We start from the raw sequence: 461,373 nt of genomic DNA, 5'->3' as shown, positions 1-461,373 counted from the left end.
CGCTGGGGCGCGGGCCTGTCCGGGCACCGCTACGGCGAGGTGCGCGGGGTGGCCGCCACCAACCAGAGCGCGGCCAACGTCGCCCGCTTCGGGGAAGGGTCGACCCGCTTCGTCACCCGGCCCACCGAGGCCGGGACCGCCGGCAACTTCGACGTGATCCAGATCCTGGAGCCGAAGTGGGTGGCGGACGTGGACGTGCATTTCGACGTCAGCGACCACCTGCGGCTGGTCCTGGGTGCCAACAACGTCTTCAACACCTATCCGACCCGCAACATCGCCACCACCCCACAGGTGTCCGGCGCCGACACCTTCGGCGTGTTCCCGTACAGCGAACTGTCGCCGTTCGGCTGGAGCGGTGCCTACTACTATGCGCGGATCGAAACGCGGTTCTGAGGAGGCCGGCATGGCGCGCGACTTCGACCCCTCGCGCCGGCAGTGGCTGCGGGCCGGCGTCCTCGGCGCGGCGGGCGCCGCGCTGCTGGGGGCACCGGCGGCGCGCTCGTGGCCGGGCGCGGCCGCCGCCGGCGCGGACGCCGCCGCGCCGCTGCGGCTGAACCTCAACGAGAGCAGCTTCGGCCCCTCGCCGCGCGCGGTGCAGGCCATCCAGCGCGCGCTGGCGGAGGTGCCGCGCTACGTCACCGCCGACCAGGCGCAGGCGCTGCGCGCGCAGATCGGCCGCATCGAAGGCGTGGCGCCGGAGCAGGTGCTGGTCGGCGAGGTGCTGGAGGCGCTGGGGCAGCACCTGGCCATCGGCGGCGGTGGCGGCGAGTTCGTCTACTCGGTGCCCGGCTACGGCGCGCTGGTCGACGCGGCCGCGCCGTTCGGCGGCCGCGCGGTGGAAGTGCCGCTGGACGCGCGCCTGCATAACGACCTGCCGGGACTGGCGGCCGCGGTCGGGCCGCGCACCCGCGCCCTGTTCGTGGTCAATCCGCACAATCCCTCGGGCACGCTCAGCGAGGGCGGCGCGTTCGACGCGTTCCTGCGCGAGGTCTCGCGACGGACCCTGGCGATCGTGGACGAGGCCTACCTCGACTACCGCGACGATGCCGCCCGCCTGACCGCGGCGCGGCTGCTGCGCGAAGGCGCCAACGTCGTGGTGTTCCGCACCTTCGGCAAGATCCACGGGCTGGCCGGGTTGCAGATCGGCTATGCGATCGCGCCCTTGCCGCTGGCGCGGGAGCTGGCGGCGCGCGGCGTGGGATCGGCGCACGGGTTGAACCAGCTGTCGGTCGCCGCCGCGGTGGCCAGCCTGGAGGACACCGCGCACGTGGCCGCGGTGCGGCAGGCGGTGGCGGCCGAGCGCCGGCAGTGGCTGGCGCTGCTCGGACGCCTGCGCCTGCGCCATGCCGAACCGGCGGGCAACTTCGTGTTCTTCGACGGCGGCCGGCCGCATGCCGAACTGGCGGCGAAGCTGCTGGAGCGCGGCGTGCGCGTCGCCCGCGCGTTCCCGCCCTATGCGACCTGGCTGCGGATCACCATCGGCCGGCCGGAGGAGAACGCAGTCGCCCGGCGCGCGCTGGTGGAGGTGCTGGCGCCAGCCGGCTAGCCAGGCGCCGGACCCGCACCGCCTTCACGCCTGTCGTCCGCAAGGGGCAGGCTTATCGCTTGCCGGGAACGACGGCTCCGGTTCGATCTGCGGTACGCAGGAAAATGTACCTGACCCCATTTGAGGGGGCGGCTCTGCACGGTCTTCACGGGCACCTTCTATGGTGCGGTGGACGCGGTGACGGAGGCGGGCGTGGACGATGTGGTGGATGTGATCGTGATCGGCGGTGGCCCGGCCGGGCTGACCGCCGCGATCTACCTGGGCCGGCTGCACCGCGCCTGCCGGGTGCTGGATGCCGGCCGCAGCCGCGCGCGCTGGATACCGGAGAGCAACAACTGCCCAGGTTTCCCGCACGGCATCTCCGGCGAGGAACTGCTGGCGCGGCTGCGCACCCAGGCCGAGTCCTTCGGTGCGCGTTTCGAGCAGGCCAGCGTGGCCGCGCTGGCACGGTCCGCGACCGGCTTCCGGATCGAGGGCGAGGACGGGCGGTGCTGGCAGGCGCGCGCGGTCATCCTCGCCACCGGGTTGGCGGACCGGCTGCCCGACATCCCCTGCGTCGAGGAGGCAGTGGCCTGCGGCGCGCTGCGGCTGTGCCCGGTGTGCGACGCCTACGAGGTCAGCGACCGCGAGATCGGCATCCACGGTCCCTGGGACGCCATCGTCTCGCACGCGCGCTTCCTGCGCGGCTACACCGCGCGCCTGTCGCTGTTGCCGACCGACAGGGACGGCGATGCCGCTGACCTCGACGGCATCGACGTGCGCGTGCTGCCGGCGAAAGGGCAGCTGGTGTTCGACGGCAAACGCTGCGGATACGCGCTGGACGACGGCTGCTACTGGTTCGACACCGTGTATCCGTTCCTGGGCTGCCGCAGCAGTGCGCACCTGGCCGCGCAAGCGGGGGTGGCGCTCACCGGCGCCGGCGAGATCCCGGTCGATGCGCACCAGCGCACGCGGGTTTCTGGTCTGTACGCGATCGGCGACATCGTCAGCGGCCTGAACCAGATATCGGTCGCGGTCGGGCAGGCAGCGGTCGCGGCGCTGCACGTGCACGGCGAGTTGCCGTTCGCGCCGCGTGGGTAGGAGCCGGGCTTGCCCGCGACGCGACGCCGTCGGCACAGGCGACGCCCTCGTTGTCCTGGCGCCCGTGTCGCCGACTGAAGTCAGCTCCTGCAGAAAGGCGGCCGCGCCGTGGCCGTTGTAGGAGCCGGGTTCAGCCGGCGACGCGACGACCTCGGCCCAGGCGACGTCCTCATGGTTCCGGCACCCGGTCGCCAGCAAGCTGGGCTCCTACAATCGGGAGCGTGTCAGCCGGCACCCGAACCTGCCCTTCCATCAGGATGCGCGCGCTGCGGCTCATCACCGCACGGGTCACGGTCCACTGGCCGTCGACCTGCGCCACCGCCGCACCCACCCGCAGCGTGCCGGAGGGATGGCCGAAGCGCACCGCCTCGCGCGCGCCACCGCCGGCGGCGCGGTTGACCAGGGTGCCGGGCACGGCGGCGGCGGCGGCGATGGCCACCGAGGCGGTGCCCATCATCGCGTGGTGCAGCTTGCCCATCGACAGCGCGCGCACGTTGAGGTCGATGGCGTCCACAGGGATGGCCTTGCCGCTGGACGCTTCGTACGCCCTGGGCGGGGCGACGAACGCCACCTTCGGCGTGTGCTGGCGCGTGGCGGCCTCCTCCGGTGTGCGGATCAGGTCCATGCGCAGCGCACCGGCGACGCGGATCGCCTCCAGCCTCGCCAGCGCGGCCGGGTCGCCGTTGATCGCCGGCTGCAGTTCGGTGCCGTCGTAGCCGATGGCGGCGGCGTCCACGAACACCGTCGGGATGCCGGCGGTGATCAGCGTGGCTTCCAGCGCACCGACGCCGGGCACGTCCAGCGTGTCGACCAGGTTGCCGGTGGGGAACATGGCGCCGCCGTCCTCGCCCTCGTCGGCCGGGTCGATGAACTCCAGCACGATCTCGGCGGCGGGAAAGGTCACTCCGTCCAGCTCGAAATCGCCGCTCTCCTGCACCTGACCGCCAGTGACCGGCACGTGGGCGAGGATGGTCTTGCCGATGTTGGCCTGCCAGATGCGAACCGTGCACACGCCGTCGGCGGGAATGCGCGCGGGATCGACGTAGCCGGCATGGATCGCGAACGCGCCGGCGGCGGTGGACAGGTTGCCGCAGTTGCCCGACCAGTCGACGAAGTCGGTGTCGATCGAGACCTGCCCGTACAGGTAGTCCACGTCGTGGCCGGGCCGCGCGCTCGGCGACAGGATCACGCACTTGCTGGTGCTGGAGGTCGCCCCGCCCATGCCGTCGGTCTGCTTGCCGTAGGGATCGGGCGAGCCGATCACTCGCTGGAACAGGCGGTCGCGCGCGCGGCCCGGCACCTGCGCCGCGGCGGGCAGGTCTTCCAGGCGGAAGAACACGCCCTTGGAGGTGCCGCCGCGCATGTAGGTGGCGGGGATTCCCAGTTGAGGCGCATGGGGCTGCGGAAGTGCGGTCATGGGCGATCCGAAGTCGGGAGTTGGACTCAGCCCAGCAGACCGAACTGGATCGGCGCGGGCGTGGGAGAGGGACGCAGCGGCCAGGCTTCGACCACGTCGTAGCGGTAGTCGGCGCCGCGGCCGGCCACTTGTACCAGTTCGACCGCATCCACCGGCCAGTGGACCGGTGGCATGTCCAGCCGGCCGATGCCCTGGTGGGCGTTGTAGCTCACGGTCACGTGGGCGCGATGGCCCTGGGTGTCGGCGATGGCTTGCCCGCGAAGCCGGTCCTTCACGTCGGCGAGCAGCAGCGCCAGGCCATCGGGCTTGCCGCCGGAGGGAACGAACTGCCAGTGGATGCGGCCGGGCTCGGCGCCGGAACTCTCCAGCCGGTCGAGCGGCATGTCGAAGGCGCGGGCGTCCAGGCCTGCGCAGGCGCGGCGCATCGGCTCCAGCGCTTCGGCAGGCTGCAGGGCCGACAGCGTCTGGTGCCAGTTGCGCGGCGGGTACAGGGCCCGGCCCAGCTTCGCCTCCAGCCCGCCGAGCGAGAGCGCATGCAGCAGCGCGTCGCGCACCGGCCCGGGCACCCGCGCCATGACGAACAGTTCGCCCGGCTGCGCCATCTCAGGCCGCCTTCGCCGCCTCGAGGAAATCCTGGGCGAAGCGCTGCAGCACGCCGCCGGCCTCGTAGATCGAGACTTCCTCGGCGGTGTCCAGGCGGCAGGTCACCGGCACCTCCACGGTCTCGCCATTGCGGCGGTGGACCACCAGGACCAGGTCGGCGCGCGGCGCGCGTGCGCCGACCACGTCGAAGGTCTCGCTGCCGTCGATGCCGAAGCTGTGGCGGTCCTGGCCCGGCTTGAACTCCAGCGGCAGCACGCCCATGCCGATCAGGTTGGTGCGGTGGATGCGCTCGAAGCCCTCGGCCACGATCGCCTCCACCCCGGCCAGGCGCACGCCCTTGGCCGCCCAGTCGCGGCTGGAGCCCTGGCCGTAGTCGGCGCCGGCAATGATGATCAGCGGCTGGCGCCGCTCCATGTAGGCCTCGATCACCTCCCACATGCGCATCGTCCGGCCTTCCGGCTCCAGCCGCGCCAGCGAGCCCTGGCGCACGTTGCCGGCCTCGTCGCGCACCATTTCGTTGAGCAGTTTCGGGTTGGCGAAGGTCGCGCGCTGCGCGGTGAGGTGGTCGCCGCGGTGGGTGGCGTAGGAATTGAAGTCCTCCTCCGGCAGGCCCATCTTCGCCAGGTATTCGCCGGCGGCGCTGGAGGCCAGGATCGCGTTGGAGGGGGAGAGGTGGTCTGTGGTGATGTTGTCGCCCAGCACCGCCAGCGGGCGCATGCCGCGCAGGGTGCGTTCACCGGCCAGCGCGCCCTCCCAGTACGGCGGGCGGCGGATGTAGGTGCTCTGCGGGCGCCAGTCGTACAGCGGCGCGACCGCGCCGCCGTGCTCCACCCGCACGTCGAACATCGGCCCGTAGACCTTGCGGAACTGCTCGGGCTTGACGCTGGACTTCACGATCGCGTCGATCTCCTCGTCCGACGGCCACAGGTCCTTCAGCCGCACCTCGTTGCCCTCCGCGTCCACGCCCAGCACGTCCTTCTCGATGTCGAAGCGCACCGTGCCGGCGATGGCGTAGGCGATCACCAGCGGCGGCGAGGCCAGGAACGCCTGCTTGGCATAGGGGTGGATGCGGCCGTCGAAGTTGCGGTTGCCGCTCAGCACCGCGGTCGCGTACAGGTCGCGGTCGACGATCTCCTGCTGGATCGCCGGGTCGAGCGCGCCGCTCATGCCGTTGCAGGTGGTGCAGGCGAAGCCGACGATGCCGAAGCCCAGCCGTTCCAGTTCGGGCAGCAGGCCCGATTCCTCAAGGTACAGCTGCACCGCCTTGGAGCCGGGCGCCAGCGAGGTCTTCACCCACGGCTTGCGCAGCAGGCCGCGCGCGTTGGCGTTGCGCGCCAGCAGGCCGGCAGCGATCACGTTGCGGGGATTGCTGGTGTTGGTGCACGAGGTGATCGCGGCGATGATCACCGCCCCGTCCGGCAGCAGGCCGCGGGCCTCCTCGTCGCGGGCTGCGTCCAGCTTGGCCCCGTCGGCGATGCCGCGCTCGGCCAGCGCCGAGGTCGGCAGCCGCCGGTGCGGGTTGGACGGCCCGGCCATGTTGCGCACCACCGAGGACAGGTCGAACTCCAGCACGCGCTCGTACTGTGCGGCGGCCAGGTCGTCGGCCCACAGCCCGGCGGCCTTGGCATAGGTTTCCACCAGCGCGACCTGCTGTTCCTCGCGGCCGGTCAGGCGCAGGTAGTCCAGGGTCTGGCCGTCGATGTAGAACAGCGCGGCGGTGGCGCCGTACTCGGGGCACATGTTGGAGATGGTGGCGCGGTCGCCGATGGTCAGCGCCGCGGCGCCCTCGCCGAAGAACTCCAGGTAATGGCCGACCACCTTCTCCCTGCGCAGGAATTCGGTCAGCGCCAGGACCACGTCGGTGGCGGTGATGCCCGGCTGCGGGCGGCCGCCCAGCTTGACCCCGGTGATGTCCGGCAGGCGCATCCACGAGGCGCGGCCGAGCATCACGTTCTCAGCCTCCAGCCCGCCGACGCCGACCGCGATCACGCCCAGCGCGTCCACGTGCGGGGTGTGGCTGTCGGTGCCCACGCAGGTGTCGGGGAAGGCGACACCGTCGCGGGTGTAGACCACCGGCGACATCTTCTCCAGGTTGATCTGGTGCATGATCCCGTTGCCCGGCGGGATCACCTCCACGTTGCGGAACGCGTGCCGGGTCCACTCGATGAAGTCGAAGCGGTCGGCGTTGCGGCGGTCCTCGATCGCACGGTTCCTGGCGAACGCGTCCGGCTCGAAACCGCCGCATTCCACCGCCAGCGAGTGGTCGACGATCAGCTGCACCGGCACCACCGGGTTGACCTGGGCCGGGTCGCCGCCCTGGTCGGCGATGGCGTCGCGCAGCCCGGCCAGGTCGACCAGCGCGGTCTGGCCGAGGATGTCGTGGCAGACCACGCGCACCGGGAACCAGGGGAAGTCCAGGTCGCGGCGGCGCTCGATCAGCTGGGCCAGGTAGTCGTGCAGGCGCGCCGGCTCGGCGCAGCGCACCAGGTCCTCGGCGTGCACGCGCGCGGTGTAGGACAGGGTGGCCCAGGCGCCGGGGCGGATCGCGTCGACCGCTTCGCGGGCGTCGAACCAGTCCAGGCGGGTGCCGGGCAGGGGCTTGCGGTACTGGGTGTTCATGGCGGGCGTCCGGCGCTGGCGTGGGGGTGTGCGGGGCCGTCGCTGTCCGGTGCCCGGAGGGCGGCGCGGAGAGACGTGCCGTGCAGGTAAGGAGATGGCGACGATTCTACGGCGGGGCAATGCCGCACCCGGCCGCAATGCCGGTCCATTGGGCGAATACGCCGGGAATTGCGCATGAAGCATTGATGCAGGCGATCAACGCGTAGCGGCCGGAACGGGAATCCGCGGCCGGCGCGGCAGCCGGCTGCCACCACGAGGCCATGGCGTGGGTCGCCGCCTGTTAAGCAAGAGCGTCGCAGCTTCGGCCGGGGTCCGCCGTGCCCAGGGGGTCTGGCGCATCGCTCCGCTGCGGCGTCCTGCCTCCGAGGAGCGAGCGCAGCACATCCCTGTGCTGCTTGCGCCAGACCCCCTGGGCACGACGGCCTCGGGAGCTTTGAGGTCGTGGCTTCGATCGGAGGTGCAACAGCAAAGGCACCCCTCCCCGGCCCTCCCCTTCGCCTGCGGCGAAAGGGAGGGGGGAAACCTGCGGCGGGGCTGCCTTCTGTAGGAGCGGGCATGACCGCGACCCGACGCCGTCGGCACAGGCGACGCTGTCCTGATTCCGACGCCCGTGTCGCGGTCATGCCCGCTCCTACAGGGCAAGCCCGCAGGCGCCAGCCATCCGGCGGCGGACGGAGCCACGACCTGGAAGCTCCCCGAAGCCGACCACGCGCGGCGCTCTTGCCGTTGCCGTTGCGGTGCAGGCCTATCCCCCGGATCGGCGAAGAACCCTCTTTTGCACGTTTGCGCAGTGCAGCAAGCCATTTTCCGGGGTGCTGGTACAGTCGCACCCAGCCGTGGCCGCGATGCCGCCATGGCCAGAACGGGCCAGGGGCCCGTTTTTCCCTCGATCTGATGGTAGCGCTAACACGATGGGCGAAAACAACCCGGTAATCCTCGGCCTGGACGTCGGCACGCAGAGCGTCAAGCTCGTGGCCTACGACCCGCAGACGCGGCAGATCGCCGCCACCGTCGGCGAGGCGCTGGAGCTGGCCGCCGGCGACGACGGCAGCCGCGAGCAGCGCGCCGAGTGGTGGATCGACGCGATCCGCGCCTGCTTCGCGCGCCTGGACCCGGCCCTGCGTGCGCGGGTAACCGCCATCGGCGTGTCCGGCCAGCAGCACGGCTTCGTGCCGCTGGACCGCGCCGGCAACGTGCTGGCCCCGGCCAAGCTGTGGTGCGACACCAGCACCGCGGCCGAGTGCGACCTGATCATGGACGCGGTCGGCGGCGCGCAGCGCGCCATCGAGATCGCCGGCAACCCCATCCTGGTCGGCTACACCGCCTCCAAGCTGCCGTGGACCCGCGAGCACCGCTCGCAGGCCTACGCGCAGCTGGCCACGATCCTGCTGCCGCACGACTACGTGAACTTCTGGCTCACCGGCGAGCGCTGGATGGAGCGCGGCGACGCTTCCGGCACCGGCTGGCTGGACGTGCGCACCCGCCAGTGGTCCGACGAACTGATCGCCGCCACCGACCCGGACCGCGACCTGCGCGCCTGCCTGCCGCCGCTGGTCGAGGCCGACGCGCTGTTCCCGATCGCCGCGGCCATCGCCGACGAACTGGGCCTGCCGCACGGCGTGCGCGTGTCGGCCGGCGGCGGCGACAACATGATGGCCGCGATCGGCACCGGCAACGTCTCCCCGGGCGTGCTGAGCATGAGCCTGGGCACCTCCGGCACCCTGTTCGCCCACACCGACCGGCCCATGGTCGACGACGCCGGCCGCTGGGCCGCGTTCTGCGACTCCACCGGCGGCTGGCTGCCGCTGATCTGCACCATGAACTGCACCGTGGCCACCGAAGCGGTGGCCGGGCTGTGCGGTTTCTCGACCAAGCAGGGCGACGAGCTGCTGGCCGGTACCCGGCCCGGCGCCGGCGGGCTGCTGATGCTGCCGTTCCTCAACGGCGAGCGCACGCCCAACCTGCCCAACGGCCGCGGCAGCCTGTTCGGCATCACCGCCACCAACCTCAATCCGGCCAACCTGTACCGCGCGGCGATGGAAGGCGCGGTCTACAGCCTGAAGAACGGCTACGACGCCTTCGTCGACGCGGGTCTGCGCTTCGAGGCGATCCGCCTGACCGGCGGCGGCAGCCAGAGCGTGGTGTGGCGGCAGATGATCGCCGACGTGTTCGGCCTGCCGGTGGACGTGCCCGAGCAGGCCGAGGGTGCCGCGTTCGGCGCGGCGCTGCAGGCGCTGTGGGCGACCCAGCGCGCCGAGGACCCGGGCGCCGACCTGGCCGCGCTGGCCGCCGCGCACGTGCGCCTGGAGCCGCGCCTGTCGGCGCACCCGCACGCCGAGGCCACCGCCGCCTACGAGGCCCAGTACCGACGTTTCCTTTCCCACCTCGACGCGATCCGGCCGCTGTACGCCTGATCGTTTCCATCCCCCCAAGTCACATCGACGGAAGCACAGACATGAGCAAGGCATTCATCGGCGCCAAGGAATATTTCCCCGGCATCGGCACCATCCGCTACGAGGGCCCGGGCTCGGACAACCCGCTGGCGTTCAAGGTCTACGACGCCGACAAGGTGATCGGCGGCAAGACCATGCGCGAGCACCTGCGCTTCGGCGTGTGCTACTGGCACAGCTTCTGCAACGCCGGCCACGATCCGTTCGGCCCGGGCACCCGCCGCTTCCCGTGGGAGCGCGACAACGCCATGGCCACCGCCGAGGCCAAGGTCGACGCCGCGTTCGAGTTCTTCACCAAGATCGGCGTGCCGTACTACTGCTTCCACGACGTCGACCTGGCGCCCGACGCCGACGACATCGGCCAGTACGAGAAGAACCTCGCGCACCTGGTCGGCCTGGCCAAGGAGCGCCAGCAGGCCACCGGCACCAAGCTGCTGTGGGGCACGGCCAACCTGTTCTCGCACCCGCGCTACATGAACGGCGCCTCGACCAACCCGGACTTCGCCGTGGTCGCCCGCGCCGCGGTGCAGGTCAAGGCCGCGCTGGAGGCCACCGTCGAGCTGGACGGCGAGCACTACGTGTTCTGGGGCGGCCGCGAGGGTTACGCCTCGCTGCACAACACCGACATGAAGCGCGAGCTGGCGCACTTCGCCCGCTTCCTCACCGCTGCGCGCGACTACGCCCGCAGCATCGGCTTCAAGGGCAAGTTCTTCATCGAGCCGAAACCAATGGAGCCGATGAAGCACCAGTACGACTTCGACTCGGCCACCGTGGCCGGCTTCCTCAAGGAGCATGGCCTGGACAAGGACTTCATGCTCAACATCGAGGCCAACCACGCCACCCTGTCGGGCCACACCTTCGAGCACGACCTGCAGGTGGCCTCCGACCACGGCCTGCTGGGCAGCATCGACGCCAACCGCGGCAACGCGCAGAACGGCTGGGACACCGACCAGTTCCCGACCGACCTGTACGACACCGTCGGCGCGATGATGGTGGTGCTGCGCCAGGGCGGCCTGGTCGGCGGCTTGAACTTCGACGCCAAGCCGCGCCGCGAGTCGACCGACCTGGAGGACCTGTTCATCGCCCACATCGGCGGCATGGACGCGTTCGCGCGCGGCCTGGAAGTGGCGTACGCGCTGCTCAACGACTCGCCGTGGGAACAGTGGCGCAAGCAGCGCTACGCCAGCTTCGACAGCGGTTCGGGCGCCGACTTCGCCGGCGGCAAGCTCGGCCTGGCCGACCTGGCGTCGCTGGCCGCCAAGCTGGGCGAGCCGAAGCAGGCCAGCGGCAAGCAGGAGCGCTACGAGAACCTGCTCAACCAGTACCTGCTGCGCTGAGGTTGCGCCGTCCCCGCTGCCCCGTGCCCGAGGGAGGCACGCGCGGCGCGGGGGCGGCGCGTTGTACGCAAGAGAGGAGGGGAACGATGGGCGGCAGCGCCCGCATCGCCAGCACCGCCGTGGCGGCCGGGCCCACGGCCCGGCCCGCGCGCTCAGCCGCGCTTGCCCGGCGCCGCCACCGAGCCGCGCACCACCAGCCGGTGCGGCACCACCTGGTCCACCAGCACGCGGGTGCTGCGGTCCTTGCGGCGGATGGTGCGCAGCAGGATGTCGATGGCAGCGTTGGCCATCGAGGCGATCGGCTGGTGGATGGTGGTCAGCTCCGGCCACACCGTGGTCGCCGCGGAGGTGTCGTCGAACCCCACCACCGCCAGGTCACGCGGCACGTCCAGGCCGCGCCGGTGTGCCACCGAGATGGCTGCGGCGGCCATGTCGTCGTTGGAGGCGATGATCGCGGTCGGCGGGCGCTTGTGCGCCAGGATCTTCTCGGCCGCCTTCAGGCCCGAGCGGTAGGTGTAGTCGCCCTGCTGCACCAGCGCCGTTTCCAGCGGCAGGCCGGCCTCGTGCAGCGCGGCCTGGAAGCCCTCGTAGCGGTTGGAGCTGGCGCTCAGGTCCGGGCGGCCCTTGATGAAGCCGATCCGGCTGTGGCCCTGGGCGATCAGGTATTCGGCCAGCTCCTTGCCGGCGCGCAGGTCGTCGATCCGCACGCAGGAGATCTCGTCGCTGGAGCGGCCGGCGGCAATGGCCACCACCGGCACGTCGGCGCGCACGAACTCGCTGACCGCCGCATGCGATTCGCACAGCGGCGGCGGCAGGATCACCCCGTCGACCTTGCCGGACATGGCGCGCGCGGCCTTGCGCTCGACCTCCGGGTCGAGGTTGTCCCAGTAGTCGATCACCAGCTGGATGGACGTGCGCGAGGCCACGCGCAGCAGGCCGACCAGCATCTCGCGCAGGTAGGCGCCGCTGGGGTTGGTGTAGATCAGCGCGATGCGCGTGTGTTGCGCCGCCGCCAGCGAGGACGCCGCCAGGTTGGGCGTGTAGTCCAGTTCGCGCACGGCCTGCAGCACCCGCTCGCGGGTGGTGTCGCGGACCTTGCCCTGGTTGTTCATGACCCGGGAGACGGTCATCGGCGAGACGCCGGCCAGTGCCGCGACCTCGTCGATGGTCACGCCGCGGCCCTTGCGGCGCACGGATTTCCTTGGCTTCTCCAATTTGGGTCCCTTCGGCAGGTCTGCGGCGGTCGGCGCCGGGGCGCCGTGGCTTGCGCCACGGCTGGGCCGGTGGACCCCGACCCCATACCCGAACTCCGGAGGACTTGATGGTAGCGCTAAGAAATGGAACAGGCGAAGGGGGCCGCGTGCCCGCCGCCTTGCGTCGGATCGGTGGCCTGGCCGCCAGCTGGCTGGCCCTGCTCCTGCTGGGCATCGCCGTGCCCGTGGCCCCGGCCGCGGCCGAGGACGGCTACGACCTGTGGCTGCGCTACGCGCCGGTGCACGAGTCCCGCCTGGCCGGCTACCGCGCCCATGCGACCGAGCTGGTCGTGCCGGCGGACACCGCCACCGCCCGCGCCACCCGCGACGAACTGGCGCGCGGCCTGCGCGGCCTGCTCGGCCAGGCGCCGGCGACCGCCGCCCGCGCCCGACGCGACGGCGCGGTGGTCGTGGGCACGCCGGCGTCCTCGCCGCAGCTGGCGGCGCTGAAGCTGGACCTGTCCGGGCTGGGCGAGGAGGGTTACCTGGTCCGCAGCGTGCGCATCGACGGCCGCCCGGCCACGGTGGTCGTCGCCAACAGCGACGTCGGCGCGCTGTACGGTGCGTTCCATTTCCTGCGCCTGATCCAGACCGCGCAGCCGCTGGCGGCGCTGGACATCCGCGAAGCGCCGCGGACACAGGTGCGCGTGCTCAACCACTGGGACAACCTGGACCGCTACGTCGAGCGCGGCTACGCCGGCGAGTCGATCTGGGACTGGCACCGGCTGCCGGACTGGAAGGACCCGCGCTACACCGACTACGCCCGCGCCAACGCCTCGATCGGCATCAACGGCACGGTGCTCAACAACGTCAACACCAGCGCGCAGGCGCTGACGCCGGCGTACCTGGAGAAGACGGCGGCGCTGGCCGAGGTGTTCCGTCCGTTCGGGATCAAGGTCTACCTCAGCGCCCGCTTCAGCGCGCCGATCGAGATCGGCGGGCTGGAGACCGCCGACCCGCTCGACCCGGCGGTGCGCCGCTGGTGGAAGGCCAAGGCCGAGGAGATCTACCGCACCATCCCGGACTTCGGCGGCTTCCTGGTCAAGGCCAATTCCGAGGGCCAGCCCGGACCGCAGGACTACGGCCGCAGCCACGCCGACGGCGCCAACATGCTGGCCGAGGCGCTGGCGCCGCACGGCGGCATCGTGATGTGGCGCGCCTTCGTCTACTCGCACGAGGAGCCGGACGACCGCGCCAAGCAGGCCTACAACGAGTTCGTTCCGTTCGACGGCCAGTTCCACGACCGCGTGCTGGTGCAGGTCAAGAACGGCGCGATCGACTTCCAGCCGCGCGAGCCGTTCCATCCGCTGTTCGGCGCGATGCCGAAGACGCCGCTGATGATGGAGTTCCAGATCACCAAGGAGTACCTGGGCTTCGCCACCCACCTGGCCTACAAGGGCACGCTGTACGAGGAGGTGCTGCGCGCCGACACCCAGGTGCGCGGGCCGGGTTCGACCGTGGCCCGGGTGATCGACGGCACGCTGGAGGCGGGCGAACCGGGCAGGAGCCCGCTCACCGGCATGGCCGGCGTGGCCAACATCGGCGTGGACCGCAACTGGAGCGGCTCGCACTTCGACCAGGCCAACTGGTTCGCCTTCGGCCGCCTGGCCTGGGACCCGTACCTGGAGGCGCAGGCCATTGCCGAGGAGTGGGTCAAGATGACCTTCACCACCGACCCGGCCTTCGTCGGTCCGGTGGTGGCGATGATGATGGGCTCGCGCGAGGCGGTGGTGGACTACATGACGCCGCTTGGCCTGCACCACCTGATGGGACGCGGCCACCACTACGGCCCGGGCCCCTGGGTCGCCGGCGGCCCGCGCGCGGACTGGACCTCGGTCTACTACCACCGCGCCGACGACAAGGGCATCGGCTTCGACCGCAGCGTCAACGGCAGCGATGCGGTGGCCCAGTACGCGCCGCCGGTGGCCGCGCAGTTCGGCGACATCGATGCGGTGCCGGAGGAGTTCCTGCTCTGGTTCCACCACGTGCCCTGGGACCACCGCATGGCCTCCGGCCGCACCCTGTGGGACGAACTGGTGCTGCGCTACGGCCGCGGCGTGGACTACGTCAAGGGCATGCGCAGCACCTGGGACGGCCTGGCCGGCCACGTCGATCCGGAGCGCCATGCGCAGGTCGCCGCGTTCCTGGCGATCCAGGAGAAGGAAGCGCAGTGGTGGCGCGATGCCAGCATCGCCTACTTCCAGACTTTCTCGAAGCGGCCGCTGCCGGCGGGCCAGGCCGCGCCGCCGCACAGCCTCGAATACTACGAGTCGCTGCAGTTCCCGTTCGCACCGGGAGACGGCAAGTGATGCATCGCGCCGGCATCCGGTCGCTGCGTGCGCGCTGCGCCGCCGCGCTGCTGGCGGCGTTCGTGCCGCTGGCGCACGCAGCCGGCGACGATCCCGCGCCGGAGCAGGCGCCGCTGCTGCACGCCATGTTCCAGGACCACGCGGTCCTGCAGCGCGGCCAGCCGCTGCGGGTCTGGGGCCGGGCGCAGCCGGGGCAGGACGTGCAGGTGGAACTGGCCGGCAAGCGCGCAAAGGCGCGCGCCGGCGCCGACGGGCGCTGGGAGGCGCAGCTGCCGGCACTGAAGGCAGGCGGTCCGCACACGCTGACCGCGCGCGCCGGCGATGCGAAGCAGAGCGTGTCCGACGTGCTGGTCGGCGACGTGTGGCTGTGCTCGGGCCAGTCGAACATGGAACTGCAGGTCTGGCGCACGCTCGACGCGCGCGCCGAGATCGCCGGCGCCGGCAACGACCGCATCCGCCTGCTGACCGTGCCGCAGGCCGGCAGCGCGGTGCCGCAGGCGAGCTTCTCCAGCCCGGTGCAGTGGCGGCCGGTCGATTCCGATTCGGTGCGCGACTTCTCCGCCGCCTGCTACTACTTCGCCCGCGAACTGCAGAAGACGGTCGACGTGCCGATGGGCCTGGTCAACGCCGCCTGGGGCGGCTCGCGGATCCAGGCCTGGACCGGCGCGCCGGCACTGCGCGACACGCGCTGGTACGACGACGAACTGGACGTGCTGGCGCGCTACGCCGACGACCCGGTGGCCGCGGTCGGCGACTGGGGCGCGCTGTGGCAGCGCTGGTGGTCGGGCCGTCCCGGCGTGGCCGCCGGCGATGAGCCGTGGCGCGCGGACCGCAAGCCGGCCGGCAGCTGGCGCAAGGCGCCGCCGCAGCTGGGCGCGTGGGAGCGCTGGGGCGTGCCGGAACTGGCCGACTTCAACGGCATGGTCTGGTACCGCACCACCGTGAACCTGACCGCCGCGCAGGCGGCGCAGGACGCGGTGCTGGTGCTGGGCCCGGCCGACGAGATCGACATGACCTGGGTCAACGGCCGGGCGGTCGGCAGCACCTACGGCGCCGGTCCGGGCCGCGAATACCGGCTGCCGCCGGGCCTGCTGCGCGCCGGCGAGAACGTGGTCGTGGTCAACGTGCTCGACACCTACCGCGACGGCGGCCTGGGCGGGCCGGCCTCGCTGCACGCGCTGCGCTTCGCCGACGGCGGCAGCGCGCCGCTGGACCGCGGCTGGACCTGGCGCATGGTCCCGCCGGAAGCCGGCACGCCGCCGCGCGCGCCCTGGCAGACCGCCGCCGGCCTGTCGACGTTGTACAACGGCATGATCGCGCCGCTGGGACGCTACGGCCTGCGCGGTGCGCTCTGGTACCAGGGCGAGTCCAACACCTTCGAGCACGACCGCTACGCCGAGCTGCTGCGCACCCTGCGCCGCGACTGGCGCGCGCAGTTCGGCGGCGACCTGCCGCTGCTGGTCGTGCAGCTGGCCAACTACGGCATGCCGGGCACGCAGCCGGGCGAGAGCGACTGGGCCGCGCTGCGCGAGGCGCAGCGCCAGGTCGCCGTCGAGGACGCCAGGAGCGGCCTGGCCGTGGCGATCGACATCGGCGACCGCTACGACATCCACCCGACCAACAAGCAGGAGCTCGGCCGGCGCCTGGCGCGACTGGCGCGGCACGTGGTCTACGGCGAGAAGCTGCCGCCGTCCGGGCCGGTGCCGGCGTCGGTCGCACGCGCCGGCGATGCGGTGGTGCTGACCTTCGACAACGTCACCGACGGACTGAGGGGCTACGGCGCCGACGGCCCGATCGGCTTCGAACTGTGCGGCGCAGAGCAGGATTCCTGCCGCTACGCCGCCGCCGAGATCTGGAACAACCGCGTCACCCTGCGCACGCCGGCGGCGCACGAGGCCACGCGCGTCCGTTACTGCTGGGCCGACGGCCCGGTCTGCACGTTGTTCGACGGCGCCGGCCTGCCTGCCGGTCCGTTCGAGCTGCCCATCCCTGCCATCCCCTACGACGACCACGCACGATGAGCACTTCCGTTTCAGAAACCACGAACCATGGCTCCCGCAACGACCGCGAGATCGTCGACGCCCGGGTCATCGTCACCTGCCCGGGGCGCAACTTCGTCACCCTGAAGATCACCACCCGCTCGGGCGTGTACGGCCTGGGCGACGCCACCCTCAACGGCCGCGAGCTGGCCGTGGCCTCCTACCTGCAGGACCACGTGGTGCCCAACCTGATCGGCCGCGACGCCGGCCGGATCGAGGACATGTGGCAGTTCCTGCACCGCGGCGCCTACTGGCGGCGCGGCCCGGTGACCATGAGCGCGATCGCCGCGGTGGACGTGGCGCTGTGGGACATCCTCGGCAAGATGGCCGGGCTGCCGGTGTACCAGCTGCTCGGCGGCCGCTCGCGCGAAGGCGCGCTGGTCTACGGCCACGCCAACGGCCGCGACATCGCCGAGGCGAGCGACGCGGTCGGCAGGTTCATCGAGCAGGGCTTCCTGGCGGTGCGCGCGCAATGCGGCGTGCCGGGGGTGAAGAAGGCCTACGGCATCTCCACCGGCAAGGCCTACGAGCCGGCCGAGAGCGAGCTGCCGGCCGAGACCGTGTGGAACACGCCGCGCTACCTGGAGGTGGTGCCGAAGCTGTTCGAGCAGCTGCGCGCCGACCACGGCGGCAACGTCGAGCTGCTGCACGACGTGCACCACCGCCTGACCCCGATCGAGGCCGCGCGCCTGGCCCGCGACCTGGAGCCGTACCGGCTGTTCTGGCTGGAGGACTCGACGCCCGCGGAAAACCAGAAGTCGTTCGAGCTGATCCGCAAGCACTCGGTGACCGCGCTGGCGGTGGGCGAGGTGTTCAACTCGATCTGGGACTGCAAGTACCTGATCGAGAACCAGCTGATCGACTACATCCGCACCACCATCGTGCACGGCGGCGGCATCACCCACGTGCGCCGGCTGGCCGACTTCGCCGCGCTGTACCAGGTGCGCACCGGCTTCCACGGCGCCACCGACCTGTCGCCGGTGACCATGGGCGCGGCGCTGCACTTCGACACCTGGGTTCCGAACTTCGGCATCCAGGAGTACATGTTCCACAGCGAGGAGACCGACGCGGTGTTCCCGCACGACTACGCGCTGCGCAATGGCCGCCTGTACGTGGGCGACACGCCCGGCATCGGCGTGGACATCGACGAGAAGCTGGCCGCCCGATACCCGTACTCGCCCAAGCAGCTGCCGATCGCGCGGCTGGAGGACGGGTCGATGTGGGACTGGTGATGGCGATGGAACGGCTGCAGGCCATCTCACTACCGTCGTTCCCGCGAAGGCGGGAACCCAGTGACTTCATGCCTGCAAGCCAAAGCCACTGGGTCCCCGCCTACGCGGGGACGACGGGGGAATGGGGCGCGGAGGGGTGAACGCGGTGCGGGGAACCCAATCGATGCGAGGAGCGAGAACGGTGCGAGGAACAGCGGCGGTGCGAGGAGCGAAGGGGTTACTGGTCGGCACGCTTGCGGTGCTGCTGGCCGCCTGCGGCGCCGACAGGTCCGCGGACGGGCGCGCCGGCGCGGACACCGCCGCGCCCGCGTACTTCGACTGGTTCGAATACACCGGCCGCGACGAAGCCTTCGAGGCGCCACTGCCCGACGGCAGCTTCCGCAACCCGATCCTGGCCGGTTTCCATTCCGACCCCAGCATCGTCGCCGCGCGCGGCAAGTTCTACATGGTGCACTCCACCTTCACCTTCTTCCCCGGCATCCCGGTGTTCGAGAGCGAGGACCTGGTGCACTGGACCCAGGTCGGCAACGTCATCCACCGCCCGGAGCAACTGGACTTCGACGGGCTGCGCGTGTCGCGCGGCGTGTTCGCGCCGGCGATCGAGTACCACGACGGCACCTTCTACGTGGTCAACACCGCGGTGGACAGCGGCGGCAACTTCATCGCCACCGCGACCGACCCGGCCGGTCCCTGGTCGGACCCGTTCTGGCTGCCCGGCATCGGCGGCATCGACCCGTCGCTGTTCTTCGACGACGACGGCCGGGTCTACATCCTCAACAACGACGAACCCGAAGTCCCGGTGCGCTACGACGGCCACCGCGCGATCTGGCTGCAGGAGATCGACATCGCCGGCAAGCGGCCGTTCGGCCCGCGCAAGGTGCTGATCGACGGCGGGATCAAGCCGGAGGAGAACCCGATCTGGATCGAGGGGCCGCACATCTACAAGGTCGACGGCTGGTACTACCTGTCCGACGCCGAGGGCGGCACCGGCCCGCAGCACTCGCAGGTGGTGCTGCGCAGCCGCGACGTGTGGGGACCGTACCAGTCCTACGACCACAACCCGATCCTGACCCAGCGCGACCTCGATCCGCAGCGCCCGCTGCCGGTGACCAACGCCGGCCACGCCGACCTGGTGCAGGGGCCGGACGGCAGCTGGTGGGCCGTGTTCCTGGCCAGCCGCAACTACGGCGTGGACCACTACAACACCGGGCGCGAGACCTTCCTGCTGCCGGTGACCTGGAAGGACGGCTGGCCGACGATCCTGCCGCCGGGCGAGGCCATTCCCTACGTCCTGCCCGGGCCGTCGTTCATGCGGCGCCCGGCCGAGCAGGCACCGATGACCGGCAACTTCACCTGGCGCGACGAATTCGACCAGCCGCAGCTGGGACTGGGCTGGATGTCGGTGCGGGTACCCAAGCAGGCATGGTTCGACTTCGCCGCGCGTCCGGGCCAGCTGACGATCCACCCGCTCGCCGAGGGCCTGGACACGCTGAAGAACCCCGCGTTCCTGGCGCGTCGCCAGCAGCACCTGCGTTTCGACGCCAGCCTGGCGCTGGAACTGCCGGAAGCGGGCACCGCCGCCGGACTGGCCGCGTTCCAGAGCGAGCAGTACTGGTACTTCCTCGGCGTGCGCCGCGCGGGCGATGGCGCCGAGCTGTTCCTGGAGAAGCGCGGCGGCGAGGCGTCGCCCGCGGTCGTGGCCACGCAGGCCATCGCGGCCGCCGGCGAGCTGAAGCTGAGGATCAGCGGCGACGAGGGCGCCTATTCCTTCGCCTACGACGCCGACGGGCAGGGCTGGCAGCCGCTGCTGGAAGGCGACGACGGCACCATCCTGAGCACGGACGTGGCCGGCGGTTTCGTCGGCGCCACGCTCGGACCGTTCGCGCGCGACGAGCGCGCAAGAAACTAGGCCATCGAGGGGGAAGGGACACATGCAGTCGATCAGCGCAGCGGTCACCGGAGCGAATGCGTCGTCCATCCCCACGCCGCGCCCGCGCGCGCTGGCCTGCTGGTGCGCCGCCGCGCTGCTGGCCACGCTGCCGGTGCTGCAAGCACATGCCGCTGACGCCAGGCCGTGGCTGGACACCCGGCGCAGCTTCGAGGAGCGCGCCGCGGCGCTGGTCGCGCAGATGACCCTGGAGGAGAAGGCCGCGCAGATGCAGAACGACTCCCCGGCGATCGAGCGCCTGGGGGTGCCGGCCTACGACTGGTGGAACGAGGCGCTGCACGGCGTGGCCCGCGCCGGCGCGGCCACCGTGTTCCCGCAGGCGATCGGCATGGCCGCGACCTTCGACGTGCCGCTGATGGACCAGGTCTCCAGGGTGATCAGCGACGAGGCCCGCGCCAAGCACCACCGCTTCCTCGCCGAGGGCCAGCACGGCCGCTACCAGGGCCTGACCTACTGGTCGCCGAACATCAACATCTTCCGCGACCCGCGCTGGGGCCGCGGCCAGGAGACCTACGGCGAGGATCCGTACCTGACCTCGCGCCTGGGCGTGTCCTTCGTGCGCGGCCTGCAGGGCGACACGCCCGACGGCCGGCCGCTGGATCCGACCCACCGCAAGCTCGACGCCACCGCCAAGCACTTCGCCGTGCACAGCGGCCCGGAGGCCGACCGCCACACCTTCGACGTGCATCCGTCGAAGCGCGACCTCTACGACACCTACCTGCCGGCGTTCGAAGCGCTGGTGAAGGAAGCCGACGTGGCTGCGGTGATGGGCGCCTACAACCGTGTCTACGGCGAGTCGGCCAGCGCCAGCAGGTTCCTGACCGAGCAGATCCTGCGCGGCGACTGGGGCTACCAGGGCTACGTGCTGTCGGACTGCTGGGCGGTGGTCGACATCTGGAAGAACCACAAGATCGTGGCCACGCCCGAGGAGGCCGCGGCGCTGGCGGTGAAGAACGGCACCCAGCTCGACTGCGGCGACACCTACGCCGCCGCGATTCCGGTGGCGGTGCGCAAGGGCCTGCTGCCGGAGGCCGAAGTGGACAAGGCGGCGACCCGGCTGCTCGCCGCGCGCATGCGCCTGGGCATGTTCGATCCGCCGGAAACAGTGAAGTGGGCGCAGATCCCGTACTCGGTGAACCAGTCGCCGCAGCACGACGCGCTGGCGCGCAAGGTCGCGCAGGAGTCGATCGTGCTGCTGAAGAACGACGGCGTGCTGCCGCTGCCGCGCGACCTCAGGCGCATCGCCGTGGTCGGCCCCACCGCCGACGACACCATGGCGCTGCTGGGCAACTACTACGGCACCCCGGCCGACCCGGTCACCGTCCTGCGCGGGATCCGCGAGGCGCTGCCGCAGGCCGAGGTGGTGTACGCGCGCGGCGCGGACCTGGTCGAGGGCCGCGACGATCCGGCGGCCACGCCGCTGATCGAACCGCAGTACCTGCGGCCGTCGCCCGGCTCGACCGAGCGCGGCCTGCGCGGCGAATACTTCCGCAACAAGGACCTGTCCGGCGAGCCGACGCTGGTGCGCGTGGATCCGCAGATCGGCTTCCGCTGGGACCGCGGCTCGCCGACCGACAACCTGCAGGCACGCGGCGAGGCCGGCCCGGGCCAGGTCCTGCCCAACGACGGCTTCGGCATCCGCTGGAGCGGCCAGCTGCTGCCGCCGGTGTCGGGCAGCTACCGGATCGAGGCCGCGGCCAACGACGGCGTCCGCCTGAGCCTGGACGACAAACCGCTGCTCGAACGCTGGGAGAACGCCGACCGCCTGCGCGCCGACAGCGCCAGCGTCGAGCTGGAAGGCGGCCGCGCCTACGACCTGGTGCTGGAGTACTACGAGAACGAGCGCGACGCCGCCGTGCGCCTGGCCTGGGACCTGCCGGGGGCGAAGTCGCCGTTCGAGGAGGCACTGGACGCCGCGCGCGGCGCGGACGCGGTGGTGTTCGTCGGCGGCCTGACCGGCGACGTGGAAGGCGAGGAGATGACGGTCAACTACCCGGGCTTCGCCGGCGGCGACCGCACCGACATCCGCCTGCCGGCGACCCAGCAGACGCTGCTCGAGGCGCTGCACGCGACCGGCAAGCCGGTGGTGGTGGTGCTGACCACCGGGTCGGCGATCGGCGTGGACTGGGCCAAGGAGCACGTCCCCGGGATCGTGGTGGCCTGGTACCCGGGCCAGCGCGGCGGCACTGCGGTGGCCGACGTCCTGTTCGGCGACGCCAATCCCGCCGGCCGCCTGCCGGTGACCTTCTACCAGGCCGACGAGAAGCTGCCGGCGTTCGAGGACTACGCGATGGACGGGCGTACGTACCGCTATTTCGAAGGCGAGCCGCTGTACCCGTTCGGCCACGGCCTGTCCTACACCACGTTCGACTACTCCGGGCTGGCGCTGGACCGCGCCGGCACCACGCGCGGCGAAGCGCTGAAGGCCACGGTCAAGGTGCGCAACAGCGGCCAGCGCGCCGGCGACGAAGTGGTGCAGCTGTACGTGCGCGCGCTCGAACCGCGCGCGGGGCTGCCGCTGAAGGCGCTGCGCGGGTTCCAGCGCGTGCACCTGCAGCCGGGCGAGGAGCGGGAGCTGGCCTTCGAGCTGGTCCCGGACAGGGACCTGCGCCACTACGACGAATCGAAGCAGGCCTACACCGTCGATGCCGGCGGCTACGAGCTGCAGGTCGGCGCCTCCAGCGCCGACATCCGCGCCCGTGCCCGGTTCGAGGTGCAGGCGCAATGACGCGTTCCAGCCGGCCATCCTTCTTCTCTCCAGGGGATGGCCGGTCGAGGCGGGGCGGAGCCGGCGGAACTCCCAGGCCGTCGGCTTCGCCATCGCCTCGTTTTCTATCCGCCGCCGCCTTCCACGCAGGACCCCGATGACCGAACCGGCCGTGCCCACGCTTCCCCGCCTTTCCGACGCGACCCTGGCCGGCCTGCCGGCGCAGGTCGCGCTGCCGGCCTACGACCGCGCCAGGACCCGGATCGGCATCGTCCATTTCGGCCCGGGCGCGTTCCACCGCGCCCACCAGGCGGCCTATGTCGACGACCTGCTCGCCACCGACCCGGACTGGGCGATCAGCGCGGTGTCGCTGCACAGCACCGGCGTGCGCGATGCACTGCGCCCGCAGGACGGGCTGTACACGCTGGTCCTGCTGGGCGAACTCGTACCCGATGGACAGCCGCAGCTGCGGGTGGTCGGCTCGATCCGCGAGGTCCTGTGCGCGCCCGACGAGCGCGAGGCGGTGCTGGCGCGGCTGGTCGACCCGGACGTGCGCCTGGTGACCCTGACCATCACCGAGAAGGGCTACTGCCTGTCCGCCGACGGTATCGACCTGGCCCACCCGGACATCGTCCACGACCTGGCCGCGCCGGAGGCGCCGGTCAGTGCCATCGGCTGGCTGGTCGCCGGCCTGCGCCTGCGCCGCCAGCGCGGCGCCGAGCCCTACACCGTGCTCAGCTGCGACAACCTGGCCGACAACGGCGGCCGCCTGCGCCGCGCGGTGCTGCAGTACGCGCGGCAGCTGGACGCACGGCAACTGGAGGCGGGGCTGGCCGGCTGGATCGAGACCGAGGTCGCCTTCCCGCGTTCGATGGTCGACAGCATCACCCCGGCCAGCGACGACGCGCTGCGCGCCGACGTGGCCGCGCGGCTGGGCCGCGACGACGCCTGGCCGGTGCAGCGCGAGCCGTACACGCAGTGGGTGGTCGAGGACGACTTCCGCAACGGCCGCCCGCCGCTGGAGCGCGCCGGGGTGGTGCTCAGCAACGACATCGCCGGCTATGACCGGGCCAAGCTGCGCCTGCTCAACGCGCCGCATTCGGCGCTGGCCTACCTCGGCTCGCTGATGGCGCTGGAAACGGTGGCCGACGCGATGCGCGCGCCGGCGCTGGCCGGCTTCGTCGAGCGGCTGATGGGCCAGGACATCGTGCCTTCGCTGGAACTGCCGCGCGGTTTCGATGCCGACGCCTACGTCGCCGCGATCCTGGCCCGCTTCCGCAACCCGGCCATCCGCCACCTGCTGGCGCAGATCGCCTGGGACGGCTCGCAGAAGCTGCCGGTGCGCCTGCTCGGCACGATCGCCGATGCGCTCGCCGCCGGACGCGACATCGACCGGCTGTGCCTGCCGGTGGCCGGCTGGATGCGCTTCGTGCGCCGGCAGGCGAACGCGGGCGTGGCCATCGTCGATCCGCTGGCCGACCAGTTGGCCGGCATCGGCCTGCGCACCACCGGCGAGGCCGAGCACGACGTCGCCGCGTTCCTCGCGCTGGACACGGTGTTCGCGCCGCTGTCGGCCGACGCGCGCTTCGTTGCCGCGCTGCGCCGGGCCTATGCCGCGCTGGGCGACGGTACCCCGGCGGCGGTGGCTGCCGCGCTGGCCGCGGACGGGCAGGCCTGAGCATGCAGCGCACCGGCCGCATCTGCGCGTCCGAGTTGCAGTCGGCTCCGGGAGCTTCCAGGTCGCGGCTCCGTTCACAGGCGACGACCGGTGCACGGCTTTTTGCGTAGGAGCGGGCATGACCGCGACAAGGGCGTCGGAATCATGAAGACGTCGCCTGAGCCGACGGCGTCGGGTCGCGGTCATGCCCGCTCCTGCAAGAGACAACCCGCCGCAGGTCTTTTCCCTCCCTTTCGCCGCAGGCGAAGGGGAGGGCCGGGGAGGGGTGCTCTTGCTGTTGCTTCAACCTCAAAGTCGGTGGAGCTTCCGCACCGGATGTAGTGCTTCCCCTCCCAGCCGTTGGAGTCCGCCATGCCCGCGTACCTCACCCGCCATGCCACCGCTGCCGGCCCGCGGTGGGCGCTCGACGGCCGCTACTTGCCGGCGGACTTCATCCTCGGCGAGTGGCTGGCGCTGCCGGCGGATACGGCGCAGGCGCAGTTGGCCGACGCCACCCGTGGCGACACGGCGGACGCGCCGCTGCTGGCGCCGATCGAGGACACGCAGGAAGCCTGGGCCAGCGGCGTGACCTACCTCAGCAGCCGGCTGGCGCGCGAGGCCGAGTCGCAGAGCGCGGACGTCTACCAGAAGGTCTATTCGGCCGAGCGGCCGGAACTGTTCTTCAAGGCCAACGGCTGGCGCGTGCGTGGCGCCGGCGAGGACATCCGCATCCGCGGCGACAGCCGCTGGAACGTGCCCGAGCCGGAGCTGGTGCTGCTGCTGGACGCGGCCGGCGCGATCCGCGGCTACACGGTCGGCAACGACGTCTCCTCGCGCAGCATCGAGGGCGAGAACCCGCTGTACCTGCCGCAGGCCAAGGTCTACGACGGCGCCTGCGCGATCGGCCCCGGCATCCGCCTGTGCGCGGCCGACACCATGCGCGACCTGCCGATCGCGCTGGACATCGTCCGCGACGGCGCCTCGGCCTTCGCCGGCCACACCCGCACCTCGCAGATCAAGCGCGGCCTGGACGAACTGGCCGGCTTCCTGTTCCGCGAACTGGCGTTCCCGCAGGGCGCGTTCCTGTTCACCGGCACCGGGGTCGTGCCCGGCGAGGACTTCAGCCTGCGGCCCGGCGACGTGGTCCGCATCGACATCGACGGCCTACTGCTCGAGAACCCCGTGCAATGAACGCGCGCGACGCCGGCCTCGACGCGATCCTCGGCGATGGCGTGCCGATCGCCGCCACCCGCACTTCCGGCGAAGGACCGCACGGGCACCTGCCGATCGACGCGCGGATGCTGCGCGAGGCGCCCAGCGGCGACCTGTTCGGCCTGACCCAGAACGCCGGCATGGGCTGGCGCGCTAGCGAAGTGGCGCGCGACCCGTACCTGATCGTCAGCACCCAGGGCGGCCTGCGCGCCGCCGACGGCCGCCCGGTCGCGCTGGGCCTGCACACCGGCCACTGGGAGATCGACCGGCTGGTGCAGGCGGCGGCGGAGACCTTCGCCGCGCACGGCGGGCTGCCGTTCTCGGTGATGTGCTCGGACCCGTGCGACGGCCGCACCCAGGGCACCACCGGCATGTTCGACAGCCTGCCGTACCGCAACGACGCGGCCATCGCCATGCGCCGGCTGATCCGTTCGCTGCCCACGCGCCGCGGCGTGCTCGGCGTGGCCACCTGCGACAAGGGCCTGCCGGCGATGATGCTGGCGCTGGCCGGCTGCGGCGACCTGCCCGGCGTGATCGTGCCCGGCGGCGTGACCCTGCCGGCGCGCGGCGCCGAGGACGCGGGCAAGGTGCAGACCATCGGCGCGCGCTTCGCCCATGGCCTAATCGACCTGGAGCACGCCGCGGCGATGGGCTGCCGCGCCTGCGGCTCGCCCGGCGGCGGCTGCCAGTTCCTGGGCACCGCGGCGACCGCGCAGGTGATCGCCGAGGCGCTGGGGATCGCGCTGCCGCACAGCGCGCTGGCGCCCTCGGGCGAGCCGGTGTGGGCCGACATGGCACGACGCTCGGCGCTGGCACTGATGCGGCTGGCGCAGGACGGCACGCCGCTGTCGGCGATCCTGACCCGCCAGGCGGTGGAGAACGCGCTGCTGGTGCACGCGGCCTTCGGCGGTTCCACCAACCTGCTGCTGCACGTGCCGGCGATCGCCCACGCCGCCGGCGTGGCGCGACCGACCGTGCAGGACTGGATCGCCGCCAACCGCGCCACCCCGCGGCTGGTCGACGCGCTGCCCAACGGCCCGCGCCACCATCCCACCGTGCAGGTGTTCATGGCCGGCGGCGTGCCCGAGGTGATGCTGCACCTGCGCGACATGGGCCTGCTGCACCTGGACGTGCCGACCGTCAGCGGCCGGACGCTCGGTGAGAACCTGGCCTGGTGGGAAGGCAGCGCCACCCGCGCCGCCGCCCGCGCGCGCCTGCGCGAGCTCGACGGGATCGACCCGGGTCACGTCATCATGGGCCCGGACGCGGCGCGCGCGGCCGGGATGACCAGCGCGCTGGTGTTCCCGGTCGGCAACCTCGCGCCCGACGGCTCGGTGATCAAGGCCACCGCCATCGATCCATCGGTGGTCGATGCCGACAATGTCTACCGCCACACCGGGCCGGCGCGCGTGTTCGCCTCCGAGCACGAGGCGATCCGCGCGATCAAGAGCAAGGGCGAGGACGCGCTGCGCGCCGGCGACGTGGTCGTGCTCGCCGGCTGCGGGCCGGCCGGCACCGGCATGGAGGAGACCTACCAGCTCACCTCGGCGCTGAAGTACCTGCCCTGGGGCAAGCACGTGCCGGTACTCACCGACGCGCGCTTCTCCGGCGTGTCCACCGGCGCCTGCGTCGGCCACGTCGGCCCGGAGGCGCTGGCCGGCGGGCCGATCGGGCGGCTGCGCGACGGCGACGTGATCCGGATCGAGATCGACCGCAACACCCTGCAGGGCCGCATCGACTTCGTCGGCGCCGACCCGCAACGCCCGCTCGACCCGCAGCAGGCCGCGGCGCTGCTGGCCGCGCGCGAACCGCATCCGGCGATCGCCGCGCACCCGCGGCTGCCGGACGACACCCGGCTGTGGGCCGCGCTGCAGGAAGCCGGCGGCGGTACCTGGGCCGGATGCGTCTACGACGCCGACGCGATCATCGAGACGCTGCGCGCCGGCCGCGAGGCGCTGGCGCGCAAGCGCGGCGGCGGGCCGGGCTGACATGGCGCGCGCCGGGCCGCCGCCTTGCCGTTGCCCGCTGCGGGCGCACCCCTTCCACCGCGACAGGACGTGACCCGATGTCCCCGATCCTCGTCATCATCGCCGCCATCGCCCTGCAGATCTTCCTGACCGCGCGCAAGGTCAGCCCGTTCCTGTCGCTGCTGCTGGTGGCGATCCTCGCCGGCCTGTGCCTGGGCATGTCGCCCGAGCAGCTGCTCAAGACCATCGACGCCGGCGTCGGCAGCACCCTGGGCGGTCTGGCCCTGGTGATCTGCCTGGGCGCGGTGCTGGGCAAGATCCTGGAGGAGAGCGGGGCGGCGGAGAAGATCGCCGCCACCCTGATCGGCTGCTTCGGCGAGCGCAACATCCAGTGGGCGATGCTGCTGACCGGCTTCCTGGTCGGCATCCCGCTGTACTACAACGCCGGCTTCATCATCCTGGTGCCGCTGGTGCTGACCCTGGCGCGCAAGACCGGGCTGCCGCTGCTGTACATCGCCATCCCCACCGTGGCCTCGCTCAGCACCACCCACTGCTTCCTGCCGCCGCATCCCGGGCCGGTGGTGCTGGTCAACGCCTTCGGCGCCGACATGGGCGTGGTCCTGCTCTACGGCATCGTCATCGCGATCCCGGCGGTGATCGTGGCCGGTCCGTTCCTGAGCCGCTGGATGAAGGCGATCAATCCGCCGGTGCCGGACATCTTCGCCTCGGAAAGCGGTGCGCCGAAGCAACTGCCCGGGGCCTGGCCCTCGTTCGTGATCGCCCTGATGCCGGTGATCCTGATCAGCGTCTCGGTGCTGGCCGACAGCCTGCTGGCCGACGGCGTGGCGAAATCGGCGCTGCTGTTCGTCGGCAGCCCCACGATCGCGCTACTGCTGTCGGTGCTGGCGGGGTTCTGGCAGTTCGGCGTGCGCCGCAAGGTCGACTTCGGGACCCAGACGCGCTGGCTCAACGCCGCCATCTCCGGCATCGCCGTGATCCTGCTGATCATCACCGCCGGCGGCGTGTTCAAGCAGGTGCTGGTCGACAGCGGCACCGGCGACTACATCGCCGCCCTGAGCACGGCCTGGAACATGCCGCCGCTGGTGTTCGCCTGGCTGGTGACGGCGATGCTGCGGGTGATGATCGGCTCGGCCACCGTAGCCGGGATCACCGCCGCCGGCGTGGTCGCGCCGCTGCTGGCCACCTCCGGCGTGTCGCCCGAACTGGCGGTGCTGGCGGTGGGCGCCGGCAGCGTGTTCGGCTCGCACGTCAACGACTCGGCGTTCTGGATGTTCAAGGAGTTCTTCAACCTGTCGATGAAGCAGACCTTCCTGTCGTGGACGGTGATGGAGACGGTGATCTCGATCATCGGCCTGGCGGGAGTGCTGGTGCTGGACCTGGTGCTGGGTTGAGGAGACGAGGCCGGAACCGGCCGGGAGCGTAGCCCCGATCGCCCATCGGGCGGCGGGAGGCGCAATGTTGCGGTCGGCGACGGGGCATGCATACTCGGCGCCACGACAGCAGGTATCCGATGGTTGGCCGTCATTCCACCGAGTGGTAACCCCATGAGATCGACGATCGCGGTCCTTGCCTGCCTGCTCTCCGCCGGCATTCCGGCGCACGCCAGCGAGGCCAGGGCGCAACAGGTATTTGCCGAGTACCAGGCCCGTGCACGGGCTTTCGACCCGGCCGTGGCCGACCTGTATTGCGACACGGCAATCATCCGCAATGTGCGCATGTATCCGGATGGCCAGCAGCGGACCCTCGAGCTGCCCGCTCCAAAGTACAAGGAGCTCATCCGGACGGCCATGCCGCTGGCAAAGGCCAGGGGTGACCACAACACCTATTCGGATATCGAGTTCAACGCCGAGGGCAGCAATGTCCGGATCGCCGCCATCCGCTACTCGGTGCTCAAGGGGTACTCCAGCCCGATTTCCATTCTTGTGGGTTCCTGCAACGGCGGGAAATGGGCCGTTCTGGAAGAGTTGAGCCAATCACGGCCATGACCGCGCCCCGTTCGAGGGGGCATTTCCCGACACGGCTTGGTTCAGGTGTCGGGCTGCTCCACGGCAGTATCGTGATTTCACTGGCAGGAGGATTCATGCGCATCCTAGTTGCTACCGCCATCGCGGCAACCGGCATCATCATCGCGGCCGTTTCCACGGCTATTGCGTCCCAGTCTGCTCCGTCAACTTTCGAGCAATGCGCGGTGCTCTTGCCGCAAGGGAAGGTCTACACCTTCGAGATCACTGGCAGCGTCGATGCTACCGGGGCCGCACCGAAGCTGTCTGGCGAGATGTCGGTCTCCGACGGCACCGAAGTGGACCGCACGGATGAGAGCGCGGCGTTTGGCCAGTGCGTAGCCAAGCTTCTCCGGTAAGGGCGGTCCAACAGCTCCTTCAGGTCGGCTGTTTCGCAGGTCGGCTGGGAGCGTGAAGGTTTCGCCCGATCATTCATGCAGGAAGAATCCGCTTGGCGAGCCGGATTGGCTCGGGCGTTGGCACTCAACTGACGGAATGGGAGACCTGATGATGGCCACCAGCAACAAGGTATTCGTGGTTGTATTTGTCCTGTTTGCAGCCGTGAACATTCTGGACTTCGCGTTCTACGGGCAAGGCATTCGTAGTCTGGTCGGGGCTGCCGGTTTCGCTCTCATGGCCTATGGTTCGTTCAGGAATGCAAATCCTGCGCTTGTCGTCGGCGCCGTGCTCGCGCTTGGCTCGCTTGTCATGAAGTACGTGGCCTGAGTGCCGGCAGTTGTTCATTCGAGCCGGCGCGGCATCGCGGCGCATCAAAACCTGGATGCAGGGATCATGCGGGGAGTGCGGCTACTGGCGGCTGTACTGGTGCTTCTGCTCGGCACCAGCTGTCAATCCTGGCGTGATCATCGGATGCAGTCGCAGGCCGAGCACGATCGCGCGGTTGCACTTGCCAGGATCGACCAGCCCGCTTGCCTGGCCAAAGGCGGGCACATTCGCGCCTTCGGCATGTTCGGAACGCCGGTGTGTGCCATTCCGTTCGCCGATGCCGGCGAAGTGTGTTCCGATAGTTCGGATTGCCTGGGGAAATGCCTGGTCCATGAAAGCGACCTTCCATTCGGCTCAATGAGCGCCGGGCAGTGCCAGCGCGACGACCACCTGGATGGTTGCTGGTCGGAGATACGCGAAGGAAGGGTCGGGGATGGATGGTGCGTTGACTAGATCGCTGGCGTGGCAGTAGCACATCCACGTCCAGCTCGGTGATCATCACCTTGATCCGGAGCGTGGCATAGGTGTCGATCGCCGCCTCGATGTCGGCGGTGGCCGGGTAGTCCAGGCCAGTGGCCTTGCATGCCGATTCCATCGATGTGGATACCGGTGTCCTGCAGCGCCTTGTCCATGCATGCGATCCCGTATCATGGGTACCCGCGGTGGTGTTTGTGTCGGAGCGAGGGGCGATTAGATGCTTCTTGTCCAAAGGCCGGTCCATGGTCAGCTCGGGAAGCACAAGGAGTCGAACCCATGTCGCAGCAAGAATTGGACGCCTGGTTCGCGGCTGTTCCGGTGGCCCAGCAGTCGACCTTGTCGGCATTGCGGGAACTGGTGAAGTCCCTGCAGTCCGACGTTGTCGAGGAGTTCAAGTGGAGCCGGCCGTGCTATTCGACCGCCCGTGGTTTGTTCTGCTATCTGCAGAGCACCAGGAGCCATGCGACCTTGGGCTTCTACCATGGCGCTTCGCTGGTCGATCCCGAGGACCTGTTGGAGGGAACCGGCAAGGAGATGCGCCACGTCAAGGTCAGGGATGCCGCGGCCTGCGCCAGCCCGGCGATCAAGGCGCTCCTGCAACAGGCCGCATCGCAATGACACCGACTTGATGCAGGCGTTGGGATGCCAGGGGACGGCATGCTCGCAGTCCGGTTCATGGGAGGGCAGGTGATGGCCGACCATCGCATCTTCAAGGCGAAGTTCTCGAAGATATATCCGCTGTACGTGCAGAAGGTGGAGCGCAAGAACCGCACCCGGGAGGAGGTCGACCAGGTCATCTGCTGGTTGACCGGCTATAGCCAGGCGGGGCTGCAGCGACAGATCGAGGAGGAAAGCGATCTTGCGACCTTCTTCGCCGAGGCGCCTGCACTCCATCCGAACAGGTTGCTCATCAAGGGCGTGGTGTGCGGCGTTCGCGTGGAGGAGGTCGATGACCCGCTGATGCGGCAGATCCGCTACCTCGACAAGCTGGTCGACGAACTTGCAAAGGGAAGGGCGATCGAGAAGATCCTGCGCTGACGAGCCGGGTTGCAGCCGTGCAACCAAGGCCGGGATCGAATCCGCCAATCTGCCAAGGACAACCCTCTGATGAAAACAGCCGCGCGTTTCGTCCTGATCCTGGTCGTGGGCCTGTTCCTCATGCCGCTGGCGCATGCGCGCGATGGCAGGCTCGGCTTCACCGTCAGCGTGACCGCCGGACCGGTCGCTCCTGGATGCCAGGCTCAAGCAGATCGTGGTGACCGACGTGGCGTCGGCTTCGCCGGCCGAACGGGCGGGGATGAGGGTCGGCGACGTGGTGGAGCGGCTCAATGGCGAGCCGGTGGCGGGAAGCTCGGGCCGCAAGTTCTTCGCGGCGATGGGCAAGGTCAAGCCTGGCGACAGGCTCGACCTGGTCGTACTCCGGGGAGAAGAACCCGTGCCGTTGACGCTGGTCGCCGAGTAACGCGATGGATCGTCCCGGCTGACGCTGCCGCGCGAACGCGGCAGCACTATCCCACCTTGGGGCCCTACTCGAACGGAACCGCCAGCACGGCGTCGAAGGCCGGCTTCGGCCGGTACTGCCGGTCGAACAGCAGTGGATAGTTGGTGCGGTTCGGAATCGGGTAGTCGTTCTTCCATGACATGGGATCGTGCACGCCCCAGATGCTGACCCGGTCGATCCGGTCGCGGCGTCCATGGAAGATACGGAACAGTTCGGCGTAGCGGTCGGCCAGTCGCTTCTGCACTTCGGCCGGCAGGCCGTCCGGATACGGGTCGAGGAAGCGCTTGAACTCCGGCAGCTGGAACTGCGGATGGGCCATGCCCTGGCCGATGATCTGGCCTTCCCTGGTCAGCGGCAGCACGTCCACGTCCAGTTCCGTGATCATCACCTTGACCCCGAGCGCGGCGTAGGCGTCGATCGCCGCCTCGATGTCGGCGGTGGCCGGGTAGTTCAGGCCCCAGTGGCCCTGCATGCCGATGCCGTCGATGCGGATGCCGGCATCCTGCAGCATCCTGACCATGCGCACGATGCCGTCGCGCTTCTCCGGGCGCCAGGCGTTGAAGTCGTTGTAGTACAGCTCGGCATCGGGCGCGTACTGGCTGGCGAAGCGGAAGGCCAGCTTCACCAGTTCGTCGCCGTCGCCGATGCCCTCGACCCACTTGGTCGGCCGGTACTGGCCGTCCTCGCCCATGACTTCGTTGACCACGTCCCAAGCGTGGACACGGCCGGTGTAGCGGCCGGCGACCTGCTCGATGTACTGGCGCATGCGCTCGGCCAGCGCCTCGCGTCCCACCGGCGTGCCGTCGGCGCCGAAGAAGAACCAGTCCGGAGTCTGGTTGTGCCAGACCAGGGTGTGGCCGACGATGAACATGCCGTGCTTCTCGCCGAAGGCGACGAAGGCGTCGGCGGCGGCGAAGTCCCAGGTATCCGGCTGCGGGTTGATCACCTCGGCCTTCATCACGTTCTCGGCGGTGATCGAGTTGAAGTGCAGCGGCACCAGGGCCTGGGCGCGGGCGTCGCGGCCGGAAACGATGTCGTCGTTGACCGCGGTGCCGAGCAGGAAAGCGTCGGCGAAGGCGTCCTTGAGCGTGGTGGGGCGGTCGGCGGCCTTGGCGGGGAGCGCCAGGGCGAGGGCGGCGGCCAGGGCGAGGAGGGGAGTGCGCATGGGGAGGGTCCTGTTCATTGCATCAACTGGGGAACTGATGGCTTGCCGGGCGACAGCAGGCGATTATTTTCGACCTGCCCCGCTTTGAAGCCCCTCTCCCTCCGGGAGAGGGGTTGGGGAGAGGGTTCGGTGAGGTTGCGGCGGTCCAGGCATGCGTCGCTCCGCCGTACCCTCATCCGCCCTTCGGGCACCTTCTACCCCGAGGGCACCTAGTCCCGGAGGGGGAAGGGAGGAGCACTTGCCGCTTCCAGATTGTGCCTTTTTTCCGATTGGCTTACTCCGCCGCCGGAACGGCCAGTGTGGTGATGTCGACACTCGCACCCTGCAGCGACCCGGAACCGGCATGCAGCGTCACCGTGCCGGCCTGCCCGGGCACGCCACGCACGATCGCCAGCGCCAGCCCACTGAAGGCATTGCGCTCGTGCGAAGGAAACGGCGTCAGGTCGGTCGGATCGCCATTGTCGGTGGCGACGACCTCGCCGGGGCCATCGACGCGGAAGACGATGCGCTCGGTGGCGGTCGGCACCGGATGGCCGTCGCCGTCGAGGAAGCGCACGGTGGCGAACGCCAGGTCGCGGCCGTCGGCGGCGATGCGGTCGCGGTCGACCGTCAGCTCGAGCTTCGCCGGCGGACCCGCGGTGCGGACGGTGTCGCCGGCCCAGGGCCGGCCGTCGCGGTACGCCTGCACGTGCAGTTCGCCCGGTTGGTACACCACCTCGTCCCAGCGCAGCCGGTACTCGTACGGTCCCTTCCGCTTGCGCCCCTGCGAGACGCCGTTGACGAACAGTTCGGCCTCGTCGCCGGAGGTGAACACGTGCACCGGCGTGACCTGGCCCTCGCGGCCGGGCCAGGTCCAGTGCGGCAGCAGGTGTGCCATCGGCAGGTCCGGGCGCCAGCGCGACTGGTAGAGGAAGTAGCGGTCCTTGGGGAAGCCGGCGAGGTCGACGATGCCGCTGTAGGAACTGCGCGAGTCGTAGTACGGGGTCGGTTCGCCCAGGTAGTCGAAGCCGTTCCAGACGAACTCGCCGGCCACGTACGGATGCCGGTCGAGGGTGGCGAACACCTTGTCGGCGGTGGAGCCGAAGTCCACCGCGTGCAGCTCGTAGCTGCTGACATGGCGGATCCTCGAATCGCCGCCGCGGCCGTCGCGCACCGGCGCGCTGGCCAGCGGCGAGACCGGGAACAGGTAGATGCCGCGGCTGCTGAAGGCCGAGGCGGTCTCGCTGCCGATGATCACCTTGTCCGGGAACGCGGCGCGGAACGCCGGGTACGACGGCGGCGTGCGGATCCGCTCGGTGCCTTCGAACTCGGCCTCCTGGCGGATGCCCTCGCCCTGGTAGTTGAGGTTGACCACGTCGAAGGCGGCGGGGAAGGGCATGTCGGCCTTGGCCCAGTTCATCGACGCGGTGGTGGGGCGGGTCGGATCCTCTTCGCGCGCGATCGCGGCCAGGCGGCGGCCGAGCGCAGCGCCGGCCTCGCCGTCGTACTGCTCGCCGACCTCGTTGCCCACGCTCCACAGGATCACCGACGGGTGGTTGCGGTCGCGGCGGATCATCGAACGCAGGTCGGCCTCGTGCCACTCCGGGAAGATCCGATGGAAGTCCAGCGGCGTCTTCTTCCTTTCCCAGGAGTCGAACACCTCGTCCACGACCAGGAAACCCATGCGGTCGGTGAGTTCGAGCAGTTGCGGGTCGGGTGGGTTGTGCGCCATCCGGATTGCGTTGACGCCCATGCCGCGCAGGATCTCCAGCTGGCGTTCGGCCGCGCGGAGGTTGAACGCGGCGCCCAGCGCGCCGAGGTCGTGGTGCTGGTTCACCCCGCGCAGCGGGATGTGCTCGCCGTTGACGAGGACGCCGCGGTCCGGGTCCCAGTGCACGTCGCGGATGCCGAAACGGGTCTCGTAGCGGTCGATGGTGCGGCCGCCGCGCGCGAGGGTGGTGACGGCGAGGTAGCGGTGCGGCTGCTGGGTCGGCGGCGGGCCCCACAGGCGCGGACGCTCGATCCGGGTGGAGGACTGCAGGCGCGCGCTGGAACCCGCGGCGACCTCGAGCCGCTGCGGCGCGATGCGGGCGACGGGCTTGCCGGACACGGCGCCGGCGTCGTCGAGGGCGAAGATGTCGGTGGCGACCTGCACCCGCGCCTTGCGGTCGCCGGCGTTGTCCACGTCCACGCGCAGGTTCACCGTCGCGGCCTTGGCCGAGACATCGGTAGTGGTGACGTACGTGCCCCACTGGCCGACATGGACCGGGTCGGCGATGGTCAGCCACAGGTCGCGGTACAGGCCGCCGCCGGGATACCAGCGCGCCGATTCGGGCGGGTTGTCCAGGCGGATGGCGAGCTGGTTGGTTCCGCCGAAGTCGAGGTAGGGCGTGAGGTCCACGCGCCAGGAGTTGTAGCCGTAGGGCCAGCCGCCGACCAGGCGGCCATTGAGCCAGACCGTGGCATAGGACATCGCGCCGCCGACGTCCAGGAACACCGAGCGCGCGGCCATGGCGGCGGGAATATCCAGCGTGCGCCGGTACCAGCCCACGCCCCAGCTCGGCAGGCGGCCCATGCCGCCGTAGGGGCCTTCGGCGATGAACGGGCCGGCGATGGCCCAGTCGTGCGGCAGGGTGACCGCCTCCCAGCCGCTGTCGTCGAACGCGGCCTGGACGAAGGCCACGTCGCTGCCCGGATCGCCGGACGGGCGCGCGTGGTGTTGCGCCGGGTCGGCGATGAAGGCGTTGGCGGTGGGCAGGATCCACGGCTCGAGCACCGGGCGCGCAGCGTCGGTCTTCACCGCTTCGTCGGGACGCGCATCGGCGTCCTTGCCGTCGGCGCTCTGCACGATCTCCGGGCGTACGTCATAGTCCAGGCGACCGTCGATGCCCGGCGGGTCGCCGCGGTGGAAGCGCCAGCCGGTATCGAGGCGGATCTGCTCGCGGGCGGAAGCTGGGACGACGAGGAGAGCCGAGGCAAGGAGGGGTAGGGCCAGGAGCAGGGCCATGCGCCGCAGGCCGCGGAAGGCGGTGAGAGCCGGATGACCTTTTGTAGGAGCCGATTCATCGGCGACACGCCACGCCGGCACAGGCGACTCCCTCATGGCTCCGACGCCCGTGTCGCCCATGAACGGGCTCCTACAGGAGAGCGCATGCTCACAGCCGGTAGGCACGCTTGGGCAGGTGGTAGGCCAGGTCGATGGCCACGTCGGTGGCCTCGTCCTCGTCGATCCGGTGCTCGGCCACCAGCTTGGCCAGCACCGCGCAGTCGATGCGCCGGGCCACGTCGTGCCGGGCCGGGATCGACAGGAACGCGCGGGTATCGTCGTTGAAGCCGATGGTGTTGTAGAAGCCGGCCGTCGCCAGGGTCTGCTCGCGGAAGCGCCACATGCCCTCGGGCGCGTCGTGGAACCACCAGGCCGGGCCGAGGAACAGGCACGGGTAGTGCCCGGCCAGCGGGCCCAGCTCGCGCGAATAGGTGCTCTCGTCCAGGGTGAACAGGATCAGGGTGAAGCGCGGCTCGTTGCCGAAGCGGTCCAGCAGCGGCTTGAGCGCGTGCACGTACTCGGTGCGCAGCGGGATGTCGGCGCCCTTGTCGCGGCCGTAGCGCTCGAACAGCCCGCGGTTGTGGTTGCGGTAGCAGCCCGGGTGGATCTGCATCACCAGCCCGTCGTCCAGGCTCATCGCCGCCATCTCGGTCAGCACCTGGGCGCGGAACAGCTCGGCCTCGTCCGGGGTGGAGCGCCCGGACACGACCTTGGCGAACAGCACCCGCGCCTCGGCCGGCGACAGGTCGGCGGTGGCGCAGGTCGGGTGGCCGTGGTCGCTGGAAGTGGCACCCATCGAGGCGAAGAATGCGCGGCGCTGGCGGTGCGCGCGCAGGTAGCCTTCCCAGCTGTGCACGTCCTCGCCGGTGATCTCGCCGAAGCGGCGCAACGCATCGGGGAACTGCTCGTGCTCGGGATCGACCACCGGGTCGGGCCGGTAGGCGGTGATGACCTTGCCCTTCCAGCCGCTGGCGCGGATCACCGCGTGGTGGTCCAGCGGGTCCAGCGGCGATTCGGTGGTGGCGATCACCTCGATGCCGAAGCGCTCGAACAGCGCGCGCGGGCGGAACTGCGGGGTTTGCAGCGCGGCGGTGATGGTGTCGTAGTACTCGTCGGCGGTGCCGGCGTCCAGGCGCACGCGCAGGCCGAACACGTCGTGGAAGACATGGTTGAGCCACATCGACGACGGCGTGCCGCGGAACAGGTGGAAGCGGTCGGCGAAGGTCCGCCAGGCCGCGCGCGGGTCGACCGCGGCGCGCGAACCGTCCGCGCGCGGGATGCCCAGCGCGTCCAGCGGCACGCCCTGGCTGTAGAGCATGCGGAACACGTAGTGGTCCGGCACCAGCAACAGTTCGGTGGCGTTGGCGAAGGCCTCGTCCTGCGCGAACCAGGCCGGGTCGGTGTGGCCGTGCGGACTGACGATCGGCAGCCCGGCCACCTGCAGGTACAGCCGGCGCGCGATCATCCGTTGCGTAGGATCGGACGGGAACAGGCGGTCGGGGTGCAGTGCCAGGGGCTTGGCGTCGTTCATGGCGGCGAGACCGGGTTGGGTGTGCGGGTAAGCGTGGGTGGCGCTCAGCGACGGGTGCTTTCGACCGGGCCGAGGGTGGTGGGCGGCAGCGGGCGGCGCACGACTTCGATGCGCTGGAACACCAGGCCCGGGTCGACCAGCCACAGCTTGAGCGTGTTGGCGCCGGCGCGCACCCGGTGGCGCGAAACGGACGCATGCGAGTTGTCGATCACCGCCGCTTCCCAGGCGCGGAAGTCGCGATCGCCGGGGGTCGGATCCAGGCGCATGCTGCCCGCCTGCGGCGCTTCGTCGCCGATGGAGACGGCGTAGCGCAGGCCGCCGCGGTGGTGGATGTCCAGCGTCGGCGACATCACCACGCGTACCTCGACTTCGCCTTCATCGTCCATCACCAGCGGGTATTCCAGATGCGCGCTCCCGCCGCCGGGCGTTGCCGGTGCGCCGGTGGCCGGCCATGCGGTCACGCCGGACAGGGTGCGGCCCAGGTGCGGGACCACCTGCCACTGGCCACCGGCCGGGGCCACGGCGCGGCTGTAGTGCTGCGCCTCGATGGCGACCACGCCATTGCCTTCGACGAAGCCGCGGGCACCGCGGTGCGCCGGCGGCTTGTGTACCGGCACGGTGACGGTGACCTCGGTCCAGTCCTTGCCGCGTATCTGGATCTGGCCCTCATGCCGGCCCTCGGGCAGCGCGTTCCAGTCGACCGTGATGCCCAGCGGCACCGCGTCGCTGACCTCGGTGGACGCCGGCGAGACCTTCAGCCACGGCGTCCTGCTGCCGGCGGTGAAGCCGATCGGCTGGCGGCCACGGTTGAACACCACCACCTCGCGCGTGGGCGCTGCGACCGGGTCGAGCTCGGGCAGCCGCGGTCCGTGCAGCGGGTAGGGGAAGGCGCGCGCGTCGCCCTCGACCGCCACGCCGAGCACGCCCTTCTCGGGCACGTCGACCCTGGACAGGTACGGAAGGACGTTGCGCTGCGGCGATTGCCAGTGGGTGTAGCCGATCCGCGGCTGCGCCATCATGCTGGTCCACTTGCCGCCGGCGATGTCCTGCTCGTACACCCGCTGCAGTTCGGCGTCACGTGCGAACAACTCCCGCGCCTTGTCCGCCCAGGCGTTGGCCGAGGCCCGACCCTGTGCCGCGTACAGGCGGTTGCGCGCCACCGCCACGTGCAGGTGGTTGAGGTTGGCGCTGGCCAGCACCGGGTACTCGACCAGCTGGTACCAGGCGTCGCGGTGGCCGGCGGGGATCCGCCGGCCGGTCTCCAGCGTGCGCTCGACCAGCGCGTCCCAGCCGGCCAGCACGCGCTCGGCCTCGCGCTCGTGGATCAGGCTCCAGGTGTCGGGCGAGATCAGTTCCGGCTTGCGGCGCGCGTTGTACTGGGTGTAGCGGGTGAGGATCTCGCCGATGGCCTTGGCATGCTGCGGACCGAACTGCTCGGCGGCCCAGGCGACCGGATAGCGGCCGATCCAGTCCAGGTCCGCCGCATCCGGGTCCCAGGCCTGGTCGAGGAACGCGCTGATCGGCAGTTCCATCGGCTTGATGTCGCCGACATTGACCACCCACAGCCGCTCCACGCCGTGCGCCCAGGCCAGCCGCATCTGCTCCCAGGCGCGCTCGACCTGGGTGGAGTTGATCCACTTGTAGTTGCGCGGTCCGCCGACGTAGTCGAAGTGGTAGTACACGCCGTAGCCGCCCGGGCGCCGGCTGGCCGGGTCGGGGAGGCGGCGGATGTTGCCCCAGTTGTCGTCGGCGAACAGCAGGATGACATCGTCGGGCACGCGCATGCCGGCGTCGAAGTAGTCCTGCACTTCCTTGTACAGCGCCCACACCTGCGGGGTCTGCTCGGCCGGCTTGCCGGTGACCTCGGCGATGATCCGCCGCTGGTCGGCGACGATCCGCTCCAGCAGCGCGGTCGCGGTGCCCTCGGCCATCGCCTCGTCGCCGTCGCCGCGCATGCCCAGGGTCACCACCGCCTCGCGCCCCTGCAGGCGCTCGATGCCGCCGCGCCAGAACGCCTGCAGCGTTTCTGCGTTGCGGGTGTAGTCCCATGGGCCCTTGCCGTAGCGGTTCCACTCGTCGTGGGCGCGCATCATCGGCTCGTGGTGGGTGGTGGCGATGACGATGCCGTACTCGTCGGCGGTGGCCGCGTTGAGTGCATCGTCGTCGTAGAACGCGCGCGGAAGCCACATCGCCGGCCACAGGTAGTTGGCCTTGTGGCGCAGCAACAGCTGGAACACGCGCTCGTAGAAGCGGTGGTCGGCGACGCCGCCGTAGTGGGCCTTGAGCCAGCCGCCGAGGGCCGGGTCCTCGTCGTTGATGAAGATGCCGCGGTACTTCACCTTCGGCGCATCGACGAAGCGCCCCGGCGCCACGTACAGGCTGGAATGCCGCGGCGGCGGCACGTCGGCCCACCAGGTCCAGGGCGAGACGCCGGCCCGGCGCGAGATCTCGTACAGGCCGAAGGCGGTGCCGCGGCGGTCGGCACCGACCACCAGCAGGGCGCGGTCGATGCCCGGTTCGGGCTTTTCGACCACCTGCAGCAGATAGGCCTCCCAGGTGCCGGCCACGCCGGTGGTGTCGATCGCCTTTTCGCGCACGATCCGGTCGATGCGCGCGCTGTGGCCCAGGGTGCCGGCGATGACCGCCATGCGCGGTGCCGCCGAGCCGACCGCGGGCTTGCCGGCGACGGCGGCCAGGTCGCCGCGCAATGCCTCGGCGGCGTGCCGCACGGCGGCGAAGTCGTCTTCCTCCACCAGCACCGGCAGCGGTGTGCCGCGCTCGATCAGGGCCAGGCCACCCGCGATGCGGGCCTCGCAGACGGCTGCCGGCGCGCGGCAGTCAGTGCTGGCGTGCGCCGCACCCGGCAGGACGAGGACACACAGCAGCAGGGCAAGGACAGGTCGGGTCATCTATATGGACTCTCGTAACGTTCGGGGCCGCGACGCACGAGTGCGCCGCGGCCAGGATCGCCTGCGTGCCCGCGGGCACGCAGGCCTGGCTCAGGCGGCCGGCCGCTCCTGCGGAATGGTTTCCAGCCGTGCCGGTTCCAGCCGCGGCGCGAGCAGATGCACCACCAGCAGCGCGACCAGGTAGGCCGAACCGGCCATCAGGAACACCGGCACGTAGCTGCCGGTGGTGTGCAGCAGGAAGCCGACGAAGGTGGCGATCATCATGCCGCCCACCGCGCCGGCGAAGCCGCCCATGCCCACCACCGAGCCGACCGCGTGGCGCGGGAACATGTCCGAGGTCAGGGTGAACACGTTGGCCGACCAGCCCTGGTGGCCGGCGGTGGCCAGGCCGATCAGCGCCACCGCGACCCACAGGTTGTCGGCGCGGACGGCGAAGACGATCGGCACCACGCACAGCGCGCACACCAGCATGGCGCCCTTGCGCGCGCGGTTCACGCTCCAGCCGAGCTTGATGAAGCGGCCGGCCAGCCAGCCACCGGCGATACTGCCGACGTCGGCCATCACGAAGATCACGACCAGCGGCAGGCCCAGCCCGGTCAGGGTCAGGCCGTACTCGGAGTGCAGGAACTTCGGCAGCCAGAACAGGAAGAACCACCAGATCGGATCGGTGAGGAACTTGGCGGCGACGAACGCCCAGGCCTGGCGGAAGCGCACGATCCGCGCCCATGGCACGCGCACCGCCGTCTCGGGCGGGTCGCTGCGGATCCACTGCAGTTCGCTCGAAGACAGGCGCGGCTGCTGCTCCGGCGCGCGGTACCACAGCAGCCAGGTCGCCAGCCACGTGGCGCTGAGCACGCCGGTGACCAGGAACGCGGCCTGCCAGCCCCAGGCCACGGCCACGATCGGCACCATCAGCGGGGCCACGATCGCGCCGATGTTGGAGCCGGAGTTGAAGATGCCCGTGGCGAACGCGCGTTCGCGGCGCGGGAACCACTCGGCCACGGTCTTGATCGCCGCCGGGAAGTTGCCGGCCTCGCCCAGGCCGAGGAAGAAGCGGGCGAGGATGAAGCCGACGACGGTGGCCGCCAGCGCATGGCTCATCGCCGCCACGCTCCACACGGCGATGGCGATCGCGTAGCCGATGCGGGTGCCGAGCTTGTCGATGATCGCGCCGGCGCACAGCAGGCCGATCGCGTAGGCGGCCTGGAACGCGGTGACGATGTAGCCGTACTGGATCTCGTTCCAGCCGATCTCGTCCTGCAGGAACGGCGCCAGCACGCCCAGCACCTGCCGGTCGATGTAGTTGATGGTGGTGGCGGCCAGCAGCATCGCGCAGACGCGCCAGCGGTAGCGCCCGCCCGGACGGCTTGCCGGTATGCCGGCGGCGGCTTCCACGCTCATGCCCGTGCCCCGCACGGCCGCCGCTGGTATCGCTGATCACCCATGTCCCGCCCCTCCCAAGGCACGGCGCAAGCCGCAATTTCTGATAGCGCTATCATTATCACAGCCGACCCCTGCGCGCCCACCGCGTCGCAGCACTTGCCCGGATCCGGGGAAAATCCGCTGAAAACCATGATGCGACGCATCATCGGCGGACCCGGCACACCCCCGCAAAAAGGTCATGCTGCTATGCAGCGTGCACGTTCAGAAATGGTAGCGCTACCATCCGCGCCATCGTCCGCAGGGGATGGTTTAGGACGCGTCCAGCCAAACCTGCATCCGCGACGACAACCACCGTCGGCCATGTCGGCAGGCGGTTCATCACCAGAAACGGGAGGGGAGTACGGTGCACAAGCATCTCGCAAGAACCACGCTTTCGCGCGCATTGGGCGTGGCGATCCTCGGCATGGCCGCCTCGGCCACTGCCCAGGAACAGCCGGCGCCGCAGACGCAGGACCAGGCGCAGGCGGCGCCTGCCGAACAGGTCACCGAGCTGGACAGCGTGGTGGTCCGCGGTTTCCGCCGCAGCCTGCAGTATTCGACCGAAGCCAAGCGCGATGCGACCGGCTTCACCGACTCGATCTTCGCCGAGGACATCGGCAAGTTCCCGGACATGAACATCGCCGAGTCGCTGGCGCGCATCCCCGGCATCCAGCTGGCGCGTGACGTCAACGGCGAAGGCCTGAACGTGGCCATCCGCGGCCTGCCCAGCAGCTTCACCAAGACCCTGATCAACGGCGGCCAGGTCGCCACCGCGTCGATCGGCCTGGACGCGACCAACCAGAACCGCCAGGTCGACCTGAACATCTTCCCGACCGAGTTCTTCAACAAGCTGACGGTCTACAAGTCGCCTCAGGCCAGCCTGCCGGAAGGCGGCGCCGCCGGCGTGGTCAACATGCAGAACTCGCGGCCGTTCGACAATCCCGGCACGCACCTGACCTACTCGCTGCAGGGCTCGTACAACGACAACGCGCGCGAGGTCAATCCGACCGGTTCGCTCATCGGCAGCTGGACCAACGACGAGGGCACCCTCGGCGCGCTGGTCGGCCTGAGCTCGGTGCGAGGCAGCATCGGCGTGGTCGGCTACGAGACCATTGGCTGGACCAACCCCAACCTGACCAACGCGCAGTGCGGCAATGGCGGCCCCGCCGGCGGCTTCCCCGCCATGGGCACGCCCTGCAACATGACCGGCGGCAACGGCTGGCGCATCCCGGACAACGTGCCCAACAACCCGTCCACGATCGGCGCGGGCCTGACCCCGGGCACCCCGATCGACGCGGCCTGGCTGCTGGCCAACAACCCGGGCCTGACCACCGCGCAGATCGGCGAGGCGCTGATGCCGCGCCTGGGTCGTCCGGTGCACATGTCCGGCGATCGCAACCGCGACGCCTTCCTCGGCTCGTTCGAGTGGCGGCCCAACGACAGCGTGAACTTCTACCTGGATACGCTGTACACCAAGGCGCACCGCAGCAACGACCGCATCGACATGAACCTGATCGGCCGCAATGGCGGCATGATCCCGATCAACATGCAGCTGGACGCCAACAACGTCGTCACCAGCGCCACCTTCACCAACGCCCAGTTCTTCCTCGAGCACCGTCCGTACTTCGAGGACGTGCAGTACTGGCACGTGTCGCCGGGCGCTACCTTCTGGTTCGGCGACGACGCCGACATCAAGCTGGACCTGCGCGCCAACACCAGCCGCAGCTGGATGTTCCGCGAGTCGCCGACCATCCTGGTCAACTCGCCGTTCACCACGCTGGAGTACACCAACAACGGCAACATCCCGAGCTGGAACACCAGCCTCGACCTCAACGACCCGAACCTGGGCTGGACCTGGGCCGGCGGCGGTCGCGTCAACATCCAGAACGAGAAGCGCGTAACCACGACCAACAGCTTCCTGGCCGACCTGCAGTTCGGCGACGACCGCAGCAACGTCAAGTTCGGCGTGGCTTGGGACGAGAACCAGCGCCGCATCCAGGGCTTCGACAACAGCGGCGCCTGGGAAGACGTGGTCTGCCGCGGCCTGAATCCGGACGGCAGCGTGCCCGATCCGCGCCCGGGCTGCGTGGGCGGCCCGCTGGCGGCGGTGCCGAACTCGGCGCTGGCCGGCTACCTGCGTCCGGGCCCGCACGGCTTCATCGTCGTCGACTCCGATCGCTTCAAGCGTGATACCGACTATGCCCGCCTGCGCGACAACGCGCCGGAGTCCGGTGGCCCGAACACCGGCGGCGCGACCGGCGGCTTCCAGGAGGAAACGATCGCCGCCTACGTTGAGGTCAACGGCGAGTCCGAGATCTGGAACCGCAACCTGCGCTTCAACGCCGGCATGCGCTGGGTCGACACCGACCAGAACATCAGCGGCCCGGTCACCATCGGCGGCGTGCGCCAGTGGCAGACCCTGAGCGGCAACTACAGCGAGTGGCTGCCGTCGTTCAACCTGGCCTGGGACGTGGCCGACTCCGTCGTGCTGCGTCTGTCCGGTTCGCGGACCATGACCCGCCCGAACCCCAGCTCGATGCTGCCGGCCACCACCTTCACCGACCAGTCGGCGCAGGTGGCCAACCAGGGCAACCCGGACCTCACCCCGTACATCTCGACCAACTTCGATCTGGGCGGCGAGTGGTACACCGGCGACGAGGGCTTCGTCGGCCTGACGTTCTTCAACAAGCGCGTGGAGGGCTACACCTTCCAGGGTGTCACCACCCGTCCGTTCCTGAGCCTGGGCATCCCGTTCGAGGACCTGACCGACACCCAGCAGACCGCGATCAACAACCGCGGCGGCCCGAACGTGGCCACGGTGAACGTGAACCAGCAGGTCAACGCCGACGCCGAGCTCGAGGTCCGCGGCTGGGAAGCGATCTGGGTGCAGCCGCTGGACTTCCTGTTCAACGGTCTGGGCTTCATGGCCAACTACACCGACATCGCCATCAAGACGCTGGGCAAGGACAGGTCGGCCCTGGCCGGCAACGTCTACGGCGTCTCGCCGAAGATGTGGAACGCCACCACCTACTGGGAGAACGACTACGCCTCGGTGCGCTTGTCCTACAACTGGGCCCAGGGCGCTGTCGGCACCGGTCCGAACCAGCAGGGCATCCCGTTCGCGCAGATCTACGGCGACGACCGCGGCCAGCTGGACCTGTCGGCCTCGTACACCCTGCGCGCGGTGGCCGGTACGCCGCAGCTGACCTTCAACGTCATCAACATCACCAACGAGGAGCGGCGTTCCTACTTCGCCTTCCCGAACGCGGTCAACGATATGTACGATCCGGGCATCACGTACATGATCGGCATCCGCGGCAGCTTCTGATCCCGGGAGCCGGGTGATAGCAAAGCGTTAAGCAGCGGCCCGTCCCGGCGTCATGCGCCGGCCGGGCCGCTTCCTTGGGGACGGGCCCGCCGCACGTGGGCCCGCCTCCGCACAACCCGATGTCCGAGGGGCCATGAGCACATACCAGGAAAAACTCAGCGTCACCGAAAAGGTCGGCTACAGCCTTGGCGACCTGGCCGCCAACCTGATCTTCCAGACGCTGGTCACCTTCCTGGCGTTCTTCTATACCGACGTGTTCGGCATTCCTGCCGGCACTGCGGCCACGATCATCTTCGTGGTCGGCCTGGTTGGCGCATTCGTGTTCACCCCGCTGGTGGCGGTGCTGGCCGACCGCACCAATACCCGTTGGGGCAAGTTCCGGCCGTGGATCCTGTGGACCGCCGTCCCGTTCGGCGTGCTCACGCTGCTGGCCTTCAGCACCCCGGACCTGGGCCCGCAGGGCAAGGTCTTCTACGCGGCCGCGACCTACACGCTGCTGGTGCTGGTCTACGCCGCCAACAACCTGCCGTATGCGGCGCTCAGCGGCGTGCTGACCGGCAACATGGCCGATCGCAACAGCATGTCGTCCTACCGCTTCGTGGCGGTGATGATCGCGCAGTTCATCATCCAGGTGCTGCTGCTGCCGCTGGTGCTGATCCTCGGCGGCGGCGACAAGGTGCAGGGCTTCCACAACACGATGCTGCTGTTCGCGGCGGTCGGCACGGTGTTCCTGCTGGTCACTTTCTTCACCACGCGCGAGCGCATCGTTCCGGCGCAGGAGCAGAAGTCCAGCATCGCGCAGGACCTGGCCGACCTGGCCCGCAACCGCCCGTGGCTGGTGGTGCTGCTGGTGACCATCCTGGTGTTCATCGCCCTGGCGCTGAAGGGCGGCATGTACGTCTACTACTTCAAGTACTACCTGGACGAGGCGGCACTGGCCGCGTTCCTGCAGAACGTCGGCTTCAATTCCTTCATCGGCGGCCTCAATTCGGCGCTCACCGGCGTGGGGTTGACCGAGTTCCACTGGCCGGAGGATGCCCCGACCTCGGCCTTCAGTCTGTTCAGCGCTGGCGGCATCATCTTCATGATCATCGGCATCGGCTTTTCCAAGAAGCTGGCCGACCGTTTCGGCAAGCGCGACGTGTACGGTGTGGCGCTGGTCCTGGCGACGCTGTTCCTGCTGGCCTTCTACGTGTTTCCGCCGGACGCCATCGGCCTGGTGTTCGGGTCGCAGATCCTGCACGGCTTCTTCTACGGCATCACCGTCCCGCTGCTGTGGGCGATGGTCGCCGATGTGGCCGACTACTCCGAATGGAAGAACCATCGCCGCGCCACCGCGATCATCTTCTCGGCCATCCTGTGCGGCCTGAAGGTCGGCCTGAGCGTCGGCGGGGCCATGGTGGCCGGGATCCTGGCCTACTACGCCTACGTGCCGGGCGGCGCGACCCAGCCGCAGCAGGCCGTGGACGGCATCCGCCTGGCGGTCAGCCTGTACACCTCGCTGCCGTTCCTGGGCGCCGCCGCGCTGCTGTTCTTCTACGAGATCAACAAGCCCATGGAATCGCGGATCGAGCGCGAGCTGGGCGAGCGCCGGGCCCTGGCCGGGGCGGCGTCGTGAACCCAAGAGGAGCCGAGACGGCAATGGCAGCCCACCCCCCTACCGACGAGAAGACGCTGAGCGAGGACCTGCGGGACCTTGCCGAGCGCGCCATCTCCCAGCCGCTGGTCACCCACATCTACACCGCCGACCCGTCGGCGCACGTGTTCGACGGCAAGCTCTACGTCTACTGCTCGCACGACATCGAGGGCGGCGTCGCGTTCAACGACAACGGCGACCACTTCTGCATGGAGGACTACCACGTCCTGTCGATGGACTCGCCGCAGGGCGAGGCCAGCGACCGCGGCGTGGCGCTGCACGTGGACGACGTGCCGTGGGCCGAGCGGCAGATGTGGGCGCCGGACGCGGCCCACCGCAACGGCCACTATTACCTGTACTTCCCGGCCAAGGCCGCCGACGGCCTGTTCCGGATCGGCGTGGCGGTGGGCGAGCATCCGGCCGGGCCGTTCAAGGCGCAGCCGCAGCCGATCGCCGGCACCTATTCGATCGACCCGTCGGTGTTTGCCGACGACGACGGCGAGCAGTACCTGCTGTTCGGCGGCATCTGGGGCGGCCAGCTGCAGAAGTACCGCGACAACGCCTACGCCGCCGCGCACGAGGAGCCGGCCGACGACGAACCGGCGCTGGGGCCGCGCATCGCGCGGCTGCGGGCGGACATGCTGGAACTGGACGAGCCCACCCGCGAGTTGCAGATCCTGGACGAGCACGGCCAGCCGTTGCGCGCGCGCGACCACAACCGGCGCTATTTCGAGGGGCCGTGGCTGCACAAGTACGAGGGCCGCTATTACCTGTCGTACTCGACCGGCAACACCCACCTGCTGTGCTACGCGGTCGGCGACAACCCGTACGGCCCGTTCACCTACCAGGGCCAGGTGCTGCGGCCGGTGGTCGGCTGGACCACGCACCACTCGATCTGCGATTTCGAGGGCCGCTGGTACCTGTTCTATCACGACTCCCTGCTGTCGGGCGGGGTCACCCACCTGCGTTCGATCAAGGTCGCCGAGCTGCACCACGACGCGCAGGGTCGCATCGTTCCGATCGATCCGTATGGCGTCTGACTCCGGCGCCGGAGTCGCGGCGGGCGACCCGCAGGCGCCGTTGGCGCCCGGGCCGCTGCTGCGCATCGGCGACGGCGAGCTCGAGGTCGACCTGGCGCCACACGCCGGCGGCCGCATCGCCCAGATCCGCTACCGCGGCGTCGACCAGCTGGTCGGTCCCGACGATGGTTTCCCGGCCGCCATCGCCTGGGGCAGCTATCCGATGCTGCCGTGGGCCGGGCGCATCCGCCGCGGACGCTTCGCGTTCGAAGGCCGCGAGTGGCAGCTGCCGGCCAACCTCGAGGGCCATGCCATCCACGGCGTGTCGATGTGGCTGCCGTGGCAGGTGGAGGCGCGCAACGCGCGCAGCATCGAGCTGGCGCTGCGGCTCCCGCAGGACCGGCGCTGGCCGTTCGGCGGCAGCGCGCTGCAGTGGATCGAGGCCGGACCGCAGCACCTGGCGATGACCCTGTCGGTGCGGGCCGGGGAGCGGGCGATGCCGGTGGTGCTGGGCTGGCATCCGTGGTTCCGCAAGCCCGAGCGCATCGAGTTCCATCCTTCGGCGATCTACCCGCGCGATGCCGACGGGATCGCCTGCCTGCCGACCGTGGCGCCGACACCGGGGCCATGGGACGACTGCTTCGTCAACACCCGGGACGTGGTCGTGCACCGCGCCGGCCAGCGCCTGCGCCTGTCCTCGGACTGCGACCACTGGGTGGTCTACGACGAGACCGCGCACTCGACCTGCATCGAGCCGCAGACCGGCCCGGCCGATGCGTTCAACCTGGCCCCGCGCGTGCTGGAGCCCGGTGAATCGCTGCAGGCCTGGTTCCGGATGGAGTGGGACTAGGCCGGATCGGCGTCAACTGCGTGCGTATAGCCGCACCTGGCAGTGAATTACTCAACCTGCCCGTCGTCCCGGCGAAAGCCGGGACCCAGCGACTTGACGCTTTGCCGCGCAGATCGGCGTGGCGACAAAGGCACTGGGTCCGGGGTGACCAGACATTCGTCTGTGAGAAGTACGCCGGGACGAGGGTACGGGGATCAGCCGCTGCAACCGCCGCAGCAGACCGAGGGCTGCAGCTCGATGTCGCGCTGCGCGACCGGATGGCCGACGGCGGCCAGCACCCCGGCCAGTTCCGCCGGTTGCGCCAGGGTGGATACGCGCAACACGCCCGAGTCGGCATCCAGGTCGACCAGGCCGGCCGGATCCAGGTCCAGCAGCCGGCGTTTGATCGCCTCGACCTCGACCCGCGGGCCGGCGATGCGGATGTGGAATTCCATGGGTTCTCCTTGGCGGATCCGGCCGACTACGAAGGTCGGCGGGAAATGTTAGCGGCGCCGGCGCGATCCGCGCCGGCGCCCGGTGCACCGCGTTACTTGGTCACGACCAGCTTGCCCTTCATCAGGGTCGAGTGGCCGGGAAAGCTGCAGAAGAAGCTGTAGTCGCCGCCGGCGGTGAGCTTCTTGCCGGGGACGGTGACCTTGGTCTTCTCGCCGCCACCGATCAACGGGGTAGCCGCGATCACCCGGGCGTCATCCTTGGGCACGTAGGCGTTGGCCGCGCCGGCCTTGATCGCGTCGCGGGCGACGCCGGCCAGGTCGGGCGTGGTGGTCACGACCACGTTGTGGCCCATCGCGGCGGCCGGCAGCTTGCCGGTGTGGACCAGCTCGATGGTGATGGTGGTGCAGCTGGCCGAGACCGTGGCTTCCTTCAGGTCGAACTTCATCGCGTCGTCGCCCTTGAGCGAAACGGTGCAGTTGGCGGCGGCGTGGGCCATGCCGGCGGCGCCGAACAGGGCGATGGCGAGCAGGGTGGGGGCGAGTTTCATGGAATGCTCCTTGGGTGTTGCGTGCGTGGATCGGGGTGGATGGGAGTCAGTCCGCGGCCAGCGCCGTGCGGACCTGTTGCAGGAAGGCCGGATCGGGTGCGGCGCCGACCACCTCGGAACGGGCCAGCACGCGCCCGTCGGGGTCGAGCAGCACCAGCATGCTGGTGTGGTTGACGCTGCCGTCCTCGCGGAAGCGGTAGCGCACGTCCAGCACGCTGGCCAGGGCGCGGACGTCGTCCGGCGCCGGGCGCAGGAAGCGCCAGTCGGCCGGCACGCGGTGGCGCTGCGCCACCGCGGCCAGGGACTCGGGCGTGTCGCGGGCCGGGTCCAGGGTGAGGATGGCCACGCCCAGGCGTTCGCGCTCGGCCGCCGGCAGCTGCTTCTGCAGTGCCTTGGCGTTCTCGAGGATCAGCGGGCACATCAGGTGGCAGTTGACGTAGAACATCGACACCAGCTGCGGCCGGCCGCGCAGCGCGGCCCACTGCAGGGCCTGGCCGTGCTGGTCGGTGAGGCCGGCGCGCAGGTGGTACAGCGACTCACCGGGCAGTACCTGCGCCGGGGCGGCGGGCACGCCGGCCGCTTGCGCGTCACCGATGGCAGTGCCCGAGAGACACAGGCCCAGGCCCAAGGCGAGCAGCAGGGGAGTGAGGGAGATATTCATGGCTGGCTCCTTGCGCAGCGGAAACCGAGGTTGCCCAGGGTGGCCCCGGGCTGCAGCGCCGACAGCAGGACGAAGCGCTTGACCACGCCGTAGTCGGCGGGATCGTTGAAGGCCAGCGCGGTGGCGCCGCAGTAGCGCAGGGCCTGGCCGTCGTCCTGGCCGCGGCGGTCGCCGTCGCCCAGCAGCGAGGAGAAGTCCTCGATCCATTCCCAGTGGGCGCCGTGCAGGCCGTGGATGCCATGGACGTTCGCGACGGCGTCGGGACGCGCGTCGGGCGCGCGCGGAGTGCCGTCGTCGACCTGGCGCATGCGCCATTGCCGGTCGTGCCGCGCGTCGCGGCGGGTGGCGTCGGCGGCGGCCGCGTATTCCCATTCGATGAAGCTCGGCAGGCGCGCCTGCTGCTCGCGGCAATAGGCGTCGGCGGCGTACCAGTTCACATGCACCACCGGCGCATCCGGATCCAGGCCCGCGCCCGGCGCATCGGCCGCCGCCCAGTGGCCGATGTAGCCCGGGCTGGCGAACACCGCCGGCACCCGGTCGCGCCGCCACTGCGGCTGGCGCTGCAGGAACGCGGCGAACTGCGCGTTGCTCACCGGCCGGGCCATCAATGCGTAGGAGGCCACCGGCACGGTGCCAGCGGCCTCCTCGAAACGCACCGCGGAACGGAACTCCCCGCCGGGGACCGCCTGCCAGGCGGCCGCGCCGTTTTCCTGGCCGTCCTCGTGGCCGCCGGCGCCGGCCAGCGCCGGTGCCAGGGCCAGGAGCAGGGCGATCGCCGGGAGCGACAGCGGGGGAAGGTTCCGTTCCATGTGCGGGGTCGTGCTGCTGACTTGCTGCCTACTTGTACTGGCTGCCCTGCGGCACGCCTTCCGGGTACTCGACGTCGTGCTGCTGGCCGGTGTAGATGCCGTGGTTCTCCTCGCCGTCGACCTTGAGGATGCCCAGCGCGCCCTTGTGGAAGGCGCGGAAGATGCTGTGGTCGACCAGCACGAAGTTGCCCGGCACGTCGGCCTTGAACTCCACTACGGCCGAGCCACCGGCCGGCACCAGCGTGGTCTGCACGTTCTCCTGGTACTTGGTGCCGCCCTCGACGTAGACCTTGTCGAAGATCTCGCCGATGACGTGGAAGCTGGACACCAGGTTCGGGCCGCCGTTGCCGACGTACATGCGGATCTTCTCGCCGGCCTTGGCTTCCAGCGCGTTGTCGCCGGTCAGCGCGCCGACCGAGCCGTTGAACACCACGTAGGTCGGCTTCTCGTCGATGCCCTTTTCCAGGCTGAAGGGTTGCAGGCCGGGTTCGCCGTGCTCGCCCTCGGTGTAGAAGTCGCCCTGCATGACGTAGAACTCCTTGTCCACCTTCTCCATGCCCTCGGCGGGCTCGACCAGGATCAGGCCGTACATGCCGTTGGCCACGTGCATGGCCACCGGGGCCATGGCGCAGTGGTAGACGTAGAGGCCCGGGTTGAGCGCCTTGAAGGTGAACTGGGTCTCGCGGCCGGGCAGGGTGAAGGTGGCCTCGGCGCCGCCGCCCTGGCCGGTCACGGCGTGCAGGTCGATGTTGTGGGCCATGTGCGAGCTGTGGTGGTTCTTGAGCTTGAACTCCACCGTGTCGCCCTCGCGCACGCGGATGAAGCTGCCCGGCACCGTGCCGCCGAAGGTCCAGAAGTTGTAGGTGACGCCGTCGGCCAGGCGCATGTCCTTCTCGACCATCTCCAGGTCGACGACGACGTGCGCCGGAGTCTTGCGCGTGATCGGGGCCGGCACGTGCGGCGGCGCGGTCAGGACCGCCTGGATCTTCTCCAGCGGCGCGGCGGCCGTGGCCTTGGCGGCGACGGCCTGGCCGGCGAACGCCGCGGCGATCGCGCCGGCCAGGGCGCAGGCGAACAGGGGGTGGTGATGGGTCTTCATGACGCTCTCTCTTGGGGTCGTTGGTCTACGGCGCCAAGGGTGCGGTCCGCGCGGCCCGCGCACATTGATCTGCATCAAGCCGGAGGTGGTTGCATGCATCGGTTTGACATGGGTCAAGCGCCCCCCGGAAAGGACGTTTTGTCCAATTCCCGCGCGCGCGCACCTGCCCACAATGACGGCGACCCAACGACGAAAAGAAGAGAACGCGCCGTGAGAAAGACCCTGCTTGCCTGCGCCCTGGCCGGCGCCCTCGCCGCCCCGCCACCTGCGGTGGCGGCTCCCGAGCACGTGCATGCCGCGGCGGACGCGGCGGTCACCACGCTCGACGGCGTGGTCGTGCTGGGCGTGGCGCCGATTGCCGCCAGCACCTTCATCACCGACCCGAAGCTGCCGCGCCAGCCGGTCCCGGCCAGCGACGGCGCCGACTACCTCAAGACCATCCCTGGCTTCTCCACCGTGCGCAGTGGCGGCACCAACGGCGACCCGGTGCTGCGCGGCATGTTCGGCTCGCGCATCGCGCTGCTGACCAACGACGGCGCGCTCAGCGGCGCCTGCCCCTCGCGCATGGACAACGCCATGTCCTACATCGCCCCGGAGACCTACGACCGGCTGACCGTCATCAAGGGCCCGCAGACGGTGCTGTGGGGCGGCGGCGCCTCGGCCGGCACGGTGCGCTTCGAGCGCGAGATCCCGTATTTCGACCGCCCTGGCGTGCGTGCGCAGGGCAGCGTGCTGGCCGGCAGCCACGGCCGCAACGACCAGGTGCTCGACGCCAGCGCCGGCACGCCGCGCGGCTACGTACGGCTGGCGGCCAACCGTTCCGAGGCCGACGACTACCGCGACGGCAACGGCGAACCGGTGCCCTCGGCCTGGGACAAGTGGAACGCCGACGCGGCGCTGGGCTGGACGCCGGACCCGGACACCGTGCTCGAACTCAGCGCCGGGGCCGGCGACGCCGAAGCGCGCTATGCCGGGCGCGGCATGGACGGCTCGCGCTTCCGCCGCGACAGCCTGGGCCTGCGTTTCGAGAAGAAGCACATCGGCGGCGTGCTCGATGCGGTCACCGGCAACCTGTACCGCAACCAGGTCGACCACGTGATGGACAACTACACGCTGCGCGACCCCGACCCGGCCGGCGGCATGCCGATGCCGATGGCCAGCAATGTAGGCGACACCAGCCAGGGTGGGCGCGTGGCCGCCACCTGGCAGCAGGACCGCCTGGAACTGACCGCCGGCATCGACGGACGCCAGAGCGAGCACCGCAAGCGCAGCGCCAGCGGCCGTGGCAACTACCGCAACATGCCCTGGACCGAGGATGCGCGCTTCCGCAACGTCGGCGCGTTCGCCGAGTCGCACTGGCACCTGAGTGACCTGCACCACGTGATGTCCGGCCTGCGCGTGGACCGCGCCAGCGTCGACGACCTGCGCACCGATACCGGCGGCATGATGCCGATGCCCAATCCCACCGCTGGCCAGCGCCGCGCCGAGACCCTGGCCGGCGGCTTCGTCCGCTACGAGCACGACATGGCCGGCGCGCTGGGCTGGTATGCCGGCCTCGGCCACGCCGAGCGCATGCCCGACTACTGGGAGTTGTTCTCGCCCAGCCGCGGCCCGGCTGGCGCGGCCAACGCCTTCGCCGGCGTGCGGCCCGAGCGCACCACCCAGCTGGACGCGGGCCTGCAGTTCCGCCGCGGCGACCTCGAGGGCTGGGCCTCGGTGTACGCCGGGCGCATCGACGACTACATCCTGTTCGACTACCTGGCCGGTGGGATGATGGGTACCACCACCCGCGCGCGCAACGTCGACGCGGACATCGCCGGCGGCGAGATGGGTGTGGACTGGAAGCCGCGCGACGGACTGAAACTGTCGGGCGTGCTGGCCTACGCCTGGGGCGAGACCGACGAGGGCCCGCTGCCGCAGATGCCGCCGCTGGAGGCACGACTGTCGGCCAGCGGCGAGCGCGCGGCGTGGTCGTGGGGCGCGCTGCTGCACCTGGTCGATTCGCAGCACCGGGTCAGCACCGGGCAGGGCAACGTGGTCGGCCGCGACCTGGGGCCGAGCGCGGGCTTCGCGGTGTTCTCGCTCAACGGCGGCTACCGCTTCGGCGACAGGCTGCAATTGACTGCCGGCATCGACAACCTGTTCGACCGTGCCTACAGCGAGCACCTGAACCTGGGCGGCAACAGCGCCTTCGGCTATCCGGCCGAACCGGAGCGGATCGGCGAGCCCGGGCGCACGGCGTGGATGAAGCTCAACTTCAGCTATTGAACCAGTGCGATGGCTGCCGCACCCATGGCGCCAATGAACCAGCCCCAGAAACCTCCCGTCGTCCCGGCGAACGCCGGGACCCAGTGACCTTGTTGTTCGACGTTATCGGACCGCGAGCGAAAGACGCTGGGTCCCGGCTTGACCAGACATGCGTCTGTGGAAGGCCACCGGGACGACGGTGACTTTGGGGGGCTTGGCGGTTAGCGGGAACGGGCCTGGGCGTCGCACACGCCATCGGCTCCCCGTCAACGCTTGCGCGGCACCGCCACCCCCGCATCCGGATAGTCCTTCTCCGGATCCGGCCGTTGCGGATGCCGCGTGTCCGGCTGGTCGTGGTCCTTCCACAGCGCCTTGTCGTTGCGCAGCTTGTCCGGGCCGATGGCCTTGGCCTCGTCGCTCCTGCGGTTGGCCACGGCCGGCGGTGGCGCTTTCCTGGGCATGGCGGGTCTCCTGGACGGGACACGATCCAATCTACGGATCGGGCGCGAATCGTCCGTGAAGCCGGTGGAAAGCTTTCGCTGGTGCAGTCGATGCTCCCTTTCTCCCGCAAGCGGGAGAAAGGGCCGGGGTGAGCAGGCCCAGCGTCAGCATGTGCACCAGCACCAGCGTGGCCGGTGTCCAGCGCGTGAGCATCGCCGCCTCGCCGTGCACGGCCAGCCAGAGCCCGGCGACGACGCCCCAGCCGGTCGCCGCCAGCAGTAACCGCAGCGGATGCGAGGGCGGCGGCGCCTGCGCGAACGCCAGTCCGCTCACCCGTCGTCCGGCGTATCTAGCAGGTGGCGTTCGTCGCCGTGGCAGATGGTGAGCGCGGCGCCACCCTGGACCAGGTCGCGCAGGCGCCAGGCGAACCCGTCCGCGTCGAGCATCGACAGCAACGGCAGCGGCCGCATCGGCGTCAGCGCGACCAGGTGCCAGCCCTGCGGCAGCATCCGCAGCGCCTCGAGGATGCGTTCCATCGGCTCCGGCGGCGGCCGGTCGCGCAGGTCCAGGTGCAGCGCGGTCATGGCGCACGGCCCTCCGTATCGTCGTCCCACGCCGGGTTGCCGGCGTCGCCGTGAAGCTCCGCGCCGCAGTCCAGTGCCATGCCGGCCGCGTCCATCGATTCGAGCAGGCATCCGGTCTGCGGGCAGGCCGCCTCCGGCAACGCGATGTCGTGCAGTCCACCCATGGCTCATCCTCCCAGCAATACCAACCAGCCCAGCGGATGGTGGAAGCGGGCGATGCCCACCACCTGCAGGAAGCACGCGCCAGCGGCTGCCACCAGCGCCGCGCGCCAGACGCAGCGACGCTGCGCGCGGAACGCGAGGATGCCCAGCACCACGTACGCGACCACGAGCAGCAGCTTCACCCACAGCCAGCCGTTGGCGAACAGGCCGCTCGGCAGGATCGTCAGCAGCATGAACGCGGCGGTCAGCAGCACCGTGTCGACGGTGTAGCTGAGGTAGCGCACCGGCGCGGCACGCGGCCAGCGCATGCCGCCCAGCAGCGCCAGCGCGCGCAGTGCGAAGAACGCGCCGCTGGCCAGCGCCGCGGCGATGTGGACCAGCTTGATGTCGGGATAGAAGGTGATCATGCGCTGCGCGTCTTCGTGCCTGCCTCAGCCAGGGCGCCCGTCGCGCCGTGGAGTCAGGTAGATATGGCCGATCCGCGCCACCCACGGCGACAGCGCCAGCAGCCAGCCGACCGCGGCCAGCGCCTGCCACAGCCCCGGATCGGGCAGCACGTCGGCGAGGATGCGCACGGTCGCCACCACCTGGACCGCGACGAAGGCGAACCAGGCGATGCCGTACATCCGCAGCGGCCGCCCGGAATGGCCCTGGGTCACCCGCGTCACCATCGCCACCAGCAGGCTGCCGAAGAAGCCGACGAACAGCGCGTGCATCGGCGCGCGGCCGAGGATGAACTCGCCGCCGAGCAGGTAGGTGAGGCTCTGCACCAGGTACAGGGCGAAGGTCACCGGCAGCCACAGCGTGCCGACGAACAGCACCGCCAGCAGCCCCGGCATCTTCGTGCCGGTCGGATTGCGGCGCGGCCACCAGCGGACCACCGCCCAGCCGGTCAGTACCAGCAGCGGCGCGTCGGCCAGCCACAGCCAGGCGTAGCCGTGCACCAGTTCCAGACCCAGGTGCGCCAGCGCCAGCGCCCACAGCGCGGCCAGCCAGCCCAGCGGCCGCCACGGCCGGTATCCGGGCACCGCGTTGCCGGCGAAGAACGGGAACATCCGGTGCGCCACGGTCGCGTACACCGGAAGCAGCAGGCCGAAGCCGCCGAGCTTGATGCTGGCGAAGGCCCATTGCGCCGGCGCGCCGAGCACGAAGGCCAGGAACATCGCCACGCCCAGCCAGCCCAGCACCAGCGCGGCGAAGCACGAAAGCGCATGCCAGGTGCGGCCCTGTTCGTCGGCCACCAGCCGCCCCAGGATCGCCAGTCCCGCGCTCCAGCCGGCCAGCGCCATCCACAGGCCCACGGTCAGCCCGGCTTCCCAACCGGCTGCGGCGAGCAGGATCGCCAACTGCCCGCCCATCAGTCCCGCACCGACCGGCAGGTAGTGCCAGCGTTCCAGGTCCGGCAGGCCCATCCAGCGCGGGAACACGGTCAGCAGGAAGCCGAACACGAAGCTGGGCAGCACCAGGTACTGCATCAGGAATGCGTGCAGCCAGCCCGGCGGCACCGCCAGCTGCGGCATCGACCACAGGCCCCAGCGCGCCGACACCAGCCACAGCGCCCACCATCCCATCGCCAGCAGCACGTTGGCCGCGCCGATGAAGAACATCAGCCGGTGCGGCGCGTGCGCCAGCCAGCGCGGCGAGGCGGCAGCGGGGCGGGCAGGTGACGGGGGAACGACCTCGATGTGCATGGGCCGCAGTCTGCGGTGGGCGCCACGGCGGTGCCTTGACCTGGGTCAGGCCGGCGGCGATCGGCCCGATTGCGGCGGCTTGACCGCGGTCAAGACCGCTGCCGGAATGGTTGCCTACAGTCCCTGCGGTCCGGACACCGTGCGAGGGTGCGCCGTTCAGTCCGCCCCAACACCCGAGAAAACGCCATGTTCACCGACCCGATTTCACCACTTGGCGCTTCCGCCGGGCTCTCGCGCCTGTCGGCGATCAATGCCGCCCTGCGCCAGAGCGAACCCGATGCCCAGGTCGCACTGGATCCGGGCAACGGGAAGATGCGGGTGCTGACGGTGCTGTCGCCGGAGGAGGTGTTGCGGTTGCTGCGAACGCTCGGTGAAGCCGTCGAACTGCCGGGCGAAGAAACCGGCGTGATGGCGGGCGGCGGCAGTTGCGGATGCGGGTGCGGCCGGCGCTGAGTCCGGGCCGCCCTTGCCCTGCGCGCAGGCAGGGCAGCGGGGAAATCAGATCGATCAGCGGGGCATGAAGCCGCGCGTGGCCTTCTTCTCGTTCTTCTCCGCGCGCTTTTCCTTCATCGTCCTGGAAGGCTTCTTCTTCTGTTCCTTCTTCTTGTCCAGGCTCTTGGCCATTGCCGTGCCTTCATCGTGGTTGTGGCACCGGAGCATGACACATCCGGACCATCATCCAGTGTTGCCAATATCACGTGAGAATCTGTGCAATATGGGCCAGCTTAATTTCCGGATGTCCGCTTGCGAGCAAAAGCGGACATCTGCACCCGCGATCCAATTGGTAGCATGCGAACTAACCAGCATGGGCCGCTATAAAAAGATGCGGCAGACCTTAACGGGCGAGCGAGGTATTGCGCTGTTCCCTTTAGCTGCCGCCAGAACGTTGGAGTGCCGAGCTACTCCAACTTGTTGTCGGCCGTCGCTCCTTGAATCCAGAGGTTTGTAGTTAACCCCCGGAACACGCGACGGGCGAGCTCTGCGGCGGCGCCCACGCCAGCTGACCGGCCTCGATAGTCAGCGTCTGCCGGCCATCGGAAAAAATGGTCCGCTCGTTTGTAGATTCCTGCTGCGTCAAGTTGACTGGGGCACCGCCGTCGACGGAAACCGAGGCGCTCTCCCCGAGCAGCTGCACGGCAAGTTTCATTTCGCCGCAGCGATACTCGGAGATCGGGTGAGCGGGGCCACTTCCCCCGATGGTCGCGGCCGGCTCAGTGCTCTGTTGCGGCTGACAAGCGGTAGCGCCAAGAAGCAAAGCAGCACTGATTGAGAATTGCCGAAGCATGTGTGGTTCTCCTGGCGGAAGCGTGAACTAGGCAGGGATGGTCCCTGCAGTTGGCCTTTTAAAGCTTAGCCAGCCAGTTGGCAATCCGCACTCGGTTTGCAGGCGTTATTTCGGTTTGGATTTGGAGCCGAGATGATAGGGAGAGCGTCCGCTTCTGGCCGGTGGGCGTCCAACGACCCAAAGCGGACATCGCCCGGCCTACCGGAGACGCCTATTTTGGCCGGCCGCTCGGTCCGGTTATGCGTTGGCTTGTTAGTCGGGTTCGGCAACCCTAAGATCGAGCTGTATCGAGCGGGTGGTCCACTATACGGCGCGCTGTGGATGAATCGTAACCGGACCGACGGATCGGGCTAATAGATTGTTGGCGGTCAAGGAGAGATTTCACTGGACTTGAAGGCGGGAGTTCTTGGCGCTTTGCTGTCTGTGGCAGTCGGCGGCGGCTTGTATGGCCTGTACCTGAACTATGGCACTCGTGCCGCCTTCACCGGGGTAACAGCGTATGAGCTGCTCCAACAGTGCGCAGCACTACAAGCGGAGTCGCATCCCCAAGCGGGGGAGCTTAGGGAGTGGCTGGCTGCTGCGAAGGCCCGTCGGCCCGAGATTTTTGCTGTGAACACAATTGTCGGTGCGACGGCTACTCCCAACGGAACCGGCGCCAAGGTGGCAATGGAGGTTGACGGAGCTTTCGGCCTGTGTGCTCAATCTCTGCAGCAAAAGCTCGCGGAGCTCGAACTAATCCAGAGCAGTTGAGCGCTAACAATTCGTTCAAGCCGAAGCGCTTGTCGGCTCGGCTTAATTCTGGCGTTAGGCATCACAGGGGTGGACATGCAGCATCGTGTCGTGTTCCGAGAGATTACGAATGATGATTTCGATCACCATTGTCATTTCATGCCTGAAGAGCATGAGTTTGAGATGCATCTCAACGCGCTCGCTCATGATGCTGAATGGCTAGAAGGCGTCACCGAGGTTCGTCGAGACGGTTCCCACGCGATCATAGTAAAGACAGACGCAACGCTTGGCCTGCTAAAGGAACGGCTGGTGCCGCTTCTTCAGAATCACTGGGCCCACTTGCGGATCGAGCTATGACCGCCATACCGTAGAATAAGCCTACAACTTTGGGGGGAATTGGATGAACGCAATTTTTACCGGGAAAGGAACTGAAACCCTTGAGGGCTACAGTTTCCAAGTCCGTTTTCTAGGCCGCGAAATTGCGTGTTTGGTGTCTAGCGAAGCTCTTCAAGACATCGATCCAGAGAACCGATTCAATTCTGCAGAGCAACAGTTTCTGGCCAATCAGCGTCACTTCGTAGATCAAGCGGAACGGACAATCATCGCTGCGATCCCGGCGGCTGTAAGGGTCGCGTAGATCCGGCCTACAGTTCGTTCAAGCCAACGCCGCTTCGCGGCGCGGCTTACTCAAGTGTTGATGTCCGCTTCTGGCCGGAAGTGCGCATCAGCAGGGCTGGGGATTAGGGATGTTTATCGAGGGTATGGGTGTCCGCTTTCGCCCGATAGCAGCCTCATGTGATCTGCCGTATCGGATGAACCTCATACGGCATCCCCCTTCAACGGCCTGCGCCCATGCAGGCCCCGGTACAACACCGGCAGCACCACCAGGGTCAGCAGGGTCGAGGAAACGATGCCGCCGATCACCACCGTGGCCAGCGGCCGCTGCACCTCCGAGCCGGCGCCCACGTTCAGCGCCATCGGCAGGAAGCCCAGCGACGCCACCAGCGCGGTCATCAGCACCGGCCGCAGCCGGCCCAGCGCGCCGTCGGTCACCGCCGCATCGAGCGCGGCGCCCTGCTCGCGCAGCCTGCGGATGAAGGTGACCATCACCAGGCCGTTGAGCACCGCCACGCCGGACAGCGCGATGAAGCCCACGCCGGCGGAGATCGACAGCGGGATCCCGCGCAGCGCCAGTGCCACCACGCCGCCGGTCAGCGCCAGCGGCACGCCGGTGAAGACCAGGGCGGCGTCCTTCATCGAGCCGAACGCCCAGAACAGCAGCGCCAGGATCAGCAGCAGCGTGGCCGGCACGACGATGCCCAGGCGGCGGCTGGCGGAGGCCAGCTGCTCGAAGGTGCCGCCGTAGTCGATCCAGTAGCCGGTGGGCAGTTCGACGTCCGCGGCGATGCGCCCGCGCAGTTCGTCGACGAAGCCGCCGAGGTCGCGGCCGCGCACGTTCGCGGTCACCACCACGCGGCGCTTGCCGTTCTCGCGGTTGACCTGGTTGGGGCCGAGCACGGTCTCGATCCGCGCCACCTCGCGCAGCGGCACCGTGCGCGGTTCGCCGGAAGGCCAGGCCGCGCGGCTTACCGATTCGTCCTGGCTGCCGCCGGGACGCAGCGGGATCGGCAGGTCGGCCAGCGCCGCCGGGTCCTGGCGCAGGTGCTCGGGCAGGCGCACGACGATGTCGAAGCGGCGGTCGCCCTCGAACAGCTGGCCGGCCACTTCGCCGCCCACGGCCATGGCCACGGTGTCCTGCACGTCGCCGGGATTGAGCCCGTAGCGGGCCAATGCGGCGCGGTCGGGCGTCACGGTCAGCATAGGCAGGCCGTCGGCCTGTTCCATGCGCACGTCGGCCGCGCCGGCGAGGGTCCTGGCCACCGTCTCGATCCTGTGCCCGGTATCGGCCAGCGTCTCCAGGTCGTCGCCGTACAGTTTGACCGCCACGTCCGCGCGCACGCCGGAGATCAGTTCGTTCATGCGCATCTGGATCGGCTGGGTGAACTCGTAGTTGTTGCCGGGCAGCCGCTGCGCGGCCGCCTCCAGTTCCTCCAGCAGGCGCGCCTTGGGCTTGCGCGGGTCGGGCCATGCCTTGCGCGGCTTGAGCATGATGAAGGTGTCGGTGACCGACGGCGGCATCGGGTCGCTGGCCACCTCACCGGTGCCGATCTTGCTGAACACCCGCTCCACCTCCGGGAAGCCGGCGAAGGTCTTCTCCAGCATTGCCTGCATCGCCACCGCCTGGCCGAGGCTGGTACCGGGGATGCGCATGGCGTGCACGGTGATGTCACCCTCGTCCAGGCTCGGCACGAACTCCGAGCCCAGGCGCATGGCCAGCAGGCCGCAGGCGACCAGCAGGGCCAGCGCGCCGCCGACCACAATCGCGGGCCGGCGCAGCGCCCGGTCCAGCACCGGGCGGTAGCCGCGGCGCGCCCACTGCATCAGCCGGGTGTCCTTTTCCTCGACCTTGCCGCGCAGGAACACCGCGACCGCCGCCGGCACGAACGTCAGCGACAGCAGCATCGCACCGGTCAGGGCCAGCACCACGGTGATCGCCATCGGGTGGAACATTTTTCCTTCCACGCCGCCGAGCGCGAAGATCGGCAGGTACACCGCGGCGATGATGCCCAGGCCGAACAGGCTGGGCCGGATCACCTCGGCGGTGGCCGAAGCGGTGGCGGCCAGCCGTTCGGCATCGGTGAGCAGGCGGCCGAGTCGCCGCTGCAGTTCGCCGAAGCGGCGCAGGCAGTTCTCGATGATGATCACCGCGCCGTCGACGATCAGGCCGAAGTCCAGCGCGCCCAGGCTCATCAGGTTGCCGGAGACGCCGCCGCGGACCATGCCGGTCAGGGTGAACAGCATCGCCAGCGGGATCACCGCCGCGGTGATCAGCGCCGCGCGGAAGTTGCCCAGCAGCAGGAACAGCACCGCGATCACCAGCAGCGCGCCCTCGACCAGGTTGGTGGCGACGGTGCGGATGGTGCGGTCGACCAGCGCGGTGCGGTCGTAGACCGGCAGCGCCGACACGCCGGCGGGCAGGCTGCGGTTGGCTTCCTGCAGCCGCGCGGCGGCGGCCCGCGCGACCTCGCGGCTGTTGGAGCCGACCAGCATGAACACCGTGCCCAGCACCACCTCGCCGCCGTCGAGCGTGGCCGCGCCGGTGCGCAGCTCGCGGCCTTCGCCGACCGCGGCCACGTCGCGCACCCGGATCGGCACGCCGTCGCGGCGGTCGAGCACGATCTCACCGATGCCGTCGGCGTCGGCGACCTGGCCCGGTGCGCGGACCAGCAGCTCCTGGCCGTTGCGCTCGATGTAGCCGGCGCCGACGTTGCGGTTGTTCGCCACCACCGCGCGCACCACGTCGTCGAAGCCGAAGCCCAGCGCCACCATCCGCGCCGGGTCGGGGGTGATGTGGAGCTGGCGCGCGTAGCCGCCGATGGTGTTGACCTCGGTCACCCCGGGCACGTTGCGCAGCTGTGGCCGGATCACCCAGTCCTGCAGCGTGCGCAGGTCGGTGGCGGTGTACCGCGTGCCGTCGTCCTTGCGCGCCTCCGGGTCGGCCTGCACGGTGTACATGAAGATCTCGCCCATGCCTGTTGCAATCGGGCCCATCTCCGGCTCCAGGCCCGCGGGCAGTTGCGAGCGGGCCTGGGCGATGCGTTCGACCACCTGCTGGCGGGCGAAGTACAGGTCGGTGCCGTCGTGGAACACTACGGTCACCTGCGACAGGCCGTAGCGCGACAGCGAGCGGGTGTGGTCCAGCCCGGGCAGGCCGGCCAGCGCGGTCTCCAGCGGGTAGGTCACCCGCTGCTCGGCCTCCAGCGGCGAGTAGCCTGGTGCGGCCGTGTTGACCTGCACCTGCACGTTGGTGATGTCGGGGGTGACGTCGATCGGCAGCTGGCGGAAGCTCCACGCGCCCACCGCGACCAGCGCCAGGGTCAGCGCCAGCATCAGCCAGCGGTGGGCGATGGCGAAGCCGATGATGCGTTCGAGCATGCCGGCGCCACTGTCCTCGGGGCGGTCAGTGTTCATGCGCGGCTCCCGCCTTGCCGATGTCGGCCTTGATCAGGTAGCTCTGCTCGACCACCACCGCGTCGCCGGCCTCAAGGCCGTCCAGCACTTCCACATACCGCGCGTCGCGCTTGCCCAGTGCGACCGGATGCGCGGTGTAGGTGTCGCCGCGGCGCACGAACACCACCTCGCGGCCTTCCAGGGTCTGCAGCGCCGCGACCGGCACCACCAGCGCGGCCGGGGTCTGTTCGACGGCGATGCGCGCCTTGACCGCCGAACCGGGACGCCACAGGCCGTCATCGTTGGCCAGCACCGCGCGCGCGACCGTGCTCTGGCTGGCGGTGGCGGTGCCCGGCAGCACGCGCTCGAGCGTGGTCCGTGCGGTGACGCCGTCGCTCAGGCGGGTGACGGTGACCGGCACGCCCGGCACGATGTGGCCGGCGTCGGCGCCGAAGATGTGCAGGTCCACCCACAGTTCGGACAGGTCGGCGATCTCGAACAGCGGCGCGCCTTCGGCGACCACGCTGCCGAGGCTGGCGTGGCGCGCCAGCACCGTGCCGGCGATCGGCGCGGCGATGGCGTAGGTGGTCAGGCTCAGGTTGCTTTCCACCGTGGCCAGGGTCTGCCCGGCGCGGACCCGGTCGCCGAGGTGGGCGGACAGGCTGCGGACCGGGCCGGGATAGCGCGCGGCCACCTGCGCGGCGCGGCCCTCGATGGGGGTCAGCAGGCCCTGCACTTCGTGCTCGTCGGCGATGGTGCCCGGGCCGGCCGGTGCGACGCGGATACCGGAGGCGTCGGCGATGTCGGCGGCGATGACGGTGCGGTCGGCGTGCTCGTCGCCGTGCCCGTCGTCGTGCGCATGCCCGTCTTCGGCGCGGCCGCCATGATCGTCTTCTCCGTGGGCGTGGCCGGCTTCTTCCTTGCCGTGGTCGTGGTCGGCATCGTCCGCACCGTGGCCGCAGGCGGACAGCAGCAGGACCAGCAGCAGGGTGCCGGAGAGGCAGCGGTTCATGGCACGGTTCCTTGTTCGCTCGCGCCGGGGCCGGCCACGAACGGCTGGCCGGTCAGGCGCTGGATTTCGATGAGGGCGCGTCGCGCTTCGAGCGCTGCGTCGAGCTGCTGGCGCTGGGTCGCGGTCCGTTCGGACTGCAGCTGCGCCCATTCCAGGTAGCTGACCGCGCCGGCCCGGTACGCGCGCTCGGCCGCGCGCTCGGCATGCGCCAACGGCGGCAGCACGTCGCTGGCGGTGCGCCGCACTTCGAGCTGGGCCACGCGGTAGCGGCCGTGCGCGTCGACCAGGGTGGAGTACAGGGCGACGTCCTGCGATTCGCGCTCGATCTCCAGCGCCGCCAGCGCGGCTTCGGCGGCGCGGATTTCCGGCTGCGCGCGGCGGGTGCCACCCAGCGGCAGCGACAGGCTGCCGACCAGCGCGGTGTCGCCGCTTTCCTGCAGCCGGCGCACGCCGAGTTGCCAGTCCAGGTCCGGGGTGGCCGCGCTTCGTGCCAGTCGCACGCGCGCCTCGCCGATGCGCTGCGCGTCGGCGAAGCGGGCCAGTTCGGGCGTACGCTCCAGGTGGCCGGTCAGCGTGTCCAGGCCGGCGATCTCGGGCAGCCGCAACGGATCGGACGGCGCGAGGCGGAAGTCCGGATCACGCTGGCCCCACAGCGCGGCCAGGTGCTGCATGGCTGCCTGTTCCTGCTGGACGGTGCGCTCCAGCGCCAGTTCGGCCTTGGCCAGCGCCGCCTGCGCGGTGAGCAGCACCGATTCGGGCGAGGCGCCGGCCTGCAGCCGCCGGCGCGCGGCGTCCACGGTGCGCCTGCGCTGTTCGATGTCCAGCCGGGTGATGTCGGCCTGCGCCTGCGTGCCGGCGACGGCCAGGTAGCGACGCGCGGTTTCGGCCAGCAGGTCCAGCCGCTGCGCCTCGCGCTGCACCGACAGCGCGTCGATGCGGCCCTGCGCCAGGGCGCGTCGCGCGTCGAGCTTGCCGCCGCGCTCGAGCACCCCGGCCAGGCTGAGGGTGATCTCGGCCTGGTCGAAGCCGCGTGCCGCACCGGTGCCCAGTGCGTTCTCGACCTCCAGGCCGGCGCGCAGGGCCGGCTTCAGCGCGGCCTGGTCGCGTTCGGCGAGCAGGACCTCGGTCTGCGCGCCGAACAGCCGCAGGTCGGGATGCGCCCGGGCGACGCGCGCGAAGGCGTCGTCCAAGGCCAGGGTCTCGGGGGATGTCTCGGGCGATGGCGCCTGCGCCTGCGCGCAGGGCGCGATCGCGAAGGCGGCCACAGCCGCCAGTCGCAACCACATGGGAGTCTCCGGATCGGGTCGTTGACGTTGCAGGCCGGCAGGGCGCCGGCCACGGGCGTCAGGCCGCGATCGGGGGACGCAGCGGGGAATCCGGCCGGACCGCCGGTGGCGGCCGTACCGCCGGCGGCGCCGGCGCGGCCACGGGCAGGAGCGCCAGCGCCAGCGTCGGCCCCGGCACCACCGCGGTGGGATGGCCGCAGCAGTGGCTGGCGTGCATCAGCGCGTGCAGCAGGTCACCGTCCTCATGGCCGCCATGCCGGTCGTGCCCGGCGTCGCCGGTGGCGTGCTCGGCCACCGAATGCAGGTGCCCGCTGCCGCTGCCCAGCTCATGCAGGTCGCCCAGCGCGGCCAGCAGCGGGTTGGCCAGCACCGCCAGTGCCAGCACAGCCAGCGCCGACAGGCGCAAATGGACGAGACGGTGGCGCAGCAGGCGGAGCATCGGCGGCATGGTAGGCGCCAAGCCGGCCGTTATGGAATTGCAGGCGGCGGAACGAGCGAGCATCGAGGCGGCGTCGCATGCCTGCGACGCTCCCTTGCCGGTGTCGCATCGGATCGATGCATGGTGTGGGGCCCGCGGCAGCCACGACGGTGGCGGAGCTGCCGGCACCGGCGCTTCGCCTTCCTTCCGAAAGTCCGCGCCCCGCCACTTCCGTGGAATTGATGGGGCTCTCACGCGACCGCAGGCACCCTGCCTACCATCCCGCAGGAGCACCGCGCCCATGCCTCGCCGTTCTACCCGCACGGCGTCACCCGGAGACGACCGCGGCCTGCACGGTGCCAGCCACCTGCCGCGGGTGAGCATCGACCACTACAACCTGGTCGTGCGCGACCCGGACGGCGACGGCTTCCTTGGCGATCGCGCCAGCCGCGCCGCGTTCGGCGACCTGCTGGACGGCGCGCGCCGGCGCCACCGCACCGCCAGGGATCCGTTCGGCAAGACCCCGGCGGCCGAACTGGGCAAGAAGGCCATCGACCGGGTGCTGCTCGGCGGCGATCCCGACGCCGCGCACCTGGTGCACCTGACGGTGGAGGAATACGCGCGGCAACTGGCGTACGTGATGCAGGTGTTCCTGGCCCAGCCGCAGTGGCGGGGCGTGGAGCGGATCCTGCTGGGCGGCGGCTTCCCCGACCACGAGACCGGTGCCCTGGCGATCCGCCGGGCCACGCGCCTGCTCGACCTGGCCGGCGCAGGCGTGAAGCTGCACACGCTGGACCGCGATGCCGACGAAGCCGGCCTGCTCGGCTGGGCGACGCTGCTGCCGCCGGCGCTGCACCGCCACGGCGCCTTCCTGGCGGTGGACATCGGCGGCACCAACCTGCGCTGCGGCATCGTCGAGCACCGGCTGGACAAGGCCGACGACGGCAGCAAGGCGCGGGTGGTCGAATCGCTGAAATGGCGCCATGCCGACGACGACCCCGGGCGCGGCGACGCGGTCGCCCGCCTGGCGGCGATGCTCAACGGCCTGGCCGCGCAGGCGCGCACGCTGGACATCGACCTGGCGCCGTTCGTCGGCGTGGCCTGCCCCGGCCGGATCGAGCGCGACGGCGCCATCGTTCAGGGCGCGCAGAACCTGCCCGGCGACTGGGAGCGGCCGTTCCACCTGCCCGAAGCGCTGGCGCCGAAGCTCGATCCGGTCGGCGGCTCGGTCCCGCGCACCGTGCTGCACAACGACGCGGTGGTGCAGGGACTGAGCGAGCAGCGGCGCATGCGCAAGGCGCGGCGCTGGGCGGTGCTGACCATCGGCACCGGGCTGGGCAACGCGAGCTACACCAACCATTGAGCGTCGGCGGGCAGCTCGCAGCAGGACAGGGCCTGCAAGCCGGCGCGCAACCACCACCCGCCGGCGCCCCGAAGCGCTCGGCCAGTCAGGCCCGCCGCGCCGGCGCGGTCAGTCGACGAAGGTCGTCACCGGCTGCAGCACCACCTGGAACGGCTTGGCCGGCGCCGGCGCAGGCCGCGCGTTGCGGGTGCCCGGGAACACCTCGAAGTCCGGCGTGAACTGGGTCAGGGTGCCGGCGAGCTGCGCGAGCGGTCGCCGGTCGCCGGCGAAGCGGACCTTGCCCTCGCGTTCCAGCGCCTCGAAGCTGCTGGTGCCCATCATGATCCGGTCCAGTTCGCTGCGGTCCAGGGTGATGGTCAGGTCCGCGTCCGCGGCGGTGAAGCCCTTGATGTTGGTGAGCGTGGCGTTGCTCATCTCGATCAGGAACTTCTCGCCGTTGTCGGGGGTGACCAGGTTGATGGTGAAGCGCATGCCCTCGGCCTTGGCGCTGTCCACGCTGATGCCGAGGAAATCCAGCCACTGGTCGGTGGCCATGGCGCGGATCACGTCCGGACTGCTCGACGATTGCATCACGCCTTCCTGCATGCCGGAACGCAGCTCGTAGGCCATGTTGAGATAGGTGTTGCGCAGGCTGGGCGACTCGCGCTGGTAGCCGAGCTGCTCGAAGGCGTCGGCCAGCAGGTTGCGGGCGGCCTGGTTGGACGGCTCGGCGAACACCAGGCGGTTGAGGATCTCGCCCGCGTGCAGGTACTTGCCCTGGTCGATCAGCTCGCGGCCCTTGGCCAGGATCCTGGCCGAGCCTCCCATCATCTCCACGTACAGCCGCCCGCTCTCGGTCTGCGGCAGCGGCTCCAGGTTGACCGGGTTGCCGTCCCAGAAGCCGATGAAGCGGTTGATGATGGCGCGGCTGTTGATCGCCTCCGAGCCGTGGTAGCTGCGCGCGGCCCATTGCCGTTGCAGGCTGGGCGGCGAGCGGTAGACGTTGTGGACTTCGTTGACGGTCACGCCCATGTTGGCCAGGCGCAGAGCGCCGTTGTTCATGTTGGCGTACAGGTCGCGCTGCGCGCGCAGCACCTCCAGGATGCGGGCATTGCCCCAACGCGGCCAACTGTGGGAAGCGAACAGCACTTCCACGCCCTGGAAGTTGTGTATGGCAGCGTTGATCTGCTTGGACCAGTTGAGCGAGTTGCGCACCGGCGCGCCGCGCAGGGTGTAGATGTTGTGGATGGTGCCGGTCACCACCTCGGCCGCCCAGAACGCCTTCCAGTCCGGGAACCAGGTGTTCATCGAGGCCGGCGCCTCGGTGTCGGGCGTGTTCTGGAACACCATCCTGACGCCGTCGACGGTCAGTTCCTGGAAATCCTCGGTGATGTCCACGGTGGGCGCGATCAGGCCGGTGTTGCCGTTGGCGACGTTCTTGCCGATCGACTGGTCCACGTGCCCGTGCTCGCTGCGTGCCAGCAGCAGGCCGTACTGGACGCGGCCACGCCGGGCCATGGCGGTACCGGCGAACACGTTCTCGGAGATCGCCTCGTGCAGGAAGCCTTCCGGCGCGATGATCTTGACCTTGCCCGAGCGCACGTCGGCCTCGTCGACCACGCCGTGGACGCCGCCGAAGTGGTCCATGTGCGAGTGCGAATAGACCACCGCCACCACCGGGCGCTCGCCGAGCTTCTCGTTGACGAACTTCAAGGCGGCGCGCGCGGTCTCGGCGGCCGTGGCCGGGTCGAAGACGATCCAGCCGGTGTCGCCCTTGATGAAGGTGATGTTGGCCAGGTCGAACCCGCGCACCTGGTAGATCCTGCCGGGCAGCACCTCGTACAGGCCGTAGGCCATGTTGAGGATCGCCTGGCGCTGCAGCGACGGGTTGATGCTGTCGAAGTCCTTGCCCTGCAGCAGGAAGCTGTAGCTTTCCATGTCCCAGGCGACGTGGCCGGCGTCGGCCATGATCTGCTTGAACGGCGGCACGGCGATCAGGCCACGCTCGTTCTCCTCGAAGTCGCGCACGTCCTCGAACGGCAGCGCCTTCTTCACCCCGTTGCGCAGCTCGACGGTGAAGCGCGAGGCCGGCTTGCCCTCGGGGTGGAAATGGCCGTCCGCGGAGGCCTGGCCGGCCGCGATGGCGGACGGGGCCGCCAGCCCGATGGCGCTGGCGACGGCGATTGAGAACGTTTTCGATAGCAGGCTGCGCATGACGGTTTCCCCGGACATGGACGCCGCAAGGCGGCTGGCGGGCGCCTCTGCGGCGCCTGGTTTAGGATTGGCAAACCCCGGGAACGCTGTCCAATGCGTTCTTGTCATGGCGGCGATACCCCAGGCTCATGTCGATAAAACTCCGGCAACTCAGTCACATACTGGCGCTCGAGGAGTACGGCAGCTTCAGCCGGGCGGCCGCGTCCCTGCATATCAGCCAGCCCGCGCTGTCGCGCAGCATCCAGGCGCTGGAAGGTCAGATCGGCGCGCCGCTGTTCCTGCGCGAGGGCCACGGCGTGGTGCCGACGGACCTGGGCCGGGTGCTGATCGAGGATGCGCGGCAGATCACGCGCATGGCCGACGACCTGCACGAGCGGCTGCTCGGCAACCCGGTGGTCACCTGCCATGAGCTTTCGATCGGAGCCGGTCCCTTTCCGGCGGAAGCCCTGGTCGGCCGTGCCGTGGCCGCCTTCATCGGCGCGCACCCGCGCTGCAAGGTGCGGGTGGAGGTGCGCAACTGGGACGAACTGCTGCCGCGGCTGAGGAACCACGAGCTCGACCTGTTCGTCGCCGAGACCAGCACGCTGGAGCACGAGCGCGACCTGCGGGTCGAGCCGCTGTCGCGGCATCCGCTGTACTTCCTGGCGCGTGCCGGGCATCCGCTCGCGGGCCAGCCGTATCCGGGCCTGGGCGGGATCCTGCGCCATCCGCTCGCGGCCCTGGCCCGGATCCCGCCGCGCCTGCTGGAGCCCGCGCTGGCGGCGCTGTCCCGTTCCGTCGCCGAGCCGGTGCAGACCGAGGCGTTTCCCGCGCTGCTGTGCAGCGACCATTCGCTGGTCAAGCGGACCGTGTGCGGCTCCGACGCGATCATGGTCAGCAGCCTGGCCTGCGTCGCCCGGGAGCTGGAGCGAGGGGAGCTGGTCGTCCTCGGGACCGAGCCGTGGCTGCAGCTCAACTACGGCATGGTGACGCTGGGCAGCCGGCTCGCGGCGAACACCGCCGTCCAGGATTTCCGTGCCCGGCTGATCGAGGCGGAGAAGGCGGTCCAGGAGGAGGAGCAGCGCCTGGCCTCGCGCTGGGTGCCGGGAAAGGCGGCGGCCTAGCGCAAGCGCGGCGTCCCGCGTGCCTCGCTGCCTTGCCGCTGCGCTTTGCCGCACAAGGTGCCGCAACGGCATCGGGGCCGCACGCTGGCGGCCCCGATGAGGTACTGCGTCGTGGCAGGACTCAGTGCTTCGGCACGATCGCCGCCGCCGCGGCGACCGCGGTGGCCGACGGCACCGGCGCCTCCCGCTTCGGCGCCACCCACAACCGGAACACGAACCAGGCCAGGGCCAGCGCGCCGACGCTGAACAACGTGTCGGCCGGCACCCGCATCCACACCAGCAGGTCCACGATCGGCTGCTGCATGAACTCGGCCGAGCGCGCGTACCAGTAGCCGTGGTCGATCGCGGCGATGAGCTGGAGGATGCCCAGCGGCAGCAGGGTGAACGCGGCCATGCCGGCCAGGCCGATGTTGAGCGACCAGAACGAGGTTTTCAGCAGCCGCTCGCTCCACACCACGTCCGGCTTCAGCCCGCGCAGGCAGAACAGCATCAGGCCGATGCCGAGCATGCCGTACACGCCGAACAGCGCGGTGTGGCCGTGGGTCGGGGTCAGGTTCAGGCCCTGCATGTAGTACAGCGCCAGCGGCGGGTTGATCAGGAAGCCGAACAGACCCGCGCCGACCAGGTTCCAGAACGAGACCGCCAGGAAGAACATGATCGGCCAGCGGTAGCGCTCCATCCACGGCGTGGCCTTGCCCAGCCTGTAGTTGTGGTAGGCCTCGAAACCGACGTAGGCCAGCGGCACCACTTCCAGCGCCGAGAAGCTGGCGCCCAGCGCGATCACCGCCGTGGGCGTGCCGGTGAAGTACAGGTGGTGCAGGGTGCCGAGCACGCCGCCGGCCATGAACACGATGGTGGCGAACAGCACCGCGATGGTGGCGGTGCGGGTCTGCAACAGGCCCAGGCGGGTGAACAGGAAGGCGATCACCGCCACCGCGAACACCTCGAAGAAGCCTTCCACCCACAGGTGCACGACCCACCAGCGCCAGTACTCGACCATCGACAGGTGGGTGTGCTCGCCCCACATCAGGCCGGCGGCGTAGAACACGCCGATCGCGACCACCGACAGGAACAGCAGGCCCACGATCGAGCGCGATTCGGTGCCGGTGCGCATGGCCGGCCACAGCGCGCGGCCGACCAGGGTCAGCCACAGCAGCAGGCCGATGAACAGGAACCACTGCCAGAAGCGGCCCAGGTCGACGTATTCCCAGCCCTGGTGGCCGAACCAGAAGTTCTTGTCCAGGCCCAGCTTCTGCATCACCGCCAGCCACTGCCCGGTGAAGGCGCCTATCACTATGATCAGCAGGCAGGTCCACAGCACGTTGACGCCGAGCCGCTGGAACCTTGGCTCGTGCCCGGAGATCGCCGGGCCGATGTACAGGCCCATGCCCAGCCAGGCGGTGGCGATCCACAGCACCGACAGCTGCGTGTGCCAGGTGCGGGTGAGCGAGTAGGGCAGGATGTCGGCCAGGGCGAAGCCGTAGGCCTCCTGGCCTTCGACCTGGTAGTGCGCGGTGATCGCGCCCAGCAGGATCTGCACCAGGAACAGCGCCATCACCACCCAGAAGTACTTGGCGGTGGCGCGCATCGACGGGGTGACCTTGATCGCGGCCAGCGGGTCGCTCTTGGGCAGCACCGGCACCATTTCCTCGCCGTGGCTGACCGCGTAGTGCCAGCCGAGCAGGCCGATGCCGGCGATCAGGAACAGCACGCTGAACACCGTCCAGATGAACAGGTTGGACGGCGGGGTGTTGCCGACCAGCTCGTCGTGCGGCCAGTTGGCGGTGTAGGTGATGTCAGAGCCGGGTCGTTCGGTGACCGAGGACCACGCCGCCCACCAGTAGAACGCGGTCAGCTGGCGGCGGTGTTCGGCGTCGGGCACCGTGTTGTTGCGCATGGCGTAGGCCTCGCGCAGCGCCGCGGTGGACGGGTCGTTGCCGAACAGGAGCTGGTAGTGGCCGGCGACGGTGCGGATGGCCATCGCGCGGTCGGGGTCGACGGTGATCGTGCCGGTGGCCGCGTTCCAGGTGTTCGGGCGCAGCAGGGCCTGCACGCGGTGGGTGTAGGCGGCCTGGGTGGCGCCGTCCAGCGCCTTGTAGCCGTCGACGCCGTGCTCGCGCGTGGCCCACAGGTCGAGGATCGCCTCGGCCTCGCGGTGCAGCCAGTCCGCGCCCCAGTCCGGGGCGACGTAGCCGCCGTGGCCCCAGATCGAGCCCAGCTGCTGGCCGCCGATCGACTGCCAGACCTGGCGGCCGGTCTCGATGTCCTGGCGGGTGTAGACCACGGTGCCATCGGTGGCGACTACCCGTTCGGGCATGGGCGGGGCCTGGCGGTGGATCTCGCTGCCGACCCAGAGCAGGGCGGCGAACGAGGCGATGAGCAGGACCGCCAGGCCTGCCCAAAGCTTGCGGGTGGAATTCATGACGCGGCTCTCTCCTGCGGGGAATGGCCGCATGTTCGGCGCGGGCGACCGCGGCCTCCATGACGCAGGTCAAGCCGCATGCATCGGCCGTGCCGGGCTTCCCCCTTTCTGCGGTTCGGCGCTCTTCTGTAGGAGCTGACTTCAGTCGGCGACACGGGCGTCGGAACCACGAGGGCGTCGCCTGTGCCGGCGGCGTCGGGTCGCCGGCTGAACCCGGCTCCTACAACAGCAACCGCGCGGGGCTTTCCCCTCCTGCGGCTCGGCGCTCTTCTGTAGGAGCCGACTTCAGTCGGCGACACGGGCGTCGGAACCATGAGGGCGTCGCCTGTGCCGACGGCGTCGGGTCGCCGGCTGAACCCGGCTCCTACAACAGCAACCGCGCGGGGCTTTCCCCTCCTGCGGCTCGGCGCTCTTCTGTAGGAGCTGACTTCAGTCGGCGACACGGGCGTCGGAACCACGAGGGCGTCGCCTGTGCCGACGGCGTCGCGTCGCCGGCTGAACCCGGCTCCTACAACAGCAACCGCGCGGGGCTTTCCCCTTCTACGGCTTGGCGCTCTTCTGTAGGAGCTGACTTCAGTCGGCGACACGGGCGTCGGGATCACGAGGGCGTCGCCTGTGCCGCCGGCGTCGCGTCGCCGGCTGAACCCGGCTCCTACAAAGGGCAGCTGCGTGGTGGCGGCCTCAGTCCCGCAGCACCGCCAGCGCCAGCGCTTCCAGCCGCGCCATGTCCACGATCTCCACGTCGCGCTGCTTGATGTGCAGCAGGCCTTCCTGCTCGAAGCGGCGCAGCACGCGGCTCACGGTTTCCGGCGCCTGGCGCAGGTAGTTGGCGATGTCGGTGCGCGACATGGTCAGCTGGAACCGGCGCGGCGAGAAACCGCGCGCGGCGAGACGCCGCGACAGCCCGATCAGGAACGCGGCCATGCGCTCGTCGGCGGTGTTGTCGCGCGCGAACAGCGAGGCCACGCCGATGTCGCGGCTCATCAGCCGGAACAGGTGCTGCTGCAGGTTGGGCAGGCGCGTGGCCAGCAGCGCGATCTTGGGGAACGAGAACCGGCACAGCATCACCGTGTCCAGCGCCACCGCATTGCATGGGTAGCGGTCGCCGTGGATCGCGTTCAGGCCGATCACCTCGCCGGGCAGGTGGAAGCCCAGCACCTGTTCGTGCCCGTTGCGGTCGATCTGGTAGGTCTTGACTGTACCGGCGCGGACCGCAGCGATCGCGGTGAACGGGTCGCCCTCGCGGAACACGTGCTCGCCCGGATGCAGCGGGCCGACATGCTCGACCAGCACGTGCAGGTCCATCAGCGCGCTCTTGTCCATGCCCTCGGACAGGCAGGCCTGGGAGAACGCGCAGGTCGAGCAGAAGGTCAGCGCGTCGCCGTCGTCGGCCATCACGGCCGGCCCGCTGCGCGGGAACACGGTCTGCGGACTCATGCGCGGCTCCCCGCCGGGTTCAGACGGTGCGCGAGTACCGGGGCGATGCCGCCTCGTTCTGCCCTTGGGCGGACGATCCGTTGGCGGCTGGCGTGAGGTAGCGGTCGAAGCACATGGCGATGATACGCAGCAGCAGGCGGCCGCGCGAGGTCGCGTGAAGACCGCGTCGATCGAGTTCGACCAGGCCGTCGTCCTGCAGCGGCACCAGCCGCGCCAGCGCATCGCCGAAGTAGGCGCGGAAATCGATCACGTGGCGGCGGCCGAGCGCATCGAAGTCCAGTTCGCCGTGGCACATCAGCGCCTGGATCACGTCGGCGCGGATCACGTCGTCCTCGTCCAGGTGCATGCCGCGCCACACCGGCAGCCGGCCGGCGTCGATCGCCTGCTCCCAGCCGGGCAGGTCGCGCGGGTTCTGGCTGAAGCTGGCGCCGATGTGGCTGATCGCGCTCACGCCCAGGCCGACCAGGTCGCTCTCGGCGTGGGTGGTGTAGCCCATGAAGTTGCGATGCAGGCCGCCCTCGCGCTGGGCGCGGGCCAGCTCGTCATCGGGCAGGGCGAAGTGGTCCATGCCGATGTACTGGTAGCCGGCTGCGCCGAGCCGGTCGATCGCCAGGCGCAGCAGGTCGAGCTTGGCTTCCGGCGAGGGCAGGTCTTCGGCGTGGATGCGCTGCTGCGGGCGGAACAGGTTCGGCAGGTGCGCATAGCCGTAGATCGCCAGCCGGTCCGGCCGCGCCTGCAGGGTGATGTCCAGGGTGCGGGAGAAGCCTTCGAGCGTCTGCTTGGGCAGGCCGTAGATCAGGTCGACGTTGACCGAGCGGAAGCCGTGCTCGCGACAGGCCTCGATGATCCCCAGGGTCTGCTCCACGCCCTGCACGCGGTTGACCGCCTGCTGCACCACCGGGTCGAAATCCTGCACGCCCAGGCTGGCGCGGTTGAAGCCGGCCTGCGCCAGCTGGCCGACCTCGGCCGGGGTGATGAAGCGCGGGTCCAGTTCGATCGAGCAGTCCATGCGCTCGCCCGCGGCGAAGCGGAAATGGCGGCGAAGCACGTCCAGCGCCTCGGCGATCTGCTCCGGGGAGAGGAAGTTGGGCGTGCCGCCGCCGAAATGGACCTGTTCCACGTCGCGGTCGCGGTCGAACATCGCCGCGGCCAGGTCGATCTCGCGGTACAGGCGGGTGAGGTAGGCCGCGCCGCGGGTGGCATCGCGGGTGATGATCCGGTTGCAGCCGCAGTAGAAGCACGGGCTGGTGCAGAACGGGATGTGCAGGTACAGCGAGATCGGGCGCGGGATCGGATCGCCGTTGGTGGCGGCGGCGACCTGGCGCAACTCGGCCTCGCCGAAGCCGGAGCTGAACTGCGGCGCGGTCGGGTAGGAGGTGTAGCGCGGCCCCGGCACGTCGTAGCGCTGGAGCAGCTGCGGGTCGAAAAGGGCGGACAGGGTGGCCATGGCGCACAGGCTAGGCGCGGGCGGCGGCCCTGTCCTTGATGCAGGTCAATCCGGCGGCCGCTGCCGCGGATGCTTCAGCCAGGTGACGATGCGCGCGACCTGATCCCGGTCAAGGCGCCTGGCGACGACCCGCGCCACGCTGCCGGCATGGCCTACCTGCTGCTCCTGCTCGTGCACCTGCTGGCCGCGATGGCGTTCGCCGGCACGGTGCTGTTCGAGGTGCTGTTCCTGCCCGGGGTGCGCCGGCGGTTGCCGGCGGCGGCGGGACTGCGGCTGGAGGCGGCGTTCGCCGAGCGCGCGCGCCGGATCATGCCCTGGGTGCTGCTGGCGCTGTACGCGGCCGGGCTGGGCCTGGCCTGGCACCACCGCGGCGCGCTGGCGCGCCCGCTGGACAGCGCCTTCGCCCTGCTGCTGGTGGTCAAGATCGCGCTGGCGGCCAGCGTGTTCGGCCATTTCCTGTGGGCGATGGTCCAGCAGCGGCGTGGCCGCCTGGACGGGCCACGCTCGCGGCGCCTGCACCGCAGCGTGCTGCTGCACGTGCTGGCCATCGTGGTGCTGGCCAAGGCGATGTTCCACCTGTAGGAGCCGGGTTCAGCCGGCGACACGTGCGTCGGGGCCATGAGGGCGTCGCCTGTGCCGAGGGCGTCGGGTCGCCGGCTGAACCCGGCTCCTACAATGGTTGCGATGCTGTCGCTCTTCTGTAGGAGCTGACTTCAGTCGGCGACACGGGCGTCGGAACCATGAAAGAGTCGCCTGCGCCCACGGCGTCGCGTCGCGGGCAAGCCCGGCTCCTAAAACAGCGAGCAAGACGCACCGGGACTCGCCGCGGCTTCATGTTGCATGGCAACATCGGGCTCGAAGCCACTTCCACGCCACCCGTCGCCCGATGCTTCGCGTCCTGCTGGTCAACGACACCGACAAGCCCATCGCCGAGCTGGAGCAGGCGCTGCGCGCGGCCGGCTACGAGGTGCTGCCGCACGTGGCCGCCGCCGCCGGCCTGCTCAAGGCGGTACAGGACCGGCAACCGGACGTGGTGATCCTCGACGTGGAGTCGCCTTCGCGCGACACCCTGGAGCAGCTGGCGATGCTCCACCGGCACGCGCCGCGCCCGGTGGTGATGTTCTCGGCCGACGGCGACGACGCGCTGATCCGAGACGCACTCGGCGCCGGCGTGGCCGCCTACGTGGTCGACGGCCTGTCGCCGGCGCGGCTGGCGCCGGTGCTCAGCGTTGCCATGGCCCGCTTCGAGCAGCAGTCGCACGCGCGGCAGCGCCTGGACGAACTGGAGCGCAGGCTGGGCGACCGCAAGGACATCGACCGCGCCAAGGGCCTGCTGATGGACCGCCGCGGCATGAGCGAGGCCGAGGCCTACGCCGCGCTGCGCCAGCAGGCGATGAAGCAGGGACTGAAACTGGCGGACGTGGCCCGCCGGATCCTGGCCATGGCCGACCTGTTGGGATGAGCCGATGACGACGAACGCACAAGCCGCAACACGCGCGCTGGACGTGGGTTTCATGCCGCTGCTGGACGCCGCGCCGCTGGTCGCGGCGGTGCGGCTGGGCCTGGACCGCAAGCACGGGCTGGAACTGCGCCTGCACCGGCAGGCGTCGTGGGCCACGCTGCGCGACCGCCTGCTGTCGGGTGAACTGGACGCGGCGCACGTGATGGCGGCGCTGGTGCTGGCGGTGCAGACCGGCATCGGCGGCCCGCAAGCGGACCTGGCCATCCTCATGGGCCTGAACCGCAACGGCCAGGCCATCGCCCTGTCGCCGCCGCTGGCCGAGGCGCTGGCCCAGGGCCGGCCGTTGGCCGAGGCGTTGCGCGCGCTGCCGCGGCGGCCGGTGTTCGCGCAGACCTTCCCCACCGGCACCCACGCATTGTGGCTGTACCACTGGCTGGCCGCGCAGGGCGTGGATCCGATGCGCGACGTCGAGGCGGTGACGCTGCCGCCGCCGCAGATGCCGCGCGCGCTGGCCGACGGCGCGCTCGACGGCTTCTGCGCCGGCGAGCCCTGGGGCGAACAGGCCGAAGCGACCGGCGCCGGCCGCCGGGTGGTCCGCAGCGGGCAGCTGTGGCCCGGTCATCCGGAAAAGGTGCTGGCCTGCCGGCGCGACTTCGCCGCGCTGCAGCCGGAGCTGGCGACCGCGCTGACGGCCGCGGTGCTGGAAGCCTGCCGCTGGCTGGATGCCGACCCCCGCCACCGCGAACAGGCCGCGCAGTGGCTGGCGGCGCCGGATGCGATCGGCCTGCCGCTCGACCGGCTGGCCGCGGGCCTGCTGCCGCGTGCGGGCGACGTGCCGGAACAGTCGCTGCAATTCCATGCCGATGGCGCGGCGAACCTGCCGCGCATCGCCGACGGCCGCTGGTTCCTGGAGCAGTTCCGGCGTTGGCGCTGGCTGCCGCCGGCCGCCGATGGCGGGGACGAGGGTACCGGTGACGCCGATGCGGATGCGTGGCTCGCCGACGTCTACCGCCTGGACGTCTACCACCAGGCTGCGGAGGACGTGGGTGTGCTGCTGCCGGCGCAAGACGCATCATTGGATCGCGGCCGCCCGCAGTAACCGCGCCCAACAAGACACCAACCCCGTCGTTCCGGCGCAAGCCGGAACCCAGTGACTTGGGTCTTTACCCGTGGCCCACAAGACGCCGGGTGATCAGCCATGCGGCTGCTGTGGAGCGTTTCCGGCTTGCGCCGAAACGACGGGACTTTTGCGGCGCTGCACAATACGAGTGCGAGGCTGCACCTATGCGGTGCAAGCCCGGCCAGCGGCGACGACTGCGCCCACCCGCGGAAAAACCGGTCGACGACCCCGCAACTCCCTGATCCAGCAACGTTTCCGGCACCCATGCTGCACTGCGCCAGAAGTTGGCACGTGCATTGCGTAGCCCTGCATCGCAGGCACAACGGCGTGCCCGCCCACAACCCGATCACGTAGCCAGGCCAACGGCGGCCGAGGCCACGCAGACAACGGCGTCTCCCCGGTGCGAACCGGGAGACGCCGTTTTTGTTTCTCCTGCGCAACCGTTGCAACCGTCCAACGCCGCTCCGCACCCGCGGACGGCCCATCCGGAGATGGCGTGGCATGAACCGATCGTTCTGGAAAGCCGGACACGCGCCCACCCTGCTGTCGGCGTTCCTGTACTTCGACCTGAGCTTCATGGTCTGGTACCTGCTCGGCCCGATGCAGGTGCAGATCGCGCAGGCGCTGGCGCTGGACACCCAGCAGCGCGCGCTGATGGTGGCCGTGCCGATCCTGTGCGGCGCGGTGCTGCGCTTGTTCCTGGGCCTGCTCGCCGACCGCATCGGTGCCAAGCGCACCGGCGTGCTCGCCCAGATCGTGGTGATCGCCGCGCTGCTGGCCGCCTGGCGGCTGGGCGTGCACAGCCTGGGCCAGGCGCTGCTGCTGGGCGTGATGCTGGGCGTGGCCGGCGCCTCGTTCGCGGTGGCGCTGCCGCTGGCCTCGCGCTGGTATCCGCCCGAGCACCAGGGCACGGCGATGGGGATCGCCGGTGCCGGCAACTCCGGCACCGTGCTCGCCGCGCTGTTCGCGCCGGCGCTGGCCGCCGCGTTCGGCTTCCAGAACGTGTTCGGCCTGGCCGCGATCCCGCTGCTGCTGGTGCTGGCGATCTTCGTCGCCTGCGCGAAGGACGCGCCGGTGCCGGTGCCGCGCAAGACCCTGGGCGATTACGCGCGGGTGCTGGTCGGCAACCGCGACTCGTGGTGGTTCATGTTCTTCTACGCGATCACCTTCGGCGGCTTCGTCGGCTTCGCCAGCGCGCTGCCGGGCTATTTCCACGACCAGTTCGGTTTCGAGCCGAAGCTCGCCGGCTGGGCCACCGCCGCCTGCGTGCTGGCCGGCTCGGTGATGCGCCCGGTCGGCGGCGTGATCGCCGACCGCATCGGCGGAACGCGCACATTGCAGATGGTCTACGCCGCGGTCACCGTGTTGGTGGCCACCGCCGCGCTGGGCATCGGCGGCGCGGCGGCGACGGTGGCCCTGTTCGTGGCCACGCTGTTGTGCCTGGGCGCCGGCAACGGCGCGGTGTTCCAGCTGGTGCCGCAGCGCTTCGGCGCCGAGATCGGGTTGATGACCGGCCTGATCGGCATGGCCGGCGGCGTCGGCGGCTTCCTGCTCGCCGCCGGGCTGGGCGTGGTCAAGCAGAACCTGGGTTCCTACGCGCTCGGCCTGTGGCTGTTCGCCGGCGTGACCCTCGCCGCCTCGCTGTGCCTGGTGGGGGTCAAGCAGCGTTGGCGCCTGCACTGGGCGGCGGCGGGCGAGGTGCGGGTCTGAGGCCATGGACATGCAGATCGCGATCGATCCGCTGACCGGTCCGGAGATCGCCGCGCTGCTGCGCGAGCACCTGGACGAGATGCATCGCATCTCGCCCCCGGAAAGCGTCCACGCGCTGGAGCTGTCGCGGCTGCGGGTGCCGGACATCACCTTCTGGAGCGCCTGGCACGACGGCACGCTGGTGGGTTGCGCGGCCCTGCGCGAACTGGGCGGCTGGCATGGCGAGATCAAGTCGATGCGCACCATCGCCGCGTACCGCGGCCGCGGCGTGGCCACGGCGCTGATGCGGCGCATCCTGGACGAGGCGCGCCAGCGCGGCTATCGCCGGCTGAGCCTGGAGACCGGAACCCAGCCGGAATTCGCGCCGGCCCGCGTCCTCTACCAACGCTTCGGCTTCGCGCCGTGCGGACCGTTCGCCCACTACGTCGAAGACCCGTGCAGCGCGTTCATGACCCGCGCGCTGCCGGACCAGCACAACGGGAACCCCTGATGAAGAAGCCAAGACTGGTGGTGGTGGGCAACGGCATGGCCGGCATCCGCACGCTCGAGGAGCTGCTGAAGCTCGCGCCGGACATGTACGACATCACCGTGTTCGGCGCCGAGCCGCACCCGAACTACAACCGCATCCTGCTCTCGCCGGTGCTGGCCGGCGAGCAGGACTTCGACGAGATCGTGCTCAATCCTCTGTCCTGGTACGCGGACCACGGCATCACCCTGCACCTGGGCAAGGAAGCCACCACGATCGACCGGGTGCGGCGCAAGATCGTCGCTGCCGACGGCACCGAGGCCGAATACGACCGCCTGCTGCTGGCCACCGGCTCGGTGCCGTTCATCCTGCCGATCCCGGGTAAGGACCTGAAGGGGGTGATCGGCTACCGCGACATCCACGACACCCGGACCATGATCGAGACCGCCAGGGCGAAGCAGCACGCGGTGGTGATCGGCGGCGGCCTGCTCGGGCTGGAGGCGGCCAACGGACTGAAGCTGCGCGGCATGCAGGTGACCGTGGTCCACCTGGCCGGCTGGCTGCTGGAACGGCAGCTGGACCCGGTGGCGGGCGCGCTGCTGGAAAAGTCGCTGGCCGAACGCGGGCTCGACTTCCGCCTCAACACCTCCACCACCGGGATCGTCGGCAACGAGGCCGGCGAAGTCGCCGCGGTGCGCTTCTCCGACGGTGAGCAGATCCCCGCCGACCTGGTGGTGATGGCCGCCGGCATCCGCCCCAACACCACCCTGGCGCAGGCCGCGGGCATCCATTGCAACCGCGGCATCGTGGTCAACGACACCCTGCAGACCTACGACCCGCGCGTGTATGCGGTCGGCGAATGCGCCAGCCACCGCGGCATCGCCTACGGCCTGGTCGCGCCGCTGTTCGAGCAGGCCAAGATCTGCGCCAACCACCTGGCCACCTGGGGCATCGGCATCTACAAGGGCTCGGCGGTGTCGACCAAGCTCAAGGTCACCGGCATCGACCTGTTCTCGGCCGGCGACTTCATGGGCGGGGAAGGCAGCGAGGAGATCGTGCTCTCCGACCCGGCCGGCGGCCTGTACAAGAAGCTGGTGATCCGCGACGACAAGCTCGTCGGTGCCTGCCTGTACGGCGACACCGGTGACGGCGCCTGGTATTTCAAGCTGATCAAGGATGCCAGCGCGATCGGCGAGCGCCGCGACACCCTGGCCTTCGGCGAGACCGCGCTGGGCGACGCCGGCACCGCCGGCCAGGACCGCGCGGCGACCATGGCCGATGGCGACGAGGTCTGCGGCTGCAATGGCGTGTGCAAGGGCACGATCGTCAAGGCGGTGCGCGAGCAGGGGCTGTTCACCGTCGACGAGGTCAAGAAGCAGACCAAGGCCGCCAGCTCCTGCGGCTCGTGCACCGGCCTGGTCGAGCAGATCCTGATGAACTGCCTGGGCTCCAACTTCCAGGAGACGCCCAAGACCAAGGCGGTCTGCGGCTGCACCGGCCTGACCCATGGCGAGGTGCGCCAGGCGATCCGCGAGCACCACCTGGTCAGCCACGCCCAGGCCTACGCCTTCATGGAATGGCGCACGCCCAACGGCTGCGCCACCTGCCGCCCGGCGATCAACTACTACCTGCTCTCGACCTGGCCGCGCGAGGCGGTGGACGACCCGCAGAGCCGCTTCATCAACGAGCGCGCCCACGCCAACATCCAGAAGGACGGCACCTTCTCGGTGGTGCCGCAGATGAAGGGCGGGGTTACCAACCCGTCCGAGCTGCGCCGGATCGCCGACGTGGCCGACAAGTACGCGATCCCGATGGTCAAGGTCACCGGCGGCCAGCGCATCGACCTGCTCGGGGTGAAGAAGGAGGACCTGGTCGGGGTGTGGAAGGACCTGGGGATGAAGTCCGGCCACGCCTACGGCAAGTCGATCCGCACGGTGAAGACCTGCGTGGGCAGCGAGTTCTGCCGCTTCGGCACCCAGAACAGCACGCAGATGGGCATCGACCTGGAGACGATGCTGGCCAACATGTGGAGCCCGCACAAGGTCAAGCTGGCCGTGTCCGGCTGCCCGCGCAACTGCGCCGAATCCGGGATCAAGGACGTGGGCATCATCGCGGTGGACTCGGGCTGGGAGATCCATGTCGGCGGCAACGGCGGGATCAAGACCGAGGTCGCCCGCTTCCTGGCCAAGGTCAGGACCGCCGAGGAAGTGAAGGAATACACCGGCGCGTTCCTGCAGCTGTACCGCGAGGAGGCCTATTACCTGGACCGCACCGTGCACTACCTGGAGCGGGTGGGCCTGGACTACGTCAAGCGCAAGGTGGTCGACGACGCGGCCAACCGGCGCGCGCTGTACGAGCGGCTGCTCTACGCGCTGGAAGGCCTGTCCGACCCGTGGGCGGCGCGCGTGGCCGGCACCCAGGCGCGGGAGTATGCCCCGTTGAAGCTGCAGCCACCGAAGCTGGACCGGCAGATCGCCGTGGCCCTGGAGGACTGAGCATGAGCGGAACCGAAGCCTGGGTGCGCATCTGCCTGCTTGACGATATCCCGCTGCTGGGCGCGCGCGTGCTGCAGCGCGAGGGTGGCGACGACATCGCCCTGTTCCGGCCCGCCGAAGCGCGCGTGTTCGCCTTGGCCGACCGTTGCCCGCACAAGGGCGGGCCGCTGTCGCAGGGGATTGTCAGCGGCGACACCGTGACCTGCCCGCTGCACGGCTGGAACATCGGCCTGGACAGCGGCCAGGCCTGCGCACCGGACGTGGGCTGCGCGCGCCGCTACCCGGTGCAGGTGCGCGACGGCGAGGTGTGGCTGTCGCTGCTGCCGGCAGCGCAAGCCGATGCTGTCGTGGAGGCCGCCGCCTGATGGATGGCACCGGCGCCGCGGACGGGCCGGGCGGGCGCCGCATCACTCGCTCTACCTGCTGCTACTGCGGCGTCGGCTGCGGCGTGCTGATCCACAGCGAGCGCATTGCACAGGGCGAGCGCATCACCGGCGTGGAAGGCGATCCGGAGCATCCGGCCAATTTCGGCCGGCTGTGCAGCAAGGGCCGGACCCTGGCCGACAGCGCGCGCAGCCTGCACGGCCGCGCGCTGTGGCCGGAACTGCGCGGTCGGCGCCAGGATGCGCGGCGGCCGGTGGACTGGGCGCTGGCGCTGGACACGGTGGCCGAGCGCCTGGCCGGGATCGTCGAGCGGCACGGCCCGGACGCGGTCGCGTTCTACATCTCCGGCCAGCTGCTGACCGAGGACTACTACGTCTTCAACAAGCTGGCCAAGGGCCTGCTGGGCACCAACAACATCGACACCAATTCGCGCCTGTGCATGTCCAGCGCGGTCACCGGCTACAAGCTGGCCTTCGGCGCGGACGGCCCGCCGACCTGCTACGAGGACCTGGAGCACGCGAAGACCGTGCTGTTCGCCGGCAGCAATGCCGCCTACGCGCATCCGGTGCTGTTCCGGCGACTGGAGGAGGCCAAGGCGCGCGATCCGGACGTGCGCTGGATCGTGGTCGACCCGCGCCGCACCGACACCGCGGCGATGGCCGACCTGCACCTGGCGATCCAACCGGGCACCGACGTCGCGCTGTTCAACGGCATGCTCCACCACCTGGTGTGGGAGGGGCTGCTGGACGAGGCGTTCATCGCCGCGTACACCACCGGCTTTCCCGAGCTCAAGCAGTTGCTGCGCGACTACACCCCGCGCATGTCGGCCGAGATCTGCGGCGTCCCGGTGCAGGACCTGGTCGCCGCCGCCGAGTGGTTCGGCCGCAGCCCGGCGGCGCTGTCGCTGTACTGCATGGGCCTGAACCAGTCGGCGCACGGCACCGACAAGAACCTGGCGCTGATCCACCTGCACCTGGCCACGCGCCAGCTCGGCCGTTCCGGTGCCGGCCCGTTCTCGCTGACCGGCCAGCCCAACGCGATGGGTGGGCGCGAGGTCGGCGGCATGGCCACGATGCTGGCCGCGCACCGCGAGATCGGCGACGACGCGCACCGCGCGGAGGTCGAGGCGCTGTGGAAGCTGGCCCCGGGCAGCCTGTCGCCGCGGCCGGGGCTGGCGGCGGTGGAACTGTTCGAAGCGCTGCACAGCGGCAAGGTCAAGGCGGTATGGATCGCCTGCACCAACCCCGTGCACTCGATGCCCGACATCGGCCGGGTGCGCGAAGCGTTGCAGCGGGCCGAGTACGTGGTGGTGCAGGAGGCCTTCGCCGACACCGACACCGTGCCCTACGCCGATGCGCTGCTGCCGGCGTCGACTTGGGGCGAGAAGGACGGCACGGTGACCAATTCCGAGCGGCGCATCTCGCGGGTCCGCGCCGCGGTGGCCGCACCCGGGCAGGCGCGGCCGGACTGGTGGATCGCGCGCGAAGTGGCGCGCCGGATCGAGGCGCGGCTGGCCGCGCCGGGCGCCGCGCCGCTGTTCGAGGCCGACGCGCCGGCGACGATCTTCGACGAGCACCGCGCGCTGACCGTCGGCCGCGACCTGGACATCGGCGGCCTGGACTACCTGCGGCTGGAAAGCGACGGGCCGCAGCAGTGGCCATTTCCCGCCGCCGCCGCGCAAGGCCAGGCACGCCGCTACGCCGACGGCGTGTTCGCCACCGCCGACGGGCGTGCCCGCTTCCACGCCACGCCCTACAAGCCGGTGGCCGAACCGACCTCGGCGCGCTACCCGTTGCGCCTGCTCACCGGCCGCCTGCGCGACCAGTGGCACGGCATGTCGCGCACCGGCCGGGTGCCTGAACTGTTCGCGCACAGCCCCGAGCCGGGCCTGCGCATGCACCCGGACGACGCGGCACGGCGCGGGCTGAAGATCGGCGAACTGGTGCGGGTGTCGAGCAAGCGCGGCGAACTGGTGCTGCCGCTGGAACTGTCCGACGAGGTCGGCTCGGGCACCGTGTTCGCGGCGATGCACTGGAGCGGGCAACACCTGTCCAGCGGCGGCATCAACGAGGTCAGCCAGCCGGCAGTGGACGCGCGATCGCGCCAGCCCGAACTCAAGCATGCCGCGGTGCGGGTGGAGAAGGCCGGGTTGGGCTGGCACCTGCTCGCCGCCCGCCGCGGCGATGTGCTGGCGCTGCGTACGGCGGTGCAGCCGCTGCTCAAGGAGTGCGGCTACGCGGGCCTGTCGCTGCATGCCGAGGCCGATGCACCGGAAGGCGTGGCCTGGCTGGTGCTGCGCGCGGCCGCGGCCGAGGCGATGCCGGCGGACTGGCTGGCGGCACTGGACGCGGCGCTTGCGCTGGCGGCCGGCCCGGACACGCCGGACGTTCTCGAATACCGCGACATGCGCCGTGGCCTGCTCAAGCGCGTGGCCTGGCGTAGCGACGCCGGCGACAGCTTCATCGACGGCCTGCTCTGGAGCGGTGCGCAACCCGGCGGCGAATCGCTGCTGCGCAGCGCGCTGGGCGGTGGTGCCTGGCGCGGCCCGCGCCTGGCCGCGTTCTCCGCGACGGCCGAGGTCGCCCGCGACCCGGTGGTGTGCGTCTGCCGCCAGGTCACCGAATCGGCGATCCGCGCCGAGGTGCGCAACGGCGCGGACGTGCCGGCGCTCAAGCAGCGCCTGGGCTGCGGCACGGTCTGCGGCTCCTGCGTGCCGCAGCTCACCCGGCTCGCGCGCGAGGCCGCAAGCGCATGAAACCCACGCGTCCACCGGAGCCGGCGATGGCATCGTTCCCGAATTCCCCGTCCATGCCGCGCCGCATTCCCGCCGAGGTCGTGCTGCTGTCCGCCGGTCCGGGCGACCTCGAGCTGCTGACCCTCAAGGCGGTGCGCGCGCTGGCCACGGCCGAGGTGCTGCTGCTCGACGAACTGGTTGATCCGGACATCGTCGAACTGGCCCCGCATGCGCGCGTCGTGCGCGTGGGCAAGCGCGGCGGCTGCCGCTCCACGCCACAGGCGTTCATCTGCCGGCTGATGCGCCGCTATGCGCTGCAGGGCCTGCGCGTGGTCCGGGTCAAGGGCGGCGAGGCGCTGCTGTTCGGCCGCGCCGGCGAGGAGATCGCGTTCCTGCGCCAGGCCGGCGTGCCGGTGCGGATCGTCAACGGCATCAGCGCCGCGTTCGCCGCCGCGGCCGCGCTGGAGGTGTCGCTGACCCATCGCGGGCACTGCCACGGGGTGACCTTCGTCACCGCGCACACCCACGACCATGGCGAGCCGGACTGGGAAGCGCTGGCGCGCAGCGGCACGACCCTGGCCATCTACATGGGCATGGGCCGGATCGGCCCGGTCGCACGCGGTCTGCTCCGCCATCTGCCGGCGGAGACGCCAGTGGCCATCGTCCAGGCGGCGAGCCAGCCCGGCGAGCGCCGCCTGCTGTCGACGCTGGGTGAGCTGGCCGATGCCGCACCAACGCCGGAAACGGGGTATCCGGGCGTGATCCTGGTCGGCTCCGCGCTGGCGGAAGTGTCGCCATGCGCCGTGAAGGCCGCCGTGCAGGAAACCTCGCTGCGGAAGCGTGCCGGTGATCGGCCGGGCGCGCATTGATCCGCCTTGCTTGGGAAGGACCTGCGACGTTGCCGGAAGCTATCGCTTGAGTCGGGCCGCCGCGAAGCGACGGCGACTCGAATGGACCGTCAGCCCTTCTTGGACCATACCGGGGTCAGCGCAGTGACTTCCGGAGGTCCGGCCAGGAGAGGCTCGACCTCCTTGAGGTATGCCGCATAGCTCTCCTTCTCCAGGAACTCCTGCGAGGCCTCGGTGCTGGCGTACTGTTGGAAAGCACTGATTGAATCGGGGTCCGAATTGTCGAAGCAATAGAAGTACGCCAGATGGCCCGGATTGGCGGATACGGCAGGCGCCATGTGCTTCTCCCAGATCCTGCGCACGTCATCCCGCCTTCCTGGTTGTGTCTTGTGCTTGACGATCAGCGCGAACGAGGTCATCCAATGGACTCCAATGTGTCGTTTGCTTGAGAGGTCTGGTGCCTGAATAGACGTCGCGAAGCGGCGTCGGCTTGAATGGATTGTTGGGTATGCGAGCTACGGCCTGCGCGGGCGCTGCCTGGCCGACACCGACTTGATGACAAGGCCACCCGCACCAGCCGGAGGCAACGGGATCCTGGCGGCGATCAGGGCCTGGGCGATGAGGTCATCGATCTCCGCCTTGTCCAGCGCGGCTGCAGAGGCAAGCGGAACGAACCGGTTGGTGCTTCCGCTGCCCTGCAGCAGGCCGTGCGGATCCTTGAGGGAGGATCGTCCGCCTTGAAGGAAGCAAAGATTGACACGCTTCGGGTAAACAGCGAGTGAGAAGATCGCTTCGGAAGCCCGCTGCGTGGGGCCGAAGCCGACGGCCAAAGCGTTGTAGTTGTCATAGACAAGCTGGATCGCGGAAAGGAGGCGCATGCGCATCTTCACCAGCGCGGCGCGGGCCAGCCCGGCAATCTCAGGCGTGAACCTGGCAATGAAGCCGTCCAGCTGTTCTTCGGGGGTCATGATCATTCTCCCCTGGCGCCCGACAACGAGGGTGGCCTCGTGCCGGTGATCCAGAAGCGCCTCTACCGCTACCGGAGAGGGGTCGGGGTGAGGGTACGTCGGATCCGCCAGTTCGGTAACGAGGTGTCACCAGCCTCCCATCCTCCGATTCGATCCATGCAGGTCCCATTCTCCGGAAGTGCAAGAACAAGCATCCGCCGCTTCCAGGCGACGCATGCCATGACCGATCGTCCATCGTGGCCGCCCCAGCAGCGCTGATGCGGCAGCGCACATTATCCGCATACGGAGCCTGTGGTAGCCTCGGCGCCGAGTACTGCTGCGTTCCCATCCTGAAAAGGCCAGGCACATGGAGCAGAACCCCGGCAAGGAGGTCCAGGCGACCCGCAACCAGGAGCGCATCGCGTTCCTGCTGGTGGTGGCGGTGATCTTCCCGCTGCTGACGATCCTGATCGTGGCCGGCTACGGGTTCCTGGTGTGGATGTGGCAGCTGTTCTACGCCGGGCCGCCGACCGGGTGAGCCGATGGTCGCGTCCGTATCCATGACCCGACGCGCCTTGCTGTTCGGCCGCCAACCGGCCGAAACGCCCGCCCTGCGCCCGCCCTGGGCACTGTCCGAACCCGCCTTCGCCTCGCGCTGCACCCGCTGCGACGCCTGCGTGCGCGCCTGTCCCGAGCAGGTGCTGGCGCGCGGCGCCGACGGCCTGCCGCGCTTCGAGCCGTCGCGCGGCGAATGCACCTTCTGCGGCGACTGCGCGCAGGCCTGCACCAGCGGCGCGCTGGACGCCGCGCTCTCACCGCCCTGGGAGCTGCGCGCGCAGGTGGGGCCGGATTGCCTGCCGGCGCACGGCGTGGTCTGCGCCAGTTGCCGCGAGGTGTGCCTGGAATCGGCGATCCACGTGCCGCCCGGCGCGCGCGGCGCGGCCACGGTCGATCCGGAGCGCTGCACCGGCTGCGGCGCCTGCGTCGGCCTGTGCCCGGCCATGGCGATCGCGCTGGTCCATGCCCCGCTGGAGGTGCCGGCATGAACGCCGTGCCGCGCCAGGACGAAGTGCACATCGCCAGCTTCGTGGTCCAGCACCGCGAGGACGCGGCGGTGGCGCTGGCCGCGGCGGTATCCGTCCATCCCGACCTTGAACTGGCCGTGCCAGGCCCGACCCGCAGCGTCGTGCTGTGCGAGTCGGCCGACCGCCATGCGGTGATGGACCGGGTGGACCAGCTCAAGGACGTGCCCGGCGTGCTGAACGTGCTGCTGGTCTACCACCACGCCGAGCCCGGCCACGCGCTCGACGAGCCCCTGCCCACCGCCAACGCGAGCGGAGCCCCCGCATGAGCACCACACGCCGCGACTTCATCCGGCACAGCGCCGTCGCCACCGCCGCCGCCGCCGCCGGGCTGCCGTTGCCGGGAGGCGGCAGCAACGTCATCACCGAAGGCGACATGACCACGCTGAAGTGGGACAAGGCGCCGTGCCGCTACTGCGGCACCGGCTGCGGGGTCAACGTGGCGGTGCGCGACGGCCGCGTGGTCGCCACCCACGGCGACGTGCATTCGGAGGTCAATCGCGGGATCAACTGCATCAAGGGATATTTCCTGTCCAAGGTGATGTACGGCGAGGACCGCCTGACCAAGCCGCTGCTGCGCAAGAAGAACGGCGCCTACGCCAAGGACGGGGACTTCGTCCCGGTGGAATGGGACGAGGCCTTCGACGTGATGGCCGAGCAGTTCAGGCGCGTGCTCAAGGCCAAGGGCGGCGACGCGATCGGCATGTTCGGCTCGGGCCAGTGGACGATCTGGGAGGGCTACGCGGCCAACAAGCTGATGAAGGCCGGCTTCCGCAGCAACCACATCGACCCCAACGCGCGCCACTGCATGGCCTCGGCGGTGATGGGCTTCATGCGCACCTTCGGCATGGACGAGCCGATGGGCTGCTACGACGACATCGAGGCGGCCGATGCGTTCGTGCTGTGGGGCTCGAACATGGCCGAGATGCACCCGATCCTGTGGACCCGGGTCACCGACCGCCGGTTGTCGCACCCGCACGTCAAGGTCGCGGTGATGTCCACCTTCGAGCACCGCAGCTTCGAACTGGCCGATATCCCGATCGTGTTCAAGCCGCAGAGCGACCTGGTCATCCTCAACTACATCGCCAACCACATCATCCAGACCGGGCGGATCGACAAGGCTTTCGTCGAGCAGAAACTGAACTTCAAGCGCGGCAACCAGGACATCGGCTACGGCCTGCGCCCGGAGCATCCGCTGGAACAGGCCGCCGAGAACGCCGACGATCCGGGCGGCGGCGAGCCGATCACCTTCGAGGAATTCGCCGCCTTCGTCCGGCCCTACACCCTGGAGCGGGCGGTGCAGATGAGCGGGGTGGAGCGCGGCTGGCTGCAGCAGCTGGCCGAACTGTACGCCGACCCGAAGGTGAGGGTCACCTCGTTCTGGACCATGGGCTTCAACCAGCACACCCGCGGGGTGTGGGCCAACAACATGGTCTACAACATCCACCTGCTGACCGGGAAGATATCGACGCCGGGCAACAGCCCGTTCTCGCTGACCGGGCAGCCTTCGGCCTGCGGCACTGCCCGCGAGGTTGGCACCTTCAGCCACCGCCTGCCGGCGGACACGATGGTGGCCAACCCCGAGCACCGCAAGCACGCCGAGGAGATCTGGAAGATCCCGCACGGGACCATCAATCCCAAGCCCGGCTACCACGCGGTGCAGCAGAACCGCATGCTCCGCGACGGCAAGCTCAACGCCTACTGGGTGCAGGTCAACAACAACATGCAGGCCGCGGCCAACCTGATGGAGGAGGGCTGGCCCGGCTACCGCAACCCGGAGAACTTCATCGTCGTCTCCGACGCCTATCCCACGGTCACCTGCCAGGCCGCCGACCTGATCCTGCCGGCGGCGATGTGGGTGGAGAAGGAGGGCGCCTACGGCAACGCGGAACGGCGCACCCAGTTCTGGCACCAGCTGGTCGCCGCGCCCGGCGACGCGAAGTCGGACCTGTGGCAGCTGATGGAATTCTCCAAGCGCTTCACCACCGACGAGTGCTGGCCGGCCGAACTGCTGGCCGCCAACCCGGAGTTCAAGGGCAAGACCCTGTTCCAGGTGCTGTTCGCCAACGGCAATGTGGACCGCTACCCGCTCTCGGACATCGCCGAGGGCTACGCCAACGACGAGTCGCACCATTTCGGCTTCTACGTGCAGAAGGGCCTGTTCGAGGAATACGCCGCCTTCGGCCGCGGCCACGGCCACGACCTGGCGCCGTTCGACATGTACCACCAGGCGCACGGCCTGCGCTGGCCAGTGGTGGACGGCAAGGAGACGCGCCGCCGCTACATCCAGGGCGCCGACCCGTACGTGAAGGACGGCGAGGGCCACAAGTTCTACGGCTTCCCCGACAACCGCGCGGTGGTATGGGCGCTGCCGTACGAGCCGCCGGCGGAGTCGCCCGACGCCGAATACGACATGTGGCTGGTCACCGGCCGGGTGCTGGAACACTGGCATTCCGGCTCGATGACCATGCGCATCCCCGAGCTGTACCGATCGTTCCCGGCGGCGGTGGTGTTCATGCACCCGGACGACGCGCGCGCGCGCGGGCTCAAGCGCGGCGACGAGATCCGGGTAGTGTCGCGACGCGGCGAGATGCGCTCGCGGGTGGAGACGCGCGGGCGCAACCGCATGCCGCGCGGCATGGTCTTCGTGCCCTGGTTCGATGCCGGCCAGCTGATCAACAAGGTCACCCTGGATGCCACCGACCCGATCTCCAAGCAGACCGACTTCAAGAAGTGCGCGGTCAAGGTCGTGGTCGCCTAGGAGGGTTCCCATGCGCAACAAACCCCTGCTCGTCGCGGCCGGACTGACCCTGGTGCTGTCGGTGCTGGTGTTCGCCGCCGGCTGGATGTTCGGCAGCCTGCGCCCGCGCCCGGTGCCGCCGCCGACCGCCGCGTCGGTGCCGGTGGACGCGCGCGCGATCTTCATCCCCGGCGGCAGCGAGATCGATCCGCTGCGCCGCGGCGTGCCGGTGGACAAGGAAGGCCATCCGCCGCCGATGGCGCGGGTGGAGAACACCGACATCAGTCGGGTGCGCAACTACCCGATGCAGCCACCGACCATCCCGCACACCATCGACGGTTACCAGGTCGACCTCAACAGCAACCGCTGCATGCTCTGCCACGCCCGCGCCAATGCCGCCACCTTCCAGGCGCCGCCGGTCAGCGTGACCCACTACATGGACCGCGACGACCAGTTCCTGGCCACGATCTCGCCGCGCCGCTACTTCTGCAACCAGTGCCACGTGGTCCAGACCGACGCGCCGACCCTGGTGGCCAACGGTTTCAAGGACATCGACACGGTGATGGCGCTGCCGGCGCCTCCGGGAGGGCACTGAGCCATGTGGGCGCGGACCAAGCGGCATGCGCTGGGACTGTGGCGCACGCTGCGCTCGCCCAGCCGCTACTACAGCCTCGGCTTCCTGACCGTGGCCGGGTTCATCGCCGGGGTGCTGTTCTGGGGCGGCTTCAACACCGCGCTGGAAGCGACCAACACCGAGAAATTCTGCACCAGCTGCCACGAGATGCGCGACAACGTGTTCGAGGAACTGAAGGGCACGATCCACTACACCAACCGCTCCGGCGTGCGCGCCACCTGCCCGGACTGCCACGTGCCGCACGACTGGACCGACAAGATTGCGCGCAAGATGCAGGCCTCCAAGGAGGTGTGGGGCAAGCTCTTCGGCACCATCAACACCCGCGAGAAGTTCCTCGACGAGCGGCTGGTGCTGGCCACCCACGAGTGGTCGCGGCTGAAGGCCAACGACTCGCTGGAGTGCCGCAACTGCCACGACTTCGATTCCATGGACCTGACCCGGCAGAGCCCGCGCGCCGCGCAGATCCACCGGCTGTGGCTGGGTACCGGTGAGCGCACCTGCATCGACTGCCACAAGGGCATCGCCCACCAGCTGCCGAACATGGCCGGGGTGCCGCAGGGGTAGAGTTCGGCCGGGGGAGGGCGCGGAAGGCGGCCGTTTCCCCGATGCCTGGCGTATCGATCGCCAGGCGGATGCCGATGGCGCGCCTTCGCGGGGAAGTGCCATGAACAAGCCGATGTTGCTGCTGCTGGCGATGCTGCTGCCGCTGCCGGCGGCGGCGCAGGCCGGCGACGACGAGCGCGATGCGAAGATCGCGCGCCTCGAACGGACCGTCGAACTGCTGACCCGGCGCCTCGAGGTGCTGGAAGCCGAGCGGACAGCGGCGGCGGCCGCGACGCCGGGTGTGCCGGATACGCCCGCGGCCTTGGCGCCGCCCGTCGCACCGCCGCCGCCATTACCGGCCTATCGCGACCTGGCGACCTTGCCGGAACCGTCGCCACTGCCAGACCGTCCCAGCATGGACGAGGACGCCGAAGCGGCGGCCCGCGTCGACAACGAGCTGCCCCCGGGCCAGGAAGGCCTGGAGGGTTACTTGCCGCTCGGCGGCACCCGCACCTGGCTGCGGCTGAGCGGCTACGCGAAGCTGGATGCGATGTACGACACCGACGATGCGGGTGTCGCGGACCTGTTCGTCACCTCGGCCATCCCGGCCGGCGCGCAGGACGGGCGCGGCGCGTTCAACATGCATGCGCGGCAGACCCGCTTCACCATCGAGGCGCGCCGGCCGACCAACTACGGCTGGCTGCGCTTCGTGTTGCAGAACGATTTCTTCGGCTCGGGCGGCTCCTATGGGTACAACCTGCGGCATGCCTATGGCCAGCTGGGCAACACCTATGCCGGCTACGGCTTCTCGGCATTCATGGACCTGGATTCGGGACCGGACACGCTGGACTTCGCCGGCGCCGGCGCCATGCCGTTCGGACGCCTGGCCAGCGTGCGCCAGTACTTCCCGCTCAGGAACGGCAACCACCTGTTCGTCGCCGCCGAGCACAACCGGCCGGAGGTCTCCGGTCCCGGCGCGGTGAACGCGCGCACGACCACGCCCAATCTCGTGTTCGGCGTGCGCCACGAGGGCGGTACGGGCCACGTGCAGGCGGCCGTGCTGCTGCGCCACCTGGCCTACAGCGGCGATGCCGGCAGCGACGGCGCCACCGGCAGCGGCGCCACGGTCAGTGGCTCCTTGGGAGGCGCGGACGCCGGCTTCCTGGTCTACGGCGCACTGGCCGGCCGCGGCATCGCCGCCTACACCGGCGACCTGGCCGGCCTGGGCCTGGACGCGACGGTGGATGGCGACGGCTCGCTGGACGTCCTGGACCAGTGGGGCGGCTGGCTGGGCTACACCTATCCGTGGAACCACCGCTGGCGCTCGACGCTGGCGTACGGTCGGCTCCATCTGGAGCGCAACAACCTGCTGGACCCGGGCGATTTCCGCCGCAGCGACTACGCGGCGGCCAACCTGGTCTACTCGCCGATCCCGAGCTGGAGTTGGGGCGTGGAGCTGCTGTACGGCAGGCTGCAGCGGCAGGATGGCATCGATGGCGACGTGTTCCGCCTGCAGACCTCGCTGAAGTACGACTTCATCCGCTGACACGCGCCCGGCGACCGGGCCTTCGCGGGGATTGCCGCGAGGGGCGCGGACGGCTGGCGGAAAGGTGCGCCAATGGCGGGGCGGACGCCGGTCATACATGTGCGAACGGATGTGTGGCATTTTGTCGCGGTCCACCTCTGGAGACCGATATGCGCATTCTCGCCCGCAGCATGCTGCCGACGGCCTGTCTGCTCTTTGCGGCATGCACCGGTGATGTCGTCACCCACGAAACCGCCGCGCCGCAGCCGGGCACTGCACCGGCGCCGGCTCCTGCGCCCACGTCCACGGCAAGCGCCACGCCGCAGGTGGTGTTGTTCCGCAACGTGCGCGTCTTCGATGGCGTGTCCGGCAGCGTCTCCGGCGCGCAGGACGTGCTGGTCCGCGGCAATCGCATCGAGCGCATCGCCACGGGACTGGAGACCGAATCCGGCGCGCACGTGATCGACGGCGGCGGGCGGGTGCTCATGCCCGGCCTGATCGACGCGCACTGGCACAGCATGATGGCGGCCCCGTCGCTGGGCGCGATACTCACTGGCGACCAGCGCTACCTGACCGTGATCGCCGGCGCGGAATCCACCCGCACCCTGATGCGCGGCTTCACCAGCGTGCGCGACGTGGGCGGCAATTCCTTCGGCCTGAAGCAGGCGGTGGACGAGGGCGTGCTGCCCGGGCCGCGCATCTACGGGTCCGGGGCGATGATCAGCGTGACCAGCGGCCACGGCGACTTCCGCCAGGCCGCCAATCTGCCGCGGACGATGGGCGCGCCGGGCCCCACGGACCTGGAAGGCGACACCGCCATCGCCGACAGCCCCGACGAGGTGCGCATGCGCGTGCGCGAGCAGCTGATGCGCGGCGCCGCGCAGATCAAGCTGACCGCCGGCGGCGGCGTGTCTTCGCCGCACAGCCCGCTGGACGCGATCACCTTCACCCCGGCGGAGCTGCGCGCGGCGGTGGAGGCGGCCAATAATTGGGGCACCTATGTCACCGTGCATGCCTACACGTCCCAGGCCGTCCGCGAGGCGATCGATGCGGGGGTCAAGGTCATCGAGCACGGCAGCCTGATGGACGAGGACACCGCCCGGCTGATCGCGCGCCATGGCGTCTGGCTGAGCATCCAGCCGTTCCCGGTCGAGCTGGGCAATGCGTTCCCGCCGGGCTCGGTGGAGCGGGCCAAGTTCGACGAAGTGTTCACCGGCAACAACCACGCCTACGACCTGGCGAAGAAGCACGGACTCAAGACCGCCTGGGGCACCGACGTGCTGTTCTCCGCCGAGCTGGCTGCCCAGCAGGGCGCGATCCTGGCCAGCCTGACCCGCTGGTACACGCCCGCTGAAACTTTGGTCATGGCCACCGGCACCAACGGCGAGCTGCTGCAGCTGAGCGGCAAGCGCAATCCCTATCCCGGCGAGGTCGGCGTGGTGAAGGAAGGCGCGCTGGCCGACCTGCTGCTGGTCGACGGCGACCCGACCGTGGACATCTCGCTGATCACCCGTCCCGAGCAGAGCTTCAAGGTCATCATGAAGGACGGAGTGGTCTACAAGGACACGCTGGGTAATCCTTGAGCCATGGCCGGCGCGGGCCAAAGGCGCAGGCCCGCGTCCGATCCGGGGCCCGCGGTCGCCGATGCCGGCCGCGCGCGGCGCCGGCGCCATGAACACTTGCACCATCACTACGGGAGCGATGCATCCGTGAACCGAGTTGCGAACCCCGACCCATGTCGCACCCGGCATGGGCCGTCGTCGGCGAGCGTGGACAGGCGCACCGGCGGGCGTTCCCCATGACCGCGCCGGCAGCACGCACCGGCAAGCGGCCCGCGGCCGCGCGGGACAAGTCCGGCGGCAGCAGCGCCAAGGCCAAGGCGGGTCCGGCCAAGGCGCATGCCGCGCCACGGTCCCGGGCCGTGAGCGCCGGCGCCAAGCAAGCGGCACCGGAACGGCGCCGGCAGCAGGACCGCAGCGCGGCCACCCGCGCGCGCCTGCTGGAGGCGGCGATCCATTCCCTGTTCACCCGCGGCTACGCCGCCACCACCACCATGGTCGTGGCCGAGGACGCGGGCGTCAGCCGCGGCGCGATGCTGCACCAATTCCCGACCCGGGTGGACCTCATGCTGTACGTGTACCGCGGTGTGTACGAAGCGGACATGCAGGCCTACGCCGAAGAGATGGCCAAGCCCTACGACGCCAGGCAGAGGCTGCGCGCGTTCATCGCCCTGGCCTGGGAGCGGCTGAGCAATCCGGCCGGCATCGCCGTGCTGGAGCTGATGCTGGGCGCGCGCAGCGACCCGGTCTTCGCCGCGCAGCTGGCGCCGTTGAAGGAGCAGATCGAGCAGGAATCGTTCCGGCGCGCCAGCATCTGGGTGCAGTCGGCCAACGTCGGCCGCACCGACCTCCAGCGGCTGGCGGCGTGGGCCATGCGTGGCCTGGCGCTGGCGCGCATGCTCAGCAACGATCCGGCGGAGATCGAGCAGTCCTATGCGCTGCTGGAGCGCATGCTCATCAGCGAAGTGGAGTTCGAGCCACAGGCGACGGCGGAACCGGCCGGACGCGCCCCGCGCAAGCGCGGCGGCAAGCCCGCCGCGTCCTGAGCGGCGCCTCCCGGCGGCGGTATGGCCCGGCGGGCGGCGGGCAGTTGACGGCAGCGCCCGGATCGGCCCAAACTAATTTCCAGTCTATTCTGACTGGAAATTGCATATGCGCGACCGCACCGCCCGGCCAGTGCGATCCGCCCCGGGCAGCGCCCGGACAGGGCGGTACGCAGGCACGTTGCGCGACCTGCTGCTGGTGGCGGCCATCGGCGTGCTCGTGCTGTCGGCACCACGGGTACAGGCCGCCGCGTCCGGGCTGATGCCGCAGCCGGCGTCTCCCGCCATCGCCGGGCAGGGCCGCCTGCAATACGAAGGCGCCTTCGACGTGCGCTGGAAGGGCGACCGCGGTCCCGTGCTGGACGCGGCCGTCGCGCGCTTCGCCCGCGACATGCGCACGCTTTCCGGCATCGACCGCTGGCCGGACACCGGCATCCCGCTGGCGATCGATTGCTGCGCGCCGGGCATGTCGACGGCGGCGCTGCATGCGCAGGACGAGGGCTACACGCTGACGGTGGCGGCCGGCGGCATCGACGTGCGCGCCCGCTCGGAACTGGGCGTGCTGCGCGCGCTGGCCACGCTCCGGCAGATGCTGCAGGGGCACGACGGCGGCTGGTCGCTGCCGGCCGCCACGATCCGCGACCGGCCGCGGTTCCCGTGGCGCGGCGTCATGGTCGACACCGCGCGCCATTTCATGACGCTCGAGACCCTCAAGCGCCAGATCGACGCGATGGAGCAGGTCAAGCTCAACGTGCTGCACCTGCACCTGAGCGACAACGAAGGATTCCGGGTCGAGAGCCTGGCGTTCCCGAAGCTCACCGCAGGCGAGCACGGGCAGTACTACACCCAGGCCCAGGTCCGCGAACTGGTGGCCTATGCGGCCGAGCGCGGGGTGCGCGTCGTACCCGAGTTCGACGTGCCGGGCCATGCGGGCGCGATCGTCCGCGCCTATCCCCAGTACGGATCCGCGGACACGCCCGCCTCGCGGTTCGGTGCGGTGCTCGATCCCTCCAACCCCGACACCTACGCCTTCCTGGAGACACTGTTCGGCGAGATGGCCGCGCTGTTCCCGGATCCGTACTTCCACGCCGGCGGCGACGAGGTCGGCGGAGAGGACTGGGCGTCCAACCCGCGGATCCAGGCCTACATGGCCGCCCATGGGCTGGAGGACAAGGAGGCGCTGCAGGGCCATTTCATGACCCGGGTGCACGGCATCGTCGACGGCCTGGGCAAGGCGATGATCGGCTGGGAGGAGATCGTGCATGGCGACATTCCCCGCTCGACCTACATCCAGGCGTGGACCAGTTCCAACTTCGTCCACACCGCCACCCAGGCCGGCCATCCGGTCGTGGTGTCCGCCGGCTACTACCTCGACTACCTGGAACCCGCGGAGGTCTACTACCTGCGCGATCCCACCGACGCGGCCGCCGCCGGCATCGAGCCGGCCATCCATGCGAAGGTCAAGGCGATCGACAGGCCGGCGCTGTCGGCGGTGTTTCCCGAGAGCCAGGTGATCCAGCCGGGGCTGGCGCTGTCGGACGCGCAGAAGGCACTGGTGCGGGGCGCGGAAGCGCCGCTGTGGTCGGAACTGGTCACCGACGAACTGCTCGACAGCCGCCTGTGGCCGCGGCTGGCCGCGCTGGCCGAACGGTTCTGGTCGCCCGAGTCCGTGCGCGACGTGGACGACATGAACCGCCGCCTGGTCCTGCTCGATGGCCAGCTCGACCGGCTGGGCCTGCAGGCGCGCGGCAACCGCCGACGCATGGCCGAGCGGCTGGCGCCGGGCGATGCCGAGGTGGTCGCCGCACTGGCCGACATCACCGCGCCGGTGCGCAACTTCGCCCACATGCACAGCATGCACGCCTACATCCGCAAGCAGCCGATCCCGGTGCAGCAGTTCACCGCGCCGGCCGACATCGCCACGCCATCCAACCCGGTAGCGCTGGCCTTCAACCTGGAGGCTGCGCGCTTCGCCGCCGGCGAGCGCGGTCTCGGAGCCACGCTGGCCGCACGGATGCAGGGCTGGAAGGCCAACGACGCGCGCTACCGGGTCGTCGCGGCCGGTCGACCGGCACTGGAAGCCGCACTGCCGGCTTCCGCGGCCACCGCCCGGCTCGCGGACATCGGCCTGGCAGCCATCGCCCATTTGGGTGCGGACACACGGCCCGATGCGGCATGGCTCGCCGACGCGCGCGCGCATATCGCCGAGCTGCACGCGCAGGCACAGGCCTCCTCGTCGCTGTTCGCCAGCATCGTCAGTCCGCAGCAGCCGCCGGCCGACCTGATCATCGCGGTCGTGACCGGAGTGGAACGCCTGCTCGATGCCGCGGAGGGGCAGTGATCCTGCGTCGCATACTGCGTCTGCTGGCGTGGCTGCTGCTGGCCCTGGTGCTGCTGGTGGGCGCCGGCCTGGCCTGGATGAAGCTCAGCCCCGTGCCGGCGGTGATGCTGATCCGCCACCACGGCGCCTTCAGCGAGGTGCCCGGTTCGCTGGAAGCGCAGACGCTGCTGGCCAGCGGCGAAGTCACGGTGCTGCGCGACGTCGGCTACGCGCCAGGCGGCGGCAATCCCGACACGCGCATGGATGTCTACCGGCCGGGCGATGCCAGCGCGCCGCTGCCGGCGGTGGTCTGGGTCCATGGCGGCGGCTTCATCGACGGCACCAAGGACGCCCTGGAAGCCTACCTGCCGCAACTGGCGGTGCACGGCTACGTGGGCATCGCGATCGAATACTCCAAGGCGCCCGAGCAGCGCTATCCGGTGCAGGTCCGGCAGGTGATGCAGGCGCTGCACCACCTCCAGGCCCATGCCGAAGAGCTGCATGTGGATCCTTCGCGCATCGTGCTGGGCGGCGACTCGGCCGGCGCACACATCGCCGCCCAGGCGGCCCTGGCCATCGTCGATCCGGACTATGCGCAGGCGACCGGCCTGGCACCGACGATCGCGGCCAACCGGCTGCGCGGCATGCTGCTGTTCTCAGGTACGTACCAGTTCCTGGTCGGTCCGCAGGCGAAGGTGGCGCCGGACATGGAGCGCTTCGGCCGGCTGGTGCGCTGGGCGTACCTGGGCGAGAAGGATCCCGACCCGGACGGGCAGGTGCGCTGGACCACGCTGCACCAGCTGGTCGACGGGCGCTTCCCGCCGACGCTGATCGTGGCCGGCAACGGCGATCCGCTCGCACCGCAGTCGCAGCGCATGGCCGATGCGCTGCAGGCCGCCGGCGTGCCGACGCAGTGGATGTTCTTCGACGGCGGGCAGGACGAAGCGTATCCGCACGAATTCCAGTTCCGGTTCGATACGCCAGGCGCCACGCGGGTGCTGGAGGCGACGCTGGAGTCCCTGGACCGCTGGACCCGCGACGGCACGCCTGCGCCAGTCGCGGCGGGCGACGGGGCGCCGCCCGCGACGTGACCGCCGCGCCTGCGCATCCACCCTTCACCCGAGGAGACACTCCATGATCCGTCGCTCGATCCGACGTGCCGCGTCAGTGGCCACCCTGTTTTCCGTGGCGGCCCTGGCGTCCGCACAGCCGGCGCCGGCGGTGGGTGTGCTGGACCAGCCCTGCGATGCGTTGACGCCGGTGCCGCAGATGGTGGCCGACTACATGGCGAAGGCGGCCCAAGCCAAGGCCGAGGGCAGGACCCTGCCGCCGCCCGCACCGGAAAGGCTCGCCGAAGGCATGGCCCTGTACAGCGGCTGGCAGAAAGCGCGGCTGCTCGAGGACTTCGCCGGGCGCTGCCGCTACGAAAAGGAAAACCAGGCGTTGGCCCCGGCGACGAAGGACCGCGTGGTGCTGTTCGGCGACAGCATCACCGAACTGTGGGTGCGTGAAATGCCCGACCTGTTCGGCGCCCAGTTCCTCGGCCGCGGCATCAGCGGCCAGACCACGTCGCAGATGCTGGTCCGCTTCCGGCAGGACGTGGTCGACCTGGACCCGGCCGTGGTGCAGATCCTGGCCGGCACCAACGACATCGCCGGCAATACCGGCCCGGTGCGGCAGGCCTGGATCCAGCAGAACATCGCCGGCATGGCGGAAACGGCCCGGGCGCACGGCAGCCGGGTGTTTCTGGCCTCGGTGTTGCCGGCGCGCGCGTTCGATTGGCGCCCCGGCATCGACCCGCGCGCGGCCATCGCCGAGCTCAACGCCTGGCTCAGGCAGTACGCCGCCGCGCAGTGCCTGACCTATGTGGACTACCACGCGGTGCTGGCGGATGCCGAGGGCGGCCTGCGCCGCGACTACAGCGAAGACGGCGTGCATCCCGATGCGGCCGGCTACGCGGCGATGCGGCCGGTGCTGGAGCGGGCGCTGGCGGCACCGCCGCCGCAGTGCGCGCGCTGAGCGGACCTTCGCTCGCCCGTCGGAGCGCGGTGTCCTGGGACGCGCATCGCAACCTTGAAACTCGCGCCGGCCGGCGTGGACGGGTGTAGTCACCGCCGGCGTCCGCTTCCGCACCTTTCGCGCATGGACGCTCCGCGACGGCTGCGTCGCGCCCGGCACGCCAATCTCTCCCCGGTTCAGCAAGCGGCTGGCACCAGGCGGTCCCGCATGCGCCGGCACCTGCAAGGCAGAAGCCTCGCTTCGGAAGGGTCCGCCATGCCCTGGGGGTCTGGCCCATCGCTCCGCTGCGGCGTCCTGCCTCCGAGTCGCGACCGCAGCACATCCCTGTGCTGCTTGCGCCAGACCCCCTGGGCACGACGGCCTCGGGAGCTTTGAGGTTGTGGCTCCGATCGGAGGTGCAACAGCAAAGGCACCCCTCCCCGGCCCGGCCCTTCGCCTGCGGCGAAAGGGAGGGGGAAAACCTGCGGCGGGGCTGCCTTCTGTAGGAGCGGGCATGACCGCGACACGGGCGTCGGAATCAGGAGGGCGTCGCCTGTGCCAACGGCGTCGCGTCGCGGTCATGCCCGCTCCTACAAAAGCCCAGGCTTGCGGCTGTCGGCTGTAAACGGAGCCACGACGCCAAAGCTCCCGAAGACGTGGCGGAGTATTGCGGCAGCGGCCAGGGATGTCCGCGTCGGCGAGTCGGCACAGGGATGTGCCGTCGAGACGACCCCAATACTCCCGGCCCGCCGCGGCTCAGACCGAAGTCGACCACGCCCGACGCTCTTGCCGTTGCTGTTGCCGTCGGCGGTCGCGGTCACCTGCGCAGTGCGCTGCCAGCTCATCCCCCGTCGCGAAGAAAAAAAAACCGCCGCAATGCTGCGGCGCACCACTCTGGAAGGGCGCAACTGTCTGACGCACAAGGAAAAACAAAAAACAGTCAGTGTTGACTACAAATAACAATCATGGTTGACTGCAAATCGAGCCGTCGCGGTTCGAGCACGCGGCCGGAACGACGAGCGCGCCAACGGCGCGGCACCACCGGTGCCATGCCGGTCAACCATCCGGAGGGGAAAAATGAAGAATGTTCTGGCCCAGGCCGTGCAGGCAGCCCTGCTGGCATCGGTTTGCCTCGCCACGTCCGCGCAAGCGTCCGGGCAGCAGCAAGAGACGGCAGCGGCCGATGCCGGCGCGAGCGACGACGTGGTGAGGCTGGACACGGTCACCGTGACCGCGACCCGGCGCGAGGCGTCGATGCAGCAGGTGCCGATCTCGGTGAGCGCGGTCTCGGCGCAGAAGCTGGCCGGCGCCAACGTCCGCGAGGCCACCGACCTGCAGTACCTGGTGCCGAACCTGACCTTCTCCAGTACCAATCCGGTAGGCAGCGGCGGCGGCTACCAGATCCGCGGCATCGGTACCCAGACCTACGACTCGGGCGTGGAGCAGAGCGTGGGCATGGTGGTGGACGGCGTGGTCATCGGCCTGACGCGCGACCCCGGCCCGGCCGGCTTCGCCGACATCGACCGGGTCGAAGTGCTGCGCGGCCCGCAGGGCACGCTGTTCGGAAAGAACTCCACCGCCGGCGTGATCCAGATCGTCACCCGCGATCCGAGCATGGGCAAGGTGAGCGGGGAGGGCACCGTCATGCTGGGCGAGCGCAACGAGCGCATCGCCCGCGCGGCGCTGAACCTGCCGGCCGGCGACACGTTCGCCGTGCGCCTGGCCGGGTTCTACACCGAGCAGGACGGCGGCATCCCGTTCGAGCTGCAGGACGGCAAGGCGCTGGGCGACCGGCGCAACAGCGGCCTGCGCGCCAAGGCGCTGTGGTGGGCCAGCGACGATCTCTCGGTGCTGCTCTCCGCCGAGCACCAGGACGGCTTCAGCCGCGACGGTTACACCATCCATACCCTGGGCACGCCGGCCGGCCCGACCGACTGGGCGACGATCTTCTACAACGCCCAGTTCGCCGGCTTCGATCCGCGGCCGGGGACGGGCGTGTTCAAGGCGTTCCACAACGCCGACGTGTCCACCGACATGTCCACGGACGCGGCATCGCTCAAGATCGACTACACGATAGGCGCGAGCACGCTGACCTCGATCACCGCCTGGCGGCAGATGCAGCAGGTCCAGTTCTCGGACCTGGACGCCTCGCCGTCCAGCATGTTCGATCACAGCGAGGGCGGGGTGGACGGCAGCCAGTTCACCCAGGAACTGCGGCTGACCTCGCCCTCCGGCGAGCGGGTGGAATACGTGGCCGGGCTCTACTACTACAAGACCGACGTGACCGGCTGGATCAGCCAGTACGGCGACTACTACAACTGGCTCTACTGCAACCTCGGCCAGCCGCAGTGCGGCCTCATGCCGCAGGTCGTGCTCGGCGGCGGGCGCCGCGACCAGGACTCGGGCACGCGCAGCACCGCCGCGTTCGGCGAGGCGACCTGGGCGGTCTCCGATACGCTCAAGCTGTTCGCCGGCGCGCGCTATACCCGGGACCGGGTCACCGGCCGGATGTGGATAACGCCGTTGCCGTTCCCCGTGGTGTCGCTGGGCACCAACCAGCCGTACGACGGCTCGGTCGAGGCCAGCGACGTGTCCGGCCGCGCCGGCCTGCAGTGGCAGCCGACCGACGCGCTGATGGTGTACGCCTCGTATGCACGCGGCTACAAGGGGCCGGCGATCGACGGCAGCAGCGGCGTGGTGCGCGAAGTCAGGCCCGAGCAGGTGGACAGCTTCGAGTTCGGCCTCAAGTCCACCCTGCTGGACGGGGCGATGCTGCTCAACGTGAGCTTCTACCAGTCCGACTTCTACGACTTCCAGGCGCAGGCGCTCGACCTCGATGCGCCGACGCCGGTCTTCTCGCTGACCAATGCCGGCCACATGCGCGCCCGCGGCGTGGAGCTGGAGAGCGACTGGCGGGTCAGCAAGGGCCTGACCTTGGGTTTCAACGCCGTCTACAACGACGCCACCTACCAGGAGTTCCTGGGCGCCTGCTACACCTACCAGCCGGTCTCGCCGACGCCGGGCCCGGGCCTGTGCTTCCTCGACCCGGACACCGGGCTGCAGACCGCCGACTACGCCGGCGATCGCCTGGCCGATGCGCCGCGCCTGAGCTATGGCGTCAACGGCCGCTACGAGCGCGCCGTGGGCCAGGCCCTGAAGTTCGATGCGAGCGCGAACTGGGCCTGGCGCGACGACACCTATGCGATCACCGGCGACGAGAACTCCATGACCGAATCGTTCGGCCTGCTCAACGCCAACGTCGGCATCGGCCGCCAGGACGGGCGCTGGCGCGTGGGCGTGTACGCGCGCAACCTGCTGGACCAGCGCTTCTATGCGCTGTTCCCGGGCGGCACGCTCAACCCGGGCGGCTATTTCCGGGTGACGCCGCCCGACGCGTTCCGTACCGTCGGCGTGACCCTGAGCGCGAAGTTCTGAGTGGCATTGCCGTCCCGGCGATGCGCCGGGGCGGCAAGCGTGCGCGCGGCCTGGCCCGGCGCGCGAAAACAAGGGAGGAGGAACCCGATGCGATACGAACGCCGCGAGGCATTGAAACGGATCGGCGCCGGCCTGGCCGGTGGCGTCCTGGTGGCCGGCGGCATTGCCGGCGCGCGTGCCGCCGGCAGGCCGCCGTCCGTGCCCGGCCGCGGGCAGGGCTTCCTGTGGGGCGTGGCGGGCGCGGCCTACCAGACCGAGGGCGGCAACGTCGCCAGCGACCTGTGGGTGATGGAGCACACCAAGCCGAGCATCTTCAAGGACCCGTCGGGCGATGCGGTGGACAGCTACCACCGCGTGTTCGACGACATCGCCCTCACCGCTTCGCTGGGTTTCAACACCTACCGGTTCTCGATCGAGTGGTCGCGGATCGAGCCCGAGCGCGGCCAGGTGTCGCGCGCCGCGCTGGCCTACTACCGGCGCGTGCTGGAAGCCATCCGTGCACACGGCATGCTGCCGATGGTCACTTTCGTGCACTTCACCTCGCCGCGCTGGTTCGCCGCCGCCGGCGGCTTCGAGACGCGCGAGGGCATCGCGCCCTACGTGGATTACTGCCGCCTGCTGACCCGCGAGCTGGGCGACCTGATCGGCATGGCCACCACCTTCAACGAGCCCAACCTGGGCGCGTTGCTGGCCTGGTCGCCGGCGATCCGGCCGCTGCGCCCGCTGATTGCCGGCGCGCGCCAGCTGGCGGCCAAGGCGATCGGCGCCGAGCAGTTCGCACCGCCGATGCTGGGCAGCGCCCAGGTCCAGCAGCCGATCATGATCGAGGCGCACGACGAGGCCTGCGCGGCGGTGCGCGCCGAATCCGGCGGACGCATCCCCATCGGCGTGACCCTGGCGCTCAACGAGGAGCGCGGCGATCCGCGCAACATCGCGCGCAAGCACTCCACGGCGATGCTGCCGTGGCTGCAGGCCGACGGGGACTGGGTCGGCGTGCAGAACTACACCTGGACCGAGGTCGGCGAGGACACCGACCTGCCGCTGCCCGCCGACGTGGAGATGACCCAGATGGGTTATCCCTACGCGCCCGAATCGCTGGCCGCGGTGGTGCGCACGGTCGCAGCGCACTGGAACAAGCCGATCTACGTCACCGAGAACGGCGTGTCCAGCGAGGACGACAGCCGCCGGGTGGCGTTCATCGACCGCGCGCTGGAGGGCCTGGCCGGGTGCCTGCGCGACGGCATCGACCTGCGCGGCTACGTGCACTGGTCGCTGCTGGACAACTGGGAATGGGTGCACGGCTTCGGCCCGCGCTTCGGGCTGGTGGCGGTGGACCGTTCCACCTTCGCGCGCACGCCCAAGCCCAGCGCGGCGCACCTGGGGCGCATCGCGCGCGCCGGCTGGGCGGCCCGTGGAATCGCTCGATGAGGCCGTGCCGCCCCGCGCGCAGCGGCGCCGGCGGCAATACCCCTGGACAGATGAAGGAAGGACGCAACACATGAGCAAGACCGTCAAGCAGATCCTGGGTGGCGCCCTGGTGGCCGGGGCCCTGGGCGCCTGCAGCCTCGCCGGCGCCGCGACCGCGGACACCGCGGCCCAGGCGTTCCCCTGGAGCGATCGCCGGCTGCCGGCGGACGAACGCGCACGCCTGCTGGTCGAGGCGATGACGCTGGACGAGCAGATCTCGCTGATGCGCACGCAGCCCGGATTCGGACTGCTCTCGGCCGGCATTCCCCTGCCGCCCACCATCCCCGAGTCGATGCGCAAGGCGACGCCGCCGGGCGCGCTGGGTTCGGCCGGTTTCGTTCCGGCGATCCCGCGGCTGGGCCTGCCCGCGCAGCAGATGTCCGACGCCGGCATGGGCGTGGGCAACCTGGGCGGCATCCTGCGCCGGGGCGACGAAGCCACCGCGCTGCCGGCGACGCTGGCGCTCGCCGCGGCCTTCGATCCGGCGCTGGCGCGTACCGCCGGCGGCATGATCGGCGCCGAGGCACGCGCCAAGGGCTTCAACATCCAGCTCGCCGGCGGCGTGAACCTGACCCGCGAGCCGCGCAACGGACGCAACTTCGAGTATGCCGGCGAGGATCCGCTGCTGGCCGGTCTGGTGACGGGCGAGCAGATCGCCGGCATCCAGAGCCACCACATGGTGTCCACCACCAAGCACTTCGCGCTTAACGCGCAGGAGACCGGCCGCTTCGTGCACGACGCGCAGATCGACGAGGCGGCGCTGCGCGAGTCCGACCTGCTGGCGTTCAAGATCGCCATCGACCTGGGCCAGCCCGGCTCGGTGATGTGCGCCTACAACCGGATCAACGGCGACTACGCCTGCGAGAACGGCTTCCTGCTCGACCAGGTGCTGCGCCAGGAGTGGAAGTACCCGGGCTGGGTGATGTCCGACTGGGGCGCGGTGCACAGCCTCGCGCCGTCGCTGCAGGCCGGGCTGGATCAGGAGGCGCCGCAGGACCACCCGCACTTCGCCGGCCTGAGGGACGCGGTGGAGCAGGGCGAAGTCCCGGCCGCGCGGGTGGCCGAGTCGGCGCACCGCATCGTGCGCAGCCTGTTCGCGACCGGCGCCGTCGACGATCCGGCGGAGCCGGGCGGCGCCATCGACCGCGATGCGCATGCGGCGATCGCCGAGCAGGTCGCGCTTTCCGGCTCGGTCCTGTTGAAGAACAACGGGGTGCTGCCGCTGTCGGACCAGGTGAAGACGGTGGCGGTGATCGGCGGTTTCGCCGATCGGGGCGTGCTGACCGGCGGTGGCGGCGGATCCTCGTCGGTGCGTCCGTACGGCGGCAGCTTTACCGACACGCGCGGCCTGGAAGGGCTGCGGACGCTGCTTGCGCCGGTCTATGGCACCGCCGACGCCCCGCTGGCCGCGCTGCGCAAGCTCTTGCCCGGCGCGCAGGTCCGGTTCGACGACGGCACCGATCCGGCGCGCGCCGCGGAGCTGGCGGCCGGATCGGACGTGGCCATCGTGTTCGCGGTCCGGTCCGAGACCGAGGGCAAGGATGCCGCGGACTTCAGCCTGCCGCACGGGCAGGACGCACTGATCGCCCAGGTTGCCACCGCGCGCCCCGGCACCGTGGTGGTGCTGCAGACCGGCAATCCCATCGCGATGCCGTGGCTCGACCAGGTGGGCGCCGTGCTGCAGGCCTGGTACCCCGGCCAGCGTGGCGGCACCGCGATCGCCCGGCTGCTGTCCGGCGACGCGTCCCCGGAAGGCCGCCTGCCCATGACCTTCCCGGCCGGCGCGGAGCAGCTGCCGCGTCCGGTGATCCCCGGGTCCGACCAGGCCGGGGTGCAGGAGAACTTCCTCCACAACCAGCAGGCGGACGGCTTCCCGGTGGTGTTCAACGAAGGCAGCGACGTCGGCTACCGCTGGTACGAGCGCACCGGCGCCACCCCGCTGTTCGCCTTCGGCCATGGCCTGACCTACACCACCTTCGACTACGGCCGGCTGAAGGCCAGGGGCGGCAAGCAGCTCAGCGCCACCTTCACCCTGCGCAACACCGGCACGCGCGCGGGCGTGGAAGTGGCCCAGCTCTACGTCGCCCCGCCGGGCCGCACCCATCGCCTGGCCGGCTGGGCGCGGGTGGAGCTGCAGCCGGGCGAATCCAGGCAGATCACCCTCCACGCCGACCCGCGCCTGCTGGCGTCATGGAACCAAGAGTCGGGCTGGCATCGGCCCGCGGGCCGCTACGCGCTGTTCGTCGGGCGGTCCGCCGGCCAGCGCGACCTGGTCGGCAGCGTGCGCCTGGATGAAGCGGGGCCATGAGCAGGCTGCCGCCCATGGCGTGCTGCGGAAGCGTCGCGCGCGGCACGTCCCCGGGCCGGGTCTGAGCGTGCCGCCCGGGCCATTGCACACCGGCGTGCCTAAGGCGTGGCCTCTCCGTTTCCGACCCGATCCCGAGCGGATCGAGCAACGTTTTCAGCCGTCTCTCCCGGAAGGCACCGGCCGCGCCAGAGGTTTCGGCGCGGCTTTTTTTTAGGGCCGCGAGTACGGTTTGCCGGGTTTCTGTCCCGATCGCGCAGCAGGGCGCAGGTGCCGCCGTTCCGCACATCGCATCGGATGTGAGCGCAAGGCATTGCGAGGGGGAAAGTGTCCGCGAGGGAGCGGATGGCGATGGTGGCTATGGGTGCTCTCGAAAAGCAGTTGTAAGTGGATGAAATACAATGGCTTTTGCGACTTCTGCTTCCAGTGTTACCGTCAAAGCTACGGCCAGCTCGCGGGTTCTGAAGCAGAGATCGCCCCAATTGTGCACTTGAATCGTTCGACAGGCCACAATGCGTGGCAGCGTTGCTTAGACGGCAACTGAAGTCAGCGAGAAATCCGTCTAACAATTGAAAAGCGCATGATGCAACGCGATCTGAGACGATGATGGGCGGGAATGTTTGCTGATCCAGGTAGGAGCATCGCACGCATCGGCAAGGGCTAGGTGCTCTGTTTTACGCGATGTGCGCGAGAGATATGCGTTGACGCCGGATACCGCTTCATCGGTTGTCCCCGATATGACGTAGCCGGCCATAAATCCGATTGCATGATTGTAGCCGTACTTGCCAGTGCGAAATCTGTCGATCCCCTCCACGACATACTCTCGGCAGAGATGTGTGTCCGATCCCGAGATACGTTTGCATTCGATAATCGCATGCGGATCGTGCTCTTGCGTACGCACGAAAATTTCAATCAGCATAATGGGTATATCGGTCCGACCATCAGGCAACACTGCCGCCGACGAGCGTGATTCCGTTCCGGGCAGAATGACCATGGTCTTAGCCCACGGAAGACTCCCCGATTTCAGCGTGCTACGCATGCCGTCGCGAAGCCGTTCCGTTATCAGCACTTCGCCCGCGTTGGCATGCGCGTCAGTGGAAGCGACAGCGTGCTTCCAACCCGCGACAAGGGTAAGCAAGATAGCGGCCGTCACCTCGGGCGCCAGCTCAATGAACTCCTTGCCCAAAGGGGCTGGCGCGTCGTAGGGGATCCTCAAGCGCGGCTCCCGGAAAAGCTCTCTGCCACGACCGCATCCGCATCCTCCAGGGCAACAATCTTCATCCAATAGCGCTTGGCAGCCGGCTTGATGATGACGACCTCATTGCGCCCGTGAATTCTCAGCTCGCGGGTCGCGCTCAACGCCGTTGCGATCCTGACGTTCATGCGCTTACTGATGCGGGCGAGAACGTCTTCAAGGCCGCCGTCTGCCTGGACAGTTTGGATGGTGGCGGTGCCGGAACCGTCGTCGAGGACAAAGCGTACGACCTTGAGAGCCGAGTGCTGCGACAGGTTGAGAACTTCCGCACGTATATGACGCTTGTTGCGGGCCGACAACCAACCACCGATAACGTCCATGAAGGTGTTTGCATAGTCGAACAGTTCGGCGGGATTCACGTTGGCAACGGAGTCTTCCCGGCCCGCCTGCCATTGCCATCCAGCGCGGTACAGCCCGTCGAGTACGACAACACGATCCGTGTCGTCGATTCCGTACAGATCGAACACCGCGTCATCAAGGTTCTGCCAATCGGCTTCGGCAGGATCGGCCCGCTGGAGCTTACTGCCGATCTTCAAAAGCTTCTTGCCGGCATCCGACTTGACGGCATCCCTTAGCGCAGGCGCGGGCATGAGCGACACGTCGTGTCGCAGTAAACGTCGCTTCCAAATCCCGAACTCCGAGGCGGACATCAGGAAGAACCATGATGCCAGCGAAGACGAAAGGATCGCCGCAAGCAGATGAGCGATGCGCGGGTCGGCCGCTGGCATAGCAGCGCCGAAATAGGCATTGGTATAGACCAGATCACGATCCGCAACAGCGACGATCGGTCTGGGTCCTGCACTCAGGGTCTCCTTGATAATCAGGATCGGAGCGCGGTAGATGTCTCGGGAGCGAGGCCATTGCGCCTTCGTCTGCCGAAACAGGGGCAACACAGCGGGGATCCGGAATGGCTCGATGTCGTCGGCTTCCAAAAGCTCCAGGCCTTTGAGGTGGCGCCCGTCGCGAGTCTGGTTCTTGGGCAATCCACGAATCAGCCCGACGTTAAGTTCCGAATCAATCGACTCGAACTGGACTCCGAGCGTGGAGTAGGCCGATGAGAGCGCGTCGAGCAGCGCGATGTCGCGCCGACGGCCTATGGCCGCGGCTTTCAGCTTGGTTGGCTGCGCTTCGATATCCGCCAGTGACAATCTGATGATATCGCTGGGCGAGACTTCAAAAGTATGGCTCTTTGAGCCACTGGCGGCCCAAGGTATCTGGACCACCGTTACTTGATCCGCACGCTGTGGGCGGTGCCTGGCGAAGAGAACAACTGCCGGCATCGTGGCCGTTGCGAACAACCAGCTGCACAGGTTTGACAAGTTGACGAGCGTAATGGGGGCGAGCGAGCGCATGACATGGAGCGCCGCGGCCATACCGGTGCCGCTTCGGCTGAAGAACGGAAGCGCACTCAGGATCACGCCGAAGCGGGTTTTCTCGTGTGAGAACTCGATGGCCCGCAATACGAAATCCAGCCCTTCTCCACGTGGCTGGGCCGGGATGCCGGCGACGCGTGTCTTGCGTCTAGCCTCGGTACCGGCATGGCCTTTGAAGCTCCAAGGGGGATTCCCAACGATCAGATCGAATCGCTTGAGATCGCCATCTAGGCTGGTAAAGAGGGTGCCGCCGCTCTCGTATTCCACCGTGCGCGCATCCGCAACGAACAGCGTTCTGCCGATGAGCGGCTGGAACTTCAATGCACGTGGCGGCCGCGGATCGGGGTCGAGCTCCAACGCCGCCAAGTAAAGGCTGAATGCTGCCACGCGGACGGCAGCCTCACTGATGTCTACGCCGTAAACCTGCTCGTAGAGTGTCGATCGGACCATCTCCCTGGTAGGCGGCTTGTCGGCCGCGCGCAGATGCACCAGCCTTCGCAGCGCTTCGACCAGGAACACGCCAGAGCCGCAGGTGAGATCGAGCACTGTTTCCTCGCCTGTCAGATCCTGCATCACCTCGTCCAACACCAGTGATACCACCGAGAGGCGTGTGTAGTGAACTCCATTACTGAGAGCGGCATTGGATCGACGCGAGCCACCGTCGGCCCCGGAATGCGCGAACTGTTCGTATATCGAGCTGATGAGTTCAACGGGGATGACATCGAACTGATACGGGAACAGACTTGTCTGTCTGCTATCCGGGTCGACAGCTTCCAGAAACTCGGCAACGCGAACCAGATGCCGCTTCGCAGGGGTGTTCCGGATTGAAGACGGCGGGAACATGTCGCCATTGAATGTTTGACTCAGCCAATTGAATAGCAGGCCGGTTGCATCCCGGTCGCGCAGGATGTCGGGAAACGATGTGTGTCCGCCAAGCTTCTTGAGCTTGCTGGTCGTGACGATGCCGCGATCAATCAGATACTGAGTGAAGACCACACGGCCGATCAGCGCTTGCGCCGCATCGCGCCCGAGATCGGCCTCGACCAGGTCGCGTTCGAGCGCGGCCAGATCCGACAGCAGTTTTTGATCGACGCTGGTCTTGCGATCGACTTTGGAGGCCTGTGTCCAGAATTGCCCGGTTTCGATCGCCAAGCGGCCGGCCAATGCTTCCAACTCGGCCAAGGATGCATCAACGTTCTCAAACGTCCGGATCAGATGCTTCTGGGCATCGCCTTCCCGCTGCGGCACTCCGAATCCGTTGTAGAGATCGATGCGCTCAGGGGAGATGACCCAGAGCAGCGGTGCGAATCCCTCGTTCCAGATTTCTCGGCGCCATTGACTGACGAGTTCGTCCTGCGGCAGTTTCTCTTCAAACTTGAAGTAGACGGTCAGGGACGACGGACTACGCCAGGAAGCATCGGGTGCGAAGTCCTTGCCCCGGCGCTGGGCACGCGCATCTTCGCCCAGATGCAAGCCGGGCGCCGGCTGGCCATCCGGGTAATAGCCAGTCGCTTCCAACACTTGTTCAAGTGTTGTGATGCTCACGACCGACTCCGGATGATCTTGGGCGGAAACGGCAGCGCGGTCTGTGTCGTGTTCGGCAAAGCGGGCAACATGCTCTGCTGGATGCGCGACACTAGCGGCTTTAACGGCACCATCAAGGCGCTGTGTTCGCCGGCGATGATTTTCGTCTCTAGGGCAGCCTTGTCCGCAGTGACGACTGCAACGGTTTCTTGGAAAGCCGAAGCATTGCCGCTCATCAGAAGACGAAAAAGCGCATCGACCCCGCCGCTGACGGTAGCGATGTGGACACCCAGAGTCTTCACCAATTCATTGGTGGCGGCTAAGCCCACCAATTCAGGGAAGGAGTACCGCGCCGCCTTGCCGGTCTTGGCGGACAGGTACGGGACGACCTTGCGCCAGTGCCGGACGGTTTCAGGCGTAACGCCGGTGAGCGTGCGCGCCTGTTCCTGCGTGAATTGGATGGATACGACCCCGGCCATTTCTGTTGTCGACAACAGGAAACGCAGGGATTGTGACGGGTGCAGACGGAGCTGGCAAGCGGGGCCGTCTCTGCCGGTCAAGGAGTCTGCAGGGCGATCCTTTGCCTGTCCCGATGCCGTGTGTGCGGTCGATGCCACGAAGGTTTCACGAGAGGGTAGATCGCTAAGGGGACTCTGCCGTCGTCTCCCCCATTGCGACTGGCTAGGGGCCGGGGCAGTACGAGTGGTAGATGTGGTAGTGGATTGGACGCATCCGGCGTTACCGCCGTCGGGCTCGCGGGCTGTGCCCCGCGCCTCTGGCGAGTCGCGGCCGGGCGGCGCTGATCCCTGATGCCTCCGGCCCGTGTGGGCCTGCGCGCTCCGCTTGCGCATCGGTGGGTGGAGGAGGGCGGTCTTGCGATCCGGCCAGTGTGTCACGCCGTTCTTGCCGTCAAGGGCGGCGCATGCCGTGCATGCTTGCGGCCTGCGGCCGTCTGCGCCCCTTGACCGCTGCGCTGCGGCGTGCGGGGGCCGGAGCCGGGCAATCCCGCCCGGTACCGGAGTAAGCTCATGTCGTCTTCTTCCTTCGATTCCTCGCTGTTCATCCGCGACAAGCGTCGGCGTTATCGTCCGGCGAGCGCGGAGCAGATCATCGAGGCCGCCAGGCTCGTGGTCGACCAGCGCATGCAGCGCGGAATGTCGTTCGTGGATCCGTCGGCCGCATGCGGCTTCTTCCGCGACAAGCTCGCGGGGCTGGAGCGCGAGGTGTTCGCGGCCGTGTTTCTCGACACGCGGCACCGGCTGATCGACTACGCCGAACTGTTTTACGGCACGATCGACGGCGCCGAGGTGCATCCGCGGGTCGTGGTTCGCGAAGCGCTGATGAACAATTCGGCCGCTGTCATCGCGGCGCACAATCATCCCAGCGGCAATCCCGAACCAAGTGCGGCCGACCGCGCCGTGACGGTGCAGCTGAAACAGGCGCTGGCATTGGTCGACGTGCGGCTGCTGGACCACATCGTCGTGGCCGGACACCAGACGGTGTCGTTGGCGGCGCGCGGTTGGGTCTGAACGGATAAGTCCCAAGGGAGAGGCGCGAGCCCTCTCCCTTTTTTGTTGCGTCCTGGCAAGGGAGATTCGAGGCGGTTGGGGACTCTCTTCGGATCGGGCACCCGGCTTCTATGGCATGAATCTAGTCATTGGAGCGGTGCCCTAGCCTAGGGGTCTACTTTGACCATCGGGTAGGCACGTGGCGCTCCTCCTCCCGGGTAGCTGGAGAACATTACTTTGTCTCCCACCTTGGGACGATCTGGCCCGTAAAAGCTCTCAATATGAAAGAAGACATCGCCGCCGTCTGAGCTGATGAATCCATACTTGTTGTACTCCACACGGCGGATGGTCCCAAAGAATCGGGGCGCCAAGTTGTAACAGAGGGTTCCACACTGCTCTACTAATTCGTCAGCCTGAGGACGCTCGTCTGGTTCGCGTTTCATGCATGACAAGGATAGCTCCAGCACCTGTTTCGCGAGTGCAGCGAACTGAGGATTGTCCGTTAGGAATCGTGGCGGTGGAGAGATCTCGCCAGCCGTAATCTTCCTTACGGCGCGAAGTCCGGATCCAAAAGGCGTCTCACCAGTAAGCATGTGGTACATCATCGCGCCCAGAGACCATATATCGGCGGACGTCGTAACTTCCTTCGGCGTTTCTATAGCCTCCGGCGCCATGTATGGAAGCGCACCGACTGCCGTCTGTGACATCGACATTGTGTTCGGGCCGCCCTCCGCCGCCTCTTCAAGTTCCTCTTTGGCGAGTTTGGCGATCCCGAAGTCGGTCACCTTGACTTCATGCATGTCATAACCGCCAGAGACCATCACATTTGACGGCTTGAGGTCGCGATGCACTACATCGACATGATGGGCAGCAGCTACCCCCTTAGCAAGATGATGAAACACTCTGGCCGCGAGATAGGGGTCCAAGAACTTGGTGCGTTTCAGCAATGCGTGCGAGAGGTCTTCCCCTGCGATCAATTCTTCAATGAGATAGCGCGCCTCGCCCTCCCTTACATAGTCGAGCGTTTTTGCCACGTTTGGATGATTGACCTTTGCTGCCACAATCGCACTGCGCCTAAATCGTTTCACAGCAGAGTTGTTCTTCGGGGTTTTCAGTGCTACATGCCGACCAGTAAGCGTGTCCTTGGCTAGATAGACATACTGCATACCGCCTTCGGCCATGTATTGATCGATTTCATATCGACCTCCGATAAGCTCGCGCGGTTTCAGGGGGGCATTCACAAAACAACCTCCGGCGACGCAAGATCGAACGTAACGTAACGGCGACTCGCTCCTTTGTCGGGACCCCCAAGGGCAACAACACAAGAACCAGGAAGTGCCTGTCCCTTTACGGTCTTGCCATAGTTTATGAACACGTCGCCTTGCACATCAGCGACCACAAAGTCCATCCCGTCATAAGCAATCGTGATGCTGCCCATCTCGGAGAGCTTTGCCGAGACCTCTCGATTTGAGGCGTTGAGATACGAAGCTTGCCCTTTGTAAACAACAAGGGCTTGATGTCGATCGAACAAGAGATGTTTCGCAAGGGTTTCTCGAACTTGCTGCATGCTTGGCCGATCAAGCGGTGCAGTGGAAAGGCACGCTTCGATCATGGAAATGATATCGGGTGAGACTCCACCACCAGCAGCATTGAGATAGCCTTCCGGCATTGTCACTGGGGGCTGTTGCCCAAGCTCATTGGGAAGTTTTCGAGCGATCAAGTACGTCGCACAAACCCCGAATGCATACGTGTCGACGGCCGTACTGAATTGCACCTTGGTGCCGTAAAGTTCAGGGGCTGCGAACCACTTTGTGCCGACAAAGCCCATGGTTGATGCTTCGGGGCCATCGTCGCGAGCCAAACCAAAGTCAAAGATCTTGACGATGCCTTCGCTATCAAGCTTCATGTTGTTGAGCTTGATATCCCGATGGATCACACCCGCCTCGTGAATATCGGCGATTCCGGACGCGATTTGCCAAAGTTGCTTGAGAAGAGCCTGCGGCGATGCGGCCTTCGTGCTTTCGTCGAAGAGGTCTGTTCCTTCGATAAACTCTTGAACAATCCCAATGGTGGTGGCGTCAAGTCTCAAAATATCGTAGACCTGCACGACGTGCTTGGATCGGAGCTTCAGAAGTGCTGAGATTTCGTCGACGAGCCGTCTTGCCTCCTCGGAGTCTTGCATCACCTTGACGGCGACCTTTCGCTCCAGGATGTCGTCGGTGCAAGGATAGACAGCGCCCATACCGCCTGACAGCGCCTTGCCTAGAACTGTGTAGCGCCCCCCTAGCTTTGTCATCGTCAACTCTTCTTGTTAGAGAACTCGAGCTGGACTTGGGGGGCTGATCCACTACGAGGTGCTCGCGGTTTACGCTTTTTCGGCTTGCTTTTCCCGCCTTTTTTCTTGGGCGGGACGTCTTCATCCTCGACCACAGGTTGCGTGACGGCGTCGTCCTTTATGGATACTTCGCTCTCGGCCACCTGCGGCCTCTTGGAAACGGCGCCACTCGCCATGACTTGTTGATTGTCGCGGTGTACCAGTGGAATGCGAATTTCGCCGAACGGATCCCAAATATCGAGACAAGCATATGTGGGCGGCGATTCGTAAAGGGCAGAGTCGAGCGAAACGACTGCTGCCGTCGCGTTGTCCGGTCCACCTGCCCAGCGTGCCAGTTCTGTCAGCCTTCGGGCCGCGACCCCAATGTCTGGTGCGTGTCGAACCACCAGCGACATAACGTCCGAATCCGAATCCAAGAAATGGACGCCGTCCGTCGTCAAAATGGCCGTGTCGTCAGTGGAACAAAGCAACTTGGCCACCTCGAACTCAAGCGGGCCTTCCATTCCGATGTATTGGAGGAGCTTTCCTTGTTCGATGTCGGACCCGGCAGGGCGCCCGAGCTGTCCGGCAATTGTGTCATCTGTGGATATCTGAACCAGAGATTCTCCCTTGGATAGGTACAATCGACTATCACCGACGCTTGCCCAATAGGCACCCTCTTTCTCGGTCATAAGCAGGAGCACGAGTGTGGCTCCACCCGCGCCGCCGTAAGCCTTCCGCACGGCTTCATTAGCGCTGTTCATAGCATTGGTCGCCCATTTGGAGGGTGGCTCACCGGAGCTTGCAAGTCGGTGAACAGCATCGAAGACTGCGCTCACAGTTAGAGCGGCGCATTGAGCACCGTCTCTCATTCCACCAATGCCGTCGGACAAAGCCACGACTACGTAGGTATGGCCGAGATCATCACGGCCACGGACCAAGGCAACTCGGTCCTGATTCTCTTTGCGAATTACGCCGACGTCACTGCCAAGTGCTGCGAGCACGGGCAGTACCCTGCGGACGCCGGACGGTGGAACACGCCGTAGCAGCCAGTCTTGCACTTGCAGCAGGAGAGATGCGGGATCGCTGTCCATGTGCGTCATTTGGAATACCTGAAACTCGATAATAGAAGGTCTGTCAATGAATCGGGGAGGCAGAGGTCCAGATTGACCATGTGATTGGCCCTCGTTAGTTCGGCGATTGATGCCAACGTTGGCAGTGTTGGGATGCGGTTCCAGGGTACTTGTCTCGACTATTTCTCATTTTCATCTGTCGAGATGATGATTTCTTGCCGCACTTCTGCAAGAAGGCGATCAACCCGATCTCTCGTACTTCCCGCATATGCCAATGTCAGCAGAGTCAACGGATGGATCCCCATCACCTCACACAGTTCTTCTAGCTTATTCAACGTCGGACTTTTCAGCCCACGCTCCAGCGAACTCATGTAGGTGCGGCTCGACACGTCGGAGAACGCTTCCTGGCTCAGGCCGCGGGCCTTGCGGATAGTCTTAAGCGCCGCCGGCAGGGACGATTTCGCCTTCATTCTGGGAGTCCGCCAAATCCCAGAATCACAACCCCTTGCGTCCTATAGGGCTACAATCTATAGTGTTCAATAGCGGGCAGCCAGAGCAGCCCCGTCCTTGAAGCCGGCCATTGTCCGGTTGTCATGCGCAGCGGCTAACCTGATGCCGAGGTTGTCGCTCGCCCGATCCCGATTAAGACCTTTTGCGCAAGGATCGGCATTGCTGCTGGTCTGATTGAACGGCCGCGCGCAGATTGCATCCGCTCGCGCCGTCTGCTGCGGCACCTTGGCCCTGTCGCATGGCGGCATTCCTGATCCGCAGCCGCGCCTTGCCCCTCGCGGGCCGCCACGTTTCAGAGTCAATCGGCCAGAATCCCGCGCCCTCTACCGGCGGCGGACAGGGGGGATTCGACGCCGTTGCCCGCCCGATCCGGCACCTGCCGGTTCGGCGTGCGGGCGCCAGGCGACCGTCCGCCCATTCGCTTGGAGCCGCGCATGGACGCCGGTGCTGCGTGGCATCCCGTCGCCGCCTACCTCTACGTGCTGCACCTGGACGGCGCGTCGCTGGCATGGGAGTACCTGCGCCGCAATCCAGAGTACCGGCGCGACTGGCACCTGCACCGGCGACGACCGGAGCGGGCGCAGCACTGGGGCCTGCGCCTGCTGGAAGATCCCGACCTCGACGCGCGCGATGCGCTGCCGGACTGGTTCCCCGAACCGCCCGGCACAGTGCATCTCCTGCCCGACGCCGATCCGCCGCCCGGCGCGACGCCGTTCCGGCTCTGGGATTTTCCCGGCGAGAAGCGGCTGCTGCATGACGGCCGACGGCTGCTGCTGACCGTGCGCATGGCCGGCCGCACGCGCAGCTTCGTGCTTTCGCCCGAACTGGAAGACGGCAAGGCGTATGTCTACGCCGTGCGCGCCGGCCCGCAGATGCTGACGCGCTGGCGCAACGCAGAGATGACGCTGGCGGCGCTAGATGCGCTGCACGCGAACGACACGGGTGTCGGCGTGGCTCGTGATCGACCAGGCCGCACGGCGCTGCTGCACCTGCGCACCTTGCAGGCGCTCGACGGCGTGCAGTCCGGCGCATCGCAGCGGAAGGTGGCCGAGGTGCTGTATGGCGCCGAGGTCGTGGCCGAACGCTGGTACAGCGACGGCCAGCTCCGCGCGCATGTGCGGCGCCTGATCGCGCGTGGACGCCGGCTGATGCAGGGCGGCTATCGCCGCCTGCTGCATCCGCGCCGGTAGGGGGACGGCTTCGCTGCCGCTCAGAACGGCCCTGCATCCAACGCCGGCGGCTTCCGAACCTGCATCCACCCCGCGGCGATCGCACTGTCGCCGCCATGAAGCGATGGAGGATACCCATGCGACGCCCTGTTTCACACCCGAGTGGATACGCGCCTGCATGCGCTTCATCGACGGCGCCGCCGATCGAGAAAGTGCCGCGCCGCTACCTCACCAACGACGAAGCCGCCGCGTTCCTGCGGCTGTCGCCGCGCACGCTGGAGAAGCTGCGCGTCATCGGTGGCGGGCCGCGCTTCCGCAAGTTCGGGCGCCGCGTGATGTACGCAGTCGAAGACCTGGTGGCGTGGGCCGATACGCGCACGTTCGAGGCCACGTTCGACCCCGAGTACGCCGCGCGCCGCGCACGCCTTGCGGCGCGTGGGCGCTAGGCAGGCTGCACCGTGAACGCACAGCCGCACGACATTTCCGCACCGCCGCCGCCGCGCGAGAACCGGCCGCAGGCGCTGTCGTCCGACGCGCCGCTGACGCGGGTCGCGCTCGTCCACGTGCCGCGCCTGTTCGTCGTCTCGCTGCGCTTCGGTCGCCCCGTGCGCGAGCTGGCGCTCGACGGCACGCGGCGCATCGCCGCCTTCCTGCCCGGCGCACGCTTCGCGCGACTGCGCTGGGAAGCCGACGACTGGGGGCCGTCGCGCTGGCAGTTGCTGGTGCTGCAGGCCGGCACGCTGCGCGAGCCGCTGCAGCGCATCCACGGCATTGACCCCGGCGTCGGCGTGCTGCTGCGCGCCGAGGGCCCGCGCGAGGTGCGCGCCGTCCTGCCGAAGATCGACGCCATCGCCTCGCTCGGCATCGACCCGGCGGACGCCGCACCCGCGTACTGGCGCCTGCTCGGCGAACGCCTCGCCGCGCGCCATCCGTTGCCCGACTACACCGCCGCGCGGCACGCCGTCTGGCAGTCGGGCAGGACGCTGCAATGACGCCGCGGGCGCGAGCACGGCTCGGCCTCGCGCTGGCATCCGCCTTCGGCGTCGCCGCGCTGGCCGTCGCCGCGTTCGCGACGCCGCGGCTGCGCATCGTCTACAACGCCTCCGACAGCGTGCCGGTCGGCTGGTATCGCGTCGAACCGGCCGCCGCGCTGCGCGCTGGCGACCTGGTGCTGACGCGCCTGCCGGCGGATGTTGCCGAACTCGCCGACCAACGCGGCTACCTGCCGGCGACTGTGCCGCTGCTCAAGCGCATCGGCGCCGTGTCGCCTCAGCAGGTGTGCGTGCGCGGCGGCATCGTCCGCATCGACGGCGTGCCTGCCGCGGTGGCGCTGCGCGCCGACCGCTGGCAGCGCCCGCTGCCGCAGTGGCGGCAGTGCCGGCGCCTCGCGGACGGCGAACTGTTCCTGCTCAGCACCGCGCACCCCGCGTCGTTCGACAGCCGCTACTACGGCCCCGTGCCTGCGGCCGACGTGATCGGCCGGGCGCGGCCGTGGCGACAGTGAACGTGCGGCGGCGCGTGCGTAGCGAACGCGGCGGTCGCGCCGTGCGCAACGTCGCCTGCGGAACGCGCGGCTTGTCGTCGGGAATGCGGTGGTGGTGCGGTCGGGTTGGTCTGGCGAACGGGAGGTTGGCGGTGATGCACAAAAGCGAAAAGCAGGGCAAGGTAAAAGGTCGCGGCACTGTGTTCCGCGAAAAGCGAGTCTGCACACGGGGTCGGCGCGGCACGCGCCTGGAAGCCACCGACGCCGGTTTCGGCACCCCTGCGGCACCGATTGCGGCACGTCGTTACTGTGCAACACGACGGCGAGCGCTGAGTTTGCCTCAGCTCTACCGGAGTCACGGTCATGACCGGCCGCGATGACGATGACTTCCGCCTGCGCCCAAGTCCGCCGCGCGAGCGTCCGAAGACCGAGCCCAAGTTCGTCTCGCAGGTCTTGAAGGAGATCAACAAGGGCGGCAGCGCAGCCGCGCGCAAAGCAGCCATGCGCCCCGGCGCACGCCTCGGCCGCGGCCACGTCGCCGCGCGCTTCACCGGCCGCGGCCTGCCGCCCAACGCACGCCGCGTCATCGTGAAAACGCGGCTCGTGAACCTCGAGAAGGCCGGCGCCCGTTCGACCCCCACCCACTTGCGCTACATCCAGCGCGAGGGCGTCGGCCGCGACGGCGAACCCGGCCGCGCCTACGGCCCGGAGACCGACGACGCCGACCTGACCGCCTTCGAGCAGCGCGGCCGCGGGGATCGCCACCAATTCCGCTTCATCGTCTCCGCCGAGGATGCCGAACAGCTCGGCGACCTGCGCAGCTACACCCGCCAGCTCATGACCCGGATGGAGGCCGATCTCGGCACGCGCCTGGAGTGGGTCGCGGTGGATCACTGGAACACCGACAACCCGCATACTCACATCGTCCTGCGCGGCAAGGACGACACCGGCCGCGACCTCATCATCTCCCGCGACTACATCTCCCACGGCATGCGCGAACGTGCCAGCGAACTGGCGACGCAGTGGCTCGGCCCGCGCAGCGAACGCGAGATCCAGCGGTCGCAGCAGCGGGAGGTGGAGCAGGAGCGCTGGACAGGCCTCGACCGCACCCTGCAACGCGAGGTGGGCCAGGGCGTGATCCGTCTGGAACGGCTCGTCGAACACCCGCAGCGCAGCCCCCTCATCGGCAGGCTGCACCACCTGCAGCGGATGGGCCTCGCGCAGGAAACCACGCCCGGCGAATGGCACCTGCGCGAGGACGCCGAGCCCGTGCTGCGCGCGATGGGCGAGCGCGGAGACATCATTCGCACGATGCAGCACGCCATGCGCGAACTCCCGCGCGAACTGGCGATCCGGACGCCCGACGAGGACGCGCCGCCGATTACTGGCCGGGTCGTTGCCAAGGGGCTGATGAACGAACTTTACGAACGTGGCTACCTCGTCATCGACGGCACCGACGGCAAGGCGCACTACGTCCCGCTGCCGCCGAAGGTCGAGCTGGCGCAGTACCCGGTCGGGGCGGTGGTCGCGACGCACGGCTCAAACCAGCGCGACGTGGACAAGAGCATTGCCGATCTCAGCGTCGACGGCAGGTTCCGCACGGACCATTTCCTGTCCGTCGTGGCGCAGTACCTGGACGGCGAAGACCCGGGCTGGCTCGTCGAGAACCACGTCCGCCGCCTCGAAGCCCTGCGCCGCGCCGGGATCGTCGAGCGCGAGGCCGAAGGCGTCTGGCGCGTCCCGGCGAACCTGCCCGAACTCGGGCGGCAGTACGATCAGAAGCGCGATGGCGGGGTGCCGGTGCGGCTGCACTCACACCTCCCGGTGGAGCGGCAGGTCCGTGCCCTCGGCGCCACCTGGCTGGACAAGCAGCTGGTCGCCGGCGACACCCACTTCGGCGATCACGGATTCTCCGGCGCGGTGCGCACGGCGCTACAGCAGCGCGCCGACTTCCTGGTCGAGCAGGGCTTCGCCGAACGCCGCGGCCAGCGCGTCATCCTCGCGCGCAACCTGCTCGCCACCCTGCGCAACTGTGAACTCGAACGCGCCGCCAACACCGTCGCCACCGAAACCGGCTTGGCGCACCGCCCGGTGGCGAAGGGCGAGCGCGTCATGGGCATCTACGATCGCAGCGTGCAGCTCGCCAGCGGCCGCTACGCCCTGTTGCAGGACGGCCGCCAGTTCAGCCTCGTGCCGTGGCGGCCGGTGATTGAGCAGCGTCTCGGCCAGAGACTCTCGGCAACCATTCGTGGCGGCCGGGTTTCTTGGGAACTGGGCCACAGCCGCGGTCCGTCCCGCTGAAGCATTGCGGATCGCCGCATCCTTCAAGCGACCGAAAGTGTTGCCAGCAGCGAATGCCTGAGTTAGGCCTCGCCGCGAAAATACGCCGTCTAGAATGAATTATTAGCAGACAATTCTAGGCCGCATTGTTGATGTAGCGCAGAACCGGCTCGATCAAAGAACTAGTCCGAGTTGACGGAGACCTTTGCAACGCATCTTGCATGTCTTTGACCTCGTAACGAAGTTTGACAAGTCCGAATGCATCGTCCATGACCGCAAGTTTTTGTGTCTTATCTCCAGAATCGTAAGCGGCACGTTGCTTGGCCTCTGCGGACTCTACGATAGAGGAAATAAGCACTAGCAATTGCTGCTTTTGCTCAAACGTAAGGTTGTCCAGCTCAGTAAAATTTGTGGACATCGTGACCTCGGACGATTGTTAGTTGAATCGCAACACTAGCAGTGCATGCTAACGTGCTATCGACGCCTCAGCACGATCTCGTTTCCGGCCTCGGCCGACTGCACCGGCAGGCTGTGCGACAGCAGCAGCGCCAGCGCCTGCGGGTCGTCGAAGCGGAAGCCCCCGCTGATGCGCAGCTCCGCCACCGCCGGATCGGCGCGCAGCTTCACCGCGGAATAGCGGTTGACCTCGTCGACCAGCCGCGACAGCGGCCAGTCGTCGGCGAACACGTGGCCCTCGGTCCAGGCCCCCGCCACGTCCAGGTTCACGATGGTCGTGGCCCACTCGCCACCGTCGCGCGCGAAACGCAGTTGCTCTCCCGGCTTGAGCCGGGCAGGGGGGCGACGCTCCGCGGCATCCGCTGGCCCCTCCACCACCACGGCCCCTTCCAGCAGCGTGACCGTCGTGGCCGCCGCGTCCAGCCGCACGGTGAAGGCGGTGCCGACCGCGGTGACCTGTCCGCCGTTGGCGGACACCGTGAACGGTCGCTCGGCATCGGGCGTCACTGCGAATCGCGCCTGCCCCGCCGTCAATTCAACGCGCCGCGTGCGCTTGGAGTACCGCACCGCCAGCGTGGTATCCGTGTCCAGCAGCACCGCCGTACCGTCCGGCAGTACCACCTCCCGCTGCTCGCCCACGGCGGTTCCGTACTGCTGCACTTCCGTCGGGCGGTCGTCCAGGAGACGCATCGGCCCCACCAGCACCGCCACGAGTCCGAGCGACGCGGCCATCGCCAGCGGTACCGCCCAGCGCCTCCGCCGCGAGCGCCGCGCCTGCATGCCGTCGCGTTCGGCCTCGCGTAGTGCGGCGGCGATCGCCGGATTGGCCGCGAGCCCCGCCGAGCGCAACCAGGCCCGCTCCATGCCGCGGAACGTCGCCTCGTGCGCCGGGCTCCGCGCCCGCCAGCGCAGGCAGGCCGCGCGCTCCTCCTCGGTGCAGTCGTGCGCGTGCATGCGCACCACCCACTCGCCGGCCTGGCTTGCCATCTCGCTGTCCTCGGCATTCATGCCTGTTCCCTACAACGCATCCGAAGGGTCCTTCGCGAACCTGCGCCAGACGTGTTGGAGCGCATTCGCCAGTTGCTTCTGCACCATGCGCTGGCTGATCCCGCAAAGCCGGGCCACCTCGGCCGTGTCCATGCCGCGCACGCGGGCCAGCAGGTACACCTGCCGGCAGCGCTCGGGCAGCGCCAGCACCGCCTCGGCCAGCATCGCGTCGTACTGCGCGTCGGCCGCCGCCTGCTCCGCGTCCTGCCGCTCGTCCTCGATCTCCACCGCCTCCAGCGGCACGTGCTGGTCGGCCGCGCGCCGGCGCAGCAGGCGCAGCCGGTCGTTGGCCGCGTTGACCGCGATCCGGTACAGCACCGGCTGCCACTCGTCCACCGGTCGCCCGGCGTAGTGGCGGGCAAAGCGGGCCAGCGCCTCCTGCGCCGTATCCTGCGCGTCCTCCTCGCTGTAGCTGCGTGCGCGCAGGAACGCCACCAGCGCCTTCGACTGCGTTCGCAGGAAGGCGTCCAGGCGCCCTTCGTCCGTCGCGGGCGCCGGCGCGGCGACCTCGGGGGCGTAGAGGAAGGTGTCGTGCGCGTTGGCCATGAGCGATGCCGCCCCAGGCGGTGATGTCAACATGATGACACCGCGGGCGCACAGCCGCGACGTTCGCTTTTCACACCGTGGGGCGTTTTAACAAAGATGGCTCCCAAGCACCCTTTGCGCCCTCCGGCCACCTCGTCGGCCTAGACTGGTCCGGCCACGTTCGCCTTTTCCCTCCGGCGTCGTTCAAGGGTAGGACAGGCCCCAGCCGCGGGCCTGCGCCACCACCGAGGGGAACCATGCGCATCGCCACCGCCAAGCACACGCTGTTGTCCGCCGCCGTCGCCTCCTGTTTGTGGATGCTGACATGCCCGTCCACGGCGTTCGCGCAGGCCACCGAGCAAGCCATCACCTGGAATGTTCCGGCTGGGCCGCTGGACCAGGCGCTGCGCCGGGCGATGTCGCAAGGCAGGCTCAGCGTCTCCTACGCACCGGAACTGGTGGCCGGCAAGACCACGCGCGGTGTCAGTGGCGCACACGCGCCGGCTGAGGCACTTCGCCAGCTGCTGGACGGCACAGGCCTGGCGGCCGAAGCGGTCAGTGGCAACGCTTTCGCCTTGCGCCCCGCAGCATCCGGCAACCAAGCGCCAGCGGCGCCTTCTGGCAATACTGAGCAGCGTCGGAGGCCCGAAACAACGCAAACGCTAGAGACGGCGACAGAACTGGAAAGAATGACAGTCACAGGCACGCGCATTCGCGGTGTACAGCCTTCCTCGCCGCTGCTGATGATTTCGCAAGAGGATATGCGGCTTGCTGGTCATCATAACCTCGGCGACGTGATTCGCGCCATTCCACAGAACTTTTCGGGGGGGCAAAATCCCGGCGTGCTGCCAGAAGCGGGCGCGGGACAATCTTCAAACACCAACATTACTGGCGCCTCTAGTCTCAACCTGCGTGGGCTCGGCCCCGACGCGACACTGACGCTCCTCAACGGCGCCCGCCTGCCTTACGACGGGGGGATGCAGGCCACCGACGTTGCGGTGATACCCGTCGCGGCAATCGACCGTTTTGAGGTGCTGCTCGATGGCGCTAGCGCCATTTACGGGTCGGACGCGGTGGGCGGCGTTGCAAATATCATCCTGAAGCGCGACTACGATGGCGCGGAACTGACCGCGCGCTACGGTGAAGCGACGAGTGGCGGATACGAGCAAACGCAAGTGAGCGCCGTTGTCGGAACGGCATGGTCCTCGGGTAGCCTCCTAATCGCTGGAGAGACCTTAAGCAGCAGCGCCGTGCGCGCCGCGCAGCGGGATTACATGAGGCATATTTCCCATCCAGATCAGCACATGATCTATCCCGCAATCTCCCAGGACGGGATTCTGGTTAGTGGATACCAGAATATAGGATCACGAACCGAACTGACGCTGGACGCGTTTTATACGAAAAGGACAATGAGAAACTACTCGATCTGTGCGCCTGCATTTCGGTGCGACACAGATGTGGATCTGAATATTTACGGATTATCCCCCTCGATCCGGATCTCGTTGCCTGCGGACTGGTCGATGCGGATGCATGCGTTTTCCGGAGAAGACGAAGCAAGAACGTTCATGGGCTTGTACTCGCTGTCGACCGGGGCGCTGGTGCAACAAGTCGACGGCGAGTACATAAATCGTACCGATGCGGCAGGCGTCGAGTTCGAGGGGGCGCTATTCAATCTTCTTGGAGGTGAAGCGCGCCTCTCCTTAGGTGGTGGATGGCGAAATTCCGAATACGTGGACCACATGTTGACCGGTGGCTCGATCAAAAGTCGAAACCTGTTCACGGAGATCAACTTGCCCTTGGTCGGCGAGTCAGGAGAAGTTCCATTAGTCCACCGGCTATCCCTCAGTGGTGCGGTTCGCTACGACGACTATGATCGTTTTGGTGGCGCTACTACACCGAAGGTCGGGGCGCTCTGGCAGGTTACGCCGAATGTCGATATCCGGGCTAGCTGGGGAAAAAGCTTTAAAGCGCCAAAATTGCTGGAACAGTTTCAAGAAAGACTAGTGTTTCTCTATGCCGCGGAAACGTTTGGCATCCCTAACGCCGCGAGTTCAGCAACCGTTCTTATGACATCGGGTGGCAATCCTGATCTTGGCCCAGAACGTGCAGAGATAGCTACTGCGGGAATAATGATTCGGCCTGCGTTCTTGCCTGGTGCCTCGGTAGAACTTGGTTGGTTTGATATCGACTACCGCGAGCGCGTAGTAGCACCATTCCCATCATTTGAATCGTTCAGCCAGGCACTAGCCGACCACGCTTACGATAACTTCATCACGCGCGATCCGACAAACGAACAGCAGCAGGTCGCGCTACAGACGGCACGATTTTCTAATCGAACCGGAGGTGTCTACGATCCGGAAAGCGTCATCGCACTATTCGAGAACAACTGGTTCAACGCATCACGGCAGCGAGTGCGAGGCGTGGATCTGGATATGAAGTACGCGACGCCTGCCTACAGCGGGCTTATATCTTTCAATCTTGGTGGAAGTTGGATCACGGATAGCAAGCGTCAGTTGATCGAGGGATTGCCTGAAATTGAAACTGCGGGCGTAGTGTGGTTTCCGCCTCGGTTCAAGGGACGCGCGGGTGGGCATTGGTCGCGAAATGCATTCAGCGCTGGAGTAATCGTGAACTATCTTGGTGGCGTGCGTGATACCCAGATCACGCCCAACTCAAAGGGGAGTTCGATGACCACGCTGGACCTAGTGTTCGACTACGCTGCTGACCCGAATTTCCTAAGCGGCTTCGGCTTGAACCTGTCGATCACAAATGCATTCGACGAATCGCCACCATATATGGTTCCCTTTCAATCTTTTCACGCAAGCTATGACTCAACGAACTACTCCGCGCTTGGCCGTGTCATCAGCCTTGGTATCACGAAACGCTTCTGATCCGAAACAGGCAGGTGTTCACGATGAAGATTGCATTCCGAGCTGGGCTTTCTTGGCGCGATGGCCGAAAAATTTCGTCTGCGCTAATGATAGCCTCGGTGTTCATCTCTGGCGGGTTTAGCGTAGCGGACGCTGTGAACAAGCAATCGCTGACCGTGCGCGATAGCATCGTGACGACACGGTTCATGGTGGCCGACAGGAACGGCACGAGCGTCGCGGTATCGCCGGATGGAAGTCGCTATGTCGCGATGTTGATTCGGGGCGACATTGAACGCGACGGCGTCGAGGTTGAGGTCGTCACTGGTGAGCTGGCTTCGTTGGATGTGGCTACTCCTCAACCTGTGGTCTCGTTGTTCACGCGCGGGCTCGGCCGCGCGGCGTCAGCTCTGTTGATGCCTACCGTGAACTTTCCGGCTTGGGTCGACAATGAACGCATCGCATTCCTATGGGAAGATGAGCGTGGAATTCGCCAAGTGGTTATGGTGAATGTCAAAACTAAGCAATGGAACTACTTGACAAACTCTAGAACCGACGTGACGAACTTCGCCATAGGTGGTCACAATACCGTGGTATATGAGGCAAGGCGGGAGTATTCGCCGGAGATCTCGATGCAGCGGTGGCGAAATGGATTCTCGGTCGATAACACCGACGCGTATTCCTTGGTGACCGGCGTGGTTGATGGTTCTACGATTCAAGACATAGTTTGGGGGTTGGGCGAACGGTTCGTGCAAACAGGGATGCCACCGGACGCCCGCGTTAATAAACTCCAAGTCAAGAATGGTGGCGTTAATACCTACAATTTGCACTGGCCTACGATCAAGCCCGTCGTTTCGCCTGATGGCCGCATGGCCATCGTTTCGGGTACTCCCCAGCAGATACCGGATAGTTGGCGCCGATATAATCTAGGGCTGCTTGGGGAGATTGCGCCTGATTGGGAAACTCGAAGACATACCGGTGCGCGACAGCTTCAGCAGATGTATGTCGTTTCGGTTGACCGGGCTTCGGCGTGGCCCCTTTTTGACGCTCCCCTGAACCCCGCAAATACCATGCAGTCTACCCTTAAGTGGGCGCCAGAAGGTCGCTCGATCCTAGTGTGGGCGGTCTATCTGCCTGCTGATTCCCAAGACGCCGAGGGCCTTGCAGGTGATGCAATTGCCGAAGTCGATGTGGTAACGGGGCGGTACAAGAAGCTGCCGCTGTCGGCCGAGGCCACAAAGCAAATCGAAGATGCATACTGGACAGGTTCGGATGCTGTCGAGATTCACGTTGCGGGTGAGCGCCTGTCTTTCCGCAAACGGAGTGGCGACTGGAAATTGGTCGAAGCAGTGAGCCAGCGCGAACCGACGCCAACCATCAGCATAGAAGTGCGCCAAGATGTGAACACGCCTCCTGCCCTCTACGCCGTTGAAGATGCAACTGGTCGCGCGAAGATGGTTTTTGAACCCAATCCCGGGCTCACCGCTCGTTTCTCGCTCGGCAAGGTAGAAATTATCGATTGGCGTGACGAAGACGATCAGACTTGGCAAGGGCGGCTTTTTTATCCGATTGGCTATCAACGATCCCAGCGCTATCCGTTGGTGATCCAAACTCAGGGTTGGACAAGACCCGAGGACTTTACGTTGTACGGTCGCGGAACTCTCGGTCCGGGGGCATCAGTGCACCTCGGCCAACCGCTCGCGAATCGGGGCATCGCTGTGCTGGTGCTCGGTCCATCTCCACCGGCGAGTGGTCCGGAAGCAACGGTGAGGATGCGTGGATTCAAGTCGGCGATCAATCATCTTGATGCGCAAGGAATGGTTGATAGAAGCCGTATCGGCATCATGGGTCACAGCCGTGGTGGATGGCACGTGGCGTATGCGCTCGCCTTCTCCGATTTTCCTTTCGCGGCGGCGATTGACGACGATGCCATCGACTCCGGGTATGTCGAGGCGACAATGCTGAGCTGGGCGGACACCGAAAGGCGGAATGGTGCGGATCCCTTTGGCGTGGGAATGAAAGACTGGCTCGAACGCGCACCGGCCTTCAACGTCGAACACATCCGAACCCCGCTGTTGATGACGGTTACCGATTCGTTCGCCGGCAAGGCGGCGCCGGTGGTCATGCACTGGGAAATGTTCAGCAGATTGCGGCATCTAAGGAAGCCAGTCGAACTCTACGTCATTCCAAACATTGAGCGCGGCAGTCACGTCCTACAGAACCCCTCGCAGGTGCTGGCACATCAGGAGCGGGCTATGGACTGGTGGCGGTACTGGCTGCTGGACGAACGCGATTCCAGTGAAGAAAAAAGGGAGCAGTACGCCGATTGGGACAAGCTACGCGAACTCAGAGATCAGGATGCGAAGCAGCCCAAGCCGCCGCGCCTGCGTTGGACAGTGGAGCCAGTAGCGTCCGAAGCAGGTCCTTGATTCCAGAAACGGGCACCGGGGAGATACCTTTCTTCCACCACCGCGGAAAACGGGGAGTACCGCGTAACGGATTCACGTTATGGAACTGCGGCATCTCCGGTACTTCATTGCGGTTGGTGAGGAACAGCACTTCGGGCGGGCAGCCGAGCGATTGCATATCGAGCAGTCGCCGCTGTCGCGGGCGATCAAGGACCTGGAGTACGATCTCGGCACCCAGCTCTTGGAGCGCACCACGCGCAATACCCGCCTGACCTGGGCGGGCGAGGTGTTCCTGAAGGAGGCCAAGCGCGTCCTTGCCGCATTGGAGCAGGCCAAGATCAGTGGGCGGGCGGCGGGCGCGGGGTTTCGCGGCTCGCTCAGGATCGCGATGTCCGACGGGACGGCCTCGCCGCAGTTTGCGGCGCTGCTGGCACGCTGCCGCGAACAGGAACCGGACGTGCGCCTGCGGCTGTTCGAGGTCCCGCTGGCGCAGCAGCTGCTGGGCCTGCGTACCGACTTGTACGACGTGGGTTTCGCACATGCGTCGCCCGATGTGGATGGCGTGGCGGCCGTGCCGGCCTGGATCGATCCGTTGGTGCTTGCGATCCCGGCCCGGCATCCGCTGCTGGCGCACAAGCGCGTGCCGCTGGCCGATCTGCTGCACTACCCGCTGGTGCTGTTTCATCCCGAACTGGCCGAAGGCGCGCATCGGCAGGCGCAGCGTCTGCTGCGCGCCGTGGACGCCGAGCCGACGGTGGTGGAGCGCGTAGCCGGATTCGACACGATGATGGCACTGGTCGCCGCTGGCTACGGCGTCGGCTTCGCCAATGCCACGCAACTTAACCAGTACCGGCACCCGGAGGTGATCGCCCGCCCGCTCGCGGGCAGGTCTGCAGTGCTGACCACGTACCTGCTGCGGCCCGACGTGCCCCCATCCGAGCAGCTGGGGCGGTTCATCGAGCGGGCTGTACCAGCGGAGGGGGAAGAAGCAGACAAGAAATCGTGAACTTGTTCGAGAGGAGGTTGCAATGCGACAGCACTACGGACTCTGGCTGGGGCTGTTCCTGGTCGGCTGCCAACCGTCGGCGCCCGCCGACACGGTCGAATCCCTGACGGCTGACCTGGAGCGGTTGAAAGTGGTGCAGCGCCAATGTCGGCTCGACCGCGCCAGCCTGGGCGACGCGGTGTGCGATGCCGCCAGCGAGGCCTATCGGCGACGTTTCATGGGCGATCGTGCCGGAGATGGCAAACAAAAGTGATCGCGGTCACGCGAGTTCGCGAAGCTGAAAGCAGTATCGCTAGCTACGCTGAACACCTCCGCTGTATGCCGAGCGATGATGCGCTGGTAATTACCAAGAAATTATCCAATTGCAGCCCGCTACGCGCTGCAAAAGGTCTTTGACCACACGCTGTTCGTTCACGACGCTGACACCTGCGGCATCGTTGCCGCGCGGTCGGGAAGTCTGTCGTGGCGCGTGCGCGCGGAACCGGAGTGCAGGTCGGCCAAGTGCTGGCGGTGATGGGCATCGTGGTCGCGGGCACGTGGACGGCGACGCAATGGACGGCGGCGCAGCTCGGCTATCAGTCGCGCCTGGGTGCGCCGTGGTTCGAGCTGTCGGGTTATCCGGTGTACGCGCCGTGGCGATTGTTCGCATGGTGGCTGGACTACGAGGCGTCTGCGCCACAGGTCTTCCATCGCGGCGGGCTGATCGTGGTCGGCAGCGTCGCGGTCGCGGTGATGGTGTCCGTCGTGGCCCGCACGGCGCGGGGGCGCACGCCGGCCTCGATGCACGGTTCGGCGTGCTGGGCGACGAAGGCGCAGGCGCGGATGGCCGGGCTGCTCGCCGCGCGCGGCGTGCTACTCGGCCGGCTTGGCGCGGACTACCTGCGCCACGACGGTCCGGAGCACGTGATGCTCTTCGCGCCCACGCGCACCGGCAAGGCGGTGGGCGTGGTGGTGCCGACGCTGCTGAGCTGGCCGCACTCGGTCATCGTCCATGACATCAAGGAGGAACACTGGCAGTTGACCGCCGGCTGGCGGTCGCGGTTCTCGCACTGCCTCTACTTCAACCCCACCGACGCACGGTCGGCGGCGTACAACCCGCTGCTGGAGGTGCGGCGCGGCGTGCACGAGGTGCGCGACGTGCAGAACATCGCCGACCTGCTGGTCGACCCGGAAGGCGCGCTGGAACGGCGCAACCACTGGGAGAAGACCTCGCACGCGCTGCTGGTCGGGGCGATCCTGCACGTGCTCTACGCCGAGCCGGACAAGTCCCTGCGCGGCGTCGCCAATTTCCTGTCCAACCCGGCCCGGTCGATCGAACGCACGCTGGGCGCGATGATGCGCACGCCGCACCTGGGCGACCGACCGCACCCCGTGGTGGCCGCAGCGGCACGGGAAATGCTCAACCGCAGCGATAACGAGCGCTCGGGCGTGTTGTCCACGGCGATGTCGTTTCTCGGCCTGTATCACGATCCGGTGGTGGCCGAGGTGACCTCGCGCTGCGACTGGCGCATTGCCGACCTGGTGTTGGCACAGGCGCCGGTGTCGCTGTATCTGGTGGTGCCGCCGTCCGACATCGAGCGCACCCGTCCGCTGGTCCGGCTGCTGCTGAACCAGATCGGTCGGCGGCTGACCGAGACCCTGCCACAGCGCGAGACGCCGCGGCGGAGGTTCCGTTGGGGACGACGGGCGGAGGTCGCGCCCGAAGGTCACCCCTTGCTGTGGGTGCTGGACGAGTTCCCGGCGCTGGGCAGGTTGGACTTCTTCGAGCAGGCGCTGGCCTTCATGGCCGGCTACCGTATGCGGGCGCTGCTGATCGCGCAGTCGCTCAACCAGATCGAGGCGGCCTATGGCAGCAACAACTCGATCCTGGACAACTGCCACGTGCGTGTGGCGTTCGCGCCCAACGACGAACGCACGGCCCGGCGGCTGTCGGACACGCTCGGCATGGCGACGCAGGAGCACATGCACCGCAGCTACGGCGGTTCTCGCGGTGCGTTGTGGCTGGACCACGTCAACGTGTCCCGGCAGGCGATCGGTCGGCCGTTGCTGACGCCGGGCGAGATCATGCAGCTGCCGCCGGACGAGGAACTGGTCATGGTGGCGGGGCATCCGCCGCTGCGCGCGCGCAAGCTGCGGTACTACGCCGATCCGAACTTCGTCCGGCGGGTGTTGCCGCCGCCGGCGCTGGCGGATGGGCCGTATGCGGATGCGCCGCCTCGCAGCGCCGACGACTGGAGTGCGCTGCCGGTTGCGTCGGCGCCGGTGGTCGAGGAGGGCTTCGACGCCGACGATGTCGGAAACGACGGCGGGTTGCAGCAGGAGGAGATCGCGTGGGCCCTGCGCGCGGCGCCGGCATCCGATCTGGCGGTCCTCGATGACGAGGCGCCCGCGGCGTGGCGCGTTCCGCAGCGGCAGCGCGGCGTGCGGCCGGTGATTGGACCTGACGGAGGCGTCCCGCTATGAGCCGGGTCCGTCGCAACGTGTATTTCGAGCACGCGCACGACAAGCGGCTGTCGGAGCTGGCCGCGATGAAGGGCGTGTCGGTGTCCGGCATCGTCGCCGCGGCGGTGGCCGCGTACCTGTCGCCGGAGGACGACAGCCGGGAGATGGTCGCCAAGCGGCTGGACCGGCTGTCGCGCCAGTTCGAGCGGCTGGAGCGCGACCAGACCATCCTGATCGAATCGCTGGCGCTGTACGTGCGCTATTACCTGACGGTCAGCGCACCTATTCCCGAGTCGCACCAGGCCGCCGCGAAGGCGCAGGGGCAGGCACGGTTCGCGCAGTTCGTCGAACAGTTGGGTCGGCGGATGGGACGCGGGCAGAGCCTCTTGCGCGACCTGGCCGCCACGCGGCCGGAAGACCAGGCAGACCCCGCACCCATTGCACAGGGAGAATCGGCATGAATGCCGCGTACTCCCCGGTGGCGGCCTCCCAAGAGCGGCGCGTGCGCATGCTGCGTTCCGCACTGGGGCCGGCGATCGCCTCCGCGCTGGAAGACCCGGACGTCGTGGAAGTGATGCTCAACCCCGACGGCAAGCTGTGGATCGATCGCCTTTCCACGGGACGCGCGCCGATGGGCGTGTCGCTGACGCCGTCCGATGGCGAACGGATCATCCGGCTGGTGGCCTCGCACGTCCACGCCGAGGTGCACGCGGGCAAGCCGCTGCTGAGCGCGGAACTGCCAGAAACCGGCGAACGCTTCGAGGGCGTGCTGCCGCCGGTGGTAACGGCGCCGGCGTTCGCGCTGCGCAAGCGAGCGATCGGCGTCTGGCGCCTGGCCGACTACGTGAGCGACGGCATCCTGACCGCTGCGCAGGCGGCGTTCCTGCGGCAGGCCGTGCGCGAGGAACAGAACATCCTGATCGCCGGCGGCACCAGCACCGGCAAGACCACGCTCGCCAATGCGTTGCTCGCGGAGATTGCCGAGATCGGCGACCGCGTGTTCCTGGTGGAGGACACGGTGGAGCTGCAGTGCACCGCCGCCGACCATGTGCCGCTGCGCACGCAGCCGGGCGTGGTGACGCTGGCCGACCTGGTGCGCGTGGCAATGCGGTTCCGGCTTGACCGGGTGGCGGTGGGCGAAGTGCGTGGCGGCGAGGCGCTGGATCTCGTCAAGGTCTGGGGCACCGGGCATCCCGGCGGGGTCGCCACGGTGCACGCCGGTTCCGTGCTCGGTGCGCTGCTGCGGCTGGAGCAGTTGATCCTCGAAGTCGCGCTGGCCGCGCCGCGTGCGCTGATCGCCGAGACGGTCAACGTGGTGGTGTTCATCGCCGGGCGCGGCCGCGCGCGGCGGGTACAGGACATCGCGCGCGTGGTCGGCCTCGACGACAGCGGCTACCGGCTGGAGTCGCAGACCCGTCTGGCGCAAGCGCCGCTCATTTTTCCAACGACAGGAGATCCGTCATGAAAACGGAACGGTTGCCCGTGGCTGTCTCGCGGGCGCAGCAGTGGAGGCCCGCAATCAATGCCGCGGTGCTGGGCTGTCTGCTGCTGATGCTCGCCGCGTCGGCGAGCGCGGGCGGGTCGAGCATGCCGTGGGAGGGGCCTTTGCAGGCCATCCTCGATTCGATCCAGGGGCCGGTGGCACGGATCATCGCGGTCATCATCATCATTGTCACCGGCCTGACGCTGGCGTTCGGCGACACGAGCGGCGGGTTCCGGCGGCTCGTCCAGATCGTGTTCGGGCTGTCGATCGCGTTTGCGGCCTCGTCCTTCTTCCTGTCGTTCTTCTCGTTCTCGGGCGGGGCGCTGGTATGAGCGCCGAACCGCTGCCCGGCTTCGAGGTACCCCTGCATCGTGCGCTGACCCAGCCGATCCTGCTGGGCGGTGCTCCGCGCACGGTGGCGATCGCCAACGGCACGCTGGCCGCGGCCGTGGGCCTCGGTTTGCAGCTATGGATTCCGGGGCTGGTGCTGTGGATCGTCGGGCACACGCTGGCCGTGTGGGGCGCGAGGCTCGATCCGCAGTTCATGGCCGTGTTCGCCCGCCACCTCAAGCAGCGTTCGCTGCTGGACGTGTAGCCATGCTGCGCCTGGCCGAGTACCGCAAGCGTCCCGCCTTACTCGCCGACTGGCTGCCGTGGGCCGGCCTCGTCGCGCCCGGTGTCGTGTTGAACAAGGACGGCAGCTTCCAGCGCACCGCGCGCTATCGCGGGCCGGATCTCGACAGCGCGACCGAGGCGGAACTGGTGTCGGTGAGTGCGCGGGTCAACAACGCGCTCAAGCGGCTGGGTTCGGGTTGGGCGCTGTACGTGGAGGCGCAGCGGTTCGAGGCCGCGGGATATCCGGTGTCGGACTTCCCCGAGCCGTTGTCGTGGCTGGTGGACGAGGAGCGGCGCGCGGCCTTCGAGCAGGTCGGTACGCATTTCGAGAGCCGCTACTTCCTGACCCTGCAATACCTGCCGCCGGAGGACGCACGGGCGCGGGCTTCGCGGGTGCTGTACGAACATGCGGCGAGCGGACAGGCCGACTGGCGAGAGCGGTTGGCGGCGTTCGTCGCCGAGTCCGACCGGCTGTTCGACCTGCTCGACGGCGTGATGCCGGCACTGGCATGGCTGGACGACGCGGCAACCCTTTCTTATCTGCACGGCTGCGTCTCGACGCGACGGCATCCGGTCGCAGTACCGGCCGTGCCGTTCCACCTCGATGCGCTGTTGGCCGATTGTCCCCTGTCCGGCGGACTGGCGCCGATGCTCGGGGATCGCCACCTGCGCACGGTAACGGTGCGCGGCTTCCCGACCTCCACCTGGCCGGGCCTGCTGGACGAGCTGAACCGGCTGGGGTTCGGCTATCGCTGGGTGACTCGTTTCATTTGCCTCGACAAAGCCGAGGCGGAGACCGAACTCGTGCGGCTGCGCCGCCAGTGGTTCGCCAAGCGCAAGTCGGTGGTGGCGCTGCTGCGCGAGACCATCTTCCAGCAGGAGAGTCCGCTGGTGGACAACGACGCGGCGAACAACGCCGCCGATGCCGACGCGGCGCTGCAGGAGCTGGGCAGCGATGCGGTTGCCTTCGGCTACGTGACTGCGACGGTGACGGTGCTGGATCGCGATGCCAACGTGGCCGACGAGCACCGGCGGCAGGTGGAGCGCGTCATTCAAGGGCGCGGATTCGTGACCGTGCCGGAAACGCTCAATGCGGTCGAAGCCTGGTTGTCGTCGATCCCCGGCAACGCGTATGCCAACGTGCGTCAGCCGATCGTCTCGACCCTGAACCTCGCGCACCTGATGCCGGTGTCGGCGGTGTGGGCGGGGCCGGAGCGCAACGCGCACCTGGGCGGCCCGCCGCTACTGGTCTGCCGCACCGATGGCGCGACGCCGTTCCGGTTGTCGCTGCACGTGGGCGACGTCGGCCACACGCTGGTCGTCGGGCCGACCGGCGCAGGCAAGTCGGTGCTGCTGGCGACCTTGATGCTGCAGTTCCGGCGCTATGCCGGCTCGCGCATCTTCGTCTTCGACATGGGCCGCTCGCTGCGCGCCACGATCCTGGGGCTGGGCGGCGAGCACTACGATCTCGGCGGCGACGGTGGCATGGCCTTCCAGCCGCTGGCCCGGATCGACCGGGAGGCGTATCGCACCTGGGCCGCCGAATGGGTTGAGGAGCGGCTGCGGCAGGAGGGTGTGGAAGTCGGCCCAGCCGAGAAGGACGCGGTGTGGTCGGCGCTGGGCAACCTTGCCGGCGCCCCTGTCGAACAGCGCACGCTGACCGGATTGTCGGTGCTGCTGCAGTCCAACGCACTACGGCAGGCGCTGGCGCCCTACGTGCTGGGCGGCTCGCATGGCCGGCTGCTGGACGCCGAGGGCGAACGGCTCGGTACCGCCGACGTGCAGGGCTTCGAGATGGAAGAACTGATGGCGAGCCGTGCCGCGACGCTGGCGGTGCTGCGCTACCTGTTCGCCCGTTTCGACGAGCGGTTCGACGGCAGCCCGTCCCTGCTGGTGCTCGACGAAGCCTGGCTGTTCCTTGACGACCCGGTGTTCGCTGCGCGCATCCGGCAATGGCTGAAGGTGCTGCGCAAGAAGAACGTGTCGGTGGTGTTCGCCACCCAGTCGCTTGCAGACGTGAAGGACTCGGCGATCGCGCCGGCGATCATCGAGAGCTGCGCCAGCCGGATCTTCCTGCCGAACCCGCAGGCGATGGAACCGCAGATCCGCACGGTCTACGAGGGCTTCGGGCTCAATGCTCGCCAGATCGAGTTGGTCGCGACCGCGCAGCCGACGCGCGACTACTACTACCGCTCGCGCGTGGGCAATCGGTTGTTTGATTTGGATCTCGGGCCGATCGCCTTGGCGTTCGCCGGCGCCTCGACGCCAGCCGACCAGCGCGACATCGACCGCGTGCTCATGGAGGCCGGCTTGCCGGGCTTTGCCGGCGCGTGGCTGCGCGAACGCGGCCTCGGCTGGGCCGCCGACCTCCTCCCCCAAGCGCCGGCAGCCGGTGCCGGCGTTCCTTCCCCTCACTCGGAGATCGCGTCATGAAGAAGACGTTGCTGTCGCTGTGCGTTGCCGGGGCGCTGTTCGCAGGTTCGGCGCAGGCACAACTGGCCGTGTTCGACCCGGCCAACTTCCAGCAGAACCTGCTGACCGCCGCGCGCACGCTGGAGCAGATCAACAACCAGGTGCGGCAACTGCAGAACGAAGCGCAGATGCTGGCGAACGACGCCCGCAACCTGACGGGGCTAGATTTCAGCGCCTTGCAGGAGCTGCGTGCAGCGCTGGCCGACAGCCAGCGGCTGATCGACGAGGCGCGCGGAATCGCGTTCGAGGTGTCGCGCGTGGACGAGCAGTTCCGGCGTCTGTATCCGGAACGCTACACGGCCGCGGTCAGCGGTAGCGAGATGGCGTCTGATGCGCGCGAGCGCTGGCGCAATTCGCTCGAAGCGCTGCACACCGCGACCCGGCTGCAGGCGCAGGCGGTGGAGAACTTCGTCGTGGATGAGCGGGCGCTTGCCGATCTCGTTGCCCGCAGCCAGGGTGCCGAGGGCCAACTGCAGGCGACGCAGGCCACGAACCAGTTGCTCGCGCTGCAGGCGCGGCAGGCGATCCAGGGCCAGCAGCTCCAGCTTGCGCAGGATCGGGCGGTGGCGCTGGAGCACGCGCGCACCTTGGCGGTGCACGAGCAGGCGCGCGAGGTGCGTCGCCGGTTCCGCGGCGAGGGCGTGCCGTACACGCCGACGCCGGTGCGGTTCTACGGCGACTGACGGAGCGCGGACGTGGACGACATCACGGTCATCGACCGCTTCCTCGATGTGTATTCCAGGTACATCGACTCGGGCTTCGGCCTGCTCGGGGGCGAGGTCGCGTTCCTGACCGCGACGCTGGTCGTCATCGACATGACGCTCGCCGGCCTGTTCTGGGCGATGGGCGGACAGGACGTGATGGGCCGGCTGATCCGCAAGGTGCTGTACGTCGGGGCGTTCGCGTTCGTGCTCGGCAATTTCAACGCGCTGGCCGGCATCCTGTTCCGCTCGTTCGCCGGACTCGGGCTCACGGCCTCGGGTTCGAGGATCAGCGAGGCCGAGTTCCTGCAGCCGGGGCGGCTGGCGAAGGTCGGCGTGGACGCGGGCCAGCCGATCCTCGATCAGATCGGCGACCTGGCGGGATTTCCGCAGGTGTTTGCCAACCTCGACCCTATCGTCGTGCTGTTCCTGGCCTGGCTGGTCGTCATCGTCAGCTTCTTCGTGCTGTCGGTGCAGCTATTCGTCACCTTGATCGAATTCAAGTTGACCACGCTGGCGGGCTTCATCCTGGTTCCGTTTGCGCTCTGGAACAAAACCGCTTTTCTGGCGGAAAAGGTCTTGGGGAACGTCGTGTCCTCCGGCATCAAGGTGCTGGTGCTGGCCGTGATCGTCGGGATCGGCACGGGCCTGTTCGACGAGTTCCGCATCGCCCCGGACGAACCGACGCTCGACTATGCGCTGGCGGTAATGCTCGGGTCTCTGACGCTGCTCGGCCTCGGGATCTTCGGGCCGGGTATCGCGACTGGCTTGGTGTCGGGCGGGCCGCAGCTCAGTGCCGGCGCCGCGGCAGGCACCGCCTTGGGTGTGGCCGGCAGCGTGACGGCCGTTGGCGCGGCGGTCGGTGTTGCGCGCACGGCAATGGCGGCAAAGACGGTCGCTGCGTCCGCCCCGCGCGCTGGCGGCAGCACGCCGCCGCCAATGAAACCCCAAGGCACAGGCGAAACACCTGCATGGGCGCAGCGGCTGCGTGAGCGCGGCAGAAGCGCGATGCACGGCGCCACGATGGCGGCGCACGCGCTGCGCAGCGGCGATGCGGGCGGTGGCGGCGTCTCGCCGACGCTTCGCGATCCCTCGAATCGGTGAAGGAGAGAAACGATGCGTTTCAAGCGACCGCGCGTGCGCTATGCGGAGACACCGGAACCGGCAACGCCGTACCAAGCGGCCGGACAGGTCTGGGACAAGCGCTTGGGCACGGCGACCGCGCAGGCGACGAACTGGCGGTTGATGGCCTTCGGCTGCCTCGGTCTCGCCATCGGCATGGCGGCCGGGCTGGTCTGGCGCTCGGCGCAGTCCATCGTCACGCCCTACGTCGTGGAAGTCGACAGCGGCGGGCAGGTGCGCGCGGTGGGCGAGGCGGCCACGCCATACCGGCCGACCGAGGCGCAGATGGCGCACCACCTTGGGCGCTTCGTGACCTTGGTGCGCTCACTGTCCATCGACCCGGTGGTAGTGCGGCAGAACTGGCTCGACGCCTATGCCTATACGACCGACCGCGGCGCCGCGGCCTTGAACGACTACGCGCGCAGCAACGATCCGTTCGCGCGCATCGGCCGCGAAACGGTCGTGGTGCAGATCAACAGCGTGGTGCGGCTCAGCGACAGCTCGTTCCAGGTGCGCTGGACAGAACGGCGCTACGTGGACGGCGCTGGCGCGGGGATGGAGCGGTGGACCACGGTGATCACCTTCGTGCTGCAGTCACCGCGCACGGAGGAGGCCCTGCGCAGCAATCCGCTGGGGATCTACGTCAACGGGCTCTCGTGGAGCCGCGAACTCGATACCGAAGGAGTGACGCCATGAACGTGTGGTTGCGTATTGCTGTATTGCCGCTGGGGCTGGTGCTGGCAGGCTGCGCGTCGTCGGCGAAGAAGCCGCCGGCAATCGCGCTGGACGAGCCGGTGTCGGAGGTTGCCGAGGCCGAACCGGACACGGCCGCTGCCGAGGCCTTCGCGATATCGGAGGCAATGCGGTGGCCCCGACAGTGGAAGCCGCTGCCGGTGAAGCCAGCGCCGAAGGTCGAACCTGCCAATGTGCAGAACGACGTGGTGCGGGCGCTCAACGAGTCGCGTGTCCCGCCGGTACGGGAGGGGTTCGTCAACGCGACCCAGGTCTGGCCGTTCGTCGAGGGGGCGCTGTATCAGGTCTATGGCAGTCCGGGCCGGGTGACTCTGATTGCGCTGCAACCGGGTGAGCAACTGGTGACAATGGCCGCCGGCGACACGGTGCGCTGGATCGTTGGTGATACGGTCAGCGGCAGTGGCGGGGAGCAACGGGTGAGCGTGCTGGTGAAGCCGACGCGCCCCGACCTGCAGACCAACCTCGTCATCACCACCGACCGCCGCACGTATCTGGTCGAGCTGTCTTCGACCGAGCAGACGTGGATGGCGTCGGTGTCGTGGGACTATCCGCAGGATCGGATGCGGGCATTGCAGCGGCGTGCACAGGAAGCGCAGCCGGCAACGCAGGTCGGATTGCCGCTGCAGGACTTGCGGTTCCGCTACGCGATCACCGGCGCGAATGCGCCGTGGCGACCACGGCATGCGTTCGACGACGGGCGCAAGGTCTATATCCAGTTCCCGGCCGGGATCGCGCAAGGCGAACTACCGCCGCTGTTCGTGGTTGGGCCGCACGGCGAAGGCCAGTTGGTGAACTACCGCTACCTCGCGCCGTACTACGTCGTCGATCGGCTGTTCGGCGCCGCGGAACTGCGTTTGGGCGGCGACCGGGCCGAGGTGGTGCGCATCGAGCGCACCGACCGCGTGGGCAGGCGCTGACATGGAAACGCAGGTCGCCCCGAAGCTGCCGCCGGAATCGGTGGCGCTGCGCGCGCCGCCGCGGCCGGTCACGCGCCTGAACCGGCGGATGCTGATTGGGTTGTCGGGAGTGCTGGTGCTGGCGGTGCTCGGCGCGACCTGGTGGTCGCTGCACTCGTCGCAGCGGCGGGCGATGGATGGGCCGACGGAACTACACAACGTCGAACGTATCGCCCGCAGCGAGGCGCTGGATCGACTGCCGGAGGACTACACTCAACTGCCGCCCCCGCTGGTGACCGTGCCGGAGACCGACGAGGCGTTGCCGCCCGACGTGCCGGAACTCGGCGAACCGCTGCCCGGCGACCTGGGCGCACCGATCCTGCGCGCCGAACGTGAGGCGCAGGGTTATGCCTACGGCGAAGATCCGGCCGAAGCCGAGCGGCTGGCGCAGGTGAAGGAAGCGGAGGAAGCGATGCGCTCGCCGGTGTTCTTCGGCGGTGGCGCGCGCAGATCGTCGCGCGGTGTCGATGGCGCGACACCTGCATCGCCTTCGGCATCGTCAAAGTTTGATTCGCTGCTGGCCGGCCTCTTGCCGTCGCAGGGCGAACAGGCGCAGGCGTCCACCACCGACGACACCCGCAACCGCGGCGAGCTGCAGCCGCCGGCGTCGCCCTACCAGGTGATGGCTGGCACGGTGATCGCAGCGGCGCTGGTAACGGGCATCCGCTCCGACCTGCCGGGCGAAGTGATCGCCACCGTGACCGAGCCGGTGTACGACACTGCGACCGGGCGATACCTGCTGATTCCGCAGGGCTCTCGGCTGCTAGGTCGTTACGAGAGCGACATCGGCTACGGCCAACGCAGGGTGCAGGTGGTCTGGCAGCGCGTGATCCTGCCGGACACGTCCTCGCTGACGCTGGACGGCTTCGTTGGCGCCGATCCTGCCGGCTACGCCGGGCTGGAAGATGGAGTGGACATGCACTGGCGCCGGCTATTCGCTGGTGCCGCACTGACCACCCTGCTCGGCGTCGGCGCCGAGTTGGCCGCGCCAGAGAACCGCGACGGCAACCGCATCGTGTATGCCGGCCGTGACAGCGCGCAAGAGGTCATCAGTCAGGTCGGCCAGGAAGTCACGCGGCGCAACCTGGACGTGCAGCCCACGTTGACCATCCGTGCCGGGATGCCGGTTCGCGTCCTCGTCGGTCGCGACCTGGTGCTGCGGCCGTACCGACCGACGGATTTCCGGATGGGAGCGTTGCGATGACCGAGAACAAGCTGCGCCTCGGCCCACTGCCGAAGACGGAAACGGTGCGTTTCAGCTTCAATTGCAGCAAGGCGCTGCTGGCCGAGCTTGAGGCGTATGCGGCGCTTCATACGCAAATCTACGACGAGCCGACCGACGCCGCCACGCTGGCACCGCACATGCTGGAAGCATTCATGGCCAGGGATCGGGCATTCCGCAAGAGGAGGGCGGCGCATGCACCGCAACGCGATGGGTAACCTGGACAGCACGACGCCGTGTCCCTTGCCGGCAACCGGGTACCTGCGGCTCTACCAGATCATCGGGCGCCCGGCACGCAACGGACAACCGGCCGTCCCCGCGCTGATTCCGGTGTCCCGCTCGACGTGGTGGGCTGGCGTCAAGTCTGGCCGCTACCCGCAGCCTGTACGGTCGTTGGGACCGAACATTACCGTCTGGCGGGTAGAGGACATACGAGCTTTGCTGCACTCCGGCACTAGCGATCCGAGACCGTAGACGACTGATAGAGTCGGCCGGTCGCGTGTCGCAAACAGAGGGATGAGGAATGACTGGCCCAGCGATCCCGCCAACCGAGCGCCTGCCGGCGGTCAATCATTGCATCTACTGCGGTGCCGACGGCGTTCCGTTGACCGATGAGCACATTATCCCGCGTGGCCTAAACGGCACCATTCTGTTGCCGAAGTCCACGTGCAAGGGGCACCAGGAGCTGACCAGCGGCATCGAACTCGCGCTGCAGAAGAAAGGCATGTTCCTGCACCCACGGCTGCTGCTCGGAATGCGCTCATACAACAAGAAACGGCAGCCGACGCACATCAAGATCGAGTTCATCGCTGCCGACAACCGGACTTTCAAAAAGAACGTCCCGGTTCAAGAGGCCGCATCCGTTCTGGTTATGCCAATGTTCCTGCAGTCAAGGGTGATGACCGTCGATCAGCCCTTGCCGCAAACCAATGCGCTGGAGATCCAGGCGATAGATTCTGCTCCAGTAGGCAGGGAGATGCGTTCGTTCTTGCAACGGCATCGCGCAATAGGGCTGCGCGGCCGGCAAACCATCGATATCAACAGCTTCCTGCGCTACCTATGCAAGATCGCCTATGGCTCCCACTTCGTGACGCGCGGCAAGATCGCACGGGAAGAAAGTCCCGCACTGTCATTGCTGTTGGGCGATAGACAGGATTTCGGAAACTGGGTGGGCTGCGTTCCATTGGAGGAACCCATGCAGCTCAGTACGGACTGGCACCAGGTAAGCATCGCCGATATGGAAACGAAAACTGGTGTGCCCTGCGCCGTCGTTCGGGTCAGCCTGTTCAACTTTCTCGTCCCCTGTACCTATACTGTCGTCACCCATTGCCATGACTATCGGGCAATGGTCACCGGATAGGCTCAACAGCGTATTTGCTCGGGGAAAGTGCACTAGGGGCGGCTTTGGGGGGTATGGAAGGTGGCGAGCAAAGAGAAGACCTCCAGTGGACGGTCTGACATGCAGGTGTTGTTCGGACTGCGCCCGGCGCTCCGCCAGAGGGTGCCTGAGAACACCGTGTTGATCGTGCCGTCTGCGGACGACTGGAACGATTTCGGCCTGCGCACACGCATCGATTACTTGATCCGAATCCAGGAGGCTGATCCCGTCGCCACCAGCGGTCACATCGGGTTCCTCGACAAAGAGGGGGTGAGCCGGGGCAGCGAACAGCTGGTCAAGATCGTCGAAGAGAGCGGAAAGCAGATGGTGTCTGCGGGCAGCAAACACCGATTCTTCACCATGCTTCCGGACATGGAGGCCTACCGCATTCTTGTCAGAGATTTCGGGGTTGAGGACGCCTCGACTGCGTTGGGCGGGACGAATGATCTGGTCGCGCTGAACGAGTTCAGCCCAAGATCCGAGTTGCTGGAGAGCGCCACGCGATCCGATGTTTTTACCAGCTCGTTCATGCGCAGCTCCGAAACATTCTTCGCCTTCAAGAACGCTGGTTCCATCCTTCGCGGCTTGTCGGAAGAGCAGGTTGGCGTGCTTTCGCGATCGCTCGCGATTCGCTTCCGGATGGCGGGCCGCGAGAACGACCATGACCTGGCGTTCCACTTCGATCATGACGGTGCTCTGCCAAAGCGCATTGCCGTCGTGATCGGAAAAAATGGCGTCGGCAAGAGTCAAACACTTGGCAGGATCGCCCGCGCAGCACTGAATGGGTCCGGCGATCTCACCGATGGCACTGAGAACGGGCGACCACTGATTAACCGTCTGTTGGCGTTCGCGCCCACAAACGAAGCCGAATCCGTATTCCCGTCAGAGAAGCGGAAGCGGCCGAGAATCTGGTACCAACGGTACTCGCTGAATCGTTCCAGGCGGGCGCGCCGGAATGACTACGTCTCGGATCTTGTCGTGCAGCTCGCACGTTCCCCGGAAACTATCGGGGAGGTCTCAAGATGGCGCATCTTCCTGAAGGCCGTGGGTGCGCTCTCCGAGCCAGGTCAGATTCACTTGGTAACGACCGCATCATCGACGTCATCGCCCACATTCATTTCTTTGACGGAAGTTGCAAAAGGTTCCGAACAGCGGAAGCTGGAGCGGTTTGCATCCATCGATCTCAAGAAAGAGCCGCTGAGGTTAGTAGAGAATAAAGGGTATCCCCTGAGCAGCGGAGAGATTTCCTTTCTGAAGTTCGCCGCCCAAGCGAGCCTGACGATCGAGAATGGATCGTTGCTGCTGCTGGACGAGCCTGAGACGCATCTCCATCCGAACTTCATCAGCCGGTTCGTGTCGCTGCTCAACAGGCTGCTGGAGCTCACTGGGTCCGCAGCTATTATCGCGACGCACTCCGTCTACTTTGTCAAGGAGGTGTTCCGCGAGCAGGTTTCCGTTCTCCGCATTGACGATGAGGGGGCGGTGCAGGTCGATCGGCCGCTGCTGCGGACGTTCGGCGCAGATGTAGGGGCGATTTCGTACTTTGTTTTCGGCGAAGACGAGCCGTCGGGCTTGGCGGAAGAGGTGGGGAAGCGACTGCTAGCAATGCACGGGTCTTGGGAAGAGATCTATCAGCAATACAAGGACGAGCTTTCGCTTGAGTTTCTTAACTCCTTGCGCTCTGCTTCTGAACAAGGGGGGGCGGTATGAAACGACTGTCGGCGCCTCAGCATGACGATGCTGGAGCTTTTGAGTCGCTAGCGAACAATGAGGGGGTCGACAGCTTCCCGCGGCTACGGCCGATAGTTGCAGACGTGCAGGCGAGCTACGTGCAGTACGCCCAAGTTGGCGGGAACCCTGGGGGAGTTGGTGGCTTGGCTCTGAACCAGGAGCTGAGCGATCTGCTCAAGGGGCATTTCAAGTCTCCACCGAAGGACGTTGCCTACATTCGGACAATGCGCACCGAGAGCAGGCACAAGACGTGCCCGATGTGCGGATCATTCCACAGTGGCACCTTGGACCATTATTTGCCTCAGCACGGTTTCCCGGAGTTTTCCCTCTTTTCGAGGAATCTTGTTCCGGCGTGCCTATGCAACAGCCGCCGACGCAACCTGTTGGCGGGTCAAGGCCCCGGCGAGCGAGTGCTCCATCCCTACTACGATGATTGCCTGACCGATCGCTTGGTGCGTGCCAAGTTCGAGGACCCTGGCGAAGTGCCAAGGGTGAGCGTAGTGCTCGCGATCCCCAACACACACGCCAACTATGCGGCGATCGCGTTCCACTTCCGGGAGATCGTGCAGAAGACGGGAGTCTGCGGACACTTGGGCGACGAATGGAGCAAGATGCTTCGTAGGCCGAGTCTGGCGGTTAGAGCGCTCGGCGAGGCCATCAATCATCTTGGCGAGCTTCGGCAGCTGCTGGAGGCGGAGCTAGACAGACAGGATGATTCCTACGAAAGCAGGAACAACTGGCAGTCGATGTTCGTCGCAGGCTTGCTGGATCCGCCGATACTGCAATGGCTGTTCGCGCACCTGACCCGTCCGGGTCGACATCCCGATGAACCGCTTATTGCGTGGAATGCCCCTGGCGAAGTCAACCTCCCAACGTGATCGAGCAGTTCCGAAGCGATCGGCTGCCAGCGTGTTTCAAAGCAGGGCGATGTTGAACTGTACCAATGCGGCCGCCAGCTGCGGATGCTCCGTCAGCGGCACGGACGTACCACGGCGCATCCTCACCTGAGCACGGTCAAACAGGGCGAACGCGAAGCCGATGTTCAGATGCCGGGACACGTAGCGCAGGCCGTCGACGTTGCTCGGATGCGCGTACACCGTCCGTGACCAACGCTGCGGCATGTCATAGGGAACCTCCGAGGAGATGTCGTTGGTGCCGCCCAGCCGCTTGAGCGGGATACCGGTCAAGTCGGCCAGGGCCAGTTCGCTTCCGTCGAAGGCAACGACATGGCGCGCGAGCAACTCCGACTCGGCTACACGGAACCCGCCGGACACCGCGACCGCATCGTGCAGGATGCTCTCAGCGAAGGCGACCAGGAAATCGTCGCCGGCATAGCACACCCCGTATTCACGCAGCGGATCATCGAAGCGGTTGCCGCCGGTCTTGCCGAAGAACGGTTCGGTGTCGGGATAGCGGGTGATGCGCACGCACGCGGCGGGATCGACTTGCACCACATCCAGCGACAGCGTGGCGAGATCGGGCGGAGGCGAGGCAAGCATACGCGAATGGATGCTCAGCGTTCGGTGTAGGCGCGCGCGGCGGTCTGCACCGCACCGCGCCGGCGCTCGCGCAGCGCCTCCAGCGGGGTCATCCCGCCCAGCGCGCCGCTGGGCGTGGTGAAGAACAGCCACTTGCTCCAGCCGGACTCGCCACCAAGGATCGACAGCACGTCCTCTAGCCCGTTGGCGCGCAGTTCCTGCTCGGCGAGGAACGACGGGAAGTAATGCTCCCGACCACCGGCCTCGACCGCGAACAGGCGTCCGGTCTTGGCTCCCTTGTGAACTGCCTGTCGGCTGATGCCGAGTGCCTTCCCCAACTCGTCAGCCGGCACGAGCTCGCCTCGGGCGACCAGGTCGTGCTTGACCGTGGCCGCACGCTGGCGAGCGGTCTCCAGCGCCTCCTGATTGCGGGCGCGCACCTGCGCTGTCTCGAGGCCGTCAAGCAGGACGCGCAGAAGTCGCAGGTCCTGAGCAGTCTCGGGATCGAGATCGAGCGTCGGGGCGTAGCGGCGGGCCAAGTCGTGCAGTTGCTGCTCGGGCATGCCGACCAGCGCCTTCATCTGGCGATGGAGTCCTTGGGTCAGAGATTCGATCACCGTGTCGAACGCTTCGGTCACGGCCGGCGGAGGCGGGGTCACGGTACGGGCAGCGGTGGGCATGGCGGCATCCCTCGGATGAAGGGGCAGCCTAATCCGATTCGTCAACCTTGTCAACTTTGACAACCCTGTCAACTCCACTGACGCAGCGCTCATCGCCCGGTCTCCAACGAACCCAGGACTGCAGTGGCCGTGACCTTGATCGGTAGGCCCGACTGCCAATGCCAAGCAGGCGTAGGTGTAAGGAAGCCCGTCGCCTCGGGCGCGTGCACGGGCGCTGAGGGCATCGGCGGCGGCGTCTTGATGCCGGCCCGGAGTCGGTCGAGGTAGTCCGCCCAGAACTGCATCATCCGGGTGCGCTCGGCCAGGTGCTGGGCCTGGTTGTAGATGCCGCGCACGCCCGGTTCCTTGTGCGAGAGCTGCCGTTCGATCGCGTCGCCATTGAAGCCCAGTTCGTTGAGCAGGGTCGAGGCCATGTGCCGGAACCCATGGCCGGTCAGGGTCTGGCTGTCATAGCCCAGCCGCCGCAGGGCGGCGTTGATCGTCATGTCCGAGATTGGGCGCTTGCGGGCGCGGACGCCCGGGAACAGCAAGGCGCCCCAGCCCGTGACCTGGCGCAGTTCATTGAGGATGGCGACGGCCTGGGTCGGCAGCGGGACGATGTGCGACGGCGTCCGCGGGTCTTCCTTCTGCGCCTTGCGCAGCTTCCGGCGAACGGGTGGGATGTTCCAACGCGGGCCATCGAGATGGTCCAGGTCGAACTCCGCCCACTGTGCGCCACGCAATTCGCCGGGGCGGACGAACAGCATGGGCGCCAGCTTCAGGGCGCAGGCGACGGCGAAGGTGCCATCAAAAGCGTCGATGGCCCGCAGCAGGGCGCCCACCTGCTCAGGGTCGGTGATCGTCGGGAAGTGCTGGCTGCGCCGGGAAGGCAAGGTCGCGCTCAGGTCGGCCGCCGGATCGCGGGTCGCATACTCGCTGGCGATGGCGTACTTGAACACGCGGCTCAACTGGAACCGAAGTCGATGCGCCTGCTCCAGATGGCCGCGCTTGGCGATCCGCTGCAGGAGCGGCCGGATCTCGGCCACCGTGATGTCGGTGATGGGCAGTCGGCCGATCCAAGGGAAGGCATGGAGTTCCAGCCGGCGCTGCTCCTTCTCGTGCTGCTTCAAGGTCCATTCGGGCTTCTTGACCATCAGCCACTCGCGAGCGATGACCTCGAAGCTGTTGGCTGCGGCCAGGCGCCGCGCCGCCTTGGTCGCCTTGCGCTGATCGCCAGGGTCGATGCCGCGAGCGAGCAGCTTGCGCGCCTCGTCGCGCTTCTCGCGCGCGTCGGCCAGGCCGGTGTCGGGATAGGCGCCGAGCCCAAGCGTGTTGCGTTGCCCGGTAAGCGGGCGACGATAGTCCCAACGCCACCAGCGGGCGCCGTTGGGCATGAGTCGAAGGTACAGGCCGCCGGAGTCGATCAGCTTGATCGGCTTGGCGCCGGGGACGGCTTTGCGGATGGCAGTATCGGAAAGTGGCATGACACACCTCTCTGACGGTATCTGCCTTTCGAGAGGTTGGCAGATACCGTCAAAATTACCGACGGCTGCTGCCGGATTGCCACCGACTCAGGCGTACTGCATCGGACGATGAAACGTGCCGAAATGCCTGATTTTGAGGAAGTTTTTGGACTTCTTCGGACTTCCTCGGATCCCCCTGAATTAGGGGGTTGGTGGCTATGGGTGGACTCGAACCACCGACCCCAGCATTATGAGTGCTGTGCTCTAACCGGCTGAGCTACATAGCCACGCGGAGAACCGCGAATTTTTCACCTTCCCGACCGCGCTGTCAATCGGCGCTTGTCGGCCCGCCGGGGCCATGGCACAGTCCCAGACAGTCGAATTGGAGTCCGCATCGTGATCGATCCGGACGGATACAGGCCGAACGTCGGCATCGTGCTGATGCGCGCAGACGGCCAGGTGTTCTGGGCGCGTCGCGTGCGCCGGGACGGCTGGCAGTTTCCCCAGGGGGGAATGCGCAGCGACGAGACCCCGACCGAGGCCATGTACCGGGAACTGCACGAGGAAACCGGGTTGCTGCCCGAGCACGTCGAACTGCTCGGCGCCACTCCCGGCTGGCTGCGCTATCGCTTGCCGGGCCGCGCCGTGCGCCGGGGCGGGGAGGGGCCGGTCTGCATCGGCCAGAAGCAGGTCTGGTTCCTGCTGCGCCTGGTCGGCGACGAGGCGGCGGTGCGCTTCGACGCGACCGAGACCCCCGAGTTCGACCACTGGCGCTGGGTCGACTTCTGGTACCCGGTCGAGCACGTGGTGACCTTCAAGCGCGGCGTATACGCCCGGGCCCTGCGCCATCTGGCGCCGCTGGCCGAGGGCGTGGGCGCGAGCGTGCGGGACATGCCGGCCGCGGCCCAGGAAGCCTGGCTGCCCGGCAGCGCCGCCGCCGGGCAGGAGCGGCCACGCCGGCGCCCGCGCGGGACGCGAGGGCGTCGTTCATCCGGCTGAACGACAAGGGCCGCCGCCGGTCGGCATGCGAGTCCTTCCTAATTGACAACGATTCTCATCCTTGGTGGAATGGCGGCGTCGCTCCAGCCTGTGGTCCCCGCCCGTGTACGTCTGCCTCTGCAATGGTGTCACCGACCGCCACATCCGCGAAGCGGTGGAGAAGGGCTGCGGCAGCGTCGGCGAACTGACCATGCGCACCGGCTGTGGTGCCAGCTGCGGTTCCTGCCTGGACATGGCCGCCGACATGATCGCGCAGATGCAGGCCGAACTGCCGCTGCCGGTGCTGGCCTGCGCGGCCTGAACCCGCCTTCCGGCGGCTGCGCCGGCGAATGATCACGATTCGCGTTACCTCGCCGCCGCGCGCGGCGCGCTAGAGTGCGCCCGTTTCCCGCAACACGGAGCGCGGCCATGAAAGGCGACGCCAAGGTCATCGAGTACCTCAACAAGGTGCTGTACAACGAGCTCACCGCGATCAACCAGTACTTCCTGCACGCCAAGATGCTGAAGAACTGGGGCCTGAAGGAATTGGCCGAGCACGAATACAAGGAATCGATCGACGAGATGAAGCACGCCGACTGGCTGTCGGAGCGCATCCTGTTCCTCGAGGGCCTGCCCAACTTCCAGGCGCTGGGCAAGCTGCGCATCGGCGAGACCCCGCGCGAGCTGCTCGAATGCGACCTGGCGCTGGAGATGGACGGCCTGCCGCTGTTGCGCGAGGCCGTCGCCTATGCCGACTCCATCGGCGACTACGTCAGCCGCCAGCTGTTCGTGAAGATCCTCGACTCGGAGGAGGAGCACGTGGATTGGCTGGAGACCCAGCTCGACCTGATCGGGCGTATCGGCGAGCCCAACTACCTGCTCAGCAAGCTCGAGGACTGAGCGGCCGAGGCCGTCGTCGACAGCCAGCCCTGCAGGGCCACGCGCGCGCGCGCGAACTCGGCGATCAGCAGGGCCACCGCCACCGCCGGCCGTTCCAGCGCGTGGGCGCGCGCGCCCAGTTCGATGCGCTTGGCCGCGGCCGACAGCGCCAGCGCGCCGACGTTCGCGCTGGAAGACTTCAGCGCGTGCGCGGCCTCGCGCATGACTTCCAGGTCCGGGATCGCCGAGGCCTGCTCCATCAGCCGGATCAGGCGCGGCGCATCCTCCAGGAACAGATTGACGATCGACAGCGCCTCGTCGCCGGCGATCTCGCGCAGTTCGTCGAGCATCTCCGGTTCCAGCACCGGCGGCGGAGGCGGCAGTGCGGACGGCGCCTCGTCCGCGCGGGGTTCGACCGGAGCCGGAGCAGCCGGCTCGACCGGGGTGCCGACAGGCGGCGGAACGAAGATCGGCATGTCCGGCGCCATCGCCAGCTCCGGTGCGGGCGGGGGGGCTGCGTTCGCGACCGGGGCTGACGCCGGTTTCGGAGTCGCCTGCGCGGCAGGGGTCGCCGGTACCGGTTCGCGCGGCTGCACCGTGGCGGGAGCCGCCGCTGGTGCGGCGGGGGCCGGGCCGGGAGCGGGCGCAGCAGGAGGGGACGGGGTCGCGGCAGCAGTGGGCGTCGCGGCGACGGGTGCAGCCGGCACGGCCGGAGTGACTGGAGCGACCGGAGCCGCCTGGGCGGGGATCGGGGCCGCCGCACGCGCGCCGCCGCGCGCCGGCGCGGTACGCAGCCAGCGGCGCAGGATGGCGTCGAGCTGGTCGCGCGCCACCGGCTTGGACAGGTAGTCGTCCATGCCGGCGTCCAGGCAGCGCTGGCGGTCGCCGGCCATCGCGTTGGCGGTCATCGCCACGATCGGCAGCCGCTTCTCGGGCGCCTGGCCGGCCTCGTGCTCGCGCCAGCGGCGGGTGGCCGAGTAGCCGTCCAGCACCGGCATCTGGCAATCCATCAGCACCAGGTCGTAGCTGCCGCTGGCCATGTGCGACAGCGCCACCTCGCCGTTGGTCGCGGTGTCGCATTCGTAGCCCAGCACCGACAGCAGCTTCTGCGCCACCAGCAGGTTGACCGGGTTGTCCTCCACCAGCAGCAGGCGCGGCGGCGGGCCGGCATGAGCCGTTTCGGCCTGCGTCGCCGGCGTGGCGGGCGCTTCCTCTTCCGGGAACAGGTTCCTGGCCGGCTCCGGCGCCGGCGCCGGCGTTTCCAGCAGGGCGCCGCGCAGGTCCGCGTCCGGCGCCAGGCGTGGCAGCAGGCTGGCGCCTTCACGCAGTTCCTCCGGCACTTCCTCCTCGCCGTACAGCCACAGCAGCCGCACGTCGGCATAGGCCGGCGTGCGCAGCAGCGCGCGGTGCAGCGCGCGGGCACTGTGGCGCAGGCCGTCGTAGTCGGCGACCACGGCCACGAAGCCGGAGGCCTGCCCCGGCGCGGTCTGCTGGCGCAGGCGCTCGAGCGCTTCCTGGGTGGTCTCGACGATGCTGACGGTCATGCCCCAGTTGGGCAGCAGCAGGGCGATCCGCTGGCGCAGGCGCAGGTTCGGGGTGATCGCCAGCACCCGCCGGGCGTCGCTCGCGGTCTGCCGGATCTGCACGTCGCCGATCACCTTCAGCAACGGGATCTCGAACCAGAAGGTCGAGCCCTGCCCGGGCTCGGACTGCACGCCGATGCGGCCGCCCATCAGGTCGACGATGCGCTTGCAGATCGCCAGGCCCAGGCCGGTGCCGCCGTACAGGCGGGTGGTCGAGGCGTCGGCCTGGGTGAAGGCGCGGAACAGCCGCTGCTGCTGCGCGTGGCCGATGCCGATGCCGGTGTCGCGCACCTCGAAGCGCAGCATGTGCTGCGACGCGGTCTCGCCCAGCCGGCGCACCCCGAGCTGGATGCCACCGCGCTCGGTGAACTTGACCGCGTTGCCGATCAGGTTGGTCAGCACCTGGCGCAGGCGCACCGGGTCGCCGCGCACCGGCAGGCGCACGTTCGGGTCGATCTGCAGTTCCAGGCGCAGGCCCTTGCCTTCGGCCGGGCGCTGCATCAGCTGCAGCACCGCCTCCAGCAGCTCGCGCAGGTTGAAGCTGGTGATCTCCAGCTCCAGCCGGTTGGCTTCCAGCTTGGAGTAGTCGAGGATGTCGTCGACGATCCGCAGCAGCTGCTGCGAGGACTCGTGCGCGGTGCGCAGCATCTCGCGCTGGTCCGGGGCCAGGTTGCCGCGCGCGATCAGGTCCAGCATCGGGATGATGCCGTTGAGCGGGGTGCGGATCTCGTGGCTCATCGTGGCCAGGAACTCGCCCTTGGCCATCGCCGCCGACTCGGCCGCGCGCTTGGCCTGCAGCAGCTGCTGCTCGAGCTGGTCGTGGCGGTTGACGTCGCGCTGCAGCAGGGTGCACTCGTCCTCGGCGGCCGCGGCGCGCGCGTTGGCCTCGTTGAGGTCGCGCGTCAGCGCACCGCTGGACACCAGTGCGGCCAGCGCCGACACCAGGGCCAGCAGCGCCAGCCCGGCCGATACCAGGCCCCACGACGCGTGGGCGTTGCCGCTCAGGCCCAGGCCGATGGCCAGCAGGGTGCAGGCGCCGGCCATCGCGGTGAGCACCGGCCACACGCGACGCTGTGCCGGTGCCGCCGCCATCACAGCACCGCGTTCTGGAAGTCGAAGTCCAGCTCGCTGCCGACCGAGCTGACCAGGTTGCCCTGGATGTAGTCGATCCCGCCCATCCACATCGCCGCGGCCGCCTGCGGGTCCTCGATCTGCTGGCCGATCACCTGCAGGCCGAGGCGGTGGGCCTGGTCGATCACTCCGCGCAGCTGGTCGCGCAGCGCCGGATCGGCATGCGCGCCGGCATAGCGCGCGGCCATGCGCACGTAGCCCAGCGGCAGCTGGTTGAGCAGCGCGTCGGCCTCGGTGCCCGGCTCGAACTGGCTCAGGCAGAACTGCACGCCCGCGGCCATCAGCCGGCGGCAGAATTCGCCCAGGGTCACGCTGTGGATCAGCGCGTCGCCCAGGCGCAGGTCGATCACCACCGAGGTGCCGTCGATGCCGCGGCTGGCGATCGTCTGCAGCAGCCAGTCGGCGAAGGCCTCGCGCGCCAGCGTTCGCGGCGACTGCGACACGAACAGGCGCAGCGGGCTGCCGCTGGCGTTGCGCTGGGTGATCATGTCCAGCGCGTACTCCATCACCTGCTGGTCCAGGTCGGCGATGCGGCCGCTGGCCTCGGCGGCCGGCACCACCTGGCCGGCCGACAGCAGGGTGCCGTCGAGCTGGCGCAGGCGCAGCAGCACCTGGTACTGGGCCTGCTCGTTGCCGGCCACCGACACGATCGGCTGGTAGGCCAGTTCGAGCTGGCCCTCGAGCAGGGCCATGCGTTCCTGCGCCTCGGTGTCGCTGGGCGGCACGTAGGCGGCCACGCCGTCGCTGCGCAGGCGCGCCTGCAGGGCGCTGCGCTCGGTGGCCTCCAGCGCCGAGCCGGCGTCGCCGAAGCCGATCGACAGGGCGGTGTAGCCGACCGCGCTGCGCAGCTGCACCTGCTCTTCGTCGCGGACCGCGAATCCCTGTTCGGCCAGGCCGGCGCGCAGGCGCTGCGCGTGCTGCTCCAGGGTGGACTCGTCCAGGTCGCGGGCCAGGCCCAGGAAGCTGTTGTCGTTCAGCCGCGCCAGCGGCGCCGGCGCGCCGATCCGCGCCAGGCACATGCCGGCCTGGGCCATCAGTCGCTCGAAGGCGGCATAGCCGTAGCGCTCGCGCAGGCCCAGGGCGCTGGCGATCTCGATGAAGAACAGGCCGCCGCTGGCGCCCTCGCGCAGCGCCTCGTCGACCTGCTGCAGCAGCCAGCCGCGGGTGGCCAGGCCGGTCTCCGGATGGCTGCGCAGCATCGCATTGGCCTGTGGCGCCGGCTGGCGCAGCTGGGCGCGGGTGCGCTGGATCCGGTTGGACACGGCCGCGATCAGGTGCCGCGGGCGGATGGGTTTGGTCAGGAAGTCGTCGGCGCCGCTCTCCAGCACCTCGAACTGGCGCTCCGGGTCCGGGTCGCCGGTCAGGAACACGATCGGCAGCAGCTGGAATTCCGGCTGCTGGCGGATCAGGGTGGTCAGGCGCATGCCGTCCAGGCCGGGCATGTGCAGGTCCATCAGGATCAGGTCGGGGTCGAAGCGGTGGATCGCGTCGATCACCCCGTCCGGCTGCATCTGCACTTCGGCCTGCATGCCGGCGCCGTGCAGCACGCTCTGCGCGAACAGCGCCTGGGTGCGGTCGTCCTCGACGATCAGGATGCGGTAGGGGGATTCGGCGCCGGCGTCCCGCACCGGCGACCCGGCGGTCGCTGCCGCCGGGGGCTGCGGGGCGGCCGGCGGCGCCCGCCGCTTGGCGGCCGTCATCGCCGGCGCGGCCTGCCCGGCGTCCGGCAGCGCATCCTGCGCCCACCTGCGCCAATAGTGCGGCGGCGGCGTTTCCGCGCGCAGGCGCTGGCGCGCAGCCGCATCCTCCGGCACCGAAGCGGGTTCTCGTACGGCCATCAGTCTTCCCCCTGCTGGGACCGCATTATGTGACCAACAGCGCTCGCCAGGACAAGTACGCGTGCCATCGCCGCCTCACGCCGGTGGCGGAGCGAACAGCCGGCGCACGCCGCGGCTGAGGGTGCGCCAGACCCACCACACCAGCAGCGCGCCGAGCAGGCTGGCGCCGACCACCACCAGCAACGCGATCCACGGGTGGGCGATCGCCAGCGCCAGCCCGCCGATGACCACCGTGTCCTCGGCGGCGGAGGCGACCCAGTTGCTGGCCGGCTCGGGCGAGGTGTTGAGCAGCGCGCGCGAGCCGGTCTTCAGGCCGTGGCTGACCAGGGCCACGCCAGCGCCGGCGGCCAGGGCGCCGGCGCCGAGCTGGCCATCGGGCGAGAGCGCGGCCGCGGCCAGGAAGGCGCCGGCCGGCACCCGGGCCAGGGTCTGCAGCAGGTCCCAGACCGAATCCACGCCCGGGATCTTGTCGGCGAAGAACTCGGCCAGCGCCAGCGCGCCGGAAGTGCCCAGCACCCACCACGACTGGGTCGGTTCCAGCGCCGGCGGCAGGTCGACCCAGCCCATCAGGCCGGCCAGGCCGACGCCGAACACCGTCAGGTAGGCGCGGATCCCGGCCATCCAGGCCAGCAGGATCCCGATCACGTAGATGTGGGCATCGGTCATGGGGCACTCCTCCCTTGGCCGCCGCGAAGGCGCCGATGTGGTCCCGGAGCGGGCCGGCGCTGGGCTAGACTGGCCCGCCCGTTCCGCAGTATAGGCAGAAACCGCCCGCCGCCGGCCCGTCCGCTCCGACATGACCGATCCCGTTCCCCGCTTCCGTGTGGTGCCGCGCCAGCCCGGTTTTTCGAGCCGCGGCTGGGCCATCGCCGTGGGCGTGGTCTGGCTGCTGTCGCTGGTCGCGGTCTGGGCGCTGGCGACCTGGCGCGCCGCGCCGGGCCTGGGCGACACCCGCGACCAGCTGCGCACGGCCGAACGCAGCGCCGCCCAGCAGAAGCGCCAGCTCGACGAGCTGAACCAGCGCATGGTCACCCTGTCGCGCTCGGACCAGATCAGCCGCGCGGCCAACACCGAACTGCAGTCCTCGCTGGCCGAGCGCGACGAGGAGATCGCCGCGCTGCGCGCCGACGTGGCCTTCTACGAGCGGCTGGTCGGCGCCACCGCCCAGCGCAAGGGCCTGAACGTGCACTCGATCGAGTTCTCGCCGACCGAGGCCGGCAGCTGGAACTACCGCGCGGTGCTGACCCAGAACCTGAACCGCGGCGCGATCAGCCAGGGCCAGCTGCGCTTCTCGGTGGAGGGCGTGCGCGCCGGCAAGCTGGCCACGCTCGCCTGGGACGAGCTGCACCAGCGCCCCGACACCCCCGGGCAGGACTATTCGTTCCGGTATTTCCAGGAGCTGACCGGCAACGTGATGCTGCCCAAGGATTTCACCCCCCAGCGTGTGCGAGTCTCCCTGCGGGGCGGCGCGGGGGGCACCGATCAGACTTTCGACTGGAAAACTCGCGGGTAGCGGGGGAGGCAGGTAAACGTGTTCAAGAACAAATCCACCCAGCGTGACGGTTTCGCCATCGACACCCTGATCGGGCCGGACGTGGTCATCCGCGGCGACCTGGAGTTCAGCGGCGGCCTGTACGTGGAAGGCCGCATCGTCGGCAAGGTCACCGCCGCCGAGGGCAAGCCGGCCAGCCTGGTGCTGGCCGAGCAGGGCGCGGTCGAGGGCGAGATCCACGCCCCGGTGGTGATCATCAACGGCAGCCTGACCGGCGACGTGCACGCCGGCGAGCGCATCGAACTGGCGCAGAAGGCGCGGGTGGAGGGCAACGTCCACTACACCGTGGTGGAAATGGCCGCCGGCGCCCAGCTCACCGGCCGCCTGGTCCACGTCCAGTCGCAGGCGCGCGCGGCGGCGGAGGCGGCCGCGCCCACCCCGATCACCGCGGCCAAGGCCGCCAAGGCTTGATCGGCGGCCGCGCCGCCCCCATCTTGGCGCCATGGAGATCCTGCCCAGCTACCAGCAACTCGAGCAGCCGCTGCGTTTCAGCACCGCCGCTGCCGCCAAGGTCCGCGAACTGATCGCCGAGGAGGGCAATGCCGACCTCAAGCTGCGCGTCTACATCCAGGGTGGCGGCTGCTCCGGTTTCCAGTACGGCTTCGAGTTCGACGAGAACCAGGCCGAGGACGACATGGCGGTGGACACCGACGGGGTCGTGCTGCTGGTCGATCCGCTGAGCCTGCAGTACCTGATGGGCGCGGAAGTGGACTACAGCGAGGGGCTGAGCGGCGCGCAGTTCGTGATCCGCAACCCCAACGCCAAGACCACCTGCGGCTGCGGCAGCAGTTTCGCCGTCTGACCCGGCCGGGCCGGCGCATGCCTTCCCCGGCCGCCCTCGACGGTTTCGCGTTCCAGGCATCCACGCTCGACCGCGCCGACGCGCTGCGCGGCGACGCCGCGGCGTTGCGCGAGTCCTGGCCCGACGCCCGCCTGATCGTGCTCGACGGCGAGGGCCGCGCCGCCGCCGATGCCGGCGGCGGCCTGCTGCCGCTGCGCGGCGCCCGGCTCGGCGGCGGGCCGGGAACGGCGGTGTTCCTCGGCCGCGTCGCGGGCGACGCCTGGTTCGCGCTGGATGCGGCCGCCGCGCCGGTGCCGGAGGCCGCGCAGTGGGTCGACCTGCGCAGCGCCGCGGCGCACTGGCCGGCGGAATCGTCCAGCCTGTTCGCCTATGCGCGCGGGATGCTCTACTGGCACGTGCGCAACCGCTACTGCGGCGTCTGCGGCGGCGCGGTCGGGTTCGACCGCGGCGGCTTCGTCGGCCATTGCGCGCAGTGCGGCAACGACCACTATCCGCGCGTGGATCCGGCGGTGATCGTCGCGGTCAGCGATGGCGAGCGGCTGCTGCTGGGGCGCCAGGCCGGCTGGCCACCGCGGCGCTGGTCGGTGATCGCCGGCTTCGTCGAGCCGGGCGAATCGCCCGAGCAGACCGTGGCGCGCGAGGTCCACGAGGAGACCGGAGTGCGGGTGCGCGCCTGCCGCTACCTGGCCGCGCAGCCCTGGCCGTTCCCCGGGGCGCTGATGCTGGGCTTCGAGGCGCTGGCCGAGCCGGACGAGCCGCGCGTGGACGGCGAACTGGAGCAGGCGCGCTGGTTCACCCATGCCGAGGTCGGCGAGGCACTGCGGCGCGATGGCACCGAGGCCGACGGCCTGCTGCTGGCGCCGCCGATCTCGATCGCACGCTCGCTGATCGCGCACTGGCACGCGAACGGGGCGATGCTCACGCCGGCTTAGCGTCCAAAGCGGCGGCCTGCGGCTAGAATCGGCCGCAGGGAGGGTCCCCACCGATGTTCATTACGCTGGTCGCCGTCATCGCTGCGCTGGTGCTGGGGCATGTCGCACCCGCGCTGGGCGGGTCGCTGCGCCAGTTCCAGTGGTACACCCACTGGCTGGAATGGCTGGGGACGCATTCGCGCGAAGGCGCCTTCTGGCGCGGCCGCCACGGCATCTGGCTGGCGGTGCTGCCGCCGGTACTGCTGGTGGCGCTGCTGCAGTTCGCGCTGGACGGCCGGGTGCTGGGGCTGGCCAGCCTGGTGTTCGGCGTGGTCGTTCTGGTCTGCGCCTGGGGCCCGCGCGACCTGGACATCGACGTGGAGGCCGCGCTCGACGCATCCGATCCGGACACCCGGCGTGCGCGCCTGGCGCAGCTGGCGCCGGAACCGGGAGCGGCGGTCGTCGAGGGGCCGGTGCTGCCGGGCGTGGTGGTGCGCAGCGGGTTGCGGCGCTGGTTCGCGCCGCTGCTGTGGTTCCTGCTGCTCGGCCCGGCCGGGGCGGTGCTGTACCGGCTGGTCGAGCGCGCGGCGCTGGCCGATGCGGCGGTCCTGCCGGCGGACAACGCGGCCGGCGCGCGCGCGGTGCTGCGCTGGCTGGAATGGCCGGTGGCGCAGTTGATGACCCTGGCGCTGGCGCTGGCCGGCAACTTCGACCTGGTGTTCCGCGCCTGGCGCGCGGCCGGCGGCGACCGCTGGCAGGCCGACAGCGGCTTCCTCGAGGCCAGCGGGCGTGCCGCGGTCCGCGGCGAACTGGCCGAGGAGGCCGAGGACTACCTGCGCGAGGGCCAGCCGCTGCCGGTGGCCGGCGACCTGGTCGAACTGCGCGACGCGATGAGCCTGGTCTGGCGCATGCTGCTGCTTTGGCTGGCACTGCTGGCGCTGCTGATCATCGCCGGCTGGGTCAGCTGAACACCTGCGTGATTGCCGGCATGCACCGGTTCTGCATGTACATGTAGGAGCCGGGTTCAGCCGGCGACAGGGGCGTCGGAACCACGGGGCAGTCGCCTGTGCCGACGTGGCGTGTCGCCGGCTAAACCCGGCTCCTACAATGAGGCGGTGCCGCGCGTCCGTAGGGCCGTCGTGGGGTGTACGGATGCCGGAGACGCGCCGCCGCACGCCTGCGGCATTGCCGCCAAGCGATGGTTTCAGCCCGGCGCGAGCAGGGTGAAGGGAAACCAGGGCAGGTTGCGGGCGATCCGCGCCGCGCCAGGCAAGCAATAATGCGCGAAGCCGAGGAACGCGCCGCCGCGCGCTAGCTGACGGACCGCTTGGACGAGGCTTTAATTCAACCCGGCGCGAGCAGGGTGAAAGGAAACCAGGGCAGATTGCGGGCGATCCGCGCCAGGCAGGCCCTCGGGCGCGAGGGCGATGAACGCGCCGCCGCGCGCCAGCGGCAATACCGCCAAGTGACGTTTTTCAGCCGGGCGCGAGCAGCGTGAAGGGGAACCACGGCAGGTTGCGGGCGATCCAGTAAGACGGCAACACCCACAACCACACCTTAGGCTCCATCGCCACCGCCATCAGCGGTCGCAACGCGCGCGGCTGCCAGCCCTGGCTCCAGGCCACCATCAGCGCCATCAGCGGCAGCGCCAGTATCCCCAGCGGATTCATCCCGAAAGCGCCGGCCAGGTCGCCATGCACCAGCGCGTGCAGGGCTCGGGTCAGGCCGCAGCCGATGCAGTACAGCCCGGTGAAGGCGTGGAACATGCACGGCGGGAAGAGACTTCCCGCCGCGTTCGGATCGTAGGTGCGCAGCAGCCACACGCCGGCGCCGGCCGCGACCGCGGCCGACGCCACTCCAGCGATCCGGAGCGCGCGCGAGGCTGCCATAGCCGTTACTGCAGGGCCTGCATCTGCTCGATCATCTGCTGGTACTCGCTCAGGCCGCCGGTCGAGACGAAGTAGATGTTCATCAGCAGGCCGATGATCGCCAGCGCGGTGGCGACCCAGCACCAGGTCTTGGCATTGGCCGAGGCGCGGCGCGCACCGTCGATGTCGCCCTGGCGGAGCAGGCCGTTGACCTTGCTGGAGAACACGATCGCGACGATGCCGACCAGGCCCAGCGGGCAGCACAGGCAGGTGGCCAGCACGGTCGAGATGATCGCCCAGGCCAGGTAGTTGGGGACCGGCTCGTTCACCGGCGCGGCGGTCGGGGTGGGGGGCGGGACGTAGCTCATTGCACTGCCTCCTGGCGGTTCGGGTGATGGATCGTGCGTTACAGCGTGGCCGTCATCGCCCGTGGCCGGGCGCGAAACGCGGGGGACATCAGAGTGGCGGTGCCGGCGCGGCCGGCGCTTCCCCCGCGCGCTCGCCGCAAGACTAACCGACCGGCCGTTGCCGGCAAAGCCGCGTGAGCTACGCGGCGTCGCCGCGCAACCGGCGCACCATCGCCTCCAGTTCCTCCGCAGAGGGTTGGCCTTCCACCGGGGCCGCCGCCACGACCTCCACGTGCGCGCGGAACCGGCGCGGCACCCGCATCCGGCCAAGCCGCCCGCTTTCGGCGCGTTCGCTGCGCCGGCTCCACATGCTGCTCCACATGCCGCGCAGTGCCATCGGCACCACCGGCACCGGCCGTCCGGCCGCCGCGGCGCGCTCGAGGATCTTCTCCACGCCCGACTTGAACGGGGCGATCTCCCCGTCCCTGGTCAGCGCTCCTTCCGGGAAAATGCAGACCAGTTCGCCCTCGACCAGCGCGGTATCGATCTGGTCGAAGGCGCGCTGCATCAGTGCCGGGTCCTCGCGTGCGCCGGCGATCGGGATCGCCTTGGCGGTGCGGAAGATCCAGCGCATCACCGGCACGTTGAAGATCCGGTAGTACATGACGAAGCGCACCGGCCGCGGGATGGTCGCGGCCAGGATCAGCGCGTCCATGTAGCTGACGTGGTTGCACACGATCAGCGCGGCGCCCTCGTCGGGCACGTGCTTCTCGATGCCGTGCAGCTGCAGCCGGTACAGGGTGCGCACCAGCAGCCAGCTGAGGAAGCGCATCAGGAACTCGGGCACGATCGTGAAGATCCAGATCGCGACCAGGGTGTTGGCGATCGCCAGGGCCAGGAACACCTGCGGGATGGTCCAGCCCAGCAGCCGCTGCACGGCGATCCCGATCAGCGCGGCCATCACGATGAACAGCGCGTTCTGGATGTTCATGCCGGCGATCACGCGCGCCATTTCCCGCTTGGGCGTGCGGCTCTGGATCAGCGCGAACAGCGGCACCACGAAGAAGCCGGTGAACAGGCCGATGCCGGTCAGGTCGAGCATGATCCGCGCGCTGCCCGGCGCACGCACGAATTCGGCCACGCTCATGCCCGTCGCCAGCGCCTGTCCCGGGCGGGCGAAGTACAGGTCGAACAGGAACGCGCTGACGCCGAACGCGCCCAGCGGCACCAGGCCGATCTCGACGATGCGGCCGGAGAGCTTCTCGCACAGCAGCGAACCGGTGCCCACGCCGATCGAGAACAGCGCCAGGCCCAGGACGTACAGCGCCTGCGTGCCGCCCAGGTTGGTCTCGGCGTAGACCGGCAACTGCGCGGTCAGCGCGGTGCCGATGAACCAGAACCAGGACACGCCCAGCACCGCGTTGCGCACCGCCAGCTGGCGGCGGGTCAGCTTCCAGATGCGCCACGACTGGCGCGCGATGTTCCAGCTGACCTCCAGCCCGGGTTCGCCGGCGTCCACCCGCGGGATGCGCCGGGCGACAATGTTGCCGGCGACCGCCAGCAGGATGATCGACACGGCCGCCACGTATGGCCCGGCGGCGCCGGCGAGCAGGAAGATCGATCCGCCGAAGATCATGCCGACCAGGATCGACATCGAGGTGCCCATCTCGACCAGGCCGTTGCCGCCGGTCAGTTCCTCCGGCGCCAGCACCGAGGGCAGGATCGAGTACTTCACCGGCCCGAACAGCGTGGACTGCAGGCCGGTGCAGAACAGCGCCACCAGCAGCAGCGGCATGTTCTGCAGCAGGAAGCCGACCGCCGCCAGCGACATGATCGCGATCTCCATGGCGGTGGTGATCACGATCAGCTTCTGCTTCTCCAGCCGCTCGGCGATCTGGCCGGCGGTGGCCGAGAACAGGAAGTAGGGCACGATGAAGATCGCCGGCGCCAGCTGGGTGTAGAGCGCACGGGTCTCGGACGACAGGGTGCCGGCCAGCACCATCGCCCCCAGCAGGCCGATGATCGCCTGGCGGTAGACGTTGTCGTTGAAGGCGCCCAGGGCCTGGACGATGAAGTAGGGCAGGAAGCGGCGCTGGGTCAGCAGCGAGAACTGGCTGTAGCCGGACATGCGGGCCTCCGCGGGACTGCGCGGAGCCTAGCAGATGGGTATGGCAACGTTGCGTTCCACCCGCCCGCGGCGCGCCCACGCCCGGATTGGCATAGGCTGTCCACCGTTGCCCATATACCTTGCCGCCGTGCAGGAGCGGCACCAGCCGCAGCCGCCACGGCCGGTTGCCAGAACCCTTCGCAGGCCACAGCGTTCGCGGCTGATGCCGCTCCTGCAACGGCACATGCTGGAGAGATGAGATGACCACGCCGCTCATGCCTGCCGCCTTCCTCGGCCACGGCAGTCCGATGAACGCACTGGAGCGCAACCGCTACACCGGGGCCTGGCGCGCCTTCGGCGCCGCGGTGCCGCGGCCGCGCGCGATCCTGGCCGTGTCCGCGCACTGGTACGTCAACGCCACCGCGGTCACCGCGATGGCGCGGCCGCGTACGATCCACGACTTCTACGGCTTCCCGCAGGCGCTGTTCGACATCCAGTACCCGGCACCGGGGTTGCCGGCGCTGGTCGAGGAAGTTGCCGATGCGGTCAAGCCGGACAGCGTGGGCGCGGACATCGACGGTTGGGGCATCGACCACGGCACCTGGTCGGTGCTGGTGCACGCCTTTCCCGACGCGGACATCCCGGTGGTGCAGCTGTCGATCGACGCGCGCAAGCCGCCGGAATGGCACCTGGCGCTGGGCGCGAAGCTGGCGGCGCTGCGCGAGCGCGGCGTGCTGGTCGTCGGCAGCGGCAACGTGGTCCACAACCTGCGCGCGATCGACTGGCACCAGCCCGACGGTGCGTTCGACTGGTCGCGCCGGTTCGACGAGCGCGCGCGCGAACTGATGCGCGAGCGGCCGCACGACATCCCCTCGCTGGTTTCGCATCCGGACTACCACCTGGCGGTGCCCACACCGGACCACTTCCTGCCGCTGCTGTACATCGCCGGGCTGGCCGCCGCATCCGGGCGCCCGGCCGATGTGCTGGTGGACGGCTACGCCTACGGTTCGTTGTCGATGACCGCCTACACGCTCGATGCGCGATGCCAGGAAACCGGCGGTGACCGCCACGGCGCCGCGCCGCTGGCCACCGACCTGCCGCCGGAGCAGGCCAACGTCTGATCCTGTGGTGGCTCCGCCGGCGCAGCGCGGGTCACCGATACGGAAACGCGCCGGCCGGCCGATGGCATGTGGTGCTGTGCCACGATGCCGGCTACGGGAGGCGCGTCCGCCACGCCTACCGGACGGCGGTGAACCAGGTTGCCAGCGCCGCGGCCGCGGTCATCGACACCAGCCCGGCACCGACGCGCAGGCCATAGCCGGCGCCGCCGCTGCTGAAGGCGAGCAGGGTCTTGGCCAGCGTGGTCGAGGCCAGCAGGGCGACCAGGCCCCAGCGCGCCTCGGCCGGGGTGATGCCGCCGGTGGCGGCCAGGCGCGCGATGGTGGCGCCGGCGGCCTGCAGTTCGGCCAGCGCGGCGACCGCCGCGCCGACCATCGCCCCGGCCTCGCCGAAAAGGTGGCGCAGCGCTTCGGCCAGCAGCATCACCAGTGCGATCAGCAGCGCGATCAGCAGCGCGTGGCTGAGGTGGAAGGCGCGCGCCTTCGGATCCGCCGGCAGGTTGCCGGTTGCGTCGCGACGCAGCAGGCCGGTGGCGGCCGCTGTCAGCAGCGCCGCGCCGGCAGCGGCCATCGGCCAGGCCGAGGCCCAGACCAGTGCGGGCGATACCGTGCCGATCACCGCCACCAGCAGCAACAGCGAGGCCAGGTTGGCCAGCAGCGCGGCGGCGGTCGCGGCCGCCTGCAGCGCCGGCTGTTCGCGCGACAGCTGGCCGAAGCTGACCACCGCGGCGGTGGACGAGGCGAAGCCGGAGAAGAAGCCGGCCACCGGCAGGCCGCGCCGCACGCCGACCGCGCGCCGGGCGACGTGGCCGAGCATGCCCACCGCCATGATCAGCACCACGATCCGCCACAGCATCGCCGGCTGGACCACGCCCCAGGGATCGACCGGTTCGTCGGGCAGCAGCGGCAGCACCACCAGCGCGGCGGCGGCCAGCACCAGGCCGTCCTGCATCTCGCGTTCGCTGATCAGGTCGCGGCTCAGCCGCCGCAGCGGTCCCTTGGCCCATAGCAGGATCGCCACCACCACGCCGAGCGCGGCGGCCAGCGCGGGCGAGTGGTGGGTGAGCGCGCCGAGCAGCACGGTGACCAGCATCGCCACCTCGCCGGTGAGGCCCGGATCGCGCTGGCGGCTGACCCGGTAGCTGGCCAGCGCCAGCAGCGCGACCGCGGCCAGCACCACCAGCAGCGCGGCGGTACCCAGGCCCATGGCGATGGCGCCGGCCAGCGCGAGCAGCGCATGCGTGCGCACTCCGGCCTTGCCGATGCGGTCGGCGTGCTGGCGCTCGCGCACCGCGCCGATCAGCAGGCCGATGCCCAGCGCGGCGGTGAGCGCGGCGAGGGTGTCGTTCCAGTCCAAGCACACTCCAGGAGCGGGCGACTTCTTCCGCGAAGCGGGCGCAGCCTAGCAGATGCCGGTATTGGCCGGCGTCCGGCAGCGTCGCGCTACCATCGATCACTCCGACAGGAAATTTCCCCGATGCCGTTGCCGCCGCGCCTGCTGTGCCTGCTGCTGGTCGTGTTCCCGTCCTCGCTGCTGGCCGCCGCGCCGGCGCCGGCCGATGCCGCCGCCGCGCAGCGCGAGGCGATGGTGCAGTGGCGCCGTGATTTCCATCGCCATCCGGAACTGGGCGGACATGAAGTGCGCACGGCGGAGGCGATCGCCCGCGAATTGCGCGCGCTGGGCCTGGAGCCGCGCACCGGCATCGCCCGTACCGGCGTGACGGCGGTGCTCAAGGGCGCGCTGCCCGGGCCGCGGATCGCGTTGCGCGCGGACATGGATGCGCTGCCGGTGACGGAAGAGACCGGCCTGCCGTTCGCCTCCACCGCGACCTCGACCTACCGCGGCCAGCCGGTCGGGGTGATGCACGCGTGCGGCCATGACATGCACATGGCGATCCTGCTGGGCGTGGCGCGCGCGCTGGCCGCGCGCCGCGATTCGCTGCCGGGCGAGGTGATGTTCGTGTTCCAGCCTTCGGAGGAGGGGCCGGACGAGCCGGGTGCGCCGTTCGGCGCCCGGCTGATGCTGGACGAGGGCGTGTGGAAGGACTTCACGCCCGAGGCGGTGTTCGGCCTGCACGTGTGGGCCGGCCTGCCGGTGGGCCAGGTCGGCTTCCGCAGCGGCCCGCTGCTGGCCAGCGCCGACGAATGGACCCTGACCGTGCGCGGCCGCCAGACCCACGGCTCGCGGCCGTGGGACGGGGTGGACCCGATCACCATCGGCGCGCAGATCCTGCTCGGCACGCAGAGCCTGATCGCGCGCCAGGTCAACATCGCCAGCACCCCGGTGGTGCTGACCGCCGGCCAGTTCAACAGCGGCGTGCGCTTCAACATCATCCCCGACGAGGCGAAGCTGGTCGGCACGCTGCGCACCTTCGACCCGGCGGTGCGCGAGGACGTGATCGCGCGCTTCGACCGCATCGCGCGGGACTACGCGCACGCGGCCGGCGGCACTGCCGAACTGCAGGTGGCCAGCAACGCGCCGGCCACGGTCAACGACCCGGTGCTGGCGCGGCGGGTATGGCCGTCGCTGCGCGCCGCGGTCGGCGAGGAGCATGCGGTGGAGATGCCGCTGGTGACGGTGGCCGAGGACTTCTCGCAGTTCGCCAACGAAGTGCCCGGCGCCTACTTCTTCGTCGGCACCACGCCGGCCGCGAAGGACCCGGCGGCCGTGCCGATCAACCATTCGCCGCACTACGCGCCGGACGAGGCGGCGCTGGAGGTCGGTGCGCGGGCGATGCTGCAGGTGGCGCTGGACTACCTGGAGGGCCGTGGCGTGGAGGCGGCAGGTCGCTGACACTCCTGTTGCAGGAGCTGGCTTGCCGGTGGCAGGGCGCGGGCAGGGAACGCCATCGTGATTCCAACGCCCGTGTCGCCAGCAAGCTCGGCTCCTACAGAAGGCCGACGCCGCTGCTGTTGTAGGAGCCGGGTTCAGCCGGCGACACCGACGCCGTGGGCCCAGGCGACGCCCCCATGGTCCCGACGCCCGTGTCGCCGACTGAAGTCGGCTCCTACAGAAGGGCGGTGGCATTGCAGCTGATGTAGGAGCCGGGTTCAGCCGGCGACCCGACGCCGTGGGCACAGGCGACGTCCTCGTGATCCCGACGCTCGTGTCGCCGACTGAAGTCAGCTCCTACAAGACAGCGGCCGCGCCCTACGGTGTCTTGCGGCTCAGCCGCGCTCGCGCTCGATCGCGCGCCAGCCGATGTCGCGGCGGTGGAACTCGTTGGCCCAGTGGATCGCGTCGACACCGGCGTAAGCATGGCGCTGCGCGTCGGACACGCTGTCGCCCAGCGCGGCCACGCACAGCACGCGGCCGCCGGCGCTGACCACGTTGCCGTCCGCGTCCAGCGCGGTGCCGGCATGGAACACCTTGGCGCCGGCTGGCACCGCGTCCAGGCCGGCGATGACGTCGCCGGTGACAGGCGTGTCCGGATACGGGCGCGCGGCCATCACCACGCCCAGCGACGGGCGCGGGTCCCACTGCGCCTGTACCTGGTCGAGCCGGCCGTCGATCGCCGCCTCGACCAGCTCGACCAGGTCCGAGCGCAGGCGCAGCATCACCGGCTGGGTCTCCGGGTCGCCGAAGCGCACGTTGAACTCGATCACCTTCGGCGCGCCGGACGCGTCGATCATCAGCCCCGCGTAAAGGAAGCCGGTGAACGGCACGCCGTCGGCGGCCATGCCGGCCACGGTCGGCTCCACCACTTCGCGCATCACCCGCGCATGCACGTCCGGCGTGACCACCGGGGCCGGCGAATACGCGCCCATGCCACCGGTGTTGGGGCCGGTGTCGCCGTCGCCCACGCGCTTGTGGTCCTGGCTGGTGGCCATCGGCAGCGCGGTGCGGCCGTCGACCATGGAGATGAAGCTGGCTTCCTCGCCCTCGAGGAATTCCTCGACCACCACCCGCGCGCCGGCGTCGCCGAAGGCATTGCCGGAGAGCATGTCGCGCACCGCGGCCTCGGCTTCCTCCAGCGTCATCGCCACGATCACGCCCTTGCCGGCGGCCAGGCCGTCGGCCTTGACCACGATCGGCGCGCCCTTCTCCCGGATATACGCCAGTGCGGCGTCCACCTCGGTGTGCACCGCGTGGAACGCAGTCGGGATGCCGTGCCGGGCGAGGAAGTCCTTGGCGTAGGCCTTGCTGCCCTCCAGCTGCGCGGCGGCGGCGGTGGGACCGAAGATGCGCAGGCCGGCGGCGCGGAAGCGGTCGACCACGCCGGCCACCAGCGGCACCTCGGGGCCGACCACGGTCAGCGCCACGCCCTCGCGTTGCGCCAGTTCCAGCAGGCCGTCGATGTCGGTGGCCTTGACCGGCGCGTTGCGGCAGCCGGCCTCGGTCGCGGTACCGGCGTTGCCCGGGGCGACGATCACCTCCGACACGCGCGGGGACTGCGCCAGCTTCCACGCCAGCGCGTGCTCGCGGCCACCGGATCCGATCACCAGGACTTTGGACATTGCGGATAAACCCGAGGAAAGGGGACGGCGATTCTAGCCTGCCGGTGCGGCCGGCCGGGGACGCGCGCAGTGGTGTGCGCGTTCAATGCCGTCGTCCCGGCGCACGCCGGGACCCAGTGACTCCAGTTTCGCGACGATGCAGGACTACAGGCGAAAGACGCTGGGTCCCGGCGTGCGCCGGGACGACGGGGCAGGAGCTTCAGGGACAGCGAGGCGGGTGGTGCAGCATGCCGGCACTCGGTGCCACGAAGGCCGTCAGTGCGGCTCGGGCACCCAGTCGTCCTCGTGGTGGCCGAAGGCCGGATGCAGCACCACCTCGCCGGCCGAACCGGCATCGGTGAAGCGCAACGCCTGGAACGCGCCTTCCGGGGCGCCGGGCAGGGTCAGCAGTGGATCGGGACGGAAGCCGAAGCGGCCGTAGTAGCCGGGGTCGCCCAGCACCACGCAACCGTTGGCCTCGCGCTCCTGGAGGACGCGCAATCCGGTCCGGATCAGGGCGGCGCCGACGCCGTGGCCCTGGTCGGCCGGGTCCACCGCGACCGGGCCGAGCACGTACCAGCGGTCGCCGTCGCGCGAGGGCCGCGCCGGCGAGAACGCGACGTGGCCGGCGATCCGGCCGTCGATGTCGGCCACCAGCGAGACGGCCAGCGCATGGTCGGCGCGCAGGGTGTCGACGGTGCGGCCTTCCAGCTTGCCCTCGCCCGGGAAGCCAGCGAAGGCCTTGCGCACGAGGTCGTGGATCGGGTCGATATCGTCCGGGCCTTCCTCGCGGATCCACATGGCGGCCGCCTCCCTGGATGGACTGCCTGCAAGCCTAGCCGGTCGCGCGTGAGGGTGCGTTATGGCGGCCTTAGGAGGCGATCACTTGGGGGGCATGATTGCCGTCGTCCCCGCGTAGGCGGGGATCCAGCGACTTTGCTTCACCCCCGGCCACCTCGAACCTGTCTGCAACTCACTGGATCCCCGCCTACGCGGGGATGACGGCAGGTGGGTGTGGCGAGAGGACCTCAGTGGCGGAAGTGGCGCACGCCGGTGAAGACCATGGCGATGCCGTGCTCGTCGGCCGCGGCGACCACTTCGGCATCGCGCATCGAGCCGCCAGGCTGGATCACCGCCTTGATCCCGGCCGCGGCGGCGGCGTCGATGCCGTCGCGGAACGGGAAGAACGCATCGGAAGCCATCACCGAGCCTTCCACCACCAGGCCGGCGTCGGCCGCCTTGATCCCGGCGATGCGCGCCGAGTACACCCGGCTCATCTGCCCGGCGCCCACGCCGATCGTGCGGTTGTCCCTGGCGTAGACGATCGCGTTGGACTTGACGAACTTGGCCACCTTCCAGGCAAACAGCAGGTCGGCGAACTGGGCCTCGGTCGGCGCCAGTCGCGTCGCCACCTTCAGCTCGCCGCGGGTCACCACGCGGTCGTCGGCGGTCTGCATCAGCAGGCCGGAACCGACCCGCTTGGTGTCGATGAAACCCGTCGAGGCCGGCGCGCCAGCCTCGAGCGGGATGCGCAGCACGCGCACGTTGGCCTTCTTCGCGGCGTACTCGAGCGCGCCCGGCCCGTAGTCCGGCGCGATCAGCACCTCGACGAACTGGCGGTCGAGGATGGCCTTGGCGGTGGCCGCGTCCAGCGTGCGGTTGAAGGCGATGATCCCGCCGAAGGCGCTGGTCGGGTCGGTGGCGTAGGCCAGCTCGTAGGCGTCGCCGCAGGTTGCGCCGACCGCCACGCCGCAGGGATTGGCGTGCTTGACGATGACGCAGGCCGGCGCGTCGAACTGGCGCACGCACTCCCAGGCCGCGTCGCTGTCGGCGATGTTGTTGTAGCTCAGCTCCTTGCCCTGCAGCTGCTCGAACGTCGCCAGCGAGCCGGGGGCGGGATACAGGTCGCGGTAGAACGCCGCCTGCTGGTGCGGGTTCTCGCCGTAGCGCAGGTCCATCAGCTTGACGAAGCTGCCGTTGGCCTGCGCCGCGAACGGCGTGCGCACGGGCACATCCTGCGAGGTGTCGGTCACCGCCGACAGATAGTTGCTGATCGCCGCGTCGTACTGGGCGACGCGGTTGAACGCGGCCACCGACAGGGCGAAGCGGGTCGCCGCCGACAGGCCGCCGCCGTTGGCTTCCAGTTCGGCGAGCAGGCCGGGGTACTGCTCCGGCGCGGTGGCCACCGCCACGCGGGCGAAGTTCTTGGCCGCCGAGCGCAGCATCGCCGGGCCGCCGATGTCGATGTTCTCCACCGCCTCGGCCAGGGTGCAGCCGGCCTTCGCGGTGACCTCCTCGAACGGATAGAGGTTGAGCACCAGCAGGTCGATCGGGGCGATGCCATGCTGCGCCATCACCGCCTCGTCGACGCCGGCGCGGCCGAGCAGGCCGCCGTGCACCAGCGGGTGCAGGGTCTTGACCCGGCCGTCCATCATTTCCGGGAAACCGGTGACTTCGGACACGTCCTTCACCGCCAGCCCGGCCTCGCGCAGCGCCCTGGCGGTGCCGCCGGTGGACAGCAGTTCGACGTCGCGCGCGGCCAGCGCGCGGGCCAGCTCGAGCAGGCCGGTCTTGTCGGAAACGGACAGCAACGCCCGGCGCACGGGCAGGAAATCGGCGGTCATGGGGAAGTGGCGATGCGGGGAGGGGCGGAATTATAGCCGCCCGGCGCTGTTCGCCCCGCTGCCGGCCGCGGTCCGCGGCTCGACCGGCTCAGGCCAGGCCGTAGTCCTTCAGCTTCTTGCGCAACGTGGCCCGGTGGATGCCCAGCAGCGCCGCCGCGCGGCTCTGGTTGCCCTCGCAGTGGTTGAGCACTTCCACGAACAGCGGGATCTCCATCTCGCGCAGCACGATTTCGTAGACGTCGTTGGCGTCCACGCCGTCCAGGTCGCGCAGGTAGCGCCGCACCGACTGGGCCACGTGCTCGCGCAACGGCGGACGGGAAGCGTTGCGGCCGGTGTCGGCGCGGGAGGTGGCGTTCTGCTGCACGGGAGTTCCGAAGTAATGCGGGCCGCGTCGAAGCGGGCAGGGGAGTCTAGCGCGGGATTTCGACGGCTGCCATTGGCCGACCACCCGGATCGCGCGTTCAGCGGAACTCGAACGAGAACGCGACCGTGCCCGGCGCCGGCTCCTGCACCATAAAGGTGATCTGCGCGCTCTGTCCCGGCGACAACAGCGCCTCCGGCGCCGCGCCGAGGTATTCGGTCGGCTGGAAGACGCGGCTGCCGAGCACGCGGCCATCGGCGTCGGACAACACCAGCTGCAGCGCCGGCCAGGCCTGCGGCCAGCGCGCGTCGTTGCGGAAGGTGGCGTCCACGCGCAGCGCCCCCGGCGCTTGCGATGCCGGTCTCACTTTCCGGTCGAGCATGGTGAACGCGGTCGGCTCGTGCCAGGCGGGCAGGCTGCAGTGCAGCACGCCGCACACGGTTTCCAGCAACGGCCGCCAGCGCGGATCCTCGGCCAGGCGCGCACGGTCGGCCAACAGGATCTGCAGGACCAGCGCGAGCGCCAGCAGCACGATCAGCGGCCAGCGCCAGCGTGACCAGCCGCGGCGGCGTGGCTGCGCGGCGAAGGCGGCGGTCGTGGCCGGTGCGGCGGGTGCCGGTGCGGTGGCGATGGCGGTCCCGGCATCGGCGGCGACTGCGGTGTGGTCGATCGCGGCCTGCTCTATTGTCGTGGACGCGCGTTCGCCGTCGCTTTCGTCGTCGCCGGAACCATCCGTGCCGAGCGGCGTTGCGAGGGCGTCCGACGCCGCGGCCACGGCCTGGATGACGAGGTGCTCGGCCGGTGGCGGCTCCGGCTCGGGCGAAGCGCCTGCGGGATCGGCGGCGCCGGATCCGGGCGATGCGTCGGTGGCGATGTCGCCTGCATCACCGCTGTCCCGCTCCTGTCCGCCAGCTGTCCCATCCGCAACGTCCTGCGACGCGTCGATGTCCTCCTGCAGCGGCCGTCCGCAGCGCGGACAGGCGGCCGGCAGCGGCCGCTGCTGCGGATGGTGGGCGACGAGGAACTGGCAGTGCGGGCAAGGGACGAACATGCGGCCTATTCAAGCACGTTCATGAATGTCGTGGCCGCCGCCGTGCATGCGGCTCAGCGGCGCACACCCTCGATCCGCACCCAGTCCTCGTCGCTGGTGACCTGCAGGTCGTCGAACCAGGCGGCGTAGCGCTGCAGCAGTTCCGGTTCCTGGCCGCGGAGGATGCCCGACAGGGCGATGCGCCCGCCCGGCGCCACGCGCGCGGCCAACACCTCCGCCAGCGCGTCCAGCGCCGACGCCAGGATGTTGGCCACCACCACCGGATAGGCCGCCGCCGGTTCGTCTTCCGGCAGGTACACGGCGAAGCGGTCGTCGACCGCGTTGCGCTGCGCATTGTCCAGGCTGGCTTGCAGCGCCTGCGGGTCGTTGTCCACGCCCAACGCCTGCGCGGCGCCGAGCTTGAGCGCGGCCAGGGCGAGGATGCCCGAGCCGCAGCCGAAGTCGAGCACGCGCGCGCCGCGCAGCGCGCCGGCGGCGGCCAGTGCGTCGAGCCAGCGCAGGCAGAGCGCGGTGGTCGGATGCGTGCCCGAGCCGAAGGCCAGGCCCGGGTCCAGGCGCACCACCGCCGCCTCCGGTACATCCGCCTCGGCCGGCAGGTCGTGGTTCCACGGCACGATCCAGGTGCGCTGGCCGAAACGCATCGGCTGGAACTGGTCCAGCCAGGCGCGCTCCCAGTCCTCGTCCTCGACCTTGCGGAATGCGACGCCAGCCCAGTCCAGCCCCGGATCGAACGCTTCGAGCGCGGCCAGCAGCGCCAGCGCGTCGGTGTCGGCGTCGAACAGCGCGGTCAGCACCAGCGACTTCCACACCGGGGTCTGGCCCACGCCCGGTTCCAGGATCGCGCGCTCGGCGGGCGTGTCGGCGTCGGCGTCGAGCAGGGTGACCGACAGCGCGCCCACGTCCTCCAGCGCGCGCTCGTAGCGCGGCTGCTCGGCCTCGGTGCTGTGCAGGCTCAGTTCCAGGTAGGGCATGTCGGCGTGGGTGCGGAGGCGGGCGCCGATTGTCTCACGCGCCCACGCGCTTCCTGTAGGAGCTGACTTCAGTCGGCGACACGGGCGTCGGGGCCACGAGGACGTCGCCTGTGCCGACGGCGTCGCGTCGCCGGCTGAACCCGGCTCCTGCAACAGCCGCCGCGCGGCCGCCCTTCTGTAGGAGCTGACTTCAGTCGGCGACACGGGCGTCGGGATCACGAGGGCGTCGCCTGAGCCGACGGCGTCGGGTCGCCGGCTGAACCCGGCTCCTACAACAGCCGTGGCGCGGCCGCATTTTCTGTAGGAGCTGACTTCAGTCGGCGACACGGGCGTCGGGATCATGAGGGCGTCGCCTGAGCCGACGGCGTCGTGTCGCCGGCTGAACCCGGCTCCTACAACCGCAAGCCGTCGTGGCGGGAGGCGCGGCTCCCGCCACGACGTTCAGCCCAGCGCGATCGACTGGTTCTTGCGCTCGGCCAGGCGCTTTTCCAGGTAGTGGATGTTCTGGCCGCCGGCCTGGAAGCCCTTGTCGCGCATGATCCGCTGCTGCAGCGGGATGTTGGTCTTGATCCCGTCCACCACCATCTCGCTCAGCGCCACGCGCATGCGCGCGATCGCGGTCTCGCGGTCGGGCCCGTGCACGATCAGCTTGCCGACCATCGAGTCGTAGTTCGGCGGCACCCGGTAGCCTTCGTAGATGTGGGTGTCCACGCGCACGCCCGGGCCACCCGGGGCGTGGAAGTGCTGGATCAGGCCGGGGCTGGGGATGAAGCTCTCCGGGTCCTCGGCGTTGATCCGGCACTCGATCGCATGGCCTTCCAGGACCACGTCCTCCTGGCGGATGCGCAGCGGGTTGCCGGCGGCGATGCGCAGCTGCTCGGCGACCAGATCGATGCCGGTGACCAGCTCGGTGACCGGGTGCTCGACCTGGATGCGGGTGTTCATCTCGATGAAGTAGAAGCGCCCGTCCTCGTACAGGAATTCGAAGGTGCCCGCGCCGCGGTAGCCGATGCGGATGCACGCCTCCACGCAGACCTTGCCGATCTGCGCGCGCTGCTCGGCGCTGATGCCCGGCGCCGGCGCCTCCTCGACCACCTTCTGGTGGCGGCGCTGCATCGAGCAGTCGCGCTCGCCCAGGTGGATGGCGTTGCCCTGGCCGTCGGCCAGCACCTGGATCTCCACATGGCGCGGGTTCTCCAGGAACTTCTCCATGTAGACCTCGGCATTGCCGAACGCGGCCTTGGCCTCGGTCTTGGTGGTGGCGATCGCGTTGCCCAGCGCGGCTTCGGCATGGACCACGCGCATGCCGCGGCCGCCGCCGCCGCCGGCGGCCTTGATGATCACCGGGTAGCCGATCTCGCGCGCGATCTTGGTGTTGGCGACGATGTCCTCGCCCAGCGGGCCGCCGGAACCGGGCACGCAGGGCACGCCGGCGGCCTTCATCGCCCGGATCGCCTCGACCTTGTCGCCCATCAGGCGGATGGTGTCGGCCTTGGGCCCGATGAAGACGAAGCCGGACTGCTCCACCCGCTCGGCGAAGTCGGCGTTCTCCGACAGGAAGCCGTAGCCGGGGTGGATGGCCTGGGCGTCGGTGACCTCGGCCGCGGCGATGATCGAGGCCATGTTGAGATAGCTCTCCGCCGACGGCGCCGGGCCGATGCAGACCGACTCGTCGGCCATGGCCACGTGCTTGAGGTTGCGGTCCACGGTGGAGTGCACGGCGACGGTGCGGATGCCCATCGCGTGGCAGGCGCGCAGGATCCGCAGCGCGATCTCGCCGCGGTTGGCGATGACGACCTTGTCGAGCATGGGACTCTCCGTCAGCCGATCACGAACAGCGGCTGGTCGAACTCGATCGGCTGGCCGCTCTCGCACAGGATCGCGACCACGGTGCCGGCCACGTCGGCCTCGATCGGGTTGAACATCTTCATCGCCTCGATGATGCCGAGCGTCTCGCCGGCCTTGACCGACTGGCCGACGCTGACGAAGGCCGGCTTGTCCGGGCCCGGGGCGGCGTAGTAGGTGCCGACCATCGGCGCGCGGACCACGTGGCCCGGGGGCAGTTCGGCGCCGCCCTTGGCGGTGCCGCCGGTGGCCGACTCGGTCGGCGAACTCATCGGCATCGGCGCCGCGGCCGGCGCGGCGACCGGCGAGCGCACTTCCAGGGCGGCGGCCGGGGCGGCCACCGCCACGCCGGTCGGGATCCGCGACAGGCGCACGCTCTCCTCGCCCTCCTTGATCTCGATCTCGGCGAGGTTGGATTCTTCGAGCAGGTCGATGAGTTTCTTGATCTTGCGCAGGTCCATGGTGGCCTCTGTGATGGGAGCTTCGCGCCGGGGCGCGTGACAGGGGGATCGGGGTTCAGCCCGGCAGCCGCGCCAGCGCGGCGTCCAGGGCGTAGCGGTAGCTGTCGGCGCCGAAGCCGCAGACCACGCCGACCGCCTTGTCGCTGAAGTAGCTGTGCTGGCGGAACGGCTCGCGGGCGTGCGGGTTGGACAGGTGGATCTCGATGAACGGGACGGCCACCGCCGCCAGCGCGTCGCGCAGGGCGACCGAGGTGTGGGTGAAAGCGGCCGGGTTGACCAGGATGAAGGCGGTGCCGTCGCCGCGGGCCGCCTGGACCCGGTCGATCAGGGCGTGCTCGGCGTTGGACTGGAACGACTCCAGCGCGTGCCCGGCGGCGGCGGCGCGGGCGGCCAGGTCGGTGTCGATGTCGGCCAGCGTGGTGCGCCCGTAGACCTCCGGCTCGCGGCTGCCGAGCAGGTTGAGGTTGGGGCCGTGCAGGACCAGCAGTTTGGCCATGGGTGTTGCGGAACCGGAAAGGGCGGCAGTCTGCGCGAAGGCGCCATTACTGTCCAGTTCGGCGAAGATGGCAGCGTTTCAAGTAGGTGATTGAATCTTTCAGCTGGAGAACGGCTGAACAATCGCCATTCCCGCGCAGGCGGGAATCCAGTGACTTCAGCCCTGCAGGCAAAGTCACTGGATCCCCGCCTGCGCGGGGACGACAAGCAAATGGGGCAGGCCTAACGGGGTTTGTGGGGACAAGCCCGCTGTGCCCCGTACACACACCGCGAAGAAGGCGAGCTGGCAGCGCCGCTAGTGCCTGGCCCAGCCGTCGACCTCTCCATGGGCGAACGGCCCCAGCTTCTGCTTCGCCACCCGCCCCTGCGCATCGACAAGCACGCTGTACGGCAGCAGGCCGCGGGTGTTGCCCAGCCAGACGCTGGCGTCGGCCGGGCCGGGCGTCTCGAGCAGGATCGGGTAGTCGACCGGCACCCGGGCCAGGAAGCCGCGCACGCCTTCCGGGGTATCCAGGGCCAGGCCGACCACCTGCACGCCGTCCTCGCCCTGCTCGCGGGCGAAGCGCTGCAGTTCCGGCATCTCCTCGATGCAGGGGCCGCACCAGCTGGCCCAGACGTTTACCAGCAGCGGGCGACCAGGTGCGATCGCGGTCAGTTCGACGACGTTGCCATCCAGGTCGGGCAGGCGGATGTCCGGCAGTGGATCGCCGGGCCGGGCCGCGCGCACTCCCGGCGGAAGCGCAGGCGCGGTCGCGTCGGCGGCCGCCTGCAGGGCGCGCTGGCCGCTGTCCGTGCGCAGCCACGGATTGCCGAACCACCAGCTCGCCGCCAGGCCCAGCCCACCGGCGGCCAGGGCCACGGCCAGGATCCGTCCGCCGGGTCTCATCGCGCCGCCGCGCGCAGCAACGCGTCCTCGACGATGGCCTGGGTCAGCACCGGCGGCAGCACCGTCGGCGGCGCGCCCGGGCCGTAGACCACGTACAGCGGCACGCCGACCGCGTCGTGCTCCTCCAGGAAGGCGCTGACGAGCGGGTCGGCGTTGGTCCAGTCACCGCGCATGTAGGTGCCCCGGGTGCGCTCGAGCACGGCATGGAACGCCTCGCCCGACAGCACGTTGCGTTCGTTGGCCTTGCAGGTCACGCACCAGTCGGCGGTCATGTTGACGAACACCACGCGGTCCTCGGCGCGCAGGCGCGCCAGGGCCTCGGGCGAATACGCCAGGACCCCGTCCTGCTGCGACCGGGCCGCCGCGGGCTCGATCCGGGTCACGCCCCACACCGGCAGCAGCGCCACCAGCCCCAGCGCCAGCGCCAGGCCCTGCGCCGCGCGCGCGCCGCGCCAGCGGCTGCGCTCGAACCACCCCAGCGCCAGCGCCAGCAGCGCCGCGCCGGCCAGCACCAGCGCGATCGCGTCCACGCCGCGCTGGCGGCCGAGGATCCACAGCAGCCAGACCGCGGTCAGGTACATCGGGAAGGCAAGCACCTGCTTGAGCGTCTCCATCCACGCGCCGGGCCTGGGCAGGCGCCGCGCCAGCGCAGGGATGAAGCCGATCAGCAGGAACGGCAGGGCCAGGCCCAGGCCCAGCGCCAGGAACACCAGCATCCCGGCCAGCGCCGGCGCGGCGAAGGCATAGGCCAGCGCCGGGCCCATGAACGGGGCGATGCACGGGCTGGCCACCACGCAGGCCAGCACGCCGGTCATGAAGTCGCCGGCCGGCCCGCTGCGCGGCGCGGCCAGCCCGCCGCCGATGCCGCCGCCCAGGGTGAACACTCCCGACAGGCTCAGGCCGACGGCGAACATCAGGTACGCCAGTGCCGCCACGAACCAGGGCTGCTGCAGCTGGAAGCCCCAGCCGGCGGCGACCCCGGCCGCGCGCAGGCCGACCACCAGCGCGCCGATCGCGGCGAAGGCGACCAGCACCCCGGCGGTGTACCAGAGCGCGTGGCGGCGCGCGCGCTGCCGGCTCTCGCCGCTCTGCGCCAGGCCCAGCGCCTTCAGCGACAGGATCGGCAGGACGCAGGGCATCAGGTTCAGGACCACGCCGCCGAGCAGGGCCAGCAGCAGCACGCCGGCCAGCCCGGCCGGGGCGGCGGGCGGCGGCCCGGGCGTGCGCAGCGCGTTGCCGGCCGAGGCGTCCGCGCCCGATGGCGCATCGACACCCAGAGCCACGGCATCGACCGGCGGGGTGGCGATGGCGGCCGCGGTTGCGGCGAGGGCGTCGGCCACCGTCGCCGGCGAGCCCGCGCCGCTTTCCCCACCGGCGATGGCGGCCGCGTCGACACGCCCGGCCGGCAGGTCCACCGGCAGGCGCCGGGTCATTGGCGGATAGCAGATGCCGTCGGCCTGGCAGCCCTGGAAGGTCGCCACCAGGGTGACCCGGCTCGGGTCTGGATGCGTGCGCGATACCGGCACGGCCACTTCGATGGGGTCGAAGAACACCACCGCCTCGCCGAAGTATTCGTCGTGGTGGGCGGTACCCGGCGGCCAGTGCGGCGCCTGCGCCTGCAGGCCCGGATCGCCCTCCAGCGCGAAGCCGCTGCGGTCGCGGTAGAGGTAGTAGCCCGGTGCCGGCTGCATCCGCACCAGGATCCGGTTGCCGCCATCGGCGATCGCGTCCACCGCGAACGCCTGCGCCTCCGGCAGGGCCTGCTGGCCCGGCAGCTGCAGGCCACGCACCGCGCCGCCGGAGCTGGCGCCGATGGCGGCCAGGCCCGGCAGCCCCGGCCGCGGCGCGGCGGTGCCCGCCGCCGGCAGCGCCACCTGCAGGCGCCGGGTCTGCGGCGGGTAGCAGATGCCGATGTCGGCGCAGCCCTGGTACTTGACCTCCAGCTGGACCGGGCCATCGCCGAGCGCGCGGCCGTCCAGGGTGGCGACCAGTTCGCCGCGGTAGGTCTCGACCGGACCGAAGAACTCGTCGGTGTGGCGGGCGCCGTCGGGCAGGTGCAGTCCGCCGGCGGCGAAGCCGGCGCCGGGCGTGACCGCGGTGCGGTGGCGGTACAGGTAATAGCCGTCGGCGATCTTCCAGCGCACCTCGATGCGGTCGCGGTCCGGGGCGCTGGCGCTGAGCACGAAGGCCTGGTCGACCGGCAGCAGGTCGGATTCGTCGACCGCGGCGGCGGCAGGCAGTGCCGCCAGCAGCAGCGGCAGCAGCAGGAGTGCCCACAGCGGGCGGAGCGGCAGGGCCGGCATCAGGCGGCGGAAACGGGTGGGCATCGGGACGGATTCACTCGCGGGTGGCATCGGCCACCCACTCCAGGTAGGCGGGCAGGCCCGCGGCGGCTTCGACCGCCACGATCTCGGGGAGTTCGTACGGGTGCAGGGCCCGCAACCGCTCGACCAGCGCGGGCAGGCGCTCGGCTGGGGTCTTGGCCAGCAGCAGGACTTCCTCGGCCTGCTCGACAGCGCCCTGCCAGCGGTACACCGAGCGCATCGGCGGCAGCACGCTGACGCAGGCGGCCAGGCGCTCCCCGACCAGGGTCGCGGCCAGGCGCTGGGCGGTATCGGGGTCGGGACAGCTGCAGAACACGAGATGGACCGGCATGGCCGAAGTGTACCGGGCCGGGCTGCCGGGGCTGGGTCGTGTGTGTAGGAGCCGGGTTCAGCCGGCGACACGGGCGTCGGGAACAGGAGGGAGTCGCCTGTGCCGACGTGGCGTGTCGCCGGCTGAACCCGGCTCCTACACAAAATCCTTCCCGGCACCCTTGAAAGTCCCGCGCCCACCCCCCATCTGCCCTGTCATCCCGGTCCCCGACCGGGTTTTGTCCGCCCGCGGCGCTGGCAGTCGTCATCCACGAGTGCTAGTCTAGCCGCCCTTTTTCCAACCCAGTCAATCACTTGAGAGGGATTGAAATGAGCAATATCAAGCCGCTGTACGACCGCGTCGTCATCAAGCGCACCGAGGAAGAGAAGGTCTCCGCCGGTGGCATCGTGATTCCCGATTCGGCCACCGAGAAGCCGATCAAGGGCCAGGTCGTGGCCGTGGGCGAGGGCAAGGTGTTCGACAACGGCAACGTGCGCGCGCCGAAGGTCAAGGTCGGCGACCAGGTGCTGTTCGGCAAGTACGCCGGCACCGAGGTCAAGCTCGACGGCACCGAATACCTGGTGGTGAAGGAAGACGACATCTTCGCCGTGCTGGGCTGAGCGCCCGCCGCTTCCCACACTCCCCATTCGCATCAATTGAACTGAGGTAATTCCACAATGGCTGCCAAGGAAATCCGTTTCGGTGAAGACGCCCGCGCGCGCATGGTGCGCGGCGTCAACATCCTCGCCAACGCCGTCAAGGCGACCCTGGGCCCGAAGGGCCGCAACGTCGTGCTCGAGAAGAGCTACGGCGCGCCGACGATCACCAAGGACGGCGTGTCCGTCGCCAAGGAGATCGAGCTGGCCGACAAGTTCGAGAACATGGGCGCGCAGATGGTCAAGGAAGTCGCTTCCAAGACCTCCGACAACGCCGGCGACGGCACCACCACCGCCACCGTGCTGGCCCAGGCGCTGATCCGCGAAGGTTCCAAGGCGGTTGCCGCCGGCATGAACCCGATGGACCTCAAGCGCGGCATCGACAAGGCCGTCGTGGCCGCCGTGGCCGAGCTGAAGAAGATCAGCAAGCCCACCGCCGACGACAAGGCCATCGCCCAGGTCGGCACCATCTCGGCCAACTCCGACGAGTCGATCGGCAACATCATCGCCGACGCGATGAAGAAGGTCGGCAAGGAAGGCGTGATCACGGTCGAGGAAGGCTCGGGCCTGGACAACGAGCTGGACGTGGTCGAGGGCATGCAGTTCGACCGCGGCTACCTGTCGCCGTACTTCATCAACAACCAGCAGAGCCAGTCGGCCGACCTGGACGACCCGTTCATCCTGCTGCACGACAAGAAGATCTCCAACGTGCGTGACCTGCTGCCCGTCCTCGAGGGCGTGGCCAAGGCCGGCAAGCCGCTGCTGATCGTGGCCGAGGAAGTGGAGGGTGAGGCCCTGGCGACCCTGGTGGTCAACACCATCCGCGGCATCGTCAAGGTCGTCGCCGTGAAGGCCCCGGGCTTCGGCGATCGCCGCAAGGCGATGCTGGAAGACATGGCCACCCTGACCGGCGGCACCGTGATCTCCGAGGAAGTCGGCCTGCAGCTGGAGAAGGCCACGATCAAGGACCTGGGCCGGGCCAAGAAGGTGCAGGTCTCCAAGGAGAACACCACCATCATCGACGGCGCCGGCGACACCGCCGCCATCGAGTCGCGGATCAAGCAGATCAAGGCGCAGATCGAGGAGACCTCCTCGGACTACGACCGCGAGAAGCTGCAGGAGCGCGTGGCCAAGCTGGCCGGCGGCGTGGCGGTGATCAAGGTCGGTGCCTCGACCGAGATCGAGATGAAGGAAAAGAAGGCGCGCGTCGAAGACGCCCTGCACGCGACCCGTGCGGCGGTCGAGGAAGGCGTGGTCCCGGGCGGCGGCGTGGCCCTGGTGCGCGCGCTGACCGCGATCGGCGAGTTGAAGGGCGCCAACGAAGACCAGACCCACGGCATCCAGATCGCCCTGCGCGCGATGGAAGCCCCGCTGCGCGAGATCGTCACCAACGCCGGCGAAGAGCCCTCCGTGATCCTGAACAAGGTCAAGGAAGGCACGGGCAACTTCGGCTACAACGCCGCCAACGGCGAGTTCGGCGACATGGTCGAATTCGGCATCCTGGACCCGACCAAGGTCACCCGTTCGGCGCTGCAGAACGCCGCGTCGATCGCCGGCCTGATGATCACCACCGAGGCGATGGTGGCCGATGCGCCGAAGAAGGACGAGCCGGCGATGCCGCCGGGCGGTGGCATGGGCGGCATGGGCGGCATGGATTTCTGATCCGGCCGTACCGGAGCGACAAGCAGTACCAGGAAACCCCGCCGCGAGGCGGGGTTTCCTTTTGCGGCCTCCGCGCCAGCCATGTCCGCCCGCAGGTTTCTGTATCTGGCTCCCTCCCTTTCGCCGAAAGGGAACTGCTCGTGCCCCTCCCTTTCGCCGCAGGCGAAGGGGAGGGCTGGGGAGGGCTGGGGAGGGGGGCTTTGGCTCTTGATACAGGAGCCGGGCGTGCCAGCGACGCGACGCCGCCGGCACAGGCGACGCCTTCATGCTGCCGGCAGCCATGTCGCCAGCAAGCTGGGCTTCGAAGGGAACGGGGCGGGGAATCGCGCGGCTTTCGCCACCCCGACAGCATCGTGCAACCAGCTTTCCAGCCCGCGCCGGAACATCCAGAATCGGAGCAGCGCAGTCGAACGGGGAACGGGCATGGGCGCATGCTTCGCAAAGCCGTGGCAAACGATGGCTTGCATGACGCGGAATCGCCGCATGGCGGCCGCCCCCGGGGGCCGTCGTTGATCCGCTTCTGGCGCACGAGCCGCCCGGGCCGGACCTTGGCGCTGTACTTGGAGAGCCGCGGCCCGCTGCTGGCGCGCGGCATGTCGTTCTCGGCGGTGTTCTCGGTGTTCGCGGCCATCTATGTCTTCTTCGCCGTCTTCGGGATCGTGTTCGGGTCCTCGCCGGCATTGCGCGATGCCGTGGTGGCAGGTCTGTCGAACACCATCCCCGGCCTGATCGATACCGGGTCCGGCGGCGCGATCGACGTGGATGCGCTGTTCGACGTGCAGGTCCTGGGCATCAGCGGCCTGATCGTGCTGGCGATCCTGACGTTCACGGCCAGCGGCTGGCTGCGCAGTTTCCGCGATGGGGTGCGCACCATTTTCGGGTTGCCGCGCAAGGATCGCGGGTTCGTGCTGATGCGCCTGATCGACGTGGCGCTGGTCTTCGCCCTGGGCGTGCTGATGATCCTGTCGGCCGCGTTCTCGATGATCGGCACCCATGCGCTGGGCCTGGTCAAGGCATGGCTGGATCCGGCCGGCGCCTACGTGCCGGACCCGGCGCTGGTGGTGGCCGGCCTGCTGGTCGCGCTGGTGATCGACGTGCTGGTGTTCTTCATGCTGTTCCGCCTGCAGTCGCGCATACCGGTAAGCAACCGCGCGGTGCTGCGCGGCGCGCTGCTGGGGGCTGTCGGCTTCGGCGCGCTGAAGTACCTGGGCGCGGAACTGGCCAGCGGCGTGGGCAACAACCCGTTGATGGCCGGCTTCGCGGTGATCATCGGCCTGATGCTCTGGTTCAACCTGGTGATGCAGTGGCTGCTGCTGACCACCGCCTGGATCGCCACCGGGCCGCGCACCGGTCCGCCCTGAGCGGCGCGCTCCGCCGTTGCCACTGAAACGGTTGCGCGGTCCGGAACCGGCTGCTATCAATGGCGCCGTGAACACGCCGCGCGCCGCCTTTTATTTCGGGTACTGGTTTCCAACGCCACAGGCGGAGGAAGGGTTGCGCACGTTCTGAAGTTCGACTGGAACACACCCCTGAAAGCCGCCAGCGAACCTGGCGGCTTTTTTGTCGCCGGTTCCCGGGCGGGAGCAAACGACACTAGGAGCACCCCCATGGCCCCCCACACCGACGACCTGCGCATCCGCCGCATCGACGCGCTGGTCCCGCCCGCGCAGTTGATCACGCAGATCCCCTGCACCGACGCCGTGTCAGACACCGTGACCGACGCGCGCCGCGCGCTGCACCGCATCCTGCATGGCCACGAGGACCGCCTGGCGGTGGTGATCGGCCCGTGCTCGATCCACGACCCGGCCGCGGCCATCGAGTACGCGCGCCGGCTGCGTCCGCTGCGCGACGCGCTCGGCGACGCGCTGGAGATCGTGATGCGCGTGTACTTCGAGAAGCCGCGCACCACGGTGGGCTGGAAGGGCCTGATCAACGACCCCGACCTGGACGGCAGCTTCAACATCAACAAGGGCCTGCACACCGCGCGCGCGCTGCTGCGCGACATCAACCTGCTCGGCCTGCCCGCCGGCTGCGAGTACCTGGACACGATCTCGCCGCAGTACATCGCCGACCTGGTGGCCTGGGGCGCGATCGGCGCGCGCACCACCGAGAGCCAGATCCACCGCGAGATGGCCTCGGGCCTGTCGTGCCCGGTCGGCTTCAAGAACGGCACCGACGGCAACGTGCGGATCGCCGCCGACGCGGTGATGGCCGCCTCGCACCCGCACCATTTCCTGGCCGTGACCAAGGACGGGCGCTCGGCGATCGCCGCCACCGCCGGCAATCCGGACGGCCACGTGATCCTGCGCGGCGGCAAGGCGCCCAACCACGACGCCGCCGGTGTGCAGGCGGCCAGCGAGGTGCTGGCCAGGGCCGGGCTGCCGGCGCGGATCATGATCGACGCCAGCCACGCCAACAGCGGCAAGGACCCGGACAACCAGCCGGCGGTGGTCGAGGACATCGCCTGCCAGGTCGAGGGCGGCGATGCGCGGATCATCGGGGTGATGGTCGAGAGCCATCTGGTCGGCGGCCGCCAGGAACTGGTCGACGGCCGCGCCGCCACCTACGGCCAGAGCATCACCGACGGCTGCCTGGACTGGGAGCGCTCGGTGCAGGTGCTGGAGCGGCTGGCGCGCGCGGTGCGCGTGCGCCGCGCGCAGGGCAGGGCTGACGTGGCGGCGTGAGTTTCCGGTCGCCGCGGGGTCCGCGCGGCACGGATGCGCCTGCCGCGCTTTCGCTGTAGCTTGCCTACGTTGCGGCCACAGGCAGGTTGCCGACCATGGACATGCGCGCACGGGCAAGGGAATGGCGGGAGCGGTGGCTGGCGTTCTGGCGCGGCCGGCCGCGCTGGCTGCGGCGCACCGCCTGGACGCTGCTGGTCGCCTACGCGGCCTACCTGCTGCTGGGCAACCTGTTCCTCAACACCCCGCTCGGCACCTGGACGGCCAACCGCAAGCCGGAGAAGTTCCAGGCCCAGTGGGGCCTGGCGGTCACCCTGTTCCCCGGGCATGTCGTCGCCCGCAACGTGCGCCTGCAGGGCCAGGTGCGGCACACCGCATGGGACGTCCAGGCCGAGCGCGTGCGTGGCCGCCTCGCCCTGTGGCCGCTGCTGAAGAAGGAAGTGCGCGTGCCTTCGGTCGTGGCGTCCGGCGTCACCGGCGGCGCGCGGCACGTGCAGACCAGCCGCGAGCCGCCGCCGCCGCGGCCCGGCGGCTGGACCCTGCTGTTCGACCGGATCGCGGCCGACCACGTGCTGCGCGGGCACTTCGACGAACTGGTGCTGGAGGGCAACGGCAGCGCCACGTTCGGATTCTCCAAGCAGCTGCGCGGCGGGCCGATGCAGATCCTGCCCTCGTCGTTCCGCTTCGACCACGCACGGGTGCTGGCCGATGGCGAGCAGTGGCTGGATGGAGTCCGGCTCGACGGCGATTTCTCGATCAAGCGCCACACCCGAGCGCAGGCGCCGGGCGCGCGCAAGCTGCTGCTCACCGATGGCGTGCTGGCGGTCGACGCGGAAGGCGCTTCGCTGCGCGGCTACTTCGATCCGCAGGGGCATTTCCGGATCGCGGCCGCGCCCGGTGGCGGGCAACTCCACGCGCGGCTGGAGATGCGCGACGGCGTGCTGCAGCCCGGCGGCACCGTGCGCTGGACCGCGCCGATGCAGGGTGTCGGCATCACCGGCGCGGCTCTGGACGGCGAAATACGGCTGGAGGCGAGCGTCGACGAGGACATCGCCCTGCGGCTGCAGGTGCCCGAACGCGAGGGCGGCACGCTCGACCTCGACGCCGAACTGAACCTGCAGGGCCGCCAGCTGCCGGTGCAGGGCGACCTGCACGCGGTGCTGCCGCGCGCCTCCGGACACGTGGTCGGGCACTGGCATTTCAAGTCGCTGGACTGGGTGCCGCGGATGTTCAACGCGCCGCCCTGGCTGCAGCTGGACGGCTCGGGCGACCTGGTGGCCGACCTGCGCCTGGAGGAGGGGCGGCCCGCGCCGGGCAGCCATGTCGAACTGCCGGACGTGGCGGTGGTGGCCACGGTCATGGGCAACGACATCAGCGGCCAGGGGCGCGTGCGCGCGGACCTGGGCGTGTCGGACTCCGGCGGACTGCAGACCCGGATCGGCGTGCAGCTGGACCGCTATTCGATCGCGGGCGCGCAGGCATCGTCGACGCCGTACGCGAAGGGCAACGACCTGCGGCTGGACGTGACCGTCGACGGCGTGCCGTCGCGCGACGGCGGCCTCGGCGCCAGCAGCGCGCACCTGCGCTTCACCGGTGCGCAGGTGCCGGACCTGCGGGTGTACAACCGCTTCCTGTCCGAGCAGATGCGGATCGAGGGCGGCAGCGGCACCGCCAGCGCGGACCTGGTCCTGGACGGCGCCGGTGGCATAGGCCATGGCACGGTCAGCGCGCAGGGCCACGGCGCGCGCATGTCGATGGGCGGGCGTGAATTGCGCGGCGATGTCGCACTGGATGCGCGCCTGAACCGGGCCGACCTGGAGCAGCGCCAGTTCGATCTCGATGGCAGCCAGGTGCGGCTGCGCAACGTGAGCTCGCGCGATGCCGACGGCCAGTCGCGACAGGGCTGGTGGACACAGGTCGATCTGCCCAGCGCGCGGATCGACCTGGCCGCGCCCAACTCGGTGTCGGGCAAGGTCCAGGTGCAGGCCAGCGACGTGGGCTTCCTGCTGGACCTGTTCGGCAACGGCCACGGCTACCCACACTGGATGGACCGGCTGGTGGATTCGGGCCAGGTCCAGGCCAGCGCGCGGGTGCACTGGCAGGGCGACACCCTGGTGCTGGACGACGTGCACGCGCGCAACGACCGTTACGAGGTCCAGGCCCGCCTGCGGCTGGCCGGCGACGACCGGCACGGTCAGTTGCTCGCACGCATGGGCGTGCTCTCAGCCGGGGTGGACTTGCGGAACGGCCAGCGCGACATGCACCTGGTCCGCGCCCGCGAATGGTTCGAGGCACAGCCCGCCCTGCTGCGCTGACGCCGTCGTCGGACCCCCTGTCACCGGTTTCAGCCAGCAGGTTCTCCCTATTCAGTTTTCCCGCGGAAAACTGCAGAAATTGAACCTACCGGTGCTGTTTTGCAGTGCAGCGTGCAAAGCCCCTAACGGCTCCTTCACGATGGCCCCGCATCCCGACGTGGGGGAGGGAGCAGGCCCGCTGGCAGTTCGCTGCAAGCGGGCTTTTTTTATGGTTATTGGCCCATTCGAGGGGATGGGTCGCGATGCCGAGGCAACTGCAACCGCAAGAGCGCCGGGGGTGGCCAGCTTCGGGCGGAGCCGCGGCAGTGCGGGTGTGTTGCGGTCGTCTCGGCGGCACATCCGTGTGCCGACTCACCGACGCGGCCATCGCTGGCCGCTGCCGCAACACACCCGCACTGCCACGTCTTCGGGGCGCTTTGGGGTCGTGGCTTCGTCATCGCCAACGGCCTGCCGGCTCCGTTCGTCGCCCGACGACCTGCTCTTGTGTAGGAGCCGGGCTTGCCCGCGACGCGACGCCGTCGGCACAGGCGACGCCCTCATGATTCCGACGCCCGTGTCGCCGACTGAAGTCAGCTCCTACAGGAGAGCGGCCGCGCCGTGGCTGTTGTAGGAGCCGGGTTCAGCCGGCGACCCGACGCCGTCGGCACAGGCGACGCCCTCGTGGTTCCGACGCCCGTGCCGCCAGCAAGCTGGGCTCCTACAGGAAGCCCGAGACCATCGGGCGCGGCGGCTTTGATGGCGACGCATGACGTGGGGAACGGGCGACAGGCGCATGCCACAATCGCCGCGATGAGCATCCGACCTGGCCAGGCGGCCGATTCCCCCTCCGACACTGGCGGCGACAGCGAAGCATTGCGCGTCCGCATCGGCACGCGCGCGCTGGCCAGCCTGCGCGCGGCCGCGCCGCGCCATGCGGCGCTGCTGGAGGATGCGGGCCTGTGCGCGCGTGTCGAGCGCGTGGCCCTGGCCAGCGACTTCGCGGTCGACACCCTGCGCCGGCAGCCGGCGCTGCTGGAGCACCTGGCCGCGGACGATCCGGCCCCGTTGCCCGAACCGCGGCTGGATCCGGCGCAACCGCTGGCCTGGCCGACCCAGCTGCGCCAGTACCGCACCGCCGAATCCACGCGGCTGGTGTGGCGCGACGTGCTCGGCCTGGACGACGTCGACGCCACCCTGGCGGGCAGCACGGGTCTGGCCGAGGCCTGCCTGCGCCTGGCGCTGGAAGCGGTGGAGCGCGAGTTCGCCGAACGCCACGGCGTGGTCCGCGACGCCGCCGGCGCGGCCCAGCGGCTGGTGGTGTTCGGGCTGGGCAAGCTCGGCGGCGGCGAGCTGAACTTCTCCTCCGACATCGACCTGGTCTACGCGTATCCGCACGACGGCGAGTCCGACGGCCGCCGCGCGCTTGCGGCCGAGGACTATTTCGCGCGGCTTGGCCAGCGCCTGGCCAAACTGCTGGACGAGGTCACCGGCGACGGCTTCTGCCACCGCGTCGACCTGCGCCTGCGCCCGTTCGGCAACGCTGGGCGGGTGGCGTGGTCGTTCGCGGCGATGGACCAGTACTTCCAGCGCGAGGGCCGCGACTGGGAGCGCTACGCCTGGCTCAAGGCGCGCGCGGTCGCCGGCGATATCGATGCCGGCGAGGCGTGGCTGGAAACGCTGCGCCCGTTCGTCTACCGGCGCTACCTCGACTACACCGCGCTCGACGGCCTGCGCACGATGAAGGCGGCGATCGTGGCCGAGATGCAGCGCCGGGACATGGCCGACGACCTCAAGCGCGGTCCCGGCGGCATCCGCGAGATCGAGTTCCTGGTGCAGTCGCTGCAGCTGATCCGCGGCGGCCGCGAGCCGGCGCTGCGCGGGCGCCGGCTGCTGCCGGCGCTGGAGGCACTGGTCGCGGCCGGGCAGATCGCGCCGGACCACGGCCAGGCACTGGCCGCGGCCTACCGCTTCCTGCGCCGGCTGGAGAACCGGGTGCAGATGCTGCGCGACGCGCAGACCCATGCGCTGCCGGAGGCCGACGAGGATCGCCTGCGCCTGGCGGCCGCGCTGGGATACGACGGCTGGGAAACACTGCAGCAGGCACTGGCGCAGTACCGGGCGCAGGTATCGGCCGAGTTCGACGCGCTGCTGGTGCCGCGCCGTGGCGAAGCGGCGCCGGACGCGCTGGAAAGCTACTGGCGCGCGCTGCCCGACGGCGGCCAGGCGCAGGCGCTGGCCGATGCCGGTTTCGCCGACGCCGAGGGTGCCGACGCGTCGCTGCGCGACTTCGCCCGCGGCAACGGCGTGCGCGCGCTGTCGGACGCGGCGCGCACGCGACTGGACCGGGTGGTGCCGGCGCTGCTCGGTGCCGCCGCGCGCTCGGCGCAGCCGGAGGCGGCGCTGCGGCGCCTGCTCGGCCTGCTGCAGGCGGTCCTGCGCCGCGCCAGCTACCTGGCCCTGCTCGACGAGCAGCCCAGCGCGCTGGCGCGGCTGGTCGACGTGCTCGCCCGCAGCGCGCTGCTGGCCGAGCGCATCGCCGCCTACCCGTTGCTGCTGGACGAACTGCTCGATGCGCGCGTGGCCGGGTCCATGCCCGACGCGGCGGCGATGCGCGCGGCGTGCGCGGCCGCGGTGCAGGCGCAGGGCGACGATCCGGAAGCCGCCCTGCGCGCGCTCAACGAGGTGCGGCAGGCGCTGAGCTTCCGCATCGCCCTGGCCGCGCTGGACCGGCGCCAGCCGGCGGAGGACAGCGCGCGGCAGCTGGCGGCGCTGGCCGACGCGGTGGTGACCGAGGTACTGGGCATGGCCGACGCCGAGGTGGTGGCCGCGCACGGGCCGCTGCCCGGTGGCCGCTTCGCCGTGGTCGGCTATGGCAGCCTGGGTGGCAGCGAGCTGGGATTCGGCTCGGACCTGGACCTGGTGTTCCTGTACGACGCCGATCCGGCGGCGGTGTCGGACGGCAGGCGTCCGCTGGAGGCGGCGCGCTGGTACGCGCGGCTGGCGCAGAAGGTGGTCGCCCTGCTCGGCGCGGTGACCAGTGCCGGCCGCCTGTACGAGACGGACATGCGCCTGCGCCCGGACGGCGGCAAGAGCCTGTTGGTGTCGTCGCTGGCCAGCTACGAGGACTACCAGCTGCAGCGCGCCTGGACCTGGGAGCACCAGGCGCTGGTGCGGGCGCGGCCGGTCGCCGGCGACGCCTCGCTGTGCGCCGATTTCGAACGGATACGCGCACGTACGCTGGGCCGCACGCGCGACGCGACAGCGCTGGCGGCCGACGTGGACCAGATGCGCCAGCGCATGCGTGCCGAACTGGACCGCAGTGACGCGGCGCGGTTCGACCTCAAGCAGGGCGCCGGCGGTCTGGTCGACCTGGAGTTCCTGTTGCAGTACGGCGTGCTGGCGGGCGCCGCCGCCACGCCCGCGCTGCTGGAGCCACGCGACAGCCCCGGGCTGCTCGGTGCGCTGGCCGCCTGCGCCTGGCTGGAGGCGGAGGAGGCGCAGACACTGCACCACGCGCATGCGGTGCTGCTGGAGGCGGGCCTGGCCTGCACGCTGGACCGTCGTCCGCGGTTGGCCGCGGAGACCGAGGCGATCACCGCCGCGCGAGGGCAGATCACGCACGCAGTGCAGCGGCACGGCTTGCGGTTCGATCCGTAGCGACGGTCTCTGCCCGTCGTCCCCGCGCGGGCGGGGACCCGGCAAGTCGGGCGCAGGGTGACCCGGCGCGCCGCGTGGCATGCATGCCACGCGCACGTCAGGCCATCGGGCGGTGCGGCCCTAGGTGGTCGATCCATGCGGGCGTCGCTTCGCGGCGTTTGGCTGCCATGGCTGCTGCGCGCGAATGCGTCGCTTGACGTCCCTGGTCCCCGCAGCGGTGCGACAGGGTTGCAGCGGCCAACGCGGTCCCGCGCGGTGCCTGGCTGGAGGCTAGAGCGGCTCCCGCGACGGTGCGGCGAGGCCCAGGCGTTCGCGGACCACATCGGCCACCCGCGCGGTCTCGCGCAGCGGCACCACCGGGAAGTGCGCGGGTCCGTCGTCGGCTTCGCGGATGCGGTCGCGCGCCTGCAGCGCGTGCAGGAACGCGCCGATCTTCCCGGTCGCGCATCCCGGCGCGAACACGTGCACCGGCACGGACGTGGCGCAGGCCTCGGACAGCATGTTCACCGAGTCGGGCGTGCAGATGATGCGGTCGGCGCAGGCCAGCATGCCCGGATAGGGATTGGCGCCGCTGCCGTCCCAGAGCAGGCCGGGCAGCCCGCGCACGGCATCGCGCAGGCCATCGATCGCCGCGGCCGGCGTGCGCCGCGACACCGTGGCCAGGAGGCTGCCGCCCTCGGCCCGTACCCGTTGCCGCAGTTGTTCCAGCAGCGCCTGCAGCCCGGCCACGGTCCAGCGCGCATGCCGGGTCGGCCCGCCGACCAGCAGCACCCGGCGCGGCTGCGGCAGCGCCAGCAGGGCGCGGAAGCGGCCGGTGGCGTCGGCCAGCCAGGCGTCGTCGACCGGGTTGAGGCTGCCCAGCACCGGGACCACGTTCGCGCCGCGCAGGCCGTCGTGCTCGGGGGCGACGACGATGTCCCAGTGCCGGCTGTCCAGCCGCGGGTCGAGGATCTGCACCGTACGCGCGCCGCGTTCGCGCAGCAGGCGGGTCGCCAATGCGCCCTGGCGGCCGCAGCCGATCGCCAGCGCCGGAGGCGGCCGGGTCAGGGCGGTGGCGAACGCCGGGCCGAACGCGTGGCGGCTGCCGGGCAGCCGGCGCGGCGCGAGCCAGCGCCATGGCCGGCACGGTTCCAGCGGCGGGATGTGCGCGGCGACCGCCAGTGCGCGGGCCAGCGCTTCGGCCTGGCGCAGGTTGCCGGCATGGCCGTCGGTGAGGAGCCAGGTGGCGGTGCCGGTCGGAGTTCGTTGCGGAAACGACATCAATTCGTTCCGGAGCAAGTTCATAAAAGCGCTGTTGCAACACTCTACACTGGCGCCCTGTCTGGGAGCCGTGCAGCCGAAGCCTGCGGCCCCGCCACGAAACCCGGGGACCGATGATGCCGCACCCGCTGAACGATGCCGCGCTGGACCAGTTGTTCCGCACCGCCCGCAGCTACAACGCCTTCCGCGGCGAGGTCGGCGACGACACCCTGCGCCGGCTCTACGACCTGCTGAAGTTCGGGCCGACCCAGGCCAACACCACCCCGGCGCGGTTCGTATTCGTGAAGTCGGCCGAGGCCAAGGCCAAGCTCGGCCCGGCGCTGGACCCCGGCAACTACCAGAAGACCATGGACGCGCCGGTGACCGTGATCATCGGCCGCGACGAGGATTTCCACGAGAAGCTGCCGTTCCTGTTCCCGCATGCCGACGCCAAGGCCTGGTTCGACGGCCCGCGCGAGCACCGGCAGAAGCCGGCGCTGCGCAACATGGGCCTGCAGGCCGGCTACCTTATCCTGGCCGCGCGCGCGCTGGGCCTGGATGCCGGCCCGATGAGCGGCTTCGACAACGCCCAGGTCGACGCGGCGTTCTTCGCCGGCACCAATATCAAGTCCGACATCCTCGTGAACCTCGGCCAGGGCGACCCGGCCAGCATCTTCCCGCGCTCGCCGCGGCTGCCGTTCGACGAGGCCGCGCGCATCGAATGATGCGTCCGGCCCGGCGTCCCTCCACCTGCATTCCAGAAGGAGTTTTCTCCATGCGCATCCGCCTGTTGTCCGCCGCCGCCCTGCTCGCCTTCGCCGCTGCGCCGGCTTTCGCCGCGCCGGTGACCTACACGCTCGACCCGACCCACACCAACGTGCTGGCGCAGTGGAACCACCTCGGCTTCTCCAACCCGTTCGCCAACTTCGGCGACGTCGAGGGCACCCTGGTCTACGACGCCGCCGACGTCGGCAAGTCCAGCGTCCAGCTGACGCTGCCGATCTCGGGCCTGGAGGCGTTCAGCGCGAAGTTCAACGAGCACTTGCGCAGCCCGGATTTCTTCGACGCCGCCAAGTACCCGAATGCGACTTTCAAGAGCACCCGGGTCGAGGCTGCCGGCGAAGGCAAGCTGAAGGTGACCGGCGACCTGACGATCAAGGACGTCACTCGGCCGGTGGTGCTTGACGTGACCCTGAACAAGGCTGGCGAGCATCCGATGAGGAAGGTGCCGGCGATCGGCTTCGACGCCACCGCCACCATCAGCCGCACCGAGTTCGGCGTCGGCGCCTACGTGCCGAACATTGGCGACGAAGTCACCCTGCGCATCACCACCGAGGCCACTGCGGCCAAGGCCAAGTAAAGCCGGCGGTCTCTCCCTCCCCCCGCCGCGCGCCGGCCCGTGGATCACGGGCCGGCGTTTTTGTTTGGGGTCTTGGTCCATTTGAGGGGACGGGCTGTGACGGCAACCGCAACTGCAACTGCAACCGCAAGAGCGCCTGGGGTGGCCGGCTCCGGGCTGAGCCGCGGCAGTGCGGGTGTGTTGCGGTCGGCTCGACGGCACATCCGTGTGCCGACTCGCCGACGCGGCCATCCCTGGCCGCTGCCGCAACACACCCGCACCGCCGCGTCTTCGGGAGCTTTGGGGTCGTAGCTCCGCTCCGGCGTCCAGAAGCAACGGCCGTCGTTGCGCTGTTCTGTAGGAGCCGGGCTTGCCTGCGACACGACGCCGTCGGCACAGGCGAGGTCCTCGTGATCCCGACGCCCGTGTCGCCGACTGAAGTCAGCTCCTACAGGAGAGCGGTTGCGCCGCGGCTGTTGTAGGAGCCGGGTTCAGCCAGCGACACGACGCCGTCGGCACAGGCGAGGTCCTCGTGATCCCGACGCCCGTGTCGCCGACTGAAGTCAGCTCCTACAGAAGAGCGGTTGCGCCGCGGCTGTTGTAGGAGCCGGGTTCAGCCGGCGACCCGACGCCGTCGGCACAGGCGACGCCTTCGTGATCCAGACGCCCGTGTCGCCGACTGAAGTCAGCTCCTACAGAAGAGCGGCCGCGCCGCGGCTGTTGTAGGAGCCGGGTTCAGCCGGCGACACGACGACCTCGGCACAGGCGGCGCCCTCATGATCCCGACGCCCATATCGCCAGCAAGCTGGGCTCCTACAGAAAGCCTAGGGCCATCGGACGCAGCGGCCTTTCGCCAGGCGATGGAGGCCACGACCGCAACACACCTGGCCTGCCGCGGCTCAGCCCGAAGCCGATCACGCCCAACGCTGTTGCCGTTGCAGTGCGGACCCACCGCCTGGTAATCGGCGAACAACCGTTTTCCTGCCCAGCCACCGCCCGGCGGGCGCGCTGCTAGAATCGGCGCCTGTTTCGCACCGCCTGCCGCACGCCATGACCACGACCGCCACCGCGCCCGCCAACGCCGAGAAGCGCTACACCGTGCACCGGGCCGACCTGCCGCTGAGCTGCCCGACCCCGGAGATGGCGCTGTGGAATTCGCATCCGCGGGTCTACCTGCCGGTCGAGGACGCGCCCGACCACCAGGCCCAGTGCCCGTACTGCGGCGCGATCTACCGGCTGGTCGACTGACCCCGCGACCCGCCCGCAGGCCGGCCCGGTGAGTCGCCGCCTGACCGTGGTCCAGCTGCTGCCGGCCCTGGCGTCCGGGGGCGTCGAACGTTCCACCCTGGAGATCGCCGTCGCGCTGGTCGCGGCCGGGCACCGGGCCATCGTCGTCTCTGCCGGCGGGCGGCTGCTGCCGGCGCTGCAGGCGACCGGCGCGGAACACGTCGAATTGGACATCGGCCGCAAGTCGCCGGCAGTGCTGCGCCACCTGCCGGCGCTGCGCGCGCTGCTGCGGCGCGAGGGCGCCGACATCGTCCACGCACGCTCGCGGCTGCCGGCCTGGCTGGGGCGGATGGCGCTGGCCACGCTGCCTGCCGCGCGGCGGCCGCGCTGGATCACCACCGTGCACGGGCTGAACTCGCCGGGCCGCTACAGCGCGGTGATGGCCAGCGGCGAACGCGTGGTGTGCGTGTCGGAGACGGTGCGCGACTACGTCCTGCAGCACTACCCCGCGACCCCGCCGCAGCGGCTGCGGGTGATCCCGCGCGGGATCGACCCGGCGCAGTTCCCGCGGCGGCCGCATCCGGATCCGCAGGCGCGCGCGCAGGTCGCGCAGGAACATCCTGCGCTGGCCGGCCAGGGCCCGCTGTTGCTGCTGCCCGGCCGCGGCACGCGTCTGAAAGGACATAGAGACGCACTGCAGCTGCTGGCCGCGCTGCGCGCCGGACCGTTCCCGGAGGCGCAGCTGTGGATGCCCGGCGCGCGCGAGGTCGGGCGCGAGGCGTACCTGGACGAACTGCAGGCGCAGGCGGCGCAGCTGGAGGTCGCCGCGGCGGTCCTGTTCACCGCACCGACCTCGCGCATCGCCGAGGCGTACGCGGCCAGCGACCTGGTGCTGCAGCTCTCGCGCAAGCCCGAGGCGTTCGGCCGCACCGTGGCCGAGGCGCTGTCGGTCGGTCGCCCGGTATTGGGCTGGGCGCATGGCGGCGTCGGTGAACTGCTGGCGCAGCTGCAGCCGCAGGGCGCGGTGCCGGCGTTCGACGCCACGGCGCTGGCCACCACCGCGGCCGCGCTGCTGCGCGCGCCGCCGCGTCCGCCCGACGCCATTCCCTACACGCTGCAGGCGATGCAGCAGGCGACCCTGGATCTGTATGCCGAACTGGCCGGCTGAACACGACACCGCGCCTGCGCGCGCCTTCGCCTGGACCCCGTGGTGGGTGCTGGCCTTCGTCGCATTGTGGCCGCTGCCCGGCTTGGCCGAGGGCGTGCTCGCGCTGGGCGCGCTGGCGGTGCTGGCGCAGCTGGCGGTCACCCTGGCCAAGGGCCGGCCGTTGCCGCTGGACCGGCGCGCGGCGTGGCTGGCGACTGCACTGTTCGCGGCCTACTGGCTGCCCGAGCTGCTGTCGGCGCCCGACGCGCTTGACCGCGGCCGGGCATGGAAGGAGGCCGCCGCCGACCTGCGCTACCTGCCGTTCCTGTGGGCGGTGGCGATCGCGCTGCACGCCGCGCGCGGCCGGCGCCTGGTCTTCCCCGGGCTGGCGATGATCGCCGCGATATGGACCCTGGATGCGCTGCTGCAGGCGGCGTCGGGTACCAGCCCGCTGTTCTGGAGCCTGGATACGCTCAAGCGCATGGCCGCGGGCGAGGGCTTCTGCACGGCGGCCGAGGTGCTGGCCGCCGACCGGCTCAGCGGTGTGTTCGGGCCCTGCAACCTCAAGCTGGGCCTGGTGCTGGCGAGCCTGTCGCCGTTCCCGCTGGCCGCGGCGGCGCGGCGCTTCGGCGCGGCCGGCTGGTGCGTGGCGGCGCTGGCCCTGGGCGCGGCGGTGCTGCTCGGCGGCGCGCGCGCGGCCTGGCTGACCTACGCGCTGGTGCTGGCGTTCTCGGGCTGGCAGGTGCTGGGCGCGCGCCGGCTGCTGGGGTTCGCCGCCGCCGGCGTGGCCGGGCTGCTGGTGCTGTACGCGGTCTCGCCGCAGCTGCAGCAGCGGGTGGCGCGCACCGCGCTGGCGTTCGAACAGGCGCAGGACGGGGTCGACGGCGCGCTGTCCGGGCGTGGCCGGATCTGGCAGGGCGCGGCCTGCATGGCCGCCGCGCATCCGTTGAATGGCGTGGGCGTGCGCGGCTTCCGGGTCGCCTGGGAAGCCTGCGACCCGGCGCCGGCACAGGCGCCGGCCTGGGGCGAAGGCGACGCCTACCACGCGCACCAGCTGGTGCTGGAACTGCTCAGCGAGACCGGCGCGCTCGGCCTGCTGCTGTGGCTGGCGGGCGCATGGGTGGTGTGGCGCAGCTGGCGCGCGGCCGACGCGACCGCGCGCGACCGAGCACGGCCGGCGCTGCTGGCGCTGGCGGTGACGGTGTTCCCGTTCAACACCCACCTGGCGTTCTATTCGACCTTCTGGGGCGGGCTGGCGCTGCTGCTGGCCGGGCTGTACGCCGGCGCCCTTTACGGCCGCGACGACCGCTCCTTGTAGGAGCCGGGTTCAGCCGGCGACACGGGCGTCGGAATCATGGGGGCGTCGCCTGTGCCGATGTCGTCGCGTGGTCGGCTGAACCCGGCTCCTACAAAGGCAGTACACGACTGCTTTCCTGTAGGAGCCGGCATGACGGCGACGCGGGCGTCGGGTGTACGAAATGGTCGCCTGTGCCGAGGTCACGAGCGTCAGGTACACGAGGAAAGGGTGGCATGTCGCCGGCTGAACCCGACTCCTGCAAAGGCCAGGCACCCTACCGGTCGTAGTACGTGCCGCGTCCCTGCGGCTGGCGCTTGAAGCGGCGGTGGATCCACAGGTACTGCGCCGGCGCCTCGCGCACCATCGCCTCGATCGCCGCGTTCACCCGCGCGGTGTCGGCGACCGCGTCCTGGCTGGGGAACTCCGCCAGCGGCGGCGCCACCCGCAGCACGTAGCGCCCGCCCTCGCGGCGGTGGAAGAACGGCACCACCGCGCAGCCGGTCAGCCGCGCCAACTGGTGGGTGGCGGTGATGGTCGAGGCCGGCATGCCGAAGAACGGCGCGAACACCGTGTCCTTGCCGCGCATGTCCTGGTCCGGTGCGTACCAGAGGAAACCGCCGCGCTTGAGGTGGCGCACCGCGCCGCGCAGGTCGCTGTTGCCGAACATCGCCGTGGCGTAGCGCAGGCGCCCGCGCTTGACCGCCCATTCCATCACCGGGTCGCGGTGGCGGCGGTACATGCCTGCCAGCGGCATGTGGTCGCACATCAGCCGGCCGCACATCTCCAGGGTCATGAAGTGGCCGGAGACCAGCAGCACGCCGCGGCCCCCGGCCTGCAGCGCGCGCAGGTGCTCCAGGCCCTCGATGCGCACGTCGCGCCGCATCGGCGCCACGCCGCCCCACCAGGCGCGGGCGAACTCGAACAGGCCCACGCCCAGCGCGTCGAAGCTGTCGCGCAGCAGGCGCGCGCGCCAGGCCGGCGGTTCCTCGGGGAAGCACAGGTCGATGTTCACCTGTGCCGCGCGCCGGCGCGTGCCGGCCAGGTGGAACGCCAGCCAGCCCACGCCGCGGCCGATCGCGCGCTGCCACAGCCAGGGCAGGCGCGCGGCCGCGGTCATCGCGCCCAGGCCCAGCCACATCGGCCAATGGCGCGGGGTGAAGGGCGGACGCGGCGGCGGCGTGTCGGGCGTGGTCATCGGGCGATTCTACGGCTTCGTCCACGGCCCGGACCCATGGGCTCGGCTATGCTTCGCGGATGCCGAACGAAGCCAAGCGGAAGGAACCGGGCGAGGGTGCCCTGCGCGCACTGTATTCGTTCGCCCTGTACCTGCTCTCGCCGTTCACGCTCTACCACCTGATCACGCGCGGCTTCCGCGTCCGCGAGTACTTCCGCCGCTGGGACGAGCGCTATGCCTCCTACGGCACCCAGCCCGGGCGCCCGTGCGTGTGGCTGCATGCGGTGTCGGTAGGCGAGGTCAACGCGGCCGCGCCGCTGGTCAACGCGCTGCTCAAGCAGCGGCCGGACATCCGCTGGGTCATCACCACGATCACCCCGACCGGTTCGGACCGGGTGCGCGCGCTGTGGAGCGAGCAGGTCGAGCACGTCTACCTGCCCTATGACCTGCCCGGCAGCACGGCGCGCTTCCTGCAGCATTTCCGGCCCCACCTGGCGCTGATCATGGAAACCGAGCTGTGGCCGAACATCCTGTTCGGTTGCCGCGACCTGGGCATCCCGGTGTACATCCTCAACGCGCGGCTGTCGGCACGTTCGCTGCGCGGCTACCGCCTGCTGCGGCCGCTGATCGGGCGCGCCCTGCGCACGGTCAAGTGCGTGGCCGCGCAGTCGGCCGCCGACGCGCGCCGCTTCCAGAAGCTGGGCGCGCATCCGGAGCAGGTGCAGGTGCTGGGCAACCTCAAGTACGACGTGGCCGTGCCGGACGGGCTGGACGGCTTCCGCGCGGCGTTCTCGGCCGCGCTGGGCGCGACGCGCCCGGTGTGGCTGGCGGCCAGCACCCACGAGGGCGAGGAGGCGGAGGTGGTGGCCATCCACCGGCGCCTGCGCGCGCGCTGGCCGGACCTGCTGCTGTTGTGGGCGCCGCGCCATCCGGAGCGCTTCGCGCGGGTGCAGGCGGTGGCGGCCGACGCCGGCTGGAAAGTGGGGGCGCGCAAGCGCGACACCTGGCCGCAGCCGGGCCAGGACGTGTTCGTGATCGACACGCTGGGCGAGCTGATGGCGTTCTATGCCTGCGCGGACGCGGCCTTCGTCGGCGGCAGCCTGCAGCCGATCGGTGGCCACAACCTGCTGGAGCCGGCGGCGGTCGGCACGGCGGTGGTCACCGGCCCGCACCTGCACAACTTCGCCGAGATCTCCAGCCGCATGGAGGAGGCCGGTGCGCTGCGCATTGGCCACGACGCCGGCGAAGTGGCCGACGCGCTGGAAGCGCTGCTGGCCGATCCGGCGGCGCGCCGGGCGATGGCCGATGCGGGCAGCGACCTGGTCGACCAGGGACGCGGCGCGCTGCAGCGGACGCTGGAGCTGGTCGCCGGCGACCTGCCGGCGCCGGTGGAAACCGCGGCGCCCGCCGCCGCGGCGCCGGCCTGAGAGTGCCGGAACGCACAGGGCCGCCCGGAGGCGGCCCTGTCTGTCGCAACCGTTGGCTGGTATTACTGGCGTGCCGGCGGATTGGCCAGCTGCGCTTCCGCGTCGACGCTCAGCATGGCGTTGACCTGGCGCAGCTGCTCGATGTCCAGGTCGCCCACGGCCTGGGCCAGCAGCAGGCGGTTGAGCAGGAAGTTGTAGCGCGAGCGCGCGTACTCGACCTGCGCGGCGAACAGGGTGCGCTGGTTCTGGACCACGTCCAGCACCGTGCGGGTGCCCACTTCCAGGCCGACCTGCGAGGCGTCGAAGGCGCTCTGCGCCGAGACCACCGCCAGGCGGCGGGCCTCGACCTCGCTGACACCGGCGACCAGCGCCTGGTACAGGTTGCGGGTGTTGCGGTCCAGCGCGCGGCGCTGCTGCTCGTAGCGGTCCTGGGCGATGTCGCGCTGGGCCAGGGCCTGGCGCACGCGCGACTGGGTCGCGCCGCCGGCGAAGATCGGCACGCTCAGGGTCAGGCCGACGCTGCTGCCGGTGCTGTCGCCGGTGACGCCGCCACCGCCGCCCACGCTGTCGCCCCAGGCCGCGTCCTTGCCCCAGCCGCCGCTCAGCGACAGGGTCGGGTAATGGCCGCCGCGCGCGGTCTGCACGCTGGCCTCGGCCGCGTCGGTCTGCAGCTGCGTGGCGCGCAGCGTCGGGTTGTTGTCGATCGCGCGGGCGACCCAGCCGTCGGCGTCGGCGTGCACGGCCGGCAGCTCGGGGCGGAAGTCGATCGGCAGCGCGCGCAGGTTGGCGACCGGCTGGCCGGTCAGTTCGGCCAGCGCCTGGTAGGCGTCGGCCAGCGCGTTGCGGACCAGGATGGTGTTGGCGCGGGCCTCGTCGTACTGGGCACGGGCCTCGTGCACGTCGGTGATCGGGGCCAGGCCCACTTCCAGGCGCTTGTCGGCGTAGTCGAACTGGCGCCTGCCGGCGGACTCGTTGGTCTCGGCTGCGGCCAGCGATTCGATCGCCACCAGCACGTCGAAGTAGGCCGCGGCGGTGCGCACCATCAGGTCGTCGTTGGCCGCGTCCAGGTTGTGGTCGGCGGCCTGGCTCAGCGCGCGCTGGGCGCGCAGGCTGGAGAACTGGCTCCAGTTGAACAGGGTCTGGCTGGCGCTGACGCCGTAGCTGCGGCTGGTACCGGTGAACGAGCCGCTGACGCCGTCGTACTCAGTGCGCGAGCGGCGCAGGGTCGCGTCGCCGCCCAGCTGCGGCAGCAGCGCGGCGCGGGCCTGCACCTGGCCTTCCTTGTCGTACAGCGTGCTGGACTCGGCGATCGCCAGCTGCGGGTCGCCGTTGCGGGCCATCTCGTAGGTCTGCAGCAGGTCGGCGGCCTGCGCGGAACCGGTGGCGAGGGCGGCGGCCAGTGCCAGGGCGAGGGAACGGCGGATCATCAGCGGCTTCCTTTCTTGGTGTGCGGGCCGCGCTGCACTGCGGTCCGTCGAGGGGGATTGTCGGTGCCGGCCGCGCCGCGTGGCGCGACCGTCAGAACAGGAACTGCGGCACCGGCTCGGCACCGTGCAGGTAGTCGAGCTCGGTTTCGAACAACGATTCGGTGGCCGCGGCGTTGACCGTGTCGGCCTTGGCCAGGCGCACGGCCTCCATCACCGGGGCATGGCCGCGGACCACGAACAGGCGGCCGCCCGGGCGCAGCCACTGCAGGAACCGCGCCGGGACCTCGGCCACCGCGCCGGTCACGCAGACCGCGTCGAACTGGCGCGCGCCGGCGTCGTAACGCAGCGCGTCGGCCACCTCGATGCGGACGCTGGTGCCCAGGCCGGTGGCGTCCAGGCGCGCGCGGGCGGCCTCGGCCAGTTCCGGAACCAGCTCCAGGCTGACCACTTCCCGGGCAAGGGCGGCCAGGCAGGCGCTGATGTAGCCGCTGCCGGTGCCCACTTCCAGCACGCTGTCGCCGGGCTGCAGCTGCAGCGCCTGCAGCATGCGGCCCTCGACCACCGGTTTCATCATCGTCGCGCCGTGGCCCAGCGGCAGCTCCAGGTCGGCGTAGGCGAGCGCGCGGTGCGCCTCGGGCACGAACGCCTCGCGCGGCACGCGGCCGACCACGTCGAGCACGGCCATGTCCAGCACGTCCCAGGGACGGACCTGCTGTTCCACCATCAGTTCGCGGGCACGGGCGTAATCGATCGTCATGGGGAAGTCATCAAACGCGGGAGGCCGGGCATTCTACCGGGCCGGAACGCCGCTTGCCGGGAAGGATCGCCGTGGCCGCCGGGGCCGACGCAGTGCCGGAAGTCACCGCGACCTCCGTCGCCGGGCCGATCCTGGCGCGCCCGGTCTGGCCGGCTCAGGCGGCATAGGCGCGGAGGAAGAAGTCGACCGTGGCGTCGATGTGGCGCGCCACCTCGGCCGGGCTGGGGTCCACGCACAGGCCACAGGCCATCATCGGGTGCAGCTCGCCCTTGAGTAGGGAGAAGAACTGCGAGGCGGCGAGGGCGACGTCGTCGATCCGCAGCTGGCCGCGCCCGACCCGGGCCTGCAGGAACTGGCCGAACGCGTCCTGCACCCGGCGCGGGCCGGCGTTCCAGAACAGCTCGCGCAGCGCGTTCTCGGCGGTGCCCGGGGTGTTCATCATGCGGTGCATGCTGATCGCCTCCTCGCTGGTGATCAGCTTGAAGAAGGCAAGGCCGATGGCGCGCAGCTGATCGCGCAGCGGGCCCTCCGGCGGGCTGACGAACAGGTCGTCCGGCAGCACCTCTTCGCACTTGGCGGCGATGGCCGCGGAGAACAGCGTCTCCTTGTCGCCGAAGTGGCTGTAGACGGTCAGCTTCGATACGCCGGCGGCGGCCGCGATCTGGTCCATGCTCACGCCCTGGTAGCCCTGTTCGATGAACAGACGCTTGGCGGCCTCCAGGATCGACGCGCGCTTGCCCAGGTCCTTGGGGCGGCCGGGGCCGGCCGGGCGGGTGGGCGTGGGGGACAGGGATGGGGCGGATTGCTTGCGGGTCATGCGGTAATACTAGACTAATCGGTTTTCTATTTATACCATACCGGCTGGTTCAATATTGAACGACGGGATGGCGGCGGCGATGAAGAAGGGATTCCGGAGCACCGGCGGTGCGCTGATCGTACTGGCCGCGGCGCTGGCGGCGGGCTGCGGCGACGGCGGGCAGGCGGTGGAGTCCCGCCGTCCGGTCTGGGTGGTGCAGCCGCAGGCAGCCGGCGCAGGCCCGGCGCTGGCTTTCCCCGGCGAGGTGCATGCGCGCGAGGAGAGCCCGCTGTCGTTCCGGGTCGGTGGCAAGCTGGTGCGGCGCGCGGTGGATGCCGGCGCGCGGGTCGAGCAGGGCCAGGTGCTGGCCGAGCTCGATCCGGCCGACCAGTCGCTGCAGGCGCAGGCCGCGCGGGCGCAGCTGGCCGCGGCCGAGGCCGAACTGGCGCGGGCCAAGGGCGACCTGGACCGCTACGCCCAACTGGTCGAACAGCAACTGGTGAGCCGTTCCACCTACGAGGCGCAGAAGGCCGCCTACGAGGCCGCCGCCGGCCAGGCCCGCGCCGCCCGCGCGCAGTGGGACGTGACCCGCAACCAGGCCGGTTACACCGAACTGCGCGCGCCGCGTTCCGGCGTGATCGCCTCGCGCCAGGCCGAGGCCGGCCAGGTGGTAGCCGCCGGCCAGACCATCTTCATCATGGCCGCCGACGGTGGCCGCGAGGTCGCCATCGACCTGCCCGAGGACCGTATCCGCCAGTTCAAGGTCGGCGACGCGGCGCAGATCGAACTATGGAACAACCCAGGCCGGCGCCTGCCGGGCACGATCCGCGAGATCGCCGCGGCCGCCGACGCGCAGACCCGCAGCTTCGCCGCGCGCGTGGCGCTGGACGAGGCCGCGCAGGGCGAGGTCGAGCTCGGCCAGAGCGCGCGCGTCTACCTGGACCAGCCCGCCACCGACGGCAGCCTGCAGGTGCCGCTGTCGGCGCTGCAGCGCGGCGACGACGGCGCTGCCGCGGTGTGGGTGGTGCGCGAGGGCAAGGTCCTGCGGGTGCCGGTGACCGCCGGCAAGTTCGGCAGCGAGAGCGTCTCGGTGACGGGAGCGCTGAAGGCTGAAGACTGGGTCGTGGCCGCCGGCGGCCACCTGCTGCGCGAGGACGAACTGGTGGCGCCCGTGGATCGCGACAACGCTCCCGTGGATCAAGCGCTGTCGACACCCGCAACGGAGGAGTCGCGGTGAGGTCCTCGGGTCGACCCGCGCACGCGGCCATCGCCCTTCCCCCGCCGGGGCAAGGGGACGGGATGGGGGCCGGGCTCCATCGCGGGCATCCCATGGCTGCGCGCTGCTTCTTCCCTTATTCCAGGTCCTGACCCATGCGCCGCTTCAACCTCTCCGAATGGGCGCTGCACAACCGCGGCCTGGTCCTGTACTTCATGGTCGCGGTGGCGGTGATCGGCACCTGGTCCTACCTGCGCCTGGGCCAGAGCGAGGACCCGCCGTTCACCTTCAAGGCGATGGTGGTGCGCACGGTGTGGCCGGGCGCCACCGCCGAGGAAGTGTCCAGGCAGGTCACCGAGCGCATCGAGAAGGCGGTGATGAACACCGGCAAGTACGAGTTCGTGCGCAGCTATTCGCGCCCGGGCGAGTCGCAGGTGATCTTCATGGCGCGCGATTCGCTGAGGTCGAAGGACGTGCCCGACCTCTGGTACCAGGTGCGCAAGAAGGTCGGCGACATCCGCCCGACCCTGCCCGAGGGGGTGGTCGGCCCGTTCTTCAACGACGAGTTCGGCGACACCTTCGGCAACATCTACGCGCTGACCGGGCCGGGCTTCGACTACGCCATGCTCAAGGACTACGCCGACCGCATCCAGCTGGAACTGCAGCGGGTGCCCGACGTGGGCAAGGTCGAGCTGCTCGGCCTGCAGGACGAGAAGGTCTGGATCGAGATCGACAACACCAAGCTGGCCACCCTGGGCATCCCGCTGCAGCTGGTGCAGCAGGCGCTGGAAGGGCAGAACGCGGTGGTGCCGGCCGGCTTCTTCGAGACTCCGTCCGAGCGCGTGCAACTGCGCGTGGACGGGCCGTTCCGCAGCGTCGAGGAGATCCGCGCGTTCCCGGTCCGCGCCGGCGGCCGCACCATCCGCCTGGACGACGTGGCCACGGTGCACCGCGGCTTCTCCGATCCGGCCGCGCCGCGCATGCGCTTCATGGGCCAGGACGCGATCGGGATCACGGTCGCGATGAAGGACGGCGGCCACATCCTGCGCCTGGGCGAGGAACTGGAGGCGCAGTTCGCGCGCCTGCAGGACACGCTGCCGGCCGGCATGGAGCTGCGCAAGGTGTCCGACCAGCCCGAGGCGGTCAGCGAGTCGGTCGGCGAGTTCGTGCGGGTGCTGGCCGAGGCGGTGACCATCGTGCTGCTGGTCAGCTTCTTCTCGCTCGGCTTCCGCACCGGCCTGGTGGTGGCGGTGTCGATCCCGCTGGTGCTGGCGATGACCTTCGCCCTGATGCACTACTTCGGCATCGGCCTGCACAAGATCTCGCTGGGCGCGCTGGTGCTGGCGCTGGGCCTGATGGTGGACGACGCGATCATCGCGGTGGAGATGATGGCGATCAAGATGGAGCAGGGTTTCGACCGGCTGCGCGCGGCCAGCTTCGCCTGGGAGTCGACCGCGTTCCCGATGCTTACCGGCACGCTGATCACCGCCGCCGGCTTCCTGCCGATCGCCACCGCGGCCTCGAGCACCGGCGAATACACCCGCTCGCTGTTCCAGGTGGTGACCATCGCACTGCTGGTGTCGTGGGTGGTGGCGGTGCTGTTCATCCCGTGGCTGGGCGACAAGATGCTGCCGGACCTGGCGCACCCGCAGCCGCCCAAACCCGGCAGCCTTGCCTTCCGCCGCCGCGCCTTGCGCGAGCGCCTGGCCGACCGCTGGCCGCAGTTCGCCTTCGCGCTGGCGCCGGCGCCGCTGGACGCGCACCACCACGACCCCTACCAGCGCCCGTTCTACCAGCGATTCCGCCGCCTGCTCGATGCCTGCCTGCGCCGGCGCTGGTGGGTGATCGGCGCGACCGTGGCGCTGTTCGTGCTGTCGCTGCTGCTGTTCCGCTTCGTGCCGCAGCAGTTCTTCCCGGACTCGACCCGGCCCGAGCTGATGGTCGACATGGAACTGGCCGAGGGCGTGTCGCTGCGCGCCACCGAGGCGCAGGCGAAGAAGCTGGAGGCGCTGCTGCAGGAGCGCGGGGACATCCGCAACTACGTGGCCTACGTCGGCACCGGCTCGCCGCGCTTCTACCTGCCGCTGGACCAGCAGCTGCCGGCGACCAACTTCGCCCAGTTCGTGGTCCTGGCGCAGGACATCCGCGCGCGCGAGGAGCTGCGCAACTGGCTGCTGAAGGAGGTCGTGCCGCAGTTCCCCGAGCTGCAGATGCGGGTGACCCGGCTGGAGAACGGCCCGCCGGTGGGCTATCCGGTGCAGTTCCGGGTTTCCGGCGAGCATGTCGAACAGGTGCGGGAGATCGCCCACCGCGTCGCCGGGCAGGTGCGCGCCAATCCGCATACCACCAACGTCAACCTCGACTGGGACGAGCCGAGCAAGATCGTGCGGCTGGAAGTGGACCAGGACCGCGCCCGCGCGCTGGGCATCGGCAGCGCGCAACTGGCGCAGTTCCTCAGCGCGCAGCTGTCCGGCTACAGCGCCAGCACCTACCGCGAGGGCAACGAGCTGGTCGGGATCATGCTGCGCGGCGGCGCCGGCGACCGCGGGCAGCTGGAACTGCTCGGCAGCCTGGCGGTGCCGACCGGCGATGGCGGCAGCGTGCCGCTGTCGCAGGTGGCGCGGCTGCGCCACGCGTTCGAGGACGGGATCATCTGGCACCGCAACCGGCTGCCGACCATCACCGTGCGCGCCGACCTCAGCGACGAGCTGCTGCCGGCGGCGGTGACCGCGCAGATCGACCCGACCCTGGATGCGATCCGCGCGGAGTTGCCGCAGGGCTACCTGCTGGAAGTGGGCGGGTCGGTCGAGGATTCCGCGCGGGGACAGAAGTCGATCGCCGCCGGGATGCCGCTGTTCCTGATCGTGGTGACCACGCTGCTGATGCTGCAGCTGCGCAGCTTCTCGCGCACGGTCATGGTGCTGGTGACCGCGCCGCTGGGGTTGATCGGGGCGACTTGGTTCCTGCTGCTGTTCCGCATGCCGTTCGGCTTCGTGGCCATGCTCGGCACGATCGCCCTGGCCGGCATGGTGATGCGCAACTCGGTGATCCTGGTTGACCAGATCGAGCAGGACATCGCCGCCGGCCACGACCGCTGGCACGCGATCGTGGACGCCACCGTGCGCCGCTTCCGCCCGATCGTGCTGACCGCGCTGACCGCGGTGCTGGCGATGATCCCGCTGTCGCGCAGCGCGTTCTATGGCTCGATGGCGGTGGCGATCATGGGCGGGCTGATCGTGGCCACCGCGCTGACCCTGCTGTTCCTGCCGGCGCTGTACGCGGCCTGGTTCCGGGTGAGGCCGGAAGAGGCGGCGGGCTGATCCGGCGTTCCGCACCGGTGCCCGTGTCCCTGCGACACCGTATCCCTTTGTAGGAGCCGGGTTCAGCCGGCGACCCGACGCCGCCGGCCCAGGCGACGCCCTCGTGGTTCCGACGCTCGTGTCGCCGACTGAAGTCAGCTCCTACAGAAGAGCGGAACCGACGGTGCTGTTGTAGGAGCCGGGTTCAGCCGGCGACCCGACGCCGCCGGCCCAGGCGACGCCCTCGTGGTTCCGACGCCCGTGTCGCCGACTGAAGTCAGCTCCTACAGAAGGGCGGATCCGCCGGTGCTGTTGTAGGAGCCGGGTTTAGCCGGCGACCCGACGCCGCCGGCCCAGGCGACGCCCTCGTGGTTCCGACGCTCGTGTCGCCGACTGAAGTCAGCTCCTACAGAAGAGCGGATCCGCCGGTGCTGTTGTAGGAGCCGGGTTCAGCCGGCGACCCGACGCCGTTGGCCCAGGCGACGCCTTCGTGGTTCCGACGCCCGTGTCGCCGTCATGCAGGCTCCTGCAGGAAGGCGGCGAGACCGCATGCCGCCCTCAGGTGTCGCCACCGCCGGTGGTATCCGCCTCGGTCCGCAGCAGGCCGACGAACGCCTGCGCCGCACGCGACAGCGTGCGCCCGCCATGTACCACGTAGCCCAGCTTGCGCGACAGCTGCACCCCCGGCACGTGCAGCACCTGCACCTGCGCATCCACCATCGTCTGCGGCAGCGCGCTCCAGGCCAGGCCGACGGAGACCATCATCTTGATCGTCTCCAGGTAGTTGGTGGTCATGCGCAGCCGCAGCGAAAGTCCGCGCCGGGCGAAGGTCTCGGCGACGATGCGGTGGGTGAAGGTGCCGGGGTCGGGCAGGACCGCAGGATGGGCGGCGATGTCGGCCAGCGACACCTTCGCCGGCCGCGCCAGCGGATGGTCGGGGGCGACCGCGAAGCGCAGCGGATCGTCCCACACGGCGGTCGCCTGCAACGGCGCCTCGGTCGGCCCGAGCGTGGTCACCGCCAGTTCCACGTCGCCGTGCAGCACCTGCGCATAGGCCCGCTCGGAATCCATGAAGCGGATGTCCAGCGCCGCGCGCGGGTGCAGCGCGGTGAAGCGGCGCAGCAGCGCCGGCAGCCGGTGCAGGCCGACGTGGTGGCTGGTGGCCAGGCTGAGCCGGCCGCCGATGTCCTGGCCCAGGTCCTGCAGTGCACGCCGCGCCGATTCGGCCTCGGCCAGCATCTGCCGCGCGCGCGGCAGCAGCAGGCGCCCGGCCTCGGTCAGCACCACCTGGCGGCCGAGGCGGTCGAACAGCCGCGCCTGCAGCGATTCCTCCAGCAGCGCGATCCGCTTGCTGACCGCCGGCTGGGTCAGGTGCAGCTGCTCGGCCGCCGCGGAGAAACCGCCGTGGTCGGCCACGGCGACGAAGGCGTTGAGCCCGGCCCAGTCCATCCAACGTCTCCATTCGATTCCAGGAAGGAATCCAATGGATGAAAAATATGCATTTGAGTTATCGATGGCAAGGCGGCAGGATGGCCCTCCAGCCGGCGGGTCCGGGCCTATCGCGGCCGCTCCGCCACCGCCAGACGATCCGAGGCAGCGCATGGCCGGCAAGACCCTGTACGACAAGCTGTGGGAGATGCACGAGGTGACCCGTCGCGACGACGGTTCCTCGCTGATCTACATCGATCGCCACATCCTGCACGAGGTCACCTCGCCGCAGGCGTTCGAGGGCCTGCGCCTGGCCGGCCGGCGGCCGTGGCGGGTGGACGCCAACATCGCCACCCCCGATCACAACGTGCCGACCACCCGGGTCGAGCGCGCCGGTGGCCTGCAGGCCATTGTCGACGAGGTCTCGCGCCTGCAGGTGCAGACCCTGGACGAGAACTGCGACGACTTCGGCATCCTCGAGTTCAAGATGGACGACGTGCGCCAGGGCATCGTCCACGTGGTCGGCCCGGAGCAGGGCGCCACGCTGCCGGGCATGACCGTGGTCTGCGGCGACTCGCACACTTCCACGCACGGTGCGTTCGGCGCGCTGGCGCACGGCATCGGCACCTCTGAGGTCGAGCACGTGCTGGCCACCCAGTGCCTGGTGGCCAAGAAGATGAAGAACATGCAGGTGCGGGTGGAGGGCACGCTGCCGCCGGGCGTCACCGCCAAGGACATCGTGCTGGCGGTGATCGGGAAGATCGGCACCGCCGGCGGCAACGGCCGTGCGCTGGAGTTCGCCGGCAGCGCGATCCGCGAGTTGTCGGTCGAGGGCCGGATGACGATCTGCAACATGGCGATCGAGGCCGGTGCGCGGGTGGGCATGGTCGCGGTGGATGGCAAGACCATCGACTACGTGCGTGGCCGCCCGTTCGCACCGAAGGGCGCCGACTGGGACGCGGCGGTGGCGGTGTGGCAGGACCTGGTTTCCGACCCGGACGCGCACTTCGACACCGTGGTGGACCTGCGTGCGGAGGAGATCCGCCCGCAGGTCAGCTGGGGCACCTCGCCGGAGATGGTGCTGGCGGTGGACCAGAACGTGCCCGACCCGGAGCGGGAGCCTGACCCGGTGAGGAAGGACTCGATCGTACGCGCGCTCAAGTACATGGGCCTGCAGGCCAACCAGCCGATCACCAGCATCCGGCTGGACCGGGTGTTCATCGGTTCGTGCACCAACTCGCGGATCGAGGACCTGCGCGCGGCCGCCGAAGTGGCGAAGGGCCGCAAGGTCGCGGCGACGGTGAAGCAGGCGCTGGTGGTGCCCGGCTCGGGCCTGGTCAAGGCCCAGGCCGAGGCCGAGGGCCTGGACCGGGTGTTCATCGAGGCTGGCTTCGAATGGCGCGAGCCGGGCTGCTCGATGTGCCTGGCGATGAACCCGGACAAGCTCGGCGCCGGCGAGCACTGCGCCTCGACCTCCAACCGCAACTTCGAGGGCCGCCAGGGCGCCGGTGGGCGCACCCACCTGGTCAGCCCGGCGATGGCCGCCGCCGCCGCGGTGGCCGGCCACTTCGTCGACGTGCGCGAACTGATGCAGGCCTGAGGAGACGGCGATGAGAGCTTTCACCAACCACACCGGCCTGGTCTGCCCACTGGACCGCGCCAACGTCGATACCGACCAGATCATCCCCAAGCAGTTCCTCAAGTCGATCAAGCGCAGCGGGTTCGGTCCCAACCTGTTCGACGAGTGGCGCTACCTGGACGTGGGCCAGCCGGGGCAGGACAGCTCGAACCGGCCACTCAACCACGGGTTCGTGCTGAACTTCCCGCGCTACCGCGGTGCCAGCGTGCTGCTGGCGCGCGAGAACTTCGGCTGCGGCTCCTCGCGCGAGCACGCGCCGTGGGCGCTGGACGAATACGGCTTCCGCGCGATCGTCGCGCCGAGCTTCGCCGACATCTTCTACAACAACAGCTTCAAGAACGGCCTGCTGCCGATCGTGCTGAAGGACGAGGAAGTCGATGCGCTGTTCGCGCAGTGCGAGGCCACCGAGGGCTACGCGCTGACCGTGGACCTGGCCGCGCAGACCGTGACCCGGCCCGATGGCGTGCAGTACGGCTTCGAGATCGATGCCTTCCGCAAGCACTGCCTGCTGCACGGCCTGGACGACATCGGCCTGACCCTGCAGGAAGCCGATGCGATCCGCGCGTTCGAGGCGCGGCACCGCGGTGCACAGCCATGGCTGTTCCGGACCGGGGGCTGATCCGTTCGAAGGCTTGCGCATCATCGGCCGGCGGTTGCCGGGTGCGGCGCAGGGGTGGGCCCGCTGCTGTTGTAGGAGCCGGGTTCAGCCGGCGACGCGACGCCGTCGACACAGGCGTCGCCCTCGCGATTCCGACGCCCGTGTCGCCAGCAAGCTGTGCTCCTGCGAGAGCCGGCGGTGGGAAGGGCGCTATTTTCTTGACGCGGTCCTGCGTGCGGCGCGCTTGACCGGCTTGGCGGCGAGCCTGGCCGCCGGTGGCTTGAGGCGCTTGGCCTTTTCGTGACGTACCGCGCCCTCGTCGCCGTGCAGGGTCAGCAGCGACTCCATCAGCTGCTCGTCGGCGCTGGAGCAGACCCCGAGCAGCAGCACCTCGTCGCAACCCTCGGCGGCGATGTAGGCGTGGCCCATGTTCGAGTCGATGTAGACCGATTCGCCCTGCTCCAGCACGATCGGGTCGTAGAACTCGGTATGCACTTCCATGCGTCCTTCCAGGACGTGGATGTACTCCTCGCCGGAGTGGTGCACCAGCTCGCCGAACTCCTCGATGCTCTTGGCGCGCACGCGGGTCAGCACCGGGATCATGCGCTTGCGGCGCAGTTCCGGGCACAGGTAGTAGTAGTCGTAGTTGGGAGTGGTGACCCGGATCGCGTCCTCGATCCGGCCGATGCTGCGGCGGGCGGTCACCGCCGGCTCGGGGGCCTCGTCCTGTTCGGCGAACAGTTCGGACATGCGCAGCTGCAGGCGCTGGCTGAGCTGCAGCAGCTTGTCGTAGGTCAGGGTCAGCCGGTCGTGCTCGACCTTGGACAGGGTCGACAGCGGGATGCCGGAATGCTCGCTCATCTGCTTGAGCGTCCAGCCCTTGCGCGCGCGCAGCGAGCGCAGCAGTCCGCCAATCGTGGGGTGCGGCGTGGGGTGCTGGGATGTCATCCGTGCCGGATCTCCTGGGGAACGTCTGCTGTCATGTCCCGTACGGGATCATCATCGCCTCCGCGGGTGACCGATGGAAAGGGCGATCTTGGGCGGCGGGGATGGTCGACGGGGCTTTCAGCATGGGTTGACAATTCTCCGATTGGGATCATTATCGCCAAATCAGGATAACCTGCCTGCTGTCCCCGCGGCGATGCCGGCCCGGGTGCGGCGGTCCCACCAGCTTCAGCCGGGAGACCGTTCGATGCGTGCGATTCCACCGTTCCTGTGCGGAGCCGTGCTCTCCGCCCTGCTGGCCCTTCCTCTGGCGGCGCAGGAGGCCGGGGTGTCGCCCACCTCGGTGCCGCCGCCGGTCACGGTGCCCAGCATACCGGCCACGGCGCCCGCCACCGAGTCCGCCACGCCACCCGTCACAGAGTCCGCCCAGTCTCCCGGGTCGGCCCTGTCGGCGGCCGCGCCGGACCTCACCCGGGACGACCTCGAGGCCTGGCTGGACGGCTTCTTCCCGTATGCGCTGGCTTCCGGCGACATCGCCGGCGCTGTGGTCGTGGTGGTCAAGGACGGCGAAGTGCTGCTGCAGAAGGGCTACGGCTACGCCGACCTGGCCGAGCGCCTGCCGGTTGACCCGGAGGACACGCTTTTCCGCCCCGGATCGGTGTCGAAACTGCTGACCTGGACCGCGGTGATGCAGCAGGTCGAAGCGGGCAGGATCGACCTGGATGCCGACGTCAACCAGTACCTGGATTTCAGCATTCCCGAGCGCGACGGCAAGCCGCTGACGATGCGCCAGATCCTGACCCACACCGGCGGCTTCGAAGAGGCGCTGCGCGGCCTGATCTTCTCCGACGAGGGCGCACTGGCGCCGCTGGGCGAAACCCTCAAGCGCTGGACGCCCGACCGCATCCACGTGCCCGGCACGACCCCGGCCTATTCCAACTACGCCACCGCGCTGGCCGGCTACATCGTCGAGCGCGTCAGCGGACAGGATTTCAACGACTACATCGACCAGCACATCCTCGCCCCGCTGGGCATGCGCAGTTCGAGCTTCCGCCAGCCCTTGCCGGACGATCTCGCCAAGCGCATGTCGAAGGGCTACGCGCGCCTTTCCGACGGCAAGGAAAAGCCCTACGAACTGATCAACCTGTATCCGGCGGGCAGCCTCGCGTCCAGCGGCTCGGACATGGCGAAGTTCATGCTCGCGCATCTGAACAAGGGTGAACACGACGGCGCCCGCATCCTGTCCGCGGAAACCGCCGATGCGATGCACCGCACCGGGCAAGCCACGGTCGGCCCGCTCAACAGGATGATGCTGGGCTTCTACGAGACCAGCCTCAACGGCCACTTCTCCATCGCCCACGGCGGCGACACGCAGTGGTTCCACAGCGACCTGCGACTGTTCCCGGACGACGGCGTGGGCATCTTCGTCTCGATGAACAGCGCCGGGCGCGAAGGCGCGAACCTGCATTTGCGCACGCAGCTGGCCGCGAACTTCGTCCAGCGCTACCTGCCTGGCCCGTTCCCGCAAGGTTCCGGCATCGGCGAGGAGGCGGCCAAGGCGCAGAACGCCCGGATCGCCGGCGCCTACGACAGCAGCCGCCGCCCGCAGAACAACGTGATGGGGATCCTGAGCCTGCTGGGCCAGGCCAAGGTCATCCCGAACGAGGACGGCACCATCAGCGTCTCGATGTGGCCGGCACCATCCGGCACGCCGAAGAAGTGGCAGCCCATCGGCGAATGGCTGTGGCAGGACCCCAGCACCGGCGAGCGGCTCGCCGCCGAGGTCGAGGATGGCGAGGTCAAGCGCTTCAGCATGGAGTTCATCGCCTCGATCATGGTGTTCGAGCGGCTTTCCGCCTGGCGCGCGAGCGCGCCGTTGCTGTTGGCCCTGAGCTTTGCCGCGGTGCTGCTGACCACGCTGGCCTGGCCGGTTTCGGCGCTGGTGCGGCGTCACTACAAGGTGCCGTACGCACTTGCCGGCGCGGATGCGAAGGCGCATCGCGCGGCGCGCTGGGGCAGCCTGCTGGCGACCCTGGGCATCGGTGGTGGCATCGGCCTGGTGCTGTGGATGATGAGCAGCCTGGAGAACCTCACCGGCATGGATGGCGTGGTCACGGCCGTGCGCCTGTTCGTCGGGGTGGCGCTGATCGTGGGTGCGGCGCTGACGCTGTGGAGCGCATGGCAGGTGCTGCGCAGCAGGCGGCGCTGGTTCGCCAAGCTCTGGAGCGTGGTGCTGGCGCTTGCCGGCCTGTACCTGCTCTGGATCGGGTTCGCCTATCACCTGATCGGCTTCGGCGCGAACTTCTGAGCGGGCCGCATCGTCCGTGGAAACCGAGCTCGAGCTGCGCAACGAACCGCTGCGCCTGTCCGCCCCGTTCCGCATCGCCGGCTACGTCTTCGAGGCGATGCCGGCGACCGTGGTCACGCTGCGCCAGGGCGGGTATTCCGGTCGCGGGGAAGCGGCCGGCGTCTACTACAACGACGATCATCCGGAAGGCATGCTGGCGACGCTGGAGTCGTTGCGTCCGCGGATCGAGGCGGGGCTGGACCGCGCCGTGCTCCGTGAGCTGCTGCCACCGGGCGGGGCGCGCAACGCGCTCGATTGCGCGCTGTGGGAACTGGAATCGAAGTTGGCCGGCGAGCCGGTCTGGCGTCTCGCGGGACTCGGCGAAGTGCGGCCGCTGCTGACGACATTCACCGTTGGCGCGGACGCGCCCGCGGCGATGGCGGAAAAGGCCGCCGCCTACGTCGGCGCGCGCGCGCTCAAGCTCAAGCTCACGGGTGAAGCGGAGCTCGATTGCGCGCGTGTGCGCGAAGTGCGCCGGCGCTGCCCCGGCACATGGATCGGGGTCGATGCGAACCAGGGCTACAACGCCGCGACCCTGCCGATACTGCTGCCGGTGCTGGTCGACGAGAACATCTCGCTGCTCGAGCAGCCGTGCGCGCGCGGCCGCGAATCCGACCTCGACGGAATCGACCGGGTGCTGCCGATCGCCGCGGACGAAAGCATCCTCGACCTCGCCGAACTGGAAGCGCGCCACCATCGCTTCGACGTGATCAACATCAAGCTCGACAAGTGCGGCGGCCTTACCGAGGGGCTGCTGATGGCCAAGCGCGCGCGTGAACTGGGCAAGAAGGTGATGGTCGGCAACATGTGCGGCACCAGCCTGGCGGCGGCACCGGCGTTCGTGCTGGGGCAGTTCTGCGACGTGGTCGACCTGGACGGTCCCGTCTTCCTCGCCGCGGACCGCAGCCCATCCGTGCGCTACGAGGACGGCTTCATCTTCTGCGGCGACGAGGTGTGGGGGCCGAAGGCCACTTCGTGAGCGCTGCGGCCGACAAGACCTGGTTCGGCCAGCCGCGCGGGCTGACCATCCTGTTCCTGACCCAGATGTGGGAGCTGTTCTCCTACTACGGGATGCGCACGCTGCTGGTCTACTACATGACCAAGCAGCTGCTGTTCGCCCAGGAGAAGGCCTCCTTCATCTACGGCACCTACACCGCGATGGCGTACTTCACGCCGATCCTCGGCGGCATGGTCGCCGACCGCTGGCTGGGCAAGCGCAACGCGGTGGTCCTGGGCGGCAGCATCATGGCCTTCGGCCACTTCATGATGGCGTTCGAGCCGATGTTCTTCGCCGCGCTGGCGACCATCGCGCTCGGCAACGGCCTGTTCCTGCCGAGCCTGCCCAGCCAGATCAACGACCTCTACGCCGCCGGCGATCCGCGCCGCGGCCGCGCCTACAACGTCTACTACGTCGGCCTGAACATCGGTGGGTTCATGGCGCCGCTGGTGTGCGGCACGCTCGGCGAGCTCTACGGCTGGCATTACGGCTTCGGCGCCGCCGGCATCGGCATGTTCCTCGGCCTGGTGATCTACATCGCCGGACGGCGCTACTTGCCGCCGGAACCGCCGCGGTTCGTGCCGCCCGCCGGCGCGGTGGCGGACGCACCCGGCCACCACCGCCAGGTCTGGTGGCTGCTGCTCGGCGTCGGCATCGCCGCGACCATCTTCCGCGGCGCCTACGAGCAGATCGGCAACACCCTGCCGCTGTGGATCGACACCGGGGTGGACCGGGCATGGGGCGCAGCCACCCTCCCGATGACCTGGTTCCAGTCGCTGAACCCGCTGCTGGTGATCGCGATGACGCCGCTGCTGCTCATGGTCTGGCGCCACGGTGCCGCGGCCGGACGCGAGACCTCGCCGGCCATGCGCATGGCGATCGGCGCGCTGATCGTGGCCGCGGCGTACGCGCTGCTGGCGGTCGTGGCCGCGGTCGCCGGCGAGGCACGGGTGGGCTGGGGCTGGCTGGTGGCGTTCTTCGTGGTCCTGACCCTCGGCGAGCTGTACATCCTGCCGACCGGCCTGGGCCTGTTCGCCAAGCTGGCGCCGCCGCGCCTGGGCGCGACCACCGTCGCGTCGTGGTTCCTGGCCATCTTCAGCGGCAGCCTGCTGGCCGGCGCGGTCGGCATGCTGTGGTCCAGGACCAGCCATTCCGGCTTCTTCCTGCTGCTGTCGGCGCTGGCGGTGCTCGCCGCGCTGCTGCTGTGGCGGCTGGACCGGCCGATCCGCATGCTGCCCAAACCCGGTTGACCCGACTGAGGGAGTTCCCGCCATGTCCCGCTTCCCGTTCGCCCTGCTCGCACTCGCACTGGCCGCCTTCGGCGCGGCGATGGCCGAAGCCGCTCCGCCGCACTTCGACCTGCTGATCCGCAATGGCGTGGTCCACGACGGCAGCGGCGCCGCGCCGCAACGCGTGGACGTGGCCATACGCGGCGACCGCATCGCCGCGCTGCTGCCGGCGGGCAACGATGCGACCGCCGGCCAGGTGCTGGATGCGCACGGCCAGGCGGTGGCGCCGGGCTTCATCAACGTGCTGAGCTGGGCCAACGAGTCGCTGATCGCCGACGGCCGCGGCATGAGCGACACCAAACAAGGGGTGACGCTGCAGATGTTCGGCGAAGGCTGGTCGATGGGGCCGTACAACGAGCGGATGAAGGCCGATGCGCTGAAGCAGCAGGGCGACATCCGCTATCCGATCGAGTGGACCACCCTGGGCGAGTACCTGGAATACCTGGAGCGGCGCGGGGTCACTCCGAACGTGGCCTCGTTCGTCGGCGCGACCACGGTGCGCATCCACGAACTGGGCGAGGACGACGTCAAGCCGGACGCCGCGCAGCTGGCGCGCATGCAGGACCTGGTGCGCGCGGCGATGGCCGAGGGCGCGCTCGGCGTCGGCAGCTCGCTGATCTACCCGCCGGCGGCGTTCGCCGATACCGCGGAGATCGTCGCGCTGGCGCAGGCGGCGGCCGAATCGGGCGGCGGCTACGTCTCGCACATGCGCAGCGAGGCCGACCGCTTCCTGGAGGCGCTGGACGAGACCATCGCGATCGCGCGCGCCACCGGCCAGCGCGCCGAGGCCTACCACCTCAAGGCCGCCGGCGAGCAGAACTGGCCGAAGATGGCGCAGGCAATCGCCAGGATCGAGGCCGCGCGCGCCGAGGGCCTGCCGGTCAGCGCCGACATGTACGCCTACACCGCCGGCGCCACCGGCCTGACCGCCGGCCTGCCGCCGTGGGTGCAGGCCGGCGGCCACGATGCGCTGGTCGCGCGGCTGAAGGATCCGGCGGTCCGCGCGCGGGTGCTGGCCGAGATGCGCGATCCCGGCGCCGGCTGGGAGAACCTGCGCCTGCTCGCCGGTTCCGACGAGCGGGTGCTGCTGATCGACTTCCGCAGCGAGCGGCTCAAGCCGCTGACCGGCCGCTCGCTGGCCGACGTGGCGCGCGAGCGCGGCACCTCGCCGGAGGAGACCGTGCTCGACCTGATCGTCGAGGACGATTCGCGGGTTGGCGCGGCCTACTTCCTGATGAGCGAGGAGAACGTCGAGCTGGGCCTGCGCCAGCCGTGGGTGAGCCTGGGTTCGGATGCGGAGGCGTCCGCGCCGGAGGGCGTGTTCCTGAAGTCGAGCACGCACCCGCGTGCCTACGGCAACTTCGCCCGCTTCCTCGGTCACTACGTGCGCGACCGCGGACTGATGCCGCTGGAGGAGGGCATCCACCGCCTGACCGGCTTGCCGGCCGCGAACTGGAAGCTCCGCGACCGCGGTTGCCTGCAGCCCGGCTGCTTCGCCGACATCGTCGTGTTCGACCCGGCCACGATCGCCGACCACGCCACCTACGCCCGGCCGCAGCAGTACGCCACCGGCGTGGCCCATGTCTTCGTCAACGGCGTGCAGGTGCTGCGCGGCGGCGAGCACACCGGCGCGACCCCGGGCCGGGTGGTGCGCGGCCCGGGTTGGCGCGGCGCGCCTGCCGACCCGGCGGGCGCGGCCCGATGACGCTTCGCGGTGCGGAGAATAATTTTCTGAATGTGTTGACAATTCTCTGATTAGGATCATGATCCTGATCGGGTGATCCGCCGCGCCCGTCCGCCGACGGGCGATCACCGGACACCCCGCCGCCGATTCGACGTCCCTGGGAGACTTCAGATGAACGCGTTCCAGCCCGCCCGCCTGCGCCACCGCTCGCCTCTCTTCATCGCCATCGCCGGCGCCCTGGCCTGGGTCGCCGCCGCGCCCGCGCTGGCCCAGGACAGCCCCGACGCCGCGCCGGCGTCCGCCGAGCAGGCCGACAGCGCGGTCATGCTCGACACCGTGGTGGTCACCGCCAACAAGCGCGTGGAGAACATCCGCGAGGTCGGCGCTTCGATCAGCGTGATCGGCGAACGCCAGCTGGAGAACATCGGCGCCAGCTCGCTTGCCGACTATGCGGCGCTGGTCCCGGGCCTGCAGGTGCAGAGCGACGGCAGCCCGGGGTTGACCTCGATCTCGCTGCGCGGCGTCGCCGCGCTGTCCTCGAGCGCGACGGTTGCGACCTACATCGACGAGGTGCCGCTCGGCTCCAGCGGCATCTACCAGGCCGCCAACGCCTTCATGCTCGATCTGCTGCCCTACGACATCAGCCGGGTCGAGGTGATGCGCGGGCCCCAGGGCACCCTGTACGGCGCGGGCGCGATCGGCGGCCTGCTCAAGTACGTGACCCGCGCGCCGGACCTGCTGGACGACGAACTGCGCGTCGGCGTCGGTCTGCGCTCGGTGCAGAGCGGCGGCAACGACTGGAACGTGCGCGTCGGCGCCAGCGCGCCGCTGCAGGACGACCGCCTCGGCCTGCGCATGAGCTTCGCGCGCAACGGGCTGCCCGGCTATACCGACAACGAGGTCGATGGCGCCAAGGACGTCAACGACGGCGAACAGATCGGCGCGCGCGTGGCCCTGCTGTGGGATGGCGACGCGTTCGACCTGAACCTGGGGGTGATGCACCAGCGCATCCACAGCGATGGACGCGCCGGCATCGCGCTGGATCCGGACACGCTGCAGCCGCTGTTCGGGGAGTTCACCGACCGGACCTGGCAGCCGCAGCCGTTCTCCAGGACATTCACCCTGACGTCGCTGGGCCTGGACTGGGACCTGGGCTGGGGCGACTTCGTGTCCGCGACCGGCTGGTCGCAGAGCGAGACCGTTAGCCAGCTCGATTCGACCATCCAGTTCGGCGAGATCGCCAACCTGCTGTTGGGCCTGCCGGAGCCGGGCAGTTCCTTCCTGCGCTACGGCTTCGACCTGGACAAGCTGACCCAGGAATTCCGCCTGACCTCCAAGAGCGGGGGCACCTTCGAGTGGATGGTCGGCGTGTTCTACACCAAGGAGGACGCAGTGCAGAGCCAGTTCGCCTGGCTCGGCCAGATCGACGGATCGCCGCTGCCGGCGCCGTACGACGACATGTTCGGGACCCTGGCGCTGCTCGAGATGCCCAGCACGTACGAGGAACTGGCGGTCTTCGCCAACGGTTCCTGGCGCATCGGCGAACTGTTCAAGCTCGACGCGGGCCTGCGCCAGGCGCGCAACGACCAGTGGTTCAGCCAGAACACCACCGCCGGCATCCTGGTGCCGATCGGCGACTTCCCGGGCGAATCCAGCGAGGACGTGTTCACCTGGAGCCTGAGTCCGCAGTTCAAGCTGGCCGAGGACGTGCTGCTCTACGCACGGGCGGCGACCGGCTACCAGCCGGGCGGCCCCAACGTGGCCCTGCCGGGCATGCCGCCGAGCGTGGGTTCGTCGATGCTCACCAGCTACGAGATCGGCCTGAAGTCGCAGTTCGCGGACCGCCGCGTGCTGCTGGACATGGCCGTGTACCGGATCGACTGGGAGGACATCCAGGTGGGGGTGTCGTTCAACGGTGTCGGCGGCCTGGTCAACGGCGGCGAGGCGACCAGCGAGGGCGTCGAGCTGTCGACGCAGTTCCGCGCGACCGAGCGCCTGCATTTCGGGGTCAACGGCGTCTACAACAAGGCGACCGTGACCAACGACTTCGAGCCCGCGGTGGTCCCGCAGACCGGTTTCGACGTGGTCCTCAACTCTGGCCTGGCCGGGGACCGCATTCCCTATGTGCCGGAGTGGTCCTGGAGCGCGACCGCCGAGTACGGGTTCTCCGCCGGCGCCGGCCTGGCCGGCCAGGTGGGCGGCGCGCTGCGCTGGGTCGGCGATCGGGTCAACGGCACCACCCAGCGCCAGCGCGTGACCGCCCCGGGAGATCCGTCCACGGTGCTGATGGAGGAGCTGACCCCGCCGGTGCCGCTGGACAGCTACAGCGCGCTCGACCTGTACGCGGGCATCGGCAAGGGCGCCTGGGAAATACGCGCCTACGTCAACAACGTCACCGGCGAGGGCGGCTGGTCCTCGGTCACCCGGATCAGCAATGAGTTGACCGGCGTACCCGTGCAGACCGTGGCCGTGCCGATCCTGCCGCGCACCTTCGGCATCGAACTCGATTTCCGCTTCTGACCGCCGGCGCCGTCCGCGGCCCAGCCGCGGGTGGCGCCTCCCCCGACCGGATCCGAGCGCCCACCGCATGCCCAATGCCGTACCCGTGTTGCGCGAGGCCGAAGCGCTGCCGCAACCCTACCTGCTGTTCCTCGGCGACACGACCGAGCCGGGCTACGCGAAGACCGCGTTCGGCCTGCGCGACTGGGCGGGCGAGCGCTGCGTCGGCGAGTTCGCCTGCGCGGGCGCGACCGTGAGCACGGGACTGCCGTTCCTGTCGCCGGCGCAGGCGCGGCTTGCCGGCGCGCGGGCGATGGTGATCGGCGTCGCCAATCCCGGCGGGCGCATCCCGATGGCATGGCTGCCGCCGCTGCTGGAAGCGCTGCAGGCCGGCCTCGACCTGGTCGGCGGCATGCACGCGCGGCTGGCCGGAATCGAATCGCTGCGCAGCGTCGCGTTCGCGCACGGCCGGCGCCTGATCGACGTGCGCGAGCCGCCGCCGGGAATCCCGGTCGCCAGCGGCCACAGGCGCACGGGACGCCGCCTGCTCACCGTCGGCACCGACTGCGCGCTGGGCAAGAAGTACACCGCGCTGGCGCTGGTGCGCGCGTTCCGCGAGCGCGGTCTCGACGTCGATTTCCGCGCCAGCGGGCAGACCGGGATCCTGATCGCCGGCGAGGGCATCCCGATGGACGCGGTGGTCGCCGACTTCGCCGCGGGTGCCGCCGAGATCCTGTCGCCCGACGCCGACCCCGCGCACTGGGACGTGATCGAAGGGCAGGGTTCGCTCTCGCATCCGGCCTATGCCGGCGTGTCGCTGGCGTTGCTGCACGGCAGCCAGCCGGACGTGATCGTGGTGTGCCACGAGCACGGCCGCGAGAACGTGCTCGGCCATCCCCATTACCTGCTGCCGTCGATCGAGGACACCATCGACCTGGCGCTGCGGCTCGGCGCGCGCACCAACCCGGCGATCCGCTGCGCGGGCGTGAGCCTCAACACCGGCAGCCTGGACGCCGCCGTGGCCGGGCGGGTGATCGAGGAAACCGCCGCGCGCCTGGGCCTGCCGGTTGCCGACCCGATCCGCGGCGGCGATGCGTTCGAACGGCTGGTCGAGGCCTGCCTGGCATGAAACCGGCCTCCACCTGGTTCCAGCGCTACCTGTTGCCTGGCTTCGTGTTCCAGGCGGCGGTGATCGCCGGCGGCTACGCCACCGGGCGCGAGCTGGTGGAGTTCTTCCTGCCGGCCGGTCCCTGGGGTGGCCTGCTGGGCATGGCGGTGAGCATGCTGGTGTGGAGCGCGGTGCTGATGGTCAGCTTCGAGCTGGCCCGGATCGCGCGCGCCTGGGACTACCGCGCGTTCTTCAAGCTGCTGCTCGGCCGTGGCTGGTTCGCGTTCGAGATCGGCTACTTCCTGCTGATGCTGGTCATCATGGCGGTGATGGGCGCGGCGGCCGGGGAGATCGCCTTCAGCCTGTTCGGCTTGCCGAGGCTGGCCGGCTCGATGGCCATGATCGCCGCCACCGGCGCCATGCTGTTCTTCGGCACGGCCGCGATCGAGAAGTTCCTGGTCGCGTCGGTCGGCTACCTGTACCTGGTCTATTTCGTGTTCGTGGCCTGGTGCGTGGTGGCGTTCGGCGACCGCATCGAAGCCAGCTTCGCCTCGGTTGCGGTCGACGGGGATTGGTTCATGGCCGGCGTGACCTACGCCGGCTACAACGTCGCCACCATTCCCGCGGTCCTGTTCTGCGTGCGCCACTTCGGCCGCCGCCGCGAGGCCCTGGCCGCCGGTGCGCTGGCCGGGCCGCTGGGCATGCTGCCGGGCGTGGTGTTCTACATCGCGATGATGGGCTACTACCACGAGATCGCCGACCAGGCCCTGCCCTCGGCCTTCCTGCTGGCGAAGCTGCAGGCGCCGTGGTTCGAGTGGGCCTTCCAGATCGCGGTGATGCTGACCCTGGTGGACACCGGCGTGGCCCTGCTGCACGCGATCAACGAGCGGGTGGCGAATGCCTGGGAAGAAAGGCGGCGGCCGATGCCGCGGTCGCTGCGCCCGGCGCTGGCCGTCGGCGTGATGCTGGTCGCGGTGTACGCGGCCACCGCGATCGGCCTGGTCGACCTGGTCGCCAAGGGATACGGCACGCTCACCTGGTATTTCCTGGCGATCTACGTGCTGCCGCTGATGACCTGGGGTCTGTGGCTGTTGTGGCGCCATTCCGCGCGCGGTGAGGCGCCGCCCGCTTCGCATTACTGAGAGGAGACCGGACATGACCATCGGGTCGTTGGTCCTGCGCGCCGCCGCCGGCGCATTGCTGTTCGCGGCGACGGCCGCGGCCGCCACGATGCCGCCCGGCTTCGACCAGCGGGTCGAGCAGGCCATGCGCTCGCGCGACGTGCCGGGCATGGCCATCGCCGTGGTCAAGGGCGGGGAGATCGTGCACGCGCGGGGCTATGGCGTGCGCAGGCTCGGTTCGCCCGAACCGGTGGATGCCGACACGATCTTCCCCACCGGTTCCACCGGCAAGGCGGTCACCGCGGCGGCGCTGGCGATCCTGGTGGACGACGGCAAGCTCGGCTGGGACGACAAGGTGATCGACCACCTGCCGGATTTCCGCATGTACGACCCATGGGTGACGCACGAGATGACCGTGCGCGACCTGCTGCTCCACCGCAGCGGCCTGGGCCTGGGCGCGGGCGACCTGCTGTTCATCCCGCGCACCTCCCGCAGCCGCGCCGACATCGTCCGCGCATTGCGCCACATCAAGCCGGCGACCAGCTTCCGCAGCGGCTACGCCTACGACAACATCCTCTACATCGTGGCCGGAGAACTGGTGTCGAACGTCAGCGGGCAGCCGTGGGAGCAGTTCGTGCGCGAGCGCATCTTCGCGCCGCTGGGCATGGCGACCGCGGTCAGCGACGAGCGCGACCGCTTCGCCACCGCCAACCGCGTGCAGCCGCACGCGCGCCTCGATCCACGCCTGCGCGGCCTCGGCGAGCAGCAGGTGCTGCCGGAACGCGAAGGCCTCGGCCAGGTCGGCGCGCCGGCCGGCGGGCTGTCGTGGAGCGCCTCCGACTTCGCGCGCTGGATGCAGGTGCAGCTCGCGCACGGTGCGGTCAAGGGCGGCGAGGGCAAGCGCCTGTGGAGCGAGGCGAACGCGCGGGAGATGTGGAATCCGCAGGTGCCGACTCCGATCCGGCCGTTCCCTGCGCCGATCGCCGACATCACTCCGCAGTTCTCCGGCTACGGGCTAGGCTGGAGCGTGCAGGACTACCGCGGCGTCAAGGTGGTGCAGCACGGCGGCGCGGTGTTCGGGGTGCTGGCCTACGTGGTGCTGGTGCCGGAACACGACCTGGGCATCGCGCTGATGATCAATTCCGAGGACGTGGACGTGATGCGCGGCCTGGGCTACGAACTGCTCGACCACCACCTCGGCTTCGAGCCGCGCGACTGGGTGGCGGCGTTCGGGGACTGGAACCGCCAGCGCCTCGCAGGTGGCCTGGCCGCGCTGGAGGTCACCGGCAAGCCGGCGCGCAAGGCGTCGCGGCCGTCGCTGCCCGCGGCGGGCTACGCCGGCGAGTACGCCGATGCGTGGTACGGGCCGATCGCCATCGCCGAGCAGGGCGGCAGGCTGCGGATCGACTTCCGGCAGACGCCGGGCATGGCCGGCACGCTGAGCCACTGGCAGTACGACACTTTCCGCGCCGACTGGGACGACGCCTCGATCGAACCGGCCTACGTCACCTTCGCGCTGGACGCCGAAGGCAAGGTCGCGCGGATCACCATGAAGGCGGTCTCGCCGCTGGCCGACTTCAGCTACGACTACCACGACCTGCTGTTCGAGCCGCTGCCGGGGAAGTAGCGCACCGGTGCCGGGCCGGCGCACGCGGCCCGGAGCATCCGCGGTCCGCCGGGATCGCGGATGGCGTCCGTGCGGAACGGCCGCCCGGGCCGGCCGCTGCCCGGCGCGCTGCCCGATGTCCAGGCTGGGCAGGTGCAAAGAAGTTCCTTCGCCGATCCGGGAATAGGCCCGCATCGCACGACGCGGCACCATAGCGGCAACGGCAACGGCAACGGCAACGGCAACGGCAACGGCAACGGCAACGGCAACGGCAACGGCAACGGCAGGAGCGTTAGCGTGGTCGGCTTCGGACTGAGCCGCGGCAGGCCGGGTGTGTTGCGGTCGTCTCGGCGGCACATCCATGTGCCGACTCGCCGACGCGGCCATCCATGGCCGCTGCCGCAACACACCCGGCCTGCCACGTCTTCGGGGCGCTTGGGGGTTGTGGCTTCGTCATCGCCACGGCCTGGCCGGCTCCGTTCGTCTCCCGAGGACCTGCTCTTGTGTAGGAGCCGGGCTTGCCCGCGACGCGACGCCGTCGGCACAGGCGACGCCCTCATGATTCCGACGCCCGTGTCGCCGACTGAAGTCGGCTCCTACAGAAGAGCGACAGCGGCGCAGCCATTGTAGGAGCCGGGTTCAGCCGGCGACCCGACGCCGTCGGCACAGGCAGCGTCCTCCGCTGTTCGACGTCCGCACGATGGGCGTCTGCGAGAGTCCAGAGGCCTTTCAGGGCCTGATGCTTTTACGTCAGCAAATAGAAGCCGCGACCCAAGGGTTGTCCGAGGACGCCGTCTCCTCGGGGTATGGCGCAAGTGGCACAGGGATGTGCCACGGCCCCGAGTCGAGGGCAGGATGCCCGACCGAGGGGTAAGCCATACCCCGAGGGGGCGGCGGCCCCCGGCCGAAGCGACGCTTTTTTTTCTGCCTCACAGGATGGCGGCCGGCATCCGGTTTCAGGCCGGCCATGCCGCAGGCACAATGGCGTTCCGCAACGGGAGGCACGACATGGACCGGTCCGCCATGAACAACCGAGCCTTCACGGTCGTGCTGATCGCGGTCAGCTTCGCCTTCCTGTTGCTGTTGCGTCCGTTCTACCACGCGATCTTCTGGGCGGCGACGCTGGCGATCCTGTTCTGGCCGGTGCATCGCCGGCTGCTGGCGCGCATGCCGGCGCGTCCCGGCCTCGCCGCGCTGGTCTCGCTGTTGATGTGCCTGGTCATCGTGATCGTCCCGATCACGCTCCTCGTCATCACCCTGGCCAACGAGGTCGTCCACTTCTACGCCCGCGCCGCCGAGAGCGGCGGCATCGGCGGGTACCTGGAGCGGATCGCCGCGGCGATACCGCCGTGGGCGCAGGCATGGTTCGAGCGGCTGGGCGCGGAGGAACTGCGCGCGGTCCAGGAACGGGTCAGCGAAGCGGCGGGCCAGGCGCTGCAGTTCCTGCTCGCCAGGGCGGTGGGCATCGGCCAGAACACCCTGCAGGTCGCCATCGGCTTCCTGCTGATGCTGTACCTGCTGTTCTTCTTCTTCCTGGACGGCGACCGCATCATCCGCGTGGCCCGCTCGGCGATCCCGATGGAGCGCGCCTACGTAGGCGAGTTGGCCGCCAAGTTCGTCACCGTGGTCAAGGCCACGATCAAGGGCAACCTGGTGGTCGCGGCCATCCAGGGCGCGCTGGGCGGTCTCATGTTCTGGGTGCTGGGCATCCCGGGGCCGGTGCTGTGGGGCGTGGTGATGGCGTTCCTGTCGCTGCTGCCGGCGATCGGCGCGTGGCTGGTCTGGGCGCCGGTGGCGATCTACCTGCTGGCCACCGGCTCGGTGGCGAAGGGCCTGGTCGTGATCGCCTTCGGTGCCGGCGTCATCGGGCTGATCGACAATCTCCTGCGCCCGATCCTGGTGGGCAAGGAAACGCGCATGCCGGACTACCTGGTGCTGCTGTCCACGCTCGGAGGCCTGGCGCTGTTCGGCCTGACCGGGTTCGTGGCCGGGCCGGTGATCGCCGCGCTGTTCCTGGTGACCTGGGAGATATTCATCGTGCGGCTCAGGAACGCGCCGGCGGGCGCAGACGACCGTCCCGGAACGGGAGCGGGCTGAGCGGCGGCCGTCGCGCGTCCGCGCCGGGCACCGTCGGCGGGATATCCACCGCGTAGGTCAAGGCCAGCGCCGTGATGCCGGCGCGGCGGTACGCGCCGCAGGTTCAGGACGCGGCGGCCAGGTCCCTGGCCTGGATGCGCTCGATCACTGCGGCCGCCGCCTGGGTGGTCGACACCGCCTGCCCGGGCGCGGCCAGGTCGGCGGTGAACACCCGTGCGTCCAGCGCATCGGACACCGCGGCCTCGATCGCGGCCGCTTCCTGCTCCAGTCCCAGGGAATGGCGCAGCAGCAGCGCCGCGCTGAGGATGGTGGCGTAGGGATTGGCGATGCCCTTGCCGGCGATGTCGGGCGCCGAGCCATGGATCGGCTCGTAGATTCCGACCTTGCCCGCCCCCAGCGAGGCGGAGGGCAGCAGGCCCAGCGAGCCGGCCAGCATCGAGGCCTCGTCGGTGAGGATGTCGCCGAACATGTTCTCGGTGACGACCACGTCGTAGGCGCGCGGCCGCGACAGCAGGTGCATGGCCATCGAGTCGACCAGTTGGTGCTCGAGGGTCACGTCGGGGAATTCCTCGCGCACCACCCGGCTGGCCACGTCGCGCCACAGGCGCGAGGTCTCCAGCACGTTGGCCTTGTCCACGGAGGTGAGATGGCCGCGGCGCGTGCGCGCCAGCTCGGCCGCCCGGCGCACCACGCGCTCGATCTCGGCCACGGTGTAGCGGCACAGGTCGGTGGCGTCGCTGTTGCTGCGGGTCTTGTCGCCGAAGTAGATGCCGCCGGTCAGCTCGCGCACGACCAGGATGTCGACGCCTTCGAGCAGGTGCGACTTGATCGGCGAGGCGCCGAGCGCGGCCGGGTGCGGCCGGGTCGGACGCAGGTTGGCGAACAGCCCCAGTCCCTTGCGGATCGCCAGCAGGCCCTGTTCGGGGCGCACCCGGGCGTTCGGGTCGGACCATTTCGGCCCGCCGACCGCGCCCAGGAGCACGGCGTCGGCCCGCTGCGCGGCCTCCAGGGTCGCGGCCGGCAGCGGTTCGCCGTGGCGGTCGATGGCGATGCCGCCGATGTCGTGTTCCTGGAAGCCGAACGCGTGGCCGAAGCGGGCGGCCACGGCTTCGAGCACCGGCAGGGTGGCGGCGACGATCTCCGGGCCGATGCCGTCACCGGGCAGGACGACGATGTTGGCGTGCATGGATGGTCTCGCGATGTTCGGAAGTGGGGAAGGTCGAGGACGCAGGTTGGGCGCGCACGGCGCCGAGCCGCATGCGCGGCCGTCAGCCGGGCACGGCGGCCGCCTGTGCTTCGGCCGCTTCCCGGGCCGCGTCGCCGGTCGCCGGTGCCGGCGAATGCGTCGCGGGTCCGCCGCTGGGCGGCCACGGCGTGTCGGACAGGCGCCGGGACAGCGCGCGGTGCACGGCGGCATCGAAGGTGAGAGCGGCGGCGGGATTGCTTTCGGCGAGGGGCATTGCTCGATTCCTGACGGCAGTGGGCGCAGGCGCCAGGCCTGCGCAATGCATGGTGGAAGTGTGGGGCGGAGTGCTTGATAGGAGCGGGCGGGACCGGCCATTGGACCACCGGCCATGCGCGGCCGGTGGGATGCGGGTCACGGATCGCTCAGGCGGTGGCCAGCTGTTCCCCGGCCGGCGCGACCCGGCGCTGGCGCAGCAGCCGGTTGGCCACGTCCAGCCAGGCCAGCGCGCTGGCCTCGATGATGTCGCGGCTGGTACCGGTGCCCTCGTACTCGGTCTCGCCGTGGCGCACGCTGAGGCTGGCCTCGCCGCGCGCGTCGGCGCCCAGGCCGACGCTGTGCACGCGGTAGCTCTCCAGCGCCAGCTGCACGCCGGTCGCGGCCGACAGCGCGGCGAACAGCGCGTCGACCGGGCCGTCGCCCTCGGCGCTCTCCAGCACGCGGTTGCCGTCGGGATCGGACAGTTCGACCGTGGCCAGCGCGCGCTGGCCGCGGTCGCTGACCGTCATCGAGGCCAGGCGGTAGCCCTCGGCATCGCCGGTGTCCTGCATCAGCGCCTGCAGGTCGGCATCGGTGACCACCCGCTGCTGCTCGCACAGCGCCTTGAAATCGGTGAACACCAGGTCCAGCTCGCCTTCCTCCAGGTAGTAGCCCAGCGCGCGCAGGCGCTGCTCGACCGCGGCGCGGCCGCTGTGCCGGCCCAGCACCATCTGCGTGTCCGGCCAGCCCACGTCCTGCGGGCGCATGATCTCGTAGGTGCCGCGGTGGCGCAGCATGCCGTGCTGGTGGATGCCCGACTCGTGGGCGAAGGCGTTGGCGCCGACCACCGCTTTGTTGCGCTGCACATGCATGCCGACCAGCCGCTGCAGCAGCTGCGAGGTCGGGACCAGGCGGCGGGTGTCGATGCCGGTGTCGGCCTCGAAGAACGCGCCGCGCACCTTCAGCGCCATCACGATCTCCTCCAGCGCGCAGTTGCCGGCGCGCTCGCCGATGCCGTTGATGGTGCACTCGACCTGGCGCGCGCCGCCCTCGATCGCGGCCAAGGTGTTGGCCACGGCCAGGCCCAGGTCGTTGTGGCAGTGCGCGCTGAAGACCACGTTGCCGGCGCCCGGGACCTGAGTGATCAAGCGCCGGAACAGGCCGCGGATCTCCTCCGGCGTGGTGAAGCCGACCGTGTCGGGGATGTTGATGGTGGTGGCGCCGGCGGCGATCGCCGCGGCGACGACCTCGTGCAGGAAGTCCTCCTCGGTGCGGGTGCCGTCCTCGGTGGAGAACTCGATGTCGTCGATGAACCGCTTCGCGTAGGCGATGCTCTCCACCGCCATGTCCAGCACCTGCTGCCGGCTCATCCGCAGCTTGTGCTCGCGGTGCAGCGGACTGGTCGATAGGAACACGTGCAGGCGCGGGCGCTGCGCGGCCTCCAGCGCCTGCAGCGAGATGTCGACGTCGGCGCGCAGGCAGCGCGAGAGCACGGCCAGGACGGGAGTGCGCAGCTCGCGGCCGATCAGGGCCATGGCCTCGCGGTCGGACTGGGAACTGGCCGGGAAACCGGTCTCGATCACGTCGGCGCCCAGCTCGGCCAGGGCGCGGGCCATCACCAGCTTCTGCGGCGGGGTCATGCTGCAGCCGGGCGACTGCTCGCCGTCGCGCAGGGTGGTGTCGAATACCCGGATGCGGGCCGGGGAGACCTGGGTTTGGGCTGGGGACTGGGGCGCGTTCACCAGGTGAACTCCTCTTCGCTGACTGGCTGCGGCGCGCTCGGCGCCGTTGGGACGGAAATGGTGGGTGAGGGGGACAGGGTAGCGGCTGGGCGGGACTTTGCCACCGCGACCTTCCGTGCAAGGGCGGGGTCGGCCTGCTCCGGCGGCAGTTCGCCGACCCGCCGGCGCGGCTTGCGCGGTGGCCGCGGCCGCACCTCGGAGAGCAGGGTCGCCAGGGTGGCCGCATCGATATTCCCGCCGGAGACCACCGCGCACTTGCGCCGGCCGGCCACGCGGCGGCCGGCGGCCAGGGCCAGGGCGCCGGCGCCCTCGGCGATCAGGTTCTCCTCCAGCGCCAGCCGGACCAGGGTCTCGCGCAGCTCGGCCTCGCGGACGATGACCACGTCGTCGAGCAGGCGCGCACACAGGCGCCGGGTGAGGAAGCCGGGCACCCGGACCCGCACGCCGTCGGCCAGCGAGCGCGCCGGGTCCCGCGGCGTGGTGTCGCCCCGGATCGCGCGGGCCATCGAATCCACGCCCTCGACCTGGGCACCGACCACGCGCACGCCCTGCGCCTTCAGCGCCAGGGCCACGCCGGAGGCCAGGCCGCCGCCGCCGATCGGGACGATGACCACGTCCGGCGCGTGCGCGGCGATCTCGATTCCGACCGTGCCCTGGCCGGCGATCACGTCCGGGTCGTCGAACGCGGACAGGAAGCGGTAGCCGTTCTGCTCGGCCAGCTCGCAGGCGAAGGCATAGGCCTCGTCGTAGCTGTCGCCATGCTGGCGCACGGTCGCGCCCCAGTGGGCCACGCCGGCGATCTTGTTCTCCGGCGCGCCGTGCGGCATCACCGTGATCGCCTGCACGCCCAGGCGATAGGCGGCCCAGGCCAGGCCCTGGGCGTGGTTGCCGGCCGAGGCGCAGATCACCGGGCGGCGATCGCCGCGCTCGCGCGCGGCCAGCAGCGCGTTGAGCGCGCCACGCACCTTGTAGGAACCGGTGCGCTGCAGGTTCTCCAGCTTCAGCATCACCCCGAAGCGCTCGGCGTGGTGCATCGGCGTGACCGGCAGGTAGCGGCGCAGCCGCGACTGCGCGGCCAGCACGTCGGCGACGTCGACCTCGCCCATGCCGGCGTCGCCGCGCCTTGCATTGCCGCCCACGACACCGCCCGCAGCGACGTCGCCGACGTCGGGTTCTCCGCTGCTGGCGCTGGCGCGGCCGGTATCAGGCATCGCCGCCGGTCCGCGGCTGGCCCGCGCAGGGTGGGCGATGGCGAAGAAGGCACCTCCGCACCACGGCCTCCGCAGGGGCGGCCGTGACGAAGCGGGAAGCGGACGCGCGCGCGATCACGGCGCGACCTCCGCGGCAGCGGCTTCCAGCGGGCTGGCTTCGATCGGGCCGGCTTCGATCGGGCTGATCTCCACCGACTCGCAGTCGTACACCTTCTGCAGCTGGCGCTTGAGCGTCTCGGCCGGACGGCCGCCGTCGACCACCAGCTGCAGGTGCCAGCGGCCGTCGCCGTCGTCGGAGCCGCCGCTGATCGCCTGCGGCGCGAAGCCGCGGCGCTCGGTCATCCCGATCACCCGGACCAGCGCGCCTTCGACGGGCTTCAGCACCAGGTCAAGCCGGTAGCGCATGCGCGGACTCCGCCTTCTGCTCGTTGGGGTTGGACTCCAGCATCGTGCTGTTGGCGGTGTTCGGCGGCACCAGCGGCCAGACGTTGGCGCGCGCGTCGATCGCCACGTGCAGCAGGCCCGGGCCGGGCGATGCCAGCAGCGCGGCCAGCGCGTCCTCGACCTCGGCGCGCTTCTCGATCCGGGTGGCGGGGATGCCGCACACCTGGGCCAGCGCGGCGAAGTCCGGGTTGTCGGACAGGTCGATCTCGCTGTAGCGCTTGTCGAAGAACAGCTCCTGCCACTGCCGGACCATGCCCAGCGAGCTGTTGTCCAGCAGGATCATCTTGATCGGCAGCCGGCAGCGCGCCACCGTCACCAGCTCCTGCACGTTCATCATGAAGCTGCCGTCGCCCGAGACCAGCACCACCGGCCGCTCCGGGCAGGCGAATTGCGCGCCCATCGCCGCCGGCAGGCCGAAGCCCATCGTGCCCAGCGCGCCGGAAGTCAGGTGGTTGCGCGGGTGGGTGAAGCGGCAATGCTGCGCGACCCACATCTGGTGCTGGCCGACGTCGCAGGCGACCACCGCGTCCGGCACCAGCTCGCTGACCCGCTTCAGCAGCGCCGGCGCGTAGATGTCCTGGCCGGGGGCGTCGTAGCGGGCGGCGTGGCGCTCGCGGTTCCTGGCGCAGCGCCGGCGCCAGTCACTCTGCGAGTCCTTCGCAAGAGCCGGCACATCCATGTGCCGGGATTCAACGGGAAAGCCCACTCGATACTGAGCCGCCAAGCCGGCCGTGAGCGCACGCAGGCCGACGGCCACGTCGCCGGGCAGGGCGACGTCGGCGGTGCGCAGCTTGGAGATCTCGTAGGCGTCGGCGTCCAGGTGGACCACCCGGGCGAACGGCGCGAACTCGGCCAGCTTGCCGGTGGCGCGGTCGTCGAAACGCGCGCCGACCACCACCAGCAGGTCCGACTCCTGCACCGCGATGTTCGCCGCGCGGGTGCCGTGCATGCCCAGCATGCCCAGGAACTGCGGGTGGTTGCCCGGCAGCGCGCCCAGGCCGCGCAGGGTCAGCACGGTCGGGATGCGGGTGGCCTCGACGAACTGGCGGAACTCGTCCACCGCGTCGGCGATGCCGATGCCGCCGCCGCCGTAGATCACCGGTTTCTCGGCCGAAGCAATCGCGGCGATCGCCTCGGCCAGCGCCGCGTCGGCCGGCGCCGGCTCGCGCTCGACCTGCGCCGGCACGTGCACCGGCAGGTGGGTGGCGCCGCCGACCTGCACGTCCTTGGGCAGGTCGATCAGCACCGGACCGGGCCGGCCCTCGCGGGCCAGGCGGAAGGCTTCGCGCAGCACGTGCGGCAGGTCGTCGACCCGGCGCACCAGGAAGCTGTGCTTGACGATCGGCATGGTCATGCCGAACACGTCCAGTTCCTGGAACGCGTCGGTGCCCAGCAGCGGGGTGGCGACCTGGCCGGTGATGCAGACCATCGGCACCGAGTCCAGCAGCGCGTCCGCTATCCCGGTCACCAGGTTGGAGGCGCCGGGACCGGAGGTGGCCACGCACACGCCGACCTTGCCGCTGGCGCGGGCATAACCATTCGCGGCCAGCGCCGCGCCCTGCTCGTGGCGGACCAGGATGTGGCGCAGGCCCGAGTCCACCAGCGCGTCGTAGAACGGCATGATCGCGCCGCCCGGGTAGCCGAAGATCGTGTCCACCCCTTCGGCTTCCAGCGCGTGCGCGACCCAGGCCGCGCCATTGCGCAGCCCGGCCGCCGCGGTCGGGGCGTCGGCGTTCATGCGGCGGCGGACCTCGGCGCCGTGGTGTCGTCGGTGTCGGGCTGGCTGGCATTGGCCTGCAGCCACACCATCTTGGCGCGCAACTGCTTGCCGACCTGCTCGATCGGGTGGTCCAGGTCGGCCTGCTTGAAGCGCTTGTAGTTCGGCAGGCCGGCTTCGTATTCGGCGACCCAGTTCTTGGTGAAGGTGCCGTTCTGGATGTCGGTCAGCACGTCCTTCATCCGCGCCTTGACGCTGGCGTCGATTACCCGCGGGCCGCTGACGTAGTCGCCGTACTGGGCGGTCTCGGAGACGAACTCGAGCATGCGGGTGATGCCGCCCTCGTAGAACAGGTCGACGATCAGCTTCAGCTCGTGCAGCACCTCGTAGTAGGCGATCTCCGGCTGGTAGCCGGCCTCGACCAGGGTCTCGAAGCCGGCCTGGACTAGCGAGGAGGCGCCGCCGCACAGCACCGCCTGTTCGCCGAACAGGTCGGTCTCGGTCTCTTCCTTGAAGGTGGTCTTGATGATGTTGGCGCGGGCGCCGCCCAGGCCGGCGGCGTATTCCAGCGCCAGCTGCTCGGCCTTGCCGGACTTGTCCTGGTGGACGGCGTAGATGCACGGCACGCCGCGACCGATCTCGTACTCGCGGCGGACCAGCGCGCCCGGGCCTTTGGGCGCGACCAGGACCACGTCCAGGTCCGCGCGCGGGGCGATCATGCCGAAGTGCACGTTGAGGCCGTGCGCAAACAGCAGGCAGGCGCCGGGCTTCAGGTTCGCGGCCAGCACCTCGTCGTAGAGCTTCTTCTGGACCATGTCCGGGGTCAGCACCGCGACCAGGTCGGCGTCCTTCACCGCCTCGGCGGGCGTCTTGACCACGAAGCCGTCGGCCTGGGCCTTGGCCTCGGTCGGACCGCCCGGACGCAGGCCGACGGTCACGTCGAAGCCGGAGTCGCGCAGGTTCAGCGCGTGCGCGCGGCCCTGGCTGCCGTAGCCGACGATCGCGACGCTTTTGATAACGGCCTGGGGAGAGGTGCTGCTGGTCATGGCGGGGTCCTGTGCGGTGGCGTGATGGGTGAGGGGTGGAAGGCGAAGCGGTGGAATGTGCCGTAAACGATTTGTTTCTGCTGATAATTTCCGGCGCCGATCGCGGCCAACAAAAAACCCCGCGCCTTTCGGTGCGGGGTTTTGCGAATCTGGCGTCCTGTTTCTGCTTACGCGCCGGTTCGTCCCGCACCTGGTGGCGAGGTAATAAGGACGAGGACGACAAGCGACGCCGCGTCGTGGGGCGCGTTGCGGTCGGTGGTTGGTGGCGTGTGGCGATGCAGCATGAGACGGAGGAAAGCACGCGGATTCGCGGCTTGTCAAGCGGTCCGGGGGCGTGCGCTACTGTTGCAACTGCAACCGTGGACACGCTGCACAATCGCAGCACAATCCGGGCCAATCCACTGCATTCAGGGTCCGCCGCACGCAGGTGCGCCGGACCATTCCGATCCCACCCCCACGCGCCAGCGTCCGCCAGCGTTCCCGACGATGCCCGACTACCGTTCCCGAACTTCCACCCACGGCCGCAACATGGCCGGCGCGCGCGCGCTGTGGCGCGCCACCGGCATGCAGGACGAGGATTTCCACAAGCCGATCGTCGCCATCGCCAATTCCTTCACCCAGTTCGTGCCCGGCCACGTGCACCTGAAGGACCTGGGCCAGCTGGTGGCGCGCGAGATCGAGCGCGTCGGCGGCGTGGCCAAGGAATTCGACACCATCGCGGTGGACGACGGCATCGCCATGGGCCACGACGGCATGCTGTATTCGCTGCCCAGCCGCGAGCTGATCGCCGACGCGGTCGAGTACATGGTCAACGCGCACTGCGCCGATGCGCTGGTGTGCATCTCCAACTGCGACAAGATCACTCCCGGCATGCTGATGGCCGCGCTGCGGCTCAACATCCCGACGGTGTTCGTCTCCGGCGGGCCGATGGAGGCGGGCAAGACCCGGCTTTCGGATGGCACGGAGGCCGGCCACAAGCTCGACCTGATCGACGCGATGGTGATGGCCGCCGACCCGAACGCATCCGACGAGCAGGTCGCCGCGGTCGAACGCAGCGCCTGCCCGACCTGCGGCTCGTGCTCGGGCATGTTCACCGCCAACTCGATGAACTGCCTGACCGAGGCGCTGGGCCTGTCGCTGCCGGGCAACGGCACGGTGCTGGCCACGCATGCCGACCGCGAACAGCTGTTCCTGCGTGCCGGGCGCACCGCGGTGGAGCTGTGCCACCGCTGGTACGGCGCCGAGGATCCGAGCGCGCTGCCGCGCGGCATCGCCACCTTCGCCGCGTTCGAGAACGCGATGACCCTGGACATCGCGATGGGCGGTTCGACCAACACCATCCTGCACCTGCTGGCCGCCGCGCAGGAGGGCGAGGTGCCGTTCGGCATGCGCGACATCGACCGCCTGTCCAAGCGCGTGCCGCAGCTGTGCAAGGTCGCGCCGAACACGCAGAAGTACCACATCGAGGACGTGCACCGTGCCGGCGGGATCATGGCAATCCTGGCCGAGCTTTCGCGCGGCGGCCTGCTCGACACGTCGGTGCCGACCGTGCACGCGAAGACCCTGGGCGAGGCGATCGCGAAGTGGGACGTGACCGCCACCGCCGACGAGGCGGTGCACACCTTCTACAAGGCCGGTCCGGCCGGGATCCCGACCCAGGTCGCCTTCAGCCAGGCCACGCGCTGGCCGTCGCTGGATGCCGACCGCGCCGAAGGCTGCATCCGTGACGTGGCGCATGCCTATTCCAAGGAGGGCGGCCTGGCCGTGCTCCACGGCAACCTCGCGGTGGACGGCTGCGTGGTGAAGACCGCCGGCGTGGACGAGTCGATCCACGTGTTCGAGGGCAACGCGCGCGTGTACGAGAGCCAGGACGCGGCAGTGAAGGGCATCCTCGGCGACGAGGTACGGGCCGGCGACGTGGTGGTGATCCGCTACGAAGGGCCGAAGGGCGGGCCGGGCATGCAGGAGATGCTGTATCCGACCAGCTACCTGAAGTCGAAGGGTCTGGGCAAGCAGTGCGCGCTGCTGACCGACGGTCGCTTCTCGGGTGGCACCTCGGGCCTGTCGATCGGCCACGCCTCGCCCGAGGCGGCGGCCGGCGGCGCGATCGGCCTGGTCCGCGACGGCGACCGCATCCGCATCGACATTCCGGCGCGGACCATCGACCTGCTGGTGTCCGATGCGGAACTGGCCGCGCGCCGCGCCGAGCAGGATGCGAAGGGCTGGAAGCCGGCGCAGCCGCGCCCGCGCAAGGTCAGCACCGCGCTGAAGGCCTACGCGCTGCTGGCGACCAGCGCCGACAAGGGCGCGGTGCGCGACAAGGCGCTGCTGGACGGCGTCTGAGCGCCGTGCGCTCCAGGCCGCGCGGCAGGACCTCGCTTGCAGGGCTCGCGCTGCTGCTGGCCTCGGTGGCGGCGACGGCCGGCGAGGTCGCTCCGTGGGTGGTCGCGACCTACGCCTATCCGCAGCGCGACCGCGCCGCGGCGGTCCAGCCGCTGGCGGACTACCTGGCCCGGCGCGGGCAGCATCCGGTGCAGGTGCGCGTGCTGCCTTCGCCGACCGCGCTGGTGGAAGCCTTGCGCGACGGACAGGTCGATGTCGCGGTGCCGAACCTGCACGGCTATCTCCAGGCGCGGCGTGGCCCCGGCGGTGTCGCCACGCTGCCGGTACCGGACGTGCCGGCAGCGCAGGCCGACCGTTACCGTGCGGTACTGGTGGCGCGCGACGAGGTCGATTCGATCGAAGCGCTGCAGCACCGGGCCGGACGCTTGCGCCTGGTGCTGGTCGGCAGGGATTCGGCGTCCGGCGGGTTCGTCCCGGCGCAGCGGCTGCATGAGCTGGGCCTGCGTCCGGCCTCGGACTTCGCGTCGTTGCACTATGCCGGTTCGCATGCGGCGGCGTTGCAGGCACTGGTCGACGGCGAGGCCGACGTCGCAGCGCTGGCCGCGGATGTCTACGACGCCTCGCGCCCGCAAGAGGTTCGCGAACTGTGGCGTTCCGCACCGATCCCGCCAGGCCCGTTGCTGTGCCGCGAATCGGCGCAGGTGCCCTGCGCGGCGATCGCCGGCTGGCTGCTCGAGGCCCACCGCCAGGATCCGGCGGTCATGGCGGGCCTGCGCGCGGGCTGGCCCGAGTTCGGCGACGCCTCGGCATTCACGCCGGCCCGGCCCATGCCGTTGCAGCTGCCCGGGGTCGACTGAGGTGCGCAGGCCGGTGGCGGGCCATGGCCGGTGCCGCGTCGGCGTGACCGAGTTGGCGTAGTCTGGCACCGGTTCCGGGACGGGGATCGTGCGATGGCATACCACGACGGAAGGGGACGGCTTGCCGCACTGTCGGCAGGCCTGCTGGTGGCGATGCTGGCCGGTTGCGCCGGGTTGGGGCCGACGCGGGTCGGGATCGACCGCATGGACTACACCGAGCGCCTGCGCGAGAGCGAGAAGGAGCAGCTGCTGAGCAACATCGTCGCGCTGCGCTACGGCGACGCGCCGATGTTCCTGGGCGTGAGTTCGGTCATCAGCCAGTACACGCGCGAGAGTTCGGGCGAGCTGACGGCCGCCCTCTCGCCGGGCACCGGCAACGACGCCGGCTCGGTCGGCGGCGCGGTGGTGCTGCGCGAGACGCCGACGGTGACCTACACGCCGGTGACCGGCGACCGTTTCTCGCGGCACCTGCTGGCGCCGCTGCCGCCGGCCGCGGTGCTGGCGATGATGGAAGCGGGCTGGGCCTCGGACCTGCTGTTCCCGCTGGCGGTGCGCTCGGTCAACGGTGTGGGCAACACCAGCCGCGCGCCGCTGTTCGAGCAGAAGGCCGACGACGACTTCGCGGAAGTCGTGGCCGTGCTGCGGCGGCTGCAGCGCACCCAGGCGCTGGCCGTGCGGGTGCGGCAGAAGGAGGAGACGTTCTCGGCGCTGGCGCGGGTGCGTCCGGCGCTGACCGCGCAGGAGGAGGCCGACCTGCAATACCTGTCCGAGCGGCTGGGGATCCGGCGCGGCGTGGGCGAGCTGCGGGTGGTGTTCGCCACCTATCCGCACGACACGGACGAGCTGGCGATCGCGACGCGTTCGATGTTCGAGATCCTGATGGAGCTGGCGCAGGGCGTCGAAGTGGAGGGGGTGCCTGTTTCGCCGGAGCCGTCGCTGGTGCGGATCCGCAGTGGCATCGCGGCGCCGGCCGACGCGCACGTGGCGGCGCAGTTCCGCGGCCGCTGGTACTGGATCGACGGCCACGACGAGGCTTCCAAGCAGATGTTCCTGATCACCCAGGTGATGCTGTCGATCGCCGACACCGGCGGCGGCGCCGGGTCGCCGCTGGTGACGATCCCGGCCGGCTGAGCGCAACCGGCGACGGGAGTCTGGTCGCCGGCGTGGCGTGATCGGCTATCTTTCCGGAAATCCCGTTCCGGTCCGCGCCCATGTCCATGCTCCGTATCCTGCTGTGCGCCGCACTGCTGCTGCCGGCCGCCGTCCCCGCCGCCGACCGCATCACCGGCGAACTGTTCGCCACCCGCTCGGAGGTGATCGCACCGCACGCGATGGCCGCCACCTCGCACCCGCTGGCCACCCAGATTGCACTGGACGTGATGCGGCAGGGCGGCTCGGCGATGGATGCGGCGATCGCCGCCAACGCCGCGCTGGGACTGATGGAGCCGACCGGGAACGGCATCGGTGGCGACCTGTTCGCGATCGTGTGGGATCCGAGGACGAAGCGGCTTTACGGCTACAACGGTTCGGGCCGCTCGCCGCAGTCGCTGACCCTGGACGAGTTCCGGCGTCGCGGCCTGGCCGAGATCCCGCCCACCGGACCGCTGCCGGTATCGGTGCCCGGAGCGGTCGACGGCTGGTTCGCGCTGCATGACCGCTTCGGCCGCCTGCCGATGGCCGACAACCTGGCACCCACCATCCGCTATGCCCGCGAAGGCCACCCGGTGCACGAGGTGATCGCCTACTACTGGGCACGTTCGGTGCCGCGGCTGTCGCAGTACCCGGGCTTCAAGGAGCAGTTCACCATCGACGGCCGCGCCCCGCGCAAGGGCGAGATGTGGAAGAACCCGACCCTGGCCGACACCCTGCAGAAGATCGCCGAGAGTGGCCGCGACGCGTTCTACAAGGGCGAGGTCGCCCGCACCATGGATGCCTATTTCAAGGCCAATGGCGGCTTCCTGTCCTACGAGGACCTGGCCGCGCACCAGGGCGAGTGGGTCGAGCCGGTGTCGACCAACTACCGCGGTTACGACGTGTGGGAGCTGCCGCCCAACAGCCAGGGCATCGCCGCGCTGCAGATGCTCAACGTGCTGGAGGGCTACGACTTCTCGAAGATCCCGTTCGGCTCGCCCGAGCACGTGCACCTGTTCGTCGAGGCCAAGAAGCTGGCCTTCGCCGACCGTGCCCGCTTCTACGCCGACCCCGCGTTCCAGCCGGCGCCGGTGGCGAGGCTGGTGTCCAAGGAATACGCAGCGCAGCGTCGCCAACTGATCTCGCCGGACCGCGCGCTGCGCGAGGTGCAGCCGGGCACGCCGAGGCAGCTGGAGGAGGGCGACACCATCTACCTGACCACGGCCGATGCCGACGGCATGATGGTCTCGCTGATCCAGTCCAACTACCGCGGCATGGGCAGCGGCATGGCCCCGCCGGGACTGGGCTTCATCCTGCAGGACCGCGCCGAGATGTTCGTTCTGGCCGGTTGCGATGCCGAGCCGCGCCATCCGAACTGCTACGCGCCGGGCAAGCGCCCGTTCCAGACCATCATCCCGGCGTTCATCACCAAGGACGGCAAGCCGTGGGTCAGCTTCGGCGTGATGGGCGGGGCGATGCAGCCGCAGGGCCACGTGCAGATCGTGATGAACCTGGTCGACTTCGGCATGAACCTGCAGGAGGCCGGCGACGCGCCGCGCATCCAGCACGAGGGTTCGACCGAGCCGACCGGGCAGAACACGGCGATGAGCGACGGCGGCGAGGTCAACCTGGAAACCGGGTTCCCGCACGAGACGGTGCGTGCGCTGATGCGCAAGGGCCATCGCATCGTGTCCGCCGACGGACCGTTCGGCGGCTACCAGGCGATCCTGCGCGACCCGGACAGCGGCGTGTATTTCGGCGCCTCGGAGAGTCGCAAGGACGGGCACGCCGCCGGCTATTGAGCCGCGCCGTGGCGCGGAATAGGTGATATGCGCGGTGCGCATGTGCGCCCGCAGCGTGTATGGTCCGCCTGATCCGTGTGGAATCGCGGACCGGCCGTCGACGGGGAGTCTCACGCATGCGCATGTCTGGATGGTTCGTTGCCGGCCGCGTCCGGCTCGCGGTGTCATGCCTGTTGCTGCTGGCGGCGTTCGCCGCCTCGGCGGCCGAACAGTCGGGGTTCGTGAAGGTCGAAGGCGCGCGCTTCGTGCTCGACGGCAAGCCCTACCGCTTCGCCGGCGCCAACTTCTGGTACGGGGCCTACCTCGGCGCCCCCGACGGCATCGGCGACCGCGAGCGCCTGCGTGCCGAGCTCGACCAGCTCAAGGCCGCCGGGATCGACAACCTGCGCGTGCTGGCCATGTCCGAGGCCAGCGGCTTCAAGCGCGGGGTGAGCCCGGCGATCATGTCCGAGCCGGGCAAGTACGACGAGGACCTGCTGCAGGGCCTGGACTACCTGCTGGCGGAGATGGCCCGCCGCGACATGAAGGCGGTGCTGTACCTCAACAACTTCTGGCAGTGGTCCGGCGGCATGTCGCAGTACGTGTCCTGGGCCACGGGCGAGCCGGTGTTCGATCCGGACACCACGGGCGATTGGAACGGCTTCATGCAGAACTCGGCGCGCTTCTATGCCATCGCCGAGGCGCAAGCGTGGTATCGCGATGCGATCCGCACCGTCGTCGGCCGCACCAACGGCATCACCGGCGTGGCCTACGTGGACGATCCGACGGTGATGTCCTGGCAGCTGGCCAACGAGCCGCGTCCGGGCAGCGACAAGGACGGGCACCCCAACTTCCCCGCCTACCGGGAATGGATCCACGACACGGCCGGGCTCATCCGTGGCCTGGCGCCGAAGCAGCTGGTCAGCACCGGCAGCGAGGGCGCGATGGGCTCGCTGCGCGACATCGACCTGTTCGTCCAGGCCCACCGGACCCCGAACGTGGATTACCTCACCTTCCACCTGTGGCCGTCGAACTGGAGCTGGGTCGACCACGACGACCCGGCCGCACGGCTGGAATCGGGGCTGGCAACCTCGCTGGCCTACATCGACGAGCACATCGACGTGGCCGGGAAGATGGGCAAGCCGATCGTCCTGTCGGAGTTCGGCCTGAACCGCGACGGCGGCGCGTTCTCGCCCGAATCCGGGGTGCAGGCGCGCGACCGTTTCTACGCGGCGATCTTCGACCGGCTGCTGCAGCGGATGCAGGCCGGCGACGCCATCGCCGGCTCCAATTTCTGGGCCTGGGGCGGCCGCGGCCGCACCACCAACCCCGACTGGATGTGGAAGGCCGGCGACCCGTTCACCGGCGACCCGCCGCAGGAGGCGCAGGGCCTGTTCTCGCTGTTCGACAGTGATGCCTCGACCCTGGAGATCGTATCCAGCCACGCCCGCGCGGTGCGCGCGCTGGCGCCCTGAACCGGCCGCCAGGGAATATCTGAACACCTGCCGTCATCCCCGCGCAGGCGCGGATCCAGTGCCTTCAAGTCGTTGAAGGCAAAGTCCCTGGATTCCCGCCTGCGCGGGAATGACGGCAAAAGTCGAGTTGTTCGGACCTTCTCCAAGCGGCCGGAATCACGGCGGTGGCCCTGCCCGCCACCCGCCGCCTGTGGTCTAATGCTGGCGGAAGCGGGGGTACCGCCGGCGCCGCAACGGGCCGAAGGTTGAGACAGTCCCTTGGAACCTGATCCGGCTGATACCGGCGTAGGGAAGCTTTCGCAGGACCTTCGGCCCGATCGACACGTGCGATCCCGTCCGTCCTGTGTCCGCCCGCTCCGGGCGACCGGCCGCGTCGCGACCCGCACGCGCGCCGATCGCCGTGGACCGCACTCCGGTGCGGCGATTCCCGACCGAGCGGACACCCCAGCATGAACGCCATTCCTGCCTCGCTGATCCAGCAGACCGAGCAGCTCTCCGAATCCGTGACCCGGCCGATCCCGGGCTCGCGCAAGATCCACGTCGAAGGCTCGCGCCCGGACCTGCGCGTGCCGATGCGCGAGATCGCGCTGACCCGCACCCCGACCATATTCGGCGGCGAGGACAACCCGCCGGTCACCGTGTACGACACCTCCGGCCCGTACAGCGACCCGGAGGCACGGATCGACCTGGCCGCCGGTCTGCCGGCGCTGCGCGCGCAGTGGGTCGCCGAGCGCGGCGATACCGAGCTGCTGCCGGCGCTGTCCTCCGAGTTCGGCCGCGCCCGCGAGCACGACCTGAAGCTGGCGGCGGTGCGCTTCCCCGGCCGGGTGCTGCCGCGTCGTGCCAGGGCCGGGGCGAACGTCACCCAGATGCACTACGCGCGCAAGGGCATCGTCACCCCCGAGATGGAGTTCGTGGCGATCCGCGAGAACCAGCGGCTGGAGGCGGTGCGCGACGCCGGCCTGCTCGCCCAGCACCCGGGCGAGTCCTTCGGCGCCAGCATCCAGAAGCTCATCACCCCCGAGTTCGTGCGCGACGAGATCGCCCGCGGCCGCGCGATCCTGCCCAACAACATCAACCACCCGGAAAGCGAGCCGATGATCATCGGCCGCAATTTCCTGACCAAGATCAACGCCAACATCGGCAACTCCGCGGTGTCTTCCGGCATCGCCGAGGAGGTGGAGAAGCTGGTCTGGGCGATCCGCTGGGGCGGCGACACGGTGATGGACCTGTCCACCGGCAAGCACATCCACGAGACGCGCGAGTGGATCGTGCGCAACTCGCCGGTGCCGATCGGCACGGTGCCGATCTACCAGGCGCTGGAGAAGGTCGACGGCCGCGCCGAGGAACTGACCTGGGAGATCTTCCGCGACACGCTCATCGAACAGGCCGAGCAGGGCGTGGACTACTTCACCATCCACGCCGGCGTGCTGCTGCGCTACGTGCCGCTGACCGCCAAGCGGGTGACCGGCATCGTCAGCCGCGGCGGCTCGATCCTGGCCAAGTGGTGCCTGGCACACCACAAGGAGAATTTCCTCTACACCCACTTCGAGGACATCTGCGAAATCATGAAGGCCTACGACGTGGCCTTCTCGCTGGGCGACGGCCTGCGCCCGGGCTGCATTGCCGACGCCAACGACGCGGCCCAGTTCGGCGAGCTGGAGACGCTGGGCGAGCTCACCAAGATCGCCTGGAAGCACGACGTGCAGACCATGATCGAAGGCCCCGGCCACGTGCCGATGCAGCTGATCAAGGAGAACATGGACAAGCAGCTGCGCGAGTGCGGCGAAGCGCCGTTCTACACGCTCGGGCCGCTGACCACCGACATCGCGCCGGGCTACGACCACATCACCAGCGCGATCGGCGCGGCGATGATCGGCTGGTTCGGCACGGCGATGCTGTGCTACGTCACCCCCAAGGAACACCTGGGCCTGCCCAACCGCCAGGACGTGCGCGACGGGATCATGGCCTACCGGATCGCCGCCCATGCCGCCGACCTGGCCAAGGGCCACCCGGGCGCGCAGGTGCGCGACAACGCGCTGTCCAAGGCGCGCTTCGAGTTCCGCTGGGAGGACCAGTTCCACCTCGGCCTGGATCCGGAGAAGGCCAAGGAGTTCCACGACGAGACCCTGCCCAAGGACGCGCACAAGCTGGCCCACTTCTGCTCGATGTGCGGCCCGCACTTCTGCTCGATGAAGATCACCCAGGACGTGCGCGACTACGCGGCCGAGCACGGGGTCGACGAACAGGCGGCGCTGGCGGCGGGGATGGAGGAGAAGTCGGCGCAGTTCCGCGAGCAGGGCGGGGACATCTACCGGGTGAGTTAGGAATGGTCGGGGCTGCAGCCGTCATCCCGCACAGGCGGGAGGCGCCGCAGCCCGACGGCCGGTCCCCGGCGACCTGCACACGGCTGCACTGGATGATCCGCCATGCGGCGGCTGAGATGCGCCACCTGCCTGCGCGGGGATGACGGCATCCAGGAGCAGGCGCGTCTCCCCGCCTGGCCCGCCGCGGTCGGGAGGGGGTGTCCGCCAGTACAGGACACGCGGCGTAGACAAGGCCGTGCTAGCGTTGATCGACCCTCGAGAGGCTACCGGTCTAGGGAGGCGGCATGCGCACGATCCGAACCCCCGTTCTGGCCTGGCTGGCCGTGCTGGCGCTGCTGCTGGCCGGCTGCGCCAGCGGACCCACCGTCCGCGTCGATACCGATCCGGAAGCGGACTTCAGCCGCTACCGCAGCTGGGCGTTCTACGAGCCCATCGCGATGGAGGCCCACGGTTACTCCAGCTACACCACCGAACGCGTGCGCGCGGCGATCCGCCGCGAGATGGACGCGCGGGGTTATGCCTACGATCCGGCGTCGCCCGGCCTGCGGGTCAATTTCCAGGGCATCGTCGAGGAGAAGACCGACGTCTACACGGTGCCGCGCACCGACTTCCAGTACTACTACAGCTACCGGGCGCGCAGCTATGTCGCCGTGCCGGTGTGGTACGACGAGGCGCAGGTCAGCCGCTACCGGCAGGGCACCCTGACCGTGGATCTGGTCGATGCCGGGCTCAACCGCCTGGTGTGGACCGGCTCGGCGGTCGGCCGCGTCACCAGGAAGACGCCGGAGGAACGCGCGACCGAGATCGACGCGGCGGTGGCGGCGATCTTCGCGCAGTATCCCTACCAGGCAACGGGGCGGACACCATGAGCGGCACCGGCGTAGTCAAGGCGGGCGTGGGCTTCGGCACGGCCCTGGCCATCACCATTTCCTGGACGGCGAACAAGTCGCTGCTGTGGGTGATCATCCACGGCATCCTCGGCTGGATCTACGTCGTCTACTACGCGCTGGTCCACCACTTCGGCTGAGCCATGCGCGTATTCCTGCGCCGGCGCTGGATGGTGCACGCCAGGCGCCATCCCTCGGCGTGGCTGCTGCTGGCGCAGCTGCTCGGGCTGCTGCTCTACCCGGCGCTGGACGGCATCGCCTGGGGATCGGTGCTGCTGAGCGTGTTCGGCATGGGCGTGCTGGCGCTGGCGCTGTGGGTGGTCAACCGCAGCCCGGTGCTCAACTGGATCGCATGGTGCCTGGCGGTGCCCGCCGCGGTGCTCATCCTGCTGGCGGTGGGGTTCTGGGACGGGCGCTTGCTGGCGATCGGCCTGGTGCTGGAGGGCGCGCTGTACCTGTACACCGCGCTGGGCCTGATCGCCTACATGCTGCAGGACCACGAAGTGACCAGCGACGAGCTGTTCGCCGCCGGCGCCACCTTCACCTTGCTGGCCTGGGCGTTCGCTTTCGCCTTCTCGGTCTGCCAGATCTGGTATCCGGGCAGCTTCACCGCCGCGCTGCATCCGGAGACGCAGCGCAGCTGGATGGAACTGCTGTCGCTGAGCTTCAGCATGCTCTCTGGCGTGGGCCTGAGCGACATCATGCCGGTGCGGCCGCAGGCGCGGGCGCTGGTCATGCTCGCGCAGTTCGTCGGGGTGATGTACATCGCCCTGGTGGTGTCGCGGCTGATCGGGCTGAGCATCCTTAGGCAGACCCGCCGACCTTCCTGAACGGGCCGTGCCGACCGGCACTGTGTCGTGACGACGACCTTTGCCACACTGGCGCGCCTGCCGTCCCCGATGCCCGCCCATGAAGCTGCAGGTTCCGTTCCTCCAGTTGCCCATCCTGTTCGACGCCCCCGCGCTGGCCGCGGAGGTGGCTGCGGTGGACACGCGCTGGTGGCGCGGCCGCACGCAGCGCGATGACGGCAACAGCGCACTGACCCTGATTACCACCCACGGCGACCCCGACAGCGACGAGCTCGGCGGCCCGATGCGGCCGACCCCGGTGCTGGCGCAGTGCCCGTACCTGATGCAGGTGCTGGAAGCGCTGGGCGCGATCTGGGGACGGGCGCGGCTGATGCGCCTGTCCGGCCAGGCCGAGGTGCGCGCGCACGTGGACATCAACTACTACTGGCGCGAGCGGATGCGCGTGCACGTGCCGATCGTGACCACGCCCCCGGTGCGTTTCCAGTGCGGCGAGGGCGAGATCAACATGGCCGCGGGCGAATGCTGGATCTTCGATACTTGGCGACGCCACCGCGTGCTCAACGGCGGCGACGACACCCGCATCCACCTGGTCGCCGACACCGTCGGCGGCGAACGCTTCTGGGACCTGCTGGCGCAGGCGCGCCCGCCGGGCGCGCGTGGACCGGACTGGCGGCCGGCGCGGATCGCGCCGCGGCCGGGTCTGGCAGCGCCAGTGCTGGAGTTCGAGAGTTTCAACGCGCCGAAGGTGATGTCGCCGTGGGAACTGCGCGAGCACATCGTGTTCCTGCTCGGCGAGGCCGTGCCCGATCCGCGCCTGGCGGCGATCCAGCAGGCACTGCTGCGCTTCGCCAGGCGTTGGCAGGCGCTGTGGGCCGCATACGCCGACGGTGACGAGGGCCTGCCGCGCTACCGGCGCCTGCTCGACGGCATCCGTGGCGAACTGGAGGCGCTGGGCGCCGGCCAGATCGGCCTCAAGAACGAACTCGGCTTGCTCCAGGCGCTGGCCGCGCACGTGTTCGACATGGCGGTGGCCACGCCGGCCGAGGCGGGCGACGAATCGCGGATGGACCGCCATGGCGACCCGGGCACCGGCGTGCACGCCGGTGCGGCAGCGGTGCCGCTGCGCGCCACGGAGGCCACGGCGGTCGAAGGGGCGCGCGATCCGCTGTTCGAGCGGCCGCTGTTCATCGTCAGTCCGCCGCGCTCGGGTTCGACCCTGCTGTTCGAGACCCTGGCCACCGCGCCGGGTCTGTATTCGCCGGGCGACGAGAGCCACGCGCTGATCGAAGGCATCCTTGGACTGGCGCCTTCCGCCCGCGGCTACGATTCCAACCGGCTGCTCGCCGAAGATGCCACCGCCGCGGTGGCGACGGCCCTGCGCGAGCGTCTGTTCCGCCAGCTGCGCGACCGCGAAGGCCGGGCCGCCGCCGGCGCACCGGTGCGGGTGCTGGAGAAGACGCCGAAGAATTCGCTGCGCATCCCGTTCCTGCGTGCGATCTTCCCTGAGGCCCGGTTCGTGTTCCTGTACCGGGATCCGCGCCAGGTGCTGGGCAGCATGATCGACGGCTGGCGTTCGGGCGATTTCGCCATGTATCCGCGGCTGCCTGGCTGGGAGGGGCCGACCTGGTCGTTCCTGCTCACGCCGGGCTGGCGCGAGGGCAGCGGCCGGCCGCTGGAGGAGGTGGTGGCACGGCAATGGGCCAGCGCCACGCGCGTGCTGCTCGACGACCTGCGGGGGTTGCCGTCCGGCAGCTGGACCACGATCCGGCACGAGGCTTTCGTCGCCGACCCGCAGGCGGGCGCCGAGCGCCTGTGCGGGTGGGCCGGACTCGGCTGGGACCGCCGCCTGGATGCGGCGCTGCCGCTGTCGCGCTACACGCTGACTCCGCCGGATCCGCAGAAATGGCGCCGCCACGAAGCGGCGATCGAGGCGCAGCGGGCGTTGTGGGACCCGGTGGCGCGACGCGCCGAAGCGCTGCTGGACGGCTGATTGCCAGCCGCGGCGCGGCGGCGGTTGGATCGGATCAGGCAGCGACCGGCACGGCGGTCAGCGACTCGGCGTAGTCGCGCCATTCGCCCAGTCGCGCCATTGCGCCGGTGCGGCCCAGGTAGGCCTCGTCCGGTTCCTCGCCGGCGGCCAGCGCCATCGCCACGTGCACCGCGCCGGTGACCCAGAAGCTGCGGGTGCTCGAGCGCGACGGCGTGCGGTGGAAGGCCACCGCCTCGATGATCGGCATCGGCAGGCCCCACAGGCCCAGCAGGTAGGCGCCGGCTTCGGCATGGCCGGGGCGCTCGTCGCCCTCGGCCACCGGCTGGCGTTCGTCGCGCACGCCGGGCAGCAGCAGGCCGATGTCGGCCAGCAGCGCGGCGGTGGCGCCGAGCTCGGCGCTGGATTCGGGCAGCATGCGCTTGGCCAGCCGCGAGGCCAGCAGCGCGCGCTGCTGCAGGGCGGCACGGTCGATGCCGGCCGCGCCCGGCAGCGAGAACACCTCGCTGGCCAGGACCAGGTCGCGCAGGGTGGCGATGCCCAGGCGGGTCACCGCGGCGCGCAGGTCGGTGATGGTGCGGCCGTTGGAGAAGTAGGCCGAGTTGCACAGCTGCAGCACCTTGGCCGCGATCGCCGGGTCGCCGGCGACCAGGCCGGCGATGTCGGCGGCGCTGGTGTGCTCGTCGGTTTCCAGCGCGCTCATCAGGCGCAGGTACAGCTGCGGCGGGGAAGGCAGCTGTTCGACCCGGCCGATGCGCTGGCGCAGGGCCGGGTTGTCGAGCAGCTCGCGCAGTTCCTCCAGGCTGCCGATCGCCTCCAGCAGCAGCTCGGGTGCGAGTGGCGCGGGCAGGAAGCGGTGGGCCAGGCCGATGATCCGCGCCGGCGGGTTCTGGCTGCCGTCGATCACCGCCACGCGCGAGGCTTCGGCGCGCAGGGTGCGGACCTGGCCGAGCAGGGTGGCCGGCGGCATGTCGGGCAGCGACGGCGCGACCAGGATCACGTCGACCGGGACGGCCGCCACGCGCGCCATGGCGCTGCCGGCGTCGTCGGACCGTTCCACCTCCCAGTCCTGTCCCAGTTCGGACACCAGCTCGACCAGGGTGGTCGGGAACACGGCTTCATCGCCGACGAACAGAATGCGCACGTAAACCTCCCTGGGGGACTCGGGAACTGGCGTGCACCGGCGGATGCCGGACGCTCGTGTCCCGGTATCGGTCAGGTTGGCCGGAAGTTGAGTGCGGTGGGAGGACGTGGTGCGGCGGGCATGCGGATCTGTGCGCCAGTTCCGCTTTGCCTGTGCGCGGGACGCCGGAATCCGGGCCCGCTCGCGGCTCCCGGGCGGCTGCCTGGAAAGGGTGCCCGGAAGGGAAGGGCGCCGGCCATGCGGCCGGCGCCGGTCACGGCGCGGTCAGGCCTGGTCGGCCGCGCGCTGCATGGAATCGCGCAGGATCCGCTTCGCTTCCTCGGCGTTGCCCCAGCCGTCGAGCTTGACCCACTTGCCCTTCTCCAGGTCCTTGTAGTGCTCGAAGAAGTGGCCGATGCGCTCCAGCCAGTGCTGCGAGACCTGCTCGATGTCCTCGACGTGGGCATAGCCGGAGAACACTTTGGCCACCGGCACGGCGAGGATCTTCTCGTCGCCGCCGGCCTCATCGGTCATCTTCAGCACGCCGACCGGGCGGCAGCGCACCACCGAGCCGGGGATCAGCGGCAGCGGCAGCACCACCAGCACGTCGGCCGGGTCGCCGTCGCCGCACAGGGTGTTGGGCACGTAGCCGTAGTTGCACGGGTAGCGCATCGGGGTGGAGAGGATGCGGTCGACGAAGATCGCGCCGCTTTCCTTGTCCACTTCGTACTTGACCGGCTCGGAGTCCTTCGGGATCTCGATGATGACGTTGATTTCGTCCGGCGGGTTGCGCCCGGCATTGACCTGGTCGAGGCCCATCTTGCTGCTCCGTGGGAACGCGGTTGAAGAGGGCGGGCATTTTACGCTCTTGGGTGCTGCGGCGCACAAACGACTTTCGTCGGGCCCGGAAAAGACGAAGCCCCGGCAAGGGCCGGGGCTTCGCTTCCTTCCGTATCAATGAGTTACAGCAGCGGAACCAGTAGCAGCGCGACGATGTTGATGATCTTGATGAGGGGGTTGATCGCGGGGCCCGCGGTGTCCTTGTAGGGATCGCCGACGGTGTCGCCGGTGACCGCGGCCTTGTGCGCCTCGCTGCCCTTGCCGCCGAAGTGGCCGTCCTCGATGTACTTCTTGGCGTTGTCCCAGGCGCCGCCGCCAGTGGTCATCGAGATCGCCACGAACAGGCCGGTCACGATCGTGCCGATCAGCAGGCCGCCCAGCGCCTTGATGCCCGCGCCGGGGCCCATCAGCCAGTTCATGCCGAAGGCGACGATCACCGGCACCAGTACCGGCAGCAGCGAGGGCACGATCATTTCCTTGATCGCGGACTTGGTCAGCATGTCCACCGCCCTGCTGTAATCGGGCTTGCCGGTGCCTTCCATGATCCCGGGGATCTCGCGGAACTGTCGGCGGACTTCCTCCACCACGCTGCCCGCGGCACGGCCCACGGCCTCCATCGCCATCGCGCCGAACAGATAGGGGATCAGGCCGCCGATGAACAGGCCGATGATCACCGCCGGGTCGGACAGCTCGAAGCTGAAGACCGTACCGGGGTTGTTCGCTTCGAGGTTGTGCGTGAAGTCGGCGAACAGGACGAGTGCGGCAAGGGCTGCCGAACCGATCGCGTAGCCCTTGGTCACCGCCTTGGTGGTGTTGCCGACCGCATCCAGCGGGTCGGTGACGTTGCGTACCTCCGGCGGCAGCTCGGCCATCTCGGCGATGCCGCCGGCGTTGTCGGTGATCGGGCCGTAGGCGTCCAGCGCCACGATCATGCCGGCCATCGACAGCATGGCGGTGGCGGCGATGGCGATGCCGTACAGCCCGCCCAGCGCATGGGCGCTCCAGATCGCCGCGCACACCGCGACCACCGGCAGCGCGGTCGACTTCATCGATACGCCCAGGCCGGCGATGATGTTGGTGCCGTGGCCGGTGGTCGAGGCCTGCGCCACGTGCTTGACCGGGCCGTACTCGGTGCCGGTGTAGTACTCGGTGATCCACACGATCAGGCCGGTCAGGACCAGACCGATCAGCGCGCAGCCGTAGATCGCGGTGGCGCCGTGGGCGTTGTCGGCCATCAGCGAGGTGGTGATCGGCCAGAACGCGATCGCCGCCAGCACGCCGGACACGATCACGCCCCGGTACAGCGCGCCCATGATCGAACCGCCAGGCTTCACCTTGACGAAGAACGCGCCGACGATCGAGGCCACGATCGACACCCCGCCCAGCACCAGCGGATACAGCGCCGCGTTGCTGCCGGCCTCGTCCATCATCAGCCCACCCAGCAGCATGGTCGCGATCACCGTGACCGCGTAGGTCTCGAACAGGTCGGCGGCCATGCCGGCGCAGTCGCCGACGTTGTCGCCGACGTTGTCGGCGATCACCGCCGGGTTGCGCGGGTCGTCCTCGGGGATGCCGGCTTCGACCTTGCCGACCAGGTCGGCGCCCACGTCGGCGCCCTTGGTGAAGATGCCGCCGCCCAGGCGGGCGAAGATCGAGATCAGCGAGGAGCCGAAGGCCAGGCCGACCAGCGCGTGCAGGTTGTCGGTCTGGCTCAGGCCCAGCCGCTGCAACAGCCAGTAGTAGCCGGCCACGCCCAGCAGGCCCAGGCCGACCACCAGCATGCCGGTGATCGCGCCGCCGCGGAACGCCACGTCCATCGCCGGGCCGAGGCCGCGGCGCGCCGCCTCGGCGGTGCGCACGTTGGCGCGCACCGACACGTTCATGCCGATGTAGCCGGCCGCGCCGGACAGCACCGCGCCCACTGCGAAGCCGATGGCGGTGTACCAGTTGAGGAAGAAACCGACCAGCACGAACAGCGCTGCGCCGGCGACGGCGATGGTCAGGTACTGCCGGTTGAGGTAGGCGCGCGCGCCTTCCTGGATGGCAGCGGCGATCTGCTGCATGCGCTCGTTGCCCGCCGGTTGCGCCAGGATCCAGCGCGCGGACACGATGCCGTAGAGGATTGCGAGGACAGCGCACAGCAGTGCCAGCGCCAAACCGTATTGTTCCAGCATGAACCCCTCCCAAGGTTGGTCTATGTCGCCCAGGAGATGGACGAACAGAGGTACCGCGCCGGGCGAGCCGTGAAGCACTGGAACGGACTCGAAACCGAGGCGCGTATACCGTGTTCAACATCCCTGGATGTGGGCCGAGTATGACCGCAGCGCCGGCCCGAAGGCCACACGGCGTTCATGGAGGCGATGACAGGATCGGGGCTCCCCCATGCGATGGATGTCCCGGTTCGTGAACCCGATCACCCCTTCCACGTCCGGCGAACACTGGGCCCGGGCCATGGCCGTGGCCCGCGCGCAGCGGCGCCAGGCCGAGATCTTCCGCCAGGCCGTGCTGCTGGCGGTGCTGGTGGCTGTCGCCGCGGTGGCCGCTCCGCTGCTGGCGCAGCCGGACACGCCCGAGCGCGAGCGGACTGGCACGCCGCAGGCGGTCGGCGCGGTGCATACCGTGCGCACCATCCCGGAAGCCTGCACCCGGCTGGAGGGCGTGTTCACCGGCGATCGAGCGCAGCCGTACCGGCTGGACGCGGTGCGGACGGCGCCGGCTTGCCAGCCGCGCGCCCGCTACGTCGACTTCGCCGAGGCCGCGCCTTCGGAGAGCCAGGGCTGGGTCCTCAAGGACGCAATCCGGATCCCCGACGCGTCGTGTCCCTCGCGGCAGGCAGTGGTTCGGGTCTGGCACCAGCCGGTCGAGCAGACGCTCGAGCGCGACGGCCAGGGCCAGGTGCGGATCTACCTGCAGGACGCGCAGAAGCAGGCCGCAGCGGGCGACATGCGGCCGCTGCCGCAGTTCGGCGCGCAGCTGGAGGTCGAGGGAACGCCGTGCCGCTGATCAACCGGCTTCCGGCGTGCCCTGGTGGTAGTACAGCTGCCAGCCTTCGCCGGTGCGGGCCCACAGCGAACAGCGCAGCGCGGGATTGAGCCGGACACCATCCGCGGCGACTTCCTCGGAACGGTAGTGCAGCAGCGCCCAGCCGTCGGCCAGCGGCTGCAGGCGATGGCCGCTGGCGACGACTGCAGGCCGTGCCGCTGCGGAAGCCAGGAAGTCGATCACCACCTCGCGCGCGTAACGCCGACCGGACCTGCCGACCTCGTGGAACTCCGGATGCAGCAGCCGCTCCAGCCGCGGGCGCGCGAACGCGCGGCCGGGGTGGTGCAGTTCTGACTCCAGCGCGGTCAGTTCCGCCAGCAGTTCGTCCATGGAGGCGACTAGTCGCTCAGCCTTCCCAGGCCGGCAGCTTCTTCTTCACCGGCACGTTCTTCAGGGTCACGTACTTCGGCAGGCCGTCGCGGCCATAGGGCAGCGGCGCCTCGCCGCGGATCAGCGGCTCCAAGTATTCGCGCGCCTTCGCCGTGATGCCATAGCCGTCCTTGCGCAGGAAGCTGGCCGGCATGGTCTTCTCGTGGTTGGCGACCTTGTGCAGCGGCGCCGGCTCGATCTTCCAGCGGTAGGGCGTCGAGGAAGTGCGCACGATCACCGGCATCACCGCGTTCATGCCCTTGAGCGCGTACTGCACCGCGGCCTTGCCGACCGCCTGTGCCTGTTCCCAGTCGGTCTTGCTGGCGAGGTGGCGCGCCGAGCGCTGCAGGTAGTCGGGCAGGGTCCAGTGCACCTTGTAGCCGAGCCGGTCCTTGACCTTGCCGGCCAGGTAGGAGGACACGCCGCCGAGCTGGGCATGGCCGAAGGCGTCCTTGCCGCCGCCGGCGTCGGCGACGAATTTCCCGTCGGCGTCGCGGATGCCCTCGCTGGCCACCACCACGCACCAGCCGACCTTCTTCACCACCTTGTCGACCTGGGCCAGGAACGCGGCCTCGTCGTAGGCGCGCTCGGGGAACAGGATGATCTGCGGGGCGTCGTCCGGCGACTGCCCGGCGAGTCCGGCGGCGGCGGCCAGCCAGCCGGCGTGGCGACCCATGGCCTCGTAGACGAACACCTTGGTCGAGGTCTCGGCCATCGCGGCCACGTCCAGCGCGGCTTCGCGCACGGACACGGCGGTGTACTTGGCCGCCGAGCCGAAGCCCGGGCAGGTATCGGTCACCGCCAAGTCGTTGTCGATGGTCTTGGGCACGCCGATGCAGTGCAGCGGGTAGCCGAAGGCCTGGGCGAGCTGCGAGACCTTCCAGGCGGTGTCGGCCGAGTCGTTGCCGCCGTTGTAGAGGAACCAGCGCACGTCGTGCGCCTTGAGCACGTCCAGCAGGCGCTCGTACTTGGCCCGGTCCGCTTCCAGCGACTTGAGCTTGTAGCGGCAGGAGCCGAACGCGCCGCCCGGGGTGTGGGCCAGCGCGGCGATGGCCGCGGCCGACTCCTTCGAGGTGTCGACCAGTTCCTCGCGCAGCGCGCCGAGGATGCCGTTGCGGGCTGCCAGGACCTTGATCTTGCGCGCTCGCGCCTCGGCGATGACGCCGCTGGCAGTGGCGTTGATGACGGCGGTGACGCCGCCGGACTGGGCGTAGAGCAGCGTGCCGGACTGGGTGCCTTGGACCATGGTCGAAGTTCCTCGGGAGCGGGACATTCTTGGGACAGCACTGCCGGATGGGGTAAGCTGCACCGCGATGGTGCGGTGCAATGCGGCGGTGCGCAGGGACGGAAGTCTAGCGCCCCCGGCCGCCACGGAACATTTCTCCAGGGAGCAATCGATGCGACTGGTACTACTGGGCCCGCCCGGTTCGGGCAAGGGCACGCAGGCCGCGCGCCTGAAGGAAACCCTCGGCGTCCCCCACATCTCCACCGGCGACCTGCTGCGTGCCGAGGTGGCCGCCGGCACGCCGCTGGGGCTGCAGGCCAAGGAAGTGATGGCGCGCGGCGACCTGGTCTCCGACGAGATCCTGCTGGGCATGCTCGAGTCGCGGCTGGGTCGCGACGATGTGGTCGGCGGTTTCATCCTCGACGGTTATCCGCGCAACCTGGTCCAGGCCGGTGCGCTGGACGGGCTGCTGGCCAAGATCGGCCAGCCGCTGGACGCGGTGGTGCAGCTGGACGTGGGCACCGACCTGCTGGTCGAGCGCATCGCCGGTCGTGCGCAGGCCGAAGGCCGCGCCGACGACAACCCCGAGTCGGTGCGCAAGCGCCTGCAGGTCTACAACGATTCCACCGCGCCGGTGATCGGTTTCTACGAGAACCGCGGCACGCTGACCCGGATCGACGGCGTCGGCAGCATGGACGAGATCACCGCGCGGATCCTGGTGGCCCTCAAGGCCTCCTGACCCCCGAAGATCCGTCGAAACAGACGCGCGTCGCCCTCGTGGCGGCGCGCGTTTTTTGTTGACCGAAACTTCGGCAACCGCAACCGCAACCGCAACCGCAACCGCAAGGTCAAGAGCGCCGGATGTGGTTGGCTTCGGGCTGAGCCGCGGCGGGCCGGGAGTATTGCGGTCGTCTCGACGGCACATCCATGTGCCGACTCGCCGACGCGGCCATCCCTGGCCGCTGCCGCAATACTCCCGGCCCGCCACGTCTTCGGGAGCTTTGGGGTCGTGGCTCCGTTCGCAGGCGTTGAGCAGCGAACGGCTTTTTGTAGGAGCGGGCATGACCGCGACCCGACGCCGTCGGTCCAGGCGACGCCCCCGTGATTCCGACGCCCGTGTCGCGGTCATGCCCGCTCCTACAGAAAGCGGCGCCGTCGCGGGCTTGCTCCCTCCCGTTTGCCGCAGGCGAAGGGGAGGGCCGGGGAGGAGTGCTTTTGCGGTTGCCGTTGCTCCACTAATCGAAGCCATGCCCCCAAAGCTCCCGAGGCCGTCGTGTCCAGGGGGTCTGGCGCAAGCAGCACAGGGATGTGCTGCGTTCGCGACTCGGAGGCAGGACGCCGCAGCGGAGCGATGCGCCAGACCCCCTGGGCACGGCGGCCCCGGCCGAAGCCAGCGCCCTTGGCCTTGCCCTTGCTCCCGCTCCCGCTCCTGCTCCGCCCCCGCCTGCCAAACCCACACCGCATCAGCGACAATCGCCGCATGAGCAAGATCCACATCCTCGGCATCGCCGGGACCTTCATGGGTGGCGTCGCCGCGCTGGCGCGCGAGCTGGGCTTCGAGGTCGAGGGCAGCGACCAGGCGGTGTACCCGCCGATGTCCACCCAGCTGGAGCAGCTGGGCATCGAGCTGAGGCAGGGCTACCTGCCGGAGAATATCTCCGCCGACGCGGAAGAGGTCGTCGTCGGCAACGCCCTCTCGCGTGGCAACCCCGCCGTCGAGCAGGTGCTGGATGACGGCCGCCGCTACACCTCCGGCGCGCAGTGGCTGGCCGAGCGCGTGCTGCCCGGGCGTACCACCCTGGCGGTGGCCGGCACCCACGGCAAGACCACCACCACGACCATCCTCGCGTTCCTGCTGCAGGCGGCCGGACGCGAGCCGGGCTTCCTGATCGGCGGGGTGGCCGAGGACTTCGGCACCTCCGCGCGGCTGGGCGGCGGGCGCGAGTTCGTGGTCGAAGCCGACGAGTACGACACCGCGTTCTTCGACAAGCGCAGCAAGTTCGTCCACTACCGGCCGACGGTGGCGATCCTCAACAACCTCGAGTACGACCACGCCGATATCTTCCCGGACCTGGCCGCGATCCAGCGCCAGTTCCACCACCTGGTGCGCACGGTGCCGCGCCGCGGCCGGCTGCTCGTCAACGGCGAGGACGCGCACCTGGCCGAAGTATTGGCGATGGGCTGCTGGACGCCGGTGGAAACCTTTGGTCTGGACGATGCGGCGGTGGCGATCCCGCGCGCCGACGGCGGCGCGGGCTTCGACTGGAGCGCGCGCCTGCTCGAGGCCGACGGCAGCGCCTTCATCGTGCTGCATCGCGGACAGGACGTGGGCACGCTGCGCTGGCCGCTGGTGGGCCGCCACAACGTCATGAACGCGCTGGCCGCGCTGGCCGCCGCGCATGCGGTCGGGGTGGAGCCGGCGCAGGTGATCCCGGCGCTGGCCGGCTTCGCCAGCGTCAAGCGCCGGCTGGAGGTGCTGGGCACGCAGGGCGGGGTGACCGTGTACGACGATTTCGCCCACCACCCCACCGCGATCCGCACCACGCTGGAGGGCCTGCGTGCCAGGGTCGGCGATGCGCGGATCGTGGTGGCGATGGAGCCGCGCAGCAATTCGATGCGGCTGGGCGCGCACGCCGGGGCGCTGGCGCCGTCGCTGGACCTGGCCGATGCGGTGGTGTTCCTGCACCGGCCGGAACTGGCCTGGGACGCCGGCAAGGTGGTCGCCGCGGTGCGCGGCCAGGCGCGCACCGCGTCCGACACCGGCGCGCTGCTGGACGCGCTGCGCGAGGCGGTGCGGCCCGGTGACCATGTCGTGTTCATGTCCAACGGCGGCTTCGACGGCGCGCCGCGCCGGTTCGTGGCCATGCTCGCCGGCCGGTCCGCCGTTTGACGGCGCCATGACCCACGGCCGGGCGCGGCGCGCTAACCTGAAGTAGAACCCGCCGCCCGCGCATGCCCGTGACCGCCACCGAAGCGCTGCCGCTGTTCCCCCTGCACACCGTGCTGTTGCCCGGCGCGCCGCTGGGCCTGCGCGTGTTCGAGCGCCGCTACCTGGACCTGGTCGCCGAGTGCGGCCGTAGCGGCCGCGGCTTCGGCGTCTGCCTGATCCTGGAGGGCGAGGAGGTCGGCGTGCCGGCGACGCCGGCGGCGTTCGGCGTGGAGGCGCGGATCGAGGACTTCGGCAACGACCGCAACGGCCTGCTGACCCTGCAGGTGCGCGGCGTGCGCCGCTTCCGCGTGGCGCGCACGCGGGTGCGCGACAACGGCTTGCTGGTCGGCGAAGTGCAGTGGTGCGACGGACCGGCCGCCGCGCCGCTGCAGCCGCAGCACGCGATGCTGGCCACGCTGCTGGGCGAGCTGCTGGAGAAGGTCGGCGGCGTGCATCCCGTTTTGGGGCATGCCAGCGCCAACCTGCGCCAGCTCGAGGATGCGTCCTGGGTCGGCTGGCGCCTGGCCGAGCTGCTGCCGGTCACCGACGAGCAGCGCCTGGCGCTGCTGCAGGAGGACGATCCGCACCGGCGCCTGGACCGGGTACTGGAGTGGCTGGACGAGGAATAGCCGGCGCCGGCTATTCGATGCCGTCGCTGCGCACGCGCAGCACCGGCAGCCCCGATTCCGGGTGCGGTGCGACCGCGTGCGGCAGGTCGCGCAGCGGGGCCAGCACCTGTTCCAGCGCCGGGTCGGCACCCGACAGCGGGCGCCATGTCACCAGCAGCCCGAAATCGTGCCGGAACTGCAGGGTCTGCGCGGTGCCCACCCACAGCGGCACGCCGCCCGGCTGCAGGTGCACCGGGGTGGGCCACAGCCGCAACACGTGGCGCAGGTCGCCGCCCGCTTCATCGCGGACCATCAGCAGGGCCTCGGTGCGCGCCTCCAGGGTGGCCGGCAGCACCGGCACCTGCGCCGGCTCGCTGTCGGTGTCGAACAGGCTGATCGCCTGCTCCCAGCGCGCCTGCGGCTGCACCCGCCAGCCGTCCGCCTCCAGCCGCGCGCGCAGCGGCGCCAGCGGGCCGGCCACCTGCACGTCCAGCGGCCAGCGCAACGCGTCGTCGAACTCGTTGCGCCGCGCCGGCTGCAGCATCCATTCGTGGCTCCACCAGTCCTCCAGGTCCTGCACGACCGGCAGTGGCGGCGGCGGTTCGAACTTGTCGAGCTTGGCCTCGATGTTGCGCGGCGCGTACCACAGCGCCGCCACGACGAAGGTGCCGTAGAAGATCCACGCCACCGGCTTGACCCAGAACGAGCGGTTGAAGCGCCGCCGGTAGGCGATCCCCAGCACCAGCAGCCAGACGATGCCCAGCAGCATCCCGCCGACCACGTCGCTGAGCCAGTGCGCGCCCAGGTACAGGCGGGCAAAACCAATGACCGCCACGGTCACGCCCGAGACCAGGTAGGGCCAGACCCGGTCGCGGCCGGGCAACTCGCGCGCGATCAGCACCGCGAAGAAGCCGAACGCGATGGTGGTCATGGTCACCGCGATCGAGGGGAAGCCGAAGCCGCTGCTGGCCCCGGGCGGACGCACCACCTCGACGGTGTTGCCCAGCAGCCAGGTCAGGGCCAAGCCGAAGGCCAGCGCGGCCAGCCAGTGCGCCGCGGCCATCCAGCGCTGCCGCCACAGGAAATACCCCAGCACCGCCAGGCAGGCCGGGGCCAGCACCGGCCAGTCGCCGAGCGAGGCCAGCGCCGCCAGCGGGTAGTCGGCCAGCGGATTGCGCAGCGCCAGCATCATCTGGTGCACGGCCAGGTCCATCGCCAGCGGCTCGCCGTGGCCGACCACCGCCACCAGCAGCGCGAACCAGGCCCAGCCGATCGCCAGCAGCAGCACCGCGAGCAGGGCCAGCGAGGCCGACTCGCGATGGGTCGGGTCGAACACCGCGGCCGAATGCCGGCCCAGCACCGGGTGCCGGTGCGACCAGTCCAGCGCGCGCGCCAGCAGCGAGTCGGCGTGGTCGGCGAACCAGCGGTAGGTGTAGAGCACCCAGGCCCAGGCCAGCGCCAGCACCGCCAGCAGCAGGCCGAGCACGATCACCAGGTGGCCGGCCACCGCGGCCACCGCGTCGTAGGCGCGGCCCAGCACCCAGCCCGGCGCCAGGAACAGCACGCCCCAGGACAGGCAGGCCAGGCCGCTGGCGAAGGCGTAGCGGCGCAGCGGCATCCCCGCCATGCCGGCGATCGCCGGGACGAAGGGGCGGACCGCGCCGACGTAGCGGGCCGCCAGGATGCTGGTGAAGGCGTTGCGCCGGAACAGGATCTCGCCGCGGCCGAGCAGCTGCGGGTAGCGGCTGAAGGGCCACACCCCGTACAGCCGGTTGCCCCAGCGTCGCCCGACCCAGAAGCTCAGCCCGTCGCCGAGGAACGCGCCCAGGGTGGCGCAGGCCACCGCGTACGGGCCGGAGATCTCGCCCATGCCGATCAGCACGCCCACCGCGAACAGCAGCGGCAACGCGGGCACGATCGCGCCGACCACGATCAGCGCGTCACAGAAGGCGATGGCGAAGATCACCGCGCCGGCGAGGACGGGGTGGTTCCCGATCCAGGCCAGTACGGCGTCCATCCAGGAGGATTCCATGGGTGTGGATTATAGGTGGCCCACCCATGGATCCCGACTAAACCACCGGCCGGGATCCCCGCAGCGCGGCGAGCCGCGCAGGCGCTTCGCCGTTCGCGGTGGCCGGCATGGGCCGCCGGCCGCTCGTGTCCTCGCCGCGGGACCTACAATTGCGCGATGCCCGAATACGAACAGACCATCGAGCCGCTGAAATCCGACACGTTCGGGGCCATCCTGCTGGTGCGCGAAGCCGGACGCGCCTACATCCGCCGGGATTGGACGGCGTCCCCGTGGTGGACGCGGCCCATCGCGCGTTCGCTGGCCAGGCGCGAGGCGGCGGCCCTGCGTGCGCTGGCCGGGCTGCCGGCGACCCCCGACCTGCTCGCCTGGGACGGCGCGCGGCTGGACCGCAGTTTCCTGGGCGGACACGTCCTCTACCAGCGGCCGCCGCACCGCGACCCGGCCTACTTCCATGCCGCGCGCCGCCTGCTGCAGCAGGTGCATCGCCGCGGCATCGTCCACAACGACCTGGCCAAGGAAGCCAACTGGCTGGTGCTGGACGACGGCACCCCGGCACTGATCGACTTCCAGCTGGCCGTGCGCGGCGATCCGCGTTCGCGCTGGATGCGCCTGCTCGCGCGCGAGGACCTGCGCCACCTGCTCAAGCACAAGCGCACCTATTGCGGCGGATCGCTCACGCCGGTGGAGCGCCGCCTGCTGGCGCGTCCTTCGTGGGTGCGCGGACTGTGGTTCGCCACCGGCAAGCCGGTCTACCGCTTCGTCACCCGGCGCCTGCTGGGCTGGGAGGACAACGAGGGCCGCGGGCCACAGCCTTGAGCGTGGGCGAGGATCGCGCCGACAATGCCACGCGGCCTCCGTGTCCGGAGGACGCGCCCGTGGTGGAGAACGAGGTGGAAGCATGACGTCCCTGGCCGGCAAGACCCTGTTCATCACCGGCGCCTCGCGCGGCATCGGCCTGGCCATCGCCCTGCGCGCGGCGCGCGACGGTGCCAACGTGGCCATCGCCGCCAAGTCCTCGGTGCCCAACCCGAGGCTGCCCGGCACCATCCACAGCGCGGCCGAGGCGGTGAACGCCGCCGGCGGCCAGGGCTTGGCGCTGAAGTGCGACATCCGCGAGGAAGACCAGGTGCGCGCGGCGGTGGCGGCCACGGTCGACGCCTTCGGCGGGATCGACATCCTGGTCAACAACGCCAGCGCGATCTGGCTGCGCGGCACCCTGGACACGCCGATGAAGCGCTTCGACCTGATGCAGCAGGTCAACGCGCGCGGCAGCTTCCTGTGCGCGCAGGCCTGCCTGCCGCACCTGCTGGCCGCGCCCAACCCGCACATCCTGACCCTGGCGCCGCCGCCGTCGCTGGACCCGAAGTGGTGGGGCCCGCACACCGGCTACACCCTGGCCAAGATGGGCATGAGCTTCGTGACCCTGGGCCTGGCCGCCGAGTTCGGCGCGCAGGGTGTGGCGGTCAACGCGCTGTGGCCGCGCACGCTGATCGGCACCGACGCGCTGAACATGATCCCGGGCGTGAGCACCGCCAACGGCCGCCGCCCGGAGATCATGGCCGACGCCGCGCACGCGGTGCTGGTGCGGCCGGCGCCCGGCTTCAGCGGCCGCTTCCTGATCGACGACGAGGTGCTGGCCGAGGCCGGCGTGACCGACCTGTCCGGCTACGCCGTCGATCCCTCCCAGCCACTGCTGCCGGACCTGTTCCTGGACGGGTAGGGGGTGTTGCCTGTGCCGACGCCGTCGTATCGCGGTGTTTGTAGGAGCGGGCATGACCGCGACCCGGGTGTCGGAACCATGAGGGCGTCGCCTGTGCCGATGTCGTCGGGTCGCGGTCATGCCCGCTCCTACAAACAGCAAGGCGCCAGGTCAGGATCCGGCCGGATGCAAAACCGCCACCTGGACGGCGGGCCCTGCCCGGCGACCCGGCTATGCTGGCCGCCACCTGACGACCGCCGGGAGACACGACGATGGCGACCACACCGATACCGGCGCAGCAGGGCCTGGCCCTGGTCCGCTGGGTACTGGCGGCATTGATCTTCATCCACGGCGTGGCGCGCGTGGCGGCGGACGGGGTGGTGCCGTTCGGCGCGTTCCTGGAGACGCGCGGCTTCCCGTTCGGCCTGGGCCTGGCGTGGCTGGTCACCGTGTTCGAACTGGCGGCCGCGCCGTTGTTCGCCTGGGGACGCGCGGTGGCGCCGATCGCGCTGGTCTTCAGCGCCATCTATGCCTGCGGCATCTGGCTGGTGCACGCGCCCGCGGGCTGGTTCGTCGTCGGCCTGGGCCGCAACGGCGCCGAGTACTCCGTGCTGATCATCGCCTGCCTGCTGGCCATTGCGTGGGCGCACCGCCCGCGCGCCCTTTCCCGCGACGGAGGACTTCCATGAAATACCTGCACGCCATGATCCGCGTCCACGACCTGGACAGGACCAGCCGCTTCCTCACCGAGGGCCTGGGACTGGTGCAGACCCGGCGCATGGACAACGAGGCCGGCCGCTTCACCCTGGTCTATTTCGGCGCGCCGGAGAACCCGGAGGCGGAAGTCGAGCTGACGTACAACTGGCCGCCGGCCGACGGCGCGCCGGCGGAGGACTACGGCAACGCGCGCAACTTCGGCCACCTGGCCTTCCAGGTCGACGACATCTACGCGCTCTGCGCCCACCTGCAGTCGCTGGGCGTGACCATCAACCGCCCGCCGCGCGACGGCCGCATGGCCTTCGTCCGCACCCCGGACCTGATCTCGATCGAGCTGCTGCAGAAGGGCGGCGCGCTGCCGCCGGCCGAGCCGTGGGCGTCGATGCCCAACACCGGCAGCTGGTAGGCACGGGCCGCGGACGGTCGCGGACCGTGTTAACGCCCGGCCTCGCGCCGGCGTCCTGACTCCGGGACCCGGAAACTGCGGACGGATGGAGCGGGAGGACGCCACGGCAGGGATGGTGCAGGCGGCGCGTGCCGGCGACGGCGACGCGATGGACCGGCTGTACCGCCGTTTCGCCCCGGTGGTGCACGGCGTCCTGCTGGGCTACGTGCAGCGGGCCGATGCCGACGACCTGACCCAGGACGTGTTCGAGACCGCGTTGCGGCGCCTGCACGAGCTGCGCGAGGACGCGGCCTTCCCGGGCTGGGTCGTCAGCATCGCCCGGCGCGCGGCGCTGGATGCCAGGCGCCGGCGCACGCCGTTCACCGGGGTGGCGCCCGAACCGGCGACGGCGCCCGGCGGCGTCGAGGACCGGGTCGAGGCCGAGCGCCTGCTGGACGCGATCCGGGCGCTGCCGGAGGCGTACCGCGAGACGCTGCTGCTGCGCCTGGCCGAAGGACTGACCGGCCCGGAGATCGCCGCGCGCACCGGGCTGACCTCCGGCAGTGTGCGGGTCAACCTGCATCGCGGCATGGCGCTGCTGCGCGCGGCGCTCGCGGGCAATCCACGAGGAACCGGAACATGAGCGGCGGACCGAACCGCGATGACGACTACCTGTGGGACCGCAGCGGTCCGGTCGATGCCGAGGTCGCCCGGTTCGAGCGCCTGTTGGCGCCACTGGCCTGGGATGGGCGTCCCCGGATGGAGTCCGGCGCCGGGCAGCAGGCATCGATACCGCGCCGACGCAGGTCCCGCTGGCGCGTCGCGCTGGCCAGTGCCGCCGCGGTGGCGGCGATCGCGCTGGGCCTGTGCGGCGCGCATGTGCACCGCCTGCAGTGGCCGGCCGCGCAGGCATGGCAGCTGACCCGGGTCGAAGGCGCAGTGAGCATCGACGGACGCGCCGCCGATGCGGCGGCGGCGCTGGCGCCCGGCAGTGTTCTGGAAACCGGACGCGGCGGCACGGTGCGGATGCGCGTGGCACGCATCGGCGAGATGGCGCTCGGCGAGGATTCACGCTTCGTGGTGACCGAGACCCGCAGCGGCCGCCACCGCACGCAGCTGCAGCACGGCCGCCTGTGGGCGCGGATCTGGGCGCCGCCCGGCTCCTTCGGCGTGTCCTCGCCGTCGGGCGAGCTGTTCGACCTGGGCTGCGAGTTCGTGATGCATGCGCGCCCCGACGGCAGCGGCTCGCTGACGGTGCGCAGCGGCTGGGTCCAGGTCGACAACGGCTGGCGCGAAGTGCTGGTGCCGCAGGGTGCGCGGGTCGAGTTCGGCGTGCACGGCGAACCGGGCACGCCCTACGACCTCGGCGCCAGCGTCGACTTCCTCGCCGCGCTGCGCGAACTGGACGCACAGGGCCGCCGCGCCGCCGCCGACGGCGATGCGGCGCGCGCGCTGGTGGCCGCGTCGCGGCCGCAGGACGCGATCAGCCTGCTGATGCTGCTGCAGGCCTATCCGCAGCTGGCCGACGGCCCGGTGTTCGAGCGCATGGCCGCGCTCATGCCCGCCGACGCGCGGGTCACCCGCGCCGCGCTGCGCGAGCGCGGCGCGCACGCGTTGTCGCCGTGGTGGGACGCGTTGCCGTACCCGGGCATCAAGCGCTGGTGGCTGCAATGGCCGGACGCCTTCGCCGCGCGCGGCGAGGTGGCGACGCTGCTGGACGCCGAGCCGTCCGGAAACTGAGCGGTCCCGCGCCGCGGCATCGCCGGCTGGTTAACACCACCGGCGTCGCCTCCGTCCTCCTGCTGCGCACATCCGTGTCGCGGCCGCCCCGGTTCCGGCGCGGCCCACCGCACCAGGAGGAGTTCCGCATGAAGACCGCAACGACCAGAACGTGGCTTTTCGGATTCGCCGCCGCCCTGCTGCTCGCCATGCCGGCCTGGGCCGGCCCGCCGCTGCTGTGCGATCCGTTCGACACCGCCGGCGCGCCGTCGCTGGCCTGGGGCGGCGACCGCTGGAACCAGCCGCTGGCCGACTACGACCTGGACCGGCTGGCCACCCGCACCGAGGCGCTGCTGGCGGCGGACACGCCGGTCATCGCGCGGATGGAGACCCTGCGCCGCGCCGCGATCTACGCCAGCCGCGATGGTCGGATTGCGCGCCAGCTGGCCTCGCGCCTCGACGCGCGCATCGCCGCGGCCGGGAGCGGCGACGCGAAGGCGCTGGCGCTGTTCGATTCCGGCTACTTCCTCGAAACCCTGCAGGAAGTCGTGCGCCTGCAGAGCTACGACATGCCCGGCGTCGGCCCGGTCGATACCGCCGCCCTGCGTGCCCTGCTGGCGCAGGAGGATGGCAGCGCGCGCATCGACCGCGCGCTGGCCCTGCGCCCGGACGATCCGTCGATGCGGTTCGCCGCGGCGCTGGTCGCCCGCGCCGACCAGCGCGCCGGCGCCGGCGCCGCCCACGCACAACGGGCGCGGGCCGGGGCCGAAGGCGATCGCCTGCTGGCCTTGAACATCGGCCTGATCTCGCCCTGACCCGGACGCGCACGGTGGCCGCCCGCCGCGGCCACCGTGCGGCGGCCGCGGCGATCGGGGAGAATGCCGGCCTTCCCGCCGCTTCCCGACGACCCGCCCATGGCCGCCGCCGATCCCGTCCTCCCGCTCGCCCGCTACTACCTGCCGGTCTACCGCCCGCGCGAGCTGGTGCTGGAGCGCGGCCAGGGCGCGCGCCTGTGGGACAGCGAGGGCCGCGAGTACGTCGACTTCGCCGCCGGCATCGCGGTCTGCGGCCTGGGCCACAACGACCCGGACCTGCACGCGGCGCTGGTCGAACAGGCCGGCAAGCTGTGGCACACCAGCAACATCTTCTACAGCGAACCGCCGCTGCGCCTGGCCGAGGAACTGGTGACCGCCAGCCGCTTCGCCGAACGCGTGTTCCTGTGCAACTCCGGCACCGAGGCCAACGAGGCGGCGATCAAGCTGGTGCGCAAGTGGGCCACGGCCCAGGGCCGGCCGCCGCAGCAGCGGGTGATCGTCACCTTCCGCGGCAGCTTCCACGGCCGCACCCTGGCCGCGGTCACCGCCACCGCCCAGCCCAAGTACCAGGAAGGCTACGAGCCGCTGCCCGGCGGCTTCCGCTACGTCGACTTCAACGACCTGACCCAGCTGGAGACGGCGATGGCCGCCGGCGACGTGGCCGCGGTGATGGTCGAGCCGGTGCAGGGCGAGGGCGGGGTGATGCCGGCCGCGTCCGGCTTCCTGCGCCGGGTGCGCGAGCTGTGCGACCACCACGGCGCGCTGCTGGTGCTGGACGAGATCCAGGCCGGCATGGGCCGCACCGGCACCCTGTTCGCGCACTGGCAGGACGAAGTGGTGCCGGACATCGTGACCCTGGCCAAGGCGCTGGGCGGCGGCTTCCCGATCGGGGCGATGCTGGCCGGGCCGAAAGTGGCGCAGGCGATGCAGTTCGGCGCGCACGGCACCACCTTCGGCGGCAACCCGCTGGCCGCGGCGGTGGCGCGGGTCGCGCTGCGCAAGCTCGCCTCGCCGCAGGTCGCGGCGAACGTGTCGCGGCAGTCGCATGCGCTGCGCGAGGGCCTGCTGGCGATCGGCGCGGAGTTCGACCTGTTCGAGCAGGTGCGCGGCCGCGGGCTGATGCTCGGCGCGGTGCTCAAGCCGGCCTTCGCCGGCCGCGCCGGCGAGATCCTCGACCATGCCGCCGCGCAGGGCCTGCTGCTGCTGCAGGCCGGCCCGGACGTGCTGCGCCTGGTGCCGGCGCTGAACATCGGGGATGCCGACGTGGCCGAGGGGTTGCAGAGGTTGCGCGCGGCGGTGGCCGCGTTCGCCGGCCGCTGAGGCCTTGGTGGCCGGCGCTTGCCCGTTCTGCGCGATCCTGGCCGGCGATTTGCCGGCCAGTGTCGTCTGCGAGGACGCACACGCCATCGCCTTCATGGACCTGCGCCAGGCCGTGCCCGGCCACGTGCTGGTGGTGCCACGCCGGCACGTGGAGACGATCTTCGAACTGGACGAGGACACCGCCGGCGCGCTGATGCGCATGGCCGTGCGCGTGGCGCAGGCGGCCGGCCGTGCGTTCGCCCCGGCGGGACTCAACCTGTGGCAGTCCAACGGCCACGCCGGCGGGCAGGAAGTACCGCACGTGCACCTGCACGTGCAGCCGCGGCAGGTGGGCGATGGCTTGCTGCGGATCTACCCGGAGCGGGTGCCCGCGCCGGCAGCCCGTGCGCAACTGGATGCGCTGGCGTTGCACCTGCGTGGGCACCTGGCCTGACGGTGCGTCGGGGAAAGCTGGGGTTGTTCGCGATACGAGGGATGTGCCACACCGTAGCGGCAACGGCAACGGCCAGAGCGTGTGGGGTGTTCGGCTTCGGGCTGAGCTGCGGCAGGCCGGGTGTGTTGCGGTCGTCTCGGCGGCACATCCGTGTGCCGACTCGCCGACGCGGCCATCCCTGGCCGCTGCCGCAACACACCCGGCCTGCCACGTCTTAGGGGCGCTTCTTGGCCGTAGCTCCGTTCACCGCCACGAGCAACAGCCGTCGTTGCGCCGCCCGCGCCGCTCTGTAGGAGCCGGGTTCAGCCGGCGACCCGACGCCGTCGGCCCAGGCGACGCCCTCACGATCCCGACGCCCGTGTCGCCGGCTGAACCCGGCTCCTGCAGGAAGCCCGAGCCACCGGGCGCGGCGGCTTTTCGCCGCGCAGAAGCCCACACCCCGCCTGCGGTGGCAACTGCCTTCTACCCGGGAATCGCGTTGCCTTCTCCGGGATTGGGCGAAGAGCAAGAAACAAGACGCCCCGGATGCTTGCGCATCCGGGGCGTGGGTGCAGCGCGTGGCGGGATGACGCGCCGCCGTCTTACCAGAAGCGGAAATCGGCGCTGAGCAGGTAGTTGCGCGGCGGGCCGAGGAACACCCGCGACATCGCCCAGTTGCCCGAGGTCGCGTAGGTCTCGTCGGTGACGTTGTCGATGTTCAGGCGCAGCGAGAAGCGATCGCTGAACGCGTACGACGCCATGAGGTTGCCGACGGTGTAGCCCGGCAACTTGCCCCAGCGGCCGTTCGGAATCAGGCGGTCGGCGTCGTCGGGCCGGCCGGCCCAGGAATTGCCGACGTACTGCAGGCCGCCGCCCACGGTCAGGCCGTTGCCGAAGGCATAGGTGGTCCACAGGCTGGCCGACCGCCGCGGGGTGAACGCCAGCTCGTCGCCGGCCACGCCCTCGCCGGCGGCGATGATCGCGGCGCAGTCGGCGACCGTGGCGTTGGCGCGGTAGTCGGTCGGCGCGGCGGTGCAGCGGGCCGCGTCCAGGTAGGCGTCGAGCTTGCGCTCGCTGTCGAGGAACACCGCGCCGGCGAACACCGTCCAGGCCTCGGTGATGCTGCCGGTCGCGCTCAGTTCCAGGCCGCGCACCACCTGCTGGCCGTAGCCGCGCAGCACTTCCGGGCTGCTGGCCACGCCCGGCTCCCTGCCGGTGATGGCCACGCTGCGCCGGGTGGTGTTGAACAGCGCGGCGGACGTGCTCAGCTTGTCGTCGAAGAAGTCCCACTTCACGCCCAGCTCGTGGCTGACCGCGCGCTGGGTCTTGGCCGCCTCGTTGTTCTGGCCGACCAGGCCGGGGAAGGCGTTGTTGCCGTCGCGCGAGATGTCCGGGTTGGACAGGAAGTTGCCCGGCGGCAGCGCGGCCATGTTGACCGAGGCGTAGAGGCTGCCGTTCTCGGCCGGCTTGTAGACCAGGCCCAGCTTGCCGCTGACGGTGGTGTCGCTGACCTCATAGCCGTCCGGACCCTGCGGCGCGCCGGCGATGGTGCGGCTGTCGATGCTCACCTCGTAGCGCTCGGCGCGCAGGCCGCCGGTCAGCTGCCAGCGCTCGCCGAACTCGATGGTGTCGTAGGCGTAGGCGGCCACGCTGTCGATACGCACGCGGCTGCTCTGGGTCGGAGCGATCCTGCGCAGCGTCGCGCGGCGGAAGTCCGGGGCGAACACGCTGGTCGACGGCTGGTTGGGCGTCGGGAAGCGGTCGCTCTCGCTCTCCTCGCGCGACAGGTCCAGGCCGGTCGACAGGGTGTGCGCCCAGCCGCCGGTCCGGAACCTGGCGGTGAGGTTGGTCAGGTTGGCGATGCCGTCGTTGTCGCGGCGGAAGGCCTGCGCCTGGGTGGTGACCAGTTGGGTGGCCGGCACGTAGTTGGTCGGGACCGTGTAGACGGCGTCGCGGCTGGTCTGCGACCAGCGGGTGAAGTTGCTCAGGGTCAGCGCCGGCGAGAAGTCGTGCTCGAAGCGGGCGCTGACCGAACTGGAGGTGTTCTCGTCGAAGTCCGAGGCCAGGCCGTAGAAGTTGTCGGTGCTGGCACGTTCGGCGTCGGCGTTGTGGTTGATGGTGCCGGGGATGAACGCCCCCGGCACGCCCCAGTCCGGGCGGCCGCTCTGGCTCACGTGCTCGGCGGCCAGGATGAAGCGGGTGTCGGTACCCAGGCCGAAGGCCAGCGACGGGGCGATGCCGACCGCGTCGTTCGACGCGTGCTCGCGACCGGGCACGCCGCCGTTGGTCGCCATCAGGTTCAGGCGCAGGGCGCTGTGCTCGCCCAGCTGGTTGTTCAGGTCGACAGTCGCGCGCAGGCGGCTGTCGGCATCGGTGCCGTCGGCGCCGAAGCTGGCGGTGCCGCGCGCGAAGTAGCCCAGCTGCGGGGTCTTGCTGACCATGTTGACGTAGCCGGCCAGGCCGCCGCGGCCGTTGTCGGCGGCCGGACCCTTGGCCACTTCCACCCGGTCGACGTTGAACACGTCGCGGGCGTAGTTGCCCGAGTCGCGCACGCCGTCGATGAAGATGCTGCCGCTGGTGTCGAAGCCGCGCAGGCTGAAGTTGTTGGTGTTGGTCGAGAAGCCGTTCTCGCCGGCGTTGAAGCTGATGCCGGGGGTGTTGCGCAGCACGTCGGTCAGGTTCTGCGCGCCCTGCGCATTGAACACATCGGACGGCACCACGCTCAGGGTCTGCGGCGTGTCCAGCAGCGGCGCGGTGAACTTGGGCGAGGAGGCCCGTTCCACCCGCTCGCCGGTGACCTCGACCGGGTCGAACGTGGTGGTGTCCGACTGGGGCTGGCCGGCGGCGTCGGCGGCGGTTTCCGCGGCCGCGGGGAGGGCCAGGGCGAGCAGCAGGGCGGTGGTCAGCGGACGGGTGTGGAACTGCCCGGTACGGGCGGGACGGGCGGTGCGGGAGGTCACGGCATCTTCCTCGGGAGGATGGGGAGGCGGGAATGGCGATTGGCCGCTTGCGGCGGCGCAGCCGGGCTGCGCGGTGCGTCGGCCGGGTGGCCGGAGTCAGCTGTGGCGCGGGCCGGGCGGCGCCCGGCTGCCCCAGCCGGTGCGCAAGGGTTTGAGGGCCGGACCGTGCGGATGCTGGGGAACCGCGCTATCGCCCACGGCAAGCGCGGTGGAGCCTTGGTCGGCGTCGGGGCGACGCAGCGGTACCTGTGCGGTTGCGGCCACCGGGCTGCGCTGGCGCTGCGATCGGGACTCGGGCGTGGCCGCCGCGGCCTGCTCGCCGGCTACCGCGCCGCCCTGTTCCCACCCCTGCAGGGTAGAACCGGCCGCCAGCGCGGGTGTCGCGAGGCCGGCCAGCAGCAACCCGACCAGCAACAGCCACGCGCGTGCGCGCCGGACCGGCGACGGTCCGTTGGCGAGTGCGCAGGCGGTACTACCGAAACCGGGCGACATCGGGCAAGGGCACGGTGTTGTTGAGAGCGCATCTTATTTGATAAAGATTATCATTGCCACTGGACGATGCCGGTCCCGCCCTCTGCCACTACCGCCGCGCGTCCGCACGGACGTAGGCTTGGCCCGATCCGGCCGCGACGACGGCGAGGAGCACGCAACGACATGATGTTGACCATCCCCGACGTGCTCGACCCGCAGCGGTTGCGGCAATGCCGGCAGGCGCTCGAGCAGGCCGAATGGACCGATGGCCGCGCCACCGCCGGCCACCAGGCGGTGCGGGCCAAGCGCAACCTGCAGCTGCCATCGGACAGCCCGCTGGCGGCGCAACTGGGCGAGGCCATCCTCGAGGCGCTGTCGCGCCATCCGCGCTACTTGGCCGCCGCGTTGCCGCTGAAGGTGGTGCCGCCCCGGTTCAACCGCTACGAAGGCGGCGGCGAGTACGGCGACCACATCGACAACGCGGTGTTCAGCGTGCCGGGCACGCCGCACCGGATCCGCAGCGATGTTTCCTCCACCCTGTTCTTCAGCGATCCGGACGAATACGACGGCGGCGAACTGATGGTGCAGGACACCTACGGCGAGCACCGCGTGCGCCTGCCGGCCGGGCACATGCTGCTGTACCCCGGCACCAGCCTGCACCGGGTCACCCCGGTGACCCGCGGCACCCGCTACGCCGCGTTCTTCTGGACCCAGAGCCTGGTGCGCGAGGACAGCCAGCGCGCGCTGCTGCTGGAACTGGACGACGCGATCCAGGCGCTGGCGGTGCAGGTGCCCGACAGCCCCGAGCTGCAGCGCCTGACCGGCGTGTACCACAACCTGCTGCGGCGCTGGGCGCAGACATGACCCTGCCGCCGATGGCGTCGATCCCCGCGCGGATCGCGGCGGTGGCCGACTACGAGGCCGAGGCGCGCGAGCGCATGGGCGGGGCGGCCTGGGCCTACCTGAGCGGTGGTGCGGCCGACGAACTCACCCTGGCCGACAACAGCGCCGCCTTCGCCCGCCTGAAGCTGCAGGGCCGCGTGCTGCGGCCGCTGGACGGTGGCGACACCCGGGTCACGCTGTTCGGCGACACTTTCGACTATCCGGTGCTGCTGGCGCCGGTGGCGCTGCAGACCCTGGCCCACCGCGACGGCGAACTGGCCACGGTGCTCGGCGCCTCGGCGATGCGCGCGGGCATGGTGGTCAGCACCGAGTCCGGCATCGCCCTGGAAGAGATCGCGCGCGCCGCGCAGACGTCGCTGTGGTTCCAGCTGTACCTGCAGCCGGACCGGGACTTCACCGCGGCCCTGGTCGCGCGCGCCGAGGCGGCCGGCTGCCGCGCGCTGGTGCTGACCGTGGATGCGCCGGTCAACGGCGTGCGCAACCGCGAGCAGCGCGCCGGGTTCGCGCTGCCGCCCGGCGTGGAGGCGGCCAACCTGCGCGGCATGCCGCCACCGGCGGCCCACCGCGCCGGCGCGCCGGGCGGCAGTCCACTGTTCGGCAGCGGACTGCTCGCGCATGCGCCGACCTGGGACGACGTGGCCTGGCTGCGTTCGATCACCCGCCTGCCGGTCGTGCTCAAGGGCGTGCTGGCCGCCGCCGACGCCGAAGCGGCGGTCGATGCAGGCATTGCCGGGCTGATCGTGTCCAACCACGGCGGGCGCACGCTGGACACGCTGCCGGCGACGATCGACGCGTTGCCCGCCGTGGCCGCCGCGGTGGCCGGGCGGATCCCGGTGCTGCTGGACGGCGGCGTGCGGCGCGGCAGCGACGTGCTCAAGGCGTTGGCGCTGGGTGCCGATGCGGTGCTGGTTGGACGCCCTTACGTATATGCGTTGGCGGCGGCCGGCGCACCCGGCGTGGCCCATGTGCTGCACCTGCTGCGCGCCGAACTGGAAGTGGCCATGGCGCTCACCGGTTGCAGGACCCTGGCCGACATCGGCCCGGAGGTGCTCTGGAGCGCCGTGCGCCAGCCGTAGGAGGCGATTCATCGGCGAACGGGCACCGCCGGCACAGGCGACGCCCTCGTGGTTCCAACGCCCGTGTCGCCGACTGAAGTCAGCTCCTACAGAAGAGCGGCTGCGCCGTGGCTGTTGTAGGAGCCGGGTTCAGCCGGCGACCCGACGCCGCCGGCACAGGCGACGCCCTCGTGGTCCCGACGCTCGTGTCGCCGACTGAAGTCAGCTCCTACAGGAGAGCGGCCGTGACGCTGCTGTTGTAGGAGCCGGGTTCAGCCGGCGACCCGACGCCGTCGGCACAGGCGACGCCCTCGTGGTCCCGACGCTCGTGTCGCCGACTGAAGTCAGCTCCTACAGAAAAGCACTGCGCCGCGGCTGTTGTAGGAGCCGGGTTCAGCCGGCGACCCGACGCCGTCGGCAGGCGACGGCCCAGTGTTCCCGACGCCCATGTCGCCAGCAAGCTGTGCTCCTACAGAGGCGCGGCGCCCGGCGCCAGGCCGTGGCGCGCCAGCACCCGGCGCAGCGAACGGGCGTCGTCGACGGTGTCGGCCTGCAGGCCGGCGGCGCGCGCGCCCTGGACGTTGGCGAACACGTCGTCGACGAACAGCACCTGCGCGGCCGGCACTTCGAAACGTTCCAGAGCCTTGGCGAAGATCGCCGCGTCGGGCTTGCGCACGCCGAGTGCACCGCTGCACAGCACGCGGCCTTCCAGCGCCGGGAACAACGGCGCCACGATCGTGCGCATGGCCTCTGCCATCAGCGCGCCGTTGTTGCTCAGCACGCCGATCGGCGTATGCGCGGTCACTGCCAGCACCTGCTCGAGCACGCGCGGATCGGCGCGGTTGCCTGCAGCGCGCGAGGCGATCCAGCTGGCCTCGTCGATCGGCCGGCCCAGCCCGTCGCCGAGCCGGCGCAGGTAGGTTGCGGTGTCGAGGCGGCCGCTGTCGTACTCGGTTTCCAGGCCCGAGGCGAACAGCACCTCGGCCACGCGTGCCTGCTCGCAGCCGGCGGTGGCGGCCAGGTGGGCGATGCGGTCCTGGTGCGAGTAACGGGCCAGGACTCCGTCGAAGTCCAGCAGCAACAGCCGCGGCCGCGCCCGGGCGCTCATCCGCGGGCGACGGCCCCGAACGCGCCGCGCGCGGCCTCGATCGTGGCGGCGATCACCGCCGCGTCGTGCGCGCTGGACAGGAACCCGGCCTCGTACGCTGACGGCGCCAGGAACACCCCGCGCTCGAGCATGGCGTGGAAGAACCGGTTGAACGCGGCGATGTCGCAGGCGGTCGCCTGGGCGTAGGTTTCAACTTTCTGATCGGTGAAGAACAGCCCGAACATCGCGCCGACGCGGTTGGTGGTGACGGGTACGCCGGCCTCGCGCGCGGCCGATTCCAGGCCCTCGCACAGCGATGCGGTGGCCTCGGACAGGCGCTCGTGGAAGCCCGGCGCCTGGACCAGTTCCAGCATCGCCAGGCCGGCGGCCATCGCCACCGGATTGCCCGACAGCGTGCCGGCCTGGTAGATCGGGCCGGCCGGCGCGATCTGCAACATCAGTTCACGGCGGCCGCCATAGGCACCCACCGGCATGCCGCCGCCGATGATCTTGCCGAAGGTGGTCAGGTCCGGGGTGATCCCGTAGTGCGCCTGCGCACCGCCCAGGGCGACGCGGAAGCCGGTCATCACTTCGTCGAAGATCAGCAGCGCGCCGTGCTTCGTGCACAGCTCGCGCAGATGCTGCAGGTAGCCTTCGCGAGGCGGGATGCAGTTGGCATTGCCCACCACCGGCTCGATGATCAGCGCGGCGATCTCGTGGCCGATCTCCTCGAACAGCCGGGTCGCGCCCTCGAAGTCGTTGTAGCTGAGGGTGGCGGTCAGCTCGCTCAGCCCGGCCGGCACGCCCGGCGAGGTCGGCACGCCCAGGGTCAGCATGCCGCTGCCGGCCTTGACCAGGAACGAGTCGCCGTGGCCGTGGTAGCAGCCCTCGAACTTGACGATGCGCTGGCGGCCGGTGGCGCCGCGCGCCAGGCGGATCGCCGACAGCGTGGCCTCGGTGCCCGAGTTGACCATGCGCACCATCTCGCACGAGGGCACCAGTCGGGTGATGGTCTCGGCCATGGTCACTTCGGCCGGGCACGGCGCGCCGAACGACAGCCCGTCGCCGATCGCCTTTTCCACCGCCGCGCGTACCGCCGGGTGGTTGTGGCCGACGATCATCGGGCCCCAGGAGCCGACGTAGTCGATGTGGCGGTTGCCGTCGACGTCGTACAGGTACGGCCCGTCGGCGCGCTGCACGAAGAACGGCTCGCCGCCGACCGACTTGAACGCGCGCACCGGCGAATTGACCCCGCCCGGCAGCAGCTGCTGCGCGCGGGAAAACAGGGCATGGGAGCGGTCGTGGTTCATCGGGGGATTTCCTGTACGGCGAAAAGGGACATTGTAGGAGCGGGCATGACCGCGACCTGGGCGTCGGGGTCCCGAGGGTGTCGCTTGTGCCGATGGCGTCGCGTCGCGGTCATGCCCGCTCCTACAAAAAGCAGTGCTGGTAGGCGCGCACGGCGGCAACCGGGTCGGGCGCGTCGAACACGCCGCCGATCACCGCGACCAGGTCGGCGCCGGCGGCGACCAGCGCACCGGCGTTGCCCGGGGTGATGCCGCCGATGGCCACGCGCGGCACGCCCAGCGCCGCCGCCTCGCGCAGCAGGCCGGGCGTGGCCCGGCGGGTGGTGGCCTTGCTGGCGGTGGGGAAAAAAGCGCCGAAGGCGACGTAACCGGCGCCCGTGGCGACCGCGTGCCGGGCCAGTTCCAGGCTGTCGTAGCACGACGCGCCGAGCAACGCGCCCGGGCCGAGCAGCGCACGCGCGGCGGCGATGTCGCCGTCGTCCTCGCCCAGGTGGGCACCGGCGGCGCCGATTTCGCCGGCCAGTGCGGCATCGTCGTTGACCAGCAGCGGTACGCCGGCGCCGGCGCCGGCGCACAGCGCCTGCAGCGCGGTCGCCTGTTCACGCCGCAGTGCCGCGCCGGCGGCCTTGTTGCGGTACTGCAGCCAGGCCACGCCCTCGCCGAGCAGCGGCGCCACCCGCGCCAGCAGGCGCGCGGTGTCGGCTTCGTCGGGGGTGATCAGGTACAGGCCGCGCGGGGGCGGGCCGGGCTGCGCGTTCATCGGCGGGGTTTCCGGTGCGGCGGTGGCGGTGGGACAATGCAGTCCCGCGCCCGTGCCGAAGCCCGCATTATCCGATGAGCCCACCCGACGCCACCACCTACCGCAGCTGGATGTGCGTGGTCTGCGGCTTCATCTACCACGAGGCCGATGGACTGCCCGAGGAAGGCATCGCCCCGGGCACGCGCTGGGAGGATATCCCCGACACCTGGACCTGCCCGGACTGCGGCGTGACCAAGGACGACTTCGAGATGGTCGAGCTGTAACCGGCCCGCTGCGCCTGCCCGGTGTAGGAGCCCACCTCAGTGGTCGACACGGGCGTCGGGATCATGAAGGCGTCGCCTGTGCCGACGGCGCCGTGTCGCCGGCTGAAGCCAGCTCCTACGACAGTGACAGCGCTCCGGCTTCCCTGCATGCACCGGCAGGGCGACCCGCTTCCGTGTAGGAGCCCACTTCAGTGGTCGACACGGGCGTCGGGATCATGAAGGCGTCGCCTGTGCCGACGGCGCCGTGTCGCCGGCTGAAGCCAGCTCCTACAACAGCGACAGCACCCCGGCACCGATGCAGGAGCCTGCCTTGCGGGACGCAGGACGCCGGAAGCGCGAGGGCCTGCTGCCACCGCCGCCGCCACACAGCCTCAGTGCACCACCGCGCGCGTGCCGCCGGCGTCGATCAGCCGCTCGCGGATCTGTTCGGCGTCGCTCGCCTCCGGCGCCAGCTCCAGGTAGCGGCCCAGGTCCTGGCGGGCGCCGGTGAGGTAGTCCAGCTCCAGGTAGGCCAGGCCGCGGTCGCGCAGCGCCTCGGCCTGCGTGGGCATCAGCCTCAGCACCCGGTCGGCGCTGCGCGCGGCGCGGTCCCACTGTCCGGTCTCGGCGTACAGGCCATGCAGGTTGCGCAGCACCCGCACCAGGATCGCGCGGTGCGGCGCCGGGCTGAGGATCTGCAGCAGCACGCTGTCGTCCGGGGTCTCGCCCAGGTGCGGTTTGGCCCGTTCGCGCAGTTCTTCCACCGCCAGCGGGCGGCCGCCGTTGAACGGGTCCATCACCAGCAGGCCGCCGTCCACCGGCAGGCGCACCAGGAAGTGGCCCGGGAAGGAGACGCCGTCCAGCGGGATGTCCAGCCGCCGCGCCACCTCCATCTGCACCATCGCCAGCGAGATCGGGTTGCCCAGGCGCCGGTCCAGCACCTGGTTGAGGTAGCTGTTGCGCGGGTCGTAGTACTCGTCGTGGTTGCCGCTGTAGCCCAGCTCCTCGAACAGGTGCCGGTTGATCGCCGCCATCTTCAGTGGCTGCTGGCCGATCGCGGCGACCTCCTCGCGCAGGTGGTCGGCATGGGCCTGGACCAGCGCCTCGTAGGGAAGCGGGTCCAAGTCGGGGTACTCGTCGCGGGCGATCAGCAGCGCCGCCGGCAGCAGCGGCAGCGATTCGTCGTCGAGCGTGGCCAGCGTGTTCCAGTCGGGCAGGTGCGTTTGCATACTTCGATTCCCCATGCGGCAAGACTGGGGCTGGCGCGCGCGGCAATCAAGTCCCGTCCAGTTCCGGTATCGGCGGGCGCGGGCGCGGGTTGAGCGGTGTTCAGCGGCCGGGCGCGTCGGGGATTCCCGGACCGAAGCGCAGCTCGGTGCCGTTCTCCAGGCCCAGCCGCGCGGCCTGGCCGGCGTTGAGCTCCAGCACGTAGCGCGCCGGGCGGCGGCTGGGGTAGGCCGGGCAGCGGTCGCCGGCCGAGCACGGCGGCACGTCGCGCTGCTGCGCCACCAGCCGCCGCTCGTTGTCGAAGTAGAGGATGTCGAGCGCGATCCGGGTGTTCTTCATCCAGTACGCCTGCGGTTCCTGGCGGTCGTGGATGAACAGCATGCCGTGGCCCTCGGGCAGCACGTCGCGGAACATCAGCCCGCGCGCGCGCTCGTCGTCGTCGTCGGCGATCTCCACCTGGAAACGCTCCCCGCCCAGTTCCACCCAAGGCGTGCGCGCCGAGGCGCAGGCGCTGAGCAGGAGCAGGAGCGGCAGGGCGAGCAGGCGCAGCGAGCGGGACATGGCGAGGGCTTTCTGGAAGATGCAGGCGCACCTTCTGATATACCCGCCGCCAAGGTCAAGCCGGCCGGCCGGGTGGCGGGACGCTTGTTTCCCGGTGGCTTCGAGGCTTGTGTCGTCGGCTGAAGCCGGCTTGCGCGGGTCGGGCTGCGGGCCGGGAGTTGGCGGCGGGTCCGCCTGCCCACGAACAGGAGCGGCGGCCGGCCCGGCTGCCGCTCCCTGTGTCACAGCACCTGCGGCGGCTCGCCACCGACGATGACGACGTCGGCCGGGCGGCGCGCGAACAGGCCGACGCTGACCACGCCGGGAATCTGGTTGAGCTCGGTCTCCAGCGCCACCGGGTCGGTGATCGACAGGTTGTGCACGTCCAGGATCCAGTTGCCGTTGTCGGTGACCACGCCGTCGCGCCATACCGGCTGGCCGCCGGTCAGGCCGAGGATGCGGCGGGCGACCAGGCTGCGCGCCATCGGGATCACTTCCACCGGCAGCGGGAACCTGCCGAGCACTGGCACCCGCTTGGCCGGGTCGACGATGCAGACGAAGGTCTCGCTGGCCTCGGCGATGATCTTCTCGCGGGTCAGCGCGGCGCCGCCGCCCTTGATCAGGCGCTTGTGCGGGTCGCATTCGTCGGCGCCGTCCACGTACAGCCTGAGCGGGCCGGCGGCGTTGGCGTCGAGCACCTCGATGCCCAGCGCCTTCAGCCGCGCGGTGCTCTGTTCGGAACTGGAGACGGCACCGGCGATGCGGTCCCGGATCCGGCCCAGCGCGTCGATGAAGTAGGCCACGGTTGAGCCGGTGCCGACGCCGACGATCATGCCGTCCTCGACGTAGTCGATGGCCTTCTCGCCGGCCAGGCGCTTCGCTTCGCTCATGGGTCAGTCTGCTGTGGTTGTTCGTGTGCTGGGTTGCCGGCGATCCTATCCCGCCGTCGTCCCGGCGAACGCCGGGACCCGGTGCCTTTGCGCCATCGCTCCGCTGGCGACGGGTCGCGTCTCCACCGGTGCGGCAGGTCGCTGGTTGGTCAGCCCTTCGGCTGCTGTAAAGCGCTTCCGGCGTTCGCCGGAACGACGAGGTGATGCTCATTCCAGCGACAGCAGCAGCTTCCACTGCGCGGCGGTCACGGGGAACACCGACAGGCGGCTGCCGCGCGCGACCAGTGGGAAAGCCTCGCCGAGTTCATCGGCGTGCTGCTTGATCTCCTCCAGCGGAATGGTGCGCTCGAGCTTGCGCTCGAACTTCACGTCGACCAGGAACCAGCGCGGCTGCTCGCGGGTCGCCTTGGGATCGAAGTAGTGCGACTTGCGGTCGAACTGGGTCTCGTCCGGGTAGGCCGGACTGGCCACGCTGGCCACACCGACGATGCCAGGCACGGCGGTGTTGGAGTGGTAGAACAGCACGCCGTCGCCGACCTTCATGCCGTCGCGCATGAAGTTGCGTGCCTGGTAGTTGCGCACGCCGTTCCACGGCTCGGTACCGACCCGCTGCAGGTCGTCGATGGAGAAGGCGTCCGGCTCGGACTTCATCAGCCAGTAGCGCTTGCGTGGACTCATGCGGGATCGGTCTCGCGGTGGGGGGCGCGGAGCAGGGTGGCGTCCTCGGTGCAGATCGCGTCCGGCACGATGTCCCAGGCGGCCGCTTCCAGCGCCGGCACCTGCTGCACCGCGAACCCGGCGCCGACCAGCCAGGGCGGCGCGGCGCGGCCGCTGCGGAACGCGAAGCTGCGATCATACCAACCGCCGCCCATGCCCAGCCGCTGGCCGCGCGCGTCGAAACCCACCAGCGGCATCACCGCCAGCGCCAGTTCCTCCGCGCGCAGTCCCGAGGCCGGTTCGACGTCAGGCTCGGGGATGCCGTAGCGGTTGGTCACCAGCGGATCGCCCGCGCGCCACGGCGCGAAGCGCAGGGTGTCGTCGCCGTGCAGCACCGGCAGGCAGTACACCAGCCCGGGCGGCAGGCGCAGTTGCAGTACGTGCAGGCCGATCTCGCCGTCCAGCGCCCAGTAGCCGGCGACGTAGCCCTCGCGTGGCAGGAACGGCAGGGCGAGGATCCGCTGCGCCAGCGATTCGGCCGCGGCGATGCGCGCGGCGGCGGGCAACTCGCGGCGGCGTTGGCGCAGTTCGCGGCGCAGCGTGGCGCGGTCCTGGGTCATCGGGGCATCTAAAAAGGGGTCAGGTACATTTTCCCACAAAGGAAAATGTACCTGACCCCTTTTTAGATGCCCTTGGAAACGACGACGCCTCCCGGGGGAGGCGTCGTCGGAAAAAAGGCATTCTCCACCATGCCGATGCGGCGAAACGACCTTGAACCCGAGGTCCAAGTGGGAAAGCTGGGAAACCATCGGGCTTTCCGCTGCGTGGCGGACATGCACCCCCGGCGTCGTCGCTTCCCCGGTGTCGTTTTTAAGGGACAAGGCGAATGTTTTGCCAGCTGTCGCACACGGCAGAGAACGCAGGCGGATTATAGCGCCCGCATTGCGACTGCCTAGCCCGTCCGTCGGTGCGGGAGAAGAAATCGGCAATGCCCGGTTCAGCGTCGCAAGACGGCGTCTATGGGTTGTCGCGCATTCAGCCGGCGGTGGTGCCGAGCAGGCCGTCGAGGCGCTGGTTCAGCGTTTCCAGGGTGACGGCCAGTTCGCGTTGCTGCGCGTCGCGCTCCTGGCGCAGCTGCTGGAGCTCGTGGGCCAGGTTGAGCGCGGCCAGCACCGCGACCCGGTCGAGTGCGACCATGCGGTTGTTGCCGCGCACTTCGCGCATGCGCGCGTCGAGCAGGCGCGCGGCGGCGAGCAGGCCGTCGCGTTCCTCGGCGCTGACGCCGACGGTGTACTCGCGGTCGAGGACGCGGACGCCGACCGGCTCGCTGTGGTTGCTCACGTGTGCTGCTCCAGCGACTTCAGCCGCGCGATCATCGCCTCCACCCGCGAGCGCGCCTGCTCGTTCTTGCCGAGCAGCTGGGCGCGTTCGGCGAACAGCTGTTCCTGCTGCTGGCGCAGGCTGCGGTTCTCGTCCGCCAGCCGCTGGCAGCGTTCGGCCAGCGCCTCGACCCGCGCGGCGAGGGCGCGGAGCTGGGCGATGGCTTCGGAGGGGGCGTCCATGGCGGCCACGATAGGCAGCGCCCGGTTGCCCGGTCAAGCGGCGCGGCCGGCGCGTGCCGGTGCCGGCGTCACGGCCGCCGCCGGAGGCACCGGCGCGGTGTGCGCCGGCAGGACCGGTCCCTGCGACGGCGGCGGTTTCCCCGTGTAGGAGCCTAGCTCGCTGGCGACACGGGCGTCGGGATGACGGGGGGCGTGGCTTGCGCCGACACTCGGGTCGCGGGCAAACCCGGCTCCTACGACGCAGCGGCGCAAGCTCTTGTAGGAGCCCAGTTTGCCGGCGACACGGGCGTCGGGATCAGGAGGTCGTCGCCTGTGCCGACGGCGTCGGGTCGCCGGCTGAACCCGGCTCCTACAGCAACTTGGCGCGGCCGCCTTCTGTAGCACCCCAGCTTGCTGGCGACCCGGGCTTCGGGGTGGTGAGGTCGTCGCCTGTGCCGACGGCGTCGTGTCGCAAGGCCGCCTGCCTCACAAGAACAGCGGCCGGGGTGGCTACGCCGGCACCATCGCCGGGCGCGACAGGAAGGCCATGCATGCATCGCGGTCCATCGCCGCGGCGATGTAATGGCCCTGGACCTCGTCGCAGCCATGGTCGCGCAGGAACTTGAGCTGGCCGGCGGTCTCCACGCCCTCGGCCACCACCGTCAGCGAAAGCGAGTGGCCCATGGCGATCACCGTGCTGGTGATGGCCTCGTCGTCCGGGTCGCGGGTCAGGTCGCCGACGAACTCCTGGTCGATCTTCAGCGTGGTCAGCGGCAGCCGCTTCAGGTAGGCCAGCGAGGAGTAGCCGGTGCCGAAATCGTCCACCGCCACACCCACGCCGAGGGCGCGGCAGGCATGCAGCACGCTGGCACTGCGGCCGACGTTGGCCATGATCGCGCTCTCGGTCAGTTCCAGCTCCAGCTGGCCGGAGGCCACCCCGGTCTCGGCCAGGATCCGGGCCAGGGTGCTGGCCAGGTCGCCGCGCAGCAGCTGGATCGCCGAGACATTCACCGACATCCGCATGCCGTCCAGGCCTGCGCTCTGCCACTGCCGCAGGGTGGTGCAGGCTTCCTTGAGCACCCATTCGCCGATCTCCAGGATCAGCCCGGTGTCCTCGGCCAGCGGGATGAACTGGTCCGGCGGGACCAGGCCGAACTCCGGGTGGCGCCAGCGCAGCAGTGCCTCGGCGCCGACCACCCGCTGCTCGTGCAGCGAATAGCGCGGCTGGTAGACCAGGGTCAGCTCGTCGCGCTCGACCACCCGGCGCAGCAGGCCGGCCAGGGTGGCGCGGCGGCGGGTGGCCTCGTCCATGCTGGCCGAGTACACCTGCCAGGTGCGGCGGCCGGCGGCCTTGGCCTGGTACATCGCGGTGTCGGCGTGCTTGAGCAGTTCGGTCGGCACCTGCGCGTGGTCGGGGAACAGGCTGATGCCGATCGACGGCGACACGGTGATCTCGTGGTGCTCGTCCAGGGTCAGCGGCAGCGAGAACGACTCGATCACCCGCTGCGCCACGTGCTCGGCCTCCTGCGCGGTGGCCAGCCCTTCCAGGACCACGGTGAACTCGTCGCCGCCGAGGCGCGCGACCGTGTGCTGCGGGCCCACCGCGTGCTGCACCCGCTCGGCTGCCGCGCGCAGGACCCGGTCGCCGGTGGCGTGGCCGAGCGAGTCGTTGACGTCCTTGAACCGGTCCAGGTCCAGGAACAGCACGGCCACGTGGCCGCCCTCGCGACGCGCCCGCACGATCGCCCGGGCCAGGCGCTCGGACAGCAGCGAGCGGTTGGGCAGGCTGGTCAGCGCGTCGTAGTTGGCCAGGTAGCGCAGTTCCTGTTCGGCGCGCTTCTGCTCGGTGATGTCGCTCAGCACCACCACGTGGAAATTGATCTCGCCGCCGGCGTCGGGGATGGCGTTGTGCTTGACGTGGCAGAGGATCTCCTCGCCGTCGCGGCGGGTCATCCAGACGTTGCCCTGCCAGTGCTGGCGCCCCAGGTCCTGGCCCAGTGTGCTGCCGCGGCCCTCGCTGTGGTCGCTGTCGAGCATGGTGAAAGGGCGGCCCAGCGCCTCCACGTCGCTGTAGCCGGTGATCTGGCTGAAGGCCGGGTTGACCGCGACGAAATGCAGCTCGCGGTCCAGCACCGCCACCGCCTCGCTCATGCTGCGCAGCACCTCGCTGGCGATGCGCCGCTCGGCCTCGGCGTGGCGGTTGGCGGTGGTGTCGCGCGCGGTGCCGGCCAGGCGCCGCGGGTGGCCGCGGGCGTCGCGCTCGACGGTGCGGCCGTGGACACGGATCCAGACCCAGTTACCGTCGCCGTCCGGATCGACCCGGTGCTCGGAGGTGAACAGCGGGTCGCGGCCGCGCAGGTGCGCGCGCAGGCGCCGGCGCAGGCTGGGGCGGTCGTGCGGGTGGACCAGCGGCAGCGAGGCCAACCGGCTGGTCACGGTCAGGCCGAGCCCGAGGTGCGGTTCGGACTCGTCGGCGTGCAGCAGGTGCAGTTCGCGCCGGGCCAGGTCGAAGTCCCAGAACTGCTCGCCCGAGCCCCACAGCGCCACCGTCAGGTGTTCCTCGCGCGCCCGCAGCGCTTCGTGTTGCCGCAGGTGGCTGTTGCGCCAGCGCCAAAGCAGCAGCAGGACCGCTATCGTCAGTCCCGCGGCGATGGCCATGAGTGCGGCAGTCATCGGCAGCCGGTCCGGCGGGGTCCTGTCTTGCGGTATCGCGCAGCGACGTCGGACGGCATGGGATGCGGGTCGTGATGGGCGATCCACGCGAGTGTAGGCATGGCCGGGGAACGCCGACAAGCGGTGGCGAGGGTTGCGGTTGCTACAATCGGCCGGGTCCTCCGTCGCACTTCCCGGATCCGCATGCCCCAACTCCCCACCGCCGATGAGGTCGCCGAAGCCAGCCGCGCGCTGGAACTGGGCGCGACCGTCCCGGAATTGCACGGCAGTCTCTGCGGCTGGCTCGCCGGCGGCGGCGAGGATACGGCCGCCTGGCTGGCGCGGGTGCTGGCCGATCCGGCGGCGCCGGCGCCGCCCTCCGGCAGCGCGCTGGACCGCCTGCGCCAGGCCACCGCGACCCAGCTGGCCGACGGCGAATTCTCCTTCCAGTTGCTGCTGGGCGACGACGACCAGCCGCTGCGCCAGCGGGCGCAGGGCCTGTTCGACTGGTGCCGCAGCTTCCTCGGCGGCTTCGGCCTGGCCGCCGGCGCGCAGCCGCCGCTGTCGGAGGAGGGCGCCGAGGCACTGCAGGACCTGGCCCGCCTGGCCGGGGCCAGCGTGCAGGAGATCGACGAGGACGAGGAGGAGGACGAGTCCGCCCTGTCCGAGCTGGAGGAGTTCGTCCGCGTCGCCGCGCTGCTGCTGCACGGCGACTGCGTGCTCGGCCCGCGCCACCGCCGCACCCTGAACTGACATGTTGCGCTCGCTTACCGGCATCTCCGCGGGCGAGTACGCGCGCCGCCGCCGCCAGCTGATGCGCATGGCCGGCGACGACGCGATCCTGGTGCTGCCGGCCGCGCCGGTGCGGGTGCGCAGCCATGACACCCACTACCCGTACCGGCAGGACTCGGACTTCGGGTACCTGTGCGGCTTCCCCGAGCCGGAGGCGGTGCTGGTGCTGGTGCCAGGCCGCAAGCACGGCGAGGCGCTGCTGTTCTGCCGCGAGCGCGATCCCGAGCGCGAGGGCTGGGACGGGCCGCGAGCCGGCCAGGAAGGCGCCGTCGCCGACTACGGCATGGATGACGCCTACCCGATCGACGACCTCGACGAGATCCTGCCCGGCCTGCTGGAAGGCCGTTCGCGGGTCTACTACCACTTCGGCCGCGACGCCGAGTTCGACCTCAAGCTGATCGGCTGGGTCAACCGCGTTCGCGCCCAGGTCCGGCACGGCGCGCAGCCGCCGCACGAGTTCCTGGAACTGGGCCACCTGCTGCACGAGCAGCGCCTGTTCAAGTCCAAGGACGAGATCCGGCTGATGCAGCGCGCCGCCGACATCAGCGTGCACGCGCACCAGGCGGCGATGCGCGCCGCGCGCCCGGGCATCCACGAGTACGAGCTGCAGGCCGAGGTCGAGCGCGTGTTCCGCGCCGCCGACGCCTGTCCGGCCTACGGCAGCATCGTCGGCGCCGGCGCCAACGGCTGCGTGCTGCACTACGTGGCCAACAGTGCGCAGGCGAAGGATGGCGACCTGGTCCTGATCGACGCCGGCGCCGAATACCGCAACTACGCCGCCGACATCACCCGCACCTTCCCGGTCAACGGCCGCTTCGGCAAGGAGCAGCGGGCGCTGCACGACCTGGTCGGCGCCGCGCAGGCCGCGGCCCTGGCCTGCGCCCGCCCGGGGGTGGCCTATTCGGCGATCCATGGCGCGGCGGTGGAGGCCCTGACCGAGGGCCTGCTGCGGCTTGGGCTGCTCAAGGGCTCGCTGGAGAAGAACATCGCCGAAGAGCACTACAAGCGCTTCTACCGGCACAAGAGCGGACACTGGTTGGGCTTGGACGTGCACGACGTGGGCGACTACCGGATCGACGGCGAGCCGCGACTGCTGGAGCCGGGCATGGTCCTGACCATCGAGCCGGGCCTGTATGTGGGCGCCGACGACAAGTCGGTGGCGGCCAAATGGCGCGGCATCGGCATCCGCACCGAGGACGACGTGCTGGTCACCGGCGACGGCCACCGGGTGCTGACCGACGGCCTGGCGCGCTCGGCCGACGAGATCGAGGCGTTCATGGCGGCGCGCTGAGCGCCCGCCTGGCCCTCCTTTTGCTTGTAGGAAAAAAAAGAAGGTTCTTCGCCCAACTGCGTGGGAAGGCAACCCGGTTTCTGCGGTCGATGGCCGCTGCCACTGCGAGGCAGGGCATTGGCTTGGCGTGAAGCCGTCGCCTGTCAGGCAAGAGCATCGCTTCGGCCTCGGGTGGCTTCCAGGTCGCGGCTTCTATTGGCTGGCATGGAAGCACCAGGCCCCGAAAGGCTCATTGGCTCCCGCGACCGGAGGCCGTCGTGCGGGCATCGAACAGCGGAGGACGACGCCTGTGCCGACGGCGTCGGGTTGCCGGCTGAACCCGGCTCCTACAACAGCCGCGCCGCCGCCGCTCTTCTGTAGGAGCTGACTTCAGTCGGCGACACGGGCGTCGGAATCATGAAGGTGTCGCCTGTGCCTACGGCGTCGCGACGCGGGCAAGCCCGGCTCCTACACAAGAGCAGGTCGTCGGGCGACGAACGGAGCCGGCAGGCCGTTGGCGATGACGAAGCCACGACCTGGACGCGCGCCGAAGACGTGGCAGGCCAGGTGTGTTGCGGCAGCGGCCAGGGATGGCCGCGTCGGCGAGTCGGCACAGGGATGTGCCGCCGAGACGACCGCAACACACCTGGCCTGCCGCGGCTCAGCCCGAAGCCGGGCACGCCCGGCGCTCTGGCTGTTGATGTTGCTGTTGATGTTGCTGTCGCCGTTGCCATTGCCATTGCTGTTGCGTTGCGGGCGTATCCCTCGAATCGGCGAAGAAAAAAAGCGGCCGCCTCGGCTCCGCGGGGATGACGAACAAAAAAGGCGGCACTTGCGTGCCGCCCGGTACCGCTCCAGGGAAGGTTCAGCCCAGCGACGCCAGCCACTCGTCGTCCGAGCCCTCGTTGACGCCCTCGAACAGCGGCGTGGAGAAGTAGCGCTCGCCGGTGTCCGGCAGCACCGCCAGCAGCACCGAGCCGGCCGGCGCGTCGGCCGCCACCTTCAGCGCGGCGGCGACGGTGGCGCCAGCGGAGATGCCGACGAAGATGCCTTCCTCGGCCGCCAGCCGGCGCGAGGTCGCGATCGCGTCCTCGTCGGCGATGCCCAGGATCTGGTCGGCCACCTCGCGGTTGAGCACGGCCGGGATGAAGTCCGGGGTCCAGCCCTGCACCTTGTGTGGCTTCCACTCGTTGCCGGCCAGCAGCGAGGCGTTGGCCGGCTCGGCCGCGGTGATCTTCACCTCTGGGCGGGCCACGCGCAGCACTTCGCCCACGCCGGTCAGGGTGCCGCCGGTACCCCAGCCGGTGACGAAGTGGTCCAGGCGGCGGCCGGCGAAGTCGCGCAGGATCTCGGCGGCGGTGGTCTGGCGGTGGTAGGCCGGGTTGGCCGGGTTCTCGAACTGGCGGGCCAGGAACCAGCCGTGCTTCTTCGCCAGTTCCTCGGCCTTGCGCACCATGCCGCTGCCGCGCTCGGCCGCCGGGGTCAGGATGACCTTGCCGCCGTAGGCGCGGATCAGCTTGCGGCGCTCGATCGAGAAGGTCTCGACCATGGTCGCCACGAACTTGTAGCCGCGCGCGGCGGCCACCGCGGCCAGGGCCACGCCGGTGTTGCCGGAAGTCGCCTCGATGATCGTGTCGCCGGGCTTGAGCAGGCCCTTGGCCTCGGCGTCGAGCACGATCGCGATGGCGAGGCGGTCCTTGACCGAGCCGGCCGGGTTGAACGCCTCGACCTTGGCGTACAGCTCCACGTGCGAGGGCGCGACGCGGTGCAGCTTGACGACCGGGGTGCGGCCGATGGTGTCGAGGATGCTGTCGTAGATGGCCATGGGGCGTTCCGTGGTTCCTGGAAGTCGGGGAAGTGGTGGAAGTACGCGGGATTCAGGCGGCCCGGGCCAAGGCCGGTTCAGCCGTCGGCGGGCCGAACGGCGCGGCGCCGAACCAGTGCAGCTGCGTGGCCAGCGCGGCGACCTCGCCCAGGATCAGCAGCGCAGGCGAGGCCACGCCGTGCGCCGACGCGGTATCGGCCAGGTCGTCCAGGGTGCCGGTGACCACCCGCTGTTCCGGGCGCGAGCCGTTCTCGACCAGGGCGAACGGCGTGGCCGGGTCGCGGCCGGCGGCCAGCAGGCGCTCGCGCAGCCGCTCCAGCCCGGCCACGCCCATGTAGACCGCCAGGGTCTGGCGTTCCTGCGCCAGCGCGTCCCAGTCCAGGGTGTCGACCGAGTCGCGGTAGTGCGCGGTCAGCAGGCGCACCGACTGGGCGTGGTCGCGGTGGGTCAGCGGGATGCCGGCGTACGCCGCGCAGGCCACCGCCGCGGTGATGCCGGGCACGACCCGGAACGGGATCGCGTGCGCGCGCAGGAACTCCAGTTCCTCGCCGCCGCGGCCGAACACGAACGGGTCGCCGCCCTTGAGCCGGACCACGCGGCGCCCGGCGCGGGCGTGCGCCAGCATCAGGGCGTGGATCTCTTCCTGGGACATGCTGTGGCGGCCGGCGGACTTGCCGACTTCCTGCAGCAGCGCCCCGGGATTGGCCAGGGCCAGCACGCCGGCCCCGACCAGGCGGTCGTACAGGACCACCTCGGCCGATTCCAGCGCACGCAGCGCATGCAGGGTCAGCAGGCCGGGGTCGCCCGGGCCGGCGCCGACCAGGGCGACGCCGCCCGGAGGCAGATCGAAGCTCGCGCTGGCGGGGGCGGACGGCTGGCTCACGGCGGGGCGGGAGAAGTCGGGGAAACCGACCGTAGCGCCGGCTCATAACCGCAGGAAATAACTTGCCGGACCTTGCTCATGCATTCGGGTTATAAGATCGGCCATGGATTCCTGACTACAGTCCATGGCCTGATCCCTCCGTCCGGCCCCGTGGTCGCCCGGCTCCTACCGAATGACGCTTACCCAGCTGCGCTACCTCGTCGCCATCGCCGATGCCGGGCTCAACATCACCCTGGCCGCGGCGCGCGTGCACGCGACCCAGCCGGGGCTGTCCAAGCAACTCAAGCAGCTGGAGGACGAGCTGGGCTTCCTGCTGTTCGTGCGCAAGGGCCGCAGCCTGGAGGCGATCACCCCGGCCGGCAGCGAGGTGCTGGAGCGGGCCCGGGTGATCCTGGCCGAGACCGCCAACATCCGTGCCTACGCCGCCAACCAGCGCCGCGAGAGCCACGGCCAGCTGACCATCACCACCACCCATACCCAGGCCCGCTTCGTGTTGCCGCCGGCGATCGCGCGGATCAAGCGCGAGTTCCCGCAAGTCAGCGTGCACCTGCAGCAGTCGACCGAGGGCGCGGCGCTGGACCTGCTGAGCAGCGGCGAAGCCGACATGGCCGTGGTCAGCACCGCCGGCGGCGAGCCGCAGGGCGGGGTGGCGGTGCCGCTGTACCGCTGGCGGCGGCTGGCGCTGGTGCCGCGCGGTCACGAACTGGACCGCGCCGGCCGGGCGCCGGACATCCAGGAGCTGTCGCGCCACCCGCTGATCAGCTACGAGTCCTCGACCCGCCCGGAGTCCTCGCTGCAGCGCGCCTTCACCGGCGTCGGCCTGGAGCCGAACCTGGCCCTGACCGCGCTGGACGCCGACCTGATCAAGACCTACGTGCGCGCCGGCCTGGGCGTGGGCCTGCTGGCCGAGATGGCGGTGAGCACCAGCGACACCGACCTGCGCGGCTGGCCGGCGCCGAAGGAGATCAGCGAGTGCATCGCCTGGGCGGTGCTGCCGCGCGAGCGGGTGCTGCGCGACTACGCGCTGGAACTGGTCAACGTGCTGGCCCCGCAGATCGACAAGCGCGACCTGCGCCGCGTCCTCGACGGCAACCAGGACCCGGACTGGCCCGAGCCGCCGACCTGGGAATCGCTGACCCAGACCATCACCAGCTGAGGCGCCTTTGCTTAAAAGGGGTCAGAGTCAATTAATCACGATTAATTGACTCTGACCCCTTATTAGACGGACCCCTTTTAGACGCTGCGGCGTGTCGCCCGGCGCTGTGCTGCAATGGTCCACATGTCCGCACCGACCCTCGACGCATTGCGCCGCTATGCGGTGGCGCGCACCCTCTTCGCCCCGACCACGCTGCCGCGCGCGATCCAGCGGCTGGGCTTCGTGCAGGCCGATCCCATCCGTGCCCCGGCGCGCGCGCAGGATCTGACCCTGCGCCACCGCGTCAGGGACTACTGCGCCGGCGACCTGGAGCGCCGCTATCCCCGGCTCGCGGTGGAGGAGGACTGCCTGGTCAACTACGGCTTCCTGCCGCGCGAGCACCTGGGCCTGATGCACCCGCGCCGGCCCAGCCGTGCCTGGGATGCCGGGACCCGCCGCAGGGCCGCCGACGTGCTGGCCTTCGTGCGAGAGCACGGGCCGGTGCATCCGCGCGACGTGCAGCGGCATTTCGCGCATGGCCGGGTCACGAACTACTGGGGCGGATCCAGCAACGCCAGTACCCACCTGCTCGACGGCATGCACTACCGCGGGATGCTGCGCGTGCAGCGGCGCGAAAGCGGCACGCGCATATACGAGGTGGCGGCGCATCCGCCGGCCGACGACAGCCCGGCGGGCCGCGCGCGTTGCGCCGCCGCGCTGGTGGAACTGGTGGTGCGCAAGTATGCGCCGCTGCCGGCGGCGAGCCTGACTTACCTGGTCCGCCTGCTCGACTACGGCGCTCCGCAGCTGTCGGTGCAGACCCGGGCGGCCCTGCGCCTGGCGCGCGAGCGGCTCGCCAGCCACCGCATCGACGGCACGGTCTGGTACTGGCCCGCCGACGAGGACCCGGCCTCGCGCCGCCATGCACCCGATGCCGCGCTGCGCCTGCTCGCCCCCTTCGATCCGGTGGTCTGGGACCGCCGCCGTTTCACGCTGCTTTGGGATTGGACGTACCGGTTCGAGGCCTACACGCCCGAACCGAAGCGCAGGCTCGGCTACTACGCCCTGCCCATGCTGTGGCGCGAGCACGTCGTCGGCTGGGCCAACCTCGTAGTGCGCGAGGGACGGTTGCAACCCGACTTCGGCTACGTCGGCGCGACGCCGAAAGGCACCGCATTCCGCAATGCGCTCGATGACGAGCTGCAGCGCATGGCGTGCTTCCTCGGCAGCGACGACCGAAGGCAGCGCCGCACCGGCAGCGGGCCGGCCCGGGCCGCCGATCTGGGAGCCGCCGACCCGGGCCGGTAAACTCCGCCCCTGCAATAGGCCACCAGGACGCCGGCATGAACACGATCATGGTTCCCGTTTCGGTCGGGGAGCTCATCGACAAGATCACCATCCTCGAGATCAAGGCCGAGCGGATCGGCGACGAGGCCAAGCGCCGCAACGTGGTGGTGGAGCTGGAGGGACTGCTGCCGCTGTGGGAAGGGCTGGCGGCCGGTTCGGCGGAGCTGGCGGACCTGAAGGTGCAGCTGCGCGTGGTGAACGAGCGCATGTGGGACGTGCAGGACGCGCTGCGGGCCAAGGAGGCCGCGCAGGATTTCGGCGGGGAGTTCATCGAGCTGGCGCGCGCGGTGGCCGCGCGCAACGGCGAGCGGATAGGCATCAAGAACGCGATCAACCGGCTGGCCGGTTCGCAGTTCGTCGAGGAGAAGCAGTACCGGTAAGCATGCCGCCAGTCTGATGCAGGAGCCGCGTTTGCCAGCGCGGGATGTCGCCGGCAACACCGGTTCCTGGAAGGAGCGCTCAGCGCGTGACGCCGATGACGATGCGGCCGTTTTCGATGTCGACCCGGTAGACGCTGCGCCCGAGCGGCACCTGCGACTGGCGCCGCTCGCTCAGCACGTAGACCGGTTCGTTGCGCGCGTACTCGGCCAGCAGCGCGTCGCCGAGCGCGAGCAGTTCCTCGCCGGCCGGCAGGCCCGGCATCCGCGGCAGGTCCAGCCGGGTGAGCCTGGGCTCGTGCAGGTACAGGGCCTGGCTGTCGGGGTCGAAGCGCAGTCCGGAGACGAGGGCGAAGTGGCCGCGCGGCCCCACGCGCAGCCCGGCGACCGTGGCCTGTACGTCGAAGGCCAGCCACAACTGGTCGTCCTGGAGCCTGGACTGCGGCTGTTCCAGGGTCAGCGTCGCGATGCCGCCCCCGAGCTCGAAGTCGCGCGGGAAGCGCCGGTCGAAACGCTGCTGCAGCTCCGCATCGGTGACCACGACCGTGCCGCCCAGGAATGCCCGCAGGGTGCCCATCGACGAACAGCCGGCCAGCGGCAGCATCGTGGACAGGACCAGGAGCAACGCGATCCGTCGGCGGAACGGGGAGGCCGCGGACATGGACGGAATCTGCCGAAGAAGGTTCGCCATCATATTCGGATGCCCGCGTCGCTACGTCCCGTCGTCCGAGCGGGAAGCGGCGGACCTGTCCGGGAGCGGAAGCCTGCCGGTGATCGCGAAGTACCCGAAGAACCCGCTGCCGAAGAGCGGGCCGAGCCGGAAAAGGACTTCGATCCAGTCGCCTGCGAGCGCGTACTTCACCAGGCCGATCCCGGCCACCAGCAGGCCCGTCGCCGCCAGCACGCCGCACAGGGCCCTGAGCACCCGGTGCGCATCGACGATCTCGTTCTCGTGCTTCATCGGCCTGTCGTCCCGGTGCGCCACAGGCGGGTGGCGCGGCCCACGCGGACCGGTCACCCGTGCTTGCGAAGATAGGGCAAGACGCGGCCCGGCGATCGCGACGCGATCAGATGTCCTCGTGGATCCCGCACTCGCGCTTGAGCCCGAAGAAGCGGGTGTCCTCGTCGCGCATGCCTGGTTCCCAGCGGGTGGTGGTGTGGAAGTCGCCGATCGAGACGTAGCCCTCGTGCCACAGCGGGTGGTAGGGCAGGTTGTGCTTCTTCAGGTATTGCCACACGTCGCGGTCGCTCCAGTCGGCGATCGGGCTGACCTTCAGCCGCTCGCCGCGCTGCTGCACGATCGGGGTGTCGGCGCGGCTGGCCGACTGGTTGCGGCGCAGGCCGGTGAGCCAGGTGCCCACGCCCAGTTCGTCCAATGCGCGGCGCATCGGCTCGACCTTGCGCAGCTGGTTGTAGTTGTCCAGGCCGGTCATGCCCTGCTCCCACAGGCGGCCGTGGCGCGCCTCCATCCAGGCGCGGCTGACCAGCGGACGATAGATTCTGAGGTTGAGCTGCAGGCGCTCGGTCAGTTCGTCGGCGAAGCGGTAGGTCTCCGGGAACAGATAGCCGGTGTCGATCAGGATCACCGGGATGTCCGGCTTCTGCTGCGTGAGCAGGTGCAAGGCCACCGCCGACTGCGCGCCGAAGCTGGAGGACAGCGCCGGGTTGCCGTGGCCGTGGGTCAGCGCCCATTCGACGCGGCGTTCGGCATCGAGCGTTTCCAGCCAGGCGTTGAGTGCGGCCAGGTCGCGCACGGGCGCGGCCTCGGTGCTGGTGGCAGCTTCCTGCTGGGTGGTGGGGGCGGTCAGGCTCATCATGAACTCCGGACGCGGTGCTGCAGTGGCATGGGTCAGGCGGCCTCGCCGAGCGCGGCGGACGCCGCGTCGACCTGGACATGGGTGGGATAGGACGGCAACGCGACGAGGCCTGCGCTGTGCAGGAAATCGCCGAAGCCTTCGCCGGGCTGGCGCTCGGCGGCGTAGCGCGCCAGCAGCGGGTCCAGAGCCTCGACGATCTCGGCCTCGGTGATGTTCTCGCGGTACAGGGTGTTCAGGCGCTGGCCGCGGTGGTCGGCGCCGAGCATCAGGTTGTAGCGGCCCGGCGCCTTGCCGACCAGGGCGATCTCGCCCAGGTAGGGGCGCGAGCAGCCGTTCGGACAGCCGGAGATGCGCAGCAGGATCGGCGCCTCGCGCAGGCCGTGCCTGTCCAGCAGCGGTTCGAGTCGGGCCGCGAAGTCCGGCAGGTAGCGCTCGGCTTCGGCCATGGCCAGGCCGCAGGTCGGCAGCGCCACGCAGGCCATGGCCGCGCGGGCCAGCGCGGTCGGGGCGCGGTTGCCGGCGTCCAGGCCGTGGTCGCGGACCAGCGCGTCGATCCGCTTGCGCTCGCCGGCGGGTACCCCGGCGATCACCAGGTTCTGGTTGCCGGTCATGCGGAAATCGCCGCGGTGCACGTTGGCGATCTCGCGCAGGCCGGTCAGGTGCGGCGCGCCGGGGCGGTCGGCGATGCGCCCGGCCGGCAGCGACAGGGTCAGGTGCCAGCGGCCGTCCTCGCCCTCGACCCAGCCGTAGCGGTCGCCGTTGTGCGCGAAGGCGGCCGCGCGCGGCGCGGCGAACTTCACCCCGGCGCGGCGCTCGATCTCGGCGACGACGAAGTCCAGGCCGTGGTCGTCGATGGTGTACTTGAAGCGCGCGCGCTTGCGCAGCACGCGGTTGCCGAAGTCGCGCTGGGTGGTAACCACCGCGGTGGCCACGTCCAGCAGCGCCTGCCGCGGGATGAAGCCGATGTTGTTGGCCAGTCGCGGATAGGTCTCGGCATCGCCATGGGTCGAGCCCATGCCGCCGCCGATGGTGACGTCGTAGCCGGCCAGCTTGCCGTTGTCGTCGAGCACGCCGATGAAGCCCAGGTCGTTGGCGTACACGTCGACGTCGTTGACCGGCGGCAGGGCGAAGCCGATCTTGAACTTGCGCGGCAGGTACTTGTCGCCGTAGACCGGCTCCTCCTCCTCGCCGCTGCCGGCCACGCGCTCCTCGTCCAGCCAGATCTCGTAATAGGCGCGGGTGTTGGGCAGCAGGTGCTCGGAAGTGGCGGCGGCATCGCCGTGCAGGTCGGTGTGGGCCTTCGACAGCAGCGGGTTGGCGGCGACCTGGACGTTGCGGTTGACGTCGCCGCAGGCGGCCAGGGTGTCGATCAGCGCGGCGTTGATCGCCTGCATCGTCGCCTTCAGCTCGCGTTTGATCACGCCATGGAACTGGAACGCCTGGCGGGTGGTGATGCGCAGCGAGTGGTTGGCGAAGCGGGTGGCCACGGCATCCAGCTTCAGCCACTGCTCGGGCGTGACCACGCCGCCCGGGGTGCGGGTGCGGATCATGAACTGGTAGGCCGGTTCCAGCTTCTGCCGCCGGCGCTCGTCGCGGATGTCGCGATCGTCCTGCTGGTAGCTGCCGTGGTACTTGATCAGGGTCTGGTCGTCCTCGCGCAGCGCGCCGGTGACCGGGTCGGCCAGGCTCTCCAGCAGCGAGCCGCGCAGGCGGTGGCTCTCGGCCTTGATGTCTTCGACGGAATGCGTGGTCGTGCTCATGGCGGTGGCTGGGCCGCGGCGTCAGTAGACGTCGCGGCTGTAGCGGCCCTCGGTCTGCAGTGCGGTGACGTATTCGGCGGCGGCCTCGGCGTTGCCGCCGCGGTGCGCGGCCACGATGTCCAGCAGCGCGGCGTGCACGTCCTTGCCCATGGCGATGGCGCCGCACACGTACAGGTGGGCGCCGCCCTGCAGCCAGGCGTACAGCTCGGCGCCGCGCTCGCGCAGGCGGTCCTGTACGTAGACCTTGGCGGCCTGGTCGCGGGAGAAGGCCAGGTCGAGGCGGTGCAGTTCCCGGCGACGCAGGGCCTCCTGCCATTCGACCTGGTACAGGAAGCCGGTATCGAAATGCTGGGCGCCGAAGAACAGCCAGTTGCGGCCGGCCGCGCCGGTCTCGGCCCGCTCCTGGACGAAGCCGCGGAATGGGGCCACGCCGGTGCCGGGGCCGATCATCACGATGTCGCGCGACCCGTCGGCGGGAACGCGGAAGCGCTCGTTCGGCTCGATGTAGGCCGGGACCTGGGCGCCTTCCTCCAGCGCGGCGAGGAAGCCGCTGGCGGCGCCGCCATGGTCGTGGCCGTGGGCGTGGTAGCCGAGCACGTCCACGGTCAGGTGCGCCTCTTCGCCCACGCGCTTGCGGCTGGAGGCGATCGAGTACAGGCGCTGGGCCTGCGGGCGCAGCGCGGCGAGCAGCGCGTCGTGGTCCCAATCCGCCGGCCAGCGGCGCAGCACGTCCACCAGTTGATGGTCGGCCAGCAGCGCGGCCAGGCCGGCGGACTGGGTCGGGTCGAGCAGCTGCTTCAGCGCCGCCGCTCCGGAACGCTCGGCGTGCGCGGCCAGGAACGGGCGCGACAGCCGGGTCAGCTCGCGGCGGGTCGCCAGCCACTCGGACAGGGACAGAGTCTGCTCGCCGGAGGTGACAGCGGTATTGCCGTCCAGGCGGGTCGCCTGCAGCATCGCCTCGACCAGCGCCGGCGGGTTGCGGTGGCGGATGCCGAGCGCGTCGCCCGGCTCGTAGGCCAGGCCCGAGCCCTCCAGCGACAGCTCGAGGTGGCGCACGTCCTTGTCGCCGCGGCCGTACTGCTGGAAGCCCTGGCCCTTGAACTCGCGGCCACTGACGCGCTGGTTGGCCAGCACCTCGGCCGGGAACGGCCGCTCGTGCGACCAGGCCGCGGCCGGGCGCAGCGGGGTGACCGTGGCCAGGTGGGGGGCGGCCGGCACGGGGGCGGCCTTGAGCAGCTCCCGGGCCTGGGCCAGCGCGTGCTCGCGCCAGGGGCCGGCGACGGTGTCGATGTCCAGGTCGGCCTGGCCGACGTCGGCCACGCGCTGGGCACCGAGCTCGGCCAGGCGCGCGTCGAGCTTGCGGGCGATGCCGCAGAAGTCGGCGTAGCTGGTGTCGCCCAGGCCGAGCACGGCGAACTTCAGCTCCGGCAGCTTCGGCGCGCGCTTGCCCAGCAGGAACTCGGTGAAGCCGATCGAGTCATCCGGCGGGTCGCCCTCGCCCTGGGTGCTGATGACCAGATAGAGCAGGCGTTCGCCGGCCAGTTCGCGGGTCGGGTAGGTGTCGGCGCGGACCAGGCGCACGGCCAGCCCACCGGCCTCGGCGGCCTGCGCCAGTTTCTCGGCCTCGCGGCGGGCGTTGCCGGTCTGGCTGCCGTAGAGCACGGTGAGCCGCTGGCCGGCCTGCGCCGTCGGTGCGGTCGCGCCGCCGGGCAGCACCGCCAGCTGCGGCGGCGCCTGCACCTGGGCCAACCCGGCGGTGTAGCCGGACAGCCACCACAGCGAGGGGCCGTCCAGGCCCTCGACCAGTCGCGCCAGCAGGACCTTGCGGTCCTCGTTGAGCGGGCTGGGGGGCAGCGCGGTGGGCGCAGCGGTCATCCTGACAGGCTCGGCGAACGTCGATTCGACGGATTGCCGATGTTAGGAACTTGCAAAGCGCAGCTGAAACGGCTTGTGGTTATTCGCTTATGCTCTGGGATTATTTCGTCGCCCGGGCCGCCGGCCGGAACATTCGCCGTCCCGGACGGCCCGGAACACGCACCCGGACCCGCCGCGTCCGCCGTCGGAAGGCCCGCCGGCCCTCCGCCCGCCAAGACCCCCGACTCGATGAGCCCCGCCGACCGCCTGTCCCACCTCGACCGCCTGGAGGCGGAAAGCATCCACATCCTGCGCGAGGTCGCCGCCGAGTTCCGCAACCCGGTGCTGCTGTATTCGGTCGGCAAGGACAGTTCGGTGCTGCTGCACCTGCTGCTCAAGGCCTTCGCCCCGGCGCCGCCGCCGATCCCGCTGCTGCACGTGGACACGCGCTGGAAGTTCCGCGAGATGATCGCCTTCCGCGACCGCCGTGCGGCCGAGACCGGGGTGGAGCTGCGGGTCCACATCAACCCCGACGGCGTCGCCCAGGGCATCGGCCCGGTCAGCCACGGCGCCAGCGTGCACACCGACGTGATGAAGACCCAGGGCCTGAAGCAAGCGCTGGACCTGTGGCGGTTCGACGCGGCCATCGGCGGCGCGCGCCGCGACGAGGAGAAGTCGCGGGCCAAGGAGCGGGTGTTCTCGTTCCGCAACGAGCACCACCGCTGGGATCCCAAGCGCCAGCGCCCGGAACTGTGGAACCTGTACAACGCCCGCATCCGCAAGGGCGAGAGCGTGCGCGCGTTCCCGCTGTCCAACTGGACCGAGCTGGACGTGTGGCTCTACATCTACCGCGAGAACATCCCGGTGGTGCCGCTGTACCTCGCCGCCGAACGCCCGGTGGTCGAGCGCGACGGCGCGCTGATCCTGGTCGACGACGAGCGCCTGCCGCTGAAGCCGGGCGAGGTCCCGCAGCTGCGCAAGGTCCGCTTCCGCACCCTGGGCTGCTACCCGCTGACCGGGGCGATCGAGTCGCAGGCCGACTCGCTGGAGAAGATCATCGCTGAGATGCTGGTGGCCACCAGTTCCGAGCGCCAAGGGCGGGTCATCGACCACGACCCGACCGCGTCGATGGAGAAGAAGAAGCTGGAGGGGTACTTCTGATGGGCACGGACGCCGACATCGCCGCCTACCTCAAGGCGCACGAGGACAAGCCGCTGCTGCGCTTCATCACCTGCGGCAGCGTCGACGACGGCAAGAGCACCCTGATCGGCCGCCTGCTGGTCGAGAGCAGGCGCCTGTTCGACGACCAGCTGGCCGCGCTCGAAGCCGACAGCCGCCGCCACGGCACCCAGGGCGAGCGCATCGACTACGCGCTGCTGCTCGACGGCCTGGCCGCCGAGCGCGAGCAGGGCATCACCATCGACGTGGCCTACCGCTACTTCGACACCGAGAAGCGCAAGTTCATCGTCGCCGACTGCCCGGGCCACGAGCAGTACACCCGCAACATGGCCACCGGCGCCTCCACCGCCGACCTGGCGGTGGTGCTGGTCGACGCGCGCAAGGGGCTGCTGGCGCAGACCCGCCGGCACAGCTACATCGTCTCGCTGCTGGGCATCCCGCGCGTGGTCCTGGCAGTGAACAAGATGGACCTGGTCGGCTACGACCGCGGGGTGTTCGAGGCCATCGCCGAGGGCTACCGGGCGCTGGCCGCGCAGTTGGGCATAGCGAATGTCCAGGCGATCCCGCTGTCGGCGCTGGAAGGCGACAACCTGCTGCAGCGCTCGCCGAACACGCCGTGGTACGAGGGCCCGGCGCTGCTGGAGCACCTGGAGACGGTGCCGGTGGAAAGCGGTGAGACCGCCAGCGGCCTGCGCCTGCCGGTGCAGTGGGTCAACCGGCCCAACCAGGACTTCCGCGGCTTCGCCGGCACGATCGCCGCCGGCGAGGTGGCGCCCGGCGACGAGGTGGTGGTGCTGCCGTCGGCGCGGCGCTCGACGGTGGCCGCGGTGCTCGGCCCGGACGGTCCGCGCGAACGCGCCTTCGCCGGGCAGGCGGTGACCCTGACCCTGGCCGACGAGGTCGACGTCAGCCGCGGCGACGTGATCGCCGCCGCCGGCGACCCGCCCGCGGTGGCCGACCAGTTCGCCGCCCACGTGCTGTGGATGAGCGACGCGCCGCTGCTGCCCGGCCGCCCGTACTGGCTGAAGGTGGGCGCGCGCACGGTGGCCGCCAGCGTCAGCGAGATCAAGCACCGGGTCGACGTGAACACCCAGGAGCACCTGGCGGCCAAGCGCCTGGAACTGAACGAGGTCGGCTACTGCAACCTCAGCCTGGAGGAGCCGGTCGCGTTCGCCCCCTACGCGCAGAACCGCGCCCTGGGCGGCTTCGTCCTGATCGACCGCCAGAGCAACGATACCGTCGCCGCCGGCACCCTGGACTTCGCCCTGCGCCGGGCCGACAACGTGCACTGGCAGCACCTGGACGTGGACAAGGCGGCGCGGGCGCGGATCAAGGGCCAGGTGCCGAAGGTGCTGTGGTTCACCGGCCTGTCCGGCGCCGGCAAGTCGACCGTGGCCAACCTGGTCGACAAGCGCCTGCACGCGCTCGGCTACCACACCTTCGTGCTGGACGGCGACAACGTCCGCCACGGCCTGAACCGCGACCTGGGCTTCACCGACGAGGACCGGGTCGAGAACATCCGCCGCGTGGCCGAGGTGGCCAGGCTGATGGCCGACGCCGGGCTGATCGTGCTGGTCAGCTTCATCTCGCCGTTCCGCGCCGAGCGGCGGATGGCGCGCGAGCGGTTCGCGCCGGGCGAGTTCATCGAGGTGTACGTCGACGTTCCGTTGGCGGTGGCCGAGGCGCGTGACGTGAAGGGCCTGTACCGCAAGGCCCGGGCGGGGCTGATCCCCAACTTCACCGGCATCGATTCGCCCTACGAGGTGCCCGAGCAGCCGGAGATCCACCTGGAAGCGGCCGCGACCCCGGTCGAGGCGCAGGTCGCGCAGGTGCTGGCCGCGCTGAAGCTCGACTGAGCGGCCGGAGCGCCAAGTCAACCAACGGCACATACGAACGTTAACAATCGCTCGCTAGACTCGGCGGTTTGTGCATGAATGCAGCGAGGCGATCGATGGCGTCACCTTTCCTGGCCCGGGCGGTAGTCCTGGCGGGTGTCCTCGGGCTGGCGGCCTGCAAGGGCGAGCCGGCCGCGGGGCCGTCGGCGCCATCGGCGATCCCGGTGACCATGGGCGTGGTCCAGCCGGTGGCCTGGAGCGACACCGTGCAGGCGCTGGGCACCGCCCACGCCCGCGAATCGGTGACCCTGACCGCCAAGATCAGCGAGATCGTCGACCAGGTGCACTTCGAGAGCGGCCAGCATGTGCAGGCCGGCCAGCCGCTGGTGACCCTGCGCGTGGACGCGCAGGAGGCCGCCCTGGGCGAGGCCGAATCCACCCTGGCCGAGGCCGAGCAGCAGTACCGGCGCCTGCAGGGCCTGGCCGACCAGCAACTGGTGGCCCGCTCCACCCTGGACGCGCAGCGCGCGCTGCGCGACGTCGCCGCGGCCCGGGTCCGGCAGATGCGCTCGGACATCCGCGATCGCCACGTGCGCGCGCCGTTCTCCGGCGTGCTCGGCATCCGCCAGATCAGCCCCGGCGCCCTGCTCACGCCCAATTCGGTGATCGCCACGCTCGACGACCTGTCGCGCGTGTACGTGGACTTCCAGGTGCCCGAAGCGGCGCTGTCGGCGATGGTGCCCGGTGCGCGCGTGACTGCCGGCACGACGGCTTGGCCGGGGGAACAGTTCACCGGCGAAGTCGAGGTGGTCGATGCCCGCGTGGATCCCACCACGCGCGCGGTGACGGTGCGTGCGAATTTCGACAACCCCGAGGGCAAGCTGCGCCCGGGCATGCTGCTGGACGTGCGCCTGTTCCGCCCCGAGCGCCAGGCGCTGGTGGTGCCGGAGATCGCGGTCGTGCAGGTCGGGCGCGAGTCGTTCGTCTACCGGGTCGACGCCGACGGCAAGGTCGAGCAGGCGGCGGTCCGGGCCGGCGTGCGCCGCGACGGCCTGGCCGAGATCGTCGAGGGACTCAAGGCCGGCGACCGGATCGTGGTCGACGGCACCGGCAAGCTGCGGCCGGGCGTGGTCGTGGCCGAGGTCGAGGCCCGGCCGGCGCGCACGCCGGCCAAGGACGACGCCCCCGGCGAGGACGCCGTGGTCCCGGCGCGGAACTGAGCCATGAAACTGTCCGACCTGTCGATCAAGCGCCCCGTCTTCGCGGTGGTGGTCAGCCTGCTGCTGGTGGTGCTGGGGGTGATGTCGTTCCTGCGCCTGACCCTGCGCGAGCTGCCCAACATCGACCCGCCGATCGTGTCGGTGCAGGTCACCTACCCGGGCTCCTCGGCGGCGGTGGTCGAGACCCGGGTCACCCAGATCCTCGAGGACGGCCTGGCCGGGATCGAGGGCATCAAGACCATCCAGTCGCAGAGCCGCAACGGCCGCTCCGACGTCACCATCGAATTCAACCTGACCCGCGACATCGAGGCGGCGGCCAACGACGTGCGCGACCGCGTGAGCCGGGTCATGGACCGCCTGCCCGACGAGGCCGACCCGCCGGAGATCGCCAAGGTCGAGGCCGACGCCGACGTCATCATCTGGCTCAACATGCGCTCCACCGTGATGGACACGATGGAGCTGACCGACTACGCCGACCGCTACATCCTCGACCGGCTGTCCTCGCTGGACGGCGTGGCCCGGGTCCAGCTCGGCGGCGGCCAGCGCTACGCGATGCGGATCTGGCTGGACCGCGACGCGATGGCCGCGCGCGGGATCACCACCGCCGACGTCGAAAGCGCGCTGCGCGCCGAGAACGTGGAGCTGCCGGCCGGGCGGATCGAATCGGAGAACCGCGACTTCACCCTGCGCGTGGAGCGCGGCTACCGGCAGCCGGAACAGTTCGCGCAGCTGCCGCTGCGCAAGGGCGCCGACGGCTACGTGGTCCGGCTCGGCGACGTGGCCCGGGTCGAGCTGGGCCCGGAGGAGCGCCGCTCCTACCTGCGCAGCAACGGGGTGCCGAACGTGGGCCTGGGCATCGTCCGCACCTCCACCGCCAACGCGCTGGACGTGGCCCGGGCGGCGCGCGCCGAGGCCGCGGTGATCCAGCAGACCTTGCCCGAGGGCACCGACATCTTCGTCGCCTTCGACAGCACCACCTTCATCGAGGCCTCGATCGAGCGCGTGTACTGGACCCTGGCCGAGGCCATGTTCCTGGTGTTCCTGGTGATCTGGCTGTTCCTGGGCAGCCTGCGCGCGGCGCTGATCCCGGCGGTCACCGTGCCGGTGTGCCTGGTGTCGGCGTTCATCGCCCTGTACGCGTTCGGCTTCTCGATCAACCTGCTGACCCTGCTGGCGCTGGTGCTGTGCATTGGTCTTGTGGTCGACGACGCGATCGTGGTGCTGGAGAACATCCAGCGCCGTGCCGACCTGGGCGAGCCGCCGCTGGTCGCCGCGCGCCGGGGCACCAAGCAGGTGGCCTTCGCGGTGATCGCCACCACCGCCGTGCTGGTGGCGGTGTTCCTGCCGGTGGGCTTCATGGAGGGCAATACCGGACGCCTGTTCCGCGAGCTGTCGGTGGCGCTGGCCGCGGCAGTGGCGATATCGGCCTTCGTCGCGCTGACGCTCACCCCGATGATGTCGTCCAAGCTGGTGCGGCCGCACACCAAGCCGCGCGGGCTCAACGCCTGGACCCACCGCACGCTCACCCGGGTCAGCGACGGCTACGGCCGCCACGTGGAGCGGATGGTGGCGCTGCCCGGCAGGCGCCTCCTGCTCCTGCTGTTGGCGGCCATGGCCCTGTGCGCGCTGGCGATCGTCGTGCTCGGCCTGCGCGTGCCCAGCGAGCTGGCCCCGACCGAGGACCGCGGCCGCTTCTTCGTCATGGTCGACGGCCCGGAGGGGGCCGGCTTCGACTACACGGTGCGGCAGATGCAGCAGGTCGAGGAGGTCGTCCTGTCCCAGGTCGGCCCCGGCCAGCCGATCGAGCGCGCCAACTCGCGCGTGCCGCGCGGCTGGGGCGGCAGCGAGGACATGCACACCGGCCAGGTGGTGGTGTTCCTGCAGGACTGGCACGAGCGCAAGGCCACCACCGACGAGGTGGTCGGCCAGCTGCGCGGCGAGTTCGCCAAGCTGCCGGGCGTGCAGGCGCGCGTGAACGTGGCCGGCGGCCTGGTCGGCAGCCGCGGCCAGCGCTACCAGCTGGTGCTGGGCGGACCGGACTACGCCGAGCTGGCGCAGTGGCGCGACCGCGTCCTGCAGCGGATGGAGGGCAACCCCGGCATCCAGGACCCGGACTCGGACTACAAGGAGACCCGGCCGCAGATGCGGGTGAACATCGACCGCGACCGCGCCGCCGACCTGGGCGTGTCGGTGCAGGAGATCGGCCGCACCCTGGAAACGATGATGGGCTCGCGCCGGGTGACCACCTACGTGGACGACGGCGAGGAGTACGAGGTGATGCTCCAGGCCGGCCGCGAGAAGCGCGTGGATCCCTCGGACCTGGCGCGGACCTACGTGCGCGGCGGCGGTGGCGAGCTGGTGCCGCTGTCCAACCTGGTCACCCTGTCCGAGCTGGCCGAGCCGGGCAGCCTCAACCGCTTCAACCGGCTGCGCGCGATCACGATCAGCGCGGGCCTGGCGCCGGGCTACTCGATGGGCGAGGCGCTGGAATGGACCCGCGAGATGGTGGCCGAGGAGCTGCCCGACTACGCCCAGGTCGACTGGAAGGGCGAGTCGCGCGAGTACCAGGAGGCCGGCGGCGCGGTCGTGCTGACCTTCGCCCTGGCGCTGCTGATCGTCTACCTGGTGCTGGCCGCGCAGTTCGAGAGCTTCCTGCATCCGGTGATCATCATGCTCACCGTGCCGCTGGCGGTGCTGGGTGCGCTGATCGGGCTGTGGCTCACCGGCGGTACGCTCAACCTGTTCAGCCAGATCGGCATCGTCATGCTGATCGGCCTGGCGGCCAAGAACGGCATCCTGATCGTGGAGTTCGCCAACCAGCTGCGCGACCAGGGCGCCAGCGTGGCCTCGGCGATCGCCGGCTCGGCGCGGGTGCGCCTGCGCCCGATCCTGATGACCTCGGTGGCTACGGTGGCCGGCGCGATCCCGCTGGTGGCGGCCGGCGGCCCGGGTTCGGCCAGCCGCGCCACGATCGGCATCGTGGTGATGTTCGGCGTGAGCTTCTCCACCCTGCTGTCGCTGTACGTGGTACCGGCGTTCTACGCGCTGCTGGCGCCGTACACGCGTTCTCCCGAGGCGGTTGCCCACGAACTGGAGCGTCTGGAAGCGGCCACGCCCCCGGTCACCGGGCATGACTGAGGAGAAGCAAAAAAGGGGTCAGAGTGAATTTTCCGCCGACCCTGGCCAGGAACCCGGCCTTCCACGCGGGAAAATTCACTCTGACCCCTTTTTCGCCCTGGCGGGGGAGGGCTTCGTGCTGCGGGCCTGGCGCCAGGACGACCTCGAGGCGCTGCTGCGGCATGCCGATGATCCGCTGGTGCCGCGCGGCCTGAGCGACCGCTTTCCGCATCCGTACACGCGTGCCGACGGCGAGGCGTTCCTCGCCGGGCGCGTGGTCGACCTGGACCAGCCGGTGCTGGCGATCGAGATCGGCGGCGAGGCCTGCGGCGGGATCGGCGCGCGCGTCGGCCGCGGCGAGCGTGCCCACGGCGCCGAGCTGGGCTACTGGCTGGGACGCGCGCACTGGGGACAGGGCTGGATGACGCGGGTGGTCGCCGCCTACCTGGACTGGTTGGTGCCGGCGCTGGGGCTGCGCCGGGTGGAGGCGAACGTGCTGGACGCCAACCCGGCCTCGGCCCGGGTGCTGGAGAAGAACGGCTTCCGGGAGGAGGGGCTGCGCCGCGGCGCCGTCCTCAAGCCGGACGGGCTGCACGACCTGAGGCTGTTCGGCCGGCTCTGGCCGTTGTAGGAGCGGGCATGACCGCGACCCGGGCGTCGGGACTGCTAGGGCGTCGCCTGTGCCGACGGCAAGACCGGCTCCCGCAACGGCGGCGACGCCCCGTAAGTCGCGCGCCGGCGCCGCGCGCCGGGAGGACCGCCGGAGCACCGGGCGCTGCGCATCCGCCGCGCTAGCGGTTATCTTTCCGTCACCTGCGCGACGGCCCGTGCCGCCGCGATTCCCCATTCCCCGATCCAGCAACGGCCGGAGACCCGTCCCCGTGGAAGCAATTTTCGTCTGGTTGAACGGCATCATCTGGAGCAAGGCGCTGATCGCGCTGTGCCTGGGCGCCGGCCTGTGGTTCTCCTTCCGCACCCGCTTCATGCAGGTGCGTGGCTTCGTCGAGATGACCCGGCTGACCTTCAGCGGGCAGAAGTCCGAGGCCGGCGTGTCCTCGTTCCAGGCGCTGGCGCTGTCGATGTCCGGGCGCATCGGCATCGGCAACATCGCCGGCGTGGCCACGGCGATCGCCTTCGGCGGTCCCGGTTCGATCTTCTGGATGTGGGTGATGGGCTTCCTCGGCGCCTCGACCTCGTTCGTCGAGTGCTGCCTGGCGCAGATCTACAAGGAGAAGGACAACGAGGGCCGCTACCGCGGCGGCCCGGCCTACTACATCGAGAAGGGCCTGGGCCTGAAGTGGTACGCCTGGACGTTCGCGCTGGCGACCATCGTCGCCACCGGCTTCCTGATGCCCGGCGTGCAGGCCAACGCCATCGCCGACAGCGCCAGCAACTTCTGCAACAGCACCAACGTCTGCCCGGACCTGTCCGGCCAGTGGCTGGGCATGCAGGCGGCATTCGCGTTCAAGCTCGGCATCGGCGTCGTGGTCGGCCTGATGCTGGCGGCGATCATCTTCGGCGGCCTCAAGCGCATCGCGCTGGTCGCCGAGGTCGTGGTGCCGTTCATGGCCGTCGGCTACATCCTGATGGCCGTGGTGGTGATGCTGCTGAACCTCGACTTCCTGCCGACCATGTTCCGCACCATCTTCGAGAGCGCGTTCGGCCTGCACGCCGGTTTCGGCGCGATGCTCGGCCTGGCGGTGGAGTGGGGCGTCAAGCGCGGCATCTACGCCAACGAGGCCGGCCAGGGCACCGGTCCGCACGCGGCGGCCGCGGCCGAGGTCTCGCACCCGGCCAAGCAGGGCTATGTGCAGGCCTGGGCGATCTACTTCGACACCATGCTGGTGTGCACCGCCACCGCGTTCCTGGTGCTGTCCACCGGGATGTACAACGTGGTCCTGCCGGACGGCACGCTGCTGCAGCAGGCGTTGCCTGGCGTGGCCGCCGGCGCCGGTTTCGCCCAGGCCGGCATCGAGTCGGTATTGCCGGGTTGGGGCGCGGGCTTCGTGGCGGCGGCGCTGTTCTTCTTCGCCTTCACCACGATCATGGCCTACTACTACATGGCCGAGACCAACCTGACCTACGTCAACGGCCACAAGGTGCGGCCGCTGGCCACGCTGGCGCTGCGCTTGGGCATCGTCGCCATGACCATCTACGGCACGGTGCGCACCGCGGAGATGGCCTGGACCCTGGGCGACATCGGCGTGGGCCTGATGGCGTGGCTGAACATCGTCGCCATCTTCCTGCTGCAGAAGCCGGCGCTGCTGGCGCTGCGCGACTACGAGCGGCAGAAGAAGCTGGGCCTGGAGCCGGTGTTCGACCCGGACGCGCTGGGCATCCGCAACGCCGACTTCTGGAAGCAGCGCCGCTGACATGGCCGGTCCCTGGGACAAGCGGCCGCCACGCGGGCCGCGCCCGCCGACGCCGCGTCCCGCGCGCGGGACGTCGGCGCCGCGCGATCCGCACACGCCGGCGGCGGCCGCGCGCCACGAACTGCGGCTGTACGGACTGAACGCGATCGATGCGGTGTTCCGGCGCCGGCCGGAGGCGATCCGCAAGGTCTGGCTGCTGGAATCGCGCATCGCCGCACTCAAGCCGCTGCTGGCCTGGTGCGTGCGGCAGCGGGTCGGCTACCGGGTGGTGGAGGAGGGCGACCTGGAGCGGCTGGCCGCCAGCACCCACCACGAGGGCGTGGTCGCCGACGTGCTGAAGGTCGAGCCGCAGCCGCTGGATGCATGGTTGCACGGGCTGGCGCCGGCTTCGCCGGCGCTGGCGCTCTGGCTGGACGGAGTCGGCAATCCGCACAACTTCGGTGCGATCCTGCGCTCGGCCGCGCACTTCGGCGCGGCGGTGCTGCTGCCCGCCGGCTCGACCCTGGCGCTGTCGGGTGCGGCCGCGCGGGTGGCCGAGGGCGGTGCCGAAGCGGTGCCGCTGGTGCGCTTGCTCCCGGCGCCGGAGGCGATCGCGCGGTTGCACGGCGCCGGCTTCGAACTGGCCGCCACGGTCGTGCGTGGTGGCGGGGATCTGTTCGCGACCGCACTGCCGGCGCGGCTGGTCTACGTCATGGGCGCCGAGGGCGAAGGCATGGACGCGGCACTGGCCGCGGCCTGCGACCGGCGCCTGTCGATCCCCGGCAGCGGCGCGGTCGAGAGCCTCAACGTGGCCGCGGCCACGGCCGTGTTCCTGTCGCAGTGGGCTTGTCGCGGCCGATGAGGGCTTGGCGCTCACTGCAGGAATGGCAGGGCAGTGCCTCCGCCGTACATGCCGTCGAAGATGCGGTGGCGATCCCGACGGGGAATGCGGTGCTGGCGGGCGATTGTGGACTGTGCGGCAGCGGGCGTGGCTTCGCCGCCGCCGGCGCCTCGTCCGATCCGCGCGAAGGCCTGCGCTGCCTGGCGTGCGATTGCAATGCCAGGCAGCGGGCCGCGGCCATGGTGCTGCTCCAGGCGTTGGCCGACCACGGGGCCCGGGGCGCCAGCCGGGTCTACCTCAGCGAGCAGGCCAGCCCGCTGTTCGTGGCGCTGCGCCGGCAGGTTCCACGGCTGGAAGGCAGCGAGTTCGCCACCGGATGGGCCCGGCGGTTGCGCATGGCAGCCTGGCTGCTGCGCCACGGTGTGCCGGCATGGATACACCACCGCGACGTGACTGCGCTGGACTTCGGCGACGCCGAACTGGACGCCGTGGCGAGCCTGGACGTGCTCGAGCATGTGCCTCGCTATGAAGCCGCGCTGGCCGAGTTCGCCCGCGTCCTGCGGCCCGGTGGCGTGCTGGTCTTCAGCGTGCCGTTCTACGAGCACCAGGCGCACAGCGAGACCATCGCGCGCGTGCGCGACGACGGGAGCGTCGAATTCTTCGCCGAGGCCGAATACCACGGCGATCCGCGCGGGGGCGGAGTGCCCTGCTTCCACCACTTCGGTTGGGACCTGGTCGGTACGCTGCGACGGGTGGGGTTCACCGACGCGGCGCTGATCCGCGCCTGGCAGCCCGGGCAGGGACTGCCGCGCGGAGTATGGCTGGTGCGCGCGGTGCGCTGAGTGCCCTCACCGCCGGGAGGCGGCACGGCCGGTGCCGCTAGTGCGCATCGCCCGCCGTTGCCGTCGCGGCGATGCGCGGCGACGGTGGCGCCAGGCGCACGGCCGCGCCACCGCTGCCCGACAATGGCAGGGTGAGCATGCGGTTGTCCGCATCGATGCGCCGCTCCTCGCGCCGCACCTGCGTGGGCGCATCGCCGTCCAGCCACAGCGTGGCGCGGTAGTCGGCCGCCGGCAGGAAATCCAGCGGCACCTCCAGCGTGCGCGGCCGCTCGTTGGTCATCGCGCCGAGGTACCAGTCGCGGCCGCTGCGGCGCGCGACCACGACGTACTCGCCGATCTCGCCGGCCAGCACCCGGGTCTCGTCCCAGCTGGCCGGCACGGCGGCGATGAAGTCGGCGCCGGGGGCGAGGACGCCGTTCGCGTCCACATAGGCGTCCGGGCTGTCGGCGACCACCTGCAGCGCGCTTTCGTAGACGACGAACATCGCCAGCTGGTGCGCGCGCGTGCCCATCACCTGCGGGCCGGCGAAGGAAACCTGGAACCGTTCCGGCGTCACGTTGCGGAAGCCGCCCGGCGTGTAGTCCATCGGCCCGAGCAGCATACGCGTGAACGGCAGGGTGACGTTGTGCGCGGGCGTGGCCCGCCGGCTCCACTTGTTGTACTCGGCGCCGAGCACGCCCTCCTGGGTCAGGAAGTTCGGCCAGGTGCGGTTGAGCCCGGTCGGCCGGTAGGCGCCGTGCAGGTTGAGCATCAGCCGGTGCCGGGCCGCGCTTTCCAGCATGCGGTGGAAGAACGCCACCATCTCCTGGTCGTCGCGGTCCATGAAGTCGACCTTGACCCCGCGGATGCCCATGTCGCGGTAGCGGGCGAACACCTCGTCCATGCGCGGCTGCAGCGACTTCCAGTGCGCCCACAGCCAGATCCCGACGCCGCGCTGGCGCGCGTGGTCGACCAGCGCCGGCAGGTCCAGCTGCGGTATCGGGCGGGTGATGTCGGCGTCGGGGTGGTAGCGGCCGTTGCCGGTGCTGCCGACGTACCAGCCGTCGTCGATCAGCATGTACTCCAGTCCCAGCGCCGCGGCGTGGTCGATGTAGCGCCGGATCGTCGCGGTGTTCATGCCGGCGTCGGGCACGTCGGGCACGTCGGGCACGTCGGGCGCCAGGCCGCCGGACCACCAGTCCCAGGCGGTCTTGCCCGGCCGGATCCACGAGGTGTCGGCTATGGCCGTTGGCGGGTTGAGGCTGGAGACCAGGTTCGACTCGATCAGCGCGCCGGGACTGTCGCCGAGCATCAGCACCCGCCACGGCGTCAGGTGGCCCTCGCGCGCGACCTCGCCGCGCGGCAGACGCACGGCGAGGTCCGGCGTGTCCAGGCGCGGCGACAGCTTCGCTTCCACGCCGAGGCGGCCGTCGCCGCGGCCGCTCAGGTACAGGCCGGCATAGCGGTCCAGGTCGGCCTCGGCGATGGCGAAGGTCACGTCGCCCTCGCCGGTGCGGCAGACCAGCGGCAGTTCCAGCAGGTGGTGCGGGCGCAGCTTCGAAGCGTCGACCGGGTCGTACTCGCCTTCGTGGCTGGTGCCGAAGCGGCCGAGGTTGAGCGCCCAGCAGGCGTAGTCGCGCGGGAACAGGAAGCCGGTGAGGTCCTCCTTCACCACCAGGTCGCCCTGCGCCGGCAGCGGCAGGCGGTAGCGCAGGGCGATGCCGTCGTCGTAGGCGCGCACGACCACGCCGAGGGTGCGGCCCTGCGGATCGGCCAGGTCCACGTCCATCTGCCGGTAGCGCTCGCGCACCTGGCGGGTCTTGCCGGCGACCAGTTCATAGGTGCCGTCGGACTCGCCGTGGCGCACGTCCACGATGCGCAGCCCGCGGTCGATGCGGTCGTCTTCGTCGAACTGCACGCCAAGCGGCGACGGCGCGATCACCACGCGTCCGTCGCGCTCCACCGCGTAGGTCGGCACGCTGTCGACACCCATCGCCAGGGTGAAGGCGATGCGACCGTTGGGCGACTCGAGCAACAGTGGCGGAGGTGGCAGTGCGCGCGCCGGCGCGCAGTGCAGGAACGACAACAGGATCAGTATGGAGCCCAACGTGCGCGGCATTTCGGCAGGTTCCTCTTCCCCGGCGTGGAAGGGAGCCTACCCGCTCGCCTGCGCAGTGTCTGGAATACCTGCGGCGTGCGACCGGCATAGCCGCCGGTCGCATGCACGTTTCCCCGCGTTACGGCGCCGGCTTGGCCTGGCTGCCGAAGTCGCCCTCGGCCTCGGCGGCCAAGTAGGCGAACACCGCGTACGCGGCCACGTTCTGCGCCAGCGCGGCCGGGTCGATCTTGTCGAGCGTGTCGTCGGCGGTGTGGTGCAGGTGGAAGTAGTCGCTGCCGTCCTGCGCCAGCCAGGCCCAGGTCACGCCCTTGGCCGCCAGCGGGCCGATGTCCGGGCCGGGACCGCCCTTGCCGGGTGCGTACTCGATGCCCAGCGGCGCCAGCGCTTCGGCGATCTGCCGGGTGGCCGCGCGCGCGTGTTCCGGCGCGCCGGTGTTGAAGGCGTAGATGCGGCCGGCGCCGAAGTCGCTTTCGGCGGCCAGCAGGTGCCTGCCGGCATTGGCGGCGTGGCGTTCGGCGTAGGCCTTGCCGCCGTGCAGGCCCTGTTCCTCGTTGGCGTAGGCGAGCACGCGGATGCTGCGCGCCGGACGCTGCGGCAGCTGCCGGATCAGGTTGGCCGCGGCCATGGTGATGCCGACGCCGGCCGCGTCGTCGATCGCGCCGGTGCCCAGGTCCCAGGAATCCAGGTGCGCGCCGATCAGCACGACCTCGTCGGGCCTGCTGCGCCCGGTGATCTCGCCAATGACATTTTGCGAGGTGTATTCGCCGTCCCAGCCGGCATCGATCGCCAGCCGCACCTTCACCGGCCCGCGCGCGAGCAGGCGCCCGAGCTGGTCGGCATCGGGGATGCTCAGCGCCGCAGACGGCACCGGGGTCAGGCCTTCGTCGTAGCGGGTGATGCCGGTGTGCGGCACGCGGTGGTTGTCGGTGCCGGCCGAGCGCATCAGGAAGCCGCTGGCGCCCTTGCGGATCGCCGCCGACGGGCCGCGGGAGCGGATCGCGCCGCCCTGGGCGTAGCCGCTGCCGTCGCGCGAGGCCGTCATCTGGTAATCGACGAAGGCGATCTTGCCGGCCAGCGAACCTTCCGGCGCGGCCTGCAATGCGGCCAGGTCGGCGAAACGCACGATCTCGCCTTCGACGGTGCCGCCGGGGCTGCCGCCCAGCGCGGTGACCGCCAGCGGCTGCGCGTGCGGGCCGAGCACCTCGGCGCTCTCGCTGCGGCGGACCCATTTCGGGAAGGTCACCGGTTCGGTCCACACCCGGTCGAAGCCCAGTTCGGCGAACTTGGCCTTGGCCCAGGCCACCGCGCGCGCGTCGGCCTCGCTGCCGGCCAGGCGCGGGCCGACCTCGGTGGTCAGCGATTCGGTGACCTTCCAGCCGGTGTCGTCGGCCAGGGCGCGCTCGCGCAGCTGCGCGGCCTGTTCCAGGGCCTTGGCGGGGATGCGGGTGTCGGCGGCCGTCGCCGAGGATGCGGCGAGCAGCAAGGCGGCGGCGAGCAGGGCGAGGCGCATACGGACTCCGGAGCACAAACCCCGGAGCCTAGCAAAGGACTGCCGTGCGCTCCCGTGCGCATGGTCACGGGAGCGCACGCGTGGTTCGCGATCAGCGCTGGAGCGAGTCGCGGATGTCGCGCAGCAGCAGCACCTCTTCGGTCGGCGCGGCCGGCGGCGGCGCCTCCTTGCGCGAGAGGCGGTTCATGGCCTTGACCACCATGAAGATGGCGAAGGCGATGATCACGAACTGGATGATCGCGTTGATGAACACACCGATGCCGATGCTCACCTCCGGCACCGCGTTGCCGGCCGCGTCGACCGTGGCCTGCTTCAGCGTCCACGACCAGTCGGAGAAGTCGACCCCGCCGATCAGCAGCCCGATCGGCGGCATGATCACGTTGTCGACCAGTGCGGTGACGATCTTGCCGAAGGCGGCGCCGATGACCACGCCCAAGGCGAGGTCCATCGCGTTGCCGCGCATGGCGAATTCCTTGAACTCGCTGATCATGCCCATGCAGTGCTCCTGGTGTCCGGCACCCGGCGCGGGTGCGCGCCTAGCCTAACCCGGAGGCATGGCGGATGGTTCAGGCCTCGATCCTGCCGCGCAGGGTGGCGATGCCCTCCAGGCGCGCCACGTAATGGTCGCCCGGTTGCAGCGCGGCCACGCCGGCCGGCGTGCCCATGAACACCAGGTCGCCGGCACGCAGCGCATACAGTTTCGACAGCTCGTGCAGGATCTCCGGCACGTCCCAGATCAGGTCCGACAGCGGCGCGCGCTGGCGCGGCTGGCCGTTGACCTCCAGTTCGAGCGCGCGCGCGCCCAGTTCGCCGGCCTCGGCCGCCGGCACCAGTTCGCCGAGCGGGGCCGAGTGGTCGAAGCCCTTGGCCGTGTCCCAGGGCAGGCCCTTGGCCTTGGCCGCGGCCTGCAGGTCGCGCCGGGTCAGGTCCAGGCCGACCGTGTAGCCGAACACCAGCGCCTGCGCCTGCGCGACCGGCAGCACGCCGGGCGGCGCGTCGCGGCCGATCGCCACCACCAGCTCCACCTCGTGGTGCAGGTCGGCGGTGGCGGACGGATAGGGCACTGCCTCGCCGGTGACGATGGCGTCGGCCGGCTTCATGAAGAACACCGGCGTGCCGCGCTCGGCCTTCGAGGCCGGGGCGTCGGCGCCCATCTCGCGGGCATGGTCGGCGAAGTTGCGGCCGACGCAGTAGATGCGGCGGACCGGGAAGCGGCCGCCGCCGCGCACGCGAACGCGCGGCACGGGCGGGGCGGGGATCACGTCGGAGGAGTGCGCGTCGGTCACGGTTCGGCCCGGGTCGTGGGGCCGCACAGTCTACGCGCAGCGGGCCGCAGCCCCGAGGGTCAGCGCTGCGACGGCAGTTCCGGTTTGCGCAGCACGCGGTACTCGGCTTCGACCACGTTGTCCGGTGCGGCCGGGCGCGCCTCGCGCTTGCGCAGCAGGCGCCAGGCCAGCCCCGCGGCGAGCATCGCCGCGCCGATGAACAGCCCGAAGAACACCAGCACCGCCAGCAGCACCAGCCCGACCAGGCCCAGCAGCACGCGCAGCAACGGCGTGCGCGGCTTGCGCGGAGAGACGAACAGGCCATGTAGCCGGCCGTGCAGCTGGGCCGGATCGAAGCGGAAGGAACGGGCGTGCATGTGAGTCCACGTGCCAGAATGGCGGGCAGGCGCCCAGTATCGGCGCCGGCGCCGGCGAGGTTGTGATGGGATCGTTAAACGTTGGGCCGCTGCTCAGTTTCGAGGCATTGGCCGATGGTGCACTGGTCGAGGCCGAGGTGCAGCTGGGCGACGATGCCGAATCGCTGATCGTGTACCGCCACGGCGACGCGGTGCGAGCCTGGCTGAACGTCTGCCCGCATGCCGGACGCCGGCTGGACTGGGCGCCGGGGCAGTTCCTGAAGAGCCGCGATGGCCTGCTGGTCTGCGCCGCGCATGGCGCCTCGTTCGAGCTGGAAGGCGGCCAGTGCGTGGCCGGCCCCTGCCGCGGCGACATGCTGCGGTCGGTGGCGGTGGAAGTGCGCGACGGCCAGGTCTGGCTGGCAGATCCGCCTGTGTAGGAGCCCAGCTTGCTGGCGACACGGGCGTCGGGATCCCGAGGGCGTCGCCTGTGCCGAAGTCATCGTGTCGCCGGCTGAACCCGGCTCCTACAACACCCCGGCGCAGCCGCTCTCCTGTAGGAGCTGACTTCAGTCGGCGACACGGGCGTCGGGACCACGAGGGCGTCGCCTGTGCCGATGGCGTCGTGTCGCCGGCTGAACCCGGCTCCTACACAACAGCCGTGGCGCAGCCGCTCTCCTGTAGGAGCTGACTTCAGTCGGCGACACGGGCGTCGGAACCACGAGGGCGTTGCCTGTACCGATGGCGTCGCGTCGCGGGCAAGCCCGGCTCCTACAGCAATGCGCACTGCCGGCTCAGCGCCCGCCCCAGAACATCAGGTTCACCACCGTCACCGCGATCACCGCATAGATCAGCGACAGCGGTCCGCCGATGCGCCACAGGTCGCGCGCGGAGTAGTTGGCCGGGCCGGTGATCATCGACATCACCGGGTTGGAGGCGGTCATCAGGTTGTTGGACGCCGACAGCGCGGCGATCAGCGCGAACGCGGTGGGGTCGCCGCCCACCGCCAGCGCCAGGTTGATCGCGATCGGCACCATGATGATGGTCGCGCCGACATGGCTGACCACCAGCGAGAACGCGGTGGTCAGCAGCGCGACCACGATCTGCAGCGCCCACGGCGGGGTGCCGTCCGGCAGCCGCTCCAGGGTGTTGCCGGCGATCCACGCCGCCGCGCCGCTGCTGTCCATCGCCCAGCCCAGCGGGATCAGGCCGGCGGTGAGGAACACCGTCTTCCAGCTGATCGCCGCATAGGCCTCGTCCATCTTCAGCACCCCGGCCAGCAGCATCCCGGCCACCCCGGTCATCAGGGTCAGCGCCACCGGCAGCTTGCCGGTCAGGGCTATCACTATAGTGACGGCGAAGATCGCCATCGCGATCTTGAACTTGTGCGGGCGCTGCTCGCCCTTGGGATAGTCGGTGACCACGGCGAAGTCGCGGCTCTCGGCCGCGCGCGCCAGGTCCTGCCAGATGCTGTGGAACACCAGCATGTCGCCGGCGCGCAGCGGCACCGAGCGCACGTCCTCGCGGATCACCTGCTTGTCGCGGTTGATCGCCAGCAGGCTGATCCCGGACTGGTGGCGCAGGCGCAGGTCGCGTGCGCTCTTGCCGATGAAGCGCGAGGTCGGCGGCACTACCGCCTCGGAGATGCCGGCGCGGGCCGGGTTGAACAGGTCGCCCAGGTTGCGCAGCCGCGATGACATGCGCAGGAAGTGGTTCTGGGCGAAGTCGGCCACCTGCTGGCGCGGGCCCATCACCCCGAGCACGCTGCCGACCCAGATGCGCATGTCCGCCGACGGCGCCAGGCGGGTGTCGTTGCCGGTCTTCAGCGCGAGCAGCAGCGGCGCGTCGTGCATCGACTCGGCCTCGGCCACCGCCATGCCCACCAGCGGGCTCTCGGCACTGACCACCAGCTCGAACACGTCGCCCTCGATGCCGTAGGTGCGGGCGAAGTAGCTCTCGGTGCTGGCCGGGGTCGGGTTCTCGCCGCCGCCGTCCTCCAGTTCGGCCAGCTTGCGGTTGCCGTAGAAGCGGAAGTACAGCAGCGCGGCGGCCAGCAGCACCACGCCCACCGGCGCCGGCGCGAACATCGGCAGCTGCTCGAGCGTGGCCATGCCCGAGGGCAGGTTGTTGTTGGCCGAGAGCAGCAGGTCGTTGAGCAGGATCAGTGGCGAGTTGCCGACCATGGTCAGCGCCGCGCCCATCACGATCGCCGCGGCCAGCGGCAGCAGCAGCCGCGACATCGCCAGGCCGCTGCGCGAGGACAGCCGCGCGGCCACCGGCAGGTACAGCGCCATCACCGACGGGTTCTGCATGAAGGACGAGTTCAGGCCGGCGATCAGGCCGGTCAGGGCCAGCAGGCGCTGCTCCTTGCCGTGGCCGCGGCGCAGCAGCCAGCCGGCCAGGCGGTTGAGCGCGCCGGTGCGGTCCAGCCCGGCGCCCAGGATCATGGTGGCGATGATGCTCATCACCGCGTTGCCGGAGAAGCCGCTGAAGATCTCCTCCGGCGCGATCAGCCCGGTGATGCCCAGCACCACCAGCACCACCAGCGCGACCAGGTCGGCGCGGATGCGCTCGAACAGGAACATGGCCATCGTGAACCCGACCAGCCCGAGCACCAGGCGCATGTCGTTGGTCAGGGTCAGGCCGGATTCCATTGCGCGCCGGGGTCCTTATGGCGAGGCGTAGGCGGAGCGGCGTGCGCGGCCGGTGGCGGCGGGTTCGGGTTCGGGCGGCGGCGCGACGCTCATGTTGCCGGCGAGTTTAGCGCCGTTGCCGCGGCGTGGTCGTCGATCCGGTCGTAGAGCAGGTCCCAGACGCCGTGGCCCAGTTTCACGCCGCGGCGCTCGAAGTGGGTCTCCGGCCGCCATTCCGGGCGCGGCACGTGGCCGCGCGGGCCGGCGTGGTTGGCCAGCCCCGGCGTGGCCTCGAGCACGTCCCACATGTGCTCGGCATAGGGCTCCCAGTCGGTGGCCAGGTGCAGGCGCCCGCCGGGGCGCAGCTTGCGCACCAGCAGCGCGGCGAACTCCGGCTGCACCAGGCGGCGCTTGTTGTGGCGCTTCTTGTGCCAGGGGTCGGGGAAGTAGATCCGGATTTCGTCCAGGGCGCCGTCGGCGATCTCGTGCCGCAGCACCTCGACCGCGTCGTGGTGGTACACGCGCACGTGGTCGCTGCCGTCGGCGGCCAGGGCGTTGAGCAGCCGGCCTACGCCGGGGGCGTGGACCTCCAGGCCGATGTAGTCGCGCGCCGGATCCTGGCGCGCGGCGAAGCGCAGCGCCTCGCCGTTGCCGAAGCCGATCTCCAGCACCTTCGGCGCGGCGCGGCCGAAGGCGGCATCGAGGTCGCGCGGGGCGCCGGCGTAGTCCAGGCCGAAACGCGGCCAGGCCTCGTCGAAGGCGCGCTGCTGGGCCGGGGTGAAGCGGCCCTGGCGCAGGACGAAGCTGCGGATCTCGCGGCGGCCTTCGCTGGCGGTGTAGGGCTTGGGCGGGGCCTTGGCCCCGTCGCTGGCGAACGGGTCGGTCATCGTCAGGCGATCAGCCCGTCCACCGGCGAGGACGCGCTGGCGTAGCGCTTGCGCGGGATGCGCCCGGCCAGGAACGCCTCGCGCCCGGCCTCGACCGCCTTGCGCATGGCGCTGGCCATCAGCACCGGGTCCCTGGCGCCGGCGATGGCGGTGTTCATCAGCACGCCGTCGCAGCCCAGCTCCATGGCGATGGCCGCGTCGGAGGCGGTGCCCACGCCGGCGTCAACCAGCACCGGAACCTTGGCGTTCTCGATGATCTCCAGCAGCGTGTAGCGGTTCTGGATGCCCAGGCCCGAGCCGATCGGCGCGGCCAGCGGCATCACCGCGCAGCAGCCGATCTGCTCGAGCTGGCGGGCCAGGATCGGGTCGTCGCTGGTGTAGACCATCACGTCGAAGCCGTCGGCCACCAGCAGTTCGGCGGCCTTGAGCGTCTGCACCACGTCCGGGTACAGGGTGCGCTGGTCACCCAGCACTTCGAGCTTCACCAAGGTGTGGCCGTCGAGCAACTCGCGCGCCAGGCGGCAGGTGCGCACCGCGTCCTCGGCGGTGTAGCAGCCGGCGGTGTTGGGCAGGATCGTGTAGCGCTCCGGCGGCAACACGTCGAGCAGGTTGGGCTCGCCGGGGTTCTGGCCGATGTTGCTGCGGCGGATGGCCACGGTGACGATCTGCGCGCCTGCGGCTTCGGTGGCCAGCCGGGTCTCTTCCATATCCTTGAACTTGCCGGTGCCGGTCAGCAGCCGCGAGGAATAGGTCCTCCCGGCGATGACCAGTGGATCGGTGGGGGCGTGTGCATTCATGCGCCGATTATCGCCCATCGCGCCAGCACGAGGGACAGCGATGCATTCGGTGGCATGGCTCTTGCCTTCGGAAGGTTGGTTGGCTTCGGGCGGACGAGGGCTGAGTGCCTCGTCGGCTGCGCCGTACCGGCGCCAGGACACGCGCAATGCCGGGCGCGATCTTGGATTCGCGAATGCCTCTTGCGCAGTCAAGCGGATGGCGGTCGCGGCCGATAGGTTCCTATGGGCTAAGGAAGGCAAGTATTAAGAAGGAGTGAAGGTTTTGCTTGCGATATGTGAAGTTGATCACTAATATTTTGTGTCAGACGTAACAGAGGGGAGGCGCCATCCCGGCGGCCTCGCGTCTGCCTCCTTGTCCATCCTCCGTGTCCCTGGCTGTCGCCTAGGACGGCTTCGCGCGCGCGGAAGTTTTATGGGGCAAGCGGATTGTGCCAATGGTCGAAGCAGTGGGGTTGGGGTGATGCGATACCTGAAATGCGCGGCGTGGGGCTTGTTCGCCTTGCTGCCGAATGCGTCCCTTGCGACGCAAGGTGCGCCTGCGGGTGACGGGCGCGCCGATCCCTATGCCGACCTGCCACAGCGCAAGGCAGGGCTGTGGGAAGTGACGATGCAACCCCATGCCCCGGATGGGCTGGGCGGCATGCAGCAGGGGCCGGTGACGGTGCAGCAGTGCACCAATCGCGATGCCGAGCGGGTCATCCCGTTCTTCCTCCTGCCGGCGAAGGAAGGCTGCAGCGAGATCAAGATCGCAGGGGAAGCCGGCCAGGGGTACGAGGTCAACACCGTATGCGAGACCGAGGGCCGGGTCCGGCGAATGCAGGTGAAGCTGTCGGGTGACCCGCAAGCGATGTACAGCGGGACCTACAGCTTCGCCTACCCCAAGTCTCCGCAGAGCAACGTCGGCCCGGTGGCGTTCCAAGGGCGCCGGTTGGGCGACTGCAGGCCGGGCCAGCAGCCGGGGGAGATGGTGCTGCCCAACGGCATCACCGTGCACCCGGTGGACGACGCACGACGCGCGCTGGGGCACCACCACCATTGAGGCAACGGCTGCGCCACATGCGCGGCCGGCAATGCAATGGCGATTCGGGCCGGGGAGGCCCCGGCCACGGGATTGGCCAATCACACCTTCACGGCTGCACCTGAGTCATCGAGATCGCTCATGAACGTTTTCCGCCCCTCAGCAACTACCGCCACCTGGATCATGCGCGCCGCCGGCGCAACGCGGGCATTGCGCGCCGGCTGGCCGCGCGGCAGTTCCGCCGCTGCCATGGCCACCCTGCTGCTGTTCGCACCCGTGGCGCAGGCGCAGGTCCAGAACGGTGGGTTCGAAACCGGCAATTTCTCCAGCTGGACCATCAAGGACTACAACCGTTCCGGTTCCGGCCTCCCGTCGGTGCCGCCAACCAGCAGCGGCCTGGTGGGGTTGCCGAACCAACTGGACCTGACCAAGACGGGGGCGGACAGGGGCGGCGCGGGCGACACGAACGTCTATCGGACGCAGGTGCTGACCAGTGCCGGCACCGCGGCGAACACGGGCAGCAACGGGCCGAGGTATCCGTTCTCGGGCAATGTGTCGGCCCGTGTCGGCGGCAGTGGCAGCCTGAAGGGTTCCTCGATCGAACAGACCGTCACCATGGCGTTGTCCGACGTCGATCCGGTGGACGGCAAGGTGCACATCCGCTTCGCGATGGCGCCGGTACTGAACGATCCGAATCACGCCAAGCACGAGCAGCCGTACTTCTTCGTGGAAGTGGTCAACCTGACCAAGAACAGGCAGCTCTTCCAGACTTTCAACTACGCCAACCAGCCCGGCATTCCGTGGCAGAACTTCGGAGACTACAAGTTCACCAATTGGCAGGGCTTCGACATCGCGCCCGGCAACGGCCAACTGGACGTGGGTGACCAGGTCCTGCTGAAGATATTCGTCGCCAACTGTTCGCCAAGCGCGGCCGCCCATACGGCCCAGGTCTATCTCGACGTGGTCGGCTCCAAGATGCCGGGCCTGACCGTGGCCGCCGCCGGACCGTCCACCACCAAGCCTGGCGAGCAGGTCACCTATACCTACAACTACGTCAACAACACCGGCGTCTATGCGCTGGGTTCGATGGTGCGCCTGGCGGCGCCGTTCACCGAGGACAGCAAGGCGCTGACCTTCGTGTCGGGCAGCTATCCGGCCAGTTGCTCGGCTGTCCAGCCGGCCACGACCAATCCGTTGCGCGGTGCATACATCGAATGCCCGGTGGGTGACCTGGTGGCCGGTGACGGAGGCAGCTTCAACGTCACCTTCACGGTGCCGGCAAATGCCGAAACCAACCAGACGAATGCCGCGCTGGCGGTCATCAACAACGGTGACTACGACATTCGCGCCAATACGGTCAGCCCGTTCATCGGCCCGCTGGTCAAGACCAACATCGTCGGCGCCGCCACCTCCCTGGTGGACATGGGCATCACTGTCGGCAATGGCGGCGTGCCGTCCTACCTGCAGGGCAATCCGGTCGCCTACACGGTCACCGTCACCAACAACGGCCCGATCGACGTCAATGGTGCGGCCGTCACCCAGATACTGACGGGCGTGAGCGGCACGGCAGCCTGGACCTGTGCCCCGGCCCCTGGCAGCACGGCCACCTGCGGCGCGGCTAGCGGGACCGGCCCCATCTCGACCACCGGCAGCCTGCCCGTAGGCCAGAGCCTGGTCTATACCGTCACCGGCATCACCGCCACGGCGGCAGGCACGCCCGTGGTGACCGTCGTCAACGTGGCTCCGCCCGCCGGCATGTCCGACAGCGTGGCGGCCAACAACACCGATGGCCTGAGCACCCCGGTCAGCGACCAGCAGCACACGCTCACGGTCAACACCACGGGCGCGGGTACCGGCAAGGTCACGGCGGTGCCCGGCACGCTCGCATGCGCCTCACCGGGCGGCACGGCTTGCCGCGCCCAGCTTCTGGGCAGGGACCAGGAGGCGTACCTGAGCGCGGTCGCCGATTCCGGTTCCATCTTCAAGCACTGGATCACGCCCGGCGATTGCACGTCCGTCGGTGGCGACCAGTGCCACGTGAGGATGGGCACGCAGGACCTCTCCGTCACCGCGGTCTTTGCCAAAGTCTGGATGGTCACGCCCTCCATCGTCGGCGGCAGCATGACCCCCGTTACCCCACAGGTGGTGGAGGAAGGCCAAGGCACCAGCTTCAGCATCACCCCCGGTACACCCGGCCAGGTGCCGGTCATCAGCACGCCGACCGGAGCAAATACCTGCCCTGGCACGCTGACCGGCCCCAGCGGCGGCAACTACACCTGGAGCGTCAGCCCGGTGACGGAGGACTGTGCGTTCCATGTGACGTTCGTGACCCCCGATCCCAAGCTCACCGTCACCAAGAGCGAATCGTCGAGCGGGCCATACACGCAGGGCGACGTGATCGACTACGCCTTCCTGGTGAAGAACACAGGCAACGTTGCGTTGACCGGCATTTTGGTGAACGACGCGCGGCTGGATGCGGCGGCGAACTGCCCCGTGACCACGCTGGCCCCGGATGCGGAAACCACCTGCACCGGCAGCCACACGGTGACGGCCGCGGAAGTGGCTGTCGGCCTGGTGCATAACAGCGCCACCGCGACGGGTACGCCTCCCACGGGTGCCGCCGTGGACAGTCCGCCGAGCGAGGTGGACATCGAAACCGCGCAGAACCCGGGGCTGACCATCGTCAAGTCGGTGACCTCGGCCGGTCCATACGCCGTGGGCGACGTGATCGACTACCAGTTCGTGGTGACGAATACGGGCGACGTGAACCTGAGCGGCATCGTGGTGCACGATGCGCAGCTGGACGCGGCCGCCGTCTGTGCGGCCACGGCGCTGGCGCCGACGGCTTCGACCACCTGCACGGGCAGCCACACAGTGACCGCGGCGGAAGTGGCGGTCGGCAACGTGCACAACAGTGCGACGGCCAGTGGTACGCCGCCGGCGACGCCGGGCAATCCGACGCCGACGCCGGTGGATACGCCGACACCGAGCGAGGTGGACACGCCGACCGTACAGAACCCGGGGCTGACCATCGTCAAGTCGGTGACCTCGGCCGGTCCATACACCGTGGGCGACGTGATCGACTACCAGTTCGTGGTGACGAATACGGGCGACGTGAACCTGAGCGGCATCGTGGTGCACGATGGGCAGCTGGACGCGGCCGCCGTCTGTGCGGCCACGACGCTGGCACCCACGGCTTCGACCACCTGCACCGGCAGCCACACGGTCACGGCCGCGGATGTGGACGCGGGCAACGTGCACAACAGCGCCACGGCCAGTGGTACGCCGCCGGTGACGCCGGGCAATCCGACGCCGACGCCGGTGGACACGCCGACGCCTGGCGAAGTGGATACGCCGATCGCGCAGGCGCCGTCGCTGACGATCGCCAAGAGCGTGACCTCGACCGGTCCGTATACGGCAGGCAGCACGATCGCCTATGCGTTCCTGGTGACCAACACCGGCGACGTCACCCTGAGCAATGTGGCGGTGACCGACCCGTTGCCGGGCCTGAGCGCGGTCGCCTGTCCGGCGACGACGCTGGCGCCAAGCGCGGACATGACCTGCACGGCGAGCTACACGGTGACGGCCGCGGATGTGGACGCGGGCAACGTGCACAACAGCGTCACGGCCCAGGGCACGCCGCCGGTGACGCCGGGCAATCCGACGCCGACGCCGGTGGACACGCCGACGCCGAGCGAAGTGAACACGCCGATCGCACAGGCCCCTGGCCTGAGCATCGGCAAGAGCGTGACCTCGGCCGGCCCTTATACGGCAGGCAGCACGATCAGCTATGCGTTCCTGGTGACCAACACCGGTGACGTCACCCTGAGCGATGTGGCGGTGACCGATCCGTTGCCGGGCCTGAGCGCGGTCGCCTGTCCGGCGACGACGCTGGCGTCGGGCGCGGACATGACCTGTACGGCGAGCTACACGGTGACGGCCGCCGACGTGGAAGCGGGCAACGTGCACAACAGCGCGATGGCCCGCGGCACGCCGCCGGCGACGCCGACCAACCCGGCCCCGGCGCCGATCAACACGCCGACGCCGAGCGAAGTGGATACACCGATCGCGCAGGCCCCTGGCCTGAGCATCGCCAAGAGCGTGACCTCGACCGGCCCTTATACGGCAGGCAGCACCATCGCCTACGCGTTCCTGGTGACCAACACTGGCGACGTGACCCTGAGCGATGTGGCGGTGACCGACCCGTTGCCGGGCCTGAGCGCTGTCACCTGTCCGGCGACGACGCTGGCGCCGGGCACAGGCATGACCTGCACGGCGAGCTACACGGTGACGGCCGCCGACGTGGAAGCGGGCAACGTGCACAACAGCGCGATGGCCCGCGGCACGCCGCCGGTGACGACAGCCAACCCGACCCCCACGCCGATCAATGCCCCGACACCGGGCCAGGTGGATACACCGATTGCCCAAGCCCCCGGCCTGAGCATCGGCAAGAGCGTAACCTCGACCAGCCCCTACGCGCAGGGCAGCACGATCGCCTACGCGTTCCTGGTGACCAACACTGGCGACGTGACCCTGAGCGATGTGGCGGTGACCGACCCGTTGCCGGGCCTGAGCGCTGTCACCTGTCCGGCGACGACGCTGGCGCCGGGCACAGGCATGACCTGTACGGCGAGCTACACGGTGACGGCCGCGGATGTGGATGCGGGCAACGTGCACAACAGTGCCACGGCCAGTGGTACGCCGCCGGCGACCCCGGGCAATCCGACCCCGTCGCCGGTGCCGACGCCCACGCCGGGTGACGTGGATACGCCGATCACCCAGCTGCCGGGCCTGACGGTAGTGAAGACGGCGGTGGAAGGCAGCCATGGCGTGGGCGACGCGATCGCCTACCGGTTCGTGGTGACGAACACCGGCAACGTGACGCTCAGCGACATCCAGGTGAACGATGCGCTGCTGGACGCGCCGGCAGCATGCCCGGTGACGATGCTGGCCGCGGCCGCGTCGACGACCTGCACGGGCGCCTACACCGTGACGCAGGCCGACGTGGATGTGGGCAGCGTGCACAACGTGGCCACTGCCACGGCGACGCCGCCCGGCGCATCCGCCCAGCCGATCAGCAGCGAACCGGCCGAGGTGACCACGCCCATCGCGCAGCACCCGGCCATCGTCACCGCCAAGACGGCGGTGCTGAGCGTGGACGGCGCCACGCCCGGCATGGCCAACATCGGCGACGTGATCACCTATGCGGTGACGGCGACCAATACCGGCAACGTGACCCTGGCCGATGTGGCGGTCGAGGACACCCTGGACGGCTACGCGCCGACCCTGCTGGCCTGCGTGCCGACCACGCTGGCGCCCGGCGAGACGGCGACCTGCGCCAGCTACGACCACACGGTGACGGTGGCCGACGCCAACCGCGCCGGCGGCAGCCTGGACAACAGGGTGGAGGCGAGCGCGACCGCGCTGATGGGCGGCAGCGTGTCGTTCACCGTGACCGCGCAGGGCAACGCGATGATGGCGGTCGAGCCGGATCCGATGCAGCTGCGGATGGTCAAGACCGCCAGCCCGCGCGACGTGAAGGTCGGCGACCTGGTGCGCTACACGCTGTCGATCCAGAACACCGGCACCACACCGCTGGTCAATGGCGTCATCGTCGACACCCCGCCGGCCGGCTTCAGCTACGTCGAAGGTTCGCTGGTGGTGCGGGATGCGGACAATGCCGGCCGCCTGGTCAACCAGCATCCGCTCGACATCGACCAGATCGACATCCCGGCCGGCCACACCGCGACGGTGGCCTACCTGCTGCGCGTGGGCGCGGGCGTCCGCCCGGGCATCCACAGCAACAGCGCGCTGGTGCGCGACAGCGGAGAGCCGGCCTCGAACGTGGCCACGGCCGACGTGCAGTTGACCGGCGATCCGATGCTGGACGAGTCGCTGATCCTGGGTACGGTGTTCGACGACCGCGACGGCGATGGCTGGCAGGACAGCGCGGCGCTGAGTGGCGTGCGGGTGCAGGGCGGCTTCGCTCCGGGCGCGTATGTCGCCAACTCGACCACGGTGGATCGCGGCAATGGCCCGCAGCCGGAGGCGGACGCCAGTTCGCCGCTGCTGCATGGCATCGCCATCGGTGCCATCGCCGGACGCGAATCGGATGCCGATCCGGCTGTGGCCCATCGCGTGGTGGTAAGCCAGACGCTGGCCTCGCTGGACTTCACCGATGGCTTCGTGCTGACCAGCGACGAAGGCGTGAGCGTGCGCATGGACGCCGCCGGCGGCACCACGGTGGAACGCACCGGCAAGGCCGCCAAGGGCCTGACCGCTGCGGCGCCTAGCGTGGCCCGCAGGATCAGCCGGATGGCGGACGGCTACCGCGTGGACTACGTCATCCGGAACGAGGGTGTCGATGAGCGCGGCATCCCGGGTGTGCGCATCGCTTCGCTGGAAGGCCTGCTGGTGGAAACCGACCAGTTCGGCCGCTACCACCTGGCCGGCATCGAAGGAGGGCGCTGGGAGCGGGGCCGCAACTTCATGCTGAAGGTCGATCCGGCCACGCTGCCGCCGGGCAGTGCGCTCACCACCGACAACCCGCAGTTGCGCCGGGTGACGCCGGGCTTGCCGGTGCGCTTCGACTTCGGCGTGAAGTTGCCGCCAGGCGTGGCTGACGAGGGGCGCCAGGAGGTGGAGCTGGAGCTGGGTGAGGTGATGTTCGACCCGGGCAGCGCCGCGTTGCGCGCACCGTACCTGCCCGTCATCGAGCAGATGGCCGCGCAGGTGCGCCAGCACGGTGCCGGCGAAGTGGTGATATCGGCCAACGGCGGTTCCCAGGCGCTGGCCTACGACCGCGCCAAGGCGGTGCGCGAAGCGCTGCTGGCGGCCCTGGATCCTGAACTGGCGCAGGCCGTGACGGTCAGCTTGCGCACCGACCTGGCCGATCCGCGCAGCACCCTGCTGTCGCTGGGCCAGTCGCCGCTGCTGGGCACGGTGCTGTTCGATACCGACAAGTCCGCGATCAAGCCCGAGTTCGCCCCGGTGATCGAGAGGATCGCCGCCGATATCGAGAGGCTGGGCGGCGGCACGGTCGGCGTGGTTGGCCATGCCGACCGCCGTGGCTCCGATGCCTACAACCTGGCGCTGGGCCTGCGTCGCGCCAACGCGGTCCATGAGGCCATCGCCAGCCTGTTGAGCGCGGAGGCGCGAAGCCGGTTGCGGGTGGAGGTGGACGACGACCCGACAGCTCCCGTTGGCCCGCAGAGCCATCAGGGGGAGCAGTGATGAAGACGACGATGAAGATGAAAGCGCTGGACTGCGCCCTGATTGGCATCCTGTCCGCCCTGGTCATGCAAGCGGCCGTTGCGCAGGAGCAGACTGCCGATGCCGCCGGCGTCGACTGCACCAGCGCAGGCTGCGTGGCCGCGCAGGGCGAGCTGCTGATGCAGGTGCGCACGCGCGGCAAACGGCAACCGCAGACCGTGGAAGCGCCGGAAACGACGCAGGCACTGCAGTCCGATCGCCGGGTGACGGTGGAAGCCGTGCAGCCGGGCAAGGCCGTGGCGGTTGGCAAGTGGTCGGTGCAGATGCCGGGCGGCGGGGTGGTGTGGGCCACCGAGGATCCCAACCTGGGCCAGCCGCAGCTGGATGTCTCGGCCACCTCGCTGGTCGCGTTCGACGGCAGCCGCATCACTAGGCCGGTACGCTTCTTCAGTTACAGCAACTACAGTGCGTTCATCGAACGAGCCGAGGTGCGGGTGTTCCGCGCCAACGACAGTGATCTGGTTGCGCCACTGGCCACGATCCCGCTGCCGGTGGCGGCGGTGGCCGACGTCGAGTGGGATGGCGTGCTACCGGCCGATGCCAGGGTGCGCGCGGGCGACGAGCTGCTTTACGTCGTGCGCGCCTGGGGCGCGGATGGCGCGTTCGACGAAACCTGGCCGCGCCGCATGCAGCTGGTAGCGCCGGACGAAGCCCAGCGTGGCGGCCAGGCCCTGCGCAGCGCCACCGAGCGCAAGCTGGGCCAGAGCTTGGGCAGCGACGAGGCCGAAGCGCGCAGCCTGGTCGACGACGTGTTCGACGGCAACGGCCTGCGCGTGCAGAACATCCCGGTCTACGGCTCGCGCATCCGCATCCAGGGGCACAACCTGCCGGACAACGCCAGTGTCCGCATCAACGGGCGCAGCTTCCCGCTGGACACCGAGCGCAAGCTGGTCGCCGAGTTCCTGGAGCCGGTGGGGCAGCATCGCTTCGAGATCGAGATGAACGGCCACGGCCTGTCCGCGCCGGTCACGCGCACGCTGGATGTCGATGTCAGCGGCAAGTACATGTTCGCGATGGCGTTGGCGGATTTCACCCTGTCCGGCAACAGCGTATCCGGCTCCATCGAGCCGCTGGCGGGCGACGACCATTTCGAGAGGGACTTGGTGGTCGATGGCCGCCTGGCCTTCTACCTGAAGGGCAAGGTGCGCGGCAAGTATCTGGTCACCGCGCAGGCCGACACCCAGGAGCGCGAGGTCGGCAACCTGTTCAGCGGGTTCTGGAAAGCCGATCCGCAGGACATATTCCGCCGTCTCGACCCCGACCGGTACTACCCGGTCTATGGCGACGATTCCAGCACCTACCGCGACATCGACACGATGGGGCGCCTGTACGTGCGGGTGGATTGGGACAAGAGCCAGGCGTTGTGGGGCAACTTCAACACCGGCGTCACCGGCACCGAGTACGGCCAGTACTCGCGCTCGCTGTACGGCGGCGCGCTGGGCTGGCGCAGCCGGCGCAGCACCGTGCTGGGCGAGGCGGGCAGCCAGCTGAAGGTGTTCGGCTCGGAGGCGCAGACCGCGCCCGGCCACAGCGAATTCCTGGGCACCGGCGGCAGCCTGTACTACCTCAGGCACACCGACGTGTTGCCGGGTTCGGAACGCGTGGTGCTGGAAGTGCGCGACCCGACCACCGGACGTACCGAGCAGCGCGTCGACCTGGTCGAAGGCGCCGACTATGAAATCGACGCCATGCAGGGCCGCATCCTGCTGACCCGCCCGCTGGCGGTGGTGACCCGCGAGAACGTGCCTTCGCTGACCCGTGACATGCCGCTCGACGGCCTGTCGCAGGTGTTGCTGGTGGACTACGAGTACGTGCCGCAGGGCTTCGACGCCGACGACGTGGCCGCCGGCGTGCGTGGCAAGCACTGGTTCGGCGACCATGTCGCCATCGGCGGTACCTATGTCGACGAGAACCGGGCCGGCGACGACTACACCCTGGCCGGAGCGGACCTCACCCTGCAGGCGGGGAACGGCACCTACCTCAAGCTCGAGCACAGCCGCACCGAGTCCACCAGCGCGCCGGTGTTCTTCTCCAGCAATGGCGGCCTGAGCTTCACCCGCATCAATCCGGTGTCGGCCGCGCGCAAGGGCGATGCCCGCGCGGTGGAGGCGCGCGCCAACTTCAGGGAGCAGGGCTGGACCGAGCTGGACTGGTCGGCGGGCGCCTGGTGGCGGCAGGTCGATGCCGGTTTCTCCGTGTCGCGTTTCGACATCGGCCAGGACGTCGAGGAGTACGGCGCGGAAGTGCTGGGCCAGTTCTCGCCCGGCTTCAATCTCTACACCCGCTACAGCCGTACCGAGCGCGGGCCCGAAGCGCTGACCCAGGCCCAGGCCACCGCGGAATGGCGGGTGAGCGATTTCTCCACCCTCGGCGCCGAACTTCGCCGGGTCGAGGAGCAGCGCGCCAGCGGCGCCGCCGCGGGGGTGTTGGCCGCCCTGCAGTACAAGCAGCGCTTCGGTTCCAGCGTGGAACTGTATGGCACCGCGCAGAAGACGTTGGATGACGACGGCGGACGCTATGCCGACAACGACGCGGTCACCGCGGGCGGCAAGTACCTGTTCGGCAACCTGTCCAGCGTGGGTGCGGAAGCCACGCACGGCGATCGCGGCGACGCGGCCCAGGTCAACGCCGAGTACCGGCTGGGCACGGAGCATTCGATCTATACGGCCTACACCCACAGCACCGACCGCAGCCCGTACGACCCGCTTTTCAACAACCGTGCCGACGGAGGCTGGACCATCGGCCAGCGCTGGCGGCTGTCCAACCAGGTCAACCTGTACAACGAGAGCCAGTGGCTGAAATCCCCCAGCGAATCCGGGCTGGCGCGTACCTTCGGCATGGATTTCTACCCGGCCCTGGGCTGGAACATGGGCTTCACCTTGCAACAGGCCGAGCTGGACACGACAGTGGGAGGCGTGGATCGCGAGGCGGTCAGCGTCAATGGCGGCCGCACCTCCAACGCCACCCAGTGGCAGAGCAAGCTGGAATGGCGGCGCGACACCGGCGCCGAACGGCGCGAGCAATGGGTGAGCAGCAACCGCCTGGCCCACAAGCTCAGCGAGAGCTTCCGCATCGCCGGGCGGCTCAACTATTCGCGCACCCGTGACGAGTTGCTGGCCGCCGCGGGCGCGAAGTTCGTGGAGGGCAATCTCGGTTTCGCCTGGCGTCCGTGGGACGGCACCCGCTGGGCGATGTTCGGCCGCTACACCTACCTGTACGACGTGTCCGCGTTGTCACAGGAGGGCGTCAACGTGGCCGACTACGACCAGCGCAGCCAGGTGCTGTCGATGGAGGGCGTGTTCAAGGCCGACGACCGCTGGGAGCTCGCCGCCAAGCTGGCGCGACGCGAAGGCGAGGTGCGCATGGGCCGATTGGTGGGCGCGTGGGCGGATTCCGCCACCACCTTTGCCGCCGGCCAGGTGCGTTACGACATCGGCGGGCAATGGCATGCGCTCGGCGAGTACCGCTGGCTGGACGTGGACGACGGCGGCGCCAAGTCCGGCTTCCTGGCGGGCGTGGATCGCGACCTGGGCCGCAACTTCCGGGTGGGCGTCGGCTACAACTTCACCCGTTTCAGCGACGACCTCACCAACTTCGACTACGACCACCAGGGCTTCTTCCTCAACGTGGTCGGGCGGTACTGATCGCCTGACCGCCGCTTGGCGGGAGGCACCGGCGGGTGCCTCGACGCCCGACGGCATCGTCGTGCAGAGGCGCCTCGCCTGTGCGAGGCGCTGCCGCCGGGTCGGTGTTCAGCCACCGCCCAGGGCGTGCACGATCTCGACCACGTCGCCGGCATGCAGTTCGCGGCCGGCGTGCGCTCCGCGCGGCACGATCTCGCCGTTCACCTCGACCGCGACCCGGCGCCCGGCCAGACCTTCGGCTTGCAGCAGCCCCGTCACCGTCGTGCCGGCCTGGAGGGTGCGCGGCTCCCCGTTCAATGCGATGTCCATGCGCGCATTGTCGCACCGGAGGCTTCGCCGCGACCGCGGCCGCTTGCCGCAGCGCAGCGTGAACGCGGATCGGTATGGGCGGACCATGGCAACCATGCGTAGCCGTACGTCCGGCGCAGTCTGGCCAGATGGCCCCGAAAGCCACCCCAAAGGAGATTCAATGTCCGCTCCCCGCCCACTCCGCTCGACTCTCGCCGTTGCCCTGGCCCTCGCGGCCGCTCCGGCCCTTGCGGGGGAGTTCAAAGGCGCCGTGTTCTTCGGCGACAGCCTCACTGACTCGGGCCACTTCCAGAACCAGTTGCCGCCGGCGGTGCGCCCGATCACCGGCAAGTTCACCACCAACCCGGCCTGGGTCTGGGCCGAGTACGTGGCCGAGCGCTACGACGGCGACGGCCGCACCGCCAACCAGGGGGGCGACAACTACGCCCAGGGCGGCTCGCGGGTGACGGTGCAGAACGGCGCGGCCGAATCGACCGTGGCCCAGGTCGGCCGCTACCTGGCGGCCAACGGCGGCAGGGCCGACCCGGGCACGCTGTACACGGTGTGGACCGGCGCCAACGATATCTTCGCGATCGCCGGCGCCGGCGCGCCGCCGCAGCAGACCATCGCCACCGCGGTCGGTGGCGTGGTCCAGATCGTCGGCACCCTGGACGCGGCCGGCGCGCGCTACATCCTGGTGCCGAGCCTGCCGGACATGGGCATCACCCCCAACGCGATCGCCGCCGGCCCGGCGGGGCAGGCGGCGCTGACCCAGCTGGCCACTACCTACAATGCCGCCATGTACGGCGCGCTGGCGCAGAACGGTTACCGGGTGATCCCGCTGGACACCTTCAGCATGCTGCGCGAAGTGGTGGCCAGCCCGGCCACCTATGGCCTGCGCAATGTCACCCAGACCGCCTGCCTGCCGCCGGACGGCAGTTCGCTGACCTGCAATCCGTCCTCGCTGGTGGCGCCGGACGCGGCCAGCACCTACCTGTTCGCCGACGGCGTGCATCCCAGCGCGGCCGCGCACGCGATCCTGGCCGACTATGCGATCTCGGTGCTGGAAGGTCCGCAGCTGATCGGGATCCTGCCGCACTCGGCCAGGATCGTCGGCCGCAGCCGCGCCGACCAGGTGGCCTTCCACCTGGCAGAGGCGCCGGAAGCGGCGGGCCTGCGCTGGTGGGGCGGGCTGCGCGGCGACTACCTGCGCCATGACCATGCCGACCTCTTCGACGGCCTGGCGCCGGCGGGCCTGTTCGGCCTGGACTGGGCCAGCGGCGACGGCCTGGTCGCCGGCGGCTTCCTCGGCTATGGCCGCCTGGATGCGGATTTCGGCGGCAACCGTGGCGACTTCCGCCAGGCCGACGCCACCTTCGGCGGCTTCCTCGGCTGGTACGGCGGGCGCAGCTGGGTCAACGCCCAGCTCAGCTACACCACGCTCGACTACGACGTGACCCGCGGCGTGCGCATGGGCCCGTCGATGCGCCGGCACGCCGGCTCGGCCGACGGCAGCAACACCGCCTTCGGCGTCAACGGCGGCTACGACTTCGGCGAAGGCGCGCTGCGCCACGGTCCGGTTGCCGGCCTGCTCTGGCAGACGATCGACGTGGACGGCTACAGCGAGGACAACCCGTCCTCCAGCGCGCTGGCCTACCCGGACCAGAGCCTGGACTCGCTGGTCGGCAGCCTCGGCTGGCAGGCCCGCTACGACGCGGGCGGCTGGCAGCCGTACCTGCGCGCGACCTGGGACCACGAGTTCGAGGACGCGCCGGCCGAGGCGTTCGCGCAGCTGCAGACCCTGCCGGGGATGGAGTACGCGGTGCCCGCGGCGCAGTTCGACGGCGACCACGGCACGCTGGTGCTGGGCGCACGCTTCGGCCTGTTCGGGCTGGAAGCCGACCTCGGCGCGCGCGCGACCGTCGGCCAGAAGGGCGGCAGCGACAGCGGCCTGTTCCTCACCCTCGGCGGCAGCTTCTGAGCCGCCCCACCGTGCGGATGCGCCGCGCCCGGCGCCTCCGCGCGGCGTTGCGCCGGTGCCCCGCCGGCGCATAGACTGCCGATCCCGCGCGGGTGTAGTTCAATGGTAGAACTGCAGCTTCCCAAGCTGCTAACGTGGGTTCGATTCCCATCACCCGCTCCATCCATCGCCTGACGCCGCGGAGCCGTTCCGCGGCGTTTCGCGTTCAAGGACTCCCCCGGCCGGTGACGCGCCGATGAAGCTGGCGATCCTCTCCCGCAACGCCTCGCTGTATTCCACCCGCCGGCTGGTCGAGGCCGCGCGCGCGCGCGGCCACAGCGTGCGCGTGCTCGACCCGCTGCGCTGCTACATGCGCATCGCGCCCGGCGGCTTCGCCATGCGCTACAAGGGTCGCCCGGTGGCCGGCTACGACGTGGTGATCCCCAGGATCGGCGCGTCGATCACCCGCTACGCCACCGCGGTGCTGCGCCAGTTCGAACTGATGGGCTGCTACACCCCCAACCCGTCCGACGCGATCCTGCGCGCGCGCGACAAGCTGCGCAGCCACCAGTTGCTGGCCGCGCAGGGTATTGGATTGCCGACCACCGTGTTCGGCGACAACCCGGACGACACCGCCGACCTGCTCTCGCTGCTCGGCCCGCCACCGCACGTGGTCAAGCTCAACGAGGGCACCCAGGGCGCCGGGGTGATGCTGACCGAGAAGGCATCGGCCTCGCGCGCGGTGGTCGAGACCCTGCGCGGGTTGTACGCCAGCTTCCTGGTCCAGGAGTTCGTGGCCGAGGCCGGCGGCGCGGACCTGCGCTGCTTCGTGGTCGGCGACCGGGTGGTGGCGGCGATGCGGCGGCAGGCGGCCGAGGGCGAGTTCCGCTCCAACCTGCACCGCGGCGGCGAGGGCTTCGCGGCCGAGGCCAGCGCCGAGGAGCAGGCGGTGGCGGTACGTTCGGCGCAGGCGCTGGGCCTGGGCGTGGCCGGCGTGGACCTGATCCGCTCGGCGCGCGGCCCGCTGGTGCTGGAGGTCAACTCGACGCCGGGGCTGGAAGGGGTCGAGGGGGTGTGCGGGGTGGACGTGGCCGGCGCCATTATCGACCACGTTTCCTTTCATAAAAACTATATAAATCAATAGGATGATTCGAGGCCCCGGACACCGGGCTGGATCCGGGCCCGCGGATTTAACACCCCTTTAATCGAATCGGGCTTACGCTCCGTCGGACCGCAGCTCCTTCGTCAGCCGGGGCCATCCTGCCCCGGTCGTCATACGAGATACGGTAATCGGGGCAATCCTTTGGCCCAGGCGGTCTCCCCAGCCTGGGCCTTTTTGTATCCGCGGCAGGCGTTTGCCCGGCTTCGGAACGACAGGCAGAATCGGGAGGCGGCACGCCCCGCGTGCCGTGAACTTCCCGCCATCCCACCACCCATGAGGTTCTGGATGTACAAGCTGGTCCTGGCTTCCCTTCTTGCCCTGGCGCCGCTCGCCGCAGGCGCCACCGTCCAGTCCGGTGGCAACGGTTTCTCCCCGGACAAGGGGCTGGACCTGAGCAGGTCGTTCGAGGCGCAGCGCCAGGCGATAGTCGGTGCGCTCGCCGACGGCAAGACCTACAGCGAGATTTCCGCAGCCGACCGGCAACAGGTGGCCGCTTCGCTGGACCGTATTTCCAGCCTCCTGGGGGACGCGCAGTCGGCCGACCAGCTGTCAGAAGCGGCCAAGGTGGAAGTATTCAACGAGCAGGAAAGGATCAATACCCTGCTGACCCGGGCGCACGAGGACAGCCGCCTGGTCTGCATCCGCGAGAAGCGGGTCGGGTCGCACCGCCCCACCAATAACTGCATGACTGTGGCCGAGCGCCGGCGGATGCGTGAACAGACGCTCGACGCGCTGCAGAGCAAGCGTGGCTACGGCCTGCCGCAGGCCAACTAAGAGGAAACCCGTGCGCATCCTCGTCATCGAAGACAACAGCGACATCGCCGCCAACCTCGGCGACTACCTCGAGGATCGCGGCCACACCGTGGACTTCGCCGCCGACGGCGTGACCGGGCTGCACCTGGCCGTGGTCCACGACTTCGATGCGATCGTGCTCGACCTGAACCTGCCGGGCATGGATGGGATCGAGGTCTGCCGCAAGCTGCGCAACGAGGCGCGCAAGCAGACCCCGGTGCTGATGCTCACCGCGCGCGACAGCCTGGAGAACAAGCTGGCCGGCTTCGACTCCGGCGCCGACGACTACCTGATCAAGCCGTTCGCGCTGCAGGAGGTCGAGGTCCGGCTCAACGCGCTGTCGCGGCGCGGCAAGGGCGTGCAGACCCGGGTGCTCAACACCGGCGACCTGGAATACAACCTGGACACGCTCGAGGTCCGCCGCGAGGGCCGGCTGCTGCAGCTCAACCCGACCGCGCTGAAGATCCTGCAGGCGCTGATGGAAGCCTCCCCGGCGGTGGTTACCCGCCAGGAACTGGAAACCCGGGTCTGGGGCGAGGAGCTGCCGGATTCGGATTCGCTGCGCGTGCATATCCACGGCCTGCGCGCCGTGGTCGACAAGCCGTTCCCCGTCCCCTACATCCAGACCCGGCATGGCATCGGCTACCGCATCGCGGCTCCCGATGGCGGCACCTGACGGCGCCGCACCGGTCCCGCGCGGGCACAGGCGTTTCCGCCGGCGGCTGCGCACCCGCATCATCCTCTCGTTCCTGCTGCTGGGCACCGGCCTGACGGCGCTGTTCGCGTTCCTGACCGACTACGCGCGCCAGCGCGTGGAGAGCCAGCTGGTCGAGGACGTGATGAACAAGAACATCGACGAGTACGCGCGTCGGTTCTACCTGGACCCAGGTAACGCCAGGCCGGAGCTGCCGGTGCAGCAGATGTACGGCCGGGTGGTCACCCGCGAGGGCTTCGAGCAGCTGCGCCGCGACGAACCGGACTGGTATGAGTTGCCCGACGGCATCCACAGCATCAGCGGACGCGACGAGGTCGGGCAGCCGTTCGCCTACAAGCTGGCGGTGCGCAAGACCCCCGACGAGTGGTTCTTCCTCGCCTACGACATGACCCAGACCATGCGCGGCGAGGTCCAGCTCAAGCGCGCGCTGTTCGTCTCGATCCTGCTGTTCAGCGCGCTGTCGCTGGTGATCGGCTGGTGGTCGGCGGCGCGGGTGATGCGGCCGGTGACCGAACTGGCCGCGCGCCTGCGCGCCTACCGCGGCAGCAGCCATCCGCGGCGGCTGGCGGCGCATTTCCCGGAGGACGAGGTCGGCCAGCTGGCCGAGGCACTGGACGACTACGCCCTGCGCCTGACCGAAGTGGTCCAGCGCGACCGCGAGTTCAACGCCGACGTCAGCCACGAGCTGCGCACGCCGCTGGCGGTGATCAAGGGCGCGGTGGAACTGCTGCTGTCGCGCCCGGACCTGGACGAGCGCACCCGCGCGCGCCTGCAGCGCATCCAGCGCGCCGAGCAGCAGTGCAGCGACCTGATCGGCTCGCTGCTGCTGCTGTCGCGCAACGAGCGCGGCCAGGGCAGCAGCGACGTGGCCAAGGTCGCCGAGCAGCTGCTGGACTCGCACCGTGCCCAGCTCGGCGGCAAGCCGCTGGAATTGCGCATGGAGGGCGAGCAGGGCCTGGTGATCGAGGCGCCGGAGGCGGCGCTGTCGGTGGCTCTGGGCAACCTGGTCGGCAACGCGGTCAAGTACACCCCGCAGGGTGAGATCGTGGTGCGCCTGCTGCCCAACGGGGTCGAGGTGGTCGACACCGGCCCCGGCCTGAGCGAGGAGGACGCCGCGCGCCTGTTCCAGCGCGGCTACCGCGGGACCCATGCCGGGCATTCGCAGGGCGCCGGCATCGGCCTGTCGATCGTGGGCCGGCTATGCGACCTGTACGGCTGGGACGTCAGCGTCCAGCCGCGCCATGACGGCGAACACGGGGTGGTGGCGATGCTGTCGTTCGGCGGCGCGATCCCGGCCGACGTTGAAACGGACGGCACCGAAGCCTGAAGCCGTGTTTCGCGTGGGCGCTGCCGTGGTTTCCTGTTGCAGGAGCCGGCATGGCGGCTCGGGTGTCTGAGGCGTGGGGGCGTCGCCTGTGCCGACGGCGTCGGGTCGCCGGCTGAACCCGGCTCCTACAACAGCCACAGCGCGGCCGCTCTCCTGTAGGAGCTGACTTCAGTCGGCGACACGGGCGTTGGAACCACGGGGGCGTCGCCTGTGCCGATGGCGTCGGGTCGCCGGCTGAACCCGGCCCCTGCAACAGCCACAGCGCGGCCGCTCTTCTGTAGGAGCTGACTTCAGTCGGCGACACGGGCGTCGGAACCACGGGGGCGTCGCCTGTGCCGACGGCGTCGTGTCGCCGGCTGAACCCGGCTCCTACATCAGCCACAGCGCGGCCGCTCTTCTGTAGGAGCTGACTTCAGTCGACGACACGGGCGTCGGGACCACGAGGGCGTTGCCTGTGCCGAGGGCGTCGCGTCGCCGGCTGAACCCGGCTCCTACAACAGCCGTGGCGCGGCCGCTCTTCTGTAGGAGCTGACTTCAGTCGGCGACACGGGCGTCGGAACCACGAGGGCGTCGCCTGTGCCGACGGCGTCGTGTCGCCGGCTGAACCCGGCTCCTACAACAGCCACAGCGCGGCCGCTCTTCTGTAGGAGCTGACTTCAGTCGGCGACACGGGCGTCGGGACCACGAAGGCGTCGCCTGTGCCGACGGCGTCGTGTCGCCGGCTGAACCCGGCTCCTGCACACGGGGTCCGGCCAGCGCCCGCTTTCTATGCGCAGCGGCAGTGCCGTGGCTTCAGATGTACTCCAGCCAGCCGCGCGTGTCCGGCGTGCTGCCGTCGAACAGGCCGAAGAACAGCTCCTGCACACGCCGCGTCACCGGCCCGGGCGCGCCGTCGCCGACCGGCTTGCCGTCGACCGAGCGCAGCGGGGTGATCTCGGCGGCGGTGCCGCACATCAGCAGCTCGTCGCACAGGTACAGGTACTCGCGCGGGAGGTCGCGCTCGATCACTTCGATGCCGGCGTCGCGGGCGAGCTTGATGATCGAGTCGCGTGTGATACCGGCCAGGATCGAGGCGCTGGCCGGCGTGGTGTGCAGCGCGCCGTCGAAGACCAGGAACAGGTTCTCGCCGGCGCCTTCGCTGAGCAGCCCGGTCGAGGCCAGCGCGATGCCTTCGCCATAGCCGTGCCGGCGCGCCTCGCGCGTGACCAGCTGCCCGGACAGGTAGTTGCCGCCGGCCTTGGCCCCGGCCGGCACGGTGTTGGGCGCGAACCGCTGCCAGCTGGAGACGCAGGCGTCGATGCCCTGTTCCAGCGCCTCGGCGCCGAGGTAACGGCCGAAGTCCAGCGCGGCCACCGCCACGTCGATCGGCGTCTCGGCGGCGATGCCGACGCTGCCCACGCCGCGGAACGCGACCGGGCGCAGGTAGGCGCTGCGCAGGCCGTTGGCCTTGACGATGTCGCGGCAGGCGGCGTTGATCTGCTCCAGCGTGTACGGGATCGCGATGTCGTAGATCTTCGCTGAATTGAACAGGCGCCGGTTGTGGTCGCTCAGGCGGAAGATCGCCGTGCCGTTCGGCGTGTCGTAGGCGCGGAGGCCCTCGAACACCGAGGAGCCGTAGTGGATCGCGTGCGCCATCACGTGGGTGGTGGCCTCGGCCCAGGGCTTGATCGCGCCGTTGTGCCAGATCTTCTCCGGGAACTGCATCGGCCTGCTCCGTGCGGGGACGGGGCCATTCTGCCGCAAGCGGTGGTGGCAGGCCGGTCCTGGGTGTGCAGGGGCGATCCATCGGTGACCCGACGCGCGTTGGCACAGGCGACACCCTTGTGTTTCCGACGCCCGTGTCGCCGACTGAAGTCAGCTCCTACAGAAAGCGCATTGGCGCTGCTGTTGTAGGAGCCGGGTTCAGCCGGCGACCCGACGTCGTTGGCACAGGCGACGCCCTCGTGATCCCGACGCCCGTGTCGCCGGCTGAACCCGGCTCCTACAAAGTGATCCAGAAGCAGCCGTAGTGGCGCCGCAGGCCGAACACCGTGCGCGTGGGCGTGGTGCCGCCGGCCAGGGTCTGTTCGATGCGCAGCGCCACCGGCCGCGGCCGGGCGGGTGCCGGTGGCGGTGCGGGCAGCGTGCCGGCGTCGGGGCCGGCATCGGCAACGGCATCCGCACCGTCGGCCGGAACGGCACTGCGCATCCGGCCGCTCCAGCTCGGCATCCAGGCGTCCGGTCCGGTAGGCGGCGGGCTGTCGTCCGCTGGCGCCGCGGCCATGGGGGCGGGCGCCGGGCCGGTCGCAGCGGCGACGCCCACGTCGCCGCCATAGACCGGCGCGATGTCCACCAGCGGCCGTTGCACGATGCCTTCGAGCCGGTCGAGCAGCCGCCCGGCGGAGGCATTGGACACGCCGCTCCAGTCGTAGACGCTGGCCAGCCGGTTGACGTCGCGGCCCTGGATCGCCGCGCCGATCTCGCCGACCAGCTGGCTGAGCAGGTGCGGGCAACCGCCGCGGAACAGCCGCGGGCCCTCGCCGGCGGCGGCAGGGGGCAGGCGTTCGACCGCGCCGATGTCGTCGCAGCGGCGGTCGGTGTAGACGGCGCGACCGTCCGGCCCGATGCAGCGCTGCACCGGCTGCGCGTGCGCCGAAGCGGGCAGGCTCACCAGCAGGGTTCCGGACAGGAGCAGCAGGAAGCGGCACATGCGGCCGCAGCCTAGCCGGAGCGGGCGGCCGCGAGAAGCGCCCCCGTCACAGCCTGGCCAGCACGGCCTCGGTCGGCTTGGCCAGGTTCAGGGTGTAGAAGTGCAGGCCGGGCGCGCCGCCCGCGACCAGCTGGCGGCACAGGTCGGCGACCACGTCGGCGCCGAACTCGCGCACCGCCGCCGCGTCGTCGCCGAAGGCCTGCATGCGCTTGCCGATCCAGCGCGGGATCTCCGCACCGCAGGCCTCGGAGAAGCGGCGCAGCTGGGCGAAATTGGAAATCGGCATGATCCCGGGCACGATCGGGATGTCCACGCCGAGCCGGCGCACGTCGTTGACGAAGCGGAAGTAGGCGTCGGCGTTGTAGAAGTACTGGGTGATCGCCGCGTCGGCGCCGGCCTCGACCTTGGCCTTGAAGTGGCGCAGGTCGGCCAGGGCGTCCTCGGCCTGGGGATGGGTCTCCGGGTAGGCGGCCACCTCGATGCGGAAGCGGTCGCCGTGCTCGGCGCGGATCAGTTCGACCAGCTCGGCGGCATAGCGCAGGTCACCGGGATGGCCCATGCCCGAGGGCAGGTCGCCGCGCAGGGCGACGATGCGGCGACAGCCGATCGCGCGGTAGAGCTTGAGCAGTTCGCGGATCTCCTCGCGGTTGCCGCCGACGCAGGACAGGTGCGGCGCGGCCTCGAAGCCATGGTGCTGGTTGAGGTGGCGCACCGTCTCGGAGGTGTAGCTCAGGGTCGAGCCGCCGGCGCCGAAGGTGCAGGACACGTAATCGGGGGCGTACGGCCTCAGCTTCGCTGCGGCACGGTCGAGCTGGGCGCGCTGCTCGTCGGTCTTGGGGGGGTAGAACTCGAAGCTGAGCGGGGTCATCGCGGCGGGTCGGGCGGACGGTGCCGGGATAATATCTCTTTATCGCGATGGATGTGAAGTTGGAGGCGCATATCCGGGCGTGGGCCCGGGCGGCGCCGGTCCGCCTGACCCCCGCGGTCGCGGGCATGATCCGGTCGTGGATCGTGGGCTGGTCGGAGTCTTGGGCGTGCGTGGCGCGCCCGCCCGCCGCTAGACTCGCCCGACGCCACGGCCCGCCTCCCGCATGTCGATCTTCCTCACCCCCTTCGCCCGTGCCCGCCTGTTCCCGCGGCAACCGCGCGGCAACACCATCCAGGACTGCACGCCGGATGAATTCGAGCGCTACCTCAACGAGCATGCGCCGCTGAAGGTGCTCGACGGCTATGCGCCGTTCTGCAAGCTGCACGTGCACCGCAACTGGACCGCCACCCGCTGCCTGACCGTGCCGGTCACCGACGCCAACCGGCACCGGCTGCGTTCCGCCTACGAGGCGCGCACGAAGCAGGAGTTGCCGGTGCTCGTGCGCTGGTTCGAGGGCGTGGAGCCGCCGGTCGCCGACTATCTGGTCGTCATCCTCTACAGCCGCGGGCAGCTGGCGGCGGAAGGCTCGCCGATCGAGGCCGACTGGGGCGTGGTCGGCTGCCTGTACACCGCGCTGCCGGAGGAGATCCCGATGGCGCCGGTCACCATGATGCGCAACGCGCTGGGCGTGGAGGAGGGTGGCTCGGGCGTGCCGCTGGACCGCGAGGCCTACCGGCGCAGCGTCGAGTTCTGGGAGAACAACGCCAACTGGCGGCCTTGACCCGGTCGCCGCGCCGCATGCGGTGCGGGCTCAGGATATTCCCGGGCCGGCCGATCTAGTCATGGTCTCCCGGTCCGCTGGGTGCCGCCCGGCGCGCATCGTCCACCAGGGGACACGCCACCGTCCGTCCACTCCCCTCCGAGCCGAATGAACATTTTCCCGCTCGTCCTTATGGCGATCCTCGCTGGCTGGGCCATTGCAGCCACCCTGCTGGCGGCCGGCCTGGGCAGGCGCCTGCGCCGCGAGCGTCAGGAGCATGCCGAGACCCAGGAACGCAACGCACGCTATCGCGCCGCCCTGCGCCGCCTGGAGGACAAGGCCGCCGCGGTCGCGGCCCGGTTCGATGCCCTGCAGCGCGAGCACGCCGAGCTCAGGCGGTCGCTCGAGGCCCGGGACCAGGCGCAGGCGGAGCGGCCGCTGCCGACGGTCGTGGTCGACAGCCTCGACATCTCCGGGGAGGTCGGCACGCTGTTCGAGCACGTCGCGCGCGTGGCGGTGGCGATCAGGCACTACAGCGCCTACACCCGCGGCCACCATGGCCCGGAGCCGAACAAGGCCCGCTACGACCTGCTCTGGCTCTCGGATTGCCTGCACGCCTTCGACCGGGTCGGGAAGGCGCTGGCCGCCGGCAGCCAGCGCGGGCTCGCCGCGGCCTGCGGGGAGCTGCTGTCCATGTACGACATGTACCTCAAGGACGGGTCTGGTTACGACAGCCGCGACACCTTCCGGCGGCTGGCCGAGCGCGTGCCGCTGGCCGGCGTGACCGACGCCATCCGCTCGATCGCGATGAAGACGGCGCCGGATCCGGAGGGTGCCGGGCACGCGCAGCCTCCGGACCGCGAAGCCGCACAGCCGGCGCCCGCCACCAGCGCAGGCTGAGCGGCACCCGGCCGTCGGCGGAAATCCGCGGCACGCGACAACCAGCCGCCTCCCGCATCTGCCGGCCGGAACAGGAACGGGCGCCCTTCGGCGCCCGTTCCGTTTCCCGCTTCGATGCCGGAACCGCTCAGTAGCGGTAGTGCTCCGGCTTGTACGGGCCGTCCACCGGCACGCCGAGGTAGTCGGCCTGTTCCTGCGTCAGCCTGGTCAGCTTGACCCCGATCTTCTCCAGGTGCAGGCGCGCCACTTCCTCGTCCAGCTTCTTCGGCAGGCGGTACACGGTCTTCTCGTACGCGTCCTTGTTCGCCCACAGGTCGATCTGGGCCAGGGTCTGGTTCGAGAACGAGTTGGACATCACGAAGCTGGGGTGGCCGGTGGCGCAGCCTAGGTTCACCAGCCGGCCCTCGGCCAGCAGGAAGATGCTGTTGCCATTGGCGAAGGTGAACTTGTCCACCTGCGGCTTGATGTTGGTCTTCACCGCGCCGGAGGCGTACAGCGCATCGACCTGGATCTCGTTGTCGAAGTGGCCGATGTTGCAGACGATGGCCTGGTCCTTCATCGCCTTCATGTGCTCAAGGGTGATGATGTCCTTGTTGCCGGTGGTGGTGACGTAGATGTCGCCCCGGCCCAGGGTGTCCTCGATGGGGGCGACCTCGAAGCCCTCCATCGCCGCCTGCAGCGCGCAGATCGGATCGATCTCGGTGACCACCACGCGGGCGCCGTAAGCGCGCAGCGAGTGCGCCGAGCCCTTGCCCACGTCGCCGTAGCCGCAGACCACGGCGACCTTGCCGGCCAGCATCACGTCCATCGCGCGCTTGAGGCCGTCGGCCAGCGACTCGCGGCAGCCGTACAGGTTGTCGAACTTGGACTTGGTCACCGAGTCGTTGACGTTGATCGCCGGGACCAGCAGGGTGCCGGCCTCGGCCAGCTGGTACAGGCGGTGCACGCCGGTGGTGGTCTCCTCGGACACGCCGCGCCAGTCGGCGACCACGCGGGCCCAGTAGCCCGGGCGCTCCTTGGCCACGCGCTTGAGCAGGTTCTTGATCACCTGCTCCTCGTGGCTGCCCGAGGCGGTGTTCACCCAGTCGCTGCCGTTCTCCAGCTCGTAGCCCTTGTGGATCAGCAGGGTCACGTCGCCGCCGTCGTCCACCACCAGCTCCGGGCCGGTCAGGGTGCCGTCGGCCAGGGTGAAGGTCAGCGCGTCCAGGGTGCAGTCCCAGTACTCCTCCAGGGTCTCGCCCTTCCAGGCGAACACCGGGGTGCCGGTGGCGGCGATCGCGGCGGCGGCGTGGTCCTGGGTCGAGAAGATGTTGCACGAGGCCCAGCGCACGTCGGCGCCGACGTCCTTCAGGGTCTCGATCAGCACCGCGGTCTGGATGGTCATGTGCAGCGAGCCGGTCACGCGCACGCCATTGAGCGGTTGCGCGGCGGCGTACTTGCGGCGGATGGACATCAGGCCGGGCATCTCGTGCTCGGCGATGTCGATCTCCTTGCGGCCCCAGTCGGCCAGGGAGATGTCGGCGACCTTGTAGTCGCCAGGAGTGGACGTCAGGGTCTTGGCTACGGCGTTCATGCGTGTGCTCCGGGTCAATGGCGAGACGGGGTCTCGCTTTCGCCGGGCGCCGTTGTCGCTAGGGTGTGCCATGCCGAGCCTGGCCGTGGATCGGAAAGCTCCGCACCTCGGTGCGGGTTCCGGCGGAAGTCCCGCCCGGTCCACGGTCGCAGCGCCCCTCGGCGGGCGTCGCGCATTATATCGGGTCATCCGGATCAAAGGATGAATCGGGTCCGGCGTCGCTGCCGGCGGGACTTTCGTCACGGGTCGGTCGCCGGCGGGACGTGGTATCCAGACAGGTCGCCTCCGGGGAAGAAACCGACAATGCACGTATCCGTACCGATGCCCGCCGCTGCCGGCCGCCACGTCCGGCACCCGCAACGCCACCGTCGTCCGCGTCCCGGCGCCTGGACCACGCTGCCGCTGCTGGCCTGCGCCGCGCTGGCCTGGGCCGGGTGGCCGCAGGCCGCCGCTGCCCAGGCCGCAGCGGGCGCCGCCAGCTACCGCGAGCCGGTGCCGGAACTGCGCGCGATCGTCGACGCGCCGCGCGCGCCGCAGCTGACCCTGTCGCCGCGCCGCGACCTGGCCGCGCTGGTGCAGATGCCGGACCTGCCCGGGATCGACGTGGTCGCCCAGCCCGAGCTGAAGCTGGCCGGCCTGCGCTTCCACCCGCGCGTGCACGCGCCCAGCCAGTTCGTGTTCGGCAGCGACCTGTGGCTGATGGACGTGGCCAGCGGCGCCGAACGGCGCATCGCCGGGCTGCCGCAGCCGCTCGGCCTGGCCGGCGCCAGCTGGTCGCCCGACCAGCGCTGGCTGGCGTTCAACCGCATCGATCGCGCCAGCGGCGCCAACGAGTTGTGGCTGGTCGACGTGGCCGCCGGAAGCGCACGGCGCCTGGTCGCCCAACTCAACACCATCGCCGGTGGCGGCTACGGCTGGCTGCCCGACAGCCGTGGCCTGCTGGTGCGCCTGCAGGCCGCCAACCCGGGCCCGCTGCCGCCGCCGGACGCGGTGCCGACCGGTCCCAGCGTGCAGCAGACCGAAGCCGGTGCCGGCGTGCGTTCGGTGCGCACCTTCCAGGACCTGCTGCGCAACGAGAACGACGCGCTGACCCTGGAGCACTACCTGGTGTCGCAGCCGGCGCGGGTCGACCTGCAGGGCAAGGTTGTGCGCTTCGGCGCGCCGGCGCTGTACACGGCGACTTCGCCGTCGCCGGACGGCCGCTACGTGCTGGCGCAGCGGGTCGAGCGTCCGTTCTCGTACCTGGCGCCGCTGTCGCGCTTCCCGCGGGTGATCGAGGTGCTCGACGCTGCTTCCGGACGGGTCGCGCATACCATCGCCCGGTTGCCGCTGGTGGAAGGCCTGCCGACCGGTAACGATGCGGTGCCGACCGGAGTGCGTTCGGTTTCCTGGCGCAGCGACGCGCCCGCCACCCTGGTCTGGGCCGAGGCCCAGGACGGCGGCGACCCGGCGCGCGAGACGGTGGTGCGCGACGTGGTGTTCCTGCAGGCCGCGCCGTTCTCCGCCGCGCCGGCGAAGCTGGCCGAGCTGGGTTCGCGCTACCGCGGCGTCACCTGGGGCCGAGGCGACCTGGCGCTGCTGGACGAGTACTGGTGGAAGACGCGCCAGACCCGGACCTGGCGCATCCGCCCGGACCAGCCGGCGCAGGCGCCGCAGCTGCTGGTCGAGCGTTCGTTCGAGGACCGCTACGCCGATCCCGGCACCCCGGTCACCGTGAGCGACGCGGCCGGCCGCCAGCGCCTGCTCACCAGCGCCGACGGCGGCAGCCTGTTCCTGATCGGCGAGGGTGCCTCGCCCGAGGGCGACCGTCCGTTCGTCGACCGCTACGACCTGGCCACCGGCCAGGCCGAGCGCCTGTTCCACTCGCAGGCGCCGTACTACGAGGCGCCGCAGGCGCTGCTGGACGACAGCGGCCGGCGCCTGCTGACCACCCGCGAGTCACCGACCGAGCCGGCCAACTATTACCTGCGCGACGCCGCCGCGGCCGAGCCGCTGCGCGCGCTGACCCGCTTCCCGCATCCCACCCCGCAGCTGCGCGACGTGGGCAAGGAGCAGATCCGCTACAAGCGCGCCGACGGCGTGGAGCTGACCGGCACGCTGTACCTGCCGGCCGGCTACGACGCCGGGCGCGACGGCCCGCTGCCGGTGCTGATGTGGGCCTACCCGCAGGAGTTCAAGTCGGCGCAGGCGGCCAGCCAGGTCACCGACTCGCCGTACCGCTTCAACCGGATCAGCTACTGGGGGCCGTTGCCGTTCCTGGCCCGCGGCTTCGCCGTGCTCGATGATCCGTCGATGCCGATCGTGGGCGAGGGCGACGCCGAGCCGAACGACAGCTACATCGCCCAGCTCGGCGCCAGTGCGCAGGCGGCAGTGGACGAACTGGCCCGGCGTGGCGTCGGCGACCCGCAGCGGGTCGCGGTCGGCGGCCATTCCTACGGCGCGTTCATGACCGCCAACCTGCTGGCCCACACCCGCCTGTTCAAGGCCGGCATCGCCCGCAGCGGCGCCTACAACCGCACCCTGACCCCGTTCGGCTTCCAGTCCGAGGAGCGCAACTTCTGGCAGGCGCAGGAGACCTACCTGGCGATGTCGCCGTTCAACTACGCCGACCGGATCCAGGACGCGCTGCTGCTGATCCACGGCGAGCAGGACAACAACTCCGGCACCTTCCCGATCCAGAGCGAGCGCATGTTCGCGGCGGTCAAGGGCCTGGGCGGCAACGCGCGGCTGGTGATGCTGCCCAACGAGTCGCACGGCTACCGCGCCCGCGAGTCGATCCTGCACATGCTGGCGGAGACCGACGACTGGCTGCAGCAGCACGTGCGCGGCGCCGCACCGGAGCGCGCGCAGGCCGCGAATTGAGGCCGTGCCCGGCGCCCTTCGGGGCGCCGGGTTTCCGTGGCCGTGTGTTGTGGTTCTTCGCCGATCCGAGGGGACAGGGCCGCGCCCTGATGGCAACGGCAACGGCAAGAGCGATTGGCGTGGTCGGCTTCGGGCTGAGCCGCGGCAGGCCGGGTGTGTTGCGGTCGTCTCGGCGGCACATCCGTGTGCCGACTCGCCGACGCGGCCATCCCTGGCCGCTGCCGCAACACACCCGGCCTGCCACGTCTTCGGGCGCTTCCAGGTCGTGGCTCCGTTCACAGGACGACCAGCGTACGGCTCTTGTAGGAGCGGGCATGACCGCGACACGACGCCGTTGGCCCAGGCGACGCCTTCGTGTTTCCGACGCCCGTGTCGCCAGCAAGCCGGGCTCCTGCAGAGAGCCTGGCGTGGCTGCGCCTGCGAAAAAAGCCCGGCGCTTCGGCAGCATCACGTCGTTCGATACTCCTGAAACTTTTGCCGCATCGCACAAGACGCGGCTAAGCTCCAACGTTCGCCTGCCCACCGACCTGGACCCGCGCGCGTCGATGAATGCCCCCCGCAACCTCGAATTCGCTCCACCGGACCTTCCGCTGCGCGACGACGTGCGCCGCCTCGGCGCGCTGGTCGGCGACGTGCTCGCCGAGCAGGTCTCGCCGGCCTTCCTCGAGGAGGTGGAGCGGGTGCGCACCACCGCGATCGCGCGGCGCCAGAACGGCGGCTCGATGGAATCGCTGTCGGATCTGCTGGACGGGCTGGAGCCGGCCCACGCCGAGTCGCTGGTGCGTGCTTTCAGCACCTATTTCCAGGTGGTTAACATCGCCGAGCGCGTGCACCGCATCCGCCGCCGCCGCGACTACCAGCGCGCCGAGACCGGCAAGCCGCAGCCGGAGAGCCTGCATGAAGCGCTGGGCCGGCTGAAGGACAAGGGCGTGTCGCCCGGGGAGCTGCTCGACTGGCTGGAGCGGATCGACATCGAGCCGGTGTTCACCGCGCACCCGACCGAGGCGGTGCGCCGCGCGCTGCTGGAGAAGGAACAGATCATGGTCGCCGCGCTGGTCGACGACCTCGACGGCGGGCGTACGCCCGGCGAGCGCGCCGCCGACATCGCCCGTTTCCGCATGGCACTGACCTCGGCCTGGCAGACCGCCGATTCCTCGCCGGTGCGCCCGGGCGTGGAGGACGAGCGCGAGCACGTCGGCTTCTACCTGACGGAGGTCCTGTACCGGGTGATGCCGGTGTTCTACGAGACCCTGGAGCACGCCATCGGCGAGAGCTTCGGCATCGCCACCGAGCTGCCGCGGCTGCTGCGCTTCGGCACCTGGGTCGGCGGCGACATGGACGGCAACCCGAACGTCGACGCGCACACCATCCGCAGCACGCTCGACGCGCAGCGGCGGGCGATCCTCGGCAAGTACCTGACCGAGTTGCAGCAGCTGACCCAGGTGCTGACCCAATCGACCGGCGTGGTCGAGGTCGACCCGGAGGTGCTGGCACAGGTGGAACGCTACCGGACGCTGCTGCCGGCCGCCGCGGCGCAGGCGCGGCCGCGCCACGCCGACATGCCGTACCGGCTGCTGATCGACCTGATGGGCGCCCGCCTGCGGGCCACGCTGGAGGACCGCGCCGAGGGCTACGCCTCGCCGCAGGAATTCGCCGCCGACGTCGACCTGATCCGGCAAAGCCTCGAACACCACCGCGGCGTGCACGCCGGCTGGTTCTCGGTGCGGCGGCTGGTGTGGCGGCTGCGCACCTTCGGCTTCCACCTGGCGCGGCTGGACGTGCGCCAGGAGTCGAGCGTGCACGCGCGCGCGGTGGCCGCCGCGCTGGGCGACGAGCAGTGGGAATCGCGCGATCCGGTCGAGCAGGCCCGCGTGCTCGGCCCGTACGCCAGCGGCGAGCGGGTGCTGGAGCGGACCGAAGAAGCGGGCAACCCGCGCCTGGACGCGGTGTTCTCCGCGCTCGGCGACGCCCGCCGCCGCCACGGCACCGACGCGCTCGGCGCCTACATCATCTCCATGGCGCGCAGCCGCGCCGACGTGCTGGCCGTGCTGGCGCTGGCCCGTCGCGGCGGCCTGGTCGAAACCGACGACCCGGCCGCGAAGGGGCCGGCTTCGAAGGGGCACGTCCCGCTGGACATCGCTCCACTGTTCGAGACCGTGGAAGACCTGCGCCACGGCCCGGACACGCTGCGCGACCTGTTCGCCGACCCGGTCTACCGCCAGCACCTGGCCGCGCGCGGCAACGTGCAGATGGTGATGCTGGGCTATTCGGACAGCGGCAAGGACGGCGGCATCGCCGCCTCGCGCTGGGGCCTGCAGCGGGCCCAGGTCGAGCTGATGCAGGCGGCCGAGGAACTGGGCATCCGGCTGACCTTCTTCCATGGCCGCGGCGGTTCGCTCAGCCGCGGCGGCAGCAAGACCACCCGCGCGGTCGACGCCTCGCCGCGCGGCAGCGTCGACGGCCGCCTGCGCGTGACCGAGCAGGGCGAGGCGATCCACCGCAAGTTCGGCATCCGCGCGCTGGCGCTGCGTTCGCTGGAGCAGGCCACCGGCGCGGTGCTGGTGTCGAGCATCCGCCCGCGCGAGGCCGAGCCACGCGAGGAACGGTGGCGCGAGGTGATGGCGACCGTGTCCGAGGCCAGCAGCCGCGCCTACCGCGGCCTGGTCGGCGCGCCGCGGTTCATGGACTACTTCCGCAGTGCCACGCCGATCGACGTGATCGAGCGCATGACCTTGGGCTCGCGGCCGTCGCGGCGGCTGGGCCAGGATGCGGCGCTGTCCAACCTGCGCGCGATCCCGTGGGTGTTCGCCTGGAGCCAGGCGCGTGCGGTGGTGCCGGGCTGGTACGGCGTCGGCAGCGGCCTGCAGGCGGCGGTGGACGAATACGGCGAGGACGCGCTGCGCGAGATGGGCCGCGACTGGCCGTTCTTCAAGACCCTGCTCGACGACGTATCGATGGTCCTGGCCAAGGGCGACATGGGCATCGCCGGGATGTTCTCGCGGCTGGCCGGCCAGGAACTGCACGGCGAGTTCTTCCCGCGGATCGAGGCCGAGCATGCGCTGACGCGCGAGTGGGTGCTGCGCCTGAACGGCAACGAGTTCCTGCTGCAGCACGACCAGCGCCTGGCGCTGTCGATCCGCCTGCGCAACCCGTACGTGGACCCGATCAGCGTGCTGCAGGCCGACCTGCTCGAGCGCTGGCGCGCCAGCGGGCGCGAGGACGAGGCGCTGCTGCGCGCGCTGGTGGCCAGCGTCAACGGCGTGTCGCAGGGTGTGCAGAACACGGGGTGAGTGCGGGCAATCGCGTGCCTTGGCTATGACGGTTTTCTGTAGGAGCTGACTTCAGTCGGCGACACGGGCGTCGGGATCATGGAGGCGTCGCCTGTGCCGAGGGCGTCGAGTCGCCGACTGAAGTCAGCTCCTACAAGGGCGGTCGGGTGGCGGGTTTTACTCCGGCGTGGGGCCAAAAAGCAGACGGGCCGCTTGCGCGGCCCGTCCTGAAGTCACTGGATGATCAGCCATCCGGCTGCTGTAAAGCGCTTCCCGCCTCCGCGGGGATGACTGCTTGGCAAAGGCGCCCGCGCGTTGCGCGGGCGCGCCAGGCCGTCACTTCAGCTTCGCATCCGCCCGCAGCGCCTCGGCCCGGTCGGTCTTCTCCCAGGAGAAGGCGGTGGCGGTCTGCTTCTTGCCGGCGCCGTCGGTGTAGCTGACCTGCTGCGGCTTGCGGCCGAAATGGCCGTAGGCGGCGGTGGCCTGGTACACCGGGTGGATCAGGTCGAGCATCTTGACGATGCCGTACGGGCGCAGGTCGAAGTGCTTGCGGATCAGCTTCTCGATCTTGTCGTCGCTGATGCGGCCGGTGCCGAAAGTGGTCACCGAGATCGAGGTCGGCTCGGCCACGCCGATGGCGTAGGAGACCTGCACTTCGCACTTGTCGGCCAGGCCGGCGGCGACGATGTTCTTGGCCACGTAGCGCGCGGCGTAGGCGGCCGAACGGTCCACCTTCGACGGATCCTTGCCCGAGAACGCGCCGCCGCCGTGGCGGGCCATGCCGCCGTAGCTGTCGACGATGATCTTGCGGCCGGTCAGGCCGCAGTCGCCCACCGGGCCGCCGATCACGAAGATCCCGGTCGGGTTGATGTGCACCTTCTTCTTCGGCAGCGACTCCAGCCACTTCTTCGGCAGCACCGGCTTGAGGATGTGCTCGTACACGCCCTCGACCAGGTCCTTCTGCTTCACGCCCGGGTCGTGCTGGGTCGACAGCACCACCGCGTCCAGGCCGACGACCTTGTGCTCGTTGTCGTAGCGCAGGGTGACCTGCGACTTGGCGTCCGGGCGCAGCCACGGCAGCGGCGAGTTCTTCTTCTTGCGCACCTTGGCCTGCTGCTCGACCAGGCGGTGCGAGTAGTAGATCGGCGCCGGCATGAATTCCGGGGCCTCGTTGCAGGCGTAGCCGAACATCAGGCCCTGGTCGCCGGCACCCTGTTCCTCCGGCTTCCTGCGGTCCACGCCGGCGGCGATGTCCGGCGACTGCTTGCCGAGCATGTTGATGATCGCGCAGGTGTGGCCGTCGAAGCCGACGTCGGAGTTGTTGTAGCCGATCTCGTTGATCACCGAGCGGGCCAGGCCCTCGATGTCCACCCAGGCACTGGTGGTGACCTCGCCGGCCACGATCGCCGCGCCGGTCTTCACCAGCGTCTCGCAGGCTACGCGGGCGCGCTTGTCCTGGGCCAGGATGGCGTCGAGGACGGCGTCGGAGATCTGGTCGGCGATCTTGTCCGGGTGGCCTTCGGAGACCGACTCGGAGGTGAAGAGATAGCTGGACATGCGGCTATATCCCTGTATGCGGATGAAAAGATGGCCGCGCATGATACACGGGAGCGGGGCGGGGTGCATGGTGGCAGGGCCGGGGTTGACCCGTTGTTAAGGCCACGCGCGCCGACGGGCGAGGTGTCACCCGCCGGTAGCGCGGCTGTCACTGCATTGCCGCGGTGCGGGCGCAGGCTGCGTGGCAGAGCGCCGTCGAGGGATGTCTGATGACCGCCAGCTGCGAGCATCCGCCAGTGCCAGGCCGCTGCCCCGCGCCGATCCCCGGCCGGCGCATCCGCCTGGACTGGCGGTCGCCGGTACGCCTGCGCGGCGCGCCGAACGGACGCCGGCTGCCGCTGCCCGTGCCGGCGGTCGCGGCCGCCGCGTTCGCCGAACCGGCCGGCGGGCCGGGCCGGTGAGCACGGCCGTGGCGATGCTGCCGCCCCGGCATCGCGCGGTCTTCATCTCCGACGTCCACCTCGGCTCGCGCCACTGCCACGCCGCCGAGCTGGCCGACTTCCTCGGCGGCCTGCGCTGCGGGCAGCTGTACCTGGTCGGCGACATCGTCGACTTCTGGTGGATGGCGCAGCGCCGCGCGACCTGGGGCACCGCCCAGCAGCGCGTGGTCGAGGCCCTGCATGCGCTGGCCCGCAGCGGCACCGAACTGGTCTACGTGCCGGGCAACCACGACCGGCCGGTACGGCGCTACTGCGGGCTGGTGCTCCCGGCGATGCAGGTGCGCCGGCGCGCGATCCACGCCACCACCGACGGCCGCCGCCTGCTGGTGGTGCATGGCGATGACTACGACGGCGTCACTCACTTCGGTGGGCTGCAGGAGCGTTTCGGCGACTGGCTCTACTACCGCATCCTCACCGGCAACCGGCTGACCAACGCCGCCCGGCGCCGCCTCGGCCTGCGCTACTGGTCGCTGGCCGACTGGATCAAGCGGCGCAGCACCGCCGCCGAGCGCTACATCGAGCGCTTCGTGCAGGCCGGGCTGGAGGATGCGCGGCGGCGCGGACTGGACGGCATCGTCTGCGGGCACATCCACCGCGCCGGACTGTTCGAGCGCGACGGCCTGGTCTATGCCAACGACGGCGACTGGGTGGAGAGCCTGACCGCGCTGGTGGAAGATGCCGATGGCGGCCTGCGCCTGGTCGGCCATCGCGGCGATACGCTGGCATCGTTGCCGTTGCTGGAGCGCCCCGCCGTGTCGCCGGTGACGCGGGCGGCCTGACACCATCGCCGGCGGCATCGCCCCGGCGCGGCTCAGAAGCGCTGGCGATAGCTCATGTGCCAGAAGCGGCCGGGGATGTCGTAGCTGGGATCGTAGGAGTTCGCATAGGCGTCGTACGACACCGGCGGATCGAGGTCGAAGGCGTTGTTCACGCCCAGGGCGAACTGCGCGGCTCCCCAGCGCCAGCGCAGTTGCAGGTCGGTATATGTCCGCGCGGCGATGACGTGCACGGGCTGGCCTGGGAACGCCGGATCCTGGTCGACGCCGCCGCTGCACAGCTCGGGACGACCGGCCACGGTGGGCGTCACGCAGCTTTCGTCGAGCGGCGAATAATGGCGCAGGCGCAAGGTGGCGCCGAGCCGTTCGCGGTCCCAGTCCAGCGAGAGTACCGAGCGCAGGCGCCAGCCGGGATCGAGCATGAAGTAGTTGCCCGCCGACTGGGTGGGCGGCGCGCCCACCGGCACCTCCGAGAGGAAGCGGTCCAGGTACACGCTGTCCCAGCGGAGTTGCAGCCGGCCCCAGGGCAGGTCGCGACGATAGGACGCCGAGACGTCGTAGCCCTCCAGTTCGTAGGTGCCGTAGTTGCGCAGGCGTCCGTCGATTTCCGTCAGCGTGCCGGTGGCCGGGTCGCGGGCCAGCTGCTGGCAGGCGCCGGCCAGTCCCTGCAGGTAGCACATGGCCGGCAACTGCATGATCGGGATCTCGGCGATGGTGTCGAACAGCCGGATCCGCCACCAGTCCAGGCTCAGGCCCAGTCCCGGGACCGGATCGGGGCTCCATACCACCCCCAGGTTGCGGTTTCGCGCGCGCTCGGGCTGCAGTCCGGGATTGGAGCCGAACTGGACCCTGGGGCCCATCGGCGGATCGAAACCGTCGGCCGGTACGCCGTCGGCATGGCAGCGCGCCGCGACGGCCGGATTGGCGGGGACCAGGCAGGGATCCAGCGCCGCGGCCATGGCGGGCAGCTGGGTCATGCCGCTGAATCCGTACAGTTCGCTGGGCGATGGGGCACGGAAGCCGCTGGACCAGGTGCCGCGCAGCAGCAGCCCGGCGTGCGGGCGCCAGACCGCACCCAGCTTGCCGTTGGTGGTGGCGCCGAAGCTCGAATAGCGGGAATGGCGCGCGGCCAGGCTGAGCGACAGCACTTCGGCCCACGGCTTTCCGGCCAGCAGCGGCAGGTCCAGTTCGAGCCAGGCTTCGCGCACGCGGATCCGGCTGTCGACCGGGTCGGCGCCGAATCCGCCGAAATCGAAACGGTCGTCGGCCAGCAGCGGGTCCATCGTGATGCGCCCGCGCTCCTCGCGCCACTCCAGGCCGGCTGCCATGGCCAACTGGCCGGCGGGCAGGCGGAACGGGGCGGCGCTGACGGCGAAGGTGGCGTCGCGCAGGCCGCGCTCCTCGCGCAGCCATGCTTCCCCGTCCACCTTGAGGTAGTCGAACATCGCATCCGTGAACCCGTCGCGGCCATGCAGGAAGTCCAGCGGCAGGCAGTCCGCGACCGGGCTGGACGGCGTGCCGCAACGCGGCCTGCCCTGGGCATCGAGGAACGAGGGGCCGATGCCCGCAGCCAGGCGCCGGAGGTCGTAGCCGCCGTTGTAGCCGTGGTCGATGCGGGCGCGTGCGTCGACCAGGTCGAACCGCCAGTCCAGCGGTTGCGACCCCAGCGTCAGCACGCCCTCCAGTCCGACCGAGGCGTTGTGGCTCAGCGCATCCTGTTCCTTTCGCCGCGATTGGTTCAGGGGGCGGAAGCTGAACTGGGTGACCGGCTGGCCGAACGGGTTGTACAGGCTTTCGCTGGAGATGTTCGCATCGCCGGGATTCCCGCCGCCGTACTGGACGATCGGCGTGGGCGCCAGTTCCTGGGCCGAACGGCGGCGCTGCAGCAGCAGGCCGGCGCGCAGGCTCGCCTCTCCGGGCAGCGTCCGCTGCGCCGTCGCGAACAGGGAAAGCCGCTGGTAGGGCGTGCGCAGGTAGTTCTCGGGGGCGTAGTTGTAGGAGTCCTGCCGTGGATTGAACGGGCGGTAGTCGCCGATGGCCGCGTCCCAGGTCGTGCGGCCGGGGCGGCCGTCGGGCCGCAGGTTGCCGCCGGGGCCGAAGGCGAAACTGCCGTCCGGGGTGAGGAACGATGCCCGGCCCAGCACGTCGTTGGCAGGCAGGCCATAGACCGGGACCGACGAAATCGCACGGTCGCCTGCCCAGACCGGCTGCTGGTCGGCATAGGACAGGCTGGCCGCCACGCCGCCGCGCTCCCCGTCATGGCCCCAGCTGAAGTCGGCGGCGCGGCGCTGGCCGTCGCCGTATTCGCTGGTGGCGTACTGGGCGCCGGCCTCCATCCCGTCGTAGTCGTTGCGGGTGATGATGTTGACCACGCCGCCGATCGCGTCGGAGCCGTAGATCGCCGACGCGCCGTCGGTCAGCACCTCCACGCGCTCGACGATCGCCAGCGGGATGCTGCTGACATCCACCGATCCGTCGATGCCGGCGACGTAGCGGCGGCCGTTGAGCAGCACCAGAGTGCGGAAGGAGCCGAGGTTGCGCAGGTCGACGTAGGTCTCGCCGTTGCCGCCGTTGTTGAAATCGGTGTTGAGGCCGGCGACGTGCTGCGGCAGTTGCTGCAGCACCTCGCCCAGGGTGTTCAGGCCGGTGCGCCGCAGCCGCTCGCGGTCCAGCACCAGCAGCGGATGCGCGGTCTCGAACTCGACCCGACGGATATGGCTGCCGGTGACCTCGACGGTCTGCAGCGTGGCGGTGGTGCTGCCGGGCGTGGCATCGCCGCCGGTGGCGGCCGGATCGTGCAGCGCCAGGGCCAGCACCAAGGGCGGGGCGAGGGTCATGGCGGCGCCATGCCGGGCGGCAGCGATCCGGCCGCGTCGTGCGCCGGTTCGGCGGTCGCGGCGAACACCAGCGGGCTGCTGGCGAAGTACTCGGACGCCTCGAACGAGAGCGCGACCACCTCCCGCTCCGGGTGCGGGTTTTCCAGGCGCGGCCCGTACAGGTAGATCATGTCGCCCGACGGGAACGTCGCCACCCAGGCGATCCTCGCATGCTCGCCGTCCCCGGGGTCCCCGCCGAAGAACCACATGTGCGTGCGATGCACGATCGGAATCCGCGCGGATGTCGCATCGGCATAGCGCAGGTTGAGGTAGGCGTAGGGGCCGTCCGGCTTGGCCGGCAACGGGCAGCAGCCGCCGAGCAGCACGTGGACCGCGGCGATGCGCGACGCCGCGAACGGCACCTCCGGCGACGAGGCCGGCAGTCCGAGCGATGGCTGCGGGGCTTCCGGCATGCGCAGGGCGACCACGCCCGCGATGTCGAAATCGACGCCGAGCAGGCGCTGGCTCCCGGCTGGCACGCCGGCGAGGCCGAGGTCGCCTTCGATGGCGGTCAGGTCGAACGCATCGGTTGGACGGTTGACGGCAGCCGTCAGGTCGATGGGGATCCCTCCGGACCGGTCCCGCGTGGCGGCGTGCGTGGCCAGTTCCACGGTCGCGGGCGCTCCCGCCGAGCGCCTGTGCGTGCCCGGATCGGTTTCGCGCAGCTCCCGCCGCTCGCCCGCTTCCATGGGCGAGGCGATGGGCGCGCGTTCGGAGGCGGTGGCGGTCAGGTAGGCGAGATGGCGCGATATCCGCTGCGTCGGCCGCGCATCCGGCACCAGCGGCCACCAGATCCACGCGCCGTACTGGGTGCGTGCGAGAAGGCTGTTGCCGTCGGCGGCGAAGGCCAGCTGGGTGATGCCGTCGCCCGCGGCCAGGTGCGCGACCAACGGAGCGGATGCCCACCGCCCGCTCCCCCGCTCGGCGAGCGCGACCCCGGTCTTGCTGCCGGCGGCCACCCAGCGCTGGTCCCGGCTGGTGGCCTGGGCCACCAGCTGGGTTCCGCCGGCCAGTGACAGCGGGCGGCTTCGGCCGTCGCTGTCCATCAAGTGGGCCGCGCCGGATGCGCCGGTCCAGATGCCGAAGTCGTAGGCGTCCCCCCTCGGCCACAGCCGCGAGTACACCCCGAACGGGAGCGGCTGCGAACGCAGGATTTCCTGCGTCCGCGCGTGGACCTGGACCAGCCTGGGCTTGTCCGGCTCGCTGCCGTACAGCAGCAGGGTGACGCGCGAACCGTCGTTCGATACCGCGGCATCGAAAACCGGGGTTTCGCCGGGCTGGTGCAGGGCGTTGGCCTGTGGCGTCCCCGCCTCCGGGGCGTCGCGTGCGGCGGCCATGTCCGGGCCGAACCGCGCCGGCGCGGCGACCGGCTGCAGGCTGGCGGCATCGCGCACTTCCAGTTCCCCGTAGCGCCAGTGGACCAGGTGGCGGCCGTCGGGGCTGAAGCGCAGGCCCGCCAGCGGCCCGGGCAGTGGCACATCCCGCGCCAGGACGCTGCCGTCGCGCAGGTCGAAGCTCGAGGCCAGCTCCCGGAAGCGGCCTTCGACGTAGGCGCCGGTGGTGGCGAGCAGGATCGTCGAGTCGGGGCCGATCGCGACGCGGAGCGGCGAGTCGGCCAGCAGCACGGGCGGATGGCGCTCCTTGCCGGCGCGCCAGTCGAGCATGCGCAGTTCGCGTCCGCTGACCGTGACCAGCGTGGCGCCATCGGGCGTGAACGATGCCAGAGAGACCGGGCCGGGATGCACGAGTGCCGGCGCCGCGTCGAGTCCGTCGGCGACGTCGACGATCCGGACGGTACCGCCTTCCACGATCGCGGCATGGCGGCCGTCGAAATACAGCGTCTCGGTGGTCTGTCCCGGCGCGCGGCCAGGCAGCGGGCGCGGATCGCGCCAGCGCCACAGGCGCAGTTCGCCGTTGCGTTCGAGGCTGGCGGCGAGGTTGGCGGCCGGCGCATAGGCCGCGGCGTTGCGCGGGAGCGGGTTGCCGAAGCCGAACTGGGTGACCAGCATGCGCGCGTTCATGACGCGCGCGCGCATGTCGAAGGCACCGCTTGGCGCGTCGGCCAGCCGCCACAGCATCGCGTCGTCCGGCGCCAGCGCGAACACCGTGCCGGTCGCCGAGTCGGCCTGCAGGCGCATGGCATCCAGCTGGCGGGTGGCGGGCAGCATGCCGCCGTGGCCGGTGGCGACGTCCCACACGAACACGTGCCCGCGGGTGGCGGCGAGCAGCAAGTCGCCCTCGTTGCTGAAGGCCAGCGCGCTGATCCCGGCCGGCGGTGCCGGACGCAGCTCGCGCATGGCCAGGCTGATGCTGTCGAGCAGCCGCACGCTGCCGTCCAGGTGCCCGAGCGCCAGCAGCGAGCCGCCCGGCTGCGCCGCCCAGTGGCTGGGCCCGTCGGCCGTATCGAACTGGTGCGCGAACCTGGGTTCGAACGTGGCGGTGTCCAGCAGCTCGATCCGGTGGTTGGCGCTGCGCGCGACGAAGCGGCCGTCGTCGCCCACCATCCAGCTTCCGGCCATGCTCGGCATCGGCAACCTGGGTCCCTGGGGTTCCCAGCCTTCGACGCGGAAATACTGGGCGTGGCCGTTGCGGTCGCGCAGCACCGCGTAGCGGCCATCCGAGCCGAAGGTGGCATCGAGCCGGTCCGGGAAGCGGTCCTCGGGCGGCATGACCAGGCGGCCGTCCCGCGCATCGAGCAGTACGTTGTTGCGGCCGTGCGGAATCAGGAAGGTCCCCGGTTCGAAGGTGGCGCTCACCAGGTAGCGGCCGTCGGCGCTGAACCGGACCCGGGTCGGCGGCAGGCCCTGCGCGCGGAAGCCGGCCTCGTGGGCGGTCGCAGTCAGCCAGGACCGGCGGCCGTCGGCCACGTCGTAGAGGTGCACCTGTTCGTCCAGGCCGATCACCGCCACGCGCTCGCCGGCCGGATCGATGTCCACCGCACGGCCGGACACGCCGGTGGCGATGGCGTCGATCAGACGCGGTCCGTTCTCCGCCAGCGTTCCCAGGCGCAGGCGTTCGAGCCTGGCGCCATCGCCGTCGCCCTGCGCCTCGAGCTCGGCCAGGTTGTCCAGCAGCAGCGCCTTCGCATCGATGCCGCGTCCCTGCTGCACCAGGCGCCATGCCGCGTCGGCGCGCGTGGCCCAGGTCTGCTCGCGGGCCGCGGTGGCGCTTTCGAGCGCGCGCTCGCGCTGGACCAGCGCGGCCGCCAGTCCGGTCAGCAGCGCCAGCAGGCCCATCGCCAGCGCGCCGACCAGCCTGGGTTCGCGGCGCGCCCAGCGGGCCAGCCGCTGCGGCGCCGAAAGCGGGCGCACGCTGACCGCGCGGCCCTCCAGGAACCGGCCCAGGTCGTCGGCCAGCGCCTGCGCGCTCGGATAGCGCTCGCCCGGTTCGCGCGCCAGGCACTTCAGGCAGATCGCCTCCAGGTCCTCCGGGATGTCGGCGCGGTAGCGCCGCGGCCGGCGGATCGTGCCGTTCAGCGCCAGCGCGAGGATTTCCTTCGGCGTGGGCGCGTCGAACGGCGGATGCCCGGTGAGCAGTTCGTAGAGGATCGCGCCGAGGCCGTAGATGTCGGTGGCCACGCTCAGCCGCGCCCGCTTGAGCTCGATCTGCTCCGGGGCCATGTAGCTCGGCGTGCCGGAGACTTCGTCGCCGTCGATCGCCAGGGTGCTGTCGATGCGCCGGGCCAGGCCGAAGTCGGCCACCTGCGGCTCGCCCTGCGGATCGATCAGCACGTTGCCCGGCTTCAGATCCAGGTGCAGCACGCCCAGCCGGTGCGCGTAGTGCAGGGCTTCGGCGATCGTGCGCATCAGACGCGCGGCCTGCCACGCGGGCAGGGCGCCGTCGCGCTCCAGCAGCTGCGCCAGGTTGGGCCCGCGCACCAGCGCCATCGAGAAGTAGTTGAGCTCGTCGCGGCTGCCGATCTCGTGGATGGCGACGATGTTCGGGTGCTCGAGCCGGGCGGCCGACTGCGCCTCGCGCCGGAAGCGCTCGATGAAATCCGCCGAGGCCCAGGGACCGGCCGACAGCAGCTTCAGCGCCACCTCGCGGTCCAGGCTCTTCTGCAGCGCCCGGTACACCACGCCCATTCCACCGGCGCCCAGCCGTTCCAGCAGCTCGTAGTCGCCGAAGTCGCGCTGTTCCGGATCGGACAGGTCCAGCTCGAGGGCCTCGATCGGGAGGAAGGCCAGGTGGCGCGTGGCCGTTCCCGCCACCGCGGTGCGGACGCCGGAGGAGCCGAACGCCAGCGACGCCAGCGCGGCGATCGCCGCGGGATCCGGGTGTTGCGGGCCGTCGCGGGTGGTACTCATTGCAGCACCGCCAGCAGTTCGAGCCGCTCGCGTTCGAGCCCGGCCGCATCGCTGACCGTCTGCGCGAGTTCGTCGTGGACCAGTTCCTGGAACCGCTGGCGCAGGCGCTTGAGGGCGATGGCCAGCACCAGCGGCCGGGTCGAGAGCCGCTGTGCGAGCGACTCGAGCGTGCCCGGCTCCGGCGGGGTTGCGAGGAACGGCGCCAGTGCTTGGTACATCGGGCCGCGACCGGCGTGGGCCGCTTCCAGTGACAGGCGCCGGTGTGCGCTCGCGATCAGCTCCAGGGCGTAGCCGCGATGGAACGCGAGCGAAGCCGACGCCGCCGGCGATTCGCGCCGGTGCCGCGCTTCCAGATCCTCGATGGCAGGTCCCTGCAGGGCGTCGGCCGGCCCACCCGGGTTTTCCATCCGCCGCCAGTCCGTCGCCAGGAAGTGGTGCAACGACTCGAGCAGGAAATCCCGGAAGCGGGTCTGCGTCGGCACCGATGCCAGCGGCAGCCGTGAATGCACCAGGTCGCGGAAGAACGCGCAGGCGATGTCCTCGGCCAGGAGCGGCGCGTGGCCGCATCGCCGCAGGTAGGCGTAGACCGGATACCAGTACTGCAGGCACAGCTCGAGCAGCGCGCGCCTGGCCTCGAGGCGCTCGCCCCGCGCCGCCGTACCCACCAGGGTCCAGCGCGTGTCGGCGAACCGCACGGCGGCAGGGTGTTCCGGAATCCTGGTTTCGGTCATCGCCCAGCGCTCCCCCGTTTCATGGACCTCGGCGGCTATCCGGTGCTGTCGTATGCGTATCGCGGTTGCGCCCGGCGGACCGCGAGCGCCTTGCGCAGCGCCGCCATCTCGGCGTCGAGTCCATCGGGTCCGTCCACGGTTTCGCTGAGTTCGAACCGGACCATGTCGCGCAGCCGGTTGCGCAGGCGGTGGATGGCGACGGCCAGGGTGTTGCGGCGCAGGTCGAGCTTCTCGGCCAGGGCGGTGTACTCGCTGGCGTCCGGCGGCTCCAGCAGGAAAGCGCTGACCTGGTCGAACAGGTCGGCCTTGCCGGCGTGCACGGCTTCGTCGCGCAGCCTGGCCAGGGCCCGGGCGATCACCGTCAGCGCATAGTCGCGCTCGAATGCCTCTTCCGGGCTCGGGGTGCGTCCGTCGGCCAGGTCCGGCTCCGGCTCCGGCTCCAGGGCCACCATCCGCAGGCCGCCACCGCGCTTGCACGCCTGCTCGCGTTCGTGCTGGTTGACCAGGAAGCGCTTGAGCGCGGTGAGCAGGAACGCACGGAAGCGTCCGCGTTCCGGATCGGCTGCCGCATGCATCCGGCGAAGCAGGAGCTGCTCGAAGAAGGCCTGGGTCATGTCCTCGGCATCGCTGGGCGAATAGCCGTGCGCACGCAGGTAGGCCGTCACCGGGGAGCGGTAGATGCGGCACAGGGTGTCCAGGGCCTCGCGTCCGTCGGCGGAGTCGGCGCGGGTTCCGATCACGAGGCTCCAACGCGTAGTGCGGAACATGTCCGGATCACTCCCTCGTTCCCCAGAGGTGGTATCGACAACGCAATCGGCGGACCCGGGCGGCCAAGGCGGGTCCGCCGGCGCGAGCATAAAGGACCGGCGCCGCGGGGAGAGAGCGCCGCGGTACCGGTAACGCCGCTCCCGTCTTCCGGAGTTCCGCTCCTTCGCGGCGGCAGCGGCGGCAATCCCCGTGTCCTCGCCCCCGCGGGGGCAAGACTCGCAGCCGGTGGGCCTGCACAGTGCGTCCCGGGGCCTGGCCGCCCGGCCCCGCGCCGGCGGGATCGGCCGCCGGTGCGGGAACATGGTGTGGAAACATCCTGCGGGTGGGCATCCACGGCATGGTGGCCGGGCCGGCCGCCAGGCTGCCGGCCTACGGACGTTCCTTCCTGTCCCGGGACGCTTCCGTCGCCACCGCCAGGCCTTGCCCTTGCACGGGCTGGTTGCGCAGTTTGATCGGTTGCCCGGCCAGCAGGTCCTGGTAGCGATCCTCGCCCAGCGCCTGGCGGAACTGCTGCTCCTTGCTGCGGTAGTGGGGATGGAGGCTGCGGGCACCCAGCACCACGCGCACATGCTGCGGGGACAGGCCGGTCTCGTCGGCCAGCATGCGGACGGTCAGCGGCTGGACCTGCGGGGCCACGTCGATGGGAGCCGGTTCCCTGGTCTCCTGGGCGGAGGCGAAGGGGACGGCGGCGAACAGTACGAAGGCGATCAGCGGGGTTTTCATGGCTACGCTCCGGGGGTGGGTGGCTTCGCCGTCCAGGCACCGCGTCGTGGTGGGTGACGGCACCGGGATATGCAGGAAAAGCCGCCGCCGATTACACCGGTCGCGGTGGTTGCATCGGCTACCATTCCGTCCATGGATTCCCTGACCCAGATACTGCTCGGCGGCGCCGTCGCCGCGGCCATCGCCCCTGCCCGCCACCGTCGCGCCGCGCTGCTCGCGGGGGCGGCGCTCGGCACCCTGCCGGACCTGGATTCGCTGCCGATCCTGCTGTTCAGCGACGATCCGGTGACGCTGATGACCGTGCACCGCAGTTTCAGCCATTCGCTGTTCGTGCTGCCGCTGGTCGGCTGGCTGGTATGGTGGCTGTTCCTGCGCTACGGCCGCGGCCGCGTCGCCGAGGCGCCGCGACGCTGGTTCTGGGCGATCCAGCTGGCGCTGTTCACCCATCCGCTGCTCGACGCCTTCACCGTCTACGGCACCCAGTTGTGGTGGCCGCTGCCGGTGGCGCCGGTGATGTGGTCGAGCGTGTTCATCATCGACCCGGCCTACACGGTGTGGCTGGTGCTGGCCTGGGTCGTGGCGTGGTTCGCGCGCGAGCGCGCGCTGGCGCAGGGCGCGCTGCTCGCGGGCCTGGCGGCGAGCAGCGCCTACCTGGGCTGGTCGCTGGTCGCCAAGGGCATGGTCGAGCGCGAGGCGCAGCGCAGCCTGGCCGCGATGGGGCTGGGCGATGCGCCGCGCTTCTCGGTGCCGATGCCGTTCAACACGCTGCTGTGGCGGGTGGTGGCGATGACGCCCTCCGGCTTCGTCGAGGGCGAGCGTTCGTTGTGGGCCGACCGCGGCCCGATGCAGTTCCGCGGCTATCCGTCCAACACCCAGGCGCTGGGCGAGGCGGAGCACGTGGCCGCGGTGCGCCGGCTGGCGTGGTTCAACCACGGCTTCATGAAGGCGCGCGAGCGTGACGGCCGCCTGGAACTGACCGACCTGCGCATGGGCGCCGAGCCGGACTACAGCTTCGTGTTCGCGGTCGCCGAACGCGACGGCGACGGTTGGCGCGAGATGCCGCCGGAGCAGTTGCGGCCGCCATGGGAGGCGCGCCGGCGTCTGGGCCCGATGTGGCAGCGCATCTGGCACGCGCCGGCGGACGCCGCGCCCGGGTCCGGATCCCGGGCCGGCGACTGACGCGGGCGCGTGGCGCCTCAGCCTTCCGGTTGCCGCTGGCCTTCGCGGCTGTTGGCGGCGATTGCGGCATCGGCGGCGTGCGCGCGCTGGATCTCGATCGCAGCGGTGAGGTTGCCATCGACCAGGTGCCTGTAGCCTTCCGGGCCGAGCGCTGCCTTCATCTCGCGCACGACGCGCTTGTAGGACGTGCGGTATTCGGCGAAGGCGGCAGGGGCGCCCACGACCATGCGGACGTGGCGTTCCTTGAAGCCCGTCTCGCGCGCGAAGTCGGCGATGCCGGGTTCCTTGGCGAAGGTGGAAGGGATGACGGCCAGCGCGGCCGCGACTACGGCGATGCGAGCAAACATGACAGCCTCCTGGGACGGACGTCCTGCGGGTGGCCGTGGGGGTGGTGGGCCACGGGCCGGGCTTTCCCGGCGTCCTCAGCGTCGCGCCGCCGTGTCGATGCACCCAGTGCCGGAGTGCAGGGTGACGCTAGTCACGTTTATTCGATGGACGGTTACATGAAGCAACTTTCCGCGCGTGGCCAGGCGGCGTCGGACAGGGTCGGCGGCATCCCGGCCTCGAGCGCATCGAAGTAGTCGCGGGTCAGCGCGAGCTGTTCGTCCGCGCCTTGCGCGCGATTGACCACGGCGCGGAATGCCGCCATCTGTTCGGCGGAATGCTCTGGCCGGTCCTTCGCGTACCAGCCCAGGTGCTTGCGCGCGATGCGCACGCCCTGTTCCTCGCCGTAGAACGCGTGCAGCGCCTGCAGGTGGCCGAGCAGGATGTCGCGCACCTCGCCGATCGCCGGTGGCGGCAGCAGTTCGCCGCTGGCGAGGTAGTGGGCGATCTCGCGGAAGATCCACGGCCGACCCTGTGCGGCGCGGCCGACCATCACCGCGTCGGCGCCGGTATCACGCAGCACCTGCGCGGCGCGCTGCGGCGAATCGATGTCGCCGTTGGCGATCACCGGGATGGCGATGTCGGCCTTGATCCGGGCGATGGTGTCGTACTCGGCGTGGCCGGCGTAGTGCTGGTCGCGGGTGCGGCCGTGCACGGTCAGCGCCTGGATGCCGGCGGCCTCGGCGATCCGCGCGATCGCCGGTGCGTTGCGGTTGGCCGCGTCCCAGCCGGTGCGGATCTTCAGCGTGACCGGCACGTCCACCGCGGCCACCACCGCCTCGAGGATGCGCCCGACCAGCGGCTCGTCGCGCATCAGCGCCGAACCGGCCCAGGCATGACATACCTTCTTGGCCGGGCAGCCCATGTTGATGTCGACGATCTGCGCGCCATGATCGACGTTGTAGCGGGCAGCCTCGGCCAGCTGCCGCGGCTCGGTTCCGGCGATCTGCACGCTGATCGGGTCCGGCTCGCCGTCGTGGTCCATGCGCCGCAGCGACTTGGACGTGTTCCAGAAGCGCGGGTCGCTGATGGTCATCTCCGACACCGCCAGGCCCGCGCCCATCCGCTTGCACAGCAGCCGGAACGGCTTGTCGGTGACCCCGGCCATGGGGGCCAGGACCACGCGCGGCGCGATGGCGTGGGGACCGATGCGCATGGCGGTCGCGCTCAGGCGCCGAAGCGCTCCTGCACCTCGTCGTGCCGCGGCATGGCCGCGGCCGCGCCGGCGCGTTCGGTGGACAGCGCGGCGAAGCGGTTGGCGTAGCGCACGTGCGCGGCGAACGGCTGCTCCGGCGCGCGCGCCAGCGAGGCGGCCAGGGCGCCGTTGAAGGCGTCGCCGGCGCCGGTGGTGTCGCTGGCGGACACGCTCTCGGCGCCGACGCGATAGTGCGTCTGCGCGTCGCCGCGCAGCTGCTCGTCCGGGTGCGACACGAACACGCCGACCGAGCCCAGCGTGACCACCACGCTGCCGTGCGGCAGCAGCTTGCGGCACAGCGCGTGCAGGCTGGCGCCGTCGAGCGCGGCGACCGCCTCGGCCTCGACCCGTTCGCCGACGTGGCGGTTGAGCAGGGCGGCGAACTCGGTCTCGTTCGGGGTCAGCAGGTCGGCCAGGCGCAGCAGGCCGATGCTGCTGGGCGCGTTGGCCGGAGCCGGGTTGAGCAGGGTGGCCACGCCGGCCTCGCGCGCCAGCGCCAGCGCCGCCTCGATGGTCTCCACCGGCGACTCCAGCTGGGCCAGCAGCACCCGCGCGCCGGCCAGCAGTTCCGGGTCGGCGGCCACGTGCGCCGCGCCCAGCGTGCCGTTGGCGCCGGCGCCGATCACGATGCAGTTGCGGCCGCGCGCGTCGACGTAGATGCCGGCGGTGCCGGTCGGCTGGTCGCTGGCCTCGGCGCGCAGCCCGATCCCGTCGGCGGCGGCCAGCTGCCGCGCCAGCGCGCCGCCGGCATCGTCGCCCAGTGCGCAGACGAAAGCGGTGCCCACACCGGCCCGCGCCGCGGCCACGGCCTGGTTGAAGCCCTTGCCGCCGGGGCCGGTGGCGTACTGGCCGGCGATGGTCGCGCCCACCGCTGGCAGCTCGGCGCAGCGCCAGACGTGGTCGACGTTGAAGGAACCGACGACGATGACCGAATTCATGAAACCTCTAGCTTGTTGGACATGCGCAACAGAACGGAAAACGCAAATGGCGGGCCGCACGGGCCCGCCGGAAACGCAGGCGGAGCCGGGCGGCTCAGCCGAGGTAGGTGAGCACCCCGGCGATGGTCGCGGTCATGAAGGTCGCGACCGAGCCGCCGAGCACCGCGCGCAGGCCGAAGCGGGCCAGGTCCTGGCGCCGCTCCGGGGCCAGCCCGCCGATGCCACCGATCTGGATCGCGATCGAGCTGAAGTTGGCGAAGCCGCACAGCGCGTAGGTCGCGATCAGCGTGGCCTGCGGACTCAGCGACACGTCCGGCACCTGGCCGTTGATGATGTTGGACAGCTGGGAATAGGCGATGAACTCGTTGAGCACGATCTTCTGCCCGATCAGCGAACCGACCGTGGTCGCGTCCGCCCACGGCACGCCGATCACCCAGGCGATCGGCGCCAGCAGGTAGCCGAGGATCGTGGACAGGCTGGTCGGCTGGCCCAGCCAGCCGGCAATGCCGCTGATCTCGCCCAGCCAGACCAGCGGCGCGTCGACCAGCGCGATCAGGGCGATGAAGGCCAGCAGCATCGCGCCGATGTTCAGCGCCAGGCGCAGGCCGTCGCCGGCGCCGGCGGCGGCCGCGTCGATCACGTTGGCGGTGGTCTTCTCGACCTCCATCTTCACCGTGCCGCGGGTCAGAGGCTCACCGGTCTCGGGAACCAGGATCTTGGCGATCACCAGCGTGGCCGGCGCGGCCATGATGCTGGCCGCGAGCAGGTGCTTGGCGAAGAACGCCTGCTGCTCCGGGTCGCCGCCGCCGAGCATGCCCACGTAGGCGGCCAGCACGCCGCCGGCGATGTGGGCCATGCCGCCGATCATCATGGTCAGCAGCTCGGACTGGGTCATCTTGGCGATGTACGGGCGCACCGTCAGCGGCGCCTCGGTCTGGCCGATGAACACGCTGGCGCAGACGCTGGTGGTCTCGGCACCGGAAACGCGCATCACCTTGGTGATCGCCCAGGCCATGCCGCGCACCACCGCCTGCATCGCGCCCAGGTGGTAGAGCACGCCCATCAGCGCGGAGAAGAAGATGATGGTCGGCAGCACCTGGAAGGCGAAGATGAAGCCGTGCTTCTCCATGTCCATCAGGCTGCCGAAGATGAAGTTCGAGCCCTGCGAGACGAAGCCGAGGATCCGCACGAAGCCGTGGCTGAGCCAGTCGAACACCTCGCGCCCGCCCGGCACCCGCAGCACCACCGCGGCGAAGGCGATCTGCAGGAACACGCCGGTGCCCACCAGCTTCCAGTCGACCGCGCGGCGGTTGTTCGAGAACAGCCAGACGATGCCGATCAGCACGGCCAACCCGAACAGGCCGAAGCCGATCCGACCCAGTGCCTCGATCATGGAATCCCCTGTGAATGTTAAAGAATTGCGAAAGCGTAGCAGGTCGGGGGTGAGTGCGTCCGGCGGGGCTGGCTGAACGGGTTGGGCTGGCGGAGTGATGGCAACTCAGGATTCCCGCCGTCCCGGCGAAAGCCGGGACGACGGGGGAGGGGAATCGTCCTTCCCATCAACGATCGGTCGCCTACGCGGCGCTCGGCGTCCCCAGCCCTCACTGCCGCGCTCATGCCGCTACTGCCGTCGCCTCCTACAATGCCGCCATCGTCCCCGGAGTCCACCGCATGCAATACCGCCGCCTCGGCGCCTCGGGCCTGCAGCTGTCCGCGCTGTCCTTCGGTGCCTGGATGACCTTCGGCCGCCAGGTCGGCCGCGGCCAGGCGCGCGAGCTGGTCGCTGCGGCCTGGGACCACGGGATCAACTTCTTCGACAACGCCGAGGCCTACGCCAACGGCGAGGCCGAGCGGGTGATGGGCGACGTGATCGCCGACCTGCGCCTGCCGCGCGACGGCTACTGCGTGTCCAGCAAGGTGTTCTTCGGTGCCGCCGAGGATCCGCGCCCGACCCAGCGCGGGCTGTCGCGCAAGCACGTGGTCGATGCCTGCCATGCCGCGTTGAAGCGGCTGCGGGTGGACTACCTCGACCTCTACTACTGCCACCGCCCCGACCCGGACACGCCGGTGGAAGAGACGGTGGCGGCGATGGACCTGCTGGTGCGGCAGGGCAAGGTGCTGTACTGGGGCACTTCCGAATGGCCCGAGGCGCTGATCCGCGAGGCGGCGAAGTTCGCCCGCACCCACCACCTGGCGGCGCCGACGATGGAGCAGCCGCAGTACAACCTGCTGCACCGCGAGCGGGTCGAGCTGGAGTACGCGCCGCTGTATTCGGAACTGGGCCTGGGCACGACCACCTGGTCGCCGCTGGCCTCGGGCCTGCTCAGCGGCAAGTACGCCGACGGCATCCACCGCGAGGGACGGCTGGCGCAGCCCGATGCCGGCTGGCTGCAGCGGCTGGTGGTCGGGCACAGCGAGGAGCGCCGGCTGGAGCGCGCCCGGCGCTTCGTCGCGGTCGCCGCCGAGCTGGGCGAGAAACCGGCGCCGCTGGCGATCGCCTGGTGCCTGCGCAACCCGCACGTGAGCAGCGTGATCCTCGGCGCCAGCACCCCCGCGCAGCTGCGGGAGAACCTCGGCGCGCTGGAGCTGGTCCGGCGCTACGACGAGCCGGTCTGGCGGCGGCTGGAGGTCGCCGCGGCGAACGTCTGACCCGCTTGACAGGGTAATGCGAATCATTATCATTCGCTGGGTTCCACGACCCTTCCCGCTGGAGCCCCATCCATGAACGTGCACCGCCTGACCCTGCCGCATGCCGAACCCGCCCGCACGCCAGCGCCGGCGCCGCACGCCGATACCGACGTGGTGCTGGGCAGCGAGCAGTTGCTGAAGGGCCGCCGCGAGATCCTGATCCGCCACGGCGACAAGCTCTACCGCCTGCGCCACACCAGCAACGACAAGCTGATCCTGACCAAGTAACCGTCGGTGGGCGCCCTGCGCGCCCGCTGCCGACCCCGTCCGCGCCGACTGCGCGGACGGCCGCGCGCCACCGCTCTCTCCCTGGATGCCAGCCACGCTTCACCGGACGCCAGCCCACCGGGTTCTCCCACTTCCGGAACCACGAAGCTGACACCGATGAATCGCATCACCCCGCTCGGCGCCGCCATCTGCGCGGTCCTCGCCACCGCTATGCCCGCCCACGCCGCTGTCCTCGATTCCGCCGACGCCGGCATGCGCGAGTTCGACCGCGTCCAGGTCACCGCCACCCGCACCGAACGCGCCATTGTCGACGTGCCCGCCTCGGTCGACGTGATCGACCGCGAGCGCCTCGACGACACCCTGGCCCGCGACATCAAGGACCTGGTTCGCTACGAGCCTGGCATCTCGGTCACTTCCAGCTTCGGCCGCTTCGGCCTGGGCGGCTTCCGCATCCGCGGCCTGGACGGCAATCGCGTGCAGATCCAGACCGACGGCATCGCCGTGTCCGACGCGTTCTCGATCGGCAGCTTCGCCAACGCCAACCGCAACTTCGTCGACCTCGACACGCTCAAGCGGGTGGAGATCGTGCGCGGGCCTGCCAGCTCGCTGTACGGCTCCGACGCGCTGGGCGGCGTGGTCGCGTTCGTCACCAAGGACCCGGCCGACTACCTGGCCGCTGACAAGGACGCCTATTTCGGCCTGAAGTTCGGCTACGAGGGCGACTGGCGCGGCCTGTTCGGCGGCGCCACCGCCGCGTTCGGCGGCGAGCGCTGGAGCGGCATGGTCGCGCTCAGCCACCGCCAGGGCCAGGAAACCCGCAACCAGGGCGACGACCGCAGCGCCGGCGCCACCCGCACCGCGCCCAATCCGCAGGACCGCGACGGCAACAGCGTGCTGGCCAAGCTGGTGTTCGCGCCGTCGGCGGACCAGCGGTTCAAGCTGACCGCCGAAAGCAACGAGGACCGCACCGAGAGCGACGTGCTGTCGGCGATCAACGCGACCACCCGCTCGCTGCAGGGCGACGACCGCCAGCAGCGCCGCCGCGTGTCGCTGGGCCACGAACTGGATTCGCTCGCCGCCGGCCTGGCCGACAGCCTGGACTGGAAGGTCTACTGGCAGGACAGCCGCACCACCCAGGACACCGACGAACTGCGCACCGGCAACATCCGGCGCCAGCGCCGGTTCGAGTTCGACCAGCACGTCTACGGGCTGCAGGCGATCTTCCACAAGGCGCTGTCCGGCGGCAGCGTCAGCCACGACTTCACCTACGGCCTGGATGCGGCCCGGACCCGTACCGAGCAGCTGCGCAACGGCGTGCAGACCAACCTCAACACCGGCGTGTCCAGCAGCACGATCCTGCCGGACGTGTTCCCGGTGCGCGACTTCCCGCTCAGCGACACCGCCGAGGTCGGCCTGTTCGTGCAGGACGAGATGCGCCTGGCCGACGGCCGGCTCAGCCTGGTGCCGGGCCTGCGCGTGGACGTCTACCGGCTCGAGCCGGAGATCGACCCGATCTTCGCAGGCGACAACCCGGGAGTACCGGTCAGCGACCTGGACGACACCGCCGTGTCGCCCAAGTTCGGCGCGATCTGGCGCTTCGACGAGTGCTGGTCGATGTTCGGCAACTACGCGCACGGCTTCCGCGCGCCGCCGTACAACGACGTCAACCTGGGTTTCACCAACTTCCAGTTCGGCTACACCGCCATCCCAAACCCGGACCTGAAGCCGGAGACCAGCGACGGCGTCGAGCTGGGCCTGCGCTTCGTCGGCAAGGCCGCCTACTTCGGCCTGAGCGGGTACTACAACGACTACCGCGACTTCATCGAGTCGTTCGTCAACGTCGGCTTCAACGAGCAGGGCTTGATGGTGTTCCAGTCGCGCAACGTGGCCGACGCGCGGATCTATGGTGCCGAGCTGAAGGCGGGCGTGGACTTCGGCGCACTGTCCGACGGCTGGAGCGGCTGGTCGCTGCGCGGCGCGGCGGCCTGGGCCCGCGGCGACAACAAGACCGACGACGTGCCGCTGGATTCGGTCGACCCGCTGCGCGCCTCGCTGGGGCTGGCCTACGACGGCGGCGCCTGGGGCGCGGAACTGGCCGGCAGCTTCGCCGGCCGCAAGGAACGCGTCTCCGACCCGGTGTACTACCGTCCCTCCGGCTACGGCGCGCTCGACCTGATGGTGAACTGGAAGTTCGCCCCGGGCGCGCGGATCGATTTCGGCGTGTTCAATCTCGGCGACCGCAAGTACACCGACTGGGCCGACGTGCCGATCGGCGTGGCGGCCAGCGCGGCCACGCTGGACCGCTATACCCGGCCGGGCCGCAGCGTGTCGGCCAGCCTGGCGGTGAGCTGGTAGCGATGGCCCGCCACGGACCCGCGGTCGGTGACGGCAGCGCGCCGGTACAGGCGCGCCCGTCGCTGCCGCGCCCGCGGCAGCTGGCCGAGCTGGGCAGCGTGCTGTGCCTGTACCGGCCGCAGCGCGGCGGCGAGCTGGCTGGCTGGATGCAGGCGGTGCGCGCCGAAGCGGCCACCGGCGTGGACAGCGACGGGCTGCAGGAAAGCCTGTCGTTCTTCGACGACGGCGGCCAATGCTGCTGGCGCCTGTTCCTGCTGCCGGACAGCGACTTCCTGGCGTGGGACATGCTGGCGGCGCAGTTGCCGGTCCAATGCGGGGACGCGGCCCAGGGCGTGGCCGACCGCCTGTGGCGGCGGCTGGCCGGGCGCCTGGGCGGCAACGGTTGGCGCGTATGCGCCCTGCGCCTGCACGTGCTGGCGCAGGAAAGCCACGCCGCGACGCTTGCCGCCAGTCCAGCACCGCTGTCGACGCTGGGCCTGGCGGCCGCGCGCCGGATCGCCCGCCAGGAAGGCGCCGAAGGCGAAGTGCGGCTGGACGAGTGCTGCTGCGCGCGCGCGGCGGCCGGTCCGGCGCAGGTCTCTCCCCCCAGCGGCGGCGAGGTGCCGCTGGTCAAGCTGTAAGCGGAACCTCGCATCGCCATGGACGGCCTTCATCTACCTTTCAACCCGGATCCACAGCAGGCAATCCCATGTCACCAGCCACCATGAAGCACCTGGTAGCCCTCCTCGCCGCGCTGGCCTTCGCCGCCAGTGCCACCGTGCACGCCGCCGCGCCCGACCCGCAGCGCGATCGCCAGAGCATCCTGGCCATGCAGGGCGAATACCTGGTCGATTTCGCCTTCGACGAGACCGTGCTGCTGAAGCCCGGCTACGAGCGCGCCTCGGCCATGCGCAGCGGCGGCGACGAGGTGGTGATCGTGGTCGAGGACACCCCGGGCAAGGTCGTACTGCAGCACCTGCTGGTCGACGCCAGGAGTGGCCACGTCACCAAGCACTGGCGCCAGGACTGGATCTACGAGGCCAAGCAGCGCTTCGAGTTCACCGGCGACCAGACCTGGACCGTGCACGCGATCCCGGCCGAGCTGACCCGCGGCGCCTGGACCCAGTGCGTCTACGAGGTCAGCGACGCGCCGCGCTACTGCGGCACCGGCCGCTGGACCTACGACAACGGCGTGGCGACCTGGACCTCCGACCTGTCCTGGCGCCCGTTGCCGCGGCGCGAGCACACCACCCGCAGCGACTACAACGCGCTGTCGGTGGTCAACCGCCACACCCTCACTCCGGGCGGCTGGACCCACGAGCAGTTCAACACCAAGGTGCTGCGCAAGACCGACGGCAGCCACGAGGAGATCGCCCGCGAGTTCGGCTTCAACGACTACCAGAAGGACACCGACGTCGACTTCGGCCCGGCCTACCGCTACTGGGAAGGCACGCAGGACTACTGGGCGCGGGTGCGCGCGCGCTGGGACCGCTTCCTGTCGCAGCCGCCGGGCCTGCACCTGAAGACCAAGGTCGACGGCATGGCGATGATCATCCCGCTGTTCACCCAGGCCGGCGAGGAAGAGCAGGGCGGGAAGGTGGCGGACGCGAAGATCGACGAAGTCTTCGCCAAGTGGGTCGAACCGGCGCGCTGAAGCACTGGCTTCGGCCGGGGCCGCCGTCCTGCCAGGGCATGGCTTACCCCTCGGTCGGGCATCCTGCCCTCAACTCGGGGCCGTGGCACATCCCTGTGCCACTTGCGCCATACCCCGGCAGGACGACGTCCTCGGGCGGCGTTGTGGTCGTGGCTTCTATGGTCTGGCGAAAAACCGCCGCCCGATGGTTCCGGGTTTCCTGTAGGAGCCCAGCTTGCTGGCGACCCGGGTGTCGGAATCACGAGGGCGTCGCCTGTGCCGAGGTCGTCGTGTCGCCGGCTGAACCCGGCTCCTACAACCGCCACGGCGCAGCCGCTTTTCTGTAGGAGCTGACTTCAGTCGGCGACACGGGCGTCGGGATCATGAGGGCGTCGCCCGTGCCGGTGTCGTGTCGCGGGCAAGCCCGGCTCCTACAGAACAGCGAGCGGCGCAACGACGGCTGTTGCTTCTGGACGACGGAACGGAGCCACGCCCCAAATTTCCCGAAGACGTGGCAGTGCGGGTGTGTTGCGGCAGCGGCCATGGATGGCCGCGTCGGCGAGTCGGCACACGGATGTGCCGTCGAGCCGACCGCAACACACCCGCACTGCCGCGGCTCAGCCCGAAGCCCACCACCCCCGGCGCTCTTGCGGTTGCAGTTGCAGTTGCCTTATGACCCATCCCCTCTCAAATGAGCCAGGAACAAAAAAATCCCCCGCATGCCGCGGGGGAGGGGGAAGGCCGGTGGGGTCCGGCGCGTAGGTGTCTTGCGGGGCCGCCGTGCTCAGGCGGGCGTGGCGGCCACGGCCGGCGTCGGCCTGGGCGCGGGTGGGGCAGGCGGTGCCGGTGACGCTGGCGGGACCGGGATGAAGTCGAGCGAACGCATCCGCTCGGGCACCGTCACCGGCACCTCGCGCGCACTGCGGTCGCGCACAACCGTGACCCTGGCCTGCTCGCCGGGCTGCTTGGCGGTCATCGCCTGCATCGCCTCGCGCGGGGTGGCCACCGCCTTGCCCTCGATCTTCTGGATCACGTCGCCGGCCTGCAGCCCCGGCAGCGCACCCTGCGACAGCACCAGTACGCCGCGGTCGGTGCCGAAGTAACGGCCCAGCTGCGGCTCCAGCGCCAGCAGGTTCAGGCCGTCCCAGCGCAACGCCTCGGCCAGCAGCGGCACGCTGCAGCCATCGCCCTGGCAGGCGCCGGGTCGCGACAGCCGGATCACCTCGCCGCGCAGCTGCGGCCCCAGCTCCTTCAGCCGCGCCAGTTCGGCGCCGTCGAACACCGCGGCAAAGTCCTCGCCGCTGCCGGGGAACGCACGGGTGAACGCCAGCGCCTGGGTCGCGCCCGGGGTCACGTCGACCTCGTGTTGCCTGCCCTCGCGCTGGTAGGCAATGCGCACCGGCTTGTCCTTCTCCAGCCCGGCCAGCGCCTTGCGCGCGTCCTCCACGCGCTGCTCGCCCGAGCCACCGGCGATCGCCTTGCCGCGCACCTTCAGCAGGCGGTCGCCGGCCTTCAGCCCGGCCTTGTCCGCGCCGCTGCCGGGGGTGACGCCGGCGATGCGCACGCCGGCCTGTCCGTCGACGCCCAGCAGCACGCCCAGGCGCGGCTTGCCGGCCTCGGCGCCGGCAACGCGGATCGACTGGATGCGGTTTCCGTCCAGGACCGATTCGCCGGACAGCTCGGCGATCCGGCGCGCGGCATCCTGCAGGTCGGCGCGCGCGGCCTCGAGCTGCTTCTGGCGGGCGGCCGTGTCGTCCTGCGCCCAGGCCGGCAGCGCCAGCGCGCAGGCGAGGGACAGGGCGAGCGGGGCGAGGCGCCTGGCGAGGGGGAAGCGGGGGTGTTTCATGTCGTTCTCTCGTGTGGTCGTGTGGTGCGTGTTGGGGCTGGGGGCCGGGTTCAATAGACCTGGACCAGGGCGTAGTCGGTATCGCCGCCGCCGTACAGGGCGTTCCAGCGCTGGCCGGCCGCCAGGCTGGCCAGTTCGCGCAGGACGTCCACGCGCTGCTGCCACAGGCCGGCGAGCGCGGGCTCGTCGAGCGCGTTGCCGGCCAGCGCCTCGTCGATGGCGGATACCTGCGAGCGCAGCGACGCGCTCAGCGCCAGCTGCACGCCGTCGCCCGGTTCCGGTCCCGACAGCTGGGCCAGCAGCGCTTCCAGCCGCGCCGATTCGGCGTACAGCGGTTCCATGGGGGGGCGGGTGGCCGGGACGGCGTCGGGCGCGGGCGGGGCGGCCGACGATGCGACCGGCGCCGGCGGTTCGTTGCGCGGCGCGGTGTCGGTGACCGGCAGGACCGCCGCCGCGCTGTGTCCGGTGGTCGCGTCTGGCGCGGCGGTGCGGCTGTCGATGCCCGCCACCGCATCCGGTGCCGGCGGCGCCGGCGCGCGCAGCAGGCCGAGCACGGGCAGCGCGGCCAGGCAGGCGGTCGCCGCGGCCACCGCCCAGGGCAGCACGCGGCGGCGCGGCCGTGGCGGACGCGCCAGTCCGGCGGCGACGCGCTGCCAGCCGTCGCCCGGCGGGGTTTCCAGCGGCAGTGCGGCGAAGGCGTGATGCCAGTCGGCCGCTGCGGGGGTGTTGCGCTCAGACATGGGAAGCCTCCTCGACCTGCAGCAGCGCGCGCAGCCGGCGCGTGCCGCGCGCCAGCTGCGACTTGGAGAAACTCGGGGTGCGCTGCATCAGCTCCGCGATCTCCTCGTGGGTATAGCCTTCGGCGTGGTACAGCCACAGCACGCTGCGGGTGGCGGCCGGCAGGACCAGCAGGGCGCGCTGCAGCAGCGCCGCGTCGGCGGCGGCCGGCGGCGGCGGCGCGCCGTCCTCGAATTCGTGGCCGTCCAGCGGCAGGGTTTCGTCCAGCCGGCGGCCACGACGCAGCCGCTGCAGCGCCTCGTTGATCGCGATCTGCCGCAGCCAGCCCCAGAACGGTCCGCTGCCGCGGTACTCGCCGACCCGGCGCAGCAGCTTTAGCATGGTTTCCTGCAGCGCCTCGCTGGCCTCGTCGCGGTCGCCGCACAGGCGCAGCGCCAGGGTGAACACCGGCCGCTCGAACCAGCGGTACAGCTGCTCGAACGCCGCCGCCTCGCCGCGCCGCGCGCGCGCCAGCAGCGCCTCGGGCACCTCGATGGCGAAGCCCGAGCGCGGCGCGGCGCGGTCGTCGCGCAGGTCCGCGGCGGCCACGGCCGGGGCCAGGGCCATGCAGCTGGCGGGGGCGAGCAGGCTGGATTCGGTGGTCATACCGCTATCTGGATGCGGGCAGCTGCAAAAGGGTCGCAGCCTGGCGTGCTGTTCCTGCGACCGTCGCTCCGCCGCGCCGGTTCCCGGTCGCGGTAGTGCCTATACTGGGCCGGACTAGGGAGTGGCCGCGAACGGCCGAAGGAGCGGGGGGATGTTCTCATCGGGTTTTCTGGCACTGGTGCTGCTGGTGGCCGGCGCGATCGTGCTGTTCAAGACGGTGCGGATGGTGCCGCAGGGCTACGAGTGGACGGTGGAGCGCTTCGGCAAGTACACCCATACCCTGGACCCGGGCCTGCACTTCCTGATCCCGATCATCTACGGCGTCGGCCGCAAGGTGAACATGATGGAGCAGGTGCTGGACGTGCCCAGCCAGGAAGTGATCACCAAGGACAACGCGGTGGTGCGGGTGGACGGGGTGGTGTTCTTCCAGGTGCTGGACGCGGCCAAGGCCGCCTACGAGGTGGCCAACCTGGAGGTGGCGACGATCGCCCTGGTCCAGACCAACATCCGTACCGTGATCGGCTCGATGGACCTGGACGAATCGCTGTCCAACCGCGAGAAGATCAACGCCCAGCTGCTCAACGTGGTCGACCACGCCACCCATCCGTGGGGCATCAAGGTCACCCGGATCGAGATCCGCGACATCCAGCCGCCGCGCGACCTGATCGATTCGATGGCCCGGCAGATGAAGGCCGAGCGCGACCGCCGCGCGGTGATCCTCGAGGCCGAGGGCCACCGTTCCTCGGAGATCCTGCGCGCCGAGGGCGACAAGCAGGCCGCCATCCTCCAGGCCGAAGGCCAGAAGGAAGCGGCGTTCCGCGAGGCCGAGGCGCGCGAGCGCCTGGCCGAGGCCGAGGCCAAGGCCACCCAGATGGTGTCCGAGGCGATCGCCAACGGCGACGTGCAGGCGATCAACTACTTCGTGGCCCAGAAGTACGTGGCGGCGTTCGAGAAGCTGGCCACCGCGCCGAACCAGAAGTTCGTGCTGATGCCGATGGAAGCCAGCGGCGTGATCGGCTCGATCGCCGGCATCGCCGAACTGGCCCGCGGGGCCCTGGCCGACCAGCAGCAGAAGGCGGGCGCGCCGCGGGCGCAGCCGCCCAGGCCGGGGGGCTGAGCCATGCGCGTCGACGTGGTGGCCTGGGCGGCACTGGCGCTGCTGCTGATCGCGGCCGAGACGCTGGCGCCGGGCGCCTTCCTGCTGTGGATGGGCTTCGCCGCGGTGGCGGTGTTCCTGGCGGTGCTGCTGGTGCCGGACATCCCGGTGCTGGCGCAGGTGGCGGCGTTCGTGGTGCTGAGCTTCGTCTCCATCCAGGTCTACCGGCGCTGGTTCCGCAAGGGCGCGCGCCAGAGCGACCAGCCGCTGCTCAACCGCCGCGCCGAGCAGACCGTCGGCCTGGTCGCCCCGCTCGACCAGGCCATCGTCGCCGGCCGCGGGCGGGTCAAGCTGGGCGATGCCTTCTGGGTGGTGGAAGGCCCCGACCTGCCGGCCGGCACCCCGGTCCGGGTGGTCGCGGTGAACGGCATGGTGCTGAAGGTGCAGGAGGCGTGAGCACCGCAGTCATCGTCGCTGCCGCCTGAGCCCCTCTCCCTTCGGGAGAGGGGTTGGGGAGAGGGTCGGGTGAGGCTGCGTGAGTTCAAGCGTCCGTCGCTCCTCCGTACCCTCATCCGCCCTTCGGGCACCTTCTACCCCGAGGGCACCTAGTCCCGGAGGGAGAAGGACAGCGCGCCCGCCGGAAAGGCGTTTGGCGGAGGAATCCGCCGCATCTGGGATAATGGCGGTCTTCCTTTCCGCGAGACCGCCATGACCCGCAAGACCGTCCTCAACGACACCCACCGCGCGCTCGGCGCCAAGATGGTCGACTTCGGCGGCTGGGACATGCCGATCCACTACGGCTCGCAGCTCGACGAGCACCACCTGGTCCGGCGCGAGGCCGGCATGTTCGACGTCAGCCACATGACCGTGGTCGACCTGCGCGGCGAGCGGGTGCGCGAGTTCCTGCGCCGGCTGCTGGCCAACTCGGTGGACAAGCTCAAGGTGCCGGGCAAGGCGCTGTACTCGTGCATGCTCGACGAGCGCGGCGGGGTGATCGACGACCTGATCACCTACTACCTGGGCGAGTCGTTCTTCCGCCTGGTGGTCAATGCCGCCACCCGCGACAAGGACCTGGGCTGGATCCAGCAGCAGGCCGCCGCGTTCGGGGTCGAGGTGACCGAGCGGCCGGACTTCGCCATGGTCGCGGTGCAGGGCCCGCAGGCGCGCGAGCGCGTGGTCGGCCTGCTGCGCGAGTCCGACCGCGCGGCGGCAGAGAAGCTGGGCCGCTTCGCCGCGGTCGAGGCGCAGTCCGCGGCCGGCGTGCCGCTGTTCCTGGCACGCACCGGCTACACCGGCGAGGACGGGTTCGAGATCGTGCTGCCGGAAGCCGACGCGGTCGCGTTCTGGAACGCGCTGCTGGAGGCCGGGGTCAAGCCGGCCGGGCTCGGCGCGCGCGACACCCTGCGCCTGGAGGCGGGCATGAACCTCTACGGCCAGGACATGGACGAGACGACCACCCCGTGGGAAGCCGCGCTGGCCTGGACCGTGACCCTGGACGACGGCCGCGACTTCATCGGCCGCGCCGAGCTGGAGGCGCAGAAGGCCGCCGGCACCCCGCGCCAGCTGCTCGGCCTGGTGATGGACGAGAAGGGCGTGCTGCGCCACGGGCAGAAGGTGCTCACCGCGCAGGGCGAGGGCGAGATCCTGTCGGGCACCTTCTCCCCGACCCTGGGCAAGGCGATCGCGTTCGCGCGCGTGCCGGCCGGCGATCCGGGCCAGGTCCGGGTCGACATCCGCGGCCGCGAGGTGCCGGTGCGGGTGGTGAAATTCCCGTTCGTGCGCGACGGCCAGGCCCAGCCCGGCGTGCTCGGTTGACCTGCCGCGGCCGGCGCGCGCCGCGCCGGCCGTTTGCCAGTGCGGCGGAGTCCTCCGCTAAACTAGCCGCCCATCCAGAACCCATCGCGTGACCGGAGCAGCCCCCATGAGCGAGATCCCCGGCGACCTCAAGTTCCTCAAGTCCCACGAGTGGGCGCGCGTCGAAGGCAACGGCCGCGTCACCGTCGGTATCTCCGACCATGCCCAGGGCCTGCTCGGCGACCTGGTCTACGTCGAGCTGCCCAATGTCGGCGACAGCGTCGAGGCCGGCAACGCGGTGGCGGTGGTGGAGTCGGTCAAGGCCGCCTCGGACGTGTACGCCCCGGTCAGCGGCACGATCGTCGAGGTCAACTCGGCGCTGGCCGACAAGCCGGAGACCATCAACGAGGACGCCTACGGCGAGGGCTGGCTGTTCGTGGTCGAGTCCAGCGACGCCGACCAGCTGGCCGAACTGCTCGCCCCGGACGACTACGCCGAGCTGATCGAGGGCGAGGACGACTGATCCGCGGCCTTCGCGATCCGTCCAGGATTCCTGGAAACGCCCGCCTCCGGCGGGCGTTTTTTTTGCGCCGCCGGTGCCGGTGCCCATGTCGTGCCCGGGCACCGGCGCGGGCGAAGGTTCCTCCCGCATCCAGGGAATGAGCAGATGCCTTCGCGACATGTGCGGCGCGCGGCGGCGATCGAACCCGGGCGCGCGCCGTCGCCGTCGCCGTTTCCGATCGCGAACGATGCATGGAAGGCGGCGCGACGCGTCGATGGCGGTGTCGCGGGCTTGCGCAGTTCTGCGCAAATCGGCTTGTGCGACGCGAAACAAAGGCGCCCGGCGCGGATTTTTTTTCGCGGCCGGAAAGGGCGTGCGGGCAGCTTCGCCACACCCCCGCGTTCGCGGCGACGCAGGTTGTCGAAACGATGCGTGTGGATGCGCCTGCGAAAAAAGCACTTGTTTTCCGCATCGGTTTGCAACGCACTCGACGCCGGCACGGATCGCGGGCGGCGCGCGCCGTCGCGCGCAGCGCCGCGCTGCGGCGGCGGCCGGTCGCGCCGCCGGAAAAAAAATCGCGCACGGGTGTTGACAGTGAAAAAAACCGTGATTAGGTTTCGCCCAGCAGACGCTGCCTGCCGAAGCGAGTGAGTCGAATCAACACCACAACGCGAAGCACAACTCGGGCATCCGCCAGGAACCTTCAGACGGTGGATCAGGCCCGCTTCCCTCCAAGAAAAGCAGCGAATCCCCGATCTACCGCCCGCGCATCCGCATCGCGCGGGTTTTCCCGTATCCGTATCGACGTGCGTATCGCGCCGACGGACTCCCCCCGGCGGCTTCCGCCGCGGGTTTTCGCACTGGGCGTTACCCATCCGTAGTTCACTGACGAGGAGCCAACCATGGCAACGAAGAAAGCTGCGAAAAAGAAACCGGCCGCCAAGAAGGCGGTGAAGAAGGTCGCCAAGAAGGCCGGCGCCAAGAAGGCGGTGAAGAAGGCCGCCAAGAAGAAGGTCGCCAAGAAGGCCGTGAAGAAGGCCGCCGCCAAGAAGGTGGTGAGGAAGGCCGCCAAGAAGAAGGTCGCCAAGAAGGCGGTGAAGAAGACCGCGAAGAAGGCCGCCGCCAAGAAGGTGGTGAAGAAGGCCGCCAAGAAGAAGGTCGCCAAGAAGGCCGCCAAGAAGGCGGTGAAGAAGGTCGCCAAGAAGAAGGTCGCCAAGAAGGCTGTGAAGAAGGCCGCGAAGAAGGCCGCCGCCAAGAAGCCGGCCAAGAAGGCCGCCAAGAAGAAGGTCGCCAAGAAGAAGGCGGCCCCGGTCGCGCTGCCGGCTACCCCGGCTCCGCTGATCTGATCCAACCCCGATAGCCGTACCGAAATGACTCCCTCCCCGATGCCCAGCGGGGGGGGAGTTTTTTTTATGTTCTTGGCCCATTCAAGGGAATGGGCCGCGCCGGCCGAGGCAGCCGCAAGAGCGCCTGGGGCGGCCGGTTTCGGGCTGAGCCGCGGCAGTGCGGGTATGTTGCGGTCGTCTCGACGGCACGTCCCTGTGCCGACTCGCCGACGCGGCCATCCCTGGCCGCTGTCGCAACACACCCGCACTGCCACGTCTTCGGGAACGTCGGGGTCGTAGCTAGCAACAGCCGCCGCCGCGCTGTTCTGTAGGAGCCGGGCTTGCCCGCGATGCGACGCCGTCGGCCCAGGCGACACCCCCGTGATCCCGACGCCCGTGTCGCCGACTGAAGTCAGCTCCTACAGAAAAGCGGACGCGCCGTGGCTGTTGTAGGAGCCGGGTTCAGCCGGCGACACGACGCCCTCGGCCCAGGCGACGCCGTCATGGTTCCGACGCCCGGTCGCCAGCAAGCTGGGCTCCTACAGGAGGCCCGGAACCGTCAGATCGCGGTGTCTTTTCGCCAGGCCATGGAAGCCACGACCGCCACGCCGCCCAAGGACGGCGGCCCCCGGCCGATGCCAGCGACTTTGACTAGTCATTGGATCCCCAGGCTCGAGCAGCCATGACCGGCCATACGGCTGCTATGGAGCACTTCGGCTGTGGCGAAGCGTCTCGCCGGGACGACAGGTCGCGGGGTTTCCCGTGCGTGGCGGCCATGCGGCCGCCCGGCGGGTCGTCAGTGCGGCGAGGCGACCGACGACGAGGACGAGGTGCCCTGCGGCTGGACCGGTTCGGGCGTGGCGCCGTCGGCCATCAGGTTGTCGGCGCCGAAGTCGGTGTCCACGTCCAGCCAGCGCTGCGCCGGCAGGCCGACCGCGCGGTCGATGATGGTCGGCAGCAGGCCGCTGGGCAGCGAGCTTTCGCTGTTCCAGAGGATGGCAATGCCCAGGTCGCGGTCGGGCAGCACCGCGGTCAGCCCGCGGTAGCCCTGTACCGCGCCGGCATGGAACACCACTTGCTCGCCGGCGTAGTCGAACACGCGCCAGCCCAGCGCGTAGCTGGCGGCATGCACGCGGTCGCGGCGCCAGCCCGAGCGCATCTCGCCCGGGGTGGACACCACCGGCGCGTGCAGCGTGGCCAGCAGCGGCGCCGACAGCACGTCGGGGCGGTGGCCGGTCTGCGCGAGCAGCCACTGCGCCATGTCGCTGATGCTGGCGTTGACCCCGGCGGCGGGCGGCAGGCGGTAATAGGTCGGCTTGGGACTGACCGAGACCCAGCCGTTGCGGCTGCGCACGTGCGGCCGCGCCCAGCGCGGGCTGGATTCGATCCCGGCCAGGCCCAGGCTGGCGTCGTTCATGCCCAGCGGTTCGAGCAGGCGGCGCTGCACCGCCTGTTCGTAGAAGGTGCCCGAGGCGGCGAAGACCACGTCGCCGACCAGGCTGAAGGCCACGTTCTGGTAGGCGTAGCACTGGCCGGGCGGGCAGGTCAGCGGCGCCGCCCCGAGCTTCTGCGCCACCTGGTAGTACTCGGCGTTGCCTTCGATGTCGCGATCGTAGGCGTTGTGCGCCTTCAGGCCGACGCGGTGGCTGAGCAGGTCGGCCACGGTGACCTGGTCGGCGTAGCCGGGTTCGGCCAGCTGGAAGCCGGGCACGTAGTCGGAGACCTTGCTGTCCCAGCGCAGGCTGCCGTCGTTGACCAGCAGGCCGGTCATGGTGCCGGCGAAGGCCTTGGACAGCGAAGCCAGGCGGAACACGGTGTGCGAGTCGACCGGCTGCGGGCGGACCACGTCGGTGACGCCGTAGCCGCGCGCGCTGAGGACGCGGCCGTTGTGCACGATCGCCATCGCCATGCCGGGAATGCGCTGGCCCTGGACCAGCTGCTCGGCCAGCGCCTCGAAGCGGGCGACGTCGAAACCGGGTGCCACCGGCTGCACGCCGGCGTTGGCATAGACGCGGTAGGGCAGCGGCTGGGTCGGTGGCGGCAGCGCCGACGGCGACAGCGTCGGGGTCTGCGCGGTGGAGGGAAGCGCCATCGCCAGCAGCAGTGCCAGCGAACCCATGCTCAGTGAACCCGTGGTCAGCGGTCGGATTCCCCGTGGCCTGGTCGGCCGGACGCGCCCGTCTTTCATGGTTTTGATGCCTGTAAGCTACCGCTGCGGCCGATTCTAGCGCCGGTTTCCATGTGTGCACAAACCAGGAGAAGATGAATGGGCAGTTTGTTGATCCTGTTGGTGTTTTTGGGCGTCCTGGTGGCCGTGGCCCTGTGGGCCGTGGGCATCTACAACGGCCTGGTGACCAGCCGCAACGCCTGGAAGAACGCCTTCGCCCAGATCGACGTGCAGTTGCAGCGCCGTTTCGACCTGATCCCGAACCTGGTGGAAACCGCCAAGGCCTACATGGGCCACGAACGCGAGACCCTGGAGGCGGTGGTCGCCGCACGCTCGGTCGCGCAGGCCGGCCTGGCCGCGGCCAAGGCCCATCCCGGCGGCGAGGCGGAGATGGCGCAGCTGGCTGCCAGCCAGGGCCAGCTCAACGGCGTGCTCGGCCGGCTGCTGGCGGTGGCCGAGGCCTACCCGGACCTGAAGGCCAACCAGAACATGATGCAGCTGAGCGAGGAACTGTCCTCCACCGAGAACCGGGTGGCGTTCGCGCGGCAGGCCTACAACGACGCGGTGATGGCCTACAACAACCGGCGCGAGATCTTCCCCTCCAGCGTGGTCGCCGGCATGTTCAACTTCGCCCATGCCGCGCTGCTCGACATCCCCGCCGACAAGGCCCAGGTGCGCGAGGCGCCGAAGGTGCAGTTCTGAGCCGTTGACGGACCTGCACCCATGAACTTCTTCGAACATCAGGCCGCGGCGCGCCGCGGCTCGGGGCGGCTGGTGCTGCTGTTCGCGCTGGCGGTCGGCGGCATTGTGCTGGCGGTGGACCTGGCCACGCTGGTGTTCACCGGCAGCATCGGCGCGACCGTGTTCGCCACCGTGCTGACCCTGGCGGTGATCGGCCTGGGGTCGCTGTACCGGATCGCGTCGCTGCGCGGCGGCGGCGCGGTGGTGGCGGCGCAGATGGGCGGCACCTGGGTGCCCGAGGACACACGCGATCCTTCGCTGCGGCGGCTGCGCAACGTGGTCGAGGAGATCGCGATCGCGTCCGGCGTGCCGGTGCCCAAGCTGTTCGTGATGGAGAACGAGGCCGGCATCAACGCCTTCGCCGCCGGCTACAGCCCGTCGGATGCGGCCGTCGCGGTGACCCGCGGCGCGCTGGACCGGCTCAACCGCGATGAACTGCAGGGCGTGATCGCGCACGAGTTCAGCCACGTGCTCAACGGCGACATGCGCCTGAACATCCGCCTGATGGGCGTGCTGTTCGGGATCCTGATGCTGAGCCTGATCGGCCAGCGGATCCTGATCTACGGGCGCCTGGGCCGCAGCCGCGACGGCACGCCGGTGCTGATCGCCGCGCTGGTGGCGGTAGTGGTGGGCGCCATCGGCGTGTTCTTCGGACGGATGATCAAGGCCGGGGTCAGCCGCCAGCGCGAGTACCTGGCCGACGCCTCGGCGGTGCAGTTCACCCGGCAGACGCGCGGGCTGGCCGGCGCGCTGAAGAAGATCGGCGGCCTGCCGGCCGGCTCGAAGCTGCAGGACAAGGCCGACGCCGAGGAAGTGAGCCACATGCTGTTCGGGTCCGGCACGGCGCTGGCGGGCATGTTCGCCACCCACCCGCCGCTGGTCGATCGCATCCGCCGGCTGGAGCCGAGCTTCGACGCGCGCCAGCTGCAGGAACTGGAAGCGCGCTGGCGGATGTCGCCGCCGGACGGCCTGGCCGAGGACATCGCGCTGGGCTTGGCCGCGCACGATGCCGGCGCGGGCGGGCCGCCGCCGTTGCCGCCGGCCGGTGCGCAGGTCGTGATCACGCCGCCGATGGTGGTCAGCCAGGTGGCCACGCCGGCCGAGGACGACTACCTGCGGGCGCACGACCTGGTCGAGCAGCTCGGGCCGGAGCTGCGCGGGTTGGCGCGGCAGCGCGAGGCGGTGATGCCGCTGCTGGTGGGCCTGCTGCTGGACGCCGACGCGGCGGTCGCGGTGCGCCAGCGCAGCGAGGTGGCCGCGCGCTGCGGCGAGGCGTTGGCCCAGCGCGCGTTCGAGCTGCGCCGCCAGCACCTGGAGTCGCTGCACCCGTCGTTGCGGCTGCCGCTGGCCTCGCTGGCCTTCCCGGTGCTGCGCCAGCGGCCGCGCCCGGAACTGGACACCTTCCTCGACACGATCGACGCGATGGTCCACACCGACGGGCGGGTGTCGGTGTTCGAGTACTGCCTGTCGCGGCTGCTGCAGGTGCAGGTGCGCGAGGCGCTGGATCCCTCGCGCCACACCCGCTTCGGCCGCAACAAGGCCACCGGCGTGCGCGCGGAGTTCGCCACGCTGCTGGCGGTAGTGGCCGAGGCCGGCCACCCGGGCGCGCCGATGCAGGCGCAGCGCGCCTACCTGGCCGGGTTGCAGCGGGTGCTGCCGCGCGACCACCTGCCGTACGCACCGCCGGCCGAGGGCGTGCAGGCGCTGGACGCGGTGTGGGAGCCGCTGGACAGGCTGGCGCCGCCGGCCAAGGAAATGCTGGTCGAGGCGCTGGTCCACGCGGTCTCCAGCGACCAGAAGGTCAGCGTGGCCGAGGCCGAACTGCTGCGCACCGTGTGCGCGGTGCTGCACTGCCCGCTGCCGGCGCTGCTGGAGCGGGCCTGAGGCGGCTCCAGCAGCATGCCGGACACGCGGATCCGCGCGGCTGCCCGCTTCTGTAGGAGCCGGGTTCAGCCGGCGACGCGACGCCGCCGGCACGGGCGACGCCCTCGTGATCCCGACGCCCGTGTCGCCGACTGAAGTCAGCTCCTACAGAAGAGCGGCGCCGTGGCTGTTGTAGGAGCCGGGTTCAGCCGGCGACGCGACGCTGCCGGCACAGGCGACGCCCTCGTGATTCCGACGCCCGTGTCGCCGACTGAAGTCAGCTCCTACAGAAGAGCGGCGCCGTGGCTGTTGTAGGAGCCGGGTTCAGCCGGCGACGCGACGCTGCCGGCACAGGCGACGCCCTCGTGATCCGGACGCCCGTGTCGCCGACTGAAGTCGGCTCCTACAGAAGAGCGGCCGCGCCGCGGCTGTTGTAGGAGCCGGGTTCAGCCGGCGACGCGACGCCGCCGGCACGGGCGACGCCCTCGTGATCCCGACGCCCGTGTCGCCGACTGAAGTCAGCTCCTACAGAAGAGCGGCGCCGTGGCTGTTGTAGGAGCCGGGTTCAGCCGGCGACGCGACGCCGCCGGCACGGGCGATGCCTTCGTGATTCCGACGCTCGTGTCGGCGACTGAAGCCGGTTCCTACAGAAGATCGGTCGTGCCGCTGCCGCGGAGCAGGTCGGCGGCGCGCTCGGCGATCATGATCGTGGGCGCGTTGGTGTTGCCGCCGGGCAGGGTCGGCATCACCGAGGCGTCGACCACCCGCAGGCCGTCGATGCCGCGCACGCGCAGCTGTGGGTCGACCACGGCATCGGCGTCCGTGCCCATCCGGCAGGTGCCGGCCGGGTGGTAGATGGTCTCGGCCTTGGCGCGCACGAACTGCGCCAGTTCCGCATCCGACAGGTCCGCGCGCGCCGGGAAGATCGGCGCGCCGCGCCAGCGGTCGAACGCCGGCTGCGCGACCAGCTCGCGCGACAGCCTGGCGCATTCGACCATCATCCGCAGGTCGAAGCCGTCGGGATCCGACAGGTAGCACGCCTCGATCGCCGGCGGCGTGCGCGGGTCGGCGTCGCGCAGGCGGATGCGGCCGCGGCTGCGCGGGCGCAGGAAGCAGGCGTGGACGGTGAAGCCGTCGCCGGCCAGGCGGTTGCGGCCGTGGTCGTCGAGCATGGCCGGGACGAAGTGGAACTGCACGTCGGGCCGGTCGTCGCTCGCCAGCGCCGAGCGGACGAAGCCGCCCGCCTCGGCGATGTTGCTGCTGCCGGCGCCGCGGCGGCCGCGCAGGAACCAGTCGAAGGCGATCTTCAGCTCGCTGGCGCGGTCGTAGCTGACCCCGGGCGGGCAATGGTGCAGGGTGCAGATGTCCAGGTGGTCCTGCAGGTTGGCGCCGACGCCGGGCAGGTCCGCGGCCACCGCGATCCCGTGCGCGCGCAGTTCGCCGGCCGGGCCGATCCCCGACAGCATCAGCAGCTGCGGCGAGTTGACCGCGCCGCCGCACACCAGCACCTCGCCGGCCGCATAGACGCGGTGCTGGCGTCCGCGGCGGCGGTACTCGACGCCGGCGGCGCGACCGCCTTCGACCACGATCCGCTGCGCCAGCGCGCCGGTGGCCACGTGCAGGTTCGGCCGTCCCCGCGCCGGCGCCAGGTACGCGCCCGCGGCCGAGCAGCGCGCGCCGTCGCGTTGGGTGACCTGGTAGAAGCCGACGCCGGCCTGCACGGCGCCGTTGAAGTCGTCGTTGCGTGGCCAGCCGGCCTGCGCCCCGGCCTCGACGAAGGCGTGCGAGAGCGGATTGGCGTGGCGCAGGTCCGAGACCCGCAACGGGCCGCCGGCGCCGTGCAGCGGGCCGGCGCCGCGGGCGTTGTCCTCGGCGCGCAGGAACCAGGGCAGCACCGCCACCCAGTTCCAGCCGGCCGCGCCAGCAGACTCCCATCCGTCGTAGTCGGCCGGAACGCCGCGGGTGTAGCACATCGCGTTGATCGAACTGCAGCCGCCCAGCACCTTGCCGCGCGGCCACCACAGGCGGCGGCCCTGCAGCTGCGGCTCCGGTTCGGTGCTGTAGTCCCAGTTGATCGTGCGGTCGTTGACCAGGCGGCCGAGGCCGGCCGGCATGTGGATCAGCGGGTTCCAGTCGCGCGGGCCGGCTTCCAGCAGCAGCACGCGGCAGGCCGGGTCCTCGCTGAGCCGGGCGGCCAGCACGCAGCCGGCCGAACCGGCGCCGATGACGATGTAGTCGTACACGCACTCCCCCAGGCGGCGCGGCCGGCGCCGCGCGGGCCGCTGCCCGGATGCTGGCGACAGCCGCGGTACCCGCGCAAGCCCGGGCCGCCGGCGTCCGTGGCGCTGGCGATGTTGCAGTGCATCGGATACCGTGCGCGCGTGGTGGCCGGCAGCCCGGCCGCGGACCGGCCGCACGACGCATGACCCAGCCCCCCGGAACACCGTCCCGTCCCAGCGACCTGCGCCAGGTGCTGGACGTCCTCGGGGTCGCCTCGCCGGCGCTGTGGTGGTCGCTGCTGTACTTCTTCTGCCTGCTGACCGGCTACTACGTGCTGCGCCCGGTGCGCGACGCGATGGGCGCCTCCGGCGACGTGGCCGCGGTGTTCCCGCCGGCGCTGGTCGACTGGGCGCAGCGCGCCGGCATCGACCTGGGCGCCTTCACCCTGCAGCTGCTGTTCACCGCGACCTTCGTCTGCATGGTCCTGCTGCAGCCGGTGTACGGCGCGTTGGTCTCGCGCTATCCGCGGCGGGTGTTCCTGCCGGCGGTGTACCTGTTCTTCATCGCCTGCCTGGGGTTCTTCCACTGGGCGTTCGACCGCGCGCTGCCCGGCCGGGGCGCGGCGTTCTTCGTCTGGGTGGCGGTGTTCAACCTGTTCGCAGTGTCGGTGTTCTGGAGCTACATGGCCGACGTGTTCGACAACGAGAACGCGAAGAAGGTCTACGGTTACATCGGCGCCGGTGGCACCCTCGGCGCGCTGCTCGGCCCGTCGATCACCCGGCTGCTGGCGGAGCGGATCGGGGTGGGCAACCTGCTGCTGGTGTCGGCCGGGTTCCTGGGGGTGTGCCTGCTGTGCATCCTGATGCTGCGGCCGTGGGCCATCGCCCGCGAGCGCGCCCACCACGAGCGCAGCGGCGAGGAGGCGATGGGCGGCTCGGTGCTGGCCGGCCTGCGCCTGGTCTGGCAGGACCCGCTGCTGCGCGCGATGGCCCTGCTGATGTTCTTCGGCGTGGGCGTGGGCACGCTGCTGTACAACGAGCAGGCGGCCATCGCCCGCAAGCTGCTCGACGACGCCACCCGCACCGCCTACTACGCGCGGCTGGACCTGGCGGTGAACCTGCTGACCATCCTGATCCAGGTGTTCCTGACCCGCTGGCTGCTGCGCCGCTTCGGCATCGCGCCGCTGCTGCTGGTGCCGGCCTCGGCGATCCTGCTCGGCTTCGCCCTGCTGGCGGCCTCGCCGCTGCCGATGCTGATCTGGGTGGTGCAGGTGATGACCCGCGCCTGCGAGTTCTCGCTGGCCAAGCCGGCGCGCGAGACGATCTACACCCGGGTCGACCGCGAGGCGCGCTACAAGGCCAAGGCGGTGATCGACACGATGGTCTACCGCGGCAGCGACCTCAGCTTCGTCTGGCTGCACAAGGCGCTGGCGGCGTTCGGTTCCAGCGTGGTGTTCCTGGCCGGGGTGGGCGTGGCCCTGTGCATGACCGCCAGCGCCTGGGCGGTGGTGCGCGCCCAGCGCGGGCTGCCGGAGACCGCGCCGGCCGGCGAACCGCAACCGGTGGCCGGGCGCGGCTGATCCGGCTCAGGGCGCCAGCAGCGGCACCGCGAACAGGACCGCGCCCAGCACGAACGACGCGGTCAGGACGTGCACGCCCGGGTGGTGGATGCGCAGGAACACGAACTGCTCGACCGTGCGGCCGGCCCAGAACAGGACCATGAACCAGAGCACGCCATGGCCCAGCGCGGTGCCGCGCAACTCCTGCGGGAACAGCAGGCACAGCGTGCCGATGCCCAGGAAGACGTAGACCAGCCGCAGGTTGAGGATCTGGGTGATGGCGCGGGTCGGCAGGCCGACCTTGGCCAGTTCGCGCTTCCAGTCGAACAGGCGCCAGAACGCCAGATGGAACGCGGCGAAGCCGAAGCTGTGCAGGGCGCACAGCATCAGTGGGAGGTCGTGGTGCATCGTCGACTCCTTGCCGGCGACGGGGCCGGACCGGTTTCGTCGGAGCTCAGGCCGCGCGGGCGGGCCGCGGCGACACCCACATCGCAATGCGCGCGCGGAACACGGTGTCGCCGGAGCGGTCGCGCACGACCACCCCGACCGGCAGGTCATAGCCTTCCGCCGACTCGACCAGCGGCACGTCCGGCGTGGCCACCGCGTGCATCGGTCCGGTCGCCTTCTTCAGGTACTCGACGGTCATGCCGCGGGGGATCCAGCGCATCGATGCCGGCAGGCTGGCATCGGTCATCACCCCGGCGACCAGTTCGGCCAGGTTGCACAGCGCGATCGCGTGCACCGTGCCGAGGTGGTTGCTCACCCGGCGGCGATGCCGGATCGTGGCCTCGCAGCGACCGGGCTCGAGGCGGACGATGCGCGGGGCGATGCTGGCGAAGTAGGGCGCCTTGAAGCACACCGCGCGCGAGAACAGCCGGTCGCCGCCGGGCCAGCGTTGCAGCTTGCGGTAGAGGTCGAGCAGTCGGTTCGCCATTTCGTGTTCCGGACAGGACGACGGCGGGCCAGGGCCCGCCGTCGCAGTGAAGTGCTTCCGGTCAGGCCGCTTCGCGCGTGCCCGGCTTCGGCTGGTCGTAGTAACTGGCTGCGCGCAGCTCGTGGCTGTCGAAGTCGTCCACGGTGATCGTCTCCAGGGTGATCTCGCGCAGCTCCTCCAGCAGCTTGCGCTCCTCGGCGGTGATCACGCCCTCGGCCACCGCCTCGTCCAGCTGCGCCGGGAACTCCAGTGCCTCGATGCCCTTGGTCTTGAGCGCCTTGAGGAACTTGCGCTCCACCGGCTCGGCGTGCACCGCCTTGGCCAGGTAGCTGTCGATGCGCCCGCCGGGATTGTTCGCGCATGGAGTGAGGAACACGCCCGCACCGAGGCGGTCGCGCGCCTCGTTCGGGGCCATCAGCAGCGAGGCGACGCGATGGTTGAGCCGGTCGCCCGGGGCCTCGGCGCGGCGGCCGAGCGGGAACACCAGCAGCCACAGCGCCCAGCCGACCGGACGGATCGGGAAGTTGCGCAAGGCATCTGACAGCGCGGTCTCGATTACGTGGAAGCTGTTGTACATGCTCCACGCCAGCAGCGGCTTGTCGGCCTCCGGCGCGCCTTCGTCGTGGTGGCGCTTGAGCACGGCGCTGGCCATGTACAGGTGGCTGAGCACGTCGCCCAGGCGGCCGGACAGCGATTCTTTGAACTTCAGCTTGCCGCCCAGCAGCAGCATCGACACGTCGGCCATCAGCGCCAGGTTGGCGGCATAGCGGTCGAGCTTGCGGAAGAACGGGCGGGTGTAGTCGTCGCCCGGGGCGCCGCCGATCTTCGAGCCGGTGATGCCGAACCAGAACGAGCGGAACGCGTTGGAGATGCCGAAGCGCACGTGCCCGGCCAGGCTCTCGTCGAAGGCCTCCAGGCCGGCCTTGCGGTCCGGGTCCTGCGCGGCCTTCATCTCCTTCATCACCCACGGATGGCACAGGATCGCGCCCTGGCCGAAGATCAGCAGGCTGCGGGTCATGATGTTGGCGCCCTCGACCGTGATGCTGATCGGCGCGGCCTGCCAGTTGCGGCCGGCGAAGTTGCGCGGCCCCAGGATGATGCCCTTGCCGCCGATCACGTCCATCACGTCGGACACGACCTCGCGGCCCATGCTGGTGCAGTGGTATTTCGCAATGGCCGACGGCACCGACGGCACGTCGCCGCGGTCCACGGCGGCGGCGGTGGCCTGCGACAGCGCGCTGATCGTGTAGGCCTTGCCGCCGATCCGGGCCAGCGCCTCCTCCACGCCCTCGAAGCGGCCGATCGACAGGCCGAACTGCTTGCGGATGCGGGCATAGGCGCCGGTCACGCGCGCGCCGATCTTGGCGCCGCCGGAGGCGGTCGAGGGCAGGGTGATCGAGCGGCCCACGGCCAGGCACTCGTTGAGCATGTTCCAGCCCTTGCCGGCCATCTCCGCGCCGCCGATCAGCTGGCTCAGCGGGATGAACACGTCGCGGCCACGGATCGGGCCGTTCTGGAACGGCGAGTTGAGCGGGAAGTGGCGGCGGCCGATCTCCACGCCGTCGGTGTCGCGCGGCAGCAGCGCCAGGGTGATGCCGATGTCCTGGGTGTCGCCGATCAGGCCGTCCGGGTCGTACATGCGGAAGGCCAGGCCGATGAGCGTGGCCACCGGCGCCAGGGTGATGTAGCGCTTGTCGAAGGTGAGCTTCACGCCGAGCACGTTGGCGCCGTTCCACTCGCCCTTGCAGACGATGCCGAAGTCCGGGATCGAGGTCGCGTCGGAGCCGGCGAACGGGCCGGTCAGGCCGAAACAGGGCACTTCCTGGCCGCTCGCCAGGCGCGGCAGGTAGTAATCCTTCTGCTCCTGGGTGCCGTAGTGGTTGAGCAGTTCGCCCGGGCCCAGCGAGTTGGGCACGCCGACGGTGGAGCTGACCACGCTGGAGACCGAGGCGATCTTCTGGATCACCTTGTGGTGGGCCAGCGCCGAGAAGCCCAGGCCGCCGTACTGCTTGGGGATGATCATGCCGAAGAAGCGGTTCTTCTTGATGAAGTCCCACAGCTCCGGCGGCAGGTCGGCGTGGACGTGGGTGATCGCCCAGTCGTCGATCATCCGGCACAGTTCTTCGGTCGGGCCGTCGAGGAAGGCCTGCTCCTCGGCGGTGAGCTGCGGCTTGGGGTAGTCCAGCAGCATCTGCCAGTCCGGGTCGCCGGTGAACAGCTCGCCCTCGAAGCCGACCGAGCCGGTCTCCAGCGCGATGCGCTCGGTCTGCGACAGCGGCGGCAGGATCCTGCGGAACACGTTGAGCAGCGGCGCGACCACCAGCGGCTTGCGGATCGCCGGGATCAGCAGCGGCACGGCCACCAGCGCCGAGAGGATGCCGATCACCGCCACGGTCGGACGGTGCGCGCCGAGCAGCCAGCAGGCGACCAGCGCGGCGGCCAGCAGCGCGGCCCAGGTGGCCAGGCGCAGCCGGTGGTAGGCGGCGAACCCGCCGATCAGCAGGAAGGCCAGGATGGGCGCGGCAATACTCATGGGTTTGCTCCGGTGACGGGCGCGGGCGCCCTTTGCACGGCGGAACTGCCGGTCCCCTCGGTCCGGTCCAGTTCCGCCAGGTATTCCAGCACGGTGGCGGTAAAACGGTCGTTGTCGTCGCCGGCCAGCATATGCGTGGCATCGGCCAGCTGCACGTGGCGCGCGTGCGGCGCCAGGTCCAGGAAATCGGCGACGGTGCGCTCGGACACCAGGTCGCTGCGGCCGCCGCTGACCAGCAGCAGCGGGCAGCGCACCGCGCGGGTGGCCTCGGCGATGTCGTCCTGGTGCTGCTCGCTGTCGCGCGCCAGTTCGTCGACCAGGCGCGGGTCCCAGTGCCAGCGCCAGCGGCCGTCGCCACCCTCGCGCAGCAATTCGCGCAGCGAGCCGGGCGACCGCGCCGCGCCGGCGTCGCGGCGGCGGTGCGGCAGGTAGGCGGCGATCGCCCCAGCCGCCTGCTCCAGCGAGGCGAAGCCCTCCGGGAAGGCGGTCATGAAGCCGAGGATGCGCTCCAGCCCGGCAGTCTCCCAGCGCGGTGTGATGTCGACCAGGACCATCGCGCGGAACAGCCCGGGCCAGCGCGATTCGGCGAGCAGGCCGAACAGGCCGCCCATCGAGGCGGCGACCAGCAGCGGCGGCTGCGGCAGTTCGCCGGCCAGCACGATCAGGTCGTCGGTGAACTGGTGGCCGGTGTACACCTCGTCGCCGGCATTGCGCTCCGAGCCGCCATGGCCGCGCGCGTCGTACGCCAGCCCGGCATGGCCGTGGATGGCCAGCGCATCGGCGGTCGCCGACCAGGCGCGGCGGGTCTGGCCGAAGCCGTGCGCGTACAGCACCGACGGCGTGGCGCCGGTCGCCGCCGCGACCTGGTGGCGGCTGCCGGCCAGGGTCAGGCCGGCGCCGGCCAGGCGCAGGTCGGTGACTGTCGGGCGATGGCTGGCGGCCGAATCCATACGAGATGGTATGGATCGTTTCACGGCAAAGTCAATACGAATGCGTATGGCTTTGCCGTGTGGCTGGCGCCGGGCCAGGGCCGGCCAGTGATCCGGACACGGTTTCGTCGGCAACCGCATACTGCAACGCACTACGGCGTATGGTTAAATCCAGTCATGAACTCGACCGCCATGCCTTCGCCCGCTCCCTCCGTTCCCGCCCGCAGCGCCCGCCTCAGCGCCGCCGACTGGGCCCAGATCGCCCTCGACGTGATCGCCGAACAGGGCGTGGCCGCGGTCGCGGTCGAGCCGCTGGCGCGCCGCCTGGGCGTGACCAAGGGCAGCTTCTACTGGCATTTCCCCTCGCGCGACGCGCTGCTGCAGGCGGCGCTGGAGCGCTGGGAGGAAGTGGAGCAGGAGCAGGTGTTCGGCAGCCTGGAGGATGTGCCTGACCCGCGCGAGCGGCTGCGCATGCTGTTCCAGCTGGTCGGCCACGAGACCAAGCCGCATGCGATCTACAGCGAGCTGCTCAAGGCGCTGGAGCACCCGGCGGTGCAGCCGGTGATCCAGCGCGTGTCGCAGCGCCGCCTCGAATACCTCACCGCCTCGTTCCGCCAGGCCGGCCTGGGCCGCGGCGAGGCGCAGAACCGCGCGCGGCTGACCTACGCCGCCTACGTCGGCTTCCTGCAGCTGCGCCCGCACCAGCCGAAGATGACCCACGAGGAGTTCGAGGAATACCTCGAACATGTGATCAACACGCTGATTCCGGGCTGAGTTCGCGCGTCCCGGGTGCAGGAGACCGGCTTGCAGGCGACACCGGCGTCGGAATCGAGAGGGCATCGCCTGGGCCGCCGGCGTCGGGTCGCCGGCTGAACCCGGCTCCTACAACAGCCTCGCCGCCGCTCTTTTGTAGGAGCTGACTTCAGTCGGCGACACGGGCGTCGGAATCACGAGAGCGTCGCCTGTGCCGACGGCGTCGGGTCGCGGGCAAGCCCGGCTCCTGCGATGGTACGAAGCCCGCGTCAGCCCGCGAACGCCGGCCGGGTCAGGTTCTCCGCCGCGTCGCCGGTACACAGCACGTCGTCCTCGATGCGGATGCCCCCGTACGGGCGGAACTCGTCCACCCGCGCCCAGTCGACGCTGGCGGCGTGGCCGTTCTTCTTGACCTCGTCCAGCAGCATGTCGATGAAGTACAGGCCCGGTTCGATGGTGACCACCATGCCCGGCTCGAGCACCCGGGTCATGCGCAGGTAGGGATGGCCTTCCGGGCGCGGGATCGTGCCGCCGCTGTCGCTGGCGGCGAAGCCGGCCACGTCGTGCACCTGCAGGCCGATCGGGTGGCCGAGGCCGTGCGGGAAGAACGCCGCGCTCACCCCGGTGGCCAGCGCCGCTTCCGGCGAGACCCTCAGCACGCCGAAATCACGCAGGATGCCCATCAGCGCCAGGTGCGCATCCACGTGCAGCTGCCGGTAGTCGACCCCGGCGCGCACGCCCGCGCACATCGCCTGCTGCGCCGCGTCGACCGCGTCGATCATCGCCTGGAAGTCGCTGCCGCGGTCGGCGGCATAGGTACGGGTGATGTCGGCGGCGTAGCCGCAGTGGCTGGCGCCGGCGTCGATCAGGAAGCTCAGCGACTCGGTCGGGGGATCGCGATCCAGCTCGGTGTAGTGCAGCACCGCTCCGTGCGTGTTGAGCGCGACGATGTTCTGGTACGGCACCTCGGTCGCGTCCTGGCGCGCGGCCTCGCAGTAGGCCATGTGGATGTCGAATTCGCCGGCGCCGGCGCGGAAGGCACGCTCGGCGGCGCGGTGCGCATGCGCGGCCCTGCGCTGGGCCACGCGCATCAGCGCCACCTCGTACGGGGTCTTGTACGAACGCTGGTAGTGCAGGTAGTCCAGCGCCGCGGCCGGATTGTTCGGCAAGTAGTCGCCGAGCGCGCTGTTGGCCTCGCCCAGGATCGCGCAGCGCGCGGCCGGTCCGGGCAGCAACGGCAGTGCCTCCTCCGGCGTGCGGATCACCTGCACGTCGAAGTGCTCGACCCACCAGCCATTCGGCGCCTCCGGCACCACGTGCCAGTAGTCGAACGGCTGCAGGTAGACGACCTTCGGCCGCTGCCCGGGCGTGTACACCAGCCAGCTGTCGGTAACCCGGGTGAGCGGCAGCCAGTGTTTGAAGTGCGGATTGACCGCGAACGGATAGTCGCGATCGTCGAACAGCTGGTAGTGGCGGCGGCCGCTGGGGATCAGCAGGTGGTCATGGCCACTGCGCGCCAGCGCCTCGTCGGCGCGCGCGCGCAGCGTGGCCAGGTGCTGCGGATAGAGCGAAGTGGGATCGGCGGCGTTCATCGGCGGGACGCTCGGGGGAAAGGGCGCCATTTTGCCCGATACCGCGTGGGACGAAGTGATCGTTCGCCGGATACCGGCAGCACAGCGACTCAGCCCGCGGTGGCTTCCTCGCCGGCCTGGACCCATTCGCGGATGTGCGCGCGCTGCTCTTCGGAGATGGTCAGGAAGCGGAACCCGCACCAGCTCTGGCCCGGCGTGTTGGCCGCCACCGACCACAGCACGTGCACGCCGACATTGATCGGCGAACTGCGACCGCCTAGGTGGAAGCGCAACTGGTACAGCCCATCCTCGACCAGCGGCGCCGAAGCGATCAGCAGCATGCCGCTTTCCGACAGGTTGCCCAGCTGGCCGACGATCCCGTCGGTCATCGTGTCGATCACCGGCACGCTGTCGGTGACGTGGCGGCGCGGGGCGCGGCGGGCGTCGTGGATCATGCGCCTGCCGCTCCCAGGGCGCCGGTCGCGGGCCGGCCGGCCAGGCCGCGCAGCGCGCGCAGCGTGGCCTGCCAGGCACGGTCGATCAGCCGGCCCTTGTCCTCGGTGACGACCCGCGCCTGGCCCTGCGCCATCAGCCGCGCCAGGCTGTCGAGCGACTGCTCGCCGACCTTGTGCCCGCGCGAATTGACGAACAGCGCGTTGTCGGTGACCGGGCTGTACCACGACAGCCGCTGCCGGCGCACGTCGCCCTGCTGGTTGAACACGAACTCGAACCAGGTGCCGAACGGCAGCGTGCGCAGGTGCTCGTAGCAGGCCTGCTCATCGGTGGTGCGCGGCGGCAGCTTCACCTTCTTCGCCTCGCCGTGCTCGCCTTCGCCCAGGCGCGCGCGCGCCTTGAGCTTGGCGGTCAGTTCGGTGCGCGAGGTGCTCTCGTCGTCGTCGCTGCGCGAGAGCCGGCGCGCGATCGCGCTGGCCTCGTCCTCGTGGTAGCCGACCTGGCGCAGCGCGGTGTCGATCTGCCCGGCCAGTTCCGGGTCGGACGGCGCGTCGGCGGCGCAGGTGATCTCGACGATGCGTTCGGTCGCTTCCTCGCGCTCGCGCCACTCCGGCGACTCCTCGCCGTGGCGCAGCGCGGTCAGGGTCAGCACGTCGGCCCAGGCCTGGTTCAGCAGCGCCTGCACGAATTGCGGCGGCTTGCGCCCGCGCAGGCGCGCGGCGATGGCATCGGTGGCGTTGCGCTTGGCCGTCTCCAGGCGATCGCGGCCGCGCGCGGCCTCGACCTGGCGGCGTTCGCTGACCTCGGCCTTGTGCGCATGCGTCCGGTAGTGTTCCTGCACCTCGCGGTTGGCGCGCTCGAACACGGTCTCGTCGCCGTCGTACTCCTCCACCACCTTGTCCACGGCCTGTTCCAGGCGCAGGACCAGCTGCGGGTCGGCGTCGTCGTCGGCCAGCCAGGTGGCGCCGGATTCGGCGACGGAATTGAGCAGCTCGCGCGCCGGGTGCTGGTCGCGGACGAAGAAGCTGCGGTCCTGCACCGCCGCGCGCACCACCGGCACCTGCAGCTTTTCCAGCAGGTCCTGCGCCGGCGCGTCCTCGTGCACCTCGCGGCCGATCTCGTGGTACAGCATGCCCAGCAGCTCGAAGGTGTCGCTGTGCTCCTGCGACAGCCCGGCCTCGGGGCCGTGCGATTCGCGCACGCGCGCCAGCATCGCCTGGCGCAGGTCGTCCATGGTCCGGCGCGGGCGGCCGGGAGCGCGGGTCGCGGTCGGCAGGGCCTGCATCGTGCCGAGCACGTTGACCACCGCGTCCAGCGGCAGGATCACGCCGGGGGCCTGCGCGCCGGTGCCCGGTGCGCCGCCGCCGCCGCGATGATCGGAGAGCATGCCCTGCAGGGCGGAGAAGACCGCCTGCTCCGGCATCTCGGCCACGGCCACCGGTGCGCCCTGCTCGCCCGTCGTGGCTGTTCCGTCGGTCGGCGGCGCTTCGCCGCCACCGGCCGGCGCCTGCCGGGCCGCGAGCCCGGCCATCAGCGCCCCGCTCCAGGCTGAAGGCCGCGCCTGGCCGTGCCAACCGGTCAGCGGGCGCTGGCTGACCGCGCCGGCCGAACCGGCCGCCGCGCCGCGCGTGCGGCTCTGGCCCTGGGTGCGCGGCCGGTAGGGCAGGTAGACCAGCCCCGGCAATACGCCTTCATGGGTCAGCAGCACGTTCAGCCGCTCGACCAGTTCGCCGTAGCGCTCCATCACCTGGCGCTCGAACATCCGGTACAGCAGCAGTTGCGAGTCCAGGCTCATGTGCAGCGCTTCGCCGGCGTCGCGCAGCACCCGGCACAGCGCGTAGGGGCCGATCGGCAGGCGCTCGGCATCGAAGGCCGGGCGCCCGGCGAGCACGCCGAAGCGCTGGCCCAGCAGCAGCAGCGGCGTGCCGCTCCGCTGCGTCTCGCGCCGCCCGATCTCGCGCAGGACGATGTCGCGGTCCAGGTCGGTGTCCTCGACCAGGGTCAGGCGCTGGTACTGCAGCGGGTCCGGCGCCGGCTCCTCGGCCGGCTCGGCCTCCGAGGCCTCGCGCAGCCGCGCCAGCGAGGACTCCAGCCCGGCCAGGTAGCGCGGCACCACGTCGGCGCGGTTCTGGCGCAGGCGCTGCAGTTCGGCGAAGTGCTCGGACTGGTGCTGGCTGCTGCGCGCGCGGTCGGCCTGCTTGAACAGCTGCCGCTCGAACTCGTTCAGGGCCAGGTTGAGCGAGGTGGTCAGGGTCTGCCCGGCCAGCTCGTTGACCGCCTCCAGGATGTGGCGCACGCGCGGCGGCAGCGATGCGTTCGCGAGCGTTCGCGGCACATCACCGGCTGTCGGCGTTGGACGGATGGTAGATGACATCCGGTGGCCCGGCTCCCCTGTGATTGCGGTATTTAACACGTTTGCGCCGGACCGGCCACAGCGCGGGGCCGCCCGGAGCCCGCCCTCACAGGAACAGGCCGATCACATCGTTGGCGAAGCGACGGCCCAGGGCGGTGGGCGCCACGTGGGTGTCCGAGATCGCCAGCCATTCCCGTTCCTTCGCGCGCGCCAGCGCGGGCAGCAGGGATTCGCGGGGTAGCCCGGTGCGCGCCTCGAAGTCGGCCAGGGCGAAGCCCTGGTGCAGGCGCAGGGCGTTGAGCATGAACTCGAACGGGCGCCGTGCCGGGTCGATCCGGTCGTCGCCGCCGATCGCGCCCGGGCTACCGGCCGCGGCCATCCAGGTGGCCGGGTGCTTGTGCTTCCAGCGGCGCAGGATCGCCTGCTCCGCGCCGAGGGTGATCTTGCCGTGGGCGCCGGCGCCGATCCCCAGGTAGTCGCCATAGCGCCAGTAGTTGAGGTTGTGTGCGCACTGCTGGCCGGGCCGCGCGTAGGCGCTGGTCTCGTAGTGGCCGTAACCGGCCTGTGCCAGCAGCGCCTGGCAGCGTTCCTGGATGTCCCAGGCGCCGTCTTCGTCGGGGATGCCCTGCGGCGGCCGGGCGAAGAACACGGTGTTCGGTTCCAGGGTGAGCTGGTAGTGGCTGACGTGCGCCGGCTGCAGGGCGAAGGCGCGCTCCAGGTCGGTCTCGGCCATCGCCAGGTCCTGGCCGGGCAGGGCGTACATCAGGTCCAGGTTGAGGTTGTCGAAGCCGGCATCCTGGGCCAGCTTCACCGCCGCCTCGGCCTCGCTGCTGTCGTGGATCCGGCCCAGCCGTCGCAGGCAGCCGTCGTCGAAGCTCTGGATGCCGAAGCTGATCCGGTTCACGCCGGCGGCGCGGTAGCCGTCGAAGCGGCCGTGCTCGGCGGTGCCGGGGTTGGCCTCCAGGGTGATCTCCGCGTCGGGGGCGAAGCGCAGGCGCGCGCTGGCCGCCTGCAGGATGCGGTCGATGGCTTCCGGCGGGAACAGGCTCGGGGTGCCGCCGCCGAAGAACACGCTGTGCACGGTGCGGCCCCACACCAGCGGCAGGTCGTGTTCCAGGTCGCGCACCAGCGCGTCGACGTAGTCGTCGAACGGCAACGCCCCCTTGGCCGCATGCGAGTTGAAGTCGCAGTATGGGCACTTGCGCACGCACCAGGGCAGGTGCACGTACAGCGACAGCGGCGGTGGGATCAGGGCGGGGGGCATGGAGGCTTGCTTGGGCCGGCGGAGCCCTTTTCGCGTAGCGCTGCCAGGGCCGCCGGCAGGCGCGCGCGCAGCTGCTCCAGGGCGCGGCCGCGGTGGCTGATCCGGTTCTTCAGCGCCGGATCCAGTTCGGCCGCCGACAGGCCGTGCTCGGTGTCGAGGAATACCGGGTCGTAGCCGAAGCCGCCGCTGCCGCGCGGCGCATCGAGGATGATTCCGGGCCAGACGCCCTCGGCGATGAGTGGCTGCGGATCGTCGGCGTGGCGCAGCAGCACGACCACCGCGTAGAAGTGGGCGGTGCGCCACTGCGGGTTCAGCCCGTCCAGCTCGCCCAGCAGCCGGACGATGTTGGCCGCGCTGTCGCCGTGGCCGCCGGCGTAGCGCGCCGAATACAGCCCCGGCGCGCCGCCGAGCGCGTCCACGCACAGGCCCGAATCGTCGGCGAGCGCCGGCAGGCCGGTCGCGCGCGCGGCGTGGCGTGCCTTCAGCAGCGCGTTCTCGACGAAGCTCAGGCCGGTCTCCTCGACGTCGGCCACGCCCAGTTCGGCCTGCGGGAGCAGGCTGGCGCCGCTGTCGGCCAGCAGCGCCCGCAGCTCGGCGAGCTTGCCGGGGTTGCCGCTGGCGAGGACCAGTCTCATCGCGAAAAGAAATCCAAAAGGAGTCAGGGGGCTAAAAAGGGGGCGGCCAAAAAGGGGTCAGAGTGAATTTCGCCCCAGAGATCCATCAGGTCGGAAGGGGCGCATGCTGCGAAATTCACTCTGACCCCTTTTGGGCTGCTTCAGGGCTGCGTCAGCGCCGCCCGCTGCGCGGCGAACAGTTCGCCGATGCCTTTCTCGGCCAGCGCCAGCAGCGCGTCGAGCTCGGTGCGGCGGAAGGCGTGGCCCTCGGCGGTGCCCTGCAGTTCGATGAACCCGCCGCCGTCGTTCATCACCACGTTCATGTCGGTGTCGCAGGCGCTGTCCTCGGCATAGTCCAGGTCCAGCACCGGCATGCCCTGGTACACGCCCACCGACACCGCCGCCACCGCGCCGTACACCGGGTCGCGCGCGATCTCGCGCCGCGCCTGCAGCCAGCGCACCGCGTCGACCAGGGCGACGTAGGCGCCGGTGATCGCCGCGGTGCGGGTGCCGCCGTCGGCCTGCAGCACGTCGCAGTCCAGGACGATGGTGCGTTCGCCCAGCGCGCCGCGGTCGACGCAGGCGCGCATGGTGCGGCCGATCAGGCGCTGGATCTCCAGGGTGCGCCCGCCCTGCTTGCCGCGCGCGGCCTCGCGGTCGGAACGGCTGTGGGTGGAGCGCGGCAGCATCCCGTACTCGGCGGTGACCCAGCCTTCGCCCTTGCCGCGCAGGAACGACGGCACCTTGCCCTCGACGCTGGCGGTGCACAGCACCCGGGTATCGCCGAAGCTGACCAGCACCGAACCCTCGGCGTGGCGGGTGAAGCCGCGTTCGATGCGCACTTCGCGCAACTGGTCGGAGGCGCGGCCACTGGGGCGGACGAAGGTCATGCGGGGGTTTCCGTGGGCGAGGGGGGTATGCCGGGCGCGCCGGGCCGGCCGGCGGCGCGGGGTGCCGCGAAGGGCCAGCTAGATTAACATTCGCGCCTTGCCGCCCGTGCCCGTCACCGGCGCGCGACCACAGAAGGACCCTGCATGATCCGTAGCATGACCGCCTTCGCCAGCGGCGAACGCGGCACCCCCTGGGGCGTACTGGGCTGCGAACTGCGCTCGGTCAACCATCGCTTCCTCGAGATCGGCCTGCGCCTGGCCGACGAACTGCGCGTGCTGGAACCGGCGCTGCGCGAACGGGTCGCCGCGCGGATCCAGCGCGGCAAGCTGGACCTGGCGCTGCGCCTGCGCGCACCGGAGGCGGCGGTTTCGCTGGCGGTCAACGAGCCGCTGCTGGAACAGCTGGGCGCCCTGGCGCAGCGGCTGGACGCGAATTTCCCGCGGTTGCGGGTGGAGTTCACCGAGCTGCTGCAGCTGCCCGGCGTGCTGCAGGCGCCGGCCGCCGACGGCGAGGCACTGCAGGCGCAGGCGCTGGAGCTGCTGGACCGGGTGCTGGACGACTTCGTCGCCGCGCGCGAGCGCGAGGGCGCCAAGCTGGCCGCGGCGATTTCCGAGCGGGTGGATGCGATCGAACGCATCGCCGTGCAGGTGCGCGAACTGATCCCGGCGATCCGCGAGGGCCAGCGCGCCAAGCTGGCCGCGCGCCTGGCCGACCTGCCGCACCCGGTCGACCCGGGCCGCACCGAGCAGGAACTGGTGCTGTGGCTGCAGAAGCTGGACGTGGACGAGGAGCTGGACCGGCTCGGCAGCCACCTCGTCGAGATCCGTCGCGTGCTCGGCCAGCGCGAGCCGGTGGGCCGGCGCCTGGACTTCCTGCTGCAGGAATTCAACCGCGAGGCCAATACCCTGGGCTCCAAGTCGGTGGACGCGCGCACCTCGGCCGCCGCGGTAGAGCTGAAGGTGCTGATCGACCAGGTCCGCGAACAGGTACAGAACATCGAATGAGCCAGATGCGAGGCACCCTCTTCGTCGTCGCCGCGCCCTCGGGCGCGGGCAAGAGCAGCATCGTCAACGCGGTGCTGGCGCGCGATCCGCAGATCCGCCTGTCGATCTCGTTCACCTCGCGCGCGCCGCGCCCGGGCGAGCGCCATGCCCAGCACTACCACTTCGTCCCGGCCGACGAGTTCCAGCGCATGATCGACGCCGGCGACTTCTTCGAGTACGCCCGCGTGCACGGCGACTGGAAGGGCACCGCGCGGCAGTCGGTGGAGCCGCAGCTGGCCGCCGGCCACGACGTGCTGCTGGAGATCGACTGGCAGGGTGCGGCGCAGGTGCGGGCCAAGGTGCCCGATGCGATCAGCGTGTTCATCCTGCCGCCGTCGCGCGAGGCGCTGGAGCAGCGCATGCGCCACCGCGGCCAGGACAGCGAGGCGGTGATCGCGCAGCGGCTGGCGGCCGCGCGCGAGGAGATGTCGCACTACGCCGAGTTCGACTACGTGATCGTCAACGAGGTGTTCGAGACCGCGGTGGACGACATGTGCGCGGTGTTCACCGCCAGTCGCCTGCGCCGGGCGCAGCAGCAGACCCGGCACGGTGGCCTGATCGCGGCGCTGCTGGCGCCGGACGCCTGAGCTCCACCGCCCGGGTGATCGGCACTGCCCCTGTAGGAGCCCACTTCAGTGGGCGACACGGGCGTCGGAACAATTGAAGGCGTCGCCTGTGCCACCGCCGCCGTGGCGCCGGCTGAACCCGGCTCCTCCAACGGCTGAAGGAGTGCCGGAGCCGTGAGGGCACCGTTCTTGACGGCACCGCGCGCTGGCCATGCCCGGCTCCTGCGGAACTGGCGTCGAGCGTTTCAAGGGCTAAGCGATTGATTGCAAAGGATCGTTCAGCTGCCCGACTTGCCCGTAGCCGGCCCGCCGGCTAAACTCCGCGCCCGATCCCCCTTTCGTGAGCGGCGACCGCAGTCGCCTGGAACCCCTATGGCCCGTATCACCGTCGAAGATTGCCTGGAAGTGGTCGACAACCGCTTCGAACTGGTCATGATGGCCTCCAAGCGCGCCCGCCAGCTGGCCAACGGCGTGCCGGCCACCCTGGACAACAGCGAGAGCGACGACAAGCCGACCGTGCTGGCGCTGCGCGAGATCGCCGCGCGCACCATCGACAACGCCCTGATCGACGAGGTCGAGAAGGCCGAGCGCGAGCGCGCCGAGCGCGAGGCGCTGGAGTGGGCCGCCGCCGAGGTCGTGGCCGACGACGACCTGTCCAAGGGCGACGACTGAGCCCCGGACCGCGGCGTCCCGTTCCGCATTGCTCCCGACGGCCCGCCCTGTGCGGGCCGTCGGCGTTTCAGCGGCTGCGCGCGGGCCGGCGGCCGCCCCCTGACGGATTCGACCGATCGCACATTGCGCCCGCGCCATGGTGGTGGCTGACGGCGCCTGCACGGGGCCGCGCTAAGCTGCGCCGGTGACTCGATCCTTGGTGCGTTGAACATGCAGCCCCGCCCCGGCCCGCAGCGGAAGCCGCCGCCGGCCGGCTGGCGCCGGCACTGGCCCTGGCTGGCCGTCGCTGCGGTGTCGCTGGCGCTGCTGCTGGCCCTGCTGCGCGAACCCTTGGGCGAGCGGCTGTGGCCGCAGGCGCGGATCGACCGGCTGCTGGCCGAAGGCGACCGGGCCCTGGCCGAGGGCCGCCTCGACCAGGCCGACGGACAGGGGGCGCGGCAGAAATATGAAGCCGCGCAGGCGCTGGACAGCGATCGCGGCGAGGCACGCACCGGACTGGCACGGGTCGGGCAGGCGGCGCTGGTACACGCGCGGGCGGCGATAGAAGGCGGTCGGCTGGACGAGGCGCGGCGCTGGGTGGCGCTGGCCGGCGAACTGCAGCTGCCGCGCGCGCAGGTGGACGCGGTGGCCGGGCGGCTGCGCCAGGCCGAACTGGCGGGCGTCGACCTCGGCGCGCTGCGCGGGCAGGCCCAGGCCGCGCTCGCGGCCGGCGACGCGGAGGTGGCGCTGCCACTGTTCGCGCAGTGGCTGGCGATCGCGCCGGACGACACCGCCGCGCTTGAAGGCCGCGAGGACGCGCTGTCGCTGCTGCTGGAGCGGGTGCCGCAGGCGCTGCACGAGGGCGACCTGGCCGCCGCCGCGCGCTGGCTGGAACTGGCGCGGCGCGCGGATCCGGGACACATGGAATTGCCGGACCTGCGCGCCGCCTATGCCCAGGCGCTGGCCGGGCAGGTGCGGCAGGCCGAGCGTGCGCTGCGGCGCGGACGGCTGGAGGACGCCGCCGATCGCTACCTGCGCCTGCGCGAACTGGCGCCGGAGGAGGCGGCCGTCACCGAGGGCGTGCAGCGCACCGCGCTGGCGCTGGCGGCCAGGGCGCGCCAGCGCGCGGCCGATTTCCGTTTCGACGCGGCCGAGGACGCGCTGGCGCAGGCGCGGCAGCTGGCACCGACGGCCGGCGAGGTGGCCGAGGCCGCACGGGACCTGGAGCGCGCGCGCGCGGCCGAGGCACGCCTGCATGCGCCGGCGATGCCCGCGCGGACGTCGGCCACGGCCCTGCGCCGGGAACTGGAGGGGTTCGAGCAGGCCGTGCAGCGCGGCGACTGGATCGAGCCGCCCGGCACCAGCGCCTATGACCGGCTGCGCGCGGCGCAGGCGCTGGCGCCACAGGATCCGGCGGTGCGCGCGGCCGCGGCCAGGATGCAGGCCGCGGCCGCCAGCTGCGTGGAGCAGGAGCTGCGCGACAACCGCCTGCGCACTGCCCAGGGTTGCCATGACGCCTGGCAGGCGCTGGCGCCGTCGGACCCGGGGCTGGCGGTGGCACGCCAGCGCCTGGCGCAACGCTGGCTGGCGGTAGGCGAGGAGCGCCTGCGCGCCGGCGAACTGGGCGTGGCCGTGCGCGCGCTGGCGGCGGCGCGCGCGCTGGATCCGGCGGCCGCCGGGCTGGAGGATTTCGCCGTGCGCCTGGAGCGCGCGCGCAGCGGCGCTCCCTGACTCCTGTCCTGTGCAGGAGCCCATTCATGGGGGCTGGAACCATAAGAGTGTCGCCTGTGCCGACGGCGTCGCGTCGCCGATGAATCGGCTCCTGCAAGACCCGCCTGCGCGATCGATCAGTCGAAGAACACCCGGCGCACCGTGGCGCTGGCCGCCTCGAACGAGAAGTGCCGGGCGACGTTGTCCAGGCCCGCCTGCGCCTGCCGCTCCCAGCGCCCGCGGTCGCCATAGAGGGCGACCACCGCATCGGCGAACGCGGCCGGATCGTCGGCGACCGCCACGTCCACGCCGTCGCGCAGGTGCATGCCTTCCACCGCGCACGCGGTCGCCACCACCGGCTGGCCATGGGCCATGCTCAGGTTGACCTTGCCCTTGACCCCGGCACCGAAGCGTAGCGGCGCTACTGCCACGCGCACCCGGTCCATGTACGGCGCCAGGTCCGGTACGTGCCCGTGCACCACGATCCCGGGTTGTTGCGCCAGCGCGCGGACCTCGGCAGGCGGCTCGGCGCCGATGCAATGGAAACGCACCTGCGGCAGCCGTTCGCGCACGCGCGGGAACACCTCGCGCGCGAACCACAGCACCGCGTCGATGTTGGGTGGATGGCGGAAGCCGCCGACGAACACCAGGTCGCTGCGCTGGTCGAACGGCAGGCCCGGGCCGGCGACCGCGTGCAGGTTGGAGAGCACCTCGACGCGCACGGCGGGCGCGTCGACGGCCAGCTGCGTCCGCTCGACGTCGCTCACCACCAGGGTCACGTGGGTGCGGTCCATCGCCTCCAGCTCCCGGGCGCGGGTGGCCTCGGCCGCACTCAGTGCGCCGGCGTCGCCGGCCAGTTCCGCGCCGCGCCGCTCGCGCACGTAGTGCAGGTCGACGGTGTCGAACACGCGCCGCGCCGAGGGCGCGTAGCGCTCCAGCAGTGGCAGCAGCTCGCTTGCCACGTAGTGCCTGCTGGCCATGGTCACGGCGAAGCGCCCGCCGTGGACGCGCAGCCAGGCTGGCATGCCGCCCGCCAGGAACGGCGCGTACCAGACCTCCACGCCCAGCGCCTGCAATCGCGCCGTGTAGGGCTCGATCCGTTCGTGGTTGGCGGCGACGAAGACCACGTGCGCGCCCGAGCGGACCAGCATGTCGATCAGGTTGAACATGCGCAGCGAACCGGAATCCCGGTCCGGCCGCGGTGTCAGCGCGTCCACCACGAGGATCTGGCGCTGGTGGCGATGCAGCACGGCGGGGCCCGGCACGCCGGCCGGATCGGGCAGCGACCGCAACCGCTCCTGCCACTTGCGCGCGAATGTTCCGCGGTTGCGCACCTGGTAGGCCTTCACCCCGCTGGACGTGTCGGTGCCGGCGGTGGTGCCTTCGTCGTGCACGACCCGGCTTGCGGGCTGGTAGAGCACGCGATGGCCCGCGGCGCGGACCGCGAACGCCAGGTCGGTGTCCTCGTAGTAGGCGGGCGCATAGCGCGTGTCCAGGCCACCGAGTTCGCGGAACAGCGCCAGCGGAATGGCCAGTGCCGCACCGGAGCAGTAGTCCGCGTCGCGGACGTAGGCGTAGCGCGGGTCATCGGGCGACTCGAACCGTCCGTAGCTCCAGGTGGAGCCGTCGGAAAAGGCGACGCCTCCGGCTTCCTGCAGCCTGCCGTCCGGGTAGAGCAGCTGCGCGCCCGCCAGGCCGGTGCCCGGATGCGCGCGGAAGGTGTCGAGCAGCGCGTCCAGCCAGCCGGGCTGGGGGATGGTGTCGTTGTTGAGCAGGACCAGGTACTCGCCGCGGGCCAGCGCCGCGCCGTCGTTGCAGGCGGCGATGAAGCCGCCGTTGGCGACCCGGCGGTGGTAGCGAAGGCCGTCGATGAGCGGCATCCATGCCGCGGTTTCGTCGCTGCTGCCGTCGTCGACCACGATGATCTCGCAGGCGGCTGCCGGCGGATGGGCGGCCAGCGCGCGCAGGCATGCGAGCGTGGCCGTACAGTGGTTGTAGACCGGGATCACGATGCTGGCCCGCGGCTCCGGATGGGCGGGCACCGCAAAGGGCGCGAATGCCGCGGCATCCGGCAGGTACAGCGCGACGCGCCGTTCCGCCTTGAGGGGACGGAACTGCAGCAGGGCGCGTTCCCAGGTCGCACGCCAGCCGCGGGTGCGCAGGCTGGCCATTCCCCGATGCAGCAAGGCCTTCGCGCGCAGGTACCAATAGTGCGCGTCTGCCGGGAGACTGGGCATCCTGTTGCAACTCCAACTGAAGGGGACGGCCGGGGTGGTGGCGTCGTCGCGTGAACGACGCGCTAGACTCGGCCGACTCCGCATTCTCGCATCCCCGTGCCCCGACGCCACAAGCCGGACGACATCGAAGACGAGGACAGCGCCGCCGCTCCGGCCTGGCGCCGCCACCTGCTGACCCTGCTGCTGGCCGCCGCCGCGCTGGCGGCCGGTTTCCTCATTCCCTACATGCTGTACCTGAACCACCAGGTCAGCGAGCGCTTCGGCGCGCTGCAGTGGCAGATCCCGACCCGGGTCTACGCCCGGCCGTTGCAGCTGGCGCCGCAGCTGGCGATGGACGCGCGCACCCTGCAGACCGAACTGGACGCGGCCGGCTACCAGGACGACGGCGCCGGCGAGCGCCCCGGCAGCTACCGCGCCGACGGCGGCCGCTTCACCATCGCCAGCCGCGGCTACGCCGACGTCGACGGCCAGGTGCCGGCGCGGCGGCTCGACGTCACGATCTCGGGCGGGCGCGTGACCAGCCTGCGCGATGCGGACACGCGCCAGGCGGTCAAGGCCGCGCGCCTGGACCCGGCGCGCATCGCCACCCTGTACGGCCAGCGTCAGGAGGAACGGCGGCTGGTGCGGATCGATGAGGTGCCCGAGCTGCTGGTCACCGGCCTGCAGGCGGTGGAGGACCGCGACTTCGCCCACCACCGCGGCATCGACCTGTCGGGCATCGCCCGGGCGATGCTGGTCAACCTGCGCAGCGGCCGGGTCGAGCAGGGCGGCAGCACCCTCACCCAGCTGCTGGCGCGCAGCGGCCTGCTCGGCATCGGCAAGGAACAGACCTTCACCCGCAAGTTCAACGAGATCCTGTACGCGATCCTGCTGGAGGCGCGCTACGACAAGCGCACGATCCTGGAGACCTTCCTCAACCAGGTCTACCTGGGCCAGCGCGGCGGGCAGGCGATCCATGGCGTGGCCTCGGGCGCGGAATACTGGTTCGGGCGCGACCTCGGCGAACTGACCACCGAGCAGATGGCGCTGCTGATCGGCCTGGTGAAGGGACCGTCGTACTACGACCCGCGCAAGCATCCCGAGCGCGCGCTCGAGCGGCGCAACATCGCCCTGTCGATGATGCGCGACACCGGCCTGATCGACGCGGCCGAGTACGAGCGCGCGCGCCAGGCGCCGCTGGGGGTTACCCGGCATCCCGGCGTGGCCGCGGCCAACCGCTTCCCCGCCTATATCGACCTGGTCCGCCGGCAGCTGGCCAACGACTATCCGGAAAGCGCGCTGCAGGGCGCCGGCCTGACCGTGCTGACCGGCATGTCGCCCTCGGCGCAGGCCTACGCCGAGGGCGCGGTGGTGCGCGCGGTGGAGACGCTGCAGACCGGCAAGCGGCCGCCGCTGCAGGCCGGCGTGGTGGTCACCGACGTGCATGCCGGCGACGTGCTGGCGGTGGTCGGCGGTCGCGACGTGGACACCCACGGCTTCAACCGCGCGGTCGAGGCCAGGCGCCCGGTCGGCTCGCTGCTCAAGCCCTACGTGTATCTGCTGGCGCTGGCCCAGCCGCAACGCTTCTCGCTGGCCACGTTCGTCGAGGACACGCCGGTCACCGTGCAACTGGCCCGAGGCAGGACCTGGACCCCGGACAATTCCGACAACACCAGCCACGGCACGGTGCGCCTGGTCGACGCACTGGCCCATTCCTACAACCAGGCCACGGTGAGGGTCGGCATGCAGATCGGCCCGGAGCGGCTGGCGCAGCTGGTCCGCGTGCTGGCCGGAATCGAGGCGCAGCCGAACCCGGCGCTGATCCTCGGCTCCACCGACCAGAGCCCGTACGCGATGGCGCAGCTGTACCAGTTCCTCGCTTCCGGCGGCGAGATCCAGCCGCTGCGCGCGGTGCGCGGCGTGCTGGATCCGCAAGGCGGACTGCTCAAGCGCTACGACGATGCGCCGGCGCCGGCGCAGGAAGGCGATTCGATCGCCGCCAACCTGGTCACCGTGGCGCTGCAGCAGGCGGTCAGCAGCGGCACCGGCCGCCAGCTGATGGCCGACGGCCTGGGCCGGCTGTCGCCGGCGGGCAAGACCGGCACCAGCAACGATGGCCGCGACAGCTGGTTCGCCGGCTACACCGGCGACCACCTGGCGGTGGTGTGGATGGGCAACGACCAGAACGAGCAGACCGGCCTGTACGGCGCCACCGGTGCGATGCGGGTCTGGTCGGGACTGTTCTCGCGCCTGCCCAGTGCGCCGCTGCGGGTGTCGGACAAGGGCCTGGACTGGCAGTGGGTGCAGGCGCAGGGTTCGTACGCGACCGACGCCGACTGCCCCGGCGCGCGGCGGCTGCCGTTCGTGGCCGGCAGCGCGCCCGCGTATGCGCCGTGCGCGCCGGCCTACACCGAGCCGGCGGACGGTGGCGAGGCGCAGCAGGGCGAAGGCTTCTGGCGCCGCCTGTTCGGCCGCGACCGGCCGGCGGAACAGGTGCCGGCGCAGCCCGCGCAACCCGTCACGACGCCTGCGCCATAATGGCCGGCATGGATTTCCCCACGCGCATCCCCGCCGTCGCCATGCTGTGCCTGCTGCTGTCGGCGTGCGGCACGGCAGTGCAGGCGCCGGCGCCGGTACCCGGTCCGAGCCTGCAGGAGCGGCTGGCCGCGGTGCACGCCGCCGCCGGCGTCGACGACACCGAACTGGACGTGCAGCCGCTGCGCGACCCGCAGGTCGAGGACCTGCGCGAGAAGGCGGCGCGGGCGCTGGCCGCCGGCCAGGTCGCCGACGCGGCCGAGGCGCTCAACCAGGCGCTGCTGATCGTCCCCGAGGATCCGGCGGTGCTGCAGGAGCGGGCCGAGGTCGCGCTGCTGCAGGGCCAGTACGACCGCGCCGAGACCCTGGCGCGGCGCGCGTTCGACGTCGGTTCCAAGGTCGGCCCGCTGTGCCGCCGGCACTGGGCCACGATCGAGCAGTCGCGGCTGGCGCGCGGGCAGGCGGTGAACGCCGCCTCGGCCAACGCGCAGATCGGCACCTGCACGGTGCCGGGCCTGAAGCGGATGTAGCCGCGGTGCGCGCCGGCAGCGGCGCGCGACCGTGGCCTGCATCGACGCACGCTTGCCGATGTCCCGTCTCGCCCAGGCCAGCCGCGAAGCGCTCAGCGACGGCGGCGCGCTCGCCGAGCGCGTCGACGGCTTCGTCGCGCGTCCCGCGCAGCAGCGCCTGACCGCGGCGGTGGCCGAGGCCATCGACCAGCGCGAGGTGCTGCTGGCCGAGGCCGGCACCGGTACCGGCAAGACCTACGCCTACCTGGTGCCGGCGCTGCTGTCGGGCCTGAAGACGATCGTGTCGACCGGCACTCGCGCGCTACAGGACCAGCTCTACCACCGCGACCTGCCGCGGGTGCGCGAGGCGCTGGGCGTGGGCCTGCGCTCGGCCTTGCTGAAAGGGCGCGCCAACTACCTGTGCCTCTATCGGCTGAACCAGGCCAAAGGAAGCGACTTGACGCTTCCGACAGCACGAAGCGATGCGCGCTTCTCCAGCCCGGAGCAGGCGACCCAGTTCCAGCGCATCGTCGCCTGGTCCGGCCGCACCCGCGCCGGCGACATGGCCGAACTGGACGGCCTGCCCGACGACTCGCCGTTGTTGCCACTGGTCACCTCCACGGTCGACAACTGCCTGGGCAGCGAGTGTCCGTTCTGGGACGAGTGCTTCGTGGTGCAGGCGCGGCAGCGGGCTCAGACCGCCGACCTGGTGGTGGTCAACCACCACCTGCTGCTGGCCGACCTGGCGCTCAAGCAGGAAGGCTTCGGCGAGATCCTGCCCGGCGCGCAGGCGTTCGTGATCGACGAGGCGCACCAGCTGCCGGAACTGGCGGCGAGCTTCTTCGGCGAAGGCTTCGGCATGCGCCAGATCCAGGAACTGGGCCGCGACTGCCTGGCCGAGTGCAAGCAGACCACCGGCGCGCTGGCGGTGGTGCAGGCGCCGGTGCGCGCGCTGGAGCAGGCGCTGCGCGAGCTGCGCGCGGCGATGGAGGCGCTGCCGCCGCGCGGCACCCGCTACCGCGCGCTGACCCTGCCGGCGGTCGCCGACGGCTTCGACGTGGTGGCCGACGCGCTGGCCACGCTCGAGGACGCAATGGCGCCGCTGGCCACGACCTCGCCCGGGTTCGACGCCTGCGTGGCGCGCGCGCGAGACCTGCGCGCGCGGCTGGAGCGCTGGCGCGATGGCGGCGCCGCGTCGGATGCGTTCGACGCCGGCGACGAAGCGGTGGTGGAGGCGGTGGCGGGCGAGGGCGACGCGTCACTCGATGCGGCCGCGCTGGCCGATGCCGCCGCGCGCGGCGGCGAGGTCTACTGGTACGAACTGAGCGCGCGCGGCTTCCGCTGCCAGCGCACGCCGCTGGACGTGTCCGCGCCGCTGCGCGCGCATCGCGAGCGCTCGCACGCGGCCTGGGTGTTCACCTCGGCCACGCTGGCGGTCGGCGGCGGCTTCCAGCACGTCGGCCACAAGCTCGGCCTGTTCGATCCGGACACGCTGCTCGAACCGAGTCCGTTCGACTGGCCGCGGCAGGCGCTGTGCTACCTGCCGAAGAACCTGCCGGAACCGAACACGCGCCCGTTCGGCGCGGCCATGCTCGAGGCGGTGCGGCCGGTGCTGGAGGCCTCCGGCGGCCGCGCCTTCCTGCTGTTCGCCTCGCACCGCGCGCTGCGCGAGGCGGCCGAGGCGCTGCGCGGCGCGTCGTGGCCGCTGTTCGTGCAGGGCGAGGCGCCCAAGGCCGAGTTGCTGCGCCGCTTCCGCGAATCGGGCAATGGCGTGCTGCTGGGTTCGGCCACCTTCCGCGAGGGCGTGGACGTGGCCGGCGACGCGCTGAGCGTGGTGGTGATCGACAAGCTGCCGTTCGCCGCACCGGACGACCCGGTGTTCGAGGCGCGGCTGGAGGCGGTGCGTCGCCGCGGCGGCAACCCGTTCCGCGACGAGCAGCTGCCGCAGGCGGTGATCGCGCTCAAGCAGGGCGTGGGCCGGCTGATCCGCACCGAGTCCGACCGCGGCGTGCTGGTGCTGTGCGACCCGCGCCTGACCGGCAAGCCCTACGGGCGGGTGTTCATGCAGTCGCTGCCGGCGTTCGCGGTGACCCGGCGGATCGAGGACGTGCAGGCCTTCTTCGCCCGCATGTAGGAGCCGGGCTTGCCCGCGACCCGACGCCGTTGGCCCAGGCGACGCCCTCGTGTTTCCGACGCCCGTGTCGCCGACTGAAGTCAGCTCCTACAGAAGAGCGGCCCGGCGGCGCGGCTGTTGTAGGAGCCGGGTTCAGCCGGCGACCCGACGCCGTGGGTCCAGGCGACGCCTTCGTGTTTGCGACACCCGTGTCGCCAGCAAGCTGGGCTCCTGCAACCGCCGGGGCCGGTGGGCATCGTTTACCCTTCCCGTTCCGCCGTTTCCGCCACCCCTGCCCGCGATGAAGCTGCTCGCCTTCGAAACCGCCACCGAAGCCTGCTCGGTCGCCCTCTACCTCGATGGCGAGGTGCGCGAGCGCTTCGAGGTCGCGCCGCGGCGGCACGCCGAGCTGGCCCTGCCCTGGGCCGATGCGCTGCTGGCCGAGGCGGGGGTGGCGCGCGCGCAGCTGGACGCGGTCGCGGTCGGCCGCGGGCCGGGCGCGTTCACCGGGGTGCGCCTGGCGATCGCGCTGGCGCAGGGCATCGCGCTGGGGCTGGACCGGCCGGTGGTGCCGGTGTCGACCCTGGCGGTGCTGGCCGCCGGCGCGCCTGCCGACGGGCCCGCGCGGATCCTGGCCGCGATCGATGCGCGCATGGGCGAGGTCTATGCCGGCGCCTTCCTCCGCGGCAGCGACGGAGTGGCCGCGCTGGACGCCGAGCGGGTGCTGCCGCCGGAGTCCGTGGTCCTGGCGGAGGATGCTGTCGGCGACTGGCAGGGCGTGGGCACCGGCTTCGCCGCCGCGCAGGGCGCGCTCGCGCAGCGGATGGCGGGCGCGCTGGCACCGATCGACGCAACGGCGCTGCCGCGCGCCGCCGACCTGGCGCGCCTGGCTGCCGCGGCCTACGCCCGTGGCGGGGCGGTGGCGCCGGAGCGCGTGGAGCCGGCCTACCTGCGCGACAACGTCGCCCTGACCCTGGCCGAGCAGCAGGCGCTGCGCGCGGCCAGGTAGCGGCTCCGGCCGGCGTGGACCGCGCCGGCTGTGCGTCGCTGCCCGCCCGGGCACGGCGCCTGACCCGCAAGCGCCGGGGAGGCCGCCGACCTGGTCCAGGACACGCTGCCGGCGGCGGCCGGACAGGGCCGCGCCGGGCCTTGCCGCCGCGTCCGGCGGCCCCGTGGCGCGGCCGGGCCGCCCGCCCTGGACGGGGCTGCCGGTGCCCGATGTGGCAGAATCTGCGGTCCGTCGCTGTCCGATCCCGCCATGCGCCCATCCGTTCCGCCCACGACCCGTGCCCGGCTCCGCCGCGTGCACGCCGCCGCAGGCGCCTGAGCATGGCCGACGAGACCGGACACCTGCCGCGCGGGCCCGGGCGCATGTTCAAGGCGACCGTATGGTCGCTGCAGGGGCTGCGCGCGGCCTGGCTGCACGAATCCTCCTTCCGCCTGGAGATCTACCTGTTCGTGGTCCTGGCGCCGCTGGCGCTGTGGCTGGGGACAGACGGGGTCGAGCGGGCGCTGCTGGTCGGGTCGATGCTGCTGGTGCTGTCGGCCGAGTTGCTGAACTCGGCGGTGGAGGCGGTGATCGAGCGCTACGGTGCCGAACACCACGAACTGGCCGGCCGGGCCAAGGACATGGGTTCGGCGGCGGTGTTCGTGCTGATGCTGAACGTGCTGCTGGTCTGGGGCCTGGTCCTTGGCCCGCGGCTGCTCTGACTGCTTTTTTTGAAACGACTGTAGGAACCGATCCACGATGAGCTTCGAATTCCTGGCCGACCCGAACGTCTGGCTGACCCTGGTGACCCTGAGCGCGCTGGAAATCGTGCTGGGCATCGACAACCTGGTGTTCATCTCGATCGCCGTCGGCCGCCTGCCGCCCGAGCAGCGCGCGTTCGCGCGCCGGTTCGGCATCGCGGTGGCCTGCATCACCCGCATCCTGCTGCTGGTCTCGCTGGCGTTCCTGGCGCGGATGCAGCACGACCTGTTCCACATCGGCGGCATGGGCATCTCGATCCGCGACCTGGTGCTGGTGCTGGGCGGCGCGTTCCTGCTGGTGAAGGGCACGATGGAGATCCGCGAGCTGATCACCGGCGGCCACGACGAGGACCCGCGTACCACCAAGAGTTCGCAGGTGTTCTGGATCGTGATCGTGCAGATCGCGATCATCGACATCGTGTTCTCGCTGGACTCGGTGATCACCGCGGTCGGCATCGCCGAGCACATCCCGGTGATGATCTTCGCGATCCTGCTGGCGGTGGCGGTGATGCTGCTGGCGGCCAACCCGCTGGGCCGCTTCATCGACGCCAACCCGACCATCAAGATGCTGGCGCTGGCCTTCATCCTGCTGATCGGCATGGTCCTGGTCCTGGATGGCCTGGACCTGCACGTGCCCAAGCCCTACATCTACTTCGCCATGGCCTTCTCGGTGCTGGTGGAGACGCTGAACCTGCTGATGCGCCGTCGCGCGCTGCGCAAGCACGTGCCGGGCGCCGGCGAGTTCTGAGCCCCGTTCCGGCGGCTTCGCCGGAACGTGCGGACGCCACCCGGCATCGCTTGCGCGGTGCCGGGGCCGGTGCGGCGACGGTCCGGCGGGAACGCGCCGGCGTCGCCCGTGCCGACGGCGCCGCCGGCAAGACCGGCTCCTGCAAGGGAAGCGCGGAGCGGGCGCGAATGAGCTGCCATGTCCGCACCCGCCGCGGTCCGCTGGCACAATAGACGCTCCGCTCCCGGGGCCGCGCGATGACCGTCCTGCACCAGATCGACCCGATCGCCCTCTCGCTGGGGCCGGTGCGCGTGCACTGGTACGGGTTGATGTACCTGCTCGGCTTCCTGGTGACCTGGTGGCTGGGCCGGCGGCGCATCCGTGCCGGCCGCCTGCCGGGCGTGGACGCCAATGCCTTCGCCGACCTGCTGTTCTACGGCATGCTCGGCGTGATCCTCGGCGGACGGCTGGGCTACGTGCTGTTCTACGCGCTGGACGAACTGGCGCGCGATCCGCTGATGCTGGTGCGGGTCTGGGACGGCGGCATGAGCTTCCACGGCGGCCTGCTCGGCGTGCTGGCCGCAGCCTGGCTGTGGTCGCGCCGGCACCGGCTGCACTTCTTCGACACCATGGACTTCATCGCCCCGCTGGTGCCGCCGGGACTGGGCTTCGGCCGCATCGGCAACTACATCGGCGGCGAGCTCTGGGGCAAGTACACCGAGGCCGGCTGGGGCGTGGTGTTCCCGAGCGGCCTGCCCGAACCGTACCGCAGCCTGGATCCGGCCGCGCTGCAGGCGCAGTTCGACGCCGGCGCGCTGAACGCCTTCGCCCGCCACCCCTCGCAGCTGTACCAGGCCTTCCTCGAGGGCCTGGTGATGTTCTGCGTGCTGTGGTGGTTCTCCTCCAGGCCGCGGCCGCGCTACGCGGTGTCGGGCCTGTTCGCGCTGCTCTACGGCGTGTTCCGCTTCGCCGTGGAGTTCGTGCGCGTGCCCGACGCGCAGCTGGGCTACCTGGCCTTCGGCTGGCTGACCATGGGCCAGGTGCTGAGCCTGCCGCTGATCGCGCTGGGCCTGTTCCTGCTGTGGCGCTCGCACCGCGCGCCGGTGCTGCAGCCGCGGCCGGCGGAGGCGTCCGAATGAGGCAATACCTGGACCTGCTCGGCCACGTGCTCGGGCACGGCACCGAGAAGGCCGACCGCACCGGCACCGGCACCCGCAGCGTGTTCGGCTGGCAGATGCGCTTCGACCTGGGCCAGGGCTTCCCGCTGGTCACCACCAAGAAGCTGCACCTGCGCTCGATCGTGCACGAGTTGCTGTGGTTCCTGCAGGGCGAGACCAACATCGCCTACCTGAAGGACAACAAGGTCAGCATCTGGGACGAATGGGCCGACGCGGACGGCGAGCTGGGCCCGGTGTACGGCAAGCAGTGGCGGCGCTGGACCGGCGGCGACGGCAGCGAGATCGACCAGGTGCGCTGGGTGGTCGAGGAGATCCGGCGCAACCCGGACTCGCGCCGGCTGATCGTCAGCGCCTGGAACGTGGCCGACCTGCCGAAGATGGCACTGATGCCGTGCCACACGATGTTCCAGTTCTACGTCGCCGACGGCAAGCTGAGCTGCCAGCTGTACCAGCGCAGCGGCGACATCTTCCTCGGCGTGCCGTTCAACATCGCCAGCTACGCGCTGCTGACCCACATGGTCGCGCAGGTGACCGGGCTGCAGGCCGGCGACTTCGTGCATACCCTGGGCGACGCGCACCTGTATTCGAACCACTTCGTGCAGGCGCGCGAGCAGCTGGCGCGCGCGCCGCGGCCGCTGCCGAGGCTGCGGCTCAATCCGGACGTGACCGACCTGTTCGCCTTCGCCTACGACGACATCGCGATCGAGGGCTACGATCCGTTGCCGGCGATCAAGGCGCCGGTGGCGGTCTAGCTAGGGCCTGCCAATGCCCATGCAACATGCCACACCGGCCCTGTGGACGCGCGCGACTGCGTCATCGCTCCGTTGCGTATCGACATACGCGCCGTCGCTCTTCCTTGCCGCACACCCCCACAGAACCGGCGTGGCACGCCGCATGGACACTGGCAGGCCCTGATGCGGATCTCGCTGATCGCGGCGCTGGACCGCAACCGCGCGATCGGCCGCGGCAACGACCTGCCGTGGCGGCTGCCGGACGACCTGAAGCGGTTCAAGGCGCTGACCCTGGGCAAGCCGGTGCTGATGGGGCGCAGGACCGCCGAATCGCTCGGCCGCGCGCTGCCCGGGCGGACCAACCTGGTGCTGACCCGCGGCGGCCGCGTGCCGTTCGCGGGCATGCGCGCGGTGGCCTCGCTGGACGAGGCACTCGGCGTGGCCGCCGCCGAGGGCACGGAGGAACTGTGTGTGATCGGCGGCGGCGAGGTATATGCGCTCGCACTGCCCCGGGCCGACGTGCTGCACCTGACCCATGTCGACACCGTGGTCGCGGATGCCGACACGTTCTTCCCGGAATGGGAACCGGCGCAGTGGCGGGCGGTGTCGCGCGAGGCGCATGCGGCCGACGGGAAGCATGCGCAGGCCTTCGAATTCGTCGAGTACCGGCGCCTGTGACCCGATGGAACCGGTTGTCGCTCCCTTGCAGGAGCTGACTTCAGTCGGCGACACGGGCGTCGGGACCATGAGGGCGTCGCCTGTGCCGACGGTGTCGGGTCGCCGGCTGAACCCGGCTCCTACAACAGCAGCAGCGTCGGCCGCTCTTCTGTAGGAGCTGACTTCAGTCGGCGACACGACGACGCCGGCACAGGCGACGCCCTCGTGGTTCCAACACCCGTGTCGCCGACTGAAGTCAGCTCCTACAGAAGAACAACACGCTCCCGGGCGTCATTCCTTGCGCAGGTGCGGCGGCAGCGCCGTCACGTCGCGGCCCGGCACCTGCACCACGCGCAGATCCTCGCTGTCCAGCTGCAGCGCGGTGAGCTTGCCGCCCCATACCGCGCCGGTGTCGATCGCATGGATGCCCTGGGTCAGGGTCAGGCCCAGCGTCGACCAGTGCCCGCACACGATCTTGAGGTCGCGCTCCACCCGGCCCGGCGCCTCGTACCAGGGATACAACCCGGCGGCCTGGGTGCCCGGCGGGCCCTTCTCCTCGATGGCGATGCGCCCGCGCGGGGTGCAGTAGCGGGCGCGGGTGAACCAGTTGATGATCGCGCGCCAGCGGTCGTTGCCGCGCAGGCCCGGCGACCAGTTCGGCCTGTCGCCGTACATGTTGCGCAGCAGGCCGCGGTAGCCGTCGCCCTGCAGCTGGCGTTCGACCTCGGCCGAGTACTGCTCGGCCTGCTGGGTGGTCCACTGCGGCGCCAGGCCGGCGTGGACCATCATCCAGCCCAGTTCGCGGTCGGCGTGGACCAGCTTCTGCCGGCGCAGCCAGCCGAGCAGCTCGTCGCTGTCCTCGGCCAACACGACCCGCTGCAGGTCGGGATTGACCTTGCGCTTCTCGGCCGGCGCGCGCTCGCCCACGGCCAGCAGCGACAGGTCGTGGTTGCCGAGCGCGACGATGCTGCGCTCGCGCAGCGAGTGCACCAGGCGCAGGGTCTCCAGCGACTGGCCGCCGCGGTTGACCAGGTCGCCGCAGAACCAGAGCGTGTCGGCGGCCGGATCGAAGCGGATCCTTTCCAGCAGGCGCTGGGTGGCGTCGTAGCAGCCCTGCAGGTCGCCGATGGCCCAGATGCTCATCGGGCGGCCCTCAGTGCAGGGTCCGCGGCACGGTCAGCAGGAACGGGGCGATGGGGGCGTCGAAGCGGGTGCCGTCGGCAGCCAGCATGTCGTAGCGTCCCTGCATCTCGCCGTCGCCGGTCTCCAGCACCACGCCGGAGGTGTATTCGTAGTCGTCGCCCGGCTCCAGCCATGGCTGTTCGCCGACCACGCCGTCGCCGTGCACCTCTTCGGTGCGGCCGCGGCCGTCGGTGATGTGCCAGTGGCGCGCCAGCAGGCGCGCGGCGACGCTGCCGCGGTTGTGGATGCGGATGGTGTAGGCGAAGACGTAGCGGTCCGCGTCCGGTTCGGACTGGTCCGCGAGGAAGCGTGGCGTGACTTCCACGTCGATCGCGTAGGGCGTGGCCTGTGGCATGGCGACAGTGTAAGCAAAAAGAACGTGATGGCCGAGATGACGCCGGGGAAAGCGGGGGGATTGTGGTACTTCTGTGCGACAGCCAAAGCTGAGCGAAGCAGGAGCGCTGGCTTCGGAGGGGTCCGCCGTGCCCAGGGGGTCTGGCGCATCGCTCCGCTGCGGCGTCCTGCCTTCGAGTCGCGACCGCAGCACATCCCTGTGCTGCTTGCGCCAGACCCCCTGGGCACGGCGGCCTCGGGAGCTTTCAGGGCGCGGCTTCGATCCAGGAAGCAACAGCAACGGCAAAGGCGCCCATCCCCGGCCCGCCCGGTCCTCAGGCACGGCCTTCGGGCGTTCATCGGGCTGCGCACAGGTGGCGTGCAAGCAGCGCTCTTCACCTCCTTCGCCTGTGGCGAAAAGGAGGGGCAAAACCATGGCGCCCTGCAGCTTGCTGGCGACACGGGCGTCGGAAACATGAGGGCATCGTCGTGCCGACGGCGTCGGGTCGCCGGCTGAACCCGGCTCCTACAAGAACCAAGACCGCAGCCGTGGGCTGTCCTCCGGTGGAACGAAGCCACGACCTTGAAGCTCCCGAAGACGTGGCGGGCCGGGAGTATTGCGGCAGCGGCCATGGATGGCCGCGTTGGCGAGTCGGCACACGGATGTGCCGTCGAGACGACCGCAATACTCCCGGCCCGCCGCGGCTCAGCCCGAAGCCGACCACGCCCGGTGCTGTTGACGTTGCGGCTGCCGTTGCGGTTGCCGTTGTCAGCATCGCAGTCACAGCGAAGGTGGCCGGCGTCCCCGCATACGAAACGAAATCCGGGCCAGGTCGCCGTGGAGCGCTAGCTGACCTGCGCGTTCGCCAGGCGGATGAAGGCCGCCACCTCGATCTGCTCGGCGCGCGCGTCCGGGCTGACCCCGGCGGCCTCGAACTGCGCCGGTGTGCACACGCCGTTGAGCGCGTTGCGCAGGGTCTTGCGGCGCTGGCCGAAGGCGGCGCGGACCACGTCGGCGAAACGCTTGCGGTCGTCGATGCCGACCGTGGCCGGGTCGCGCGGGACCAGGCGCACCACCGCCGAGTCCACCTTCGGTGGCGGCCGGAACGCACCCGGTGGCACCACGAACAGCGGCACGACCCGGCAGTAGGCCTGCAGCATCACGCTCAGCCGGCCGTAGACCTTGCTGCCCGGACCGGCAGCCATTCGGTCGACCACCTCCTTCTGCAGCATGAAGACCATGTCCCGGATCGCCGCAGCGTGGTCCAGCGCGTGGAACAGGATCGGCGAGGAGATGTTGTAGGGCAGGTTGCCGGCCAGCTTGATCGGGATGCCGGCGGCCAGCGCGGTGAAGTCCACCTGCAGCACGTCGCGGTGGATGATGGCCAGCTCGCCCACGCCCTCGGCCATCGCCTGCAGGGGCGCGATCAGGTCGCGGTCGAACTCGATCACGGTCAGCGCGCCGTGGCGGCGCAGCAGCGGCAGGGTGATCGCGCCCTGGCCGGGGCCGATCTCGACCACCCGGTCGCCGGGCTGCGGGTCGATGGCCTGGACGATGCGGTCGATGTAGACGCGCTCGTGCAGGAAGTTCTGGCCCAGGGACTTCTTGGGCTGGTGGCTGGTGCTCATGCGCCATTATCGCCGGTCGGGGCAGGATGCGCGGATGCGCTGCGCGCTCTTCTTTGTAGGAGCCGGCATGACGGCGACCCGGACGTCGGAATCACGGGGCGTCGCCTGTGCCGGCGCCGTCGGGTCGCCGGCTGAACCCGGCTCCTACAACAGCCGCGGCGCGGCCGCTCTTTTTTTGTAGAAGCTGACTTCAGTCGGCGACACGGGCGTCGGAGCCATGAGGGCGTCGCCTGTGCCTGCGGCGCAGGGTCACCGGCTGAACCCGGCTCCCGCAAGAGGCGTTCGCGTGAGCGGGGCGGTCGGGTCGCCGGCCGATGGCCTCCGGAACCGGTGGCGGCAACACGCCGCCTCAGTCCATCCCCAGCTTCTTGAGCTTGTAGCGCAGCGCGCGGAAGGTGATGCCCAGCTGCGCGGCGGTGCGGGTCTTGTTCCAGCGGTTCTCTTCCAGCGCCTTCTGGATCGCGGCGCGCTCCAGCTGCTCGATGTACGAGGGCAGGGCGCCGGTGCCCGGATCCAGGTCGATCACCGCCTCGGCCTGTCCCGTCGCCGGGAGGCCGCCGCCCTCGGACGGCGCGCCGCCGCGGGCGATCGGCTGCGGCAGGTGCAGGTCGGCCGCATCGATGCTGTCGCCGTCGGCCAGGGCCAGGGCGCGCTCCAGCACGTTCTCCAGCTCGCGCACGTTGCCGGGGAAGGCGTAGCCGGCCAGCGCGTCCATCGCCGCGGCGGTCAGTTCCGGCGCAGGGCGGCCCTGGCCGGCGGACAGGCGCTGCAGGATCGCGTTGGCCAACTGCGGCAGGTCGCCGGTGCGCTCGCGCAGCGGCGGCACGCGCAGTTCGATCACGTTGATCCGGTAGTACAGGTCGTGGCGGAAGCGGCCGTCGGCCACCAGTCCGGACAGGTCCTTGTGGGTGGCCGAGAGGATGCGCACGTCCACCGGCACCTCGCCGGCCGCGCCGACCGGGCGCACCGACTTCTCCTGGATCGCGCGCAGCAGCTTGACCTGCATCGGCAGCGGCAGCTCGGCGACCTCGTCCAGGAACAGGGTGCCGCCGCTGGCGGCCTGGAACAGGCCGGGCTTGTCGGCATGCGCGCCGGTGAAGCTGCCCTTCTTGTGGCCGAAGAATTCGCTTTCCATCAGCTCGGCCGGGATCGCGCCGCAGTTGACCGGCACGAACGGCCCGGCCGCGCGCGCGCCCTGCTCGTGGATGGTGCGCGCGACCAGTTCCTTGCCCACGCCCGATTCGCCGAGGATGTACACCGGCGCCTGGCTGCGCGCGACCTTGCCGATGGTGGCGCGCAGGGTGGCCATGGCCGTCGAGTCGCCGAGCAGGCGGCTGGCCTGCTCCGGCGGTGGCGGGGGCGGCTTGGGCCGCTCGGCGTTGTTCAGTTCCAGCGCGTGGCGGACCAGGCCGCGCAGCACGTTGATGTCCACCGGCTTGCTGACGAAGTCGAAGGCGCCAGCCTTCAGCGCCTCCACCGCCAGGTCCATGCTGCCGAAGGCGGTGATCATCGCCACCGGGGTCTGCGGATGGTTGCGGGCGATCTCGCCGACCAGTTCGATGCCGCTGCCGTCGGGCAGCCGCATGTCGGTGAAGCACAGGTCGTAGCGGTTGCCGCCCAGCAATTCGCGGGCTTCGGCCAGGTTGGCTGCGGTGTCGACCCGCAGGCCCATCCGGCCAAGGGTCAGCACCAGCAGTTCGCGGATATCGCGCTCGTCGTCGACGATCAGTGCACTGCGGCCGGGGCTCATGCCGGAACGATAGCCGAGTCGGGGAGTCGGGCCAAGTCTGGAATGGCCGTCACAAAGACAGGATTGCGTTCGGGCCCGGCAGCGCGACCCGGAAACAGGCGCCGCCGCCCGGGACCGGCACGTATTCCAGGGTGGCCTGGTTGGCCCGGGTCAACTCGCGGGCGATGTACAGGCCCAGGCCGGTGCCGTGCTCGGAGGTGGTGAAGAACGGGCGGAACAGCTGCGCCGCCACCCCTTCGGGGATGCCCGGGCCGCGGTCGAGCACGTCGACGAAGGCGTTGCGGCCGTCCTGGAACACGCGCAGGCGGACCCGCGCCGGCTCGTCCATGATCCGTCCGTACTTGAGCGCGTTGTGGACCAGCGCGGTCAGGATCTGCTGCAGGTGCTTGGGGTCGACCAGCGACGGGACCGGCTGCGAGGGCACGATCGCCTCCAGGCTGTCGGTCTCGATCGACAGGGTCTGCCGGTAGTCCTCGACGAAGCGGCGCACGAAGCTGCCCAGGTCGATGTTCTCCGGGTTGGCGCGCTCGCGCCGGGCCAGGCCGAGCACGCTCTCGACGATGCCGTTGGTGCGCAGGCATTGCTGGTGGATGATCTGCAGCAGGCGGCGGTCGGCGTCATCGACATTCCGCGACTCTTCCAGCAGCTGCACCGCGTAGTTGATCGCCGCCAGGGGGTTGCGGATCTCGTGCGCCAGGCTGGCCGAGAAGCGGCCCAGCGCGGCCAGGGTCAGCGACTCGGCGCGGCGCGAGACCACGGTGGTGTCGTCCAGGAACACCAGGGTCTGGTCGCTGTCGGCCAGCAGCCGGGCGAAGCGCGGTTGCACCTCCGGCTGGTCCGGGAACAGCTGCAGCGGGGTCTCGTCCACCTGCCAGCCGTTGCGCCAGCGCTGCAGGCGACGGGCCAGTTCGGGGGCCAGGTGGTTCAGGCCGGCGTCGCCGGCCTCGCCGCCGTCGCCCAGCAACAACGAGGCGGCCTCGTTGGCCAGGGTGATGCGGTTGTCCGAGTCGACCACCAGCACGCCGGTGCGCATGCGGCGGATGATCAGTTCGTTGACCTCCACCAGGTTGGCGACCTCGGCGGTGCGCTGCTCGGCCAGTTTCTGGCTGGAGCGGGCGCGCTGGCCGATCCGGTAGCCCAGCCAGGCCAGGGCCAGGTAGCTGGTGACGAACATCGACAGTTCGGCCAGCGAGCGCGGCCGCTCGCCATCGACCAGGGCCGACCACAGGAACTCCAGGACCAGCGCAGAGCTGGCCAGCACCGCCACGGTCATGCCGTAGCGCAGCGGCAGCAGCATCGCCGCGGCGGCGACGTTGAACAGCAGCATCATCGCGATGCCGGCGGCGACCGGGGGCAGGGCGTGGGTGACGAGGGTCGCGGCCACGATGTCGATGCAGGCGCCGCCGAACACCAGCGGCACCAGCCAGCGCTCGTTGCGGCCCAGCACCAGCAGCACCACCGCGGCGGCCATGTAGGCCACCGCCACGGTCCCGCCCAGCACGGTGCTGCGAGGCTCGCCGACCACGTCCGCCAGCGGGCTGAACACCAGCGCCGCCATGATCGCGGCTTCCAGCACCCGGTACAGGCTGAAGAAATACAGCTCGCGGCGGGGGATCGATTCGAGGCGGTCGATGAGCGATGCGTGGGGCAAGCCGGGGCTCCCGTGTCGCGGCGGCGGCCAGTATAGGGGGCAGCCCGTGGGCGTGCCGTGGCCGGCGCAAAGCGCGGCGGGACGGGCGTTTTGCACCGCCGCGGCCTTGTCGGCGACAATACCGCCCCCGCCCCGCAAGCCCCCCGGCCGTCCCGGCCCGGATCCGCGGCCGGCCCGGCGGTCGTCCCCACCCCACTGGTGAAGCATGAATTTCCACGAGTACCAGGCGAAACAACTGTTTGCCGACTACGGCATTCCGGTCCCGGCCGGGCGCGTCGCGTCCACGCCGGCTGAAGCGGTCGATGCGGCCAAGGCCCTGGGCAGCGGCCCCTGGATGGTCAAGGCCCAGATCCACGCCGGTGGCCGCGGCAAGGCCGGCGGCGTCAAGTTCTGCAAGACCACCGACGACGTGTTCAATGCCGCCATCGGCATGCTCGGCACCAAGATGGCCACCTACCAGTCCGGCGGCGTGGCCCTGCCGGTCAACCAGGTGCTGGTGACCGAGGCCGGCGAGATCGCCAAGGAACTCTACCTGTCGGTGCTGGTCGACCGCGGCAGCAAGTCGATCACCTACATCGCCTCGTCCGAGGGCGGCGTCGACATCGAGACCGTCGCGGCCGAGACCCCGCACCTGATCCAGACCCTCAACGTCAATTTCGTCGAGGGCCTGCAGCCCTACCAGGCGCGCGACGTCGGCTTCGCCCTGGGCCTGAACGCCAAGCAGGTCGGCCAGCTGGTCAAGATCATGACCGGCCTGTACACCCTGTTCAACGAGAAGGACCTGGCGCTGGTCGAGCTCAACCCGCTGGCGATCCTGGACAGCGGCGACCTGTACGCGCTGGACGGCAAGGTCAACTCCGACGACAACGCCAGCTTCCGCCACCCGGACCTGGTCGCCATGCGCGACAAGAGCCAGGAGGACGAGACCGAGGTGCTGGCCAGCCAGCACGACCTCAACTACGTGACCATGGACGGCAACATCGGCTGCATGGTCAACGGCGCCGGCCTGGCGATGGCGACCATGGACGTGATCAAGCTCAACGGCGGCGAGCCGGCGAACTTCCTCGACGTCGGCGGCGGCGCCACCAAGGACCGCGTGACCACTGCGTTCAAGCTGATCCTGTCCTCGGACAAGGTCAAGGCGATCTTCGTCAACATCTTCGGCGGCATCGTCCGCTGCGACATGATCGCCGAGGGCATCATCGCCGCGGTCAAGGACGTGGGCGTCAAGATCCCGGTGATCGTGCGCCTGGAAGGCACCAACGTGGAGGAAGGCAAGAAGCTGCTGAAGGAAAGCGGCCTGGCCATCATCCCCGCCGACGACATCAACGACGGCGCCAAGAAGGCCGTCGCCGCCGTCGCCTGATCTAGAAGGCATCCGCGAAGGCGTGATTCCGGACTCCTTCCCCCTTGAGTCAAGGGGGTGGCCCGCCGCAAAGCGGCGGGACGGGGGTTGTGGAGGCACGCCCAGCGACATCGGCGCAGCCGATGTCGCGCATCCGGAGCCGGCGCCCAATACGTATTACGAGGACTAAAAGCATGTCCGTTCTAATCAACAAATCCACCAAGGTGATCGTGCAGGGCTTCACCGGCCAGCAGGGCACCTTCCACGCCGAGCAGATGGTCGAGTACGGGACCCAGGTGGTCGGCGGCGTCACCCCGGGCAAGGGCGGCCAGACCCACATCGGCCTGCCGGTGTTCAACACCGTCGCCGACGCGGTCAAGGCCACCGGCGCCGACGCTTCGGTCATCTACGTGCCGCCGCCGTTCGCGGCCGACGCGATCCTCGAGGCCGCCGCCGGCGGCATCAAGGTCATCGTGTGCATCACCGAGGGCATCCCGGTGCTGGACATGCTGCGGGTGAAGAACGTGCTGAAGGGCTACGACGACGTCGTCCTGATCGGCCCGAACTGCCCCGGCATCATCACCCCGGGCGAGTGCAAGATCGGCATCATGCCGGGCCACATCCACCAGCCGGGCAAGATCGGCATCGTCTCGCGCTCGGGCACGCTGACCTACGAGGCGGTCAAGCAGACCACCGACGTGGGCCTGGGCCAGTCGACCTGTATTGGCATCGGCGGCGACCCGATCAACGGCCTGAACTTCGTCGACTGCCTCAAGCTGTTCAACGAGGACCCGCAGACCGAGGGCATCATCATGGTCGGCGAGATCGGCGGCAGCGCCGAGGAAGAGGGCGCCGAGTACATCAAGCAGCACGTGAAGAAGCCGGTCGTCGGCTTCATCGCCGGCGCCTCGGCCCCTCCGGGCAAGCGCATGGGCCATGCCGGCGCGATCGCCTCGGGTGGCCAGGGCACGGCCGAGGGCAAGTTCGCCGCGATGGAAGCGGCGGGCGTGACCACGGTGCGCTCGCCGGGCGACCTGGGCGCGGCGATCAAGGCCCGCCTGGGCTGATCGGTACCGCCAAGCGACACCGGAAGGCCGCCCTCGGGCGGCCTTCTGTTTTTCTCTCTCCTTGTAGGAGCCCTGGCGACACGGGCGTCGGGATCACGGGGGCGTCGCCCAGGCCGACGGCGTCGCGTCGCCGGCTGAACCCGGCTCCTACAACAGCACCGGCGCCGCCGCTCTTCTGTAGGAGCTGACTTCAGTCGGCGACACGGGCGTCGGGATCATGAGTGCGTCGCCTGTGCCGACGGCGTCGGGTCGCGGGCAAGCCCGGCTCCTACAGGGAACGTCCCGTCCCACTCAGGCGGCAGGCAGGCGTCGCTGCACCCGCAGCAAGCCCGGCCGGCGCCGGCGTCGTCACACGCCGCGCCGGTATCATGGCCGCATCCCACGAACGGTCTGACGCCATGAAGGACTCCCTGCGCATCGCCCTGGCCCAGTTCGACTTCCCGGTCGGCGCGGTGGCGCGCAACGCGGAGCGGATCGCGGAGATGATCGCCGAGGCGCGCGACGAGTTCGGCGCCGACATCGTGCTGTTTCCGGAACTGGCGGTCAGCGGCTATCCGCCGGAGGACCTGCTGCTGCGGCCCGCGTTCCTGGCCGCCTGCGAGGCGGCGCTGCACGAGCTGGCGAAGGCGGCCACCGGCATCGTCGCGGTGGTGGGCTGGCCGGAGTCGGCCGGCAGCGTGCTCTACAACGCCGCCAGCGTGCTGCGCGACGGCCGGGTCGAGGCCACCTACCGCAAGCGCGAGCTGCCCAACTACGCGGTGTTCGACGAGCGCCGGTACTTCGAGGTCGATCCCGACGGCGGATCGTGCGTGTTCGAGCTCGAGGGCGTGCCCGTCGGTGTGCTGGTGTGCGAGGACCTGTGGTTCCCCGAGCCGCTGGCCGACACCGTGCGCGCCGGCGCGCAGCTGGTGCTGGTGCCCAACGCCTCGCCGTTCGAGCGCGGCAAGCACGCCCAGCGCGACGCGCTGCTGGCCGAGCGCACCCGCGAGTCGGGCGCGGCGCTGGTCTACCTCAACCTGGTCGGCGGGCAGGATGCGGTGGTGTTCGACGGCGCCTCGGTGGTGGCCGACGCCGATGGCAGCGTGCACCCGGCTGCGGCCGCGTTCACCGACCAGTGGCTGGTGGTGGACTACGACACCGCCGGGCGCAGCTTCGTCCCGGTGCAGTGGATCGACGACGGTGACGAGAGCATGGACGCGCTGGCCTGGCGCGCGGTGGTGCGCGGGCTTCAGGACTACTGCGGCAAGAACGGCTTCTCGAAAGTGTGGCTGGGCCTGTCCGGCGGCATCGACTCGGCGCTGGTGCTGGCGCTGGCGGTCGACGCGCTGGGCGCGGACAACGTCACCGCGGTGCGGCTGCCCTCGCGCTACACCGCCGACCTGTCCAACGACCTGGCCGCCGAGCAGTGCGCGGCGCTGGGCGTGCGCCTGGAGACGGTGCCGATCGAACCGGCGTTCCAGGGCTTCCTGCAGGCGCTGGGCCCGCTGTTCGAGGGCCGCGAGGCCGACGTCACCGAGGAGAACCTGCAGTCGCGCAGCCGCGGCGCGATCCTGATGGCGCTGGCCAACAAGTTCCACGGGCTGCTGCTGACCACCGGCAACAAGAGCGAGTACGCGGTCGGCTACGCGACCATCTACGGCGACATGTGCGGCGGCTACGCGCCGTTGAAGGACCTGTACAAGACCGAGGTGTTCGGCCTGGCCAAGTGGCGCAATACGGTCGGCGGTGCGCCGGTGATCCCGCCGGCGGTGATCGCGCGGCCGCCCTCGGCCGAACTGCGCGTCAACCAGACCGACCAGGACTCGCTGCCGGCCTACGACGTGCTCGACGGCATCCTCTACCGCTATGTCGACCAGGAGCAGTCGCGCGACGAGATCGTCGCCGCCGGCTACGCGGCCGAAGTGGTGGACCGGGTGCTGCGGCTGGTGCGCACCAGCGAGTGGAAGCGGCACCAGGCCGCGCCGGGGCCGAAGGTGTCGCGGCGCGCGTTCGGGCGCGAGCGGCGCTATCCGATCAGCAACGGCTTCGCCGGCTGAGATCGCCGGTCCGGCGGCACGCGCCCGCCTTGTGTAGGAGCTGACTTCAGTCGGCGACACGGGCGTCGGAACCCTCGGGGGCGCCACCCGCGCCGACGATGCCTGATTTCTGGCAAGCCCGGATGCTCATGCCGCAAGAGACAGGCGACGGCCCCACGGAAACGCGGAAGGCGCGCCGGAGCGCGCCTTTGCCGTCCAACGCGACCAGCCAGACCGCTCAGCGGTCGCGGGTCGCGTTGCGCTGGCCGGTCGGCGACTTCTCGCCGGCGAAGGGGTTCAGCTTGCGGACCGCCCACGGGTAGTCGGGCCAGTCGCCGTGCAGGTAGGGATGCTGCGGGTCGTTGAGCCGCAGCACGCGGATCGCGTCGGCCGACAGGGTCTGGTTGTCCAGCTGCCGGTAGGACTCGGCCAGCGCGGCGATCGCGTCGTTCTGGAACTCGCTCTGCGGATAGGTCTCGAGGATGTACTGGGCGCGGCTCACCGCCGACAGCCAAGCGCCGCGGCGCATGTAGTACAGCGCGGTGTCCATCTCGTGCCGGGCGAACATGTTGCGCAGCTCGACCATCCGCTGGCGCGCGTCGTCGACGTAGCGGCTGTTGGGATAGCGCTGGACCACGCGGGAGAAGTCGTCGTAGGCCTGCTGCGGCGAGGCCAGGTCGCGGCGGCTGGGGTCAAGCGACCACACCCGCTGCAGGAACACCGCGTCGCGGTTGGAGTTGGCCAGGCCGCGCAGGTAGTAGAAGTAGGCGATGTTGCGGTGGGTCGGGTAGGTGCGGATGAAGCGGTCGATGGTCGAGACCGCGTCCTCGTGCTTGCCGGCCTTGAACTGGGCGTAGGCCGTTTCCATCAGCGCCTGTTCGGTGTACGGGCCGTACGGGTACTGGGCGACCAGGCGCTTGAAGACCCGCTCCGCCTCGGACCAGTTGCCGGCCTGCATCCGCTTGTGGGCCTTGTCGTAGAGCTCGGTGACCGGCAGGCCCTCGTCGGCGTCTTCCTTGCTGTTGCGGCCGCAGCCGGTGGCCAGGAAGGCCGCGGCCAGCAGCAGGGCGGCCAGGCGCAGCGGGGCGGGGAGTGCGAAACGGGGGCGATGGGCCATCGGGGGCGTACGGCGCGGAAACGGAAGGGCCGATGATAGCCTAGTGGCCTGTCCGGCGACTGACTCCAGCACGCCGGACCGTCCCCGCACCGGTTTCCCCATGTCCCAGCCTTCCGACGCTCCCCGCCAGGCCACCGTTCCCGACGAGGCCGCCGGCCGCCGTTTCGACGCGGTCCTGGCCGACCTGTTCCCCGAGTATTCGCGTTCGCGCCTGGCGGCGTGGATCAAGTCCGGCGACGCGCTGCTGGACGGACGGGCCGCACGCCCGCGCGATCCGGTCCGCGGCGGCGAGGCGGTGACCCTGGTGGCGGTGGCCGAGGTCCAGACCGAGGCCGTGCCCGAGGACATCCCGCTGGACATCCTCTACGAGGACGCCGACCTGTTCGTGCTGGACAAGCCGGCCGGGCTGGTGGTCCATCCCGGCGCCGGCAACCCGACCGGGACCCTGGTCAACGCGCTGCTGCACCGCGACCCGGGCTTGGCGGCGCTGCCGCGGGCCGGGATCGTGCACCGCCTGGACAAGGACACCAGCGGGGTCATGGTGGTGGCGCGGACCCTGCCGGCGCATACCGGCCTGGTCGCGCAGCTGGCCGCGCGCGAGGTCCACCGCCAGTACCTGGCGGTGGTGGTCGGCGCGCTGGTCTCCGGCGGCACCGCCGATGCGCCGATCGACCGCCACCCGCGCGACCGCCTGCGCATGGCGGTGCGCGAGGACGGCCGCGACGCGGTCACCCATTTCCGCCTGCGCGAGCGCTTCCGCGCGCACACCGCGCTGGAGTGCCGGCTGGAGACCGGCCGCACCCACCAGATCCGGGTGCACATGCAGCACCTGCGCCACCCCATCGTCGGCGACCCGCTGTACGGCGGCCCGCTGAAGCTGCCCAAGGGCGCGAGCGAGGCCTTGGCCGCGGAGTTGCGCGGTTTCAGGCGCCAGGCCCTGCATGCCGAGACCCTGGAGTTCGCCCATCCGGTCGGCGGCGCGCCGGTGCGCGTGTCTGCGCCGGTGCCGGCCGACATGGTCGGGCTGTTGCGGGTGCTGGGCGAGGACACCCGCGCCTGGGACGAGAGCCAGCGGCGCTGAGCGCCAAGGCATCCGCATGGGCGCAGGCCACGCCATCGCCGACCCTGCGATCCTGCCGGCCGACTGGCCCGCGCCGCCGGGGGTGGTCGCGTTCACCACGCTTCGCCAGGGTGCCGGCGCCTCGCACGCGCCGTTCGACCGCTTCAACCTGGGCGCGCGCTGCGGCGACGATCCGGCCGCGGTGGCGGCCAACCGCGCCGAGCTGGCGTCGGGTTTCGGGCTGCCGTCGCCGCCGGCGTGGCTGCGGCAGGTGCACGGCACCGGCGTGTTCCGTTTCGAAGTATCGGGCGGGCACGACGCGGCCGCGGACGAACCGGAAGCCGACGCGGCGGTGACCTCGGTGCCCGGCGCCGTGCTGGCGATCCTGACCGCCGACTGCCTGCCGGTGGTCTTCGCCGCGGCCGACGGCAGCGAAGTCGGCGCCGCGCACGCCGGTTGGCGCGGGCTGGCGTCCGGCGTGCTGGAAGCGACCGTGGCGGCGATGCGCACCCCGGCTTCGCGGCTGCTCGCCTGGCTCGGGCCGGCGGCCGGGCCGCAGGCCTACGAGGTCGGCGCGGAGGTGCGCGATGCCTTCGTCGCTGTCGATCCCGGCGCCGGCGACGCCTTCGCCGCGACCCGGCCCGGCCACTGGTGCGTGGACCTGTACGCGCTGGCGCGGCGGCGCCTGCAGGCGGCCGGCGTTCCCGCGGCGTCGATCCACGGCGGCGGACTGTGCACGATCTCCGACCCGCGGCGCTTCTATTCGCACCGCCGCGACCAGCGCACCGGCCGCATGGCGACGGTGGTGTGGCGCTAGCGGGTCAACCGCTCACACGTCGCGCGTCATCCACACCAGGCGGTCGTCGAAGTCGACGGAGGCGCGGCTGCCGCGGTCGATCCTGTCGAAGCCGAACCGCTCGAGGAACCTGCGGGCCTGCAGGTTGCTCGAGGCGAACCTGGCCGACAGGCGGTCCACTTTCCATTCGATCGCCGAGCACGCGATCGCCGTTTCCATCAGCAGGCGCGAGACCGGGGTGCCCCGGTAGCGCGGTAGTACGTAGGCGCCCCAGAGGTGGGCGGTCTCGAGCCCGCGCGACAGGCCCAGCACCCCGACCAGCCGGCTGCGGTCGAATACGCCCCACAGCCGGGTATCCACGTCCTCGTACTGTTCGAACAGCCCGGGCAGGCCGTCCGGCGCCGTGCCGATCTCCCGCAGCACCTCCGGTTCGGCCAGGTGGCGCGCCCCTGCCAGGGAATCCCGGCGCAACGTGCGGTAGCTGGCCAGGTCGCCCGGCCCGATGCGTCTTACCTGCAGGAGCTGCCGGTAGTCGGGCTCCCTGATTACAGCGTTCATCCGTTCGTCTGTCCGTAGTCCGATTGCGGGAAAAACGTCGCGCGCAGGCCTTCCACGCCGGCGGTGCGCCGAAGGGGAACGAGGCCCGTGTTGCCCGGCGGATGCGCATCCGAAGTCCGGGCATCGTGGTTTTCGCTTTGCAGGCGGAAAGGCGGCGCATGCCGGCCCGGCGATGCGGGACGGCGCTGTCCGACAGGCTCCTGTCTTTGCCTCGGGCCGCTACGGCCGCGGGGCATGGGTTCCGGAGCCCGCGGGCGGCAGTCGGGTGATCGACCCTGCCGTGCGGCACCGGGTGGAGAAACGGCGTACTTCCTGGCCGGATTCCCCAGGCGCGCATTGTACCGTCCGGGGGACGCGACAGGCGGAGGAAGTGGCGCGAATACGTATGTGCATACGCCCCGTTGCGCCCGCCGGTTGCTTCCGGTTCAGCGCAGCAGCGCGGCCGCACTCCACAGCAGCGGTGCCTGGCCGTGGTAGTCGCCGGTCAGTCGCGGGCGCTGGAAATAGTAGTTCTCCTCGTCGCCGGCGTAGTCCGGTTCGCCGGGATGGGACAGCGGCTTGTAGGCCCAGTCGCTGACGTCGTGCAGCCGCCCTTCCGGCGTGAGCCGGCCGACCAGGGCCAGCCAGGCCGCGCGCGCCACCGGCCCGAACGCGTCGGCATCCAGCCAGCCGTTGCGCACGCCGGTGGCCAGCGCGTAGGCGAACATGGCGCTGCCCGAGGTTTCGGGCCAGTTGCGGCCGTCGTCCGAATCGAGCACCTGCTTCCACAAGCCTGTGCCGTCGCCGTGGCGTACCTGGTACGCCTTCAGCCCGTCCATCATCCTCGCGTAGCCGCGGGCGATCGCCGGACGATGCGGATGGTCCTGCGGCAGTTCGCCCAGCAGCTCGGTCATGCCCGCGGCGAACCAGCCGTTGCCGCGCGCCCAGCGGTGGCGGAAATCCTGGTGGTGGAAGAACAGGCCATCGTCCTGCTGCAGGGCGTCCAGGTACTCGACCATCGCGGCGGCGGCCGCGTCCAGGCAGCCGGCGTCGCCCGAGGCGCGGTAGGCCTGCACCTGCAGCGCGGAGACCATGAACATGTCGTCGATCGCGAAGCGCTTCTGCGCGTCCAGGTGCGCGCGCTGGTGGTCGGCCAGCGCCAGGCCTTCCGCGCGCGCGGCCGGGTCGCCGGTGAGCAGCGCGATCTGCAGCGGCACGATGCCGAACACGTTGTCGTCCACGTGGCCCTCGCCGGCCAGCAGCTCGGTGTAGCCGCCGCGGTAGGGCGCGTAGTTCGCGACCAGGGTGTCGAGCAGGCGCGCATCGTCCAGCAGCGCGCCGACCACCAGCGAGCCGTACCAGGCGCAGGCGAGCTTGTAGTGCCGGGAGCCGGCCGGATCCTCGCCGGCGAAGGCGCGGGCCACGCGCGCGCCGACAGTCGCCGGGTCGGTTCCGGCGGGCCAGTCGCGGAAATGGGCGTCGCGCGTCGACGCCGGGTCCTGCGCCTGGGCTGCGGTCGCGTCCGCCATCGCGCCGGCCGCCCGCGCCAGGGCGGGAGCGAGACCCGCGGTCGCGAGCAGCGACAGGCCCATGCACAGGGCGCGCCGGGTCGTGCGGGGAAACGTCATCGTTGACCTCGTCCTGGGATCGCCGTACCGCCTGCGGCACGGCGAGCTTCCGCGTGGCGCGACGCAGGTGTCAACCGCACCTTGTCCGAGTCCGGTACCGGGGCCAGCCGGAATTCACATGGGTCACGCCTGCCAGCGCGCGGCCGCACCCGGCCGCAAGGACGCGGCATCGGCTGGCCGGGCAGGGCGGAGCTTCGGCTCCGCCCTGCCCGGTCGTCGTCAGCGGAAGTTGTAGACCAGGTTGATCGTGGTCAGGGTGTCGGTCTTGCGCTGGCCCGCGGTCCGGTCCACCTGGCTGTTGTGGCGCGCCTGCACGCCGGCCTTCAGTGCCAGGTGCGCGTTCATCGCCACCGCCAGGTTCAGGTCGTTCTGGGCGAAGGTGTTGTCGCTGCCGGATTCGACCAGCAGGGTGTTGAGCAGGTCGGTATTGCCGGTGAGCCGGTGCCTGAAGTCGAGCAGGCACCGGCCGATCAGGTCGCGCCGGATCGTGCCGGTGTCGGTCTCGCGCGCGCGGCGGTAGCCCGGGCCGGCCTCGGCCACCAGGCGGGCGCGCTCGCCTTCGATGCGATAGCCGTAGCCCATGGCGAAGGTGGCCTGGTACTCGTAGGACGAGAACGAGTCGTGCTCGTAGCGAGCAGATCCCGATACATGGTTGCGCGGATTGAACTTGTACGCGCTGGAGGTCGCCAGTTCGTAGCGGTCGGCGCTGGTCTCATAGCGAGCCTGCCCGGTGCCGTCGCCGTCGAAGTCGCCGCGCACCTGCGCGCGGGCGCGCAGCGCCGAGGCGCCGAAGGTGTTCTTCCATTGCGCGTCCTCGTGGGCGAAGCGCAGCTTGGCGTTGAGGCTCTCGGTGCGCGAATTGCCGCGGGTCATCGCCATGCCCAGCTCGCCGGTGCCGGTCCAGCCGGTCGGTGGCGCGGGGGTGTCCTCGGCGGTGGCGGCCAGCGGAAGCAGGGCGGCGAGCAGCAGTGCGGTCTTGCGGTGGTGCATGGGATCGTGTGTCGGTGTGATGGGCAGGGGGTGCGGCGCGATTCGCGCCCATGGCGCGGGCGCGTTTGCCGGACCCATGATCCGCAACACGGCTGACGGGAAGCTGTCAGGCCGATTCGAGCGCTGCCAGATAGCCCTTGCGCCAGGCGTGGATGTCGTGCTCGAGCAGGTAGTCGTACATCGCCCGCCAGCGTTCGCGGCGCCGCGCCAGCGGCATCGTCGCCGCGGTGGCGATGGCGTCGGCCGAGAAACGGGGTCAGGTTGAGTTATTAGCCTCAGGTAGGAAAGTGAACCTGACCCCGTTCTCCGGACCACGTTCTCCTCCTGGTGCAAGTGTGAGTTTCTTCAACATTCAAGCGCCGTCGCTTGGCCCTGATCCGAATCATGAAGTGCAGCATGTATAGGTTGTCCGGCTTTCGGGACTTCCCCCGCAAGCGTCGCTTGCATCAATTTGTACAAATTTCCTTGCAATCGTCGCCGTGGCCTGCCAACACGAGTGATGGCCTGGCATGCAAGCGTCTCTTGCATCGTTGGTGGCGCGTCAGGACTTGTCAGTTACCCGGACCCGGTTCCACGCTCGAACTTTGTCGGCCAGCTTTCGGGTGGGAGAAGAATGATTAAGGCAGTCATAAAGCTTGGTTCGGTGCTTTTGACGGTGGTATGGATTCTGACGCCCCGAGTGTGGGCGCAGACGACAGTAAAGTACGTGCATACCGACGTGCTAGGCAGCGTGGTGGCGATGACCGACGCCAGTGGCCTGGTCGTGGAGGCGCGCGAGTACGAACCGTACGGTTACCAGGCGACGCCTGCGATCCAGGATGGACCCGGATACACAGGGCATCTGCAGGATATGGCAACCGGGCTGGTGTACATGCAACAGCGCTACTACGATCCGCAGATTGGGAGATTTTTGTCCGTTGATCCAGTGGTCGCGTACGACAATGATGATTACCGCTATTTCAATCGTTATGCCTACGCCTTCAACAACCCCTACAGGTTCACTGATCCAGATGGTCGTGCAGTTCAGGCTTTGTGGGGGGCGCCAATTGGAGCTATCGTAAACATCGGTGTGTAGATGGCGATGAGCGAAGGGTCTGTGGGCGAAAGGTTCTCGCAAATAAGCTGGGGGCAAGTGGGGATAGCTACCGCAGCGGGTGCTTTGAGTGGCGGAGTAAGCGCGATTGCGAACACTGCCGCCACAACCGGCGGTACTATCGCTGTAAACATAGTCGGGAACGCTGCTGTTGGTGCAGTAGCAACTCAAGCCAGTGCCCAAATTGAAGGCAGAACTGCGTCGGTGTCGGAAGTGGCAAAGGGGGCGGCGCTTAGCGGCGGAACTGCGGGTGCAGGCGCCGCGATTTCGGCGGCTCCAGGAGCAATCGCAAAGAGTGCTAGTGCTGGAATGACGCAGACAGAACGGACTGCAACGGCGAATCTATTGAGCGGGATTAGAAATACAACGCCTGACTTCAGGCACACGAACCCAATTCAGACAGGAGCTAATGCTGCAGGTGCAGCGGTTAGTGCGTCTGGTGATCTGAAGCCGTTGCTGGACGAGAAGAGCCATGATTAGTGAGCGTAAGAGAATCGCGAGAAGTGTCGCTATTTATTATTCGCAAGTTTTGGTGTTCATCGTTGCGAGCTATGGCTTGATATTTATTTTGTACGGTCGGACCAGGCTCTCTTTTTTAGAGTGGGCGATCATCCTTTTGGTGGCGTTCACGGTCGGCTATCTGCCGCGCTTTGTTCGAATGCTTCGCGCGAATAGACGGGGCGAAGGGATTGAGCCACCCCCATGAAACACAAGGCCCGCATCCCCGGGCCTTGCCGTTGTTGGAGTTGCACCTGGTTTAGCTGTTCTGCTGCTACAGCCGCGTCGATCATCTGCATCACGAACCGCTGCTGCGACTTAGGCAATAGTGCGGTGCGCTCGACCTGCCGCTGCAGCTTCGATACTGGCCTGCACTTGCCGGACCTAGGTTCCTCGCCGATCAGTTCCTCGACGCTCGCGCGCCCAGCAACGCCGCCAAGGGCGGTAGGTACGAGATCGAGACGCGGCGCTTGCCGCTCGTCGGGTCTTGGCCTCGACAATTATCTGGAAGGCTTCGTGGCCCAAGGCGTATTGTTGCTGCAAGCAGGTAGTGCGGATCTCGGTCAGCGCTTCCCCGGGGAGGAGTTCGTTGAGCAACGCCCGGTAGGGATGGGCCCTACCGTTGGGAGAATCGCCCCAGGCAGGCCAAGTTGGACGAAGGCGCGTTGCCCGGAACCATAGCCGCCGTCGCGTCCCCGCTTAGGTCGATTCCAGCGAGGCCAGGTAGCTGCGGCGCCAGGCGTGGATGTCGTGCTCGAGCAGGTAGTCGTACATCGCCCGCCAGCGCTCGCGGCGCCGCGCCAGCGGCATCGTCGCCGCGGTGGCGATGGCATCGGCCACGCCGTCCAGGTCGTGCGGGTTGACCAGCAGGGCCTCGCTCATCTCCTGCGCGGCGCCGGCCAGCAGCGACAGCACCAGCACGCCGGGATCTTCCGGATCCTGCGCAGCCACGTACTCCTTGGCCACCAGGTTCATGCCATCGCGCAGCGGCGTGACCAGGCCCACCCGCGCGCTGCGGTAGAAGCCGGTGAGGGTGGCGTGCGGGAAGTTGCGGTTGACATAGCGCAGCGGGGTCCAGTCCGGCTCGGCGTGGGCGCCGTTGATGTGGCCGGCGATCTGTTCGAGCTGGCTGCGCAGGTGCTGGTATTCGCCGACCTCGCCGCGCGAGACCGGGGCGATCTGCAGGTAGGTCAGGGTGCCGCGCTGGTCGGGATGGCGCTGCAGGTAGCGTTCGAAGCCGTGGAAGCGCTCGGGCAGGCCCTTGGAATAGTCCAGCCGGTCCACGCCGATGGCGAGCATCCGCCGCTCCAGGCTGGTGCGCAGCGCGCGCAGTGCCGGCTTGGCCATCGCCGCGGCCGCCTGCCGGGCGATGTGCGCGGTGTCGATGCTGATCGGGAAGGCGCCGGTGCGGAAGCGGCGTCCGCCGGGCGCTTCCAGCAGGCCCTCGCCGACGATCCTGCCGCCGCCGTACAGGCGCACGTAGGACTGGAAGCGGTCGTTGTCGCGGCGGGTCTGGAAGCCGAGCAGGTCGTAGGCGTACAGGGTGGAGAACAGCCGCTGGTGGTCGGGCATGGCCATCAGCAGGTCGGCCGAGGGCACCGGCACGTGCAGGAAGAAGCCGATCCGGCAGCCCACCCCGCGCTCGCGCAGCAGCGCCGCCAGCGGGATCAGGTGGTAGTCGTGGACCCAGACGGTGTCGTCCTCGCGCAGCAGCGGCGCCAGCTTGTCGGCGAACAGCGCGTTGACCCGGCGGTAGCCCTCGCGGGTGGCGCGGTCGTAATCGACCAGGTCCAGGCGGAAGTGCAGCAGCGGCCACAGCGTGCGGTTGGAGAAGCCGTTGTAGTAGGCGTCCAGGTCGGCGCGGTCCAGGTCCAGGGTGACGTAGCGGATGTCGCCCTCGCGCTGCTCGTGCACCTGGCCGCTGTGGCTGCGCACGAGCTTGCCGCTCCAGCCGAACCACACGCCGCCGCGCTCGCCCAGCGCCGCCTGCAGCGCCACCGCCAGCCCGCCGGCGCGGCTCTCGCCGGGCAGGGCGACGCGGTTGGAGACGACCACCAGCCGGCTCACGAGGCTTCCTGCCAGGAGCGCGACAGGCGCATCGCGGCGATGATCAGGCCCACGTGCGAATAGGTCTGCGGGAAGTTGCCCCAGCCCTCGCCGTCCTCGAAGGCCATGTCCTCGGAGAGCAGGCCGAGGTGGTTGCGGTGGGAGAGCACGCGCTCGAACAGTTCGCGCGCCTCGTCCATGCGCCCGACCGCGGCCAGCGCGTCGATGTACCAGAACGTGCAGATGGTGAAGCTGGTCTCCGGCGTGCCGAAGTCGTCCGGCGCCAGGTAACGGAACACGCCGTCGCCGTGGCGCAGCTCGCGGCCGATCGCCTCGACCGTGGCCACGTAGCGCGGGTCGTCGGGGGCGACGAAGCCGATGTCGGCCAGCAGCAGCAGCGAGGCATCCAGGTAGTCGCTCTGGAACGAGGCGCTGAAATGGTTGGCCTGCGGCCGCCAGGCACGTTCCAGCGCGGTCGCGCGGATCGTGTCGGCGCGGTCGCGCCAGTAGCCGGCGCGGTCGTCCAGCCCCAGCCGCAGCGCGATCTTGGCCAGGCGGTCGCAGGCGGCCCAGCACATCGCCGCGGTGTAGGTGTGGACCTCGGCGCGGCCGCGGAACTCCCACAGGCCCGCGTCCGGCACGTCGTACAGGGCGAAGGCGCGCTCGCCCAGCGGCTCGAGCCGCGAAAAGGTGTGCGCGTCGCCGGGATCGGCCAGGCGCTGGTCGAAGAACAGCTGGGTCGAGGCCAGTACCACGCTGCCATAGACGTCGTGCTGCTTCTGGATCCAGGCCAGGTTGCCGCGCCGCACCGGGCCCATGCCGCGGTAGCCGGCCAGCGACTCGACCTCGTGCTCTTCGAGCCTTTCCTCGAAGCCGATCCCGTACAGCGGCTGCAGGGTGCCGTCGTGGGTGGCGATGTTGAAGATGTAGCGCAGGAACTCCTCCATGCTGCGGGTCGCGCCCAGGCGGTTGAGCGCGCGCACCACGAAGGCCGCGTCGCGCAGCCAGCAGTAGCGGTAGTCCCAGTTGCGCGAGGAGCCGGGCGCCTCCGGGATCGAGGTGGTCATCGCCGCGATGATCGCGCCGCTGTCCTCGTACTGGCACAGCTTCAGGGTGATCGCGCTGCGGATCACCGCCTCCTGCCATTCCAGCGGCACCGACAGGTAGCGGACCCATTCGCGCCAGTAGTCGAGCGTGCGTCCCAGCGCCTCTTCGACGTAGCCGTCGATCGAGCGGGTCACCGGTTCGTCCGGCCCCAGCACCAGGTGCAGGCGGTGGCCGAGCACGAATGGCAGGCCGTCGCGAATGAAGCGCACCGGGACGTCGGTGGTCAGGCGCAGGGTGAAGGCCGGCAGCAGCCAGCGGATGTGGTTGCTGCCCCAGGTGTGCTCGGGCGCGCGCGCGCCCCAGTCGGCCAGCGGCCGCGCACGCACGCGGATGCGCGGGCTGCCCGTCAGCGGGGTGATCCGCCTGATGATCGACACCGGGCGGTAGAAGCGGCCGTTCTGGCGCCAGCGCGGGGCGAAGTCCAGGATCTCCAGCGAGCCGCCGTGGGCATCGTGCAGGACCGTGCGCAGCACCGCGGTGTTGGGCACGTAGGCCTGCTCGGCGCGGGCGAAGTCCTCCAGCTCGATGCCGAAATCGCCGCCTCCATGTTCGCGCGGCGACAGCAGCGCGCAGAACGCCGGATCGCCGTCGAACGCGGGCAGGCAGGCCCAGACCACGCGGCCGCGGGCGTCGACCAGCGCGCCGAAGCTGCCGTTGCCGATCACGCCCAGTTGCAGGTTCGCATCATGCACGTCCATTCAGTCGTCCCCTCGGTCGGGGCGGCGGCGCACGCGGCGCTACCGCTCGGTGGCCTCCCTCCGCAGCGCGTTGGCGGCGAGCCAGGCATGCACGGCTCGCGTGTCCGGCAGCGCGTGCGTGGCCGCGCTGTGCACGCGTGGGCCGACCAGCACGCTCCAGCCACCGGCGCGGTTGGCCGCGCCGAAGCCGTACTCGTCGGTCAGGTCGTCGCCGATGAACACCGGCACGCGCCCGGCGAACGGCGGCCGCGCCATCATCCGCTCCAGCGCGCGGCCCTTGTCGCTGCCTTCGGGCACGAACTCGACCACGTGGTCGCCCGGTTGCAGGCGGTAGCCCGGCAGGCCGGCGATGCGTTCGCTGGCGAAGCCGGAGACCGCGCCGGCGGCGTGCGGGGCGCCGCGCCAGTGCAGGGCGATACTCACCCCCTTGTCCTCGACCAGCACGCCCGGATGCGCGGCGGCCAGGTGCGCGGCCGCACGGTGCAGCTCGTGCAGGAACGCGGAGGTGTCGTCGGGGATGGCGGCCGCGGCCGCGGCGTCGCCGCGGAACTGGTGGCCGTGCAGGCCGGCGGCCGGCAGCCGCAGCGGGGCAAACAGCGCGTCCAGCTGCGCCAGCGGACGCCCGCTGACCAGCGCCACCGCGCCGCGCAGGCGGTCGCTGATCGCGCCGATCGCTTCGCGTACCTGCGCCGTCACGCGCACCGCGGACGGATCGACGCTGAACTCGATCAGGGTGCCGTCCACGTCGAGGAACAGCGCGCACGCATCATCGAGCGGCGGCGGCGACGGGCGGTGGGGGATCGCGTCGGCCATGGACCGATTCTGCACCATCGCGGCGTGATGTTCAGGTCATCCCTGTCCCGGGGGGCGGTCAGGCTGCGGTCGCCACGGATCGCACGCAGGGTCGTCCGCTGCGAGGAGCATGAGCTCATGCCCGCCGGTTGTTTGCCCGGACCGCGCGGCGCCCGCCACCCTTCGCCACCCGAGGACACGTGCATGCATCGCTTGCTGTCGCTGTTGGCCATGCTGCCGGCCGGATGCGCCGTCGCGCCGGTCGCGCCCCCGGTTGCCGGCGCCGCCGGAGCCAGCCTGCACCCGGTCGGGGTGTCGTTCTGATGCGCCGCCACAACCCCGCGCCAGTGTTGCATCATCGTGACGCCTCCCCCCACCGAGGAACCGCCCCATGAACCACCCGCTCCGTGCGCGCCTGCCGCGCCGCACCGGCCTTGCCCTGGCCATCGCCCTGGCGTCGCTGCCGGCGCTGGCCGCCGCCCAGGACCAGGCCACCACCCTCGACGCGGTCCAGGTCACCGCCCAGCGCAAGGTCGAGAACATCCAGGACGTGCCGGTCTCGATCACCAGCATCGACGCCGAGAAGCTGCACGTGCTCGGCTCCGGCGGCAACGACATCCGTTTCCTGTCCGCGCGCGTGCCCAGCCTGAACATCGAGTCCTCGTACGGACGCGCGTTCCCGCGCTTCTACATCCGCGGCCTGGGCAACACCGACTTCGACCTCAACGCCTCCCAGCCGGTGTCGCTGGTGTACGACGACGTGGTCCAGGAGAACCCGCTGCTCAAGGGCTTCCCGCTGTTCGACATCGCCCAGGTCGAGGTGCTGCGCGGCCCGCAGGGCACGCTGTTCGGGCGCAACACGCCGGCCGGCGTGGTCAAGTTCGATTCGGTACGGCCTTCGCGCGAGTTCGACGGCTACGCGCAGCTGGCCTACGGCAGCGACGCGCTGGTCAACTTCGAGGGCGCGGTCGGCGGCCCGCTGGGCGCGCGCTGGTCGGCGCGCGCCTCGGCCCTGTACCAGCGCCGCGACGACTGGGTGACCAACACCTGGCCCGGGCCGAACGACGGCTTCGAGGGCTATGACGAGTCGGCCGCGCGCGTGCAGCTGCTGTACGAGGGCGACGCGTTCGAGGTGCTGTTCAACCTGCACCGGCGCGACCTCAACGGCACCGCGCGCCTGTTCCGCGCCAACATCATCGAGCCTGGCAGCAACCGCTTCGTGCCCGGCTTCGACAAGGAGCGGGTCTCGATCGACGGCGTCAACTTCTCCGAGCTGGAGACCTGGGGTGGCAGCGCCCGCCTGCGCTGGGACTTCGGCGACCTGAGCCTGCACTCGATCACCGGCTACGAGACCCTGGAATCGCTCAACCGCGGCGACATCGACGGCGGCTACGGCGCGGCGTTCCTGCCGCCGGAACTGACGGGCCCGGGCTTCATCCCGTTCGCCGCCGAGTCGGCCGACGGCATTCCCGACCACAGGCAGGTCACCCAGGAATTCCGCCTGGAATCGGACTACGGCGGCCGCTTCGACTGGCAGGCCGGCCTGTTCTGGTACCGCGAGGAGCTGACCATCGACAGCTTCAACTACGACTCGCTGGCGCCGGGCAACCCGCGCGCCGGCCACGCCGTGCAGGAGCAGGAGAACACCGCCTGGGCCGTGTTCGCCTCGGCCGAGTACGCCGCCACCGAGCGGCTGAAGCTGCGCGGCGGTGTGCGCTACACCAAGGACGAGAAGGAGTTCTCGGCCAGCGTGCTGGAGGCCGCACCGTTTGGCGCGCCGGTGGGCGGGCCGTACACGGTCGATACCGACGTGGACGATGTCAGCTGGGACGCCAGCGCGGTCTACGAGGTCAACGACGCGGTCAATCTCTACGGTCGCGTGGCCAAGGGCTTCCGCGCGCCGTCGGTCCAGGGCCGGCTGCTGTTCGCCGCGCCCGGCGCACCCAACGGCGGCGTGTCCACCGCCGGTTCGGAGACGGTCGTTTCCTACGAAGTCGGCATCAAGGCCGACCTGTTCGATCGCCGCGCACGCCTGGGTTTCAACCTGTTCCGCTACGAGGTCGACGACCAGCAGCTGATCGCGGTCGGCGGCGGCGCCAACATCGCCACCCTGCTCAACGCCGACCGGACCCTCGGCCAGGGCGTGGAACTGGACCTGACGGCCTGGCTGGCCGAGGGCCTGCTGCTGACCTGGGGCAGCAGCTACAACGACACCCGGATCGACGACCCCGGCCTGGCGGTGGCGGTCTGCGGCGGCGGCTGCACCGTGACCGATCCGACCACCAGCATCGACGGGGCGACCTACGCGCTGATCGACGGCAACCCGCTGCCGCAGGCGCCGGAGTGGATCCACAACCTGACCCTGCGCTGGGGCATCCCGCTGGCTGCGGGCGAGCTGTACTTCTTCACCGACTGGGCCTATCGCAGCGAGGTCAACTTCTTCCTGTACGAGTCTCCCGAGTTCCGCGGCCGCTCCTCGCTGGAAGGCGGCCTGCGCGTCGGCTACGGCTGGGGCGGCGGCGCCTACGACCTGGCCGCGTTCGGCCGCAACATCACCGACCAGACCCGGATCGTCGGCGGCATCGACTTCAACAACCTGACCGGCTTCATCAACGAGCCGCGGACCTGGGGCGTGGAGTTCCGCTGGAACTTCTGAGGCTGCGAACGGGCCGGGGCATGGCGCCCCGGCCCGCAGCTCTTCGCGCGGCCCTTTACTTACACGGCCCTTTGTAGGAGCCGGGTTCAGCCGGCGACACGGGCGTCGGAACCACGAGGGAGTCGCCTGTGCCGACGGCGTCGTGTCGCCGGCTGAAGCCAGCTCCTGCAACAGCAGCGCCCTTGACGCCATCACAGCCCCTCTCCGCAGGATGTTCCGATGACGCAACCCCGCCATCCGCCACGCTGGTTCGTCGCCGGCGACCTCAACGGCTTCTTCGGCCTGGTAGTCGACAACCTGTCGATCCTGGGCTTCATCGCGCTGGCGCTGATCGGCATCTTCGGCTTCCCGGCCGAGGTGGTCTACACCAGGATGTTCCCCGGCACCGCGCTGGGCGTGCTCGTCGGCAACCTCGCCTACACCGCGATGGCGCGGCGGCTGGCCGCGCGCAGCGGCCGCGACGACGTCACCGCCATGCCGCTGGGGCTGGACGCGCCGACCAGCATCGGCATGGCGCTGCTGGTGCTGGGCCCCGGCTTCCTCGCCTTCCGCCAGCAGGGCTTGGACGAGCAGGCCGCCGCGCTCGCCACCTGGCAGCTGGGCATGGCCTCGCTGGTGGTGATGGGAACGCTGAAGCTGGCGCTTTCGTTCTGCGGCGACGCGATCACCCGGGTGGTGCCGCGCGCGGCGCTGCTGGGCTCGATCGGCGGCGCGGCGCTGACCCTGCTGGGCTTCCTGCCGCTGATCGAGACCCTGCGCTCGCCGGTGGCCGGGCTGGTCACCCTCGGCCTGCTGCTGTACGTGCTGGTCGCACGCGGGCGGCTGCCGGTGCGCGTGCCGGGCGTGCTGCTCGCACTGCTGGTCGGCACCGCGCTGTATTACGCGCTGGGCCTGGCCGGGTGGGGCATGCCGGGCTTCGCCCTGCCGCAGGCGGTCACGCTGGCCATCGCGCTGCCGTTGCCGGGCACCGGATTCATAGCCGGCCTGCCGGCCACGGTGCCGTACCTGCCGCTGCTGTTGCCGTTCGGCCTGCTGATGGTGGTCGGCGGCATCAACGTGGCCGAGAGCGCGCGCGCGGCCGGCGACGACTACCGCACCCGCGACGTGCTGCTGGTGGAGGCCGTGTCGACGCTGGTGGCCGGCGTCTGCGGCGGCGTCGCCCAGACCACGCCGTACATCGGGCAGCCCGCCTACAAGCACATGGGCGCGCGCCACGGCTATACGCTGCTGGCGGGGTTGTTCATCGGCCTCGGCGGCGTGTTCGGCTACCTGGCCGGGCTGGTGCAGTGGCTGCCGGTCGCGGTGCTGGCGCCGATCATCGTCTACGTCGGCCTGGACATCACCGTGCAGGCCTTCCACGCCACCGAGCGCCGGCATGCGCCGGCGGTGGCGCTGGCGTTCCTGCCATCGGTGGCCTACTTGCTGGCGATCAAGCTGGGCAACCCGGCCTGGATCGCGCCGGAGCGCCATGCCACGCTGTACGCCGCGGTGGACGGGCACGGCCTGCCGGAACTGGCCACGATCGTCACCCTCGGCAACGGCTTCATCATCACCGCGATGCTCTGGAGCACCGCGCTGGTGGCGATGATCGACGGCCGCGTGCGCCGCGCGGCCGGGGTGCTGCTGCTGGCCGGAGCGCTGACCCTGTTCGGGTTCGTGCATTCGGTCGATCCACGCGGTGGCATCTACTGGCCGTGGGCACTGGAAGGACTGCCGAAGCTGATCGCCTGGCAGTTCGCCGCCGCCTATGGCGCGCTGGCCGCGTTGCTGGCGCTGCTTTCGCTGCAGAAGCAAGGTGCGGCCGCGCCGGACTGAGCCGCATGCGCCTCAGATCACCACCGGGAAGGTGGCCAGCACGCCCAGGGTCGCGGCGAAGGTGACCAGGCTCAGGCCGAACAGCAGCCAGCGGCTGCGCCTGCTGTTGGCCTTGTTGCCGACCGCGACGAAGAACAGCACCAGCGCGAACAGCACGCCGGTCAGCACGTAGTTGTCGGACAGGGTGCTGGCCGCCAGGGCTTCGGTACCGCGCTGTTCGGCCCGCTCGCTCAGGCGGTCGGCCTCGTCCTGCGCCGCCAGGCGGTATTCGGGCATCACGAACGGCGTGGCCGGCGCATCGGGATTGCGCAGCGGGCGGTAGGCCATCCAGGCCTCGAACGCAGGCTTGAACTCGTCGCGGAAACGGGCGTGGATGAAGGCGGACAGGGTCCGTTCGCGCGGCGCGTAGCCGGCCTCGTGCGCGGCCGGATCGTCCTGGAGCTCCGCGTTGAGCGCGCCGAGCCACTGGGTGAACGTGATCACGTCCACGGTGCGCTGCTGCCAGGCCTCGTTGGACTTGCGGTTGGCCTCGATGCGTGCCGCCGAGGCCTCGGTGGTGAGCCGCGACTGCACGCCGCCCCACTTGGCGCTTTCGAAGCCGGCCCACGCGGTGCCGATGGCGGCCATGGCCATGACCAGGGTGAACAGCATCTCCAGGCGGTCGGTGCGCCGCTGCGCCTTCTCTTCCGCTCGGCTTTCCTGGTGCGTCGGCTCGGTTTCCATCGGCATTCCCCATGCGCATGGATGCGGATCGTCCAGCTGGCGTCCTTGCGCCGATGAGCGGTGCAGGCGACGCCGGAGTGGACCGCCGGCATCGCCGAGGACGGAACGCGCGGCCAGTGTCGGCCGCTGCTGCGAGCGTGTCCAGAGGCACCGCGGCCGCGCGCGGAACCGTGGCGGCCGGATGGGGTCAGAGAGCCCAAGTCCGAACGAGAAAGGGAGTGGACATGCGATCGATAGCTTCGCGCTGGCCCTGGCTGCTGGTCGTCGTCGCCGTGGTGGCGGCCGGCTGGTGGCTGCTGCGACCGCGCACGAATGTGCCGGAAACGGGCGCCGGTCCGACTGCCGCGGCGCCGGCGCTGGAACGGCCGGCCTCGCCGGCGGATCCGGACGCAACGGCGATCCGCCATCCGCTCGACCCGCAGGACATGGCCGACCCGGCGCTCCCGACACTCGACGACAGCGACCCGGCGGCCTGGGCCGCGCTCGCGGAGCTGGCCGGCGACGCCTCGGTGCTCGACGTGCTGCTGCGCGACCACCTGATCCAGCGCCTAGTGACGATGATCGACAACCTGACCGAACGCCGCATCAACCAGCGCGCGCTGGCGATGCGCGCCTTGCCGGGCGAGTTCTCGGTCGAGGCCGACGCGATCGAGGACGACGCGGCCGACGGCGCTTCGCTGCGGATCGCCCAGGCCAATGCGCGGCGCTACGAGCCCTACGTCCGCGCCTTCGTGCAGGCCGATCCCGAGCGCCTGGCCGCGGCCTATCGCCGTTTCTACCCGCTGTTCCAGCAGGCCTATGCCGAACTGGGCCGGCCGGACGCCTACTTCAACGACCGCCTGGTCGAGGTGATCGACCACCTGCTGCAGGCGCCCGAACCGGCCGAGCCGCCCCGGGTGGTGCCGGGTGCGCACGGCAAGTTCCGCTTCGCCGATCCGGCCCTGGAGACGCTGTCGGTCGGGCAGAAGGCGCTGGTGCGGCTGGCGCCGGAGCAGCGGACCCAGGTCAAGCAGCAGCTGCGGGCGATCCGGCGCGCGCTGGCGCGCGGCTGAGCGGGGCCACGGCCGGCGCGCGGCGCCGTATGCTGTGTGCCCAGCCGCACCGCGCCGCCCGCATGGCTTCGATTCCCGTTTCCGCGACCGCCATCGAACCGACCGTGTTCCAGCAGGTGCTGCGGGCGCCGTTCTTCAACCTGCCCGACACGCTGCGCGCGCTGCATTCGATCCGCGGCCGCGGCGAATACGCCGGCCGTGTCACCGTCGAGCGCGGCACCAATCCGCTGGCGCGCCTGTTCGCGGCCGTCGCCGGACTGCCGCCGGCGATGGCCGACGCGCCGCTGCGGGTCGGGTTCGCCACCGATGCCAAGGGCGAGACCTGGCGCCGTGATTTCGGCGGCCACCCCATGGCCTCGCGGCTGAAATGCCGCAAGGGCCTGCTGATCGAGCGGCTGGGTCCGGTCCAGTTCCGTTTCCTGCTGCACACCGCCGACGGTGCGATCTACTGGAACGTGGCCGGCGTGCGCCTGCTGGGCCTGCTGCCGCTGCCGGTGGCGCTGTTCGGCCGGGTCCAGTGCCGCGAGCGCGAGCACGCCGGCCGCTACGAGTTCCGGGTCGAAGCGGCCTTGCCGCTGGCCGGGCCGGTGATCCGCTACGAGGGCTGGCTGCTGCCAGGGGATGCGGCGCGCTGATGCGCCGATGGGGCCTGCCTGGTCCGCCGTGAGGCTGTTGTAGGAGCCGGGTTCAGCCGGCGACCCGACGCCGCTGGCCCAGGCGACGCCTTCGTATTCCCGACGCCCGTGTCGCCAGCAAGCTGTGCTCCTACAGGGCATCCGGTGCGGCACCTTCCAGCAGGAAAGCCAGCTTGCGCTCCCGCGGCAGCCGCTTGATCGCCCATTCCGCGCGCGAGGCGGCGGCCCGGTCCGGATAGGCCCGGCTGCCGAGCAGGCGCACCGGTGGGTTGGCGCGGGTATAGCGCGCGCCGGTCCCGCGCAGGTGGGCCTGGAAGCGGGCCTCCAGGTCGTTGGTGATCCCGGCGTACCAGGCGCCGTTGCGGCACAGCAGCAGGTAGAGGTACCAGGGGCCGGAGACGGGCATGGCTGCGATTATCGGCCGATCCGGTATCCGGGTGGCCAGGGAGGCCGAACGGACGACAGGTCCTGACTGCCGGTCTCACCCGGCCTTGAAACACTCCGCCGCAACCTCATCTGGATACCATCGCCGGCACCGCCGGCCACTCCTTCGAGGGATCCCCGATGCGGATGGACAAGCTCACCTCGCGTTTCCAGCAGGCGCTGGCCGACGCGCAGTCGCTGGCCGTGGGCCGCGACCACCACCTGCTCGAACCGGCGCACGTGCTGACCGCGCTGCTGGAGCAGTCCGGCGGCAGCACCCGGCCGCTGCTGGCCCAGGCCGGAGTGAACGTGCCGCTGCTGCGCGAACGCCTGGGCGAGGCGCTGGAGAAGCTGCCCAAGGTCACCGGCCAGGCCGGCAACCTGTCGGTCGGCAACGACCTGACCCGCCTGCTCAACCTCACCGACAAGCTGGCCCAGCAGCACGGCGACCAGTTCATCGCCAGCGAGTGGTTCGTGCTGGCGGCGCTGGAGGACGGCGGCGCCGCTGGCCAGGCGCTGAAGGCGGCCGGGGCGAACAAACAGAAGCTGGAAGCAGCGATCGAGAAAATCCGCGGAGGCGAGACCGTGCAGTCCGAGAACGCAGAAGACCAGCGCCAGGCGCTGGAGAAGTACACCATCGACCTCACCGCGCGCGCCGAGTCGGGCAAGCTCGACCCGGTGATCGGCCGCGACGAGGAGATCCGCCGCACCATCCAGGTGCTGCAGCGCCGGACCAAGAACAACCCGGTGCTGATCGGCGAGCCGGGCGTGGGCAAGACTGCGATCGTCGAGGGCCTGGCCCAGCGCATCGTCAACGGCGAGGTGCCCGAGGGACTGCGCGGCAAGCGCGTGCTCTCGCTGGACATGGGCGCGCTGATCGCCGGCGCCAAGTTCCGCGGCGAGTTCGAGGAGCGGCTCAAGGGCGTGCTCAACGACCTGGCCAAGAACGAGGGCCAGATCATCCTGTTCATCGACGAGCTGCACACCATGGTCGGCGCCGGCAAGGCCGAGGGCGCGATGGACGCGGGCAACATGCTCAAGCCGGCGCTGGCCCGCGGCGAACTGCACTGCATCGGCGCCACCACCCTGGACGAGTACCGCCAGTACATCGAGAAGGACGCCGCGCTGGAGCGCCGCTTCCAGAAGGTGTACGTCGGCGAGCCCAGCGTGGAGGACACCATCGCCATCCTGCGCGGGCTCAAGGAGCGCTACGCGGTGCACCACGGCGTGGAGATCACCGACCCGGCGATCGTCGCCGCGGCCACCCTGTCCCACCGCTACATCAGCGACCGCCAGCTGCCGGACAAGGCCATCGACCTGATGGACGAGGCCGCCTCGCGCATCCGCATGGAGATCGACTCCAAGCCGGAGGAACTGGACCGCCTGGAGCGGCGGCTGATCCAGCTGAAGATCCAGCGCGAGATGCTGAAGAAGGAGAAGGACGAGGCGAGCAGGCAGCGCCTGGCCGACCTGGAATCGGACATCGACAAGCTCGAACGCGAGTTCTCCGACCTCGACGAGGTGTGGAAGTCGGAGAAGGCCGCGCTGCAGGGCGCCACCAGGATCAAGGAGCAGATCGAGCAGGCCCGGCTGGAGCTGGAGGCCGCACAGCGCCGCCAGGACTACGCGAAGATGAGCGAGATCCAGTACGGCACGCTGCCCGGGCTGGAGAAGCAGCTGGCCGCGGCGCAGGAGGTCGAGCAGAAGGAATTCAGGCTGGTCCAGGACCGGGTCACCGACGAGGAGATCGCCGAGGTGGTTTCGCGCTGGACCGGGATCCCGGTCAGCCGGATGCTGGAGGGCGAGCGCGAGAAGCTGCTGCGGATGGAGGGCGACCTGGGCCGGCGCGTGGTCGGCCAGGAGGAGGCGATCCGGGTGGTGTCCGACGCGGTGCGCCGCTCGCGTGCCGGCCTGTCCGACCCGAACCGGCCGATTGGCTCGTTCCTGTTCCTCGGTCCGACCGGCGTGGGCAAGACCGAGCTGTGCAAGGCGCTGGCCGAGTTCCTGTTCGACAGCTCCGATGCAATGGTGCGGATCGACATGAGCGAGTTCATGGAGAAGCACTCGGTGGCCCGCCTGATCGGCGCGCCTCCCGGCTACGTCGGCTACGAGGAGGGCGGCTACCTGACCGAGGCGGTGCGCCGCCGGCCGTACTCGCTGATCCTGCTCGACGAGGTCGAGAAGGCGCACCCGGACGTGTTCAACATCCTGCTGCAGGTGCTGGACGACGGCCGCCTGACCGACGGCCAGGGCCGCACAGTGGACTTCCGCAACACGGTCATCGTGATGACCTCCAACCTGGGCTCGCACCAGATCCAGGAACTGTCCGGCGACGGCAGTCCGGAGGCCTACACGCAGATGAAGGCGGCGGTGATGGGCGTGGTCCAGGCGCACTTCCGCCCGGAATTCATCAACCGGCTGGACGACATCGTCGTGTTCCACCCGCTGGACAAGCAGCAGATCAAGCAGATCGCGCGGATCCAGCTGCGCGGGCTGGAGAGACGGCTGGGCGAGCGCGGGCTGAAGCTGGAGCTGTCGGAGAAGGCGTTCGAGCTGCTGGGGAATGTGGGATTTGATCCGGTCTACGGCGCACGCCCGCTCAAGCGCGCGATCCAGGCCCAGATCGAGAATCCGCTGGCGCAGAAGATCCTGGCTGGCGAGTTCGGCAACGGCGACACGGTCAGGGTCGAGGCCGAGGGCGGGCAGCTGGCGTTCGCCAAGGGCTGAAGGTCGAAGCGCCGCGCCTTCTGTAGGAGCCGGGTTCAGCCGGCGACCCGACGCCGTCGAAATCACGATGGCGTCGCCTGTGTCGAGGGCGTCGGGTCAAAGGCTGAACCCGGCTCCTACAAGGATGAGGTCCAAACAAGGATGAGGTCCAAACAAGGATGAGGTCCAAACAAGGATGAGGTCCAAACAAGGATGAGGTCCAAAACGATCGCGGCCGCTCCTCGGGGAGGCGGCCGCGACCAGGATCCGGCGGGGGCAACGCGCCCTGGTACTCACTCCAGCAGCGAACGCAGCATCCAGGCGTACTTCTCATGGGTCTGCAGGCGCTGGGTCAGCAGGTCCACCGTCGGGTCGTCGCCGGCATCGTCGGCGGTCTTGAGCACGGCGCGCGCAGTGCGGCACACCGCCTCGTTGCCCGAAACCAGCTGCTGGACCATGCCCTTCCAGTCCGGCACGCCGTCGGCGCCCTGTTCCTCGCGGATCGAGGTCAGGCGGATGAACTCGGCGTAGGAGCCGGGGGTGTTGAAACCCAGCGCGCGGGTGCGCTCGGCGACCTCGTCCAGCGCGTTCCACTGCTCGGTGTACTGCTGCTCGAACATGTTGTGCAGCGAGTTGAACATCGGCCCGGTCACGTTCCAGTGGAAATTGTGGGTCTTCAGGTACAGGGTGAAGGCGTCGGACAGGTAGCGCGACAGGCCCTGGGCGATCTCCTTGCGGTCGCTGGCGCCGATGCCGATGTCGATCCGCGAGGAGGACGCCACCGGATTGAGGCCGCCGGACTTGGCCTTGGCTTTGGCCGGGGATGCGGTCTTCTTCTTGGCGGGCTTGCTCTTGGCCATGGTTCGCTCCTTGGGGTGGGTCCACAGGTCACAGGTGGGGCTGTCACAATAGACAGTAAACCCCGAAACGTTATGCAAAGTTTCACACGGCCCCATTGATGGAATCGATCCCCGCCGAACTGCGCAAGCCCCTCGAAGCCGGCCGGCGCGGGATAGACCAGGCGCTGAGCCGCGACCGCGGCCGCCTGCACGGGCTGTGGTCGCGGTGGCGCGGCAAACCCGCCGACGCGGCGCTGCGCGAGCGCTTCGAGCAGGCGTTGGCGGCGTCCGTGGCGGTCCGCCAGGCCCGCGCTGCGAACGTGCCGGCAGTGAGCGTCGATGCGGCGTTGCCGATCGCCGCCGAGGCCGAGCGCATCGTCGCCCTGATCCGCGAGCATCCGGTGGTGGTGGTGGCCGGCGAGACCGGTTCGGGCAAGACCACCCAGCTGCCCAAGCTGTGCCTGGCCGCCGGCCGCGGCGTCGCCGGCACGATCGGCTGCACCCAGCCGCGCCGCATCGCTGCCCGCGCGGTGGCCGCGCGCGTGGCCGAGGAACTGCGCACGCCGCTGGGTGGCACGGTCGGGTACCAGGTGCGCTTCACCGACAACGTCGGCGCGGACACCCGGATCAAGTTCATGACCGACGGCATCCTGCTGGCCGAGATCGCCTCGGACCGCTGGCTGTCGGCCTATGACACGCTCATCATCGACGAGGCGCACGAACGCAGCCTCAACATCGACTTCCTGCTTGGCTACCTCAAGCAGCTGCTGCGCAAGCGCCGCGACCTCAAGCTCATCGTCACCTCGGCCACGATCGACACCGCGCGCTTCTCGCGGCATTTCGACGACGCGCCGGTGGTCGAGGTGGCCGGCCGCACCTATCCGGTCGAAGTGCGCTACCGCCCACCGGGCGAAGAAATGGGGTCAGGTACATTTTCACCCGCGGCCGGTCGAGACAATGCGCGCGTAGCGGGGAAAAAGGAGTCTGACCCCATTTCGGCGATCACCGCCGCGGTCGACGAGATCGGCGCCGAGGACCCGCGCGGCGACGTGCTGGTGTTCCTGCCCGGCGAGCGCGAGATCCGCGACGCCCACCGCGCGCTGGAGAAGCGCCAGTACCGCTCGACCGAGGTTCTGCCGCTGTATGCGCGGCTGTCGGTGCGCGACCAGGATCGGGTGTTCAATCCGGGGCCGCAGCGGCGGATCGTGCTGGCCACCAACGTCGCCGAGACCTCGCTGACCGTGCCTCGGATCCGCTACGTGGTCGATCCGGGCGACGCGCGGATCAAGCGCTACAGTCCGCGTTCGAAGATCGACCGTTTGCACGTGGAGCCGATCAGCCAGGCCAGTGCCAACCAGCGCAAGGGCCGCTGCGGCCGCGTCGCCGAGGGCGTGTGCTACCGCCTCTACGCCGAGGCCGATTTCCTGTCGCGGCCGGAATTCACCGACCCGGAGATCCGGCGCTCCAGCCTGGCGGGCGTGATCCTGCGCATGCTGCACCTGGGGCTCGGGCGCATCGAGGACTTCCCGTTCCTGGAACCGCCCGACGAGCGCGCCATCGCCGACGGCTGGCAGCAACTGGTCGAGCTGGGCGCGATCGAGGAGGCCGGCGACGGACAGCGGCGCCTGACCGCCATCGGCCGGCAGATGGCGCGCCTGCCGGTGGACGTGAAGCTGGCACGCATGCTGGTCGCCGCGCAGGCGCACGGCTGCCTGCGCGCGATGCTGCCGATCGCCGCCTTCCTCGGCGTGCAGGACCCGCGCGAGCGCCCGCCGGAGGCGCGCGAGGCCGCCGACAACGCGCACGCGCAGTTCGCCGATCCGCGTTCGGAATTCGTCGGCATCCTGCGCCTGTGGCAGGCCTATGACGACGCCCATGGCGAACTGACCCAGTCCAAGCTGCGCGACTGGTGCGGCAGGCGCTTCCTGGGCTTCCTGCGCATGCGCGAGTGGCGCGAGCTGCACCGCCAGCTGAAGCTGCTGTGCGAGGAGCTGGGCTGGCGCGAGGAGGCGGTCGAGCAGGCAGTGCTGCCGTTGCTGGCCGGCGCGCCGGCGGCGGACGAGCGCGGCGGGGCGAACGCGCGCCCGACCCGCGGTGAACTGCACCGCGCCGCCCGCCTCGCGCGCGAAGGAGCAAAAAAGGGGTCAGAGTCATTTTCTCCCGACCCAGCTCAACCACCGCCGCCGGCCAGGAGAGAAAATGACTCTGACCCCTTTTTTGCTCCCCGCCAGCGTGCCGCGGCCTACCAGTCGTTGCACCGCGCGCTGATCGCCGGCCTGCCGACCCAGCTCGGCCACCGCACCGACAAGGGCGACTACCAGGCGCCGCGGCAGCGCCGTTTCCAGCTGTTCCCCGCCTCGCCGTTGGCGAGGAAGCCGCCGCCGTGGGTGCTGGTCGCCACCCTGCTGGACACGCAGAAGGTCTGGGGCCTGACCGCGGCGGCGATCGAGCCGGACTGGGTCATCGCCGAACTGCCGCACCTGCTGGCGCGCCGGCATTTCGATCCGCGCTGGTCGCGCGCACAGGGCACGGTCCTGGCCTCCGAGCAGGTCGGCCTGTTCGGGCTGGTGCTGGCGCCGAAGCGGCCGGTGCACTACGGGCGCATCGATCCGGGCGGGGCGCACGACCTGTTTGTGCGCCAGGCGCTGGTCGCCGGCGAGATCGACACCAAGGCTTCGTTCCTCGCCGACAACCTGAAGACGCTGGAACGGGTGCGCGAGGAGGAGGCCAAGCTGCGCCGCGCCGGCCTGGTCGCCGGCGACGACTGGCAGGCGCGCTGGTACCTGGACCGGATCCCGGGCGAGATCCATTCGGCCGCCGGCCTGGACGCCTGGTACCGGAAACTGCCGCGCGAGCAGGCGCAGGCGCTGCGCTGGTCGACTGCCGACCTGCTGCCCGGCGAGGGCGGGCAGGCCGACCTGTATCCGAAGTACTTCCCGCTGGGCGATGCGCGGCTGCCGCTGCACTACCGCTTCGAACCGGGCGCGGCCGACGACGGCGTCACCCTGGAGGTGCCGTTGCCGCTGCTCAACGCGCTCGACCCGGCGCGCCTGTCCTGGCTGGCGCCGGGCTTCGTCGCCGACAAGGCGGCCGGCCTGATCCGCACCCTGCCCAAGGCCATGCGCCGCAACTACGTGCCGGCGCCGGACTTCGGCCGTGCGTTCTTCGAGGCGTTCCCGCAGCCGTCGGCCGACGCCCTGGCCGGCGAACTGGCGCGCTTCCTCGCGCGCGCCACCGGGGTGCCGGTCTCCGCGCTGGATTTCGACGAGGCCGCGCTGGAGCCGCACCTGCGCATGAACCTGCGCCTGCGCGAGACGCCGGAGCGGGGCGGCAAGGTGCTGGCCGAGTCGCGCGACCTCGACGCGCTGCGCGCGCAGTTCGGCGAGCGCGCCGGCCGCGCCTTCGCCGACCGCGCGCGCCGCGCGCTCGGCGACGGGCAGGCGCCGCTGCGCGACTTCCCCGCCGATCCGATTCCCGAGCAGGTCGCCGGCGAGGCGGGGGTGCCGGGCTGGCCGGCGCTGGTGGACGAGGGCGAGCACGCGGTGCTGCGCGTGTTCGCCGACCGCGCGCAGGCGCGGCAGGCGCACCCGCGCGGCGTGGAGCGGCTGCTGCGCATCGCCCTGGCCGAGCGGGCGCGGCAGGCGCGCAAGCAGCTGCCGATGTCGCCGAAGCTGGGGCTGCTGTACGCGGCGATCGAACAGTTCGGCACCGGCCCGGACGCCAAGGCGAGGGAGAAGGAGCAGCTGCGCGCCGACCTGGTCGAGGCCGCCCTGAACGCGGTCCTGGCCGATGGCCTGGAATCGATCCGCGACGCTGCGGCCTTCCGCCAGCGCGCCGACGCCGCCGGCCGCCAGCTGTTCGGCGAGGCGATGGCGCGGCTGCAACTGGCCGAGCAGATCCTCGCCGCCGTCGCCGAACTGAAGCCGAAGCTGGAGGCGCCGCTGAAGGGCTGGGCCGGCGCCAACCTCGACGACCTGCGCGGCCAGCTTGCCGGGCTGGTGCATCCCGGCTTCCTGCGCCATACCCCGGCCGAGGCGCTGGCGCAGTTCCCGCGCTGGCTCAGGGCCATGTCGCTGCGCGCCGAGCGCGCGCTGCGCGACCCGGCGCGCGACCAGGCGCGGATGCTGGAGCTCAAGCCCTTCGCCGACGCGCTGGCGATCGCCCGTGCGCGCGGTGAAGCCGACGCGCCCGAGTGGCAGGCGCTGCGCTGGGACCTGGAGGAACTGCGCGTGTCGCTGTTCGCGCAGGAACTGGGCGTCCGCGGCGGCGTCTCGCCGAAGAAGCTCGCCCAGCGCCTGGCGGCGCTGGCGTAGGTGCCGGGCCGGCCGGCGACACGGGCATCGGGATGATGGATGGCCCCGAGTGCCGGCGTGGCGCGTCGCAGCAGCCGCAACGGAGAACCGCCGCGCCGCCGCCGTGATCCACGGCGACTACTTGATCCGTCGCACCTTGGCCGGCGTGTTGTAGCCGTCGATGCGCAGGAACCAGACGTTGAGCAGCCCGGGCTTGATCGTGACCGCCGGGTCGGTCCGCTTCACGCCCTCCAGCCGCGCCGGTTCCACCTGCTCCCAGACCTGGCCGTTGGCCAGCGTGTAGCGGTTGCCCTTGGCGAAGCCGCGGAACTCGCCGACCAGGGTGCTCTTGATCGGTTCGTCCGAGCCGAAGTCGAAGAACCCGCGGTTCGTTTCCTTCACTTCCTTCCGGCCTTCCTCGCGCGCTTCCTCGCGGATGCGTTCGATCTCGGCGGCGCTCAGGGCGGCCGCGCCGGCGGCGACGGCCGCATCCGCCGGCAGCGGCGCGGCGGCGGGCGCGGGTGTCGTGGCAGGCGATGCCGTGCCGGCCACGCCGGACTGCTGCCGCTGGACCCAGTCGTGCAGCGCCGCCAGTTCTTCCGCGCTGAGCTTGTGCAGTCCGGCGGCCTTGAATTCCTCCGGCGTCATCTGCTGTTCCATCGCCGTGCGGCCGGACGACTGCGCGACGGCGGCGGGGGCAAAGGTGGCCACGGCGAGCGCCAGCAGCAGGACGGAGCATAACGGCGACAGGCGACGTTGCATGCTTGTTCCTCCGGTGTGTTGGCCGCTAGTGTAGTCGCAACCCCACGCGCCGGAACGGCCTTGTCGCGCTCTGCCATCGACGGTCTGCATGCCTTGCTGCAGGGTCCGGCCACGGACCTGCTGTCGGGCGCATTGCGCGCGACCCTGCTGCAGGCCTGGGACGCCGAGGGTGCCGATCACGCGCAGCGTGCGCCCTGGCCGGTGATCGCCGACACCCTGCACGCGCTGGCCCTGCTGGACGCCGACGAGCCCGCGCTCGCCGCCGCGCTGCTGTTCGACCTGCCCGGCCTGCGCGCGGCCGCCGCCCAGGCCGTGGCGGCGGCGCATCCGGCGGTGGCCGGCCTGCTCGAGGGCCAGGACGCGGCCGACCAGGTCTGGGCCCTGCACGCCGGGCGCGAGGCCGGGCGCAACGGCGAGGGCCTGCGCCGGCTGCTGCTGGCGATCATCCAGGACCTGCGGGTGGTGCCGATCCTGCTGGCGCGGCAGCTGGCGCGCATGCGCGTCGCCGACCGCCTGCCCGAGGCCGAACGCCGCGCGCTGGCCCAGCTCACCCGCGACATCCACGCGCCGCTGGCCAACCGCCTGGGCATCTGGCAGCTGAAGTGGGAGCTGGAGGACCTGGCGTTCCGCTTCCTCGAGCCGGACACCTACCGCCACCTGACCCGCGAACTGGACGAAACTCGCTCCGGCCGCGAGCGCTACATCAGGGCGGTGAAGGCGCAGCTGGGCAAGGTGCTGGCCACGCACGGGATCGCATCCGAGATCAGCGGCCGGCCCAAGCACATCTACAGCATCTGGCGGAAGATGCAGAAGAAGCACCTGCCGCTGGACAAGCTCTACGACCTGCGCGCGGTGCGGGTGATGGTCGACGACGTCGCCGCCTGCTACGCCGCGCTGGGCGTGGTCCACGCGCTGTGGGCACCGGTGCCGGGCGAGTTCGACGACTACATCGCCCGGCCCAAGCCCAACGGCTACAGCTCGCTGCACACCGCGGTGGTCGGGCCGGAGGGGCGCACGTTGGAGGTGCAGATCCGCACCCGCGAGATGCACGAGCAGGCCGAACTCGGCGTGGCCGCGCACTGGCGCTACAAGGAGACCGGCGGCAGCGCCGCCGGCAAGGGCGCCGGGCGCGCGTTCGAGCGCAAGATCGCCTGGATGCGGCAGCTGCTGGAGCAGGCCGGCGACGGCCGCGACGAGGGCCTGGCCGGAGCGCTGGATGCCGAACTGGTCGAGGAGCGCGTCTACGCGCTGACCCCGAAGGGCGAGGTGATCGACCTGCCGCAGGGCGCCACCCCGCTGGACTTCGCCTACCACGTGCACACCATGGTCGGGCACCGCTACCGCGGAGCCAAGGTCAACGGCCGGATCGTGCCGCTGGGCCACCGCCTGCGCAGCGGCGACCGGGTCGAGATCATGACCGGCAAGGAACCGGACCCGCGCCGCGACTGGCTGCTGCCGGCCAACGGCTACCTGGCCAGCGGCCGCTCGCGCGACAAGGTGCGCGCCTGGTTCCACAAGCTGGACCGCTCGCGCAACGTCCAGGCCGGGCGCGAGATGCTCGAGCGCGAGCTCAAGCGGCTGGGACTGCACCATGCCGACCTGGTGCCGGTGGCGAAGAAGTTCCATGCCGAGAGCGTGGACGACCTGTACATCCAGGTGGCGCTGGGCGACGTCGGCCCGCACCAGGTCGGCCGCTCGCTGCACGAACTGGAGCGTGCCGCCGCGCCGCAGCCGGCCGCGGCGCAGGCCGCGCGCCCGGTACCGCGCCAGGCGCGGAAGAAGAAAGCCGACGCCGGCTTCACCGTGCAGGGCGTGGGCAACCTGCTGGTGCAGCTGGCGCGCTGCTGCCAGCCGGTGCCGGGCGAGCCGATCGCCGGCTACCTGACCCGCGCCCGTGGCGTCACCGTGCACCGCGCCGACTGTGCCGCGTTCGCGCGCCTGGCGGCGGCCCAGCCGCAGCGGGTGCTGCCGGTGGAGTGGGGCGCGGCCGGCGGCGGCTACGAGGTCGACGTGGCGGTCAGCGGGGTGGACCGCAAGTGGCTGCTGAAGGACGTGACCACGCTGATCGCCCAGGAGGACGCGCACGTGGCCGACATCCGCAGCGACGTGCGCGCCGACGGCCGGGTCCAACTGCGCATGCGCCTGCGCGTGGCCGACTACGGCCAGCTGTCGACCCTGCTCGGCAAGCTGGACGCGCTGCCCGGGGTGGAGCGCGCGCAGCGCCTGGGCTGACCAGCCATCGGCCAGCCGCTGTTTGCAGGAGCCGGGCTTGCCCGCGACGCGACGCCATCGGCCCAGGCGTCGCCTTCAAGACTTCCGACGTTCCACGCCCTAATGGGGTCAGGTTCATTTTTCCCAGGAAAAATGAACCTGACCCCATTAGGGCGCTCCCATGTTTCCGACGACCGTATCGCCGGCTTCCCAAAAAGGCGATCGCCCCGCCGTTGTAGGAGCCGGGTTCAGCCGGCGACCCGACGCCGCCGGTCCAGCAGCGCCCCCGTGGTTCCGATACCCGCGCAGCGCGGGGCTCCCACAGCCACTACGGAACGGCCGGCAGGCATCGATCGTGATCACGGTAGCGCCAGGTGGCGAGCCTTCAGGTTTGCCGCCGACAGGGCGCTGGCATAGTCTTTCTCCATGAACCCAGGCCATTCCGCCCAGGCAGTCGCCACCGCCTCGCCGCCCGCCGGCGACGCGGTGCCGGACTACGTCCTCGAACTGGAGCGGGCCGCCTCCTACCTGCCGCGTGAACAGCTGCCGCTGTTGCGCGAGGCCTGGCGCGTCGGCGCCGCCGCCCACGCCGGGCAGACCCGCAAATCGGGCGAGCCCTACATCACCCATCCGGTGGCGGTGGCAGGCGTACTGGCCGAGCTCGGCCTGGACGTGGAGACGCTGATCGCGGCGATCCTGCACGACACCATCGAGGACACCCCGCTGCGCCGCGAGGAGATCGCCGGCCAGTTCGGCGAGGACGTGGCCGAGCTGGTCGACGGCGTCACCAAGCTGGACAAGCTCAAGTTCCGCGACCGCCAGGAGGCGGCCGCCGAGAGCTTCCGCAAGATGCTGCTGGCCATGTCGCGCGACCTGCGCGTGATCATGATCAAGCTGGCCGACCGCCTGCACAACATGCGCACCCTGGGCGCGCAGAGCGCCGAGGCGCGCACCCGCATCGCCCGCGAGACGCTGGAGATCTACGCGCCGATCGCCCAGCGCCTGGGCATGAGCCTGGTCAAGTCCGAGTTGCAGAACCTGGGCTTCCGCGCGCTGCACCCGTGGCGCCACGCGATCATCGAGAAGCACATCCGCAGCCAGCCGGTGGTGCGGCGCGAGTCGATGGCCCAGGTCGAGGTGCAGTTGTCGCAGGGCCTGGCCCGCGAGGGGCTCGAGCACCGCCTGGTCAGCCGGATCAAGACCCCGTGGAGCATCTACAACAAGATGCTGGCCGAGGGCAAAAGCTTCGACCAGGTGATGGACGTGTTCGGCTTCCGCGTGGTCGTGCGCAGCGTGCCGGACTGTTACCACGGCCTGGGTGCGGTGCACGCGCAGTTCAAGCCGCTGGACGGGCGCTTCCGCGACTTCATCGCCATCCCCAAGGCCAACGGCTACCAGTCGCTGCACACGGTGCTGTTCGGCCCCTACGGCTCGCCGATCGAGGTCCAGATCCGCACCGAGGAGATGGACCTGATCGCCGAGCGCGGCATCGCCGCGCACTGGACCTACAAGCACGGCGGCGAAGGCCCCAACAGTGCGCAGAGCCGCGCCCACGCCTGGATCGTGGAGCTGATCGAGTCGCAGCGCGCGGCCGGTTCTTCGCTGGAGTTCCTGGAGAACGTCAAGGTCGACCTGTTCCCGGACGAGGTCTACCTGTTCACACCCAAGGGCCGGATCCTGGCCCTGCCGCGCAACTCCACCGCGCTGGACTTCGCCTACGCGGTGCACACCGACGTCGGCAACCAGGCCGTGGCCGCACGCGTGGACAAGAAACTGGTGCCGCTGCGGACCAAGCTGTCGAGCGGGCAGACGGTGGAGATCATCGCCGCCAAGTCGGCCGCTCCCAAGCCGCAGTGGCTGGAGTTCGTGGTCACCAGCAAGGCGCGCACCGCGATCCGCCACCAGCTCAAGCAGCTCGAGCACGAGGACGCGGTGCAGCTGGGCCACCGCATGCTGGACCGCGCGCTGGAGGCGATGGGCAGTTCGCTGGAGAAGCTGCCGGCGCGGCGCCTGGAGTCGTTCCTGGCCGAGCACCGCTTCCCGCGGCTGGAGTCGTTCCTGGCCGACGTGGCGCTGGGCAACTGGATGCCCAGCCAGGCCGCGCAGGCGCTGATGGCCTACGCCGAACTGCGCGGCGGCGGCCATTCCAAGCATTCCCAGGAGAAGATCCTGATCAACGGCACCGAGG

General features: G+C 70.3%; 369 protein-coding genes, 2 tRNA genes, 1 other RNA gene, 3 pseudogenes and 2 riboswitches (2 of these 377 running past the window's edge). Of the genes and pseudogenes, 212 read left to right on the top strand and 163 right to left on the bottom strand.

Annotated features, from left to right (window positions below):
- The 3 genes from WQ53_RS05990 to WQ53_RS05980 all read left to right on the top strand — a co-directional run.
- Positions 1–393 carry the final stretch of a TonB-dependent receptor plug domain-containing protein gene (locus tag WQ53_RS05990; RefSeq protein ID WP_052631226.1) on the top strand. The gene continues 2,256 nt to the left of window position 1, outside the view, so only the last 393 of its 2,649 coding nucleotides appear in the window; its start codon lies off the left edge, out of view; its stop codon occupies positions 391–393.
- Positions 394–403: 10 nt separating this feature from the next.
- On the top strand, positions 404–1,546 hold the full coding sequence (locus WQ53_RS05985) for a pyridoxal phosphate-dependent aminotransferase (protein ID WP_082112879.1): 1,143 nt from the start codon (positions 404–406) through the stop codon (positions 1,544–1,546).
- A gap of 192 nt (positions 1,547–1,738) precedes the next feature.
- A complete protein-coding gene (locus tag WQ53_RS05980) occupies positions 1,739–2,626 on the top strand; it encodes an NAD(P)/FAD-dependent oxidoreductase (protein ID WP_052633945.1) in 888 nt (295 codons plus the stop codon).
- A gap of 169 nt (positions 2,627–2,795) precedes the next feature.
- On the opposite strand, the gene prpF is transcribed toward WQ53_RS05980, so the two are convergent.
- From prpF to acnD, 3 genes are read right to left on the bottom strand one after another with little or no spacing between them, the layout of a single operon-like run.
- Positions 2,796–4,043: a 2-methylaconitate cis-trans isomerase PrpF gene (gene prpF, locus WQ53_RS05975; RefSeq protein ID WP_052631225.1), complete on the bottom strand. Its 1,248-nt coding sequence runs from the start codon at positions 4,041–4,043 to the stop codon at positions 2,796–2,798.
- Positions 4,044–4,069: 26 nt separating this feature from the next.
- Positions 4,070–4,645, bottom strand: a complete 576-nt coding sequence (locus WQ53_RS05970; protein WP_052631224.1) for a 2'-5' RNA ligase family protein — start codon at positions 4,643–4,645, stop codon at positions 4,070–4,072.
- Position 4,646: 1 nt separating this feature from the next.
- A complete protein-coding gene (gene acnD / locus WQ53_RS05965; protein ID WP_052631223.1) occupies positions 4,647–7,265 on the bottom strand; it encodes a Fe/S-dependent 2-methylisocitrate dehydratase AcnD in 2,619 nt (872 codons plus the stop codon).
- A gap of 911 nt (positions 7,266–8,176) precedes the next feature.
- Between acnD and xylB the strand changes: the two genes are divergently transcribed.
- Positions 8,177–9,679 (top strand): xylulokinase, encoded by a 1,503-nt coding sequence (gene xylB, locus WQ53_RS05960; RefSeq protein WP_052631222.1) that lies wholly within the window; start codon positions 8,177–8,179, stop codon positions 9,677–9,679.
- Positions 9,680–9,720: 41 nt separating this feature from the next.
- The gene (gene xylA, locus WQ53_RS05955; protein WP_052631221.1) at positions 9,721–11,052 is read left to right on the top strand and encodes a xylose isomerase; all 1,332 of its coding nucleotides are present in this window, start codon (positions 9,721–9,723) and stop codon (positions 11,050–11,052) included.
- Between the two features lie 152 nt (positions 11,053–11,204).
- Here the strand turns inward: xylA and WQ53_RS05950 are convergent, their stop codons facing one another.
- Complete coding sequence (locus tag WQ53_RS05950; RefSeq protein ID WP_052631220.1) at positions 11,205–12,266, bottom strand: LacI family DNA-binding transcriptional regulator; 1,062 nt, start codon at positions 12,264–12,266, stop codon at positions 11,205–11,207.
- A 107-nt stretch (positions 12,267–12,373) separates the two neighbouring features.
- Between WQ53_RS05950 and WQ53_RS16995 the strand changes: the two genes are divergently transcribed.
- The 12 genes from WQ53_RS16995 (at position 12,374) to WQ53_RS05890 (ending at position 30,123) form a co-directional block, all read left to right on the top strand.
- Positions 12,374–14,614, top strand: coding sequence for an alpha-glucuronidase family glycosyl hydrolase (locus WQ53_RS16995; RefSeq protein WP_082112878.1), 2,241 nt, complete (start codon positions 12,374–12,376; stop codon positions 14,612–14,614).
- Positions 14,614–16,635: a sialate O-acetylesterase gene (locus WQ53_RS16990; protein ID WP_082112877.1), complete on the top strand. Its 2,022-nt coding sequence runs from the start codon at positions 14,614–14,616 to the stop codon at positions 16,633–16,635. Before WQ53_RS16995 ends, WQ53_RS16990 begins: the two co-directional genes overlap by 1 nt.
- Positions 16,632–17,885 carry a D-mannonate dehydratase ManD gene (gene manD / locus WQ53_RS05935; RefSeq protein WP_052631219.1) on the top strand — a complete coding sequence of 418 codons (1,254 nt, stop codon included), beginning with the start codon at positions 16,632–16,634 and terminating at the stop codon, positions 17,883–17,885. The genes WQ53_RS16990 and manD overlap by 4 nt, the downstream gene beginning before the upstream one ends.
- Positions 17,886–18,048: 163 nt before the next feature.
- Positions 18,049–19,794: a glycoside hydrolase family 43 protein gene (locus WQ53_RS05930; protein WP_082112876.1), complete on the top strand. Its 1,746-nt coding sequence runs from the start codon at positions 18,049–18,051 to the stop codon at positions 19,792–19,794.
- A 22-nt stretch (positions 19,795–19,816) separates the two neighbouring features.
- Positions 19,817–22,561 carry a glycoside hydrolase family 3 protein gene (locus WQ53_RS05925; RefSeq protein ID WP_082112875.1) on the top strand — a complete coding sequence of 915 codons (2,745 nt, stop codon included), beginning with the start codon at positions 19,817–19,819 and terminating at the stop codon, positions 22,559–22,561.
- 136 nt (positions 22,562–22,697) lie between these two features.
- Complete coding sequence (locus tag WQ53_RS05920) at positions 22,698–24,218, top strand: mannitol dehydrogenase family protein (protein WP_052631217.1); 1,521 nt, start codon at positions 22,698–22,700, stop codon at positions 24,216–24,218.
- A 351-nt stretch (positions 24,219–24,569) separates the two neighbouring features.
- Complete coding sequence (locus tag WQ53_RS05915; RefSeq protein ID WP_052631216.1) at positions 24,570–25,388, top strand: fumarylacetoacetate hydrolase family protein; 819 nt, start codon at positions 24,570–24,572, stop codon at positions 25,386–25,388.
- Positions 25,385–27,397 carry a YjhG/YagF family D-xylonate dehydratase gene (locus WQ53_RS05910; protein ID WP_052631215.1) on the top strand — a complete coding sequence of 671 codons (2,013 nt, stop codon included), beginning with the start codon at positions 25,385–25,387 and terminating at the stop codon, positions 27,395–27,397. The genes WQ53_RS05915 and WQ53_RS05910 overlap by 4 nt, the downstream gene beginning before the upstream one ends.
- Before the next feature lie 77 nt (positions 27,398–27,474).
- On the top strand, positions 27,475–28,788 hold the full coding sequence (locus tag WQ53_RS05905; protein WP_052631214.1) for a gluconate:H+ symporter: 1,314 nt from the start codon (positions 27,475–27,477) through the stop codon (positions 28,786–28,788).
- A 153-nt stretch (positions 28,789–28,941) separates the two neighbouring features.
- The gene (locus tag WQ53_RS05900) at positions 28,942–29,382 is read left to right on the top strand and encodes a hypothetical protein (protein WP_052631213.1); all 441 of its coding nucleotides are present in this window, start codon (positions 28,942–28,944) and stop codon (positions 29,380–29,382) included.
- A gap of 95 nt (positions 29,383–29,477) precedes the next feature.
- Positions 29,478–29,756: a hypothetical protein gene (locus WQ53_RS05895; protein ID WP_052631212.1), complete on the top strand. Its 279-nt coding sequence runs from the start codon at positions 29,478–29,480 to the stop codon at positions 29,754–29,756.
- A 148-nt stretch (positions 29,757–29,904) separates the two neighbouring features.
- Positions 29,905–30,123, top strand: coding sequence for a hypothetical protein (locus WQ53_RS05890; protein ID WP_144409238.1), 219 nt, complete (start codon positions 29,905–29,907; stop codon positions 30,121–30,123).
- An 81-nt stretch (positions 30,124–30,204) separates the two neighbouring features.
- Here WQ53_RS05890 and WQ53_RS16640 read toward each other — a convergent pair whose 3' ends face one another.
- Both WQ53_RS16640 and WQ53_RS17240 read right to left on the bottom strand, forming a co-directional pair.
- Positions 30,205–30,456: a hypothetical protein gene (locus WQ53_RS16640; RefSeq protein WP_144409237.1), complete on the bottom strand. Its 252-nt coding sequence runs from the start codon at positions 30,454–30,456 to the stop codon at positions 30,205–30,207.
- A gap of 136 nt (positions 30,457–30,592) precedes the next feature.
- Positions 30,593–30,767: pseudogene (locus WQ53_RS17240) on the bottom strand (endo-1,4-beta-xylanase); the annotation flags it as partial.
- A gap of 109 nt (positions 30,768–30,876) precedes the next feature.
- Between WQ53_RS17240 and WQ53_RS05885 the strand changes: the two are divergent.
- The 3 genes from WQ53_RS05885 (at position 30,877) to WQ53_RS05875 (ending at position 32,062) form a co-directional block, all read left to right on the top strand.
- On the top strand, positions 30,877–31,218 hold the full coding sequence (locus tag WQ53_RS05885; RefSeq protein ID WP_052631210.1) for a DUF1801 domain-containing protein: 342 nt from the start codon (positions 30,877–30,879) through the stop codon (positions 31,216–31,218).
- A 72-nt stretch (positions 31,219–31,290) separates the two neighbouring features.
- Complete coding sequence (locus tag WQ53_RS05880; RefSeq protein ID WP_052631209.1) at positions 31,291–31,638, top strand: DUF2200 domain-containing protein; 348 nt, start codon at positions 31,291–31,293, stop codon at positions 31,636–31,638.
- Positions 31,639–31,855: 217 nt separating this feature from the next.
- Positions 31,856–32,062 carry a PDZ domain-containing protein gene (locus tag WQ53_RS05875; RefSeq protein WP_158497813.1) on the top strand — a complete coding sequence of 69 codons (207 nt, stop codon included), beginning with the start codon at positions 31,856–31,858 and terminating at the stop codon, positions 32,060–32,062.
- A gap of 64 nt (positions 32,063–32,126) precedes the next feature.
- Here WQ53_RS05875 and WQ53_RS05870 read toward each other — a convergent pair whose 3' ends face one another.
- The 5 genes from WQ53_RS05870 to WQ53_RS05850 form a co-directional block, all read right to left on the bottom strand.
- A complete protein-coding gene (locus WQ53_RS05870; RefSeq protein ID WP_052631207.1) occupies positions 32,127–33,266 on the bottom strand; it encodes an endo-1,4-beta-xylanase in 1,140 nt (379 codons plus the stop codon).
- Between the two features lie 274 nt (positions 33,267–33,540).
- Positions 33,541–36,252, bottom strand: coding sequence for a beta-galactosidase GalB (gene galB, locus WQ53_RS05865; RefSeq protein WP_052631206.1), 2,712 nt, complete (start codon positions 36,250–36,252; stop codon positions 33,541–33,543).
- A gap of 148 nt (positions 36,253–36,400) precedes the next feature.
- On the bottom strand, positions 36,401–37,822 hold the full coding sequence (uxaC, locus tag WQ53_RS05860) for a glucuronate isomerase (protein WP_052631205.1): 1,422 nt from the start codon (positions 37,820–37,822) through the stop codon (positions 36,401–36,403).
- Positions 37,823–37,866: 44 nt separating this feature from the next.
- The gene (locus WQ53_RS05855; protein ID WP_052631204.1) at positions 37,867–40,731 is read right to left on the bottom strand and encodes a glycosyl hydrolase 115 family protein; all 2,865 of its coding nucleotides are present in this window, start codon (positions 40,729–40,731) and stop codon (positions 37,867–37,869) included.
- A gap of 90 nt (positions 40,732–40,821) precedes the next feature.
- On the bottom strand, positions 40,822–42,132 hold the full coding sequence (locus WQ53_RS05850) for an MFS transporter (protein WP_052631203.1): 1,311 nt from the start codon (positions 42,130–42,132) through the stop codon (positions 40,822–40,824).
- 385 nt (positions 42,133–42,517) lie between these two features.
- On the opposite strand from WQ53_RS05850, the gene WQ53_RS05845 reads away from it, so the two are divergent.
- The 4 genes from WQ53_RS05845 (at position 42,518) to WQ53_RS05830 (ending at position 48,986) form a co-directional block, all read left to right on the top strand.
- The gene (locus WQ53_RS05845; protein WP_428992272.1) at positions 42,518–45,481 is read left to right on the top strand and encodes a TonB-dependent receptor; all 2,964 of its coding nucleotides are present in this window, start codon (positions 42,518–42,520) and stop codon (positions 45,479–45,481) included.
- 133 nt (positions 45,482–45,614) lie between these two features.
- Complete coding sequence (locus tag WQ53_RS05840; protein WP_052631202.1) at positions 45,615–47,099, top strand: MFS transporter; 1,485 nt, start codon at positions 45,615–45,617, stop codon at positions 47,097–47,099.
- 23 nt (positions 47,100–47,122) lie between these two features.
- Entirely contained in the window at positions 47,123–48,157 is a 1,035-nt protein-coding gene (locus WQ53_RS05835; RefSeq protein WP_052631201.1) for a glycoside hydrolase family 43 protein, read from the top strand.
- Complete coding sequence (locus WQ53_RS05830; RefSeq protein WP_052631200.1) at positions 48,147–48,986, top strand: aldose 1-epimerase; 840 nt, start codon at positions 48,147–48,149, stop codon at positions 48,984–48,986. The genes WQ53_RS05835 and WQ53_RS05830 overlap by 11 nt, the downstream gene beginning before the upstream one ends.
- 194 nt (positions 48,987–49,180) lie before the next feature.
- Here WQ53_RS05830 and WQ53_RS05825 read toward each other — a convergent pair whose 3' ends face one another.
- The 5 genes from WQ53_RS05825 to nirK all read right to left on the bottom strand — a co-directional run bounded on the left by WQ53_RS05825 (position 49,181) and on the right by nirK (position 52,537).
- Positions 49,181–49,420 carry a hypothetical protein gene (locus WQ53_RS05825; RefSeq protein ID WP_052631199.1) on the bottom strand — a complete coding sequence of 80 codons (240 nt, stop codon included), beginning with the start codon at positions 49,418–49,420 and terminating at the stop codon, positions 49,181–49,183.
- Positions 49,421–49,512: 92 nt separating this feature from the next.
- Positions 49,513–49,968, bottom strand: a complete 456-nt coding sequence (azu, locus tag WQ53_RS05820; protein ID WP_052631198.1) for an azurin — start codon at positions 49,966–49,968, stop codon at positions 49,513–49,515.
- Positions 49,969–50,014: 46 nt separating this feature from the next.
- Entirely contained in the window at positions 50,015–50,629 is a 615-nt protein-coding gene (locus WQ53_RS05815; protein ID WP_052631197.1) for an SCO family protein, read from the bottom strand.
- Positions 50,626–51,438 (bottom strand): formylglycine-generating enzyme family protein, encoded by an 813-nt coding sequence (locus tag WQ53_RS05810; RefSeq protein WP_052631196.1) that lies wholly within the window; start codon positions 51,436–51,438, stop codon positions 50,626–50,628. The genes WQ53_RS05815 and WQ53_RS05810 overlap by 4 nt, the downstream gene beginning before the upstream one ends.
- A gap of 28 nt (positions 51,439–51,466) precedes the next feature.
- On the bottom strand, positions 51,467–52,537 hold the full coding sequence (gene nirK / locus WQ53_RS05805) for a copper-containing nitrite reductase (RefSeq protein WP_052631195.1): 1,071 nt from the start codon (positions 52,535–52,537) through the stop codon (positions 51,467–51,469).
- A gap of 210 nt (positions 52,538–52,747) precedes the next feature.
- On the opposite strand from nirK, the gene WQ53_RS05800 reads away from it, so the two are divergent.
- Positions 52,748–54,805: a TonB-dependent copper receptor gene (locus WQ53_RS05800; protein ID WP_052631194.1), complete on the top strand. Its 2,058-nt coding sequence runs from the start codon at positions 52,748–52,750 to the stop codon at positions 54,803–54,805.
- A 245-nt stretch (positions 54,806–55,050) separates the two neighbouring features.
- Here WQ53_RS05800 and WQ53_RS16635 read toward each other — a convergent pair whose 3' ends face one another.
- The 6 genes from WQ53_RS16635 to WQ53_RS05785 are packed head-to-tail and all read right to left on the bottom strand — an operon-like array spanning position 55,051 to position 57,662.
- Positions 55,051–55,245, bottom strand: coding sequence for a hypothetical protein (locus tag WQ53_RS16635; protein WP_144409236.1), 195 nt, complete (start codon positions 55,243–55,245; stop codon positions 55,051–55,053).
- Positions 55,246–55,276: 31 nt separating this feature from the next.
- Entirely contained in the window at positions 55,277–55,558 is a 282-nt protein-coding gene (locus tag WQ53_RS16630) for a hypothetical protein (RefSeq protein ID WP_144409235.1), read from the bottom strand.
- Positions 55,555–55,809 (bottom strand): DUF2249 domain-containing protein, encoded by a 255-nt coding sequence (locus WQ53_RS16985; protein WP_052631193.1) that lies wholly within the window; start codon positions 55,807–55,809, stop codon positions 55,555–55,557. Before WQ53_RS16985 ends, WQ53_RS16630 begins: the two co-directional genes overlap by 4 nt.
- Entirely contained in the window at positions 55,806–55,973 is a 168-nt protein-coding gene (locus WQ53_RS16980; RefSeq protein ID WP_158497812.1) for a hypothetical protein, read from the bottom strand. Before WQ53_RS16980 ends, WQ53_RS16985 begins: the two co-directional genes overlap by 4 nt.
- A gap of 3 nt (positions 55,974–55,976) precedes the next feature.
- Positions 55,977–56,378 carry a SirB2 family protein gene (locus WQ53_RS05790; protein ID WP_052631192.1) on the bottom strand — a complete coding sequence of 134 codons (402 nt, stop codon included), beginning with the start codon at positions 56,376–56,378 and terminating at the stop codon, positions 55,977–55,979.
- A gap of 24 nt (positions 56,379–56,402) precedes the next feature.
- Positions 56,403–57,662: an NnrS family protein gene (locus WQ53_RS05785; RefSeq protein ID WP_052631191.1), complete on the bottom strand. Its 1,260-nt coding sequence runs from the start codon at positions 57,660–57,662 to the stop codon at positions 56,403–56,405.
- Positions 57,663–57,848: 186 nt separating this feature from the next.
- On the opposite strand from WQ53_RS05785, the gene WQ53_RS05780 reads away from it, so the two are divergent.
- Positions 57,849–58,115: a hypothetical protein gene (locus tag WQ53_RS05780; RefSeq protein WP_052631190.1), complete on the top strand. Its 267-nt coding sequence runs from the start codon at positions 57,849–57,851 to the stop codon at positions 58,113–58,115.
- Between the two features lie 54 nt (positions 58,116–58,169).
- On the opposite strand, the gene WQ53_RS17115 is transcribed toward WQ53_RS05780, so the two are convergent.
- Positions 58,170–58,322, bottom strand: coding sequence for a hypothetical protein (locus tag WQ53_RS17115; protein WP_162488662.1), 153 nt, complete (start codon positions 58,320–58,322; stop codon positions 58,170–58,172).
- 1,450 nt (positions 58,323–59,772) lie between these two features.
- Here WQ53_RS17115 and WQ53_RS16625 point away from each other — a divergent pair.
- On the top strand, positions 59,773–60,033 hold the full coding sequence (locus tag WQ53_RS16625; RefSeq protein ID WP_144409234.1) for a hypothetical protein: 261 nt from the start codon (positions 59,773–59,775) through the stop codon (positions 60,031–60,033).
- 43 nt (positions 60,034–60,076) lie between these two features.
- Positions 60,077–60,313: a DUF1488 family protein gene (locus tag WQ53_RS16620; RefSeq protein WP_144409233.1), complete on the top strand. Its 237-nt coding sequence runs from the start codon at positions 60,077–60,079 to the stop codon at positions 60,311–60,313.
- 182 nt (positions 60,314–60,495) lie between these two features.
- On the opposite strand, the gene WQ53_RS05770 is transcribed toward WQ53_RS16620, so the two are convergent.
- From WQ53_RS05770 to WQ53_RS05755, 4 genes are read right to left on the bottom strand one after another with little or no spacing between them, the layout of a single operon-like run.
- Complete coding sequence (locus WQ53_RS05770) at positions 60,496–63,672, bottom strand: efflux RND transporter permease subunit (protein ID WP_052633940.1); 3,177 nt, start codon at positions 63,670–63,672, stop codon at positions 60,496–60,498.
- Positions 63,673–63,697: 25 nt separating this feature from the next.
- Positions 63,698–64,699, bottom strand: a complete 1,002-nt coding sequence (locus WQ53_RS05765) for an efflux RND transporter periplasmic adaptor subunit (RefSeq protein WP_052631188.1) — start codon at positions 64,697–64,699, stop codon at positions 63,698–63,700.
- Positions 64,696–65,985 carry a TolC family protein gene (locus tag WQ53_RS05760; RefSeq protein ID WP_052631187.1) on the bottom strand — a complete coding sequence of 430 codons (1,290 nt, stop codon included), beginning with the start codon at positions 65,983–65,985 and terminating at the stop codon, positions 64,696–64,698. Before WQ53_RS05760 ends, WQ53_RS05765 begins: the two co-directional genes overlap by 4 nt.
- A gap of 58 nt (positions 65,986–66,043) precedes the next feature.
- On the bottom strand, positions 66,044–66,433 hold the full coding sequence (locus WQ53_RS05755; RefSeq protein WP_052631186.1) for a DUF2946 family protein: 390 nt from the start codon (positions 66,431–66,433) through the stop codon (positions 66,044–66,046).
- 271 nt (positions 66,434–66,704) lie between these two features.
- Here WQ53_RS05755 and WQ53_RS05750 point away from each other — a divergent pair, with 271 nt between their 5' ends.
- Positions 66,705–67,766 (top strand): ROK family protein, encoded by a 1,062-nt coding sequence (locus tag WQ53_RS05750; RefSeq protein ID WP_052631185.1) that lies wholly within the window; start codon positions 66,705–66,707, stop codon positions 67,764–67,766.
- Positions 67,767–67,874: 108 nt separating this feature from the next.
- Here the strand turns inward: WQ53_RS05750 and WQ53_RS05745 are convergent, their stop codons facing one another.
- Positions 67,875–69,959 carry an alkyl/aryl-sulfatase gene (locus WQ53_RS05745; RefSeq protein ID WP_082112872.1) on the bottom strand — a complete coding sequence of 695 codons (2,085 nt, stop codon included), beginning with the start codon at positions 69,957–69,959 and terminating at the stop codon, positions 67,875–67,877.
- A 128-nt stretch (positions 69,960–70,087) separates the two neighbouring features.
- Between WQ53_RS05745 and WQ53_RS05740 the strand changes: the two genes are divergently transcribed.
- Positions 70,088–71,062 (top strand): LysR family transcriptional regulator, encoded by a 975-nt coding sequence (locus tag WQ53_RS05740; RefSeq protein ID WP_052631183.1) that lies wholly within the window; start codon positions 70,088–70,090, stop codon positions 71,060–71,062.
- Positions 71,063–71,183: 121 nt separating this feature from the next.
- On the opposite strand, the gene WQ53_RS05735 is transcribed toward WQ53_RS05740, so the two are convergent.
- From WQ53_RS05735 to hemN, 3 genes are all read right to left on the bottom strand, one after another.
- Positions 71,184–73,484, bottom strand: coding sequence for a nitric-oxide reductase large subunit (locus WQ53_RS05735; protein WP_052631182.1), 2,301 nt, complete (start codon positions 73,482–73,484; stop codon positions 71,184–71,186).
- A gap of 681 nt (positions 73,485–74,165) precedes the next feature.
- Positions 74,166–74,921 carry a helix-turn-helix domain-containing protein gene (locus WQ53_RS05730; protein WP_052631181.1) on the bottom strand — a complete coding sequence of 252 codons (756 nt, stop codon included), beginning with the start codon at positions 74,919–74,921 and terminating at the stop codon, positions 74,166–74,168.
- 19 nt (positions 74,922–74,940) lie between these two features.
- On the bottom strand, positions 74,941–76,368 hold the full coding sequence (gene hemN, locus WQ53_RS05725; RefSeq protein WP_052631180.1) for an oxygen-independent coproporphyrinogen III oxidase: 1,428 nt from the start codon (positions 76,366–76,368) through the stop codon (positions 74,941–74,943).
- 69 nt (positions 76,369–76,437) lie between these two features.
- On the opposite strand from hemN, the gene WQ53_RS05720 reads away from it, so the two are divergent.
- The 9 genes from WQ53_RS05720 to cobA (WQ53_RS05680) all read left to right on the top strand — a co-directional run bounded on the left by WQ53_RS05720 (position 76,438) and on the right by cobA (WQ53_RS05680) (position 87,608).
- A complete protein-coding gene (locus WQ53_RS05720; RefSeq protein ID WP_201774030.1) occupies positions 76,438–76,950 on the top strand; it encodes a CopD family copper resistance protein in 513 nt (170 codons plus the stop codon).
- A gap of 304 nt (positions 76,951–77,254) precedes the next feature.
- Positions 77,255–77,830: an ANTAR domain-containing response regulator gene (locus WQ53_RS05715; protein ID WP_052631179.1), complete on the top strand. Its 576-nt coding sequence runs from the start codon at positions 77,255–77,257 to the stop codon at positions 77,828–77,830.
- 4 nt (positions 77,831–77,834) lie between these two features.
- On the top strand, positions 77,835–78,929 hold the full coding sequence (locus WQ53_RS05710) for a CmpA/NrtA family ABC transporter substrate-binding protein (protein WP_052631178.1): 1,095 nt from the start codon (positions 77,835–77,837) through the stop codon (positions 78,927–78,929).
- A 561-nt stretch (positions 78,930–79,490) separates the two neighbouring features.
- Positions 79,491–80,660, top strand: a complete 1,170-nt coding sequence (locus WQ53_RS05705; RefSeq protein WP_173427229.1) for a nitrate/nitrite transporter — start codon at positions 79,491–79,493, stop codon at positions 80,658–80,660.
- A 4-nt stretch (positions 80,661–80,664) separates the two neighbouring features.
- Positions 80,665–81,150, top strand: a complete 486-nt coding sequence (locus WQ53_RS05700) for a GNAT family N-acetyltransferase (RefSeq protein ID WP_330217148.1) — start codon at positions 80,665–80,667, stop codon at positions 81,148–81,150.
- Positions 81,151–81,185: 35 nt separating this feature from the next.
- Complete coding sequence (nirB, locus tag WQ53_RS05695) at positions 81,186–83,621, top strand: nitrite reductase large subunit NirB (RefSeq protein WP_236685940.1); 2,436 nt, start codon at positions 81,186–81,188, stop codon at positions 83,619–83,621.
- A gap of 2 nt (positions 83,622–83,623) precedes the next feature.
- Positions 83,624–83,986: a nitrite reductase small subunit NirD gene (gene nirD / locus WQ53_RS05690; protein ID WP_052631175.1), complete on the top strand. Its 363-nt coding sequence runs from the start codon at positions 83,624–83,626 to the stop codon at positions 83,984–83,986.
- On the top strand, positions 83,986–86,760 hold the full coding sequence (locus WQ53_RS05685) for a nitrate reductase (protein ID WP_052631174.1): 2,775 nt from the start codon (positions 83,986–83,988) through the stop codon (positions 86,758–86,760). The genes nirD and WQ53_RS05685 overlap by 1 nt, the downstream gene beginning before the upstream one ends.
- Positions 86,761–86,813: 53 nt before the next feature.
- The gene (cobA, locus tag WQ53_RS05680) at positions 86,814–87,608 is read left to right on the top strand and encodes a uroporphyrinogen-III C-methyltransferase (RefSeq protein WP_052631173.1); all 795 of its coding nucleotides are present in this window, start codon (positions 86,814–86,816) and stop codon (positions 87,606–87,608) included.
- Between the two features lie 89 nt (positions 87,609–87,697).
- On the opposite strand, the gene WQ53_RS05675 is transcribed toward cobA (WQ53_RS05680), so the two are convergent.
- Both WQ53_RS05675 and WQ53_RS05670 read right to left on the bottom strand, forming a co-directional pair.
- Positions 87,698–88,006 (bottom strand): putative quinol monooxygenase, encoded by a 309-nt coding sequence (locus tag WQ53_RS05675; RefSeq protein WP_052631172.1) that lies wholly within the window; start codon positions 88,004–88,006, stop codon positions 87,698–87,700.
- A 96-nt stretch (positions 88,007–88,102) separates the two neighbouring features.
- Positions 88,103–88,555 carry a DUF1801 domain-containing protein gene (locus WQ53_RS05670; protein ID WP_144409232.1) on the bottom strand — a complete coding sequence of 151 codons (453 nt, stop codon included), beginning with the start codon at positions 88,553–88,555 and terminating at the stop codon, positions 88,103–88,105.
- 346 nt (positions 88,556–88,901) lie between these two features.
- On the opposite strand from WQ53_RS05670, the gene WQ53_RS05665 reads away from it, so the two are divergent.
- From WQ53_RS05665 to WQ53_RS05595, 15 genes are all read left to right on the top strand, one after another.
- Positions 88,902–89,072 carry a periplasmic nitrate reductase, NapE protein gene (locus WQ53_RS05665; RefSeq protein ID WP_052631170.1) on the top strand — a complete coding sequence of 57 codons (171 nt, stop codon included), beginning with the start codon at positions 88,902–88,904 and terminating at the stop codon, positions 89,070–89,072.
- 22 nt (positions 89,073–89,094) lie between these two features.
- Positions 89,095–89,580, top strand: coding sequence for a ferredoxin-type protein NapF (gene napF / locus WQ53_RS05660; protein WP_236685910.1), 486 nt, complete (start codon positions 89,095–89,097; stop codon positions 89,578–89,580).
- Positions 89,577–89,885 carry a chaperone NapD gene (locus WQ53_RS05655; protein WP_052631169.1) on the top strand — a complete coding sequence of 103 codons (309 nt, stop codon included), beginning with the start codon at positions 89,577–89,579 and terminating at the stop codon, positions 89,883–89,885. Before napF ends, WQ53_RS05655 begins: the two co-directional genes overlap by 4 nt.
- Positions 89,882–92,377 (top strand): nitrate reductase catalytic subunit NapA, encoded by a 2,496-nt coding sequence (napA, locus tag WQ53_RS05650; protein ID WP_052631168.1) that lies wholly within the window; start codon positions 89,882–89,884, stop codon positions 92,375–92,377. The genes WQ53_RS05655 and napA overlap by 4 nt, the downstream gene beginning before the upstream one ends.
- Before the next feature lie 10 nt (positions 92,378–92,387).
- Entirely contained in the window at positions 92,388–92,951 is a 564-nt protein-coding gene (locus WQ53_RS05645) for a nitrate reductase cytochrome c-type subunit (RefSeq protein WP_052631167.1), read from the top strand.
- Positions 92,952–92,954: 3 nt separating this feature from the next.
- Complete coding sequence (locus WQ53_RS05640) at positions 92,955–93,554, top strand: cytochrome c3 family protein (protein WP_052631166.1); 600 nt, start codon at positions 92,955–92,957, stop codon at positions 93,552–93,554.
- Positions 93,555–93,654: 100 nt separating this feature from the next.
- Complete coding sequence (locus tag WQ53_RS05635; RefSeq protein ID WP_052631165.1) at positions 93,655–95,079, top strand: DcaP family trimeric outer membrane transporter; 1,425 nt, start codon at positions 93,655–93,657, stop codon at positions 95,077–95,079.
- Positions 95,080–95,228: 149 nt separating this feature from the next.
- Positions 95,229–96,641: a metal-dependent hydrolase family protein gene (locus tag WQ53_RS05630; RefSeq protein WP_082112869.1), complete on the top strand. Its 1,413-nt coding sequence runs from the start codon at positions 95,229–95,231 to the stop codon at positions 96,639–96,641.
- Positions 96,642–96,856: 215 nt separating this feature from the next.
- Entirely contained in the window at positions 96,857–97,663 is an 807-nt protein-coding gene (locus WQ53_RS05625) for a TetR/AcrR family transcriptional regulator (RefSeq protein ID WP_052631164.1), read from the top strand.
- Positions 97,664–97,841: 178 nt separating this feature from the next.
- On the top strand, positions 97,842–100,001 hold the full coding sequence (locus tag WQ53_RS05620; protein ID WP_052631163.1) for a beta-N-acetylhexosaminidase: 2,160 nt from the start codon (positions 97,842–97,844) through the stop codon (positions 99,999–100,001).
- Positions 99,998–101,071: an alpha/beta hydrolase gene (locus WQ53_RS05615; protein WP_052631162.1), complete on the top strand. Its 1,074-nt coding sequence runs from the start codon at positions 99,998–100,000 to the stop codon at positions 101,069–101,071. Before WQ53_RS05620 ends, WQ53_RS05615 begins: the two co-directional genes overlap by 4 nt.
- 43 nt (positions 101,072–101,114) lie before the next feature.
- Positions 101,115–101,999: a GDSL-type esterase/lipase family protein gene (locus WQ53_RS05610; protein ID WP_144409231.1), complete on the top strand. Its 885-nt coding sequence runs from the start codon at positions 101,115–101,117 to the stop codon at positions 101,997–101,999.
- Between the two features lie 1,056 nt (positions 102,000–103,055).
- Positions 103,056–105,413: a TonB-dependent receptor gene (locus WQ53_RS05605; protein ID WP_052631160.1), complete on the top strand. Its 2,358-nt coding sequence runs from the start codon at positions 103,056–103,058 to the stop codon at positions 105,411–105,413.
- Between the two features lie 87 nt (positions 105,414–105,500).
- The gene (locus tag WQ53_RS05600) at positions 105,501–106,841 is read left to right on the top strand and encodes a glycoside hydrolase family 1 protein (protein WP_082112865.1); all 1,341 of its coding nucleotides are present in this window, start codon (positions 105,501–105,503) and stop codon (positions 106,839–106,841) included.
- A gap of 70 nt (positions 106,842–106,911) precedes the next feature.
- Entirely contained in the window at positions 106,912–109,188 is a 2,277-nt protein-coding gene (locus tag WQ53_RS05595; RefSeq protein WP_052631159.1) for a beta-glucosidase, read from the top strand.
- 559 nt (positions 109,189–109,747) lie between these two features.
- Here the strand turns inward: WQ53_RS05595 and WQ53_RS16235 are convergent.
- From WQ53_RS16235 to WQ53_RS05585, 3 genes are read right to left on the bottom strand one after another with little or no spacing between them, the layout of a single operon-like run.
- Positions 109,748–110,401, bottom strand: a complete 654-nt coding sequence (locus WQ53_RS16235) for a hypothetical protein (protein WP_144409230.1) — start codon at positions 110,399–110,401, stop codon at positions 109,748–109,750.
- A complete protein-coding gene (locus tag WQ53_RS05590; RefSeq protein ID WP_052631158.1) occupies positions 110,398–113,358 on the bottom strand; it encodes an HsdM family class I SAM-dependent methyltransferase in 2,961 nt (986 codons plus the stop codon). Before WQ53_RS05590 ends, WQ53_RS16235 begins: the two co-directional genes overlap by 4 nt.
- Positions 113,355–113,816, bottom strand: a complete 462-nt coding sequence (locus WQ53_RS05585) for a MerR family transcriptional regulator (RefSeq protein ID WP_052631157.1) — start codon at positions 113,814–113,816, stop codon at positions 113,355–113,357. The genes WQ53_RS05590 and WQ53_RS05585 overlap by 4 nt, the downstream gene beginning before the upstream one ends.
- 549 nt (positions 113,817–114,365) lie before the next feature.
- Here WQ53_RS05585 and radC point away from each other — a divergent pair.
- A complete protein-coding gene (gene radC, locus WQ53_RS05580) occupies positions 114,366–114,866 on the top strand; it encodes a RadC family protein (protein ID WP_052631156.1) in 501 nt (166 codons plus the stop codon).
- A 146-nt stretch (positions 114,867–115,012) separates the two neighbouring features.
- Here the strand turns inward: radC and WQ53_RS16230 are convergent, their stop codons facing one another.
- The 4 genes from WQ53_RS16230 to WQ53_RS16215 form a co-directional block, all read right to left on the bottom strand.
- Positions 115,013–116,086, bottom strand: a complete 1,074-nt coding sequence (locus WQ53_RS16230) for a protein kinase domain-containing protein (protein WP_082112864.1) — start codon at positions 116,084–116,086, stop codon at positions 115,013–115,015.
- Positions 116,083–117,141 (bottom strand): serine/threonine-protein kinase, encoded by a 1,059-nt coding sequence (locus tag WQ53_RS16225; protein WP_082112863.1) that lies wholly within the window; start codon positions 117,139–117,141, stop codon positions 116,083–116,085. The genes WQ53_RS16230 and WQ53_RS16225 overlap by 4 nt, the downstream gene beginning before the upstream one ends.
- A gap of 2 nt (positions 117,142–117,143) precedes the next feature.
- Positions 117,144–118,253 (bottom strand): PP2C family protein-serine/threonine phosphatase, encoded by a 1,110-nt coding sequence (locus WQ53_RS16220; RefSeq protein ID WP_158497811.1) that lies wholly within the window; start codon positions 118,251–118,253, stop codon positions 117,144–117,146.
- Between the two features lie 158 nt (positions 118,254–118,411).
- A complete protein-coding gene (locus WQ53_RS16215; RefSeq protein ID WP_082112861.1) occupies positions 118,412–118,702 on the bottom strand; it encodes a helix-turn-helix domain-containing protein in 291 nt (96 codons plus the stop codon).
- 474 nt (positions 118,703–119,176) lie between these two features.
- Between WQ53_RS16215 and WQ53_RS05575 the strand changes: the two genes are divergently transcribed.
- The 5 genes from WQ53_RS05575 to WQ53_RS05555 all read left to right on the top strand — a co-directional run bounded on the left by WQ53_RS05575 (position 119,177) and on the right by WQ53_RS05555 (position 123,695).
- A complete protein-coding gene (locus WQ53_RS05575; RefSeq protein ID WP_052631155.1) occupies positions 119,177–119,932 on the top strand; it encodes a DUF2285 domain-containing protein in 756 nt (251 codons plus the stop codon).
- 191 nt (positions 119,933–120,123) lie between these two features.
- Positions 120,124–120,357: a helix-turn-helix transcriptional regulator gene (locus WQ53_RS05570; protein ID WP_428992271.1), complete on the top strand. Its 234-nt coding sequence runs from the start codon at positions 120,124–120,126 to the stop codon at positions 120,355–120,357.
- Positions 120,358–120,369: 12 nt separating this feature from the next.
- Positions 120,370–120,903 carry a DUF2840 domain-containing protein gene (locus tag WQ53_RS05565; protein ID WP_052631153.1) on the top strand — a complete coding sequence of 178 codons (534 nt, stop codon included), beginning with the start codon at positions 120,370–120,372 and terminating at the stop codon, positions 120,901–120,903.
- Positions 120,900–121,415: a conjugative transfer signal peptidase TraF gene (gene traF, locus WQ53_RS05560; protein ID WP_052631152.1), complete on the top strand. Its 516-nt coding sequence runs from the start codon at positions 120,900–120,902 to the stop codon at positions 121,413–121,415. Before WQ53_RS05565 ends, traF begins: the two co-directional genes overlap by 4 nt.
- 342 nt (positions 121,416–121,757) lie before the next feature.
- Positions 121,758–123,695, top strand: a complete 1,938-nt coding sequence (locus WQ53_RS05555; RefSeq protein ID WP_052631151.1) for a relaxase/mobilization nuclease and DUF3363 domain-containing protein — start codon at positions 121,758–121,760, stop codon at positions 123,693–123,695.
- Positions 123,696–123,810: 115 nt separating this feature from the next.
- On the opposite strand, the gene WQ53_RS16615 is transcribed toward WQ53_RS05555, so the two are convergent.
- Genes WQ53_RS16615 through WQ53_RS05545 form a run of 3 tightly spaced genes read right to left on the bottom strand, consistent with a single transcriptional unit; the run spans position 123,811 to position 125,723 of the window.
- Positions 123,811–124,092 (bottom strand): hypothetical protein, encoded by a 282-nt coding sequence (locus tag WQ53_RS16615; RefSeq protein WP_144409229.1) that lies wholly within the window; start codon positions 124,090–124,092, stop codon positions 123,811–123,813.
- Between the two features lie 56 nt (positions 124,093–124,148).
- Positions 124,149–125,138, bottom strand: a complete 990-nt coding sequence (locus WQ53_RS05550) for a FecR family protein (RefSeq protein WP_052631150.1) — start codon at positions 125,136–125,138, stop codon at positions 124,149–124,151.
- Between the two features lie 9 nt (positions 125,139–125,147).
- Positions 125,148–125,723, bottom strand: coding sequence for an RNA polymerase sigma factor (locus tag WQ53_RS05545; RefSeq protein ID WP_052631149.1), 576 nt, complete (start codon positions 125,721–125,723; stop codon positions 125,148–125,150).
- A gap of 236 nt (positions 125,724–125,959) precedes the next feature.
- Here WQ53_RS05545 and WQ53_RS16210 point away from each other — a divergent pair, with 236 nt between their 5' ends.
- From WQ53_RS16210 to WQ53_RS16610, 19 genes are all read left to right on the top strand, one after another.
- Complete coding sequence (locus WQ53_RS16210; protein ID WP_082112859.1) at positions 125,960–128,593, top strand: TonB-dependent receptor; 2,634 nt, start codon at positions 125,960–125,962, stop codon at positions 128,591–128,593.
- Between the two features lie 23 nt (positions 128,594–128,616).
- The gene (locus WQ53_RS16205) at positions 128,617–130,998 is read left to right on the top strand and encodes an alpha/beta hydrolase family protein (protein WP_082112858.1); all 2,382 of its coding nucleotides are present in this window, start codon (positions 128,617–128,619) and stop codon (positions 130,996–130,998) included.
- Positions 130,999–131,077: 79 nt separating this feature from the next.
- On the top strand, positions 131,078–131,983 hold the full coding sequence (locus WQ53_RS05535; RefSeq protein WP_052631147.1) for a LysR family transcriptional regulator: 906 nt from the start codon (positions 131,078–131,080) through the stop codon (positions 131,981–131,983).
- Between the two features lie 22 nt (positions 131,984–132,005).
- The gene (locus WQ53_RS05530; protein ID WP_052631146.1) at positions 132,006–132,236 is read left to right on the top strand and encodes an EexN family lipoprotein; all 231 of its coding nucleotides are present in this window, start codon (positions 132,006–132,008) and stop codon (positions 132,234–132,236) included.
- Between the two features lie 260 nt (positions 132,237–132,496).
- Positions 132,497–134,446 carry an IncP-type conjugal transfer protein TraG gene (gene traG, locus WQ53_RS05525; protein ID WP_052633934.1) on the top strand — a complete coding sequence of 650 codons (1,950 nt, stop codon included), beginning with the start codon at positions 132,497–132,499 and terminating at the stop codon, positions 134,444–134,446.
- Complete coding sequence (locus tag WQ53_RS05520; protein ID WP_052631145.1) at positions 134,443–134,886, top strand: CopG family transcriptional regulator; 444 nt, start codon at positions 134,443–134,445, stop codon at positions 134,884–134,886. Before traG ends, WQ53_RS05520 begins: the two co-directional genes overlap by 4 nt.
- A 47-nt stretch (positions 134,887–134,933) precedes the next feature.
- Positions 134,934–135,890, top strand: coding sequence for a P-type conjugative transfer ATPase TrbB (gene trbB, locus WQ53_RS05515; protein ID WP_428992281.1), 957 nt, complete (start codon positions 134,934–134,936; stop codon positions 135,888–135,890).
- Complete coding sequence (locus tag WQ53_RS05510) at positions 135,887–136,240, top strand: TrbC/VirB2 family protein (protein ID WP_052631143.1); 354 nt, start codon at positions 135,887–135,889, stop codon at positions 136,238–136,240. Before trbB ends, WQ53_RS05510 begins: the two co-directional genes overlap by 4 nt.
- A complete protein-coding gene (locus WQ53_RS05505; RefSeq protein ID WP_052631142.1) occupies positions 136,237–136,503 on the top strand; it encodes a VirB3 family type IV secretion system protein in 267 nt (88 codons plus the stop codon). The genes WQ53_RS05510 and WQ53_RS05505 overlap by 4 nt, the downstream gene beginning before the upstream one ends.
- A gap of 2 nt (positions 136,504–136,505) precedes the next feature.
- Entirely contained in the window at positions 136,506–138,956 is a 2,451-nt protein-coding gene (gene trbE / locus WQ53_RS05500; RefSeq protein ID WP_052631141.1) for a conjugal transfer protein TrbE, read from the top strand.
- Positions 138,953–139,678, top strand: coding sequence for a P-type conjugative transfer protein TrbJ (gene trbJ / locus WQ53_RS05495; RefSeq protein ID WP_052631140.1), 726 nt, complete (start codon positions 138,953–138,955; stop codon positions 139,676–139,678). The genes trbE and trbJ overlap by 4 nt, the downstream gene beginning before the upstream one ends.
- Positions 139,679–139,690: 12 nt before the next feature.
- Positions 139,691–140,800: a P-type conjugative transfer protein TrbL gene (gene trbL / locus WQ53_RS05490; RefSeq protein ID WP_052631139.1), complete on the top strand. Its 1,110-nt coding sequence runs from the start codon at positions 139,691–139,693 to the stop codon at positions 140,798–140,800.
- 12 nt (positions 140,801–140,812) lie between these two features.
- A complete protein-coding gene (gene trbF, locus WQ53_RS05485) occupies positions 140,813–141,514 on the top strand; it encodes a conjugal transfer protein TrbF (protein ID WP_052631138.1) in 702 nt (233 codons plus the stop codon).
- On the top strand, positions 141,511–142,488 hold the full coding sequence (gene trbG, locus WQ53_RS05480) for a P-type conjugative transfer protein TrbG (RefSeq protein WP_052631137.1): 978 nt from the start codon (positions 141,511–141,513) through the stop codon (positions 142,486–142,488). The genes trbF and trbG overlap by 4 nt, the downstream gene beginning before the upstream one ends.
- 1 nt (position 142,489) lies before the next feature.
- Positions 142,490–143,731 carry a TrbI/VirB10 family protein gene (locus WQ53_RS05475; RefSeq protein ID WP_052631136.1) on the top strand — a complete coding sequence of 414 codons (1,242 nt, stop codon included), beginning with the start codon at positions 142,490–142,492 and terminating at the stop codon, positions 143,729–143,731.
- A complete protein-coding gene (locus tag WQ53_RS05470; protein WP_052631135.1) occupies positions 143,728–143,967 on the top strand; it encodes a DUF2274 domain-containing protein in 240 nt (79 codons plus the stop codon). The genes WQ53_RS05475 and WQ53_RS05470 overlap by 4 nt, the downstream gene beginning before the upstream one ends.
- A 305-nt stretch (positions 143,968–144,272) precedes the next feature.
- Complete coding sequence (locus WQ53_RS05465) at positions 144,273–145,109, top strand: hypothetical protein (RefSeq protein WP_144409228.1); 837 nt, start codon at positions 144,273–144,275, stop codon at positions 145,107–145,109.
- A gap of 99 nt (positions 145,110–145,208) precedes the next feature.
- The gene (locus WQ53_RS05460; protein ID WP_052631133.1) at positions 145,209–146,837 is read left to right on the top strand and encodes an AAA family ATPase; all 1,629 of its coding nucleotides are present in this window, start codon (positions 145,209–145,211) and stop codon (positions 146,835–146,837) included.
- 164 nt (positions 146,838–147,001) lie between these two features.
- Entirely contained in the window at positions 147,002–147,736 is a 735-nt protein-coding gene (locus WQ53_RS16610; RefSeq protein ID WP_144409227.1) for a hypothetical protein, read from the top strand.
- A gap of 36 nt (positions 147,737–147,772) precedes the next feature.
- Here the strand turns inward: WQ53_RS16610 and WQ53_RS05450 are convergent, their stop codons facing one another.
- The 4 genes from WQ53_RS05450 to WQ53_RS05435 all read right to left on the bottom strand — a co-directional run bounded on the left by WQ53_RS05450 (position 147,773) and on the right by WQ53_RS05435 (position 150,745).
- A complete protein-coding gene (locus WQ53_RS05450) occupies positions 147,773–148,357 on the bottom strand; it encodes an RES family NAD+ phosphorylase (RefSeq protein WP_052631131.1) in 585 nt (194 codons plus the stop codon).
- Positions 148,358–148,371: 14 nt separating this feature from the next.
- Positions 148,372–149,016 (bottom strand): hypothetical protein, encoded by a 645-nt coding sequence (locus tag WQ53_RS05445; protein WP_052631130.1) that lies wholly within the window; start codon positions 149,014–149,016, stop codon positions 148,372–148,374.
- Positions 149,017–149,105: 89 nt separating this feature from the next.
- On the bottom strand, positions 149,106–150,479 hold the full coding sequence (locus tag WQ53_RS05440; RefSeq protein ID WP_082112856.1) for a tyrosine-type recombinase/integrase: 1,374 nt from the start codon (positions 150,477–150,479) through the stop codon (positions 149,106–149,108).
- 189 nt (positions 150,480–150,668) lie between these two features.
- Positions 150,669–150,745, bottom strand: a tRNA-Met gene (locus tag WQ53_RS05435).
- A 109-nt stretch (positions 150,746–150,854) separates the two neighbouring features.
- On the opposite strand from WQ53_RS05435, the gene WQ53_RS05430 reads away from it, so the two are divergent.
- From WQ53_RS05430 to bfr, 3 genes are all read left to right on the top strand, one after another.
- A complete protein-coding gene (locus WQ53_RS05430; protein ID WP_052631129.1) occupies positions 150,855–151,457 on the top strand; it encodes an RNA pyrophosphohydrolase in 603 nt (200 codons plus the stop codon).
- Between the two features lie 103 nt (positions 151,458–151,560).
- Positions 151,561–151,758: a (2Fe-2S)-binding protein gene (locus WQ53_RS05425; RefSeq protein WP_052631128.1), complete on the top strand. Its 198-nt coding sequence runs from the start codon at positions 151,561–151,563 to the stop codon at positions 151,756–151,758.
- 107 nt (positions 151,759–151,865) lie between these two features.
- A complete protein-coding gene (bfr, locus tag WQ53_RS05420) occupies positions 151,866–152,336 on the top strand; it encodes a bacterioferritin (protein WP_052631127.1) in 471 nt (156 codons plus the stop codon).
- Here bfr and WQ53_RS05415 read toward each other — a convergent pair.
- The 3 genes from WQ53_RS05415 to WQ53_RS05405 form a co-directional block, all read right to left on the bottom strand.
- Positions 152,309–154,990 carry a hybrid sensor histidine kinase/response regulator gene (locus tag WQ53_RS05415; RefSeq protein ID WP_236685909.1) on the bottom strand — a complete coding sequence of 894 codons (2,682 nt, stop codon included), beginning with the start codon at positions 154,988–154,990 and terminating at the stop codon, positions 152,309–152,311. The genes bfr and WQ53_RS05415 overlap by 28 nt on opposite strands.
- Positions 154,990–156,867 carry an EAL domain-containing protein gene (locus WQ53_RS05410; RefSeq protein WP_052631126.1) on the bottom strand — a complete coding sequence of 626 codons (1,878 nt, stop codon included), beginning with the start codon at positions 156,865–156,867 and terminating at the stop codon, positions 154,990–154,992. The genes WQ53_RS05415 and WQ53_RS05410 overlap by 1 nt, the downstream gene beginning before the upstream one ends.
- Positions 156,868–156,942: 75 nt before the next feature.
- On the bottom strand, positions 156,943–157,533 hold the full coding sequence (locus WQ53_RS05405) for a DUF4126 domain-containing protein (protein ID WP_052631125.1): 591 nt from the start codon (positions 157,531–157,533) through the stop codon (positions 156,943–156,945).
- A 130-nt stretch (positions 157,534–157,663) separates the two neighbouring features.
- Here WQ53_RS05405 and WQ53_RS05400 point away from each other — a divergent pair, with 130 nt between their 5' ends.
- Genes WQ53_RS05400 through WQ53_RS05380 form a run of 5 tightly spaced genes read left to right on the top strand, consistent with a single transcriptional unit; the run spans position 157,664 to position 161,100 of the window.
- The gene (locus WQ53_RS05400; protein ID WP_052631124.1) at positions 157,664–158,380 is read left to right on the top strand and encodes a DUF6776 family protein; all 717 of its coding nucleotides are present in this window, start codon (positions 157,664–157,666) and stop codon (positions 158,378–158,380) included.
- Between the two features lie 18 nt (positions 158,381–158,398).
- Positions 158,399–158,830 carry a bactofilin family protein gene (locus WQ53_RS05395; RefSeq protein WP_052631123.1) on the top strand — a complete coding sequence of 144 codons (432 nt, stop codon included), beginning with the start codon at positions 158,399–158,401 and terminating at the stop codon, positions 158,828–158,830.
- Between the two features lie 31 nt (positions 158,831–158,861).
- The gene (erpA, locus tag WQ53_RS05390) at positions 158,862–159,221 is read left to right on the top strand and encodes an iron-sulfur cluster insertion protein ErpA (RefSeq protein ID WP_052631122.1); all 360 of its coding nucleotides are present in this window, start codon (positions 158,862–158,864) and stop codon (positions 159,219–159,221) included.
- A 17-nt stretch (positions 159,222–159,238) separates the two neighbouring features.
- Positions 159,239–160,153, top strand: a complete 915-nt coding sequence (gene nudC, locus WQ53_RS05385) for an NAD(+) diphosphatase (RefSeq protein ID WP_052631121.1) — start codon at positions 159,239–159,241, stop codon at positions 160,151–160,153.
- Positions 160,154–160,206: 53 nt separating this feature from the next.
- Positions 160,207–161,100 carry a hypothetical protein gene (locus tag WQ53_RS05380; protein ID WP_052631120.1) on the top strand — a complete coding sequence of 298 codons (894 nt, stop codon included), beginning with the start codon at positions 160,207–160,209 and terminating at the stop codon, positions 161,098–161,100.
- Positions 161,101–161,607: 507 nt separating this feature from the next.
- Here the strand turns inward: WQ53_RS05380 and WQ53_RS05375 are convergent.
- The 3 genes from WQ53_RS05375 to WQ53_RS05365 all read right to left on the bottom strand — a co-directional run bounded on the left by WQ53_RS05375 (position 161,608) and on the right by WQ53_RS05365 (position 164,475).
- On the bottom strand, positions 161,608–162,021 hold the full coding sequence (locus tag WQ53_RS05375; RefSeq protein WP_052631119.1) for a DUF2752 domain-containing protein: 414 nt from the start codon (positions 162,019–162,021) through the stop codon (positions 161,608–161,610).
- 5 nt (positions 162,022–162,026) lie between these two features.
- Positions 162,027–162,368 carry a CD225/dispanin family protein gene (locus tag WQ53_RS05370; RefSeq protein ID WP_052631118.1) on the bottom strand — a complete coding sequence of 114 codons (342 nt, stop codon included), beginning with the start codon at positions 162,366–162,368 and terminating at the stop codon, positions 162,027–162,029.
- A 178-nt stretch (positions 162,369–162,546) separates the two neighbouring features.
- Positions 162,547–164,475, bottom strand: coding sequence for an MFS transporter (locus WQ53_RS05365; protein WP_052631117.1), 1,929 nt, complete (start codon positions 164,473–164,475; stop codon positions 162,547–162,549).
- A 239-nt stretch (positions 164,476–164,714) separates the two neighbouring features.
- Between WQ53_RS05365 and ygiD the strand changes: the two genes are divergently transcribed.
- Entirely contained in the window at positions 164,715–165,575 is an 861-nt protein-coding gene (ygiD, locus tag WQ53_RS05360; RefSeq protein WP_236685908.1) for a 4,5-DOPA dioxygenase extradiol, read from the top strand.
- Positions 165,576–165,690: 115 nt separating this feature from the next.
- Here the strand turns inward: ygiD and WQ53_RS05355 are convergent, their stop codons facing one another.
- Complete coding sequence (locus WQ53_RS05355) at positions 165,691–166,929, bottom strand: MgtC/SapB family protein (protein ID WP_052631116.1); 1,239 nt, start codon at positions 166,927–166,929, stop codon at positions 165,691–165,693.
- 120 nt (positions 166,930–167,049) lie between these two features.
- On the opposite strand from WQ53_RS05355, the gene WQ53_RS05350 reads away from it, so the two are divergent.
- Positions 167,050–168,366: an amidohydrolase gene (locus WQ53_RS05350; RefSeq protein WP_052631115.1), complete on the top strand. Its 1,317-nt coding sequence runs from the start codon at positions 167,050–167,052 to the stop codon at positions 168,364–168,366.
- A 374-nt stretch (positions 168,367–168,740) separates the two neighbouring features.
- Here the strand turns inward: WQ53_RS05350 and purD are convergent, their stop codons facing one another.
- The 12 genes from purD to cutA all read right to left on the bottom strand — a co-directional run bounded on the left by purD (position 168,741) and on the right by cutA (position 181,358).
- The gene (gene purD, locus WQ53_RS05345) at positions 168,741–170,030 is read right to left on the bottom strand and encodes a phosphoribosylamine--glycine ligase (RefSeq protein WP_052631114.1); all 1,290 of its coding nucleotides are present in this window, start codon (positions 170,028–170,030) and stop codon (positions 168,741–168,743) included.
- A 255-nt stretch (positions 170,031–170,285) separates the two neighbouring features.
- Positions 170,286–170,810 (bottom strand): GNAT family N-acetyltransferase, encoded by a 525-nt coding sequence (locus tag WQ53_RS05340; RefSeq protein ID WP_052631113.1) that lies wholly within the window; start codon positions 170,808–170,810, stop codon positions 170,286–170,288.
- 227 nt (positions 170,811–171,037) lie between these two features.
- The gene (gene purH, locus WQ53_RS05335) at positions 171,038–172,633 is read right to left on the bottom strand and encodes a bifunctional phosphoribosylaminoimidazolecarboxamide formyltransferase/IMP cyclohydrolase (protein ID WP_052631112.1); all 1,596 of its coding nucleotides are present in this window, start codon (positions 172,631–172,633) and stop codon (positions 171,038–171,040) included.
- Positions 172,634–172,721: 88 nt separating this feature from the next.
- Complete coding sequence (gene fis, locus WQ53_RS05330) at positions 172,722–172,997, bottom strand: DNA-binding transcriptional regulator Fis (protein WP_052631111.1); 276 nt, start codon at positions 172,995–172,997, stop codon at positions 172,722–172,724.
- Positions 172,998–173,094: 97 nt separating this feature from the next.
- Positions 173,095–174,045, bottom strand: coding sequence for a DUF3426 domain-containing protein (locus tag WQ53_RS05325; RefSeq protein WP_052631110.1), 951 nt, complete (start codon positions 174,043–174,045; stop codon positions 173,095–173,097).
- Between the two features lie 53 nt (positions 174,046–174,098).
- Positions 174,099–175,016, bottom strand: coding sequence for a 50S ribosomal protein L11 methyltransferase (gene prmA, locus WQ53_RS05320; protein ID WP_052631109.1), 918 nt, complete (start codon positions 175,014–175,016; stop codon positions 174,099–174,101).
- A gap of 441 nt (positions 175,017–175,457) precedes the next feature.
- Complete coding sequence (accC, locus tag WQ53_RS05315) at positions 175,458–176,825, bottom strand: acetyl-CoA carboxylase biotin carboxylase subunit (RefSeq protein WP_052631108.1); 1,368 nt, start codon at positions 176,823–176,825, stop codon at positions 175,458–175,460.
- Between the two features lie 11 nt (positions 176,826–176,836).
- Complete coding sequence (gene accB, locus WQ53_RS05310; protein WP_052631107.1) at positions 176,837–177,322, bottom strand: acetyl-CoA carboxylase biotin carboxyl carrier protein; 486 nt, start codon at positions 177,320–177,322, stop codon at positions 176,837–176,839.
- Between the two features lie 55 nt (positions 177,323–177,377).
- Positions 177,378–177,818 (bottom strand): type II 3-dehydroquinate dehydratase, encoded by a 441-nt coding sequence (aroQ, locus tag WQ53_RS05305; protein WP_052631106.1) that lies wholly within the window; start codon positions 177,816–177,818, stop codon positions 177,378–177,380.
- 294 nt (positions 177,819–178,112) lie between these two features.
- Positions 178,113–178,703: a TlpA family protein disulfide reductase gene (locus WQ53_RS05300; protein ID WP_052631105.1), complete on the bottom strand. Its 591-nt coding sequence runs from the start codon at positions 178,701–178,703 to the stop codon at positions 178,113–178,115.
- Positions 178,700–181,006 carry a protein-disulfide reductase DsbD family protein gene (locus WQ53_RS05295; RefSeq protein ID WP_144409391.1) on the bottom strand — a complete coding sequence of 769 codons (2,307 nt, stop codon included), beginning with the start codon at positions 181,004–181,006 and terminating at the stop codon, positions 178,700–178,702. Before WQ53_RS05295 ends, WQ53_RS05300 begins: the two co-directional genes overlap by 4 nt.
- 34 nt (positions 181,007–181,040) lie before the next feature.
- Entirely contained in the window at positions 181,041–181,358 is a 318-nt protein-coding gene (cutA, locus tag WQ53_RS05290; RefSeq protein ID WP_052631103.1) for a divalent-cation tolerance protein CutA, read from the bottom strand.
- Between the two features lie 308 nt (positions 181,359–181,666).
- Between cutA and groES the strand changes: the two genes are divergently transcribed.
- From groES to glnE, 6 genes are all read left to right on the top strand, one after another.
- Positions 181,667–181,957, top strand: coding sequence for a co-chaperone GroES (gene groES, locus WQ53_RS05285; protein ID WP_052631102.1), 291 nt, complete (start codon positions 181,667–181,669; stop codon positions 181,955–181,957).
- A gap of 57 nt (positions 181,958–182,014) precedes the next feature.
- On the top strand, positions 182,015–183,655 hold the full coding sequence (groL, locus tag WQ53_RS05280; RefSeq protein WP_052631101.1) for a chaperonin GroEL: 1,641 nt from the start codon (positions 182,015–182,017) through the stop codon (positions 183,653–183,655).
- Between the two features lie 548 nt (positions 183,656–184,203).
- Entirely contained in the window at positions 184,204–185,016 is an 813-nt protein-coding gene (locus tag WQ53_RS05275; protein WP_158497810.1) for a YihY/virulence factor BrkB family protein, read from the top strand.
- Between the two features lie 246 nt (positions 185,017–185,262).
- A complete protein-coding gene (locus WQ53_RS05270; protein ID WP_052631099.1) occupies positions 185,263–186,339 on the top strand; it encodes a 3-deoxy-7-phosphoheptulonate synthase in 1,077 nt (358 codons plus the stop codon).
- A gap of 95 nt (positions 186,340–186,434) precedes the next feature.
- Entirely contained in the window at positions 186,435–188,651 is a 2,217-nt protein-coding gene (locus WQ53_RS05265) for a hypothetical protein (RefSeq protein ID WP_052631098.1), read from the top strand.
- 789 nt (positions 188,652–189,440) lie between these two features.
- Entirely contained in the window at positions 189,441–192,287 is a 2,847-nt protein-coding gene (gene glnE / locus WQ53_RS05260; protein WP_052631097.1) for a bifunctional [glutamate--ammonia ligase]-adenylyl-L-tyrosine phosphorylase/[glutamate--ammonia-ligase] adenylyltransferase, read from the top strand.
- Positions 192,288–192,557: 270 nt separating this feature from the next.
- Here the strand turns inward: glnE and WQ53_RS05255 are convergent, their stop codons facing one another.
- Complete coding sequence (locus WQ53_RS05255) at positions 192,558–193,547, bottom strand: mitochondrial fission ELM1 family protein (RefSeq protein WP_052633931.1); 990 nt, start codon at positions 193,545–193,547, stop codon at positions 192,558–192,560.
- A gap of 116 nt (positions 193,548–193,663) precedes the next feature.
- Between WQ53_RS05255 and WQ53_RS05250 the strand changes: the two genes are divergently transcribed.
- The 5 genes from WQ53_RS05250 to WQ53_RS05230 all read left to right on the top strand — a co-directional run bounded on the left by WQ53_RS05250 (position 193,664) and on the right by WQ53_RS05230 (position 198,557).
- Positions 193,664–194,251, top strand: a complete 588-nt coding sequence (locus WQ53_RS05250; RefSeq protein ID WP_052633930.1) for a malonic semialdehyde reductase — start codon at positions 193,664–193,666, stop codon at positions 194,249–194,251.
- 50 nt (positions 194,252–194,301) lie between these two features.
- Complete coding sequence (locus WQ53_RS05245) at positions 194,302–194,886, top strand: YceI family protein (RefSeq protein WP_052631096.1); 585 nt, start codon at positions 194,302–194,304, stop codon at positions 194,884–194,886.
- A gap of 1,029 nt (positions 194,887–195,915) precedes the next feature.
- Complete coding sequence (locus tag WQ53_RS05240; RefSeq protein WP_052631095.1) at positions 195,916–196,113, top strand: zinc-finger domain-containing protein; 198 nt, start codon at positions 195,916–195,918, stop codon at positions 196,111–196,113.
- Between the two features lie 28 nt (positions 196,114–196,141).
- On the top strand, positions 196,142–197,260 hold the full coding sequence (locus WQ53_RS05235) for a glycosyltransferase (protein ID WP_052631094.1): 1,119 nt from the start codon (positions 196,142–196,144) through the stop codon (positions 197,258–197,260).
- Positions 197,241–198,557, top strand: a complete 1,317-nt coding sequence (locus WQ53_RS05230; protein ID WP_052631093.1) for an O-antigen ligase family protein — start codon at positions 197,241–197,243, stop codon at positions 198,555–198,557. Before WQ53_RS05235 ends, WQ53_RS05230 begins: the two co-directional genes overlap by 20 nt.
- Positions 198,558–198,810: 253 nt before the next feature.
- Here the strand turns inward: WQ53_RS05230 and WQ53_RS05225 are convergent, their stop codons facing one another.
- Positions 198,811–199,731: an LpxL/LpxP family Kdo(2)-lipid IV(A) lauroyl/palmitoleoyl acyltransferase gene (locus WQ53_RS05225; RefSeq protein WP_052631092.1), complete on the bottom strand. Its 921-nt coding sequence runs from the start codon at positions 199,729–199,731 to the stop codon at positions 198,811–198,813.
- Positions 199,732–199,790: 59 nt separating this feature from the next.
- Here WQ53_RS05225 and waaA point away from each other — a divergent pair, with 59 nt between their 5' ends.
- Positions 199,791–201,137 carry a lipid IV(A) 3-deoxy-D-manno-octulosonic acid transferase gene (gene waaA / locus WQ53_RS05220; protein WP_052631091.1) on the top strand — a complete coding sequence of 449 codons (1,347 nt, stop codon included), beginning with the start codon at positions 199,791–199,793 and terminating at the stop codon, positions 201,135–201,137.
- Positions 201,138–201,199: 62 nt separating this feature from the next.
- Here waaA and WQ53_RS05215 read toward each other — a convergent pair whose 3' ends face one another.
- The 3 genes from WQ53_RS05215 to WQ53_RS05205 all read right to left on the bottom strand — a co-directional run bounded on the left by WQ53_RS05215 (position 201,200) and on the right by WQ53_RS05205 (position 204,138).
- Positions 201,200–202,564 carry a TolC family outer membrane protein gene (locus WQ53_RS05215; RefSeq protein ID WP_052631090.1) on the bottom strand — a complete coding sequence of 455 codons (1,365 nt, stop codon included), beginning with the start codon at positions 202,562–202,564 and terminating at the stop codon, positions 201,200–201,202.
- A 91-nt stretch (positions 202,565–202,655) separates the two neighbouring features.
- On the bottom strand, positions 202,656–203,321 hold the full coding sequence (locus WQ53_RS05210) for a protein-L-isoaspartate O-methyltransferase family protein (protein ID WP_052631089.1): 666 nt from the start codon (positions 203,319–203,321) through the stop codon (positions 202,656–202,658).
- Positions 203,322–203,475: 154 nt separating this feature from the next.
- The gene (locus WQ53_RS05205) at positions 203,476–204,138 is read right to left on the bottom strand and encodes a TetR/AcrR family transcriptional regulator (protein ID WP_052631088.1); all 663 of its coding nucleotides are present in this window, start codon (positions 204,136–204,138) and stop codon (positions 203,476–203,478) included.
- A 79-nt stretch (positions 204,139–204,217) separates the two neighbouring features.
- On the opposite strand from WQ53_RS05205, the gene WQ53_RS05200 reads away from it, so the two are divergent.
- Together WQ53_RS05200 and WQ53_RS05195 are read left to right on the top strand one after the other, a co-directional pair.
- On the top strand, positions 204,218–205,354 hold the full coding sequence (locus tag WQ53_RS05200; protein ID WP_052633929.1) for an efflux RND transporter periplasmic adaptor subunit: 1,137 nt from the start codon (positions 204,218–204,220) through the stop codon (positions 205,352–205,354).
- 134 nt (positions 205,355–205,488) lie between these two features.
- Positions 205,489–208,653, top strand: coding sequence for an efflux RND transporter permease subunit (locus WQ53_RS05195; protein WP_052631087.1), 3,165 nt, complete (start codon positions 205,489–205,491; stop codon positions 208,651–208,653).
- 537 nt (positions 208,654–209,190) lie between these two features.
- Here the strand turns inward: WQ53_RS05195 and WQ53_RS05190 are convergent.
- The gene (locus tag WQ53_RS05190; RefSeq protein ID WP_052631086.1) at positions 209,191–210,081 is read right to left on the bottom strand and encodes a LysR family transcriptional regulator; all 891 of its coding nucleotides are present in this window, start codon (positions 210,079–210,081) and stop codon (positions 209,191–209,193) included.
- A gap of 151 nt (positions 210,082–210,232) precedes the next feature.
- Here WQ53_RS05190 and leuC point away from each other — a divergent pair, with 151 nt between their 5' ends.
- Both leuC and leuD read left to right on the top strand, forming a co-directional pair.
- Positions 210,233–211,660 (top strand): 3-isopropylmalate dehydratase large subunit, encoded by a 1,428-nt coding sequence (gene leuC, locus WQ53_RS05185; RefSeq protein ID WP_052631084.1) that lies wholly within the window; start codon positions 210,233–210,235, stop codon positions 211,658–211,660.
- A 10-nt stretch (positions 211,661–211,670) separates the two neighbouring features.
- Entirely contained in the window at positions 211,671–212,318 is a 648-nt protein-coding gene (gene leuD / locus WQ53_RS05180; protein ID WP_052631082.1) for a 3-isopropylmalate dehydratase small subunit, read from the top strand.
- A 189-nt stretch (positions 212,319–212,507) separates the two neighbouring features.
- Here the strand turns inward: leuD and WQ53_RS05175 are convergent, their stop codons facing one another.
- Complete coding sequence (locus WQ53_RS05175) at positions 212,508–213,245, bottom strand: helix-turn-helix domain-containing protein (RefSeq protein ID WP_052631080.1); 738 nt, start codon at positions 213,243–213,245, stop codon at positions 212,508–212,510.
- Between the two features lie 73 nt (positions 213,246–213,318).
- On the opposite strand from WQ53_RS05175, the gene WQ53_RS05170 reads away from it, so the two are divergent.
- The 9 genes from WQ53_RS05170 (at position 213,319) to WQ53_RS05130 (ending at position 227,990) form a co-directional block, all read left to right on the top strand.
- Complete coding sequence (locus WQ53_RS05170) at positions 213,319–215,550, top strand: serine hydrolase domain-containing protein (protein WP_201774029.1); 2,232 nt, start codon at positions 213,319–213,321, stop codon at positions 215,548–215,550.
- Positions 215,551–215,566: 16 nt separating this feature from the next.
- Positions 215,567–216,568: a dipeptide epimerase gene (locus tag WQ53_RS05165; RefSeq protein ID WP_052631076.1), complete on the top strand. Its 1,002-nt coding sequence runs from the start codon at positions 215,567–215,569 to the stop codon at positions 216,566–216,568.
- Complete coding sequence (locus tag WQ53_RS05160) at positions 216,565–217,836, top strand: peptide MFS transporter (RefSeq protein ID WP_052633928.1); 1,272 nt, start codon at positions 216,565–216,567, stop codon at positions 217,834–217,836. The genes WQ53_RS05165 and WQ53_RS05160 overlap by 4 nt, the downstream gene beginning before the upstream one ends.
- Positions 217,837–217,858: 22 nt before the next feature.
- Positions 217,859–219,580, top strand: a complete 1,722-nt coding sequence (locus WQ53_RS05155) for an N-acyl-D-amino-acid deacylase family protein (RefSeq protein ID WP_052631074.1) — start codon at positions 217,859–217,861, stop codon at positions 219,578–219,580.
- A gap of 150 nt (positions 219,581–219,730) precedes the next feature.
- Entirely contained in the window at positions 219,731–222,079 is a 2,349-nt protein-coding gene (locus WQ53_RS05150; RefSeq protein ID WP_052631072.1) for a TonB-dependent receptor, read from the top strand.
- A gap of 67 nt (positions 222,080–222,146) precedes the next feature.
- Positions 222,147–223,187, top strand: coding sequence for a DUF1611 domain-containing protein (locus WQ53_RS05145; protein WP_052631070.1), 1,041 nt, complete (start codon positions 222,147–222,149; stop codon positions 223,185–223,187).
- Positions 223,184–224,308 carry a YkvI family membrane protein gene (locus tag WQ53_RS05140; protein ID WP_052631068.1) on the top strand — a complete coding sequence of 375 codons (1,125 nt, stop codon included), beginning with the start codon at positions 223,184–223,186 and terminating at the stop codon, positions 224,306–224,308. Before WQ53_RS05145 ends, WQ53_RS05140 begins: the two co-directional genes overlap by 4 nt.
- A 13-nt stretch (positions 224,309–224,321) precedes the next feature.
- Complete coding sequence (locus WQ53_RS05135; protein WP_052631066.1) at positions 224,322–225,914, top strand: serine hydrolase; 1,593 nt, start codon at positions 224,322–224,324, stop codon at positions 225,912–225,914.
- 1,002 nt (positions 225,915–226,916) lie between these two features.
- Complete coding sequence (locus WQ53_RS05130) at positions 226,917–227,990, top strand: AI-2E family transporter (protein ID WP_201774028.1); 1,074 nt, start codon at positions 226,917–226,919, stop codon at positions 227,988–227,990.
- A 103-nt stretch (positions 227,991–228,093) separates the two neighbouring features.
- On the opposite strand, the gene leuB is transcribed toward WQ53_RS05130, so the two are convergent.
- The 7 genes from leuB to ilvC all read right to left on the bottom strand — a co-directional run bounded on the left by leuB (position 228,094) and on the right by ilvC (position 235,591).
- Entirely contained in the window at positions 228,094–229,176 is a 1,083-nt protein-coding gene (gene leuB, locus WQ53_RS05125; protein ID WP_052631064.1) for a 3-isopropylmalate dehydrogenase, read from the bottom strand.
- An 82-nt stretch (positions 229,177–229,258) separates the two neighbouring features.
- Positions 229,259–229,450: a hypothetical protein gene (locus WQ53_RS05120; RefSeq protein WP_052631062.1), complete on the bottom strand. Its 192-nt coding sequence runs from the start codon at positions 229,448–229,450 to the stop codon at positions 229,259–229,261.
- Between the two features lie 148 nt (positions 229,451–229,598).
- On the bottom strand, positions 229,599–231,173 hold the full coding sequence (locus WQ53_RS05115; protein ID WP_052631060.1) for a 2-isopropylmalate synthase: 1,575 nt from the start codon (positions 231,171–231,173) through the stop codon (positions 229,599–229,601).
- Positions 231,170–232,384, bottom strand: a complete 1,215-nt coding sequence (locus tag WQ53_RS05110) for a threonine dehydratase (RefSeq protein ID WP_052631058.1) — start codon at positions 232,382–232,384, stop codon at positions 231,170–231,172. Before WQ53_RS05110 ends, WQ53_RS05115 begins: the two co-directional genes overlap by 4 nt.
- Before the next feature lie 114 nt (positions 232,385–232,498).
- Positions 232,499–232,789 (bottom strand): ACT domain-containing protein, encoded by a 291-nt coding sequence (locus tag WQ53_RS05105; protein ID WP_052631055.1) that lies wholly within the window; start codon positions 232,787–232,789, stop codon positions 232,499–232,501.
- Positions 232,773–234,566: an acetolactate synthase 2 catalytic subunit gene (gene ilvG / locus WQ53_RS05100; protein WP_052631053.1), complete on the bottom strand. Its 1,794-nt coding sequence runs from the start codon at positions 234,564–234,566 to the stop codon at positions 232,773–232,775. Before ilvG ends, WQ53_RS05105 begins: the two co-directional genes overlap by 17 nt.
- Entirely contained in the window at positions 234,563–235,591 is a 1,029-nt protein-coding gene (ilvC, locus tag WQ53_RS05095; protein ID WP_052631051.1) for a ketol-acid reductoisomerase, read from the bottom strand. Before ilvC ends, ilvG begins: the two co-directional genes overlap by 4 nt.
- Positions 235,592–236,077: 486 nt before the next feature.
- Here ilvC and ilvD point away from each other — a divergent pair, with 486 nt between their 5' ends.
- The 10 genes from ilvD (at position 236,078) to WQ53_RS05050 (ending at position 249,191) form a co-directional block, all read left to right on the top strand.
- Positions 236,078–237,934, top strand: coding sequence for a dihydroxy-acid dehydratase (ilvD, locus tag WQ53_RS05090; RefSeq protein ID WP_052631049.1), 1,857 nt, complete (start codon positions 236,078–236,080; stop codon positions 237,932–237,934).
- Positions 237,935–237,939: 5 nt separating this feature from the next.
- On the top strand, positions 237,940–238,791 hold the full coding sequence (locus WQ53_RS05085; RefSeq protein ID WP_158497809.1) for a phosphate/phosphite/phosphonate ABC transporter substrate-binding protein: 852 nt from the start codon (positions 237,940–237,942) through the stop codon (positions 238,789–238,791).
- A 93-nt stretch (positions 238,792–238,884) separates the two neighbouring features.
- Positions 238,885–239,922, top strand: a complete 1,038-nt coding sequence (locus WQ53_RS05080; RefSeq protein WP_052631045.1) for a hypothetical protein — start codon at positions 238,885–238,887, stop codon at positions 239,920–239,922.
- An 80-nt stretch (positions 239,923–240,002) separates the two neighbouring features.
- A complete protein-coding gene (gene ggt / locus WQ53_RS05075; protein ID WP_052631043.1) occupies positions 240,003–241,724 on the top strand; it encodes a gamma-glutamyltransferase in 1,722 nt (573 codons plus the stop codon).
- 116 nt (positions 241,725–241,840) lie between these two features.
- Positions 241,841–243,178, top strand: coding sequence for a glycoside hydrolase 5 family protein (locus WQ53_RS05070; RefSeq protein ID WP_052631041.1), 1,338 nt, complete (start codon positions 241,841–241,843; stop codon positions 243,176–243,178).
- Between the two features lie 202 nt (positions 243,179–243,380).
- A riboswitch (TPP riboswitch) is annotated at positions 243,381–243,488 on the top strand.
- Positions 243,489–243,627: 139 nt separating this feature from the next.
- A complete protein-coding gene (gene thiC / locus WQ53_RS05065; protein WP_052631039.1) occupies positions 243,628–245,505 on the top strand; it encodes a phosphomethylpyrimidine synthase ThiC in 1,878 nt (625 codons plus the stop codon).
- Positions 245,506–245,789: 284 nt separating this feature from the next.
- A complete protein-coding gene (locus WQ53_RS05060; RefSeq protein WP_052631037.1) occupies positions 245,790–246,374 on the top strand; it encodes a DUF4136 domain-containing protein in 585 nt (194 codons plus the stop codon).
- Complete coding sequence (locus WQ53_RS17135) at positions 246,371–246,532, top strand: hypothetical protein (protein WP_173427203.1); 162 nt, start codon at positions 246,371–246,373, stop codon at positions 246,530–246,532. Before WQ53_RS05060 ends, WQ53_RS17135 begins: the two co-directional genes overlap by 4 nt.
- Positions 246,533–246,535: 3 nt before the next feature.
- Positions 246,536–247,222 (top strand): ion channel, encoded by a 687-nt coding sequence (locus WQ53_RS05055; RefSeq protein WP_052631036.1) that lies wholly within the window; start codon positions 246,536–246,538, stop codon positions 247,220–247,222.
- A gap of 79 nt (positions 247,223–247,301) precedes the next feature.
- Entirely contained in the window at positions 247,302–249,191 is a 1,890-nt protein-coding gene (locus WQ53_RS05050) for a sulfotransferase (protein WP_052631034.1), read from the top strand.
- A 34-nt stretch (positions 249,192–249,225) separates the two neighbouring features.
- Here WQ53_RS05050 and WQ53_RS05045 read toward each other — a convergent pair whose 3' ends face one another.
- The 3 genes from WQ53_RS05045 to WQ53_RS05035 form a co-directional block, all read right to left on the bottom strand.
- Positions 249,226–250,332, bottom strand: coding sequence for an HDOD domain-containing protein (locus tag WQ53_RS05045; RefSeq protein WP_052631032.1), 1,107 nt, complete (start codon positions 250,330–250,332; stop codon positions 249,226–249,228).
- A 264-nt stretch (positions 250,333–250,596) separates the two neighbouring features.
- The gene (gene ppa, locus WQ53_RS05040) at positions 250,597–251,130 is read right to left on the bottom strand and encodes an inorganic diphosphatase (RefSeq protein WP_052631030.1); all 534 of its coding nucleotides are present in this window, start codon (positions 251,128–251,130) and stop codon (positions 250,597–250,599) included.
- 143 nt (positions 251,131–251,273) lie between these two features.
- The gene (locus tag WQ53_RS05035; protein ID WP_052631028.1) at positions 251,274–253,325 is read right to left on the bottom strand and encodes a sodium-translocating pyrophosphatase; all 2,052 of its coding nucleotides are present in this window, start codon (positions 253,323–253,325) and stop codon (positions 251,274–251,276) included.
- Between the two features lie 277 nt (positions 253,326–253,602).
- On the opposite strand from WQ53_RS05035, the gene WQ53_RS05030 reads away from it, so the two are divergent.
- Entirely contained in the window at positions 253,603–254,154 is a 552-nt protein-coding gene (locus WQ53_RS05030; protein WP_052631026.1) for a hypothetical protein, read from the top strand.
- On the opposite strand, the gene WQ53_RS05025 is transcribed toward WQ53_RS05030, so the two are convergent.
- Both WQ53_RS05025 and WQ53_RS05020 read right to left on the bottom strand, forming a co-directional pair.
- Positions 254,155–254,523: a DUF4440 domain-containing protein gene (locus WQ53_RS05025; protein WP_052631023.1), complete on the bottom strand. Its 369-nt coding sequence runs from the start codon at positions 254,521–254,523 to the stop codon at positions 254,155–254,157.
- A 16-nt stretch (positions 254,524–254,539) separates the two neighbouring features.
- The gene (locus WQ53_RS05020) at positions 254,540–255,808 is read right to left on the bottom strand and encodes a 6-phosphofructokinase (RefSeq protein WP_052631021.1); all 1,269 of its coding nucleotides are present in this window, start codon (positions 255,806–255,808) and stop codon (positions 254,540–254,542) included.
- Positions 255,809–255,959: 151 nt separating this feature from the next.
- Between WQ53_RS05020 and WQ53_RS05015 the strand changes: the two genes are divergently transcribed.
- From WQ53_RS05015 to WQ53_RS05005, 3 genes are all read left to right on the top strand, one after another.
- The gene (locus tag WQ53_RS05015; protein WP_052631018.1) at positions 255,960–256,526 is read left to right on the top strand and encodes an adenylate kinase; all 567 of its coding nucleotides are present in this window, start codon (positions 255,960–255,962) and stop codon (positions 256,524–256,526) included.
- A 741-nt stretch (positions 256,527–257,267) separates the two neighbouring features.
- Positions 257,268–258,677 (top strand): UDP-N-acetylmuramate:L-alanyl-gamma-D-glutamyl-meso-diaminopimelate ligase, encoded by a 1,410-nt coding sequence (gene mpl, locus WQ53_RS05010; protein WP_052631015.1) that lies wholly within the window; start codon positions 257,268–257,270, stop codon positions 258,675–258,677.
- Positions 258,678–258,739: 62 nt separating this feature from the next.
- Entirely contained in the window at positions 258,740–259,345 is a 606-nt protein-coding gene (locus tag WQ53_RS05005) for an LON peptidase substrate-binding domain-containing protein (RefSeq protein ID WP_052631011.1), read from the top strand.
- Between the two features lie 10 nt (positions 259,346–259,355).
- Here the strand turns inward: WQ53_RS05005 and WQ53_RS05000 are convergent, their stop codons facing one another.
- The gene (locus WQ53_RS05000) at positions 259,356–261,356 is read right to left on the bottom strand and encodes a bifunctional DedA family/phosphatase PAP2 family protein (protein ID WP_052631007.1); all 2,001 of its coding nucleotides are present in this window, start codon (positions 261,354–261,356) and stop codon (positions 259,356–259,358) included.
- 156 nt (positions 261,357–261,512) lie between these two features.
- Between WQ53_RS05000 and WQ53_RS04995 the strand changes: the two genes are divergently transcribed.
- The 9 genes from WQ53_RS04995 (at position 261,513) to WQ53_RS04955 (ending at position 268,444) form a co-directional block, all read left to right on the top strand.
- Positions 261,513–262,172, top strand: coding sequence for a phosphotransferase (locus tag WQ53_RS04995; protein WP_052631005.1), 660 nt, complete (start codon positions 261,513–261,515; stop codon positions 262,170–262,172).
- Between the two features lie 82 nt (positions 262,173–262,254).
- Positions 262,255–263,076 (top strand): SDR family oxidoreductase, encoded by an 822-nt coding sequence (locus WQ53_RS04990; protein WP_052631003.1) that lies wholly within the window; start codon positions 262,255–262,257, stop codon positions 263,074–263,076.
- Between the two features lie 251 nt (positions 263,077–263,327).
- Complete coding sequence (locus WQ53_RS04985; protein WP_052631002.1) at positions 263,328–263,744, top strand: DoxX family protein; 417 nt, start codon at positions 263,328–263,330, stop codon at positions 263,742–263,744.
- Complete coding sequence (locus WQ53_RS04980) at positions 263,741–264,178, top strand: VOC family protein (RefSeq protein WP_052631000.1); 438 nt, start codon at positions 263,741–263,743, stop codon at positions 264,176–264,178. Before WQ53_RS04985 ends, WQ53_RS04980 begins: the two co-directional genes overlap by 4 nt.
- An 85-nt stretch (positions 264,179–264,263) precedes the next feature.
- Positions 264,264–264,800 (top strand): RNA polymerase sigma factor, encoded by a 537-nt coding sequence (locus WQ53_RS04975; RefSeq protein WP_052630999.1) that lies wholly within the window; start codon positions 264,264–264,266, stop codon positions 264,798–264,800.
- The gene (locus WQ53_RS04970; protein WP_052630997.1) at positions 264,797–265,897 is read left to right on the top strand and encodes a hypothetical protein; all 1,101 of its coding nucleotides are present in this window, start codon (positions 264,797–264,799) and stop codon (positions 265,895–265,897) included. The genes WQ53_RS04975 and WQ53_RS04970 overlap by 4 nt, the downstream gene beginning before the upstream one ends.
- Before the next feature lie 128 nt (positions 265,898–266,025).
- Positions 266,026–266,691, top strand: a complete 666-nt coding sequence (locus WQ53_RS04965) for a hypothetical protein (protein ID WP_052630995.1) — start codon at positions 266,026–266,028, stop codon at positions 266,689–266,691.
- A gap of 99 nt (positions 266,692–266,790) precedes the next feature.
- Positions 266,791–268,011: an acetylornithine transaminase gene (locus WQ53_RS04960; protein ID WP_052633926.1), complete on the top strand. Its 1,221-nt coding sequence runs from the start codon at positions 266,791–266,793 to the stop codon at positions 268,009–268,011.
- 7 nt (positions 268,012–268,018) lie between these two features.
- Positions 268,019–268,444 carry an HIT family protein gene (locus WQ53_RS04955; protein ID WP_236685905.1) on the top strand — a complete coding sequence of 142 codons (426 nt, stop codon included), beginning with the start codon at positions 268,019–268,021 and terminating at the stop codon, positions 268,442–268,444.
- A gap of 581 nt (positions 268,445–269,025) precedes the next feature.
- Here WQ53_RS04955 and WQ53_RS04950 read toward each other — a convergent pair.
- On the bottom strand, positions 269,026–271,383 hold the full coding sequence (locus WQ53_RS04950; protein WP_052630991.1) for a TonB-dependent receptor: 2,358 nt from the start codon (positions 271,381–271,383) through the stop codon (positions 269,026–269,028).
- 96 nt (positions 271,384–271,479) lie between these two features.
- Positions 271,480–271,875 (bottom strand): hypothetical protein, encoded by a 396-nt coding sequence (locus WQ53_RS16605; RefSeq protein ID WP_144409226.1) that lies wholly within the window; start codon positions 271,873–271,875, stop codon positions 271,480–271,482.
- Between the two features lie 162 nt (positions 271,876–272,037).
- On the opposite strand from WQ53_RS16605, the gene WQ53_RS04945 reads away from it, so the two are divergent.
- A complete protein-coding gene (locus WQ53_RS04945) occupies positions 272,038–272,718 on the top strand; it encodes a Fe2+-dependent dioxygenase (protein ID WP_052630989.1) in 681 nt (226 codons plus the stop codon).
- The gene (locus WQ53_RS04940) at positions 272,715–273,833 is read left to right on the top strand and encodes an alpha-hydroxy acid oxidase (protein WP_052630988.1); all 1,119 of its coding nucleotides are present in this window, start codon (positions 272,715–272,717) and stop codon (positions 273,831–273,833) included. The genes WQ53_RS04945 and WQ53_RS04940 overlap by 4 nt, the downstream gene beginning before the upstream one ends.
- A gap of 448 nt (positions 273,834–274,281) precedes the next feature.
- Here the strand turns inward: WQ53_RS04940 and WQ53_RS04935 are convergent, their stop codons facing one another.
- The 3 genes from WQ53_RS04935 to thiE form a co-directional block, all read right to left on the bottom strand.
- Positions 274,282–274,920: an HAD-IA family hydrolase gene (locus WQ53_RS04935; protein WP_052630986.1), complete on the bottom strand. Its 639-nt coding sequence runs from the start codon at positions 274,918–274,920 to the stop codon at positions 274,282–274,284.
- Positions 274,917–276,209 carry a glutamate-1-semialdehyde 2,1-aminomutase gene (hemL, locus tag WQ53_RS04930; protein ID WP_052630985.1) on the bottom strand — a complete coding sequence of 431 codons (1,293 nt, stop codon included), beginning with the start codon at positions 276,207–276,209 and terminating at the stop codon, positions 274,917–274,919. The genes WQ53_RS04935 and hemL overlap by 4 nt, the downstream gene beginning before the upstream one ends.
- 121 nt (positions 276,210–276,330) lie before the next feature.
- Positions 276,331–276,966 (bottom strand): thiamine phosphate synthase, encoded by a 636-nt coding sequence (gene thiE / locus WQ53_RS04925; protein ID WP_052630983.1) that lies wholly within the window; start codon positions 276,964–276,966, stop codon positions 276,331–276,333.
- 74 nt (positions 276,967–277,040) lie between these two features.
- Between thiE and WQ53_RS04920 the strand changes: the two genes are divergently transcribed.
- A complete protein-coding gene (locus tag WQ53_RS04920) occupies positions 277,041–277,229 on the top strand; it encodes a rubredoxin (RefSeq protein ID WP_052630981.1) in 189 nt (62 codons plus the stop codon).
- A gap of 371 nt (positions 277,230–277,600) precedes the next feature.
- On the opposite strand, the gene WQ53_RS04915 is transcribed toward WQ53_RS04920, so the two are convergent.
- The 9 genes from WQ53_RS04915 to WQ53_RS04880 all read right to left on the bottom strand — a co-directional run bounded on the left by WQ53_RS04915 (position 277,601) and on the right by WQ53_RS04880 (position 284,736).
- Positions 277,601–278,437 (bottom strand): SirB1 family protein, encoded by an 837-nt coding sequence (locus tag WQ53_RS04915; RefSeq protein WP_052630979.1) that lies wholly within the window; start codon positions 278,435–278,437, stop codon positions 277,601–277,603.
- Between the two features lie 100 nt (positions 278,438–278,537).
- Complete coding sequence (locus WQ53_RS04910; RefSeq protein ID WP_052630976.1) at positions 278,538–278,996, bottom strand: DUF192 domain-containing protein; 459 nt, start codon at positions 278,994–278,996, stop codon at positions 278,538–278,540.
- A 221-nt stretch (positions 278,997–279,217) separates the two neighbouring features.
- Entirely contained in the window at positions 279,218–279,865 is a 648-nt protein-coding gene (rpiA, locus tag WQ53_RS04905) for a ribose-5-phosphate isomerase RpiA (RefSeq protein ID WP_052630974.1), read from the bottom strand.
- A gap of 207 nt (positions 279,866–280,072) precedes the next feature.
- A complete protein-coding gene (locus WQ53_RS04900) occupies positions 280,073–280,543 on the bottom strand; it encodes an EVE domain-containing protein (protein WP_052630972.1) in 471 nt (156 codons plus the stop codon).
- Complete coding sequence (locus tag WQ53_RS04895) at positions 280,540–281,142, bottom strand: 5-formyltetrahydrofolate cyclo-ligase (RefSeq protein WP_052630971.1); 603 nt, start codon at positions 281,140–281,142, stop codon at positions 280,540–280,542. Before WQ53_RS04895 ends, WQ53_RS04900 begins: the two co-directional genes overlap by 4 nt.
- A gap of 117 nt (positions 281,143–281,259) precedes the next feature.
- Positions 281,260–281,442: non-coding RNA, 6S RNA (ssrS, locus tag WQ53_RS16190), on the bottom strand.
- A gap of 115 nt (positions 281,443–281,557) precedes the next feature.
- On the bottom strand, positions 281,558–281,863 hold the full coding sequence (locus tag WQ53_RS04890; RefSeq protein ID WP_052630970.1) for a cell division protein ZapA: 306 nt from the start codon (positions 281,861–281,863) through the stop codon (positions 281,558–281,560).
- Complete coding sequence (locus tag WQ53_RS04885; protein WP_052630969.1) at positions 281,860–282,084, bottom strand: TIGR02449 family protein; 225 nt, start codon at positions 282,082–282,084, stop codon at positions 281,860–281,862. The genes WQ53_RS04890 and WQ53_RS04885 overlap by 4 nt, the downstream gene beginning before the upstream one ends.
- Positions 282,085–282,573: 489 nt before the next feature.
- The gene (locus tag WQ53_RS04880) at positions 282,574–284,736 is read right to left on the bottom strand and encodes a putative bifunctional diguanylate cyclase/phosphodiesterase (RefSeq protein ID WP_052630967.1); all 2,163 of its coding nucleotides are present in this window, start codon (positions 284,734–284,736) and stop codon (positions 282,574–282,576) included.
- Positions 284,737–284,919: 183 nt separating this feature from the next.
- On the opposite strand from WQ53_RS04880, the gene WQ53_RS04875 reads away from it, so the two are divergent.
- Entirely contained in the window at positions 284,920–285,468 is a 549-nt protein-coding gene (locus tag WQ53_RS04875) for a UPF0149 family protein (protein ID WP_052630965.1), read from the top strand.
- A 4-nt stretch (positions 285,469–285,472) separates the two neighbouring features.
- Complete coding sequence (locus WQ53_RS04870; protein ID WP_052633925.1) at positions 285,473–286,798, top strand: aminopeptidase P N-terminal domain-containing protein; 1,326 nt, start codon at positions 285,473–285,475, stop codon at positions 286,796–286,798.
- An 844-nt stretch (positions 286,799–287,642) separates the two neighbouring features.
- Here the strand turns inward: WQ53_RS04870 and cysK are convergent.
- Positions 287,643–288,602: a cysteine synthase A gene (gene cysK / locus WQ53_RS04865; protein ID WP_052630964.1), complete on the bottom strand. Its 960-nt coding sequence runs from the start codon at positions 288,600–288,602 to the stop codon at positions 287,643–287,645.
- A 52-nt stretch (positions 288,603–288,654) separates the two neighbouring features.
- Positions 288,655–289,506, bottom strand: a pseudogene (cobA, locus tag WQ53_RS04860) (uroporphyrinogen-III C-methyltransferase); the annotation flags it as partial.
- A 151-nt stretch (positions 289,507–289,657) separates the two neighbouring features.
- Here cobA (WQ53_RS04860) and WQ53_RS04855 point away from each other — a divergent pair.
- From WQ53_RS04855 to WQ53_RS04845, 3 genes are all read left to right on the top strand, one after another.
- Positions 289,658–290,641, top strand: coding sequence for a LysR family transcriptional regulator (locus WQ53_RS04855; RefSeq protein WP_052630963.1), 984 nt, complete (start codon positions 289,658–289,660; stop codon positions 290,639–290,641).
- A 123-nt stretch (positions 290,642–290,764) separates the two neighbouring features.
- Positions 290,765–291,928 (top strand): DNA glycosylase AlkZ-like family protein, encoded by a 1,164-nt coding sequence (locus tag WQ53_RS04850; protein ID WP_082112848.1) that lies wholly within the window; start codon positions 290,765–290,767, stop codon positions 291,926–291,928.
- 35 nt (positions 291,929–291,963) lie between these two features.
- Complete coding sequence (locus tag WQ53_RS04845; protein ID WP_052630961.1) at positions 291,964–292,347, top strand: DUF6165 family protein; 384 nt, start codon at positions 291,964–291,966, stop codon at positions 292,345–292,347.
- Positions 292,348–292,426: 79 nt separating this feature from the next.
- Here the strand turns inward: WQ53_RS04845 and WQ53_RS04840 are convergent, their stop codons facing one another.
- From WQ53_RS04840 to WQ53_RS04820, 5 genes are all read right to left on the bottom strand, one after another.
- On the bottom strand, positions 292,427–293,005 hold the full coding sequence (locus WQ53_RS04840) for a DUF1439 domain-containing protein (RefSeq protein WP_052630959.1): 579 nt from the start codon (positions 293,003–293,005) through the stop codon (positions 292,427–292,429).
- 51 nt (positions 293,006–293,056) lie between these two features.
- Positions 293,057–293,305 carry a hypothetical protein gene (locus tag WQ53_RS04835; RefSeq protein WP_144409225.1) on the bottom strand — a complete coding sequence of 83 codons (249 nt, stop codon included), beginning with the start codon at positions 293,303–293,305 and terminating at the stop codon, positions 293,057–293,059.
- Positions 293,306–293,411: 106 nt separating this feature from the next.
- Positions 293,412–294,158, bottom strand: coding sequence for a phosphoadenylyl-sulfate reductase (locus WQ53_RS04830; RefSeq protein ID WP_144409224.1), 747 nt, complete (start codon positions 294,156–294,158; stop codon positions 293,412–293,414).
- 35 nt (positions 294,159–294,193) lie between these two features.
- Positions 294,194–295,921, bottom strand: a complete 1,728-nt coding sequence (gene cysI / locus WQ53_RS04825; protein WP_052630953.1) for an assimilatory sulfite reductase (NADPH) hemoprotein subunit — start codon at positions 295,919–295,921, stop codon at positions 294,194–294,196.
- Positions 295,922–295,942: 21 nt separating this feature from the next.
- Positions 295,943–297,796, bottom strand: coding sequence for an assimilatory sulfite reductase (NADPH) flavoprotein subunit (locus WQ53_RS04820; RefSeq protein ID WP_052630952.1), 1,854 nt, complete (start codon positions 297,794–297,796; stop codon positions 295,943–295,945).
- Between the two features lie 228 nt (positions 297,797–298,024).
- Here WQ53_RS04820 and cysD point away from each other — a divergent pair, with 228 nt between their 5' ends.
- The 8 genes from cysD to WQ53_RS04780 all read left to right on the top strand — a co-directional run bounded on the left by cysD (position 298,025) and on the right by WQ53_RS04780 (position 309,160).
- Entirely contained in the window at positions 298,025–298,936 is a 912-nt protein-coding gene (gene cysD / locus WQ53_RS04815; protein WP_052630950.1) for a sulfate adenylyltransferase subunit CysD, read from the top strand.
- The gene (gene cysN / locus WQ53_RS04810; protein ID WP_052630948.1) at positions 298,936–300,810 is read left to right on the top strand and encodes a sulfate adenylyltransferase subunit CysN; all 1,875 of its coding nucleotides are present in this window, start codon (positions 298,936–298,938) and stop codon (positions 300,808–300,810) included. Before cysD ends, cysN begins: the two co-directional genes overlap by 1 nt.
- 95 nt (positions 300,811–300,905) lie before the next feature.
- A complete protein-coding gene (locus WQ53_RS04805; protein ID WP_052630946.1) occupies positions 300,906–302,009 on the top strand; it encodes an efflux RND transporter periplasmic adaptor subunit in 1,104 nt (367 codons plus the stop codon).
- 3 nt (positions 302,010–302,012) lie between these two features.
- Positions 302,013–305,147, top strand: a complete 3,135-nt coding sequence (locus WQ53_RS04800; RefSeq protein ID WP_052630944.1) for an efflux RND transporter permease subunit — start codon at positions 302,013–302,015, stop codon at positions 305,145–305,147.
- A gap of 73 nt (positions 305,148–305,220) precedes the next feature.
- On the top strand, positions 305,221–305,757 hold the full coding sequence (locus WQ53_RS04795) for a GNAT family N-acetyltransferase (protein WP_052633923.1): 537 nt from the start codon (positions 305,221–305,223) through the stop codon (positions 305,755–305,757).
- Positions 305,758–306,007: 250 nt separating this feature from the next.
- Positions 306,008–307,498 (top strand): alanine/glycine:cation symporter family protein, encoded by a 1,491-nt coding sequence (locus WQ53_RS04790; protein WP_052630943.1) that lies wholly within the window; start codon positions 306,008–306,010, stop codon positions 307,496–307,498.
- Position 307,499: 1 nt separating this feature from the next.
- The gene (locus WQ53_RS04785; protein WP_052630941.1) at positions 307,500–308,339 is read left to right on the top strand and encodes a TrmH family RNA methyltransferase; all 840 of its coding nucleotides are present in this window, start codon (positions 307,500–307,502) and stop codon (positions 308,337–308,339) included.
- A gap of 65 nt (positions 308,340–308,404) precedes the next feature.
- Positions 308,405–309,160, top strand: coding sequence for a class I SAM-dependent methyltransferase (locus WQ53_RS04780; RefSeq protein ID WP_158497808.1), 756 nt, complete (start codon positions 308,405–308,407; stop codon positions 309,158–309,160).
- Positions 309,161–309,197: 37 nt separating this feature from the next.
- Here the strand turns inward: WQ53_RS04780 and WQ53_RS04775 are convergent, their stop codons facing one another.
- The 5 genes from WQ53_RS04775 to WQ53_RS04755 form a co-directional block, all read right to left on the bottom strand.
- Positions 309,198–311,258, bottom strand: a complete 2,061-nt coding sequence (locus tag WQ53_RS04775; protein WP_052630939.1) for a glycoside hydrolase family 97 protein — start codon at positions 311,256–311,258, stop codon at positions 309,198–309,200.
- A gap of 118 nt (positions 311,259–311,376) precedes the next feature.
- Positions 311,377–312,768, bottom strand: a complete 1,392-nt coding sequence (locus WQ53_RS04770) for a M28 family peptidase (protein ID WP_052630937.1) — start codon at positions 312,766–312,768, stop codon at positions 311,377–311,379.
- Positions 312,769–312,859: 91 nt separating this feature from the next.
- The gene (gene mscL, locus WQ53_RS04765) at positions 312,860–313,264 is read right to left on the bottom strand and encodes a large-conductance mechanosensitive channel protein MscL (RefSeq protein WP_052630931.1); all 405 of its coding nucleotides are present in this window, start codon (positions 313,262–313,264) and stop codon (positions 312,860–312,862) included.
- Between the two features lie 70 nt (positions 313,265–313,334).
- The gene (locus tag WQ53_RS04760) at positions 313,335–314,054 is read right to left on the bottom strand and encodes a fumarylacetoacetate hydrolase family protein (RefSeq protein WP_052630928.1); all 720 of its coding nucleotides are present in this window, start codon (positions 314,052–314,054) and stop codon (positions 313,335–313,337) included.
- Positions 314,055–314,113: 59 nt separating this feature from the next.
- Positions 314,114–314,410, bottom strand: a complete 297-nt coding sequence (locus WQ53_RS04755; protein WP_052630926.1) for a hypothetical protein — start codon at positions 314,408–314,410, stop codon at positions 314,114–314,116.
- 65 nt (positions 314,411–314,475) lie between these two features.
- Here WQ53_RS04755 and WQ53_RS04750 point away from each other — a divergent pair, with 65 nt between their 5' ends.
- On the top strand, positions 314,476–314,829 hold the full coding sequence (locus tag WQ53_RS04750; protein WP_052630922.1) for a Rieske (2Fe-2S) protein: 354 nt from the start codon (positions 314,476–314,478) through the stop codon (positions 314,827–314,829).
- Between the two features lie 354 nt (positions 314,830–315,183).
- Here the strand turns inward: WQ53_RS04750 and WQ53_RS04745 are convergent, their stop codons facing one another.
- The 3 genes from WQ53_RS04745 to WQ53_RS04735 all read right to left on the bottom strand — a co-directional run bounded on the left by WQ53_RS04745 (position 315,184) and on the right by WQ53_RS04735 (position 318,706).
- Entirely contained in the window at positions 315,184–317,043 is a 1,860-nt protein-coding gene (locus WQ53_RS04745; RefSeq protein WP_052630919.1) for an SLC13 family permease, read from the bottom strand.
- A gap of 89 nt (positions 317,044–317,132) precedes the next feature.
- Positions 317,133–317,909, bottom strand: coding sequence for a tRNA (guanosine(46)-N7)-methyltransferase TrmB (gene trmB, locus WQ53_RS04740; protein WP_052630916.1), 777 nt, complete (start codon positions 317,907–317,909; stop codon positions 317,133–317,135).
- 2 nt (positions 317,910–317,911) lie between these two features.
- Positions 317,912–318,706: a thiazole synthase gene (locus tag WQ53_RS04735; RefSeq protein WP_052630913.1), complete on the bottom strand. Its 795-nt coding sequence runs from the start codon at positions 318,704–318,706 to the stop codon at positions 317,912–317,914.
- A gap of 460 nt (positions 318,707–319,166) precedes the next feature.
- Here WQ53_RS04735 and WQ53_RS04730 point away from each other — a divergent pair, with 460 nt between their 5' ends.
- From WQ53_RS04730 to WQ53_RS04720, 3 genes are all read left to right on the top strand, one after another.
- Positions 319,167–319,745 (top strand): DUF3617 domain-containing protein, encoded by a 579-nt coding sequence (locus WQ53_RS04730; RefSeq protein WP_082112844.1) that lies wholly within the window; start codon positions 319,167–319,169, stop codon positions 319,743–319,745.
- Positions 319,746–319,865: 120 nt separating this feature from the next.
- On the top strand, positions 319,866–326,957 hold the full coding sequence (locus tag WQ53_RS04725) for a DUF7507 domain-containing protein (protein WP_144409222.1): 7,092 nt from the start codon (positions 319,866–319,868) through the stop codon (positions 326,955–326,957).
- A gap of 11 nt (positions 326,958–326,968) precedes the next feature.
- Entirely contained in the window at positions 326,969–330,640 is a 3,672-nt protein-coding gene (locus WQ53_RS04720; RefSeq protein WP_052633922.1) for a hypothetical protein, read from the top strand.
- A gap of 108 nt (positions 330,641–330,748) precedes the next feature.
- Here the strand turns inward: WQ53_RS04720 and thiS are convergent, their stop codons facing one another.
- Positions 330,749–330,949, bottom strand: a complete 201-nt coding sequence (gene thiS / locus WQ53_RS04715) for a sulfur carrier protein ThiS (RefSeq protein WP_052630904.1) — start codon at positions 330,947–330,949, stop codon at positions 330,749–330,751.
- A gap of 160 nt (positions 330,950–331,109) precedes the next feature.
- Between thiS and WQ53_RS04710 the strand changes: the two genes are divergently transcribed.
- From WQ53_RS04710 to WQ53_RS04685, 6 genes are all read left to right on the top strand, one after another.
- Positions 331,110–332,909, top strand: coding sequence for an autotransporter domain-containing esterase (locus tag WQ53_RS04710; RefSeq protein ID WP_052630902.1), 1,800 nt, complete (start codon positions 331,110–331,112; stop codon positions 332,907–332,909).
- A gap of 88 nt (positions 332,910–332,997) precedes the next feature.
- Positions 332,998–333,071 (top strand) — tRNA-Gly (locus WQ53_RS04705).
- 73 nt (positions 333,072–333,144) lie between these two features.
- Positions 333,145–334,032 (top strand): 30S ribosomal protein S6--L-glutamate ligase, encoded by an 888-nt coding sequence (rimK, locus tag WQ53_RS04700; RefSeq protein WP_052630899.1) that lies wholly within the window; start codon positions 333,145–333,147, stop codon positions 334,030–334,032.
- A gap of 303 nt (positions 334,033–334,335) precedes the next feature.
- The gene (locus tag WQ53_RS04695; RefSeq protein ID WP_201774027.1) at positions 334,336–334,824 is read left to right on the top strand and encodes a hypothetical protein; all 489 of its coding nucleotides are present in this window, start codon (positions 334,336–334,338) and stop codon (positions 334,822–334,824) included.
- A 10-nt stretch (positions 334,825–334,834) separates the two neighbouring features.
- Positions 334,835–335,518, top strand: a complete 684-nt coding sequence (locus WQ53_RS04690) for a response regulator transcription factor (protein WP_052630896.1) — start codon at positions 334,835–334,837, stop codon at positions 335,516–335,518.
- On the top strand, positions 335,505–336,884 hold the full coding sequence (locus WQ53_RS04685; RefSeq protein ID WP_052630894.1) for a sensor histidine kinase: 1,380 nt from the start codon (positions 335,505–335,507) through the stop codon (positions 336,882–336,884). Before WQ53_RS04690 ends, WQ53_RS04685 begins: the two co-directional genes overlap by 14 nt.
- A gap of 792 nt (positions 336,885–337,676) precedes the next feature.
- Here WQ53_RS04685 and WQ53_RS04680 read toward each other — a convergent pair.
- The 3 genes from WQ53_RS04680 to metF all read right to left on the bottom strand — a co-directional run bounded on the left by WQ53_RS04680 (position 337,677) and on the right by metF (position 340,441).
- Positions 337,677–338,588 (bottom strand): branched-chain amino acid transaminase, encoded by a 912-nt coding sequence (locus WQ53_RS04680; RefSeq protein WP_052630891.1) that lies wholly within the window; start codon positions 338,586–338,588, stop codon positions 337,677–337,679.
- 277 nt (positions 338,589–338,865) lie between these two features.
- Positions 338,866–339,573, bottom strand: a complete 708-nt coding sequence (locus WQ53_RS04675) for a hypothetical protein (RefSeq protein ID WP_052630888.1) — start codon at positions 339,571–339,573, stop codon at positions 338,866–338,868.
- Between the two features lie 46 nt (positions 339,574–339,619).
- Positions 339,620–340,441, bottom strand: a complete 822-nt coding sequence (gene metF / locus WQ53_RS04670; RefSeq protein WP_052630885.1) for a methylenetetrahydrofolate reductase [NAD(P)H] — start codon at positions 340,439–340,441, stop codon at positions 339,620–339,622.
- Positions 340,442–340,664: 223 nt separating this feature from the next.
- Here metF and WQ53_RS04665 point away from each other — a divergent pair, with 223 nt between their 5' ends.
- Both WQ53_RS04665 and WQ53_RS04660 read left to right on the top strand, forming a co-directional pair.
- Entirely contained in the window at positions 340,665–341,222 is a 558-nt protein-coding gene (locus WQ53_RS04665; RefSeq protein WP_052630882.1) for a DUF3228 family protein, read from the top strand.
- 147 nt (positions 341,223–341,369) lie between these two features.
- The gene (locus WQ53_RS04660; protein WP_052630880.1) at positions 341,370–342,101 is read left to right on the top strand and encodes a hypothetical protein; all 732 of its coding nucleotides are present in this window, start codon (positions 341,370–341,372) and stop codon (positions 342,099–342,101) included.
- A gap of 127 nt (positions 342,102–342,228) precedes the next feature.
- Here WQ53_RS04660 and ahcY read toward each other — a convergent pair whose 3' ends face one another.
- Positions 342,229–343,674 (bottom strand): adenosylhomocysteinase, encoded by a 1,446-nt coding sequence (ahcY, locus tag WQ53_RS04655; protein ID WP_052630878.1) that lies wholly within the window; start codon positions 343,672–343,674, stop codon positions 342,229–342,231.
- A 37-nt stretch (positions 343,675–343,711) separates the two neighbouring features.
- Positions 343,712–343,840, bottom strand: a riboswitch (S-adenosyl-L-homocysteine riboswitch).
- A 137-nt stretch (positions 343,841–343,977) separates the two neighbouring features.
- Here ahcY and WQ53_RS04650 point away from each other — a divergent pair.
- Together WQ53_RS04650 and ppc are read left to right on the top strand one after the other, a co-directional pair.
- On the top strand, positions 343,978–346,536 hold the full coding sequence (locus WQ53_RS04650; RefSeq protein WP_236685904.1) for a prolyl oligopeptidase family serine peptidase: 2,559 nt from the start codon (positions 343,978–343,980) through the stop codon (positions 346,534–346,536).
- 545 nt (positions 346,537–347,081) lie between these two features.
- Positions 347,082–349,826, top strand: a complete 2,745-nt coding sequence (gene ppc, locus WQ53_RS04645) for a phosphoenolpyruvate carboxylase (RefSeq protein WP_052630876.1) — start codon at positions 347,082–347,084, stop codon at positions 349,824–349,826.
- Positions 349,827–350,141: 315 nt separating this feature from the next.
- On the opposite strand, the gene metK is transcribed toward ppc, so the two are convergent.
- Positions 350,142–351,362: a methionine adenosyltransferase gene (gene metK / locus WQ53_RS04640; protein ID WP_052630875.1), complete on the bottom strand. Its 1,221-nt coding sequence runs from the start codon at positions 351,360–351,362 to the stop codon at positions 350,142–350,144.
- A 209-nt stretch (positions 351,363–351,571) separates the two neighbouring features.
- On the opposite strand from metK, the gene WQ53_RS04635 reads away from it, so the two are divergent.
- Positions 351,572–351,763, top strand: coding sequence for a hypothetical protein (locus WQ53_RS04635; protein WP_052630873.1), 192 nt, complete (start codon positions 351,572–351,574; stop codon positions 351,761–351,763).
- A 14-nt stretch (positions 351,764–351,777) separates the two neighbouring features.
- Positions 351,778–352,581 (top strand): UDP-2,3-diacylglucosamine diphosphatase, encoded by an 804-nt coding sequence (locus tag WQ53_RS04630; RefSeq protein WP_052633920.1) that lies wholly within the window; start codon positions 351,778–351,780, stop codon positions 352,579–352,581.
- A 32-nt stretch (positions 352,582–352,613) separates the two neighbouring features.
- Here WQ53_RS04630 and WQ53_RS04625 read toward each other — a convergent pair whose 3' ends face one another.
- From WQ53_RS04625 to WQ53_RS16965, 5 genes are all read right to left on the bottom strand, one after another.
- Positions 352,614–355,415, bottom strand: coding sequence for a TonB-dependent receptor plug domain-containing protein (locus WQ53_RS04625; RefSeq protein WP_052630871.1), 2,802 nt, complete (start codon positions 355,413–355,415; stop codon positions 352,614–352,616).
- Positions 355,412–359,761 (bottom strand): serine/threonine-protein kinase, encoded by a 4,350-nt coding sequence (locus tag WQ53_RS04620; protein WP_052630869.1) that lies wholly within the window; start codon positions 359,759–359,761, stop codon positions 355,412–355,414. The genes WQ53_RS04625 and WQ53_RS04620 overlap by 4 nt, the downstream gene beginning before the upstream one ends.
- Positions 359,758–360,492 carry a hypothetical protein gene (locus WQ53_RS16975; RefSeq protein WP_052630868.1) on the bottom strand — a complete coding sequence of 245 codons (735 nt, stop codon included), beginning with the start codon at positions 360,490–360,492 and terminating at the stop codon, positions 359,758–359,760. Before WQ53_RS16975 ends, WQ53_RS04620 begins: the two co-directional genes overlap by 4 nt.
- A 35-nt stretch (positions 360,493–360,527) precedes the next feature.
- Positions 360,528–361,232, bottom strand: coding sequence for an RNA polymerase sigma factor (locus WQ53_RS16970; RefSeq protein WP_052630866.1), 705 nt, complete (start codon positions 361,230–361,232; stop codon positions 360,528–360,530).
- A 397-nt stretch (positions 361,233–361,629) separates the two neighbouring features.
- Positions 361,630–361,983: a hypothetical protein gene (locus WQ53_RS16965; RefSeq protein WP_052630864.1), complete on the bottom strand. Its 354-nt coding sequence runs from the start codon at positions 361,981–361,983 to the stop codon at positions 361,630–361,632.
- A 132-nt stretch (positions 361,984–362,115) separates the two neighbouring features.
- Between WQ53_RS16965 and WQ53_RS04600 the strand changes: the two genes are divergently transcribed.
- Complete coding sequence (locus WQ53_RS04600) at positions 362,116–363,162, top strand: metal-dependent hydrolase (protein ID WP_052630862.1); 1,047 nt, start codon at positions 362,116–362,118, stop codon at positions 363,160–363,162.
- Between the two features lie 17 nt (positions 363,163–363,179).
- On the opposite strand, the gene WQ53_RS04595 is transcribed toward WQ53_RS04600, so the two are convergent.
- From WQ53_RS04595 to WQ53_RS04580, 4 genes are all read right to left on the bottom strand, one after another.
- Entirely contained in the window at positions 363,180–363,509 is a 330-nt protein-coding gene (locus WQ53_RS04595) for a hypothetical protein (protein ID WP_052630860.1), read from the bottom strand.
- 152 nt (positions 363,510–363,661) lie between these two features.
- Positions 363,662–364,702, bottom strand: coding sequence for a tRNA dihydrouridine synthase DusB (dusB, locus tag WQ53_RS04590; protein ID WP_052630858.1), 1,041 nt, complete (start codon positions 364,700–364,702; stop codon positions 363,662–363,664).
- Positions 364,703–364,713: 11 nt separating this feature from the next.
- A complete protein-coding gene (locus tag WQ53_RS04585; RefSeq protein ID WP_052630856.1) occupies positions 364,714–365,679 on the bottom strand; it encodes a ribokinase in 966 nt (321 codons plus the stop codon).
- A 94-nt stretch (positions 365,680–365,773) separates the two neighbouring features.
- Positions 365,774–367,072 (bottom strand): NupC/NupG family nucleoside CNT transporter, encoded by a 1,299-nt coding sequence (locus WQ53_RS04580; RefSeq protein WP_052630855.1) that lies wholly within the window; start codon positions 367,070–367,072, stop codon positions 365,774–365,776.
- A 278-nt stretch (positions 367,073–367,350) separates the two neighbouring features.
- Between WQ53_RS04580 and WQ53_RS04575 the strand changes: the two genes are divergently transcribed.
- The 5 genes from WQ53_RS04575 to WQ53_RS04555 all read left to right on the top strand — a co-directional run bounded on the left by WQ53_RS04575 (position 367,351) and on the right by WQ53_RS04555 (position 372,583).
- Complete coding sequence (locus WQ53_RS04575; RefSeq protein ID WP_052630852.1) at positions 367,351–368,328, top strand: aldo/keto reductase; 978 nt, start codon at positions 367,351–367,353, stop codon at positions 368,326–368,328.
- Positions 368,329–368,400: 72 nt separating this feature from the next.
- Positions 368,401–368,595 (top strand): hemin uptake protein HemP, encoded by a 195-nt coding sequence (gene hemP / locus WQ53_RS04570; RefSeq protein ID WP_052630850.1) that lies wholly within the window; start codon positions 368,401–368,403, stop codon positions 368,593–368,595.
- 156 nt (positions 368,596–368,751) lie between these two features.
- Positions 368,752–370,950, top strand: coding sequence for a TonB-dependent hemoglobin/transferrin/lactoferrin family receptor (locus WQ53_RS04565; RefSeq protein ID WP_052630848.1), 2,199 nt, complete (start codon positions 368,752–368,754; stop codon positions 370,948–370,950).
- Between the two features lie 2 nt (positions 370,951–370,952).
- The gene (locus tag WQ53_RS04560) at positions 370,953–371,570 is read left to right on the top strand and encodes a hypothetical protein (protein ID WP_052630847.1); all 618 of its coding nucleotides are present in this window, start codon (positions 370,953–370,955) and stop codon (positions 371,568–371,570) included.
- 83 nt (positions 371,571–371,653) lie between these two features.
- On the top strand, positions 371,654–372,583 hold the full coding sequence (locus WQ53_RS04555; protein WP_144409220.1) for a DUF6607 family protein: 930 nt from the start codon (positions 371,654–371,656) through the stop codon (positions 372,581–372,583).
- A gap of 763 nt (positions 372,584–373,346) precedes the next feature.
- Here WQ53_RS04555 and WQ53_RS04550 read toward each other — a convergent pair.
- The 3 genes from WQ53_RS04550 to WQ53_RS04540 are packed head-to-tail and all read right to left on the bottom strand — an operon-like array spanning position 373,347 to position 375,791.
- Positions 373,347–374,408 (bottom strand): PDZ domain-containing protein, encoded by a 1,062-nt coding sequence (locus tag WQ53_RS04550; RefSeq protein ID WP_052630844.1) that lies wholly within the window; start codon positions 374,406–374,408, stop codon positions 373,347–373,349.
- Positions 374,409–374,458: 50 nt separating this feature from the next.
- Entirely contained in the window at positions 374,459–375,148 is a 690-nt protein-coding gene (locus WQ53_RS04545) for a hypothetical protein (RefSeq protein WP_052630842.1), read from the bottom strand.
- Positions 375,141–375,791 (bottom strand): RNA polymerase sigma factor, encoded by a 651-nt coding sequence (locus tag WQ53_RS04540; RefSeq protein ID WP_236685903.1) that lies wholly within the window; start codon positions 375,789–375,791, stop codon positions 375,141–375,143. The genes WQ53_RS04545 and WQ53_RS04540 overlap by 8 nt, the downstream gene beginning before the upstream one ends.
- A gap of 151 nt (positions 375,792–375,942) precedes the next feature.
- On the opposite strand from WQ53_RS04540, the gene WQ53_RS04535 reads away from it, so the two are divergent.
- From WQ53_RS04535 to WQ53_RS17375, 6 genes and pseudogenes are all read left to right on the top strand, one after another.
- Positions 375,943–376,908 carry an SPFH domain-containing protein gene (locus WQ53_RS04535; protein ID WP_052630838.1) on the top strand — a complete coding sequence of 322 codons (966 nt, stop codon included), beginning with the start codon at positions 375,943–375,945 and terminating at the stop codon, positions 376,906–376,908.
- Between the two features lie 3 nt (positions 376,909–376,911).
- Positions 376,912–377,343 carry an NfeD family protein gene (locus WQ53_RS04530; protein WP_052630836.1) on the top strand — a complete coding sequence of 144 codons (432 nt, stop codon included), beginning with the start codon at positions 376,912–376,914 and terminating at the stop codon, positions 377,341–377,343.
- A gap of 252 nt (positions 377,344–377,595) precedes the next feature.
- Positions 377,596–378,702 (top strand): glycine cleavage system aminomethyltransferase GcvT, encoded by a 1,107-nt coding sequence (gene gcvT / locus WQ53_RS04525; RefSeq protein WP_052630835.1) that lies wholly within the window; start codon positions 377,596–377,598, stop codon positions 378,700–378,702.
- A gap of 106 nt (positions 378,703–378,808) precedes the next feature.
- On the top strand, positions 378,809–379,204 hold the full coding sequence (gene gcvH, locus WQ53_RS04520; RefSeq protein ID WP_052630833.1) for a glycine cleavage system protein GcvH: 396 nt from the start codon (positions 378,809–378,811) through the stop codon (positions 379,202–379,204).
- Between the two features lie 230 nt (positions 379,205–379,434).
- Positions 379,435–379,797: a hypothetical protein gene (locus WQ53_RS16595; RefSeq protein ID WP_144409219.1), complete on the top strand. Its 363-nt coding sequence runs from the start codon at positions 379,435–379,437 to the stop codon at positions 379,795–379,797.
- Between the two features lie 609 nt (positions 379,798–380,406).
- A pseudogene (locus WQ53_RS17375) lies at positions 380,407–380,484 on the top strand (histone); the annotation flags it as partial.
- 820 nt (positions 380,485–381,304) lie between these two features.
- On the opposite strand, the gene WQ53_RS04510 reads toward WQ53_RS17375, so the two are convergent.
- Positions 381,305–382,627: a serine hydrolase domain-containing protein gene (locus WQ53_RS04510; protein ID WP_428992270.1), complete on the bottom strand. Its 1,323-nt coding sequence runs from the start codon at positions 382,625–382,627 to the stop codon at positions 381,305–381,307.
- A gap of 147 nt (positions 382,628–382,774) precedes the next feature.
- Between WQ53_RS04510 and WQ53_RS04505 the strand changes: the two genes are divergently transcribed.
- Together WQ53_RS04505 and WQ53_RS04500 are read left to right on the top strand one after the other, a co-directional pair.
- Positions 382,775–383,377: a LemA family protein gene (locus WQ53_RS04505; RefSeq protein ID WP_052630826.1), complete on the top strand. Its 603-nt coding sequence runs from the start codon at positions 382,775–382,777 to the stop codon at positions 383,375–383,377.
- Between the two features lie 21 nt (positions 383,378–383,398).
- Complete coding sequence (locus WQ53_RS04500) at positions 383,399–385,300, top strand: M48 family metallopeptidase (protein WP_052630824.1); 1,902 nt, start codon at positions 383,399–383,401, stop codon at positions 385,298–385,300.
- Between the two features lie 623 nt (positions 385,301–385,923).
- Here WQ53_RS04500 and WQ53_RS04495 read toward each other — a convergent pair.
- Entirely contained in the window at positions 385,924–387,522 is a 1,599-nt protein-coding gene (locus tag WQ53_RS04495) for a GMC family oxidoreductase (RefSeq protein ID WP_052630822.1), read from the bottom strand.
- Positions 387,523–387,701: 179 nt separating this feature from the next.
- Here WQ53_RS04495 and WQ53_RS04490 point away from each other — a divergent pair, with 179 nt between their 5' ends.
- A complete protein-coding gene (locus WQ53_RS04490; protein WP_082112838.1) occupies positions 387,702–389,078 on the top strand; it encodes an NTP/NDP exchange transporter in 1,377 nt (458 codons plus the stop codon).
- 6 nt (positions 389,079–389,084) lie between these two features.
- On the opposite strand, the gene WQ53_RS04485 is transcribed toward WQ53_RS04490, so the two are convergent.
- From WQ53_RS04485 to WQ53_RS04470, 4 genes are all read right to left on the bottom strand, one after another.
- Positions 389,085–389,465, bottom strand: a complete 381-nt coding sequence (locus WQ53_RS04485; protein WP_052630820.1) for a hypothetical protein — start codon at positions 389,463–389,465, stop codon at positions 389,085–389,087.
- Positions 389,466–389,511: 46 nt separating this feature from the next.
- Complete coding sequence (locus WQ53_RS04480; protein WP_052630818.1) at positions 389,512–389,991, bottom strand: hotdog fold domain-containing protein; 480 nt, start codon at positions 389,989–389,991, stop codon at positions 389,512–389,514.
- 61 nt (positions 389,992–390,052) lie between these two features.
- Positions 390,053–392,524, bottom strand: coding sequence for an acyl-CoA dehydrogenase (locus WQ53_RS04475; RefSeq protein WP_052630816.1), 2,472 nt, complete (start codon positions 392,522–392,524; stop codon positions 390,053–390,055).
- Complete coding sequence (locus WQ53_RS04470; protein ID WP_052630814.1) at positions 392,521–393,474, bottom strand: alpha/beta fold hydrolase; 954 nt, start codon at positions 393,472–393,474, stop codon at positions 392,521–392,523. Before WQ53_RS04470 ends, WQ53_RS04475 begins: the two co-directional genes overlap by 4 nt.
- A 156-nt stretch (positions 393,475–393,630) precedes the next feature.
- On the opposite strand from WQ53_RS04470, the gene WQ53_RS04465 reads away from it, so the two are divergent.
- Positions 393,631–394,227 (top strand): TetR/AcrR family transcriptional regulator, encoded by a 597-nt coding sequence (locus WQ53_RS04465; protein WP_052630812.1) that lies wholly within the window; start codon positions 393,631–393,633, stop codon positions 394,225–394,227.
- Between the two features lie 248 nt (positions 394,228–394,475).
- Here WQ53_RS04465 and pepQ read toward each other — a convergent pair whose 3' ends face one another.
- From pepQ to rph, 6 genes are all read right to left on the bottom strand, one after another.
- Positions 394,476–395,798, bottom strand: coding sequence for a Xaa-Pro dipeptidase (gene pepQ / locus WQ53_RS04460; protein ID WP_052630810.1), 1,323 nt, complete (start codon positions 395,796–395,798; stop codon positions 394,476–394,478).
- A gap of 89 nt (positions 395,799–395,887) precedes the next feature.
- Positions 395,888–396,232 carry a PilZ domain-containing protein gene (locus tag WQ53_RS04455; protein WP_052630808.1) on the bottom strand — a complete coding sequence of 115 codons (345 nt, stop codon included), beginning with the start codon at positions 396,230–396,232 and terminating at the stop codon, positions 395,888–395,890.
- On the bottom strand, positions 396,229–398,604 hold the full coding sequence (locus WQ53_RS04450; protein ID WP_052630806.1) for a DUF1631 domain-containing protein: 2,376 nt from the start codon (positions 398,602–398,604) through the stop codon (positions 396,229–396,231). The genes WQ53_RS04455 and WQ53_RS04450 overlap by 4 nt, the downstream gene beginning before the upstream one ends.
- An 85-nt stretch (positions 398,605–398,689) precedes the next feature.
- Positions 398,690–399,847, bottom strand: coding sequence for a radical SAM family heme chaperone HemW (gene hemW, locus WQ53_RS04445; RefSeq protein WP_052630803.1), 1,158 nt, complete (start codon positions 399,845–399,847; stop codon positions 398,690–398,692).
- Entirely contained in the window at positions 399,832–400,482 is a 651-nt protein-coding gene (gene rdgB, locus WQ53_RS04440; protein WP_052630801.1) for an RdgB/HAM1 family non-canonical purine NTP pyrophosphatase, read from the bottom strand. The genes hemW and rdgB overlap by 16 nt, the downstream gene beginning before the upstream one ends.
- 140 nt (positions 400,483–400,622) lie before the next feature.
- Positions 400,623–401,351, bottom strand: coding sequence for a ribonuclease PH (gene rph / locus WQ53_RS04435; protein WP_052630798.1), 729 nt, complete (start codon positions 401,349–401,351; stop codon positions 400,623–400,625).
- A 144-nt stretch (positions 401,352–401,495) separates the two neighbouring features.
- Here rph and WQ53_RS04430 point away from each other — a divergent pair, with 144 nt between their 5' ends.
- From WQ53_RS04430 to WQ53_RS04415, 4 genes are all read left to right on the top strand, one after another.
- Positions 401,496–402,356, top strand: a complete 861-nt coding sequence (locus tag WQ53_RS04430) for a YicC/YloC family endoribonuclease (RefSeq protein WP_052630796.1) — start codon at positions 401,496–401,498, stop codon at positions 402,354–402,356.
- A gap of 5 nt (positions 402,357–402,361) precedes the next feature.
- On the top strand, positions 402,362–402,982 hold the full coding sequence (gmk, locus tag WQ53_RS04425; protein ID WP_052633917.1) for a guanylate kinase: 621 nt from the start codon (positions 402,362–402,364) through the stop codon (positions 402,980–402,982).
- Between the two features lie 351 nt (positions 402,983–403,333).
- The gene (gene rpoZ / locus WQ53_RS04420) at positions 403,334–403,633 is read left to right on the top strand and encodes a DNA-directed RNA polymerase subunit omega (protein ID WP_052630794.1); all 300 of its coding nucleotides are present in this window, start codon (positions 403,334–403,336) and stop codon (positions 403,631–403,633) included.
- A gap of 210 nt (positions 403,634–403,843) precedes the next feature.
- Complete coding sequence (locus tag WQ53_RS04415; RefSeq protein ID WP_052630791.1) at positions 403,844–405,343, top strand: hypothetical protein; 1,500 nt, start codon at positions 403,844–403,846, stop codon at positions 405,341–405,343.
- Positions 405,344–405,459: 116 nt separating this feature from the next.
- Here WQ53_RS04415 and WQ53_RS04410 read toward each other — a convergent pair whose 3' ends face one another.
- Positions 405,460–407,559 carry a glycosyltransferase gene (locus WQ53_RS04410; protein WP_052630789.1) on the bottom strand — a complete coding sequence of 700 codons (2,100 nt, stop codon included), beginning with the start codon at positions 407,557–407,559 and terminating at the stop codon, positions 405,460–405,462.
- A gap of 96 nt (positions 407,560–407,655) precedes the next feature.
- Between WQ53_RS04410 and mrcB the strand changes: the two genes are divergently transcribed.
- The 9 genes from mrcB (at position 407,656) to WQ53_RS04365 (ending at position 417,758) form a co-directional block, all read left to right on the top strand.
- Entirely contained in the window at positions 407,656–410,076 is a 2,421-nt protein-coding gene (gene mrcB / locus WQ53_RS04405; protein WP_052630787.1) for a penicillin-binding protein 1B, read from the top strand.
- Positions 410,076–410,603 carry a tetratricopeptide repeat protein gene (locus tag WQ53_RS04400; RefSeq protein ID WP_144409218.1) on the top strand — a complete coding sequence of 176 codons (528 nt, stop codon included), beginning with the start codon at positions 410,076–410,078 and terminating at the stop codon, positions 410,601–410,603. Before mrcB ends, WQ53_RS04400 begins: the two co-directional genes overlap by 1 nt.
- A gap of 58 nt (positions 410,604–410,661) precedes the next feature.
- The gene (locus WQ53_RS04395; RefSeq protein WP_052630785.1) at positions 410,662–412,716 is read left to right on the top strand and encodes an ATP-dependent DNA helicase; all 2,055 of its coding nucleotides are present in this window, start codon (positions 410,662–410,664) and stop codon (positions 412,714–412,716) included.
- 280 nt (positions 412,717–412,996) lie between these two features.
- On the top strand, positions 412,997–413,704 hold the full coding sequence (gene tsaB / locus WQ53_RS04390; protein WP_052630783.1) for a tRNA (adenosine(37)-N6)-threonylcarbamoyltransferase complex dimerization subunit type 1 TsaB: 708 nt from the start codon (positions 412,997–412,999) through the stop codon (positions 413,702–413,704).
- A gap of 320 nt (positions 413,705–414,024) precedes the next feature.
- Positions 414,025–414,405 (top strand): diacylglycerol kinase, encoded by a 381-nt coding sequence (locus tag WQ53_RS04385; protein WP_052630781.1) that lies wholly within the window; start codon positions 414,025–414,027, stop codon positions 414,403–414,405.
- Positions 414,406–414,442: 37 nt separating this feature from the next.
- Entirely contained in the window at positions 414,443–415,192 is a 750-nt protein-coding gene (locus tag WQ53_RS04380) for a TerC family protein (protein WP_052630778.1), read from the top strand.
- 236 nt (positions 415,193–415,428) lie between these two features.
- Positions 415,429–416,310 (top strand): prolipoprotein diacylglyceryl transferase, encoded by an 882-nt coding sequence (gene lgt / locus WQ53_RS04375; protein ID WP_052630776.1) that lies wholly within the window; start codon positions 415,429–415,431, stop codon positions 416,308–416,310.
- Positions 416,307–417,101 (top strand): thymidylate synthase, encoded by a 795-nt coding sequence (locus WQ53_RS04370; protein WP_052630774.1) that lies wholly within the window; start codon positions 416,307–416,309, stop codon positions 417,099–417,101. The genes lgt and WQ53_RS04370 overlap by 4 nt, the downstream gene beginning before the upstream one ends.
- 162 nt (positions 417,102–417,263) lie before the next feature.
- Complete coding sequence (locus WQ53_RS04365) at positions 417,264–417,758, top strand: dihydrofolate reductase (protein WP_052630772.1); 495 nt, start codon at positions 417,264–417,266, stop codon at positions 417,756–417,758.
- Positions 417,759–418,028: 270 nt separating this feature from the next.
- Here WQ53_RS04365 and WQ53_RS04360 read toward each other — a convergent pair whose 3' ends face one another.
- The 5 genes from WQ53_RS04360 to WQ53_RS04340 form a co-directional block, all read right to left on the bottom strand.
- Positions 418,029–418,880, bottom strand: a complete 852-nt coding sequence (locus tag WQ53_RS04360; protein WP_052630770.1) for a symmetrical bis(5'-nucleosyl)-tetraphosphatase — start codon at positions 418,878–418,880, stop codon at positions 418,029–418,031.
- A gap of 10 nt (positions 418,881–418,890) precedes the next feature.
- Positions 418,891–419,274, bottom strand: coding sequence for a Co2+/Mg2+ efflux protein ApaG (gene apaG, locus WQ53_RS04355; protein ID WP_052630768.1), 384 nt, complete (start codon positions 419,272–419,274; stop codon positions 418,891–418,893).
- A gap of 824 nt (positions 419,275–420,098) precedes the next feature.
- Positions 420,099–420,881: a 16S rRNA (adenine(1518)-N(6)/adenine(1519)-N(6))-dimethyltransferase RsmA gene (rsmA, locus tag WQ53_RS04350; RefSeq protein WP_052630766.1), complete on the bottom strand. Its 783-nt coding sequence runs from the start codon at positions 420,879–420,881 to the stop codon at positions 420,099–420,101.
- Between the two features lie 349 nt (positions 420,882–421,230).
- Positions 421,231–422,631 (bottom strand): sigma-54-dependent transcriptional regulator, encoded by a 1,401-nt coding sequence (locus WQ53_RS04345; protein ID WP_052630765.1) that lies wholly within the window; start codon positions 422,629–422,631, stop codon positions 421,231–421,233.
- A gap of 49 nt (positions 422,632–422,680) precedes the next feature.
- A complete protein-coding gene (locus WQ53_RS04340) occupies positions 422,681–424,282 on the bottom strand; it encodes a sensor histidine kinase (RefSeq protein WP_052630763.1) in 1,602 nt (533 codons plus the stop codon).
- A 205-nt stretch (positions 424,283–424,487) separates the two neighbouring features.
- On the opposite strand from WQ53_RS04340, the gene sucC reads away from it, so the two are divergent.
- The 3 genes from sucC (at position 424,488) to WQ53_RS04325 (ending at position 428,730) form a co-directional block, all read left to right on the top strand.
- A complete protein-coding gene (gene sucC / locus WQ53_RS04335; RefSeq protein ID WP_052630761.1) occupies positions 424,488–425,648 on the top strand; it encodes an ADP-forming succinate--CoA ligase subunit beta in 1,161 nt (386 codons plus the stop codon).
- Between the two features lie 173 nt (positions 425,649–425,821).
- On the top strand, positions 425,822–426,694 hold the full coding sequence (sucD, locus tag WQ53_RS04330; RefSeq protein ID WP_052630759.1) for a succinate--CoA ligase subunit alpha: 873 nt from the start codon (positions 425,822–425,824) through the stop codon (positions 426,692–426,694).
- A 398-nt stretch (positions 426,695–427,092) separates the two neighbouring features.
- A complete protein-coding gene (locus tag WQ53_RS04325; protein WP_052630757.1) occupies positions 427,093–428,730 on the top strand; it encodes an NAD+ synthase in 1,638 nt (545 codons plus the stop codon).
- Positions 428,731–428,947: 217 nt separating this feature from the next.
- Here the strand turns inward: WQ53_RS04325 and WQ53_RS04320 are convergent, their stop codons facing one another.
- Positions 428,948–429,826, bottom strand: a complete 879-nt coding sequence (locus WQ53_RS04320; protein ID WP_052630755.1) for an outer membrane protein assembly factor BamD — start codon at positions 429,824–429,826, stop codon at positions 428,948–428,950.
- Positions 429,827–429,926: 100 nt separating this feature from the next.
- Between WQ53_RS04320 and rluD the strand changes: the two genes are divergently transcribed.
- Entirely contained in the window at positions 429,927–430,907 is a 981-nt protein-coding gene (gene rluD, locus WQ53_RS04315) for a 23S rRNA pseudouridine(1911/1915/1917) synthase RluD (protein WP_052630753.1), read from the top strand.
- 16 nt (positions 430,908–430,923) lie between these two features.
- Positions 430,924–431,703 (top strand): peptidoglycan editing factor PgeF, encoded by a 780-nt coding sequence (gene pgeF / locus WQ53_RS04310; protein WP_173427200.1) that lies wholly within the window; start codon positions 430,924–430,926, stop codon positions 431,701–431,703.
- Positions 431,704–431,715: 12 nt separating this feature from the next.
- Here pgeF and WQ53_RS04305 read toward each other — a convergent pair whose 3' ends face one another.
- The 3 genes from WQ53_RS04305 to WQ53_RS04295 form a co-directional block, all read right to left on the bottom strand.
- Complete coding sequence (locus WQ53_RS04305) at positions 431,716–432,240, bottom strand: GNAT family N-acetyltransferase (protein ID WP_052630751.1); 525 nt, start codon at positions 432,238–432,240, stop codon at positions 431,716–431,718.
- A 425-nt stretch (positions 432,241–432,665) separates the two neighbouring features.
- Complete coding sequence (locus tag WQ53_RS04300; RefSeq protein ID WP_082112837.1) at positions 432,666–433,847, bottom strand: glycoside hydrolase family 88/105 protein; 1,182 nt, start codon at positions 433,845–433,847, stop codon at positions 432,666–432,668.
- A gap of 219 nt (positions 433,848–434,066) precedes the next feature.
- Complete coding sequence (locus WQ53_RS04295; RefSeq protein ID WP_052630747.1) at positions 434,067–434,837, bottom strand: DUF481 domain-containing protein; 771 nt, start codon at positions 434,835–434,837, stop codon at positions 434,067–434,069.
- 613 nt (positions 434,838–435,450) lie between these two features.
- Between WQ53_RS04295 and WQ53_RS04290 the strand changes: the two genes are divergently transcribed.
- On the top strand, positions 435,451–435,912 hold the full coding sequence (locus tag WQ53_RS04290; RefSeq protein ID WP_052630745.1) for an RHS repeat-associated core domain-containing protein: 462 nt from the start codon (positions 435,451–435,453) through the stop codon (positions 435,910–435,912).
- Between the two features lie 644 nt (positions 435,913–436,556).
- Here WQ53_RS04290 and WQ53_RS17110 read toward each other — a convergent pair.
- The 4 genes from WQ53_RS17110 to otsB all read right to left on the bottom strand — a co-directional run bounded on the left by WQ53_RS17110 (position 436,557) and on the right by otsB (position 441,092).
- A complete protein-coding gene (locus tag WQ53_RS17110; RefSeq protein WP_162488661.1) occupies positions 436,557–436,727 on the bottom strand; it encodes a hypothetical protein in 171 nt (56 codons plus the stop codon).
- Positions 436,728–437,127: 400 nt separating this feature from the next.
- Positions 437,128–438,495 carry an alpha,alpha-trehalose-phosphate synthase (UDP-forming) gene (gene otsA, locus WQ53_RS04285; protein WP_052630743.1) on the bottom strand — a complete coding sequence of 456 codons (1,368 nt, stop codon included), beginning with the start codon at positions 438,493–438,495 and terminating at the stop codon, positions 437,128–437,130.
- Positions 438,492–440,279, bottom strand: coding sequence for a glycoside hydrolase family 15 protein (locus WQ53_RS04280; RefSeq protein ID WP_052630741.1), 1,788 nt, complete (start codon positions 440,277–440,279; stop codon positions 438,492–438,494). Before WQ53_RS04280 ends, otsA begins: the two co-directional genes overlap by 4 nt.
- Positions 440,280–440,318: 39 nt before the next feature.
- Positions 440,319–441,092, bottom strand: a complete 774-nt coding sequence (gene otsB / locus WQ53_RS04275; protein WP_052630739.1) for a trehalose-phosphatase — start codon at positions 441,090–441,092, stop codon at positions 440,319–440,321.
- Between the two features lie 370 nt (positions 441,093–441,462).
- Between otsB and WQ53_RS04270 the strand changes: the two genes are divergently transcribed.
- A complete protein-coding gene (locus tag WQ53_RS04270) occupies positions 441,463–443,727 on the top strand; it encodes a TonB-dependent receptor (RefSeq protein WP_052630737.1) in 2,265 nt (754 codons plus the stop codon).
- A gap of 219 nt (positions 443,728–443,946) precedes the next feature.
- On the top strand, positions 443,947–445,542 hold the full coding sequence (locus WQ53_RS04265) for a hypothetical protein (protein WP_052630735.1): 1,596 nt from the start codon (positions 443,947–443,949) through the stop codon (positions 445,540–445,542).
- Between the two features lie 12 nt (positions 445,543–445,554).
- Here the strand turns inward: WQ53_RS04265 and WQ53_RS04260 are convergent, their stop codons facing one another.
- Entirely contained in the window at positions 445,555–446,265 is a 711-nt protein-coding gene (locus WQ53_RS04260; protein WP_201774026.1) for a hypothetical protein, read from the bottom strand.
- A gap of 224 nt (positions 446,266–446,489) precedes the next feature.
- Between WQ53_RS04260 and WQ53_RS04255 the strand changes: the two genes are divergently transcribed.
- Together WQ53_RS04255 and WQ53_RS04250 are read left to right on the top strand one after the other, a co-directional pair.
- The gene (locus WQ53_RS04255) at positions 446,490–447,317 is read left to right on the top strand and encodes a DUF3014 domain-containing protein (protein ID WP_052633914.1); all 828 of its coding nucleotides are present in this window, start codon (positions 446,490–446,492) and stop codon (positions 447,315–447,317) included.
- A 62-nt stretch (positions 447,318–447,379) separates the two neighbouring features.
- The gene (locus WQ53_RS04250) at positions 447,380–447,952 is read left to right on the top strand and encodes a DUF4166 domain-containing protein (RefSeq protein WP_052630733.1); all 573 of its coding nucleotides are present in this window, start codon (positions 447,380–447,382) and stop codon (positions 447,950–447,952) included.
- A 130-nt stretch (positions 447,953–448,082) separates the two neighbouring features.
- Here WQ53_RS04250 and WQ53_RS04245 read toward each other — a convergent pair whose 3' ends face one another.
- Positions 448,083–448,358: a GIY-YIG nuclease family protein gene (locus WQ53_RS04245; RefSeq protein WP_052630731.1), complete on the bottom strand. Its 276-nt coding sequence runs from the start codon at positions 448,356–448,358 to the stop codon at positions 448,083–448,085.
- 158 nt (positions 448,359–448,516) lie between these two features.
- Between WQ53_RS04245 and clpB the strand changes: the two genes are divergently transcribed.
- Positions 448,517–451,102, top strand: coding sequence for an ATP-dependent chaperone ClpB (gene clpB / locus WQ53_RS04240; RefSeq protein WP_052630729.1), 2,586 nt, complete (start codon positions 448,517–448,519; stop codon positions 451,100–451,102).
- Positions 451,103–451,374: 272 nt separating this feature from the next.
- On the opposite strand, the gene WQ53_RS04235 is transcribed toward clpB, so the two are convergent.
- Positions 451,375–451,941, bottom strand: a complete 567-nt coding sequence (locus WQ53_RS04235) for a Dps family protein (protein ID WP_052630727.1) — start codon at positions 451,939–451,941, stop codon at positions 451,375–451,377.
- 98 nt (positions 451,942–452,039) lie between these two features.
- On the opposite strand from WQ53_RS04235, the gene hrpA reads away from it, so the two are divergent.
- Entirely contained in the window at positions 452,040–456,233 is a 4,194-nt protein-coding gene (gene hrpA, locus WQ53_RS04230; protein WP_052630725.1) for an ATP-dependent RNA helicase HrpA, read from the top strand.
- A 117-nt stretch (positions 456,234–456,350) separates the two neighbouring features.
- Here the strand turns inward: hrpA and WQ53_RS04225 are convergent, their stop codons facing one another.
- Positions 456,351–456,974 (bottom strand): hypothetical protein, encoded by a 624-nt coding sequence (locus tag WQ53_RS04225; RefSeq protein WP_052630723.1) that lies wholly within the window; start codon positions 456,972–456,974, stop codon positions 456,351–456,353.
- Between the two features lie 60 nt (positions 456,975–457,034).
- Between WQ53_RS04225 and WQ53_RS04220 the strand changes: the two genes are divergently transcribed.
- Positions 457,035–459,206 carry a RelA/SpoT family protein gene (locus tag WQ53_RS04220; protein ID WP_052630721.1) on the top strand — a complete coding sequence of 724 codons (2,172 nt, stop codon included), beginning with the start codon at positions 457,035–457,037 and terminating at the stop codon, positions 459,204–459,206.
- A gap of 405 nt (positions 459,207–459,611) precedes the next feature.
- Positions 459,612–461,373 carry the 5' portion of a RelA/SpoT family protein gene (locus tag WQ53_RS04215; RefSeq protein ID WP_052630718.1) on the top strand. Its footprint extends 410 nt past the window's final position, so the window shows 1,762 of its 2,172 coding nt (coding positions 1–1,762); the start codon lies at positions 459,612–459,614; the stop codon falls past the right edge of the window.

Origin of the sequence: Pseudoxanthomonas suwonensis, assembly GCF_000972865.1 — a bacterium.
GTDB lineage: Bacteria > Pseudomonadota > Gammaproteobacteria > Xanthomonadales > Xanthomonadaceae > Pseudoxanthomonas > Pseudoxanthomonas suwonensis_B.
This window is presented reverse-complemented; position numbering and strand designations above follow the sequence as displayed.

Bases quoted from the DNA above. Each gene is read 5' to 3' on its own strand.
- WQ53_RS05985 (WP_082112879.1), top strand. From the start codon at position 404: ATGGCGCGCGACTTCGACCCCTCGCGCCGGCAGTGGCTGCGGGCCGGC.
- prpF (WP_052631225.1), bottom strand. From the start codon at position 4,043: ATGACCGCACTTCCGCAGCCCCATGCGCCTCAACTGGGAATCCCCGCC.
- WQ53_RS05970 (WP_052631224.1), bottom strand. From the start codon at position 4,645: ATGGCGCAGCCGGGCGAACTGTTCGTCATGGCGCGGGTGCCCGGGCCG.
- acnD (WP_052631223.1), bottom strand. From the start codon at position 7,265: ATGAACACCCAGTACCGCAAGCCCCTGCCCGGCACCCGCCTGGACTGG.
- xylB (WP_052631222.1), top strand. From the start codon at position 8,177: ATGGGCGAAAACAACCCGGTAATCCTCGGCCTGGACGTCGGCACGCAG.
- xylA (WP_052631221.1), top strand. From the start codon at position 9,721: ATGAGCAAGGCATTCATCGGCGCCAAGGAATATTTCCCCGGCATCGGC.
- WQ53_RS16995 (WP_082112878.1), top strand. From the start codon at position 12,374: ATGGTAGCGCTAAGAAATGGAACAGGCGAAGGGGGCCGCGTGCCCGCC.
- WQ53_RS16990 (WP_082112877.1), top strand. From the start codon at position 14,614: ATGCATCGCGCCGGCATCCGGTCGCTGCGTGCGCGCTGCGCCGCCGCG.
- manD (WP_052631219.1), top strand. From the start codon at position 16,632: ATGAGCACTTCCGTTTCAGAAACCACGAACCATGGCTCCCGCAACGAC.
- WQ53_RS05930 (WP_082112876.1), top strand. From the start codon at position 18,049: ATGCGAGGAGCGAGAACGGTGCGAGGAACAGCGGCGGTGCGAGGAGCG.
- WQ53_RS05925 (WP_082112875.1), top strand. From the start codon at position 19,817: ATGCAGTCGATCAGCGCAGCGGTCACCGGAGCGAATGCGTCGTCCATC.
- WQ53_RS05920 (WP_052631217.1), top strand. From the start codon at position 22,698: ATGACCGAACCGGCCGTGCCCACGCTTCCCCGCCTTTCCGACGCGACC.
- WQ53_RS05915 (WP_052631216.1), top strand. From the start codon at position 24,570: ATGCCCGCGTACCTCACCCGCCATGCCACCGCTGCCGGCCCGCGGTGG.
- WQ53_RS05910 (WP_052631215.1), top strand. From the start codon at position 25,385: ATGAACGCGCGCGACGCCGGCCTCGACGCGATCCTCGGCGATGGCGTG.
- WQ53_RS05905 (WP_052631214.1), top strand. From the start codon at position 27,475: ATGTCCCCGATCCTCGTCATCATCGCCGCCATCGCCCTGCAGATCTTC.
- WQ53_RS05900 (WP_052631213.1), top strand. From the start codon at position 28,942: ATGAGATCGACGATCGCGGTCCTTGCCTGCCTGCTCTCCGCCGGCATT.
- WQ53_RS05895 (WP_052631212.1), top strand. From the start codon at position 29,478: ATGCGCATCCTAGTTGCTACCGCCATCGCGGCAACCGGCATCATCATC.
- WQ53_RS05890 (WP_144409238.1), top strand. From the start codon at position 29,905: ATGATGGCCACCAGCAACAAGGTATTCGTGGTTGTATTTGTCCTGTTT.
- WQ53_RS16640 (WP_144409237.1), bottom strand. From the start codon at position 30,456: ATGGACCAGGCATTTCCCCAGGCAATCCGAACTATCGGAACACACTTC.
- WQ53_RS05885 (WP_052631210.1), top strand. From the start codon at position 30,877: ATGTCGCAGCAAGAATTGGACGCCTGGTTCGCGGCTGTTCCGGTGGCC.
- WQ53_RS05880 (WP_052631209.1), top strand. From the start codon at position 31,291: ATGGCCGACCATCGCATCTTCAAGGCGAAGTTCTCGAAGATATATCCG.
- WQ53_RS05870 (WP_052631207.1), bottom strand. From the start codon at position 33,266: ATGCGCACTCCCCTCCTCGCCCTGGCCGCCGCCCTCGCCCTGGCGCTC.
- galB (WP_052631206.1), bottom strand. From the start codon at position 36,252: ATGGCCCTGCTCCTGGCCCTACCCCTCCTTGCCTCGGCTCTCCTCGTC.
- uxaC (WP_052631205.1), bottom strand. From the start codon at position 37,822: ATGAACGACGCCAAGCCCCTGGCACTGCACCCCGACCGCCTGTTCCCG.
- WQ53_RS05855 (WP_052631204.1), bottom strand. From the start codon at position 40,731: ATGACCCGACCTGTCCTTGCCCTGCTGCTGTGTGTCCTCGTCCTGCCG.
- WQ53_RS05850 (WP_052631203.1), bottom strand. From the start codon at position 42,132: ATGAGCGTGGAAGCCGCCGCCGGCATACCGGCAAGCCGTCCGGGCGGG.
- WQ53_RS05840 (WP_052631202.1), top strand. From the start codon at position 45,615: ATGAGCACATACCAGGAAAAACTCAGCGTCACCGAAAAGGTCGGCTAC.
- WQ53_RS05835 (WP_052631201.1), top strand. From the start codon at position 47,123: ATGGCAGCCCACCCCCCTACCGACGAGAAGACGCTGAGCGAGGACCTG.
- WQ53_RS05830 (WP_052631200.1), top strand. From the start codon at position 48,147: ATGGCGTCTGACTCCGGCGCCGGAGTCGCGGCGGGCGACCCGCAGGCG.
- WQ53_RS05825 (WP_052631199.1), bottom strand. From the start codon at position 49,420: ATGGAATTCCACATCCGCATCGCCGGCCCGCGGGTCGAGGTCGAGGCG.
- azu (WP_052631198.1), bottom strand. From the start codon at position 49,968: ATGAAACTCGCCCCCACCCTGCTCGCCATCGCCCTGTTCGGCGCCGCC.
- WQ53_RS05815 (WP_052631197.1), bottom strand. From the start codon at position 50,629: ATGAATATCTCCCTCACTCCCCTGCTGCTCGCCTTGGGCCTGGGCCTG.
- WQ53_RS05810 (WP_052631196.1), bottom strand. From the start codon at position 51,438: ATGGAACGGAACCTTCCCCCGCTGTCGCTCCCGGCGATCGCCCTGCTC.
- nirK (WP_052631195.1), bottom strand. From the start codon at position 52,537: ATGAAGACCCATCACCACCCCCTGTTCGCCTGCGCCCTGGCCGGCGCG.
- WQ53_RS16635 (WP_144409236.1), bottom strand. From the start codon at position 55,245: ATGCCCAGGAAAGCGCCACCGCCGGCCGTGGCCAACCGCAGGAGCGAC.
- WQ53_RS16985 (WP_052631193.1), bottom strand. From the start codon at position 55,809: ATGACCGCGCTGCACCTGGACCTGCGCGACCGGCCGCCGCCGGAGCCG.
- WQ53_RS16980 (WP_158497812.1), bottom strand. From the start codon at position 55,973: ATGGGTGGACTGCACGACATCGCGTTGCCGGAGGCGGCCTGCCCGCAG.
- WQ53_RS05790 (WP_052631192.1), bottom strand. From the start codon at position 56,378: ATGATCACCTTCTATCCCGACATCAAGCTGGTCCACATCGCCGCGGCG.
- WQ53_RS05785 (WP_052631191.1), bottom strand. From the start codon at position 57,662: ATGCACATCGAGGTCGTTCCCCCGTCACCTGCCCGCCCCGCTGCCGCC.
- WQ53_RS05780 (WP_052631190.1), top strand. From the start codon at position 57,849: ATGTTCACCGACCCGATTTCACCACTTGGCGCTTCCGCCGGGCTCTCG.
- WQ53_RS17115 (WP_162488662.1), bottom strand. From the start codon at position 58,322: ATGCTCCGGTGCCACAACCACGATGAAGGCACGGCAATGGCCAAGAGC.
- WQ53_RS16625 (WP_144409234.1), top strand. From the start codon at position 59,773: ATGCAGCATCGTGTCGTGTTCCGAGAGATTACGAATGATGATTTCGAT.
- WQ53_RS16620 (WP_144409233.1), top strand. From the start codon at position 60,077: ATGAACGCAATTTTTACCGGGAAAGGAACTGAAACCCTTGAGGGCTAC.
- WQ53_RS05770 (WP_052633940.1), bottom strand. From the start codon at position 63,672: ATGCTCGAACGCATCATCGGCTTCGCCATCGCCCACCGCTGGCTGATG.
- WQ53_RS05765 (WP_052631188.1), bottom strand. From the start codon at position 64,699: ATGAACCGCTGCCTCTCCGGCACCCTGCTGCTGGTCCTGCTGCTGTCC.
- WQ53_RS05760 (WP_052631187.1), bottom strand. From the start codon at position 65,985: ATGTGGTTGCGACTGGCGGCTGTGGCCGCCTTCGCGATCGCGCCCTGC.
- WQ53_RS05755 (WP_052631186.1), bottom strand. From the start codon at position 66,433: ATGCCGCCGATGCTCCGCCTGCTGCGCCACCGTCTCGTCCATTTGCGC.
- WQ53_RS05750 (WP_052631185.1), top strand. From the start codon at position 66,705: ATGCCTCGCCGTTCTACCCGCACGGCGTCACCCGGAGACGACCGCGGC.
- WQ53_RS05745 (WP_082112872.1), bottom strand. From the start codon at position 69,959: ATGCGCAGCCTGCTATCGAAAACGTTCTCAATCGCCGTCGCCAGCGCC.
- WQ53_RS05740 (WP_052631183.1), top strand. From the start codon at position 70,088: ATGTCGATAAAACTCCGGCAACTCAGTCACATACTGGCGCTCGAGGAG.
- WQ53_RS05735 (WP_052631182.1), bottom strand. From the start codon at position 73,484: ATGAATTCCACCCGCAAGCTTTGGGCAGGCCTGGCGGTCCTGCTCATC.
- WQ53_RS05730 (WP_052631181.1), bottom strand. From the start codon at position 74,921: ATGAGTCCGCAGACCGTGTTCCCGCGCAGCGGGCCGGCCGTGATGGCC.
- hemN (WP_052631180.1), bottom strand. From the start codon at position 76,368: ATGGCCACCCTGTCCGCCCTTTTCGACCCGCAGCTGCTCCAGCGCTAC.
- WQ53_RS05720 (WP_201774030.1), top strand. From the start codon at position 76,438: ATGCTTCAGCCAGGTGACGATGCGCGCGACCTGATCCCGGTCAAGGCG.
- WQ53_RS05715 (WP_052631179.1), top strand. From the start codon at position 77,255: ATGCTTCGCGTCCTGCTGGTCAACGACACCGACAAGCCCATCGCCGAG.
- WQ53_RS05710 (WP_052631178.1), top strand. From the start codon at position 77,835: ATGACGACGAACGCACAAGCCGCAACACGCGCGCTGGACGTGGGTTTC.
- WQ53_RS05700 (WP_330217148.1), top strand. From the start codon at position 80,665: ATGGACATGCAGATCGCGATCGATCCGCTGACCGGTCCGGAGATCGCC.
- nirB (WP_236685940.1), top strand. From the start codon at position 81,186: ATGGCCGGCATCCGCACGCTCGAGGAGCTGCTGAAGCTCGCGCCGGAC.
- nirD (WP_052631175.1), top strand. From the start codon at position 83,624: ATGAGCGGAACCGAAGCCTGGGTGCGCATCTGCCTGCTTGACGATATC.
- WQ53_RS05685 (WP_052631174.1), top strand. From the start codon at position 83,986: ATGGATGGCACCGGCGCCGCGGACGGGCCGGGCGGGCGCCGCATCACT.
- cobA (WP_052631173.1), top strand. From the start codon at position 86,814: ATGCCGCGCCGCATTCCCGCCGAGGTCGTGCTGCTGTCCGCCGGTCCG.
- WQ53_RS05675 (WP_052631172.1), bottom strand. From the start codon at position 88,006: ATGACCTCGTTCGCGCTGATCGTCAAGCACAAGACACAACCAGGAAGG.
- WQ53_RS05670 (WP_144409232.1), bottom strand. From the start codon at position 88,555: ATGACCCCCGAAGAACAGCTGGACGGCTTCATTGCCAGGTTCACGCCT.
- WQ53_RS05665 (WP_052631170.1), top strand. From the start codon at position 88,902: ATGGAGCAGAACCCCGGCAAGGAGGTCCAGGCGACCCGCAACCAGGAG.
- napF (WP_236685910.1), top strand. From the start codon at position 89,095: ATGACCCGACGCGCCTTGCTGTTCGGCCGCCAACCGGCCGAAACGCCC.
- WQ53_RS05655 (WP_052631169.1), top strand. From the start codon at position 89,577: ATGAACGCCGTGCCGCGCCAGGACGAAGTGCACATCGCCAGCTTCGTG.
- napA (WP_052631168.1), top strand. From the start codon at position 89,882: ATGAGCACCACACGCCGCGACTTCATCCGGCACAGCGCCGTCGCCACC.
- WQ53_RS05645 (WP_052631167.1), top strand. From the start codon at position 92,388: ATGCGCAACAAACCCCTGCTCGTCGCGGCCGGACTGACCCTGGTGCTG.
- WQ53_RS05640 (WP_052631166.1), top strand. From the start codon at position 92,955: ATGTGGGCGCGGACCAAGCGGCATGCGCTGGGACTGTGGCGCACGCTG.
- WQ53_RS05635 (WP_052631165.1), top strand. From the start codon at position 93,655: ATGAACAAGCCGATGTTGCTGCTGCTGGCGATGCTGCTGCCGCTGCCG.
- WQ53_RS05630 (WP_082112869.1), top strand. From the start codon at position 95,229: ATGCGCATTCTCGCCCGCAGCATGCTGCCGACGGCCTGTCTGCTCTTT.
- WQ53_RS05625 (WP_052631164.1), top strand. From the start codon at position 96,857: ATGACCGCGCCGGCAGCACGCACCGGCAAGCGGCCCGCGGCCGCGCGG.
- WQ53_RS05610 (WP_144409231.1), top strand. From the start codon at position 101,115: ATGATCCGTCGCTCGATCCGACGTGCCGCGTCAGTGGCCACCCTGTTT.
- WQ53_RS05605 (WP_052631160.1), top strand. From the start codon at position 103,056: ATGAAGAATGTTCTGGCCCAGGCCGTGCAGGCAGCCCTGCTGGCATCG.
- WQ53_RS05600 (WP_082112865.1), top strand. From the start codon at position 105,501: ATGCGATACGAACGCCGCGAGGCATTGAAACGGATCGGCGCCGGCCTG.
- WQ53_RS05595 (WP_052631159.1), top strand. From the start codon at position 106,912: ATGAGCAAGACCGTCAAGCAGATCCTGGGTGGCGCCCTGGTGGCCGGG.
- WQ53_RS05585 (WP_052631157.1), bottom strand. From the start codon at position 113,816: ATGGCCGGGGTCGTATCCATCCAATTCACGCAGGAACAGGCGCGCACG.
- radC (WP_052631156.1), top strand. From the start codon at position 114,366: ATGTCGTCTTCTTCCTTCGATTCCTCGCTGTTCATCCGCGACAAGCGT.
- WQ53_RS16225 (WP_082112863.1), bottom strand. From the start codon at position 117,141: ATGACAAAGCTAGGGGGGCGCTACACAGTTCTAGGCAAGGCGCTGTCA.
- WQ53_RS16220 (WP_158497811.1), bottom strand. From the start codon at position 118,253: ATGGACAGCGATCCCGCATCTCTCCTGCTGCAAGTGCAAGACTGGCTG.
- WQ53_RS16215 (WP_082112861.1), bottom strand. From the start codon at position 118,702: ATGAAGGCGAAATCGTCCCTGCCGGCGGCGCTTAAGACTATCCGCAAG.
- WQ53_RS05575 (WP_052631155.1), top strand. From the start codon at position 119,177: ATGGACGCCGGTGCTGCGTGGCATCCCGTCGCCGCCTACCTCTACGTG.
- traF (WP_052631152.1), top strand. From the start codon at position 120,900: ATGACGCCGCGGGCGCGAGCACGGCTCGGCCTCGCGCTGGCATCCGCC.
- WQ53_RS05555 (WP_052631151.1), top strand. From the start codon at position 121,758: ATGACCGGCCGCGATGACGATGACTTCCGCCTGCGCCCAAGTCCGCCG.
- WQ53_RS16615 (WP_144409229.1), bottom strand. From the start codon at position 124,092: ATGTCCACAAATTTTACTGAGCTGGACAACCTTACGTTTGAGCAAAAG.
- WQ53_RS05550 (WP_052631150.1), bottom strand. From the start codon at position 125,138: ATGAATGCCGAGGACAGCGAGATGGCAAGCCAGGCCGGCGAGTGGGTG.
- WQ53_RS05545 (WP_052631149.1), bottom strand. From the start codon at position 125,723: ATGGCCAACGCGCACGACACCTTCCTCTACGCCCCCGAGGTCGCCGCG.
- WQ53_RS16210 (WP_082112859.1), top strand. From the start codon at position 125,960: ATGCGCATCGCCACCGCCAAGCACACGCTGTTGTCCGCCGCCGTCGCC.
- WQ53_RS16205 (WP_082112858.1), top strand. From the start codon at position 128,617: ATGAAGATTGCATTCCGAGCTGGGCTTTCTTGGCGCGATGGCCGAAAA.
- WQ53_RS05535 (WP_052631147.1), top strand. From the start codon at position 131,078: ATGGAACTGCGGCATCTCCGGTACTTCATTGCGGTTGGTGAGGAACAG.
- WQ53_RS05530 (WP_052631146.1), top strand. From the start codon at position 132,006: ATGCGACAGCACTACGGACTCTGGCTGGGGCTGTTCCTGGTCGGCTGC.
- traG (WP_052633934.1), top strand. From the start codon at position 132,497: ATGGGCATCGTGGTCGCGGGCACGTGGACGGCGACGCAATGGACGGCG.
- WQ53_RS05520 (WP_052631145.1), top strand. From the start codon at position 134,443: ATGAGCCGGGTCCGTCGCAACGTGTATTTCGAGCACGCGCACGACAAG.
- trbB (WP_428992281.1), top strand. From the start codon at position 134,934: ATGCTGCGTTCCGCACTGGGGCCGGCGATCGCCTCCGCGCTGGAAGAC.
- WQ53_RS05510 (WP_052631143.1), top strand. From the start codon at position 135,887: ATGAAAACGGAACGGTTGCCCGTGGCTGTCTCGCGGGCGCAGCAGTGG.
- WQ53_RS05505 (WP_052631142.1), top strand. From the start codon at position 136,237: ATGAGCGCCGAACCGCTGCCCGGCTTCGAGGTACCCCTGCATCGTGCG.
- trbE (WP_052631141.1), top strand. From the start codon at position 136,506: ATGCTGCGCCTGGCCGAGTACCGCAAGCGTCCCGCCTTACTCGCCGAC.
- trbJ (WP_052631140.1), top strand. From the start codon at position 138,953: ATGAAGAAGACGTTGCTGTCGCTGTGCGTTGCCGGGGCGCTGTTCGCA.
- trbF (WP_052631138.1), top strand. From the start codon at position 140,813: ATGCGTTTCAAGCGACCGCGCGTGCGCTATGCGGAGACACCGGAACCG.
- trbG (WP_052631137.1), top strand. From the start codon at position 141,511: ATGAACGTGTGGTTGCGTATTGCTGTATTGCCGCTGGGGCTGGTGCTG.
- WQ53_RS05475 (WP_052631136.1), top strand. From the start codon at position 142,490: ATGGAAACGCAGGTCGCCCCGAAGCTGCCGCCGGAATCGGTGGCGCTG.
- WQ53_RS05470 (WP_052631135.1), top strand. From the start codon at position 143,728: ATGACCGAGAACAAGCTGCGCCTCGGCCCACTGCCGAAGACGGAAACG.
- WQ53_RS05465 (WP_144409228.1), top strand. From the start codon at position 144,273: ATGACTGGCCCAGCGATCCCGCCAACCGAGCGCCTGCCGGCGGTCAAT.
- WQ53_RS05460 (WP_052631133.1), top strand. From the start codon at position 145,209: ATGCAGGTGTTGTTCGGACTGCGCCCGGCGCTCCGCCAGAGGGTGCCT.
- WQ53_RS05450 (WP_052631131.1), bottom strand. From the start codon at position 148,357: ATGCTTGCCTCGCCTCCGCCCGATCTCGCCACGCTGTCGCTGGATGTG.
- WQ53_RS05445 (WP_052631130.1), bottom strand. From the start codon at position 149,016: ATGCCCACCGCTGCCCGTACCGTGACCCCGCCTCCGCCGGCCGTGACC.
- WQ53_RS05440 (WP_082112856.1), bottom strand. From the start codon at position 150,479: ATGCCACTTTCCGATACTGCCATCCGCAAAGCCGTCCCCGGCGCCAAG.
- bfr (WP_052631127.1), top strand. From the start codon at position 151,866: ATGAAAGGCGACGCCAAGGTCATCGAGTACCTCAACAAGGTGCTGTAC.
- WQ53_RS05415 (WP_236685909.1), bottom strand. From the start codon at position 154,990: ATGGCGGCGGCACCGGCACAGCGTCGCGTGTGGCCGGTGCTCACCGCG.
- WQ53_RS05410 (WP_052631126.1), bottom strand. From the start codon at position 156,867: ATGGCCGTACGAGAACCCGCTTCGGTGCCGGAGGATGCGGCTGCGCGC.
- WQ53_RS05405 (WP_052631125.1), bottom strand. From the start codon at position 157,533: ATGACCGATGCCCACATCTACGTGATCGGGATCCTGCTGGCCTGGATG.
- WQ53_RS05400 (WP_052631124.1), top strand. From the start codon at position 157,664: ATGACCGATCCCGTTCCCCGCTTCCGTGTGGTGCCGCGCCAGCCCGGT.
- erpA (WP_052631122.1), top strand. From the start codon at position 158,862: ATGGAGATCCTGCCCAGCTACCAGCAACTCGAGCAGCCGCTGCGTTTC.
- nudC (WP_052631121.1), top strand. From the start codon at position 159,239: ATGCCTTCCCCGGCCGCCCTCGACGGTTTCGCGTTCCAGGCATCCACG.
- WQ53_RS05380 (WP_052631120.1), top strand. From the start codon at position 160,207: ATGTTCATTACGCTGGTCGCCGTCATCGCTGCGCTGGTGCTGGGGCAT.
- WQ53_RS05375 (WP_052631119.1), bottom strand. From the start codon at position 162,021: ATGGCAGCCTCGCGCGCGCTCCGGATCGCTGGAGTGGCGTCGGCCGCG.
- WQ53_RS05370 (WP_052631118.1), bottom strand. From the start codon at position 162,368: ATGAGCTACGTCCCGCCCCCCACCCCGACCGCCGCGCCGGTGAACGAG.
- WQ53_RS05365 (WP_052631117.1), bottom strand. From the start codon at position 164,475: ATGTCCGGCTACAGCCAGTTCTCGCTGCTGACCCAGCGCCGCTTCCTG.
- ygiD (WP_236685908.1), top strand. From the start codon at position 164,715: ATGACCACGCCGCTCATGCCTGCCGCCTTCCTCGGCCACGGCAGTCCG.
- WQ53_RS05350 (WP_052631115.1), top strand. From the start codon at position 167,050: ATGCCGTTGCCGCCGCGCCTGCTGTGCCTGCTGCTGGTCGTGTTCCCG.
- purD (WP_052631114.1), bottom strand. From the start codon at position 170,030: ATGTCCAAAGTCCTGGTGATCGGATCCGGTGGCCGCGAGCACGCGCTG.
- WQ53_RS05340 (WP_052631113.1), bottom strand. From the start codon at position 170,810: ATGTGGATCCGCGAGGAAGGCCCGGACGATATCGACCCGATCCACGAC.
- purH (WP_052631112.1), bottom strand. From the start codon at position 172,633: ATGACCGCCGATTTCCTGCCCGTGCGCCGGGCGTTGCTGTCCGTTTCC.
- WQ53_RS05325 (WP_052631110.1), bottom strand. From the start codon at position 174,045: ATGTTCGTCCCTTGCCCGCACTGCCAGTTCCTCGTCGCCCACCATCCG.
- prmA (WP_052631109.1), bottom strand. From the start codon at position 175,016: ATGCCCTACCTGGAACTGAGCCTGCACAGCACCGAGGCCGAGCAGCCG.
- accC (WP_052631108.1), bottom strand. From the start codon at position 176,825: ATGCTCGACAAGGTCGTCATCGCCAACCGCGGCGAGATCGCGCTGCGG.
- accB (WP_052631107.1), bottom strand. From the start codon at position 177,322: ATGGACCTGCGCAAGATCAAGAAACTCATCGACCTGCTCGAAGAATCC.
- aroQ (WP_052631106.1), bottom strand. From the start codon at position 177,818: ATGGCCAAACTGCTGGTCCTGCACGGCCCCAACCTCAACCTGCTCGGC.
- WQ53_RS05300 (WP_052631105.1), bottom strand. From the start codon at position 178,703: ATGAGACCCGGCGGACGGATCCTGGCCGTGGCCCTGGCCGCCGGTGGG.
- WQ53_RS05295 (WP_144409391.1), bottom strand. From the start codon at position 181,006: ATGCCGGCCCTGCCGCTCCGCCCGCTGTGGGCACTCCTGCTGCTGCCG.
- cutA (WP_052631103.1), bottom strand. From the start codon at position 181,358: ATGCCGGTCCATCTCGTGTTCTGCAGCTGTCCCGACCCCGATACCGCC.
- groES (WP_052631102.1), top strand. From the start codon at position 181,667: ATGAGCAATATCAAGCCGCTGTACGACCGCGTCGTCATCAAGCGCACC.
- groL (WP_052631101.1), top strand. From the start codon at position 182,015: ATGGCTGCCAAGGAAATCCGTTTCGGTGAAGACGCCCGCGCGCGCATG.
- WQ53_RS05270 (WP_052631099.1), top strand. From the start codon at position 185,263: ATGGCCCCCCACACCGACGACCTGCGCATCCGCCGCATCGACGCGCTG.
- WQ53_RS05265 (WP_052631098.1), top strand. From the start codon at position 186,435: ATGGACATGCGCGCACGGGCAAGGGAATGGCGGGAGCGGTGGCTGGCG.
- glnE (WP_052631097.1), top strand. From the start codon at position 189,441: ATGAGCATCCGACCTGGCCAGGCGGCCGATTCCCCCTCCGACACTGGC.
- WQ53_RS05255 (WP_052633931.1), bottom strand. From the start codon at position 193,547: ATGTCGTTTCCGCAACGAACTCCGACCGGCACCGCCACCTGGCTCCTC.
- WQ53_RS05250 (WP_052633930.1), top strand. From the start codon at position 193,664: ATGCCGCACCCGCTGAACGATGCCGCGCTGGACCAGTTGTTCCGCACC.
- WQ53_RS05245 (WP_052631096.1), top strand. From the start codon at position 194,302: ATGCGCATCCGCCTGTTGTCCGCCGCCGCCCTGCTCGCCTTCGCCGCT.
- WQ53_RS05240 (WP_052631095.1), top strand. From the start codon at position 195,916: ATGACCACGACCGCCACCGCGCCCGCCAACGCCGAGAAGCGCTACACC.
- WQ53_RS05230 (WP_052631093.1), top strand. From the start codon at position 197,241: ATGCCGAACTGGCCGGCTGAACACGACACCGCGCCTGCGCGCGCCTTC.
- WQ53_RS05225 (WP_052631092.1), bottom strand. From the start codon at position 199,731: ATGACCACGCCCGACACGCCGCCGCCGCGTCCGCCCTTCACCCCGCGC.
- waaA (WP_052631091.1), top strand. From the start codon at position 199,791: ATGCCGAACGAAGCCAAGCGGAAGGAACCGGGCGAGGGTGCCCTGCGC.
- WQ53_RS05215 (WP_052631090.1), bottom strand. From the start codon at position 202,564: ATGATCCGCCGTTCCCTCGCCCTGGCACTGGCCGCCGCCCTCGCCACC.
- WQ53_RS05210 (WP_052631089.1), bottom strand. From the start codon at position 203,321: ATGACGATCGATTACGCCCGTGCCCGCGAACTGATGGTGGAACAGCAG.
- WQ53_RS05205 (WP_052631088.1), bottom strand. From the start codon at position 204,138: ATGACCCGCAAGCAATCCGCCCCATCCCTGTCCCCCACGCCCACCCGC.
- WQ53_RS05200 (WP_052633929.1), top strand. From the start codon at position 204,218: ATGAAGAAGGGATTCCGGAGCACCGGCGGTGCGCTGATCGTACTGGCC.
- WQ53_RS05195 (WP_052631087.1), top strand. From the start codon at position 205,489: ATGCGCCGCTTCAACCTCTCCGAATGGGCGCTGCACAACCGCGGCCTG.
- WQ53_RS05190 (WP_052631086.1), bottom strand. From the start codon at position 210,081: ATGGACTGGGCCGGGCTCAACGCCTTCGTCGCCGTGGCCGACCACGGC.
- leuC (WP_052631084.1), top strand. From the start codon at position 210,233: ATGGCCGGCAAGACCCTGTACGACAAGCTGTGGGAGATGCACGAGGTG.
- leuD (WP_052631082.1), top strand. From the start codon at position 211,671: ATGAGAGCTTTCACCAACCACACCGGCCTGGTCTGCCCACTGGACCGC.
- WQ53_RS05175 (WP_052631080.1), bottom strand. From the start codon at position 213,245: ATGACATCCCAGCACCCCACGCCGCACCCCACGATTGGCGGACTGCTG.
- WQ53_RS05170 (WP_201774029.1), top strand. From the start codon at position 213,319: ATGGAAAGGGCGATCTTGGGCGGCGGGGATGGTCGACGGGGCTTTCAG.
- WQ53_RS05155 (WP_052631074.1), top strand. From the start codon at position 217,859: ATGTCCCGCTTCCCGTTCGCCCTGCTCGCACTCGCACTGGCCGCCTTC.
- WQ53_RS05150 (WP_052631072.1), top strand. From the start codon at position 219,731: ATGAACGCGTTCCAGCCCGCCCGCCTGCGCCACCGCTCGCCTCTCTTC.
- WQ53_RS05145 (WP_052631070.1), top strand. From the start codon at position 222,147: ATGCCCAATGCCGTACCCGTGTTGCGCGAGGCCGAAGCGCTGCCGCAA.
- WQ53_RS05140 (WP_052631068.1), top strand. From the start codon at position 223,184: ATGAAACCGGCCTCCACCTGGTTCCAGCGCTACCTGTTGCCTGGCTTC.
- WQ53_RS05135 (WP_052631066.1), top strand. From the start codon at position 224,322: ATGACCATCGGGTCGTTGGTCCTGCGCGCCGCCGCCGGCGCATTGCTG.
- WQ53_RS05130 (WP_201774028.1), top strand. From the start codon at position 226,917: ATGAACAACCGAGCCTTCACGGTCGTGCTGATCGCGGTCAGCTTCGCC.
- leuB (WP_052631064.1), bottom strand. From the start codon at position 229,176: ATGCACGCCAACATCGTCGTCCTGCCCGGTGACGGCATCGGCCCGGAG.
- WQ53_RS05120 (WP_052631062.1), bottom strand. From the start codon at position 229,450: ATGCCCCTCGCCGAAAGCAATCCCGCCGCCGCTCTCACCTTCGATGCC.
- WQ53_RS05110 (WP_052631058.1), bottom strand. From the start codon at position 232,384: ATGCCTGATACCGGCCGCGCCAGCGCCAGCAGCGGAGAACCCGACGTC.
- WQ53_RS05105 (WP_052631055.1), bottom strand. From the start codon at position 232,789: ATGCGCTACCGGCTTGACCTGGTGCTGAAGCCCGTCGAAGGCGCGCTG.
- ilvG (WP_052631053.1), bottom strand. From the start codon at position 234,566: ATGAACGCCGACGCCCCGACCGCGGCGGCCGGGCTGCGCAATGGCGCG.
- ilvC (WP_052631051.1), bottom strand. From the start codon at position 235,591: ATGACCAGCAGCACCTCTCCCCAGGCCGTTATCAAAAGCGTCGCGATC.
- ilvD (WP_052631049.1), top strand. From the start codon at position 236,078: ATGCCCGACTACCGTTCCCGAACTTCCACCCACGGCCGCAACATGGCC.
- WQ53_RS05080 (WP_052631045.1), top strand. From the start codon at position 238,885: ATGGCATACCACGACGGAAGGGGACGGCTTGCCGCACTGTCGGCAGGC.
- ggt (WP_052631043.1), top strand. From the start codon at position 240,003: ATGTCCATGCTCCGTATCCTGCTGTGCGCCGCACTGCTGCTGCCGGCC.
- WQ53_RS05070 (WP_052631041.1), top strand. From the start codon at position 241,841: ATGCGCATGTCTGGATGGTTCGTTGCCGGCCGCGTCCGGCTCGCGGTG.
- thiC (WP_052631039.1), top strand. From the start codon at position 243,628: ATGAACGCCATTCCTGCCTCGCTGATCCAGCAGACCGAGCAGCTCTCC.
- WQ53_RS05060 (WP_052631037.1), top strand. From the start codon at position 245,790: ATGCGCACGATCCGAACCCCCGTTCTGGCCTGGCTGGCCGTGCTGGCG.
- WQ53_RS17135 (WP_173427203.1), top strand. From the start codon at position 246,371: ATGAGCGGCACCGGCGTAGTCAAGGCGGGCGTGGGCTTCGGCACGGCC.
- WQ53_RS05055 (WP_052631036.1), top strand. From the start codon at position 246,536: ATGCGCGTATTCCTGCGCCGGCGCTGGATGGTGCACGCCAGGCGCCAT.
- WQ53_RS05050 (WP_052631034.1), top strand. From the start codon at position 247,302: ATGAAGCTGCAGGTTCCGTTCCTCCAGTTGCCCATCCTGTTCGACGCC.
- ppa (WP_052631030.1), bottom strand. From the start codon at position 251,130: ATGGGCCTCGACCAGGTCAATGCCGGGCGCAACCCGCCGGACGAAATC.
- WQ53_RS05035 (WP_052631028.1), bottom strand. From the start codon at position 253,325: ATGCTGGAACAATACGGTTTGGCGCTGGCACTGCTGTGCGCTGTCCTC.
- WQ53_RS05030 (WP_052631026.1), top strand. From the start codon at position 253,603: ATGGCCGTGGCCCGCGCGCAGCGGCGCCAGGCCGAGATCTTCCGCCAG.
- WQ53_RS05025 (WP_052631023.1), bottom strand. From the start codon at position 254,523: ATGGACGAACTGCTGGCGGAACTGACCGCGCTGGAGTCAGAACTGCAC.
- WQ53_RS05020 (WP_052631021.1), bottom strand. From the start codon at position 255,808: ATGGTCCAAGGCACCCAGTCCGGCACGCTGCTCTACGCCCAGTCCGGC.
- WQ53_RS05015 (WP_052631018.1), top strand. From the start codon at position 255,960: ATGCGACTGGTACTACTGGGCCCGCCCGGTTCGGGCAAGGGCACGCAG.
- mpl (WP_052631015.1), top strand. From the start codon at position 257,268: ATGAGCAAGATCCACATCCTCGGCATCGCCGGGACCTTCATGGGTGGC.
- WQ53_RS05005 (WP_052631011.1), top strand. From the start codon at position 258,740: ATGCCCGTGACCGCCACCGAAGCGCTGCCGCTGTTCCCCCTGCACACC.
- WQ53_RS05000 (WP_052631007.1), bottom strand. From the start codon at position 261,356: ATGGAATCCTCCTGGATGGACGCCGTACTGGCCTGGATCGGGAACCAC.
- WQ53_RS04995 (WP_052631005.1), top strand. From the start codon at position 261,513: ATGCCCGAATACGAACAGACCATCGAGCCGCTGAAATCCGACACGTTC.
- WQ53_RS04990 (WP_052631003.1), top strand. From the start codon at position 262,255: ATGACGTCCCTGGCCGGCAAGACCCTGTTCATCACCGGCGCCTCGCGC.
- WQ53_RS04985 (WP_052631002.1), top strand. From the start codon at position 263,328: ATGGCGACCACACCGATACCGGCGCAGCAGGGCCTGGCCCTGGTCCGC.
- WQ53_RS04980 (WP_052631000.1), top strand. From the start codon at position 263,741: ATGAAATACCTGCACGCCATGATCCGCGTCCACGACCTGGACAGGACC.
- WQ53_RS04975 (WP_052630999.1), top strand. From the start codon at position 264,264: ATGGAGCGGGAGGACGCCACGGCAGGGATGGTGCAGGCGGCGCGTGCC.
- WQ53_RS04970 (WP_052630997.1), top strand. From the start codon at position 264,797: ATGAGCGGCGGACCGAACCGCGATGACGACTACCTGTGGGACCGCAGC.
- WQ53_RS04965 (WP_052630995.1), top strand. From the start codon at position 266,026: ATGAAGACCGCAACGACCAGAACGTGGCTTTTCGGATTCGCCGCCGCC.
- WQ53_RS04960 (WP_052633926.1), top strand. From the start codon at position 266,791: ATGGCCGCCGCCGATCCCGTCCTCCCGCTCGCCCGCTACTACCTGCCG.
- WQ53_RS16605 (WP_144409226.1), bottom strand. From the start codon at position 271,875: ATGTCGCCCGGTTTCGGTAGTACCGCCTGCGCACTCGCCAACGGACCG.
- WQ53_RS04945 (WP_052630989.1), top strand. From the start codon at position 272,038: ATGATGTTGACCATCCCCGACGTGCTCGACCCGCAGCGGTTGCGGCAA.
- WQ53_RS04940 (WP_052630988.1), top strand. From the start codon at position 272,715: ATGACCCTGCCGCCGATGGCGTCGATCCCCGCGCGGATCGCGGCGGTG.
- WQ53_RS04935 (WP_052630986.1), bottom strand. From the start codon at position 274,920: ATGAGCGCCCGGGCGCGGCCGCGGCTGTTGCTGCTGGACTTCGACGGA.
- hemL (WP_052630985.1), bottom strand. From the start codon at position 276,209: ATGAACCACGACCGCTCCCATGCCCTGTTTTCCCGCGCGCAGCAGCTG.
- thiE (WP_052630983.1), bottom strand. From the start codon at position 276,966: ATGAACGCGCAGCCCGGCCCGCCCCCGCGCGGCCTGTACCTGATCACC.
- WQ53_RS04920 (WP_052630981.1), top strand. From the start codon at position 277,041: ATGAGCCCACCCGACGCCACCACCTACCGCAGCTGGATGTGCGTGGTC.
- WQ53_RS04915 (WP_052630979.1), bottom strand. From the start codon at position 278,437: ATGCAAACGCACCTGCCCGACTGGAACACGCTGGCCACGCTCGACGAC.
- WQ53_RS04910 (WP_052630976.1), bottom strand. From the start codon at position 278,996: ATGTCCCGCTCGCTGCGCCTGCTCGCCCTGCCGCTCCTGCTCCTGCTC.
- rpiA (WP_052630974.1), bottom strand. From the start codon at position 279,865: ATGAGCGAAGCGAAGCGCCTGGCCGGCGAGAAGGCCATCGACTACGTC.
- WQ53_RS04900 (WP_052630972.1), bottom strand. From the start codon at position 280,543: ATGAGTCCACGCAAGCGCTACTGGCTGATGAAGTCCGAGCCGGACGCC.
- WQ53_RS04895 (WP_052630971.1), bottom strand. From the start codon at position 281,142: ATGACCCAGGACCGCGCCACGCTGCGCCGCGAACTGCGCCAACGCCGC.
- WQ53_RS04885 (WP_052630969.1), bottom strand. From the start codon at position 282,084: ATGGACGCCCCCTCCGAAGCCATCGCCCAGCTCCGCGCCCTCGCCGCG.
- WQ53_RS04880 (WP_052630967.1), bottom strand. From the start codon at position 284,736: ATGACTGCCGCACTCATGGCCATCGCCGCGGGACTGACGATAGCGGTC.
- WQ53_RS04875 (WP_052630965.1), top strand. From the start codon at position 284,920: ATGCCCCAACTCCCCACCGCCGATGAGGTCGCCGAAGCCAGCCGCGCG.
- cysK (WP_052630964.1), bottom strand. From the start codon at position 288,602: ATGGCCATCTACGACAGCATCCTCGACACCATCGGCCGCACCCCGGTC.
- WQ53_RS04855 (WP_052630963.1), top strand. From the start codon at position 289,658: ATGACGCTTACCCAGCTGCGCTACCTCGTCGCCATCGCCGATGCCGGG.
- WQ53_RS04850 (WP_082112848.1), top strand. From the start codon at position 290,765: ATGTCCGCACCGACCCTCGACGCATTGCGCCGCTATGCGGTGGCGCGC.
- WQ53_RS04845 (WP_052630961.1), top strand. From the start codon at position 291,964: ATGAACACGATCATGGTTCCCGTTTCGGTCGGGGAGCTCATCGACAAG.
- WQ53_RS04840 (WP_052630959.1), bottom strand. From the start codon at position 293,005: ATGTCCGCGGCCTCCCCGTTCCGCCGACGGATCGCGTTGCTCCTGGTC.
- WQ53_RS04835 (WP_144409225.1), bottom strand. From the start codon at position 293,305: ATGAAGCACGAGAACGAGATCGTCGATGCGCACCGGGTGCTCAGGGCC.
- WQ53_RS04830 (WP_144409224.1), bottom strand. From the start codon at position 294,158: ATGAGCCTGACCGCCCCCACCACCCAGCAGGAAGCTGCCACCAGCACC.
- cysI (WP_052630953.1), bottom strand. From the start codon at position 295,921: ATGAGCACGACCACGCATTCCGTCGAAGACATCAAGGCCGAGAGCCAC.
- WQ53_RS04820 (WP_052630952.1), bottom strand. From the start codon at position 297,796: ATGACCGCTGCGCCCACCGCGCTGCCCCCCAGCCCGCTCAACGAGGAC.
- cysD (WP_052630950.1), top strand. From the start codon at position 298,025: ATGAGCCCCGCCGACCGCCTGTCCCACCTCGACCGCCTGGAGGCGGAA.
- cysN (WP_052630948.1), top strand. From the start codon at position 298,936: ATGGGCACGGACGCCGACATCGCCGCCTACCTCAAGGCGCACGAGGAC.
- WQ53_RS04805 (WP_052630946.1), top strand. From the start codon at position 300,906: ATGGCGTCACCTTTCCTGGCCCGGGCGGTAGTCCTGGCGGGTGTCCTC.
- WQ53_RS04800 (WP_052630944.1), top strand. From the start codon at position 302,013: ATGAAACTGTCCGACCTGTCGATCAAGCGCCCCGTCTTCGCGGTGGTG.
- WQ53_RS04785 (WP_052630941.1), top strand. From the start codon at position 307,500: ATGGCCGGTCCCTGGGACAAGCGGCCGCCACGCGGGCCGCGCCCGCCG.
- WQ53_RS04775 (WP_052630939.1), bottom strand. From the start codon at position 311,258: ATGCCGCGCACGTTGGGCTCCATACTGATCCTGTTGTCGTTCCTGCAC.
- WQ53_RS04770 (WP_052630937.1), bottom strand. From the start codon at position 312,768: ATGCGCCTCGCCCTGCTCGCCGCCGCCTTGCTGCTCGCCGCATCCTCG.
- mscL (WP_052630931.1), bottom strand. From the start codon at position 313,264: ATGGGCATGATCAGCGAGTTCAAGGAATTCGCCATGCGCGGCAACGCG.
- WQ53_RS04755 (WP_052630926.1), bottom strand. From the start codon at position 314,410: ATGCACGCCCGTTCCTTCCGCTTCGATCCGGCCCAGCTGCACGGCCGG.
- WQ53_RS04750 (WP_052630922.1), top strand. From the start codon at position 314,476: ATGGGATCGTTAAACGTTGGGCCGCTGCTCAGTTTCGAGGCATTGGCC.
- WQ53_RS04745 (WP_052630919.1), bottom strand. From the start codon at position 317,043: ATGGAATCCGGCCTGACCCTGACCAACGACATGCGCCTGGTGCTCGGG.
- trmB (WP_052630916.1), bottom strand. From the start codon at position 317,909: ATGACCGACCCGTTCGCCAGCGACGGGGCCAAGGCCCCGCCCAAGCCC.
- WQ53_RS04735 (WP_052630913.1), bottom strand. From the start codon at position 318,706: ATGAATGCACACGCCCCCACCGATCCACTGGTCATCGCCGGGAGGACC.
- WQ53_RS04730 (WP_082112844.1), top strand. From the start codon at position 319,167: ATGCGATACCTGAAATGCGCGGCGTGGGGCTTGTTCGCCTTGCTGCCG.
- WQ53_RS04725 (WP_144409222.1), top strand. From the start codon at position 319,866: ATGAACGTTTTCCGCCCCTCAGCAACTACCGCCACCTGGATCATGCGC.
- WQ53_RS04720 (WP_052633922.1), top strand. From the start codon at position 326,969: ATGAAGATGAAAGCGCTGGACTGCGCCCTGATTGGCATCCTGTCCGCC.
- thiS (WP_052630904.1), bottom strand. From the start codon at position 330,949: ATGGACATCGCATTGAACGGGGAGCCGCGCACCCTCCAGGCCGGCACG.
- WQ53_RS04710 (WP_052630902.1), top strand. From the start codon at position 331,110: ATGTCCGCTCCCCGCCCACTCCGCTCGACTCTCGCCGTTGCCCTGGCC.
- rimK (WP_052630899.1), top strand. From the start codon at position 333,145: ATGAAGCTGGCGATCCTCTCCCGCAACGCCTCGCTGTATTCCACCCGC.
- WQ53_RS04695 (WP_201774027.1), top strand. From the start codon at position 334,336: ATGTACAAGCTGGTCCTGGCTTCCCTTCTTGCCCTGGCGCCGCTCGCC.
- WQ53_RS04685 (WP_052630894.1), top strand. From the start codon at position 335,505: ATGGCGGCACCTGACGGCGCCGCACCGGTCCCGCGCGGGCACAGGCGT.
- WQ53_RS04680 (WP_052630891.1), bottom strand. From the start codon at position 338,588: ATGCAGTTCCCGGAGAAGATCTGGCACAACGGCGCGATCAAGCCCTGG.
- WQ53_RS04675 (WP_052630888.1), bottom strand. From the start codon at position 339,573: ATGTGCCGCTTCCTGCTGCTCCTGTCCGGAACCCTGCTGGTGAGCCTG.
- metF (WP_052630885.1), bottom strand. From the start codon at position 340,441: ATGACCCCGCTCAGCTTCGAGTTCTACCCCCCCAAGACCGACGAGCAG.
- WQ53_RS04665 (WP_052630882.1), top strand. From the start codon at position 340,665: ATGTCGATCTTCCTCACCCCCTTCGCCCGTGCCCGCCTGTTCCCGCGG.
- WQ53_RS04660 (WP_052630880.1), top strand. From the start codon at position 341,370: ATGAACATTTTCCCGCTCGTCCTTATGGCGATCCTCGCTGGCTGGGCC.
- ahcY (WP_052630878.1), bottom strand. From the start codon at position 343,674: ATGAACGCCGTAGCCAAGACCCTGACGTCCACTCCTGGCGACTACAAG.
- WQ53_RS04650 (WP_236685904.1), top strand. From the start codon at position 343,978: ATGCACGTATCCGTACCGATGCCCGCCGCTGCCGGCCGCCACGTCCGG.
- ppc (WP_052630876.1), top strand. From the start codon at position 347,082: ATGAATGCCCCCCGCAACCTCGAATTCGCTCCACCGGACCTTCCGCTG.
- metK (WP_052630875.1), bottom strand. From the start codon at position 351,362: ATGTCCAGCTATCTCTTCACCTCCGAGTCGGTCTCCGAAGGCCACCCG.
- WQ53_RS04635 (WP_052630873.1), top strand. From the start codon at position 351,572: ATGACCGCCAGCTGCGAGCATCCGCCAGTGCCAGGCCGCTGCCCCGCG.
- WQ53_RS04630 (WP_052633920.1), top strand. From the start codon at position 351,778: ATGCTGCCGCCCCGGCATCGCGCGGTCTTCATCTCCGACGTCCACCTC.
- WQ53_RS04625 (WP_052630871.1), bottom strand. From the start codon at position 355,415: ATGACCCTCGCCCCGCCCTTGGTGCTGGCCCTGGCGCTGCACGATCCG.
- WQ53_RS04620 (WP_052630869.1), bottom strand. From the start codon at position 359,761: ATGAGTACCACCCGCGACGGCCCGCAACACCCGGATCCCGCGGCGATC.
- WQ53_RS16975 (WP_052630868.1), bottom strand. From the start codon at position 360,492: ATGACCGAAACCAGGATTCCGGAACACCCTGCCGCCGTGCGGTTCGCC.
- WQ53_RS16965 (WP_052630864.1), bottom strand. From the start codon at position 361,983: ATGAAAACCCCGCTGATCGCCTTCGTACTGTTCGCCGCCGTCCCCTTC.
- WQ53_RS04600 (WP_052630862.1), top strand. From the start codon at position 362,116: ATGGATTCCCTGACCCAGATACTGCTCGGCGGCGCCGTCGCCGCGGCC.
- WQ53_RS04595 (WP_052630860.1), bottom strand. From the start codon at position 363,509: ATGTTTGCTCGCATCGCCGTAGTCGCGGCCGCGCTGGCCGTCATCCCT.
- dusB (WP_052630858.1), bottom strand. From the start codon at position 364,702: ATGCGCATCGGTCCCCACGCCATCGCGCCGCGCGTGGTCCTGGCCCCC.
- WQ53_RS04585 (WP_052630856.1), bottom strand. From the start codon at position 365,679: ATGAATTCGGTCATCGTCGTCGGTTCCTTCAACGTCGACCACGTCTGG.
- WQ53_RS04580 (WP_052630855.1), bottom strand. From the start codon at position 367,072: ATGATCGAGGCACTGGGTCGGATCGGCTTCGGCCTGTTCGGGTTGGCC.
- WQ53_RS04575 (WP_052630852.1), top strand. From the start codon at position 367,351: ATGCAATACCGCCGCCTCGGCGCCTCGGGCCTGCAGCTGTCCGCGCTG.
- hemP (WP_052630850.1), top strand. From the start codon at position 368,401: ATGAACGTGCACCGCCTGACCCTGCCGCATGCCGAACCCGCCCGCACG.
- WQ53_RS04565 (WP_052630848.1), top strand. From the start codon at position 368,752: ATGAATCGCATCACCCCGCTCGGCGCCGCCATCTGCGCGGTCCTCGCC.
- WQ53_RS04560 (WP_052630847.1), top strand. From the start codon at position 370,953: ATGGCCCGCCACGGACCCGCGGTCGGTGACGGCAGCGCGCCGGTACAG.
- WQ53_RS04555 (WP_144409220.1), top strand. From the start codon at position 371,654: ATGAAGCACCTGGTAGCCCTCCTCGCCGCGCTGGCCTTCGCCGCCAGT.
- WQ53_RS04550 (WP_052630844.1), bottom strand. From the start codon at position 374,408: ATGAAACACCCCCGCTTCCCCCTCGCCAGGCGCCTCGCCCCGCTCGCC.
- WQ53_RS04545 (WP_052630842.1), bottom strand. From the start codon at position 375,148: ATGTCTGAGCGCAACACCCCCGCAGCGGCCGACTGGCATCACGCCTTC.
- WQ53_RS04540 (WP_236685903.1), bottom strand. From the start codon at position 375,791: ATGACCACCGAATCCAGCCTGCTCGCCCCCGCCAGCTGCATGGCCCTG.
- WQ53_RS04535 (WP_052630838.1), top strand. From the start codon at position 375,943: ATGTTCTCATCGGGTTTTCTGGCACTGGTGCTGCTGGTGGCCGGCGCG.
- WQ53_RS04530 (WP_052630836.1), top strand. From the start codon at position 376,912: ATGCGCGTCGACGTGGTGGCCTGGGCGGCACTGGCGCTGCTGCTGATC.
- gcvT (WP_052630835.1), top strand. From the start codon at position 377,596: ATGACCCGCAAGACCGTCCTCAACGACACCCACCGCGCGCTCGGCGCC.
- gcvH (WP_052630833.1), top strand. From the start codon at position 378,809: ATGAGCGAGATCCCCGGCGACCTCAAGTTCCTCAAGTCCCACGAGTGG.
- WQ53_RS16595 (WP_144409219.1), top strand. From the start codon at position 379,435: ATGGAAGGCGGCGCGACGCGTCGATGGCGGTGTCGCGGGCTTGCGCAG.
- WQ53_RS04510 (WP_428992270.1), bottom strand. From the start codon at position 382,627: ATGGGTTCGCTGGCACTGCTGCTGGCGATGGCGCTTCCCTCCACCGCG.
- WQ53_RS04505 (WP_052630826.1), top strand. From the start codon at position 382,775: ATGGGCAGTTTGTTGATCCTGTTGGTGTTTTTGGGCGTCCTGGTGGCC.
- WQ53_RS04500 (WP_052630824.1), top strand. From the start codon at position 383,399: ATGAACTTCTTCGAACATCAGGCCGCGGCGCGCCGCGGCTCGGGGCGG.
- WQ53_RS04490 (WP_082112838.1), top strand. From the start codon at position 387,702: ATGACCCAGCCCCCCGGAACACCGTCCCGTCCCAGCGACCTGCGCCAG.
- WQ53_RS04485 (WP_052630820.1), bottom strand. From the start codon at position 389,465: ATGCACCACGACCTCCCACTGATGCTGTGCGCCCTGCACAGCTTCGGC.
- WQ53_RS04480 (WP_052630818.1), bottom strand. From the start codon at position 389,991: ATGGCGAACCGACTGCTCGACCTCTACCGCAAGCTGCAACGCTGGCCC.
- WQ53_RS04475 (WP_052630816.1), bottom strand. From the start codon at position 392,524: ATGAGTATTGCCGCGCCCATCCTGGCCTTCCTGCTGATCGGCGGGTTC.
- WQ53_RS04470 (WP_052630814.1), bottom strand. From the start codon at position 393,474: ATGGATTCGGCCGCCAGCCATCGCCCGACAGTCACCGACCTGCGCCTG.
- WQ53_RS04465 (WP_052630812.1), top strand. From the start codon at position 393,631: ATGAACTCGACCGCCATGCCTTCGCCCGCTCCCTCCGTTCCCGCCCGC.
- pepQ (WP_052630810.1), bottom strand. From the start codon at position 395,798: ATGAACGCCGCCGATCCCACTTCGCTCTATCCGCAGCACCTGGCCACG.
- WQ53_RS04455 (WP_052630808.1), bottom strand. From the start codon at position 396,232: ATGATCCACGACGCCCGCCGCGCCCCGCGCCGCCACGTCACCGACAGC.
- WQ53_RS04450 (WP_052630806.1), bottom strand. From the start codon at position 398,604: ATGTCATCTACCATCCGTCCAACGCCGACAGCCGGTGATGTGCCGCGA.
- hemW (WP_052630803.1), bottom strand. From the start codon at position 399,847: ATGCCCCCCGCCCTGATCCCACCGCCGCTGTCGCTGTACGTGCACCTG.
- rdgB (WP_052630801.1), bottom strand. From the start codon at position 400,482: ATGAGACTGGTCCTCGCCAGCGGCAACCCCGGCAAGCTCGCCGAGCTG.
- rph (WP_052630798.1), bottom strand. From the start codon at position 401,351: ATGACCTTCGTCCGCCCCAGTGGCCGCGCCTCCGACCAGTTGCGCGAA.
- WQ53_RS04430 (WP_052630796.1), top strand. From the start codon at position 401,496: ATGATCCGTAGCATGACCGCCTTCGCCAGCGGCGAACGCGGCACCCCC.
- gmk (WP_052633917.1), top strand. From the start codon at position 402,362: ATGCGAGGCACCCTCTTCGTCGTCGCCGCGCCCTCGGGCGCGGGCAAG.
- rpoZ (WP_052630794.1), top strand. From the start codon at position 403,334: ATGGCCCGTATCACCGTCGAAGATTGCCTGGAAGTGGTCGACAACCGC.
- WQ53_RS04415 (WP_052630791.1), top strand. From the start codon at position 403,844: ATGCAGCCCCGCCCCGGCCCGCAGCGGAAGCCGCCGCCGGCCGGCTGG.
- WQ53_RS04410 (WP_052630789.1), bottom strand. From the start codon at position 407,559: ATGCCCAGTCTCCCGGCAGACGCGCACTATTGGTACCTGCGCGCGAAG.
- WQ53_RS04400 (WP_144409218.1), top strand. From the start codon at position 410,076: ATGGCCGGCATGGATTTCCCCACGCGCATCCCCGCCGTCGCCATGCTG.
- WQ53_RS04395 (WP_052630785.1), top strand. From the start codon at position 410,662: ATGTCCCGTCTCGCCCAGGCCAGCCGCGAAGCGCTCAGCGACGGCGGC.
- tsaB (WP_052630783.1), top strand. From the start codon at position 412,997: ATGAAGCTGCTCGCCTTCGAAACCGCCACCGAAGCCTGCTCGGTCGCC.
- WQ53_RS04385 (WP_052630781.1), top strand. From the start codon at position 414,025: ATGGCCGACGAGACCGGACACCTGCCGCGCGGGCCCGGGCGCATGTTC.
- WQ53_RS04380 (WP_052630778.1), top strand. From the start codon at position 414,443: ATGAGCTTCGAATTCCTGGCCGACCCGAACGTCTGGCTGACCCTGGTG.
- lgt (WP_052630776.1), top strand. From the start codon at position 415,429: ATGACCGTCCTGCACCAGATCGACCCGATCGCCCTCTCGCTGGGGCCG.
- WQ53_RS04370 (WP_052630774.1), top strand. From the start codon at position 416,307: ATGAGGCAATACCTGGACCTGCTCGGCCACGTGCTCGGGCACGGCACC.
- WQ53_RS04365 (WP_052630772.1), top strand. From the start codon at position 417,264: ATGCGGATCTCGCTGATCGCGGCGCTGGACCGCAACCGCGCGATCGGC.
- WQ53_RS04360 (WP_052630770.1), bottom strand. From the start codon at position 418,880: ATGAGCATCTGGGCCATCGGCGACCTGCAGGGCTGCTACGACGCCACC.
- apaG (WP_052630768.1), bottom strand. From the start codon at position 419,274: ATGCCACAGGCCACGCCCTACGCGATCGACGTGGAAGTCACGCCACGC.
- rsmA (WP_052630766.1), bottom strand. From the start codon at position 420,881: ATGAGCACCAGCCACCAGCCCAAGAAGTCCCTGGGCCAGAACTTCCTG.
- WQ53_RS04345 (WP_052630765.1), bottom strand. From the start codon at position 422,631: ATGAGCCCCGGCCGCAGTGCACTGATCGTCGACGACGAGCGCGATATC.
- sucC (WP_052630761.1), top strand. From the start codon at position 424,488: ATGAATTTCCACGAGTACCAGGCGAAACAACTGTTTGCCGACTACGGC.
- sucD (WP_052630759.1), top strand. From the start codon at position 425,822: ATGTCCGTTCTAATCAACAAATCCACCAAGGTGATCGTGCAGGGCTTC.
- WQ53_RS04325 (WP_052630757.1), top strand. From the start codon at position 427,093: ATGAAGGACTCCCTGCGCATCGCCCTGGCCCAGTTCGACTTCCCGGTC.
- WQ53_RS04320 (WP_052630755.1), bottom strand. From the start codon at position 429,826: ATGGCCCATCGCCCCCGTTTCGCACTCCCCGCCCCGCTGCGCCTGGCC.
- rluD (WP_052630753.1), top strand. From the start codon at position 429,927: ATGTCCCAGCCTTCCGACGCTCCCCGCCAGGCCACCGTTCCCGACGAG.
- pgeF (WP_173427200.1), top strand. From the start codon at position 430,924: ATGGGCGCAGGCCACGCCATCGCCGACCCTGCGATCCTGCCGGCCGAC.
- WQ53_RS04305 (WP_052630751.1), bottom strand. From the start codon at position 432,240: ATGAACGCTGTAATCAGGGAGCCCGACTACCGGCAGCTCCTGCAGGTA.
- WQ53_RS04300 (WP_082112837.1), bottom strand. From the start codon at position 433,847: ATGACGTTTCCCCGCACGACCCGGCGCGCCCTGTGCATGGGCCTGTCG.
- WQ53_RS04295 (WP_052630747.1), bottom strand. From the start codon at position 434,837: ATGCACCACCGCAAGACCGCACTGCTGCTCGCCGCCCTGCTTCCGCTG.
- WQ53_RS04290 (WP_052630745.1), top strand. From the start codon at position 435,451: ATGATTAAGGCAGTCATAAAGCTTGGTTCGGTGCTTTTGACGGTGGTA.
- WQ53_RS17110 (WP_162488661.1), bottom strand. From the start codon at position 436,727: ATGCAGATGATCGACGCGGCTGTAGCAGCAGAACAGCTAAACCAGGTG.
- WQ53_RS04280 (WP_052630741.1), bottom strand. From the start codon at position 440,279: ATGGACGTGCATGATGCGAACCTGCAACTGGGCGTGATCGGCAACGGC.
- otsB (WP_052630739.1), bottom strand. From the start codon at position 441,092: ATGGCCGACGCGATCCCCCACCGCCCGTCGCCGCCGCCGCTCGATGAT.
- WQ53_RS04270 (WP_052630737.1), top strand. From the start codon at position 441,463: ATGAACCACCCGCTCCGTGCGCGCCTGCCGCGCCGCACCGGCCTTGCC.
- WQ53_RS04265 (WP_052630735.1), top strand. From the start codon at position 443,947: ATGACGCAACCCCGCCATCCGCCACGCTGGTTCGTCGCCGGCGACCTC.
- WQ53_RS04260 (WP_201774026.1), bottom strand. From the start codon at position 446,265: ATGGAAACCGAGCCGACGCACCAGGAAAGCCGAGCGGAAGAGAAGGCG.
- WQ53_RS04255 (WP_052633914.1), top strand. From the start codon at position 446,490: ATGCGATCGATAGCTTCGCGCTGGCCCTGGCTGCTGGTCGTCGTCGCC.
- WQ53_RS04250 (WP_052630733.1), top strand. From the start codon at position 447,380: ATGGCTTCGATTCCCGTTTCCGCGACCGCCATCGAACCGACCGTGTTC.
- WQ53_RS04245 (WP_052630731.1), bottom strand. From the start codon at position 448,358: ATGCCCGTCTCCGGCCCCTGGTACCTCTACCTGCTGCTGTGCCGCAAC.
- clpB (WP_052630729.1), top strand. From the start codon at position 448,517: ATGCGGATGGACAAGCTCACCTCGCGTTTCCAGCAGGCGCTGGCCGAC.
- WQ53_RS04235 (WP_052630727.1), bottom strand. From the start codon at position 451,941: ATGGCCAAGAGCAAGCCCGCCAAGAAGAAGACCGCATCCCCGGCCAAA.
- hrpA (WP_052630725.1), top strand. From the start codon at position 452,040: ATGGAATCGATCCCCGCCGAACTGCGCAAGCCCCTCGAAGCCGGCCGG.
- WQ53_RS04225 (WP_052630723.1), bottom strand. From the start codon at position 456,974: ATGCAACGTCGCCTGTCGCCGTTATGCTCCGTCCTGCTGCTGGCGCTC.